Here is a 461,373-nt window from a genome sequence, read left to right as displayed (position 1 = left end):
ACCGCGACGATGAGAAAACGGAACGGCCTTACCAGAGCCGGGAACCCCAGGAAGTGGAGGTTACCGCTCCGCAGCCCGTTAAACCGATTCCATCTTCCAGCTTCTCGCAGGCCCATTCCTCCGGAAGCCAGGGTGGCGGCGGGCCTGTGGATTCCATGAAAAGAAACAAAGAGTGGAACTACAGCCAGAAGCCCAAAAATTCCGTCAAGACCGTACTATTGTCTTTCTTGGCAGGCGTCCTCGTCATTTCGAGCCTGATGTTTGCCGCTGACCGAACGAATCTGTTTACGCCGGATGCGGCGTACTCATCAGAGCCAGCCCAAGAAACTTCGGCTAACGTCGAGGATAACGGTGGAGATAACGGCGGAGCTACTACCGCATCAGCGATGATCCCATCGAATCCTGGCGACGTATCGGCAGTGGTGGATCAGGCGAGTCCGGCGGTCGTACTGATCGAGACGCTTGTAAACAGCAGCAATAGACAAAGCACGAATCCGAACATGAACGATCCGTTCTGGTACTTCTTCGGCGGCGGTCAATCGAGCCAGGAAGGCAATGGCGGAAACAGCGGAAACGGTGGAAGCAGCAACAACGGAGGTCAGGAATCCCAGCTTCAGCCTTCAGGCATCGGCTCGGGTTTCATCTTTGAGAAGTCGGGATACATCTTGACGAATGAGCATGTCATCCATGGCGCAGATGTGATCCAAGTGACGGTACAGGGTACCAAGAAGCCTTATGAAGCGAAGCTGCTCGGTTCCAGCTATGAGCTCGATTTAGCCGTTTTGAAAATCGAAGGGGCGGATTTCCCATCAGTACAGCTAGGTGACTCCGACTCGCTGAAGGTTGGTGAATGGCTTGTTGCCATCGGCAACCCGCACGGTTTTGAACACACGGTAACCGCTGGTGTACTTAGCTCGAAGGAACGCGAGATCGATATTCAAGGCACGAACGGCGAACAAGACCGCAATTATGAGCACCTTCTCCAGACCGATGCTTCGATTAATCCGGGCAACTCCGGCGGACCGCTCCTCAATCTGAAGGGCGAGGTTATCGGAATGAACGTAGCCGTCAGCGCGGAAGCGCAAGGGATCGGATTTGCGATTCCGTCCAGCACGATCAAGGAAGTCGTGGAATACCTGAAAAATAACGAGGAAGTGCCGAAAGAGCCGGTTCCGTTCATCGGGGCCAGCCTGGGAACGGTCACTCCGCAAATAGCCCAATCCTTGGGTACGGACGTGAAGGAAGGTTCTTACGTTGACAGCGTCGTGTTCCGTTCGCCGGCTTATGAAGCGGACCTGCGCCAATATGACATCATTGTGGGTGTGGATGGTACCAAGTATCCGACCGCGCAGGACCTGATTGAATTGATTCAATCGAAGAAGGTAGGAGACAAAATCACGTTGAATGTGGTGCGTAACGGCAAGAACATGGACCTAGCGCTGACGATCGGCGACAAGAACGATTTTGATCTAACCCAACAACAGCAGCAACAACGGCAACAGCAGCCGTAACCCTGGATAGGCGTGACAACAAGCGGAAGGGACCGTTCCCTTCCGCTTGTCTTGTCCTTGAAGCGACCGATATAATGGGATTGTAACGTCGTACTAAATATAACGCTAAGAAGATAGAGGAGATGCCGCTATGCGATCCCGGATTTTGATTGTAGATGATGATGAGAAGATTATTTCCATGCTGCGCAGAGGGCTTGCGTTTGAGGGCTATGACGTCCTGACCGCATCCAACGGAGCAGAAGGATTGAAAGTGATATTGAGTGAAGACCCGGATGTCGTCGTTCTGGACGTGATGATGCCTCAGGTCGATGGATTTGAAGCGCTGCGCAGACTCCGGGAGGGCGGAAGCACGATACCGGTGCTGATGCTGACGGCAAAGGATGAGGTGGAGAACCGGGTAAAGGGGCTGGATACCGGAGCGGATGATTATCTGGTCAAACCCTTTGCGCTGGAGGAGCTGCTAGCCCGCGTCCGGGCTTTGCTGCGCCGTAAAACCGGGGATGATACCTCGAACCACCGACTGACCTTCGAGGATCTCGTGATGGATACCGACGCAAGGGAGGTCATTCGCGGCGGGCAGAGACTGGAGCTCACGGCCAAGGAATTCGAGCTGCTGCACCTGTTTATGCAAAACCCGAAGCGGGTGCTGTCCCGCGATTTGATTATGGATAAAATATGGGGCTATGACTACAGCGGGGAGTCGAACGTGCTGGAGGTTTATATCGCCATGCTCCGGCAGAAGACCGAGGAACATGGAGGTAAACGGCTGATCCAGACGATCCGCGGAGCCGGCTATATTTTAAGAGGAGATAACTAGCATGTCCATTCGGTTAAGACTGACAGCATGGTATACCGGCATTTTGTTTGTGACACTGCTGATATTCAGCTCGGCGGTGTATGGCTTTGTCCATTTGTATACGTATGAGGAGTTAAAGCAGCGGATTGAGCAGCAAGCTGATAAAATTGGCTTCGATCCAAGCGCATGGGATGTTCAACTCAACCGTTCTTCGGTAAATAGGCTGGAGGATGCTGATCTCTATTGGCAAAACTATACCTTTTATAACGGTAAGCTTATACAGTCCGAAAATATGGCCATAAATAACTTGCAATTTGATTTACCTTCTGTAGAAAAAGCGTTGAAAACAAATAAACCTGTATTTAAAAGGGTTAGCGTAAACGGTAACTCGTTTCTCGTATACGAAGCCCCTGTATCTGAACAAGTTTCACGTAAGCTAGTGGGATGGCTACAAGTTGGTGCAAACACACGCACCATCGAGCAAACCCTGGACCGGCTTCAATCCATCCTCATCATGGGCTCGGCAGCGACACTCGTGATCGCTTCAACCCTAGGATTATTCTTAGCCCGGAAATCCATGAAACCGATCGGCAAGGTCACGGAGGCAGCGGAGCAGATCCAAAAAGGCACCGACCTTAGCGTACGGATCGAATACGACGGGCCTCAGGACGAGATCGGTCAGTTAATCGGCACGTTTAACGGTATGCTTGAGAGGACGGAGAGCTTCTATAAAGAGCTTGAGGATGCCTATGCGGCGCAGCGGCGCTTCGTATCGGACGCTTCCCATGAACTTCGGACCCCGCTGACCACCATTCGGGGGAATGTGGATCTTCTGCAGAAGATGTGGACGGTAGCTCCCGGCGAGAGAGCGGATATGGACGAGGAAATGATCAAACAGATCTCGGTTGAAGCGGTAGGCGATATATCCGATGAAGCGAAGCGGATGAGCCGGCTGGTGAACGATATGCTGTCCCTGGCGCGGGCCGATACAGGGCAGACGTTTGAGCTGGACCCGGTGCCGCTCCAGCCGTTGGTTGAAGAGGTTGCACGGCGCGCTCATTTCCTGGAGAAAACCGCAGAGTGGCATGTCGGAGAGCTGTCTGTCCTGAACGGTGTTTATGTGGAAGGAAATAAGGATTATTTACAGCAGATGCTGTTCATTTTTATCGAGAATGCGTTCAAGTACACGCCTGAGGGTGAGGTCAGTCTGGATGTTGTTCTGTACAAAGGTCAGGTGGGCTTGCGGATATCGGATACGGGAATCGGTATGGATAAGGATGAGGTTCCGTTCATATTCGAACGCTTCTACCGCGCGGATCAGTCGAGAGGCATCACGAGCGGAACCGGACTCGGGCTGTCCATCGCCAAATGGATCATCGATGAGCATAAGGGCTCTGTCGAGGTCGTTACCCGAAGAGGGGAAGGCAGCACCTTTATCGTCTGGCTCCCCGTCGTCTTTGCTCCTCCCCTGGAATAGGGTATAATAGACTAGATCGCTTATGTATTACTACGGAAAGCAGGTGGGGATCATCGAAGTCTTGAAAATATCACCGAGAGGTTATTGTTACGGTGTCGTCGACGCCATGGTCTTGGCGCGTCAGGCGGCGCAGAATCTGGACCTTCCTCGGCCTATTTATATATTGGGCATGATTGTGCATAACAGTCATGTCACACAATCCTTTGAGGACGAAGGCATCATTACCCTGGACGGTCCGAATCGGATGGAAATCCTGAGCCAGGTGGAGAGCGGAACCGTTATTTTTACCGCACACGGGGTCTCTCCCGAAGTACGCAAGCTTGCGCGGGATAAGGGGCTGACCACGCTCGACGCCACTTGCCCGGATGTGACGAAAACCCATGATCTGATCCGGGATAAGGTAGCCGACGGATATGAGATCATTTACATCGGAAAGAAGGGGCATCCCGAGCCGGAAGGGGCGATCGGGATCGCACCGGAACACGTGCATCTGATCGAGAAAGAAGAAGAAATTGAACAGCTTCAGGTGAAAACATCCCGAATCATCATCACGAACCAGACCACGATGAGTCAATGGGACATCAAGCATATCATGAAGAGCCTGCTCGATAAATTCCCGGGAGCGGAGATTCATAATGAAATTTGTCTTGCAACGCAGGTGCGTCAGGAAGCGGTAGCCGAACAAGCCGGTCAGGCGGATTTAGTTATCGTGGTAGGAGATCCTCGCAGCAATAACTCGAACCGTCTTGCGCAGGTATCCGAAGAGATAGCAGGAGTACCGGCCCACCGTATTGGCGATGTGACGGAACTCAAGCGCGAATGGCTTGAAGGAGTAGGCAAAGTGGCAGTTACATCAGGGGCATCAACACCGACTCCGATCACGAAGGAAGTCATCGCCTATTTGGAACAGTATGAACATGATCAGCCGGAAACTTGGGAGATCAAGCGTACGGTAAATATGAGTAAATTGCTTCCGCCTGTTCGGGTGAAGAGCAAATCATAGTTAATGCCATCAGAAGCTTATTTTTCAGACCCATCGCAATGATGTTTGCGGTGGGTCTTTTTACGTTTATGGAAAGCAATCGCACCTATCATTTCACCCTCGCAAATATTCCATGCCGTGTAAGCGTTTCAATTCTCGATTGAATACTATCATTTTTCGTTGAATAGGCAAATGTTTATATTCGATCGTTTATTCTACAATGTTAGACATCAGGTGAACTTCATGGCATAGAACACACGGGGGGTTGGACATGGCGCAAATATCCGTAGAACAGGAACCTGTTCCGAAACGGAAGAAGGAAAGCTTATTGCTTCGCTTTGCTAAACAATGGGATATACAGTTAATGGTGCTTCCTGCACTGGCACTCGTTTTTGTGTTTAGCTACATACCGATGTACGGTATTTTAATGGCTTTCCAAGACTTTAACATTTTCAAGGGGATGGGCGACAGCCCGTGGGCCGGATTCAAGCATTTCGAAATGTTTTTTGAATCGCCGGAATTTATGACGGTCATGAGAAACACGATTGTCATCAGCTTGCTCAAGTTTCTTATTGGATTTCCGGCACCGATTCTGCTGGCGCTTATGCTGAACGAAGTTCGGCATATGTTCTTCAAGAGACTGGTGCAAACGGTCAGTTATCTTCCGCACTTTCTGTCCTGGGTTATCGTCTCAGGCTTTGCGATTTCGCTCTTATCAACGGATAACGGCAGCGTAAACATTTTGCTGCAGAAGCTGAATTTGATCGAAGAGCCGATCAACTTCCTGTCGCTACCGGAATATTTCTGGGGAATTCTCGTAACGACAGGGGTATGGAAAGAGATTGGATTCTCCTCCATCGTATACTTGGCGGCGGTTGCCGGGGTTGACCCGCACATGTATGAAGCGGCTGACATGGATGGCGCAAGCAAATTCAGGCAGATTTTCACGATTACGCTTCCATCGATCATGCCGGTCGTCGTTATTTTCATGATTCTTGCCATTGGTAACTTGCTGACTGCAGGCTTCGAAGACATCTTGCTCTTGGCTAAGAACCCGGTATTGCGAGAGGTATCCGACGTTATCGACACATATGTCTATCGAATAGGTATCGAAAACTCCCGATTCTCATATGCAACGGCCGTAGGCTTGTTTAAAGCGGTGATCAGCGTCATGCTTCTGACGATTGCCAACTTGATTGCACGCAAATCAGGAAACAGCTTATGGTAAGAGATCATTATGAGGAAGGGAGCGGGTAATAGTGGTACGTCTAGCATTTGGTGACAAAGTGATGATGGTCATCATTTATATCTTCTTGGCCTTCTTGGCCTTTGTAACGTTTTATCCGTTTTGGAACGGACTAGTCATTTCATTTAACTCAGGTTCAGATACGGCAATGGGGGGCGTTACCTTCTGGCCCCGTGATTTTACGCTTGAGAATTACGGCATCGTGTTTCAGGATAACCGGTTGCTGAATGGTTTCAAGATTTCGGTGCTTCGTACCGTGATCGGAACGATTTCCTCCATACTGGTAACCTCCATCTTCGCTTACGGGATGACTAAGAGGGAACTGATCGGCCGCAAATACTACATGATTATGTGTATCGTAACGATGTATTTCGGCGGCGGCTTGATCCCGACGTTCATGCTCGTTCGCGGTTTGGGTCTGATGGATTCCTTCTGGGTGTTCATTATCCCGAGTTTGGTAAGCGTGTGGAACATGATCATCTTCCGGACATTCTTCAACGGCCTCCCAAGCGGTCTTGAAGAGTCCGCCAAAATCGACGGCTGCGGCAACTGGGGCATTTTCTTTAAGATCATTCTGCCTCTGTCTGGTCCGGTCATCGCAACATTATCGTTGTTTACGGCGGTTTCCCATTGGAATGAATGGTTCTTGCCGAGTATCTACATCAATAACGAGAACTTGCTTCCGATTCAGACCATGCTTCGTCAAATATTGAACTCCAATATTATGTCTGAACAGATGAGCAACCTGGATTCCGCTTCGCAGGCGGTGCTCTCCCGGATGCAAAGCGTAACCTCCAAGTCGTTGTCCATGGCAACCATGATGGTGGCAACGCTTCCGATTATTATGGTGTATCCATTCGTACAGAAGCACTTCGTTAAAGGTGTTCTGGTAGGTTCCCTGAAAGAGTAGGGAAAACAATGCGTGTTGTTTGAAGCCTTAAGCTTTAGACATAAATATCAAGTGTAAAAACGAAAGGGGAAATTAGAGAATGAGGTTGAGAAAGAAATCGCTGACCACGTCCATGACGGCTTTGCTTGCGGCAGCGCTGATGCTTTCTGCATGCGGCGGCGGCGGTGGAACCAAGACTGCGGATCCGGCGCCTGCAGGCGAAAACGGAACCAGCACGCCTCCAACGGAGGCATCCGACAAGTTTGTGCTTGGCGAAACACCGCTTGAGTTCAGTTTCTACGGCCATTATAACGAGTACACCATGCCGCCATGGGGACAAGACGAATCTTCGAAATGGATTAAAGAGAACAAGAAGGTAACCGTCAACGCGATCCATTCGCAAGGTAACGCACAGCAAAAATTCAATACCATGATCGCATCCACGGAGCTTCCGGATGTGATGTGGATGGACCGTGGTCCGGACGTAGAGAAGCTGCGTCAAGCCGATATGCTCGTACCTTTCGATGAATATCTTGATAAATATCCTAATCTGAAAGAGTGGATGGGGGACGAAGGTCTGAATATGCTTCGCTCTCCGGACGGCAAGCTGTATCAGTTCCCGAACTGGTATACGAACCAACCGAACGGTAATGCGGGTTATGTTGTAAACAAGAAGATCTACAAAGAGCTTGGCGAGCCGAAGCTGGAAACGACGGATGATCTGTATGAATACCTGAAAGCCGTCAAAGCGAAATACGGCGATCAAGTGGTTCCTTATGAACCGCACGTACAAGGTCAAGGTATCGAGGTGCTGTACTCTGCATTTGCAGAAAACGCTCTGACTCGTTGGATCAGCATCCGCGGCGTGCCTAACGGCGATAAGCTGACTTCGATCTTTACGGATCCGATTTTCCGCGAGTCGATGCAGTATTCCGCGAAGCTGTTCCGCGAGAAATTGATTTCTCAGGATGCCATGACCCAAACGGCTGACCAAGTCAAAGAAAAAGTGAACACGGGACGCGTTGCTGTGTATGCCGCTTCAAGCCCGACGGAAAATGCAATGAACGCCCACGCTGAATTGACGGCGAAGGATCCGGAAGCCGGTTACTTCATGATCTGGCCGATTCACAAGGAAGGCCTGGACAAGAACAAGATCTTCCCTGGTACTTATACGCAATTGGGTTGGAACGTAAGCGTAATTACGAAATCCGCTAAAGACCCCGAAGCGATTTTCGCATTCTTGGATTGGTACACAGGTCCTGAAGGCCAAAGCGTTCTCATGTGGGGGCCTCCAGGAGGATATTGGGACGGATTTGAAGAGGATGGCGTAACACCGAAGTTCACCGAGAAATATGTAACGGATGCTGCCGGTCTCGGCAAGCTGCAAGCCATCACAACGAATCTTCACTGGAATGGTAACACCGTGTTTGTTGATACAGCGAAAGCGAAATACGAGAGCACGTTGCCGGAAGAGCAGCGCAACTGGTCCACTCGCTGGCAATATGAAGTCACTTGGAAAACTCAAGCCAATGCTACCGAGTACATTAACCTCGATCCGGCTCCGGACAGCGAGGAAGGAATTATTCGTCAACGCGTAGAAGATATTTTTACGGAATCCAGAGCGAAAGCCCTGTACGCGAAGGATGATGCCGAAGTGTTGGCAATCCTTGACAAGGCTGAAGCCGATGCTCAAGCTGCAGGATACGATAAGCTGCTTGCATTCAAAACAACGAAATGGCAAGAAAACGTTGCTAAAATGAAAGGCCAATAATTAATTTTTGCTTAAACCAAGAAGGGTATGCTGCTTATGCAGTATACCCTTATCGGAATTTATGGGGGAGATGATACCCGTGTATAAAGTGCTGCTGGCAGACGACGAAATACTGGACCTAGAGGGCATGAAAAGCTTTATTCCATGGGAAGATCTCGGAATGAAAGTGATCGATTCGGTCAATAACGGCTTTGCTGCTTGTGAGGTGCTCGAAAGTGAGAAGGTCGACATCCTCGTTACCGATGTACGCATGCCGAACATGACCGGGCTTGAGCTAGCTCAGCGGGCACTGAAATTGCAGGAGGAGCTCCGGATTATCTTCGTAAGCGGTTACCAGGACTTTGGTTACGTGAAGCAGGCGATTGCTTTGAACGCATGCAGTTATGTGTTAAAGCCGATGGAGGACCAAGAGCTGATCGATGCATTAACGAAGGTTAGAATGGAGCTGGATCGTCTTCATGAACGCAAGGAGACGGAGGAAGCTTACCAGCAGATGATCCCCATCCTCAAAAATCAGTATCTCCTGCAAATCCTTCAGCGGCCCTATGACGGAGCCATCCTGGACATTATCAAGCGGGAGTACCGGCTGACAGAGCTTCATTGGCCGGTCTGCGTCATTCTGCTGGAGCTTGATAATGTGAGCACCTGGCGAACCGGCTCGCTCGATTCCGAGGAAAAGCTGAGTGCCATAGAGGAGTATTTCACGAGACTGCATAAACTGCTTGAACAGCGCGGCTTTGAATATATATGCAAGGTAACCGATCAGCGAACGGCCGTACTCCTTAACGGGGGCCGGGGCAAGGAAGAGATTCAAGCCCTGCTGGAGGAATTAAAACGGGAATATAACTATTCGATGACGGTCGGGGAAGGCAGGGCCGTCCATCAGCTGGAGCAGCTTCACACGTCGTACATGGAAGCTTTGGACGCGCTGGATTATAAGATGTTCCGGGGCAAGGGCAAATGGATCCTGTACAGCGAGGTGCCGACCGAGGACCGGGAAGACGTAAAAAGCCTCGACATCCGTCTGGATGCTTTATTTACAGCCATGACGGAGTATGATATCGTTCGTATCTATGACGAACTGGAAGCGATTCAACTGCTGGCATCCAGCATCCGATCCAAGTTCACCATACGCAATTTGGCCGTGTATATCATGGTGAAGCTGGAAGGACATCTGCAAGCGATGAACGAAGAGTTATATCGTATGGCAGGACTGGAGCTCAAAAACCTGGATATTCTGCTTCAATTCGAAACGATGGATGATATTTTCTCATGGCTCCGCATGAAGGCAATGGAAATTTCGGAAATGCTCAAGAACCGCAAATCAACCAAGAATGGCAGGCTGGTCGAAGAGATTATAGAGAATATCCAGGCTCGCATGCACGAGAATATTACGCTGCGGGATATGGCGAACCGGTTTTCTTTTTCACCGAATTATCTCGGGGTGCTCTTCAAGGAAGAAACCGGGCACAACTTTAGCGATTATGTAATCAAGCTCCGGATGGAGCGCGCCAGGGATCTCCTCAAGACGACCAAGCTCAAAATATATGAAATTGCATCACAGACAGGTTATCAGTATCTGCCTTATTTCAGCAGGCAGTTTAAGGAAATGTATGGAATGACGCCTCTGGAATACCGGCGCAAGCACTCGTAACTTGCAAAATTCAGATTAGATATGGGGTCAAACAGGCTATGGCGGGGAAATTCGAACGAATACGGGTCAAGATACCTTTCGGATACAAGTTAATGTTTTCGTACTGCGTATTTATCATTATACCGGTGCTGCTTGTCGGTCAGATTGCGAATCAGGTCTTCGTGAAGTCCACCCGAGAGCAGACGTATAACAACATTCAGGGCACGCTTCATCAGATGAGCGAGAACATATCGTATAAGATGGAGGACATGATCCGGATATCGGATATGCTTTATTTTGATACGACCTTTAACAGCCGTCTGCGTTTTACCGAAAGCGCTTGGATAAGCTATGACACCACGATCAACGTGCTGATTCCGAAGCTGGAGACCGCGGTAAGCACGGCGAACCGAAGGATCTGGTTATCGATCTACCTGCGCAACGACGACCTTAGGGAGATCTATGACAGTTATACGTATACAGACCCGCTGGACTCCAACAAACGTCTGTTTGATATTTATCAATATGACAGGCTGGAGGACCGCTCCTGGTATAAATTATATCCGAAGGAAGAAAATTACGGCGTAACCCTTCAGTGGAAACAGATTGAGGACGATGTGAGCAACGGACGCATATCCTTGCTGCGGCGGCTGGTGGATATCAGTTCGACCATCAAACCGCAGGAGATCGGGTTCATGCGGATGAACGTCAGTATGACGGACCTGTTTGAAAGCATGGATTACAAGAAGATCGGTGACGGGACCGCATTGTATTTATCGGATGCACAGGGCCGGGTCGTTCTTTCATCAGGGGGAAAATCCACAAACGTTTTCAAAGAGAAGGAACTTCGCAAGAACGGGGACCTTCTGATTCGGAAGCCCATTCCCCAGCTCGGCTGGGATTTGATTGCCGTCGTGCCTGCTCAAATCGTGGAAAAAGACACGGTCAAAATACGTAATCTAACCTATCTGATCTGTCTGATCTGCATCGGTATCTTCTTCGTGGTCAGCATCGTGGTCTCCAGATATTTCAGCCGCCGGGTGTCCAAAATCGTATCTGTGCTGGACTCCTTCCAGGAAGGCGAATTCCATAAACGGGTATCCTTTAAGGGGAATGATGAATTTACGCATATTTCCTCTGCCTTGAACGATATGGGCAGCAACATCGGCAAGCTGATCAATGAGGTGTACCTGGCCGACCTGCAGAAAAAGGAAGCGGAGCTGGAGTCGCTGCACGCACAGATTAATCCGCATTTCTTATACAATACCCTATCCTCCATCAGCCGCCTCGCGCGGTTCGGGATGCTGGATAAACTGCAGCGCATGGTAATGGACCTGGCGAAGTTTTATCGTTTGTCGCTCAACGACGGCCGGAACATCATATCCGTGAAGAATGAATTGGAACAGGCCCAAGCTTACGTGGACATTCAAAAGATTAAATACGACGACCGGATGCAGGTTACTTATGATTTTGAGCCCGAGGTGGTCCGGTATGAAACCGTGAAATTGATTTTGCAGCCGTTTATCGAGAATGTGCTCGAGCATGCGTGGACCGGAGACTATATTCATATCCGGATAACGGCCAGATTGCTGGAAGATGCTTTGGAATTCAAAATCATCGATAATGGCGTCGGTTTCCCGCCCGGCCGCGTGCTGGATAATACAGGGGGACAGGATCTGACCAATGCGGGTTACGGCATACGAAACGTAGATCAACGGATCAAGCTTCACTACGGCAGCGAGTATGGGGTCACGTTATTCAGCCGCGCCGGCATCGGGACAACGGTAAGAATTGTCATACCGCTGGTGAAGCGAACCGTAGCGGAAGGACGCAACAAAACGCTGATGTAACAGGCAAGGAATATCTCCCGATCGTGATAGCAATGAAGAATGGGCTTGACGAGGGGAGATTTTTTCTGTATATTTACTTTATCGATTAAAAGCATAAAAGCTTAAAAGCGAACAAGTGCGAAAGTGATTATCCATGGATTGAAATCAACATCGAAATTGGAATTCATTCAGAAAGAAGGTTTATTTATGATCGTCATTACATCCAATCAAATATCAGAGGAACAAGTTCAGCATATCGTTACCGAAATTGAGAAGGAAGGGCTCCAGGCTCACGTATCGAAGGGGGCGGATCGCACGGTGATCGGCCTGATCGGCAGCGTGAACCCGAAGCTTGCGGAGCATCTTCGCCAAATGAAGGGCGTAGAGAATGTAGTTAAGATCTCCAAGTCCTACAAGCTTGCCAGCCGTGATTTCCATCCGGATGATACGGTGATCGATATTAAGGGAACCAAGATTGGCGGCGGCAATCTGGTTGTCATGGGCGGCCCATGTGCCGTTGAATCCGCGCAGCAGATTGATGAAATTGCGCAGCTGGTGAAAGCAGCAGGCGGACAAGTGCTAAGAGGGGGCGCATTTAAGCCGCGTACGGGTCCTTACAGCTTTCAGGGCGTTGGCGTCGAAGGTCTGATCATGATGGCGGAAGCCGGGCAAAAGCATGGCCTGTTGACCATTACAGAGGTGATGACGCCCGAATACGTCGATATCTGCGCGGAGTACGCCGATATTCTGCAAGTGGGCACCCGCAACATGCAAAATTTCGATCTGCTTCGGAAACTTGGCACCTGCGGCAAACCGGTTTTGCTGAAAAGAGGCTTCAGTGCAACTTATGACGAATTCCTGAACGCAGCGGAATACATTCTGGCCGGCGGCAATCCGAATGTCATGCTCTGCGAACGCGGAATCCGAACATTCGAAACTTATACCCGCAATACGCTGGATTTATCTGCCATTCCTGTTTTGCAAGGATTGAGTCACCTTCCGGTCATCTCTGACCCGAGTCACGGAACGGGCCGGCGCGAGCTGGTCGAACCGATGTCCAAGGCATCCGTCGCGGCCGGAGCCGACGGTCTTATCATTGAAATGCATACGGATCCGGACAACTCGATGACAGGCGACGGGGTCCAATCCCTGTTCCCGGACCAATTCGCCGCACTGCTTAAAGACTTGGAGCAGCTGGCTCCATTGGTAGGAAAGAGCTTTGCCACGGCCAAAGCGCCTGCTTCTGAATTCGCGCGCGTATAACACGTGTTACATGCTATAATGATATATTCGAGCATAGCGGTAAGAACACAATGAATGGCTTCGCCATCCCCTAATTTATAGTAGAAGGCACCTGCATTTTTACCGCAGGTGTCTTTTTGCTGCATTTACTTTAATTGGTTTTTCATGTCACATAACATGACATCGTTTTAAAAAATACCTTACATAGGTATTGACGTCAGGTTATCTCCCGGCATATAATGACGAAAAGAAATCGAAAGATTATGAACATTGTTAAGCTGTTTAAGTCTTAATGTTCGGAAATTGGGAGGAAGAGACATGTCGGTAGAGAAAGTATTGCAAACCATTAAAGAGAACAATATTGAGTGGGTCGATTTTCGTTTTGTAGACTTGTCGGGACGGGTGCATCACATTAGCTTGCCGGCTTCAGAAGTAGACGAAGAAACTTTCGTGAACGGGGTAGCGTTTGATGGATCTTCTATTCCAGGATTCCGCGGCATTGAAGAATCGGATATGGTCATGATGCCTGATCCGGTGTCTTGCTATATTGATCCGTTTACAGCACACCCTACACTTAACATTATGAGCAACATCTATACTCCGGAAGGCGATGCTTATGAGCGTGACCCGCGCGGAATCGCGGCTCGTGCCGAGCAATACCTTCAAGAAGCCGGCATCGGAACAGCAGCCTTCTTCGCACCGGAATCCGAGTTCTTTCTGTTCGATGAAGTCCGCTATGAAAGCTCCATGAACAGCTCCAGCTACTTCGTAGACTCCGAGGAAGCCCAGTGGAATACGAACCGCAAGGAAGAAGGCGGCAACCTGGGTTTCAAAGTAGGGGTTAAGGGCGGATATGTTCCTGTAGCTCCAGTGGATACTCAACAGGATATCCGCAGCGAAATGTGCCGTCTCCTCGACGAAGCAGGTCTTCGCGTTGAGCGTCACCACCATGAGGTGGCAACTGCCGGCCAGGCCGAAATCAATTTCCGTTTCGATACATTGAAGAAAACAGCTGACAATTTGTTGATCTATAAATATATCGTGCATAACACAGCCCGCCAATACGGCAAAACAGCTACGTTCATGCCGAAGCCATTGTTCGGGGATAACGGTAGCGGCATGCACGTTCACCAATCCATTTTCGACGGCGACACTCCGCTGTTCTACGAAAAAGGCGCTTATGCGAACCTGAGTGAAACGGCGCTGCACTACATCGGCGGTATTCTGTACCATGCGCCTGCCTTGATCGCTTTGACGAATCCGAGCACCAACTCCTTCAAACGTCTGGTACCAGGCTATGAAGCACCGGTTAACCTCGTATTCTCCAAGGGCAACCGTTCTGCCGCAGTACGGATTCCGGTCGCTGCCGTAACGCCTAAAGGCTGCCGCATCGAGTTCCGTACACCGGACTCCACAGCGAACCCTTACCTTGCATTCTCTGCTATGCTGATGGCCGGTCTGGACGGGATCAAGCGCAAAATCGATCCTACCGCACTCGGTTACGGGCCATTCGATAAAAACATTTACGAATTGTCCGACGCCGAGAAGAAGGAAATCCGCAGCGTACCGGGCTCCCTGGACGAGGCATTGGATGCACTTCAAGCAGACTATGAGTTCTTGACAGAGGGCGGCGTATTCACGCAAGAATTCCTCGAGAACTTCATCGACTTCAAGCGTGCCGAAGCCAAAGCGGTTAACATCCGCGTTCATCCGCACGAGTACTCCCTGTACTACGATATCTAATAAACAGGATTATAAAAGAGCCTGGGGCATCATGCCCCAGGCTCTTTTTGGCGGTATACACTCGTGACTGGAACCAATCCTAAGATGGCTCTGAAAGGCAAGGGGCTCATTAAGAGCTTAACGCCCTGGCTGTCCCTTTGCCCGGATGTTTATCCGAAATACCCGTAGTGATGCGTGTTGCTCCCGCAAGATTCGCGGACGATGAGTTCGGGCTCAACGACAAAGGAACTGACGGGGGACTGTTTATGGATGAGGTCGTAGAGCATGAGTGCCGCCAAGCGGCCAATCTTCTCTTTGTTTTGCCGAATCGTCGTTAGTTTAGGCGTTGTGTACTTGCAAGCCTCGATATCGTCGCAGCCGATGATCGACATGTCGTCAGGGACATTCAGACCATGCTCTTGAAGCGCTTGGATGGCGCCGATGGCAATCTGATCCGAGGCCGCAAAAATGGCGCGGGGCAGGGATCCTGTCTTAATCAGCCGTGTCATCGCTTTATATCCGCTGGCCTCATAGAAATCATCCCCGTTCAGGAACCACTCCGCGCGGGCCGGAAGGCCGAAGCTTTCCATGGCGTTGCGATAACCCGCCTCTCGCATATTGGAGATTTCGGACTCCTTGCTGCCGCCAATGAAGCCCAAGTCTCGGAAGCCCTGGAGATAGTAATGCTCCACGACCTTCGAGGACATCTTGTAATTGTCGGACATGATATGACCCGACATTTCGCCGAACAGCTCAATATCGACCCCGATGCAGGGAATATCGCTCTCATCCAGCTCCTTAATCGAGGGCTCGATTTCCTCTCCGGATATAATGACGCAGCCGTCTACCTGATAATGGCGGCACCGTCCGAGATAATCGGCATCCTCCCCCTGGAATTTCTCGTTCGAAAAAAACAGCAGATCGTAACCGAGAACCCCCATTTGCTTCTTAAAAGAATTCAGCACCTCAACAAAAAACGGGTGGGTAAAATCAACGTTCAGCTTTCCCGCAAAGATGACGCCGATTAGATTGGATTTTTTGGTTGCTAAAGTTTTCGCGGAATTGGAAGGGGTGTATCCCGTTTCTCTCATAATTTCCAACACGCGAGCTTTGGTCTCATCGGATACATCACTGTAGTTGTTGATAATTTTGGAGACGGTCGATACGGAGACCCCTGCCATTTTAGCGATTGTTTTGATGTTTAACGTCATGCGAAACGCCCCTTATTCTTTTATAATGTCATTTCATTATTTTCGTTAATTTTCGCTAATGTTTATCATGAATTTCCTTTATGCGAAAAGTTTAGGGACAGAAAAGTTATGAGATACGTGTTTTCTGTCTAACTACGAGGTATGTTTTACATGAATTCCACATGATCCGATGAAATAATGCCGGTTCACCTCTACATAAGGGCTCATCCAAGCAAATATTTACCGTCCGGCTACCATGTTATACAACACGGGTTCGAAACAGTTTCGTAACTCAGTGTATCTGCTTTAGCGAGGTAAGTCAATGAAAGAGAACAGTCATAAAGCCTGTCAGAGTAAGAAAAGGGATGTTCTCTGTGCGGTGAAAGAAAAGTAGCGAAAAAGATAAAAAAAAGCTTTGACAAACAAAATATTATGCGTAATAATAGGCCTTACGAAACCGCTTTCGGTATAATTCGCTCAATTACGAAAATTAATAATTATAGTTTCGTAGCATCAAGATTGTACAGGCCAAGAAAAAGCGGAAACATGAATCCGGTTTCATAATGAATTGCAATTTAATTTCAGGGGGTAACGAACAAATGATTAAGAAGTTATCAGCAATACTTTTGGCTGGCGCACTAACCTTCTCGCTAGCAGCTTGCGGAAGCAGCGATTCAGCCGATCAAGGCGCACCTGCCAAAGGCGATAAAAAGGTCATCAAAATTTTACACTGGAAACAAGATAACATCAATAAAGCGATTGAAGAGATCAATAAGAAATTTGAAGAGAAGTATCCCGAGTATACGGTAGAGTATACCACTACGGGTCCGGATGACGAATACAAGCAGGCGCAGAGAGCAAGAATCACCGCCAATGACGTGGACGTCCTGGCCGATTTGTCGGGAATGAGACTCTCCCCGCAGGAATGGACGCCGGGCGCTAAAGTTCCCGATTGGCAGCAATGGATCGATACCGGATTGATTGCGGATTTATCCGGCCAAGCCTTCATTAAGAATTATAACGCAAACGATATCGAAAAAGCCGGAACTTATAACGATAAAGTATATGCCGTTCCTACAGGCAAGGTTGCGATGTCCGGTCTCTTCTACAATAAAGAAATCTTCGAGCAGAACGGCTTAAGCGTTCCGAAAACGTGGTCGGAGTTCATGAAGCTGAACGATGACTTGAAAGCCAAAGGCATCACACCGATTGTTGTAGCAGGTAAAGACGTATGGCCTTTGAAACTTCCGGTGTTCGCCCTGCAGGCCAAAATCCTGGGCGGCGGAGACCAGCAGAAATGGATCGAGGGCGTGTGGAAAGGCGAGACGGCTTATAACGATGAAGAAGCCATCGAGGTTTTGGAAAAAATGAAGACGCTTCAAGACAATTACATGATCGACGGCTTCATGGGGATCGATTATGCAACGGCGCCTTCCTATTTTGCAACAGGAAAAGCTGCGATGCTGGCTGACGGCTCTTGGGATGCCCCAACCGTTGCGGCAGCTAATCCAGAGTTGAAATTCGGTTACTTCCCGCTTCCGGCCACCGAGGATGCAGCGAAGAACGCCTCCTTTGTCGGCAAGTATGACGTAACATGGTATGCGGCCGAGAAAGGTCCGAACAAAGAAGGAGCCCTGAAGTGGCTTGAATTCTTCTCGGAGCCGGAAAATTACACGACATTCGTGAAGGCAGCCGGATTCATTCCGACGCAGGACAACATTCAGACGGAAAGCGACTTCATTGACAATGAACTGACTCCTTATCTCGGCGAGTTCGAATTGGCGTACGAAATCATGATGATCAACCGCCAGAATATCGGCGAGCATCTGGCTGCAGAAGGCGTTCACACGGAATTCCTCGCACCGGGCGGACCTTATAAAACGGCGAAAGAGCTGGCTGACATTCAGCAAAAAGAATGGGAAGCAGCCGCTCCGAAATAAAACTTCTTCTATTATAAAGAGACTTGTATAGAAAGAACCATACTGTAATCGGGGTCTGTGCAGCAGGCCCCGACATGCATTGAAATGGATTTGCGAGGTGAGAGAGATGTATCCATTTGGAAAAGGGTTTAACCGCTTCATACCGTTATTGCTGCTATTGATACCGATGGCGTTATACATCGTTTTTTATTTCGGACCTTCGATCCTGACGGTCATCTATTCCTTTACCGATGTGAAGAACCTGCCGGGCAGCACCTATCAATTCGTCGGGCTTGATAATTACAGGGAGCTCTTCTTCTCGGGGAACTCAGGCGAGCGGTGGCGTTCGATCGTAAATACCCTGATCTTCATGTTCGTCGTGACGATTGTGCAAAACGGGGTCGCCCTGTTTATCGCCGTTATCATTAACCAGCGGCTAAAAGGCGATTACTTCTACCGCGCGGTATTCTTCCTGCCGGTCGTACTCGGCGTAGCCGTGGTTGCGCTGATCTGGGGCATGATGTTCGATCCGTTGAACGGACCGGTCAATCGCCTTTATGACGCTCTTTTCGGCTATCAGGACATGTTCTTCGGCAGCTTTACCCATGCGTTCGGTTATATTATTTTCGTTCAGATCTGGATGTACATGGGCTACTCCATGCTGATCTTTCTGGCTGGCCTCCAATCGGTTCCGAAGGATTTATACGAGGCGGGTCATATTGACGGCACCAACAAGTGGCAGTCTTTCCGCCATATCACCTTCCCCCTGATCGCTCCGTCCTTCACGGTGAATATGCTGTTATCCATTATCGGCGCCATGTCGACGTTCGATATCATATTGGCGACAACGGACGGTCGTTTCAATACTAGGACGATGGCTTACGACGTGTACAAGGAAACGTTCCGGGGAAGCTTGGAAATGGGCCTTCCTTCGGCACTGTCCGTGATCCAGTTCCTGATTATTCTCCTGTTTGTTGTCGTAGCCGTCAGACAGACGCGTAAGAGAGAGGTGGAATATTGATGCGAAATTCCAAAACCACGCAAATTCTCTCTTATGCTGTCATAGGTTTGCTGCTGATTCTGTACGTCGTTCCGCTTCTGCTCGTCTTCAATGTATCGCTCAAATCCTTCAACGAATACTTGCTCAACCCGATCGGAATCGTGAAGAACATCGAATGGGGCAACTATTCCCAGGCATGGTCTGAAGGCAATTTCGCGGGTTATTTTGCGAATAGCCTGATCTATACGGTGACGGCGACGGTGCTGACCATCATCGTATCGTTGTTTGCGGCGTTTCCGGTCGCACGCGGTTATGTGATGTGGAGCGGCTTTATCTACATGTTCTTTTTGCTGTCCCAGTTCCTTCCGAACCCGATGGTTGCGCAGTATAAATTGATGCTGTCCTTCAAGGAAAGCGTTTCGTTCTTCGGGTATGATACCAAGCTCGGCTATATCCTGCTGAAAACGACGGGGACGGGCGTGGTGTTCATGATGTTCGTCGGTTACATCAAGTCGATCAGCCGCGATTTGGATGAGGCGGCAGGCATGGATGGCTCCGGCTATATCCGTTACTTGTTCCAGATCATTCTGCCGCTGATGAAGCCGGTGATCGCAACGGGCGTCATTCTGACCGCCATCGGAATCTGGAACGATTTTGTCGGTCCGATCATGTACCTGCCGAGTCCGTCCAACTATCCCATTACGTTCGGCCTGAAAGAATTCAGAGGGCAGTACGGGAATAACTGGCCGCTGCTTGCATGCGGAATTACGATCGTTGCCGCACCATTGATCATTCTGTATACGTTCATACAGAAGTATCTGGTGGACGGTGCCCTGGCGGGAGCCGTCAAATCCTAAGGCATAGAGGGGAAGAAAAAGCGATATGAAATCAACGGGATGGAAGTTCGAGGGGGATCAGGGCGTCTTTACGCTGCGTCATCCTGAACGTCATAACTATTTATATTTTCCTTTGGTCAACGAGGCGGGCATGATGTCGGCCATCACGCCGAATCTTCACGGTGAAATGACCAGCAGCCACAATACGTTTTTGATGTCGCCGGTATCGGTGGAGGATCTTCATAATTCCAAGTCCGCGCGCAACTTTTGGGTGCACATCGACGGGCATGGCGCATGGTCCGTATCCGGAAACTCCGCCAAGCAGAATGCGAACCGGTTCATGCATCAGGAAGAAGAGGGCCAATTGGAAGCCGGGTTCCTATGGCACAAGCTGAAGCGGATGAACGGGGAGGCCGGGCTGCAAACGGAAGTTACCAGCTTCGTCCCAGTGACGGATGACCAGATCGAGTTAATGAAAGTAACGCTGACCAATGTAGGCCAGCAGACGCTTAAACTTACCCCTACCGCGGCTGTTCCGCTGTATGGCCGTTCGGCGGATGATCTGCGGGACCATCGTCATGTGACATCTCTGCTGCATCGGATTTATGTCCATCGGGAAGGGGTCGAAGTGCAGCCCGTGCTCTCGTTTGACGAACGGGGTCACCGTATCAATCGCGTATCCTACAGCGTGCTGGGTGCGGAGGGGGACGGCTCAGCCCCAATCGGTCATTTCCCGGTGCTCGAGGAATACATCGGGGAGGGCGGAGCTCTCGATTGGCCTGAGGCCGTCATTGCCAATAAGCCGGCATATGCGCAGGCTGGAGACTCCATGGAAGGGTACGAGGCCCTTGGCGGCCTGCGGTTCGCGGAGGCGGAGCTGCGGCCCGGTGAATCCAAAGCCTATGTTATGGCAATGGTCATAGCGAAGGATCGCGCAGACATCGAAAGGCTGTCCGAAACGTATTTATCGGAGAAGCGGTTTGATGAGCTGCTTGCGCAGAACGAAGCCTATTGGAATGAGAAACTGAATACGGTATCCTTCCAGACCGGCGATCCGCAGCAGGATCTATGGATGAAATGGGTTACCCTGCAGCCGATCCTGCGCCGTTTATACGGGAATTCCTTTCTGCCTTATCATGATTACGGCCGAGGTGGCCGCGGATGGCGCGACTTGTGGCAGGATTGCCTGGCCTTGATGATTATGGAGCCTGCCGAGGTTCGGTATCTGCTGCTCAATAACTATGCGGGCGTCCGGATTGACGGAAGCAATGCTACGATCATCGGCACGAAGCCGGGCGAATTCGTTGCTGACCGGAACAACATTCCGCGCGTATGGATGGATCACGGCGCTTGGCCTTTCATGACCACGCTGCTTTACATCGATCAGAGCGGGGATATGGATTTTCTGAAGCAGCCGCAGACCTATTTCCGCGACGTATTCGTAAAACGCTGCCAGGAGAAGGACGCCGGATGGCTGCCTGAGCACGGGAATCAACTCTTGACCGTCAGCGGCGAGGTATACGAAGGTACGGTCCTGGAGCATATGCTGCTTCAAAATCTGGTGCCGTTCTTTAACGTCGGCGAACACAACAACATCAAACTCGAGGGAGCCGACTGGAACGACGGTCTGGACCTTGCTCCGGGCAGAGGGGAGAGCGTGGCCTTCACGGCGTTTTATGCCAGCAATTTGATGCAGCTTGGCGATTTGCTGCTGGCGTGGCAGGATACGGAAGCCGTCGAGCATGTGGAAATAGCGGAGGAAATGGCGGTGCTTCTCGATTCGGTGACGGCTCCCATCTCGTACGAGGATGTGCAGGGCAAGCTGAATTTGCTGGATAGCTATTATGAGGCCGTCAAGGCGTCCGTGACCGGGAACAAACGGAAATTCAGCATTGCGGACGTTGTGCAGGATTTGAAGCTGAAGGCGGATTGGCTCATTCAAAATTTGCGCTGCAACGAATGGATCACGAGCCAAGAAGGGTACTCCTGGTTTAACGGGTATTACAATAATGACGGCGCCCGCGTGGAAGGCGATCATCCCCTGGGTGTGCGCATGACGCTAACAGGCCAGGTCTTTGCCGTCATGGGAGGAATTGCGGACGATGAACAGGTAGGGCACATCACGAAGTCTGTTGACCGTTACTTAAAAGACCCTAGCATCGGTTACCGCCTCAATTCGAACTTTGGCGAGATCCAACAAAACCTCGGGCGGGCATTCGGCTTCGCGTTCGGACATAAAGAGAATGGGGCCATGTTTAGCCATATGAGCGTCATGTACGCCAATGCGCTTTATAAGAGAGGTTTTGTCCAAGAGGGCTACGAGGTATTGCGTTCGATTTATGATCTGAGCCAGGATTTTGAACGCAGCCGCATGTATCCGGGCATTCCCGAGTACATTAACGAGAAGGGAAGGGGGATGTATCCCTACCTTACCGGGTCGGCAAGCTGGCTGCTGCTCACCATGCTGACCGAGGTGTTTGGAGTGAAAGGGAACCGGGGACATCTTCGCCTGGAACCGAAACTAAGGTCTGCTCAATTCGATACCGACGGCCATGCCACGGTCACTACCGGGTTTGCCGGAAAACAGCTTCAAATCGTATACGGCAATCCAAACCGGTTGGATTACGGAAGCTACGCGATTCAATCGGTTATGCTGAACGGTGAAAAGATACAGCTGCGCAGTCAAGAACCCGGGGCCGTCGAGCTGGATCGCAGCATGCTGTCCTCGTTATCCGGCAGCGAGCGGATATTGATTCACGTCGAGCTTGCCTGATTCGCACTTATAAAAATTACGGAAGCCCTGGCAGACAAGTCGGCCGGGGCTTCTTCATCATGAATGGAGCGATGGTTTGTGGGACATCAACTAGCGAACGGACGATTGGAAGTCGAAATAGCGAAAGTCGGACGTTATCAAGGCACGCGTTTTGACCGCACGGGTTTCATCACCCAGGTGAAATTGACCGAGAGCGGCCATACCTTCTGTGTTCATGAGTTTGCGGAAGGGTTTAACCCGCAGGCCGGGTCCGGGTTATGCAACGAGTTCGGACTCCATGAAGGGATGGGGTACGCGGAGGCCGAAGTTGGAGATTGGTTTCCTAAATTAGGGGTGGGCCTTCTTAAACGGGTCAGCGAGGCCCCGTATAACTTTCAGTATGCGTATCCGGCGGAGCCTTTCGATGTGGATGTCATTTCGGGTGACTCGAACATCTCCTATACGGTTCGTTCCAGGAGCATAAACGGCTATGCAGCAAGATTGGTGAAGAAGATCTCGATTGAGGATACCGTATTAACGATAGATTACGAGCTTATTAACGAAGGAAGCCGAAGGATCGATACGGAGGAGTATGTCCATAATTTCATAGGGATCAACGAGGAAGCGGTAGGACCTGGGTATAAGCTGAAGCTGCCGGTTCCTGTCCGGTTTACGGAGGTCGAATCTGACTACACCTCGGACTTGCTGTCTGTCCAGGATAACGAGATAGGCTGGACCGCCAGACCGCATAAGCCCTTCTATGGAAGAATGAAAGGCTTCAACGGCGGCGATTATCCATATTCATGGGAGCTGACGCACAGTGCCCGCAGGGCGGGGGTAAGGGAGATCAGCGATTTTCCGGTTGCGCATATGGCCCTGTGGGGGACCGGACACGTTATTTCGCCGGAAGTGTTTGTTCGATTAAGCCTGACCCCCGGAGAAAAGAGATCTTGGAGCAGAAAGTACCAATTCTTCTGCTGGTAACCGGAACAATTTAATGTGAATAATTACACTTGAAGGTCTATGGGATTGTTGCTATGATTAGCGTTAATTAGCATTCATAGTAGAGAAAGGGTGGAGAGTCTTTTGAGCAAGAGAGCATACAATTTTAACGCAGGACCTGCTGCATTGCCGCTTGAAGTGTTGGAGCGCGCCCAGGCCGAATTCGTCAATTACGGAAATACCGGCATGTCGATTATGGAAATGTCTCATCGCGGCGCCGTTTATGAAGCCGTTCATAACGAAGCGCAGGAGCGCCTGCTGTCCCTGCTGGGGAATCCATCCGGGTACAAGGTATTGTTCATCCAGGGCGGCGCAAGCACGCAATTCGCCATGATTCCGATGAACTTCCTGGGTCAAGGCCAGGTTGCGAACTACGTGATGACGGGAAGCTGGGCGGACAAGGCTATTAAAGAAGCCAAGCTGATCGGCGATACCCATGTGGCGGCATCTTCCGAAGAGAGCAAATACATGACTCTGCCCCGCATTCAAGACATTAAGCTGTCGGACAATGCAGCTTATCTCCATCTGACTTCCAATGAAACCATTGAAGGCACCCAGTTTAAGGAATTCCCGGATACCGGTTCCGTTCCGCTCATCGGTGATATGTCAAGCGATATTCTCAGCCGTCCATTCGATATGAACCAGTTCGCGATGGTGTATGCGGGTGCGCAGAAGAACCTCGGACCATCCGGCGTGGCGGTCGTGATCGTCAGAGAGGACATGATTACAGATTCTCCTAAACATCTGCCGACTATGCTTCGCTACAATACGTATTTGAAAAATAACTCGCTGTACAACACGCCGCCTTCTTTCGGCATTTACATGATCAACGAAGTGCTGAAGTGGATTGAGGAGAAGGGCGGCCTCCAGGGTGTTCAACAGTTGAATCGCAAGAAAGCGGCTCTGATCTATGATGCCATCGACAGCAGCGAAGGCTTCTACCGCGGCTGCGTGAACGCAGAGGTGCGTTCCGATATGAACATTACGTTCCGTCTTGCCTCCGAGGAGCTGGAGAAGGAATTCGTGAAGGCTTCGGAGCAAGCAGGTTTTGTCGGCCTCAAGGGCCACCGCAGCGTCGGCGGTTTGCGGGCTTCCGCGTATAATGCCGTTCCTTACGAGAGCGTTCAGGCCCTCGTGGAATTCATGCAGGAGTTCAAGAACAGCCACAGCTAATTTCATGAGATCAGAAGACGATAACCTTCCGCCAAGCTGGCGGAAGGTTATTTCTGGATATCCCGGGAATTCGGAAGGGAATCGGTTATAATAAGAATAAAAATAAACAGAAGAAAAGGTGGACTTATCAACATGGCATTACACATCGTACTAGTCGAACCGGAAATTCCAGCCAATACGGGCAATATCGCCAGAACCTGTGCCGCCACGGGCACGCATCTGCACCTGGTCCGTCCGCTCGGCTTTAATACAGACGACAAGACATTGAAACGGGCCGGACTGGATTACTGGTACGCCGTACATATTGAATATCACGATTCCTTTGAGGAATTGCAGGCGCTCTATCCGGAAGGGCGTTATTTCTACGCTACGACGAAGGCTACCAAGCGTTACATGGACATCGAATATCAGGATGGGGATTTTTTGGTGTTCGGCAAAGAAACCAAGGGATTGCCTCGGGAACTACTGGCCGCAAATGCCGAGCATTGCATCCGCATGCCGATGACGGATAAGGTCCGATCGTTGAATCTATCCAACTCCGCGGCGATTATGGTATATGAGGCATTGCGCCAGCTGGATTTCCCGGGTATGGAATAAGAACAGCTGAAAAATCGCGCATTTTTGGGGAAAATCATCCAGTATACCTAGTTGATGTTGAAAAAAACTAAGAAATTCTTAACATCCAGCAGGATTCGACAACTTTTTATCGAACTATTATACTAGGCCCTTGTTATCAGTTCTGGAACTGTGGTGTCAGAAATCACTTGTTGAAAATGAAAGAGGTGTACAATCGTTATGAAACCTGCAGGTGTTGTCCGTAAAGTTGATCAGCTGGGAAGAATCGTTCTGCCTAAGTCTCTGCGCAAGAGATATCAAATGAACGAGGGGGATCCCGTAGAAATCCTTGTACAGGGGGACCATATTATATTGGAGCGCTATCGCCCGAAATGCGTCTTCTGTGGCTCCATGGACGGCGTAAGCGAGTTTAAGGAGCGCTATATCTGTTCGCAATGCATGTCCGAAATGCAGCAGCTTCCTAAACATGCCTAATGTCCTTATATGTGAACGATGAAATTCCTTTTGAGCATCGCTGATGAGCGGTGCCTTTTTTGTCCGAAAAAAAATAAACTCCCCCGATATACGAGGGAGTCGCCTTACAGGCCTTTGGTTTTGTCATCGTTGTATGCCGCGGTCCAAATGCCAACCATATAAAGGGCGAATACGAGCATGACGATCCAAAATGTTAATGAGAACGACATTCATGCCACCTCCTGCTAAGCTAACTTTATTATAACCACCTTAGGCCAAAAAATAAACGAGAATATGAGTGCCGACTCTATCATTTGAAAAACAAGAAGTGCGTGGGTACCGGCCGCAGACTGCCGTCCGACGGCTTATTCACGACGCGTCCGTTCAGAACAAGGGATGCGGAACCGCCGCCATCCAGGTTATAGGCGTCGATCACGCCCATTTTTTTCAGTTTGGTTTGCAGCTCTTGCAGCGTGGCTCCCGATTTCCCCTTCTCATCATATCCTTCGGTAACGAGGATGAGCAGCTGATCGTCCTTGTAATTGCCGATGACCGTGCGTGGTGCCCGGCCGGGAGTCGTTTTCCATTTGTCGGGGATCGTCGTTTTCCTGCCGTTTTGGAGCAGCACCGGCACAAAGGTGGCCCCGAACATCGGATCGAGCCGATCAAGGTCGCTCTGGCTGTAGAACTTGCCGCCGATCAGCTTGCCGGATTTGCTCAGGCCGACAAAGGCCAGATCCTTAAAGCTCGGTTGAAATCCCGAGACGTATTTGCCGTCGTAAAAGGTCGTGCTCAGCGGATGTCTGCCCCCGTTCCCGTCAGCGTATCCCCCGGCATTAATCCCCGCAACGGCGCCATGCCGGCTTACGGCGCGCATCGTGGTTTCGACGGATCCGGGTCTGCCGCTTTCGCTGCCGAGCGACATCTTCATTGCGGAAGGATCCTTCAGTTTGACCTTCATCGCATAGCCATGATAGGTGCCCGGATTGATCTTGTACAATTCGATTCGTATCCGGTCGCTGTTGACCGTCTCGATCGGGACACCCAGTTTGGCTGTAATCCGGCGATTATAGATTTGCTCCGGCCGCGCGGCCTGTGATTCCGCTGTTTGCAGAATGGTTCCTACCGTAGCGGTCGTCTGCCGATAGAGCTTGGCCGTTTTTTCAATGGAGGATATCGTCTGTTCTGCTGAGACTGCAGCTTGATCCAGATCCTGCTTGATCACGGCGGATTGTTCCGATATGCTGCCCGACGGTATGTACTCCGCGGTTTCGTGCGACAGGCGCGGCGGCTCGGTAATTAACCACATGCACAGCAGCATCCCGATAAATGGTGCAATGGCAAGCATAAACGTGCGGTTTAACTGTTTGGGACGGATATACTTCAGTTTTCTCACTTCAGCAGCTCCATCTTGCGTTCCAGCTCTTTCAGCTGTTTCTCGACTTGGCTTAATTGACTGTACAGCTTGTTGCTGTTGTCCGTCTTGCCGCTGGCCTGATCCTTGGTAAAGGTCAGAAGCTCATTAAACGACTGAACCTTGCTTTGCATCTCGTCCATTTCCTGAACCAGCTCGTTAAACCTTTGGTCGTACTCCGCTTTGAATGCCGCCATCTCCTGGCGCGTATCCTGCTGCAGCTGCACCACGACTTGCTCTTTCAGATGATTGCTATATAGGTAGGCTGCGGTGGTACCCAGCCCGATCAGCACAATCCAAAATACCCAGAACCATTTGGCGGATGGCCCCTTTTGATGCACTTCCTCACGGGATTTATAGGGGGTATTGTTTTCCGGCTCCAACATTGGCATTTCATCACCCCTCAAAATCTATCATTTTTTCCAGGTATCATTCTATCATGTCAGGATTACTTTCGCAAAGACGAACCAATAGCACTTGTTTTTATGAAAAAGAGATTGCTTAGAAAGTTAGAGTGGGATACAATCTGTATAGATTTGATTATCAATTAGGATACATATAAGACATTCGCCATGCATGCCGTCATAATCCCTGCGCCTATAGGATTAATTAACCTTTTTTCTATGCGAATAACGGCTGGAATTTGCGTCTGTCCATATCTGCAAACAACGGGAATTCGCAATGACGGTAACGCTAGGAATTGGCGGCGCTTACTTAATAGAGATGCTAGAGAGCCAAGTTTGTTGATACAGGAGGTCTATTAGAAAATGAATCAGGTTTGGCGGGTAGTTATCGTCGGAAGTCAACCTACAAGCATGCTGGGAACGAAATTGATTTTGGAAGAGCAGCAGGATCTGCTCGTAGAGGGAATGACATCCTCGGGTTCGGAAGGGCTTCGAATGGTCGAGGATTTGCTTCCTGACTTGGTACTATTGGATTATCATTTGTCGGATCATACGTCCGAAGCGGTGTTGGAGCAGATGAAGCTGCTGTCACCGAAGACCCATGTCGTCATTATGACCGATAATGACGGGCTTCCCTTGCTCCAGTCTTTGATCAGTCGCGGCGCGAGCGGCCTGTTGTCCAAGCAGGCATCCACTTTCCAGCTCATACATATGATTACCGGACTTCGGGAGGGCGTTGCCTCGCTGCCGCTCGACTGGGTAAGGCAAGGCATCTGGCCGCTGACGGCCTCTGCGATGAACGAAGGCGGGCTCCAGCTCTCCGAGACGGAGGCTTTTATAATGGAACGGATCGTCCAGGGCATTACGTACGACAAAATCGCCATGGAAATTCAGGTAAGCCGCCGCTCGATCGACAACTACCTTCGCAAAATATACGTGAAGCTCGGGGTTTCCACCCGTGCGCAGGCCATCGAGAAGTATGCCCTGTACACCCGCCAAGGCAGACAAATTTATGCCTAATGCAGGAATAAGGTTATAATATATAAATATCAGGAATACCTTTTAGAGGTTATATAAGAGGCTCCTGAATACAAAACCGAGGTTTTGATAACGGTTAGAGGGGGGACTTCCATGCAGTATTCCTTTGCTTCCCGTGCACAGACCCTTTTGTCATCCCCGCTGCGCGATATCAGGGAACTTGCGAAGCGGGATTCTTTTATTTCCTTGGCGGAAGAGCTGCCGGCCGAAGAGTTATTCCCTTTGCATTCTCTGGCGGAGGCGGCGACATCGGTGCTGTCCGAGGACCCGCTGGCCCTGCAGTACGGTGAGGCGGAAGGCTATGGGCCGCTCCGCGAGTGGCTGAGCGAGGACTTCTCCCGGCGGAAAGGCCTGAGCGTTCAGCCCCAGCATATTTTGCTGACGACAGGCACCCAGCAGGCCATCGATTTGCTGGTCAGGGTGTACGTGGATCCTGGGGATCCGGTGCTGGTGGAGAACCCGACCTCCCCCGGACTGCTTCAGGTGCTGCGTCTTCAAGGTGCCGTCATCGTTCCTGTGGAGGGAGATCATGACGGGATGCTGCCCGAGCATCTGGAGGCCATGATCCGGCAGCATAAGCCGAAGCTGCTTATGGCCGCGCCTAATTTTACCAATCCGACCGGCGTCATGTGGAGTTTGGAACGGCGTCAGCAGGTGCTGAAGCTATGCGTCTCGCATGGGCTTCTTGTCGTGGAGGATGATTCATACGGCGACCTTCATTTCGCGGATGCCAAGAATCCGAAGCCCCGCATTCCTTCCATCTTCTCGCTCGAAGAGCCGCAGGGAGGACATGTTCTGTATGTAGGCTCTTTCAGCAAAACCGTAGCCCCCGCGCTTCGAACGGGATGGGCCGCCGGGAGCCGGCGATTGATCGAGATGATGACGGCCGTGAAGCAGATGGCCGACTGGCAATCCAGCATGCTCAACCAGCGGATGCTGCACCATCTGCTGGAATCGAAGCATTTTAAGCTGGAGGATCATATCGACATGCTCAACCGGGAGTACGCAACGAGGCTCAAGCTGATGGTGGAGCTGCTGAAACGCAGCGCATGGAAGGATTCGAGGTACGCGGTACCGCCTGGCGGGATGTTTCTCTGGGTGCAGCTGCCCCCAGGGTTAAACGGGGATGCGCTCCTGAGGGCGGCCTTGCTGAAGGGAGCGGCATTCCTTCCAGGCTCGATGTGCTCGGCGGCAGATCGAACCAAGGAGTGCATCCGGCTGAATTTTACGCATCCCGGGCGGGATGAGCTGCTGCTCGGCATGAATCTTATCAGCGAAGCCGTGATGGAATTTACGGCCCGGAATTAGACATGGAAGATTTCCTTTTACGAACGCGTTGAACATAGCAAAGCTGCGGATCGAGCCAGGCTGATAGGCTCAATCCGCAGCTTTTTTTCATGGGCGGATTTGTATGGGTTTCAAGATCCGGTCTATATTCAGTCATTATGATTTCAATACGGTGGCATAGTCTGCCAAGGCCTGCACGCCTGCCGGCGTCAGCACGTAGCGTCCGCGGCTCACCCGGCGGAACCAGCCGTAGTAGTTGCGCTGCAGAATGTCTGCCGCCGAACCCACGCCGCTCCGATCCCGCACAGCCGCGGGAGAAATGCCGGGCGGCACTGCAGGGACAGCTTTTTCTTGGAGCTCACACCCATCGGGGGCCGCTTCGTGCATGCTGCGCTGCTCCGCTTCCGCTGCATTCATGGCAGCAGCAACGCGCAGCGTTTTCTCGCGGTAAGCCGTCACCAGCTTGGCCCTCGTCACTCCGCCCGTGTTGTAATCGCCGCTGCGCTCCCGAAACTCGTACAGCAGGCGTTCCTTGCGCCTAATGGCGGTGCGGCCCTTCTGCACGGCCATCTCCGGCTCGCAGAGCACCTCGACGAAGGGCGCCTTGGTTTTGTAGAAGGTGACCGTGATGAGCCCCAATCCCAGTCGTCCGCAAAGCCCCGTCAGCTCGGACCAGCGCTGGTTGACCGCTCCTTTCTTCGCCCGGCTCTTCTCGACGGCCAGGTATACGTACGGGGTCAGCTTCAGCCGCTCAATGCCCTGGAGCAGAAGGGCCAGATTGAACGTTTTTTTCAGCTCCACGATCAGCGGTTCATCGGCGCCGTCTTTCATGCCGACCAGATCGCAATTTCGTACCTCGCCTTTGACTTCATATCCGTTTAATTCAAAAAAGGCCTTCAGGGGAGCGTACAGCTCGGCTTCATGCTTTATCGCCATGATGACTCTCCTTTTAATCGAAAGTTGCTAATGTTACGTCAATGTAATTTCAGTATAGCATGGGGACTGCTTTCGCGGCGTACCCGAGTGTAGAATGAACCGGTGGTTAGATAAAAAAGCATACGCGTGACTTCGAAAATAAGGTCAACTATTCCAAGCAAGCCGCATAGGTATGTAATACACTTTTTCGATAATGGAATGTTTTCTAATGACGCTGTGGAATGGAAGCCAATCCCCATAAACAGACTCATAGGAGGTAGCGATATGGATATTTTCGAACGCATAGCATCGTATCGGGCAGAAGGCGACCGTTTGGCGTGGAGCGGCACATTCAGGGAATACATTGAAATACTTAAGAAGGATCCCTCTCCAGCCATGACGGCCCATGCCCGTGTATATGACATGATCGAATCCTACGGTTTCGAAGAGAGCGGGGGCCAGAAAAAATATAAGTTTTTTGAACAGGAAATCTTCGGCCTCGACCGGGCTGTCGAGAAACTCGTGGAGGAGTACTTCCATTCGGCAGCCCGCAGACTCGATGTGCGCAAACGCATACTGCTGCTTATGGGACCTGTCAGCGGCGGCAAATCCACGCTTGTCACGATGCTGAAGCGCGGCCTCGAGAAGCATTCCCGTACCGACCGCGGAGCGGTTTACGCGATCGCCGGATGCCCGATGCAGGAAGAGCCGCTGCATTTGATTCCGACGGAGCTAAGACCGGAGATCGAGAAGGAGCTCGGCGTCCGAATCGAGGGGAATTTGTGCCCGGCCTGCCAGCTTCGTCTTAAAACCGAGTACGGCGGCGATATCGAAAAGGTTGAAGTCGAGCGGATATTAATCTCCGAGGAGAACCGGGTCGGCATCGGCACATTCAGTCCGTCGGATCCCAAGTCGCAGGATATTGCCGATTTGACCGGCAGCATCGATTTCTCCACCATCACGGAATACGGCTCCGAATCGGATCCGCGCGCCTACCGGTTCGACGGCGAATTAAACAAAGCGAACCGCGGTTTGATGGAATTCCAGGAGATGCTGAAATGCGACGAAAAATTTCTATGGAACTTGCTCTCCCTGACCCAGGAAGGGAACTTTAAGGCGGGCCGGTTCGCGCTGATAAGCGCGGATGAGCTGATCGTGGCCCATACCAACGAATCCGAGTATAAGGCGTTCATTGCCAATAAGAAAAACGAGGCCCTGCAATCCCGGATGATTGTCATGCCGATCCCGTATAATCTGCGAGTCAGCGACGAGGAGAAGATCTACTCGAAGCTGATCGGCCAAAGCGACATGAAGCATATCCATATCGCGCCGCACGCGCTTCGATCTGCCGCGATATTCTCCGTCTTGACGCGTCTGAAGGAAACGAAGAAGCAGGGCATGGATCTGATCAAGAAGATGCGCATGTACGACGGGGTGGAGGTTGAAGGTTATAAGGAAGCGGACCTGAAGGAGATGCAGAACGAATATTTGGAGGAAGGCATGTCCGGCATCGATCCGCGTTATGTCATCAACCGGATATCCAGTGCTTTGATTAAGCAGGATCTTCAGTGCATTAACGCGCTGGATATGCTGCGGGCGATCAAGGATGGGCTGGATCAGCATGCGTCCATTGCCAAGGAGGAGCGGGAACGCTACCTGAATTTCATTGCCGCCGCTCGCAAGGAGTATGACGATCTGGCCAAGAAGGAAGTCCAGAAGGCTTTTGTGTATTCCTTCGAGGAGTCCGCCAAGACGCTGTTCGAGAATTATTTGGATAACATCGAAGCGTTCTGCAACTGGACGAAAATCCGCGATCCGTTGACCGACGAGGAGATGGATCCGGACGAAAGATTAATGCGCTCGATCGAGGAGCAGATCGGCGTCTCGGAGAACGCAAAGAAGGCGTTCCGGGAGGAAATCATGATTCGTATCTCGGCTTATTCCCGCAAGGGCAAAAAGTTCGAGTACCATAATCATGAGCGCCTTCGGGAAGCGATTGAGAAGAAGCTGTTCACGGACCTCAAGGACATCGTCAAAATTACGACCTCGACCAAAACGCCGGATGCCGTGCAGCTGAAACGGATCAACGAGGTAAGCTCCAGGCTGATCGAGGAGCATGGGTACTGCCCGGTATGCGCCAATGAGCTGCTGCGTTACGTGGGCAGCCTGTTAAACCGGTAAGACCGAATACGATAATAGGATACGCGGAATGTCTGGAGAAGCCGCCCGTGGAATCGGGTGGCTTCTCCTCGTTTGGAGGGGATTGCCCGACTGGTTGTGCAAATCTACGCACAATTAGGACTTTGGGATTATGCCGAGGTGGTAAATATAGGCTATAATGGACCCTAAGTACTTGAACCTGTGATATGGATCACCTATTTAGGAGTGGATTTTTCGAAATGATGGATGTTTCCCCGAAAAGACGCCAGCAGTTGGAGTATATCGGTTTGGACGAGCAAGGATTGGAGCTTCTCGCAAATCATCGTGAGGTATTTGCGAAGGTGGTTGAAGAGGTCGTGGACCGGTTTTACGCACAGATCGGAACGCAGCCGCAGCTGATGCAGATTATCGGACGCACCTCGACCGTGGAACGGCTTAAGGAGACCCAGCGGGTGTATTGGATGTCGCTTGCTTCAGGAAGAGTGGACGATGCTTATATTGCCGAACGGATTAAGATCGGACAAGTTCACTCCAGAATCGGCCTGACCACGGACTATTACCTTGGAAGCTACATGGTTTATTTGGATATTGCCGCCGATTTACTGAAGCAGCTTGTACCGGATCAATGGATCCAAGTGGTGCATGCGCTGAGCAAGATGTTTAATCTGGACTCCCAGCTCGTACTGGAAGCTTACGAAATGAAAGAGAAAGAGAAAATCAGCAACCTGGCCTCGGATCAGCAAAAAATGTTGGAAGCGATTACAACCGCTGTTCAAGAATTGACGGCGATGATCGTGGAGCTGGATCAGAGCGCAGCGCTGATGGCCGACAACGCCATGAAAACGGCGGAGGCGCAGGATAAGGCGCATACGCTGACTTCCGAGCTGGGCGAAGAAATTTCGCATATCGAGCAGATGGGAAGTTTGATACGGGAAATTTCGGATCAGAGCCACCTGCTTGGCCTGAACGCGGCGATCGAGGCTGCCCATGCCGGGGAGTTAGGCAGAGGTTTCGAGGTGGTTGCCGGCGAAGTGCGGAAGCTGGCCACCAACTCCAAGAAGGCGATGGATGAGATTCAGGACAAGGTCAGCGGCATTATTCGCAAGCTGGGGCTCGTGGAGCAGGAATCGGAGAAAACGTCCGTGAACGCGCGTAATCAGGCAGCAAGCTCGCAGGAATTGGCCGCCTTCGTGAAAATGATGGAGAAGCTGGCCGATGATTTGGAATCGCTTCAACACGAATATGATATTCGGAAGCACGATATCGAGGTCGAAACCTCATCCGAGAAGGTCAGCGTATAACAGGGGTCAAGAAGCGAACGGATGATGTGCTTATATGTAAACGAACAGCAGCACCCGCGAATGGAGCAATCCTACTCATCGCGGGTGCTGCTGTGATATATACCGCTGTTTTGCTGCTTCAACCGCCGTTAAATAAACCGTCGATGCAGCTTCTTGCCGTCATAGGAGAACAGAATCGGTTTGCCTTCGATGATGCTGTGCAGATGCACGGGTTTGCCCCAGAGCCGGTAGACATAAGGGATGGTGCGCTCCATATACTTCAGGTCGAGCTCAATGCCCTCGTACAGATGCTTGATCATCAGCTCGCCGGAACGGAGATGATCGCCGTCGGTCACGACGAGAAACGGCGAGCCGCCGTTTACGCGGGAGACGACCAGCTGATCGCGGATGTTCTCCCATGCCTTGTCGGTGATTTTCCACTCCGGCCCTTTTTTCTCGAAGACATAGAGGTCCAGGTCCTCCACGAGTTCCTTTGTTAAATAATTGCGCAGGAAGGAAATATCGGAATCGTATTCGCGTACATCAAACATCTTCTCCCGATCCCAGCGGCGCTCGATATCCTCGAAGATTTTCAGACCCAGGTAGTAGGGGTTCAGGCTGTGGCGCGACGGCTGTACGACCGAGGCGTTGAGCTTGGCGAACTCCACCGTTTCCTCGCTGGTCAGGTCCATTTCCCGCAGGATGCGCTGATGCCAATACGAAGCCCAGCCCTCGTTCATGATTTTGGTTTCCATCTGCGGCCAGAAGTACAGCATCTCCTCGCGCAACATACTCATAATGTCCCGCTGCCAATCCTCCAGAATATCGGAGTGCTCCTGAATGAACCACATGATGTCTTTTTCCGGCTCGGGCGGGAAGCGCTTGGTCGCCGCCGGCGATTTATCGGTTTGTTTGTCGCCGTCTTCGTCCATTTCCCATAAATCGTCATACCGGCCGGGAGGCTTCTGCCGCTTGGCTTCCTCCTTCTGCTCCTGCATCCGCCGTGCCGTATAGCGCTGTTTATCGAGTTTATCGGGCCTCACGATATGGGGATCCACATGCTCCTGAATCGCCAGCACGGCGTCGATGAACTGCTCAACCGCCTCCGTGCCGTGTTCGATCTCATAGCGGGAGATGCGCTCGGCCGTGGCAGACATGCTCTCGACCATATTGCGGTTGGAGACGGAGAAGCGGGTGTTGTTTTTGAAAAAATCGCAGTGTGCAAGGACGTGGGCGACAATGAGTTTATTCTGGATCAGGGAGTTGCCGTCCAGGAGAAACGCATAACACGGATTGGAGTTGATCACGAGCTCGTAGATTTTGCTTAGGCCGAAGTCGTACTGCATCTTCATTTTATTGAAGGTTTTACCGAAGCTCCAGTGGCTGAACCGGGTAGGCATGCCGTAGGCGCCGAAGGTGTATATGATGTCTGCCGGGCAGATCTCATATCGCATAGGGTAAAAATCAAGGCCGAAGCCTGTAGCGATCTCGGTAATCTCCGCAATGGAACGTTCCAGTTCCGCGATCTCGTCTTGGTGCACGAGAATCCCCCCTTCGTCATTAAAAACATGGTTCTTATCATTTATATGGAATCCTGCAGCAGATATGCGGGCAGAAGAGGGGGAGCCGGGAATATATACAGGCCTCTGTCAAAATTTGTGCATCATCTCGGTCTGCAGACTTAGTAACCTGCCCGACTATGTAACGGTGACCCCCAGAATGCTTTGCGTTATAATGGGAATAATCCAGCGGTTTGGAAGACTTACCCATTTATTAACCGATGGATAATAAGATAAGGTCAGGGAGGCAAATGAATGATCGATTTTCCTAAGCCCGATGTGGAGCAATTTTTTCAAACGTATGGCATTCGTACCTTCGGAATCAGTGCAGACGAGTCACGGCTTGTATTCAGCAGCAGTCTAAACGGAAAGTTCAATTTATGGGCCATGGAGTTAGAAGGGGAGACATCCTACCCTTATCCGCTTACATACAATGACCAGATCGCAAGCTTCATTAAGCTGGACCCGGAAGGGCGGCATATCTTGACGGCGTTTGACCGCGACGGGAATGAGAATTATCAGTTTCATGCGCTGCGCTGGAACGGCGGCGAGCCGATGCCTTTGTTCGAAGGGGCGGATGCGGAGGACAAACATTATTTCGTGCATCTGTCAGAGGACGGCAAGCGACTGTATTATGTCACGTCGAAGGGGAATCCGTCCTTCCTGAATTCGCGCGTTTATCATCTGGACACCAAGGAGGATCATTTGCTGCATGAGGGCGAGGCGACATCGACCGAAATGTGTGCCGTGAGCCCCGACGAGAAAACCATCGCGTATACGAAAATGTATGCCAATACCTACTATGTTAGTTACGTGAAGCGAGAGGGCGAAGAGCCGCTGTGCTTGACGCCTACGCCTGAACAGGTGCATATTTCGGGGGATGTGCTGTTTGTCAGCAATGACCAGGTCATTTTTGCAACAGACTATGAATCCGAATTTTCTTATGTGGCCCGTTACGACATCCCGCAGCGGAAGTTTGAACCCCTGTGCCGCATCGACCGGGAGAGCATCCAGCTCTTGCGCTTCCATAAGGATTCACGAACCCTGTACATCGTTACGGAAAAAGGGGTAGAGGATCGACTGTATGCCTATTCGCTCGACAGCGGTGAGTTAACCCCCATTCCTCTTCCATCGAACATCGTGGAGCAGCTGAACGTCACGAAGTCCGGCAATCTGTACCTGCTCGCCCGAGGTGCGGTGAAGCCGCTTAACATTTACCGTTATGCAGGCGGCTCATGGAGCCCGATCACAAAGAACGTGCTGACAGGGTTGACCGATGAGGACTTGGTGACGCCGGATGTCGTGACGTATCCATCTTTTGACGGGATGGAGATCGAGGCCCTCCTGTTCCGCGCCAAAGACAACGTGGCCAACGGTTATACGGTGTTTTGGCCGCATGGCGGCCCGCAAGCCTCGGAGCGCAAGCAGTTCCGCTCCATGTTCCAGTATATCCTGGCCAAAGGGTATCACATCTTCTGCCCAAACTTCCGGGGAAGCACCGGTTACGGCAGCTCCTTCGTGAAATTGGTGGAGCAGGATTGGGGCGAGGGACCGCGCAAGGACTGCTTGGCAGGCATGGATTGGCTGTTCGAGCAAGGGATTTCGAGCCGCGAGAAGCTCTTCGTGATGGGCGGAAGCTACGGCGGTTATATGACCCTGCTGCTGGCGGGCCGGAATCCGGAGTATTTCAAGGCGGCCATCGACATCGTCGGGGTCAGCAATCTGTTTACCTTCTACGATTCGGTACCGGAACACTGGAAACCGATTATGGAGCGCTGGATAGGCGATCCCGAGCGGGATAAAGAACGCTTCATCAAGGATTCGCCGATTACGTATCTGGATGATATGGCGAACCCGATGCTCATCATCCAGGGAGCCAACGATCCGCGCGTCGTTAAAGAGGAGTCGGACCAAATCGTCGAGGCCTTGAGAGCCAAGGGCCGTGACGTGGAGTATCTTGTGTTCGAAGACGAGGGGCATGGGATTACGAAGAAGGCCAACGAAAAGATCGCTTATGCACGGATGGTCGAATTCCTGAAGCGCAATCATTAAGCGTCCCATAAAAAAGAGGCATGCTCGAGGTCCAAACGGACCCTGAGGCATGCCTCTTCCTTATTGACCCGGATGATCCAGATCCTCTCTTGGATTCCAGAGCTTGATTCCGTCGTCCTCCAGTATGCCCAAGGTCACGTCCGAGATGTTCGGATCCTGGGTCAACAGGGCGTTGATTCTCATTTTGGATTGTCCGGCCTCGGCCAGGGTCATCCCTTTCTTCAGCTCGATGTAGGCTTCCACATGATAATTACGGCCTTCCTGCAGAATACGCAGACGATTGATGTCACGAACATCCGGATCGGCAAGAATGATTCCGGAGATCTTCTCTTCCACGTCCTTCGGAGCGGCCACCCCGATTAAACCGACCATGTTGTCATATCCGACCTTAAAGGCTACGCCCACCATCAGACAGCCGATCAGGATCGTGGCGATTCCGTCCAGAATGAGGAAATTGAAGAAATGCGCGAACACGATGGCGATCAGCGCGAAGAGGGCGCCAAGCGTTGCAACAATATCTTCATAGAACACAAGCCGTGTCGGCGGGGCGGCGCGGCCGGCATTTTTGAAAGCGGCGGGCAGCAAGGAAAGTCCCGATGCTTCGGCGCGGGTCTCCTTCATAATTTCTTTCATGGCTTTAACCAGGATGGAACCGTCAATGATAACAGCTATGGCCAGCACAATGAAATTGAGCCAGAAATTCGTGGCTTCTTCCGGATGTTTTAACAGCTTGAAGCCCTTCAGAATCGTTTCATAGGCCATGATGGTGACCACGATCACCGCGACCATGCAGACCAGGTTAATGACCCTGCCGAAGCCGGTGGGGAACTTCTTGGTCGGCTTCCGCTCGGCCAGGACGCTGCCTACGAATACGAATCCCTGATTCACGGCATCGGCCACCGAATGCATGGCGGAGGCAAACATCGTCCCGCTGCCGCTGATGGAAGCGGCAATCCCCTTGATGATGGCCAATCCCGTATTGCCCAGTGCGGCAATGGCGGATGAGGTATTTCCTTTCTTGATGAGCTGCCATGTGTTATTCAATCCAAACCCTCCGTCTATCATGTCGATTTTTAATGGAATCCGAAGTATATATTATCATATCGTGCCAAATTAAGGATATCCCTCTCTTTTAGATTGAGATAAGATTACACAAAAATTACTTAACATGTTTTTTGTTACATTAAACAGGATTTACTCATATCTTTATTTCTTGCCCAATACATTAAGAATATAGTGGAAAATAAAGGATGGTTGAAGCGTAGGAGGCTGGTTAGCGGTCTTTGGCATGAAGTGGAGAATCGTTTGTGCCCCCTTGATATCCAAGCGGGAACTGCCTTGCAGCAAAGTGAATAAACATGAGGAGGAAATGTTATGAAAGCGTTAACAAGTCCGGAGGCAGCCAAAGGCAAGGCGAACGAGGAATGGGGCCTGATCATATGCTCCAGATGCGATGAGATGGTGGACACGATTCCAACCGACGGAGTGAAAATCATTTATGGATTTTGCGGAAAAGGGGAATGCAAGGGCACGGACTTTCAGAACTGAATGATCGTGGCGATTAGCGGAATGAATAACGAGCATGCTTCAGGGAGGAATCTTCCTGAAAGCATGCTTTTTTTTGGATTTATAACCTTTTTTGATGGGTATAGCAAAAATTATTGATACTTTATTATGCATTTTTAGACGAAAATATGTTGCATATATATTATATATGACGTATTATATCGGCAAGTAGAGGAAATGCACGCAGGAGGGATCACTATCGAACTGACGACAAGGCAGCAGGATATCGTCGATATCGTAAAAAAACATGCACCCATTACAGGAGATCAGATTGCGGAGATGCTGAATGTCAGCCGAGCCACCCTTCGCACCGATTTATCCAAGCTTGTGGTTCTGGATTATATTGATGCCAAGCCGAAGGTCGGGTACTTTCTGGGAAAGCGGGGAACGCGGGACCGGGAGGAAAAGTTTCGCCTTCTCAAAATGAAGGTTGGCGATCTGCACGGCGTTCCGGTGATTGTGCGTGAGACCACGACGATTCACGAAGCCGTTGTATCCTTGTTTCTGGAGAACGTGGGAAATCTGATCGTTACCGATGCCGACGGCCATCTGGCCGGTATCGTGTCCCGTAAGGATCTGCTCAAGGTAACGCTTGGCAACCCGACGGCCTCCTCCATGCCGGTAAGCCTGATCATGACCCGCCGGGCCAACGTAACAACGGTGCAGCCGGAAGACACGGTGCTGGATGCCGCACGAAAAATTATTAATCATCAAATCGATAGCCTGCCAGTGGTCGTTCCATCCACCACGGGAAATCCGGGGGAGCACTGGAAGGTTGTCGGTCGGATCACAAAAACGAATATTATCAAAATGCTGCTCGACATGGTAGCCGAGGAATAATGGGAGGAATCGGATGAATCAGGCATTAACTCATTTCATAGCAATCTGTTCGGACTCCATCGGGGAGACGGCTGAAGCGGTTGTTCAAGCGACCCTGCGCCAATTCGAGCTTCCGAATACAGAGGTTAAACGTTATATGAACGTTCGCGACGAGGAAGAATTGACCGAATTGATGGAGGAGGTGGCAAGGCGCGGAGGATTTGTGGCTTATACGCTCGTTCAGCCGGAGCTTCGCGAGGTCATGCGGGAAGAAGCCGTCCGGCTCAACATTCGCACCGTGGATATCATGGGGCCGATGATGCAGGCCTTTGCCGACACGTTCAACGACTATCCCAAGCGGCTGCCGGGCCTGCTGCACCGCTTGGACGACAGCTATTTCCGGCGGGTGGACGCGATGGAATTCGCCGTCCAGTATGACGATGGCAAGGATGTCAGCGCCATTTTGAAGGCGGACATCATACTGCTAGGCGTATCCAGGATCTCAAAGACGCCGCTGTCGATGTTTCTCGCACATAAAGGCTACAAAACGGTCAATTTTCCGATCGTGCCGGAGATGTCGCCGCCTTCCCAGCTCAGAGAGGTCACGAACGGCACGATCATCGGGCTTACGATCGAGCCGGAGCATCTTCTCAAAATCCGCAGCGAGCGCTTAAAGGTCATGGGACTGCCGCATCAGGTGCAGTATGCAGCCCTGGAGCGGATCCAGGAGGAGCTGGATTACGCCTTGTCTCTGTACGAGGAGCTCGGATGTCCGGTCATTGATGTCACGGATAAGGCGATTGAGGAATCCGCAGGACTGATTATGAATTATCTGAAATAAGCTGCACCGGTAAGGAAAAAAGCAGAAGGAGGGATTCATTCATGGAGAGTTCATTAGCATTGGAGCTTGTAAGAGTAACGGAGGAAGCGGCGCTGCAATCCGCCCGGTGGACAGGAAGAGGTGACAAGAACAGTGCTGATGAAGCCGCAACGGTAGCCATGCGCAAGCATTTTGATTCCGCAGCGATGGATGGGGTCGTTGTCATAGGGGAAGGCGAGATGGATGAAGCGCCCATGCTCTATATTGGAGAGCGCGTTGGGAACCGCAAAGGGCCGAAGATGGACGTGGCGGTGGATCCGCTCGAAGGAACGGAAACGGTGGCAAACGGGCTGAACAACGCGTTGTCCGTAATTGCCGCAGCCCCCCGAGGCACCCTTCTGCATGCGCCCGATATCTACATGCATAAGCTCGCGGTTGGACCCGAGCTTGCGAGCAAGCTGAGTTTGAATGATCCGATTGAAGTAACCCTTCGAAAAGCATCGGAGATCTTATCAAAACCGCTGTCGGAGATGACGGTATCCATTCTCGATCGTGAGCGACACAGCGCGATGATTAAGGCTTTGCGAGAGTCCGGGGTAAGGATCAAGCTGCTGAGCCACGGGGATGTCATGGGTGCGATCGAGACCTGCACGGACAGTGAGGTCGATCTCTATGTGGGCTCTGGAGGAGCTCCGGAAGGCGTTCTCGCCGCCGCCGCTTTGAAATGCCTGGGCGGAGAAATCCAGGGACGGCTCATACCGGAGACGCCGGAGGATTTCATCAGATGCCAGGACATGGGGTTGGAGCATCCCGAGCAGCTGCTGACGATGGAGGATATGGTAGGCCGCGAAGGCGTATTGTTCGTGGCTACCGGCGTGACGGCTGGCGATTTCCTGCGCGGCGTGAAGTATATGCCGGGTCAGCGGGCCGAAACGCATTCGGTCATGATGTACTCCGGCACGAGAACCGTCCGTTATATCCGCAGCGTCCATCATCTGTTCCAAAGCAATGAAACCTTAGCCGCCGCTGCATCTTCTTGATGGATATGGGCGGCATCGGCTAAATAAAAGGCACTCCAAGGTTAGTCGACCTTCGGAGTGCCTTTATGCGTTGTTAACGGTTTGGCAAATCGTGCGCTCACCCGTGCCTCTTACGCCCGAGCATCAGCCAAGCTCCTCCAAGCACAAGCAGCACAGCGATGACAGGCTGAACGACCGAGAGGTAATTGAGTACGGGTCCGATCGAGAATACCACGAAGAACAGCAGCGACAGGACGGTCAGAATGTTAATCGGGATGAGCAGCCACTTGTTACGCGAACCGAACCAGTAGAACTCGAACAATCCGGCCGCAACGGCAAGAATAAAGCCGGGCCACATCGACCCCCAAGAGTCGAACAAGGAAGCGATTTGGCTGACAATACCGGCTGTGAGCAGAATGCCGCCCGGTATCAACAGCCCGATTCCCTGACGTCCGACCAGCGAGAAGTACATCCAATGAAAAAACAGGCCTAACGGGATCACGAACAGGGTAGGCCAGAACGTGGCAAAGATAGAACCGGCGCCTACGGTACCGCCTTGGTTCAAGAGCAAGTATGCGCCAAGCAGGATGAGCAGAGGTGCTAAGATTGTACGTTTCGTCATACAAACTTCGTTCCTTTCCTTAGATAGATTGATTATTCCAAGAATACCATGCAAGGGATGGGGTGTCCTCGGTCCTTCGGGGAATGTTTCACCTAGACTTTAGTCTAGGATGGACATGTTTAGCCTATTGGCGGCTCGTTTAATAAGTTCCTAAACGTTCTGCTTAGACGAAGGACAGAAAAGACAGTCCTGCAGCAGAGAACAACAAAGCAGAACTGTCTTCGGATATAAACAATTTTATGATGGCTTCTTGGTATACATCAGTCCGACGGTTTGAGGACCGCAGTGGCTGCAAATGACGCAGCCGGCCGTAGAAATGCTGACCTGTCGTGCGCCTGTCTTTTCCTGCAGTTCCTTCTGCAGGAAACGGGCTTCCTCCTCGGCCATGGTATGTACAACAACGATCAGATCATTGTCCATCTTATCCACTTGAGCCAGTGCATTCTGAATCATTTGATCCAGCGCCTTTTCTTTTTTGCCGCGTACCTTGTAAGCCGGGATCATGCCGCCGTCCACGACTTTGATCACCGGACGGATTTTGAGCAGGCTGCCGATGATGTTTTGCATGCCGGAGCAGCGTCCGCCCTTATACAAATAATCCAGCGTATCGACAACGAATTCGCACTCCACTTCGTTTACGGTACGGCTTAATAGCTCCACAATTTGCGGTATGGACGAGCCTTCATTGGCCGCGTGAACAGCCTTCATAACAAGCAGTCCGATGCCGGAGGAAAGATTGCGCGAATCAAACACGGTAACCCGCCCTTCGGGCAGCTCGCCTGCAGCTATCAACGCATTTTGGTAGGTGGAAGAAAGCTCTGACGAAATGCTGAGGAACAGGATATCCTCACCCTGTTCAATCGAAGGCGAGAAGGCCGCAATGAAGTCGGACGGAGAAGGTGCCGCTGTTTTGGGCAGGCTGCCGATCTGATCGACTTTGGCATACAACTGTTCCGGTGTAATGTCGACTCCATCCCGTAAGGATTGTTCTCCGAATACGACGTAGAGCGGAACGATGCCGATATTATATTCGTCTATCCACGAAGGTGGTAAGTCGCAGGTGCTGTCAGCAAAAATTCTAATTTTACCAGGCATGAACATCTCCCTTTATCAACTATTTGAGTCTGTATTACTACTAGAATACCTTGTTTGATCAGAAAAGGAAATGCTCTTGTCGTTTTGAACGCGAATGCGAAGGAATCGCCTAAAAAGCGGGAATTGTGCAACATTAACCCCAGGATTCCCGTTAATCATAATGGAGGTGGTTATATGGCAAAGCGAAAGCGTTGGAGCAAAATAATCACAGCAGCTGCCGCAGCTATGCTGCTCATGGCAATGACGGCATGCAGCGGCGAAGGCCCGACTTCTCAGCCGCCGGCGGATCCGAATCCGGTCGAGGAGCCCAAGTACGAGATTAAGCAAGGAACCGGTACTTACGTAGGTCAAATCGACAACAATTCGATCGAAATCGAGACGGCCGATGGTCCGACCGCATTCCGGCTGGGCGAGGGGATGGATCAGATCATATCCAAACTTCAGGGAGAAGAGTCCGTCTCCTATGAGTACAGGGAACAGCCGGTTGAAGGCGAGGAAGATTTGAAGCAGTTGATCCTCATCAAATTGACGGTTGACAACGAAGGCGGCGGCTCGAGTTCCGAGAACGCTCAGCTTCCGGAAACCAAGGATTTCGAGTTGGAGCTGGAGGGCATGAAAGAAACCAAAACAGCCAAACTGGCCGAGGGTGACGGCTACGCGCTGTATATATTCGATATTTTTTCCTTTGATGCAAAAACCAACAGGCTGACCATGAATGTGGACCAGGATTATTACGCCGAGATTACGAAGCTGCCTTCGGATTACAACGCGGACATACTCAAGCTTGAGGCGGAGAAGGAGCTTGCGGAGGTTGGCAAAGTCCATGAAGTTGAGGGCAGTGAAAGGCACAAAGTCATGAAGGATGCATCCGTGTATATGATAGGCGAAGGCGAGGGCCTCACGAAGATGTACATTGTGGATGAATTTGACGGACAGGGTTATATTTTCCGCGTAAATAACCCTCACCGCGAACCTTCCGAAGGATTTGCTACACATGCTTTTACATCCTTGAGCTCGATTGTTAATCGATAATGTCATGCAAACAGCCCCTGTCGTTTGGCCATAAGGCCAAGCAGCAGGGGCTGTATCGATATTCGAGGGGGTCCGACGTTACTTGGACGTCTCCAAGTATTGCTTAATGAATCGCAGTGCGTTCGCATCGCGTTCCGTGCCTTCGCGAATCCCCGCAAACATTTCTTTCTTCAGGACGGGCAGTTCTTCGCCAAGCGGGCTGCCCATAATATCCACGGCATACACATGCTCCGCGCCGTCTTCCTCATTTGTACCCTTCACCAGCATTTCCGGGGTAAGCAGTTCCTTCAGCTCGCCTTCGACTTCAGCTTCGAGCGGGCGTACCATGCCTTGATTGCCAATCCAATCAAAGGCGGTTTGATCCATGATATACAGATCGGGACGTTCGGTGGACAGCACCAGCAGTGCCTTTTGCAGCATGGCGGCATCCTGCGGATTGTTGGAATCCAGGGGAGGCACGTAGTTAATGTTAACGGTTACGCGTTTCCAATCGGGAAATTGGGCCAAAATCGCGTCTTCGATCGGTTTAAGGTCCTGTCCACCATCCTGGCTCATATAAGAACCGAGGAACATGACTTCCAGGTCAACCGGGGGCAGGCTGGCCAGCCGTTCCTTCTCTGCCTGATGGTTGAAAATGCTGATCACGATATAAATGAGAACGCCCACCAGGGCAATGCCGCCGAGCACGTGGAATTTATAATAACGGAAGAAATGGTCGGTTTTCTCCGCCGTCCCGGCAAACCTCTTGTATTTGCCGTACCGTTTCTGATTCATCTCTTCCAAAGCTTTACGGTTCTCTTCTTCAAGGATGAATTTGTAGGCTTTGGTGAATTCGGCAAACTCGGCTTCGATCTCTTCCGCCCGGTCCGGCTCCCGCCTTTGATGCGAACGGGTTTGGCGCATGAGCAGCGTATATCGGTCGTCAAGCTGTTCCTTGGTTGCATCCTCCGGCAGACCGAGCCGCTCATAGGCTTCTTTCAGTTGGTCCATTCATGTCACCTCTTCTATACTGTGAGAGTTTCCTAGTTACCAGTATATAGCGTAGAGGCAGCAGGTTACAAACGTTTATGAGATGTTTCGACGCTTCTCGGCTTGCTATGGGGCAAACTGTCATCCATAAGAGGAAACCATCCAGCTTGGCAGCTTGCCAGGATGGTAAATCATTCATCGATTTCCTGAATGATTGTGAATGTTTTTGAAAGTTTTAGATTGTTTTTTGAGGGGGATATGATACTATATGCTGTAGAGGGGGATTCATTATGCTGACGGAAGAAAGATACCGAATCATATTAGAGCGCTTACAACAGCGCGGTGTCGTGAAGCTGCAGGAATTGGTAGAACTCCTTGAAGCTTCGGAATCGACGGTAAGGCGGGATTTGATCGACCTTGAAGAACGTCAATTGCTAAAGCGTATTCATGGCGGAGCCGCTCTGCCGAGCCCAAAGATACAAGAACCTGGAATTGAGGAAAAAACGTTCAAAAACATTCAACAGAAAAACGCGGTTGCCCGGTTGGCTGCTGCACAGGTTGAGGATGGAGAAAGCATTTACCTGGATGCGGGTACGACCACGCTAGCCATGATTCCGTTCATCGACGCCAAAGACGTCACGGTTGTCACGAACGGTTTATCCCATATCGAAGCGTTGGTCAGCAAGCGGATCAAAAGCTATCTGCTGGGCGGCATGATGAAGATTCATACCAAAGCCGTCATCGGAAGCATCGCGCTGCAAAATATGGACAACTTCCGTTTTGACCGGTGCTTTCTGGGCACGAACGGCGTGGATGCGGAGATGGGCTACACCACCCCCGATCCGGAAGAAGCCTTGATCAAGCGGCGGGCCCACCAGCTGTCCGCTTCCAGTTACGTCCTTGCGGATTCCAGCAAAATCGGAGAGGTTTCCTTTGCCAAATTGCTGGACCTGAGCGAAGCGACGCTGATTACGGAGTCCTTGCCGGAATCATGGAAGAAGGTCATTTCACAGAAAACCAAAATAATTGAGGGATCATGATGATATATACGGTTACACTGAATCCTTCCATTGATTACATCGTGGAAGTTGAGCATATCGAGCTTGGCGGATTGAACAGAATGACCCGGGACATGAAGTTTCCGGGCGGGAAAGGAATTAACGTATCGCGTGTGCTGAACCAGCTGGGAGCCGATAATACGGCTATCGGTTTTCTTGGCGGTTTCACCGGCCGTTATATCGACGAGATGCTCGGCAAGGAAGGAATCCGCACGGATTTCGTGAACATCGCGGACGATACCCGCATCAACGTTAAGCTGAAGCATGGCGGAGAGACCGAGATCAACGGCTTGGGACCCGATATCCGGGAAGACGAAACCAAAGAGCTGCTCCATAAGCTGTCACAGCTTGAAGCCGGCGATATCGTTGTGCTGTCAGGCAGCGTGCCGCCTTCGCTGGGTTCGGACTTTTATGGTCGTCTGATCGAAGCGTGCCGAAAGGGCGGCGCCGAATTCGTCATGGATACCACCGGTGAGGCTCTAATGAGGGCATTGGCCTATAAGCCGCTCCTTGTGAAACCGAACCACCACGAGTTGGCCGAATTGTACGGCGTTGTCATTGACTCAAGAGAGCAGCTTGTGGAGTACGGACGGAGACTGCTTGAGAAGGGTGCGCAGCATGTCCTGATTTCCATGGCCGGAGAAGGGGCGCTGTTCATCACGGCCGATCGGGTCTATCACGCCCATGTTCCGCCGGGTACCGTCCGTAATTCGGTCGGTGCCGGCGATTCGATGATTGCCGGATTCGTCGGCACGCTTGCGAAGGGCCAAGGCCCGATCGAGGCATTCCGGACGGGGGTCGCCTCTGGAAGCGCTACGGCGTTCTCGGACGACTTGGCGGCAAGGGAAGCGATTGATGAGCTGCTTCCTCTGGTTAGGATCACGGAGTGGTGAGCCGCTTCACATCAAATAACTGGTAATGGGCGGTTATGGCGCGGTTATCACCACGAAGATTTCAAGGGAGTGTGAATCACATGAGAATTACGGATTTAATGATACAAGAAACGATGATCATGGATCTGAAGGCGGTCACGAAGGAGGCTGCCATCGATGAACTGATCGGGAGTCTGGCCGCCAGCGGGCGGGTCAACGATCCGGTTTTGTTTAAAGAGATGATCCTGAAGCGTGAAGCCGAATCCAGTACGGGGATCGGCGGCGGCATTGCGATGCCCCACGCCAAGACGAAAGCGGTTAACGAGCCGACCGTCGTGTTTGCCAAGAGCAGCGGGGGCGTGGATTTCGAAGCGCTGGACGGTGAGGCGGCGCATGTTTTTTTCATGATCGCCGCTCCCGAGGGAGCGGGGAATACGCATCTGCGTACCCTTGCAGCGTTATCGAGGCTGCTGATCGATGCGGAATTCATCGCGCAGTTGATGAAGGCGGAGACGCCGGCGGAGGTAACGGCTTTATTCGACTCCAAGCAGGCGGTTGAAGAAGCCGCCAAAGCTGAGAGGGAAGCGGCCAAAAAAAGGGAAGCCGCACAAAAGGAAGCGAAGAACAAGCATCGGGAATCCGACATTGCAGCCCCAGCTGACCAACGGGATGTTTCTGCCGTGGCCTCGACTCCGTTTGTGGTTGCCGTAACGGCTTGCCCGACCGGCATTGCCCATACGTTTATGGCCGAAGACGCCCTTAAGAAGAAAGCCCAGGAGATGGGCGTCGAAATCCGGGTGGAGACGAACGGCTCGGAGGGCGCGCAGAACGTATTGACGGAAGAGGAAATACGCAGGGCCTCAGGCGTCATTATTGCCGCCGACAAAAACGTGGAGATGGCCCGCTTTAACGGAAAACCCGTTCTCCAGCGTCCTGTCAGCGACGGCATCCGCAAATCGGAGGAGCTGATCCGCAAGGCGATGGGCGGCGAGGCGCCGATCTACCGCAGCGATGGCGGCGGTGAGCCGAAGGCGAAGGACGCGGAGAAGGGCAGCATAGGCACGAAAGTGTACAAGGACCTGATGAATGGTATTTCGCACATGCTGCCGTTTGTCGTGGGCGGCGGCATTCTTCTGGCCATCTCCTTCCTGATCGAGCAGCTTGCCGGCGAAGATCATCCGCTTTTCCAGCTTCTGCAAACGATCGGCGGAGGAGACGGTGCCTTCCACTTCCTGATTCCGGTTCTGGCGGGCTTCATAGCGCTCAGCATCGGCGATCGTCCCGCATTGATGCCCGGCATGGTCGGAGGCCTGATGGCCCTCAATTCCAATTCGGGGTTCCTTGGCGGTCTTGCGGCAGGTTTCTTGGCCGGTTACGTGGTTATCCTGCTGCGTAAAGCGTTTGCGGGGCTGCCCCGAGCGCTTGACGGCTTAAAGCCGATTCTCTTGTACCCGGTCGTCGGCCTGCTTATTACCGGAACGATCATGTTCTACTTGTTCGATCCGTTCTTTAGCTGGATCAATCTCGGCCTGATTGATATTCTTAACAATTTGGGTACCGGCAACGCGGTGATTCTCGGTCTGATTCTGGGCGGGATGATGTCGATTGATATGGGCGGTCCCTTCAATAAAGCGGCTTATGCATTTGCGATCGGCGTATTCACATCCAGCGGCAACACGAACGGAGCCATGATGGCTGCGGTCATGGCCGGCGGGATGGTGCCTCCGCTGGCCATTGCTCTGGCCACGACGTTCTTCAAGCATAAGTTCACGGAGCAGGAACGCAAATCAGGGGTGACCAACTATGTGATGGGCCTTTCCTTCATAACGGAGGGGGCGATCCCGTTCGCCGCGGCCGACCCGCTGCGCGTACTGACATCCTGTATTCTTGGTTCCGCGGTGGCAGGCGGGCTGACGCAGCTGTGGAGCATCAACGTTCCGGCCCCGCACGGGGGAATCTTTGTCGCTGCTCTTGCCAATCATGCGCTCCTGTTCCTGCTCTCGGTTCTCATTGGTTCGGTGATCTCGGGTGTGCTGCTTGGCGTTTGGAAGAAGCCGCTTGAACGAAAATAGACTCAATTACACGGGTTCAGGGTGAGCCATTCAGCTTACCTTCGACCCGTTTTTTCTTATGACGGCAGGCCCTGGTTTTTTGAATAAGAACGCTTAGGAATGGTGTGCCGAGCGGGAATAAACGGAGGATCCGCGATTCTCTTGGGGAACAGAATCTATGAATATCCGGATTTCTACTGGGTACGTCATGGTATAATCTAGTCATGTTAGGAACAGGAAGGAGAGAGGACAGAGATGAGAGAACAGAACAGCAGCAGCCGGGGGCCGGAGCAGCTGATCGATGAAATCAACCGGACGTCTGCAGCCGATGGGATGGCGGCCGTATGGTTTTTAGGTCAGGAGAGCGTTGTTCTGAAGGGCGGGGAGGTCGTCATCTATATCGACCCTTATATGTCAGCCGACCTGGAACGCAAAGCCGGATTTCAGCGCGCGTTTCCGGCTCCGCTGCAGCCGGAGCATATTACGAATGCAAACATGGTCCTGATCACCCATGAGCACGATGATCATATGGATCTCGGAACGATTGCGGTCATCGCCAAACAGAATCCGGAAACAGCGTTTGTTGCGCCGGCATGCTGCCATGAAGCGATGCGAGGTGCCGGCGTGGCGCCGGAGCGGCTGTTTGCGGCCGTATGCGATGAATGGCAGCAGTTTGACGGCTTTCGTCTGATGGCGATTCCGGCTGCCCACGAGACTTTGGATGAGCATGAAGAGTTTGGACACCGATTCGTCGGATACCTGGTGGACATCCAGGGCGTGTTGATCTACCATGCGGGAGATACCGTAGTCTATCCCGGATTGGTGGAAAGGCTGCAGGCGCACTCCATTGATATCGGGATGGTGCCGATCAATGGGGGAGATGCCTTCCGCCGGAAGGACGGCATCGTCGGGAACATGGGCTTCCGGGAAGCCGCAGAACTTGCCGCAGCGTCGGCATTCGATTTGACCATTCCGATGCATTACGATATTTTTCCATGGAATGGAGAGAAGCCGGGCTACTTTGTGGATTATTGCTATGAGAATCATCCGTATATGAAAACCAAAGTGATGGCGCGCACCGAGCGTTTGCTTTATGTAAAAGCCGAATAAGCGATAGACATTCCGATGGAATTTTTTTTCAAATGCGGGACAGCGAGTTCGCAATTTTTCGAAATGACAAGCATATGAATAAGACATGCCTTTATAAATGGAGATGTGGGATATGCTGTCATTTCGAAAACATGTCATTATTGTGATCGGAAGCTTTCTGATCGCGATGGGGACCAATTTTTTTCTTGTCCCGCATAAAGTTCTGGATGGCGGAGTTATCGGGATTGCTCTGATCGCCAACTACGTGTTTGACCTACATATCGGATTCGTTATCATTTTGTGCAGCATCCCCATGTTTATCGCCGCCTGGATGTTAAATCGCGAAATCTTTTACAATAGTCTGTCAGGCATGCTGATATCTTCGTTTGTCATCGATTTGCTCTCCCCGTTGCAAACGGATTTTTTGCGTTTTTTTGCTCCCCATGTGATTATCAGCGCGCCCATAGGCGGTGCGTTGATCGGAGCCGGGCTAGGATTGATGCTGAGGAATGATGCAAGCACGGGCGGAACGGATCTGTTGGCTCATTTTCTGGCAAGGTATTTGCCATTGAATGTAGGCGTCATTATTTTGCTGATGGATGCCGTCATCATCGGATTCGGCGGCGTTCTGCTCTCGGGAAGCACCTTCGTGTACTCCATTCTGACGATTGTTGCAGGCGGTTTTACAACGGGCATGATTACACAGAAACGATGGTTTTCGAAAGAGAAGGATTAAACAACGGACAAGCCTATCAAGATCGACTTGATAGGCTTGTCTGTTATTTATGAAGATGAAACATGCAGCGAACGCCATCTATGAACTACTACGGCATGTGCATAAAGATTATTTATGGGAGGTTTGAGCTTCCTTAAAGGCGTGGATATAAGCACGGGCCTTCTCCGTAATCAAATTGAAGTCTCCGCTCTTAAGCGCGTCTTTGGTCAGATCGGACCCGATTCCGACCGCGAATGCCCCGGCCTTGATCCATTCATGCAGATTGTCCAGTTTCACGCCTCCGGTCGGCATGATATTGGCCTGCGGCAGCGGGCCCTTCAGAGACGGTATGACGGACGGAGAGTACAGATTACCCGGGAAGAGCTTAACGACATCGACGCCAAGCTCAAGCGAGGCCACGATATCATGGACGGTAACGGCACCCGGCATGACCGGAATGCGATATCGGTTGCAGAGCATAATCGTATCGCGGTCGAACCCTGGGGAGACCACGAACTCGGCACCGGCCAGGATCGTGATTCTGGCTGTTTCTGCATCCAGAACCGTACCGGCTCCGATGATGGCATAGTTGTCCGCTTGCGGGTCTTTGGAAGAGTACATTTTGGATAACGTCGTAATGGCTTCCGTAGCGAACGGTACGGTCATGGTCACCTCGATGACCTTGATCCCGCCTTCAATCGCGCGTTTGGCAATCTCTACAACCTCATCGGGAGAATCGCCGCGCAGGACCGCGACAACGCCAGCCTGATGGATCTGTTCGATCAGTTTCAATTTTTTCATGTTATACACTCCTTCTTGATCTATGCATTCTATTAGATGATGGCTTGTATCCAATCATAGCGGGTCAACGTTCGATATGAGCGGCATTTCCTCGCCGCTGCTGAACTTCTTCCCAGGTCGGAAGCGCTTCCCAGTCACCTGGGGCTTGGATGACCAGGGATCCGGTTAATCCGCCTAGGGACAGGGCCTCCTCCGGTGTCCAGCCTTTGGCGATACCTGCCAGGAAGCCTGCGCAGAAGCCGTCTCCCGCGCCAACGGTATCCACTACGTTATCCACACGCTCAAAAGGAAGGGAGTAGGTCCCGGTTTCCCGAACAATAACGTTGTTTCCGTCGAAACTCTTGATCACGGACATGCCGGGGAGCTGACGCAGACGGTCCAGGATCACCTGCTCGTCCTCCGTTTCGAACAACAGCTTGCATTCATCATAGCCAGGGAGGAAATAATCACAGCTTTCGGCAAGCTCCAGCAATACGGGGCGAGCCTCCTCCATGTTCCACAGCTTCAGCCTGAGGTTCGGATCAAAGCTGATCTGGACGCCATGCGTTTTGCATACGGAAATGACATGCCGTATCGTCTCCAGGCAGCTGCTGCTTAAGGCGGCGGTGATGCCCGTGAAATGAAGGATGCGGGCCTTGGCTATGTATTCGGAGTCTACATGGTCCGGCGTCATTTGGCTGGCGGCAGAGCCTTTGCGGTAGTAATAGACGGAGGATTGACCGCGAACGTTCTGTCTCAGCATAAGACCGGTCGGTGCAGCATCCGTTTGTCTGGCGCTGGAAACATCGACCCCTTCACCTCGAAGCGTTTTCAAAATGCCGGTTCCGATCGGATCGTTGCCGAGCTGGCCGAACCATCCGCTGCTGCAGCCAAGCCTGGAAAGCCCGATGGCGAGGTTGCTTTCGGCGCCGCCGAAGGACTGGGCCATGGTTCCTCCCTGGCCAATGCCCCGTGTGCCTTCGGGATATAATAATCCCATCGATTCGCCGAACGTGATGACATCGATAGGACGCATATCATTATTCATAGAATTTACCCCCTTATATACAGTCTCCGTTATTAACACTTTACCCTGATGGTGATGATAACTCAATAAAAAATAACACAATGTAAATAACCTCCTATCCGGGAAAGATAGGAGGTATGCATGGGCTTTCAGCATAGGAGAAAGCAAAAAAACAATGCTTAGAAACCTTTATACTGAGGCTCTTCCTGTTCAAGCTGCTGAACCCGCTGGGCTACTTGGTCTACGACTTGCTGCGTTTGTTGTGCCGCGGTAGTGAACAGATCCTTGGCATTTTGATCTTGCGTAGACAGCGCAAATTGCTCAAGGCTGGCCTGAGCGCTTTTTAAGGATGAGAGGCATGTTTTCACATCGGAAGCTACGGTCATTGGTTTTTATCACTCCTTTCATGCGTAATAATGTACGCATTTTGGAGAAGAACATGCATGAAGCATGGCAAGGAAAATAATGGTGTGATTTCAAATAGGATAATTGACAATAATCTATATAGTGATTGCTAAGTCATTACATCGAAAGGAAGGTCGTTGTTGTGCCTCAATGGTTGGAAATCGTACTTAGAACCGTATGTGCCGTGGTCGTGCTATTCCTGATGACGAAACTGCTTGGGAAGCGTCAGGTGACACAGCTATCTTTTTTTGAATATTTAACAGGGATCACGATCGGTAGCATAGCTGCCTATATATCCTTGGATCTGGAAGCAAACTGGTATTTAGGACTCGTGGCTCTGGGCGTCTGGGTTGCCTGCTCGCTTCTCATCGAATTCCTGCAAATCAAGAGCAAAAAAGCAAGGGATTTTATCGATTTTAAATCAACCGTGCTCATTCAAGGCGGCAAGATATTAGAAGAAAATTTAAAGAAGGAAAGGTTGTCGACCGACGAGCTGATGCAGCAGCTACGCAAAAAAGACGTGTTTCAGGTCGCCGACGTGGAATTTGCCATCATGGAATCCAGCGGTGAGATCAATGTCCTGCAGAAGCGCGAAAGTTTGCCTTTGACTCCCAAGGATCTAGGTATACAGGTAGCCCCGGAAAAACCTGGGCAGGTTGTGATCATGGATGGCGAGGTCATGGATGAACCGCTGCGCGTCTCGGGCTTCAATCATGGATGGCTGGTGGAAGAGCTGGACAAGCAGGGCGCCAGGATCAAGGACGTATTCCTTGCTCAAGTCGATACCTATGGACAATTAACCGTCGATTTGTATAACGATCAGATCCAGGTGCCCCAAAATGAGGAACGGAAGCTCTTGTACGCAAATTTAAAGAAATGCCAGGCGGATTTGGAATTGTTCAGTCTCAGCACGAAAAGTAAGAAAGCTAAGAAAATGTATGAGGAGAGCTCCAAACGGATGGAGAAAATTTTAGCGGATGTACAGGCGATTCTGAAGACGTAATGGATGTCGCCGAGTCATAAATCCGCAAAAACCGGAATAGGATATTTTTGTGTATCACAAAAGGAGCCGGTTGCCGCCGACTCCTCGTACAGCAGATCTTCGCCCGCAAGGTGGATATTTGCTTGCAACCAGACGTAAGAAATAGATTCATCTGTTCCAGGACGGGTCTATTTCTTATTATGGAAGGCAAGGATCGAAACGACCAGAGTGGCGAACGAAATCATTAAAGCCAAAGCTTCATTCACGCCCATGCCGATCACCTCCTGCTGCCACCCTTGCTTAGCTGGTCTACTGTACTATATAATATGCCAATTGCTTACAATAAAAGAACCTTTTTGTAGGAAGCGCTTACATAAAATGTTGGTTTTTGACGAGATCAGAAAGCATAAACATCGGTTAGGTATCATACTTTCCGAGAAAATTTCTCCTTAACCATGTTGATCCATAAGATGGGAGCGGCTGACGGCCGCTCTTTTTCATGTTGAATTTCAAAGACGAACAGGATGGAAGGGGGGGATTACAAGTTCTAGACTCTCAAGCGGTTTTTTGGTCAGGCTTTGGTCTTGATTTTGGTTTACGCTTACGTTTACGGAACAGGGAGGCAATCCAATAGAAAATCGGGATTAACTCCATGAGAATGAAAAATACCGCCATCCCGAAGGAATTGAAGTCTTGCTGAAAAAGGATCGGATTTTGCGAATACTGGTACGCAATTACGATAGCGGTTCCCCCAATGATCGCGATCAGGGGACCATCCATTTGCTTCAGGTTAAGGAGTTTCGCCATACACCTTACGCTCACGTGGATAAGAAAGGCACTGTGGAAGAACATCGAGCTGCTCCATAACCCAATGATCAGCGGATCGGAATTGCCGAGGAACCCGCTGGCTGCACGCATTAATTCGACGAGCGGATACTGCATCTCGCGCCCTAGATAGGGGCCGAAATTCAGCAATGCCGATGCCCATTGGAGCATTACGCCTATGGTGACCAACAGTCCTGCCGCAGCAAGGTTGCGAAAGGATTTCTTGTTGAATTGGATATAAGGAGCGAGAAAGAGGAACACGATCCATTCCGCGAAGAATGAAAGACAGAACAAACTGTCCTTGATCGCCGACTCATAATTGTGATGCCTGACCATCGCGATCATCATATCCCAATGCGCTTCCTTGAAGAAAAACATATTCATGGCAACAATGGCAACAACGATGACAAGAAACAGCCCGTCGGAAATATAAATCATCGTCTCCATGCCCCACCTGGCGGTAACCATAACGACCAGGCCCACAATCAGGAGGATGAACCACTGGGGAGATTCCCGCATGTAATTGGTATCGAAGAATAACGTGAAACCTTCGATATCCATCCCTATGTAATTGATAGACCAGAAGAATACCAAAGCGACGATCGGGAAGTGAATCCATTTGCTGACCAGGGCACTGCCAAAATTGATCCAGGGTTTCCGAGGATCCCACAGCCCGAGTTTCAACATAAACCACAAGAAGACCAAACTCATCGCATAACCACCCAAAATCGCAGCCCATCCCAAATATGCCGAGTTCCACAAGAGAGGAGTGACTAGAAATCCCGTAGGTATGGCGTTTAGATAGACAAATCCGAAACGAAACAGCTGCCAGGGAGTATTTCGCATGTTGGGTTCGTACATCCTTTCCGATTTTAAGTTCTTATAACTTATCCAGCCAACCGAACAGCAGCATAATCAGATGGTTGGGGGTCAGCCACTCGCGAGAGAACAAGGCGAATATATTCCAAACGGTACATGCAAGGATCAGGATGAGCATCGTCCACTTTTCGCGGGATCCCTTTGCCTTTTTCTTCGCGACATACCATTCCGCCAAGGCGTATACGAGAAACAGAAGAGCGAGCATCGGTCTGCCTCCTTATTTCAGTTTCGATTTGAGTATGGCCCCGAAGTTCCGTACCTTGATGTCGGCATCCACCTGGATCTCCACTTCGTTTTTGTAATAGTCGGGCCAGTTGGAGCGAACCTGATGCCAATGATCCGGATAGTTCCAGTCCACCAGCATCCCGAGCTGCAGAATGTCTGCTCCTACTCGTTGCGAAGTATGAAGGGCCTTTCTTAGATGACTTGCTATTTGATCATTGAGCTCATGCTCTATGATCTCTTTCGCCTGGAGGGTATCCAACTGCTTTTGATTTTTTTTGTATACGACATCTCCCGTTCCTTTTAACTTTATTGTGAACACTGGATGGCCAGAAACCATGCGCACGGATTTGCTAGAACTGGTTGAAATCAGGAAAACGCTGGCCTTCCCTTTTTCATTCCATGAAACGGTATATAGGGGGGCTTTTAATTCGTTCACTCCCCAGCTGACGGCAAGCGACTCCTCCATAGGAAGGGTGGCAACCAGCTTATGATTACGGAACAGCGCCGTGCCTTGAATTCCCGTCCACGGCTTCAGCTTCTCTTGGTCAGCGACCATGGGTTTCATGCCTGCCGCCAAATAGGTCAGGGCATACCCTTGATTGCCCGACTCGGCATAGAGGCAATCCTTCAGGTTCGTGGTGATCATGTTGTGCTGGTCCGCAAACCGGATGAGCACCTCCGAAGGCATCTGTTCAAAAACCGGCGTCAGCTCGGCGACTTTTTTCGCGTCTCCGGGCGCAACCATGATGTAAATGCTCATATTCGTTGTGGGTTCCCGTTGGAGCCAATCCATCAGATCCTCTAATCCGGCTTCCGCGTAGCTCTTGCCAACGACAACAACCTTAGTGTGGCTGAAGTCGAAACGCCGTGAAAGATCCCGTTGGATCAGGTGGAGGGCATCCTGCACGGTGGTGGAGGATTTGGTTACCATGGCATACGGATCTCCGCCGCCCTTTCCGCCTGCTTGACGCCCGGATGTGAGCCGATTCGGCAAGGGAGCGCTGATCGTCACTTCCACGCTATCGTCTTGCGGACCCTTATTCACGTACATGGCAAAAACGAAGGTTTGTTCATTGATCTCAACCTTGGTCATATTGAAGCCGCAGCCTGTCAACAACGATAATGGCAGCAGAATTTTCAACCATTTGAGTAGAAGCATTATCGTTTTCGTCTCCTTAAATTGTTGGATGATGCATAGGTTTTAGGCCTGTTCTTCATCAGCATGGACGGCGCCCGCACAAAGGTGTCCTTCCATTCCGATAAGACAAGGGGCGCAACGGGCTGCAGATACGGCGTATTAAATGACTTCAAGGAAGCCATATGTCCATACACCAGGAAGGCGGCCGTAAATACGCCGATCAAACCGAGCGTCCCCCCGAGTATAAGGATGGGAAAGCGCAGCAAGCGGAACGCCAGCCCCAGTTCGAAGTGCGGAATGATGTAAGATGCGATGCCGGTAATCGAAACCACGATGACCATGGGGTTCGATACGATCCCCGCTTCCACCGCGGCCTGTCCGATGACAATGGCGCCGATGATGGATATCGTCTGCCCGACGGGCTTTGGGATACGGGTCCCGGCTTCCCGCAGCGCTTCAAAGGTCAATTCCATGATCAGCGCCTCCGCTAAGGCGGAGAACGGTATGTTTTCACGAGATGCGGCTAAGGTGATCAGCAAATCGGTTGGTATGATGGATGGCTGAAATGTTGTGATAGCGACATACAGGGCAGGCATCAATAATGAAATAATCGCGAACATGAACCGGACGATCCGAATCCAGCTGGAGGAGAAGAAGCTGTGATAATAATCCTCGGACGACTGCAGCAGGGAAAATAGGGTGACGGGCACGATCAGCGCCGACGGCGTTCCGTCCTGCATGATGCCCACCCGGCCTTCAAGCAGGGATGCCGCAACGGAATCGGGGCGTTCCGTGTACTGGAACTGAGGAAAAGGGGATTTTACGCCGTCCTTCATTTGCTCGGACAAGGTGCTGATCCCAAACGTCCCGTCGATGGACATGCTGCTTAGCTGCCGGTCCACTTGAGCAACGATTTCCGGCTTGCACAAGCCGTCGACATACACCATATACACGGCAGTCTTGGAATAGTCGCCGATCTGGTAGCGCACGGTTTTGAGATCCGTATGCTTGATTTTGTGCCGGAGCAGCGATAGATTCGTGCCGATGTCTTCGATAAACGCTTCCTGCGGTCCGTTCACGACCAACTCGTTCTGGGATTCGGAAACCGACCGCTTCTGATACAAGACAATGTCGAATAAATAAGCCTCGGCCAGCTTATCCACAATTATGACGGCCCTGCCTTCAACGATCATATCGGCAATATACTCGGCCGAGGAAGAACGCTCGAACGGAACCGACAGCATATCTCCGCGATCCATGCGGTCAATGAAATCAAGGAAATCATGTTGAACCTTCGCAGCTTCTTTAATCAACGGTTTGACGATGTATTCATGCAGGGTGCTGATATCCACGATAGGTTCAATGTAGATGACGGTACACGTTGATCCATGGAGACGCAAGGATTGGTAGATGACATCTTCGCAATGTTCCAGCCGCATTTTAACAGGATCGAGCAGCGCGGGCCGTACCTTCGATTTCATTGAAACTTCCCTCCTTTGCCGGCATATAGTAAGGCTCATCCTCTTTAGAATGCCGTACTTTTAGCAACTTATACCGAATTTTCCAGAGATAACAGCTCATACCTGAAGGGGAAATCACGAATAGACCGAGACAATTAAGCTTGAACGGTATAAATAAAAAACGCCCGGAATAGGATTCCGGGCGTTTTTACAGAGGGAGCTTCGGCCTAAGGCTTCGATTTTCCTCTACGAATAGATTCTTTGATCTTGTGGAGCAAAGGTTTGCGGTAGACGGAGAGCATGATTCGCAGCAAAATGTAAAGGATCAGCGTAGATAGAACGCTGTTGATCAAGGCGCCGACGAGAAAGTTAACGCCCATGTCGCCCAACCTGCCGAAATGGTCCGTTTCAACGATATAATCCGTCTCCGGAACGGGAACCGTGAGCGCATCTTCGATTTCGAAGGTTGCGGGAAACGTAGTGAACAGGTGCACAAACACGCCGATTCTATAGTTTAGATAGAACAGGATCGGCCACAAGACGGAGCCTGCGGAAGCTGCAAGGAAGGCGGAGGGGATGTTTCCCCTTACCATGCGAGCCAGCAGCGGAGCCAGCAGCAGATCGATGCCAAAGGTGGGATACCAGCAAGGAAAGAAGCCGACGGCAAAGCCGAGAGCGATTCGATGATCGCTATTTTGCATGCGAAGGGTCCGGAGAATATAGTATTTCAGTCGTCGAATGTATTTATGAAGCAAAACCGTTTCCTCCTGCAGGTACTGATGGGATATAAATATACTGGGATCTCTTGCGCAGCATTCTATGGGATCCTATATATAATAGGAAGAACTTTCAAGAATTATATAGTAGACGCTCGCAAACCGTCAATCCAAAGAAGTTCGCAACGGAATATATGCGTGGAATATTACTTTGACACGCGTAGTAATGTGCGTTATATTATACCCATTCCATCCGTTAGGAGGTTCGGTTATTTGATTGAACCCTTACATAACAGTGACTTGATACGCGGCAATATTGATACCTTTATTTTGCGTGTGCTATCAGACGGAGACAATTACGGCTATCAGATCATTAAGGAGATCGCGATCCGGAGCGGGAATCGATTTGAACTGAAGGAGCCTACATTGTATTCAAGTCTGAGGAGGCTGGAGAAGCAGGGATTGATACGCTCCTATTGGGGAGAAGAAACTCAGGGCGGGAGGCGTAAATATTACAATCTCAGCCAGGAGGGAATGAAGCGCTTGCTGCGCAACCAAGAAGAATGGAAGGCGGCACGCGAGATTATCGATGTTCTGATCGGAAACGGAAAGGAGCTGAAATAGCAATGACCAACAGGCATGATCTGGAGATTTTTGTGGATCGCCTATTCGCGAATCAACGCAAAACCAAGGAAGTTGTGGATCTGAAGAATGAGGTTCTCAGCAATTTGGAGGCGCGGGTCACGGATTATATGGAGAACGGCATATCATATCAGTCGGCGATCAGTCTGGCGATCGAAAATATGGAAGACATCGAGGCTCTGATTGACGATAACCAGAAAATCTACAGCTACCGTTTCCGTCATGACCTCCTTCAGAGCGCTCTTATTTATTCTTTGCTGGCCTGGATCGCTACCATTCCGGCCCGGTTTTTGCCAAACGGGATGTGGGTAAACACGCTCCTCCTCTGTTTGGCAGCATTAACCGGTGCGGCGTATCTTTCATTGTCACGGCATCTGAAGCGATATGAAAAGCAGACAGCCGTCATCAATGCAGGAAAATTGAACCAATGGAGCAAGTGGGCTTGGTGGCTGTGGTCGATATTTATCGTGGTTATCTCCATGTATACCTTCGTGATTCAATACGGCAGCGATATATGGTTTGGGCGAGAACTGTCGGTCGACGGGCCTTATTCGTTCTACGTGACCGTCATGCGGTATGTGATCCCGATGACGTCGGTCATCATTCCGCTGCTGGTCCAGAAAGCTTATAAACTAACGTTTCAACTTGAGGTGAAGGAACCATGAGCAGAAAGAATTGGCTGATCGTTGTCCTGCTGCTGATCGGCATCGGGGGCATGACGGCCCTGGAGGGTTACATCAAGCCCAAGGCAAATGAACAAGCGGTTCAATATGAAGCGGAGCAAAATGATCCGTTGACGCACGATATACGGAATTCGCTGAACTTCGCCAGCCCATACATGGGCAATGCCGGGAACCTGATCAATTTGAACGCTTCGCTTCCGATGCGTGACATTGAGCGCACATTTCAGCTGTATCCGGAAGAATTGACGGCCGAGCTTCGGTTCAAGTCCAGGATCGGCGATCTGAAAGAGGACAAACTGAAGAAGATGCTGGTCTATAATTCCACAGCGAATTTTGCCATGATTGATAATTTGGATACATTGATCTTCAAGTTTGAAGACCGGTCTTTCACCATCCGTCGGGACGAGGTGGAGGCATGGTATGGCATCGGGACAGGTCTTGCATCATTGCGGGAAGCCGTGACATGGGAGAAGGAAGTACAAGCCCGTCTTCACGATAACAAGTATGTAAGTGAGTATGTAGAAAACCTGATCGAGATCAAGTTTCTATAGAGATAAACCGGAGGGGAGTGAACGTGATGGGTTCAGATCAACGCCAATTCATCCTGGGCGCTTTTCTGATGAATTACGGCCATCATATTGCTGCATGGCGGCATGCCGATTCGGCAGGGGTCGGGGCGATGGACTACGATTTCTATAAACGCTGCGCCCAAGCAGCCGAACGCGGGAAATTCGATATGGTATTCCTTGCGGACAACAACTCGATCCCGTTGATCGAGGATTTACGGACGAATGTCAGTTTTCTGCAGCCTGAAGCGCTCACCATGCTGAGCGGCCTCGCCGGGGTGACGGAACGTATTGGATTAGCCGGAACGGCATCTACAACCTTCAACGAACCCTACGCATTGGCAAGACGCCTGTCCACGCTGGATCATATTAGCGGCGGCAGAGCCGCATGGAATGTGGTGACCTCCACGAAGGATGCGGAGGCACGCAATTTCGGCTCGGCAGAATTAATGGAACACGAAAAACGGTATGAAAGGGCGGAGGAATTTCTACGAGTCGTGACCGGATTATGGGACGGCTGGGAGGACGATGCCCTTGTGTTGGATCGGCAAAAGGCGGTCTTTGCCGATACGGCACGGATTCATCGGGCGCATCATGAAGGTGAGTACTTCAGGGTGGAAGGGCCCTTAAACATGCCGAGATCTCCGCAGGGGAGGCCTGTCATCATTGAAGCGGGAACCTCGGCTGCCGGAAGAAGGCTGGCGGCTCGAACGGCTGATGTCGTGTTCACGGCCTGCGAGAGTAAGGAAGATTCGATCAAGTATTACCGCGAGTTTAAGGACTTGCTCATGGAGTATGGACGGGAGAGGGAAGAGGTAAAGGTTTTGCCGGGATTGTTGATCTTCCTCGGAGAGAGCGAAGCCGAAGCTTTGGCGTATCATCGAACATTCAGCGAGCTCATTCTGCCGGAGGCAGGGGTGAAGTATTTATCCCAATTGCTGAATGCGGATTTGACCGGATATCCGGTAGACGGCCCGCTGCCCGATTTGCCGCGGGAAGGAAACAGCAGCCGGGCGATCATGATTATGGATATGGCCGCGAAGTCAGGGATGAGCATTCTGGAGCTCGGCCGGCATTACGCGGTGTCGAGGGGACATATGACGATGGTTGGCACTGCGCAGCAAGTTGCCGATATGATGGAGGATTGGTTTCGCAGCATGGCCTGCGATGGATTCAACATTATGGCCCCTCTCCTCCCGAGCGGGCTCGAACAGTTTGTAGAGCGCGTAGTCCCGCTGCTTCAGCAGCGGGGGCTGTTTCGCGAGGATTATGCGGGCAGAACGCTACGGGATCATCTCGGGCTGATCCGGCCGCAAACCCAACATGAAAAATAATTGACGACAAAATTAGACGGTGTTATAATCCTACTTAACATATCGGAAATGATAGAATTAGAGGATTTGTTTATCTACCGAACCAACGGAGATAAACGAGAAGTTCGATTCTAAAGGGCTTCATGGATCATTTATAACCATAGTAGGATTGATGCACATTCTACCGGACAACCGGAGATGCATCCTTGGATCAAGTTGTGATCCGAGGTGTGTCTCCGGTTGTTTTTTTATGAATCTAGGGAAGTGGGGGGCTGTAATTATGCAGTATAGAACACTGGGAAAAACCGGAGTTCAAGTGTCGGAGGTAAGTCTCGGGACGATGTCTTTCGGGCGCTGGATCGATGAGAGGGCTTCGGCCGCCGTATTGGATCAAGCGCTTGGTTCCGGCATCAATCTGATCGATACGGCTGACGTGTACGGCACGGGCATGGATAACGGAAACGTCAATCAGCTCGGGGAATCGGAAGAAATTCTGGGCAGGCTGCTGAAGGAGCGAAGACAGGACATTCTCCTGGCAACCAAGCTGCATAATCGCATCGGACCCGGCATCAATGACCAGGGCCAAAGCCGCTATCATATTTACCGTGCGCTGGAGAACAGTCTAGCCCGGCTCCAAACGGATTATATCGATCTCTATCAAGTACATCGGTTTGATGAGTTAACCCCGCTGGACGAGACGCTTGAGGCGCTTACGGATCTTGTACGGCAGGGGAAAGTGCGTTACATCGGCTGCTCGAACTATGCGGCTTGGCAGCTCGCCAAAGCCCACGGCATCAGTGCGCTGCATGGCCTTCGCCGGTTCGAAAGCGTACAGCCGGAATACAGTCTCATTACTAGAGAGATTGAACGCGAGCTGATTCCCTTTGCCCAGTCCGAGCAGGTCGGGGTTATCGTGTATAGTCCGCTCGGCCGGGGCATATTGTCCGGCAAATATCGGGCGGGCGAAGCTCCCCCAACGGACTCGCGCCTAGCTGCAGGCGAGCAGCGGTTACGATTGCTGCTGAACCAGCGGCATGCGCTTTCCATCGTGGAGGGGATCCGGCCGCTGGCCGAGCAGCGGGGATGGACGCTTCCGCAGTTCGCCCTGAATTGGGTGCTCAGCCGCCCTGGCATCACGTCAGCCATTGTCGGGGCATCGAAGCCAGAACACATCGCGGATACGCTGAAGCATTCGGATGAACGGCTGACAAAGGAAGAACTGCAGGAGATCGACCGCTTGACGGAGGAATCCCGCGGATAAAGCAGATATAACGCAAGTACCTATTCGGCATGATCATGATCAACCATAACCAATATGGATCAGGAAGGTGACACAACCATGAGTTCAAAACGTCGTCAATTGCATCTTGGATTGTTCTTATTCGGGACGGGCTATCATCCCGCGGGCTGGAGGCTGCCCGAAGGCAAAACGGACGGGGCTTACGATCCCCAGTTCCTGAAGGAGGTCGCCCAGAAGCTTGAAAAGGCCAAGTTCGATTTCTTTTTCCTGGGGGACCGATTGGCCACGAGCGCGGATATGCAGCATTTATTCCCTTCCCAAATGACGCGGCTGGAGCCGTTCACCATGCTGTCCTATCTGGCAGCGGCAACGGATAAAATCGGTTTGATCGGCACGGTGAACACCACCTATGCCGAGCCTTACAACATCGCACGCTTCACGGCATCGCTGGATCATCTCAGTCGGGGCCGGGCCTCATGGAATGTCGTGACAGGCTCCGATACGCGGGCTGCGCTGAATTTCAGCCGGGAGAAGCATTGGGATAACGCCAAGCGGTACGACTATGCCGAGGAATTCATCGAGATCGTCAGCGGGCTGTGGGACACCTGGGAGGATGACTCCCTTCCGCGGGACAAGGCAAGCGGCGTGTTCGCCGACGGCAGCAAGGTGCATGCCCTGGACCATGTCGGCGAGCATTTCTCCGTCGCCGGGCCGCTGAACATTCTGCGTCCGATACAGGGACAGCTTCCGCTGATCACGGCAGGAACCTCCCTGCGCAGCCAAATGCTGGCGGCCCAATACTCCGACATGGTCTTCACCGGAACGAACGTCAAAGAAGTCGCCGTGAAATTTTACAAGGAAGTGAAAGGGCGCCTGCCGGCGTATGGAAGGGAAGCTTCGGATTTGAAGGTCCTCCCCGGGCTGGTTCCGATCGTGGGCCGGACGGAGGAAGAAGCACGGGCCAAATATGCGGAGCTGAACGAACTGGTGGTGACCGATTTCGATCTGGGTCCACTTTCGGATAAGATCGGAATCGACCTGAGGGGATATTCGCTGGAGGATCCGCTGCCTGACCTATCCGCTTCGGAAGCCGCACTGCACTGGGCCGACTTGGCCAGAGGGGCGAACGGACGCGAGGATATTACGATCAGGGACCTGTTCTATTTCTTCACCGTCACGGTCCGCGGACATCTGCTCGTGGTCGGCAGCGCGCAGCAGGTGGCGGATATCATCGAAGAGTGGTTCCGGGATGAAGCGGCCGACGGGTTCAATGTTTGCCCTCCCTATATGCCTGGCGGTCTGGATCTGTTCCTGGAGCTGGTTGTGCCGGAGCTTCAGCGCAGAGGCTTGTTCCGCACCGAGTATGAAGGCAGCACCTTCCGGGAGCATTTGGGACTGAGCCGCCCAAGGAACCGTTATGACCTGATTGCGAAGGGGTGAGCCGGATGGGAACGAGGAATGCCAAGAAATTCCCCGGCATCTGGGCAGGTCAGGGGGCATTGCTGCTGGTCATACTGGGGATCTGCGAGGTTCTGGTTCGCACGGAGACCGTCAGCAGCTTGTATCTGCCTGCGCCTTCCCAAGTATTCCGCGAACTACTCAAGCTGTTCGGTGACGGGGAGATCTGGAAGCACCTGTACGTCACATTGGCCGAGTTCGTTGCGGGCTACGGCATTGCGGCCATTGGCGGGCTCGTCGTCGGCATGGCTCTGGTGCTGATCCCATGGGCGGAGCGGTTCTTCCGGCCGTACCTTTCGGCGCTGATGGCGATTCCGAAGGTAACGATCGTCCCGCTGCTGGCGCTCTGGCTCGGGATCGGGATCACGCATAAAATATCGATTGTGTTCCTGTTTTGTTTCTTTACGATCACGGTCAATACGATGACCGGAATCAAACAGACGGCGGACAACCATCTGAAGGTCGCCAAAGTATTCGAGGCGACGCGCTATCAGACCATCATGAAGGTGATATTGCCATCGGCTGCGCCCACCATTTTTGCCGCTCTCCGAATTTCGGCCGCTACCGGACTGGTCGGGGCGCTGTTCGGGGAGATGCTGGCGTCGAAGGATGGCCTTGGCAATATTCTCGTGAAGGCGACATCGCTGTACAATACCGCGCAGGCTTTTGCCATTGTAGCGCTGGTTACCGTCGTATCCGTACTTATCATTTCATTGATCGATTTGTTGGAACGCAGCGTTTTTTTGAAATGGAAATCATCATAGACCATCGGGCAAAAGCACCACTACCAGGGGGAGAGAACCATATGAACAGAAGAGGAATACGTCCATACCTAATAGCACTTGCGGCGCTATGGCTGATCGCCATGACGGCCGGCTGCGCAAGCGGTCAAGATAACGGGAAGGAAGCGGCACCGTCCGCCGGGGACGGAGAGAGCGCGGCAGGCGCCAAGCTGGAGAAGATCCGGTATGCGCCGCTTAGCGGGGTCAGCGGACTGGCGGTGTCCTTCGGGGCGGAGAAGGGTTTCTTTGAGGAGGAAGGACTCGACGTCGAATTTATCACCACCAAGGACCCGATAGCCGGTCTGACCAGCAAGGACATTGACGTGGTCGACGTGGCCACGACGACGGCGATCGTGGCTGCGGGCAAGGGCGCTCCCGTCAAAATCGTCTCCTCCATGTTCCGGACCAAGGGGCCGTTCTACCTGATCGCCTCGCCGGAGATCCAAAAGGTGGAAGACCTGAAGGGCAAGAAGGTGGGCATCGCCGTGTTCGGCAGCGGCTTGGAGGTATATACGCAGGTCATCCTGAAGGAGCACGGATTGAGTCCGGACGATGTGACCTTCATTGCCAACAGCACGCATCAGGCTGCTTACGCGAGTCTGGAAACCGGACAGGTCGACGCCACCATCATTCATGAACCGTTCGCTTCTCTGGCTGAAAAGCAGGGAAAGGGCCATATCATCGCTACAGGCTGGGATTACCTGCCGACCTTCCACACTGGGGTCCTGGCGGCCCGCGACGGTATTCTGGAAGAGAAACCGGAATTGGTCGAGAAGCTGCTGCGAGCTTACTTCAAATCGCAGGAGTATGCGAAGAGCCATCCGGACGAGTTTAAGACTTACTATCTGAACAACATCGAGATCGATCCCGAGGTGCTGGATCTGGCGCTGAAGCGCGAAGAGGTGCTGTGGGAGAACAATCCGGACGTGGACATCAACGCGTTGAATGATACCCAGCAGATTCAGAAGGAGCTGGGCTTCCAGGATGAGATCTACAAGGTGGAGGATATTCTGGACCTCAGGTTTATTCCGAAAAAATAAAGTATGGCAGGAGGCGTTCCTATGTCCGGCTTTACGGTTGAAAATGTCTCGAAGGTCTATGGCGGCGATCTTCCAACAATCTCGCTTCAAAATATAAACCTGCAGGTGAGGGACGGCGAATTTCTGTGCATCCTCGGGCCGAGCGGCTGCGGAAAAAGCACGCTGCTGGAGCTGCTGGCGGGATTGCAGCTTCCGACGGAGGGCGACATTTTGCTGGATGGCAAGAAGGTTCAGGGGCCTACGCGGAGCTCTGGGGTCGTATTCCAGGATGCATCCCTGTACCCGTGGCGCACCATTTCGCAGAACGTCGGCCTTGGGCTGGAGCTTGCCGGCATGAAAAAAGCGGAGCGGCAAACGCTCGTTGACAAATATCTGAGCATGGTCGGCTTGGAGGGATTCGGCTCGAAATATCCACATCATTTATCGGGTGGCATGCGGCAGCGAGCAGGGATCGCAAGGGCGCTCGTGAGCAGTCCCAACATCCTCCTGATGGACGAGCCGTTCGGCGCGGTGGACCATCTTACCCGGCTTCAGCTTCAGCAGGATCTGCTCCGCATATGGCAGGAGGAGCAGAAAACGGTGGTGTTTGTGACCCATGACGTATCCGAAGCCGTCTTTCTCGCAGACCGGGTCGTCCTGCTGTCCCCGCGCCCCGGGCGCATTCACCATATTTTCGACGTTCCCCATGAGCGTCCGCGCAAGCGGGAGGATGCCAGCCTTCTGAAGATTCAGAACGACATCTACGCTGCGATTTATGACGTCAAGACGGAAGAGGATTTGGAATTTACGATTTAAACGGCAGCTTGATATCAGAAGGGACGAGGAGCCTATGTCAAATATCGTAAGCAAGGAATGGGTGCTGGAACAGCTGCAGTCGAATCCGGGTCAGCTTGTCGTTGCGGACGTCCGATTCAGCCCGGGCGATGCGAATTACGGCTACGAGGCTTATCAGCGCGAGCATGTGCCCGGTGCCGTATTCGTTGATTTGAAAAAGGATTTGACGGATTCTCCAGGCGAGCACGGCGGCCGGAGCCCCTTGCCGCATACGGAGGAGCTGGCCCGGAGGCTCGGCAAGCTCGGGATCGATGCGAGTAGGCCCGTCGTTGTCTATGACGATGACCTTCGCCCGGAAGGTGCGCGGTTATGGTGGATTTTGAAATACCTGGGCCACGGTTCGGCATATATATTGGATGGAGGATTCGCCGGCTGGAAGTCGGCCGGATATCCGCTCACCTCGAAAAGAAGCGAGGCGGCTCCGCGCGTATTCCAGCCGAACGTGCGGGAGGAATGGCTGGCTGATGTGAATGAGGTGAGGGCAAAGATCGGCAAAACCGGCGTGACCCTGCTCGATTCAAGGGATTGGAAGCAGTTCACGGGAGAAACGGCACCACAGGATCCGGTGGCCGGACATATTCCGGGAGCGGCGCATGCCTATTGGAAGGACGGGATCGATGAAGACGGGACGCTAAAGGGAGCCGAGCGGCAGCGGGAGCGTTTTGCCGGGTTGTCCTTCGATGATGAAGTGATTGTATATTGCGGATCTGGGTTGTCGGCTTGCCCGAACGTGCTGGCTTTGCGGGAAGCCGGGTACCGCAAGGTGAAGCTGTACGCAGGCAGCTGGAGCGATTGGATCAGCTACAAGGACCATGAGATTGCCGCAGGTGAAGATTGATCATGGATCATGCTGAGACTGCCGCAAGTTAAGGTGCTTCTCGCAGGTTATCCCGACTTGACGTAAGGTTTATCGACGGTATAGTTGAAATCATAACCGTTCGAAATCGACATGCGGCAAGGGGGGGTAACAACCTTGATGGAATGTAAAAGTTTTATTGGCGCGCATGATGAACATTGGGAAGATGACGGCTTAAGAAGCCACCAGGAACTTGAGATTACGTTGATAATGGAAGGTAGCGGCCGCTTTTGCGCGCACGGCAGGGATGCGAGAGTGGAATCCGGGAACGTGGTTCTCATTCCGTCCGAGGTTCCCCATTCGTTCCACGCGTTGTCTCCTATACGCTTCGGCGTGCTTTTGGCAGACCGCATTCCGTCTGAGGTGAAGGAGCTGTTCGACAGGCTTATTCAGGATGGCCGCACTCGTATCATCGCCCTGTCCCGTCTGGATCGGGACCGTTATGAACGCTTGTTCCGCGAATGGCTGAGAATCCGTTCTGCTCCGTTGAAAGACCCGATACGGAATTATGCGGTCTGGGTGGAGCTGCTTTTATTGTTTCTTAACGAACACGCCCATTCCGATCATCAGGCGCTGTCCATCTCGTTCATCGGCGACTACATCCGGCAGTATATCCGGGATCCAATGCATGTCTCTACCCTGGCGGAAATGGCGGGGCTGTCCGAGGATGGCTTCCGCAAGCAGTTCGCCAAAATATACGGCATGACCCCGAAGCAGTACCAGCAGCAATGCCGGCTTGCGGAAGCGAAGTGGCTCTTAAGCTCCTCCGATAAAGACCTCCAGTCGCTTGCCGAATCGGTCGGCTTCTCCCAGCTTCACTCGTTCTCGCTCTGGTTCAAAAAAATGGAGGGCTGCCCCCCATCGGAGTGGAGAAACCGGCAGCGCCTATATCATCACTAACGCGCTTACGATAGCCTACCGCGGATGCAGACGGGTTTTGCGTAAATTTGGTTCGGTTTTCGGTAACGACTTCCTCTTCCGGATCCAATAGGATAAGGATACTTGAAGCGTAGGCGTTTCGCTTCAGGTTATCCTGACGGACAGAAAGGGAGGTTTGTTATGAAGGTGACCATCGGACAACGGGAATTGGAGTGGGGAGGTAAATACCTCACGGAATTAAGAGACTGCAATGACATGCTGGAGGATACGGTCGCGCTGCGAAACCGGCTGCAGGAGGATGGATATCTCCTGATTCGCGGTTTCCATAAGCGGGAACAGGTCTTGAACGCAAGAATGGAGTTCTTGAATAAACTCGGGGCCATGGGCAGGCTGGATCCCCATGCCCTTGGCGAAGACGGGATCATCGGATCGGAGAACAAGGGCGGAATGTGGGGCGGCAGTACCGAGGAATTGAAGCCGGATTTCCCCCAGTTTTTGGACGTTGTCAATTCGCCAGCGGTGCTGGACTTCTTTGGACGATTGCTGGGCGGAGCCGCGATGACATACCACTACAAGTGGCCGCGCGCCGTCGCTCGCGGAGGCAATACCGGCGCTCATTACGATGTTGTGTATATGGGTAGAGGCACGAAGGATTTGTACACTATGTGGACGCCGTTTGGGGATATCCCTCTTGAAATGGGAACGTTGGCGATGTGTCTCGGGTCCCAGCATTTTACGAAAATCAAGATGACCTACGGGGAAATGGACGTTGATCGTGACAATGTTGCCACGGGCTGGTTCTCCGAGGATCCCGTCGAGATTGTGGACCGTTACGGCGGGCAATGGGCGACGACCGCTTTTGAAGCCGGAGACGCCATTATATTCGGAATGTATATGATGCATACCTCGCTGAACAACAGCACCAACCGTTACCGAATCAGCGCGGATACCCGTTATCAGCTTGCATCCGAACCGGTGGATGAGCGATGGATCGGCCGCAAACCCAAAGGTCATTATGCTTGGGGACGCACACCGCAGAAGTCCGTAGCCGAAGCCCGCAAGGAATGGGGAGTATAAGAGTTCTAATGGCTTAAGCTCAGATTTGCAAGTAGAGTACATCGCAAAAAAGAACACAAAGCTCGTCGACCAGATCACTGGAGGCATGGCCATGAAGCCGTGCCTCTTTGTTATTTTTATGCGGTGAAGGCAGGCGTATCATGCTCCGCATGTTGCATTTGGCAGGAAGCATTTTATTTGAGGCGGGAGGGATTTCATGTGAAGGAGATGGTCTTCGAGCATGCCAATATGAAGTACGGCATACCTTCGGACATGGAAAGAAAGGGCGGAATCTGGATTCTCCGTGCAGGCCGGAGTTTGGCCAGGCCCAACTACAGCGTCGGCCCCAAAATATCCGAGAACTATGCGCTGCATTTTGTCCTGAACGGGAAAATCTCGCTGGCATTCGGGGATAAGGTGGTTACGTTGTCGGCAGGAGATGCCTTTTGCCTGTTTCCTCATACGAGGTACAGTTATTGGGAACCGAACGGCGATCCCGAACCGACGCTGCGCATGCAGTGGATCGTCTTGGACGGAGAAGCAGCGGAGAGCGCATTGACCCGAATCGGGCTGCACCCCTCCACGCCCTTTCTGCATAACGTGATGAAGGGCGGGCTGCAGGCGGTGCTGGATCAAATTTACGGGTGCGTGGATGACGATACCATCGGTCACGAGTTTGGACGGCAGAAGCGGTTGTATCAGCTGTTTGAACTTTTGGCTGCCGCTCCGGCCAAAAGAGAAACGAAACCGAACTGGCTCGAACAAAGCGTGCACTACATGGATTCCCACTACATGGAAGGGATCACGGTGACGGATGTGGTCCATCAAGCCGGCGTGCACCGGACGCATCTGTACTGCGAATTCATTCGGGTGCATGGCATCAGTCCGAGCCATTATTTGATGAAGCTGCGGATGGAGCGGGCAGCGGTTCTGCTGACCGAAACCGACGTGTCCGTGACGGAGGTGGCGTTCTCGCTGGGATATTCCAATCTCCACACGTTTTCGAGAGCATTCGCTAAGTATTATCGCATATCGCCTACTTCGTATCGGCTGCAGCATGCGCCGGTACCAATGTAGTCTAGTTGAGTAGGAAAGGGTATGCATAACAAGACTGTGACAGGGAGAAGCCCGCAAGACCTGTTGCAGTCTTTTTCGCTTGTATAGGCAGCAAGTGCCGTTAAATAGTGTCGTTTTATCCTTGGAATGGCTAAGATTTCCAGATCTTTTGCATGTAGGATAGAATTGATCAACCATCCTTGGTGGCTATCACATCCATTTTGATGAAGGGAGGAGTTAAAACGATCAGGGCTTACGGGGAGCACGGTATCTTTGTTCTTGCATCCTATTATTACATTTCAAGAAAGAGGTGTTATTCATGAAAAAGCTAAGTGTGTTCAGAAAGAAAATGACGACAATGCTTATGGCTGGCAGCTTGTTATGCGGATTGTTGGTACCGATTCAAGCGTCGGCTGCCGACGTTGCATTTAATGAGCCGCTGAACGGCAAGAACCCTAATCTGTTTTATACTTCCGACGGCTGGGCGAACGGCCCGGATTTCGGAGTGGGCTGGAAGGCGGCAAACCAGGAGTTCTCTAACGGAATTATGGCTTTACGGCTTGACAATGCGGGATGTCCTGCGAGCTGCTCGGGCAAATCCTATGCTTCCGGTGAATATGCGACACATCTGAAGTACGGCTACGGCCGGGTTGAAGCGCGGATCAAAGCGGCTAAGGGAACGGGCTTGGTGACGAGCCTCTTTACGTATTCCGGTCAAGCCACAGGCACGTCCAATGACGAAATCGATATTGAAATTCTGGGGAAGGACACTACGAAGATGGAAACGAATTATTTTACGAATGGCGTAGGCCAGCACAGCACCGTCATTGATTTGGGGTTTGACGCCTCACTTGATTTTCATAACTATGCGTTCGAATGGTCACCATCATCCATCAAGTGGTACGTAGACGGCCAACTGGTCCATACGGAGAATGGCTCCCGCGGGGCGCTCCCGACGAGTCCGGGCCATATCATGGTTAATCTGTGGTCAGGGTCAGGACCGGCTGAGATATGGACCGGAACATTCAATTACCCGGGTTCGCCGATACGCGCGTACTATGACTGGATCAAATTCACGCCGGCCAACTAGTTTATCGGGAATTCAGCCGATGATTTTATCAGGTATGTTGGAGTTTCTTTGATGAGCATCCGCTCAGTGTTCTGGAATCATCGCACCAACAACAAGCTGCCCCAGGTCAGAAATGACATTTGGGGCAGCTTTTTATTTACAACTATGGAATATAGATGATAGAGTTTTTTACAACAAATGTATGGATGCAACGCTTACAAAAAAATATCGGTTATGGAGGGATTTATCATGCCATCGATCATGCGGGAAGAAGCGATACCGAAGGAAAAAGTAATATTAGCCAAGAATTATCCGATTTTTGTCGCCGATACGATTGGCGTGACCAGCCCCTATCAGAAGCTTCATTGGCACAACGTGCTGGAGATAAATTACATTAAATCCGGTATGGGTTACTACATCATCAACGGGCAAAAATTTGAATTCCAGCAAGGGGATGTGCTTCTCATCAACTCGAATGATCTTCACTGCGCTTACGAGACGAAGGATCTGGTCATGACTGTCATTTCATTTGATTCGACTTGGTTTATCCATAACCTCCGGTTCGATCCGGAACTGTTCAGCCCGTTCCGCGAGATGGGCAAACATTACATGAACCTGATCCCCCGCGACCATCCGGCCATGGGGAAGCTGCGTTCGCTGCTGTTTGAGCTGCAGGAGGAGCATGTGGGGGAACAGCGGTCTTACGCTACGGTCGTGTACTCGCTTCTGCTCCAATTCCTGGCCACCGTAAACCGGCAGTGCCGGATCGAAGGGGAGGGCGGAAGCGAACCCAGCATCAGCGAACGGCAGCTGGAGAAAATGCGTCAAGTCATCATGGTGATGGAGCAAAATTTCGCTCACCCCTGGACGCTGGAGGAGTTGGCTTCCCTGGTCTATCTCAGTCCTTCCAGGTTCAGCGAAATATTCAAGCGCGCGGTCGGCATGCCGCCCCTCTTGTACCTGATCCACATTCGCCTGGAGCAGGCGGTCACAATGCTGGAAGGAGGCCATATGAAAGTGATGGACGTCGCCCTGGAATGCGGCTTCCGCACGCTGACCAATTTTAATCGTCTGTTCAAAAAGCACATCGGCATGACGCCGAAGGCTTCACAAAAGCAACATTCCTAAAAACCAGTGAAATAGTGCTGGTTTTTGCTTGTTTTAGCAGAGAAATGAGCCTGGTCAGGCGATACAATAAAGTGGCAAGCATCTCAAGAATGTGTCAATAAACCTAACACAAAATAAAAAGGGGGAGATGCCAATGCCGCAAATCGGGATCGACAGCAGGGCGGAGACACCTGTGAAGAAAGGGCGCTTGCGCCGCTTTCTGAAGCAATGGGATATACAGCTGATGGTGCTTCCGGCCATGATGTTCATTCTGGTCTTCAGCTACATTCCCATGTACGGAGTGCTCATGGCATTCCAGGACTACAGTTTGTTCAAGGGGTTTCTGAACAGTCCCTGGGTCGGCTTCAAGCATTTTGAAATGTTCTTTGAAGCGCCGGAGTTCTGGACCATTATGCGGAACACCCTGGTCATCAGCCTGCTGAAGCTGTGTATCGGGTTCCCGGCACCCATCCTGCTTGCGTTGATGCTTAATGAAGTAGGGAGGCGTTCCTTCAAACGGATCGTCCAGACGATCAGTTATCTGCCCCATTTTTTGTCATGGGTCATCGTCTCCGGTTTTGCGATATCGATTCTATCGACGGATAACGGCAGTCTGAACATTCTGCTGCAGAAGCTGAGCCTGATCGATGAACCGATCAATTTTCTGTCGGAGCCGAAGTACTTCTGGAGCATCCTGACGGTAACGAATGTGTGGAAGGAGATCGGCTTCTCCTCCATTGTGTACTTGGCGGCCATCGCGGGCATCAATCCCCAGTTGTATGAAGCGGCTTCGATTGACGGCGCGAGCCGTCTGAAACAGATTATCTCCATCACCATTCCATCCATCATGCCGATCATCGTCGTGTTCTCGATTTTGGCGATCGGCAACTTCCTGAATGCCGGTTTTGAGGACATTTTGCTTCTGGCGGGCAATCCGGTATTGCGGGATGTCAGCGACGTGCTGGACACGTACGTCTACCGGATTGGCATTCAGAACAGCCGATTCTCCTACGCAACGGCGGCAGGTCTATTCAAGGCGATCATCAGCGTATTGTTGTTGGCCGGAGCCAACTACTGGGCCCGACGGTCGGGGAACAGCCTATGGTAGGGCAGAAAGGGGGGAGATGCATATGAGGCTGTCAAACGGAGATCGGGTATTCGTTGGGTTCATCTACGGCTCTTTGGCATTGCTGGCATTTATCGCGCTGTACCCATTCTGGAACGCTGCCGTCATCTCGTTTAACTCGGGGACCGACACGATGCAGGGCGGCATTACGTTCTGGCCGCGCGAATTCACGCTGGAGAATTACCGCGTAGTGTTCAAGGACGAACGCCTCATTGACGGGTTCGTCATCTCGGTGCTCCGTACGGTGACCGGTACTTTTCTCTCCATTGTAGCAACCGCCATATTCGCTTATGGCATATCCAAACGCGAGTTGATGGGCCGGAATTTTTATATGATCACCTGCATCGTGACGATGTACTTCAGCGGCGGACTCATTCCGAATTATTTGCTTATTCGGGAGCTGGGCCTGATGAATTCGTTCTGGGTTATGGTCGTACCAGGCATCATCAGCGTGTGGAATATGATTATATTCCGGACGTTCTTTAAGGGCATTCCGCCCGGCCTTGAGGAGTCGGCCCATATCGACGGTTCCTCGAACTGGGGCGTATTCTTCCGAATCGTGCTTCCGCTATCGGGACCGGTCATTGCGACGCTGTCGTTGTTCACGGCCGTGTATCATTGGAATGATTGGTTTGCGCCAAGCATTTACATATCCAACACGGATCTGCTGCCGATACAGACGAAGCTTCAGCAGATCCTCAATGCCAATATCATGATGGAACAGATGCAGAACATGGATGCCGCGGCGCAGGGCCGGATGAGCGCGATGAAGGCCGTTACGACCAAGTCCTTGTCCATGGCGACCATGATGGTGGCAACCGTCCCGATCCTGTGCGTATACCCGTTCGTTCAGAAGTATTTTGTGAAGGGCGTATTAATCGGTTCTTTGAAGGAGTAATTCACCAGCCATCTTGCCAAGGGTTTGAAGCGGCAGCTTTGACCATAGATGAATCATGAAGGGAGCACTTGGAATGAAAAAAAGGGGAAAAAGGCTTCTATCCGCATGGTCAGTCACGCTTGTCATCATTATGGCTTTAACGGGATGTTCGGGTTCGGGAGGGAATGCCGCAAGCCCGGAGAAGGAAGGCCCAAGCTCGCAAAACAATGAGAAACCAGCCGGAGAGGATACCTTTGTGCTGGGAGAGAAGCCGCTGGAATTCTCGTTCTATGGCCACTATGACTGGTATACGATGCCGGATTGGGGCGCGGATCTTGCAACCAAGTGGATCCAGGAGAACAAGAAGGTCAACGTGGTTCCGGTCAGCTCCGGCGGCGTTGCCAAGAACAAGCTCAGTACGATGATCGTGTCGGGGGAGCTGCCGGATGTCATATGGATGGAACGGGGCGCGGAGGTCGAGAAGCTGCGTGCCGAGGGCATGCTGGTGCCGTTCGACGATTATCTGGATAAATACCCGAATCTGAAAAAATGGGCCGGGGAGTCCACACTTGATTTGCTTCGCTCGCCGGACGGAAAGCTTTATCAATTCCCGAACTGGTATACAACGCAGCCGAACGGCAATGCCGGCTATCTCGTCAATAAAAAGATATACGAGGAGCTTGGATCGCCAAAACTGGAAACGCCGGATGATCTGTACGCCTATTTGAAGCAAGTGAAGGCAAAGTATCCGGATGTCGTTCCTCTTGAGGTTGGCCAATCGGCAGCGGGCGTGGACATCATGGTATCTGCTTTTGCCGAGAACCGCCCGTATACGTTCAACAGTATGATCGCTGTACCTCAGGGGGATCAACTCGTGTCGCTGTTTACGGATCCCGTTTATCGCGAGCTGCTTCAATACATGAGCCGATTGTACCGCGAGAAACTCATTACGCAGGATGCCTTCACGCAGAAGCTGGAGCAAGTCGAGCAGAAGATTCTGAGCGGCAACGTAGCGGTTTATGTAGCCTCCAGCCCGACCGAGTTCGGTTCCAAGGGCAACAATTTGCTGAAGGCGCAGGACCCGGATGCCGGTTACATCATGATATGGCCGGTACACAAGGAAGGATTGGATCGCGACAAGATTTTCCCGGGCGATTACAAGCAGCTAGGCTGGAATGTCAGCGTCATCACGCAAGCGGCGAAAGATCCGGAAGCTATCTTTGCATTCCTGGATTGGTTCACCGGTCCCGAGGGCCAGCGGACGATCATGTGGGGACCTGAAGGCTTGTACTGGGACGGGACGGACGAAGAGGACATGCCGCTGTTCACCGATAAATTCACCAGCGATGCGAAGGGGCGCGATGAGTTGATGAACGCCACGGTGAACTTCCAGTGGAACGGCAACACGGTGTATGTCGACAATTCCAAGATGAAATTCGAATCCACGCTGCCGCCGGAGAAGCGGAACTTTGAAACGTATTGGCAATCGGAGATTACCTGGAAGACGCAGATGAACACGACGGAGTACGTCAACCTCGATCCGGCAGGCGATTCCGAGGAGGGCATAATTGCGCAGCGCGTGTTCGAAATTTATGAGCAGGCCAGAGCCAAGGCGATCAGCTCGGCCTCCTCGGATCAGGAAGTGCTCTCGCTTCTGGATAAGGCAGAGGCAGATGCGCAAAAAGCGGGTTACGACAAGCTATTACAGTACAAAACAGCAAAATGGCAGGAGAATAAGCAGAAGATGAAAGCATCGAAATAAACGTCGCGGCGAAGCCGTCCATTCCTTCAGGGGCTAGCGGAATATGCGCTGGCATTCGCTGGGCAGGACGGCTTTATGAGCCGGGCATCATAGGAGAGATCATACTTGAATTACTACTTGGGAGTCGACGGCGGAGGAAGCAAGACGCTGGCAGTCGTGGCGGACGGGACAGGACGAATCGCTGGAAAGGGAATGGGCGGCTGCGGCAACCATCAGCTTGGCGCAGCGCGTGCGGAAGCAAGCATCAGGCAGGCCGTTGAAGAGGCGCTTGGGCAGGCGGGACTCGGGCGAGAAGACATCGCCTGCGCGTCGTTCGGGCTGGCGGGAGCCGACCGCGAGGCGGATTTCCGCATTTTGCGGCCCATGATCGGCGCCATGGGCTTCAAGAAACACCATATCGCCTGCGATACCGTCATTGCCATGAGAGCCGGCACAAGACAGAGGGACGGCGTTGTCCTTATATGCGGAAGCGGGACGAACGGTTATGGCGTCAATTCGGCAGGCGAGGAGATTCAGATCGGAGGATTCGGTTATGCGTTCGGCGATTTCGGCGGAGGCGCTGACCTGGCCGTTGAGGTGTTTCGGACGGTCGTTCGTTCCTGGGAGGGCCGCGAGAAGCCGACTTCATTGACGCCGCTCACGCTGGATGCGCTTAGGTTCGGCAGCGTGGAAGAGATGTTTCATCGATTTTTGGACGAGGGCAGAAGGGCGCCGCATACACTGGCGAGACTGCTGTTTCAAGCCGCACCCGCCGATGAAGCTGCAAGAGAGATATTGGAAAGGCAAGGCATGGAGCTGGGGAAGGTCGCCAGCGCGGTGATTCGTAAGCTCGGCATGGGAAATGACGCCTTCGATGTCGTGCTGGCCGGTAGCGTCCTGACCCGGGGAGAAAGGGATTATGTCGTTCCGTATATCGAGTCTCAGGTTCTTGCGGCAGCCCCGAATAGCCGGGTGCGTATATTGGCCCTTGAGCCCGCAGCGGGTGCCGTCCTGCTCGCAATGGATGAGAACGGCGTGGTTCCTGGCACGGCCGTGTATGAACAATTGCAGCATGAGCTTGCCGTGAAGGAGAGGAATGTGGAATGGGCACTGGATTGAAGGTTGCTGTTATCGGGGGCGGATCCTCGTATACCCCCGAGCTGATTGAAGGTTTCATCCGTCATTATGAGTCGTTTCCGGTGACGGACATCGTCCTCGTGGATATCCCGGAAGGCCGCCGTAAGCTCGAAATTGTAGGCGGTCTGGCCCAGCGGATGATTGAGCAAAGCGGATTGCCGATTCGCATTACGTTGACCTTGGACCGCCAGGAAGCACTGAGGAATGCCCATTATGTATCGACTCAGATGCGAGTCGGACTGCTGGAGGCCAGAGGCTGGGACGAAACGATCCCCCTGAAATACGGGATGCTCGGACAGGAAACGACAGGAGCAGGCGGCATGATGAAGGCTCTGCGGACGATACCTGTGCTATTGGATATATGCAAGGACATGGAGGCATTATGTCCGGATGCCTGGCTGCTGAATTTCACCAATCCTGCCGGGATGGTAACGGAAGCCGTCATGAAGCACTCCGGCATCCGCTCCATCGGCTTGTGCAACTCCCCCATCGCCGCTTACAAGTGGTTGTCCGGGCTTTACGAGGTGCCGGTCGAGCGAATCTACTGCGAGTTTGCCGGATTGAATCATCTGCACTGGATCAGCCGGATCGTGGTCGATGGAGTGTCGAAGCTGGAAGAGCTGCTGGCAACGGGAGGGAGCTACTCAGCTCGCAACGTGCCGCAGCTTGCCTGGAACGATACGCTGATTCGGGCGATGGGCGCGATTCCGTCCTATTATTTGAAATATTATTATCTCCACCGCGAGATGCTGGAGGAGCAGCAGGCTGCCGCGGCCAGAGGAGAGACAAGAGCCGAGACGGTCCAGCGTCTTGAGGACGAGCTGTTTGAGATTTACAAGCGGCCGGAACTTGCGGAAAAGCCGCAGCAGCTTGAGCAGCGCGGCGGCGCTTATTACTCCGAGGCGGCTGTCAATCTGATGAAGGCCATTCATACGGATAGCGGGGAGATTCAAACATTGAACGTAATGAACGGTGACACGCTGGACTTCCTGCCGGCCGATGCCAGTATCGAGGTGAACTGCGTCGTGACGAAGAATGGCGCGGTGCCGGTACCTGTCGAGCGAGTGCCGGTTGCGGCGATCGGCCTGATCCAAGCCGTGAAGACCTACGAGAGCCTGGCCATCGAGGCGGCGGTCACGGGAAGCAGGGAGAAGGCGCTGCTAGCGCTCAGCGCGCATCCGCTCATCGATTCCGTTGGTGCCGCGGAAGCGATGCTGGATGAGATGCTGGAGCGGAACCGTTCGTTTTTGCCGCGATTTTTCCAAAAGGACAAGGGCTAGGAAGCCAAATGAAGCCGACAAATTATTGTAACGCATATCATTTTTCAAGCGTCCATGCAGCCTGCCGTGATTTTGTTCCATCTGGGAAACGTCATATATGCTAGAATGGGATTAAGTTAATTTCAGGAGGCGTTCGAGATGAAAACAACAATCGTTCACGGGCAAACTTATATGGGGATTAGCGCATAATTGCCCTTAAACTGCGTGCTTCCCCGCCTATGAAAAGGGGAACAACGATTTGAAAACATGGATCTTACAGCAGTACGATTACCACGTATGGGCAAACCGGAAGGTTTGCGAATATTTGCAGGGGCTTTCGGAAGAGGCATACCGCAAGGAGATTGTCAGCGTCTTTCCATCCATTTATGACACGATGGTGCACATCTATGTCATTGATTCCGGCTGGCTGTCGTTCTTTAACGCGGGCGGAGTCACGGAAATGTCGCCTGCGTACTTGGAGAGTCTGAAGGATTCGATTGCTCGGTTGGTTGCGGAAACGGAAGGCAAGCGCATCGAAGAACTGGGCCAGCTAATGGACGATCTGGCGGCGCGCTTCCGGTTGTTTATCGAACAGCACGAGAATCTGGACGCCATCTATCCGTCCGGAGATTTTAGAGCCAGCTGCCTGGATTATATCCAGCATATAATTAATCACGGGACCTATCATCGGGGGAACGTAACAGCCATGCTCCGGCAAATCGGACATCCCGGCACGCCTACCGACTATGGCTATTATTTGTATACGTTAAGCCATTAAGCGTTCATGATTCAAAATGGAAAAGAGCCCGGAACATCGCGTTCCGGGCTCTTCTTTATGGGTCCGAATCACGCCTAGTCGGTTGTTGCGTTTCGGATCACGGACACGCTCGATTCCCTGACGATAAGCCGCGGCTCGAATTGCACGCGCTCGTATTGGCCGGTCTTTTGCTCGCGAAGCCGCTTCAGCAGCAATTCCGTCGCAAGCCGGGCTACTTCATCGCCCATGATGGACACCGAACTGATCTGCGGCGTCGTGACGGTGGTCCATGCATTGTTATCGATGCCGACGACCGCCACATCGTCGGGAACCCGAACCTTCAGTTCCTTAAAACGGTTGACGATGCCGATGGCAACCATATCGTTAACCGCGTAGATGGCGTCCGGCATATGCCTCAGGCCATAGAAATAGTCCGCCGCGCGAACCCCTGTCTCAAACGAGAAGTCCTCCCCGAAATAGACAAGGGACGGATCGACTTTCTGCAGCGACTGTTCATAAGCCCAATAGCGCTCTTCGATTTTATCCTTTGGCGCACCGGCATAGGCGATTCGGCTTCGCCCGATTTTCAGCAGATGCTCCATGACAAGCCTGCCCTCCTGGCGTGCGAGGCCGACGATATCGGCTCTATACTCTTCACCCAGTTGTTTTCCGTAATTAATGATGGAGACGGGGAGGCTCGATTTGTTAATGAGGTCGCCAAGCGTTTTGGGATAGGCCAGCGGCATGATAATCAGGCCGTCCACGTGCAGCTTTTTGATATCCCTCACGATTTCCAGCTCGTTCCGTGCGTTCCCGGCCGTATTGATCTGAACGACCCGATAGCCGTGCTGTTTGGCGGTCTGTTCGACCGACCAGGCGATTTCCGGGATGATCGCATTCCGGATGTCGGGCACCGCGAGAGCGATTTGATTCGTCTGGCGGACCTTCAGGCTTTGAGCGGAGGTATCCGGACTGAAGCCGATTTCCTCGATCACCTGCATGATCCGCGCTTTCGTTTTCGGGCTGATGCCCTTGCTGTCGTTGATGGCTCGGGACACGGTTGCGATACCGACGCCCGCTTGTTTGGCGACATCTTCGATCGTTACTTTTTTGGGGTTCACCATATTCGATAAATTCCTCTCTATATCGGAAACGTTTCCTGTGTATGTGCGAATATAAGATGGGATTGGAGCCATTAACTATATTATAACATTAAGCTCGTCTCTCCATCACGGGATTCGCAGGGGAACAACTGGATCAAGCAAGCGATGCTGCATCAATCGCTGCATTTCCATGGCAATGGCAGGGGAACGGCAGTCTGTAGTTGTCCATGACATTTCATACATTTTCGTGGAACGGGTTTGACAGATTGTCAAAACTGTGACATATTTGATTTCGGAAACGTTTCCTATTTCATTTTTATTTTTTCGAACCTATAAGGAGATGAAGACGATGCAAGCATTGCGCTGGCATGGAGTAAAGGACCTGCGTTTGGAGACGATCGCGGAGCCGCAAGCTACGAACGGAAAAGTGAAAATCAAGGTCGAGTGGTGCGGGATTTGTGGCAGTGATCTGCATGAATACGTGGCCGGGCCTATATTTATACCTGAGAATACGCCTCACGCCCTTACCGGAGAACAGGCTCCGGTGGTTATGGGACATGAGTTTTCCGGCCAGGTTGTAGAGGTTGGCGAAGGCGTTACGAAATTCAAGGCTGGCGACCGCGTGGTTGTAGAGCCTGTCTTTGCATGCGGATCATGCGAAGCTTGCAGACAAGGGAAATACAATCTGTGCGACAAAATGGGCTTTCTCGGGCTCGCCGGCGGCGGTGGCGGTTTCTCCGAATATGTCGCCGCGGATGAGCACATGGTTCATAAAATCCCGGACAGCGTTTCTTATGAACAGGGAGCTCTGGTGGAACCTTCGGCAGTCGCGCTGTACGCCGTGCGCCAAAGCCAGTTAAAGGCTGGGGATCGGGCGGTCGTATTCGGTGCCGGGCCGATCGGCCTGCTTGTCATCGAAGCATTGAAGGCGGCGGGAGCATCCGAGATTTACGCCGTGGAGCTGTCCCCGGAACGCAAGCAGAAAGCCGAGGAATTGGGGGCTATCGTCATTGATCCGAAGGCCTGCGATGTGGTAGAAGAGCTTCATCGCCGTACAGGTGCCGGAGTCGATGTGGCATTCGAGGTGACCGGGGTTCCGCCGGTTCTTACCCAAGCGATCAACTCGACGAAGATCGGCGGACAGATTATGATTGTCAGCATCTTCGAAACCTCCGCTCCGATCGTGCCGAATGACATCGTGATGAAGGAACGTAACATTACCGGAATCATCGGCTACCGCGACGTATTCCCGGCTGTGATCAGCCTGATGGAAAAAGGCTTCTTCCCGGCGGATAAGCTGGTCACCCAGCGGATCAAACTGGATGAGGTTATCGACCAGGGCTTTGAGGCTCTGCTCAAAGAGAAAAACCAGGTGAAGATCCTGGTAAGCGCTCACTAATATCGCAGCTGCATGGCTTATGAAAGACCGCGTAACGCGGTCTTTTTTTCTTTGGATGTTTATGCTAATAAGATATCAAACTAGTCAATTGCATTCCATGGATTCCATGAGATTACATATATAACCAAATCTGATATACTCATAGAGTATTTTATCCAGGTATAGACAAATAAATCGAGTGGAGGGATTGGATGAATCAGAAGAGTTTGTTATCGGTTCGCAATATCCACAAGACCTATGATGGAGACGGATTTAAAGTTCAAGCGCTAAAGAATGTTTCGTTTGGGCTGGCGGAGGGCGAATTGGTGGCGATTATGGGAACCAGCGGCTCCGGAAAAAGCACCCTGCTTAACATTATCAGCTCCTTGGACACCCCGAGCTCAGGCAGCATCGAGTTAAAGGGAGAGGTCATGGACCATATCTTCGCGGAACCTCATGCAACCCGCTACCGACGAGAAAATATCGGTTTTGTATTTCAATCTTTTCATTTATTGAATGATTTAAGCGTAGAAGAGAACATGGCGATTCCCTTGATCTTGCAAGGGGCATCGGAGGCGGAGATTCAGCACAAAGTCCAGGACATGCTCACTCTGCTTGGACTTGCGAGCTGGAGGAAGAAGCGGCCAGTTCAGCTGTCCGGGGGACAGCAGCAGCGGGTAGCCATCGGCCGGGCGCTGATTACGAATCCGCCGCTGCTGCTGGCAGACGAGCCTACCGGCAATCTGGATTACAATACCTCAAAGGAAATTCTTGAAGCTTTGGTGGAGATGAGAAGCGCCTTCAATCAAAGCATGATTATAGTAACGCATGATCCGAATGTAGCGGTTTATGCCGATCGGGTGTTATTTTTCCATGACGGTCAAATCGTGGATCAGTATGAGAGCAGCGGAGAGCGAAAGATGGATCCGATATTGAACATATTCAAGAAGATGATGGAGTTATCCGCATGATTCATTCTCTACGAGGCATGGCCCTTCGTATACTGGCCCGTAACAAGTCGATTCTGTCCTTTTCCGTGATTAGCATAAGTTTGGCCGTGTTTCTGATGATCACGATGTCTTCATTCATGGCGAATGCCAACCGTTCCATAGACCACGAAGTGAAGTTGCAGTATGGCGATGTCGATATGGTGGTGGGATACACTAACGAAGTGGATCATGAGACATCAAATCAACGCATTATGGATTTAATGCAGTCCACAGGCGGGGTACGACAGGCATCTCCGGTCATGCTGTCCCAGATGTTCGTTAATGATTTTGCTGCACCTGTAGCCGTTGCCGGTATTGAGGATGATGCGTTGTCGATGAGCCGATATCATTTCACAGCATATCCGGGACGCGAGGAGTTGATTCTGAACGAGTCGCTTGCAGAGGAGTTACAGCTGCGGGTGGGCAGTCGGATGAAGGTTGAAGGGAAAGCGTACACAGTCACGGAGATCATTGGCGATCCGGTTGCCGCTGCAGGTACCACATCGGATCTGCTGCTTATGAACCGGGAGGAAGTCAGGCAGATTAAGGCTGCAGGAGCCCAGCATGATGCGGTGTCAAGTTATGTGATGGTGCAGGCGGCGGATGATACCGACCTGCTGGTTCTGAGTGAGCAATTACAAGAGCTGGAGCCCGGGCTAACGATCGAAATTGCCGCGCAGAATTCAACGTTGAAGGCGGGCTTGTCTATCTTGGGCAATTACATCCTGGTCATCTCGGTCCTGATTGTTATGGTCATCTCCCTGTTGATCGTGTCCAATTTCGAAGGCATGCTGCATAAATACCGCTTCCAATTCGCCGTTCTCAGGTCTATGGGCGCGCAAACCGAACAGTTGTTTAAGATGGTGTTCATCCAATGCACGGTTACGAATGGGCTCGGTGTTCTGAGCGGCTTGCTGGTATCCCTACTAGGTTACACTTACATTATCCCATGGATATCCGGACTGTTTCTGGTTCCGCTGACGGATAGCCGTTTTGATGTTGGAGTTGCGACGATGGTAGCGGTGGCAAGCTTTATCATCCTGGAGTTATTTATGTTGATTCCTGCTTACAGAAGCACCAAGATACTGCCGCTTAAGATGCTGGAGATGAACCAGAATACCGATTTTAAAGGGCGGAAGGGACGAAAAACATTAGGGAAAGTGCTGATGGCGGCCTGCCTGTTTTTCATCCTCTTTGGGATCGCATTCTCGGGTACGCCTTCAGCTAACGCGGAGTTAAGCTTTTTAATGGGATTTCTATTGTTCGTATGGTCCGTGTTTACGATGGTTCCCGTATACCTTCCCGGTGTGTTGGCTAAGGTGTCGCCTGTGTTGAAGCTGCTAGGGGGGCGAGTTTCTTATGTTGCTGTCAAAAATCTTGTGCCGCAGGTCAAGAAAAACACCTTCGTTATTCTGACGATCAGCCTTGCCATGATGATTGCCGTCATCGGCTCGTCTCTTCTGAATACGATACAGCATAACGAACGGAATTATATTAAGACGCAGTATGCCGCGGATATTCAGGTAGTCGACCGGCTGGAGAACTCGTCATCGATTGACCCAGAACAATTAAAGCAGCGGATTTCGGAATTGGAGGGGATACAGGAAGTCAGCACTGTCAGCAGATTAAGCCCTGCCAAACAGGGACAAGACGATAGGGTTATCGACTATGCGTTGGCTGATTTGGACGCGTTGGCGGCTCAGCGGCTGCTGCCGAAAATTTCGGAGGTAGGGAATGCCGTTATCGTATCCAACCATTACGCTGACGAACATGCGCTAAGCATCGGCGACACGATTGCTTTGTCGGTATACCAAGAAGAGGATCCGGAGAACTTCAAAAATGCCGGAACATTGACGGTAGCGGCCATTACGGAGCCATTCCAACAGGCGGATATGTACATCGACTGGTCGAATAGCGCCTTCCATACGAAGTTTACGGTATTCGGAACCGCTTATGTAACGCCGGAGAATGAGCATGCGGCCTTGAAGCAGCTGCAAGGTATCAAGGGGCAGTTTCCAACGGTCAATATCAGCAGTTACGCCCAAGCTTTGGAGAATTCAAGCAATATGTACACGCGGGTATGGTCCTTTTTCCTAAGTGCTATCATTGTGATTATGCTAAGTGTTACCATCGGCGTATTTAATTCCCTGATTAACAACATCTATAGTAAGCGTAAAGAATTTGCGGTATTACGGGCCATTTCCGTGGACAAAAAGGGTCTTGTTCAGATCATTCTATCGCAGGTGCTGCTGTACCTATGTATCGGCATGATTGTGGGGATTTCGCTCGGGATCGTTCTGCTGTATGCATTTAGGCTGATTGACCCGGCACCTGTCCATATTCATGCAACATTCGTAATTGCGATCATGGGAATCATGCTGACTCTGGCGTTAGCCGTATTCATTCCATATGCCAGGAGCCTTGCGAACAAAAAGGTTGCGTCCGAGCTGAATCATAGCCACGTATAGCGGTTGTACCAGCAATTGGCTGGGAGTAGGTCACACAGGCAATTTAATATTCAAGCTCTGACGCATGATACAAAAGAACGGCGATTTCCTCCTGCATGGACAGGAAGGCGATCGCCGTCTTTTTTGTTAAACCATTTCAATTTAATCCTTGATCAGCAAATAGATAAAGTAAGGCGCCCCGAGACAGGAAACGACCAAGCCGACCGGGATTTCGGAAGGGGCCATCAGGTTCTTGCCGATCATATCGGCCACAAGCAGCACCAGTGAGCCGAGAAGCGCGGAGACAGGCAGCATTCCCTGATGACGGGGCCCCACCAGCTTGCGTGCCAAATGCGGCGCTACGAGTCCGAGGAATGCGATGCCGCCGCCAACGGCGACGCAGGCGCCCGCCAGGGCAACGGAGATGAACAGCAGCGTTCTTCGCTCGCGCTCGACCGTAACCCCAAGCCCCGCTGCCGTGTGGTCTCCGAGGTTAAGCACATTCAAATTTTGCGATTTATATACGGCCCAAGGAACCAGGAACAGGATCCACGGAAGGATCGCAACGACATACTCCCAGCTTGCCCCCCAGATGCTGCCGGACAGCCAGATGGTGGCCTGCATGAAATTGTTAGGGTCCATCATCAGCTGGAATACGATAATCAGCGCCCCGAAGGCCGCGTTGATGCCGATCCCCACAAGCACCAGCCGGATCGGCGTGACGCCTTGCTTCCAGGCCAGCGAATAGATGAGGAAGGCGGCAAGAAATGCACCGACTAGCGCGGCAAAAGGCATGATATAGACGGACCATATGCCGGAACTGAACGAGCTTCCTTGAAAATAAAAAATATACAGTACGACGGCCAATCCTGCCCCGGAGTTGATGCCCAGAATGCCCGGGTCTGCCAGCGCGTTTCGCGAAACGCTTTGCAGTATGGCGCCGGAGACGGCGATTCCCGCACCGATCAGGATGGCAATGACCATGCGGGGCAGGCGAAAGTGCATCAGGACGGTATAATTCTGTTCGGAACCTGTCCCGTTGAACGCTTTGACCACTTCGGCCAGCGGGATTTTCATCGTTCCCATATTCAGGCTGACCAGGAATACGGCAATGATAGCCAGCAGCAGAATCAAGGAGACGGAGATGATTTTTCTCGTTGTATTCATCGTTACAGCCCTCTCCCTTCGCGCCGTGCAAGATAGAGGAAGAAGGGAACGCCGATCATCGCCGTAATTGCGCCGACCGGCGTCTCGAACGGAGGATTGATCATCCGCGCACCCACATCGGCAAACACCAGCAGAAGTGCTCCCATGACGGCGGAGCAAGGGATGATCAGCCGATAGTCGGGTCCGACGATGAAGCGGACGATATGCGGGATGACAAGCCCCACGAATCCGATCGTTCCGCCTACAGCCACCGCTGCGCCTGTCAGGAGCAGCACAACGAGCGTGCCCAGGAACTTGACGGTTCCCGTTTTTTGGCCAAGCCCGGTAGCGACTTCCTCGCCCAGGCTCATGACGGTAATGGATCTGCTGAGCGCCAGCGCAATCAACAGCCCGACGATGGCGACGGGGATCAGAAGTTTCACGTTCACCCATTGCACGCCCGACACGCCACCGGCATACCAGAAGCTGATATCCTTGGCAACGTTAAAGCGGATGGCAATGGCCGAGGATATCGAGCTCAGCAGCGCGGTAACGGCTGACCCGGCCAAGGCCAGCTTGACAGGCGTCAATCCCCGTTTGGATAACGAGCCGATCAGCAGCACAAGCCCAGCCCCCAGGCCGGCGCCTGCAAAAGATAACAGCATGAGCGCAGTAATGGATGGCGACTCCATAAAGGCAAACCCGATCGACATCATGAAGGAGGCACCGGCGGTGACGCCCATAATGGAAGGGGAGGCGAGCGCATTCCTTGTCATGCCCTGCATGATGGCCCCCGATACGGCCAAGGAACCGCCGATTAGCGCAGCCGCCAAGGCTCTTGGCATTCGAAGTCTCTGGATAATCTGGTGCGGGGTGGAATCGGCATCGAAGCGGACAAACGCCTCCCATATGGTGGACAGTTTAATGTTCGACGCGCCATAGATAATCGAAGATGCCATCGCGGCAGCCAGCAGACCAAGCCCCAGGAGAATGACGGCCGCCGCTGTTTTGGGACGGTAAATGGATTTTGCGGTTGTTTTGTGATTGGGATGATTTGCCTGCATGTTCACCTAAACCTTTATGTTGATAAAAATATTGAAATAACGTATTGTAAATGAGAATGAATTTCATTATCATGGTTAGTGTTATTATATCACTTCATGCGTAGAATGCTAGTGATTGCGCCAAAAAAATATACATAGGGGGAAACGAAAGATGAGTCTTTTCAAGAAAAAAATATGGATTATCGCAGGACTGCTGGCGGCTTTAACGCTGCTTGCAGCTTGCGGTAACAGCAAGGACGCAGCCGGTAACGAGCCGACGGGGACGCCAACGCCAAGCGAGCAGAACGGCGGCACCGAAGCCAAGCCGGAGGAAGGAAGCACGGAAGCGAAGACGGAACGAACGTTGACGGACGCCATGGGCCATGAAGTGAAAATTCCGGCTGAGCCGAAACGGGTGATCGCTTCTTACTTGGAGGATAACCTGGTGGCATTGGGCATTACCCCGATCGCGCAGTGGTCGGTCAAGGGCGGAAGCGTCCAGGATTACCTGCAGGATGCGTTAAAAGACGTGCCGACCATTGAGCATGATCTTCCTTTTGAAGCGGTAGCAAGTTTTCAGCCGGACCTGTTGATCATGGACTCCGCTTCTCTGGTAGAAGGCAATAAATACAGCCAGTACAGCAAGATTGCTCCTACCTACGTCATCGGCAACGAAGTCAATAACGATTGGCGCGAAGAGTTGAAGAAAGTGGGCGAAATCTTTGGCATGGAGGAGGAAGCTCAAGCGGCGCTTGATCGTTACGAGCAGAAGGCCAAGGATGCCAGGGATCAAATCCAACAGGCGATCGGCGGTGAATCCGCTGCGGCTATATGGCTTGTCGGCGGCAAATTGTTCGTTGTCAGCGAGACGCTGTCCAGCGGCGCCGTTATGTACGGCGACTTGGGACTTACCGTACCGGGCGTGGTGAAGGAAATCTCGGCATCGGCTACCGGCAACTGGTCCTCCATTTCCCTGGAGAAATTGGCCGAGCTCGACGCGGATCATCTGTTCTTTATTAACAGCGACGGCGAAGGCGCCGAAGTGCTTCAGGATCCGCTCTGGGCGAATATTCCGGCCGTCAAGAACGGCAACATCTATGAATATGGAAAAGATACAAGCTGGCTCTATACCGGCACGATTGCCAACAGCCAGATCATTGATGACGTGCTGGAAAGTTTGGTGAAATAAACGCTGTCAGAGTGAACAAAGCAGCCGCCGCCCGATATTGTCGGGAGGCGGCTTTTTGGTATGGATATGGATATGGATATGGATATGGATATGGGCTAAGATAACATGCAAACCTTGAGCAGGAAAACACGGGCACTCACAGAACTAGTTAGCGAGGTGGGAATCATGATGCCGAAGTATATGCCGGACTTATCCAACATCCAGACCAAGCTGCACCGATACTGCATGCGAATCTCGGGGGATCCATGGGAAGCGGAGGATCTGCTGCAGGATGTCATGATGAAGGTGATACGGGCCGTTGAAACCGACCCTGGAAAACATCTGTCCAATGCCTATTTGTTTCGCATCGCAAGCAACGCGTGGAAGGACCGACTGAGGAAGGATAAGCCCGGGATGAGGGTTTCCGAGAATGTGTTAGGAGATAGGGCGGCCGAAGATGACGGCTTATCCACCAGGGAGCTTTTGGAGGTTTTAGCTGACCGGTTATCGCCACGTGCGATGGTGATTTTGCTGCTTATGGACGTATTGGATTTCACGGCCAGGGAGACGGCCGAATTTCTCTCCATGTCCGAAGGGACGGTTCAGGTGTCGCTCGGACGTGCGCGAGCCAGGCTGAAGAAGCTGCATCGCATACAGCAAACAGGCGATGAACCTAAGCCACAGGAGAGAGACCCAGCGGGTACAGCCGCAGCACTGGATATGGATGCGCTTGTGATAGCTTTTCGAAGAAGAGATCCCCAAGCGATTTGTACTTCGTACCTTCAACTGACCAAGCTGCGCATCAGAATAAGCAAATTGAGCCGGGTTGGCGGAGTCCTTGCATTTTATATGGAAGATCCGGATGGAAACGTGTGGAAACTTACGGAATAAAAATTTGGACCCTGTTTGGTTTTAGCTCGAAATATCGTTTCTTGTGTGTTGGAAGCTATATAAGCAAATCAAAGAGGAGGAAGATTTTTTGATAAAATCCCTATTGTACGGCGTTGGCATTTTCGTGCCGGTGAGTGATCTAAAGCGTTCGACGGCCTGGTATACGGAAATGCTCGGTTTTGAAGTGATTCACACGGATGAACCGAATGCGGTTGTCATGCGAATGAACGATGAGAAGGTATCCTTTTGCCTCGTGCGTTCCTATCAGGTGAAGCAGCCGGAATTTCCCAAGAATGATTATGGCGTGGGGCAATATTTCAACCTGCATACCACGAATGTGAGTGAAATCCATCAACGACTGGTTGCCAAGGGAGCCGACGTGACTGAAATTGAGGATTTTGGCGGGTTCAAAGGATTTTCCCTGACAGATCCGGACGGCAACCGCTGCGGGGTGACGGAGTAGCGACGGCGAGGAGCAGAATGGTTATAACCGACGAGCATTTTGTTCGTCCAGATGATCGAATAGGAAAAACACCCATCTCATTGCCTTGGCATGGATGGGTGTTTTTGCTGCGGTGATTATCGAATGGGCATCGACAGCCGTATCAATTCCATTATTCCTGATCCCGACAATGCTCTTCGGCCGCGGAGGTGAACTCCTCTTCGTTCTCGGAAGCCAGCTTGTCCCCGTATTGATCCAAACGTTCAGGGCTGCTGGAAGGGCCGTCGTTCTTAGGCTTGCTGTTTCTGCCAGTCATTTGCTGCACTCCTCCTTTCGTGGGATTCTCATCGATTGGGTGCGAAATGACCGCACTCCGTTTACGTTTATGTTGTTCCTGATTTGGGGCGGGATTATGCACGCAAGGCCTCATCTTATCGTTTCATGAAGTTATGATGAAAGGGGCGAAGCTTCTTGTTCGTTCCACCCGTGACATGATACCATTATAGAATTTAGAAGATTCATAGATTCAACGCGCAAAACGATATGGATACCACGGAGGTTACGATATGAAGCTAGTATCATGGAACGTCAACGGATTGCGGGCCTGCGTTACGAAAGGCTTTATGGATTATTTTAATGAGGCGGATGCCGATATATTTTGCGTGCAGGAAACGAAACTGCAAGCGGGACAGATCGAGCTCGATCTGGGTCCGGAATATCAGCAGTATTGGAACTATGCGGAGAAGAAGGGATACTCGGGAACGGCGGTATTTACGAGAATCGCCCCATTGTCCGTTCGCTATGGTCTGGAGGAAGACAGCGAGCCCGAGGGCAGAGTGATCACGCTGGAGTTTGAGGGCTTTTATCTCGTGAACGTATACACGCCGAACGCGAAACGCGACCTGAGCCGGCTGGATTATCGGCTGGAGTGGGAGGAACGGTTCCGCACTTACCTGCTTCAGCTCGACGAACGCAAACCTGTGATCGTATGCGGGGACTTGAATGTGGCGCACCAGGAAATCGACCTGAAAAATGCCAAATCCAATCATGGGAATTCCGGCTTCACGCTGGAGGAGCGCGGCAAAATGACCGATCTGCTGGCAGCGGGCTTTATCGATTCCTTCCGCCACTTCTACCCCGACCGTACGGACGTATACAGCTGGTGGTCCTATATGGCCAAGGTGAGGGAGCGGAATATCGGCTGGCGCATCGATTATTTCCTGACGTCTGCCCGTTTAGCCGAGAAGCTGAAGGATGCCGAGATCGACTGCCATGTGCTCGGAAGCGATCATTGCCCTGTGAGTTTGACGCTTGAGTAATTCATTAACATAAATACGGATCTTGTTAAAAAAGCCAACCGGCGAACGGGGAGACTGGTATAATGCCACGACCCTGTTTGCCGGTTGGCTTTTCATTCGGCGAACCTAAGCCCCTTATCCAATCTGATGCTTCAGTTTGTCCAGAAAGATCGATGCCGGCTTCGACAGGTGGTGGGTTCCGGGCTGTACCCACCCGAAGGAGGAAGCGGCGAGGCCGGGGGGCATCTCCAGCTCCAGCGTCACGATGTTTCCCGAAGGAACGGAAGCGAAGCTGGCGAAGGACAAGTCGACTCCTACCGTAACCGCCACATTCTCTTCGACGAGCTTCTGTATGACCCTCGTCTGGTTGGTGGAGAATAGCACATCCATGTCCCCGTACTGCTCCTGGAATACATCCATCAGCTTGAACAGATTGTCATCCTTATACAATACCAAGGGATATTCTCGGAGCTCTTCGGGCGTGATCGATTGCCGCATGGCGAGAGGGGATTGGCGGCTGACCCCCACTACGAATTTGCTCTCGAGGAGCTTCCCGAAATGCAGGCCGCGATGCTGATGAATGATGGATTCATCAACGAAGATCAGACCGATATCCGCGTGATTCTGCTTAATATCCTCAATAATATCGAGCGTCGCTTTCTCCGTGATGTCGAGTTTGATTTGCGGAAAGTCTTTTTTGAACCGGATAATGGCATCGATGGACAGCGTTAAAGGCACCGGTACGGTAGCAATCCGCAATGACCCGCCAAGCAAATTAGAATAGCCTTCGGCCTCTGCCCTCAGCTCCTGAAATTGCTCCAAAATGGCATAAGCCTTCTGCAGGATCCGCTGACCCTCGGCTGTAGGTACGGCACCAAGCCGCGAACGGGTGAACAAAGAGAAACCGAACTCGGCTTCCAGGCTGGACACGGCTTGGCTCACCGCGGAAAGGGTGACGTTGCAATTCTGGGCTGCCTTGGTTAACGATCCTGTCTTGGCCGTCTCCACGATGTATTCCAATTGTTCGAGATTCATAGGACCTCATCCTTAATTTAAATTTAAGTAATATTAATTATGTTTAAATTTACTTAAATATAACGCAGCGTTACAATGAACACAAGGACATGGACACACAATGTTCAATAAATAACGCTATTTTACCCTAGGAGGTCATTGATAATGTCAGAACAACGTGTAGCGGTAATTACCGGTGGAGCGAGCGGAATCGGCCGTCAGGTTTCCCTTAAATTCGCAAGAAAAGGCGATCGCGTCGTCGTTGCCGATTTTAATGAAACTGCCGGGCAAGAGACCGTCGATATGATCAAAGCAGAAGGCGGTGAAGCTTCATTCGTTCAAGTCGACGTTTCCAAGCAAGAAAGCGTCGAGGCGCTTGTGGATAAAGCGGTTGAGCTCTACGGCCGTATCGACGTCATGCACAACAATGCCGGCATTGGCGGCGCCGGGCCGGTCCTTGAACAAAATATGGATCTTTACCATCGCACGATTAACGTGAATCAGCACGGGGTTGCCTACGGTATCATCGCGGCAGGCAGAAAAATGAAAGAACTGGGCATTAAAGGCGTTATCATCAACACGGCTTCCGTATTCGGCTTCTTGGCTTCGCCGGGAACATTTGCTTACCATGCGACAAAGGGTGCCGTCATCATGATGAGCAAATCCGCCGCGCTTGAACTGGCGCCATACGGCATTCGTGTCGTGGCTGTTGCTCCTGGAGCCGTCGATACACCGATCATCCAGGGTTATAAAGATTCCGGCATGCTGGATTCCATGAGAGCCAAAGTCATGGGCGGAGAATTGACGCAGCCCGAAGTGGTCGCCGATACCGTGTATCTCGTGTCGCTGGACGAAGCGGCTGCGATTACGGGCAGCGTGGTCATGGCCGACCAGGGCTATGCTTCATTCAAATAATCCGTTTGGTGTTTTATGGTAGCAGATATAGCGCATTAAACATAAAGAACCTCTCTTTGGAAGGAATGCAGGCTGAAGCCTCCGTCACACCAAAGGGAGGTTTTCTTGATTTTCCCGTCAAAAAATTTCCTCTCTCCGCAAAAAACAGTTAAAATAGAGGGGAACTTGGCAGACCATACATAAGGTATGAAACGACGGATACGAAAAGAGAGGTATATAAATATGATCATTAAACCTAGAACACGCGGATTTATTTGCACGACATCCCATCCTGTAGGCTGCGAAGCCCAAGTGCAGGAGCAGATCGATTATGTACTGAAGCAGCCTGGAATCGAAGGGCCGCGCAATGTGCTGGTCATCGGCGCATCCACGGGGTATGGCTTGTCGGCCAGAATAGCTGCCGCATTCGGCGCCCGGGCGAATACCGTGGGCGTGTATCGTCCAAGTCAGGCCACCGAGAAACGGACCGCATCCGCGGGCTGGTACAATTCGGCCGCTTTCGAGAAGGCAGCGGATGCCGCCGGCTTGAAATCGTACAGCGTGACGGGAGATGCCTTCACACAGGAGACGAAAGCCAAAACGGTTGAGCTGATCCGCAAAGAGCTGGGCCAGGTCGATCTCGTGGTCTACAGCGTTGCGTCGGCTCGCCGCACGCTCCCTGAAACAGGCGAGACGGTCAGCTCGGTATTGAAGCCGATCGGACCGGCGTATACCAACAAAACGGTTAACTTCCACACCGGTGAAGTGACGGAGGTTACGATTGAACCGGCAACGGAAGAGGAAGTGAAGAACACCGTTGAGGTCATGGGCGGCGACGATTGGGAATTGTGGATGAACGAACTGGCGGAAGGCGGCGTATTGGCTCCTGACGTGACCACGATTGCGTTCTCCTATATCGGCTCCGAGATTACCAAAGCCATTTATCGGGATGGATCCATCGGACAAGCCAAGGATCACCTGGAGGCCACGGCGCTGAAACTGAACGAGAAGCTTGCCACCGGAGGCGGACGCGCATACGTTACGGTGAGCAAAGCGTTAGTGACTCAATCCAGCTCGGCGATTCCGGTCGTGCCGCTGTACGTATCGGCGCTGTACAAAGTCATGAAGGAAAAGGGGCTGCACGAGGGCTGCATTGAGCAGATTTACCGTCTGTTCTCCGATCGTCTCTATAACGGGCAAGAAACCCCGGTGGACGAGAAGGGCCGTATCCGTATCGACGATTGGGAGCTTCGCGAGGACGTTCAGGCCGAAGTAGCCGAATTGTGGAGCAAAGTGACCAGTGAAAATATCGAAGAATTGACCGACCTTGCCGGTTACCGCCGCGAGTTCTTCCAGCTGTTCGGCTTTGAAACCGACGGCGTGGATTATGATGCGGATGTAAATCCCGTGGTCGACAATCCAAAAGCCATTTAATTGAGCAAAGGCGAGCGCCGGAAAGGATCCGGGGCTCGCTTTTTTATATCGCCAAGGGGTTAAGGCTGTATATGCGCATCCGTAGCGTACCATTTCCCCGAAAGGAAATTCCCTGATTCAGGTTATAGGGATGTAGATCTGGGTCTTCGAGGCATGCACCGAGGTTCTCAGCTCCAAGCTGTAGTGTTCGGGGTTCGGCATAAGTCCGCGTTGTTTCAGCAGCTGAAGAACATAGGAATAGGACTGGTCGGTATCCTCCCGTTCGGAATGGCCCTCATGGGTGTACATCGCATACTCCTGCGTTGGCAGGGTTAAACTCACCATCCGCTCCGGCATATCACGGATCGTGCTGACCTCGAACCCTGCTACATAATGATAGATCGGCTGCCGATTCAAAACAGCAGCAATAAACAAGGGGTTCGTCGTTTTATGGCGGATATAGGGAATCTCCTCCATCCGGTTTTGAAGCTCATGCCACAGCCTGGGCTTGAGGGCCTGAGACATGTAATAGGCCGTGAAGGGGAGCTTCATCTCCAGGCCGACGATCAGCGTCCGTGGTTTGATGATCCGCTGAATGGTCTCGTTTGTCTGCTCGGATCGTTCCCGCTTCTGCCGAGAAGTCAGGATGGAATAGCCGCCATTCTTTCCTTCATTGGCGTATAAGGGAACGCCTAGCCGAGACAGTTCATGAAGATAGCGGAGCATCGTACGATACGAGACCGAGAATTCCTCGGCCAACTCGCCAACGGTGAAGTTCTGCCGTTCATACACTCGCTGCATGACGTTAAGGATCCGTTCGGTTTTGGGCATAAATCTGCTCCTTGGTATTTTTTATACTGTGACAGTTTCTGGCATAGTTCAAGTATATAATGAAACTAAAAAGAGGATAAAGGAGTATATACCGATGAACATCGATCAACGAAATGAAGCAGCGGTTACGAGAAAGCCGGCATTTCAGGCGGTTGGATTGAAGTGGGAGGGCACATTTGCCGAGGCAGGTGCGGGCGGAATCCGGGCGGTGCAGCGGACGCTGAAAGAGCGGCTCGCGGAGATTCCTCACGCAATCCATGCGGACACCCTGCTCGGGTTATCTTACCACGCGGCTCCCGGCGGTGACGGATTCATCCATTATGCGGTCGTCGAAGTGGAGCGGATTGAGGAAGTACCGGAAGGGATGGTTACGATATCCGTTCCCGCATTAACTTATGCCGCTTGTTCCCATCGCAAAGGGCAGAGCATCGACCAATCTTACAACAATATCTATGCCTGGATTGCGGAACAAGGCTACTCGGAATACAATCCGGATCATTTAACGCATTTTGAACAGTATCCGATGAGTCAAGACCCGTACACGGATGACCCTGAGTTTATGATCATGATTCCCGTTCAAACCGAATAGTCGGTTGGGTCTGTCAGGAACACCGTAGGCGGCGAAGGACGGGCTTTCTAGCCTTATATACAAACTTAAACTTATGCGAAAAGCTGCAAACCGCTCTGATGAAGAGCGGTTTTTTTATATATCGATCTTGATGGGCATGGACAATATTCTGTTTATCCGCCTGCCGAACGCGTTAATCAGTATAGAATAAATGATTCAAAGCACCTTCCCTTACATGACAACGACGATGAGGAGGAATGCCTGGGATGTCTGCTGAACAAATCGGTATGAGTTTGCTGTTGATCTGTCTTGCATTATTGGTAGGAAAATGGGTGAGAACACGGATTAGGCCTTTTCAGAGGTGGTTTATTCCCGCCTCGATCATCGCTGGACTGCTGGTATTGCTGCTTGGCGAGGAAGTGCTTGGAAGCCTGGTCCGCTATATCGGATTTGAGGATGCTGCCCTGGCACAAGGGCTGTTTCCCGATTTTACGCTGGAAGTATGGGGAGCGCTGCCGGAGCTGCTGATCAGCGTTATTTTTGCAAGCCTGTTTTTGGGCAAAGAGATCCCCGGGGTGAAGAAAATATGGGAGATTGCCGGACCGCAGCTTACTTTCGGGCAGATGATGTCCTGGGGGCAGTATGTTCTCGGCCTTCTGCTGGCGGTACTTTTGCTTGTCCCGTTTTTTGACATGCCGCCCGAAGCCGGCGCTTTAATTGAGATCTCCTTTGAAGGCGGACACGGAACCGCAGCCGGGCTTGCCGGTACGTTTGAACAAGTCGGTTTCGAGGAGGGGACGGATCTCGCCCTTGGACTTGCAACGGTCAGCATGCTGAGCGGTGTCATCATCTGCATCTTCCTGGTTAACTGGGGCGCCAGGAACAATAAGACGGAGCATATTGAGACGCCGCGTGACATGCCGTCTGAGGAGCTGAAGGGAATGGTTGCAGAGGAAGAGCAGGAGTCTGCGGGCAAATTGACGACGAAGCCTGAATCCATGGAGCCGCTCACCCTGCACATCGGGCTGATTGCCGCTTCCATTCTGATTGGATACGTTGTGCTTGAAGGATTCATTCTGCTTGAAAAATGGACGTGGGGGCGGAATACGGACATGGAATTTATGACGTATGTCCCGTTGTTTACGTTTGCGATGCTCGGCAGCGTACTGATTCAAATCGTACTGGGGCGAATGGGAAAGAGTTACTTGATCAGCCGTGGGCTTATCGTACGGATTCAAGGCTTGGCGCTGGATCTTCTAATCGTCAGTGCGCTGGGCACGCTGTCCCTGTCCGTAATTGGGGATAACCTCGTCCCGTTTCTTATGCTTGCGGCGGTTGGGCTTGGATGGAGTGTGTTTACCTTCATGATTCTCGCGCCCCGCATGATTCCGAAGCATTGGTTCGAACGGGGGATGGCCGATCTGGGACAGTCGCTTGGCATGACGGCCACAGGGCTTCTGATGCTGAGAATCGTGGATGGAGACAACCGTACCCATTCTGTCGAAAGTTTTGGCTATAAGCAGCTGCTGTTTGAGCCAATCTTGGGCGGCGGCTTGTTTACGGCACTCTCGGTGCCCTTGATTTATCAATTTGGGCCTTATCCGGTACTCATCGGCACGGCATTGTTAACGGCGGGATGGTTGGCGCTGGGGCTGTTTTCATTTCGGCAGGAAAACATGATGGGGGCTCTTCGCACCATGCTCGGACGTAAACCCTATGATTTATGACCTATGATGCGGTGAGCCCCAAAACATGCCTTCAACAGAAAACTTATTGGGTCTTTCGAATAACAGGAATCCATAATTCGTTCTTATACTCGTCCGGGGGAAGATAGCATTCGATTGCAGGCAGCGGCGCAAGATCGTAGGCATGGGACGGAATCCACTCGGTGTAAAGACGTTTCCACATCTCCGCAATGCCCTTCGGATCTCCTTCCAGTTCGAATACCGCCCATGCAGCGGCAGGGAAATGTCGCAACACCATCGGTTCCGGAGGATTATGCGTCGATACGACGGACATGATGTAGTCGAAATACTCGTTCTTCCCGTAGTCGCCGTCTGCACAAACCCCGAGAATTCCCCGGATGGGGTGCTCATGCGCACGATAGTTCCACAGCTTGTCGAAGATGCCTTCCGCATGGGCGTCTTTCCAGAGAAAAGGAACCTCTTCATAGGCGCGCTGCGTGCTTACTTGCTTCTTGAAACCGACAACGGAAAATGCCTTCATTTCTTCGATTCTGTAATTCATTTCGGCAGCCCCTCGCATGGAGAATTGAAAGGAGATGCGGGGATAGGCCTTCAGCTTGGTACCGGCTTGGCGAGCGGCCGTCGGCGTTGTGCCATGCATGTTCTGGAATGCACGCGCGAACGCCTCCGGGGAATCATAGCCGTATTTAAGTGCAAGGTCGATGACCTTGATGTCGCTGTTTTGCAGCTCGTAAGCGGCCAGCGTCAATCTCCGTCTCCGTATGTATTCGGAGAGCGTGACATCCGTAATGAACGGAAACATGCGTTGAAAATGGTATGCGGAGCAGCAGGCGACCTTCGCCGCTTCAGCGTAATCGATCTCTTCGGTTATGTTCGCTTCTATATAGCCGATGGCTTCATTCATCCGCTGGACCCAATCCATCCGGTCATCATCCTTTCTAAGATCAATATATAAGAAGCTGCAGCGGATAGGCCTAGCCGTTTCTGTACAGTTTTCGCTAGCCGTGCTATGTCCGCGGGTTGGCATTCCGATGAAAACACTAAGCAGCAAACGACGCTCAGCGGTCTGCTGCATTGGGATTCGGACGGCCAAATTTTACGAGCACATGCCACAGCTGTTTGAGATGCTGAAAAGTCTCTTTATAGGTTCCCCAATCGCTCCAATGACTTGGATCATCCTCCAGATGAGCAGCTGCTTTGCCGATGATGGCTGCATCCAGAACGCCTTTCGAGCCTGCGTACCTCTGGTCGATCCGCTTGGCCAGCGGCGGCATGGCGGGTCCCCGGAAGTCATCGGGGACATCCTGTACGGCAAGACGGAACCCCGGATGCCAGGACAGGGCAAGATGATATCGCTCACACAGCGCATGGAGCTGGCGGCCGATCGGGGTATGCTTGTAGGACGGATCGGCAACCAGGGCCTCCGCATCGCTGGACAAGTCGATGGGACCATGGATCTGTGCTTCTATATAATCGTCCAAGGAGCGGCCCACCGGTCCTTCCGGACCGGTATGCGATGAAGGAAGATGAATCAGCCGCTCAAGCATAGCTGGAATATTTACATTCGGCGTACCCAAGGCCGAGCCGGTGGATTCCACTTGCTGCAAGAGCGCTGCGAGAATCGAATCCCACTGACGGATGGTGCCTACAAACTCGGGACCTGTGTGACTGTCACCGAATGTAAAGGTGCTGCGCTTCAATATGCCCGGGGACAGCACCAGAAAACAAGAACCGAAGCGGGGAGACCCCCCGTCAGCATAATTCATGAGATTGAGTGCGCCGTACTTCGGCCGCTCGTCATGGCGAACGCCGGGCTGCTGGTAGGCTCCGCCAAACAGGAGCCGTTCCCATTGGTCGCGGTCGCCGCCCGGGTAGGCCGTACGGCTTCCGTTGGTCACGCTCGTGATGAACTGGTTATGATATACGCCTTCCGTCAGGAGAGATTCGATAACGGAGCGGCCTGTAGGCAGTATCCGATCCGGATGGAAATTCAACGTGACCCGGGCATGCTTTTCGATGAGCTTTAACTGTCGGCGCATCGTCACGGATTCTTTTCCATGTTTTCGTAAAATATGCTCCGTCATGGCCGAGGTGCTCTTCCGTGCGCTCGTTGCTAACGATTCGACATGAAGAATCGCTTGTTGCTGCGCTTCGGTTAACCGTTCGCTCATTTTTGGATCCTCCATACCTTCATACTAAAATACAACGATACGATATTCCTCACTTCTATCCCTGATGCGTAGATTCCTCTATGGATGCGGATTTCGTGTTTCAGGAGTGTTGGACAGCCTTTGCTCTCAGAACATCCGAAATGATTGCCCGGGGCCAAGAGGTCATGATTTAATGTAATGTAACTACATAAACGAATCCAAGTTGTGGAGGTTTACCATATGCAGCCCAATTTCAGCATTCAGGATAAAATCGCAATCGTGACGGGTGCCAGCAAAGGCATCGGTTACGGACTAGCCCAAGCGCTCGCAGCGGCAGGAGCCAAGGTTGCCGTTATGGCACGTAGCAAAGCGTCGCTGGATCGATTGGTTGAGGAAATCTCCAGGGAGGGAGGCCAGGCCAAGGCCTATGAGCTGGATGTGCGCAATGTGGAGCAGATCCGATCCGTATTTGGACAGGTAGCCAAGGACTTTGGCCGGCTGGATATCGTGGTCAATAATGCGGGTTTGGGAGAGGGCATGCTCGCGGAAGACATCACGGAAGATTATTGGGACGAGATGATGGACGTTAATTTGAAGGGCGTATTTTTCTGCTGTCAGGCTGCCGGCCGCCTTATGCTGAAGCAAGGCTATGGAAAAATCATCAACGTCAGCTCGCAGGTCAGCGTTGTCGGGATTACCGAAGGCGCTGCCTATTGCGCCTCCAAGGGCGGCGTTAACCAGCTGACGAAGGTGCTGGCGCTGGAGTGGTCCAGCCGGGGCGTCAACATCAATGCGGTCGGTCCCACCTTCATCCATACGCCGGGAACGGCCGAGAGATTGGACTCCCCCGAGTTCTGGGACGGCGTATTGGCACGGATCCCGGCAGGCCGGATCGGCACCATAGGCGATGTGGCCGGCGCCGTTATCTATTTGGCATCACCGGCATCCGACCTCGTTACGGGCACCTTGCTGCTTGTGGATGGCGGCTGGACGGCACAATAGGGATGACGGAATAAGCCGGAGTGAGCAGAATCCGGCGGCCCGACAATTCTTTGATCGTTTGCCCTACAGCCAACCAGCGCCGCTTGGCGCTGTCGATTGAAGGCGCCAAGACGATGGAGACGCGTCAACGGCGAATCGATAAGACGATCACGATGCTGAACGAGGGACGTGCGCAGAAAGACGATGAATTCCTTCCGGTCAAATCAAAGAACCCGGTTCTGCCTTGGCAATACCGGGTTCTTTTTATGGCGGGTTATTTTAACGGAACCTGCTTGGACAATGCTTCGAATTGCTGCAGATGCGGAGCAATCTCGGTTTGAATGCTCTTGAAATATCGGAGCGCGGCGTCGTTCTGACGCTGCTCGGCTGCCGAATTGGCCGGGAAGATCGAGTAACGATGGTTGACGGAACCATTCTTGTATTGAGCGCTGAACATCGTTCCGCTCGCCCAGTTTTTTTTCATGTTCTGATTGGTGCCCATAATCACGAGCAGTTCCTTGCCCTTCTTGTAGGTAAAGCTGTAGTCGGGATCGGCCACGGCATGAATCACATCGTATCCGCTTTGGAAGACGCCTGCCTTGAATATCCCTTTCTGGATCTGGTTCCAGCGGACGGACCCGTCCGGCAATGTCACCTTATGGGTCAGGATGCCTTCACCATCCATTTTGTCATGGTTCCAGCGTCCGCTGTACACCACCTTATGCGCTTCGCCGTCCAATTGGTATTCGTTAATGTATTTACCGCTCCCGGCACGCTTTCCGTCCATGAAATCGCCGGAATATTGTTTGCCGTTGCCCCACTTGATGGTGCCGCGTCCGTTAGGCTGGCCGTTAGCCGCTTCGCCGTAATAGGACGTCCGTTCGGAGATTTGTATCCATTCCTTGGCGGAGGCCGCGTCGGCAGAGGCCGGCTGCAGGGCCAGCGAAGAGATTGTAAGCGAAGCGGTGAGCGTTATGGTTACTGATAATGCCGTTCGTTTTTTCATGAACATGTAGGCTCCTTTGTTGATATGGTACTATTATACACTTCTCTGGAAACTTCTTCATTCCCCAATATGTCCTATATAATGAAGTGAAGGAGGATGCTGGGCTATCGTCCTGAAGCTCCCTTGCTTGTATTATCGGTAATTGTTGAATGCGCCGCCTAATGGAAGGGGATATGATTTAACGGGGGCGGATAGGGTGAAGTTTAGGATGGAAACGATAACGGGAGGGAACAGGATATGACATATGAAGATAACGCACCCGGCTGGGACGCGATTGACGATGCACTGCTGAAGTTATATGGAGAGCAGGAGCCGAAGCATTACGGAGCGTTGATTCCGTATGCGCTTGGAGGACCCGATCCGCTGAATGGAATCAGCGCTTATGTCTCGAATACGCCAATGCCGCATTGGCATATGGTTACCTATGGTTTTAGCGAGCTGTATGATAAAGAATCGGATCATCTGGAGGAGAGCGGTTACGGCTTCGAATTGACGTTCAGGCTGGCTAAGCCGAAGGATGAGGAAGAGCCGCCGGCGTGGGCGCTAAATCTGCTTCAGAATATGGGGAGATACGTGTTTAACAGCGGGAATATTTTTCGCTCGGGCGATTATTTGGATGCCAATGGACCGATCTGCCTGGGTGCCGATACGCAGCTGACCGCGCTCGCCTTTATCGAGGATCCCGAGCTGCCGGCCATGGATACGCCGAATGGGCGGGTCGAATTCCTGCAGATGATCGGCATTACCCGGGAAGAGCTTGAGGCGATGCAGACCTGGAATACGCTTGGCGTGCTGCAAGCCTGTGTAGAACATATGCCGCTTTACATAACGGATTTGAATCGGGATTCGTTTCTTAAGATACCTTCGATCTCGGAAACTGTGGATAGAGGAATGAAGGAGGAAGGCTCGAACACCGGATTTCTCTATGTGAGCCAGCTGGCTTTTGAACCGGGAAAAAAAGGCTGGTTAAGCAAAACCCCGGCTGCGCTCCAAATCGGCGCCAAACAGGCGGGCATCATCGGCAAGCTGCTGCAGGGGAGAATTCTGAAGGAGAAGAGCTTGAGCCTTGTAGGTCCGGAGGTTCGGGTCGTATTTGAGCCGGGGAACGAGAGCCGCTGGACCGCGGAGGATGGAGATGTTACGTTGATCATGGACGATCGGACGGCGGGTGAATTCTCAAGCCGTTTGGTTCCGCAGGTCAGCACCTTCGAGCTTTCCGGTTTACCTGGAATCCGAATTGAAATCGTGAAGACGGAAATCAAGGATCAGGAAGGAAACGTTGTTCAAGTTATCGGGTAGCAGGTGAAAATATGAATGACGCAGCTAGAAACAATTTCCTCTTCATATAAAATAGTTTACAATTAGTGTGATGTCTATATACTTATACTTTAAAGCAGTACATAAACATCATGTCAAAGCAAATGGACTGACAAAGGGAGGATAACATTGAACGCAACTATTAAAGTAGGGATCGTAGGTTATGGAAACTTGGGCAAGGGCGTGCAGAAAGCCATCGGGCAAAATCCGGATTTGGAGCTGGTAGCCATCTTCACGCGCAGAGACCCGCAGCAAATGCCGGCCAATTCCGGTGCGCGTTTCGAGCATATTTCAGTGGCAGAGCAATATATCGGGAAGATTGACGTGATGATTCTGTGCGGCGGTTCGGCTACCGATTTGCCGGAGCAAACACCACAGCTTGCCAGCATGTTCAATACGGTAGACAGCTTTGACACGCACGCAAAAATTCCCGAGTTTTTCCAGGAGGTCAACAAAGCGGCGATGGGCGGCGGCCATATCAGCGTCATCTCGACAGGCTGGGATCCGGGCTTGTTCTCCATGAACCGTCTGCTTGCCGAAGCGATTCTGCCGGAAGGTAAAGATTATACGTTCTGGGGCAAAGGCGTGAGCCAAGGCCACTCCGATGCGATCCGTCGCGTACCCGGAGTGAAAGCAGGCGTTCAATACACGGTTCCTGTAGAAGAGGTTATTAACCAGATCCGTTCCGGCGAGACACCGGAGCTTGCCACTCGCGAGAAGCACCGGAGAGATTGTTTCGTCGTTGCAGAAGAAGGCGCGGACCAAGAGCAAATCCGTCAGACGATTGTGTCGATGCCGAACTATTTCTCCGATTACGATACAACCGTTACCTTCATTACGCAAGAAGAGCTTGAGGCTGAGCATGCCGGAATGCCACACGGCGGATTTGTCATACGCAGCGGGGTTACCGGAAACGGAAGCAAGCAAATTGTTGAATTTGGCCTGAAGCTGGACAGCAACCCTGAATTTACGGCAAGCGTGCTCGTGTCTTATGCAAGAGCTGCGCATCGCTTGAGCAGAGAGGGACAGCAGGGCGCCAAGACGGTGTTTGACATTCCGCTCGGGTACCTGTCGCCAAAATCGGCCGAACAGCTCCGCAGCGAGCTCCTATAAGCTGCAAAAAGCCCTGCCGCATATGCGGCAGGGCTTTTTTTGTGTGATTTATACGATTCCTTGCGCGATCATGGCATCGGCCACTTTGATAAACCCTGCGATGTTGGCACCGGCCACAAGATTGCCTGCTACGCCATACTCTTCGGCAGCATCTACCGCACTGTTGTAAATGTTCTTCATGATTTGATGGAGCTTCGCATCCACCTCTTCAAACGTCCATGACATTCTCATGCTGTTTTGGCTCATCTCGAGTGCCGATACGGCAACTCCGCCTGCATTGGCGGCTTTAGCCGGTCCAAACAGTACGCCCTTGCTGATGAACAGCTCAATCGCCTCCAACGTGGAAGGCATGTTCGCTCCTTCGCCGATGGCCTTCACTCCATTCGAGATGAGGGTTTTGGCAGCGTCGGCGTCGAGCTCATTCTGCGTGGCGCAAGGGAGTGCGATATCGCATGGAAGCGACCAGATTCCCGTGCAGCCTTCGGTGTATACGGCATGCGGATGAATTTTCACATATTCGCTGATCCGAAGACGATCCCGCTCCTTGAGCAGCTTGACGGTTTCAAGGTTAATTCCTTCCGGATCATACAGATATCCGTTAGAGTCGCTGCAAGCGATGACGTGAGCACCGAGCTGCTGTGCCTTTTCGATGGCGTAGATGGAAACGTTGCCCGAACCGGACACCACGACGCGGCTGTCCTGGAAGCTAAGGCCCTTCGCAGCCAGCATCTCCTGTACGAAGTAGACGCAGCCGTATCCGGTTGCTTCCGTACGTGCCAGGCTTCCGCCATAAATGACGCCTTTGCCTGTCAGCACGCCGGCCTCATGTCCTCCGCGGATGCGTTTGTATTGACCGAACATATAACCGATCTCGCGAGCGCCCACGCCGATATCGCCGGCAGGCACATCGGAATCAGGTCCGATATGACGGTACAGCTCGGTCATGAAGCTCTGGGTAAAACGCATGACTTCCTGATCGGATTTGCCTTTCGGATCGAAGTCCGAACCGCCTTTGCCGCCGCCGATGGGCTGGCCGGTGAGCGAGTTTTTGAAGATTTGCTCAAAACCGAGGAACTTGACGATGCCGGCATAAACCGACGGATGGAACCGGATGCCGCCTTTGTACGGCCCAAGTGCGCTGTTAAACTGAACGCGGAATCCGCGGTTGACTTGCGTTTTGCCTTGATCATCCACCCAAGGTACGCGGAAGGTGACCATGCGCTCCGGCTCGACAAGGCGCTCCAGAATGCCGTGTTCCCGATATTTCGGGTGCTGGGCTAACACAGGGACGAGGGAATCCACAAATTCCCGGACGGCTTGGTGAAACTCGGACTCATGCGGATCGCGGGCTACAACTTGGTTATAGATGGATTCCACATATTCTTGCGCGGCAGTAAAGGGTGAAGTTACAGAAATATTCGTAGTCACTTTTGTGATGCACTCCTTCAAATCGTTAAAGTAGAATTGCGAGAAAAATCGTTGGTGTTTCAGAAAAGGGACGCCCGTCTTGAACCATTTGTACAAAACCATTAAAAGTTTGCACTCAGCATTTTTAAGTTAAAAAGAATTTTATAGAATCTTGCCTCGTATTACCAATAAAATGTTTTTTGCAAACTCATTAAATATTTCTATGAACCTGTCATTAGGTGTAAGTTAATCAGCCATTATCCCGTGTTTTATGTAGCGAAAATGCAAAAAATCATCCGATTTTGTCATGGGAAAATACAAATAAAAGGAACTTTGACATCAACTTTTTCGGCCATTTATTCGTCTGAGGTTATGGAAGAGTTGGAATCTTATTACAGGAGCTGAAGGCATGAAAAAGATATGGGCAGCGCTGTTCATGACAGCCCTATGTACCTTGACCGCATGCGCCGATTCGGAGAATGGGAAGGTCGAACCCCCGCCCGTTTCGAGCGTGGAGCCGGCCCTTGATGTAAAGGAAGACCTACCCTTGGTGATCCGGAATGTGGCTGCCTTACAGGAAGGGACCTTTGCATTTTCCGACGAAACGGGGCATAGGCTGCTCGTTAATCCGGATGCCGCGATTCAGGATGAAGAAGCCTCGCTGATTGCCATCGGCCAGGGCGGCGAGCCGCTTCCGGTCCAATATGCGGGTGAGCAGCAAGCGACGGAAGAAGATAACGGCAGGCAAACTTCGCAGAATTTCAGCCATCAGGCCGGGCAGCTGTACGAGGTGACGGAGGGGACGGCCGCCCCGAATGCAACGTACTTCATCATTCCAAAGCACCATGTTCCGAAAGAGGCGCTGTTGACCATCCAGCCGGCCAAGCCGGAGAAGGCCGATGGACAAGTACTGCAGGAGATCAAGGACAGCAAGGGGAGAGCGGTAGAGCAGGCATGGCCGCTTATTCAGCTTCCGGAGGGAGAGTCCCTCTATCTGGTGCAGTTCGTCAGAGAAGGTGACGATATGCTGGCCAGCTTGGCGCTGAAACGCGAGAGCGGCTGGCTGTATTACGATTATCCGGCGAAGTACGATCCGAGCTCGACGTGGAGAGTGGATGACCAAGGAGAGGTGCGCCCGGACATGTTCGCGTTTCTGTTTGCGGCAGAATCGGAGCTTGGTCTTGTGTTGGGCGTGCAGTGGATGGGCGCGGAAGGTGAGAATGTTTCGCTTCTGTCCGTATCGGACGATGCGATTACGGATCTCGGGCTGGAATATGGAAGATATATGTCCCCCTGATCCTTCGATGGAGCTGAGTTATTACGAAAAAAGATCGAAGCCCGCCTCAGCGATGGTTTCGATCTTTTTTAATCTAACGATAAGTTCGGCTTTACTTCGAAATATCAATAAACCCTTCCCCGAACACGTCACGTACGTCGTGGATGGTAACAAAGGCGTTTTTATCCTCGGCACGGACGATTTTTTTGAGCATGGAAACTTCCTGTTTGCTGATGACGATGTAGAGCACGTCTTTGGTTTGACCGGTGTAATATCCGTATCCCCGGAGCACGGTCACCCCACGGTCCATAATCTCCGTCACCCGAATGGCAATGCGGTCATGATGTGTCGAGATGATGGTAACGGCTTTTTTGGGGTTCAAGCCTTCAATTATGAATTCCATTGCCTTGGTGCCGATGTAGAGGATGACCACGGTGAACATCACCTTCTCGATTCCGATCACGAAGACGGACAGTCCGGCCACGATCAGGTCAAAGAACAGCAGGGCATAACTGATATTCCAATCCCAATATTTATTGGCCAGACGAGCCAGTATCACCGTGCCTGCCGTCGTTCCGCCCACCCGGACGATGAGTCCGATCCCGACACCGGCAAACAGACCGGCGAAAATGGCGTTGATCACCGGCTCATCCGACGCAATGCGCCAGTTCTCCGTCAAGTGCAGGAACAGGGAATGAAAGGCAACGGCGATGATGGTATATACCGTCGTTTTTTTATCCAGCAGCTTGTAGCCAATCATCAGCAATATCCCGTTAATCACAATGCCGACCAACGCCGGCGACCATTGCAGTACATAAAACAGAATGATCGATATCCCGGTCACACCGCCTTCGCCAAAATCGTTCGGAATGACGAATAAATTGACCGCCAGCGCAAAAATAAATGCCCCGATGAGCAGCATGATCATATCAAACGCTCTTTTTTTCATACGATATACCTCCATGACTTTCAACAAGCTCACAAAAAAAGCGATTAAAGGAAAAACTCATCCTTTAATCGCTTTATGCAAACATAGGTTGCGCAGCTCTTTTGATATACTCATTATAATAATCTTCACATGGAATGTAAATGATTTTTAATTTTCATAAGCTTGCAGGTCGGCGCTAATGCCCTGCATTCCAGCCCCCCTATCCAGGAGGGGCTTTTTTATGATGTTTGAAATCGAGCGGAGAACGGGAATAGGAGCGCAACATTTCAAAATGGGGGCTGTGATAAAACTGAAAGGGAAAGAAGAAGAGGAGATGATGAGAACATGAAAACATGGAATGGAACAACGGCTTTGGTTACGGGCTCCAGCCGGGGCATCGGACGTGCCATCGCGAACCGATTGGCGAAGGAAGGAGCCATGGTCGCCGTTCACTACGGCAAGAATAGGGAGGCTGCGGAAGAGGTCGTCCGCGAGATTGCGCAGGCCGGAGGGGAGGCTTTTGCGGTTGGGGCGGACCTCCGCTCCTTGGAGGGGGTAAATGCCCTGTTCGAGTCGCTGGATGAGGCGTTGAACGACCGGACGGGCAGCACGCAAATGGACATCCTGGTTAACAACGCAGGGATCGGCTTGGTGGAGACCATCGAGGAAACCACGGAGCAGAGCTTTGACGAAGTGATGCATATTAACGTGAAAGCGCCGTTCTTCCTGATTCAGCAAGCTCTTCCCCGCCTTCGGGACAATGGGCGCATCATCAATTTATCGTCTGCGGTCACCCGGATTTCCCTGCCCAATATTCCGGCGTACACGATGACGAAGGGGGCCATTAATGCGCTGACGCTCTCCTTGACGAGCCAGCTGGCATCCCGCGGAATCACGATCAATGCGATACTGCCCGGATTCGTAGCTACCGACATGAATGCCGGAATGCTGCAGGATCCTGACTCGTATCGGGTCGGGGCCGGCTATTCGATGTTCGGAAGGTGGGGGGAGCCGGCGGATATTGCGGATATCGCGGCGTTTCTGGCTTCTCCGGACAGCCGCTGGATCACCGGTCAATGCATCGATGCCAGCGGAGGAACCCATCTGTGACCGCCGCCGTTGCCGCAAATCCATGAACATAGAAAGACCTGATTCCCGCGGCATGATTTCTTTTTCCAGTATTTCCTTTATAATGTTTGAAGAAGTTGCGAGGAAGGAAGTATTGGGACGGAGGCAGGCGAAGATGTGGAATATCGATTTTGAGCACGCGTACGACATACGCGCGGGTGCCACCGAAGAACAAATTGCCCGTTTTGTTATGGTGTGGAATGCAGGGCTTTCCGTGCAGGAGATGGATGAAATCAAGGGGAGGCAAGTGAATCCTTTTCACAAAAGCTCCCCCTTTTACGATCAATATGTTCCGCTGGATCCTGCAGGCTGGAAGCTGCCTCGGCGAAACTTTCCCGCCAGCTATTTGGATTTATTGAAGTATTCCAACGGCGGGGAATTTCAACAGGGAGCACGTCTTTTCCAGTTCTTTAACACGGATGACCTGAGGGAGATGAACCTGGCCTACGAGCTGCCGGAGTATATGCCTTGTGCGGTGTCGTTTGCGATGGATGGAAGCGGAAACCATTATATGTTCGATATGAGGGAAGCGCCGACAAACGGCGAATATGCGATTTTGTTCGCCCATTCCGGCAACCTGGGGTATGAAGACTGCGAGCGTGTTGCGGATTCTTTGCCTGCGCTATGCACGGAGACTTGGGAGCTGTATTGAGCGTATCATGAGAGCTGGCAGGGGATCGTATAGCCTTGGAGCAAGAGCCCACGCGTGACGCGTGGGCTCTTGCATTTAGCGTTCGGCCGACGACGTATCGGATCTCGTGCGGACGAGGGAGCAAAAGGCAAAAGCCTAGACAGTACAACGCCCCGTGCCTAAATGCAAATCTAAAACGGAAGAATTGGCGGAATGGCTCTCCAAGAGGAAATGATGCATAGCAGAGCGCATCCCCGGGAGGAGAGTCAGGAGCCCATTTGCCTGCGATTCTGTTATAATGCTCGTTAGATTGATTACTACCCCCCTATTTTCAAACAAAAGGTGAACTTTTAATGCTTTCATTTACTAGACTAACCAAATGCAAACCCCCGATCCCGTAATTCCTTTGCCGGCAAACTAGAGATTTTCTGAATCGATAAGGGGGAGTTTGGCTGTGCAAAGAAAAATCTCAAAACCGTCACTGCTGTTGTTTATTGTTCTTGTGGGTTTCCCGCAAATAAGCGAAACGATATATACGCCTTCATTACCGGATATCGCCCATCATTTAGGGGCGAGCAATAATGCGATCCAGCTTACGCTCAGCATTTACTTTCTGGGCTTTGCCTTTGGCGTGTATTGCTGGGGGAGGCTGTCCGATTCCATCGGACGGCGCCCCGCCATGCTGTGGGGCATCCTGGTTTATGGGTTGGGCAGCCTGGGCTGCTATCTGTCCGGGTCTGTCGAATGGTTATTGGTCAGCCGGTTCATACAGGCTTTTGGTGCCAGCACGGGCTCTGTCGTCACGCAAACGATTTTGCGCGAGACCGTAGACGGAGCCAAACGCCATGCGGTGTTTGCCCAGATTTCGGCGGCGCTGGCGTTTACTCCTGCGATAGGGCCGCTGATTGGCGGATGGGTAGATCAATCGCTCGGCTTCCGGGCGGTTTTCTTCACGCTGGTAATATTGAGCGCAGCCGTATTGACCTACACCTGGATTTCCCTGCCCGAGACCAGAGTGCAGGCCGCCTCGAGGATTAACACGTTCTCGGTGGTCAAGCGCCTGCTCTTCGATCGCAGAGTATGGGGATTCGGTTTGCTTATTGGAGCGACCAACGGCATTTTGTTCAGTTATTATGCGGAGGCGCCCTTTATTTTTATTGAATTTTTTCAGATGAGACCTGCTGCGTTCGGCTTCTTCGGAATCTTTGTGGCGATGTCCTCGATTTTCGGCGCGCTGCTGTCGAAAAGGCTGCTGACCCGGCTCAAGGCAGAGCGCATTATCTTGCTCGGCACGTTCATTACGTCGGTGGGGGCCCTTTGCTTCACGGGCTTTGCCCTTAGCGGGATCAAAGCCACCGTGACGGATTTGGTGTTGATGGTATCCTGTATTTTTATTATTCTGCTCGGCACCGGAATGGCCATTCCCAACTGCCTCAGCCTGGCGCTGATCCATTACGGAGACGTGCTCGGGACGGCAGGGGCCATCTTCGGATTGGGTTATTACGTTGTCGTCAGCCTGATAACGAGCGGCATGAGCTTTCTTCACGACGGTTCGTTAGTCGCCATGCCTTTGTATTTTCTTGGGCTGGCCGCGGTCATGGTCTTCGTGAGCGGGATGCTCGCCCGTCAAGCACGAAGCAGTTCATAGAAAAGCATTAAACTAAACAAGTCGCAGAGTGCCGGCGGTTATGCCGGTACCCTGCGACTGTTTGACGTTGTCCGATCGGGAAGTTTTAGTTCATTGCGCTGCCTCGTCGGCAGATGGACCGTAGATGCCCGGCACCGGAATATCGAGAAGCCGCAGATATACCCCTAACTGAGCCCGATGATGAACCATGTGGCTGAAGCCGAAGGTGCGGAGCGCAATCGCCCGCGGCGCGCGGAGGATGATATGGTCGCCGTGGCGCAGCGTCCATTCCTCGCCGAGCGTTTTCTCGTCGCATTCGGCGAGCAGCTGCTCCAACTTGCCCACGTTCGCGTCGAATTCCTCCAGAACATCGGCGCGTTTTTCCAAAGCCTCCCGTCGCAGCGGCACACTCGAAAGATCGAACTCCGGATACTGAAAAATCGCGATTTGCCAGTTGAGCAGGTTAATCAGGTGCGTGGCCAACCCGCCGAGCGCCATCGATTTCTCGTGCGGCTTCCACGACATATGCTCCTCGGGCAAGCGTTCCAGAACGCGGCGCGTATGAGCCAGCTCCTGCGCTGCATCGCCGATGATCAGTTGTTTTACCATAATAATCCTCTCCCCTCTTATGGCTTAGCATACTATATTTTCCGGTTGGGAGGAAAGCTCTCTTTGACGCTTATGATCTAGTAGAGTTTTTAGAATTGGATTGAAGCTGTCCTCTTCGTCAACACGAAGAAGGACGACTTCTTCTCTTCTGTTGAAGTGGAAGATTTCCCCATATTTTGGTACTATATTAACTAGATTTAAGGCGGAGTGGAGGCTCCCGGATCAGTTCAAAGAATGGAGGCGAACGAAATGAGCGAGCCGTGGGCTGCATCGATGAGCGGTGCTCCCTGGAGCACGGACAAAATGCATAGTGCCGTTAAGCAGCTGAGAAACCGTGCAACCATCGGTTTTGTTGTCGGGGCAGACGATCCGGAAGATCTGCTGAAGCTGGACGAGCAGGTGTTTTCCAAGCGTCCGGACTTGATTCTGCATATTTATCATGCAGAAGCGAACGGAAGATATACCGATGAATTTCTGAAGACGCTCGCGGGATTGAAGTTTGTTGCTGCTTTACATTTGGATCTGAAACAGCGGCAGGATTTAACTAGGCTGGGCGCGATGGATCGAATGGAGTTTCTTAAGCTGCGCTCGCCCAAAACGCAAAGCATCGATTTTATCCGCAATTATAAGTTTCTAAAATACCTGGAACTCAGCGGTAAATTCGATGATCTAGCGCCGATTGCCGACTGCATTCGCCTGGATACGCTGGTCCTGAACTGCTCCATCGATCAACTGGATTTTGTCGCGGATTTCCCCTTGATGAAGTATTTGGCCCTAGACAGCTGTACCGTGAACGGTTCGCTTAACGTGTTGGCGGAATCGAATGTAAGCATGCTGAGGTTGTCCTCCGTCCGCAACCTGGTGAATATTGATGACCTGGCGGCATTGGATCATCTGGCCTTTCTGCACTTGTCGCTGCCGAAAGTCGAGCGCTTGTGCGATTTCTCGCATATGCGTAATCTTCGGCAGCTTGAACTGGATTACATGAAATCCTTGCAGGAGATCGGGAACCTGTGGACTGCGGACCGGTTGGAGGTTCTAATGCTGAAGGAGATTTCTACAAGGATCAAGGCGGAAGCCTTGGGCGGCTTAACAACAATGGAGTGCCTGCGCCAGCTCGACTTCCGGTTTATCGATTCCGGCAAGGGCCGAATTGCTGCTCTCCGCAAGCGGATGGCGGAAGCGGGCAAAGAGTCTCTGCTCTACGAGAATATCCCTGAGGAGAACCGGATACGCTCGATGGCTCTTGAGCATCTGTCAGGAATTTTAATGTAGGAAAGAATGCAGATGTACAACAAAATAATGAGAAGCCCGCTACCCTAGCGGGCTTTTCCCGATTTCAACCTAGTGATTCCGTCCCGGTCGCCACCGGGTTCTCCTCATAACTGATCCAATCGCTCCAGCTTGCGATCATGGCAGAAAGTGCCTACACAACAGGCCATGCGAGTTACGTAGGGGCATTGGTCCCAGAGCCGTCTTGGACCCAAACAGCCACATTGCTACGAGTGGTCTCCCTTTTGTAACCTTGCCAGAATACACCGCAAAGAGAGAGGACCTTCATGCAGCATCAGTCACATTAGCTATCCAAACAAGATTATGTCGGGGAATACACCGTATAAGCTATACCTGACCCGACAGACGTATCGCGACCAACAGCATCAACCTCTTGATATACACAGCATCACATCCACAATGTCCACATCTGCCCATGTACCTCGGGGCACTCTTCAGTTCCTCGCCAGCAAGCACCTCAGAAGACCATAAATAAGGATAAAAGCGAGATCAGCACTGCCATGGGTGTGACACGGGTACACAGTACCACGCCACATCTAGCAGTGTATGTAGGTGAGCGCGCGTGATTAACGTCTAGACAAAACGTGTGTAGGTGAAACTGATGTATCCACTATCGTTACCTCTTGTTTATACGGTGTGCGCAGGAATCTATGCCTCAAGGTTAGTTTCATTGGGACATGCTGTCCACTTGAACCCACTGTACCGGTAATTGCTTCGGTAATTCGATCTTCCACTTTGTCTAAGAAGTTTGGCGCTATACGATCCGTGCACGCCTTACCATCATAAAGAAGTTTATTTTTGAATTTAATGTTTATCATTAAATAATTATTGTTTTTCGTAAATGAATCAAGTAGTATATATTGTAAGTTCACATGAAAAGGAGATTGCGCATGAACGGAATTGAATTCAAAGCCAAACCTGGCTTCAAAAGAATGCACACTGCGCTTAAGATCGGATACTGGGGAGGAATCGGGCTGTTCATTGCAATCGTCTGTTTCAATCTATGGATCGGATTAAAGCCCCAGGAGCTGTTCTCTGCAGAGAAGGGAATCGCGCACTGGTTCTTTTCAGTACCGTTATCGGATACGGTGACGAAGAGCGTCATGGTGCCTTTCACTTATTTTCAACCGATCAATCCCGACATGTTCGATGCCAAGAACGCTTATCTGGTCGTCAGCTTGACCCAGGCCATGCTTGTACTCTTTGCTTACATCTACTCGATTTGCCAGATTCGCTATATAATAGGTAGCATACTTAGCGGAAGCAGCCCGTTTAGCCTGGCGAATGCCACCCGTCTGAGAAGGCTGGGAATCGTCGTTATCCTGTATTCTTTGCTGGCGAAGCTCGTTCTCAACATTCTGATCTGCCTGTTCGTTACTCGTATCTTCTCAATCAATCTGGGCGGTATCTCTTTAATCGGAATTATCATCGGCATATTAGTGCTGTTCGTCTCCGAGATTTTCAAATACGGCGCTTTTCTGCAGGAAGAGCATGATTCGATTTTATGAGAATGGAGACTGATGATAGTGCCGATTATTATACGTCTGGACCGAGTTCTGGCCGACAAAAAAATGAAATTGAATGACCTGGCCGACAAGGTAGGGATCTCGAACGTCAATCTGTCCAATCTGAAAACGGGGAAAGTGAAGGCGATCCGGTTCTCTACCTTGGAAGCGATCTGCGAAATTCTAGACTGTCAGCCGGGAGACATTCTGGAATTTGTTCCGGCCGATAGCGACAGCTGTGAAATTGATTGAAGGTGCCTATTCTTTTTGGCAAGCTCTCATGGGACTTTTTGTTGATCGAAAGTTGATTACTTTTGTCTGTTGTTGGCTCAGTGGGAGCCTTCGGGCTCCCTTTCTGCTATGTAAAGCATGTCAAGGCGACTACTTCATGGGAGGTATGCTCAAACAAAGTACACATGGATCAACCCTTCTTGTTGACTCCACGTTGACTCGGAATATCTCAGAGCATTGTGTACCGAGGGTACACCACCCTAGCCCCAACAAAAAGAACCCGCGCAGAGCGCGGGTTCTTGCAGGTTATTCTTCTCCGGTCGCCACCGGGTTCTCCTCATAACTGATCCAATCGCTCCAGCTGCCCGCGTACAGCTTTACGTTGCCGTACCCGGCTTCCTCCAGGGCTAGCACGTTCGGACAAGCGGTGACGCCGGAGCCGCAGTATACAATGATCTCGGCATCTTGCGGGATGTCCGAGAAATGCTCGCGGATCGATTCCGCATCCTTCCAATGTCCGGAATCATCTAGGACGCCTTTCCAGAAATAGTTCACAGCACCCGGAATATGCCCGGCTTTGGTGTCCATAGGCTCCTCCAATCCGGCATATCTGCGCGGCTCGCGGGAATCGATGAGCGTTTTGCTTCCCTGCTGCGAAGCCTTGCGTACTTCATCGACGCGGACCAGTTTATCCGGCTTAAGGTTGATGCCATATGTAACCGGAATGACGACCGGCTGTTCGTCCGTTACCGGATACGAAGCGTTCTTCCAAGCCGTAAACCCTTCATCCAATACATAAGCCTGCTCGTGGCCGGTATATTTCAGCAGCCACCATAGTCGGCTGGCCATGGCTCCGCCCTGGTCGTCGTAGATCACGACGCGGCTGCTGCTTTGAATGCCGGACTGGCCAAGACGTTGTGCAAGGTGATCCAGGTCGGGCAGGGGATGGCGACCGCCATGCTCGGTAATGGGGGAGGAGAGGTCCTTCTCCAGGTCGAGGTAAACCGCCCGCGGAATATGCGATTCCTCGTATAAGGCTCGGCCGCTTTCCGGCTTGCCGAGGGCAAAACGGCAGTCAACGATGACCAGATCCGGTTCATAGAGTCTAGCCAGCAGCCATTTCATTGTCACGATATTGTTCATATGAGGACACCGCCTTCTATTAAGAAATGATGAGATTAAGTATCCGAATTATATCATATTGCTGCTTGCGAATACGTATATAACTAAAAAGTCGACCTGTCTCATAGAATGATGAGATCAGGCCGACGATATGAGAATGAATGATGGCAAGAATCAGGACAAACCGCTTATTTCTTGATGGCTTGAAGCAGCATGGACGTGTAGGCCTCGGCACCTTCCGGCTCCAGATGGACGCCGTCGGACCGGAAGTATTCCGGATGATCCTTACTGGCTGAATACCAATCTACCAGCGTAACTTTCGGGTTCCGTTCGGCTGCTTTGGCGAGCATGCCGTTAACGTTCTGTTCCCAATCGCGCGGAACGCGCGTATTGATAAGCAGAATCTGTTTGGCCGAATCCAGAGGGCCCAGAAGGGAATCGAGATCCTTTTGCGAGAAGGCCCCGTTGGTTCCGAGCCCGATGATGACAATGCCGCCGTCAATCCGATTTTGGGATTTCAGGGCCGGAATCAGCTCATCGGCCTGACGCATTTGGCGGCCAATCACCGCATCGACGTGAATGCCGGGCAGCGATTTTTCGAGATAAGGGGAGACCCCGAGCATAACCGAATCCCCGATGGCCGTGATGGCGGACTTGGTTGCCGGTGGCTGCTCCGGCTTCGCCGTCGGCTTGGCAGGATCGTTCTTGCCGCCGGGAGTTCCGCTTGCCGGGTCCTTGGATGGATCCGGCTTATCGACCTGATCCCCATTCGGCTCGCCAGTCTTATCGTCATCCGGTTGATCCGGAATCGATTTCCCGGAGTCAGCCTTATCCATAGGATCGCTTTCTCCGCCGGTTTGCTTGTCTTGGACGTCTTGGTTGTTCTCTGCCGCTTGGTCCGGCACTTCGTTCTCATCAGCACCGGCGTCGTTATTTCCAGAGTCCGTCGCTCCATCCGAAAGCGGAGCCTTAGCCCCCTCATCCCTGGAATTCGGCTCCTTCACCGTATCCGGTTGTTTCGATGGCTCTACGGCTGGAGGCGCTGCGTTGTCTCCGTTCGTGTCGACCGGTTGCGGCGGTTCGGCCGTAGCAGACTCGGTGCTTGGAGTCTGAGCCGCTTCCTCCGGAGCAGGGTCATCGATGTTCAGCATGGCAGCGATATCGCCCACCGTTCTTGCAGAGGACACGCTGCTCATCATCCCCGAACAGAATATGCCGATCAGCATAAGAGAGCTCAGGGACACGATCCAGCCTCTTAACGAAATCGAAGCCGGGCGGCGGCGAAGCGAGCGGGCTTTAAGCCATAATTTTTTAAGACCGCCATGCCGTATCGGTTCTTCGACATACTTCCAGGATAGCGCGGCCAGCAGAACGCTTGCGGTGATTTGCAGCGCAGTCTGAAGCAAACTGAGATCGCTAGCGCCGGAATCAGGCGAGGTCAGGATCATGACCGGGTAATGCCATAAGTAGATGCCATAGGAACGAACGCCGATCCACAGCAGCGGCTTCCAGCTTAACAAGCGGCTGATGGAAGCCGCAGGATGGGCCAGCACCGCTACGAGCACGGCAGCGGCCAAGGAAAAGAGGAACATGCCTCCTTGATACAGGAATGCGTCGTAACGGTCCACCTGCCACATCATGTAGAGAATGATTAGCAGTGCCCCGGCACCCGTCATGTTGAGTCTATATCGGATGCCTCTTGAAGCGCGGGAGGACAGTTTCCAGCTGGGCCATACGATGGCCAGCCCCGCTCCGATGAGCAGGCCGAACGCCCGGGTATCCGTACCGTAGTAAACCCGGCTCGGATCGTCGCCCGGCTGATAGATCACGGCCATGAGGAGCGCGGAAATCGCGGCACCGGCGGCAATGAACGCAAAGAGCTGCCCTCGGCGGGGAAACAGCTTGAGCGCCGCCAGCATGATAACCGGCCACAGCAGGTAGAACTGTTCTTCCACCGCTAGTGACCAGAAATGCCCCAGCGGAGAAGGCGGGCCAAATGATTCAAAATAGGATTGCTGCTGAAAAATAAACTGCCAGTTGCTTATGTACGTAACCGCTCCGAGCACTTCGCTTCGAAGCGTAGCCAATCTTGACCGGTCGAACAGCGTTACCCATACCACAAGGATGAACAGCATGAGCAGCATCGCCGGCAGGAGACGTCGGAATCTCCGTATCCAAAAATCTTTGAGATCAATCCGTCTATGATGATGCCATTGCGAAGCCAAAATATCCGTAATGAGGTAACCGGACAATACGAAGAATAAACTTACCCCGAGAAACCCGCCGCCTGCAAAGCCAAAATTCCAGTGATATCCCATCACTCCGATCAATGCGAGGGCCCGCAGTCCGTCAAGACCGGGCATGTAACGTGAATGTGGTTTATCGGATATCGGCACGGAAGATCACTCCTCTCGAGGGATCTGCGCTCATGCCGCCCTGTAACAGCCGCTGCGATAATATGTAGGACATATTCTCAAACGTCTGGGTGCTGGATAGTCGATGTGTCATTTGGAACATGGTAAACCTTCCCTTTCCTTTATAGGAGGATATTTCATATGCAGGAGACGTTATCGAATCCTGTAATATCCTGCAACAAGATGTCATAGCTAATACTACCATCCTTGGAAAAACAGAAGGTGACAAAAAAATGAACCTACGGCTACATTGTGATGTCAATAATAAGACAGATTTTTCATTTGAAATGACAAGCCGTTATGCTTGACATATCCATTATTCGGCAATGGGCTGTTAGCCGTATCGCAGGAGGCCATAAGAAAGAGGAGGTCCCTGCCTCCTCCAGTGTCCAGATCATCCGATATTTATTTTTTTCTTTCACTTATCGACTTTAGTATCAGGTAGCGGCTCCTTGCCGTTTCCGAAAAAAGGTCTTGAGCGCCTCGTACACTTCCCCTTTGTCCTTTATGACATGGTACATGAATTGGTCAAGCTTGATATTTTTATACGCCGACATCAGCGTGCTGCTGCGATTGTATTGATTGACCTCGCCGTAACCGAACATGTTGCTCACCTTCAGCAGCTCCCCGATGAGTTTGACGCAGCGTTCATTATCGGATGTGAGATTATCGCCGTCCGAGAAATGGAAGGGATAGATGTTGTATTTGGAAGGAGGATACCGGTGATGAATGATATCCAGCGCCTTCTGATACGCGGATGAACATATCGTACCGCCGCTTTCGCCGCGCGTGAAGAACTCCTCTTCGGTCACTTCCTTCGCTTCGGTATGGTGGGCGATAAACACGATTTCCACCTTCTCGTACTGCTTGCGGAGGAAACGGGTCATCCAGAAGAAAAAGCTGCGCGCGCAGTATTTCTCGAAGGAACCCATGGAACCGGAAGTGTCCATCATGGCGATGATGACCGCATTGGATTCCGGTATGACGGTATCGTCCCAGGTTTTGTAGCGCAGGTCGTCCGGACTGATGCCGTGAATGCCGGGCTTGCCATCCCTCGCATTACGGCGCAGATTCTCCAGGATGGTGCGTTTCTTATCGATGTTGGACATGATGCCTTTTTTGCGGATGTCGTTGAACACGATGGACTCCGTCTCGATCTGCTCTTTATCCTTGGGCTGCAGCAGCGGGAGCTCCAGCTCCTCAAACAGCATATTCTCCAGCTCTTCCAGGCTGACCTCGGTTTCCACAATATCCTGTCCCGCCTGGTCACCGGCCGATTCTCCTTTTCCGGGCTGAGCCGCTGAAGGGTCGCGTCCAAGGACGTCCCCAACCTGACTGTCACCGTCGCCTTGACCGACATGCTTTTGCTTCTGGTAATTGTAGATGAAACGGTATTCGTCAAGGCTTCGGATCGGAACTTTAATGATCTGCTTTCCGTCGGACAAAATAATGTTTTCCTCAGTAATAAGGTCGGGCAGGTTGCGTTTGATCACTTCGCGGATTTTATGCTGGTGACGTACCTGATCCTGATAGCCTTTGCGGTGCAGCGACCAGTCTTCACGGGATACGACAAACGACAGAGCGTCTTCATTTTGCACGGACAGTCACCTCCCAAGTGTAGCCTTGACACGGTTGCCGTCTTTTCGGCTGTAGTATCTCATTATATTCGGGAGAAAGAGCGATATGTGAGTGTGAATCCGTGTTTGCCATGAAAAAGACACTTAACCTGAAATGGATCAGGCAAGTGTCCTGGTACGTAATCCTTATGCGCTTAATACGAATAGGAAAAGGGCGCCGATGGTGACGATGACTACGCCGTTCACGATGGTGGCGATGACGGCGACGGCACGCTTGCGTGTCTTAGAGAAGCAACCGACAATGCCAAGCGCCAGGCCGACGATATTGATGATCATCACGAGAATGAAAACGGCCGCCAGCGTGGTCATCGCTTCAAGCGTTTCCTGAGTCGGCTCCAGGATCGGCCCGTTTTCCGTCATGTAAGGTTCAATCATCGTGGTGCCGAGCGCGCCGAGCAGAATATAACCAAGCAGCGTCACGATCGACAGAATGAATGATGCGATGCCGAAGCGGGAGTTCTTTCTGTCCTCGGGAGGAATAAAGGTGGTTTTAGGTCGCTTGGGCGAATCTTGCCCCTCGGATGGGGAGGAAGGTGATTGTTGATCCATGTACATAATCGCTCCTAACTTGAGATTCATTCTTAATGGGTCCATGCAGGGTTTCCAAATAAAAGACATCCTTATTAATCTTTCACAAAATGGCCCTGAAATCAAGTCCAAAGCGCTTACACGCCGGTGGAAAAGCGTACGCGAATCCGTTAAACTTAACATGATTACATATGGACACGGGTGTCCGCTGACAAAAAGGGGTTGAAAAAAACATGAGTCGTGCTTTCATCGCATGGGGCTCGATCCTGATGGCATTGTCCGTCGCCATTGGAGCATTCGGCGCCCATATGCTGGAGGATATCATTTCGCCGGACGAGCTTGCCACCTATGAAACGGGCGTCCACTATCATATGATTCACGGACTGGCGGTCCTGATTACGGGGATTGTGGCCAAGGTGCTGGGCGAATCCCGGAAGCTGTTTTGGGCGGGGGCTTTATTCATCGCGGGAACCGTTATTTTTTCCGGCAGTCTCTACGTGTTAAGTATATCCGGCATCAAATGGCTAGGGGCGATTACGCCGATCGGCGGCGTATCCTTTATCGCAGGCTGGCTGATCCTGATGTCCTCGGCGCTGTCCCGTAAAAACTAGTACTCAAAAAAAAGAACGGCTTCACCGATCCCTGATAAAGGGCGGCGATGCCGTTTTTACATACCTATGGTATGCTGCCGACTCAGCTCACGCTGAACTCGTCGATTTCATTGAGTTTGAAGGTATATACCTGCTTCTCATCGACATGATAGACGTTGACCAGGAAATTGCTTTCGTCATAGTTGAGTATGCGGCAGGGGAGACTTGTCTGCTTACCATGGCGGTTGGTTGTCAGGCGAACAAGGCGATTGTCCTTACTGTATACTTTAATCCATTCAAAGGGATCATTTCCGGCGAGTGGAGTTTGGACAGGAGGTGCGCTTGCAGCGATCTTTTTTTCCGGCGAGGATATCGCAGGCGGAGCAGGTTTCTCATGCTGAGTCGTGGAAGAAGCCATCTTCCGGGAGGCATTGCTAATAACGGAATCTTTCTTGGCTTGGACCAAGGTGTTGATAATTTCTCCAAGTTCCATTCCGGACTTAATCCGGAAATCGACGACTTCGGCCTTGTCGTTCAGCATTTCCAGCAAATATTGCAAAGCCAGTGCGTTGGAGGGACTCTTGACCAGAATATCAACGTTGAATAAAAAGCCGTTATCATCGGTGACAGGAATTGTGTTCATAGCTTTTATCATTCACCAGCTTTCACAGGTTTTCTTCTGAATCAAATATACCATAATTTTCGAATTTTCATAGTCCTAATGTCACGGATATTTCATTTTTATTCTATTAAATCGAGAGACGTTCGCACCATAAACATAAGGCGCCCTTGCGCAATATCAGAGACATTCGCACCATGTCGGTTCAAAGAGAATAAATATAATTCTAAGCCGATGTGAGGGGAGGATTGTTTATATTGGTGACTTTACTGCCGATCGAGATTGAAGGACATACCGTTATGGGCGTCGAGGTCAAACTTCCGAAAACTACGCTGCTGGCTGTATACACTTCCCGCGGTTATATTATGTGCGGTGCCCTCGATGTGGGCCTTCTGAACGAACAGCTTGCAGACCGCAAGATTATTGCCGGGAGAGCCGTTGGGGTTCGCACATTGGAGCAGCTGCTGGAGGCACCGCTGGAATCGGTAACCTTGGAGGCGGAGAAGTGGGGCATTCATCCCGGCCTCGCCGGCAAGGATGCGATCCTGCGGATGATCTGAGCCCAGCAGGCTTAAGCGGTACAAGAGTGATTCCGGTGCGGATCGCTCTTTTTTTAATGAGATAAGCGATGCTTTTGCTCAGCTTCACAGGGAAAAAATGCGCCGAAACGCCATCAAAGAGAACAAACGGACAATCGGCGGGGGCCTTTTGTCCGTTTGTTCGTTGATGGCGTGAAATCTTGCAGCGACTTACTCGAACAAGCTTTTCAAGCTCTCTTCGTAAGGTGCTTGCACGACGCCTTTTTCCGTTATGATCGCCGTCACGTATTCGTTCGGCGTAATGTCGAAGGCAGGGTTGTACACTTTAACGCCTTGCGGCGCGGTGCGCTTGCCGAAACCTTCCGTGATTTCTTCCGCCGGCCGCTCCTCGATCGGAATATCGGCACCCGTCTTCGTATTCAGGTCGATCGTGGACAACGGGCACGCCACATAAAAAGGTATGCCATGGGCTTTCGCCAGAACCGCGACCCCATACGTACCGATTTTGTTGGCGACATCGCCGTTTGCGGCTACGCGATCCGTACCGACGATAACCGCTTGTATCCAACCTTTGGACATGACCATGGCGGCCATGTTGTCAGCCAGCAGCGTGACGTCGATGCCGGCCTGCTGGAGTTCAAAGGCGGTTAGGCGGGCACCTTGCAGAACGGGTCTCGTCTCATCCGCGAACACCTTGATGTTCAGGCCCTGCTCATGGGCCAGATACATTGGCGCCAGGGCGGTCCCGTATTTGGCGGTCGCCAATCCCCCCGCATTACAGTGGGTGAGCACGCCCATGCCGTCCCGGAAGAACGGCAGCGCGTTCTCGCCGATGCGGCGGCATACATCCTCGTCCTCGGCCCGGATGGCCTCGGCTTCGGCGAGCAGCGCCGCGTTCAGACCGGCCGTGTCGAGATCCGAAGCCGCCAGCTTCTCGGCTGCAAGCTTGATGCGGTCCAGCGCCCAGAACAGATTGACGGCCGTCGGTCTGGACGTTGCGAGATAAGCGCAGGTTTTTGCGACTTGCTGAAGCCAATCCTCGCGACCATCGGCTTCCACCTGCATTCCCCCGAGAACGGCGCCGAATGCTGCCGCGATGCCGATCGCCGGTGCGCCGCGGACTTTCATGGAGTGAATCCCTTCCCAGACTTCCTCTGGTGTATAGAGCTTAAGATAGACGATCTTTTCCGGGAGCAAGCGCTGATCCAGAAGGACCAGATGGTCTCCTCCCCAGTAAACCGAGCTTAGCGGTTCATAGGTGCTGGTATTGCCGGTAGTCATACCGCTCATATCGATACCTCATTTCCTTTGGATGCTTGCGTGATCAAGGTCAGTATGTCCTCGAAGGACTTGATGCTGCGGTGATGGCGCACGAGATTTTTGCCGATGGCGAGCGCTTTGCGCTGTGCGGTCTCTCTGGCCTTAACGTCCGCTATGGTGTCGATGTCCGCTACGTGGGACAATCCGACGATGCGCCGAATCATTTTGCAGCCGGCGAATCCTGCGGCATCCTTCAAAATCTGCGACACATAATGGTCCTGATAGCCTGGCGTGCGGGACATCTCGTCCAAGAGATCATCGTTCCACAGCGTGCGGAAGTTGTTCTCGAAGTGGGTCCAAACGCTGCTTGCCATCTCGAGGAGTCGGGCTTCCCGGGCGGCCAGCGTCTGCTCGTCCTTGCTCCAGCCCGGCTGGGCCGCATAGTTGAGCAGCAGGTTGCCGATCACCGCGCCTATATCGAATCCCATTGGGCCGAAATAAGCGAATTCCGGGTCGATCACCTTCGTGGATTCCGGCGTGACGAAGATGCTGCCCGTATGCAGGTCCCCATGGAGCAGAGCTTGCGCATGGGTCAGGAACTTATGGCGCAGCAGCGCGACTTCGAAGTGAAGCGGCAGGTCGGCGCGAAGGGCTTCCGCTTCATCGGCAATGCTCTGTTCATAGTTGTTGTTGGCGGATTCGCGGTATGGATCCTCAAAGATTAAGTCCTCGGTAATTTTGCATAGATCCGGATTAACGAATCGGCCGGCAAGTTCCTTCTTCTTCTGCTGGTTCATGCCCAGATCCGACGTATAGAACAGGGTTCTGGCCAAAAACCGGCCGATATGCTCCGCGAACTTCGGATAGGCGATGCCTTCGATAAGGCCTTTGCGCATGATGGTGTATTCGCTTAAGTCTTCCATCACGGTGTAGGCGAGCTCATCCGAATAGCCGTATACTTTTGGCACGAGGTCAGGGCACAGGGAGTACTCCGTCTCCAGGGCGAGACGCTCGATGCGCGCGCGGTCGAGAGACAGCGGCCAGGATTCGCCTACGACTTTTGCATAAGGAACAGCTTGCTTGATAATGATACTATCAGCCGTATTTTTGGCGGTGACATGAAACACCAGATTGAGATTGCCGTCGCCGATTTCGCGGCATTCGAGTTCGGCATGGTCCGGGAACCGGCCCGGTATACTTCTAGCTAATTGTATCGCTTCGTCCGCGTTCAGCGGATGATATGCAGACATGGATGGTCACCCCCAAATATAATAGAAGAAAAACAAAGCCAACTTTTTTGCTTGGTATTACCTAGTATAACGTTTTTTCGCGAATTTTGTATAATTTTTTGGCAAGTCTCAAGGTTAGCCGAACCTGATTCGCTTCGCAGTCCTGAGGGTAAACTACAAATAGACGCCCAAGCACAGGATGTACTCATATATTAATGAAGGAATAGCATTAGCAGATGGTTCCAGTTACAATGGGGATACACCGATCTGCCGAATATTCCTTTGACGCAGTACAGGGTGCATTTCATATAGAAAAGGAAGGGATAAACCATGGCAAAAACTACATCTGGCAAAGCTGCAGGAAAAACGAAAAACGCAAGTCTGGAGCAATTGCTCAATCAGCAGGTTGCGAACTTCAACGTGCTCTACGTCAAACTTCACAACTATCACTGGTATGTAACCGGAGAGCAGTTCTACTCCCTTCATGTTAAATTCGAAGAGCTGTATGACGAAATCACGCTTAAAATGGATGAGGTTGCGGAACGCCTGCTTTCGATCAAAGGCAAGCCGGCTGCAACGATGAAAGAATATCTGGAGCTTGCGACCGTTCAGGAGGCCTCCGGCAACGAGGATACCCGCGGCATGGTACAGGCCTTGGTCGAGGACTTTGCTACCGTGTCCGAGGAATTGGCGGAAGGCATCGAAATGGCCGAGGAAGCCGGAGATGCGCCGACAGCGGACATGTTCACCGGGTTCAAGGCCGATCTCGAGAAGCATATGTGGATGCTGCGTTCTTACCTTGGATAAAGCGTGATTCCAATAGAATGATTCCCAATTCATTCCGTATATTCGCTGCAGCTGAGACTCGTTAACGAGTCCTTATAGCTCTTGGTGCCCCGACACCGTCTGACGACGCGCGGTTGACGCCGTTGCCTAGATGCCGTGACCGACACGGGGAGCCTCAGCATATACGGCGGATGAAAAGGGCAGAATGAAACAGGCTTGGCCGGTTAATCGGCCAAGCCTGTTTTTAATGGTTACAGTTGTCCGAATGTTGTCTCCAAAAGGCTTGTCCGGTTGAAATACGTCATTTTTTATTATAAAATGGCTTGAGAATCATTGATAATCAGTTTAGAATGATTATAAATAAAGAATCACTTTTTATTTTATGAAATCAGGGCGTACAATCCTGTTATCATATGGGACAACAAATACACTACCTATTCAACGGAGGGAATCTAATATGTCAACCAAGTTTGTCATTGAAGGATTGAAAGCAACAATCGAAGGCAAGGAGATCCTGAAGGGGATCAACCTTGAGATGAAGGGCGGAGAAGTTCATGCCATCATGGGACCAAACGGAACGGGTAAAAGTACGTTGGCTTCCGCGTTGATGGGTCATCCTAAATATGAAGTAACCGAAGGTAAAGTATTCCTCGACGATGAAGACGTGCTGGAGATGGAAGTAGACGAGCGCGCACGCGCAGGTCTGTTCCTGGCCATGCAATATCCGAGCGAAATCGCCGGCGTGACGAACTCCGATTTCCTGCGCAGCTCCATCAATGCACGCCGCGGCGAAGGCAACGAGATTTCCCTGATCAAGTTCATTCGTCAAATGGAAGGCAAAATGAAAGAGCTCGAGATGAATCCCGAGTTTGCTCACCGTTACCTGAACGAAGGCTTCTCCGGCGGTGAGAAGAAGCGTAATGAAATCCTGCAAATGATGATGCTGGATCCGAAAATCGTCGTGCTTGACGAAATCGACTCCGGTCTGGATATCGATGCTTTGAGAATCGTGGCGAACGGCGTAAATGCCATGAAGTCCGAAGAGCGCGGTTTCTTGATCATTACCCACTACCAGCGTTTGCTTAACTATATCACGCCAGATTACGTTCACGTTATGATGCAAGGGCGCATCGTGAAATCCGGCGGCCCTGAGCTGGCTGAGCGTCTGGAAGCGGAAGGTTACGACTGGATCAAGGAAGAGCTGGGCATTACCGATGAAACTGTAGGTCAAGACGCGTAAATAGACGGGAGGAGGAAACGATATGACTACACAAACCATTCTTCCGGTCAACGCTGAGGCTCTGAAGGCATTGTCCGAAAGTAAACAGGAGCCGGCCTGGCTTACAGACAGCCGTCTGGCAGCCCTGGAACTGGCCGGCCAGTTGGAACTGCCCAAGCTGGAGAAACAACGCATCGAGCGTTGGAACATCCACAGCTACGGTGAATATAAAGAGAGCAATAAACTCGCTTCCCTTGACGAATTGCCTGAGCATGTGGCCAAACTTGTCGAAGGCTCGAGAGAAGGCGGTTTGGTTATTCAACGCAATTCCGGAACCGTATATGCAAGCCTGGCACCGGAACTCGCAGCCAAAGGCGTGATTTTCACCGATTTAGAAACAGCGGTTAAAGAACACGCGGATTTGGTTAAACCTTATCTGCACCAAGCGCTTAAGAGCGATGAGCACGCCATGGCCGCTCTGCATGCTGCCGTATGGAACGGCGGAGTATTCCTCTACGTTCCCAAGAATGTGGAGATCGATGTTCCGCTGCAAGCGGTCATGCTGACCGACGATGCTGAAGCAACGTTTGCTCCGCATGTGCTGGTTGTAGCCGAAGCGAACAGTCAGATTACTTATGTAGACAACTACGTATCGGATTCCCTGGCTGCGGCGGTAACCCATAACGGCGTGGTGGAAGTGTTTGCTAAGAACGGCGCGAAGGTGCGTTACGCATCCGTTCACCAATTGGCCGGAGAAGCAACGGATGTCACATTCCGCCGCGCGGTGCTTGACAACGACGCTTCGATCGAGTGGATCGTCGGCGAGATGAACGATGGCGATACAGCCAGCGACACCATGAGCATTCTGAAGGGCAACGGCTCGACATCCGATGCAAAAATCATTGCGGTAGGTTCCGGATCCCAGAAGATCAACTACACCACGCAAGCGAAGCATTTCGGCAAGAGCTCCGCATCCCAGATGATCACCCGTGCGGTCATGCGCGAAGAAGCACAAGCCATCATCAACGGCATTACCAAGATCGAGAAGGGTGCAACGAAGGCGGACGGACAGCAGACCGAACGCGTTCTGATGCTCAGCCCGAAAGCCCGCGGCGACGCGAACCCGATTCTGTTGATCGACGAGGACGACGTAACGGCCGGTCACGCAGCGTCCGTAGGACAAGTGAACCGGGAGCAAATTTACTACCTGATGTCCCGCGGCATCTCCCGTTCCGTTGCAGAATCCCTGATTATTTACGGCTTCTTGGCTCCGGTTGTCAGCGAAATTCCGCTCGAGGGACTTCGCGACCAGCTGCAGGGGCTCGTTGAAAGGAAGCTGGGACAATGATCGCCTCCGTCCGTGAGCAATTTCCCATTCTTCACCAGGAGATCAACGGACATCCGCTGGTATATCTCGACAATGCCGCGACATCGCAAAAGCCGCAGGTGGTTATAGATGCCGTCAAGCGGTACTACGAATGGGAGAACTCCAATGTGCACCGCGGAGTTCATACGCTCGGCAGCCGTGCTACCGATGCTTATGAAGGAGCCAGGGAGAAGGTTGCCCGTTTCATAAATGCCGAGAGTTCGGAGCAGATTATATTCACCCGCGGAACGACGACGGCCCTGAATCTGGTGGCTTCATCCTACGCACGCTCCGTTTGCGGTCCTGGAGATGAAATCGTCCTGACGGAAATGGAGCATCACAGCAATCTCATTCCGTGGCAGCAGGCGGCCATCGCCGTCGGCGCTACGCTGAAATATATTCCTTTGCAGCCTGACGGCACGATCCGTGTCGAAGATGTAGAGGCACTGGTTACCGAACGGACCAAAGTCGTAGCCATCGCATACGTGTCCAACGTCATGGGCGTCGTGCATCCCGTTAAACAAATCGCGGAAATCGCGCATCGGCACGGTGCCGTTATCGTGGTGGACGGGGCACAAAGCACGCCGCACATGAAAGTGGACGTTCAGGACTTGGACTGCGATTTCTACGCTTTGTCCGGACACAAGATGTGTGCTCCAACAGGTATCGGCGCATTATACGGCAAGAAGGCGCTGCTGGAATCAATGGAGCCGATCGAATTCGGCGGAGAGATGATCAATGACGTCGGGTTGTACGAATCGAACTGGAAGGAGCTCCCTTGGAAGTTTGAGGGCGGCACGCCCATCATTGCAGGAGCTGTCGGACTTGGCGCCGCGATCGATTTCCTGGAGGAAATCGGAATGGACGCCATCGAACGGCATGAGGCTCAGCTTGCGAACTACGCCATGGACCGGATCTCCGAGATCGAAGGCATCTCCATTTACGGTCCCCGTAAGCGTAAAGTGGGCCTTATCACATTCAATCTTGGAGACGTTCATCCGCATGACGTGGCAACCGTTCTGGATGCCCAGGGGATTGCGATTCGTGCAGGACATCATTGCTGTCAACCGCTTATGCGTTGGTTAAAAGTATCTTCCACGGCACGCGCGAGCTTTTATCTGTATAATACAGAAGAGGACGTTGATCGATTAGTTAGCGCCTTAATCCAGACAAAGGAGTATTTTGGCGATGCAACTTGACGATTTGTACAGACGTGTCATCATGGATCATTATAAGAACCCCCGCAATCGCGGCAAGTTTGAAGAAGATGCGGTAACCATCGATTTGAACAATCCGACTTGCGGAGATCGCATTTCCTTGCAGCTTAAGGTAGAGAACGGCGTGGTTGCCGATGCCAAATATACGGGGGAAGGCTGCTCCATCAGCATGTCTTCCGCTTCGATGATGACGGACGCCGTAAAAGGAAGAACGCTGGACGAAGCCATCAGTTTGGCGGACCGCTTTTCTTCCCTTATGAAAGGCGATGAAGTGGATTTTGACGAGTACGAGGATATTGAAGCCCTATCCGGTGTTAACAAGTTTCCTGCACGCATTAAATGTGCAACACTTGCGTGGAACGCACTCCGAAAAGGAATTGACGCGAAGTAAGCGAATGAACAGATCGATAGGGAGGTAAGTTAAATGGCTAAAAAAGCGCCAGAAATGGAAGAGTATAAATATGGTTTCCGTGACGAGCACAAGGCTATTTTCCAAACCGGTAAAGGTTTGACGCGTGAAGTCGTTACGGAAATATCCAAAATCAAGAACGAGCCGGAATGGATGCTGGAATTCCGTTTGAAGGCTCTGGAGCAGTTCGAAAAAATGCCGATGCCTCGTTGGGGCGGCGATCTCGACGAGCTGGATTTCAACGATATCCAGTATTATGTAAGACCTTCCGAGAAGCAAGGCAAGACGTGGGAGGAAGTACCGGCCGAGATCAAGGAAACCTTCGATAAGTTGGGTATTCCGGAAGCAGAGCAGAAGTTCCTGGCGGGCGTATCCGCACAGTACGAATCCGAAGTGGTCTACCACAATATGCAAAAGGATCTAGAGGATCAAGGCGTTATCTTCATGGATACCGACACGGCTCTTAGAGAGCATCCGGAGATTCTGAAAGAGTACTTTGCAACGGTCGTACCTCCGACGGATAACAAATTCGCGGCTTTGAACAGTGCGGTATGGTCCGGCGGAAGCTTCATCTATGTGCCGAAAGGCGTACAGTGCGAAATTCCGCTGCAAGCCTACTTCCGGATCAACTCCGAGAACATGGGTCAGTTCGAACGCACGCTGATCATTGCCGACGAGGACAGCTTCGTGCATTACGTTGAAGGCTGTACGGCTCCGATCTACAGCACGAACTCGCTTCACAGCGCCGTGGTAGAGATCATCTGCAAAAAGAACGCGCGTGTTCGCTACACGACGATTCAGAACTGGGCACCGAACATCTACAACCTCGTAACGAAGCGCGCGGTTGCGGAAGAGAACGCAACGATGGAATGGGTGGATGGTAACATCGGCTCCAAGCTGACGATGAAATACCCTGCTGTCGTCCTGAAAGGACGCGGTGCCAAAGGGATGGTGCTTTCCATCGCGGTTGCGGGCAAAGGCCAGCATCAGGATGCTGGGGCGAAAATGCTCCACCTGGCGCCGGATACGACGTCCACGATCGTATCGAAATCGATCAGTAAGCATGGCGGTAAAGTAACATACCGCGGTCTCGCCTCGTTCGGCCGCAATGCGGAAGGCGCGAAAGCGAACATTAAGTGCGATACGCTCATTCTCGATAATGAGTCGACATCCGATACGATTCCGTACAACGAAATCAAGAACGACAACATTACGCTGGAGCATGAGGCGACCGTCTCCAAGGTATCCGAGGATCAATTGTTCTACCTCATGAGCCGCGGACTTACGGAAGACGAAGCTACGCAGATGATTGTTATGGGCTTCATCGAGCCGTTCACCAAAGAACTTCCGATGGAGTATGCCGTTGAAATGAACCGCCTGATCAAGTTCGAAATGGAAGGTTCCATCGGTTAAATAGTTCATCATATGAAGACAGGAGCGAATCACTCAGGGATGGGTGATTCGCTCTTTTTTTGTGCTTGAACGTTTAAGGTATGTCACCGAGGCGTGGACGAGGACATTTATAGATTGCACAGGCCGGTTGGACGACTCTTCGATTTTGCCAAAATCCAATAAGATTTGATGTGAAAAACGTCACAAGGCAGACGCTAAAAAACGCCAGCCTCAAGGCTGACGGTAATACTGGTTATACAAGCAGGGAAGCAAGCGATTTAGCAGCTTCCGCATTATCTTTAGGAACGCAGTTCACAACAGAATCTCTTGAATCTCGGTATGATATTCCTTGGAGAGGTCGATGAAACGATCATCGGTCTTTACAAGCGGACGGAAGTAGTCCGAAGGATGGTTCATGACGATGATGCCGGATTCGCCCGTCGTCAGCAGAACCTTTTTGCCGATGAAATTCGGCAGCATCTGCTGAATGAAAGCGTGCGTCGGCTTGCCGTTCAGCTTCCCGAAGCTGAGACTGTACAACTCGCGCAGAACGGTTAGCAGCTGCTGCTTGGACTGATAGACCCGGTTCGTTGTCATGGCGCTGTAGACATCGGCAACCGCGCAAATATGAGAGTACGGATGAATCTGGTCTGCATGGAGCGCTCGCGGATAGCCCGAACGGTCATCCCGTTCATGGTGCTGAAGCGCGACCATGGCGGTCACCTTGTCATCCATGGATTCGGCGATCATCTCGTAACCATAGATGGTGTGCAGCTTCACTTCCTCGAATTCCTCGGGGGTCAGCTTGCCGGGCTTGTCCAGGATATCCCTTGAAATCTTACTCTTGCCGATATCATGGAGATAGCCTGCCTTGCCGATTTCATAGGCTTCCTTGCCGGAGTAACCCATCCAATCCGCGATGTAGTAGGATAGCATCCCTACTTGAATGGAATGCCTGTAGGTATAATCGTCTGTTCCATTAAACAGCAGAAGCAGGGATACCACATCCGTATGCTCGTTCAGCGAGCCGACCAGTGGCTGGAAAACATCGTCTACAACGGATTCATTGAACTTTCCGGATTGGGATGCTTCCGTAAATAAGGCGGAGCATCCGTCAAACGCAAGGTTAAAGTGAGGTTTAACCTTGTTGAACGAGTCCGAAATTTCTGATAACGGATCGAGGGATACGGACAGCGCGCGCGGCTGTATTTCTATGTAATCGATGCCGTGCTGCAATAGCTTGGATATATCCTCTGAACGTAGCAAAGCTCCTTTTTGCAGAACATGAACGCCGTTAGTGTTGTAAGCATCCTGCTGTATTTGATCACCGGGTTTCAGGTCCGTGACATGTACTCTCAAATCATTGCACCTCTTGCCCTTATATAAGTAAAAAGATCAAAACTATCTTAGCAAGAAAATTATGGTTTTACAATGATATAATCGCGACTTATTGCCTAGCTATTGGGTCCCAGGGTCCGGTCTGCGCCCCTTTCCACTCCGAACCATCGTCCCATATCTCCTTCTTCCAGATCGGAACGGATCGCTTCAATTGCTCGATGGCATATCGGCTTGCTTCGTAACATGTTTCCCGATGCGGTGAAGATACGGCGATAACGACGCTCGTTTCCCCGATTCCGACCGTACCGATACGGTGGGAAATCGCGCATTTCGTGCCGGGCCATCGGCCGTGGATGTCCATGCAGATTTGCTGCATTTCTTTCAGGGCCATCGGAATGTAAGCTTCATACTCCAGCGTTACCGTTCGCATCTGACCGGTTATCTCCCGCGTCGTGCCTACAAAGGAAAGCGTTGCGCCATGGTTATCATCATGCACTTTGGCGATGGTTTCTTCCACGGACAGCCGGTGGCAGGTGATGGTGCACGTTCCGTCTGACGAGGAACTGGAGCCTGTGTCCTGCAGGTTGGTTCCGTCCCCGCCGGACACAGGCGGAATCAGAGCCACCTCGTCCCCGCTCTGAATAAGCTGATCCGGCAGCGCATATTCTTGATTGACCGCAACGAAGGCCGTGGCAATCTGGGATTGGGCATCGGGAAAAGCTTCGCTAAGAAGCAGCTTCAAATCCCCGGTCGTAAGGGGGAGGGCGGGTACGCTGAATGCAAGTGAAGCCGTGCCGATGCGATCGGCTAATCCGGCGAATAGCAGTATGGAAATGGTTGTCGACATTTTGATCACCTCGTAATTCTTCTGGGCTACAATATACCATATTCTTCGCTAAAATGTTATGCTTGTAAGACCGGAAATTATCGTAAAAGTAACTTGGGAGGGGGCCGCCAGATGGGGCTTAAAAGCAATAAACAAAAGCTGACCATATTATATACCAACGATATACACAGCCATTTCGAGATGATGAGCAATGTGGCGGCACTTATTTCCCGGGAAAAGACGGCTGCCGGCGATAAGTCGATCGTGCTGGATATCGGAGACCATATGGATCGCGCATCGGTGGAAACCGAAGGCTCGATGGGGCAAGCGAATGTGGATGTCATTAATTTGACAGGATACGACGCGATTACGATCGGCAATAACGAAGGCCTGACCATTTCGTATGATGTTCTGGAGCATGTATATGCCGGACTGCAGTGCCCCGTCGTTTGCTGCAACATCAGGGAGACGGAGAGCGGCAGTCCTCCTTCATGGATGAAACGGCATGTGATCCTGGAGCGGGATGGCATTTCGATCGGGCTCACCGGCGCGACGGCAGCTTTTGCAGGATTTTATCAATTGTTAGGCTGGGAAGCAGGAGACCCGGTGGAGGCCATCGCCGAACAGGTTCGAGCGCTTCAGGGCCAGTGTGATATCGTTATCGTTTTATCCCATTTAGGACTAACGATTGATAAAAGATTAGCAGAACATGTAGAAGGCATTGATGTCATACTTGGCGGCCATACCCATCACATCCTTGAGGAGCCGCTAATGATCGGGAAGACAGCCGTATGCGGCGCGGGCAAATTCGGACAATACGTAGGTCGCCTCGTTATGGAGCGGAATGACGTTGGTGAACGGTTTACCTGCGTAGAGGGAACCTTGCTGCCTGTGGATAAAAGCTTGATGGAGCCCATCGTGGAGCAGGCCATCCTGAAACATCATGAGCTGGCCAAGGAGAAGTTAACCGAAGCCGTGGCCGTAATCGACCGCAGCCTGCCGATCCATTATGAGGAGGAATCGCCGTTTGCGAACCTGTTGGCTCAGGCCGTGCTGCAGCACACGGGTGCCGAAATTGCGATCGTCAATTCCGGGCAGCTGCTGGGACCGCTGCCGGAGGGCGAAATCAGTACCGGGATGCTGCATGGTTTGTGCCCGTCACCGATTAATCCCTGTGTCGTGAAATTGCGGGGAGAACACATCTATCAGGCGCTTGAAGAGAGTCTGCTTCCGGAGTTTAGCGGGAAGAAGATCATGGGCTTTGGCTTCCGCGGGTATCTGTTAGGGGGCCTGGCCGTCGATGGATTAAAGATCCGATATGACAAGGATGGAGAGCCTTACCGGAAGATTACGCAAATCTCCTTCAAGGGACAACCGCTGGAATGGCAGCGGGAATATCATGTGGGAACGCTCGACATGTTTACTTTTAAAATCGGATACGAGACCCTGGCGCTTGGAACGGATACGGTTTATATGCTGCCCGAGTTTATTCGAGACCTGCTGCGGAGCGAGCTTTCGCGTCCCGGATCGCTTGAAGCGTCCATGATTTCACGCTGGATATCCTGACAACCCCCGACTAACTTCCTTTGGCCGAGCATACATATGAGGAGGACAAAGGTAAGGGGAGGGGTAGGACATGGATTTTATCACATCCATCATACTGGGGATCGTGGAAGGACTAACCGAATTCATTCCGGTGTCTTCCACGGGCCACATGATTTTGACGGCCAAAGTGCTTGGTTACGATGACCAAACACCGATCATGAAGACGTTTGAGGTTGTCATTCAGCTGGGAGCCATTTTGGCGATCGCGATTGTTTATTGGAATCGGATTTTGAATCTGCTCGGGTGGAGCCGAAGCGAGCCGTTGACCCGGAAAGTGCCTCGGAGGCGATTGAACCTGATGCATATATTTTTGGGGATTGCTCCGGCCCTGCTGGTTGCGTTTTTTGCGAGGGATTTCATCAAAAGCCTGTTCCATGCGCAGACGGTGCTGTTTGCGCTCGTTGCCGGCGGCATTTTTATGATTTTTGCGGAATGGTACAATAAGCATAAAGTCCAAGTGACCTCGCATGATATGGATGATTTGACATATAAGCAGGCCTTTCTGATTGGGATCTACCAGATCATATCCGTCTTATGGCCGGGCTTTTCCCGTTCGGGGTCCACGATCTCCGGGGGCATGCTTAGCGGTGTGAGTTATAAGGCATCGGCCGATTTCTCGTTTATAATCGCAATTCCCATCATGTGTGCCGCATCGGGATATGAATTGCTGGATTCTTACCGATATTTTACTTTAGATACGATCGGCGTATTTCTAGCCGGTTTTATCGTTTCGTTTGTTGTCGCTTATTTTGTCGTCTTGGCCTTCATGAAACTCATACAGAAGATAAGGCTTACTCATTTTGCGATCTACCGTTTTGGTCTCGCCGCCGTTTTTTGGCTGTTCATCATGCATTAAGCAGGAGTAGACACAAGAAGGAGATCCGTCTTCTTCGTATCGTGATCCACTGAAGACTAGACGCTATATCCCACACAAGTTTCAGAATAGCAGAGGAAGTGACGGATTTTGCGTCTTATACCTATCAACGCGTTGAGGCCGGGCATGGTTCTTGGTAAGAAAATATACAATAGTGACGGTTTAATCCTGCTTGCCGAGGGCGTGGAACTGACAGCCGGGCTGATCCGCCGTCTGGGCACGCTGGAACTCGGGTATGTATACATCGAGGATCCGATGACGGAGGATATCGTGGTTCCGGAGCTGTTGACCGAAGAGACGCGGCTGCAGGCGATCCAATCGATTCGGACCAGCTTCAAGAACCTGGAGAGCCAGGCTGCTCTGAAAGGCAGCTTCCTTCATTTGGGCAAAACGTTCTCCGGGATGATGGAGTCCATCATGGATGAAATTTCGGAGCATGATGAGGGCATGGTGCTGCTGACCGATATGAATACGAACGATTACAACCTGTACCGGCATTCTCTGAACGTATGCGTCTACTCGACGGTTCTTGGCGTGTCTTACGGGTATAACCGGGAAGAGCTGAGGGTGCTCGGCCTGGGGGCCCTGCTGCACGATATCGGCAAAACGCGGATAAGCCAGAAGCTGCTGAACCATCCAGGACGGCTTAGCGAGGAGGAATTTCGCGAGGTCCAGAAGCACACCGAGATCGGCTTCAAAATATTGAAGGACGAGCCCAACATTCCGCTGTTATCGGCGCATTGCGCCCTGTCACATCATGAGCGCCTGGATGGCAGCGGTTATCCCCGGGCTTTGAAGGGAACTGACATCCATGAATACGCCAAATGGATCGCGATTACGGATTCCTACGACGCGATGACCACGCAGCGGGTGTACAAGCCTGCATTGCTGCCGCACGAAGCGGTGGAGGTCATGTACGCCGGATCGGGAACGCTGTATGAACAATCATTCCTGGCCATGTTTCGGGATCGGGTAGCGATATATCCTCCCGGGATCACCGTGAAATTGCATACGGGCGAGAATGGAGTGGTATCCAGGATCCACGCGCATGTGCCGCATCGACCCGTTGTCCGCGTATTGACGGATGCCGAGGGCACCCCGTTATCCGCGCCTTACGAAGTGGATTTATCCGAGACGCTGGCCGTTATGATCGCCGGCATCGGACAGAGCACCATAGATCAAACTGGAGCATAAGGAGGTTGACTCGTGAGACGTAACGGCCATGCAACATTGCTGCATACATGGGGGCGACTGATTTACCGCTACCGTAAAGCCATTGTTGTAACCTGGCTTATTTTGTTTTGCGTGCTGCTTCCGTTTGCGTTCAAGCTGCCGTCCATATTGCAGCATAACGGGTTTACGCCGAAGGATAGCCCGGCCCAGATCGGAATCGAGAAGCTGGAGGAGGGTCTGGGATTGTCGGCAGCCTCGCTGGATATCGTCGTTGTCAGTCGACACGATGAGAACCTGACGGCAGGGACGGCGCAGAGGCGGATACTGACGGAGCTTGCGCCTTTGCGTGACCGCCCATATGTCAGGGATATGTATATGAATATGGCAGCTCATAAGGCAGGCCAGGATCATATCGTATCCGTGACGGTGCTGCTGGATCTGGATTCCTCGAAAGCCCTGCAGCAGTTTGAAGAGATCAGAGACTCGGTTCCGGGCATCACGGGAGCGGACACGTACATAACGGGAAATACCGCTATCTTCGCCGATATGAATCAAGCCGTTAAGAGCGATATTATCCATGCGGAAATGATAGGCATTCCTGCAGCCTTGCTCATCCTGGCGGTCGTATTCGGCACATTGACTGCCGCGCTTCTTCCTTTAATCGCCGGAATTGTCAGCGTGGTGGTCACGATGGGCATTCTGTATTTTGTCGCTTTGGCCGACGGCTCGATCAGCAATTTTCTTCCGAATGTCGTCACGATGCTGGGGCTGGCCGTAGGCATTGATTATGCCTTGCTGATCGTTAGCCGCTTCAAAGAAGAATTGCGGACACGGAGCGGGGATGTGGGATCCGCGCTGGCTATCACTTGCGCAATCGCCGGCAAAGCAGTGATGTTCTCGGGTGCTGCCGTGTTGATCGGTTTTGTGGCGATGAGTTTCATCGACCTGCCGATCTTCCGCTCTTTCAGCATAGGCGGCATTACCGTCGTGCTGTTCTCGGTGCTGGCCGGCAACACGCTTCTTCCGGCATTATTGGGGATGCTGGGCCCCCGCATCGATGCGCTCCCTCTCTTTCCGGCCAAACTCCGGGCGCTTCGGGGCCGGCAGACCTCGGGCATGTGGAGAAGGATCTCCGGTTTTGTTATGGCCCATCCCGTGACCATCTCTGTAGCAGCGATCGGATTGCTGCTGGTGGCGATCTATCCGGTCCGAAACATGAGCATAGCCATCCCCGCTGCCGAAGTGCTGCCCCCCGCCTATGAATCCCGTTATGGCCACGACCTGCTTGCGCAAGCTTATGACGAACGCGAATTGAATTCGATCGTTGTGGCGGTGGAGCTTCCGTCCTCCTATGCGGATCCGCACAGCATCGAGCTGATGAAGGCGTACACGGATGAAATCAGGCTCATGCCAGGCGTGAAGCGGGTAGAGAGTTATCTGAGCGTTGGCAGGGGTTCGGTGGAGGAAGTATCAAACGTTCTGTCCCGCCAAGAGATCCGCCAGCAGCTGGAGCAGCATCGTTTTGTCAGAGGAAATATGGCTGCCGTTGCCGTGACTCCGGAGCATGAGGAATCCCATGCACTCACGATGCAGCTTGTCCAAGCGCTGCGGACCATGGATACGAATGAACTGAAGACCTATGTCACCGGCAGCCCCGCGTATAAACTGGACATCATGGAAGCCATCCAGCAGAACATTTCCTACGTCCTGGTATTTGTATTTGCGGTGACTTATATCATCCTCCTCTTCGCATTCCGGTCGATCGTGCTCCCCTTAAAGGCCAGCGTCATGAACATGCTCAGCCTGGGCGCCGGACTCGGTATCGTGGTGTGGGTATTTCAGGAGGGCATTGGTGCGGAGTGGCTGGGCGTTTCCTCTACAGGGTCCATCTTCGCGCTCTTGCCGGTCCTGATATTCTGCGTGGTGTTCGGCATATCGATGGACTATGAAGTCATGATGCTCTCGCGGATCATGGAGAACTATGAACGGACGGGGGATAACGAATTCAGCACGGCCGAGGGCTTGGAGAGTACGGGCGGCCTGATTACCAGCGCGGCTCTGATTCTGGCCGTCGTTGTGGGTGCCTTCGTATTTACGGACAATGAAGTGATGAAAGCGATTGGTTTAGGCCTGACAGCAGCCATTCTGCTGGACGCGACCGTGATTCGGGTGCTGCTTGTGCCTGCATTCATGAAGATGCTGGGCAGAGCGAATTGGTGGAGTCCCGCATGGATGTTCCCAACATCTAAGCTTGCTTCCAAGGAACGTTCAGACAAACGGGGGGAAGCCGGATGATTTCCAGCCGAACCAAGCAGAAGCCTTCTGTTTGGGTATGTTATAATCATATAATGGACATGATCAAAACCGTAGAGTACATCCAAGCAAGTTGTACTGACTGAATCGGTAATTCAAAGAAATAAGGTGAGTGAACCATGAGTAATACAGCACAGCCGTTTCCATCAGCCGTAAGGCCTATTTCGCCGAGTTATGATCCGTGGGATCCGATAACTTCCCTGCGCGAGCATGGCCGCCACGTGCTGACCAGCGTGGAAATGACAGTGACGCATCTGTGCAATATGCGCTGCGAGCATTGCGCTGTCGGTGATATGCTCGTCATGAAGGAAGCCCCGATGCTGCCCCTGGATACGATGCTGAAGCGGCTGGATGAGGTAGAGCATCTGCAGACGATCAGCTTGACGGGCGGTGAACCGGCGTTTCTGGGCAAAACGGTGGATAACGTGATTGTTCCCCTGCTCAAGTACGCCAAGGAACGGGGAATCCGGACTCAGATCAACTCCAATCTGACGCTGGATATCGGCAGGTACGAGAAGATGCTGCCCTATCTGGACGTTATGCATATTTCGTTCAATTACTTGAACGGGGACGACTTTTATGAGGTCGGATTTGCGAATAGCGCTCGCCCTGTCTCCAAGGAAACGGCATACAAGATGTACGACACGATGCTGGTCAATTCCGAGAAGCTGAGCGCGGCCGGCATGTACATATCCGCCGAATCCATGATTAACTACAGAACGCATACGAAACTGGGCGGCATTCATAAGCTGATCAAGGACATGGGCTGCAAGCGGCACGAGGTTCACCCGATGTATGCTTCGAACTTTGCATCCGCGCTGCCCGTCTTGTCTTTGGCCGATACGAAAGCCGCCATCCATCATTTGCTGGATGTCCGAGACAGGGACATGTGGATGCTGTTCGGAACGCTGCCGTTCTATGCCTGCAGCTCGGACGATCATGACCAGGAGATCATTCGCCGCTTGCGGCAAGAACCGAACGTAACGGTTCGGAACGATCCGGATGGCCGTAACCGGGTGAATGTGAATTTATTCTCGGGCGACGTGTACGTAACGGATTTTGCTGATATCCCGGCTTTTGGTAATATTAAGGAACAGAAGCTGGACGATATTTTTGACGCATGGTCTACAGGGCATCCGTTGAATCAAACGGTCAACTGCCACTGCGATGCAGTGAGCTGCTGCGGCCCGAACCTGTTGGTAGCCGACATGTACTATCGGGGTGTGGATTTCAAGTCGAGAAAAGCAAAGACAAACTAGAACCCTAGAAAGAAGGCGTGTCATCATGGCAGAGGAATTTGAGGTCGGGAAACTGATTTTGAATTTACTCTTGGTTTTCCTGCTCGTTTTGTTGAACGGCGTGTTTGTAGCCGCCGAATTTTCACTCGTGAAAATGCGCCAATCCCGGCTGACCCAGCTCGTTAGCGAAGGGAACCGGCTTGCCGGCATTGCGCTGAAAGTAAACCAAAAGCTGGATGCTTATTTATCCGCCACCCAACTCGGGATTACCCTGACTTCCCTGGGACTCGGCTGGATCGGGGAGCCCGCCATTTCCGAATTGCTGGTAGCTCCCATCATGCACAGCATCGGCTTTGCGGATGAGCGGTTGATCAGCACGATATCGGTCGCGGTGGGCTTCTGTATTATCACCTTTTTGCATATTGTGTTAGGGGAGCTTGCACCGAAATCTTTGGCTATTCAGCGGACGGAGGGCACGGCACTGCTTCTGTCAGCCCCGCTTCTCTGGTTTTACCGCATTTTTCTGCCAGTGATCTGGGTGCTCAATGCTTCCGCTAACCGTATTCTGAAGCTGGTCGGCATCGAGCCCGCAAGCGAGGCCGAGGCAGCCCACTCCGAGGAAGAGATTCGGATTCTGATGACCGAGAGCGCACGGAGCGGTGTCATCGACGAGAACGAGATGAAATTGATGGACAACCTGTTCGATTTTTCCGATTTGAGAGCCAGGGAAATTATGCTGCCGAGGACGGATATGGACGTATTGTTCACCAATTTCACCTTGGAGGAGAACCTTCGGATCGTCAACGAGACGAAGCATTCCCGTTACCCGGTTGCAACGGACAACAAGGACCGCATCATCGGATTTGTCCACATTACGGATCTCCTTCTGGCAGAGCCGGAGAAACAGCGTGATCTGACATCCTTGGTGAGACCGATTATGGACGTATCGGAATCCATGGAAATCAGCCAGGTGCTGCGGAAGATGCAGGCGAGACATGAGCAGCTTGCGCTCGTGGTGGACGAATACGGAGGGACCGCCGGCATTCTCACGGCTGAGAAGATTCTGGAAGAGATTGTCGGGGACCTGTACGATGAGTTCGAAGACGAGCGGCCGGAAATCGAAGTCTATGATGAGTCCTTTTCGGTAGACGGGCGAATGCTCATCGAAGAAGTGAATGATTTGACCGGCTTGATGATTGATGAGCATGACGTCGATTCCATTGGCGGTTGGTTGTTCAAGGAGCTGGAAGGGAACCCGGCAGTCGGGAAGAGAGCCACCTTTGACGGGGTGGTCTTTGAAGTTGAGGAATCTACCCGGTTGCGCGTAACCCGCGTCATGATTCATCAGAAGCTGGAAAGCAGCCTCACCCAGAACTAGCAAGACTCTATTTGTTAGGAAGTGGATTATGTCGATTAAGCAGCTGATCTTTATCGGTCTGGGGCTCCTGTTGCTGTACGGAATGTTTACGGTCGGAGCTCCGTTCCTGTTGGCTATCGTGATTGCTATTGCACTAGAGCCGTTAAATCGGCTCTTGATGAAACGGCTCCGGCTGAACCGCATTGCGGCCGCAACCGTGACCAGCACGCTATTTCTTCTCTTGATGCTGCTTCTGGCTTATCTGATCGGGCTTCAGGTGTTTAACCAGCTGGTCGAATACTGGAGCAGGGCTCCGCAATATTTTGCGGGGGCCAATGAATTCCTTCAGCATACGATTATTCAGGCTCAGGACATGCTGAACGGCGTTTCGCCGGGCCTTGCCGACAGTCTTACCGAATTTATGTCGAATATTTCTTCCTATGTGCAGTCGCTGGTCAATTCGGTATCTTCAACCTTCCTGTCCTTTGCCAAAACGCTGCCTAACCTGTTTGTCACGTTCATCGTATTCTGCGTGGCGGTATACTTGTTTGCGTTCAGCCTCGATACGATGCGCGAAAAGGTCTTGTCGCTGTTCGACGAGTCTTCCCAGTCGCAGGTGAATGAAGTGCTGCTCAGCCTGAAAAAATCGATATTCGGCTTTTTACGGGCCCAGCTGATCCTCAGTTTGTTCACGTACGTGATCACGCTGCTCGGCTTGCTGGTATTAGGTATCAATTACCCGCTTGCCATCGCCCTGCTTGTCACGATTGTCGACATCCTGCCGATCCTTGGCGTAGGCTCCGTACTGATCCCATGGTCCATTTACCTGCTCGCGGTAGGCGATATTTTTACTGGGATCGGCTTGATTTTCCTGTTCATTCTGATTACGGTGATCCGCCGCGTGCTGGAGCCGAAGGTCATTGGGGATGCCGTCGGCATCGGCGCATTACCGGCCCTGGTCAGCATGTATGTCGGATTTAAGCTGGTTGGCGTGATCGGATTTTTTATCGGCCCCCTGGTCGTCATTATCTATTCCGCCATGCGTAAAGCGGGCTTGTTCCAAATCAAGATCAAATTCTGAGGACAACTTGATGCAACCCTTTTCCCGGGAATATTCCAGGGAAGAGGGTTTTTTTGTCATTTTAGAGTTCATTTTCTGGGCGGAAGACATATGTTAAATACGAAGAGCCCTTGATAACGACGGATAGTAACGATAAGGAGGAATACCCTTGAAGGAAAACCCTGAGGTGCGCGTATACCCGGTATTTCATTCGCCATTTGATCCATGCCCGCCCAAGCTCTACAGAACGTATGTGGTGCCGGTTAACCAGTATGTCGTGTTTCAGCCGCCCGGCCTGCCGCAGTTTAGCCCTGCCGAGGCATTGAGACACGGAACGTTATGGCCGTCCTTGTATAGCCCGTATACCTCGCGAAAATTTAAAGGAGAGTGATCGGCCGTGAACGAAGCCAGACCCCAGGTTGGAGATCGGAAGTATTACGAAATGCTGGAGCAGCTTCAGGCCCTGGATTTTGTCCTGGTGGAGCTGAACCTGTATTTGGACACCCATCCGGATGATCTCAAGAGCATCGAGCAATTCAACAAGCTGACGCAGGAAAGGACGGTGCTCGCGAAGCAATTCCAAGAGTTGTATGGGCCCCTGCAAAATTTTGGCCGTGCTTTTTCCAAGTACCCGTTCGAATGGGCCCAAGGCCCGTGGCCTTGGCAGGTTTGACGGCGTTGGCCAGCGGGCTGCTGCTTGCTTCACCACCTGCATGCAGCCCTCACGAAGAGGAAAAGCGAGAACAAGGAGGCGGAAGAGCCCATGTGGGTATATGAAAAAAAGCTTCAGTATCCGGTGCGCGTAAGTAAATGTGATCCGAGAATGGCAAAATTTTTGATGGAGCAATATGGAGGCGCTGACGGCGAGCTGGCCGCCGCGCTGCGTTATCTGAACCAGCGGTATACGATTCCAGACAAAGTGATCGGATTGCTCAACGATATCGGAACCGAGGAATTCGCACATCTCGAGATGATTGCCGCGATGGTGTACAAATTGACGAAGGATGCAAGCGTGTCGGAGCTCGAGGCAGCCGGATTGGGCGCGCACTATGCCAATCACGATCATGCGCTGTATTATGAGAACGCCGCCGGCGTACCGTGGACGGCAACCTATATTCAAGCCAAAGGAGATCCGATTGCGGATTTGTACGAGGACATTGCGGCAGAAGAGAAGGCGCGCGCTACATATCAATGGCTTATCGACATGACCGACGACGTGGATTTGCAGGACAGTCTCAAATTTTTGCGGGAACGGGAAATCATTCATTCCCTCCGCTTCCGGGAGGCCGTTGAGATTATCAAGGAAGATCGGGAAACGAAAAAAATATTCTAGGGTGCGTACATCGTTAGCCCCACCTGCAAGTGAATCGTTCATGACAGGCCCGGCCGATAGCGGCCGGGCCTGTTTATGGTGGAAGGAAGATATGGCGGCCATTAGGTCCCGCGCAGCTCCTGGTCCGAATCATGATACGGCAGCCGGACCGTAAAGGTGGTACCCTGCCCCGGCTTGCTCTCTGCCTGAATCGTGCCTCCATGAGACACGATGAATTCCTTGGCAATCGCAAGACCTAGTCCCATGCCGCCTTGATGCCGCGCACGCGCTTCATCCGTGCGGTAGAAGCGGTTAAAGAGATAAGGAAGATGCTCTTCTTCAATCCCTGGGCCCGTATCCCGAATATCAATCCGAAGCATGCCGGATGGGGACTCCTCTAACAGCGAAACATGGACAAGCCCGCCATGGGGCGTATACCGGATCGCGTTGACGAACAGATTCAGAAACACCTGGGTGATTCGGCTTGGATCAACGGGTACGGAGGTGCGTTCCGTAGCGCAGGTCAGTTGCAGGGACAAGTTTTTGGCCTCCGCCTCAGGCTCTACCCGTTCCCGGATTTGGCTCAGCAGAACCACCATATCGGTCGGCTTCCGAACCAGCGGCAGCTGCTTGGCTTCGGCTAAAGATAATTGATGGAGGTCACCCACGAGCCGGGTTAAGCGAATCAATTCGTCCTGGATGGGAAGCAGCAGTTCGGGCTCGATCGGCTGCCGATTCTGTTGAAGCAGATCCAGCTTTCCCCTCACGATGGTCAGCGGTGTTCGAAGCTCATGGGCGACGTCAGCCACCAAATTGCGGCGGACCATTTCCGATTGTTCGAGCCTGGAAGACATTCCGTTGAAAGCGACGGCGACCCTCCCGTATTCGTCCTCCGAGGTTATGGGGGCCTGAATGCCGTACTCGCCTTGACCGAGGCGTTCGATGGCCGGGACGAGCTTGCGCAGGGGCGCCGTGAGCCTTCGCGATATCCAGTATGCCGCCCCGAGGGATAGCAGGACGAAGAGGATGGTGCCTCCGCCCAGTAGAATGATGATGGATGTGGGCGTTCCGATCCGAAGCTTGGTCAGGTTTGCCACATCCGTATCATAATAATACAGCTCTGCGACCGCGTCGCCTTGAACATGCAACGTCCGCTTTACCCCCAGACGTTTGATCAGCTGCTCTACAGCCTCCCCCTCATGCAAGAGGGTCGTTTGTTCCCCTGATACCAGCAGGATGCTCTCCTGGCGGTCAGCCGATCGGGGACTGTCCGCTAACCATGCCTGATCCTGAACGGCACGAAAAGTATGCCCATTCTTTACGTAGTAGCCGACCAGCCGGTCCTGGAGCTGATCCAGCTCTTCTTCGCGCGAGGTTTGCAGCATGACATCCATGGAATCGCGGATCACGATATAAGTAAGAAGGACGAAGACGGTGCTGAAACCGATAATGAACGACGAGAGGACGATGAAGATTTTGCGGCCCACGCTCATGGCTGCTGCTCAAACCGGTAACCGAAACCATACACCGTTTTGATAAAAACGGGCTCGGCCGGGTCATCTTCGATTTTTTTGCGAATCCGGCTAATATGGGCGTCCGCGGTCCGTTCATCATTGTGGATATCATCCTCCATGGCCGCCTGAAGCAGCTGCAGACGGCTGTATACCACGCCAGGCCTGGAAGCAAGGGTCAGGAGCAGCTTGAATTCGGTAGGCGTAAGCGGGATCTCCCGGTCATGTTTCCATACCCGGCATTGGGTTTCCGAGATCGTTAAATCGCCGCGCTTAAGCATTTCTTCAGTAACCGATTCGCCTTCTATTCTGCGAAGGACCGACCGGATACGCGCAGCCAGCTCTCGCAGGGAGAAAGGTTTGGTCATGTAATCGTCTGCGCCTACCTCCAGCCCGATCAGCTTATCGGTTTCCTCAATCCGGGCGGTAACCATAATGATGCCGACACGGCTTGATTTTCTGAGCTCCCGGCATACTTCAATGCCGCTTAATTCCGGAAGCATCCAATCCAATACGACCAGCGACGGCTTGGCTTCTCTCGCTTTGGCCAAAGCCTCCGTGCCGGTCGAAGCGGTAATGATGTGAAATCCCTCCTGCCGGAGGAACGGCTCCATAAATTCAATGACTTTCCGTTCATCGTCCACAAGAAGCAAGGTATGTGCCATGCAAGCATCCTGCCTTTCCATTGATTCGTTAGGTTCAGCGGTAAATCCACCCCATTATATACGGTTTCCAGCCGCAATTGGAAAATTTCACGGAATCCGCAAGCCATCATCACAAGATCGCAACATTTCGATGATAGGATGATCTCGTAAAAATTTTTGAATCGAGAGAGGGATATCGACATGACGCAACAAGCTGTAAGAAAAACACCGCTGGCCGTATGGATTTCGTTAGGGCTGGCATGGTTATTTGTTGTTTGTATTGCTGTTCAGACGTTTATTGCCGGCATGGCGCTGTTTCACGACGGATCGATGTGGAGAAGCCACACCCTGTTTGTCCATTTTTTTGAAATCGTGCCGCTGCTCATGCTGATATTTGGTTTTGCAGGCAAACTGCCCGCCCCGTATAAATGGAGATCACTGGCTCTGTTGTTATTGGTCTTCAGCCAATACCTCACGGCGAACCTGCCTGGCGCAGGGGCATGGCATCCGGTCATTGCCATCGGATTGTTCTGGCTTGCCGTGGATACGGCACGTGGTGTACTCCCGTCCTATCGACAGGAACAGAAGGGGTAATACGAACATGAGAAGCCTTGCCGTGCTGGTTATGGCTTTATTCGGAGGTTTTGCAGGCGGGATCGTTCTGAATGCAGTGATCGCCATTACGTCGCACATGGTATTTGGAGGAGACGAGGACGGGTTGAAGGGTCTCAAATATCTGCCGTTTGTTACCTCGGCATGGTACGCCGCTACGTTAATGATCTGGCGGCCGCGCCCGGAATTTGAACAATAACGCTTCGTTCCGGCGTTACCCTTCAACCGCCAGCGAGATCCAAACGAACAAGATATAGAACAGGATCGGTATCGCAAACCCCAGGGACAACAGGTACCATACGAGCGGCGTCCGAACCATCTCCTTCACCAGGGCGATCGGGCTTCGGACATATCGGCCCTTCTTAAGCCGGTTAACCATCCGCTTGAGAATGGCGGCTTGCTCACGGGGATCATACCGGTCCAGCTCTGCCAGCAGTTCGGCTTCCAGCAGCCCGATGGCCGATGCTTCACCAGACTCCCTTGTTTCCGGCAAGTTCATCCTCTCCTTTCTTCGAACTTATTGTATATATAACAACGTTAAAGCCTCCTTGGTTACGCATGATGATATAGACCAAAAGCAGCAGTTATGGGGGAATGGGATTTGCAGATGTGATATGGTTCCTATATGATGAGGGGAGATTAGACTAGAATCAGATTATATGGAGCGAAGGGAAGGACAAAATTGGAAAAAACAGCTACGTTAATCAAGCCGGAAGCGATGATATTTGACATGGATGGAACGCTGTTTCAGACGGAGACCCTGCTGCTGCCCGCCTATCACAAATTGTTCGACATTCTGCGCGAAGAGGGGCACCACGAAGGAGAAACGCCGGATGAGGAGCTCATGCTTGGATGTCTGGGGATGCTGCTCGAAGACATTTGGAAGAAGGTCATACCGGATGCGACGCCGGCAGCCCATAACCGTGCAAACGAGCTGCTGCTGCAGCTGGAGCTCGAAGGTTTAAGCGATGAAGCAGCCGTTTTGTATCCTGAGGTGAAGGAGACGCTGGAGGAGCTTCATCGGCGCGGCGTCCGATTGTTTGTTGCCAGCAACGGCCTGGAGGATTACGTGAAGGGCATCTCCCAAGCGAGGGGGCTTATGCCGCTCTTTGAAGGAGTCTACAGTGCCGGAGAGCACGGAACGGCTTCGAAGGTGGATTTGGTCAAATTGCTGCTGGATCAGCATGAAATCAAGGATGCCTGGATGGTAGGAGACCGGTCATCGGATGTGGAGGCAGGCAAAGAGAACGGACAAACCGTCATTGGCTGCCGCTATGCAGGTTTTGGCGAGGATCAGGAGCTGAAGGGATCGGACGTTGTCATCCATTCTTTTTCACAGCTGCTGAAGCTTCATGACCAAGCCGAGTAGATTGGATAGGAGTCACAAAGGCTGTTTCCAAGGGTAGTAAGCAACCCTCTTGGAAACAGCCTTTGTGCGTGTTTTCGGATTCTAGTATTCGATTCTCCAGGGTTTGGTCTTAAGCATTCTTCGCGGATTTTTTTTGACTGTATACCCACATGGCATATTCTAAGGGCTTCACCATGGATTCGCGGTAGGCAGCCATATCGCCGATCTGGGAGAATACTTCCCTTGATGGCTTAGGATTCACCTCGAGGAGAAGAACCCTTCCGGTTTTATCCACTGCCAGATCCAGCGCAAGCTCGCACAAGCCTCCATATTGTCCGTCCAGAAATTGGGCTATGGCCACGCCGAGGGAATCGGCTTCCTCGCGGATGCTGGCGCGCTTTGCCGGATCTGCGATCCATTTGCTTAACAATTCTTCCATCATCGTCGCGCTTCCGCCGCCATGCAGGTTGGAGGTTACGCTCTTCGGCGCCCCGACGCGTCCCACGCAGCCGGTCACCTGCCATTGACCGGCTCCGTCTTTCTGCACGAGCATTCGGTAGTCATGCACTCTTCCGTCCGGCAGCTCCAGCTGTATTCCCTCTTGGACGAGATATCGGTCTTTATTGCCCCAGCCCGATAAATATTGCGCCAAATGGCCCGATGGCATCCGTTTCGGTTTAATGATGCTCCGATTGGAATTGCGTCCCCGGATTTCATACATGCCCGTAACGCCCGGCACCTTCGCAATCCGCAGGATTCCGCGTCCGCCCGTTCCGTTGATCGGCTTAAAATAAACGACAGGGTGAACATGGAGCATCCGGTGAATGTCACTGGTGCTCGTAACGATCCGGGTGTCCGGCAGATGGGGCCGGAAGCGTTTTTTGGTGGACAGTATTTGATGAATCGTCCATTTGTTGCGCAGCGGCCGGTTCAGAAACAGCAAGTACCGGTAGCGGGAACGAAAGCGCAGCAGCTGTTGAAAGCGCGGGCTCTTTTGAATGCGGCAGCGGTCAAAGATCATGTCGGGAAACGACCGCCACCTCCGGCTCCATCTTTGGTGGTCAGGGTCGTATTCCATGGCGTTGATCAGCCCTTGGGCGCTGTTGACCTCGGCGGGGGTGAAGACGTAGACGTCCAGCCCCATTGCCTTTCCTTCCTTGATCATATGCTCGTAGATATGCCGTTCCTCCAGCTTTTTCCGTTCATCCAAGTAAAGCGTCATAATACCTAAGACGGGTTTCGACACAGAGGTTCACCTTCTTGAATAGAGTCAGCATTAAATGGTTGGTGCAGGGGCAGGATTCCGCTCATAATGAGCGTAGGTTTTCCTGTCGGACCCTGCTCAAGAGCAATGGCCTGCATCCCTGCATGAAAGCACATTTGCAAACTTGCCGTATGATCTGCAGCCACTTTGCATCGCAGCCGCCCGAACCTGGATAATTGCGAGCGGATCAGGGAAGAACCGATTTGCCGGTTGCGGTATAGAGGGTGTACAGCAATCATACAGGCACTTTCTCCATAATCCGCCGCAAAGCAAATCCCCACCGGTATGCGCCCGATATCGCCCCGAACCGTTGCTGCCACGATCGAAGTGCCGGGCTGCAGCAGCTCGTCGTAGGATAACGATGCCAGACGCTGATAACCTTCGCGGGTTAGACGTTTGTTGCTGTAACGCCGGAAGAACTCGCTGCATTGCTGTCTGGCATGCGGCCATTCTTCCGGGCTTGCGAGAGAGAGACATGAGATTTCCACATGATCCCCTCCTTTCCGTACATCTTTGACCGGTGCTTGAGACCGAGCAAGATTTACTTTTGCTTGATCAGATAGTCGGAATATTGAAAAATCCGCTCCAGTGATTTTTTGCGGATCGCCGGTTCGTCAAATTTCATCGGTCTTGAATTCGCCTCGAAGAACCAAAGGATGCCTTCGTTATCGATTCCGAGGTCCATGGACATCTCCCCATGGATCTGCCCGGAGCATTTCTCAATCTGCCGTGCCATATGCACGGCTGCCTTTCTAACCTCGCCCAGGATGGCATCGGAACGTTCCGGACCGAATACGATCGGCAGCAGCTTCTCCGGGTCCTCAATCGTTCCCCCGCGGGGAACATGCGTGGTTATGCTCTTGGCCCCTGCCATGCGTGCTCCGATTCCCGTGACCGCCCAGGAACCCGAATCGTTCTTTTGCACAAGAATGCGGAGATCAAAGGAGCGGCCATGGACCTGAGCCAGCTCGATTCCCTGCTGAATAAGGTATGAGCTTCCTTTGGTTTCCTGATAAACCCGGCTCCAGAGCCTTTCCAAGGAAGCCGCTTTGTACGTGGTACTGTTTTTGTTGTTCTGAATCTGGATGCGGTAGGGGAGCGATTTGTTTTTCTGGTACCGAATCCTCATAATTCCTTGACCGGCTTTGCCATCCTCCGGTTTTAGATACAGGTAGGGCTTCCGCTTCATCATCTCGTATAAAGTCGGATACCCCTTCAAGCGCTTGGTTAGAGGAGTCCATTGCTTGGTTAACCGCGATTTGTTCAGCCAAGCGAACAGTCTCCACTTATTAAAGAAATGTGGGTTGTAGAGGTCGATATGGGGATGCCTTTGGCATTCCTTGATTTTGCGGCGAACCCACGGCAGCGCTTCATCCTCACGGTATGGAATCCGGTTATAGATAACCTGGGGCAGAGGACATAACCTCTGCTCCCAGGAATGGTCGCTCAACAGCATATAACCTTTGACAGCATCCGTATCAAGCTTCAGATCGCGTACCGTGACCACATAGACCAGAAACCCCATATCTTTTCCTGTCTTGATGATTTCCTGAAAGTTTTGCCGGTTGCCTCTGAACATGGTTTGAGTATCATGCATGGTCAAGATTGCTACAACCGGTCTTCCATCACTCTCCACTCGGCTGATCACGAATCATTCCCCCCTGTGGAAGCCGCTCAGATACAAACTGTGATCAAAAATATGCTCGACTGATGCTCTTCCTTCCGCTTTAAGTGAAGGGTGGCTGAAAATCGATCTGCCCGGCTTCGAATTCGCTTCAAACATCCAGATTCTCTCGTTATCGTCTATGCCGATATCGAACCCGATTTCCCCTAACAGATGCGGGTGGTGATTCTCGATCGCTTCCGACATCGTAATGGCGGCTTCCTTGGCGCGCTCTAGCACCTCACGGGATCTGGTTCCAAAAGCGCGGGAGAGCGCCAGTTCCGGCGTCATCAGCGAGCCGCCGTTCTTGATATGCGTGGTGACGCTGCCGCGTCCGGCTTTTTTGGCGCCGATGCCGACCACGGCCCAACGGTTTCTGCTGTTCTTATGCATATGGAACCTGAAGTCGATGGGACATCCGTCGATTTCAATGAGACGGATTCCTTGCTGGATGACGTAGCTCTTCAGCTTGGCACCGTGCTTTGCCTGAAGCATCCGCATCAGACTGCTAAAGTTCGGGAATTTGAGCAGCGTGTTGCCGCCGTTTCCGTGATAGCGGGCATAGTATCCTTTTTTGGGAAGATAGGTTAACCGGTAGATGCCAAGGCCTAAACTTCCGGCAGAAGGCTTATAATATACGAAATGATGGCGTTCCATCATATCCTTAATCCGCTCGGGACTAGGATTGTTGTAGGTTTCCGGCAAATATTTGCCCGCCTGCAGGTCACCGTCCAGCTGCGAGTAGACATCCGATTTATTGAAGAACGCCCAATTGAAGAATTTGATGTTGCGTTTGCCGAACCGGTCCCTCAGTTGGTTGGTAAAAGGGGAGAAGTCGGTTTTCCGGCTCGGTAGGCGGTTATAAACGACATCAGGAAGAGGAACGGTCTTGCGAATGAAGCCGCCGCCGGAACCAAGCATATAGGCATGAACGGTTTCGCGCTGCCAGTTGATATCCCGTGGGGCAAAGGCATATACGAACATTTTTTTGTTGCCTTCGCGAAGCAGCTGCCGGATATACGAAGTGCGGGCTCCAAAAGGACTGGACGGATTCGGGGGGCCGTCGGACAGAACCCCGACCACGGGCCCGAGTTCAAGTTCTCCTTCCCGGGGGGACTGGATATACACAGGACCCTGTCTGGGAACGTTGACGCTGTTTCGGACTCCGCTGCTTAAATAGATGTGCTTTCCCGACCGTTCGATCGGTTTCAGGGCAGCGGACACGGAATTGGTGCCAATGCGAAGCTTTATCGATTTCTTGCTTGATAGCCCCAGGCTCTTGAGAAGCGAACCGGATAAAAAGACGACTTTTTCGGGCTGCTGCGAGAAATGAATATTTCCGAAATTCAAACTCATGTATTTACCCTCCTAAGTTGTCGAAGCAATAAATAACGGGCGTATTGAATCGGATGTTCGACGGACAGCCGGGCTGCGTGACCATCTCCCGTTAGTGTAAATGCGCGTCGGCCAGGTTTGGAGTTGACCTCCAGGATCCAGACCCGTCCGCTGGTATCGACGCCAAAATCGATTCCCAGCTCGCCGAGCCGGCCGAATCCTTCCTCCAGCAGAGCTGGAAGCTGAGCGGACAAATCCCGGATGGTCCGCATGATCCCCGTGGCCTTTTCTTCTCCGAAATCGGTCGTTAGATAGGGGAGGGCGGGAAATGCCGTGCCTCCGCCATGAAGGTTTGAGGTTAATCCTTGGTCGGCTCCTTGCCTAACAGCGATTCCTGTGACGGACCATATGCCGCGATCATTCTTTTGAACCAATGACCTGATATCGTACGGGTGCCCGTTACCGTTGCGAAGCTTCAGGAAGGGCTGAATGATAAACCGGCGGCGGCCGGTAAAACCTCTCACCCATTCGTTCATCTCATGCACGGGAATGGTATGCAGGAACATGCGATTGCTCCGATCCCTTCCTTGCAGTCTGACACGCTGTTGATCTGTCAACGCGAGGTACAAGGTGTGACGGCCCTGAGAGCCTCCGCTTGGCTTCATGAAGAGACGTCCGCCAAAGGCGAGCAAAGCCCGGCTGAGGGATTCGGCTCCCGTATAACTTAAGGTTGCCGGCAAATAAGGCTTGATGGCTGAGGAGCGCTTTAACAGCTGATGAACCTTCTGCTTGCCCGGCAGACCGCGTGACCACAGCTTAACGCCAAGCTGTGACATTCGGTTCAGAAGTTCACCGGCTGCGGCCGTTTCCTCGCCGTTTCGGTGCAGGCAACGGTCATAGACGATGTCAGGAAGCGGGAAGTTGCCGGTGCTCCAGCCCTCTTCCGGATTGAAGCGATATCCTTTTATCCTGTCCGCGGCGCTGTCCGCGCCTGAAGCAGGTGAGGCATCATCCGGACAAAAAACAAATACCTGCATGCCGAGTCCCTCGGACTTCAAGCTTAGCTCGCGGAGAAATTGCTTCTCGGCAAACGGTGGGAAGCCCGGTTTGCGGCATGCCATGACACCCAGGGTGCCTATTATCTTTGAGGACATAAGGTTCTCCTTTTTTACAAACCCGTCAAGTATTGACAGTATTGAACGAGTCGTACGGCAGACGGCCTTACTTTGGAGTCGGCATTCAATGGCGCGTTTTCGCCTTTGGAAGGCTTGGAGTTGACCTCCAGAAGCCAAATGCGTCCCGAGGTATCAATCGCCAAGTCGATGCCCAGCTCTCCGAAGTGATAAGGAATGGCAGCCTCCAATCCATGAGCGATATCGAGCGCCGCTTGGTTCATTCGGGCGGGAGCCGTTTGCTTGGAGGATAACGGAATGCTGCTCATGGCCAGCGCGTCCTTGACGGAAGATAGCGTACCGCCTCTGGCGAGATTGGAGACAAAGTGGTTTCCGCCGGCAATTCGGGCCACGACCGAGGTCACTGCCCATTTGCCGTTTTTGTCTTTATGAACAAGCGCGCGAAAATCGACGTTTCGCCGGTTGATGCGGATTAAATCCAATCCTTGCTGAATTTGATAACGCGTTTTTTTTATTTTTCCGGATAAGCTGCTGAACAGCTTTGGAAGCGAGGAGTAGGTGCTCTTCTTGGATCCTTCAAGAGATGTCGTCATCGTTTGGTAATGGCCGTTCTCTTGCCGGGATATCCGGATGATTCCCTTTCCCAGACTTCCCCGCACCGGTTTCAGGAAGACCGTCCGATACGTGGTGCACATTTTTTTGAGAGTCGGATAACCGCTGAGCAAATAGGATTCCGGCAAATATTTTTGGAGCTTCGCATCGGGTCCGAGCGCCTCGAAGACATCGGATTTATCGAGGAATTTCTCGTTAAAGATGTGGGTGCCGAATCGTGATTTTACTTCTCTCATAAAATGCTGTACGCTAGGACTATTCTCCAGTTTGCGGGTAGACAGCCGGTTATTAATGACGTCCGGAGCTGGAACGCTGCGCTTTTTCCAACCCGCGTCATAGATAATTGCTTCAAGTGTTGACGGGTTCGAACCGATCATGTCAGGGGTGAAAAAGTACACATATGCGCCTTGTTTCTTGGCCGCGTTTACCATTTCCAAACAGAAAGCCGAAATCGACCCGAAAGGTTTATCAGGTTCATCCGGTAAAAAGCGGCTGACCATGACACCGATGAGCGGACCGAGCTTCAGCATTTTTTCCGTTGGATAATATCTGACATTCATCGTGGTGCGAGGAAGCAGTTCCGAACTGCTGAATATGGTGGGGCTTAGGGCCAGCGTGTTCGATTTTCCTCCTGAAGTAACGCGGATTTCCTGCTTGAAGGAGCCAAAGGCAAGCTGTATCGGTGAATCTGTCGGGATACGGAGCTGTCTTATGAGCCGGTCACCAAGCTTGATATCGTTATCCGGAAGCTGGGCTGAGCGGATTAATTGAACCGATATCTTGGATTTGGTGTTGGATTTGATCTTGGATTTGCGCATGATGGATCTCCTTCCGACAACAACTGGATACTTAAGTGAACAGACGAAGACTTCATCTGATCATTGCATGTAATGCATCATATGAGGACATATATCCCTTGGTGATTGTACTGCTCGGGAAAAAGGAGTGCTGAAAATGCAGAACTGGCTGTTTATTTTGGTGAACGTGTGCGTTGCTGCTTTTGTTGGCGGCGTAACGAACCACTTTGCGATAAAAATGCTGTTTCATCCCCGCGAAGAAAAAATCATCCTGGGCCGCCGCGTACCCTTTACCCCGGGGCTCATCCCCAAGCGCAAGGACGAGATTGCCGAATCGCTGGGGCATGTGGTTTCGGATTACCTGGTGACAAGCGAGGGCCTGCAGGATCTGATTCGCAGGCCGGTGTTCCGCAGCAAGATGGAGGAAAGCCTCCGGCGGAAGCTGGAGGAATGGAGCGAATCGGAGCTGAGCTTCGGCGATTTGGCGCTGAAAGTATGGAGTCCCGAACAGTGGGAGCAGATGAAGGTCCGGGCGGAACAATTGGCGCGCGAGCTTACGGCCCGAGGTGCCGCTGCCATATGGCACGGGTATGGGCTTGAGGCGAAACCGCTGAAGGAGCTCGTTCCCGGCTGGTCGGAGGAAACGATCCAGGGCTGGAGCGCGGCCGCAGCCGATACCGTGCTGAAGGAGCTGAAGCATACGCTCTTGTCGGCAAAGGGGCAGCTCATGCTGTCGGACGTAGCTTCTTCGCTTATCGATAAGGCGGGCGGGTTTCTCGGGACGATGGCTTCAATCTTTGTGGATGAGGATAAACTGGTACAGAAGATGACCCCTGTGCTGATCCAGCAGCTGGAGGGAGAGAAGGTCCGCAAGACCATCACGGACATCATCTCCGGAAAGCTGTCCCATTACGGGGAAATGCCGATCGGGGATATCATCGAACATGCATCGGATGAGCCGGGGCTTGCGTGGCTGACCCGGACATTGGATGACAAGCTTCCTTGGTCCACATGGATTCAGCGGATCGAGCTTCTTCGCGTTGGCGAAGCGATCGGCCCGCGCATGCCGGCTATCGAGGCAGCCCTGCCAGGAATGCTCGATAAGGGGCTGGGCTTTTTGGAGCGAAGCATCCCGGGGGCGATGAAGGCCGTTAACTTGCCGCAGCTCGTTCAGGAGCAGGTGGAGAAATTTCCGATCGAGCGGCTGGAAGAGGTCATACTGAGCGTATCCGGCCGCGAGTTCAGGGCTATTACCTGGCTCGGGGTTCTGCTGGGCGGGATCATTGGATTACTCCAATCGCTGCTGACGATACTGTGGAGATGAGATGTTAAGAGTTAAGATGTGGCAAAGCGAACGAACAAAACGGCTTCTTAGCCGAATATAGGGGAGGAACCAAGAATGAACATTTATGACAAAGCGCATGATTTGGCAAAAGCAATGAAGGAGAGCCAGGAGGTAGAAGAGATTACATCCGCGATGAAACTCGTGGATGCGGATCCGGAGAGCAGACGCATGCTGGACGATTTCCGTCAGCGTCAGATGGAGCTTCAACAGCGCATGATGTCCGGAGACATGCCGGCCCAAGAGGAAATGGAGAAGATGGAGAAGCAGTTCGAGGTGCTGAGCCTGAACCTGAACATCCGCCGTCTGTTTGACGCCGAGCGGCGTCTGAGCGTCATTATCGAAGACGTGAACAAGATTATATCGGACAGCCTGCAGCATTTGTACGGACAGGCCCAATCCTAAGCGATCTCGTTTGTAACCATGGTGCGGCGGTTAACTTTCGAAGACAATTCGAACAAATTTTTATAAACTTGTCTCATAAATTGCGCAAGCTCCTCATAGAGTAGAAATATAGATTTCAGAGAGTAGAGGAGCTGCGTTTACAATGAAAAAAAAGAAAAACAAGTTTAAACACACCGCATATTTATTGGTTGCACTCGGCATGCTGATATACGCCCTTCCGAGCATTTCATTCTCCGGCGGGTTCTCTTGGGTTTCGCTGTTCGGTGCTGTCTGGGCAGGCTTTGCCCTGCTCGTGATCGGTTCGCATCTCTATTATCTTATCGGAGTAGATGAGGCGAAGCAGAAAGCGCTGGACGCAATCCGCAAGGAGAAATTGAGCCAGTGGGAACTGAAATGGCCTGAGGAACAGAAGAGCCAGGAAGCCAATTAAGTGCCGGATCACAGCGAGAGCTGCGATAAACAAAAACCTCCCTTGAAGCCGATGCGGCTGGATTATCCATCCGCCATCCTTGAGGGGAGGTTTTTTTGGATTTGACGGGTATGGGAGCGTCAGCGGACGTGATATAATAGATACAGTGTAGTACAGATAGTGTTATGGGGGTGTAACAGTTGGACGTTCGGGATGATACGATTACAAAACACGAGCAGTTGGTTCAGTATATTGAAAGTTTGAAGGTGGGAAGCAAAATATCGGTGCGGCGGCTGGCCAAGGAGATGGGCGTCAGCGAGGGGACCGCTTACCGGGCGGTGAAGGAAGCGGAAAGCCTAGGCATCGTTGTCACGAAGGAACGGATCGGTACGGTTCGCGTGGAACGGAAGCCGCGGAACATATCCGAGCAGCTTACGTTTGCCGATGTCGTTGAGATCGTGGAAGGACATGTGCTTGGCGGTGCCGAAGGGCTAAATAAAAGCCTGCACAAGTATGTGATCGGCGCGATGAAGGTGGAAGCCATGATCCGCTATATCGACGCCGGAAGCCTCATGATTGTCGGTAACCGCGAAGATGCCCATTCCCTGGCGTTAGAGCAGGGGGCAGGCGTGCTGATTACCGGCGGTTTCGGCACGAGCCGGGAAGTGAAGCTGCTGGCGGATCAGCTGGATCTGCCTATCATCTCGTCCCGACATGACACGTTTACGGTCGCCTCCATGATCAACCGTGCCATTTTCGACCGTTTAATTAAGAAGAAAATTATGCTGGTGGAGGATATCGCCCATGATAAGCCCAAGAATCACCAGTTGAAAAACTCCGTCACCGTCCAGGAATTCAAACGGATTTCGCAGGAGACAGGGGAAAACCGGTACCCGGTCACGGACGAATGGAACCGGGTCATCGGCATCGTCGGGGTTCGCGACGTGGAAGGGCTGGCCGAAACCCAGCCGATCGAGAAAGCGATGACCCGCAATCCGGTGACGGCCAGCATGAAGACCTCCCTTGCATCGGCCGCGCAGATCATGATGTGGGAAGGGATCGATTTTCTGCCGATCGTGGATCGGAACCGCAAGCTGCTTGCCACCGTCACCCGGAAAGAGGTGCTTGGCGCACTGCGGGATGCGCGAAACCAGCCTCAGCTTGGCGAGACGTTCGATCAGCTGATCTGGAACGGGATTGCGGAGGATCGGGATGAGGAAGGGCGATTGTTCTTCCACGGCTTTATCACGCCCCAAATGGCCTCGGAACTCGGAACGATTTCGCAAGGGGTGCTCACCACCGTGATATCCTTGGCGGCCGTGAAGGCCGCCAAGGATATCAGCGGCTGGGATCATGTCCTCGATCATCTGTCGACGTATTTCATCCGGCCTGTGCAGATCGAGGATCCGATTGTCATTATGCCGAAATTGCTGGAGCTTAGCCGGCGTACCTGCAAGATGGAGATTGAAATCCAGCATCAGACGAGCCTGATTGCCAAAGCGGTCATGACGATGCAGGCGATCGATCACGGCTAACGGGAAACTCTCCCGACTAATAAAAAAGGGCACCCCGCTGGTCTTGTAGACCATGCGGGATGCCTTTTTTCAACTTAGTTTCATTCAGCCGGCCGTCCGCGAATTCTTCAGTCTGCTGTAATAGGTGCGGCTTCGAATGCCGGCAAATATATTGAACGCGCCAAGCACCAAAAACGCTGCTTCTACAATGACAGCGGGCGTGGAGCCGCTGAACAGGAACATGCACACCAGCGAAAGGGAAACCAGCATAATGCCCATGCAGAGGTTCATCATGGACATATGGATTCCGCGGTCGACCGGATCCGCTACTCGCCGTGCGCGAATGCTATACAGCGCGGCAGCTACGACGGACAGGACGAGGATAATGTACAGGATATAGTGGATGACGGTTATCATGGAATGGAAGGCTCCTTTATATTCGGTAACATACTGTTAGATTCGATCATTTACAATAGTATGTATTGTATCATGATCCCGTTGACTTTGCATCCAGATGATCGACGCCGACCCAGATTTGCAGCACGCCTTCCATGACGAGCATGGTCTTGATCTGGACCTTGTAATCTTTTTCCCGGACCGTATAGATTTTGTCGCTGAGGAGCGAACGGGTCAGCTTGCTGTCCGTATCGATATCAAACACGTTGCGGCCGCGAAGGGCAGCCAGATCGTCGCTCATAAGCCTGACGAGCTCTTTGATGATGACGGGATCAAGAGGCTCCCTGTCGTTTTGTTCGCTGCGGATCTTGATTTCCTTGATGACCGTGGATTGTTTATTGTATTTTTTTAACGAATCGATATCTTTTTCATACTGCGTTATTTTGAGCTGCTGTTCCTGATTCGTTTCCCATAATTTATTGTAGGCTGCATGATAAACCGAATTGTAGAGGATGCTGCCGACGACCATCCCCAGCACGAAGATGGATGCGACCTGATAGAAGGGGCGGAATCGGTGGGCCGGAGGTACGCGCATGGATCAGCTCCGGCTGGAGCACACCCATTTGACCAGCTCGCTGCCCATATGTGCTCCAAGAAATGCAAAACCCAGATATAAAACCTGCTTGATGGCAGGGGATAGATTGCCGACTACCATGTTGCTTTCAATGACCCGCATCGGATCAATGGTGCCTCCGATGGCGGCGGCAAGCGCCCATATCTTAATCCGGTCGGCCACTTCTATCATGGTCAGGGTCGGGGGCTGCAGGGACAGCACGGCGCCCACGCCTCCCACCATGGCCCCCCCCAGCACGATGCCGAAGGCTATAAAAAAATCCAGGATCGCTTTGGATAAAAAAACGCTCATGCCCTCATGTCTCCTTTCTTCTCTCGGTGGATGTCAAGGCAACCGCCTGTCCACGTATTCCCTAGTTTCATTCTATGGGCGGGCCTAGCGGGATTATGATAAAATGGTATAAAGACTTTTTAAGATATTTCTGAGTTGATTTTAAATATACATGTACCGGCGAAAGGAAGGCGTTACGATGAGCTCTTTCGTGCATTTGCACGTGCATAGTGAATACAGTTTGCTCGATGGAGCGGCACGTATCGGTGACCTGGTGCGGGAAGCGGCGGCGCTTGGCATGAAATCGCTGGCGCTGACGGATCATGGCGTGATGTATGGTGCCGTTCCGTTCTATAAAGCCTGCCTGGCGCAGGGCATCAAACCGATTATCGGTTGCGAGGCCTATATCACGGCAGGCTCCCGCAAGGAGCGGGGAAGCCGCAAGGACCAGCCGATCTATCATTTGATTTTGCTTGCCAAGAATGAGACCGGCTATCGCAATTTAATGAAGCTGTGCTCGATCGGGCATTTGGAGGGGTATCATTACAGACCCCGAATCGATATGGAGGCGCTGGCCGCCCATCATGAAGGCATCATATGCCTCAGCGCCTGCTTGGGAGGCGAGGTTCCCCAGCATCTGCTTCATGGACGCGAGGCGGAAGCCAAGGCGGCTGCGCTCCGTTACCAGGCGATTTTTGGAGAGGATTATTACCTGGAGCTGCAGGATCACGGCATGCCGGAGCAGAAGCGCGTGAACCCCCAGCTGATTCAGCTGAGCCGCGAGACCGGCATTCCGCTGGTAGCGACCAACGATGTGCATTATCTGACCGAGAACGATGCCGAGGTTCAGGACGTCCTGATCTGCATCGGCACGGGAAAGACGGTCGAAGATGAAGACAGGCTGCAGATTCAGACGAACCAGCTCTATCTGAAGAGCGGCAGCGACATGGAGCGTCTGTATCCCCATGTGCCTGAAGCTATATTGAATACGGCTAAGATTGCGGACCAGTGCCATTTGGAGCTGGAGTTCGGCAAATCCATTTTGCCGGAATACAGCTCGCTTCCGGAAGGGAAGAATGCTGCGGAATACCTGCGGGATCTCTGCCTGAGCGGATTGCGGGAACGCTACGAAGAAACGGAACGGTGGCAAGATGAAGTGCAACGCAGCGAGCTGGAGCAGCGCCTTGATTATGAGCTCGGCGTTATCGAGAGCATGGGCTTCAGCGATTATTTCCTGATCGTATGGGATTTCATCGCCTATGCCCACCGGAAAGGCATCGCGGTCGGACCCGGAAGGGGTTCCTCGGCAGGAAGCCTAGTGGCTTATACCCTGCAAATTACCAATGTGGATCCGATGAAATATAAGCTGTTGTTTGAGCGCTTCCTGAATCCGGAACGGATCACGATGCCGGATATCGATATCGATTTCAGCGATGAGCGCCGGGACGAGGTCATCGATTACGTGGTGGACAAATACGGGAAAGAGCATGTGGCCCAGATCATTACGTTCGGTACGATGGCCGCAAGGGCAGCCGTCCGCGACGTCGGGCGTGCGCTGAATGTGCCGTTCGGGGATGTGGACAAGGCGGCAAAGCTGATCCCTAACCACCTGGGCATCAGCATTGAAAGAGCGATGGAGCAAAGCCCGCAGCTGAAGGAGCAGTACGAAACAAAGCCGAAGGTACGCGAGCTGATCGACATGGCGATGAAGGTCGAGGGCATGCCGCGCCATGCATCGACGCATGCGGCCGGCATCGTCATTTCCAGGGAGCCCTTGACGGATGCGGTGCCGCTGCAGGAAGGCAGCGAGAAGACGGCGCTGACGCAGTATTCCATGGAGAATTTGGAGAGCGTGGGGCTCCTCAAGATGGATTTTTTGGGCCTGCGGACGCTGTCGATCATCGAGCGTACGCTGAAATGGATTCAAGAATTGACCGGCAGTGAGCTTGATTTCGAACAAGTGCCGGATGACGACCAAGCGACTTACGAAATGTTGGGCCGAGGGGAGACCGCGGGCGTATTTCAGCTCGAATCCGCCGGGATACGGCGGGTGCTGAAGGATCTGAAACCTTCGGTGTTTGAGGATATCGTATCGGTGAATGCCCTGTACCGCCCGGGTCCCATGGAATTTATTCCGAAGTTCATTCAGGCCAAGCACGGCCGGATCGAGCCGGAGTACCCCCATCCGGACCTGATCCCGATTCTGGGGGATACGTACGGCATTATCGTTTACCAGGAGCAGATTATGCAGATCGCTTCGACAATGGCGGGCTTCTCGCTCGGGGAAGCGGATCTGCTGCGCAGAGCGGTATCGAAGAAGAAACGCGAGGTGCTGGACCGCGAGCGCAGCCACTTCGTTTCAGGGAGCCTGAAGCTGGGCTATACCGAGGATGAGGCCAACCGCGTGTACGACATGATCGTCCGGTTTGCCAACTACGGATTCCCGCGCGCGCATGCTGCCGCTTACGGCGTGCTGGCCTTCCAGACGGCTTATCTTAAGGCGCACTATCCGGTTCCGTTCATGGCTTCCATGCTGACAGCCGTCATGGGCAGCCATCGGAAGGTAGCCGAATACGTGCTGGAGGCGCGGCGCATCGATATCGAGGTCATGCCGCCGGACGTCAACGAAAGCGGGACGTATTTTACGCCGGTCATGAGCCGTACTGCTGCCGAGGGCAGCGATAAACAGGCCGATTCTCCGGCCGGCGGCGGGATCCGATTCGGGCTTGCCGCCATCAAGAACGTCGGAACGCAAGCGGTGGAGAATATCGTCGAGATCCGGCGCGAAAAGCCGTTTGAAAGCCTGCTTGATTTCTGCCGCCGCGTCGACCTCCGCGTATGCAACAAGCGTGTGATCGAGTCCCTGATCCAGGCGGGCGCCTTCGATTCCTTGCAGGGGCACCGCTCCCAGCTGGTCGCCATGCTGGACGAAACGGTGGAAGCGGCCGTGAAGTGGAGAAAGGAGCGGGATGATCTTCAGATTCAGCTCTTCGACTTCGTGGAAACCGCGAATTGGGACATTGAATATCCGGACATCCCGCCTTATACCGCAAGTCAGCAGCTCGAATTCGAACGCGAGCTGCTGGGCATGTATTTGTCCGGTCATCCGCTGGACGGCTTTGAAGAGACGCTGACGGAGTCCGGAGCGGATCGGCTCATGGATCTGCATGAAGCGGAGGATGAGTCGATGGCTACGGTTGCCGGCATGGTGGTCTCGCTGAAGACCATAACGACGAAACAGGGGAAATCGATGGCCTTCATGGAGTGCGAGGATCAAATCGAGCGCTGCGAGGTCGTTCTCTTTCCGGAAGTGTGGAAGCGCAGCGCGCATCTGATTGAAAAAGGCGCCCTGCTCGCGATCCGGGCGAAGGTCCAGCTGCAGGACGAAGGCTTCAAGCTGCTGGCCGAAGAAATTGCTCCGCTTGAAGCGCAGACCCTGGGCCAGCTCGTTCGGCGGAGCAAGGTCCGGGGAACGCAGGGCGGCAGAGGCAGGGCCGAGGGAGCAGGCCGGGGCGCCGCGTCGGGCGCAACCGGCAAGCAGGCGGCTTCGGGCGGCGAACCAAAGGCCGTTCTGAATTCAGCGCAGCCGCTTGCCGCCACGAAAGGCCAAGACCTGCCTCCGCTCGGAAAGGAAGTTTCGGGCATTAACCGAACGTCCGGGAAGGAATCTCGAGCAGGCGCATCGAATCCTAAAGCAGAGCAGCGCGTGTTTGTGAAAATAACGGCCGATGCGGAGCGATCGGAGATGCTGGTCAAGCTGAAAGAGCTTCTGCAGCGGCATCCCGGGCCCGTGGCAACGGTGTTGTTTTATGAACGAAGCCAGAAGGTGCTTGCGCTCAGCGATGCCTATCGGATCAAGCCTTCGCAAGAGCTCATTGCCGAAATGGAGAGCATGCTGGGCAAAGACACCGTTAAAGTGAAGTGACATGAAAATTTAAGAACGTTTCCCATCCCTCCCGCATACAATTAGGACACTACAGGAATGTTGGCCGAGTATTCGCCTGAAGAAAGCACTTCACGGTGATGACCGTAGTGACAGAGCAACGGCCAAAGACGCGGGGGGGATTTGTGGTGTCAATCGACTTGGCAGAGAGCATGCTCAGCCGCAGAGGAGTCAGCGTAAACTCCATCGCGGATATTGTGTTGAAGCTTCAACAGCGTTACCATCCGACGCTAACCATCGAGCAGTGCGAGGAAAGCGTGCGGGCCGTGCTCGGGAAGCGCGAAGTGCAATATACCCTGTATACGGGCATTGCGCTGGATGAGCTGGCGGAGAAGAAACTGCTGCCGGAGCCGCTGCAATCAATTATGGAGCAGGACGAACCGTTGTACGGTGTGGATGAGACCATGGCGCTCGGTGTCACGAGCATATACGGCATGATTGGACTGACGAGCTTCGGCTACCTGGATAAAGAAAAAATTGGCGTGATTGAGATATTAAATGAAAAAACGGACGGGATTCATGTGTTTCTGGATGATCTCGTTGCAGGCATTGCCGCCGCCGCTTCCTCGCGAATCGCGCATAACAATCCCGATGCGGCCCATTATACCGCGGGATCTGACTGATTTGCGCGAGTGTTGTCGAATCGCTGCATAAGGGTACGGATTTGGCTTTCAGCCCCCTGCTCTCTTTGTTGAGGTAAAAACTGAAGTATGTTATCATTATCCATTATATCGGCTCAGGATATGCCTGTGGGACGAGATTAGGGGGATCTGAAAGGCATGTGGACGGTTATCTATATTGCGCCAACTGCAAAGGTGGCGGAAATGATCAAGACCAGGCTAACGGAAGAAGGGTTTTTGGTTCAAAGCCGTCCTGTGAATCTTTCCAAACAGCAGTTTGAGATTTTGGTACCCTCCGGAGAGCTTGAGGAAGTACAGGAAGTGTTGAATTCGATATTGCACCCCTAGTTTCATCTGGGTTACATAGCGAAGCTTAGCGTACGGATCGGCGATGTGCTATTGCGGCGGCCATTCAAATTTACGGCTGGAGAGGTGTAGTTGTGTTTAAAGACTTGTTTCAGAAAAAAAGAAAATACGCAACGATCCCATCGGAACGACTTGGGACGGCAGGGCAGCCTCAGGAAGGCGAACGCCCGAAACGGGAAATTCCGGAAGGTCTGATGAATAAGTGTGCCAAGTGCGGCACCATTCAATACAGCAAAGAGCTTGAGAAGAATCTGAAGGTGTGTCAGGAGTGCGGGCATCATATGCGCCTGAACGCGGTTGAGCGGATTGCCATGACGCTGGATGAGACAGGCTTTGAAGAGTTTGACGCGGAGATGATCTCGGTGGACCCGCTCAAGTTTCCGGGATATGCGGCCAAGCTGGAGCAGCAGAAGATGAAATCCGGACTGCATGATGCGGTGATTACCGGCCAAGGCTCCATTCTGGGCCAGCCCGTTGTGGTGGCCGTGATGAGTTTTGACTTCTTCACGGGAAGTATGGGCTCCGTCGTTGGGGAAAAAATCACCCGTGCGATCGAGTTTGCGACGGACAAGCGTTTACCGCTCATTATTTTCTCCACTTCCGGCGGCGCCCGGATGCAGGAGAGCATTCTCAGTTTGATGCAGATGGCCAAAACAAGCGCGGCCCTGTCCAGGTTCAATGAACTCGGCGGGCTCTACATTTCAGTGATCACGGATCCGACGACCGGCGGCGTGTCCGCCAGCTTTGCGACGCTTGGCGATATCAACATCGCCGAGCCGGGAGCCGTATTCGGCTTTGCGGGCCGTATCGTTATTGAACAGACCATTCGCCAGAAGCTGCCGGACGATTTCCAGACAGCGGAGTTCAATTTGGCGCATGGTCAGCTTGACATGGTTATTCATCGGAAAGATATGCGCTCCATGCTTGGTAAGCTGCTGGAGATGCATACCGTGAAAGGGGGATTCTGATGTCAGGCGAATTGCCTTTTGAAATGCCACTTGCCGAAATGCGCAAGAAGATAGATGAACTGAAACAATTCGGACAGGAAAAAGGGATTGATTTCACGGATGAAATCGCCCGCCTGGAAGAACGATATAGTCGTTTGGAAGAAGAGATTTATTCCTCGATTTCGCCTTCCCAGAAAATGCATCTGGCCCGTCATCAGCAGCGGCCGACGTCGCTTGATCTGATCCAGCTGATCTTTACGGATTTCATCGAGCTGCATGGAGACCGTCTCTACGGGGACGACCTTGCCATCGTCGGCGGCTTGGCCAAACTTGACGGCGTTCCGGTCACGGTGGTCGGCCAGCAGCGCGGCAAAGACACGAAGGACAACATCGCCCGTTTCTTCGGAAGTCCGCATCCGGAAGGCTTCCGAAAAGCCCTGCGGCTTATGCAGCAGGCGAACAAGTTCAAGCGCCCCATTATCACGTTTATTGATACAAAAGGCGCATATCCGGGTAATACAGCAGAAGAAAGAGGTCAGTCCGAGGCGATCGCCCGCAATTTGCGGGAGATGTCGTCTCTTGGGGTGCCTGTTGTTTGTGTGGTCATCGGCGAAGGTGGAAGCGGCGGTGCTCTTGCGATGGCTGTAGGCAATCGCGTGCTGATGCTGGAGCACGCCATCTATTCCGCCATCTCGCCGAACGGCGCGGCATCCATTCTATGGAAGGATGCGTCCAAGGCGGACCAGGCCGCGGAAGCGATGAAGATCACCGCCAAAGACCTGCTGGAAATGGAAGTCATCGAGGAGATCATTCCTGAGCCTAAGGGTGGTGCGCACCGTAACTACGAGGAGACGGCCGCTGCCATTCGGAGCGCACTGATCAGCCAGCTGAAGGAGCTGTCCGTGATGGATGCCTGCGAGCTGAAGGAAGACCGGTATCGCAAATTCCGCAAGATCGGCGAATTCGACTTTGCGAAGGCGGAACCGGAAGACGTTATTCTCTAAAAGTCTGATGAGTATGTGACGATATGACAAAGTTCCTATACAAATGAGACTTTTTGTAGTAGATTTAGTTGTTGGAAAAAGAGATATAGAGAACCCTTTAATAAACGGAGGAAACCCAAATGCGCAAAACTAAAATTGTATGTACCATCGGTCCTTCCAGTGAATCGTTGGAAAACACCAAGAAGCTCATTATGGCCGGCATGAACGTGGCTCGTCTGAACTTCTCCCACGGCGACTTCGAGGAGCATGGCAACCGGATCAAGAACATCCGCCAAGCTTGCGAAGAGTTGAACAAAACGGTAGCGATCCTGCTTGATACCAAAGGACCGGAGATCCGTACAGGCAAACTTGAAGTGGAACCGATTGAGCTTGTACAAGATGAATATATCACCCTTACTACCGAGGAAATCCTTGGTGATAAGAATCGTTTGTCCATTACTTATAAAGAGTTGCCTCAAGACGTTCAAGTCGGATCGACGATCCTGATCGACGACGGTCTGATCGGTCTGACCGTGGTGGAGATTCAAGGCACCGAAATCAGATGCCGCATCGTTAATGGCGGAACCATTAAGAGCAAAAAAGGTGTTAACGTGCCGGGAGTCGCGATTTCCCTCCCAGGTATTACGGAAAAAGACGCCAACGACATCATTTTCGGGATCGAGCAGGGCATCGATTTTATTGCCGCTTCCTTCGTTCGTAAAGCAAGTGACGTGCTGGAAATTCGCGAATTGCTGAAGAAGCACAATGGCGAGCACATCCAAATCATCTCCAAAATCGAGAACCAGCAGGGCGTTGACAACCTGGATGAAATCCTGGAAGTATCCGACGGCTTGATGGTAGCCCGTGGCGACCTCGGCGTTGAAATTCCGGCTGAGGAAGTTCCATTGGTTCAAAAACGCATGATCGAAAAATGTAACCTGGCCGGCAAACCGGTCATTACGGCTACGCAAATGCTGGATTCCATGCAGCGCAACCCGCGTCCTACCCGTGCGGAAGCAAGTGACGTTGCCAATGCGATTTTCGACGGAACCGATGCCATCATGCTCTCCGGCGAAACGGCTGCAGGTAAATACCCGGTGGAATCCGTATTGACGATGTCCCGCATCGCGGAAAAAGCGGAATCCGCACTGAACTATCGTGAATTGTTCTTGAAGCAGCGCATTGCACAAGAAACCAGCGTAACCGAAGCGATCAGCCAATCGGTTGCGATTTCGGCACTCGACCTGAATGCCAAAGCGATCATTTCGTCTACCGAATCTGGTCAAACAGCTCGCATGGTATCCAAATACCGTCCACAGGCTCCTATCGTCGCCGTAACGACTCAAGAAAGAACGCTGAGACGTTTGGCACTGACTTGGGGCGTAACGCCGGTTAAAGGCGAGCAGGCTTCTTCTACGGACGAGATGTTTGATTATGCGCTGCAAGGCGGCGTGAAATCCGGACTCGTGAAAGAAGGCGACCTTGTTGTGATTACGGCTGGCGTGCCGCTGGGACGTTCCGGTTCCACGAACCTGCTGAAAGTGGACCAAATTCCACAGCAGAAGTAGATTCATCATCAAGAATCCGCTGGATTCTGAATATAGCTGCATATAAGCAATGGACGACGTTTCTTGTCGGCCATTGCTTTTTGCATACATGAGGGGGAAGAAGACGTTGGCTAGTCCATCCGTACCGACGCGAAGCCGCTGGTTCTGGACATCCTTTCGGGTGCGTTACCAGGAAAGCGATCAAATGGGTGTCGTGTATCATGCGAACTATTTAAACTGGTTTGAGATCGGGCGTACCGAAATGATCCGTGAAATGGGATTTACGTATCGGGGAATGGAAGAAGAAGGCGTCCTGCTCCCTGTAGTGGATCTTGACATCAAGTACCGCCGGCCGGCGCGATATGATGATCTCGTGACAATATTTACAAGAATGACTGCTTTCTCCCCGCTGCGAATACACTATGAATACGAGGTCCGTCTGCTGAGTGAGCAGGAGCAGGCGGATTTGGGAGCGAGGGGTTGGCATACCGAGTCCGAGCTCCCCGGTGTCTTGTTAACGGCAGGAGCGACCCGGCATGTATGGCTGAACCGGGAGTGGAAGCCGGCCCGACTGGATAAATGCGCGCCAAAGCTGTATGATGCATTGAAGGATACCCTTTTGGGGAGGAAGGAGTAGCTTCATGTTCAAATGGATGCTGGCAGCGATTATTTTTGTGCCTACTATTGAGATATTCGGCTTTCAGTTTGTTGCGGACCGCGTAGGCGGCATGAATACATTGCTTTTGACACTGCTGACCTCTGCCGTCGGCGTGGCCATGATGAGATTCGAAGGCCGCAAAGCGATGGAAGACGCCAAGCAGAGAATGAATACAGGCATGGTTCCGGGTGCTTCCATGGCGGACGGCTTATGTATATTTGCGGGTGGAGTACTTCTCATTCTGCCGGGCTTTGTAACTGACATTATCGGCTTTACGTTGATATTTCCGTTGACCCGCCCGCTGTATCGGATTTTGCTGTTGAAATGGATGAAGAAAAATATGAAAAACGGCAAGATTACGATCTTTCGCAGATAATACAAGCAGACATTACCATAAGACCGGTCCCGCAAGGGGCCGGTCTATTTTATGCAAGGGAGCAGCCTATTTCAATCTTTCCAAATACGATGTTCACATTAGCCCAATGATAAGATAAATCAAGCCGTTTCTTAACGCGGGCTACCTGAACCTGCCCCCGATAATGTAATTCCTCAGGTCCTTGAACACATGGGCCCGATGAAAAGCGTCCAGGATGACAAGCGACACGGGACCGATGATCAGTCCCAAAATCCCGAACAGCTTAAGCCCGACGAACATGCCCAGCAGGGCGGCAAGCGGATCCAGCCCGACGCTGCTGGCCAGCACCTTGGGCTCCATGATCTGACGGACGACCAGAATGATGCTGTACAGGACCGTCAGCCCGATGCCGAGTGTCAGGTCGTCGGACATAAAAGCATACAGCGACCACGGAATCAGGACGATGCCCACACCCAGATACGGGAGTAGATCCACCAAGCCGATCAGAAGCCCGATGGAGAAGGCGGAATCCACGCCGAGCGCATAGAGCGTGATCGTGACGATGACGGCCGTAATGGATATGAGAATCAGCTGGGCTCTGGCAAATCCGAACAACGCTTTTTTCAGATCCGAGAAGATATAGTTCATCGGTTTACGAATAACGTCGGGCAGGAGACGGAGCAGCGCGCGGTTATGACGTTCCCAGCTGTTGCTGAGAAAGAACGTGGACAGCAGCACGACAATGAAAATCGTCCCCAAATTCGGCAAATAATAAATAATTTGCAGGATACCGTTAAAAATACCGGTAACGAGGTCGGTCACGGCCGTGCCAATCGTCTGCGTCGTACGGGTGATGTTTTGGTTGATGGTATCGTGATAATTCGGGTTGTTCTGATAGAAACGGCTGATCTCATTGACGATATTCTGGAAGCTCTCATTCTGCGTCCAGGCCGTCAGCCATTCCACCCAGGCGTCAATGTGGAGATTAAAGGACTGGGACAGGGCAATCAGTTCCTTGACCAGCCTGCTGACGGCCGCGGTGAGAATCAACAGGGCTGCGCCGAAATACAGGAGCAAGGACAACGTGACGGCGATCCAGCGCGGCATTCTCAGACTCCGCTGGAGCAGGTTGACGCAGGGGTTCATCGCATAGGCGATGATCCAGGCCAGAAGGAAGGGATAAAGCAGCGGCAGCAGTACATATATCAAATAGGCGATCACGAAGATGGAAGACAGCACCCACACTCCCCGGCCCAAACGTTTAAGCATCAATCGTTCCAATGAATCACACTCCTTTGCAGCTGACTTGGAGGGACGAGCAGAAAGGCTCATTCTATACGTATGCAGGGAGTTTCAATATAAGGATAAAGAGTTCAAAAATGGTCGTCTTCATGATTCGACAATGAGAATTATCACAGGTATAATGGAATTGTAAGTGATTTCAAAAAAATGTTTATGGTATCGATAAAACAATTTGATGCGGCGAATGTCGCTGCTCATGTTCACATATCAGACAAAATCCAGTATGATATGAGAAGGTTTGTGACTAGGACCATAGCAATTTTTTTGCGCGTTTTTCTTTTTCATCTGACTTCATGAAAATGTTTTCATGATTGTCAAAATAGTTCAGTTTATCCCGATCATAAAGGAGAGATGTTGCATGACAGCTACCAAGGGTTTGGAAGGCATTGTAGCTACCACCTCCGCGATTAGTTCGATCGTCGATGGCGTTCTGACTTACCGTGGATATGATATTGACGATCTCGCAGAACATGCAAGTTTTGAAGAAGTAGCCTACCTGCTCTGGTTCGGAAAGCTTCCGAATGTAGAAGAGTTAAAGGCGCTTCAACAAGATTTGAGCAACTATGCCGCCATTCCGGATGAGCTTATCCAGCAGATCAAACTGTATCCGAAGGACGGCAATACGATGGCTGCGCTTCGTTCGGCTGTATCCGCGCTCGCTCTGTACGACGCCGAAGGCGACGATATGAGCCGTGAAGCGAACGAGAAGAAAGCGGTTAAACTTCAAGCTCAGCTTCCGACGATCATCGCTGCCATTGCCCGCGTTCGTCAGGGCAAAGAGCCGGTGGCTCCGAAAGCAGGCGCCTCCATCGCGGAAAACTTCCTGTATATGCTCAGAGGCGAGGATCCTGACCAGACTTCCATTAAGGCACTGGATCAGGCGCTCGTATTGCATGCGGACCACGAGCTTAACGCATCCACGTTTGCGGCCCGCGTGACCGTAGCCACGCTGTCCGACATTTATTCCGGTGTTACTTCCGCCATTGGCGCGCTGAAAGGCCCTCTGCACGGCGGCGCGAACGAAGCCGTCATGAAGATGCTGAACGAAGTCGGTTCGATTGATCGGGCTCAGGCGTACATTCAAGAGAAGCTGGACAACCGTGAAAAAATTATGGGCTTTGGACACCGCGTATACAAAAACGGCGATCCGCGCGCGAAACATCTCCAAAAAATGTCCCGCGAGCTTGGCGAAATGAAAGGCGATACCACGCTGTACGATATGTCGGTGCTGATCGACGAAACGGTCACCAACCAAAAAGGCCTGAAGCCGAACGTCGATTTCTATTCCGCCTCCGTCTATACGCAGCTTGGCATTGAGCACGAATTGTTCACGCCGATTTTCGCGATCAGCCGCGTATCCGGATGGACCGCGCATATTCTTGAGCAGTATGAAGGCAACCGTATTATCCGCCCGCGCGCAGAGTATACGGGGATGACCGATCAAAAATATGTGCCGATAGAACTTCGCTAAGTGGCTAGCAATCATGTACAATAGGCTAGAGAACCGCTTAAACGCGAGTGAATCGCGGGTGGCGGATTTCTCTATGCCTATTGCACACAGTATCACATTGAAATGGCTAGAGAAAAGAACCATATTCGAAGGAGGAACTCATACTCATGAAATTGGAAAAATTCGCATTGCCGACTGAAGGCGAGAAAATCACGATTGATAACGGAACCCTGCAGGTGCCTAACAACCCTGTTATTCCTTTTATTGAAGGCGACGGCACAGGCCGTGACATCTGGAAAGCTTCCAAGCGCGTCCTTGATGCAGCTGTAGAAAAAGCGTACAACGGTTCCAAGAAAATTGCCTGGTATGAAGTATTTGCCGGTGAGAAGGCATACAATACATACGGTGAGTGGCTCCCGAACGATACGCTTGAAGCGATTCGCGAGTACATCGTTGCAATTAAAGGACCTCTTACAACGCCAATCGGCGGCGGTATCCGTTCCCTGAACGTTGCCCTTCGCCAAGAGCTGGATCTGTATACCTGCTTGCGTCCTGTCCGTTATTTCAACGGCGTACCGTCTCCGGTAAAACGTCCTGAGCTGGTCGACATGGTTATTTTCCGCGAGAACACGGAAGACATCTATGCAGGCATCGAATACAAAGAAGGCTCCGACGAAGTGAAGAAAGTGATCAAGTTCCTTCAAGACGAAATGGGAGCAAACAAAATCCGCTTCCCGGAAACTTCCGGTATCGGCATCAAACCGGTGTCCTCCGAAGGTTCCAAGCGTCTTGTACGCGCAGCGGTTGAATATGCGATCAAGCATGGCCGCAAATCCGTAACGCTCGTTCACAAAGGCAACATCATGAAATTTACGGAAGGTGCCTTCAAAAACTGGGGTTACGAAGTGGCTGAAGCTGAATTCGGCGATAAAGTGTTCACTTGGGCCCAGTACGATATCATCAAGGACAAGGACGGCGTAGATGCAGCTAACGCTGCTCAAAAAGCGGCTGAAGAAGCCGGCAAAATCATCGTTAAGGATGCTATTGCCGATATCGCGCTGCAGCAGGTTCTGACTCGCCCAACCGACTTTGACGTCATTGCGACATTGAACCTGAACGGCGACTACCTGTCTGACGCTCTGGCTGCGCAAGTTGGCGGTATCGGTATCGCTCCGGGCGCTAACATCAACTACGTAACAGGACATGCGATTTTCGAAGCGACTCATGGTACGGCTCCGAAATATGCAGACAAGGACGTAGTTAACCCTGGTTCCGTTATCCTCTCCGGCGTTATGCTGCTTGAGCACCTCGGATGGCAGGAAGCGGCTGACCTGATCTACAAAGGCATGGAAACGTCCATCAACAACAAAACCGTGACTTATGACTTCGCCCGCCTGATGGAAGGCGCTACTGAAGTGAAATGCTCCGAGTTCGCAGACGAAATCATTAAAAACCTGTAAGGAGGAGATTCATCGTGGCAATTACTCGTAAAAAGATTACGGTAGTAGGTGCTGGCTTCACAGGTGCGACTACCGCCCTGATGCTGGCTCAAAAAGAACTGGGTGATGTGGTGCTGCTGGATATCCCGCAGCTCGAGAACCCTACCAAAGGTAAAGCGCTGGATATGCTCGAAGCAAGTCCCGTCCAGGGATTTGACAGCAACATAGTCGGTACATCCAACTATGAAGATGCAGCTGATTCCGATATCGTAATCATTACAGCAGGCGTAGCCCGCAAGCCGGGCATGAGCCGCGATGACCTCGTCAACACCAATGCAGGAATCGTGAAGTCCGTATGCGAGAACGTGAAGACTCATGCACCGAACTCCACGGTCATCATCCTGAGCAACCCGGTGGATGCCATGACCTATGTGGCGTACAACACGCTTGGATTTCCCAAGAACCGCGTCATCGGTCAATCCGGCGTATTGGATACGGCACGCTATTGCACCTTTATCGCGCAAGAGCTGAACGTATCCGTTGAGGATGTCCGCGGTTTCGTTCTGGGCGGCCATGGCGATGACATGGTTCCTCTCGTTCGTTACTCCAGTGTGGGCGGCATTCCGATCGACACGCTGATTCCGGCTGAACGCATTGAAGCGATCGTGCAACGCACCCGGGTCGGCGGCGGCGAAATCGTCAATTTGCTGGGGAACGGCAGCGCCTACTACGCGCCTGCTGCTTCCTTGGTCCAAATGACGGAAGCGATTCTGAAGGACAAGAAACGGATTATTCCGGTTATTGCCCTTCTGGAAGGCGAGTACGGTTATGACAACCTGTTCATGGGCGTGCCGGCCATTCTCGGCGGAGACGGCATCGAGCGCATTTTCGAGCTTGAGCTGACCGCCGAAGAGAAGGCGGCGCTGGATAAGTCGGCGGAATCCGTGCGCAACGTGACTTCGGTCGTGAACCTGTAATTTGAATCAGGATTCACAAAATCGTCTAATAATGCAATCCCGTCCCGTGATTCGGGGCGGGATTGCTTTTCTTTGGATGATCTGTCCAGTATAATAGGAGACGATGAATTCGATGTAACATAAATCACACTAACGACTTTGGAGGAATTGTTTATGTGGAACGTGACATTTTTTCTGCATATGGTCGGTACGGCGGCGCTAGGGTTTTACTTGATCCTGCCGTTTGTTGTCGGCGGTATTCAGAAGCTGTCTCTGGGCGCTCAAGAAGGAGCCGTGAATACGATTCGGGTTGCGAACCGTTTTGCGCAGTACGGCTTGGTCATTCAGCTGTTGACTGGCGGATACATGATGTCCCAGGGCGAGTATTCGGTTCCTTGGATGATCATTGTAACGGTGTTGCTGCTGGCGATGTTTGCGATTGGAGGCATTATGAGCAAGCCGCTCAAGAATGCGCTTGCAGGCATCCGCGAGAAGCGTGAAGTGAAGGAAGAAACAAGCAAGCTCGGCACGCTTAGCGCATTGCTCGCCTTGCTGCTTCTGGTTATGATCTTCTTCATGGTATTCAATCATATCATCTAAGAACAGCTACATACGAAGAGAAGCCGTCCGTTGATTCGGGCGGTTTTTTTGATATTACAGCAATTAGATATACCAAGGGTTCCCGTAAAAAAGCGGACTGGACTTTGAGCGCAAGGCCCCGTTAAGAGGGGGATTTTGTTACGGGAAAAGCACCGTGCTTACGTTTGATCCCGTTTATTATGGGTAAAAACAATAGCGAAGGGCTTTTTATGAGAATAAGAAGCCGCGTCGAACGCATCCTATGAGAGGTAGTTTGAGATACTGACCTGAAAGGAGAAATGTTCATATGCCACAAGATCAACAGAAGCAGACATTGCCGCCCCAGCATCAGGATCACAGACCCGGAACCGAATCGGAGATGCACCCGAAGCCGGAGTTTGAAAGTAACGAGTACAAAGCAGCCGGTAAGCTAAAAGGAAAGGTAGCGCTGATTACCGGAGGCGACAGCGGGATCGGCCGTGCGGTTGCCGTCTACTATGCCAAGGAGGGCGCGGATGTATCCATTGTGTATCTGAACGAGCACAAGGATGCGGAAGAGACCAAGCGACAGGTAGAGCAGGAAGGGCGTAAATGCTTGCTGATCGCCGGCGACGTCGGCGACGATGCGTTTTGCCGCGATGCAGTCACCGAAACCGTAGAGAAGCTTGGGAAGCTCGATATTCTTGTCAACAACGCAGCCGAACAGCACCCGCAGAAGAAGATCGAGGACATTACCAAAGAACAACTGGAGCGGACATTCCGCACGAATATTTTCGGGATGTTCTATTTGACGCAGGCGGCGATGCCGCATCTGTCCAAGGGAAGCTCCATTATTAACACGACCTCCATCACGGCTTACCGGGGAAGCCCGCAGTTGCTGGATTACGCATCAACCAAGGGAGCCATCGTGGCCTTTACGCGTTCCTTGTCGATGAACGTGGTCGGTCAAGGAATCCGGGTAAATGCCGTTGCGCCGGGACCCATCTGGACGCCGTTGATTCCTTCGACGTTCCCGGCGGATCAGGTAGCCGAGTTTGGGGCGACCCAGCCGATGAAACGACCGGGTCAACCGGAAGAATTGGCTCCTGCTTATGTATATCTGGCATCAACGGACTCCTCCTACGTGAGCGGTCAAGTGATTCATGTGAACGGCGGCGAAGTGATTAACGGTTAAAGCGTTGATTTAAACATTCTCGATGACAAAATAGAGCGGACATCCTGGGCTTTTAGCCCGGATGTCCGCTCTTTTATCATGGGAGAGGGTTAGGAGAGATTACAGGCATACGGAGAATCAGATGGTTCTAAAACCGTTTGGAAGCCGTCCGGTATCGCGGATCGCCCGGATTTGAGCCAGCGTCAAACGGCGGTTCGAACTAATAATGGACTCTGGCTCTTCACCGCGGATGATATCGTCAAGATCGCCGATGTTGGTGCTGCCCCGGAATACTCTGAAACTGCCCCTGAAATTCGGCTCCGAGAACAGGACCAGGGTTGCGTTAGCGTTGGGGGAGAAGAATCTTAAGCTTTCAATGTCGCCAAAAGCTCTCTCGAGATTCCGGATCCCTACATTTCCACGCACCACAAATCGCCGTCCTCTGTAAAACTCATTTCTGAAGAGGGCAAGCCTTGGAAAAACAACCTGGGAGACTGTAACTTTTCTCATCATAGCAATCACCTCCTTTCCTTAACCAATATATGAGAGATTCATAGATTGGTATGGTCATTATGACCGGCAATTCAACACATTTTCTCGTCTCTTTCATTTTTTCAAGTAAACCCTTTCATGTGCGGAATGATATGATATGATAACAATATTGGCAGTTTATAATGATTCTTTTTTGTTGTTAGGATTGGGTCATGAAAGAGAGGAGTTTACTGACGCTATGAAGTTATTTGAAGAGAGCATGTATCGACTGATTGTAGAAACCTCCACGAATTTGCCCGGAGACGTGCGAAGAGCGGTCAACCGTGGACGAGCGTCCGAGGATGCGGCAACGCGAGCGGGGCTGGCACTGGCAACGATCGCTCAAAATATCGAGATGGCCGAGCAGGAAGTATCGCCGATCTGCCAGGATACGGGCATGCCGACGTTTATCGTGCATACACCCGTGGGTGCGAATCACATCGAAATGAAGAAGGCGATCTATGCGGCGGTGGTTCGCGCCACGAAGGATGGCAAGCTGCGTCCTAATTCGGTGGATTCGTTGACAGGCGCTAACAGCGGCGATAATCTCGGACCTGGTTCGCCCGTCATCCATTTCGAGCAATGGGAGCAGGATAAGGTGGACGTCCGTCTCATCCTGAAAGGGGGCGGCTGCGAGAACAAAAACATCCAGTACAGCCTTCCCGCAGAGCTTGAAGGATTGGGAAAAGCGGGACGTGACCTGGACGGAATCCGCAAGTGCATCATGCATGCCGTGTATCAAGCCCAGGGGCAGGGCTGCAGCGCCGGATTTATCGGCGTAGGTATCGGAGGCGACCGCACGACCGGATACGAGCTTGCGAAGCATCAGCTGTTCCGGCATGTGGAAGACGTGAATCCGAATGAGGATCTGGCGAAGCTCGAAGATTACATATTGGAAAATGCAAACAAGCTGGGGATCGGCACGATGGGCTTTGGCGGAGAAGTCACGCTGCTCGGCTGCAAGGTCGGTGCGATGAACCGCCTGCCTGCAAGCTTTTTTGTATCGGTGGCCTATAACTGCTGGGCGTTCCGCCGTCAGGGCGTACTGATTGAGCCGGAAACCGGGGAGATCGCGGATTGGCTGTATGAAGCAGGCAGCGAGGTGCAGATGAATGCAAACTCCGAAACGGCAGCGTCCCGAGTCGAAGAATCAGCGCCAAGTGATTCCCAGGGACGTGAAGTAGTGCTTCAGACGCCGATCAGCGAGGAGCAGATCCGTTCCCTGCGCGTCGGGGATGTGGTGGTGATCCGAGGCGAGATGCATACCGGACGGGATGCGCTTCATAAATACCTGATGGATCACGATGCCCCTATCGATCTGAACGGAGCCGTGATTTATCACTGCGGTCCGGTTATGATGCAGGATGAAGAGGGATGGCATGTCAAGGCGGCAGGCCCGACGACCAGCATTCGGGAAGAACCGTACCAAGGCGATATTTTGAAAAAATTCGGCATTCGTGCGGTTATCGGAAAAGGCGGCATGGGACCGAAGACGCTTCAAGCCTTGCAGGAGCATGGCGGCGTGTATCTGAATGCCATCGGCGGGGCTGCCCAGTATTATGCGAGATGCATCAAAAAAGTAAACGGCGTGGATCTCATGGAGTTCGGCATTCCGGAAGCGATGTGGCATTTGGAGGTCGACGGCTTTGCCGCCATCGTTACCATGGATTCGCACGGAAACAGTCTGCATGCCGATGTGAGCAAGGATTCCGCACAGAAGCTGGCGATGTTTAAAGAGCCGGTGTTCTCCTGATTCAAATCATGATGAGTAAGCATCGATTGGCCATCACGTGCCGGTCGGTGCTTTTTTGTTGAGCGCAAGCAGGGAGCCTTATTTCGAATTTTCGTTGCGGTTCGGATCGCTCCGGTTTATGATGAAAGTCAAATACGTCAATTCAGTCATAGGAGGAAACTGTTGAGAAGTTTTGGACTGGCCTTTGCATCTTGGTTTGAAAAGTACACCTTTCTCTTGATTCCCGGGTCGCTGGTGCTAGGCTGGCTGCTCTCGGACGTGCTGCTGGACTTTGTTCACTGGATTCCTTATCTATTCGGTTATATTACGCTGGTCATGGCGCTTGGCTGCGGCATCCGCCATCTGCAAGGGGTGCTGAAACGCCCCTTTGCCGTCATGCTGACGCTGTTTCTCGCCCATGCGGCCGCACCGGTGCTCGCCTATGGATTGGGCTCGGCCGTATTCGGCGCGGACTCGGACTATACGATAGGCTTGCTGCTTTTCGCGATCATTCCGCTCGGGATATCCTCGGTGATGTGGGTCGGAAGCTCCGGCGGCAGCGTTCCGTTCATCTTGGCGGTGGTGGTGCTGGACACCATACTCAGTCCCTTGGTCGTGCCGGCTCTGATGGATATGTTTATCGGAGATGCACTGGTTGCATGGAATGCGTCCGAGCTGATACTTGATTTGCTGACTATGGTGGTATTGCCCACTCTGATCGGGGTGATGCTGTATGAGGTATCCAAAGGACGGATCAAGGAGTGGTCGGCTCCCGTGACGCAGCCGATATCGAAGCTGTTTTTCATGCTTGTGGTGATGCTGAACGCGGCTGCTATCGCTCCCCATGCCGCAGGCATGAAGGAGGAAATGCTGGTGGTCATCCCGGTTGTCGTTGCGCTGATCGTGATCTGTTATTTACTCGGCTACTTTGGCTCCTATGCGATGCCGGGACGGACACAGGACATGCAAATTACATTTACCTACGCGTCCGGCATGAGGAATATATCCCTCGGGATGGTGCTTGCGACATCGTATTTTTCGCCCCAGGCGTCCATTCCGGTCGTGCTGGGCATTATGTTTCAACAGCCGGCGGCAACGGTCATTCACGCACTGTTCCACCGAAGACGGACACGGGCGATAAGTTATCCAAAATGATCATGAAGCAGAAAGAGGAGAGACCATGAGGCAGTATCGCAACCGTTTGACTCTGATTATGCTTACTTTAATCGGGTTATCCATGCTTGCGGCAGGCCTGGCTATGGTGACGGTGTTCAAACAGTCCCATATCCAGCTGCTGGAGGATAATATGGTCCGGGAGATTCGGCTCCTGCAGACCATGATGGAGTTCCCGGATACGGACGGCGCGGAAGCCGTTTCGTATTATACCGACAGGTCCTTGCAGCTGGAGGAGCTGTCCGATGCGAGAGTGACGTTCATACTGAAGGACGGCAGGGTGATCGGGGATTCGGAAAGCGACCCGTTGACCATGGATAATCATGCTTATCGCGAGGAGATGCTTCAAGCGCTCAAAGAAGGCCGCGGGAGTACCATTCGCCGCAGCGATACGCTTCAGCAGGATATGCTGTATGTCGCTCTCCCGGTCAAGGCCGGGGAGAATTTCGACGGATTCGTTCGGTTGTCCGTCAGCCTGAAGGAAGTCGACCAGGGAGTCAAGCAAGGCTGGACCGTCATGGGGATCGGCCTGCTGGTGTTATTTCTGATTGCTGCCTTGGTGAGCTACCGCGTCGCTCAAGGGTTAACGTCGCCGCTTGAGAAGATTACGCGCGTAGCTAGACGGATCTCGCGTCTGGAATACGATGCGAGAGTCAAGATTCACCGTAAGGACGAGATCGGTCAATTGGCGCAAGCCATCAATGGAATGGCAGACAGCCTTCAAACCCAGCTGCGGACGATACGGGATAACGAAGACTTGCTGCAAAGCGTCCTCAACAATATGACAGGGGGCATCGTCTTGGTTAGCGGAGCCGGCCAAATCATCCTTGTAAACCGGGCCGCTGAGAAGATGCTCGGCATTAACGCCGAGGTGATTACCGGGAAATCGTACCGCGAGCTGAAGCAGCATTATGAATTGACCAAACTGATGGAGGAAGGCCTTGGAAGCCAAGCGGACTTCCATGAGGAACGCAACGTTTATTATCCGGTGGAATCGATTATCCGCATTGACGGAGTGACGATGATGCAAGAGGAAGAGCAGGAGCCTTATCGGCGGGGCATGCTCTTCCTGTTGCAGGACGTTAGCGATATCCGCAGGCTCGAACGCATGCGAAGCGAATTCGTTGCCAATGTGTCTCATGAGCTGAAGACCCCGCTGGCTGCGGTGAAAGGGTTTGCCGAAACGCTGCTCGGCGGCGGAGTTACCGACGAGAAGACGTCACGTTCCTTCCTCCAGATCATCTATGACGAATCCGAACGGCTGAACCGTCTGATCGGTGACATTCTGGAGCTGTCCAAGATCGAATCGAAGCGGATTCAGATGGATTACTCGCCGATTCATCTGTCGGCGTTCTTTGATACGATATCCGAAATGATGCGCACGGTAGCGGAGAAGAAGCGGATCGGCCTGGAGCTCGACGTTCCGGAGGAGCTGTTTATGGAAGGCGATGAGGATAAGCTTCGCCAGATATTTATGAATCTTCTCTCGAATGCCATCAGTTACACGCAGGAGGGCGGACGAGTAAAATTAACGGCGCGTGAAAAGCATAATGACGGGAGTGCCGATGATTTCGTGGAATTCGTTGTCAAGGATTCCGGGATTGGCATTCCGAAGAAGGATCTACCCCGCATTTTTGAACGATTTTACCGGGTGGATAAAGCGCGTTCGCGCGGATCCGGCGGAACGGGGCTCGGCCTATCGATCGTTAAGCATCTGGTGGATCTTCACCACGGAACCATCAAGGTGGAAAGCGAGCTGGGCATCGGAAGCTCCTTCATCATCGAGCTTCCGATCCTGCAGGAAACCCACGATACAGGGAGTTAACACTCCGTTAACATTCTGTTGATATACTTGCATGAGCAGTCCAATTAACAAGATAAGGGCGGGGGTACCATTGACGCAACGCATGCTTGTCATCGAAGATGAGCCGACACTTTCGCGGCTGTTGTCTTACAATTTGACGCAGGAAGGCTTTCAAGTCGAAGTAGAGGAACACGGTACGGCAGGTTACGAGAAAGCGTCACAACATGAATACGATTTGATCCTGCTGGATGTTATGCTGCCTGGCATGAACGGCTTTCAGATCTTAGAGAAACTACGCAGTAACGGAATTACGACGCCGATCATCATTTTGACCGCGAAGAACGCCGAAGAGGAAGTTGTTCAAGGTTTGAAGATGGGGGCGGATGACTATATTACCAAGCCGTTTGGCGTGTCCGAACTGCTGGCTCGCGTATCGGCCGTCATGCGCCGGGTGTCCGGCCATGCTGACGAGGTAAAGACGACGGACAATCAAGGCAACGTCATTTCGCTTGGACAGCTGGAAATCTATCCAGAGAAATACGAGGTGCGGCTTGGCGGTCAGAGCATTAATCTCCGTCCGAAAGAATTCGAGGTGCTTCTCTATCTGGCCAAGAAACCGGGCGTGGTGTTAACAAGGGACGATCTGATGAACGTGGTCTGGGGCTTCGATTATATCGGCGGACAGCGAACCGTCGACGTTCACGTGAGCTCCCTGCGCAAGAAGCTTGAACTTGATCCTGAGTCCGTACACATCGACTCCATCCGCGGAGTTGGTTATAAACTTGTGGTAAATCCCATTAAAGGCTCCCATCATTCGATTTGAAATGATGCGGAGTATTTTTTTTTGGGTCTTTGGGCAGGACCTAAGCATGTCCAATGTCTCATATTCTTGCCAACATCCCTCCTTCGTTTACACTCCCTTAATCATTCGAGAATATTCCCATAACACTTGTCCGTTAAGATGCGTCTAAAGGACCAGATCAATCAAGGGGTGAGGGCGCATGACACTGCTTCAATGCCAACCGAATCAGACAGAGAGAACCGAAGCGGAAGTAGAGGCGGCAATGGATGGCCAATCAGCAAGCAAACCTGAAGCAGGCGCATTATATCGGCAGTACATAAGAAAGGTCCCTATTATCCGAAAATCCGAAACCTGCCTCGACGTGCTGAATGTTTTTACGAAGGATCAGCATATTCCTTGCGTTATTTATTGCGATGAGGCAGACAGGCCGTCGGGGCTGATCATGCGGGATGTTTTTTACCGGCGAATGATGGGCCGGTTTGCCGTTGACCTGTATTATTCCAGGCCGGCCTTCCAGTTTGGGGACCATCAACCGATGAAGGTCGATGTGACCGAGAAGGTAGGAACACTGCTGCAATTGGCCCTGCAGCGCCCGGATTCGAAATTTTATGATTGCGTCCTGATGACGGAGGCTGACCGCCTGCTGGGCGTGCTTACCGTACGGGATTTAATGAGTCTGTCAAGCGGTCTCCAAACGGAAGCGGAAGAGAAGCGGGAGCTGATTCTTCAGGAAAGCTTCCGGCATACCGGGAACATCCAATCCTCGTTGACCGAGGTTCGAGCGGCGGCAGCCAGAACGAATGCGGAATGTATACGGATGAGGGAATGGTCCCAGACGGGTAAGAAGAAGCTTGACCATGTCCGAACCTCTTATCTTGGCCTTGTGGAGGATATGACGAAGCGTGAAGGGCAGGCCGCCGAGCTCGCTGCGGATGCCAGTCGCATTTCTTCGATAACCGGCATGATTACCGAGCTGGCCAATCAAAGCAGTTTGCTGGCAATGAATGCTTCGATTGAAGCTGCGCATGCCGGAGAGCATGGGCGGGGATTTCAAGTGGTCGCGGCAGAGGTGCAGTCGCTGGCCAAACAAACGCGTAAGCTGTCAGGGGATATCGCCCAGCTGTTGGAGCACATCCAGCGGCTGGCGGGAGATACAGCCGTTGGCGCCGTATCTTCGCTGAAGGAAATCCAGTCCTGTGAGGGGTATGTAACGGAAGGCGCCGATATGTTTAACGAAATGGAGAGCGCCGTCGAGAAGGTTCAGAAGTCGGGGAATCAGGTTTATCAACTGGCGGAGGAAACCGTTAGGCGCGTCGAGCGGGTGAAGGATGAGCTCGCAGGATTAAACGGATCGTTAGAAGAAAAGCCGAGCCTATGAATCTAGTTTTATCAAAATATTTTACACTGCGTTTACATTTCTCAGAAACTGTTATTACATTACGGGATTATTATCAATATTGTAAGTAGGAAGTTAGAGACAACAACCATTTTGAAGGAGTGGATTCGTTTGTTTAAAAGAAGGGGTCGTAAACCAGCAGGTATTCTTGTACTGGTATTGATGCTGAGCACGCTTTTGGCGGCATGCGGCGGAGGAACAACTTCCGGCGGTGCTTCCGGAGAAAATACAGACAACGGTTCAGCACAGCAAAATGAAGGAAGTACAACAACAGCTTTGTCGGGAACGATTGAAATTGACGGTTCCAGTACATTGCATCCATTGACCGAAGCCATTGCCGAAGAGTTCGGCGCAGCTAACCCGGATGTCCGCATTCCGATCGGAACAGGCGGAACAGGTGGCGGTTTCAAACGCTTTAACAATGGAGAGATTCCAATCTCCAATGCATCCCGTCCAATTAAAGACAGTGAAGCTGAAGAAGCAAAATCCAAGGGCATTTCCTATCATGAGGTTCTGGTAGCTTATGACGGACTATCCGTTGTTGTTAACCCGAGCAATGAATTCGTAGATAAATTGACAGTAGATGAGCTGAAGAAAATTTACGAGCCGAACAGCACCGTAAAAACATGGGCTGACGTTCGCGAAGGATGGCCGGCTGAGGAAATCAAAATTTACTCTCCTGGTACAGACCACGGAACATTCGACTACTTCACAGAAGCGATTAACGGTGAAGCACAAGCAAGCAGAAACGACAGCCAAATCACGTTCAGTGCCGATACCAACGCAGTCGTACAAGGAGTTGCTGGCGACAAAAACTCCATCGGATACTTCGGATTCTCCTTCTATGAAGAGAACCAAGACAAATTGAAGCTGGTTCCGATCGATAACGGTACAGCTACCGTAGCTCCAAGCATGGAAACGATCAAGGATAACAGTTATGCTCCATTGTCCCGTCCGCTGCTGCTCTACGTAAACGATAAAGAGCTTGAGCGCCCGGAAGTGAGTGCATTCATGACCTTCTACCTTGATAATGCCGCTAGTCTTGCTGGCGAAGTCGGTTTCGTACCGCTTCAAGACGAACAGTATCAAGAAGAAAAAGACAAGTTGGCAAAATAATAAAGATTTCATGCCCGAAGGGAATCCTTCGGGCAACCCATAGAAAGGGAAGAGGAGAATGAACAAAACTTCACCCGTGGCGGCAAACACTAAAAGCATGACATTCCGTCGAAGCAAAACGCGCATCTCAGACAAAATCATTCCAATCCTGCTCGGCTTGTGTGCCATGCTTTCGGTGTTTACCACCATCGGTATTGTATATACGCTTCTACAGGAATCCGTGATCTTCTTCAAGGAAGTGCCGGTATGGTCCTTCTTGACCGGAACGACATGGAGTCCGATTCTCCCTCCAAAAGAATTCGGCGTGCTGCCCCTGCTGGGCGGCACATTGCTGATTACAGGCATTGCGATCATTTTCGCAGTGCCTATCGGCTTGGCATGCGCTATTTATCTCAATGAATACGCTCCTGCCCGGGTTCGGGGGGTTGTAAAGCCAGTGCTTGAAGTATTGGCTGGTGTACCAACGATTGTTTACGGATATTTTGCGCTTGAAACCGTAACGCCATTCCTTCAAAAGATTTTTCCCGATATGGGGATATTCAATGCGCTTAGCGCGGGGCTCGTGGTCGGCATCATGGTCCTGCCGATGATTTCGTCTTTAAGCGAAGACGCGATGCGTGCTGTTCCCAAGAGTCTTCGTCATGGAGCATACGCGCTGGGTGCTACCCGCTTTGAGGTTGCGCTGAAGATCGTGCTTCCAGCCGCTCTGTCCGGGGTCGTATCCTCATTCGTATTGGCATTCTCGCGCGCGATCGGCGAAACGATGATCGTGACGGTGGCTGCAGGCGCCACGCCGCAGCTGACGCTGAATCCGCTGGAAAGCATTCAGACGATGACTTCGTATATCGTTCAGGTAAGCATGGGAGACGTTCCGCGAGGAACGATTGAATACGGTACGATTTTTGCAGTAGGTTTGACCTTGTTTGTCATCACCTTCTTGCTTAATATATTGGCGCAGTGGGTCGCTCGCCGCTTCAGGGAGGAATACTAGATGGAACAATTGAATCTGGGGGACAGCAAAGGAATCAACCGGAGACGCCGTAGTGACCAGACGCTGCATATGATTTTCCTGGCTTGTACCAGCATCGGTATTCTTGTTTTGATGGCTTTGATCGTGACGATCGTGATGGATGGCGTTCATCGGCTCTCGCCTGAGCTGTTCACCAACTTTCCGTCGCGCATCGCGGATAAAGCAGGACTGAAATCGCCGATTGTCGGCACGATTTATTTGCTTTTGCTCATGGCTCCACTGTCCTTCGTATTGGGCGTGGGCGCGGCCATCTTTCTCGAAGAGTATGCGGGCCGCAGCCGCTGGGTTCGGCTCATTCAGCTGAATATCAGTACGCTTGCAGGGGTTCCTTCTATTATATACGGTATCCTGGGGCTGGCGATTTTCGTGCGCGGCATGAATCTTGGTCGCAGCCTGTTGTCCGGGGTGCTAACGATGACGCTTCTCGTGCTGCCGATTATCATCGTTGCGGCGCAGGAGGCGCTTCGCGCCGTGCCTAAGAACCGGCGTGACGCTTCATACGCGTTGGGAGCAACGAAGTGGCAAACGGTATCCAGCGCCGTGCTGCCGTCAGCGATTCCTGGAATTATGACCGGGGTTATCCTGGCCTTGTCTCGTGCGATCGGCGAAACCGCACCGCTTATCATGATTGGTGCTTTAACGTACGTGGCCTTCTTGCCGGAAAATCTGCTCGATTCGTTTACTGTCATGCCGATCCAGATCTTTAACTGGGTATCCAGACCAAGTGAGGCATTCCACGAGCTGGCAGCTTCGGGTATCATCCTGCTGCTCATCATGCTGTTCATCATGAACATCGCAGCCGTGTGGATTCGGAACAAGTATTCGAAGAACATCTAAGAGAGGCATAGCAGATCTAATCGTGAAAAAGGAGACATGAATAAGATATGGAATCCATCATACAGATAAAAAAATTGAATTTATACTACGATACGTACCATGCGCTTAAAAACGTCGATCTGGACATTCCGGAGAAAACGGTGACGGCATTCATCGGACCGTCGGGCTGCGGTAAGTCAACGCTGCTGCGTACGCTGAATCGGATGAACGACATGATCCCTTCCACCCGAATCGAAGGCAGCGTGCAAATCGGCGGGACGGAAATCTATAGCGAGGAGGTCCACGTCGAGGCCTTGCGCAAGCAGGTAGGGATGGTGTTCCAGCAGCCGAATCCGTTCCCTAAATCGATCTATGACAACATCGCTTACGGGCCGCGCCTGCACGGCATCCGCAATAAAGCGGAGCTTGACCAAATCGTGGAGCAAAGCTTGAAGCAGGCTGTGCTGTGGGACGAAGTCAAAGATTATCTTAAGCGTTCTGCGCTGAGCCTGTCCGGCGGCCAACAGCAGCGCCTGTGCATTGCCCGGGCCCTTGCCGTACAGCCGGATATCCTGCTCATGGACGAAGCTACGTCCGCGCTGGACCCGATCTCGACGCTGAAGATCGAAGAGCTGGTGCAGGAGCTGAAGAGCAAATACACCATCGTCATGGTTACGCACAACATGCATCAGGCTGCGCGCGTATCCGGACAGACGGTATTTTTCCTGAATGGCGAAGTGGTTGAATCCGCAAACACCGATACGCTATTCTCGACGCCGTCGGATGCACGTACCGAGGATTATATCTCGGGCCGTTTCGGTTAAGGCCGTTATTACGACAATGATCTTTCTTAAAAGTAGATAGGAGGAGCATCATACATGATCCGGAGAATTGAGTTTGATCAGCAGCTTGATGAGCTGAGAAGTTTGCTGCAGGATATGGGCAAGCATATGGAGGAGGCGCTGGCAAACAGCGTGGAGTCCCTCCAGACCTTGGATGCGGAGAAAGCGCAGGCGGTTATCAAGAACGATGTGCAGTTAAACAACATGGAAGAGCAAATCATGGACATCGGTTCCCGCCTGATCGTGACCCAGCAGCCTGTGGCAAAGGATTTGCGCCGAATACTGGTTGCTTTCCGGATTGCAAGCGATTTGGAGCGTATGGGAGACTTGGCGCGGGATGTCGCTAAAGTTACAATCCGTCTGCAAGGCCAGAAACTGATCAAGCCTTTGGTGGATCTTCCGCGGATGTCGGATATGGTGCGTGCGATGGTTTCGGAATCCATCGAATCCTATCTGACGGAAAATACGGATCTGGCTTATAAAATGGCACAGGATGATGATCAGGTCGATCACTTGTACAGCGTCATTCTGCAGGACCTGTATTCGCATCTGACATCCGATCCGGATTCGGCCAATCAAGCGATGCTGCTGATCATGGTGGGACGCTACATCGAACGGATCGCCGACCATGCAACCAACATCGGCGAGAGCACGGTGTACCTCGTAACGGGTCATCGTCCCGACCTCAATCAATAGCAAAATGTTAGTCAAACGCTGGCGAAAGCCGGCGTTTTTTTTGCGAGAATTTAGAACATTCCAGCGAAGCGGAAGCAATTCTTTCATCGCATTTATATGTTTTGGGGCCCCCGCAAAGTATTTGGAATAAGCATCGAAGAACATGCTTCACTTTGTGGGGTTATTTTGCGTGAAAACACGAATTCACCGTTAATCGAACGGATTGTTCGGATTTGGCGTTAACCTATGTTATCATGTGGAAAGGAAGTAATATTGGTGCGAGGTGTTCTATGGACAAGCTGATTCTGATTGATGGAAATAATATCATTTACCGGGCATTCTTTGCGATGCCGCCGCTGACCAATGCCAGCGGACAACAGACGAATGCGGTTTACGGCTTTACGACGATGCTGCTTCGCTTGATCGAGGAGCATAAACCGACGCATATGATGGTGGCATTCGATGCCGGCAAGGAAACATTCCGCCATGCGGATTTTCAGGAGTACAAGGGCGGCCGACAAAAGACCCCGCCGGAGCTTTCAGGACAATTCCCGCTGCTGAAAGAGCTGCTGAAAGGCCTGGGTGTCTCCCAATTCGAAATCGGCGGTTATGAGGCCGACGACATTATCGGTACGATTACCCGCCAGGCTGACGAAGCCGGCCGCAAGGTGATGGTCGTCTCCGGGGATAAGGATATGCTGCAGCTGGCTTCGGAGCATACCACGATCGCGATGGTCCGCAAAGGCGTCACCGAAATCGAGTATTACGGACCGGAACAGATTAAGGAGCGGTATAACCTGACGCCTGATCAGATTATCGACCTTAAGGGATTGATGGGCGATGCTTCCGATAACATTCCCGGCGTTCCGGGAGTAGGGGAGAAGACCGCGCTGAAGCTGCTTCATGAATTCGGATCCGTTGAAGCGGTGGTGTCCCGGACCGATGAGCTGAAGGGCAAGATGAAAGAGAAGATTGAGGAGCATGCGGATTCCGCCATACTCAGCAAAAAGCTGGCTACGATCTTCCGCGAAGTGCCGCTGGAACAGTCGCTTGATGAAATGGCATTTACGGGCCTGAATGAAGAGACGGCTGGTCCCGCACTGGCGAAGCTCGAGTTTAAATCGCTTATTGAAAGGTTGAACCTGAGCACAAGCGGTGCCCCTGGTGATGCGGCGGAGTCGAAGCCCGAAGCGAAGATCGACGTGACCCTTGTGGACGCGACGGGAATTGCCGAGGTTGCGGATCATCTGGCACAAGTGACCGTGCTCCATGTGGAAACGCATGGGGACAACCCCCATCATGCGGACGTGATCGGGCTGGCACTCGCGACGGAGGAGCGGCAGTACTTCCTCCCGTTTGACGTGCTGAAGTCGGAAGAGGCGGAGCCTGTCCGTGCTTGGCTTGCCGATAGCGAGATCCCAAAACGCGGGTATGACCTGCACCGTATTGACCTGGCGCTGCATTGGCAGGGCATCGCTTTTGCCGGCGCGGCATTCGACGTTCACCTGGCAGCCTACCTGCTTGATCCTACGGAATCGAATCAAACCCTTAGCGGTCTGGCCTCCAAGTACGGTCTGGCCTATCTTCAAGCCGATGAGGACGTGTTCGGTAAAGGGGCCAAGTACAAGGTTCCCGATGTGGAGAAGCTCAGCGAGCACATGGCCAGAAAATGCCTGGCCGTATCCGAACTGGTTCCCATTCAGGAGAAGGAACTGGCTGCCAATGAAATGCTCCCGCTGTTCCATGATCTGGAGATGCCGCTTTCGCGCATTCTGGCCGATATGGAGAAGCAGGGAATTGCCGTGAATGCGGAGGATTTGAAGGAGCTGGGACGCGAGTTCGAAGGGCAGATCGCGAAGCTTGTTCAGGAGATCTACGAGATCGCCGGAACGGAATTCAATCTCAATTCGCCTAAACAGCTCGGTGAAATCCTGTTTGTGAAGCTGGAGCTGCCGGTCATCAAGAAGACCAAAACCGGTTATTCCACCGATGCCGAGGTGCTCGAAAAGCTGGCGCCTTATCACGATATCGTCCGCCTGATTTTACAGTACCGTACTTTGGCCAAGCTGCAATCCACTTACGTGGAAGGACTGCTGAAGGAGATTTCATCCGTAACCGGCAAAGTGCATACCTACTATCGTCAGACCATTGCCGCTACCGGCCGTCTGAGCAGCCAATACCCGAATTTGCAGAACATTCCGATCCGTCTGGAGGAAGGGCGCAAGCTGCGCAAGGTTTTCGTTCCGTCGGAACCGGGCTGGAGCATTCTGGCGGCGGACTACTCCCAAATCGAGCTTCGCGTGCTTGCGCATATCTCGGACGACGAACGGCTGAAGGAAGCCTTCGTCCACGACATGGACATCCACACCAAGACGGCGATGGACGTGTTTGGAGTCGGCATGGATGAGGTGGACTCCAATATGCGCCGGTCCGCCAAGGCGGTTAACTTCGGCATCGTGTATGGAATCAGCGACTATGGCCTGTCCCAGAACCTGAACATTACGCGGAAGGAAGCGGCAGCATTTATCGACCAGTATTTCGAGGTGTTCCAGGGCGTGCGGCGCTATATGGACGTGATCGTCAAGCAGGCGAAGCAAGACGGGTATGTGAAGACCTTGCTCGAACGCAGACGGTATCTGCCGGAGATTAACGCCAGTAATTTCAACCTGCGCTCTTTTGCGGAGCGGACGGCGATGAATACGCCGATTCAGGGAACGGCCGCGGACATCATCAAGCTGGCCATGGTCCATATGGACAAGGCGCTCCATGAGCGCCAATTGAAGAGCCGCATGCTGCTCCAGGTGCACGATGAATTGGTGTTCGAGGTACCGGAGGATGAGCTGGAGGTCATGAAGGAATTGGTGCCGGACGTGATGAGTCAGGCGCTGAAGCTGTCCGTGCCGCTGAAATCGGAAGTCAGCTATGGCGAGAACTGGTACGAGGCGAAGTAAAAGCTGCACGGCGTGCTGGCGGATAGGGTTTGTTTAGGGGGATCATGGAGTGAAGAGGGGGGCGGTTATGCACCATACCTTTCCACAAAACCATGGTCCCGCTCTGTCCCAACTTCCGGTATAATGGGGGATGAGGTGAAGTCATTATGCCGGAATTGCCGGAAGTAGAAACCGTGAAACGAACACTGAACCAATTGATTAAAGGTAAGCATATAGATCACGTATCCGTGAACCTGCCGCGGATTATCCAGCGTCCTGACGATATCGAGGCATTTGCTTTTATGTTAAAGGGCCATACCGTGGAAGGCGTGGAGCGCCGCGGGAAGTTTTTGCGGATCTTGCTGGACGGGCTGGTGCTCGTTTCGCATCTTCGGATGGAGGGGCGTTACGGGGTGTACCGAGCCGAGGAGCCGGTGGAGAAGCATACCCATGTCATCTTCCATTTCTCGGACGGGACGGAGCTGCGGTACAAGGACGTGCGCCAATTCGGAACGATGCATCTATTTGCGCCGGGGGAAGAGTTCCAGCATGCTCCCCTTGCCAAGCTTGGTTATGAGCCGCTGGATGACACGTTTACGTTCGGAACCTTCAAGGAAGTCATCGGCACCAAGAAAACGAAGATCAAGGCGGTGCTGCTGAATCAGGCATATGTGGTCGGCATCGGCAATATATATGTTGATGAGGCCTTGTTCCGGGCCAAGATTCATCCGGAGCGGAACGCGAACAGCCTGAAGGACGCCGAGCTTAAGCGATTGTATCATGCGATCGTGGATACGTTGTCCGAAGCCGTCGACGCGGGCGGATCTTCCATCAAGTCCTATGTCAACGGGCAGGGCGAGATGGGGATGTTCCAGAACAGCCATCAGATTTACGGTCGGAAGGACAAGCCATGCCATGCGTGCGGCGGCCCGATTCATAAGATCGTGGTCGGCGGACGGGGGACCCATTACTGCCCGAAGTGTCAGCCGGTCAAGAAGTAATTGAATAGGCGTGCACCCATTCCTGCTCCCCCACATATAATGTGGAACATATGTGGAGCGCATCGGCAGCTCTTCTTCATGAATGAGCAGCTTGATGTGGAGCTTTGGAGGAGGGAAAAGGGTGCTCAGTCATATTTTCTCGTCTGCCCTGCTGGCGATGGCGTTAAGCCTGGACGGATTTGGGGCAGGGGTTACATACGGTCTGCGCAAAACAAGGATACCGCTGCTGTCTGTATTGATCATCTCGCTGTGTTCCGGTTTGGTGCTTGGCGTCTCCATGCAGGCAGGCGCGCTGCTGCAGCGGTTCTTATCCCCGTCTGCGGCATCCGTGATCGGAGCTGCCATATTGATACTGCTGGGCCTATGGTCTTTATATCAGCAGGTTCGGAGAACCAGCGAGCCTGAAGTGCAGCCGGCATCCGCCGTGGATTCTTCCGCATCGCTTACGGAAACGCCGGGAGCCATTCATCAAGGGACACCGCGTCGTGAAGTTACCACGGCAGGCCAAGAGCAGCTTCAGCGAGCGGTATTCTCCCTTGAAATACCGAAGATCGGCGTCGTCATTCAAATTCTCCGCAGCCCGACGAAAGCGGATCTGGACGACTCCGGCAGCATCTCTCCATGGGAGGCGATGTGGCTGGGGATCGCGCTGTCGCTCGATGCGTTCGGAGCCGGGCTCGGCGCAGCGATGCTGGGTTTCTCACCGCTAGGCACCGCAGCCGTGGTTTCCTTGTTCAGCGGGATATTTCTGGTGCTGGGCATGCGGGTCGGCCTCCGTTTTGCGGCCAAGGGAGGCATGCGTTTTATCTCGTATTTGCCTGCTTTTTTATTAGTTGTCATGGGTATAATGAAGCTGTTATGAGGTGAAGTCATGAATATCGGTTTAACCGGAGGAATTGCAACAGGCAAAAGCACCGTGTCCTCCATGTTGGCCATGAAGGGAGCGCTTCTCGTCGATGCGGATATCATCGCCCGGGAAGTGATGCTCCCGGGTCATCCGGTGCTGGGTAAAGTGACCGAACATTTTGGACAAGCGATCCTTTTTGAAGACGGTACGTTGAATCGAAAGAAGCTCGGGGAGATGATTTTCCATCATCCGGAGCAGAGGGCGGCATTGAATGAGATTACGCATCCGGCAATCCGGCAGGAAATCCGGGAACGGACGGAGGCGTATGAACGGCAGCATCCCGACCGGCTCGTGGTAGCGGATATTCCATTGCTGCTGGAGGCAAGGGAAGCCTATCCTTATCTGAAGCAGATCGCTGTTGTCTATGTCCCGCGCGAGCTGCAGCTTGCGCGTTTGATGGAGCGGGACGCTCTTACCCGGGAAGCGGCAGAGGCGCGTCTTAGCAGCCAGATGGACATTGAGCAGAAGAAGCTTCGAGCGGATATCCTGATCGATAACAGCGGCACGTTGGCCGAAACGCAGCAGCAGGTGGACAACCTGTGGAATAGGTTGGTTCAGTTATGAAGTGGCTTCGTAAAAAAAGGGTGCTGCTCCTGCTGTTCGTTTCTTTTGTAGCGCTGCTGTTCCTAAGCTCCAATTGGATGACCCTGCTGTATCCGATCCATTATAAGGATGAGATCCGCAAACATGCCGCATATTATGAGGTCGATCCGTTTCTGGTGGCCTCGATCATCCGGGTGGAAACGAATTTCAAGCCGGGCAAGGAATCCAAGAAGGGCGCGCTGGGCATTATGCAGCTGATGCCGGATACGGCGAACTGGGCGATGGAAATGGCCAAGCTCCCGTCGGTGAACCTGCTGAGCGTAAAGAATGAAGTGGATGCGAACATCCAGCTGGGCACCTGGTACATTCAGAATCTGCACAAGGAAATGGACGGCAATCCGATTGCCGCCATCGCCGCTTATAACGCGGGCCCGGGGAACGTCAAGAATTGGATCAACAAGGGCATGTGGGACGGAACCTATGAGAACGTGAAGAGTATACCCATCGGGGAAACCCGGCATTATGTACAGCGCGTGATTTATTATTATAATCAATATACGGATGTGTATAAGGGCGGCTTCTAAAGAAAAAAAGAGCGCTGGACAGGCTCTTACATCGAGCCGCCAACACTCCTTTTTTAAGGAAGAATCAATTATTGACCGGAGTATTGACCAGCCAATTGTTGCTCGGCCAGGGTTACAAGACGCTTTGTGATGTATCCCCCGATCGAACCGTTCTCATAGGAAGTCATGTTACCTTGGTATCCGTCTTGTGGAATGGAGATACCAAGTTCTTGAGCTACCTCGTACTTCAGTTGCTCAAGAGCAGCGTTTGCGCGAGGAACAACCAGGTTGTTGGAGTTGTTGTTGCTTTGTGCCATGTTAAGTTCACCTCCTTGGGTTGGTAAAAGTATTATGTCTCGGGTCTCGCATTTTCATAACATAAAAGACAAAAGTTTTGCTGGTAAATTTTTCTGACGCCCATTAAGGGCGAATCACGCTGAATACAAAGGAAGTGAAGACAACTTATGAAGTGTCCATATTGCAGTTATGCCGGAACGAAAGTGCTGGATTCCAGGCCTGCCAACGAGAATAAATCCATCCGCCGCCGCAGGGAATGCGAGCAGTGCAGCAAGAGATTCACAACCTTTGAAATGGTGGAGGAAACGCCGCTGATCGTCGTGAAAAAGGACGGAAGCCGCGAAGAGTTCAGCCGGGAGAAGGTGCTCCGCGGTTTGATAAGGGCATGCGAGAAGCGTCCGGTATCCGTGGACCAGCTGGATATGATCGTATCGGATGTCGAGAAGGCGCTGCGCAATACCGCGGCGGCGGAAGTGGAGAGCCGCCAGATCGGGGAGCTTCTGATGGAGCGGTTATATCCTGTCGACGAGGTGGCTTACGTTCGGTTTGCGTCCGTATACCGGCAGTTCAAGGATATCAATATGTTCATGAAGGAACTGAAAAGCCTGCTGTCCAAGGATACGGACGTCCAGGAGCTGTAAGAGCGCCACGGTTCTTAAAGTTCTTAAATGACCCTGGTGCTCTTCCGGCGCTTTCATGGCGCCAAACTCTCAACATCGATAAGTGACATTATATAGAGAAGGAAAAAAGGCACTGCGCATTATCAAAAAAGTTCTGAAAAAGTGTTGACATGCCTGCTGATTTTTTATATGATATAGAAGTCGCTTACGGGGCCTTAGCTCAGCTGGGAGAGCGCATCGCTGGCAGCGATGAGGTCAGGGGTTCGATCCCCCTAGGCTCCATACGAAGAGAAACCCTTGAGAAATCAAGGGTTTTTTTGTTTTTATAACTTTTTAATACTTCCCAGAAAATTTAATTATAACATGAGCGTAAAAAAAAGGAGGTACAACGCATCGTTGATTGTTCTTACTTTATTGTATCGCCTGTAACAGAAGTAGGGGCGGCATCTGTCGCTCGATTTGCCTTAAATCCGGAAGAGAGCAGCAAGACCAAAAATCCACCGGCGACGCCCCACAAAATCAAGGCGTTTGAGTGAGCTGCGTCCAGTCCGCCGAAGTACATTACTTCCCGTAGCCCTCCTGCCGCGAACCGCAGTGGCGTCCACGAATAGATCCAATCTCGCGTCGTCTGCGACAAGAACTCCGGAGCCATGTTCAGAAGCGGCACCGAGAAGAACATCAGCAGTACGAGCAGCGGTATTGCACGGAATCCGATCCAATTCAGCAAGGAAGATTGCAACAAGAAGAACGCCGATCCAGCCAACCATAAGAACAACCACGTCTCCCCCGCGTTCGCCAGTTCCATGCCGTACCACGACGAAGCCATCCATATGGTGAAGCATGAGGCAATGCCGACGATCGCAAGCCCCCCGATAGCTTGCAGCGCGCTGACTGTCCATCTCCTTGAACCCGCGGCGACCGCCTTCTGGCTAGCCAGGAGCAAGACGACTCCGGTCACCATGCTGCCGATCCATATAATCTGGGTAAACAAACCCGGCGCATTCCCCGCCGCATGATTCACTCCCGGTGGATGCACGACTTCCTCCTGAACGTTCACCGGTGTCATTAAAGCTTTAGCCGTCTCAATGGGAATTTGCTCCGTTTGCTGTCCGATCTGCCCAAGCAGCTGCTGCAACAGTTCCCCATTGATCATGTTCATCGCTTGCCCCATTGCCTGTCTTACGACCATCGAGGCTTGGGTGTTCATACCCTCGTTGGAGATGATTCTCACATTAGGGTGAATCGGCGAGTGAGTCGCTAACGAGAGTAAACCGCTGCTCAGATCCGCCGGAATCACCATCGCTCCGTAATATTCGCGTTTATCCAGTCCTTCCCGAGCCTTTTCCTCGGAATCCACGACATGCCAGACAAACGGCATTGCCGGGCTCGACAGCAACCTTTCCCGGATCATTTCCCCTATCGCAAACGTTTCTCCAGTCGGCAGCTCCGCCGGCTGGTCAAGGATAACGAGGGCCACCGGGACCTCCTTTGGCTTCGATCCAAGCACCGATCCCATCATCGCTACCCCGAATACGGTCAACACGATCAGGACGAGCACCATTCCCAGCCACATCATTTTTTGTGTCAGCATTTTCATGATCCACTACTCCTTGTTCTTTATAATGAACATATGGTTGACTATCAACGGCAATGTTCATTTGTGAAGGGCTACCATATAATATGGCTGCATCACACGGTCACTTCATGGCAATGAACAAAAATAGCGTTGCTGCAGCAACGCTTCTGTATCTTTTTGATTACAAAATTGATTGCTCAAGTACATTCGTGAAGCGCAAGACATCACCGCACTTACATTTCGGCAATGCCTTGCGATTTAGCCACACAAATTTCAAAATCTACTGTTCGAATTTTTTCGTTTTTCTGCCGGCAGTATGGCCTCGATTACGTCCCAATGCTCAGCGATCTTTCCATCCTCTACGCGGAACAAATCGTAGAAAGCAGTATGTTGACCATCAAATAGACCTTCACTCATTGTAAGGACAAAATCGCCTTGTCCGATTACTTGGTGGACATGAGTATATTGAAACTCAATATTTCTCTCCTTCAGAGCCTGCAAAGCAGTATGAAGACCTGAAAGGCCGTCTGCAATATGCGGACTATGCTGAATGTAGTGATCTCCATCAAAGTAAGAGGCCAGCAGGTCAGGGTTCTTCCCGAGCAAGATGTTCTCAACATAGCTTTTGACAAATGCTTTGTTGGCATCCGTCTTGTCGATATCCTTAATCGTAACCGGTCCGTCAATCATCGTATGATTGCTTGGTGTCTTCTCCACCATCTCTTGCAAATTGTCCCAATGCTCGACGATGAGTCCATTCTCAAAACGGAAGAGATCAAATACGATTTTAGGGCCGTGAAAATGATATACAGAATGAAGAGCCACATAATTTCCGTCAACTAAAGTACGCTTAATGCTTACCTTGGTACCCATTTCCTTTAAATGATCAAGTGCGCCAAGCATGGATTCACGACCATCGAGTAAGGCCTGGTTATGCTGAATATATTGATCTGGATGAACGTAAGCCGTAATCGCTTCAGGGTTGCCGCTCTCAAAACTTTCCAGTACGGCGACTGCCTTACGAACAAGCTCATGTTGATGGTTGGATGTCATTGGAATATCCTCCTTGGAATTTTTTTTGGTCATTAGATAAATAATGAACATTACGTTGTTTATTTATCTGTTGCTCATTATAATAGAGGCTAATATAACGCTCAATATTCAATATTTTTAGTTATGATGGATAACAGACAACTCATAAAACTTTGTCGCTTAACGACCTAAATAAATTTTAGGGGGAACGAAAACAATGAACAAGAAAACCGACCTAAGAATACTGCGCACGAAACAATCGATTCGAAAGGCGTTTTATGAGCTTATTCAGGAAAAGGGATATGAATCGATAACGATCCAGGATATTGCCGATCGGGCTATGATCAATCGAAACACTTTTTATCTCCACTACCAAAACAAGCCTGAGTTATTAGATACATGTATGAATGAATTGTTAAGCGCATTAAAGGATGCGGTTGTTCTTTGTCCCATCAGCATGAATCCTTTCAGTATTTCTCTACTCGAGACAGTCATGCAAACTGTACTGGAGCATATTTCTCTAAATTTGACCTTTTATCATTCCATGTTAATAGATGAGAATAGAATCTATCAGTTTCAAGCGAAAATGGAAAATATCATTAAAGATAAATTAATGGAGGGGTGGAAACCTGCTCAGGGAAACTCCCCATTAGCGATATCCAAGGAATTGCTGATCGAATACCTCGGAGCGTCTTTCATGGGGATTGTCATTTGGTGGATTAAAAACGATAAACCCCTTCCTGCAGATGAAGTTTCATCTCAGTTTAGCAGAATCGTTGCCTACGGGCATTTAAGGGCTGCCGGCATCGCCGTCGAGGAATAAAATTAGCGAAGTAGAAGGAGCAGGGTTCAGATCTGCCCTTTACATTTGAATGACATGGTGCTAATATTGATTTCGATAGTTATAGAACTGCAGAAGATATGCGGGGAGGTGGGTACAGTGGGAGAAAATCAAGAAGCTATCGGGCAAGCGGTTAAAGTGTATAAAGCTTTGGGGGAACCCACCCGGCTGAAGATCGCTTTACTGCTCGCGAAAGAGAGCAATTTATGCTTCACCGCGGTCGGTGAAAGGCTTGAATCGGTTGCAGGCTCGACGCTATCGCATCATTTAAAGCAATTGACGGACTCTGGCTTGATTGATTCTCGCAAGAATGGATCGTTTATTCACTATAACGTCAATCGAGAAGTCGCGGAAAAATTTGCGCCGTTTTTGCTGGCGTAATTTTTTTGAAAATCATTTCTATATATTTAGAACAGTAGAAATGGTGGGGCTCATACTTGAATGAGGTTTTGGCGTACGAGTCGACTTGGAATGATCCTTCAATGATCTTTGCTAATCATTCCTATTCCATATTAAGAAGGAGAGAATAACTATGAGCGGTCAAACGAATACGATGGAGATTGGAATGAGCACCTTCCTCCATGCTAATCCCGGAAATGGCGGTGTCTCGCATGCCCAGAGGCTGCGCCAAGCGATCGAAGAAATCCAATTGGCAGATCAGGTCGGCCTTGATGTTTATGCCATCGGCGAGCATCATCGCATCGAATACACAAGCTCGTCGCCAGCCGTCATTCTGGCAGCAGCTGCAGCTACAACGAAGCGGATCCGGCTCTCGAGCGCAGTGACGGTGCTATCTTCGGACGATCCGGTGCGGATATATCAGGACTTTGCAACGTTGGACGGTCTGTCGAACGGGCGAGCGGAGATCATGGCCGGACGGGGTTCGTTCATCGAATCTTTCCCGCTATTCGGCTATGATCTGAAAGATTACGAGGAATTGTATGAAGAGAAACTGGAACTGCTGTTGAAGATTCGCGCTTCCGAAAAGGTGACCTGGCGTGGCGGTCATCGCCCGGCGATTGACAACATGGGCGTCTATCCTCGTGCACAGCAGCAGCCTTTGCCTGTCTGGATCGGAACAGGGGGCAGCCCGGAATCGGCTGTTCGGGCCGGCTTGCTGGGACTTCCGATTGCCTTCTCTATCCTGGGTGGAGCGCCGCAGAGATTCGCACCCTTAGTCGAGCTTTATAAAGAAGCCGCCGTGAAAGCAGGTCACGATCCGAATAAGCTGCAAATTGCTACACATTCGCATGGCTTTATTTCGAATACGGCACAAGAGGCAGCTAAGCGGTATTACCCTGTCATGGCCGGCCAAATGAACCACATTGGACGGGAACGAGGCTGGTCTACCTATACACGTGACTCGTACGATTCAGCCCGCAGCCTTCACGGCGCTCTTTACGTCGGAGATCCCGAATACGTCGCAGAAAAAATCGTGCTGCTGCATAAGAACCTTGGCTTGACTCGCTTCATGATGTACAACGATTTCAGTTCGTTGCCGCATCGCGACTTGCTGCGAACGATTGAGCTTCTCGGCACCAAAGTAGCGCCGATTGTCCGTAAGGAGCTCGCTCGTCAGACGCAAGGCCATAAAGCTTAAAACAGAGTACGAACGCTTGGAACGAGGAGGCTTGATTGAGCCGAGAAATGTAAGTCGGCGAATTGAGCATTATTTTTTAACTATGACTTCTATAGATCTAGAACTGATGAAATGAAAAGGGGAAAACAGATGAGAAATTCATGGAAAATTTATATTCTGGCTATTGTCAGCTTTTTAGTCGGAACTTCGGAGTTTGTGATTACTGGCATTTTGGATATGCTTGCAAGCGATATTGGAGTGTCGGTAGTAGCGGCCGGGCAGTTGATTACGGTCTACTCGCTTGCTTATGCCATTGGTACCCCGATTCTTATTGCACTCACGGCAAAAATGGATCGAAGAAAGCTTATGCTATCGGCTTTGGGATTATTTTTTGTAGGGAACTTGATCACTGTCACAACTACAGGCTACGGCATGCTGCTCGGAGCAAGAATTATTTTGGCGATCAGCACGGGGGTATTTATGGTCGTCGCCATGACGGTTGCCGCCAAAATGTCTCATCCTGGAAAACAGGGCAGCGCTATCGCCACGGTTCTAGTGGGCTTTAACCTCGCACTTATTCTAGGGGTCCCGCTTGGGAGGATCATTGCGGGCTCACATGATTGGAAAATCATCTTTACGGGAGTCGGGGCCCTAAGCTTGGTCGCGATGGTGGTCCTTTTGCTTACGATTCCGAAATCGGAAGGAGAGGCTCCCGTTCCTATTCGGGAACAGCTCGCCTTATTAAAAAGCCCCCGAATCGCTGTCGCGCTTTCCATCAGTTTTTTCTGGATATTGGGCTATACGATGCTGTACACCTATATAACGCCGTTTCTTCTGGACATTACGGGGATGAGCGAAGGGATGATAAACGTCGGGTTGTTTGCGTTTGGGCTGGCCAGTCTCATAGGCTCCCAAGTTGGCGGCTACGGTGCAGATAAATGGGGTATCCCCCGTACGATGATTGGGGGCCTGCTCTTTCACTCCGGAATATTATTGTTACTGACTGCGTTCTCCCACTCGTCCATGTTCGTGTTGCCTTTGCTTATGTTATGGTCCTTTTTTGCTTGGTCGATGGGGCCGGTTCAACAGGTTTATTTAATCGGCATGGCTCCTCAGGCTTCGGGGATCGTCCTGAGTTTGAACAATTCTATCGTGCAGTTGGGAATGGCCGTAGGGGCTGTAATTGGGGGTATCGTTGTAGAAAGCATCTCTCTTGCAGCAGTTGGTTGGTTTGGCGGAGTTGGCGTCGCAATGGCACTCATCCCGGCTATTATTTCTTTATCCATTCGTCGCCGATCTGCAACGGCGGAACGAAACAGAGCGTAAAGTACCTTCTTTCTCAGAAATGAAAATACCGCCTAAGCGTTGTTGAATAACGCTTGAGCGGTATTTTCATACTCATGGAGAACATTGCGTTTTTTTGAGTGCAGCGTACCGTGATTTTAGTTCATTCAGCAGCCCCAAATACAAGTTCACCCAGTGGGAAGGCAGTTACACCCCTCAAACGAATTACTACACGGTAATGTCTCCGCACCAGCGAATAATTCCTTCTTTTATGGTTTGAATTGGATTTGGATCGGATAGAGAAATCGCCCAGGCAATATGTCCATCCGGCCGAATAAGTGCTGCGTGGACGTCGTTCCAATCCGCGTCTGCCTCAACCAAAGATGCATGTACAACTTGAAGGTTGCTATACGTCTCCCATTGACCGCTATGCTGTTCATTAGAATGGAAATGCAACAGAAGAAAAGTACCTTTGTGTAGTAACGGATAGGAGTTAATCAATTGCCCGTCTTTCAGCTTTAAGCTTAGATCCTTGAACCGTTTCCCGTTTAAAGGATGGGAAGGCGCTTCGGCGTCAGGAGCATAATGTACATCCATTGCGGAAATTTGTGCAGCGATTTGATAATTAGCCTCCGGTATTTGAATCAGATCAGACAGCATGCTTCGCAGTTCCGTGATGGGAGGAGTCACGTCCAGAAGCAGGGTTTGGACCTCGGTATTCCGGAGCAAGGCCGTATTCCATGGAAAACGTTCGGCATGATAACTGTCCAATAGCCAGTCCGGAGCCCAGCCTTTGATTGCTCCTGCAAGCTTCCAGCCTAAGTTCATCGCTTCTTGTAAGCCGACGTTCATTCCCTGTCCACCAGCGGGAAAATGAATGTGCGCCGAATCTCCCGCCAAGAACAATCGACCATTCCGATAGCGTCCCGCTTGCCGCGTAGCATTTCCGAAACGGGACATCCATTTCACATCGTTCAATCCCAAGTCGCTTCCGGTCGTACGGATGAGCGATGAACGAAACTCTTCCAATGTAACGGTCTCATCCTTAGAGATGTTACGTCTCTCCATATCGATCATCAAGACTCGATAGATATGATCATTGATTGGCATGATGCTGACCAATCCTTTTTCTGTAATCCGGGATATGACACTCATAGGAGCCAAATCAGATAGAACGGCATCCCCCAGAATAGCCGTGAAGGTCGCATCTGTACCTTCAAAGGATATATTTGCATGTTTGCGGACCAAACTTCTAGCTCCATCCGTGCCTACCACATAAGCTGCTCTTAACGTTGTTTCGCCACGAGGTCCCGCGATCTTAACGTCAACCCCATCCTCATCCTGGTGCACAGATAGAGTCTCAGCCTCTCTCCAGACCTCTGCGCCAAGGCTAAGCGCCCATTCCTCCAGCACCTTCTCCGTCTCACTCTGCGGTAAAAAGAGGGTGTGATTGGAAGAGGAATCCAACGCGGAGAAATCCAAAGGGGTATCTAATCCGGCAAAATGTCCTCTCAAAAGTAAGCGGCCTAGACTGATTAATTGTGATTTCAATCCACGCATATCTAATATTTCAAGGGTGCGTGGATGTACGGTAAGCGCACGTGAATATGGAGTTGTCTCCTTTAGTCGCTCAATGACGCAGACCTTTACACCGGCTAATGCCAATTCCCCAGCCAACATCATGCCGACAGGACCGCCACCGATAAGAATGACTTCATATTTCATATAAACAACCTCTTTTCTTAAACATTATGGGAAGATCACGATAGCGTCTATTTCGATAAGCCATTCAGGATCGGCTAGTGCTTGAACGCCTATATAGGTACTTGCTGTCTTCGGCCAGTGAGGTCCGAACACATAGAATCCTGCGTCAAAAATAATCGAAATCAATTCCGGGCTGTGGTTTACCACAAAAATATTCATTTTTACAATGTACAATGGATCCGCTCGCACGGCTTCCAATGCATACTTAAGATTGGTGAACACTTGAATCGCTTGCGCGTAATAGTCCCCTGAACCGACCAATGCTCCTGTTTCATCTACAGAAACCTGACCTGAGATGAAGGCCAGTTTGGAGGCATTAGTCACCACGACATGAGAAATTACAGATGTAACCTTATCCGTCAATGTCTTCGGATTCACGATTTCCATAGGCAGGTATGCTCCATTTCCATATTTATAAAGCTTCTCTTGAAAAGTGGATAAGTGTTTCCGGCGACCTCCTTCATCAATTATTGTTTCGTTAGAACCTTTTTTATTGCTTGTTAAAACAAGTGTGATGAAATTACATACAATATTATTGTTTCATATGAAACAATAATATTGTACTTTGTCACTCATTGCCCTGTCAATCCCAAGCGCAATATGAGTATGCACGTTTGTTTCTCAGAGAACAATCTATGATATAATAAAACAAATAAGTCGAGGAGCCAGCATAATCATGGATACTGCCAGTAAGAACAAAACCGCAATTCATGAATTTTTCGTTCAGTTTCTTGAGCAAAAAGAGCAATATGAAACGCAAATAACTGCCACATACCTGGAGGATATCCGGAAGCATATTGAATCGGAATTCAGCTTGAATATGACGGAACTGCACACCATTGCGTGCATCGGAGAGCAGGAGCCGATCAATCTCACTTCCATCGCGGAGAGAATAAATTTAAGCAAAGGAAATACCTCCAAGATCGCAAATAAATTACTAAAGGCAGGTTGGGTGCGAAAAGCCCAGTTCAACGACAACAAAAAGGAAGTGTATTTTCGGCTAACGCCTGTCGGCAAAAAGCTATTTGCCGCTCATGATGAGCTTCATGCGAAGGAAAAGCAAAGAATGTACGAATTTTTGGAAAGATATAATGAAAGCGAGCTCGAATTTATTAAACGGCTGTTTGGAGATATGGTTGACTTCTATCGCTAACGTACCTCAACAAACCGTACATGAATACGCCGCCTTTTAGAAGGCAAGAAGCGATCCGGCCAAACGAGGCGAGAGAGGGGGCCTCCGCCTTCAAAGGATCCCCGATCCGAATAGATGGGGGAATGGGGGAATGGGGGAATGGTACCGACAATCTTTTAATTTTTTGCGTGCTGATCAGAAAAAGAGAGTGAGCTCCCTCACAGGCATTGGGCCGGCGGGGGAGCTCGCTGTCTTTCTCTAGAGCTTTATTTGGATTCAATTCGACCAATTGAATGGGTCGTCTCGGACAAAGTCTGTTTCACTACCGACCAGTTGGTCTGCTCAATATCGAGTACATGTCGAAGGTAAGCCCATGTAACCTTCTGGATCAGGGCAACTCGTTCTGGGTTTTCGTCTGTTGTTTCTTTAACCTCGTAACCAGCGATCCCTCCAAGTGAGTGTTCTGCACCAAAAAGGGTGAGCAGGCTCTCGGCTCCCGGGCTGAGGAAGTAAGGGTCGGTCATCCAATCCGGCCCGCGAACGGTCAGCTGATATTTGTTAGGAGTGTCGTCCTGATCCCCGACGACCACGAGGGTGGGCTTGGTCATGTGCTCGAAGCTCACGTTCAGATGCGGCATCTTCTCGGCCGCGAACGGTGTCAGGCTGTCCCCACCTTGCCCAGCGGTGGCGAATAGCACGCCTGCTTTGATGCGCGAGTCGGACAGGTCCTCTTCCTTCTTAGTCTCGGGGTTGAGGACTCGCAATCCTAACAGGTTGCCCGCCGTCTGGCCGCCGAAGGAGTGTCCGGCTGTGGCGATGCGGCTTCGGTCAAGGCGCCCGCTGAGGCCGGGAACGGCAGATTCCAGGAAATCAAGCTGATCAAGGATGCGCTTCATGTCTTCCACTCGGAAACGCCATATCCGTGGTGTGCGGGGATCGTCCTGAGGGAGACCCAATGTCCTTGAGTCGAGATGGGTAGGTTGAATGACTACGAAGCCGTGTGCAGCCCAGAAGTCAACCAAGGGGCCGTAACCCTCCAACGATGAGCCAGAACCGTGTGAGAAAACAATAATAGGTAAGTTACGACCGGTCGTCGGCGCGGAGACTCTCACTTGCAGATTCTCGCCACGGCCTGGGGCTGGAAGCACTATCGGCTTCACCGAGACGACTGGAGAGGGTGCGGTAATCTTTAGTTCCATAATTAATGTTCCTGCCCTTCTTAAGATAGATTTTTGCCGGGAGTTTTCTCCCTGTCAGATCCCATAATAAAAGTTGGAGTCGAATCCAAGTCAAGGGGCGAAAACAAAAAAGTTGATTAAGGATAAATGATGGGAATAAGTTTGACTTGGAGTATGCTCCAAGATGTATAATGCTCAAAACGGCAATTTAGGGAGGAGACATAATGGAAGAACAAACTTTTACGATCAAGCAAGTCGCCGAGCAAACCGGTATTTCCGAGGATACAATCCGCTATTACGAAAAGATCATGCTGCTGCCTCAGGCAGAACGGAAGGAAAACAGGCATCGCTTTTATCGAAAAGAGGACATTTATAGGATCAAGCAAATAACCTGCCTCAAAAAAACGGGAATGTCGCTCGAGGCTATGCGGCCATTTTTGGCTGCCTCAGTCGACTCCGATTCCGTTAATTATCCTGAACTGGTGGATCAATTAAGAAGTCAACGTGAACATATTATGATTCAAATTTCCTCGCTTCAGCAGATCGTTGATTTTATTGACATAAAGCTGAAAGAAGGTAGGCCCCAATAATTAAAGCTCGATGCGGGCTTTTTTATACACGAGTTGTAATCATCGAAGTTACAACTGTGGCGGTTACAACAAATCAAATATTGGAGGTAAATCGGAAGAGCGTTCCCGACATTCGAGCGGTATGCGACTTTTCGAGGTGGCGGATGATGTCCTGGATACCTGTGGTGCTCCCGGAGATGCCATGCTTCAGCATGACAAGTATCGGGAACATTAAGCAAACGGGTAATCCATAACGACGATTCCTTCAACAAACGGACCAATGGATTGCAATAAACTTTGATGCAGGGGGTGCTGAATATAATCCCGGCAAGCCTGTTGATCCTCGAAAGTGACTCTGATTCCCAACGTAAACCCCTGCATATGCTCTAATTCCTCCGTAACGTTAATCCCGGCGCTAAGCTCCACGATCCCCGGAATGTTCCCTTTAAAATCATGCGCGCGTTCTATTGCACTTTCTTTTACTTCAATAGAAACATCGGGCTTGAATTTCAATAGCACGATATGCTCAAACATCTTACTCCCTCCTAGGTTTCTGTTTATTTTTGACTTTGGAGCTGCTTCAATTGGGAGAGCTCCTTCATCCATTTCACGAAATTGTCGGTAACAAGATCAAGGTACTGAATGGTAGGTTCATCGGTCAGCACACCCTTCTCGTTAAACTTCTCATGAACAAGACCAATGTACACTTCATTTCCAGGCAACAGCGGCGAGGAAATACCGGATGCGAACAGAATATCACGCAGATGGCCCTGCGCTTTGACCGATCCCAACAATCCCATGGAAGATCCGGCGATCCATGAGGGCTTCCCGATCATGACTCGATCCACGCGGGATAACCAGTCAATCGCGTTCGCCATGACGCCGGGAATAGTCGAATTATATTCCGGAGTGATCCACAACACCGCGTCGGCAGCAGCGACTTGCGCCTTAAAATCGATAACCGGCTGCGGCGGAATAGACTCGATATCCTGATCGTAAAAGGGGAGATCCCGAATGCTCAGCACATCCAATTGAAAAAGATGCTGATAACGGTTTTGAATATAACGGGCTAGCTTCTGGTTGTATGAATCTTTGCGAATGCTTCCGACAATGGCGGCTACTTTCATTTTCATCACCTCAATGATAGGGTCTGAATGGAGTTGAACAGGTGGGTCCGATCATCACTGTCTATCCATTCTTGCTTTTCCTCCTAGGGAGGACATAAACTAGTCTAAATGGACCCGAAGAGGCTAGGAAGAGATCTAGTTATCGTAGGATTGGGAATCCTACGTTCATGAATGGGTAGGAGGCATGGAGATCATGGCAAACAGATTGGACCGTTATGAGGAATTGTCCCGTTTTTTGCGTTCACGCCGTGAACGAATAACCCCCGAACAAGCAGGGGTGCCGGATTCCGGACGCAGACGAACACCCGGACTTCGCCGCAGCGAGGTAGCTCTGCTGGCAGACGTGGGATTGGATTGGTACACCTATTTGGAACAAGGGCGTCATATCAACGTATCCGCTGAGGTTCTTGATCGAATAGCGAAAGTGCTTCGGTTAGATGAATCGGAACGCAGGCATCTGTACCATCTTGCCCGTAAGCAATTTCCCTTGACCGGTACGAAGCAACCCTCTAAGGTAACGCCGGAACTTCAACGTTTTTTGGATAGCCAGAACCTTTCCCCTACGAATGTCATGGATGCGCGCATGAACATCATTGCCTGGAATGATGCCTACTGCGCAATAAATGGGAATCTCGCGGTTATGTCGGAAAGGGAGCGGAATTTGGTATGGATGACCTTTACTTCTCCCCGTTTCCGCTATCTAAAGGGAGACCAATGGGAACTGCATGCCAGGCGAATCGTTGCTAATTTTCATGCCGGGTATGCTCGTCACGTCGACGATCCTTGGTGGTGCGTGCAGTTCGAGGCGCTTTCACAGGCTAGCAGGGAGTTTCGAGAATTTTGGGATTCCCACGAGGTTCTCGATGCTATTGATGCTCCTAAGACGCTACATTGTCCGAATCTCGGGATCTTGAATTTTGATCTTGTTTCATTTCATTACTTGAACGATTCCAATTTGACCGTTTCCATTCATGTTCCTCATCCAGATGGCACGGTGGATAAGATGCAGCAACTGTTAATCGATTATCAGAGCCAGCATTCAGAACAGCTCGAATCTTCTTCAAGAGTTTAGTATAGGAAGGCAATCAGAAGTCTTATTCGGCATGAATCAAGACATCCGAGCGGATGTCTAATCATTTTCGCTCTATGGTGAAACGGAGAACTGTATCGCAAATAACGGCAAGTAATAAATATGCTCCCCTTTAAGTAAGCCGGTTTAATAAATAAACCGGCTACTTCAGAGGAGCATATCAGTTGCCGTGGCTGTCGAATTCTTTGGTGTCCTCTAAAATGGTTTTACCACATCATCTGAATCAGTGGAGTAAGCCAGCTCTTTCTGTGCTTCCAGAGCGGCGAGTCTGTCCAGCAGGGCTGCCCGGATTTGCTCATAGGCGTCACTGCCCAACGCCATACGTATCGGACCCTCTCCCTGGTCGACTCGGCGAATAATCTGCTGCGCCATTTTATCCGGATCGCCGACAACCATTTGATTGAACATGCTCATATCTATACCAGGCAGTTCTCCCTTCATCAGGCTAACGAATTGGCCCGCCTCCGTATCCCGGTATTCGTCCATCCGCTCGCCGAATACGGCGTTGCTTGTAATGAAATTCGTTCGGATTCCGCCGGGCTCCACCATAGTAGTCTTAATATTGAACGGAGCCACTTCCTTAGCTAGCGCTTCAAAGGCTCCTTCGACCGCCCATTTCGAAGAGCAATACAGTCCCATACCCGGAATAGAATAATGACCCGCCATACTCGAAATCTGTACCATGTGACCGCCGCCCTGCTTACGGAAAAAGGGCAGGACTGCACGCGCTGCACGCAGGGAGCCAAGCACATTGGTCATAAACTGATGCTCAATTTGCCTGTCGCTTGCTTCTTCCACTGCGCCATACAAGCCATAGGCTGCATTATTGACAAACACATCGATCGTGCCCAGTTCTAAAAATGCACGTTCCACCACTTCAGCAATTTGCTGAGAGTTTGTCAGATCTAAATTAGCCTGCCAAAGCCCAGAGCCATACTGTGCCTGCAGATCATCCAGCACCCCCGGCTTGCGTACCGTTGCAGCTACACGGTCCCCCCTATCAAGCAACCGGCGAGTTATACGTGAAGCCAAGCCTCCTGACGCTCCTGTAATGAACCATGTTTGCATACTAAATACCCTCCAATCGTTGTCTTCCACTGAATCATACAAGCAACTGGAGGGTGCTAGCCACAGCACGTCTATTCTATTAACGGGAGTAACAGTCTACGGTAGCTGCCTGTCCTGCTCAAGTAAACGCAATAATCTCTCCTCCGTACCTGAACCGGGCACCGGAACAAAGAAACACCAGTGCAGTCCCGGGTCATTATCGATTACAGCCGCGGAATGGAGCTCGAACTCCATTTCCTGTGCGTCAGGAACACGGAATAAAGCGGTGGCTACGCGTTTTTGCTTGATTTCATATAGCTCCCAGAAATGTACGAACTCCACGCTTTCCCGCGTCAAGCGTTCAAACCGTTCCATATATAACGGGTTGTTCTTGTAAAGATCGAAGCCTGCCCGCAGAACGGCTACAGAATAACGGGCAGCGCCTTCCCAATTCACCAGTCTGTTGCGGTAATCAGGCTTTAAAAACATAATGTCCATCATATTCCGTTCGTTGTCCGGCAGACTGCCGAAATCGGCTACGATCAGTTCAGCTGCCCGATTCCAGGCGATAACATCCGTACCTTCGTCTGTGATAAAAGAAGGATAATGCAGTTGATTTACGATTTTCTGCAGAACTCCCGTATCCGGCCCACCGTTATTTGGTACTGTGACGACGCTCGCCACATCTACATTGGCCAGATCGAATAGATGCTTCTGCTCGTCTTCGTCAAGCTGAAGCGCTTTGCTGATACTTAGCAGCACTTCCGGCGAAGGATTAACCTCCTTGCCTTGCTCCAGCCAGGCATAGTAAGTCACGCTTATATTGGCAAGATAAGAGACTTCTTCTCTTCGAAGTCCCGGAGTGCGTCTTCGTCCGGGCAGCGGCTGAATCCCGGCCTCTGAAGGCTGCAACCGTTCTCTGCGCGATTTAAGGAAGTCACCCAATGCGGATGAGGAACGATTCATTTTCAAGTGGGTCACCTCTATTTACTCATATGGAAGATACATATCGCTATTAACCAAATAGACCAAAAAGCACTCTATACATGATTATTATAGTCTCTGTTGAATGCCGTTTCTACAAAAGAGAACCATAACGAGTACCGAGGCTGTTAATCCCGCTGAATTGTTCTAATGTGCATCCGGTTTGAATCGCGAGGGAGACCGTATTGATATTAGCAGTCAAATCAACTTTAGACATGATTTGTCCTCCTATAATCTCTAAAGTTGTTGGATCGTAAACCAACTTGAACATAACGGTCGGCTCCGGAGAAAACAGGGGCGTCTCTTGTTCCAAGTAAACGGATTTTATTTCAATGCCTAACGATTGTTGATCATGTGGTGTTGCCGGCAATTTTATTTTTTTTTCGAAACCGTGAATTCTCATCTGGAGCATGAATGGGTTAAACTTAACGGGTACAAGAGCTCAATAATCATAAAGCAGCGTAGTATTCATTCGGTTTGAAAAAAAGTCGAGTCTGTGCTATTATCAGAAAAATCCAAACATAGCGAAGAAGAGAAGGCTATGCAATAGCGTTTATGTCCAGAGAGCGGAGGGTTTGCTGAAACCTCCGTCGTAACGCATGTATAGTGTCGTCTCGGAGCTGTTGACCGAACGCGGAAGGCGTGATAACATGCCCGCAAGTAGGATCAACCGGCCTGGCATCCGTTAACATGCTGCAGGTAAAGCATCGGCTTTACCTCATGAGACTGCAATTGCGAGGTTGCAGTAAACTTGGGTGGTACCGCGATTCCCCTTTCGTCCCAAGGCTTCTAGCATTTGCTATGAGCCTAGGGAAGGAAGGGGTTATTTGTTTAATACCAACAGGCGATGAAGAGAAAGCCGGCAAGGGCGGTTATGCCCAGAGAGCAGAGGAAACGCTGAAACCTTTGCCTTAACCCTTTGTATGGTGTCGTCTCGGAGCTGTTAACCGAAAGCGCGGCTGATCTCTTTCCGTGCCCGCAAGTAGGCTTAACCGAAATGGTGCTCGTTAACGCGCCGCAGGTAAGGCATCGGCCTTACCTCATGAGGCTGCATTCGCGAGGGTGGCAGCGAACTTGGGTGGTACCGCGAAAAAATCCCCTTTCGTCCCTGTATGAGCTGACCGCTGTCAGTTTGCTCAGGAGGAGAGGGGGTTTTATTTTGCAAAGGAGGCTGCCCAAGTGGAACAGCAATTAGGAATGACGAATGAAACAACGACGCCATCAGAGGAATATATCACCGGTTCGGAGGTGCTTTTGCGCGGCTTGCTGCAGGAAGGCGTAGAGTGCGTATTCGGTTATCCTGGAGGAAATGTGCTCTATATCTATGACGCGATGGTACATCAGCCAGATTTCAAGCATATCTTGACCCGGCACGAACAAGGCGCGATCCACGCGGCGGACGGCTATGCCAGGTCGACGGGGAAGGTTGGGGTATGCATCGCGACATCCGGTCCCGGAGCAACAAATCTGGTGACCGGCATCGCAACCGCCTATATGGATTCGGTGCCGCTGGTGGTCATAACGGGGAACGTATCTACGAATGTCATGGGCACGGATGCTTTTCAGGAAGCGGACATCATTAGCATCACGATGCCGATTACGAAGCACAGCTACATGGTTCGCGATGTACACGACCTTCCTCGCATCATTCATGAAGCGTTCTACATCGCGAACACGGGCCGCAAAGGTCCTGTCTTGATCGATATTCCCAAAGACGTGACCAACCAGCGGATGGCATATCGTCCAGCGGACACGGTTCGGTTGCGCGGATACCATGGAGCCCCGGAACCGAATCCGGCGGAAATGGATGCGCTGCTTCAGGCGATTGCAGAAGCGCGCAAGCCGGTTATTATCGCAGGCGGCGGCGTTGTCTATGCGAACTCCTCCCAGGAGCTGATCAAATTCGTCCACACTACGCGGATTCCGGTCGCGACCACTCTGCTCGGCCTCGGCGGGTTTCCGAGCGATGACGAGATGTGGCTGGGCATGCTCGGACATCATGGCGTATATGCGGCGAACATGGCGGTACAGAATGCGGATCTCATTATTTCGATCGGCTCGCGTTTCGATGACCGGGTCACGATGAAGCTGGACGGGTTTGCGCCTCAGGCCAAACGTATCGCCCATATCGATATCGATCCTGCGGAAATCGGCAAGAACGTCAAGACAGATCTCGCATGCATCGGCGATATTAAAAACGTGCTGGCTTATGCGAACACGAAAGCGCAAGCAGCCCAGACGGGCACCTGGCTTGAGCAGCTTCAAGAGTATAAGGTGCAGCATCCGCTTCGGTATACCGATTCGGATACAGTCATTAAGCCGCAATATGTGCTCGAGATGATTAGCGAGACGACGCAAGGAGAGGCAATCATCACCACCGATGTAGGCCAGCACCAAATGTGGACCGCGCAGTTTTACCGCTTCAAGCATCCTCGCTCGCTCATCACGTCGGGCGGTCTTGGCACGATGGGCTTTGGCTTCCCGGCCGCGATCGGCGCTAAAGTCGGAAATCCGGATCGTCTCGTCGTCTCGATCAACGGCGACGGGGGCATGCAGATGTGCGCGCAGGAGATGGCGATCTGCGCGATTCATCAGATTCCGGTCAAGATCGTGGTCTTGAACAACCAGGTGCTCGGCATGGTTAAGCAGCAGCAGGAATTGATGTACGAACGACGCTACAGCCAGATTGATCTGTCCGGCAGTCCGGACTTCGTCAAGCTAGCGGAAGCATACGGGATCAAGGGATTAAGGGCAACGAACAAGGATGAAGCCTCCAAGGTCTGGTTAGAAGCGCTGCAGACGACAGGACCTGTGCTCGTCGAGTTCGTCATCCCGACCAACGAGAATGTGTACCCAATGGTGCTTGCCGGCACGCCGCTAGACCAAATGATTCTAGGGTACGACGAATAATTGCGCTGAAGAGATAAAAAATCGTTTAAAAGGAGCAAAGCATACTCATGGCAACACCCGATGATTTTTTTAAATTAGATATCCGTATCGGTACTGTGCTTAAAGCGGATCCTTTTCCATAAATTCTCAAATCCTGCAATGAAGTTGGAGATAGGTTTTGGTGAAATGGGTCTTAAGCGTTAATGGCTTTGAATCTGAAGTGCTGGTAATTGGAGGCATTCCAGAGGAGGGTGATGTTGTTCTTTTGTAGCCAGACGAACCAGTAAGAAATGGTACACCGATTGCTTAATACTTTTGTGGGATTAATTTAATAGGTAACGTTAGCGTTCAATGAAAAAGCGAAAGTCTAGGACATTATTTTCTCGTCCAGGGCTGTCGCTTTTTCGATTTCAAGGGTCAACTAATGCTTTATTTACGAGGGCTACGATATGGGCATCCGCCCCACATCTATCATGGAAGTTTACATTCGTTAAGGTGCTTATACTTCGTCTGTTCACGTTCAGCGTAACACTCAATTCTTATGGGAAGACGTCTAGCAATGTAGTCCACAACGGAATCGGATATGGATGCTTCACTTACGAAATGGCTTGCAAAATATGAACGATCTTCCTTTCCATATCGGAGTCGTCAATCATCTTCAGATATTCAGGTTTGAGCAATTGATACTGCTTCATGTAGTAGAAATCCATAATCGCTTGTTTCACAGTGATATCATACTGAATCGAAAATGACGGCTCGATAAAGCGTCGCAGAACAGCGTCATCTTGAACCATAAACAACACGGCATTCAATCTGTTGAAAATCTGTTGCTCCATACCGGATTCAAAAAAAGTTTGTAAGCTTTTATTCCGATTCTGCAGGGCAACGGACAGATTCTCAAAATGGTGTGGATAAAATTCCTTCAGATCTTGCAAGAACAAATCAGAGATATACGCGGCACACATCAAAGATTGTAAAAATGTTAATTGAAAACGATCCAAAAAAGAGACGGCATCGTCTTTCACAACGGTGTCAGCCTTCTTCGAATAATCAATGTAATAATCCACGACTTGTTCGATGATGTCGTCTTTGGAGGAAAAATGCTTATAGAGTGTCACTTTGCTGATATCCATATATTTTGCGAGATCGTCGACTTTCAGTTGGCTGAATTTTGTTTTTCTTATAATGGGTTTTATTTTTTCCACATAGGTATCTACACTCACAGCTTTTCTCACGGATAAGTACCTCCCTTTGTTGCCTATACAACATATTATAACAAATTTGCTGCCCTTTATGTATGAAATTAATTAAATGAACTAATTTAATTAATTTTGTTTACTTATTAAATTTACTGCTGTATAATCGCTCTTGTACCTAATCATCCGATTACGGATTATACAAAGGGAGGACGATTTAAATGGAATCATTCAGTAAGGGCAAATTTTCTGGAAAAAAGGTCGTGATCACGGGAGGCAGCAGCGGAATCGGCCTTGCGACGGCGAAGCTGCTAGTGGATGAAGGCGCACACGTTCTGATTACCGGACGTACTCAGGCGACGCTGGATGCGGCTCGTGAACAACTCGGAAGCCACGCGATCGCGGTCTTAAGCGATGCCGCCTCATTGAAGGATATCGCCGCATTAGCCGATCGAGTGGAGGCTGAATTTGGAACCGTAGATGCCCTGTTCGTTAACGCTGGTGTCACGGGGTTTGTCCCTTTCGAAGCAATGACAGAAGAAAAGTACGACGAGATACTTACAATCAATGCCAAAGGACCGTACTTTACCGTGCAGAAACTCGCTCCGCTGTTAGGCTCAGGTAGCGGGGTAGTCCTTACCACCTCAATCGTGAACGTGGTGGGTCTCCCAATGCTCAGTGCTTACGCAGCTAGTAAGGCAGCGCTGCGCTCCATGACTCGAGGTCTGGCGCGCGAGTTATTACCTCGAAATATTCGCGTCAACGCAGTCAGTCCCGGCGTTATTGACACAGGCATCATGGAAAAGTCAATGCCTGAAGAAGCTGCCGAACAGACAAAGGCACAGATGAGACAGCAGATTCCAATGCTGCGTTTAGGCGATCCAGTTGAGGTAGCCAAGGCTGTTGCATTTCTAGCATTTGAGGCCACCTATACCACCGGGGCTGAGTTCCCTGTCGATGGAGGCGGCTCCCAGATTTAAGCTCCTCTGTTTGCACACCTGATTATTAAAGCGAGGGCAGGGGGCATAGGTTCTCCTCATGACCCCCTGGCTTCTAGTGAATTTTATAGTTTAGGAGTTCGTTGTTTTCCTTGGAAGACCGTTCGAAATCACAGAACGCGAATTTATCAGAGCAAAATGGAGGGGAGATCATAATGGAGAATACCATGCGGACAATCCGGTTCCACGAATACGGAGAACCAACGGATGTCTTATGCTTGGATGAGGTGGCGATCCCAGAGCCAGGGCCGGGACGCATTCGCGTGAGAGTACGCGCTTGCGGCTTAAATCCGGTTGACTGGGTGACGTGCCAAGGCCATTTTGCCGCTCAATTGCCCTTGCCTCGCGGAATCGGGCTGGACGTGGCCGGTATTGTAGACGCAATCGGAGAGGGCGTAACCGATGTTGCCATCGGCGATTCCGTTCTGGGTGGGGCAGATTTCATGAATGGATCGAGCGCCGGTGCGTCGGATCAAGCGATTATGTACTACTGGTTCCGAATGCCGGCCGGACTCGACTTTGTTCAAGCTGCAGCGTTGCCAATGGCAGTCGAAACCGCTTACCGTGGCATTGATACTCTTGGGGTGAAATCGGGTCAGACCGTACTCGTGCACGGAGCCGGCACCACGGTAGGGTTCGCCGCCGTTCAAATTGCCCTCATGCGCGGTGCCCGTGTGATCGCAACCGCTGGGCCCACCTACGCCGACAAGCTCCGCTCAATGGGGGCGTTGGTGACTTCGTACGGTGATGGAATGGTCGAACGAGTGACCGAACTGGCGAAACAGCCGGTTGACCTCGCCCTGGATACGGCGCCAAACAGCGGTTCATTGAAAGATCTGGTCGAAATCGTCAACGGGCATCCCCAGCATGTCCTAACCGTAAGCGATTTCGCCGCAGCCGCTGAACTTGGCGTTCGCACCAGCTATGGAGAACTACATACCGCACGTTATGACGTTGTCGGCGACTTTGCCGGGTACGCAGCGGACGGCAAGTTCACGATTCCGGTCGCGAAGACTTTCGAACTCGATGAATGGCATTCAGCTGTTCAAATCAGCCTGAGCGGGGGTGCCCGCGGCAAACTGATCCTCCTGCCCGACTCTGACTGATGAGCGCATTAACCGATGAAATTCAGAATGAAGGAGGACATGCATTGAGTAAGAACCAACGAGAACATATTGCACTGATTACAGGCGCAAGTAACGGGATCGGGTTGGCATTGACCCGCAAAATGCTGTCGGAGAACTGGCAGGTGGTTGCTTTGAACCGGTCGGATTTTCCAGCGGACGATAGATTCCTCCAAAATCATCTCAAGGACGGACGGCTCCGAGCCTATAAAGTGAAGGATCTCACCGATTATGGCAGCTTGAGGCACTCTTTGGAAGAAATCAAAAGCAAGGAACAGCGGATCGATATTTTGTTTAACAACGCCGGAGGAGGCTTAAGTGAGCTGCGCTATTCGAAACAAGGCCGCGAATTGCATTATGAATTGTTGACGGTCGTTCCTTTTATTATTCTGATGGAATTGAAGGAGCTGTTGAAGAACGGCAGCTTAAAAACCGTGATTAACACTTCGTCGCAGGTGTTTAGATTTACGAAGGAGTTTACGATCGAAAAATTGGAGCATCCCAAAACCTTCCGCAAAATGTATGGACCCTATGCGACTTCAAAGCTGGCTCTTTCGTTGTGGACCCAAGCCGTCGCACCGCAGCTTGCCAAGGAAGGCATTAAGATCCGCAGCGTTGACCCAGGCATTAACAATACGCTAAGAAAAGGAAAAGATTCCGGACTGACCGCAGGATTTGAACTGTTTATGAAGTTTTTTTCCTCTCCGCCTACTCATGGAGCCAACCTATTATATGAGGGAGCTCTCGGCAAAAACCGCAAGGAGACCGGCGTGTTTCTGTTCAAAGATCGGATTGCGGACTTGAAATTTACAGAACATGCGCAGCGTGTGCTGGAAAAAATCTCCGATATATATAGCCTTGAATATCTTGAAGGGAATGTTCAAGTTAATGGCTGAGTTCCAGAAGTGCAAAGCGCCGGTAGGGTTGGAACGGCCGTTAACCTGCTGGCCAAGGGAGATGAAAGCAATTCGAATTAAGTAAATTATCATTTACGGTTGATATATCCACGGTGTCAGGAACGTCGATATCCTCGTCAACAGCATGGGCATCAATGAGATCATGTCCTATTACGAAGTAGACGATGCGCTATGGGAGAAGTACTTCTGCACGAACTTTCTCGCCGCCAACGACGTAACCAAGTTTTATTTGTCTTCCATGCTGAGTCGCGAATACGGCCGTATTATCTTCATCGCGAGTGAGGAAGCCGTCATGACCTCCGGACAGATGCCTCAATACGGTGTGACCATATCCATGCCGGGAAACGTTAATTTCATTAAAACACAACGAGGTTGCCGCGGAATAGATCGGGCAACCTCGTTAAACAATTGGACAGCATAGCTCAATATATGTGACATTAACGTGCTGATCAGAAAAAGAGAGTGAGCTCTTTTAATTCAATTTATTGTTTTTTAGATTGGTCGTCGTATGGGCATCGATGCCACTTATTGAGTAATTTGTATGCTCAATCAATCCTCCCGAATATCGTGTTCAACAGATAACGAATCCCATACGCTCATCAAATGAGTTATGGCAGCTGCAATTTCCTCGTATGGAACACCGTCTCGGGCTTGTGTAGAAATCCCTCGTAAGAAGGTTTCAAATAACGTAATCACCATGGAGATATCCGTGGATCCTGGCAACTCCCCGTTGGCTATGGCTCGTTCTATACAATCTTTGATCCACCCCCGGACTCTCTTTCTTTCCTTTGACAGAAGGTCTTGGATATGTTGTTGCTCAGGAGAACAGTTAACTGTGGACAAAACCAACAGACAACCTAAAGGGTGAGTGTTCTCTGTCTGGAACCGAGCTGCTTCTAGCAATCCCATTTCCATGGCTGCTCTCGACGTTATGTTTGTATTTTTGAAAGTTTCCGAAGCATGTCCATACATCGATATGTAGCGATCAATCACTTCACGGAACAGTTCTTCTTTTGACTTAAACGCTGCGTAAAAACTTGCAGATGATATATCTCCCATTGCTGCCTTTAACTGAGCCAGTGAAGTGGATTCAAAGCCATATTCCCAGAAAAGAATCATGGCGGCGGCAACCGCCTCGTCACGATTAAATGTACGTGGACGTCCTGTTCGCGGCATAAGATGACCTCCTTTATTAATTTTATACTAATCGATCCAGAAATCCTTGACAAGAATTGAGCTGTTTGAAGATAATATATGGAATGAATAGTCTGTAATTCGAATTGGCTGAAGAGAGACAATTTGCTTTTACACAATCTTTTCTAAAAAGGATGTGTCGACAGATGATAAACTTTAGAGACAAAGAATATCGCTGTACCTCGGAAATTGTACTTAGCTTAATCAGTGGGAAATGGAAGATATCCATTTTAAACCGCTTAGCAAAAGGTCCAGTACGGTACAATGAGCTGCGACGGGAACTTCCTGAAGCAACCCAACGCATGGTTACGATGCAGCTAAGAATGCTAGAAAGCGACGGACTTATTATTCGCAAGGTTTATCCAGCTTCACCGCCAAAAGTGGAATATTGCTTGTCTCGGCTAGGCGAACAACTGGCCCCTATGCTCACGATGTTATGCGATTTTGGAACCGACTATATCGAAAGCTTTCCCGATGAAGTATTGTACACAAATCACAAGAATGCATAAAAAAGCTACAATCTGTCCATTTACCATTAATCTTGCCTTGATCGGGCTGCTCTTGACACTCGAAAAGCAGGAGGTACTTTTCCCAATTACCTCCTGCTTTTATATGTCTTAATTATATATTTCCTTCGTATTGCTCATGCAGTGCATTATTCTCTTTAGTCGTACTGACAGTTCCTTGCTTCAAAAGATAGTTGACCCATGCCAACACTGCTGCGAGTACGGCCACAATCCCACCAGACCAGGAAAGATCAATAAGCTTCATGTTCGTAGTGATAATTCCACCTAAAGCGGATCCGATCGCAATGCCAACATTGTTGGCGACGGAGGTTAAGGATGAAGCCAAATCTCTTGCCTCCGGAACATGCTCATCGGCATAATCAATGAAGTACAACTGCATCGTCGAGTTCATAAGATAAACAACGAGAGCCATGAATGAGATGCTGACCAGTCCCCCAACAAGAGAGCCGGAAGTAAAATAAAGTGACACCAAGATGACGGCTTGAGCCAGAAGCACATAGCGCATTTTTTTCATCCCGTCACCGACAGCCAGCTTTCCTCCGATTAGCGTGCTGAAAATAGACACAACACCATACAGTAAAAAGATGAGACTAATATAACGGGCCGGAACAAAAAGCACATCCTGAAGCAAAGGAGCTAAATACGTATAGATGCTATAAGTAGCTGCTATACTTAACATCATAATGGCAAAAGCAAGCACAATTCTGGGATAAGCGAGCAATCTGAGTTGTTTTGTGAGTGAACTGTGTTTTCCTTTTAGTCCTCTAGGAATGGTTGCGATGCTTGCTATCAAAGAAATGATTCCCAACAATGTGGTAAACCAGTAGGCCAAATGCCATCCGCCCCATTGTCCGATAAAAGTGCCAAGGGGTACGCCAAGGACGCTAGCCACAGTGAAACCAGTAAAGATGATGGAGATCACCGGTCCTCTTTTTTCCGGAGGCATGACTTGACTTGCTACTGACATCGCGAGTGCAATCAAGACGCCGGTAACCACGGCCGTGATTATTCTGGACACCAGAAGCATTCCATACGATCCTGATAAAGCCGTGACGATATTCCCAACTATAAATATGCTGAGCAAGACAAGGATGAGCGGGAATTTGGAAAAACGGCTGAATAATGCCGTAAAGACCGGGGTACATATAGCAAAGGTAAACGCAAAAGCCGTCACCAGAAAGCCTGCAGTCGATATGGCGATTTTCATATCTGTGGCAACTTCAGATAATAATCCGACCATCAAAAACTCACTGGTCCCCAGAATAAAGGTCAATAAAAATAAATTCATTGTCAAAAACTTTTGTTGTCTGGTCAATATAGGTTCTCCCTTTCTATCCAAAATGTACGGTGGATTTCATTTCACGACTTACAGTACTAGAAATTGCGTACCGAAGCCTTTGCCGGAAACATAAGCCGCTTCCAATTCCTCCTGATCTCCTTTATCCAATAAAACTACATTTTCGGGATAGAGTTTGCCTAGTAAAGCCCATAGGACAAGTTCGTTTTTGCCAGTCGGAATGAAATGGATGCCATCTGCATTGGTGACCAATCCGGAATGCGAGAGAATGTCTTCAGCAGGGTGCCAGTGGATGTATTCTCGTTTTATAAATTCGCTCCCGGCATCGCTGCTTCTTTGTGGCCGATATAAAAAGCGCTGCCCCCTAAAAAGTTGACCAAGATCTACTGCAAACTCGTTGCCTTTCATCTCCAAACTGAACTGTAGGGTCGTTCGATCGGTACTGGTATTTGGAAGCAACCGGGCAATCGATGGTTCATAGTAATCCTCCCCATATTCAGGAAGCAATTCGTCGTCTGCCGGTGTTCCTTTTCCTGCCTCTTTACGGGGCGCGGAATAATAATCATCATATTCATAATCGAAGGAGACCGCGGCCAAACCTTCTGCATCTTCTACCTGTATCGTTTGTACGGGATGCCATCTCAGGAGATAACGGGATGCCGTACGGGCAGACTCGCCCAAACCAGCCGGCAAAACGGTACCTAGACGATATTGGAAGCCGTAACCGACTTTTTCCAACCCTGAACTAACCACACTTTGTGCATACTGGATGATCGATTTATGTGTTAATTTTTTCTTGAACAGTTGCGTTAAGAATACTTCTCGGGATGGCTCCAGAAAACGCAATCCTTTGAATTCCCTATATTCCTTGACTTCAAACGGAACCTCTTCCCAATTGGCAAATGGCAATAAGGCATCCCGAAGTAAAACGAATTGGTGTAAGTATTCATTATAAATCTGCATAATCCTTGGTCCGCCGAATGGTCCCCAAACCTGAGCAGTGGCTTCCGGGGTCAGTGGATGACCATAACAGTGGCTTCGAAATTCCAGTTCACTAAGCGTTTCTGACCCATACTCAGCCAATGTCTTTTTCTCAGCATTGATCTCTCTGGCCCAGCTTACCAATTGTTCTCCGATACGTACCGCTTGAGCTCTAATCTCTATACCAGCATGATCTTCAAGTTCCAATGATTTTAAGGGCAAAGAAGACAAGCGTCCGGAAATCGCCAAATTGGCTAACAGGCTATCTAAGAGTACTGTCGGATCGCTGTTCACTGGTTCGCCCAGCTGAACCAGCATGGCCTCAAGCATTTTATCGAGTTCGATAACAATCTCTTTGGCTCGATATACGCCTGCAGGCAAATTCCAATCCATGTTCGAGTTTACGCCCTGTCTGATGGAGTTGACTGGCTTGTTGTCAATGAGCCGCTCAATATCTATGGTTTCTCCCCAAACGATCTTCTTCTCTTTCAAAATAAGTTGATATTCCTTCATTTCTTAGCACCTCACCTATGTTTTTTTTACGACCGTGTGTCGCTCAATCAATTGTGGATCGATCGTTCTGTATGTAAGGTTATCACCCTTACTAATTGGTGAAAAGTACGCACTTTTTTGTGTGAACGGAACATTTTTGTGGGGTAGGATACATTTTGATACTTAGAAATGGATTAGATCGGAACATTCTGAGTTGAAGAGGAGAATGATCAGGATTTCCAAGTTTAACAAACAGTCTCTTAAATGGCAGCAGTTGGACTTGTCTTGTTTTTGCTATTACTCGCCGTTTCATTGACCAATGCCAAGGCAGTAGATGTAAACCCTGATCTGGTAAAAGAAATCGCTCAACAGGAATCAATTCATGCACCTGGGCATGTCGTCAATAAATCACGGCCTACATTTCCATCGCTGGCAGCGATGAGGTCAGGGGTTCGATCCCCTCAGGCTCCATACGAAGAAAAACCCTAGAGAAATCAAGGCTTTTTGTTTTTTATCGGAAGCTTTGACCGGGCGGAATTTACCCGGCCATAATAACCCAAAGCGTCCCACGAGTCTTTTTTCAAGGCTTGCGGGACGCTTTTTTTCACCTGTGCCAGAATAAATCACTGATATGTAATATGGGGTTCAGGAGATCGGATTTACGATTTAACATAGAATTTACGAGACTTTTACATATATATCATTGAATATGTCAGTGACATAAATTAACTTCAAATTAGATCCCTTGCGGATACGAGTCGACTCAACGATTAGAGGGATAATTTGATGAAAGATGCACGTTTGATGAAACAGAATCAATTATATCACCGGGTGGCTGATCAGGTAATCGAGATTATTCAGAGTCGTCGGCTGCGGCCGCATGATCCTGTTCCATCCGAAGGAGAGCTTGCCAAGTTATTTGGCGTGAGTCGAATGACGAGCAAGCTGGCGCTTCAAAAGCTGGCAGAGCAGGGACTGGTTTACCGCCTCCCCCGCAGAGGGACCTTCCTTGCCCAGCCGCAAGATGGATTGATGGTCCATGGAGGAACTTCACCCCAGGTCACCGAGGCGGCACCGAACGTGGAGAGGCCGTTCGGACAGATCGCGCTCATTATGCCCCATCTATCCGATTACACTTCCAGAATCATCGCCGCCGCCGAGGCTGAAGTTCGAAAGCACGGGTGCGACCTCATTCTAAAAATGACGAAGGACCGCGACGATGAGGATCTTTGTCTGGAAAGGCTGGCCGAAGGAGGGATCACCGGCATCATTCTGTTTCCTCAGGGGCGGAAGACCTGCAGCGATCAGGTGCTGCGACTAAAGCTTTGCAAACTGCCGCTGGTGATCATCGATCGTATTTTCCATGAAGTGGAGATCGATTGCGTGTATCACGACCATTATATGGGCTCTTATCAAATGACCAAGTATTTGATCGAGAAGGGGCACCGGGAGGTCGGATACACTTCGAACCCGATCGACAATATCACAAGCCGGAAGGAACGGTATCAAGGCTATATCCAAGCGCTGCTCGATCATAAAATTCCGGTGAAGATCCAGAACATTCATTTTCGAAGCGTCACTTGCGATACCAGCCGCATTAATGAGCTCGATCCGGAACAGGAGCGGTTTATTCAGGACAACCCCCGGATGACGGCCATCATGTGCGGGGATGACCATGTCGCCATCTCGACAATTCACACCGCACTGCAAATGGGGATTCCGGTTCCTGAAAAGCTGTCCATCGTCGGGTTTTCCGATATCCAGTTAGCGGCATATATTCCGACACCGCTTACGACGGTTCGACAAGACACCGAGAAGCTTGCCCGATCGGCCGTTGATTTGCTGATGAAGCGCGTTGGCAACTCCAACGAGAATCCCATCACCATTAAAATTCAAACATCGATAGTAGAACGGCAATCCGTTCAGTCCTGGACGTAAAATGGATCACTATCGTTTGCATGGCAAGGAGACATGACTTTGAAAATTCACTTTCTAGGAACCGCAGCCGCAGAGGGCTTTCCCAATGCATTTTGCCGCTGCGAGCATTGCAACAAAGCGCGGGAGCTTGGGGGAAAAAATATCCGCACAAGAACTTCCGCCATCCTGGACGATGTCATCAAGTTTGACTATTCCCCGGATTCCTATATGCAGGCGCTGCGGGACAATATCGATCTGGGAGCAATCGAGCACCTGTTGGTCACGCATTCGCATATGGACCATTTCAATGCCGCTGATCTGGAATGCCGCAGGGAAGGGATTGCGCACGGCCTCCAGCATCCGATGCACATTTACGGGAATGGTACCGTGATGCACCACACGCGTGCCGCCATCGGCCGCTTTGAAGGACAAAGGTATCAATTTCATCTGTTGCGCCCGTATGAGACCTTTGCTATGGGCGATGCAACGGTAACGCCATTATTGGCCGATCATGACCGGATGGAAACCTGTCTATTATACGTGATCGAAAAGGAAGGGAAAAAACTGCTGTACGGGCATGATTCGGGCTGGTTCCCGGATGCGACATGGGCGTGGTTAAAGGGCAAAAGCCTGGATTGCGCCATTCTCGACTGCACGCATGGATATACGGGGAACTCCCGCGACCGCAATCATATGTGCGTGGAAACGGTGCTGGAAGCCCAGCGCGAGTTTCAAAAAGAAAATATCCTGAAGCCTGAAGGCCAAATCGTCGTCACACATTTTAGCCATAATTCCAAGCTGCTACATGAGGATTTTGTCCGCATCTTCAGCCCCGCCGGAATTTTACCGGCATATGACGGGTTGATCATCAACATTTAAACCAAACAAAATGACACGATCAAAGGAGAGTTAAGGAAATCATGAGAAAACTTTCAATGGCGCTACTTCTCATTATGTGTGTGATTGTTTCGGCTTGCGGAGGCGGCAACAATGCCGGCAATGCTAACACGGGCACTTCGGAGGGGACACCGGCTCCGTCGGAATCGTCATCAAATGAACCAGCCCAGAATGAAAAGCTGATCGTGTACACCAATGCGAACTCCGACGGCCGCGGCGAATGGCTGATTGAGAAAGCGAAGGGTGCGGGCTTTGACATCGAAATTGTCGGAGCGGGCGGCGCCGACTTGACGAACCGGTTGATTGCCGAGAAGAACAACCCGATCGCGGACGTTGTATACGGCTTGAACAATATGCTTTATGAGAATTTGAAAAAGGAAGACGCTCTGGCTAAGTTTGTACCGAGCTGGGCCGGAGATGTTGAGCAGGGCTTGAACGATCCGGAAGGCTACTATCATGGGCTTGTGAAGCAAGCGATTCTGCTTGGTTATAACCCGAACGAATTCACGGCAGATACTGCGCCAAAGGACTGGACGGACCTTTATAAGAACGATGCGTATAAAGGGAAATACGAAGCTCCTACGCTGCTTGGACAAAATACGCCTCGCCTTGTTGTAGCGGGCATTCTGACCCGTTTCCAAGATCCGAACGGCGATCTCGGGGTATCCGAGGAGGGCTGGAATGAAATTCAGCAATTGTATGACAACGGTGTCAGCGCAGTCGAGGGCGAAGACTTCTATGCCAATTTGGCCAGCGGTAAAACCCCGCTGGGAGCGCTCGTCTCCGGAACCCTGCAGCAGAAGGAAGAGCAATATAACGTGAAAGCAGGCATTGTCAGTCCGGAAATCGGCGTACCGATGGTCGTGGAACATGCGGCGATCGTGAACGGAACGAAGAAGCAGGCAACGGCGGAGCGGTTCGTGGAATGGCTCGGATCCAGCGAAGTCCAAGGGGAATTTGCGGCTGAGTTCAATGCCATGCCGGCAAATACGAAGGCGGTCGAGCAAGCCAATGAGTCCGTCAAGGAGCTGTTTACTTCGTTAAAACCACAAGATTTCGATTGGGCCTTTATTGCCGAAAACATGGATCTGTGGGCGGAGAAAATCGAATTGGAGATTATGCAATAAATATGATTACATTCCAGAACGTTGATATTAAATTCGGAGAATTTCATGCGGTCAAAAACCTTAATTTGCATATTCGGGAAGGGGAATTCTTCACGTTCCTCGGTCCCTCGGGTTGTGGGAAGACGACGACCCTCCGCAGTCTGGTCGGGTTTATTATGCCTACGAGCGGACAGATCCTGCTGAAAGACGCCGACATTACCCGTTTGCCGATCGAAAAAAGAGAGATCGGAATGGTATTTCAAAGTTATGCATTGTTTCCAACGATGAATGTGTACGAGAATATTGCTTTCGGCTTGCGAGTCAAGAAGTTTTCCAAGGCGGAAGTGGACCAGAAGGTAAAGGACATTGCCCGGAAGGTTGATTTGAAAGATGATCAGCTGTTCAAGAAGGTATCGGAGCTATCCGGAGGCCAGCAGCAGCGCGTCGCGATTGCCAGGGCGCTGGTTTTGAAGCCGAGCATCTTGGTATTGGACGAACCTTTATCCAACTTGGACGCCAAGCTGCGGGTGCAGCTGCGCAACGAGCTGAAACAACTGCAGAAGAAATTCGGGATCACCACGATTTATGTCACGCACGACCAGGAAGAAGCATTAACGCTGTCCGACCGAATTGGAGTATTCAATCATGGGGTCCTGGAGCAAGTGGGAACGCCCTTGGAAGTTTACAATCAATCGCAAACGGAATTTGTATGCAATTTCATAGGAGATATTAATCGGATCGATCCGCGGATGGTGGAGAACAGCCGGTTGAACGATGTTGTTCAGCCAGGGAATATCGCCTATATCCGCAATGAAAAGGTAAGCCTGCTGCCCCTGCAGGGGATCGATACGGTCGAACTGAAAGGCAAGATCGCGGACCGGGAATTTTACGGTTTATACAGCAAGTACGTATTGGAGATTGCCGGCGGCGGACGGCTAAAGACCATCGAAATCGAAAGCCGGCTCGTCCATCATGAGGTCGGTGACGATGTGGACATCTACCTCCCGGTCCGCGATATTTTGCAATACCCGATGAAGGAGGGGGAAGCATGAATGCCCGGAACCTGAGCGCCCGGCTGGCTTCCGTAAACCCTGTTTCGATCCTTTTATACGGGTTGATTGCCTGGTTTGTCATTGCCTTTCTGATTTATCCGAACTTGAATATTTACGGCGAAATTTTCTTTAAGGACGGCAAATTTACGCTCGAAGCGGCAGAGAAGCTGTTTTCTTCCGAGCGCGCGATGAGAAGTTTATATAACAGCTTTATTCTCGCCTTTTCCCTTGTCATTACGGTAAATGTGGTGGGTATAACGCTGGTTTTGATTTCGGAATATTTCGATATCAAAGGCGCAAAATTTTTGCGGTTGGGTTATTTTACGACCTTGATTTACAGCGGAGTCGTGCTGGTGTCCGGCTATAAATTCGTTTATGGCGAAGAAGGGTTTATGACCAAGCTCCTGGCTCAATGGTTCCCTTCTTTTAATACGACATGGTTTCATGGCTACTGGGCGGTTTTATTCGTCATGACGTTCGCATGCACGTCGAACCACTTCCTGTTCCTGAGCAATGCGATTCGCAAAATCGACTTCCAAACGGTGGAGGCCGCGAGAAATATGGGGGCGTCTACTTGGTATATCTTAAGGCGGGTCGTACTTCCGGTCCTGAAGCCTACGATCTATGCGTTGACGATCCTGACTTTTCTCACCGGCCTGGCTGCGACGTCCGCGCCGCTTATTCTCGGGGGGAAGGAATTCCAGACGATTACGCCGATGATTCTGACGTTCTCGAAAAGCATGACGTCAAGAGATTTGGCTGCGCTGCTGGCGCTTATTCTCGGAGTAGCCACACTGGTGTTGTTGACCGTGATGATCCGGTTCGAACGTAAAGGCAACTTCATGTCGGTCTCCAAAGTCAAATCGGAGCTGGTCAAACAAAAAATCCGCAGCAAATCCGGTAACATAGCCGCTCATATTCTGGCTTACAGCCTGTTTGTCCTCTACATCGTTCCGGTTGTGCTGATCATCATCTTTTCGTTCACCGATGCGGCAAGTATCTCTACCGCCACGTTGAATATAAACAGCTTCACGTTGGATAATTACATTCAAGTGTTTTCATCCATGTCGGCATTCAAGCCTTATCTTGTGAGTATTCTATATGCCGCGGCAGCCTCGGTCATTGTCGTCGCATTGGCGCTGGCCGCGTCAAGGATATTGCATAAATATAAGAATAAGTGGGCGCTTGCCCTGGAATACGCATTGCTGATTCCGTGGATTCTGCCGTCGACGCTGATTGCGATCGGACTGATCGTAACCTTTAACACGCCGAAGCTGATGATCGGGAATACGGTATTGGTTGGCACGATCTGGATGCTTCTGATTGCCTACGTCATCATCCATATTCCTTTCACCCTGCGAATGGTCAAGGCCTCCTTCTTCAGCCTGGACAGCAATCTGGAAGATGCTGCAAGGAATTTGGGTGCCAAGCCGTTCTATACGTTCAGAAAAGTATTGCTGCCGATCATTCTACCGTCGACGCTAGCTGTGCTTGCCTTGAATTTCAACGGGATTTTGGCCGATTATGACGTTACCGTGTTCCTCTATCATCCTTTGTACCAGCCGTTAGGAATCGTCATCAAGAACAGCACGGATGCGCAGGCCCTCGCGGATACCAAAGCGTTGACCTTGGTTTATTCGGTGATACTGATGATCATGTCTTCCATTACGTTATATTTCGTTTATGGAAGAAATAGCAGATCTTGAAGGCACGAGGATACGTGCCGCATAGGTTTTCATTCCCTGAACACGGGCTTTTGGTGAAGAATTCAAACACAAAGAAAAACTTAAGGCGGATCTGGATGACTTTTGTCCAATCCGCCTTTTTGATTTGACTCCAAGCGATGCCTAATTGCTTAATCCTGGCCAAGTTCGAAGTATTCCCGTATCGTAACGGGTTATGAACCTGGCGGGAATGCATAACCGTGTCCAAAATCAACATAATAAGGAAAAACATCCAGTGAGGAAGGGAGCCTAACATGATGAAGGAGCATTCTGCCAACCATGAGCAAGAGGAACAAATTACTCCGTGTCTAAACGAATCAATAGGCAGAATCCAAGAAATGTTCACGGATACTCCCGACCTGATCGTACGAAAACTAACCATTAAACAAACCGGGGAAAAAGCGGCAATCGTGTATATGGAGGAATTGACCGATAAGACATGCCTCAATCACGATATTCTTGCTCCGCTTCAGCTTGAGTCCGGGAACCCGTCCGATGACTTTATTACAAATGTAGGATATGTAAAGCCTGAATCCTTATGGACTAAACTGAGGCTGAACCTTATGCTCGGTAACAGCGTGTTGTTCATCGAAGGTCGCGGCATCGCGTATATACTGGACACCAAAGGACTGCCTACACGCGCGATCGAAGATCCGCAGCAGGAGCCCTCACTCAAAGGGGCGCATCAAGGATTCATTGAAATCGGCTCTCAAAATATTGCCATGATTCGTCGTTATATCCCGGACAAGGAGTTGAAGCTTAGGCGCTACATCGTTGGAAGAAGGGGACAAACGGCGGTTACGTTAATTTATTTGGAAGATGTCGCTCAACCGGACATTATTAAGGCATTCGAGGAACGCATTCAATCCATCGATGTCGATGCCATTATTAATACCGGCGAGTTGGTTGAATTCATTGAAGACCAGCCTCTTGCGCTGCTTCCGCAGATCCTTACGACCGAAAGGCCCGATACGGCCGCTTCGCAAATTTTGCAAGGACGCTGCGTCGTGGTTGTAGACGGTTCGCCAAGTGTTTTGGTGGCGCCTGCAACCTTCATGTCTTTTTTTCAGACCGTGGATGATTACAGCTCTCGATGGTCCATATCGTCTTTCCTTCGAATTTTGCGAATCTTTGCCTTTTTTATCGCTATCTTTTTGCCGGGATTTTATATTTCGGTTATCTCTTATCATTATGAGATCATCCCCATGAAACTGCTGCTGACGCTCGGCGAATCACGCGGGCAGGTCCCGTTTCCCCCGTTTGTGGAAGCGATCATTATGGAAGTTACGCTTGAAATGCTGAGGGAAGCGGGGGTGCGGCTGCCAGCGCCTATCGGTCAGACCGTGGGGATCGTCGGGGGGATCGTGATCGGGCAGGCTGTGGTGCAGGCAGGGTTGATCAGCAATATCATGGTGATCGCGGTTGCTTTTACGGCCATTGCGTCGTTCATTATCCCGAACCAAGACATGATGGCTGCCGTCCGTCTAATGCGCTTCATGATCATGGTTCTTGCGACTTGGTTCGGCTTCATTGGCATGGTTGTAGGCATGATGACCATCATGGGAAGACTTATCACGCTGAACTCGCTGGATACCTCCTACAGTACGCCGATTGCTCCGTTTAAAGCTGCGGACTGGAAGGATACGCTTCTGCGCGTGCCGCTATGGCTGATGAACAATCGGCCACTGAGTACAAGAGCAATACAAGCAAAACGGCAAGGAAGGAATCGGGGCTGGAAGGAGAAACAATAAACAGATGAAGACCATTCGTCAGGTATCCATGCTTCAATTTACGCTGATGGTTTCGGCTTTTCAAATCAGCGTTGCATTTCTATCCCTTCCGAGAGAATTGGCCAGACAAGCCGGAACGGATGGTTGGATCGCGATTTTTTTTGGTTGGGGAATGGCAACATTGGCATCCGCAGCGCTCGTTAAGGTGATGAAAAACAATCCCGACGGTACGATACTAGATTTGTTGCAGCGTTATATGGGGGTCTGGGCATCTAAAATCGCTGCTTTCATATTTACGGCCTATTATTTGTTGCTGGCTTACGACGGTTTTATGATTGCTACACTTGTTATCAAACTTTGGTTATTGCCCAGCACGTATATCTATGTTCTAGTTCTGCTGCTGCTCATTCCTACGTTTCAAATTGCGCAGCATGGTTTACAGGCCATCGGAAGATATAGCGAAATCGTAACGCTCCTCTCCATATGGATTCCGTTCATTTATTTAGCCACGCTGCGCCATGCTCACTGGCTCTATTTGCTCCCTGTCATCAAAGAAGGCTGGCTTCCGGTGCTTTCAACCATAAAAATCATGGTCTATCCCATGCTTGGCATCGGGCTCGCGTTTTTTCTTTATCCCTATCTTGTTAGAAAAGATAAGGCCTTGAGAGCTATGGTGATATCGAACACGCTCACCTGCCTGGTTTACCTGGGAATCACCCTGGTTTGTTATGTGTATTTTAGCCCCGATGAAATCGCCGAATACAACGAGCCGGTCATCAGCATCATGAAGTCGATCGAATTCCAGTTCATTGAGCGGGTAGAGGTGCTGTTTATTGCATTTTATTTGTTTGTGTTCTCTTGCATATGGATTCCTTCGATGCATCTTGTCTCCATGAATTCGGCATGGCTATTGGGGAAGGGGCCGGAGAGAGGTCACCTCGCCGTATGGTGTTTCGCGGTTGCGGTTAGCTTTTTCATCTATAGGCCAAGCTTTATCGATGCCGCTCGAGTTAATAATTTCCTTAACCTCGCTGGTTTTGTGATGGAATTTGTTTTGCCTGCATGCCTTCTTCTATATGTAGCAATCATTAGAAAGGTAAGAGGGGAGAAGCGATCATGAGATGGGTCAAAAAACTCTCTGCTGCGGCGATGGGCTGCACAATACTGCTTGCTCTAACGGGCTGCAGTTACGACAAGACCAATTTAGAAGATGCAACCGTTCCTTTGGCCCTCGGTCTGGACGTCATAGACGAAAGGCTTCGTTATTATATTTCTGCGCCGGTATTTAGCAAAGATATTAAGAAAAAAAGCCGTGAAGGGGAAGGAATAGCAGCAGGTTTAAGACAGGCACGAAACCAGGAGGACGCCCAGTTTCCAGGAGCGGTTGCCGGCCGTAATTTCCAGGTGATCGTTGTGGGGAAGAAGCTGCTTCAATATAAGGAGTGGTTTAAAGTGCTCGATGTTACGTTCCGCGACCCTCGCAATACGACTACCAACCGCATCATTGCTTATGACGGTCCCGTTGCCGATGTCATTCATTTTCAAGCAATGGATCAGCCAACAACCTCCGTGTTTTTAAGAGCGCTGATTGATTCGGGAAGCAGAAGGTCAACAACGGTAAAGACGACGGCTCAAGAGATGCATAGACAATTGCATGACCAGGCAATTACCCCTGCCATCTCGGAGATCATGATCGAGAATGGAAAGATTTTGCTCAAGGGCACGACGCTGCTATCTCAAGAAGGACAGTACCGGGATTCGCTTAGCTATCAAGAAACTTCGCTTCTGCAAATTTTAAAAAAAGAAGCTAAACCAGGAGTCAGCCTCACTTTTCCTGTTGAGGGGATGCGGGAACGATTGCCGTTTAACACCGATTTGGTGAGTTTTAGCATAGGGGACATTTCGGTGAAGGTTAAATCTTCTCACGATGATGGCAGGTTCCATTACTACATTAAGATAAACTCGTTTATCAGCATTACGGAAAAGTTTCTTGAATATGAGCTTCTGGAGAATTCCGAGGAAATGGCGAGTAATTTAAGCAAGGAAATGAAGAAAAGCATCGAGAAGCTCATCGGAAAATTTCAGAAGCACAAAATTGACCCGGCAGGATTCGGCCTGTATGCAAGAGCATATCATTATCCGTTATACAAGGCCGCCCAGGATAACTGGGGCGAAGAGCTTGCCCGAGCTCAATTTCACGTAGAGGTCGACCTTCGGATCGGCGCGACGGGGGCTGTGGAATAAACGATGGAGTTATGTAAGCAATAACAAGAAGGAGTAGGACGCAGTAGGAACATATGGTGTACCCTCACTCATATAAAAGAGACGAACTAAAAAAGGCTGGTATGATCAGAATCGCTGATCATGCTAGTCTTTTTCCCTTTTCCTTTAGATTCGATCTGGCAGGCTCCTTAAATAAAAAGCCGCTCAACAATCGCACTCACGGAGGACAAGAATGAGCTCGTGCTGGCCGTAATACCCCGGGCTTGATAAAATACTACTAACTATTCGGTTTAAAGGATGTGGGTATCATTCGTAAAAAAAATATCTCGATTATTCTTGGTGCCAGTTTACTCATTCTGTTGTTGGTAAGTACAACTTACTTCATTGCTAAGATATTTCCTAGTGATGCAATTAGTTCTGTCACCGAACAATCGGGAACTGATTCAACAGGGATCATGACTGCGGGAGCGGCGGGTGAAGCATCGGCAAGGGATTATTATGTCTCGCCGCAAGGTAAAGACGCTAATCTGGGGACGATGAATGCGCCGCTAGACAGCATCCAGAAAGCAATCGAATTAGTCAAGCCGGGCGGTTCCGTCATCCTTCTTGAAGGAGTATATCACCAAACGGTGAGCATCGAAAAATCAGGATCGTCAGACCAGGGCTACATATCATTGCGCAGTGCAAAGGGACATACGGCAGTCATGGACGGCAAAGGCGTTCAACCCGTTGAAAATGGCGTCATCCATATTGACAATGCCAGCTATGTACGCGTGGAAGGGCTGGAAATACGCCATTACGATACAAGTTCCGCTGATGTCACTCCCATCGGCATTCATGTGAGCGGAAGCGGCAGAAATATCGAAATCATAGGGAATCGCGTTCACGATATGGGGACCCATGCGGGTCAGAAGGCAGGCGGCGGTAATGCCCATGGCATTGCAGTTTACGGCAACTCGGAGGCTCCGCTCAAGCAGATTGCTATTACCCAAAATGAGCTGTACAACCTGAAATTGGGAGCCAGCGAGGCCATGGCGATTAATGGAAACGTAGACGGGTTTCGTGTTACGAAGAACCTCGTGCATCATAACAACAATATCGGGGTCGACATCATCGGGTTTGAAGGTACCGGACCGAACCCCGTTCTAGATCAGGCGCGAAACGGTGTTATTCAGGAGAATCAGGTATACAGCAACTCCTCTTATGGCAATCCCGCATATGGAAACGACTATTCCGCCGCTGGTATCTATGTTGACGGTGGCAAAGATATCACAATCATCGACAATGACATTCACGACAATGATTTTGGGATTGAATTGGCAAGTGAGCATGCCGGAGGTTCAACTTCAAATGTAGAGGTGTCACTTAACCGCATTTATAACAATAGCGCGGCAGGCATCACGCTTGGCGGCTATGACGAAGATCGCGGAAGGACGGAAAATTGTATCATTAAAAAGAATGAGTTCACTAATAACAACACCAAGCATCTTGGTTACGGTGAAATCAATTTGGCCTTCGATACAAGGAACAATGAAATGCGCTATAACTCCATCAAAGCGAATGAGGATGGGCTGATGATCACCAACGAGTTCACCCAAAATGAAGGGAACATCGTGGACTTTAATCACTACAGCAGCAAAAATCAATCGCTTTGGATCTGGAAAGGCGAAGAATATGATGACTTCAGCGCTTATCGGACACAGACAGGGAATGATTTGCATTCGGATTTGAACTTAGAGTAGATTACTTCGTCGTTTTAGGGTACTTGCAGAATGCTAAGGCCTTGGCATGCAATCGGCGATGTCGTATCCGTCAGCGACGAATAGTACAGCAGACAGGCAGCATTGTGAAAAGGCAATGGATTCCACAGCACAATCCGGAACCATTGCCTTTTTGGCGTTGCTCTAACCTTGGAACGGCTTGATCGTGTCGCGTATGACCAAGCTTGTAGGCAACATGACTTTCTTATTGCCGTAAGATGAGCCCTCGGTAATTTCGAACAGCAGTTTGGCACTTTCATAGCCGAGGACGTCGAAATATTGCTTCACGGTGCTCAAGGCCACCTTGGCGAACTTGGAGCTCTCGAAATCGTCAAAGCCCATGAGGGATACTTGTTCGGGTATACGTATGTCAAGTGCGGTGAGCTGTTCGATTACCTCCAGGGCCCGCTTGTCGTTCGCGCAGAACAGCGCGGTCAGCTCTCCGTTTTGGATAAGGCTGACAAGTTCAGCATAGTCCAGTTCCTTATCCAGGAACAAAAGCGAATCGGGTATCGGAATGGACGCATTCGACATGGCGTTGCAATAACCGTTATATCGGTCAACCTCCGGGCTTAGATGATAGTCGTAAGCGGCGAATCCGATTCGCCGATGTCCTTGCTGGATCAAGTATTCTACTGCTTCATAAGCACCGTCATGATTGTTACAGGTGACAACGTTAACCGGATAGCCGGAAGGGGAACGATCCAACATCACGAACGGAATCGATTTTTTTCGAATCTCTCCGAGATAACCCTTTGCAGCTTCGGGATCGGAGGAATAGATGAGTAAACCTCTTAGCTCCGTTTGAATGAGTCCCAGAATAAGCTCGCGCTCCTGTTCGAAGTCGTTCTCCACGAATTCGATGATGAGCTTGCAGCCATGCTGGCCTAGAAAGGACTGAATGCCTCTCATGATCTGCATATACGAACTGTCGTACAGGTCGACGCCGGAGATGACGAAGGCCACCAGATTGGAGGTGGAGGTCTTCTCCGAGGCGTCAGCTTGGCTGGCGACAAAGCTTCCTTTACCTCGGACGCGGTAGATCACGCCCTCGTTCACCAGCTCGGACAGCGCTTTACGCACCGTGATGGAGCTGACATCCAGCAGCTTGGAGAACTCCGACTCGCTAGGAATCCGATCGTCTTTCGTAAATTCCCGATTCTCGATCTGGGATAAGACATAGTCTTTTACCATCTGGTACTTTGGCAGAGCCAAGTCCTTCTTGTTCAAGTAAGTTCACCTCGTATAAACATTTCCTCAATTATAGCGCACATCCGTTTAAAAAGTATACGTAGTTGGAGTGTGAATCGGAAAATATTTTGTCGAATAGATGAGGAATTTTCAGGAATTAAGCAAAAAAGAAGCGAAATGATATAAAAAGTTTGAATTATGTGAAGCTCTGTATTACGATAGGGTCGAATAAAGTATGTGTTTTGATTTACTTATAATAATAACTTTTTAAGGGACACCTTGCATAAAATGAATGGTTCTATACCAAACCGCAACCAGATATAAAAATGAGCTGCCGGGTAATCCAGCAGCTCGATCATGGAATTACAACTATAAGAGGTTGTTCAAAAAGTCGTCTTTCCAGGACGAAGCAGATCAGGAAGCGGGTTCGACATCGAATCTTGAATTCAGCCGGGCCTTCCGTTGCTCACGTACCCGCTATGTACGCTCCGCTACTCAGTCCCTAGCTTTATCCAACCTTCTCGGTCCTGTAAACCCGATTTTTTGAACATGCATTATAAAGTTACAATGGCACCTTCCTTCTCGAACGGGTAGTCGATGACGATGCGAGCCGCTTCGGTATCGCCGATGCCGCTGTACAGATTGACCTTGCCGTCGGGACGCATTTCGATGCCAGCGGTGAACGCGCAGTCGGTCAGATGTGCCTTCTTGGCGGGGCCATCCGGATAACAAGGCCGGGTGCCGATGATTTTCAAATCCGAAAATTGATTCGTCCGCGGGTCCAGTACGAAAGCCATGTTCATGTAAGTCGACGTATCTCCCTGAGCATAGCAGATATGGCCGATGACGCCGATCTTCCCGCTTTCGAGCAAGTAAGCCTGGTTGCAGCCGCCCCACTCATCCTTGCTGAATAATCCTCGGATATAAGGGGCGTTCTCGATGACTTCCGGTGACAGGTCGTCAAGGCTGTCGATGGTGGTGAATCCCACCAAGGACTCGCTGCCGAATTCCTTGCGGATCCCTTCGCCGCGCGGCCTGGAGAAGACGCCGATCCTCCCGTCCCGGAGCTCTACGAGCCGAATGTCCTTCATATACTCCGGACCGGTCGTGAAGTAGAAGAGATCGTGAAGATCGCTGCCTTTGTAGAAATAACCGTAGAACGTGTCAAGCCGTCCCTGCTTGTAACGGACATGCGTGCCGCCTAATACAAGCTGTTTGTCGATCACGCTAATATAAGGGTCTTCAAGCTGATAAATCATCGTATTCGGTACGGCAGTCCACTCGTCCGGACCGCTCTGCTCGAACAAGCGAACCCAGGACCTTGCCCACTCATGTCGTTTCTCCACGCGTCCGTAAATGTAGCGCTTGCCGTTCCATTGAAACGGAATCGTAGGGTTGTAGACATCGAAGCCCTCGACTCCGCGGAAGACAAGCTTGGCGCTTTCATAAATGCGTTTGTTTGCATCGAATTGCTGACGCAGTTCCAGTAAGTTCATTCGTGGCAAATCTCCTTTCAGGCTTTAATAACATCTCTATCCTAATCGAAAGTACTGCTCTCGATCTTGCTCTATTTTGGAATGCTTTATGGTGTTTTGACATCGGAGGAATCTAGTCAATATACGAACTAGGAGGAATAACGCCCATGTTGAAGCTTTATGCGGCAGACGGCATTGATTCTGAAATTCAGGCCCACTATCGGCTGATCGCTTCGGTGCGCGACACGATCGGCATGCATACGCACGACTTCTTTGAATTGTTTCTTATCCTGAAAGGAAGCGTTGTACATGTCATTAACGGCACAAGGCAGCTGCTGCAGGAAAATACACTCGTGTTCATACGGGACCGGGACGTTCATTATTATGAGCAAACGACGGACGGCGATTGCCAGTTCATCAATTTGTCTTTCCATCGCGAGGTCCTGGAAGACCTCATAGCTTTCTTGGGGGAAGGGTTTCCAAGCGAAAGACTGCTTGGACCGGCCATGCCGCCATGGACCTTGCTGTCCAAAATGGAAAAGGAATATGTGCGGTACCGGCTGGACCAGCTCAGTCTGATCCCGCAGGAGAAGAAGCTGGCCGTCAAAGCGGGGGTAAGAGCCGTCATGACCGACCTGTTCTCTAGGTATATCAAAGCTGACGCAGATCCGATTGAACTTACTGGACAACCGGAATGGTTTAAGTCCCTATGCAGAGAGGCAAAAAAGAAAGAGCACTTCACGCGGGGAACGGCTGTGCTTGTCCAGCTGTCGGGTAAATCGCATGCCTACGTATGCAGAATGTTCAGGAAGCACCTCGGAATGTCCCCGACCCAGTACATTAACGAATTGAGAATGTCCTACGCCGAGAATTTGCTGATGAACACGGATATGGATATCGTGGACATCAGCCTTGAAATCGGACTTGATAATGTCAGCTACTTCTATGACTTATTTAAGCGGAGGCATAATTTAACGCCCCATCGGTATCGTCAGTTCGGCACGATTCGGAGATAGTATGCCAATTAACGAGGAGCACATAAACATTTTTATCTGTTGACGCCATAAATAGTATGTGTTATTTTCTACTTAGCATAACAAGTTGTGAGACAACATGATAATCATATCTATAGGGGACGGTAGACGAAAGCAAATGCGTTTTCGGCGAACGTTAGGATACAGTCTGGGGGTGAAAATGAATGCGCTTACATATAGAACGAATCAAATGGCCAGGCTCATACGACATGGACCAATAACACCAGCTGTATCCGATCACAACGTGTTAAGTTAATAGTGCGTGTTCAAAAAGCCAGACTTTCAGCACCGAGAAGGTTGGATGAAGCTAGGGGCTGAGGAGCGGAGCGTACGTTTTGGGTACGTGAGCATCGGAAGGCCCGGCTGAATTCAAGATTCGATGTCGAATAAACTTTCAGTGCTACTTCGTGATCAAAGCGGGACTTTTTGAACAACCTCTAACAGTCAGGAGGTGTTCCTTTGAAAACAACCAATAACAGGCTGGTGGCCAGGATCATCAAGCACCGCTATCTCTATCTAATGGTGCTTCCCGGCTTTCTGACGCTGTTAATCTTTCACTATTTTCCGATGTACGGAATATTAATCGCTTTCAAAGATTTCAATGCTTCCAAGGGGATTTGGGGAAGCGAGTGGGTAGGTATAAAATACTTCGCTTCTTTTTTTAACGATCCGATGGCGTTCAGGGTATTAAAGAATACTTTGCTTCTTGGTTTGTATACTTTATTTTGGTCATTTCCGGCACCGATTATATTGGCTCTGTTGTTTAATGAATTGAAGAACAAGGGCTTCAAGAAGCTTGTGCAGACAGTTTCTTATTTTCCGCATTTTATTTCGGTCGTCATTGTTGCGGGGATGCTTAAGGAATTTACGGCAAGAGACGGTTTGTTTAACCATATTGTCGGATTCTTCGGCGGAGACCCGATCATGTTTCTTCTCGAACCTGACTATTTCCGGACCATCTTCATTTCTTCCGGCATATGGCAGGGCGTCGGGTTCGGCACCATCATCTACCTTGCTGCATTAAGCGGAATTGATCCTACGCTGTATGACGTGGCCGATGTAGACGGCGCAGGCCGGTGGAAAAAAGTCTTGCACATCACATGGCCGTCGCTCAAGCCGACCACCATTATTTTGCTGATTTTTGCCGTCGGAGGAATCCTCGGGAGCGATTTCCAGAAGATCATTCTGCTCTATTCGCCTGAGACTTACGAAGTAGCGGATGTCATCGGATCCTATGTTTATCGTCAAGGTATACTGGGCGCACAATACGAGTACACGACGGCCATCGGATTATTCATGTCGGTTATTTCCTTTACGATCCTTTACTTGACCAATTGGTTAAGCCGGAAAGTATCAGAGACGAGTTTGTTCTAGGTGGTGGGATGTTGAAAAAGGCTAGTTTGGGTTCCAGAGCTTTCGATGTATTCAATGTTGTTATCATGCTATTCATCCTGATTGTCGTGCTGTATCCGATTCTGAACATTATCGCGACATCGTTAAGCGGCACGCGTTACATCTCCTCGGGGAGCGTAACGATTTGGCCCAAGGGATTTAATCTGGAAGCGTACACGACGGTGTTTCAGGATCCTTACATTTTCAAAGGATATCTGAACTCGATCATTTATGCGGCCGGCTCTACGGGCATCATGCTGCTGTTTACGGCACTGATGGCGTATCCGCTCACGATTCCGGGATTTGCGGGCAAGAAATTTCTGACCATTTTTCTCATGATTACGATGTTTTTCGGCGGCGGATTAATTCCGACCTATCTGCTTATGCGCGGATTGAACCTGTTGGATACGGTCTGGGTCATGATTCTCCCCGGTGCGATCAGTGCTTATAATGTGTTTCTGTTTCGGACCTTCTTTCTGAATATTCCTTCTGAGCTGAAGGACTCCGCCTATATCGATGGGGCGAGTGACTTGGTGGTTCTCTTCAGGATCATACTTCCGTTGTCCAAAGCGCTGTTTGCAACCTTTGCTCTATTTGGTCTTGTCGGAAGCTGGAATAGTTGGTTCGAGGCTTTGATTTATTTGCGAGATCAGGACAAGTATCCCTTGCAGATGGTGCTTCGAAACTACCTGTTTACCTTGGATACGACTGCGATTCAAGGGCGGGTAGGAGGCGGCGCGGTCGCCATCAATGCTCCGGGGGAAACGCTTGATCCAAAGGCGGTACGAATGAGCGTCATCATTATTACCATGTTTCCGATCATGTGTATTTATCCGATCTTCCAGAAGCATTTCACCAAAGGGATATTCGTCGGCTCCATCAAAGGCTAGAGAAGCGGATGCGGCGGTGCAAGTTAGCTAAGTGTGCAGTCATTCATGACCAGTAACGAATAGCAGATTTGAAGAAGAAGCGGTTCATTGTGCAAATTAGGGGGAAATGGAATGAACAAATTGGCAAAGATGCTTGTCCTCGGATTGGCCCTACTGATGGTTTTTTCCGGATGTTCGAATAATTCCAAAAAAACCGATACCCATGAAGAGAATCAAGAAGTCATGCGCTTTTCGGTCACGCTGCCTGCGAACGGTGTGGATAATCCGAACAGCCTGGTAGGCAAGGAATGGCATAAACGCATGGAAGCTTATATGGGCAAGAAGGTGGAAATTGAATATAACTATATTCCGTCTTCCGAATATGACGAGAAGGTCAAACTTATGATCGCAAGCGACGATCTGACGGATTTCTTCGTGACGCCTTTGTTCTATGATACGACCGAAATGGCCGAACAAGGCCAGCTTCTCGAGTTAGGCCAGTATCAAGATTTAATGCCGAACTATATGAACTACATTGGCAAGGTAAAAAACGGGATGAAGCGGGTAACGGATGCTGAAGGCAACATGTTCACCTTTAAAGAAACCTCCACGCCCAGATTCCCCGAGGATCGCGGCATGCTCATCCAGAATACGTCTGCCTACCGCTATGACGTGTTCGAGGCCAATAACATCAAAATTCCGGAAACGCTTGATGAATTTTATGGGGCTGCCAAAAAACTTAAAGAGCTCTACCCCGACAAATATCCCGTTGCGACAAAGTGGAATAGCTTGAGATCGTTGTTCTCCGCGAACCATATCCGGGATGAAATTTTCTGGGACGGCGAGAAATACGTATACGGAGTTCTGGATGAAGGATATAAAGATGCGCTCCAATTTGCAAATAAGCTGTATGCCGAGAAGCTGTTAGATCCGGAATACACCATTGATACAGACGATACGCTGAAAAGAAAAGCGCTGAACGGCGACAACCTCATGTGGCTGACACAGTGGTTTACGACGCCGGCCGAGTATACGAGAACGGCCGACGACGGGAAGATTTTCGCGGTTTCGTTGTATCCCGACAACCCGAAGTACGGAAAAGCCTGGCAGGAGGTTGTGAACGGCAATACCCCTGACTTGGGCTGGGGAGTCTACGGCGTAAGCTCGAAAGTCAAAAACCCTGAAGAATTGATCAAATTCATCGATTATCAATATTCGGATGAAATGATCCAGCTCATCACTTGGGGAATCGAGGGCACGACCTATACGATCGGAGAAGACGGCGTTCCGACCTTTGTCGACTCGCTGAAAACGGCCAAGGATCCCTGGTTGGAGGGGGATAAATACGGCATGCGCGCAAGCCGAAACCATAACCCCGGTCTGCAGATGGTAAGCGACGCAAGAGCGTTCGTGGATTTTGCCGCGACAGACTATACGGTATTCAACGGCAAATATGAAGAGGTGCCGATTGAGAAGGCGGAATTCCTGACGAGTCTGCCCATGCCCGAGAACGACTATGTTCCTTCCTGGTTGAGCGAGCCGTCGATTCAACTCACGGGGAGCGAAAGCCAGCGGGTTTCGGAGATTATGAACCCGATCAAGACGTTCGTTACGGAAGAACAAGCCAAATTCGTAGCAGGGAAGAACAGCTTCGACAATTGGCAGGCATTCATCGATAAGGTCAAAAAAATGGGCAACATTGATGAAGCGCTGAAAATCTATAATGATGCTGCACAAAGAGCGCTAGGAAACGAATAGAGAGAGCGTCCCTCCGCTGCTACCGCGGAGGGGCGGTTATGTTGCAAAACGATAGGATCAAAACAAAGATAACGAAATCATAGGATGTGAGAAACCTTGAGTGAAAAAAAAGAGATTTTATTCCATGTGGAAAAGCTGCTAAACAAAAGAGATCCATTTATGATAACGAAGCTTACTTCTATAGATTTTTCCGGTTTTACGACAATGGAACAACTGTTCATTCATGAAATGGATGGACAACCGTTTGAGAGTTACGCTCCGGGTCAGCGGTGGGGAGAAAAATGGGGGTACGGCTGGTTCCGCTCCAACATCATCGTTCCCAAAGAGGCCGAAGGCAAACGGCTAGTGGCGATGCTTGATTTCGGATCTGAAGCGACCGTATACATAAACGGTAGCGTGAGCGGCGCAAAGGACCTTAACCATCATTACGTAACTTTAACCCGTTCGGCAAAAGCCGGCGAGTCATTTGAAATCGTCGCGGAAGCGTACGCCGGACATTCGGATTCCAGGCCGACGTTCGGAGAGTCGCAGCTCTGCGTTTTTGAAGAGGAAGTCTACCAGTTTTTCATCGATTTGGAATGCTTGTACGATCTTCGCAATCATCTGGATTCCAAATCCCTCCGCGTGGCGGAGATTGATCGTTGCCTGACTCAGGTGTTCGCGACGATTGACCTGACCCTCCGGCAGGAATCGCTCGGCGAGAACGCTAAGCAGTGTCGGAAGTTGATGGAGCCGCTATTGGCCTGCGTGAACGGTTCGACGGCGCCGACCCTGTACCTGATGGGACAGTCCCACCTGGATGTCGCCTGGCTGTGGCCGATCGCGGAGACAAAGCGGAAGATTGCGCGGACCATGTCCAATCAGCTGGCGCTCATGGACGAATATCCGGAATACACGTACACCCAGAGCCAGCCGTATTTGTTCCAGGTGGTCAAGACGCTGTATCCGGAGCTTTATGCGCGCATCAAACAGGCTGTAAAGGGAGGGAGGATCGTTCCCGAAGGCTCCATGTGGGTGGAGCCCGATACGAATCTGCCCAGCGGCGAGAGCCTGATCCGGCAGGCGCTGCACGGCAAGCGGTTCTTCAAGGACGAATTCGGCGTGGACAACGAGATGCTGTGGCTGCCTGACATATTCGGCTATTCCGGGAACCTGCCGCAAATTATGAAGGGCTGCGGGATCCATTATTTCGCGTCTACAAAATTGTTCGGTACTTATGATAATGTAGCGGACCCGTTCCCGCATAATACGTTCCTGTGGGAAGGGATCGACGGTTCGCAAATTTTGACGCATCTGATGAACTACGGCGATTACTACCCGATTCGGATCAACCCGTCGTTCTTGATCCATCAGTGGAGCGATCGCGTCCAGCTTGAAGGAATTTCCACGCGGCTCACGCAGTTCGGACACGGCGACGGAGGCGGCGGCTCCAATCGGGATGATCTCGAATTTATGCGCAGGCTCGGCAATTTGGAAGGCGTCCCCAAGACGAAACATGGCTCGCCGATCGAATTTTTTGAGGATCAGATCGAAAGAGGCATTCCTGAAGCCAAATATGTAGGAGAGCTCTATTATCCCGCTCACCGCGGAACATATACGACGCAAGCGATCATCAAAAAGCTGAACCGGAAGGCGGAAATCGGTTTCCGCGAGGCGGAGCTATGGGGGGCTGCGGCGGAGCTGTTTAATAACCGGGCTTACCCTTACGAGGACTTGGAGCGGTTGTGGAAGACCTTGCTGCTGCACCAGTTCCACGATATTCTGCCTGGCTCCTCCATCCATCGCGTCCATGAAGAGGCACAGATGGAGCTGAAGGCATTGAATGAGAACGTGTATGACTTGGCTTCGGAGACAAGGGATGCGCTCACGGACGGCGATGCATCCCGGGTTACCGTCTTTAACTCGCTGTCGTGGCCGAGAAAGGAGCTGGTCGCGTTGCCTGCCGGCGTTCAGGGCATTGCGGATGGGAACGGAGCGGTTCTGCCGGTGCAATTGCACGAAGGCGTTACCTATGCCGAGGTGGAGGCCCCTTCCATGGGCTGGTCGACGTACAAGGCTGAAGCGGAAGCGACGGGTGCTCCAGCAGCGTCGGCGGTCCTTGCGACGGAATCGCGTCTGGAGAATGAATGGATTGCGCTCGAAATAAACGAACGGGGCGAGTTAACAGCTATTTCCGACAAGGAGACCGGCGCGGAATGGGCGGCGGATCGCTGCAACGTCATGCGGATGTATCGGGATCAAAATTCGGATTTCGATGCTTGGGAGATCGATCGGCGCTACCGCTTGGCACCCGTCGAGCTGAATGCGAGCGCCAAAGTTTCCGTTACCGCGAACGGCCCGCTCTTCGCGAATATTCGGGTCGAGCGAGAACTGAACCAATCGACCCTGATCCAGGATATCCGGCTAAGTGCCGGCAGCCGCCGTGTGGAATTCCATACGACGATTCACTGGCGCGAGAAGAATAAGCTGCTAAAAGTCGATTTCCCTGTTCGCGTTCACACAAACGAGTCGCTGCAGGAAATTCAGTTCGGTTACGTCAAGCGGCCGAATCATGCTTCGCGTCCGCATGATGCGGATCGTTACGAAGTGGTTCAGCATAAATGGTCGGCGCTTACGGAGACGAACCGCGGCTTTGCGCTGCTGAACGATTGCAAATACGGGATTTCCGTCAACGACAACACGATGAGCCTAACGCTGCTTCGGGCACCGACGTGGCCGGATGAGACGTCCGATCAAGGGACGCACCATTTTACATATGGATTTACGTTCTGGAGCGGCGCGTTCCTGGATAGTCCTGTCGTACGGGAGGCTTACGAGCTGAACTATCCTGTCAGCCTCGTGTCCGGAGGAGGCCGGGAGGCGCAATCGTTGCTCTCCATCGAGCAAGCCAATGTGATCGCGGAGACGGTCAAGCTTGCCGAAGACGGATCGGGCGATTGGATCGTGCGTCTGTACGAGAGCAAGGGAGCTTCCGTAGCGTGCGGGCTTCACTTCGGGATGTCCGTTGCGGCGGTTTATGAGACCAATATGCTGGAGGCGAAGTTGGCGGATTTGCCGCACGAGGGTGAAGAGGTATCGCTTCAGTTCCGTCCGTTCGAGGTGAAGACGATCAGGCTCCGGCCGTATGGGAGGAATAGGGGATGAGGCTGAACGAAGGGCAGCGCCTGGTCGTGATCGGCGACTCGATCACGGTCTGTGAGCGTAAGTATCCATACGGGAGGCGATCGGGTTCGATTGGTCGCGTATGCGAATGGGTTCCTGACGTCAACTGTCCTTAGTTGGTAGAGTTTCTACTTTTATTGGGGGAACAAGGGAACCGATGCTTCCTTCATCAGCATGAGGCAGGTTATCCGCAATATGCATCCCGAGATCTGTGCAAATTTCTGCGAAGTTCTTCGAAGCGCACCTGCCCTATTCGCCTGAGCCGCTTCGCGCGATATTCATAAGCAGATTTATGGGTTCAAAAGACGTTTCTTCACAGAGAACAGCCGCGCAGCTTGAGCGGCTGTTACACATAAAGAATTATGTATTCGCTTACATTATAGGCTTCGAGACGAGGCTTCCTCATACCGCAAGAAAAGTTCCGGTGCTATGTAATCTGGCTTCATTGAATAAGCACGTCGATAGACGCTTTTTATTGCTCGATCCCCTACGTTTTTGTATTGCTCTCCTTACTGCGAAAGGAGGTGGTTAGTGAGGAGTCCAACAACGGAGAAGTGATGAGACTCAGCGTCGCTTCGATCGCTTGGCCGCGATAGATCAATCGCATCCAGAGGTATTTCGTAACCATGGTTGTAGAAATAGGGTTTGAACAGACGGTATCGGGACAGTGCAATGATTTTTTCTATTAAAAAGACAAAGACCGGGAGGTAAGAGTAATGAAACTGAAACAGTGGAAACGTGCGGGGATATGGACTTGCATCCTGCTGATGACCATGACGGCGCCGGGCGCCGCGATCGCAGCGCAGGCGGCCGGAAGCAGCGCCGAGCAGAATGTGAGCAGTGAGAAGATGAAAGTCCAGGTTCCATTCATGATCAAGGTCGTGGATGCCGAGACGGGCAGGGGCATTCCTCATGTCCAACTGAAGACGACGAACAGTGTGCTGTATTATACGGACAGTGCCGGAATTGTGGCATTCGACGAGCCAGGTCTGATGGACCAGACGGTCTTCTTCCATATGTCGAGCGACGGCTACGACATTCCTGCCGATATGTTTGGCAACCGGGGGCAGGCTGTAGAGGTTAAGCCCAACGGCAGTGTAACGCTCGAGATGAATCGGATCAACATTGCAGAGCGGCTGTACCGGCTGACAGGCCAAGGCATTTATCGCGACAGCTTACTCGTTGGCCAGAAGCCGCCCATTAAGGAGCCGCTGATCAACGGTCTGGTCATGGGACAGGATTCCGTTCAGACGATTGAGTACAACAATAAGCTGTACTGGTTTTGGGGCGATACCGACAGACCGGCCTATCCACTGGGGAACTTCCGCGTGACGGGTGCGACTTCCAAGCTTCCGAGTAAAGGGGGGCTGGACCCGGATGTCGGCGTGAATCTGGACTATTTTACGAATCAAGACGGTTTCGTCAAAAGTTTGGTGCCGCCACTGCCTGACGGTGCAGGCATAGCCTGGGTATTCGGTCTGATGACCGCCAAAGATAGCACCGGACAGGAGCGTCTGCTCGCCGGCTACAGCACGCACAATCCTGAACCCACCGCCTTCGGTATTCTCGTCTTTAACGACACCACGAAGGAGTTTGAGCAGGTCGTCCAGTTCCCTTCCAAAGACGATTGGCGCCATCCGGGCGGACAGGCGACCTACTACGAGGAGGGCGGGGAGGGATATTGGCTCTTTACCGAACACCGAATTCCGAATTTGCGCGTTGCTGCCAGCTATGACGCCATCATCGACTATACCCAATACGAATCGTTTACTTGCCTGACGCCGGGAACGACATACAACGGAGCTCAAACGTCGCTGGAACGCGACGCGGACGGCAAGCTCGTATGGGGCTGGAAAAAGGACACTCAGCCGCTCAACCAAGAACAAGAGAAAGAGCTGATCCGGTTAGGCCTGATCAAAGCTGACGACCCGCGTTATTATCAATTGAAGGATATCGATACTGGTGAAGACGTTCAAATCGCCCAAAGCTCCATTGAATGGAATGAATATCGGCAGCGTTACGTGATGATCGCGCAGCAGGTACAAGGCAAGACATCGGTACTTGGGGAAGTCTGGTACGCGGAAGCACCATCGCCTCAAGGTCCTTGGACCAATGCCAAGCATATCGTTACGCATAACGACTATACTTTTTATAACGTAGCCCAGCATAAACAATTCAACAAGGACGGCGGCCGAATCATCTACTTTGAAGGAACCTACACGAATACATTCACGAATCATGTCCCAACGCCGCGGTATAACTACAATCAAGTCATGTATAAACTCGACTTGGCTAATCCGAAGCTAGGGCTGGAGCCGGTTCAAGAAACGACCGGTAAATAGCGCCGGAGCTTTTTGGATAAACGAATAAGGACCTTTCCGTAAGCGCCGTGGAGCCCTACCGGAGAGGTCCTTTTCGACTTGAGCTTGTTTCTGCGGAACAAGCGCACCTAGCTGCCGCTTCTCCATGATAAGCTGGGAGAAGCGATATCTTTACCGGCGGAGTCCCCGTGGATTTCCCGATACTGCTTCGGAGTAAGATTCGTGAACTTCTTGAATGCGGAGAAAAAATGGCCTTTGGATATGAAGCCGCATTGATCTGCGATCTCCAGCACCGAGAGCTGGCTGGATATCAGTTTCTCCTTCACTTTCTCGATTCGTTCCTGAAGGATGTACTCGGACAATGATACGTTCATGATCTCTTTAAAAAGCTGCCGGATATAGCTCACAGAAAAGGAAAAATTGTCGGCTACCTGCTCGATCGACAGTTGCGCATCCTGCAAGTGGTTGTCCACATACTCTTTGATCTCCAGGACGATTTCTTCCTTGCGGCTCGAGGATTTTGGAACTTTGGTCTCGGATGCGAGCATCGTGACGATGCTCTCCAGCCATGCTTGAAACTCGGACAGCGTGCTGTACCGCTCCAGCAATTGATGGATGCTGCTGATTTCGTGCAGGACGCTGGACTTGTTGAAGTTCTTGAGTAGATCGTAGGTAAAGTAGGTCAGGTTAAGCTTACAGTCGCGATAAGGCAGCTCATGGACGTGCTTCATCTGCTGACGCAGCAGAACGAGCGCGGTCTCCGGGCGGCCGCGGCGAATCGCCTTAATGATCTCGGCTGTCTCCAGCGCCTCAGATGCAGAAGGATACCCTGCCATGAACTCTTCATAATCGCTCTCCAGAAAAATTTGCTTCTCTCCGTTAAGAAATCGCAGCTTCGTCAATTCGTAGATATGGTCATAGATATTTCGGATATTGGCGCCAAAGTCATAGGCATTGCTGACTGCGGCGGTTGTATCAACGTTTAGGATGCATGCTACCTGATTCTGGGTCTCCTCCAGAAGACGTTGTAGTTGAAGCTCGCCGGATGCATGGCCCCCAATGACCAGTATGATATGGTCGCCGCCCATATCCAAGCCTTCGGCCGCATAAGAACCTGCTCCAATCACTTCTTCGCTAATATTGCGTATGGCGTACTTGATCAATTTCCGGGAGGGGAAATCGTAACGTTCGCAAAAGACGGTATAGGCTTCGATCCGAAGGACGGCCAAAAACAGAGATTCACAGGAGGCCAGTTTGGTCTTGGTCTGAATATATTCGTAGCTCTTGGTACCCGGCGTCCCGTGGAGCATCCACTGGGCGAGAAGCTCCGTTCGAACGAGCTCGGATTGGTTTCTCATGGATTCATGAAGCTGTTCCACATTGTTCAGCAGCATATCGATGCCGTCATGGATCCATTGGATATCCGGCTTGGCATCGGACGTGGAGTTTGCGAACGCAACCGTTCCCTTCAGCTTTTCCGACAAGAAGGTGATGGAGCGCAAGGAACGGCGAGAACTCCAGAAGAACAACAAGGAGAGGAGTGCCAATAGCAGCAATGTATACGTTATCAATTTTTGTTGGAATAAGGAGATATGGCGCGTCAAAATATGATACTCGTTCGAATAGTATACCGACCAATTTTCAGTAGTCAGCTTGGCTGTATTGACGAACCATCTCTGGTGGGGAAGCCGAACTTGAAAATCGCTGTCCTGCTGCTCCCGGCTCGCTTGATAAAGCTGTCCGCTCAGCGCGGGATTGGACATGCCCAATAGAAGCTGCCCATGCTCGTCGAGAATCCGAATGTCTTGCTCCGAGGAGACCGTTTGGCCGAACAGAAGCTTCGACAGCAGCGGTTTATCAACGAGCAGCACGAGATAATAGTCAGACGGCTTCTCGGGGGTTGCAGGCAGAATAAGAGCCAGGGAGTCCGAACCATCCAGCGAATGATTAAAGAAGCGCAAGTATTGGGGGTGGATTGACTCCACGCGCTCCAGCATGCGCTGGTCGGTAAAGGATTCATTGCGGACGATTCCGGCTTTGGAATCGACGACAAGATCGTGCTTCAAATTAATCAGATAAGATCGCTGGATGAGCGGTTCGGTGGACATGAAATTGGATTGGGCGACGAGTGCAGCATGGTTGATGAGCGGATCGTTGCTTGTATTGAAGAACCAGTTCTGAATATTCTGATCGGCATACATGCTGAGCCCGTCGGCTTTCAAATTGCCGAGAATCATTTCGGCCTTCGAAGCCAGGTTGTTGACTTCGTTCTGCGAATTGCTGCGAACCTCCAGCATGGTATATTTTGCGAATTCCGCAGACAGTAAATAGACGAAAGGAATAATGGAACAGATCAGAACGGTGGTCAGTAAAAGAAAGGTTCGAAAATAGGTCTTCTGTAAAATGGGTTTGATCTTCATATAATGCCAGCACCCCTTGCTGATGGATTGACGGTTTAAGGGTATAACGTAACGGTTCGATAGAAGAAACGAACCGGGACCTCCTTACTCAATCATATCCTGACCCTTGTGTGAAGTCCTCATTTTGACAAAGTAGAAATTAAGATGATACCGGAAGTCCGATTGCCGCACAATCCTTAGGTTGAGTACCCTTTGTGACACAATGAGGACTATTCCGAATGCCTCCTTCCGTACATAATAAACACTGTCAGGATATGGCCACATCGGACAGACCAGCTCGAATGGAGGGATACTATAATTTGAGAATGTTTAGGGATCTTGTAAAGAACCGGGGCTTGTATACGATGGCGATACCGGGAATCATCTTTCTCGTTGTCTTCTCCTATATTCCTCTGTCCGGACATTTGCTAGCGTTCAAGGACTTTCAGATCAGCAAAGGCATATGGGGCAGTGATTGGGTGGGTCTGGACAACTTTCGCTTCTTTTTCTCCAATCGGGATTGGATTCAAGTTACGGTCAATACGGTTTATTTAAATGCGCTGTTCATTATTTTCGAAATGGTCTTTGCGCTTCTCATTGCGCTGTTCTTGAATGAGATTCGCTTGAAATGGTTTAAACGTACGATCCAATCCGTCGTCTTCCTTCCTTATTTCATTTCCTGGGTCGTCGTTGGGTATATGACATTCATTCTATTCAACAATACGGACGGTCTGATTAACCGTGTGCTGAGCATGAGCGGACTTCAATCCGTCGATTGGTACCAGACCCCGTGGGTGTGGCCGATTATTCTAACCTTAACGCGAATATGGAAGAGTGCCGGTTACTACTCGATTATTCTGCTCGCTGCCATAACCGGTTTCTCCTCCGACTATTACGAGAGCGCCCGTCTGGACGGAGCCACGAGGCTGCAGCAGATGAAATACATTACGCTGCCTTTGCTGAAGCCGCAAATCATCATTCTCGTCCTCTTGGGAGTCGGACGGATTTTCTACGGGGATTTCGGCATGATCTACGGAATTATCGGGGACAACGGGATTCTATTCCCGACGACCGATGTCATCGATACATACTCCTATCGGGCGTTAAGACAGCTTGGTAATTTTAGCATGTCATCGGCTATCGTATTCTATCAGTCTATTATGGGGCTAATCGCCGTCGTTTCGTTTAATGCGCTGGTTCGGAAAATCGATAAAGACTCCAGATTATTTTAAGAGGTTGTTCAAAATGTCATCCTTCCATGAACGGACTCTTTGAACACGTGCATTAATTTTTCGAAATCCATAGGGAGGTGAACTTCATATGAATCGTCCGGTTGCTCTGATCCCGCCCCCACGAGTCCGACGGACAAACGGGTTCTCCGATAAAATGGCGGTGTTCTTGTTCGGGCTGTTTTTGATTCTATTTGCGCTGGTTTGTTTGTTTCCTTTTTGGCTGATGGTCATCAATTCGTTCTCCAGCACCCGAAGCTTGGCGGTGAACGGATACTCCGTATGGCCGGATGAATTTACGCTGGAGTCGTATCGTTTCCTCCTCCAGGGCAAACAAATGTTTACCAGCTATGGCGTCACCATTGCGGTAACAGTCATCGGAACCGTAATCGGCCTCGTTGTCACCGCGTTGTTTGCATACGTGCTGGCCCATCCGAAGAACCGGTACGGCGGCTTCCTCTCGTTCATGACCTACGTACCGATGGTCTTCGGCTCGGGGCTCGTCGGCTTCTATCTTCTGGTCGTTCAATGGCTGCATCTGAAAGATACGTTGTGGGCGCTTGTGCTCCCTTACGTCATGAATCCGTTCTTTGCGTTTATCTTAGTCTCGTTCTATCGCTCGTTGCCTTATGAGCTGAACGAATCGGCTAACATGGACGGCGCCGGAGAGTGGACGATCTTCTTCAAAATTATCCGGCCGATCTCAACGCCGGTTATTGCGACGATCAGCTTGTTCTACGCCCTGCAATATTGGAACGATTGGTGGCTGTCGCTTCTGTTTATCGACAACAGCGATATGTACCCGCTGCAGCTGCTTCTTCGGCAGCTCATGTCGCAGATGCAGCTCACGTCGCTCAATCACGGGAATGTGCTGACGCTGCCGCCGGCGGAAGGGGTCAAGTTGGCAACGGTATGCCTGACGATCGGCCCGATTATACTCGTCTATCCGATGGTTCAAAAATATTTCGTCAAAGGTCTGACCCTCGGCTCGGTAAAAGGTTAAGATTGGGGCTCTACGCAAATGGCTGAGCGCGTTATAGATTGGCCCAGCCGCTTATACATAAGTTGATTATTTGAAGGGAGTCATTTACATGGCCAAATCAAAACGCAAATTCTTGGTGACGGCGCTGCTCGGACTAGCCATCGCTTTGTCCGGGTGCTCCGGATCCGGCGGGGATGCCTCCGCGCCGGGCGATGCCGGGGAAACCGGCGATCCGTCCCTTGAACCGGTCACTTTGGAGGTTGTCATTCCGGGGGCAAAGGGAGCTAACTATGACGAGGTGCTGACCGAAGTCAACAAGCGATTAAAAGCCGAAATCAATACGCAGGTTAAATTTACATTTGTCGACTTTGCCGATCTAAATCAGAAGACCAACGTCATGCTGGCTTCGGGAGAGAGCGTGGATTTGATGTTTGATGCCCCGTGGCTGCATTTGGACACGATGGCTTCCCAGGGCTATTACGAAGAATTAAGCGAACTGCTGGACCAATACGGCCCTAATGTGAAAAAGACGAGGCCGCAACAAATGTGGGACGCGAACAAAATTAACGGTAACATCTACGGTGTTCCCTTGGGAAGCGCCTATACCCAACAGAGATCGATTTTCATCCGAAAGGACCTGAGGGAGCAGTTAAACTTGCCGTCCGTAAAGACGTATGAAGATCTAAAAGCTTATCTCTACGCCGTTCGTGACAGTAACTCCGGCATCACTCCGCTCCTCGCGGGCGCTGACGACGTCACCTACAGCTGGGTCAACTGGCTGATCCGGGACGATACCGGCGTCAACATTCGTCCAACGAATTTTGCTGGCGCCAGCTTGATGCTGTATTACAAGGGCAACGATGGCAAGGTCTATAACTTCTTTGAAACCCAGGAACCAAAGATCTGGTCCGGCATCCAGGATGTCCGCCAGCTGTTTGTTGACAAAGTCATGTCGCAGGACGTTTTGACGAATAAAAGCAGCCCGGGAGATATGCAGCTCCAGAACAAAGTTGCGGCCACGCCCCAAATGGCCTTTGGCATTCCCAAAACGTACAACGACCAGTTGAAGCAGGTCGTGCCCGATGGAGAGCTGGAAGCCGTCCGTCTATTCGATCTGACGCCTGGAAAGAACCTATCCAATTACAAAATGGATAATTTCATCTGTATTGTGAAGACGAGCAAACATAAAGACCGTGCGATGATGTTCCTCGATTGGGCCAACCGGCAGGAGAATTATGATTTGTTGGAGCACGGCATCGAAGGCGTGAACTGGAAAGCGGTCGGCGAGCATCAATACGACACGCTGAACAACGATGGCGGCATTGTCTCGTTCCAGCTTATGTTGAATCCAACGTTAGAGCGGGAGTGGGCCGGTATCGACGAAGAGACCCGAGAGTATAGTCAATTCATTACGCAAGCCGACAACTTCACGAAGGATATCATGACCGGCTTCACTTTCGATCCGACGCCGGTGAAGAACGAAGTGGCCCAGTTCGCGACCATTCAGGCCAAATATTATAGCGGATTATTTAACGGTGCGCTTGATCCGGACGAATACTTCGCCAGATTCAAAACGGAAGGCGAAGCGGTGCTGAAGCAAATCCAGACTGAACTGCAGAATCAGGTAGACGCCTTCTTGGCAAAATAAAAGGGTTCCCTGTCCATTGAGAACGGCGACACGAAAAAAAGGACCGCTTCCTATACGGAGCGGTTCTTTTCGTTATGTTCTAGCAGCTGCCGGGGAAGGGGGGGACAGGGAACAAACCTGACGGATCGTCGCAGCCAAGTGTTCGGCCATTTGCCGATGCTTCTTGACGGAGGGGTGTCCGCAGCCTCCCATGCCGTCTTCCGGCCGTTTAATGAGCGGGAATTCGACGAAATGAATATTGTTGTCGCCTTCTTCGTTAAGGCTTTTGACGAGAGCCTTCAAATGGGGGGCGGGGCCGAGGGTCATCGGACCGATTGCACAGAACAATGGGACGGACGGATATCTATTGCGAATAAAACCCGTCAATTTGCGATATTGTTCAAGGTAATCCGCAGGCTCGATGGGCGCGGACCAATCATTGGTCCCGAGATTTACGACAACGAACTCAGGATGAAACGGGTCCATGGCTTCTTGATCGAGATCAGGACAGATGGTTTTCATGAAATAATCCGACATGCGGCCTTCCTTGCCACCGCCGAAATTCTGATAGCATCCCGTACCGGATGCGCCCACAATCAATGTTTCGGCATTCAGAAGTTGACCGGTCAGCGAGCTGTAAGCAAGCGCGATATTTTCGCGAGAAGCATCGCAGTCGCAGGGAATCTGCGCTTCGTTGCCGAAGCCGCAGGTGATCGAATCGCCGATGACGAGCAGACGATGGGGAAGAGGGGCTGGCGGGCTCAGAAAAGCTCCGTTCTCCGTCGTCAAATCGGTAAATTTAATGCTGCCGAATGCCGCTTCCGTACGCTTCTGCAGCGTTAAGGTATGGGGCGCGTCTTCAAGGTCATCCGCAAGCTGGTACAGCCGGTTATCCGGATCGATTCTCATCACCCTTACCGGAAGATCGTCGATATAGACGTTAAGCCAGCTTTTCCCCTCTCCGTTGACATCCTCGATCTCGGCCGTTATTTCCCGTCCATGAAAGCGCACGGTTATCGCACTGCCGGGAAGAAAACAAGATATGCCATCCTGCTCTTGATGAAAGAGCCCGTGTCTCAGACTGGAAGTCGAAAAGTCGAATTTCATAACGCATTCCTTCCTTTCATTGATCTATTTGAGCTGACAACGTTAGGCGTAAGGGTTCTCGCAAGTAGACTCCCGGATCACCAAAGAAACACCCGACAATATTTTCGTGTAGCGTCCATGAGTTTTGCCTAGAATAACCTGGTGAAGTAAATTCGCAGCGTTTCTGCCGATTTCCTCGAAATCTTGCCGGACGGTAGACAGTCCGATCGATAAGTTGCTGGAATGGTCCCAATCGTCGAATCCCATAATGGAAACATCCTGCGGAATTCTAACGCGGCGGTCGGTCAGCTTCTCGATCATTTCTATGGCAAGTTTGTCATTGCAGCAAAACAAAGCGGTAACATCCCGCTTCAAAATACTGTCGGCTAGTGCGTCATAGTCCACGCGGGTCAGCAAGTTATCGTCGGTTACCGGAAATCCTGCCTGACGCATGGCACTGCAGTAGCCGGCGAACCGCTCCTGCTCGGAGTGAAGAAAGAAGTGATAGCTTGCAAACTTTATTTTGGTGTGCTTCAGACGCATCAGCTCCCGGGTGGCCAGGATCGCCCCGTCGTAGTTGTTGCTTCCGGAAAAATAGCTGGGATGATCCACATTGTACCGGTCTACCAACAGATAGGGGATGTTGTTTTGTTCGATGATTAGGTAGTTATCCTTGCTCTGGATCGGATCGAACGGATAAATCAAGAAGCCGTCGACTTTCCGGTCCAGCATTTTCTGAATGGATGATTGTTCAACGGCCAAATTTTCATTGCTCCATTCCACAATTAAGGAGTAATTGAATTCGGCTGCCACTTGCTGCGCGCCTTTGATGATTTTCATATACGATACATCGTAATTGTCCTCTGCCGATAAGATAAACGCGATCAAGTGACTCGAACGGTCCGCGGCTTGAGCTCCGTTTACAAAAGAGCCTTTTCTTTTGATTCGGGTGATTGCGCCTTCGTTTGCCAGCTCCGTCATCGCTTTTCGAATCGTTATTCCGCTTACATGAAATTGTTTCATCAGGTCTTCTTCATTCGGCAGTTTATCGCCGGGTCGAAGCTTGCCGACTTGAATCTGATGCAGCAGCGCTTGTTTAACCGTCATGTACTTCGGCTCGTTCACAATCATTCTCCTCTTTTTACAAACTGATGATAAGTTTGGCATGTTAAATGATTATATAAAAGTATACTTTATTAATATATTAAAATCAAGCCTGCAATCTATGATTACGTTATATATATATTATAGTAGAGAATTGCTTTATAATTGACTGAATTCATATGAATTGATAATATAAATATAGGTTTATTGATAAAATAAAGTATACTTTATTATTCGTGAGTAGTGAGTGCTATACTGATAGTCAATGCAAAAGCTGAAGGGAGGGATTATGTTGGAGTTTAGCTTTGCCGAATTCGCCAGGCTGATGGGGAGATTTGATCTGACCGAGAGAGAGAAGCCGAAATGCGCCTGGGTCAACAGCGCGGTTTTTCTTGCCTTCCGAGGTACGGCCGTCTCGATGACGGCTGAGGATTCCGATGGCCAGGATTACGTTGAAATTGTGGTGGACGGTGTCGCTCGTAATTGGATCAACTTGAAGAAGGGGGTTCATCAATACATAATCGAACAGGGACTGCCGGAGGGTGAACACACTTTAGAGATCCACAAGCGAACGGGGATCCTGACCGGAAGTATAGCATTTCATCAGTTTTCGCTGCCTGACGGCGGAAGCTTCCTTGCCCCGCCCGCGGCAAAACCACTCCGGCTTGAGTACTTTGGGGATTCCATCACGGATGGAGCAGGGATCGGCCATCCGCATGTGCTCGCTGAAGCTCCGCATCTTGACGACGGATACATGTCCTATGTCGGAATCAGCGCCAGAATGTTGAATGCGGAATATCATACGATGGCCATTTGCGGGATCGGCGTTTGGCAGGATGCGGTAGGGAACAAGCAAGGATTGCCGGAACATTTTTCTGGGACCCTCGGCAAAGGGACGGCGCCATGGGACTTTTCCCGGTATACTCCTGATGGAGTCGTCATTAATTTGGGCCAGAACGATTATTCTACGCCAATTGATGATGAGGCGTATATTGCCGCTTATATTGAATTCATCCAGGTTATCCTGGAAAAGTATAACGATCCCTACGTCTTTTGTTGTGTTGGAACCATGAATAACAACTATCTTGCCAGCGTGAATAAGGCGGTGTCCTATTTCAATCAAAGCGGAAACGGGAAGGTATTCGTGGTTGATTTAGGATTGATTCATCCCGAGGTGGAAGGATGGGGCGGCCGATATCATCCCGGCTATCAGACGCATTACCGAATGGGCTGGGAGCTTGCCTCTTTTATATCCGCCAAGACTGGTTGGGAATTGCTTAAGCGTCCGTCGATCGCCACGGAATGCGTGTTTTGAAATCGCTCGAAAAACAGGATTGTCACGAGGATGCTGCCGAATTGTTGTCCGATCAGATTTATGATCCCATGATAAGAAAACCCTTGATATTCAAGGGTTTTTAGCTTTTTTAGTGACCTTTTTGTACTGTCCACTCTGGTTTTGGGGACAAACTATCGCTTAAAGGCTTATATCCTATATTGTTAACCAGGAATGAATCCTTTACTAGGATTGACGTTCCCCTCGAGGACTAGAAATCGGGCATGTCATATTTGATTATCATGGCAAAAAATGATTTCGTCCATAGAAATAGATCAGATCTTGGTAAAAAATATCATTAATGGTGATTTACTTGTTGAGTAATTTAGGCGTAACATAAGAGGATACAAGAAGGGATGACTCTGGCCAGTGGTTATAAAGATGTATATTGTCTCTGATCAATGGACTATTTCAATGATGAAGTAGTATTTTTGTTTTAAAAAATGTAAGCGCTTAACAACTCTTATGCCAATTAGTCGGTTTATCAAAAAAATCAAAGAATTCCCTTACTGAAATGGAGGAGGTGATGTGAAAAAGTAATACGATTAAGGCTATCATTTTTTAAGTTTACAACGACAACGAATGTAAGCTGAGGCCATCTTATGGCTCAGCTTATTTCGTAATAAGCAACGTAGGCAGATGTGGCGATGGCAGGACTTTTTCTTTTATCGCATATTAAAAAAACATACATATGGAAGACATTTAGAGAATCAACAAAGCGTAATCAAACTGATTCTAATTCAAACCAAATAAAGGGATGGAGGGTTCCAATGAAGCGAATACCGATGATGATGCAATTGGCATTGATCCTGTTCTGCATCATGGCCATTCCGATGGCGATATTAACCTGGTATAGCAGCTCTCAAATTCTACGGAATTCAGAGCATGCCTTCGCGGAAACTTCACTTGCAGAATTAAATGCCAATCGCGAGCTTAACGAGAATGCCTTAAACAATTTGTCCCAGAATACGGTACGGCTTGGCGGCACCGACATCTTCGATCGAATTCGACCGTTCAAGTCCCTTGCCGAACTCAAAACGAATTACATGAATGTGAGCAAAGCGATGGCGGTTCTCAAAGAATTGTTGAATCTGAATCAAAGCGTCGATGGGGCGTATTCGTCTTTCTTTTATCTCGACGATGCGAATTACGTGATTTCGACGGATAAAGGCATTACGAGTTTGGACAAATACGAGTCCATCGACTGGCTGAACGAGGCGCTTATCGAGCAAAAAGGGATACGCGGCGTATGGTATCCGCGCAGGCTTGATTCGGGAGTGAACGTTCTATCGTTCGCGCTGCCTTTAAACCGGCTTTCAACCGCTACTCGCGGAACGATCGTTATCAATTTGAAGGAGGAGCAAATTGAGCAGTATTTGCAATCAACCAAGTCGGGTAAGCAAGGCTATCTGCTCATGAAGCCAAGCGGGGCCATCATCTCACATCATGACAAGAGTTTGTTGCTCAAGAGCGCCTATGGTGAGCCGTTTATTCGCGAAATTATCGAGGAAGAATTGCCAGAAGGGTACACGTTCCGCGAACTTAACGGAGAGCGGTTGCTGTACGCGTGGTCACGCTCGAAAGAATTCGATTGGACTAACGTGAGTATATACTCGGTCGACGAACTAATGAATAAACCGCATTCTATGCAGAGAGGGATCATTTTCCTTACGATTGTCATTATTTTTGCGGGATCCATACTGACCGTTTTTATGGCAACGTGGTTGTCCAAGCCAGCCAGGGAATTGGTCCGAACGATTCGCGGACGCGTCAATCCGGGGGTGCAGGATAAAAATGAGCTTGTATTCCTGGAGGCGGCATTCAGACGAATGCAAGAAGAGGAGGAAGGGCTTTATAAGCTTCTGAGCATCCGCGAGCAGGATGCCCAGAGCCACGCGATTCATGGTTTGTTGCGGGGGGAAGTGACGCCTCAGGCCGAAGAAATCTTCCCGGCCTCGCACTTTCTGGCTGCCGTCGTTTCTATCGATGGCTATCGAAATTATATCAGCCGGAACAATCCGGAAACTCGCAGCTACCATCGCTACCTGCTTCTCTCGAAATGTGATCATTTGTTCCCGAAAGAAGTTTATGTTCGCTGCGTCTATCATGGTGACGGTCACTTTGTAATTCTGATCAACTACAGACAGGAGGAAGATGGCAACCATAGAAAAGGCATTCATAACGCTCTGGATATGATTAGGAACACTGCGGCTGAATTGCTGGGACACTCCGTAACCATCGGGGTAAGTAGTCCGGCAGATTCGATAGGTATGGTCTCGGGATTGCTTGCAGAGGCATTGGAGACGATCAAACAGCGGATGATCGCCGGCAGCGGCGGTATAACGTACTGGAAGGAGGAGGAACCGCGGGAGAAAAAATATCTCTATCCCGCTAACAGCGAAAGACGAATACTCAACTTCCTTGGCAATGCCGATCTGGACAGCATCATCGAAGAACTGAGAATCATTCGCGACGAAATTCGCTCTGCCGAATACGTGTCCTACGATAACATCTTGTTCATCTATCATCAATTGGTCGGCGTGACCATTAAACATCTGAGAGAGAATAATGTCAGCACAGCGCGGATATTCTCGAGACGGGGCAACATTTACGCTGCCTTGGCTTCTTTTGATACGCTTGATGAGCTTGAAGAATATGTTATTGGATTTTACAGCGAGATCGTTCACTACCTTACGTGTTCGCCAGTCGCGTCCAACAAATACGCCGAGCGAATCATTCATTATTTGAACGAGCGCTATCGTGAAGAAATCGTTTTTGAAGAGATGGCTAAGGATATCGGAATCAGTTACTCCTATATGCGAAAGATTGTCTACGAACAAACGGGGAAAAGTATATCGGATTATCTTAATTCGCTGCGAATTGAGAAGGCAAAAGAATTGCTTCTGAACAGTAACCTGTCAATCGGGCAGATTGCTTCCGAGGTAGGCTGCATGAATGTTCGAAGCTTCAATCGCTTGTTTCGAAAATTTGAAGGGATGCCGCCGAGCAGCTATAAGATGCAGAGGTCCAGAACATCGTGAGGGCTCAACCAATCCGATTTCACAGGTATAAGTGAAGCGTTATATATCGCAACATTTGATGCGATTAGTCAATACTGATTCTTGCACTCTTTTGAATATCGAATCGGCTAAATATGGAATCAATCATGACGAAAATGTATCAATATTCGGCGTTTACTTGCGGACGAACGGGGCGATATGATAAGTCCGACCTCGAGGTCACCGAACTAGGAAACCGAGTCGGGGAGATCGTGAACGGAGGAGGTGAGATTTTGAAAGGTCTAGTCACTGCATCCAAAAATGAAACCGCTTCAACCTCCTTAACAGATAAGAAACTGGGGATTCTTTATTATCTTCGTCGGGATTGGCAACTCTACTTCCTGCTCCTCATTCCTCTCTCGTTTGTGTTGGTTTTTAAGTATGCGCCCATGAGCGGTCTCGTGCTTGCATTTAAGGATTTTAAGATTGCCAAGGGATTCTGGGGCAGCGAATGGGTCGGATTCGAAGTGTTTCAAGACATATTCGCAAAATCCGAATTCAGCCGCGCAATTCGCAACACGCTTCTGCTGAATGTGTCGGACCTCTTATTTAGCTTTACAATGCCGATTGTGCTCTCATTGTTACTTAATGAGGCCAAGAATGTTCTATTCAAGCGCGTAAATCAGACCCTGCTCTATTTGCCGCACTTTCTGTCCTGGGTCATTATCGGCGCAATTGCTTATCAATTATTGGGTGAAGGAACCGGCATGATCAATAATTTGATCGCGCATCTGGGTGGGACACGCATCCCGTTCCTTCAAGAAGACGTCAATTGGCTGATCAGTTATGTCTTCATTGGGGTATGGCAGAGCATGGGGTGGGGGACGATCATCTATCTGGCCGCAATAAGCGGCATTAACCCAGAGTTGTATGAAGCGGCGGTCGTGGATGGTGCAGGCCGGTGGCGGAAAATGTGGAACATAACCCTGCCCTCGATCCGAGTCACGATCGTGACATTGCTGATTTTGAATTTGGGCCACGTGATGGCAGGTTCCTTTGAGCGTGTTTTTGCCTTAGCGAATAAGGCAACCACGGAGTATACCACAACGATTCCCGTTTTGGTATATCGCTGGGGCATCGAAGGCGGGAACTTCAGCCGAGCAACCGCTCTCGGGTTGTTCCAGGCTGTCGTGGGGCTCGTCCTTATATTAATTGCTGATCGGGTTGCCAAGAAACTGGGCGAAGACGGTGTCATTTAGAAAGGAGGGAAGCGATGAAAACATCCGTTAGCAGCTATGCCGTTCGCCGCAGCAGGAAACTGGACATATGGGATATCCTGATCCGTCTCTTTCTTATTGCTGCCTCACTTGCTTGTTTGCTTCCATTCGTTCATGTCGTTGCAAAATCTTTAAGCGAAGACGCGTACGTCATTGCTAACAAGGTGTTTCTCTGGCCAGCGGGTTTCACTCTGGAGGCCTATGGCAAAGTTTTCGCTGATCAGAGTATCCTGAAGTCTCTTTATGTAAGCGTTGTTATTACGGTGCTGTTCACCATGATCGGCATGATCGTCACTATTTGTGCAGCATACCCGCTATCGCGAAAGCAGCTTAAGGGCCGTTCATTTTTTACCTTCATCTTTATGTTTACGATGTTTTTTGGCGGCGGCATTATTCCCGAGTATATGCTGATCAACAGCCTGGGGATGCTCGATACGATATGGTCCCTCATCTTGCCGTTGTCCTTTAGTGCGTTCAACCTGCTGATATTGAGGACTTCGATCTCCAGCAATATTCCGGTCAGCCTGGAAGAGTCGGCTCGGATGGATGGGGCGGGGCATTTCCGGATCCTGTTCAGCATCGTACTGCCGCTCTCAAAGCCGATTCTGGCGACATTGTCCCTTTTTTACGCGGTCGGTCGATGGAACGCTTATCAGGATGCCCTATTCTACATTAAGCATAATGTCGATCTGCGGCCGTTGCAGTTGAAATTGTATTACTTGGTTGTTCAGGCAAGCGAGAGCTTTCAACTTGAGATGACGCAAGTCTCGCTGAGCAATCCGGAAGTGCTCAAAGCAGCATGCGTTGTATTTGCGACGTTGCCGATCATTTGCGTCTATCCGTTCATTCAGAAGTATTTTGTCCAGGGAGTCATGCTTGGGGCTATCAAGGAATAGCGCTTAAAGATTCTTTTGCAGCGATAGGATGAGATTTAAAAAGGGGGATATACGATGAGCAAACGAAAAATCATGTCTATGTTTATGGCTTTACTATTCATTGCCGCTCTTATGGCAGGCTGTACGGGGAATAGTACCAATAGCTTGAAGGAGCCTTCTCCATCCGACGAGGGTACCAGCCCAAACCCAAACGCCGCAGGCAGCTATCCCGATTATTCGCAAGGCTTCCCGGAACGAGTTACCATGGAAATTCCCGTGTATGAACGTGCGTTCGAAGGCTGGAACGTAACCGATAACTACTACACGCGCTGGATTCAGAAGGAATTCGGCGACAAATACAATATCGAAGTGAAGTTCACCCCGATCGCCCGCACAAACGAAGTTACGACTTATCAGCAGCTGCTCGCAGCTGGCAAGGCGCCTGATATCATTTTTCATTATGACATGCCGCAGGCGCTTGCTTACTACGGAGAAGGTGTTATGCAGGAGCTGGACTGGAAAGAGATTGAACACTATGCGCCAACCTATTGGGGCAATATGAGCGAGACGATTCAGCAATATGGCGTCGTCGATGGAAAAAATACATTTTTCTTCGGTAAGCGTCCGGACTTAAATAACTATGGCAACTTTGTCAATATCATTCGTAAAGACTGGGTGGAGAAAGTGGGGATGAAGGTTGAGGACTTGACCTCGCTCGAGAAGTACAATGAAATGCTCATGAAATGGAAGGAAGCAGGAATCGGCGTTGCCGGGGCCGGTCTGACACGAAATGTGTTCAACTACAGCTATGGCTTCCGGGATTGGCCGACCGACCCGAAGGTCCACGCACTTTATGCAGATCTATCTGTTGCGGACTTTACGACCTCGGCAACCGAAGGATGGTTGCGTAACTTAAGTTATCAATATCATAATGGGCTTATTGACAAAGAGTTCTATCTTCGCGACGATGATAATAAGCTTAAGGCCGAGTTTGTTGCGGGCAATACAGGCACGTACGGACTGTACATTACCAATAACACCGACGTGTTTGAAGCAACACTGAAGAACAATCCAGGAGCTGAATTTGCTGTCATTCCTCCAGGGACTGGCGTGCCGGAGGGCAATATGCCGCAAGGCCGCGCCGACTGGACGTTTGGCTTGATCATGGGAATCAACCATGCATCAACGGCGGAGGAGCGCGCAGCCGTATGGATGTACCTCGACTGGATGAGCCAACCGGAGAACCTGATGTTCCTGCAGAACGGAGTAGAAGGGGAAAACTATACGCTTGATTCCGATGGTCTGCCGGTAAAAGACCCGGATTTCAAGGGCGAATCCGTACTCTCCCAGAACAATAACAAGGACTATTGGGCACTTATAACGGAAGCGCCTACATTTGAGACACCTGATCTCACGCTGAAAGCCAACAAAAACAACTGGACGCCTGCCGGTTACGAGCAAATTGTCGAAGACATGATAAAATATCGGCAAGAAATAAAACCGTACCAGATCCAGGACCCGCTGTTCACCGTAGTTCTTGAGAAAGTAAACGAGTATAAGGCAGATTTAAACAACCTCTTCCAGGAGCTGTATCTGGACATTGTCCTTGCGCCGGAAGACCAGTTTGATGCGAAGTACGAAGCGGCCAAGCAGAAATTCCTCGATGCGGGCTATCAAGAGATCTTGGACGAGAAGCAAAAAGCGATCGACGCCGGCCAATTCCGGTAATCGGGATCATGTAAAGGAAAACTTCGGAGCTCCTGCCGCAAGCGGGAGCTCTTGCTGAGAAGGAGGGCAATATGAACCTGAAATTGGAACTCACATCGGAAGATCTAAAGCAAACCGCGGAGCGCGTTGCAGACTATACGTTCGGCATGGATTTGACATGGGACTGGCCGGGCGGCGTTGCATTCTATGGCGTCAGCCGACTGCTCGATGTGACGGGTGAGCATGTTTACCTGAAACGGATGATCGATTGGGTTGAGGAATACCTGGAAGCGGGCCTTCCGGAGGGATGGACCGTGAACACCTGCGCGATGGGGCATATGCTGCTCACCCTGTACGAAGAGACGAAGGATCAAAAATATCTGGACATTATTTTAAGCAAGATCGATTACCTGGAACATCACGCACTGCGGTTCGGAGACCGGGTCCTTCAGCATACGGTGTCGGCTAACAATGACTTTCCCGAGCAGTGCTGGGCGGATACCCTGTTCATGGCGGCATACTTGGAGCTTCGGGTCGGCGTGCTGCTTGAGAAGAAGGCACTTATTGACGACGCGCTCCATCAATTCGAACGGCATATTCATTACCTGCAGGATGAGGATTCCGGTCTGTGGTACCACGGATACAACCATGTCAAACAAGACCATATGTCCGGCATCCATTGGGCGCGCGCCAACGCATGGGCGGCCTATACGATGTCCCGGGCGGCCCGAGGGCTGCCAGAAGGTTATCTCTATCCTCCCATGATGCATATATGGAGCTCATTACGCGACCAGCTGGCGGCGATCAAACGGCTGCAGCATGAGGACGGCTTGTGGGGGACAGTACTCGATTATCCGGAGGCCTACGGCGAAGTATCCGCGACAGCGGGGATCGCCGCGGCGATGGTAATGCAGGGCAATCCGCTGCATGCGAAATATGTGCGAAAAGCCTTGGATGGCGTTCTTGCCAATATTGCGGATAACGGAAGGGTTCTGAACGTATCCGGGGGTACGGCTGTCATGAACGATATCGAAGGATATCTCGGCATCGACCGAAAGTGGGCGCAAGGATGGGGGCAAGGACTGACACTTGCGTTCCTGGCGGCCGTCATTGAAGCACTAGAATCGCAAGCATAGCGGCGGAGCGATTAGATCGTATAAACTGGCCGGGGGCAGCAAAAACGTCACTTTTGGGATGATTCCTGTAGTAAACAGGAGTCATCCTTTTTATTTCCAGAGGTATCTATACTGGCTTTAAGTCAGCGAACGCCTGCATCACCTATAAAGACGAATCCAAGTTTAACCTTTATACTATAATCATTCCTGAGCTATGATAACGGAAATATTCTTTTTTTGCGAAACCGCTTACTTCTATAGGGGAGGCCTGACGATGAATATCAAGCCAAGGTACCGAGGCCTTAGGCAATTAACGTGGCAGTCGATCCGGGTCAGGATGATTGGAGGACTACTGCTGGTCGTCATGCCATTGATCGGATTTCTGTTGTATTCCAACATATACGCTATCGATGTAGTCCGTAATCAGGTAGCAAGTTCCAACAAGGATTTGCTGGTGCTCTACAGGGATCAAATTGATGCAAAACTGAAAGAGGCCGATGATTATCTCATTGAATTAATGATTGGAACGGATCTGAATGAATTGGATTATGCCTTGAATCCGGAAGAACGATTTTTCGCGTCTCAGCGCATTGCTGCCAATCTCTCCAGCTCGATTTCACGATATAGCGTCCTGGACGGTCTGTACGTGTACGAGCCTTCCAGCGACAACTATTATTATTCGTTCCAGAGCCGTTCGACGTACGAGGACCGGCAGTATATTAGGTCGCATGTATACGAGACTTTCAAGGCCGGTGCATCCCCTTTGGAATTAAATCGTAAGAAATGGTACGTCCAGAATTACAACGGCCAAACCTACCTTATCCGTCTATTGAAGATGAAAAATGGTACGACAGTAGGTGCTTGGTTGAATGCTCGCTCCTTTCAAACCCCGCTTGAGCTGCTAAGCGTTGGGAATAAAGGAGCCGCCCTCCTAATCGATGACCGAGGAAAAGCGATGGTCAACCAAACCTTTATCGACGATAGCGGTGTGGAGGTGCAGCTCAATCCGCAGTCCTATTATTTAACGGGAACCTCCAGCCGTTATTTGACGGTCGGGGAACACTCGCGGTTGGGCGAGTTCAGCTTGTATGCTTTTATTCCGGAAGAGACGATATTGCAGCACCTGCCCATCTTAAAAACCATTTCTACCCTATTGCCTTTCGGGTCCGTGGTTATTCTGATCATCGGATTGATTTTGCTTCGAAAGTGGCTGCTGGTTCCCATAAACCGACTGCTCAGAGCGATGAATCGGATCGAGCAAGGCCATGTCGACACGCAAATCCGGGAGTATCCAACCTCCATCGAGTTTCGAGTCATGAACGATACGTTCAATAGCATGGTCGGACAAATCAAAAGCCTCCGGATCAACATTTATGAAGAGCAACTGAACAAGCAAAAAGCGGAGCTTCAGCATTTGCAATTGCAGATCAAACCGCATTTTTACATCAATGCCTTGAATATGATACATACGTTGGCCCGCAGAAACGATGTGAGGCGGATTGAGGACATGTCGCTTTATATGGTCCGTTATTTTCGCTACATGTTTCAAAGCAATTTGACGTTCGTTTCGTTAAAGGATGAAATCCAGCATATTCGCAATTATCTGAACATTCAGGAGCTGAGGTTTCCGGGTCAAATTATCCATGAAATTGAGGTGCCGGATTTTCTTCTGCGGACTCCTGTTCCCCCACTGGTTATGCAGACGCTCGTGGAGAATGCGATGAAGCACGCCATATCGCTCGATGAGCCGGTTCGGGTCCAAGTCCGGGTGGAAATGGATGAGTCTCCGGAACGAGGACTCATCATTCAAATTCAAGATACAGGTCCCGGTTTTAAAGAGGGAATGATTGAAAAAATCGCTGCCGATGAACGGATCATCGACGAGGAGGGAGAGCATATCGGCTTCTGGAACTTGAAGCAAAGGCTGCGCCTTCTCTACGGGAATCGGGCAAAGGTGGAGCTGCAAAACGTTCAACCGCACGGAGCCATGGTTGAACTGAAGCTTCCCTTCTCGCCGGATGGGGGCACCACAGTATAGAAAGGGGCATTCCAAGATGCTGAACATGATGATCGTTGATGATGAGAAGCTGTTAACCGACTCGCTAAAGTCGGATGTGGATTGGCAGAGCTTAGGGATCGAAGCCGTTTTTACCGCTTATAATGCCCGCCAAGCCAAGGAAGTGTTTGAACAGGAACGGGTTGATCTTATTTTATGCGATATCGAGATGCCTCAAGAAAGCGGGCTGGAGCTGCTTGCATGGGCCAGGAATAACTACCCGCAAACGGAGACCGTGTTTATGACATGCCATGCCGAGTTCAAACTGGCGCAGCGAGCGCTCAAGCTGGGCAGCTTCGATTATTTGCTCAAACCGATTCCGGGCGATGAGCTCCAGCAAGTGATCGGCAAAGTCGTGGAAAAAATCATGAGAGATCAAGAGGTGCAGCAATATAGCCGGATCGGCCAGTTCTGGGCGCGTCATCAACCGCTGCTAGCGGAACGGTTATGGCTTGACGTCATCAACCATACGATCCCTTCGCATCCGGAACACATTCAAAGGGCGGCGGAAGAGCGAAATATTCCCTTCGACCGGCGTATGAGACTTCTTCCGATCCTGATCTCCGTGCAGCGCTATCACAAAACGTTTTCTCCACGCGACGAGAAGATCATCGAATACGCGTTGTTGAACAGCGGCGAAGAAATACTTCATGTCCACGGAAACGGGCTGCTGTTCGGATTAACTGAAGGCACTCTTCTCGCGCTAATTCCTTTTGAGCGGGAAGCGGAATCATATAAAGAGACGCTGCGGAATCGCAGCGAGGAATTCATAGCATCGTGCACGGCATGGTTTTATTGCGACGTGTCGATCTATATTGGGAATGCGGTGTACGGCCATGAAGTGAGCGAAATGGTCGGCCAGCTGGTGCGATGGGACAAAGGCAATGTGACGTTTACGAATAAGGTCTTCGTTTGGGGAAGCAAACAGCGTATCCATGACACCATTAAGATCCCGGACATGAATGCGTGGTCGATCATGCTGAAAGAGGGACAAGGTGTTCAGGTCGTCATCGAGGCCGAGGTTGTTTTGAAAAGCTGGATCGGGACCGAAGGGCCCGGAGCAGAAACGCTTCACCGCTTTCATCACAACTTTCTCCAGATGGTATTTTACGTATTGAAGCTTAAGGGAATCGAGGCTCATCTCCTCTTCGAAAACGAAGCCTCCGAACGATTATACCAACGGGCCGTCCGTTCGGTGTCGGACATGATCCTCTGGGTGAGGCACACCGTCAACACAGCGATGGAATCGATGGGGACGCTGCAGCGAACGGACTCCATCATCGATAAAGTGGAGCAGTTTATTCAGGAACGGATCGAATCGGAAGAGCTTTCACGAGAAACGGTGGCGAACCATGTTTATCTCAATCCCGATTATCTGGATCGTTTGTTCAAGAAAGAGGCCGGGGCATCCGTCACCGAATACATCATGAGGAAGCGTCTGGATCTGGCAAAAGATTTGCTCCTGAAAACCAATTTGCCTATCGGCGCCATCGCTTCGCAAACCGGCTATTCGAATTTCGCCCACTTCTCTAGGAGATTCAAAAAGCAGTTCGGCATGAGCCCTGCCGATTACCGAAAACAAGCTGCCAACGGCTCGATCAAGGAAAAGTCGATTTGATGCAAATTCCATGTCGAAATCGGAGTAGTTGTTGGACATGGTGGCCCGTACAATGAAAACAGGCTCGGAATGATCCGAATCCATAAAAAACAGTACGGGGGATGGATATGAAGAATAAGTGGGGATGGTTTAGTCTGTTGCTGGCTTTGATGGTCATGATATCGGCCTGCGGGGGGAATGATTCGAAAGGAAATTCCGCAGCAGGCTCAAAAGATGACGGCGCGACTTCCTCTGGTGCATCCGATGCTCCTTATGAAGTGGTTTATGCATACCCGACCTTTGACAGCGTACCGGCCGACATCCAGCTCGTTCAGGATGAAATCAACAAGATTGCCAAAGAAAAAATCAATGTGACAGTAAAGCTGCTGCCCATCAGCAACAGCGCATTCGCCAATCAAGTGAATTTGATGATGTCGAGCGGAGAAAAGCTGGATATGATTGCGATGCTCGGAAACTACAGTACTCAAGTGGCCAAGGGCGTACTTTATCCGATCGGAAATATCATGGAGAAAAACGCCCAGGGAATTATCGACGTCCTTGGCACCGACTATTACAATGCAACCAAAGTGGGGGGCGTAAGTTACGGTGTGCCAAGCATAAGGGACTTAGCGCAGGATTATGGTTTTGTCATGCGAAAGGATTTGGTGGATAAACATAACATCGATCTTGGTCAAGTCCAGACTTTCGATGACTTCGAGAACATTTTCAAGATCATTAAAGAGAACGAACCGGGCATGGCCGGAGCGGCCAACTTGTCGAATGGTTCGATTATGAGCACCTATGCCATACATGACCCGCTCGGCAATAATCTGGGGGTCTTGCTGAACAACGGTCTTGACGATTTGAAAGTCGTTAACTTGTTCGCTTCAGAAGAATATGAGCACATTCTGCGGAAGCTTCGGGAGTGGTATCTCGCGGGATATTTAATGAAAGATGCCGCGACCAGCCCTGAGTCTACAAACGTGCTGGTCAGTAATGGAAAGGCTGCTGGATGGATGTCCGCGATGAAGCCGGGATTTGAAGTCCAGGAAAGCCGGAACGTCGGTATGGAAATGACCGCCGTTCGTACCTTGCAGCCTGTCGCCAAGACGGATACGGTCACGAACGTTGCCGTCGGTGTCACCTCCAATTCGGAAAACCCTGAGAAAGCACTGCAGTTCATGAATCTGCTATATACCGATAAAGAGATTGTCAATTTAATGGTTTGGGGCATCGAGGGCAAGCATTACGTCAAAGTCGAAGGACAAGACGATATGATCCGATATCCTGACGGTGTCACAAGCGATAACGTTGGGTACAAAAATTATGGCTGGATGCACGGAAATCAGTTTCTTACCTATGTGTTCGAGGGAGACGACCCTGGCATTTATGAGCAGATGGACGAGTTTAATAAGTCGGCGGCCAAATCGAAAGCACTCGGATTTTCATTCGATTCCGAACCCGTAAAGAATGAAGTAGCCGCCTGCAATAGCGTGCTTGAGCAATACCGGAGAGCATTGGAGAGCGGAATCCTGGATGTGGAGAAGGCACTGCCTGAATTCCTCAATAAGCTTGAAAATGCCGGTATCGAAAAAATTATCGAGGAAAAACAAAAACAGCTTGACGAGTGGGCTAGCGAAAACGGAGTACAATAAGCGACGGTGCGATCCGATCGGCAGTCGATGCCGATCGGATTGTCACTTTCATGCGGTAATTTATTAAAGAAGGGTTGTGCACCTATGACCAGACGGAGCGGGCTGAAACGGTTCAGGAAATACACGCCTCTATATCTCCTTATGCTCCCGGGAATCGCTTATCTCATCATCAACAATTATGCTCCTATGTTCGGCATGTTTATTGCTTTTAAAAATATAAATTTCTCGGCTGGAATTTTTGAAAGCGACTGGATCGGCTTTAAAAACTTCGAATATTTATTCAAAACGACAGACGCCTTTATCATCACGCGGAATACGATTTTATATAATGCCGCCTTCATCGTGATTGGCACCGTGCTTTCCATTGCCGTCGCCATCTTGCTGAACGAGATCAGAGTCAAGGTGATGTCGCGTTTCTACCAGAGCGTCATTGTGCTGCCGCATCTTATTTCTTTTGTTGTGGTCGGCTACTTGGTATATGCAGCTCTTAGTTTAGAAACGGGTTTCATGAATAAGACCATACTTCCCCTATTCGGAATCGAGAGCATTTCGTGGTATACCGAGCCGAAATATTGGCCGGTGATCTTGACGGTGGTCCAGCTTTGGAAGAGCGTCGGTTTCTCCTGTATTATCTTCCTGGCTTCCATTATCAGCATCGATCCCGAGTATTATGAGGCGGCAAGATTGGACGGGGCCTCGAAATGGAGGCAAATTCAGTCGATTACGATTCCGTTGATTACGCCGGTGATTGTTATGCTTACGCTTCTGAGCATCGGCCGGATGTTCTATTCCGATTTTGGATTATTTTATCAGGTGCCGATGAATTCAGGCATGCTCAACGATACAACGAACGTGATCGATACGTACGTGTACCGAAGTTTGATGATCATGGGGGATATCGGCATGGCTTCGGCAGCGGGCGTCTACCAGTCCATTGTCGGGTTCGTACTTGTTCTGAGTGCCAACTATATCGTGCGTAAATTCAATAGGGAGAACGCGTTGTTCTAGACCGAGAATAGAGGTGCAATACAATATGGCTTATGAAAGCAAATTGTTACAGTGGTCCGCCCATGTGATCCTAGGATTGTTTGCGGCGGCATGTTTGATCCCATTTGCTTTGCTGATCGTATCTTCGCTGAGCAGCGAAGCAAGCATTATCCAGAACGGCTACTCCTTTTTTCCAACGGAGTTAAGTTTGGATGCCTACCATTATTTGTGGACGCATGTCGTGGAGCTTGGAAGGGCCTATGGAATCACGGTTCTCATCACCGTCGTCGGTACGGCAGTCAGTTTGGCGATCAGTTCCATGCTGGCTTATCCGTTGTCCCGCCACGACATGCCTTTAAAGAACTTTTGGACTTTTTTCGTATTCTTTACGATGTTGTTCAACGGCGGGCTGGTTCCAACTTATATGGTCTATACGCAGCTCTTCGACATCAAGAACACGCTGTTCGGGCTGCTCATACCGGGGCTGCTCATGAACGGTTTTAACGTTCTTCTGGTACGGACCTTCTTCATGACTTCCATTCCTTCAGCCTTGCTCGAAGCGGCCAGCATCGACGGGACAAGTGAAATTAAAACATTTTACCGGATCGTTCTTCCGCTGTCGCTTCCTATCATGGCAACCATCGGGTTGTTTCAAGCCATCGCATATTGGAACGACTGGTTCAATGGACTGATCTATTTAACGGACACGAGATTGTTTGGCATCCAAACGATTCTGAATAAAATGATGACGGATATCCAGTTTCTGACGAGCAACAGCAACCTTGCCAGCACGGGCGCAGGGCAAGCCATCATGGAATTGCCAAGCACGACCGTACGTATGGCAATTGCTGCTATAGGGGTATTGCCGATTCTGATCGCATATCCGTTCTTTCAGAAGTACTTCGTTAAAGGGATTACGATCGGAGCAGTGAAGTAAACCATGGAGAAGGTTCAATGAAACAAATAAGGAGAATCCATTGTGGAAATGACATACCAAAATCCTGTGATTAGCGGCTTTCATCCCGATCCCAGTGTCTGCAGGGTCGGCGGCGATTATTATCTTGTAACGAGTTCCTTTGGATATTATCCGGGAGTTCCTCTTTTTCACAGCAATGATCTTGTGCATTGGACACAGATCGGCCATTGCTTGACTCGGAAGGAGCAATTGGATCTTCGAAATGCAGGCACCTCGACGGGGATATATGCTCCAACCATCCGTTTTCATCAAGGCATGTTCTACATGACCACAACCAATGTATCGGGGGGAGGGAATTTTTATGTATCCTCTGAGGATCCTAGCGGGGTTTGGTCCGATCCGGTATTCGTTGACCATCCAGGGATTGACCCCGATTTGTTTTTTGACGAGGATGGAACGGTTTATTATACAACATCGTGGAACCAGGGGATCTATCAAAGCCGGATTGATATAGAAACTGGACAGAAGCTCTCCGAGGTCCGTTTATTATGGAACGGAACGGGCGGGCAATATCCGGAGGCCCCGCATCTGTATCGGGTTGGAGCGTGGTATTACCTGCTTATTTCCGAAGGAGGAACCGAATACGGACACATGGTGACCGTGGCCAGAAGCAAGCGGCCGGAGGGTCCGTTTGAGAGCTGTCCGCACAATCCGATCCTGACTCATCGGAGTCTGTTAAAGCCGATTCAAGCTACAGGCCATGCGGATCTGGTTCAAGCCCCCGACGGCAGCTGGTGGGCGGTCTTCCTCGGCATTCGGCCCGTCGGTTATCCTCAGCGTCATCATCTTGGCAGAGAAACGTTTCTCGCCCCTGTATCCTGGACAGGGGACGGATGGCCTGTTATTGGAGAGAACGGCGTCGTTCATGAGACGATGCCATCAGGGAACCTTCGATTACAACGCGTGACGAGCCCCCCTGTAAGAGATGATTTTGTAGACTCGGAGCTCGCGCCATATTGGAATTTCCTTCGATCACCGCATCCGGACCATGGGTCCCTGACCGAGAAGGAGAGCTGCCTGACATTGAACGGTTCAGCGGCAACGTTGAATGACGGTGCTGCTGCCTTCCTCGGAAGAAGGCAGCAGCATTTTAACATGAAGGCTTCAGTGCATTTGACTTTCGCGCCGCAGCAGGACGGCGAGGAAGCTGGATTAACCGTGTTTATGAACGAGCGGTTCCACTACGAGTTGGCTGTGATCCGAATCGATGGTCGCCGAAAGATGATCTTCCGCAGAAGGATCGGAAGCTTGTGGAAAGTCGAAAGCGAGGCCCCTTGGTCTTCGGATTCGGTTGTGCTCACCATTCAAGCCGACAAAGAGAAGTATGCGTTCGGATTTGCCGGCGGTGGCCAGGAGCCTTGTTGGTTCGGTGAAGGCGAATGTGCTATGTTGGCTACGGAGGTAGCCGGCGGGTTTACGGGCGTGCTCATCGCCATGTATGCCACAGGCAACGGCGTTCGATCCGTCTCGCCGGCACACTTTGATTGGTTTGATTACCAAGCTCTCGAGGATGTGGTGTTATAAGAAACCATATTTAAGGGAGTACAGAGATCATATTTCTGAACAGACCTAATGGCATCATAGGAGATCTCGGCATCGACCGAAAGTGGGCACAAGTATGGGGGAGAGGGACACGTTCTCGCGTTTCTCGCAGCCGTTACGAAAGCACAGGAATCGCAAGCTTAGTCTTGCTAAACGGGTGGTTGCTGTATAAGCGCTGCCCGTTTTCACTTTTCGGGTGATGACCATTCGTAATTATCATGGCTTAGAGCTAAACGTTTTCTAAAACCACGGCAATTGTTCAGATAATGAATCAGAAATCGTTGTAACGATCAATTTTTGCGGTTTACGGATCGATTGCATGACTGATATAAAGGAAGTTAAAGGACATACTCGCCGGGAGCGTGTATGGCATCCGGATGGTTGATGGGATAAATCGGAAGCATTGCCAATATGAATCAGGCGGAGGATTATTTACATGAACCATCGAGAGCTTACGAATTCATTATACGGTTATTTGTTCGTTCATTTTATCGGTGATCATGAGGACGGCGAGCAAATCTATTTCGCCCTGAGCGAGGACGGCATGCATTGGCAGGATCTGAATCAGAAGCAGCCGGTCTTGCGATCAACCGTCGGAGAGCGCGGGGCACGCGATCCCTATTTGCTTCGAAGCGGGGACGGCAGCTGCTTTTATTTGCTTGCAACCGACCTTAGCATTTACCATCACGGCGGCTGGGAGCATGCTCAGGCGACGGTTACCGGCAGCCGGTTAATGGAGAGGAAGAATGGGGGCTGTTGGTTGACCAGTACTCAACCGGTAGGGGATATATGCCCATCCTGACAACCGACATCGGCGATCCGACGGGAGCATGCTGGAGGGAACCAGAACCGAGAGAATACGACTTCGGCAGCCTTAAAAAACGTCACGGCTCCATCCTGCCAATTACCCAAACCGAATATGAAGCGCTAAAAGGGTTCTATCGCAACGAATCGATGTGAATTTCTTTTTGGTTCGTTCATGTTCCGTTCATATGGATGTCACTGGCAGTTCATCTTCCTTGATTAAACTTAGGTACCGGCAGAGGCCGCGCGGAATGCGCGGCCATTTTTAGCGTAGGCTAGAATGCAAAATAGACGCACAATTGCCGCGCCATTTGAACCATTTCCCATAATCCTTGTATTTATAATAGTATATAGTTATTACACAATAGGGGATGGAAATGAAGGAAAGAGGGAACCGATGCCTACTATACTGGTTGCTGACGACGATGCGAACATTCGCGAGCTCGTCTGTTTATTTTTACGCAATGACGGATTCACCACGGTCGAGGCGGCTGACGGCAAGGAAGCGCTCAGCGTCTATGGCTCGACGCCCGTCGATCTTGTCGTCCTAGATATTATGATGCCGATGATGGATGGCTGGACGTTATGCAAGGAGCTTCGAAGAGCCAATCCGGATTTGCCGCTGCTTATGCTGACGGCGAGAGGCGAAACCTGGGAAAAAGTAAAGGGTTTCGAGCTGGGGACGGATGATTATTTAACGAAACCATTCGATCCGTTGGAGTTGACGGTCCGCGTTAAGGCATTGCTGAAACGATATCGGATCGGCTCCACGCAGACGATCCAGTTCGGCAACGTCATTCTCGACAGGCAGACCTATAAGGTGAGCAGCGGGCCGGAGACGCTCACGCTGCCGCTCAAAGAGTTCGAATTGCTGTACAAGCTGGCTGGAACACCCGGACAAGTCTATACACGCGAGCAGCTGATCGATCAGATTTGGGGAATCGACTACGCAGGAGATGATCGAACGGTGGATGTACATATTAAACGTCTTCGCGAAAGGTTCGCAACGACGCCGGATTTCCGGATCGAAACGGTGCGCGGGCTGGGGTACCGGCTTGAGGTCTATGAATGATCAGATCCTTATATATTCGAGTAGTCCTGACGTTTCTAGTGTCCGTCATCGGGGGCACGATCCTTTCGTTTTTTATGTCTACTTGGATGTTCAAGGAACAATTGAACGAGAACGCGCAAATCACCTTACGCAACTTCGGTCAAGACGTCGTCCGGATATACAAGACACTTCCGTTACGCGAAGCCGACTTGTTCGTTAGTGAAATGAAGCAGCTCGATTCCTATTATGTCCGCATCTACGAAGCGACGGGCCAGTTCCAGGCTTACGGCAAGCTTAACGGACACAAACCTGCTGAAGTAACGATGGATAAACTACAGCAAGTAATCGAAGGAGGCGTTGTTCAAGACACGCAGAAAGGCATTGCTACGGTTCTTTTAGGGCTGCCGTTGAAAACGGAAACGGGAACGAAAGCGATGTTCCTGGAAATGCTCGCCCCTCCTTCTACCTCTTTTGTCGTCAAATGGGGATCGATCTTTGCTACCAGTTCGTTGATTACAGGGAGTTTATTGATCCTGATTGCCTCCATCTACTTGGTAAGGCCGATCAAAAAGCTGACAAAAGCGACCCGACGCATTGCAGCCGGAGATTTCAGCGTCAAGCTGAATATTAAGCAAACAAGCGAGCTGGGTACGCTGGCTCGCAGCTTTGAAGACATGATGCACGAGCTCCAGCAGTTGGAGCAGCTGCGCAGGGAATTCGTAACGAACGTGTCGCACGAGGTGCAATCGCCGCTCACCTCGATTTCCGGGTATGCTCAAGCGCTGAAGCAGGTAAATCTTTCGGATGACGAGCGAAGACGTTATCTGGATATTATCATCGCTGAGGCGAAGCGGATGTCCAAAATGAGCGACAGCCTGCTCAAGCTGAGTTTGCTTGAATCCCAGTCACAGCAGCCGGGGCTCAGCACGCTCAGCCTGGATGAACAGATCAGACGGGTCATCGTGGCGCTCCAGCCGCAATGGGCTGCCCGCAGCATTCAGTTTGAGCTTGATTTGCTGCCCGTTAAAGTTACGGCCGATCATGATCAATTAAACCAGGTATGGACGAACATCATTGGCAACAGCATCAAATTCTCAAAGGATGGCGGCGTGATTAACGTCAGCATCAAACAAGACATGAATAACGTGACCGTCCGAATATCCGATACGGGCATCGGTATTTCCCTTGAGGATCAGAAGCGCATATTCGAACGTTTCTTTAAAACCGACCGTTCCCGCAGTCGTAAATATGAGGGCAGCGGCATGGGACTCGCCATTGTTAAGCAGATCGTATCGCTTCATCAAGGCGATATCCGAGTGGAAAGCGAACCTGGTCAAGGAGCGACCTTCATCGTCACCTTGCCAATCATGACGCCGGCGAATTAGTTATCGATCCGCAAACACCGATGATGACCGGTTCGTGAAAACTGACCGTGCCGAATGAAAGGATGCGATTTTTGCCAAGACACGATGAACCGGGCAGTCGCAAAGTTGAACCATATCTTATACAGGCCATGGGGCCTGTCTTTTTTTTGCCCATTTCACTAGAGTACATTTTTGCACAAATCGGGTTCCATGAATTGAACTGTCCTTGAACAATTGCCTATAGGTATAATCAAATTGCAAAAAGCACGAAACTAACGGCAAAGGAGTTGATGCCGTATTCTGGATGAACGCAGTACCAAGATGTTGACGCTGCTCCATGAGGCAGCCGATTATGTATCGCTGGAAGAACTGATGCAGAAGCTCGGCATCTCCAGACGAACCGTTTACTATGATATGGAAAAAATAAACGACTGGTTGAAAGCGGTTCAACTTCCATCGGTCCAATATGTCAGGACAGCAGGCTACTATTTGCCTGAAGAAAGCCGGGCGGGGCTTCCGCAGTTGAATGAAAAGCCCCATGCACAGCAGTATTATTTGTCTCCGCGCGAAAGGCTGGCCTGGATGTCGCTTTACCTGCTGTCGGCGGAGAGTCCGCTCTTCGTTCACCATCTGACCGAACTTCTGCAGGTTAGCCGCGGCACCGTGCTCAAGGATTTGAACATGGTCCGCTCGGAGATGAAGTCCGTAAAACTCAAGGTAACCTACGACCGTAAGCGGGGCTACGGCGTACAAGGGGAGGAGCGGGACAAGCGGAAGACGCTGAGCCATTACTTCGGGCAGATTTTCGGTCATGCGGGCTGGGAACAGGCATTCAACTTGAACCCGGAATCGGGAGTTCCCGATCTTGCCCCACTCCTGTTTCCGCCTATGGAAGAGGGAGGTTTGGAGCAAGTCTATCGCCTGATCTCGGATAGCGAGATCACGCTGGGCGTAGATTTGACGGATGAGATGCTGTTTCATCTGACCGCCCGCTTTCTGTTGTATGTAAGACGGATTCAAACCGCTCAATGGGTCTCGATCGACGATGATGAACGAAGCGTTCTGCGGAGGACGCCAGAGTATGAAGCTGCCGCGCGTATTGCGGAAGGCCTCGGGCAAATGTTCGGCGTTTCCGTTCCGGATGATGAGGTCTGCTATTTCGCGATGCATCTGCTGGGGGCGAGAGTCAACCGGATGGAACAGATGACGGGGTCCGAAGAAGTGCTGAAGCAGCTTCGGAACGTGACGACGGAGATGACCGACCATTTTCAACGTTATGCCTGCGTATTTCTGCCGAACCGGGAAGCCATGGAGGAGAATCTGCTGGTCCACTTGAAACCGGCTTATTACCGGATCTTGTATGGTCTCAGCCTGGAAAATCCGCTGCTCGAAAATATCCGTTCCAAGTACGGAGAAGTATTCGAGCTTACCCGCCGTTCCGCCGCACCGTTCGAGCAGTTGGTTGGACGTAAACTTGACGATCACGAGATCGGATACCTCGCCATGCACTTCGGCGGTTGGCTGCGCAGAGAGAATACGAAGCCGGCCGTAAGGCGGCAGGCCGCCATCGTCTGCGTGAACGGCATTTCCGCATCGCGGATGCTGAAATCGCAGCTGGAGAACCTGTTCTCGGCAGTGGACATCACAGCCGTATTGTCGCTCCGCGATTATGAGTCGTTTCGCGAAGAAGATGTCGATTTTATATTCTCGACGGTACCGCTCCCGGACAGCAAAGTGCCCGTTCTCCTGGTGAATCCGATTCTGAGCGATAAGGATAAAGAGCATTTGCTTAACCAGATCAACATGGTTTCCGGACGCAAATCAAGAACCCAGGCCAACACGGTTCAAGCGCTGCTGGACATCGTCCATAAATACGCGGCGGTAAGGGATGAAGCCGGACTTGCGGAGGAGCTTAACCGCTACATGTCCTTAGGGAAAACTTGGCTCAGCGAGGCTCGCAAGCCATCTCTGACGGATCTGCTCACCGAGCAAATGATTCGGATGAACAGAGAAGCGGCAGATTGGCGGAGCGCCATACGCGAAGCCTCCGAACCGCTGCTGAAGGATGGACGCATCGAAGAGGCTTACATTGATGCGATGATCTCCAAAGTGGAAGCGCTCGGCCCTTACATTGTCGTAGCACCTGGCATCGCCATCGCGCACGGCAAGCCGCAGGATGGAGTCCGGCGGCTTGGGATCAGTCTGCTCCGGCTGGAGCAGCCCGTCGCCTTCTCGGAGGAAGCGCGCCACCAGGTGCAGATCATTCTGGTCCTGGCGGCGATTGACGGCGAATCCCACCTGAAAGCACTGTCGGAGCTGACGCTCCTGCTGAGAGATAAGGAAAACCTGATCCGACTGAAAGAGGCCAGGACGAAAGAACAGATCCTTCAACAATTACTAACCGGTCCTTAGCACCGAACAGAATACCGGATTTGGGAGAGATGAGAATGAAATTTTTGGAACCGTCACTAATTGCCTTGGATGTTGAGGCCGAGACGGCGGAAGAAGCGATCCGTTTGGCAGGGGCGCTGCTGGCGAATGCCGGAGCGGCGGAAGAACGTTATGCCGATGCCATGGTGGAATCGTATCGTGACAAAGGGCCGTATTTTGTTCTTGCGCCGCACATCGCCCTACCGCATGCCCGTGCGGAGGACGGAGTGAGGGAAGCCTCCGTCTCGCTGCTTCGATTGAAGACACCCGTCGTTTTTGGCCATGCCGCCAATGACCCGGTCCAGCTTGTATTCGCGCTCGGCGGCTCCTCAAGCTCGGAGCATATCGCCATGCTGCGCAAGCTGACGACATTGCTCAGCAATCCGGACAACGTGGAGCTATTCAAGCAGGCATCTGATATAGAGTCAATCCAACAACTAATTAGGGGGAACGAACAATGAAAATTTTATGCGTATGCGGATTAGGACAAGGAACCAGCTTGATTCTGAGAATGAATGTGGAGAATGTGCTGAACGGCATGGGAGTAAACGCCGACGTGGAGCACACGGACGTTTCGACGGCTTCGGGTACCGCAGCCGATTATATCATTACAAGCAACGAGCTGGCACAAAGCCTGCAAGGGCATGAAGCCAAGGTCGTTATCGTCAACAACTATTTTGACAACGACGAGATCAAACAGAAGCTGGAAGAAGTGCTGTAAACCATTAGAAAGGAAGAGGGCTTATGGACGTACTTTTTTGGATCGCTACCAACATTTTTGGAACGCCGGCCATTCTGCTCGGGTTTATCGTTCTGATCGGCCTGCTGCTGCAGAAGAAATCAACGAGTCAGCTCGTAAGCGGCACCTTTAAAGCGATCATCGGCTTCCTCATCATCGGCGCAGGCTCTGACGTTATCGTAAAAGCCTTGAACGTATTCGAGCCGATGTGGAAAGAAGTCTTCGGATTGGAAAGCGGATCCCTCGGTACCTTTATGGGGCAGGAGGCATTCAATTCCAAATTCGGCAGCGCCGTTACGCTTGCCATGCTCATCGGCTTTCTGATTAACGTTCTGCTGGCACGCTTCACCCGGTTTAAATTTATTTATCTGACCGGGCACATGATGTTCTGGACGTCGACCGTTTTTGCGGGCGTCATCGTCCATGCGTCCAGCGGAATTCCGATCTGGAAGCTGGTACTGATGATCGCCGTGGTTCTTGGGGTGTACTGGACGTTCCAGCCGGCGCTGGTTCAGCCGTTCCTGCGTAAAATCACGGGCAACGATAACATTGCGCTTGGACACACGTCGGCTTCGGTTGCGCTATTGGCTGCCTTGTTCGGCAAATTGCTCGGCAACAAAAACAACGATTCCGAGAAAATCAAAGTACCGAAAGGCTTCGAATTTCTTCGCGATTCCAACGTCATCACGGCGCTCAGCATGGGCGTGTTATTCCTGATCGGGGCCATTATTCTCTCGACGAAGGGCACGCCGGCTGCGGCAGAACTGATGAAACAATCGGGTGACCAGAACTTTATCATCTATTCCATTATCCAATCGTTCACGTTCGCAGGCGGAATCGCCATCGTTCTGATGGGGGTCCGGATGTTTGTCGGCGAGCTGGTGCCGGCCTTCAACGGGATTGCTACCAAACTCGTGCCAGGCGCCAAACCGGCACTGGATGCGCCAGTCGTATACCCTTACGCGCCGAATGCGGTGGTGCTTGGCTTCCTGGGAGCTTTCGGTGGCGCGATTATCTGGCTGCTCGTACTGGGCAACACCGTTTCTTACATCTTCGTGCCGACGATGATCGTTCTATTCTTCCACGGCGCTACGGCAGGGGTGTTCGGGAACTCGACAGGCGGTGTCCGCGGTGCCGTGATCGGCGGCTTCATCACGTCAACCGTAGTCGCTTGGGGTCAGTTCCTGATGGTCCGCTTCTTTATCGCCTCGACGGTGCCGGATACGGCCATGTGGGCAGCCGATTCCGACATGTTCATCATCGGACCGATTCTGCACTTCCTGGCGAAACTGTTCTTTTAGAGGTTAAACAAAAAAAGTCGGCTTTGGATCACGAGATAGATCAGAAAGCGGTCTAAGGCGTTGAGAGAAGCCGGCTTTTTTGAACATGCACTTTTATGAATCGGTCAGGTTCTTATTTTATAGAGAGTGGAGGAGAAACGATATGGGCTTTATCCGTACCTTGCATGGAGATATCAGCAAAGAGGAATTGGGCTTTACGTATTCCCATGAACATATCGTATGCCGTCCGGCCTACTGGCAGGAACGGGGAGTGGACGATTTGCTGTTGGATGATAAAGAGAAGTCCAAGCGCGACGTTCTGGATTTCAAACAACACGGCGGATGCTCCATCGTGGATGCTACAGCCGTCGATTATGGACGGGATGTTCAAGCGGTGCAGGAAATCGCGCTTGAAACCGGCATTCGCATTGTAGGAACGGCGGGCTTCAATAAAAGCTTCCTGTGGGATGCCAAAATCAAAGAGGAGCTGAAGCCGCTGATCGGCGATTATGAGAGTTATGCGCAGTGGATCGAGGCCAAAAGCATCAACGAGCTGGCGGATTTCGTCATCCGGGAGGTGGAAGAAGGGCTGGAAGGCACGCCATTCAAAGCAGGCCAGGTTAAGTTCGGGACAGGCTATAACCGCATCACGCCGCTGGAGGAGAAGACGCTGCGCGCTGTAGCCCGCGCTCATCACGAAACAAAAGCCCCCATCCACTCCCATACGGAAGTCGGCACCATGGCGCTGGAGCAAATCGAACTCCTAAAAAGCGAAGGCGTGGATCTATCCTACTTGAGTTTAGGGCATATGGACCGGAACCCCGACCCGTATTACCATGAGCAAATCGCCGCAACCGGAGCCTACATGAGCTTTGACGGTATCGGCAAAATCAAGTATGCGCCGGAAAGCACCCGCATCTCGCTGATTCTGGAGCTTGTCCGAAAAGGCTATGAGGATCAGATTCTCATCAGCGGAGATACCGCCCGTAAAACCTACTACAAGCATTACGATTACGGTCTCGGGCTGGAGTATATTATTTCCAAATGGGTGCCGCGCTTTGTAGATGAGGCGAATCGCAGCGGCTTTGACGGCCGGAAGCTGGTGGAGAAATTTTTCGTCAGCAATCCGGCCGACTGCTTCTCATTCAAAAAGTAAGGGGGGCTTAGCGTCATGAAATTCGAACTCGAGAATTCGGTTGAGGTGGAGGAGAAAATCCGCAAACTCGGCGCGGCCATACTTCCAATCGGTGCCGTTGAAGCGCATGGTCCCCATCTGCCGCTGGGCACGGATAACCTGCTTGCGTCCAGGCTCGCGGACAAATTGGCGGAACGGACGGACAGCTTCGTTCTGCCGACCCTTCCTTATGGTCAAGTGTGGAGTCTGCGCAATTTTCCGGGAAGCATCAACGTGTCGAACGAAGCGCTCATCCGGCTGCTTGCCGATATCGGCGAGAGTATATATCATCAGGGATTCCGCATATTCATCATGGTCAACGGCCATCTCGGCAATGCGGTTGCGCTGAAGGAAGCGGCGAGAATTTTATACGAACGGGTACCCGAATTGAAGGTGTTCTACTTCTTTTATCCAGGCACGAAGGAAATCACGGCTGAGGTACGCGAGGCTTCGGCCGCTCACGGCAGCTACATGCATGCCGATGAAATCGAGACGTCCTACATGCTGTATCTTGCGGGCGAATACGTGGACATGAGCAAGGCGATCGACGGCGCTCCGCACATCCCGATTGAAGCGGACTTCACGCCTACACCCTGGGAGGAAATGACGGCTTCCGCGGTGCTTGGGGATGCAACGTTGGCAACGAGGGAGAAGGGAGAGCGGATTATCGAGCGAAGCCTGGAAGTCATGGCCGACATGGTACTCCGGGCGAAAAAAGCGATATGAACCCGTTCACTCGCGGAAGAATAACAGAAATCTATACAAATACAGGAACCACGAGGTGAAAGCGATGATGATGGACACCTATTTTGATGTGATTGGCGGGTTGTTTGACAAAGTACGAGCGGAGCAGGCCAAGTCGATACGTGAAGCGGCGGAAAAGGTGGCGGCCTGTATTCAGCAGGGCGGCATTATTCATCTGTTCGGCTGCGGGCATTCGCATATATTGACCGAGGAAGTCTTCTACCGGGCAGGCGGACTCGTACCGATCCGTCCGATTCTCATAGAGAAGCTGATGCTGCATGAAGGCGCGGTACGTTCGTCCGAGCTGGAAAGACAAAACGATCTTGCCGTCGAATTCATGAGCAAGCAGGACATCCGCAAGGGAGAGGTCGTATTCGTCCTGTCCACCTCGGGCCGCAATCCGGTTCCCGTGGATGTCGCTTTGATGGCGAAGGAAAAGGGGGCCTTCACCGTAGGCATTACCTCACTGGAATATTCCAAAAGCATGCCGTCCCGGCACAGCAGCGGCAAGCACCTGGCGGATGCCGCGGATCTGGTGATCGACAATTTCTCGGTCAAGGGCGATGCGGTATTGAGCCATCCCGGCCTTCAGGTCCCCTTTACCCCGAGCTCGACAGTGATCGGAGCCTTGATTTTGAACGCCCTGTTCGCCGAATCCATTGAGATTATGATTGAACAAGGCTTTAACCCCCCTGTATTTCTTAGCGGAAATATCGACGGCTCCGATGAGCACAACCAAGCGCTGGTCGAGGCGTATAAAGGCCGGATAACCTTACTGGCCTGACAAGGGTCGAGCGGATGAACGGCAGGAAACAACAGAGAAACCGCAACTTTACGTTTCAGTAAGTAACAGCCCCGGGCTGGCGGTTACAGGATGAGGAGGAAAGACATGTTCACACAAACGGTAACCATACAGAATGAGCAGGGCTTTCATGTACGTCCGGCTCAGCTATTCTCGGAAAAAGCAGGACAATTTGGAGGAGAGGTTCGTCTGAAGACAAACGAAGGTCGCTCGGCGGATGGCAAGAGCATGCTGGAGCTGATGACGCTTGGCATTGAACAAGGAGCCGTCGTGACCATCGAAGCAAACGGAGACGGTGAACAAGAAGTCGTCGAAGCCCTGATACAGCTCGTCGAAAGCAAGTTTGGTGAAGCCTGATGAATAGGCTGGATATTCAAGGAATCGGCGTATCGGAGGGTATCCGGATTGCAAAGGCCTATATCTACAAATCTTCGGTGGGGGCCAGCGGCGAAAGCAGCCCCGAAGGGAATTATATTCCCGATACCTCGGCTGCGGTCCAAGACGAGCTTCATAAGCTTCGCGAAGCCAAAGCGGGCTGCGCCGAGCAAATGGAGAAGCTGATTGAGAAAGCGAATGAAGCGGTAGGCGAAGAGCAAGCGGGCATTCTTGCGGGACACCGAAAGCTGCTGGACGATCCGGCCTTCTACCCGAAGATGGAGGCGCGGATCCGGGAGAAATTGGAGACGGCCCCGAGGGCCGTTGCCGAGGTTGTCAACCAAGTCGCCTCCATGTTTGAAGGCATGAGCAATGATTATATGAAGGAGCGCGCAACCGACATCCGCGATATCGGCGGCCGTCTTCTCGCCTGTCTGTCGCCTGGACAATCGCAGGGACTTGCCGGAATCACCGAGCCGGTGATTCTCGTTGCCGACGATTTGACGCCTTCGGATACGGTGCAGCTGGACCCTGCCTTGGTGGTCGGCTTTATCACCCGTACCGGGGGAGCAACCTCGCATACTGCGATTCTCGCGCGGTCGCTCGGCATTGCCGCTGTCGTCGGCGCGGGAGACGGGATCGACGGCATCGAGGACGGCGATCTGCTCGTCCTCGACGGATCAGCCGGGCTGTGCATCGCCCGGCCGGAAGCGGCGGAGGCGGAGCAGCATCGGCTCCGCATGCAGCAGGACCTCGAGCGCAGGCAGTCGCTCGAGGAATACATTGCGCGTCCGGCGGTGACCGCCGACGGTACGCGCGTGGAGCTCGCGGCGAACATCGGCAGCGCCGCGGAAGCCGAGGCCGCCGTCCGGCAGGGCGCGGACGGCGTGGGGCTGTTCCGCACGGAGTTCCTGTTCATGAACGCCACGGCCATGCCGGGCGAGGAGGAGCAGTTCCGTGCGTATCAGGAAGCGGCCCGGCAGATGGAGGGCCGCCCCGTGATCATCCGCACGATGGACATCGGCGGAGATAAGGAGCTTCCGTACCTGCAGCTGCCAAAGGAAACGAATCCTTTCCTGGGCTACCGTGCAATACGGGTAGGGCTTGTCCGCCAGGAGCTGCTGCGCACGCAGCTGCGGGCCGTGCTGCGGGCCAGCGCCTTCGGTACGGTGAAGGTCATGTTCCCGATGATCTCCGGTTTGCAAGAATGGAGACAGGCGAGATCCATCCTGGCGGAAGTGCAGGGTGAATTGAGGGAGGAGGGCGTACCGTTCGACGAGAAGATGGAAGTCGGCATTATGGTCGAGATTCCCTCCACGGCCGTGTTGGCAGGACTTTTCGCGGACGAAGTCGATTTCTTCAGCATCGGTACGAATGATCTCGTTCAGTACACGGTTGCCGCGGATCGCATGAACGAACACGTAGCGCACCTGTACGATTATTTCCATCCCGCCGTGCTTCAGCTCATCCGAACGGTGATCGATGCTTCCCATAAGGCCGGTAAATGGACCGGCATGTGCGGCAGCATGGCGGGCGACCCGTTGGCCGCACCGCTCTTGCTCGGTCTGGGACTTGACGAATGGAGCATGGAGGCTGGCAGGCTCAGCTCGATCAAGGAAAGGCTCGAAGGATTGGATCAAGCGGAATGCCGCGATCTGGCGGGACGCATTCTTCGCCTGGACACGCCCCAAGCCGTTCGTCAGGAGCTGGAGGCATTTTGCAGCGCTAAGATTCCCTGCTGATTCGTCTTCGAGAATTTCATAGTGTAGCGATTCCGTTCGCGGCTCCGCAAGAAGAAAACCCTTGATGATTCATCAAGGGTTTTTAGTCTTATTCATTTCAATGTTTCACACCAAGCCATGTCAGAACAACCAGGGGACCTCGATATTTATTGACCAGGTTCGGAGGACTTCATAGAATGAATAGAGAAGGACTGCCTATTAGAAGCCTCATAGAAAGAGGATGGAACATGGAAAACAGTGAAAAGAGCTTTGTGATCAGTATGGAGCGCTTTAAGCCTCACACCTTTCAGGCCGAGCAGGGAGAGGGCCTCTTCCAGTCACATGCCCATGAATACGATGAGCTGACGCTGGTATTGGATGGGGAAGGGTACTACAGCTCTTCTGAACAGAATATCAAGGTAGCTGCCGGCGATCTTATCCTGATACCTGCCCGGCTTCATCACGGCTTCGTTTGTACGAGGCCTTGGCAGGGGATATCCGTTCATTTCTTCCACGATAGGCTTCCGGTCCATTGCCAATACCTCTTTCATGAAATAGAGTCCAAACCACATCGGATCCGGAGCTCCCATCTTCACGAAGATGATATGCGGTGGGCGGAAATCAGTTTTTATCAGCTGGAGAAAGAATGGAATTCCAAGAGGCAAGACATCGATGCCTACAACATGATGCGGATTGCCTTTGAGACAACCTTGCTGATATTCCAGCGTAACAGGGAAACGTCGATAAGGGCGGCAGGTACCGATGAGGTCGTATTGGAAGCGATATTAAAAGAAATTCATAGCAGCTATCATACACAAATTACGGTTAACGAGCTCGCAGCTCGCCATTTTATTTCCGAAAGCAATCTTCGCAGGAAGTTCTCGGAATCCTTCGGCGTCTCGCCAAAGCAGTATATCATCAACCTTCGTTTGATGGAGGCTAAACGGCTGTTGCGACAAACCGATAAGGCGATCGAATCGATCTCCGCCGAGGTGGGCTTTACCTCTTCCAGTCGGTTTTATGAGTTCTTTACGAAATCGAATGGAGCCACACCGCTTGAATGGCGTAAGCAGAATCCATGAATCGAATCGTTTATGAGGACCGTCCGTCAGGGCGGCCCTTTTCTTTTTCGACCGTCGAAAACGATTCGGTATTGCTTTATTTTGCATATATACTAAAGCGTTTTCATAATTGTTTGCCCAGAATTCGTCCCTGATAATTAATGAAAGTAGGAATAAACCGAAGGGGGGACTTCGCTGAAGGCTTTACCTTGACTGGAATGAAGGGATAAAAGGAGAGAGAGCATGTCAAATCGCACAACGACGTTTAGCAATCCAATCGTAGCAAACGCAGCCGATCCTTGGGTGCTGAAGCACACGGATGGCTATTATTACTTTATGTCCACGCAGCCGGGTCGCCTGGAACTTACCCGATCCTCCACCTTGACCGGACTTGCAGAGGGCCGAAGGAAGACTATATGGTCTCCAGAACCGGGAGGTCCCTACAGCTATAACTTGTGGGCACCGGAAATACACGATCTGAATGACAAATGGTACATCTACTATACGGCTAACGATGGCGGAGGAGACGAATCGCGGGGGCTATGCGTGCTGGAGAACGAACATAGCGATCCGCTCGAAGGCGAATGGGTTTGGAAAGGGGCGATGAAGACTCCCGTTCCGGGCTTGGACGGCACCGTGATGACGGTACGGAATCGGCTTTATTTTCTATATGCCGGATACGGACATTTTCCCGAATACGGATCTGCTATTTATATTGCGCAAATGGCTAATCCTTGGACATTGACCGGGGAACACCGCTTGCTAACGGCTCCAACGCTTACGTGGGAAAAACAAGGCGGAATGGCCATTAATGAAGGTCCCGTCACGCTGCATAGGAACGGCCGCATTTTTCTGGTTTATTCCGCCAGCACGACCTGGTCCGAGGATTATGCCCTGGGAATGTTGACGATGGATGAAGATGCCGATCCGATGGATCCGGCTTCATGGCAAAAGTCGATGGAGCCTGTTTTTCGCAAAAGTATAGAGAACGGAGTCTATGCGACCGGCCACAACAGCTTTACGAGGTCTCCGGATGATCAAGAGGACTGGATCGTCTTCCATGCGCTTCCTTCAGCCGACGCCGATGCGAGCATCCGCTCGACGCGCATACAGAAATTCGGCTGGAAACTTGATGGTACGCCTGATTTCGGGGTTCCTTGGAGCGATGCGCATCATCAGCCCGTGCCATCGGGGGCGTAATCAATGAATGCCTTTAAACAGGTTTGCATATGAAATGATCCATTATCTATTATGGAGGGATCGAGATGAATACTAGGCTGAAACGTTTTGGGCTGCTTGCAGTCATCGTTATGCTGTTCATGTCAACCTTAGCCGCGCCAACGGCGCAGGCGGCTGCTATCGGAACGGTTGTTTATAGTAATCCGGCTGAACCGGAGCCTTATTATGTAAGGGCGGTCAAGCTTGATAATGGAGATATTCTGACCACCTTCACCCCGCGGTTTCCCGGCAACGCAGGATGGAGCGGCATGCAGCCCTTTCCCTTTTACAAGAGCACGGACAACGGGGCAACCTGGTCCTTATTCAGTGAAATTGATCCGAATGATTACGGACTGAACCGGAATCAGCAAGGCATGACAACGCTGTATGTACTGCCTCAGCAGGTTGGGGATTATCCGGCAGGAACCTTATTGTTTGCATCCACGGATTGGGACAACTCGGCACCGTATACGATTCATATCTGGAGAAGCACGGACAACGGCGCCACTTGGCAGTTTCACAGCAACCTGGCTGCAAGGGGAACCGAGGGGACAAAGCGTACATGGGAGCCGGAGTTTGCGATCACGGCCGATGGCCGGTTGATCTGCTATTACTCGGATGAGCGGAAACCGGGGTATAACCAGGCAATCGCGCAGGAGATTTCCAGTGACGGTGGACTGACCTGGGGAAATTACAGCATCATTGTGGGTAATCAGGCAGATTGGAATTGGCGTCCGGGGATGCCGCGGGTCATACAAGCGAAGAACGGAAGCTATTTCATGTTTTTTGAGATGCTGGGGGCAGCCCCTAACTTTGCGGTCCGGTTCAAAACCTCACCTGATGGCATCAATTGGGGAAGTCCGACGGACCTTGGCGAGGTTGTAGGAACAGGAATATATCGCGCATCCCAGACACCGGAGGTTGCTTACATCGATGACGGAACCGCGAATGGCCGCTTTTACGTTCGGGGCATGACGGACGTGGTTTCTTCCGCTAACAAAATGTTTACGAGCGCCGATTACGGAGCGACCTGGACGCAAATGGACGCGCCGCTAACCGTAAAGGGGACGAATCAGAGCACGCCGGCAGCCTGGAGCGGAACGCTGCTGCCGCTGGGTCCGTCATTGCTCCTGGAGGTCAACACCGTAAAAGTGGGGAGCCGGAATGAAATCCGTGCCAATGTAGCCCAGGTGGATAAGGAATTCTCCATTGTATCCGGGGGGACCTATAAGCTGGTCAATCAGAATAACCAGCTTCTGCTGGATAATGCCGGCGGCGGTTCGCCGGCCGGGACAAACGTCATCCAGTGGAACGATCTCGGGGCAGATACCCAGTGGTGGCGGTTGGATTACAGAAACGGCGGCTTCTTCCGGGCTATGAATGTAAACAACAGCCTGATACTGGATAATCCCAACGGAGCCACGACACCGGGTACAAACGTGATCATGTGGACGAATAATGAATGGGATACTCAGAGGTGGAAATTTACGCACAAGGGCAACGGATACTACACCAGCATGAACGAGCGCAGCGGATTGATGCTGGACAATGCGGGTGCCGGTTCTCCGGCCGGTACCAAGGTCATTCAATGGACGGCCAACGGTTTGGATACGCAGAATTGGAAAGCGGTGCGAGTGGATGCGGAAATTCCGGTCAACCAGCTGGAAAGCTATAACATCCCCAACAGTTATATTCGTTATCATGATGGCCGAGGGAAGATAGACGGGGGGCAGTACAGCGCTGAATCGCAATGGAGAATGGTTCCGGGATTGGCCGATCCATCCGCCGTCTCCATCGAATCGGTGTCCTTTCCAGGTCAATATCTCAGGCATCGTGACGGCAAGATTTGGCTGGAGTCCAATAATGATACCGCTCTGTTTAAACAGGATGCGACATGGAAGTTGCGTACCGGATTTTCAAGTCCATGGGCGGCCTCCTTCGAGTCTTATAACATATCCGGAACATTTATCAGGCACCGGGACGGCGTGTTGGAGATCTCGCCGATCACGACTACATTGGATCAGAAGGATGCGACATTTTACGTGAAGTGATTCATATGGAGGGAATAAGCCTGACATGTGCTTGTTCTGCAACATAATTAACAAGAGAAGACAGCTGATCAGGCGATCGGCTGCCTTCTTTTCTTGCAAAATTTAACATTGCACTATCAGTTCTTTTATTGCGAATACGAAATACTTTTATATAACAGGAATGAATCCGGCTTTTAAGTGGACATGCATCGGGTCCTGTCGGCCGGGCGGGTACAGGAGATGCCACGCGTTAAATGTAAGGAGGGAGCATAAACTTCATGAATACCATGTCCAGCATTCTAGATAACAAAATAATAGCGATTATCCGCGGCGCCAATTCAAAAGACGTTTTGAACATGGCAAAGGCGCTGCACGAAGGCGGGGTGAACATTCTAGAAATCACCATGAATTCACCAAACGTTTTGTCTGCCATTGAAGAGATAACCGTTGAACTTGGAGATCGAGTGGTGGTGGGGGCGGGTACCGTTCTGGACGCTGAAACTGCGCGAGCCGCTATCTTAGCAGGCGCCAAATTCATTCTGTCTCCTACGGTTGACATAGAAACGATACAAATGGCAAAACGATACGGAGCAGTAAGCATCCCGGGTGCCTTTACTCCGACTGAAATTCTATCAGCCTATGAAAATGGCGGCGATATTATCAAAGTGTTTCCTGCGACGTTGGGACCAAGATTCATTAAAGATATACGCGGACCGCTTCCGCAAATTCCGTTGCTGCCAACTGGCGGCATAGATTTAAACAATATTCAGGAATTTATGAAAGCGGGCGCTATTGGTTGTGGCATTGGAAGCGCGCTCGTGAATACGCAGCTGGAGATAACAGATGAGTATTTCGTGCAATTAACAGAAAAAGCGAGACAATTTGCTTCAGCCGTACAATCTAACGAGGATGAAGGAGCGTATTCATAATGAAAATTACGGGTTACGAATTATTCCTGGTGCCGCCCCGCTGGTTGTTTTTAAAGATGGAGACGGATGAAGGCATTATCGGCTGGGGCGAACCTGTCATTGAAGGAAAAGCGAGAACGGTAGGAACCGCAGTCGAAGAGTTAATGGAGAATTTAATAGGGAAAGACCCATTAAGAATAGAGGACCATTGGAATCTCATGTATCGATCAGGCTTTTACCGGGGCGGCCCCATCTTAATGAGTGCGATTTCGGGCATTGATCAAGCCTTATGGGACATCAAAGGGAAATATTATAACGCGCCCGTTCATCAATTGCTTGGGGGAAAAGCAAGGGAGTCCATCAAGGTCTATTCATGGATTGGGGGAGATCGTCCTTCAGATGTCGGGAATTCGGCGAAAGAAGTGGTCTCCCGAGGATTTACAGCCGTAAAAATGAACGGTACGGAAGAACTTCAATATGTCGATTCCTATGAGAAAATAGACCAGGTCATTGAACGCATTGCAACTGTTAGAGAAGCGGTAGGTCCGTATGTTGGAATCGGCATTGATTTTCATGGTCGCGTGCATAAGCCAATGGCCAAAATCTTAGCCAAAGAGCTGGAACCTTTTCGCCCGATGTTTATTGAAGAACCGGTTTTGCCCGAAAATAATGAAGCGCTGCGCGACATCGCTAATCATGTAGCCATCCCTATTGCAACCGGTGAACGAATGTTCTCCAAATGGGAGTTTAAACGTATATTGATGGATGGATATGTTGATATTATACAGCCGGATCTATCCCATGCAGGCGGAATTACGGAATGCAAAAAAATCATCTCCATGGCTGAAGCGTTTGATGTGGCGGCAGCTCCGCATTGTCCATTAGGACCGATTGCGTTAGCTTCTTGCCTTCAAGTCGATGCGACTTGCCACAATGCATTTATTCAAGAACAGAGCCTTGGCATTCATTATAATCAGGGGAGCGATTTACTCGATTACATTGTGGATAATCTTGTGTTCGAGTATGAGAACGGTTACGTGAAAATACCGGAGGGTCCTGGCTTGGGAATTGAAATCAACGAAGACCATGTGCGAAAAATGGCCGATATCGGACACAATTGGAGAAACCCCGTTTGGCGGCATACGGATGGAAGCATCGCGGAGTGGTGATAACCCAAACGGATGTCAATCCAAATCATCGGTATTTGTATGTGTTTTGCATATAGCTTCCTGGAGCGCCGGCAGCCCCTTCTATATCAAGTAGAAGGGGCTGTTTTTTATGGGATGTATCCTTTATGAAGCGGTTTCTTATAGGTTATCCATGTCTATGGGGCAATCCTCAAGAAAAGATCCCGAAACACCTCGTCACGCCGAATGAAAAGAACGGAGCGAATCATGTGCCGAAACGGATCGTGCATCCATCGGAAATCCTCGGATATGCGCGGACTGTGAACGAGAGCGCTCGGACACCATTCCGGGTTGTTTAGCCAGGCAATGACGGCAATGTCCCAGATGACCCGGGAATAAGCAAAATGATTGTCGGAACAACTTAAGTATGTTTCGAATAAATAATCCCCGATCTCGCCTTGGCCTTTGACGAAGTCCCGCAGTTCGGATAATGAGGTTTGCAAATGAGAAGCCACGCCGAGGCAAGGAACGAGAATGAGCGGGACGCCGCAGTCGAAGACCAGCCTGGATGCGTGCAAATCCTGAAAAAGATTAAACTCCTTCGTATCGCTCCAATGCAGGGCATGCCCGCCTAACCATACCAGCACGATCCGTTCGAGGATCCGGGGTTCCATGAGCAGGGCGGATGCAACGTTCGTGATGGCACCGATCGCAACGACATACAAGGGATCGGATGGATCGCTTGCCATGGCCCGCTCGACGAGATTGCGCGCGGCTTCGCTTTCGACCGGCTGGTCGGAAGCAGGAAGGTAACCCGTGGAGCCGCGATAGACAGGGATGTCTTCACGTCCCAGAATGCGGCGGATGTTCAATATTTCCTGGTAGCTTTTTTCCATTCCTTCCGCAGGACCTGAAGATAGCTCATTGAAGAAAGGCGCTGCATATAGTGCCTCTACGGTCATGGTGTCCGCCGATTTCAGCGCGTAAGCGATCGCAAATTGATCGTCGATTTCATTGAACGCGTCGGTATCCAGCACCAGGCGGATTTTACGTCCCGGATGCTCCAGACGCTGCACCAATTGGCTTGCCGGGATCGTTGGAAAAGTTGTCATCGCCATATCCTCCAATCATGTTTGGGCTAGGCCGCAGAGGAGCCGCTCCAGCTGGTTCATCTGGCATTAGGAAACGAACTTTATACGCTGATCGTGGGTTCGACCACCGTTATGGCATTACGGATGGAATCGAGATTAACGGTTGCGCCAATCGGCAGAGCTGCTTTATACACACCATGGCCCGTGGCAAGGTTCGTGATCAACGGCTTGCCGAGAGGCACGATGAACTCGTTGATGACATCCTCATAGGCTTTGCCGTAAGCCGTCTGACAGCCTGTACATTCCCCCATGATGATGCCGATGCAGTCACGAAATTTTCCGGCGAGCTTCAAATCGTTGAAGTATCTGTAGACGGTATTGGTAGGTTCATGCGTTTCTTCAAGAACGATGATTTTCCCCCGTGTATCGATTTCGAAGGGAGTCCCCAGCGTATCAACGAATGACGTTAAATTACCGCCTACAAGCGGCCCCGTAACGTTGCCCGGAACCCGGCCGATCAGGGGCATACCAGGCGGGTTCAGGATGGGGCGCGTTAATGAATACAGGGACGTTGCCGCAAAAAACTGATCGAAATTATAGGCTGGCGTTTCGGGTTTGAAGTCAATAAGCAATAGACTATGGAACGTGATTAAATCGACCAGTTGATGCAGGGCGTTTAATAAAACCGTGATATCGCTGTAGCCCGTCAAGATTTTCGGGTGATTCCGGATAACCTGATAATCCAGGTACGGGAGGATTCCGGCTACGCCTGTGCCGCCTCTGGTAGGCAGTATCATTTTAACCTGCTCGTTTTGGAACATCATCATTAAATCGGATGCCCGCTGTTCGTCCGTGCCGGCTAGAAACCCGTTTTGCGCATATACATATTGACCCAATACGATATTGAACCCCATTGCTCTCAAAAATTCGATCCGTGCATCAATGATGCTGGCAGCGAGCGGGCTGCCCAAGGTAACGATTCCAACGGTATCGCCTCTCTGTAGTATTGGCGGACGTATCGGCATATTCCTGCCTCCTGCCTTGAAATAGAAGAAGCCTCGTATTCCCGTGTCTCTTTCTAGATTATATTGAATACGCCATCTGCACAGTACTGAAATGAAGCGGGAATAAGTAATCGTCAGTTAGACCTGACTTCCCCTATATAAGATTGGAGGCTTGCTTTCAGGGACGCTGGGGGCCGGCCCAATAAATTCTCCAGATCGCCAGAAGTGGAAGACGTATCGATTTTTCTTAAAAAGCTAAATATCCAATGCTGCACCTCATTGGTGAGACAGAGGGATATCGGTGTTCCCGTTAGCTCGGAAAGAGAGGAGACCAAATCGTTGAAGGTCCAAACGGAAGGCGCAACAAGCTCATAAGTCTTATTCGAATGACCCTCACCGGATAATACCCCCGCTATGGCGGCCGCCAGATCGGTGCGCGTAACCGCGTTGAACTGCCACGATCCCGGATGGACGCGAAGATGGCCTGTCGACATGGCTGCTTGCAAATCCAGCGCTTCAATAAAGTCCATATACAAACCGCTGCGAAGAAACGTATAAGGAATTCCGGTTGTGCGAATGGCATGCTCGGTAGCCAAATGCAAGTGGGTCATCGACATATCGCTATGTTCAGGAAAGGCGAAACCGGTGTATAAAATATGGCTGACGTTCGCTTTTTTTGCAGCTTCAACCACATGGGCATGCTGCCGCAAACGAACGGTATCATCGGGGTGGGGGCTGGAAATGAACAACAGGCGCGAAGCGCCGGCGAATGCCTCCTTCAGGGAGGCGGGGTCGTCGTAGTCGCAGAAGCGGACCGCAATTCCCTGCTCCTCCAATGCTGCCGCAGAGTCCATCTGGCGAACGCAAGCAACGATTTGATCGGGCTGAACATGGTGAAGAAGCTCTTTAATAATGAGCCGGCCGAGCCGGCCGCTGGCTCCAGTAATGACGATAGACATCGAACGTCATCCTTTCCTTATTTGGTTAAGTGCTTAACTAAATTGTCGCAAAAACACCGTTACGCTTCCTTTAATTTTTGCAGAAGGCCCAGAAGCTGCTTTAATTCAAGTTCACTCAGCACGTTCATTTTTTCGGATATCCGCTGCCTGTTCGCGGGCAGGTTGTGAAGCAATAGATGCTTACCTTCGCTTGTAATGGTGATGACCGACTTTCGACCGTCCCGGGGATGGGGATCCCGGCGAATCAAGCCTTCTTGTTCCAAGGGGGTAAGCAGCAGACTGATATTGGGTTTGGTTACACCGATTTTTTGTGCCAGCTTGGAAGGAAGCATCGTACCTCCCTCTTTCATAAGCTCAACTAAAATCCGTATTCTGGCCCCGTTCAGTCCTTGCGATTTCCAATAGCTTTCGGATACGTCGACCAGCTTTGCCGTTGTCTCCACTAGGGTGAAAAAAGCAAGGGCAGGCAGCGGCAAATCCAGCACGTAATGTTGCAGGTCGTCCAAAGTGATCATGCCTCCCATATTGTTAAGTCCTTAACTATATTCAATGTAATTCTTGAGTGAGCCATTGTCAACTGAGAAAAATGTGTGAATCCGTTCGTTCCAGGTAAAGCAACAAGCACTTGCCATGATCCCAAGTGCTTGCTGGCGTGTCTTAACGATGGGAAACAGCTTGCCTCCTGTATGCTCCCGGGGTCATGCCCGTCAATTTTTTGAAATTGCGATGAAAGTGCGTCAGCGTGGCGTACCCGCAGATTTCAGCGATTTGCCCGACAGACGCCTCGTGGTTTCGCAGAAGCTCTTTGGCACGGGCAATCCGTTTAGCATGCATGTAACCCGTCACATGCAAACCGGTGTATTTCTTGAACATGCGGGAGAAATGGGCGGGGTCCACCGCAGCTTGTGCCGACAGAGCGGCTAGTCCGATAGGCTGATCCAGGTGTTCGTGAATCCATTGGATGGAATCCATCAGCCAGGCCGGGCCGATCTGGGAGTGGGCGGTCTGTTCTGCGGACAGGGTGCTGATATAGCGATTGATATGCAGCAGCAAGGAGCGAAGCTGAAGCACGAGCGCCTCGCGGAATCCTAGCTGGGCAAGCCGGATTTCTTCCGAGATTCCTTTCAGCATGTCCTCGATATAGGCTTGGTTCGACTCGGGTAATTGATGACGATAGGAGCCTGTTTTTTGAGCATATTCAAAACAACTGAGGACGGAGTATTGCAAATCGCTTCCGTTCGCACCGAGTACAAGCGAAGGCGCAAAGAATAAAGCACTCGAAACAATGGGCTGGTCCGGGTCAGGGAAAGAGCTGTGAATCGTGTTCCCAGGTATGATGAAAAGGTCGCCTTCTTTTTTCTCCATCAGCTTGTTCTCAATAAAAAAAGTGCCTTTTCCCTGGTACACATAAACCAATTCGTAAAGATCATGCAAGTGATGAGGCAGCTCCAATTGGGGGCTTTTTTTAGTCCGATAAACCATTTCCATCGGAAACAGGGGGTCCCCTTGAAAGGGTTTACGCAGGGGAGTCATGATTCACCACTCCTTATCCTCTATTAAGGACAACAATATCAAAATAGGTTATAAAAATGCAATCCTTGGCTATTTTTGTGCACAGATTATGAACGTACAATAAAGATAGCGAACATAACACCTAAAAGGCAGGGATGTATATGAGATTGGATGCCCACCAGCATTATTGGCTGATTGAGCGAGGGGACTATGAATGGATCACGCCGGAGGTTCCGGAACTTTACCGAAATTTCCTGCCCTCCGATCTTAAGCCGCATTTGGATTCGCATCAATTGGACGGCAGCATAACGGTACAGGCTGCACCGACCTTGGAAGAGACGGACTATCTCTTATCGTTGGCGGATCGCGATGCTTCCATTGTCGGAGTGGTAGGATGGATCGACCTGTTCGATCCGGAGCACCGCCGGCATTATGAGGGATTTCGGAAACATCCGAAATTTATCGGCTTTCGCATCATGATTCAGGATATGCCGGATGCCAATGTGATCCTGGAGCCGGCTTTTATCCAAGCATTGAATGAATATGTCAAGGAAGACGTCCCGATCGATCTTCTTGTTCGGAGTCATCAGCTGGAGACGCTGTTGAAGCTGATTGAGCAGGTCCCCGGCATCCGCGGCGTCATCGATCATCTGGGCAAACCGCCGATCCGAAGCGGACAGATCGAACCTTGGGAGAACATCATGAAGCGAATCGCCCGTTTTCCGCGCATCTACTGCAAGCTATCCGGTATGGTCACCGAGGCGGAACATCGCCGGTGGAGCCAGGAAGACTTTAATGGGTATGTACATAAAGTGGTCGCGATGTTCGGTCCCGATCGGATCATGTTCGGCAGCGATTGGCCCGTGTGCCTGCTATCGGCGGGATATGACCAAGTGGTTAACGTATTGGCAGAAGCGCTGCCAAAGCATTGGGGAGAACGGGAACATGCGCGTTTGTTCGGTCTGAACGCCAAGGCGTTCTATAAGTTGGAAAAGGGTGGTGTTCATCATGAAATACCGTAAGTTAGGCCGAACCGGTCTGGATGTTTCGGTATTAGGCTTCGGAGCGTCTTCCCTAGGCTCCGTCTTTCGGGAAACCGACGACAGCGAGGGAATCCGTACCGTGCACGCAGCCATGGATGCGGGCATCAATTTGATCGATGTATCCCCTTATTACGGATTGACGAAGGCGGAAACCGTGCTGGGCGAAGCGATCCGACAATTACCCCGGGACCAATTTATCCTGTCTACGAAAGCAGGCCGCTATGGCGAGAATGATTTTGATTTCACGTCCAAGCGGATAATCGCCAGTATCGATGAGAGCTTGAAGCGACTCCAAACCGATTACGTGGACATTCTCTTTTTGCATGATATTGAGTTCGTTCCCGCATCCGTTGTAATGGAGGAAGCCCTTCCTGCACTCCAGCTTTTAAAGGAAAAGGGGAAAATCCGTTTTGGAGGGATTTGCGGTCTGCCTCTGCAGCTGTTCGAAAAATTGCTGCCTCAAATCGAAGTGGACGCCATCATTTCTTACTGCCATTATTCTTTGAACGATCAGACGCTTACCGGTTTGCTGCCGCTGCTTGACAAGGAGGGAATTGGGCTCATTAACGCATCTCCCTTATCCATGGGCCTTCTCGGTTCCCGAGGAGCACCCTCCTGGCATCCGGCTTCAGCGGATATCAGGGAAGCCTGCAGACGTGCGGCCGAGTATTGCGCTAAAGCTGGAGCAGATATCGCGAAGCTAGCCGTGCAATTCTCGACTTCGAATGAACAGATCCCGACGACGCTGGTCAGTACGGCCAATCCCGACAATATACAACGTAATGCCGCTTGGAGCGAAGAGCCGCTGGATCAGACCCTCTTAGCGGAAGTATTGAAGATTTTGGAGCCCGTACAAGGGCGGACTTGGACAAGTGGACGCCCGGAATACAATGAAGGCATCCGATGATGAAGAGGAGGCAGCTGGGATGAAGGGTATCGTATGTCAAGAGATCGGGAAATTTCAATATCGGGAGGATTTGCCCGAGCCTCTATTGCTCGAAGGAGAAGCCATCGTCCGCATCAAGCGGATCGGGATTTGCGGCACGGATCTGCACGCCTTTCGCGGTAATCAGCCTTTTTTTACGTACCCGCGTATTCTCGGTCATGAGCTATCCGGCATCATTGAACAAGTCGGAACTAACGAAGAGGGATTGAAGCCCGGAGACACCGTCTGCGTCATTCCTTACATTCACTGCGGGGAATGTATGCCTTGCCTTAGAGGCAAAACAAATTGTTGTAGATCGTTGAAGGTGATGGGTGTGCATATCGACGGCGGCATGCGCGAGCGCATCTCCGTTCCGACTCGCCATTTGATGCGGGCGGAAGGGCTGACCTTGGATCAGGCTGCCTTGGTAGAACCGCTTGCCATCGGCGCGCATGGCGTTAAACGAGCGAATGTGACCCCGAAGGATACGGTTTTAGTCATCGGAGCCGGTCCGATAGGACTCGGGATCATGGTTTTTGCCAAAGCGCTGGGGGCAACCGTTATTGCCATGGATATGAACGCCGATCGGTTGGCCTTCTGCAAAACCTGGGCGAAGGTGGATCATGTCATCCAGGTTGGAGATGAACTGTCCGATCTTTCGGCGCTAACGGATGGAGAATTTCCCTCCATCGTTTTGGACGCAACGGGAAACCAATCCTCCATGACCAACGCTTTTAACATGGTTGCACACGGGGGGACCTTGGTGTATGTAGGCTTGATTCAAGGGGACATTTCATTTCGGGATCCCGAATTCCATAAGCGGGAATTGACGCTGATGGGCAGCCGTAACGCGACCAGGGATGATTTCCATGATGTGATGAAGCGGATCTCGGAAGGCGGCATGGATGTAGATCCGTACATCACCCATCGATGCCGGTTTGACGATTTGATCCAAGAATTCCAGGGCTGGCTCCGTCCTTCCGCCAAGGTCATTAAGGCGATGGTGGAACTTTGAACCATTCTCTTGAATTGGTTTGAACATCGTTCAGATGAAAGAGGATAATGGAAGGTCAAACGGCAGATGGAAATGGACAGCATATTTCTTAATTTTATTTTGCAGTGTATGATAACAGTATGTCTTAATTTCTTCCACGCGGATTCTCTTCCATTGACGGACGAGGTTAAGTCATATTCGGGAATTCGTAAACGGTTACATTAGGAATCAAGGCGGGGATGGAAGGGATTGCCCTGGTAATTCAGGGCTTTTTTTAAATTGTATTCATACCGTATATGACTGCGGAAGGTTGCAAGCTGCAAGGGGGGAGCGGACATGAAACCCGTATTCAAGATCATGATCGTGGACGACGAAATGCTTGTCAGGCAGGGGATTAAGCACCTTCTGGATTGGGAACAGGAGGGGTACCGAATCGTAGGCGAGGCTTCAAACGGTCAGGAAGCACTTAATTTGATGGATGAGGTGAGTCCTCATGTCATTCTTACCGACATCGTAATGCCCGTCATGGGAGGGGAGAAGCTGGTCAAGGTCGTTAAGGAGAAGTATCCCCACATTGAAATCATCGTTCTTAGCAGTTTCAGCGAATTCGATTATGTTCGGTCTACTTTTCAGAGCGGCGTAGCGGACTATATCCTGAAGCCGAAGCTGGAAGCCGATTATCTGTTGTCCATCCTTAATAAGGTTACGGCCAAAATGGTCGCCATGAAGCCGGACGCCGATCCACGTGCGGATCAAGGGGAAGCGCAGATCCTGCAAGCCATCGAGAAACTCATGACGGGTTATGAGTCTTCGCTGGATCCCTTGCTGCTGCATTCGAGGTTTCCTTTCGGACAATATTTGTTTTTCGGTGCGGATATGAAGCATATGAAAGAGTCCGGGGACAGATGGAGTTTCGGAAACGAATTGGAAAGCGAACTCCAAAAGCTAGCGATGGCCGACATGGTGTTTATGCGGTTGAAGTTTGTCAACGATACGGCTCTTTTTTTGCTGAACGTGAATCCCGAGCGGAGGAACGAACTTGTCATTGAACTCCGGCAACTGATCCCCAAACTGGCTCATGATACGAGTGAGACGCATTTTGTTATCAGCCAGTGCTTCGCCGACTTTAATAGTCTCGGCGAGGTATATCATGACAATTATCTGAAACTCATGCGATACGGCTTCTTCCTTAAGGATCGGACGCTGATTGAATACGAACATTTGCCGGGCCTTCCGGATTCGCCTCTCGAATACGACATGGGCGAGCTCTTGGAACAGTTGAAGCGCAAGCAGTACCGGAAGGCCTTCAGCGGCTTTTTGGAATACGCCTGCCTGCGCTTGATGGATTATCGTACCGATATTTTCGAATTCAAATCGTCGTTGGGGAATTTCATATTTAACGTGGCGACCACGCTTGGAAAAATGAAGGTCGAGACCGGAAGCCTGGAGAATGCCAAATACGACTATTTCCGAAAAATAGACGAAGCCAGGTATGCCGGCGAAGCTATCGCCGTTGTCGAAGCGTTCATCCGCGAAGCGGAACGTGCGATAGGCGAGACGAATACATCCGTTAATCCCAATATGGACCGGCTGCTTGAATATATTCAGGACCATTATGCCGACCCCATCACACTAACCGGAGTGGCCAGGCAGTTTCACTTTAATGCTTCTTATCTGTCGAGTTATTTTGCTTCGTATAATGGGGAGGGATTCAGCGAATACCTCAATAAAATCCGTTTGGAAAAAGCCATGGAGCTGCTTCTGACAACGGAACTTACGATTTCCGAAATCAGCGCCAGCGTAGGGTACTCCGATCAGAGTTACTTCACTAAGGTGTTCAAGAAGCAGACAGGCATCTCTCCGAGCCAGTTTCGGAGGCAAAACGCGCGGGAGATACGGGAATCATGATCGGAAATGTCATAACCAAGCTGCGAAAACAAGGATTATTCCTTAAGCTGTTTCTTGTGACCCTCATCAGCATCGTTACCGTTTCTCTCCTGACGCTGTCCATTACCATCAGCATGTCGGAGAAGTTGTTTCTGCAGACCTTCAGCATCACGAACGGCAAGCTGTTGAACCAGATGAAGTCAAACCTGGAGTCCTATAATAACGCTATAGCCACCGGTGCCACCATGATCGCCCAGAATGCAGCGATCCGAAGCTATTTATCGGGCGGAGAAACGGAGGCCGTGGCTCTTGCGATGAAAACGTACCGGATGACAGAGGGCATGAAGTCGATTCAGTCCAACTTTAGCGCCTATGACGTCGGCATCATGATCGTTGGAGCGAATGGCAGAAGTTATTCTACCGATCCTTGGTATTGGTCGGTCTCGGCCGAGGAACTGAAGGATCACCCGATTACCAAGACAACGATGGACCATCCTGCGCAAATCCTGTACCAGCTCTATCGCGGCGATGATCCTAATAACGCACAGGAGCCCATGCTCGTCGCCTCCAAAGCTCTCTTTGACCAGTCTACCGGCAGAATTTACGGCACCTTGTACGTAGCCATTCGCGACCGGAATTTTAAGCCCTTCTATGCGAATTTTACGAGCGAAGGCAATGACGTCGTGCTGTTGAACAAGGAAGGGGTCATTGTTTCCGCCAACAGGACCGAATTGATCGGGATGTCGGATGTGGGGCTGCTTCAAGAAGTCGTAACGGATCAGGGCGAGGGAGAAGACGATCAATCCGCCTATGTAATGGGGAACGAACGAATTGTATTCTCGGAATATTTGCCCGAATTCGAATTCTATTTGGTGAATATGATCGACAAGAAAGCCGTGACCGGACAGATGGTGAATGCAAAAGCCGTCACGTTGACGATCATGGCCATCGTTGCGATATCGCTTGTCATTGTTTTTCTGATCACCCGGCGAATGACGCAGTCGCTCCGCGTACTCGTCGAACAGATGTCGAGCATGCCGACGAGCGGGTTCGATCATCATGTCGATGTGGCAAACAGCAGTTATGAAGTGAAGGAATTAGGGAGCGCCTATAATTATATGCTTGATGCGCTGCATGATTATGTGGAACGATTGATGGAAACCCAGAAGCAGCAGCGAAACGCGGAGCTGGCCGCGCTTCAAATGCAGATCAATCCGCATTTTTTGTATAATACGCTGGCTTCGGTCAAATTTCTGGTGCAGCAGGGCAACAAGGAAAAAGCCGCGGGTACGATTAACGCGCTCATATCGCTCCTGCAAAATACGGTCAGCGATATTCATTCTACGATACCTGTGCGGCAGGAACTCGAGACGCTAAAGCATTATGTATATATTAATCATGTGCGTTACGGAGAGAAAATCCGCGTTCATTACTTCGTCGAGCCGGATAGCCTGGATTATCATATGCCCAAGCTCATTCTTCAGCCTTTTATTGAGAATGCATTCTTCCACGCATTCAACATCAAGGGAGAGGGAAGAATTCTGATCATGATTGCCGTTCAGGAAGACCAGCTTGTGTGTGAAGTCGTAGATGACGGGGACGGTATGAATCTTGAGCAGAACCTGCCCAAAGAAGACTCGTTGCCTGCACCGATGAGCAAACGTCAATTGTTCTCCGGCATTGGGATACGCAATGTGGATGATCGAATTAAATTGATGTACGGCGAGAAATACGGGGTCCACATTACAAGCAAACGCAGTGAAGGAACAAAAATCATCATTACGCTTCCATTGACCCAAAGCTAAAGATATTACAAGAACCTAAAAATAGTACCAGAGCCGGTATGAAAGCGAAAACAGGATCCAATAATAGCACCAAAGCTGACAAAGATAGTGCCAATGAAAACGAATACAAAGTGATAAGATGGATGCGTAACAGAGAAAACGCTTCCATCTTTTATTATTTTTCAGATTAAAAAGGGGGTTTACGGATTGAAAAAATTAATGAGTCTACTGTTGGCTGGCGTTGTACTCTTGTCGGCATGCTCTTCGGGCGGTACGGAAGGCGGATCCGACAGCACCGGCAATTCCGGCAATGAAGGCAGTGCCGGGATAACAGAGATTACGGTTTGGGCTTGGGACCCGGCATTTAACATTGCGGCCATGAATGTTGCCAAGGAAGCCTATGCTCAAGTGAATCCGGATGTCACGATTAATGTGGTAGAGAATGCCCAGGCCGATATCGTCCAAAAGCTGAACACCGGGTTGAATTCCGGTTCCACGAAAGGGTTGCCTAACATCGTGCTCATTGAGGATTACCGTGCACAGAGCTTCTTGCAAGCGTATCCGGACTCCTTCTACGAATTGACGGACGTCGTGAAAGTGGACGATTTCGCGGATTACAAGATTGGCCCGACCAGCGTCGACGGTAAGCAGTACGGCGTTCCGTTTGACTCCGGCGTGACGGGAATGTACGTACGGACGGATTATCTCGAGCAGGCAGGCTACAGTCTGGACGACCTGCAGGACATCGACTGGAAGCAGTACATCGAGATTGGCAAAGCCGTCAAAGAGAAAACCGGCAAAAGCATGATTACGCTGGATCCTAATGACCTGGGACTTATCCGTATGATGATCCAATCCGCGGGGGCATGGTATACGGCGGAAGACGGCCATACGCCGACGATTGCTGACAATGCTCCATTGAAGGAAGCCTTTGAATTATACAAAGAAATGATGGATTCCGGCATCGTGAAGGTGAATTCGGACTGGAGCCAATTCGTCGGAGCATTCAACAGCGGTGAAGTGGCTACCGTGCCGACCGGCAACTGGATCACGCCTTCGATCAAAGCCGAAGCTTCCCAATCCGGTAAATGGGCGGTAGCCCCGCTGCCGAAGCTTGCAGCAACCGAAGGCTCTGTCCATGCATCCAACCTGGGCGGCAGTTCCTGGTATGTTATGAATGTAGAGGGTAAAGAAGCAGCTGCGGAGTTCCTCGCGAAGACGTTTGCTTCCGATGCTGAGCTGTATCAGACATTGAACACAAAAGTCGGGGTGATCGGCACCCTGAAAGCCGCTGCAAGCGGAGAAGCTTACGCGGCAGCGGATGAGTATTTCCAAGGGCAAAAAGTCGTTTCGGACTTTGCCGCTTGGACCGAACAAATTCCTAACGTGAACTACGGCATGAACACTTACGCGATCGAGGACATTATGGTCGTTGCCATGCAGGCGTATCTCGGCGGTAAAGACGTGGAAACCGTTCTGAAAGATGCGCAGGCGCAAGCCGATACGCAAATTCGTTAAAACACACTCAGGCAGTACAACCAATGCCCTTGCTCCTTCTTCTCCTGTAAAGTGGACATCTGCTGAAGGAAGGGGAGCGAGGGTTTTATTATTTCTATCCAAAAGAAATGATCAACAGAAGGGTGTGGAGTGGTGTGAATACAGAAAAAGCCAGGCTAAGCCCGCAAATTCACAAGGGCCTTAACAGTCAAAGGCGGATACGTTTGACAGGCTGGTTCTTTATCCTTGTGCCGGTTGTCATGATTAGTATTTTTTATTTCTATCCGATGGTTCAAGCGTTAATCCTATCCTTCAAATCGGGCAGGGGCAGCAATCTTCAGTTTGTCGGACTAGACAACTATATTCGCCTGTTCAGCGATACCACCTTCCTTACGGCCGTCAAGAACACGTTTATTTACTTACTCATTCAGGTTCCGGTCATGCTGGTGCTGGCACTCTTTATCGCTGTGCTGCTCAATGACGATCGATTGAAGTTCAAAGGTTTTTTCAGAACGGCGATTTTCCTGCCGACGGTAACCTCTCTTGTCGCGTACTCCGTCGTTTTCAAGTACATGTTCGGAGCTGACGGCATCGTCAATAAATTTCTGGTGAATCTTCATCTCATCCAGGAACCGATTCAATGGATTACCGACCCGTTCTGGGCCAAAGTCACGATTATCATCGCGATCACCTGGCGTTTTACAGGCTATAATATGATTTTCTATTTATCGTCACTGCAAAATATCGATAAATCCGTATATGAAGCTGCACGCATTGATGGTGCGAATGCCTTCACGCAGTTTTTCAAAATTACGATTCCGCTCTTGAAGCCGATCATCTTGTTTACGACGATCACATCGACCATTGGAACGCTCCAGTTGTTTGACGAGGTGGTTAACATCACCAAAGGCGGCCCCGGAAACGCAACCATGTCGATATCGCAATATATTTACAACCTTTCTTTCGAATACACGCCTGACTTTGGATACGCAGCTACCGTTTCTTATTCGATTGTACTCATGGTGGTCCTATTGACGATGATCCAGAACAAAGTTGGAGGTGACAAGAGATCATGAGAACCAAACGCGTGTTTACTTACCTGTTTTTAATTGTCGCTGCCCTGATCTCCATCTTTCCGTTTATCTGGATGGTTGTCAGTGCCACCAATCCGTCCGTGGACGTAACGAAAGGGACGCTGCTGCCGGGTTCGCACCTGGTCAAGAATATCAACAATCTGTTCAGTTCCGTGGACATGTGGCAAGCTCTGTGGAATTCCGCAAAAATCTCGGTGGTGACTACCGTGCTTTCACTGTTGGTAGCATCAGCGGCGGGTTATGGATTTGAGATGTACCGCAGCCGCGGCAAAGATATCGTATTTAATATCCTCCTGGCCTCGATGATGATTCCGTTCGCGGCAATCATGGTGCCTTTATTTCAGATGTTTGCCAAAGTATCGGGGGTTGTACCCTTTCTAGGCATTGATACGGCAGGGGCTGTCATTCTGCCGACATTCACGACGGCCTTCCTTATTTTCTTCTTCCGACAAAGCACAAAAATGTTTCCCAAGGACATGATGGAAGCCGGTCGCATCGACGGACTCTCGGAGATCGGCTTGTTCTTCCGCATTTATATGCCGACGATGAAATCGACCTATGCCGCCGCCGCGATTATTACGTTCCTGAACAGCTGGAACAACTATTTGTGGCCGCTGATCGTGCTGCAATCGCCGGAGAATATGACCGTGCCCCTGCTGATATCGAACCTGGGATCAGGCTACGCCCCCGACTACGGTTTGATCATGTCTGCGATTGTCATTACGACGCTGCCGACGGCACTGGTGTTCTTCATGATGCAGAAGCAGTTTGTTGCCGGAATGACAGGTTCAGTTAAATAAAAAGGAGGAAAACAGATGAAACTGCAGGTTGAACGGGGAGTAGCGCCAAGCCTTGCATGGTTGTCCGATCCCGGCATATTCGCGGTAGGCAGGATGCCTGCGCACTCCGATCACCGATACTACGCAACGATACGAGAAGCCGATTTGCTTGGAGAGATGCCTTGGCGCCACAGTCTGAATGGAAGCTGGAAGTTTAGTTATGCGCATAACGCCAAGGAACGCCAAGCGGATTTTTATAAAATGGACGTTTCCTGCAGAGGATGGGATGATATTGAGGTTCCCGGACATATCCAGCTTCAGGGTTACGGGCAGCCGCAATACGTGAATACGATGTACCCATGGGACGGTGTGGAGTTTCTTAGACCCCCGATGATCTCAGAGGACCACAATCCCGTGGGCAGCTATGTGAAGTATTTCGACGTTCCTGCCGGCTGGCAGCAGCGCCCGCTGTACATTTCTTTTCAGGGAGTTGAATCGGCTTTCTATGTATGGCTGAACGGGGAGTTTGTCGGATACAGCGAAGACAGCTTTACGCCGAGCGAATTCGACCTCACGCCGTACTTGGCGGAAGGCGAGAATAAGCTGGCTGTCGAGGTCTATCAACGCAGCACCGGAAGCTGGCTGGAGGATCAGGACTTTTGGCGCTTTTCCGGAATTTTTCGCGACGTGTATCTGTACACGGTACCTGACGTTCATGTGCAGGATCTGCATGTTCAAACCGATTTGGATGAAACGTATGAACTTGGAACGCTGAAGGTTGCGATGCAGCTCAAGGGCAGGCCTGCTTCGAAAATAGTCCTTGAGCTTAAGGATGCAGCAGGAAATCCAGTGGTCCGGGGGGAGACCGAAGCTTCCGGGGGAACGGCGTCGATTGCGTTAGCTGCGGGAAAGGTTAAGCGGTGGAGCGCAGAAGAACCTAATTTATATACACTGTACGTATCCGTCTATGACGCATCCGGAAACCTTGTGGAGGTCGTGCCGCAAAAGATAGGTTTTCGCAAATTCGAGATGATCGACAAGGTGATGCACTTAAACGGCAAGCGCATTATATTCAAAGGCGTCAACCGGCATGAATTTAATTCCCATCGCGGACGCTGCATTACGAAAGAGGATATGCTGTGGGATATCAAGACATTAAAGCAGGCGAATATTAACGCCGTACGGACGTCGCATTATCCGAATCAGACGCTGTGGTATGAGCTATGTGATGAGTACGGCGTGTATGTTATCGACGAGATGAATTTGGAGACACATGGATCATGGCAGAAAATGGGGGCCGTTGAGCCATCCTGGAACATACCAGGCAGCAGGCCGGAATGGCAGGATATCGTGTTGGACCGTGCGATTTCCATGATGGAGAGGGATAAGAACCACCCATCGATATTGATCTGGTCTTGCGGCAACGAGTCTTATGCCGGAGAAGTCATTCGGAACGTTGCGAATGTTTTTCGGGAGAAGGACCCTACCCGGCTCGTGCATTACGAAGGGGTGTTCCATAACCGGGAATATGACGATGCAAGCGATATGGAGAGCCGCATGTATGCCAAACCGGCGGATATTGAACAGTATCTGTTAAACGATCCTTCCAAGCCCTACATCAGCTGCGAGTACATGCATGCCATGGGCAATTCCGTCGGCGGATTGCATAAATACACGGAGCTGGAGCGGAAGTATCCGATGTATCAAGGCGGCTTCATCTGGGATTTCATGGATCAGGTTATCGTGAAACATGATCGTTACGGCAAGCCTTTTATGGCTTATGGAGGGGATTTTGACGACCGCTCAACCGATTACAACTTCTCCGGCAACGGCATCGTATATGCAAATCGGACATGGTCCCCCAAAATGCAGGAAGTGAAATTCCTGTATCAAAACATCAAGCTGACACCGGATCGTTATGGCGTCACGATCCGAAACGAGAATTTGTTCGTGGGTTTGGATGCTTATCATGTTAAATACTCCCTGTATCATGGAGGCAGGGAAATCTATAGCGGAGCTGTAAGCACCCAGGTTGGTCCCGGCGAAGAGGGATATGTAAAGCTGGAACTGCCTGAGGCCGGGTATCCAGCCGGTGAGTATGCGCTAGACGTTTCACTCGTGACCAAGAAGGATTCGTTATGGGCGGAAGCCGGTTATGAAATTGCATTTGGACAGTTTGTTTTCCAAGTGGAGGACGCGCTCGCTGTTGATGATACTGACAATGCGTCAGCGTCGGAGGCAGAACGCCTGCAATCAGGTTCAGAGGTTTCGCATGATAAGCCAGCGAATGATTTCCGTGTTGTTGAAGGGGACGTAAATATCGGCGTTCACGGACGCGATTTCTCCGTCATGTTCTCGAAGCAGGCTGGGACCCTCATATCCGTCAAGTATGCGGGACGGGAGATGATCTCTTCGCCGCCGGCGCCGCTCTTCTGGAGAGCGATGACGGATAACGATAAAGGGGCCGGGCTGCCGTTCGACTCCGCGCTTTGGTATGCAGCAAGCCTGACTCGAAGAACGGAAAGCTGCGAGCTAATGGAGTACTCAGATTGCGCAACCGTGACCTACGTGTATAAACTGAGCGTATCCGAAGGAATACGGGTGCGTGTATCCTACACGGTGTTTACCGATGGCAGCATTCATGTAAAGTCGGGGTATCAAGGAGAGCCGGGGCTGCCGAAGCTGCCGATCTTTGCTCTTACCTTCAAAGTGCCGGCGGACTACGACAACCTGGATTGGTATGCAAACGGGCCGGAAGAGAACTATATCGATCGTGCGTTCGGAGCTAGATTGTGTCGCTTCCGAAGTCGTGCGGCGGATCATGTTTCAGCCTATTTGGTACCGCAGGAATCGGGCAATCGTACAGGTGTGCGGGAAGTATCCATAACGAGCGCTCAAGGCCATGGCCTTACGATAAAAGCGCCGGCGGCAGCACCGGTTGAGGCGAATATATCGCCCTATACCGCATTTGAGCTGGAGAATGCGACGCATCATTATGAGCTGCCGAACGTTCACCATACCGTTGTTACCATTGCTGGGCGGCAGATGGGGGTTGGGGGTGACGACAGCTGGGGGGCTCCGGTTCATGATGAGTATCAACTCGATCCTTCAACGGACATGTCCTTTGAATTTACCATTTGCAAAAGCCTAATCATGAAATAGTAGAATGCCAAACAACGCTCGGCTCACCAATATGGGTGGGCCGAGCGTTGCTTCATGCCTTCGTTGTAAGCATGATCAGCATAACCGTAGTATGAATCCGCCTATCCCGCGTCCCGGAAAATCAAATTTGATACCGAAACCAACTGTTAAAACCATGTGTAGTATGTTATATTTTGGATAATTTCACATGACAGTCGGGAGGGAATTCACCTGAGAAAAAAGAATTTCATGCTTGTTTCGATTCTTTCGTGCTTACTCTTGTTCTTGCTGCAGGCATGCAATGGTTCGGAACAGCCGGTCTCCGCGCCGGAAGTCAACAACCATCAGCAAACGAAACCGGTAGAGAACGAGGCTGAGGCTGAGCCAACGAAGCCGGCGGTAAACGACAACGATCGGAAGGCAATAGGCAGAGATCTATTAACGAAATATACTGAATCTTACTATAAGTTCACGACCACGGAAGCATTCGATGAAGGATACTTGAATGAGCTGTTCGATGAATCGATGCTTGACCATCCGGTATACCATGCTGCGAAAATTCATCACCAGACGGATCTGAAGAACTACGATAAGGCTGAGGTCGACAAAATCGAAAGTGAATCCGTCGAACCAGCGGAGGAAGGCGGATTCATTTACAAAGGGACTCTCACGGAACGAACATACCATAGGAAGGTTGAAGAGAATGACCCCCCTTACTTTTACAGCAAGAAGGACTTTGCGCTGCATATTAAGCAGGACGAGAACGGGAAGTACAAATTCTTTGACATGTCATTTGAGAAACGGATTTATTTCCCTGATATGTAAAAACGGAGGTGTCCGATATGGATTTGAACAATGACGCTAAAGAAATGGCTTCTGCTGCTGAAGAAAATCAGCAAAATGAAAAAGAACGACGCCCGATGTCGACCGGCAGCGGGCTCCTGGAATCGGCCATCGACAAGTTTGCCAGAGAAGGCGGTTTTGACGACTTGCCGTTGAAGGGAAAGCCGATCAAGATCGAGGACGGCGATGTGCTAACCAGTATCATGAAGAACGCGAATTACCAGCCGGCCTGGGTGGAGCTGAGAAAAGAAATCGCCGCCGACATCAAGCGTCTTCTTGACCTTCAGGACCCGAATGCGATTCCCGAGGCCGAGATAGAGGCCATCAACCAGAAAATTATGAAGTATAACCGGATCGTTCCGAATCCGCAGCTGCAAAAAGGTCTCCTGTCCGGGTCCCATTTGCACGCAGCCTATGATAAGTGGGAGTAGAGAATATCTTGAATGTGCTCCCCGTTACCGTCCGGGTGAACAAGCGAAAGAGACCTTGAAGCTATCCGCTTTAGGGTCTCTTTTGAATAGGGTCCATTTCTCGATTTGGGCCAAGCTCGAACCAATCAGGGAAGCGGATTCCAGCACTTACTTCCTGCCTCTGCGCCAAGCATCCAGCTGCGTTTGCACCTCTCGTATCACGTCATCCATGCCTGCTTGCTTCAGCTCCTCGTTAAACTTAGGGAGGATCGCATCGACATCCACGGAGCCCGTCATGAGGCTTGGATAATATTTATGCCAGACCATCTCGATGTTATCGGTTTGAGCGGTCAGCGCGGATAGATCCGGCGTAAATCCAAGCACGGTGGAATTGACGACTCCGGCGTTGTATTGACGGAATTGCTCCCATTTGTCGAGGGGGTCCGGGTTATCGCCGCCCATGGTTTTCAGGATAAACCAATTCCCCTGGGTGTACTGCACGCCTGAGTAACTGCTTGCAGGCGCATCGGGGATCGGTTCGCCATGGCTGTCTTTGTCGGTTATCAACACGACCTGCCCCTGTTCGTCCAATGTGTAGTGAATGCCTTCGATCCCATAATTGAATAAATTCCGTACTTCGGGGTCCGTATTGAGCAAATTCAGAAACTTAATGCATTCTACGGGGTGCTTGGTATTGGCATTAACGGTCATGATGCCTCCCCGGACGGATTCCGTAGTAACGGTGCTGGGGGTTACGGGATTCGCTACAATCTTATAACCGCGATCCTTGCTCCAAGTCGTCTCGGAGAGCGGCCCCCCGCCGGAGGACTTCCAGAACACCTTGGCGCCTCGTTTGAGCCCTCCCGGCTCGCGCAGCGCCGCGTCCTTATTGATGAAGCCTTGCTTATAATAATGCCGCAGCGTATCGAGAACCTGCCGGGCCTCCTTGGTTTCGAAGATATTCACCACCGGTGCGTCCGGGTCGAGCGATTTGATCATCAAGGGCACTTTATGGTTCATGATGTATTCGTATCCGTAGAGAGCGAAGAAATTATGGGAATCCCGATCCAACTCCATAGGGATGTAATCCGGCTCTTTCTCTTGAATCATCCGGAGGAGAGGCTCAAGCGATTCCAGCGTATTGTACTTGGTGATGTCGATATGGTGTTTGTCCACGATCGAGGCGGGGTACATCCACTGATCGCGTACGGCTAACTCCTTATTGGTAGGGACGCCGTAAATGCTGCCGTCGTTCATGCGGACCCCTTGCCAAAAGGTGGGATCGATGGCCTCATACATATCCTTGCCAAGGCCGGCCAGGTGGTCATCAAGCCTCAGCCAGGCTCCGCGCATCGCGGTGGTTGCATAGTCGGGCGCAAAAGCAATGTCGAACGGGCTTCCGGCGGATATCAGCGTGTTCAGCCGATCTTCATACTCCTGCCAGCTTACCTTGATATAGGTGATCGTCACGCCGATCTTGCGAGCCATGATTTCATTGATTTTATCATTGACGAGGCGAAGATCCTTGTCGGGCTCACCGATCGTATAATAGATCAGGTTGACCGTGTCGCCGACATGCGGTTCGTCGTCAAAGCCAGGCTGTCCGAAGCAGCCGGTTGTATAGAATGTGAACAGCAGCAGCAGGCTGATCTTCATTAAAGACCGTAAGCGTCTAGCGTATTTAACCATCGATGTCCTCCTTTCCGTCACGTATGCGTTACCCTTTTCCCCGCAGTTCAGAAGGAGATTTCCCGAAAAAGCTGTGAAAGTGCGTATAAAAATAATTGAGATTGTTGTAACCCACGGAAAACGCGATATAGGAAATTTTCTCATCCGTCGATTGAATTCTCTCCTGTGCCAGAAGCATGCGGTAAGCCATCAGGTATTCGGAAAACTTCATCGCGGTTTCTTTGAGAAACAATTGTCCGAGGTAGGTGCTGTTCATCTGGAAACGCTCCGCCACGGATTTCAAGGTGATGTTCTGAGCATACTCCGTCCTGATCATCAGCAGAATCCGGTTCACCAGCTTGGATAAGCTGTCATAGCTAACGCCAAGCACCGGATCCTGGTTCAAGCTTTCGCCGTTTCGGTCACCTATCGAACCGCCCAGATCCTCGACGATGATCTTCTCGATCACTTGCTGTAGCTTGGCACGTTCGACCGGCTTGAGCAGATAGTCTTTGACGCCGCACCGAATGGCTTCCTGGGCATACTTGAATTCGCTGTAGCCGCTCATGATGATGTATTTTGTAGGGATTTGAAATTCGTTGAGTCTCTGGATCGCTTCATATCCAAGCTCCTTGCCGATGCAAACATCGAAAATGGCGACGTCCGGCAGCAGGTCCACCACCTTGGACATCGCTTCACCCGTGGATTCACAGGTTTCGATCCGGCCAAATCCGTATTGCTTCCAATCCAGGATTCGCTTCATTCCCTCCAAAATCTGAGGTTCGTCATCCACAATCATCAGTTTGTACATGTTCAATCACCTCTTTTGAAATCCGCACGGAAATCTTGACTCCAGCTTCCTCATTATTCTCGATCTCGATCGAAAGGCCGTTTCCATAAAAGAAATGAAGGCGCGTATAAACGTTGCGCAGTCCGATACTATGGGAAGAAGTTTCATCATGGTTGGACAGCGTGCTGCGGACGGCATCCAAACGCTCCGGCGCAATCCCGCTTCCGTTGTCCACGAATTCCAGCACATAATCATCATCCGCTTCAAATCCGTTGACGACGTACAGATTAAACTCATGATTCGCGTTAAAGCCATGAATGAAAAAATTCTCGGCCAGGGGCTGCATCCAGAATTTCACGGTAGGGATCGAGTGCAGCGCCGGCTCGACATTGATTTGATAATAAAAACGCTCGGGATACTTGAACTCCATAATCTCCAAGTACTTCTGCAGCAATTCCAGCTCGCTAGCAATCGATATGATATTTTCCTTTTTGACGATTTCACGATAGAGCGTGCCTAACGTAGCAATGGCGTCGGCGGTGTCTCGGTCCTGATTCACTAGCGCCGTGGAGCGGATAACCTCCAGCGTATTGTATAAAAAATGAGGGTTGATTTGATGTTGAAGCGCTTTCATTTCGGTTTCCTGCTGCTTGATCTTGAGCAGATATTCATTGCGGATATGCTTGTCCAGCTGCTGAATCATATCGTCCAATTCACGGGCGATCATGCCGTATTCGTTGCGACGGTACCGGGCGGGGCGGTTCGGCGTAAAGTTGGCCATTTTCACCCGTCCGATCGATTGAATGATGCGGCGGAGGAAGAGGGCATCGTCCCGCATATTGTACGCGATGAGAAGAAGCACGCTGACCATGGCCGTCAATACGATCAGAAAGATGGCGACCAGCATCCCGGCATGCTGACGAATCAGCATGGATAAATCAATGATGCTAATAAATTTGAAATTAAACTTGGTGGACGGAAAGGAAACGAACAAGATATGCTTCCGTACACCCCTCGATATAAAACCATGACTGCGGCCGTCTGCCTCGGCCAGTCGGGACAGCTCCTCCAAGTCCTGGTCCTGCCCATTGCCGATGAGGTAGGTTTCGCCGGTAGCACTGACCGCGGCGGCATTGCCAAACCGGAAATTTCGAATGGATTTAAAGATTTGATCGCTGCTGACCAAAAAGCGCATTTCCCCGAACTCCTGAGCGCCCGGCGTCGGATTCGACAGTTTCTTGCGATAGACGAAGCCCTTCATGATCGTATCGCGGAACGCCTCGTCCGTATTCGGCAGCCCGAAGGTAAAGCTTGTTATCCCGTGCTCATTAAAACGTACGACATTGCCGTAATGGCCGGTATGCAGGCTAATCTGCGTGATTTCGCCCTGCGCCCAGCTGTACAGATAGGTCTTCACATCCTCGGGAAACGAAACCAGCGGCTGGGAGAAATGGCTGTTCTGCAGCCTGCTGGTTAAATAGCCTTCCGCGCTGCTGCTTAGAAAGCTGCGAGCATCGTCCATCAGTCCGGGATTGGAGTAGATGCGCTGCATGTAAGCCTCGATTCGGTCAGCATCATACTGCAGCTCATTCTCCACGCGCGCAAAGGCATTAGCCGCCTCGATGCGGGCATTGCCCACCCATTGATTCAGCAGCATGGCACTGGTCAGCGTACCAAGCGTCAGACCGATGACCACGACGAAGATGACATAGGCAATAAACTTGTGGCGATAGATTTTGATTTGTAAAAATGAGCCCATACGACACCTCAATTGCAGCAGGTCGCTTTAAATATGCGCAGCTTAATCTCAATGTAACACGATTCACGCCAAGCTTCATAGATAGGATGGAAAAAGCATCCCTTAAAAGTGTCCTAATAAGGGATGCGCAGGAATTTACTTGAAGTAATTATTGATCTGCTCTTGGGCCGCTTGCATGATCGTGTCCATGCCGGCCGACTTTAATTCAGCGGTGACCTTCGGTATCACTTTCTCCGGATCGGATGCTCCTGTAATGATTTCATATTTGTATTTATCCCACACGGCCTGGCAGTTCGCCACTTCGGTCTGAAGATCGGTGATGTCCAGCGCAAAGCCGAGGACGGTGGAGGAGGTCGCTGCATCGTTCAGCTTTTTAACCTGCTCCCATTGATCTTCAGGAGCGCCTTTCGTAACCGCCAGATTAAAGAACGTGCCTTGCGTGTAAGCCGCGAGCGGCCAAGTATCGGATGTACGCTCAATCACTTTTTCGCCATCGACGTTGTTGTAATCCACGCCCAACTCGCCGAATGCCAGCATATTGCGAAGTTTTGGATCCGTATTCACCAACTCAAGGTATTTCAAGGCTTCCTTCTTATACTTGGAATTCGCCGAAATCGCGTTCAGCGAGCCTTGAATCGTACTGGTGGTATAGATCGGCCCGTAATGCTGAACCATATCGTACTTCTCAATGGCGTCATTGATCTGCCAGCTGATCTCGGCTCCCGGGAATGCCTGGGCTGCAAAGAACGGTCTGCCCTTGTCGTTCTCCGTCTTCGTCGGCGCATCCGGGTTGATGATGCCATCCTGGTACCATTGATGCAGCAGCTTCAGATTAGCCACAACATCAGGCTGCTCCAGCACGGAGACAACCGTGCGCGATGCGTCGTCCGCTTTGACGCCGATCGGAGGGAAGCCCAGGGTTAAATCGTCATAGTCGTTAAAGAAGCCGTTCAAGCCTTCGCCTTGCGTCATTGGCAGCGGATAGAAGCTTTTGCCTTCGCCGGCCTTCATGTCATGAAGCGGTTTATCCAGGTCCTGCAATGTTTTGATATTGTTGATGTCGATATTGTACTTTTGCACGTACTTATCATCGAATACCCAGTACTGCGTCAGCGCGGAATCCTTGTAAGTCGGAACGGAATAATATTTGCCGCCGATCTTTGTGCCTTCCCATACCTTCTCGGGAATCAATTTGTATAAGTCCGGCGTTTCGCTCTGAACCAGATCCGTAATATCGGCAAACGCGCCCATAGCCACTTGCTTGCTGTATTTACCGCTGTTCGTGAACATGATGTCGAATGGCTCGCCGGTATTCACGATGGTATTCATTTTGGTGTCCCATTCACCCCAGCTGGCTACCTTGATGTCAACCTTCACGCCAATCTTCTCGGCCGTGTAGGCATTCATGGCATCCACCGCTTTGCTGAAATTGTTAGGCACTTGGCCGCCGATGGTCCACCAGGTCAACGTCGGTACATCCTTGCTTGCCGTTTCGGTGTCATTGGATGTGTCCGGCGTCGCTTGGGATCCGTCTGTCGCAGGTGCAGGCTTCGAGCCGCCGCAGGCTGCCAAAGCAGTCAACATAAGCGTCAGCACGCACAGCGTAGAGATGAACTTTAATGCTCTTTTCATTTCATTTCCCCCTTTTTGAAGTTGAATTACCTAAGTGTGTACAGCGGATATTTATCATAAACCAAGGTTGTCTTGGTTTATTTCGTCATTAGCCCTTCACCGCGCCGACCGTCAATCCGGAAATAAAATACTTTTGGAAGAAAGGGTAGGCGAATGCTACAGGCAGCACGATGAGAATGGCGACCGCCATGCGGGCGGATTCCTTCGGCATCGTTGCGACGAGCATCGCGTAGCTTACGCCCATACTCGCTGCATTCTTCGCGAGTGCGTCCACATTGCTCATTAGGCTGTTGAGCAGCGCTTGCAGGGAATATAGGTTCTGGTTGTCGATATACAGCATCGATTGGAACCAGTCGTTCCAGTAAGCAAAGCAGAGAAACAGTCCGATGGTGGCGATGACCGGCAGCGAAATCGGCATGATGATGGAGAAGAAGATTCGCAGCTGGCTCGCGCCGTCGATTTCGGCTGATTCGATCAGCCCGTCGGGAATCGTGCTTTTGAAAAAGGTTTTACATATGATGACGTTGAACGATGAAACGGCGAGCGGGAGAATCAGCGCCCAGATGCTATCTTTCAGTCCCAGCAAATTCGTGTTGATGAAGTAGCTGGATACCAAGCCGCCGTTGAATACCATCGGAATGAATACCACCCAGGTCAGAAATCCCCTCAGCTTATAGTTGGGGCGAGAGAGAACGTAACCCATGGAGGCGGTCAGCAGCACCCCGAGCAGGGTACCGACCACGGTCACGAGGGCGGATACACCGAGGGCCCGCAGAATCATCGTTCCCTGCTTGATGATGTAGACGTAAGCCTCGGCCGACATGGCGACCGGCAGTAAATGATATCCGGTTTCACGGATGGACTCCTCGCTGGAGAAGGAGATGGACAGGACAACGATTACAGGTATGACGCAGAGCAGCGCCAACAGAATGAAGATCAGGTTGAACAAAAGGTTGACGGCTTTGTTTGTGCGGTTAAACTTCTCAAGGCCTGTCTGATAAGTAGATTTCGATGTCATCTTCTTGCCTCCTTACATCATCGCGCTATCGGGATCGATTCGGCGAACGATCCAGTTAGCGGCCAGAATCGTAGCGCATCCCAGAACAGACTGTACGAAAGCGGCTGCGGATGCCATGCCCACGGTGGCCGTTTTCAGTTGTTTATACACCATGACATCGATCGTGGTCGCCACGTTGAACAGCGAATTGGAGTCTCGCGTGACCTGATAGAACAAACCGAAATCGGTGTAAAATATGCGCCCTACCGCCAGTATGAACATCATGACGATCACCAGCTTGAGCATGGGCAGCGTAATGAATCTTGTCTGCTGCCAAATGGACGCGCCATCGATGACGGCTGCTTCATAATAGGTGCTGTCTATGCTCGTGATGGTCGCCAGATAGATGACCATGCCATAGCCCAGGCCCTTCCAGACATTCAAGAGAATCAGAAAAAACGGCCAATACTTCGGCTCCATATACCAGTTAATGGGATCGCTGCCCATCGAGACGAGCATTTGATTGACGATCCCTTTATCAAAGCTCAGGAATGCCCAGCCTACGGCGGATACGACGACCCACGACAGGAAATAGGGGAGGAACATCATCGTCTGATAGACTTTGCTGGCTTTGCGGCTGTGGAGGAGGCCGATCATGATCGCGAATAGGACGGGCAGAACGATCCCCAGCACAATAAACACAATGTTGTATCCTATCGTGTTTCGAATAATGATCCAGGCGTCATTCGACTTGAATAGAAATTCGAAGTTTTTGAACCCGATCCAAGGGCTGTTGAACACATTGCTCAAGAACCCGCCGCTAATCTTGAAATTTTTGAAGGCGATAATGATCCCGAACATCGGTAAGAAACTAAACAGGATGTACCAGATCGTGGTTGGCAGCGCCAAGAGGGTCAATTCCGTATCCTGCTTGTGCCAGCGCATTCGTAAGCGCTTTCGTTTTTTGGGTTCGGCTTGAGAGCTCATGTCTGTCACTCCTTACGGTGTAATCTCGCTTGTCGTGCACTTGTTGATTTCATTGTATAAGAGGAGGAAACGCTGCTTCCAGATAACAAACTTGATACTATAGTCAACAAACGTTAGGTTCGAAAGACTTGTTAGGACGGACATTTACAAAACATGGTTTTTTATTATAATATTTCAAGGCCGTTCTCCAAGAGATCTTTCAATGTCTTCAAGCAAAACCGGGGGTATAATATAATTGAAATCTCATAGGAATAAGGAGGCTGCACATGAAGGTAGTAATCATTGGCGCAAGCGGCACGATCGGACGAGCAGTCGCTAAAGAATTAGAAAAAAATCACGAAATCGTACATGCTGGGCGAAACGGCTTCGATGCCCAAGTGGATATTACTTCCGTCAACAGCATTAAAGACATGTACAGAAAAATCGGAAAAGTGGATGCGGTCATCAGCGCAACAGGCGGTGCGCATTTTGGTCCTATTGCAGAATTGACGCCGGAGCTAAATGAGATTGGCATTGAAAGCAAACTTAAGGGCCAAATTAATCTAGTCCTTCTAGGACTGGATTATATGAATGACGGGGGAAGCTTTACCTTAACAACCGGAATTATGATGGATGATCCCATTCCTCAGGGCGCATCGGCAGCCATGGCAAATGGCGGTGTTAAGGCTTTCGTTAAATCCGCAGCCATTGAAATGCCGAGGGGAATTCGCATAAACAGCGTAAGCCCTAATGTTTTAGTGGAGTCCTTAGATAAATATGGCGAGTTTTTCCCGGGCTTTGAAGCCGTGCCGGCCGCACGTGTAGCGCTTGCGTATAAAAAGAGTGTGGAAGGGGCTCAAACCGGGCAAAACTATGAAGTTTATTAATGAGAAAAGTGCACAAAGTTATAAAAAAGAATCCGGGTTTAATCCGGATTCTTTTTTCTTTCGTTCATCTGCAGCTATTAAACAAAGGGAAAACTAGAGCGTTATATGTAAATATAATCACTTCTATAGGAAAATAATATAACGTGATTTTTATTGACACAATTAAGAAAACTAAACTAACATTAGGATTATTTTCATCAAGAGGGAGGCAGCTATGAGTTTTAAAGAACAGTACGAAGAAATTGCAGGTGTAGGACAGACCATATTCGATAACCCTGAGCTTGGCTACAAGGAATTTAAAACCAATCAAACGGTGGCGGATTTTCTGAAAAAGGTTAATCCGGATATCGAGCTGCAATCATTCAGCACAACCGGTCTTCGGACAACGCTTGGCGGCGGCAAGCCGCTGAACATCGCTTTTATTGCGGAGCTTGATGCGGTATATGCTCCAAGCCATTGGCGGTCAGACGAGGCAACGGGTGCGGCACACAATTGCGGTCATTATACGCAGGTGGCGATTGCCCTAGCTCTGTACAAGCATTACTTTGAATCTAAGGCGTACGAAGCTTTAGATTATAGTCTAACGTTTATTTTCATTCCGGCTGAAGAGTATTTGGATCTCGCCTACAGGGACGAGCTGCTCGGAAGCGGCAAGATCTCCTATTACGGAGGAAAACCCGAAGCGATGAAACTCGGCGTGTTCGACGATATCGACATCGGGCTGTGCGTACACGCCATGGGCGGCGAGTTTGCCGAGCGCACGATCGAAATCAACTGCGACCTGGCCGGATTCTTATATAAGCATTACACGTTTACCGGAAAAGCAACCCACGCCGGTTTCGATCCTTTCTCCGCCAAAAATGCCTACAGCATGTCGACCCTGTTCAATGTGGCGTTAGGCCTCAGCAGGCAGCAAATGAAGGACAGCGAGAAGGTCCGCATGAACCCGATCGTCCTGGAGTCCGACATGTCGACCAACGTCATTCCCAATCGGATTACGGTTGGCAGCGATCTGCGCACCCAGTCGGTGGACTACATGAAGGAAGCGGCCTCCAAGATGGACGATGCGGCCAGGGGCAGCGCGCTGGCCCTTCAAGGCGAGGTCGAGATTAAGACGCAGATGGGATACTTGCCGTTCGTTCAGGACCGGTATTTGTCCGAGTTCGTGCTGGAGGCGTTCCAGGATAACGAGGAGATCGCCCGTATTTGGAACAACAACGCCATCAGCGCTGCAGGAGACATTGGGGATTTAGCCTTCATGATGCCCTGCATTCAAATCGGCTACAGCGGCTTTACGGGAACGATCCACGGCGACGATTTCAAGGATATCGATCCGGAATTTATTTATGAAGTGTTCCCGAGATTTATAACGCAGGTGCTGGAGCGCATGAGCGGACGCATCGACCGTTCGAAGCTGTACCGCCGCACATTCTCCGAATACGAGCAGCTCCTTGCTTCGATCGTTGGCTCCCATTAAGAAACAGAAAAACAGAAAAGAGGACATCATGGCATGAAGTTAAAACTACAGTATCTCTATTTGCTTGCATTCGTGCTCATTGTTATAGCGGTTGCCGAATTTATCGGCATTCAGTCCATCCAGGTCGGCTCCGTGAAAATAAGCCTGCTTCCACTCGTATTCGCCATTTTGATCACGATGGTGCTCGGCTTGTCGATATTCCGGAAAGGCTTGATGAAGAAAATTTACAGCAAGGAAAACGTAGGTTTCTCCAGCAAGTACCTGATCTTTATTATGCTGCCGCTCATGGCGAGATACGGCGCCGACGTTGCTCCTAGATTAGAAGAAATCTTAAAAGTAGGCTGGGTATTCATCATTCAGGAAATCGGCAACCTGGGGACGATTCTGCTCGGACTTCCCATCGCCATCCTGCTTGGCCTGAGAAGGGAAGCCATCGGCGCTACGCTTGGACTTGGAAGGGAAGGGGAACTTGCTTATATATCCGAGAAGTATACGCTCGACTCCGACGAAGGCCGCGGGGTACTGTCCCTCTATATTATCGGTACCCTATTCGGCACGCTGTTCTTCAGCATTCTGGCGCCGGTGATGGTTGCCGCCGGCTTCTCGATCGAAGCGCTGGCGATGTCCTCCGGGGTCGGTTCCGCCAGCATGATGACAGGCTCTTCTTCGGCGTTAATCGCGCATTCTCCTGAGATGACGGAGACCATTAACGGATACGCTGCTGCAAGCCAGCTGCTTACCAGCTTCCTCGGAACGTATACGATGGTATTTCTCGCAGTGCCGCTGCAGCGGTTTATGTACAAATTAATGGTCAGAGGTGAAAAGAAATGAGCACAGGTTTGAATAAATACGCAAAATACGCCCTCGTCCTGCTGCTTAGCGTCGGTCTTATTTTATTTACGGAGCAAATGAAATTCATCAAAAACGGAGAGGGCCATATTACGATGGGGACGATTGCCGGCTTATCCGTGCTTTGGCTTTTTTCCTTCATCGGCGTTCTGATCTCGACGCTCATGAAAAAGGTTCCGCTGAAATTCCTGCAGGAATTCCCGGTGCTCGGCTGGGTATCGATCGTTTCGCTGATCTGCTGCCTGATTTCGGATGTGTTTGTGGACGCCATTGCCAACGTCAACTTTTTGTCCATCACCACTCCGATTTTGGCGTTCGCCGGCATTTCCGTAGCCGACAGGCTGGTTGATCTTCGCAAAACCTCCTGGCGCGTCGCGATCGTTGCGGTGTTCGTGTTCACGGGCACGTACGTAGGGAGCGCGTTATTGTCAGAGCTCGGCCTTTATTTGTCCGGTAAGTAAAATATGGAACAAAGCCAAGAAGCTAAAAAAGATGACCTCCGAAAAGCGGAGGTCATCTTTTTCTCGTTCAACAGCGAAACGGATAGCTTTCGCCTCGTTTGGTAAACGGCTCATTAGTCTGTCGCAGCCGTTTCTCGCTGACTTTCCTTACGAATCCGTCACCAGCACTCGCAAGGAGGTGCGGTCAAGGGCTCGCGAAGCCAACCAGCAGCCGCTGACGGCAATGGCAAGAGCGATTAGCGTCAGGCCAATCGCCAGCGGCCACTCCATGACCAGCGGCAGCTTGACGATGCCGTAGGCAGACAGCAAGCCGCGTAGCACGGCTGGCAGCGCGTAGATTCCGCATACCATGCCAACCAGCGTACCGAGGGCAGCGAGTCCGGCAATGCCGCTTGTCAACGCGCGGCGGATGTCTGATGCCGTCAGGCCGAGCGAAGCGTAAATGCCGTAGGTTTTCGTTTCCTTGCGAATATGCAGGCGGCAAGTACTATAGACGATCAGGCAAGTGACGGCGAGGAACAGAAGGGCCAGCAAACTCATCGGAATGAGCAGCACGGCAGCGGCCTCCTTGAATACGGAATCCAGCAGCACTTCCTGCTTGAGGGCCTGGATCACCGGACTATAGCGTTGATTCAGCTGTCGCACGAACTCATCGCTATCCGCTTGGTTCCGAAGTTGAACAAACCCGGCGTCCGGATTGATCTCCCCGACAAGGTCCGATGTGATCCGAGCGATATTCGACATGTTGGAAATGGACTGAAACGTGCCGGTGATCAGCAGCTGATGCGGTTTTCCTTCGATGTAGATCGTGACGGCATCGCCAATATCTTTATTCAATTTGCGGGCAATGTTGACTCCGATCGCGATTTCGTTAGGCAGCACGGGGTTCCGGCCTGTCAGCGAGGCCAATCCCATCTCGTCCATGCTGCCTTCCACCACGGTCAGCGGGAGGCTGAACGTCGGTTGAGTGCCATCTGCTTGCGCAACAACCCCAATGGCCGAGCCGGACCAGTTCAGGCTGAGGACCCTGGGATCCTTCTCGATAAAAGATTGCAATTCTGTACGATCCATTCCGTCAGCGTTGATCACCATGATGGCGATATCCGCATCGTCGTAGCCCCACTGGGCGGAGGTTTCGCTGATGCGATAGACGCTCGTTACCAGCAGGGTGCCAAAGACGAGCACCGCCGCGGTAATGCTCATCAACAGAAAGATCAGCGCCGCCCCTTTTTTGTTGCCGGTCACATGCTTCCATCCGATGACGGCGGGTACGGACCATCGGTCCAGCAGCCTTGTGCCGGTTCCACCTCGATGGGCATGGGTATGCGAAGACTCCGACATGCCATAGCGGATCGCCTGAATCGGCTCGATATGGCGCGTTTTGGCTGCATAGAGGACGACGCACAAGAGGATGATGATCAGCATGCCGATGCCGGTCCAGATTGCGACCCCCAGCGCCTGCACGGACACTGGCGCCGCCTCGGATTTGAGGAAGGATAAGGCATTCTGAATGATGACATCCGACAGCAGACGACTGCCGATCAGGGCAGGGATCAAGGCGATAACGGTAATCAAGCCGTACTGCAGCATATAGGTGACGATGATGCGTTCGGAGGTCATGCCGATGGATTTGAGAATGCCGATCGTGCGGTAATTGGCCAGGATCGTGTCCGTGATCGTAAAGCCGATCGTAAGCAAGGCGACAGCAATCATGACCAGTCCGAGGAAACTCATGACGAAGCCGATCACTTTGTTCATGATAAAGTAAAAGGCGGACAGCTCGGCAAACGAAACGCGTTCTTCCAAAAACGGCGATCCGAGCGCCTCCTCAAAGCGCTGCCAGTACTCCCCGCTTTGTTCGGGATGCGCATAGCGAAGCGACACCAGGTACTGCTCCGGCGTGGACAAGCCGCCCATGGTGGAAAGGTAGTCCGCTTCGTTCATCCAGATGCGGGCAGTGGTGGTGAAGGGGCCGCCATGTGACAGGTCAATAACGATAGCGCCGATCGTGAATTGTACCGGGGCAGCCCCGGCCGTGAACACCAATTCATCGCCGACTTCCATGTCGTATTTGTAGGCGAGCGAGGTGGGCACCCAGACGGTTCCGGCTTCCGGAACGGTCAGTTGAGCCGGTCCGGCGCCGGGGAGCGGATGATTGACCCCATGCGGCATCGGAGGCGTATCGATCATATACAGATAAAGATTGGGCAGTTCTTGCCCGTTATAGACCAAGCCGGTCCAAGGCTTGTAAGGAATAAGGCTGGAGGCGGTCACCCCCTCCTGGGTTGACCACCAATCGGCAACCATGCGTTCATCATGCAGCCCGCGGGTCATATTTATGATTTCATGGGCACCTTGAGCAGCCGTATGGCGCTCTTCGAATACATTTTCCGTATTCATCAAGACCGTGAAAGCGGTGCCGACTAATAGAGCAGATAGCGCAATGAGCAATGCGATCAGCGCGTTTTGCAATTTTCGTTTGCGAATGTTCCCCCAGCATAGCGTCAATATGGCACGCATCTTGGACTACCTCCTCCCGGTGACATAAGCAAAGATCATTGCTTCCCGCTCGGAGGCTAACTCCGGGACGTAGGGTCCCATATCCAGCGTGCCGCCGATCTTGCCGTCGCGAATGTAGATCAGGCGATTGCCGCGGCAGGCCGCCTTCATATCGTGGGTGACCATGACAATCGATTGGCCTTCCGCATTCATCCGGCTCAGGATATCGAGCACCGTAACACCTTGTTCGTAGTTGAGGCTGCCGGTGGGTTCATCGGCAAAAATCATATCCGGATTGTTGATGAGCGCCCTGGCGATGGCGGCCCGCTGCTGCTGGCCTCCGGACACCTGGGAAGGCAGCCGGGTGCCTTGTTTTTCGAGATGCAGGCTTGTCATCAGGTCATTGGCCCTTTGTTTTACGGCTTCTTTGTCCCGATTGGCGATATAACCAGGAAGAGCGACGTTATCGAACAGCGTCAAATCCGGCACGAGGTTGCTGTTTTGATAGATAAAACCGATTTGATCTGCTCGAAAACGCGCAAGCTCCTTAGCCGAAAACTGATCGAGGCGCTGTCCCTGAAGGTGGACTTCTCCGGCCGTCACGGCGTCGAGTCCGCTAAGCAAGTAAAGCAAGGTCGACTTTCCGGACCCGGAATCTCCCATGATCACAGTAAAGTCGCCGGCATATATCGACAGATCGACATTGCGAACGGCATGATACTGCTCCTTGCCGGTGGTATAGGTTTTGCATAAATTGGAAGCTTGCAGCATGATGGTTTTGGTTGTAGGCATGACAGGGTCTCCTCTCTTCTCGTGTTTCCAAATTATAGAGGACGATTCTTGCGCATTCCTTATCAAATTATGAATAAAGTATGACAGGGGTCAGCTTAGCGGCAGAGTCAAGCAGAAGGTCGTTCCCTGCTGCTGCTTGCTATGAAACGTGATCGTGCCGCCATGCGCTTCCATAATATATTTGCAAATCGACAAACCGAGTCCAACCCCGTGCCGCTCGGCCAGTTTCTTGCGGTCCGGGACACTGCCTTGGTAATACCGTTCAAAAATAAAGGGCATGTCCTGAGGGGAAATACCACTGCCCGTATCGGAAATTATGATCCGCAAACTGGATGATTCGGCGAACTCCTCAACGGCGAGCGTAATCGTATCCCCGGGTTTGGTATGCTTCAGGGCATTCGTGACGAGATTGGCGATGACCTGCTCGAAACGCACAGCATCGATGATAACAAGCACGTTCGGAATGGAAGAAGGCTCCACGCAGCGCACCCCCATCGTACGTATGTAGTGCGCCATGGTTCGCAACACAGGTTCAATCGTCGAAGAACTGTACTGCTCCAGCGGACGCACCGCAATTTGGTCCAGATCACGCAGCGCGTGCAGCAGCAAATCGTCTACAAGCACAGCCATCTTGCTTGTATTGGCATGCACCACCTCCAGGTAAGTCATCACACTCGGCAGATCGGGGCAGATGCCTTCACGAATCGCATCGATGTAGGCTTTGATGGTCGCCAGCGGGGTTTTTAAATCATGGGACAGATTGGAAATGAGCTCCTTGTGCGACTGGCTGTGCGAGGCTTGCTGCATATGTAAATTGCGAATTTCTTCACGCATGAGATCAAATACGGCGTAGAGTTCGCCGACCTCGTTATTGCTTGTCCATTCGGCGCGCTGCTCGTAATCGCCCTTCAGGATGGCTTCCGCATAGGGCTTGAGCCCGGCAACAGGCTCAACCAGATCACGCTGCACCCGGCGTCCGGCGGAGAAGATTACATAAAGCAGCGTCAAAAGTGCCAAGGAAAGCGAGATCCATGGCACAACGAGAAGTAAGCCGGAAGAAGGGATGGCCGCGGTCACCGCAGATGCAGGGACCGTAAACTGCGCATAGCCTGCGAAGGCGTTGGTTCCGGCATCCAGCAGCGGAAATGCCAGGTGGTATTCGGGCGGGTCGCCGTCGGACATACGCAGCGTATAGTCCAGCTCAAAGCGAGGATGAATACGGCGCACCGATGAATCATCGCTGTCATATATCATGGTTCCGTCAGGGAGCACGACCTTAAGGCCGATCCGTGTTTCTTGACTCCAGCTGGTTAATTTCTCACGAATCGGAGCATCGGGAGGGATCAGTTCGGCAGACTCGTTCTCCAACGTATGGACGATCGTATTGGTCAGCAAGCGAATGTGGTTGACGATAGAGGACGAAGCAGGCTGGTTCGAGGGCCAAGCGAGCCAAACGACGGACAGCAAAAGTACAAGAAGAGACAGGCAAGCCGCCCAGAGCCTCTTTGCATACCATGGTTTCCAGTGCATAAAAGGCTACTCCGTTTCATCGGGGTCGAATTTATAACCGACACCCCAAACCGTCGTGATATAGGCGGATTTGATTCCGCTGCGTTCCAGCTTCTCGCGGAGCCGCCGAACGTAGACCGTGATCGTATTATCCTCGACATAGGCGGAGTACCCCCACACCTGATCCAGCAGCTGCGTTTTGGTAAACACTTGGTTCGGGTTGGATGCGAGAAAATAGAGCAGGTCGAATTCCTTCGCAGATAGTGCAATTTCCCGCTGTCCGGCCATGACCTTGCGGGCGCCTTTATCAATCGATAACGTGCCGAATCGCAACAGCAGCTGTGTTGTTGCCTGGAGTTTCGGGTCGACCATTCTGCGCAAATGCGCCTGAACCCGGGCGACCAGCTCACTGAGCGAGAAGGGCTTGGTCATATAATCATCGGCGCCGAAACCCAAGGCAAGCACTTTGTCCGTGTCACTGCTGCGAGCGCTTAAAATAAGTATGGGCGCAGAAGTCAATGTACGAAGCTCGCGGCATACTTCAATTCCGTCAGCGTCTGGCAGCGTCAAATCAAGAATGATAAAATCCGGCTGCCGGTTACGGACTTCCTGCAATCCGTCCCTCGCATTTTCCGTGATGAACGAGCTGAATCCCTGGACACGCAAATAATCGTTCACAATGCGCGAGATATCCCGCTCATCTTCAATAATCAGTACCGTTTTAGGAGATTGCATGAAAAAGTCGCCCCTGTTCCGTTTGCTTTAAATAGTGAATCCATTATAGCACGGGTCGGATTTAAGCATAGGGAAGATAAGGAAAATCCACCTGGATAACCCTGTCGCTATTTTTAAGTTAGCTGAATGCATGCCTACATGTATCTGGAACAAGGAAAACCCCCGGTCTGGAATAAGACCGGGGGTTGAGCGGTTGGATGCTTTGATGATCGACAGCATCCTCCCTATGAGGGAGAGTATTATTACTTCACATTATCCTTAAGCGTGGAAACCCAAACCTCAACGCCGTCTGAATTACGAGTGGACTGGTGAGAAACCGTTGCTTCCTGAACATCGCCGAAACCCCAATGGGTTTCTGCTACATCAGGGAAGAGCGGCTCCAATCCCGTCAAAGGTCCACGGTATAACGCTTTGTTGATCAACGTGACGGCTTCGACCCGCGTGATGCGGTTGTTCGGCCGGAACGTGTTTCCAGGATAACCGGATAGCAAATTGTTGCGATATAATGCCTCAATGGATTCGGCAGCCCAGCTTCCTTCGATGTCCGTAAAATGGCGATTTACGGAAGCCGATGTGTCCAAGTCCAGGAAACGGGCCAGCACCGCAGCCAGTTCTCCGCGAGTGACTGGTGCATCCGGACGGAACGTATGGTCTGCGTAACCGTTGAAGTATCCTTGGGATACCGCGATTCGAATGTAATCGGTCGCCCAATGTCCTTTTCGAATATCGTTAAAGCTTGAGTTCTCGTTACCTACGGTTTTCTCCGAAAGACGAGCAACGATTGCAGCGAGCTCGGCCCGGGTCAAGGTATTGGACGGTTGGAATTTACCGTTAGGGAACCCGAGAATATAACGCTGATGCTGGAGATCGCCGAACCGGTCAGAGAATACTTGAACATGGACGCTATTGGATTTTTTGCTGCTACCTGCCGTAAGCTGTCCGATGATTTCATATTGAATCTCTTTGGCTGCAATCTGTCCCCACTTGATGTCCAGTTTGAAGCTGCCGGTGCTTCCGGCAGGGAGATGAGCCACATTCCAGGTTACGGTTCTGCCTTCAACCTTTCCGCCGTGAGCATTCACGACTTCGGCGCCTTCAGGGAGGGTAACTTGAACCGATGCATCACGTAATGCCGCGTTGGTGCGGTTAGCGTAATCGACGGTAATGGTCGACTGCGTGCCTTCTTGGACTTGTTTCTTGTCCGTGGACAGGTTCAATGTCACATCGCCCTGCTGACTTGAAGGCGGCGTTGATGGAGAAGAACCCGATCCGGATGAATCCCCGCCATTACCTGAGGACGGTACTGGCTGCATAGCAAAGTCAAATGCGATAATGCTCTGTCCCACATGGATGATCCCGTCTTGGATATAACTGTCGGAACCGTTAACGGCTGGGGCATTCGGTTTGGAAACCCGAGTGTCATAAGTGTAATAGCCGCTTCGTTTCGCGACGATGTAATAATCGCCTTCCGGATATACCATCCATGCATATTCGCCAGCCGCGTCGGAAATTTGCGGATTGGCATTTTGGTTAGGCGCAAACCCAGCCAGTGCAGGCAAGGATACGAGTGTGTTCGGCACCCGTCCTTTCTGACGGTTCAGCTCAGTGTCAGCCCAATACAATTGAACGTCTGCGCCGCTAATCACTTTTCCTGTCGATGCATCCGTGATGATGCCGTAAGGATCTATCAGGGAATATACGATCGCGGTCTGTCCGTCTTGGGTCATATCCACGTCCAAGATGGAAGCAGGACCTGCCAATACCGTTCCATCCGCCAGTTCAAGCTGGTAGGATATTTGGTATTTCCCCGGCGGGACTTGATCCAGCGAGAACGTTCCGTCATTGGCGACGGCGAGCGGCTGCTTAAAGCTGCTGCCGTTCAAGCCTTGAAGCAGTGCAACGGCTTTTCCGCTGCCGAGGATATCCCCAATGGTGTCCGGGTTGGATGCTCCGCTTGCGGAAGCAACGAATAATTGACCTCTCAGCAGGTTCGAAGGTTTGATCGTTTGGCCAGGTTGCACTGTACCGATCGTAACCTCTTTGGTATGAGTCAACGTAAAATCACGCCCACCGATTTGAACCGGAGTTTCGATATTCAGCTCATAGGTATAGTTGCCGCGCGGAACCGGTATCTGGTACGAGCCATCCTCGCCGGTCGTTACCTCAGCCGAGAAATCAGGAATTCCGTCGTTGTTGAAATCGGATTCCACGATAATTTTTGCGCCTGCTACCGGTTTGCCTGTGATTTGATCCACAACGATGCCGTCAATGGCGGCAGGGAAGTAATGAACCCCTTTGCTTGCTTGAACGGTTGTGCCTGTGCCGGGATCCTGTATCTCTGCCACGACGATGTCGTATAACGGCGTCGTGTCCGTTAAAACCGAAGGTTCGTATGTCCATACGGCAATCCCTTCTTCATTGGTGGTCACCGTCTTGGTTTTACCAGAATCATATGTGATGACCACGGGTACTCCAGAAACCGGGTTGCCCTTGGAATCGGTAGCCTTAGCGGTAACCGTGACCGTAGACTTCCCGTCTGCCAGTACGCCTTCAGGGGTCACGGTTACATCCAGGTTGTAAGATAATGCCTGATCATGAACATGGACGGTTTGCGTGACGGATTTGCCGTCATGCGTAGCCGTGATGATGGCCGTGCCTGGTGCTACGGCGGTAACGACGCCATTGGCATCGACCGTGGCCACTTTTTCATCGGAAGATGTATATGTGGCTTTGCCTGTTACATCCTGAATGCTTTCATCCAAGGAAACCGCCGTTACCTTAGGCGTGTGCTGATCACCGGTCTGCAGCGTGACGCTTGCCGGATCGATCAACAGATCGCGCAGGCCGGAGACCGGCGTGGCTACTTCCGCGGGCGGCGAAGCAGGGGATTCAATGCCGTTGCTGACGGCTTTGATGACATAGCTTTGCTTCGTTTCCGGCTTCAGGCCGGACAAGACATAGCTAGTGCCTGTCAATCCGTCGGCGATTAGCTGTCCGTTGGCATCATAGATGTTGTACGTTTGAGCGCCCGGGACGGCGTTCCACAATAATTCGGCTCCAGTTGCATGAACGTGTTCGGCCCTTAATGCCGGAGCATCGATGCTTACTTTAACAATGGATTGAGTGGTCTTACCGTTATATACGGCCTCGATTACGGTGGTGCCCGCACCTACTGCCGTCAGTAAACCGTCTTCGCTTATCGTAGCTACCAGTGGATTTTTAACGGTAAACTCCGTTACCTCCAGGGTAACGTCTCTACTACCGGTCTCATAAACAGACGTGACCACCGTAGGATGCGTGTAGTTTTGTGCAAGAGGACTCGTATTGAGTTTGTATTCTGGCAGATCAAAGTAGAGCCCTAAAGTAACTGGATTAGATGGAAGGGTCTCGATCGTACCGGCCGGTCCAGATATAACTGCCGTTACAGTGTATTGTGAGATCTCATCCAGATCTGCCCCCGTTAAGGTATACGAGGGAACCTGAATATTCGTGTCGAGCAGGACACCGTCCTTATAAAGATTATAATAAGTAGCTCCTGTTACAGTGATCCACGACAGCTCATTAGCTGTTGCAGGTGTATCACCTGATGTAAGGACCGGAGCCTTCGGTACCGTAGCGTAAGCTCCACCTACCATCACAACCTTTATCTCTCCCGATGGAGGATTATCGCCAAAATCCAGAATGGCCGTAGCTTGTCCCTGGCTATTGGTCGATTGGGATGGAGAAGTCCATACTCCTTCCTCGGAATAGAAGGTAATCGGGGCTCCCTCCACGGGATGGCCGTTTACATCAAGCGCGGTTCCTACCACTTCATACTTCCCAGGCTCAGAGGTAGGAACGACTTCAATTCTGACGTCGGTTGGAGCTTGTTTGTAGACATAGCCTGGATTTGCCGTATCGATCGGCTCGAATTCGTTCGTGAAATACCATCCTAGAATATCATGGGTTTCCATCGAGCCGCCGGTGGCGGAGGTGAATCCGGCATAAACGCCGGGATATCCGGCAAAGATTTCGTCCAGGTCAATGTTGCTTGTTTCCAGAACGGGAGTTGTCGGACGCGTAGCATCTTTGCTGAGGTAAACCTTAACGACCTTGGTCTGTCCATCGTAGTCGATCCAGGAGTATAGATCTTCTCCCCCAGACAGCGTAATGCCATTGAGGTTCGTTGTATACCAATCGGGATTGGTATTGTTCACACTACCGTTTTTTGCAAGTCCGATGTAGTTAGCGGATGGATCATTGACCGGGCTCGGGTTCTTGTATGTATCATACTTCACCGCAAAGCTGGGTTTGATTCCCCCATAACCAATGCCCACGCCGACTTCACCCGCACTGTTGGATTGTGCCTGAATGGTAAAGGTGATGCCGTCGGCAGGAGAGTTGGTGCGATTGTCCCCGTTCAGGCGGAACTTGAAAAAAGTGCTGAAGGAATAGTTGTTCCCTGCCGCGATCAGCTTTTTGTTAAAAGCCGTACCGAACTGGTTTCCTTGTGCCTCGGTCAGACGCAGGATATCGCGACCTTTACTGTCTTGCATCACTTTGGCCTGGCCGTTCAGCGAGAATAATCCGACCTGTTTGGGATTACTGAAATCATCAAGTTTATAGGTGACCCATTTGTCCTCGGGTGCCGCCGCCGCATAGGCTGGTGCCGTCAAAGGCTGAAACGTGGCAACGAGTATACAGATCACCATAAACAAGGATCCGAATTTTCCGGATTTTTTCATGAAAATGATCATCCTCCTTCTTTTTGATTTGTGTGCCGACATGTACTTGCATCTCAAGCGAACCTGCCCCAAAGCGGCCTTCTTGACATGGAAGAACATATTTTGACAAGCGGAAATCAGAATAACAAAGCATGCTCTACAAATTCTCTACAATAGCTATACAGGTTCTCTACAAATGCTCCTCTTTAAAAAGATGCGGGCGTGTCCGCCTCGTGCGAAATATCCTTCAACCAGAATCTTATTGCTTCGATGGATACAGCAGCTGGCGAGAGATCGTAGGAGAAACTTAGGATTTGCCCCATGCAGCCAGCTGCCAGCCAAATAAATGTTATTGACAGCGTGAATCAACATTGTGTACACTTTTTTTATTCCGACTGTTCAGTATAAATAAAATCAAGATGTCAGGTGAGAAGTGATGCCCAAATTGGGAATGGAACAAAAGCGCAGGGCAGACGTCATTAACGCCACGTTAACCTGCATCAGCTTGCATGGAATTGAAGGGATGACGCTGGATAAGGTTGCCGAGTATGCACACTGCTCCAAGGGAGTGGTCACTTATTATTTCAAGAATAAGGATCATTTGACGACCGAAGCCTTCAAGTCGTTCCTGGCCTACTATGGGCTAAAGATCGAATCAGGCATTGAGCCTGCCATGTCAGCCGAGGAAATGATGGAGGTTGTCCTGCAGCATATGCTCCCTCCGTTCAGCGAGGACACGGATCAGAAGCTGAATGTTTCGCAGCTTGACGGAGTCGACAAGATGTTTATCCCCTATGAGGATCAAGGCAAGCTCTTTGTGCAGTTTTTTTCAAAAGCCATGCTGGACCGTCATTTGCAGGAAGTTGCATCCAAGAGTTACGAGCGCGATCTCCAAGGCATCGCCAAGATTATGGAATACGGTAACCGGACGGGGCAGATGTCGGTTGAAGATTCCCACAGTGCCGCCTATGGCTTGATGGCGATGGTTATTGGCCTGAGCTTCTTTAGAGTAGCGAAGGTTCCGCCCGACAAGGACGAGGATAACCGGTACATATGTGAGGATTATGTAAGAAGACTTATCAATAGAGGAGGAGTTTGATGAATATCACGAAGGTTGAAACCGATGGAGGAACGATTGCTGTCGTAAGCAGCAGCGAGGTATTGATTAAGGATGTCCAGTCGGCCCTGGATCTCGTGGCCACCGTGCAATATGAAACGGACAGCCGCCGCATTGTGATGGATCAATCGTTGATAAGCGAGTCTTTCTTCGATTTGAAGACGCGGCTTGCAGGCGACATTCTCCAGAAGTTTATCAATTATCAGGTGAAAATGGCAATCATTGGAGACTTTTCGGTTTATCCAAGCCAAAGCCTTCAAGATTTTATTTACGAATGCAATAAGGGCCATGATTTCTTTTTCTTGCCCAGTGAACAGCAGGGGATTGAACGTTTAAGCAAATGGAATAACTAAGTAGCGAGTACGGGAGGAAGAGCGTTGCCGGTATCTGGGTTTGATCCAAAAGGGGTTTCGATGGTGAATATTCCAGCAGGCGTAGTTCAATTAAGGGACGACCGCATAAAGTCCTCGTGGACGGTGGAAGTGCCTGCATTTCAGCTTGCACCGGTCCCTGTAACGAAGGCGTTGTATTTCTCAATCATGCCAAAGACATCCGGATGCGATGACTTGATGGAGTCCCCAGCCGTGAATATATCATGGCATGAAGCGATTCTCTTTTGTAATATGTTATCTCGGAGCGAAGGCCTGAACGAATGTTATTCGGTAACGGATGACGGTGAATCCCTCGTTTGTGACAAGGAGGCGGACGGATACCGCCTTCCGACGGAAGCGGAATGGCAATACGCGTGCAAAGCCGGGAGTCTCGGCTACCGTTACGGAGAGCTTGACGACATCGCTTGGTATGAAGGGAATTCCGGAGGCGTCCTGCATGAGGTGGGCAAAAAGCGGCCGAATGCGTGGGGGCTTTACGATATGCTAGGAAACGTATGGGAGTGGTGCTGGGATCTTTACGATCCGAATGTATACGGCTCCTACAGAGTATTCCGCGGAGGGAGCTGGGCCGAAGAAGCCAGAGGCTGCGGAGCGACATGCCGCCGCCGCAGCCACCCGACGTTTCGGATTGAGGATCTCGGGTTTCGTTTGGCGAGATCGATATCAAGAAAAAGATAAAGCTGATCCGTTAGGGTCAGCTTTTTTGATTGTGCAGCACCTCCCGAATTTCCATCAAACAGATCGAAATACCGCGGCTGTTTCCAAGATGGCTATAGAAACTTAGATGCTCCCCATTTATATTTCTCCCACTTCCCGATGTCACATAATCTAACGCGATAAACCTCGTGAATTTGCGTATAGACAAGGCTGGAAGACATAAGTAAGATTGGGTTTAACTTTTTGCGGGAGGTGTGGGGAGCTCAAGGAGTCAAGGGTTGAATTGCCGTAGTGTTGATCAAAAACCAGGAATGTCAAGGGATAAGGGGGATTCGAAGATGGTGAATGGACCAACATTCAACAATCCGATCGTAGACCGGGCAGCCGATCCTTGGGTATGGAAGCATACGGACGGCTATTATTACTTTATGTCGACGAAACGCGATCATCTGGAGCTGACGCAATCCGCAACCTTAACCGGCCTTGCGGAAGGACGGAAGAAAACGATCTGGACTCCGGAACCCGGGGGAAGGTACAGCCATAACCTATGGGCGCCGGAAATTCATCGTTTGGACAACAAATGGTACATCTATTTCACGGCGAATGACGGAGGAGGGGATGAGTCCCGCCAAATATGCGTGCTGGAGAACGCCGAGGCTGATCCGATGGAGGGACAATGGGCATGGAAAGGCGCGCTGCCGACCCCCGTCCCCGGCTTGGACGGCACGGTCATGACCGCAGGCAACCAGCTTTATTTCCTGTATGCCGGATATGGCCATTTCCCGGATTACGGGTCCGCGATTTACATCATGCGCATGTCGAACCCATGGACATTGACGGGGGACCATGTATTGCTCACGGCTCCGACCCTGTCCTGGGAAAAACAAGGCGGAATGGCGATTAACGAAGGACCGGTCATTCTTCGGCGGAACGGCCGCATCTTTATGGTGTACTCGGCCAGCACCACCTGGTCGGAGGATTATTCGCTGGGCATGCTCACGATGGAAGAAAACGGGGATCCGATGGATCTGGAATCCTGGACCAAAGCGATGCAGCCCGTATTTTTCAAAAGCGTGGAAAACGGAGTGTACGCGACCGGTCACAATAGCTTCACGCAATCGCCGGACGGCAAGGAGGATTGGATCGTTTACCATGCGCTGCCCGCGCCTGGCGTCGAGACGGCCTTGCGGTCGACCCGCATCCAGAAATTCGGCTGGAAGCCGGATGGAACTCCGGATTTCGGCGTACCGGCCGGCGAGTCGGATGCCTTGGCCAAACCGTCCGGAGAATAATGTACGCGGATTCACAACCTCCCGATCATGCAAGGGATTGTAGAGTGAACATGGTTGAGAGCGAGTTGTGCCAAGCTGGTGTAAGCGAATAACCATAGGATTTGATCTATATAAACCCCCATTTATTACAATATATCTGTAATAAATGGGGGTTTATTACGAAGAGATGCACAAGTATGACGAGAACGGCGAAATATATAAAAATAACGAAATTTCATGAAAACCCCTTAATTCAAAAGGAGTTTTTTGCATCTCATTATTCCCGTTATTCTCATTATCAAAATATTTTTTTGGATAATACACAAATTTAGTTACGAAATTTATGTATGAAAGCGTTGACAGAATGGGGTTGTATGCTTATACTTCGGTTAAAGATACAGAATAATTGTATTAAATGGATGTGCAACAGCTGTCAGTCTCATCAATTTCACATGTGAAAGGGGATCCATATCCAATGGCCATGATGAAGAGGATCGTGTCAGGGCGGAGGTGCTTAGACCGCGAATGACCCTTGTCATGCTTCAGCCTGAAAAGACATGAAGCGTTGAACATGAAGCGAAGCTGATGGAGCAGAAACGGGATTTTGCCAATTAGAAGAGACAAAGGCTTTCAAAGACATGAAGATGCCTTGACACAAGGAGACACTAGCTTCGAAGGATTAAAAAAGACAGATAAAAGCCTTAAAACCGGACGCCCCCTGAATAACGACGGCATATGGGATCCTCTAGAGCGCAGCGGCGGGGTGCTCGCAATTATTCATATCATGGGAGGTTAAGCATGAACGGAACGATGAAGCGTTTTTTCACTTTGTTATTCATATCCATCCTGATTATTTCGACGGTAACCGCTTGCAGCGGCAAGGCAAATGACAAGCCTGACAACACCGTAACCCAAGAGGAAGAAGTAGAGAAGAATGAGGTGACGTTCGAGGATATCAGCGGCGATATACGCGGAAATAAAGCACCGACGCAGGAGCAAATCGATGAGGTCAACGGCACGCTGAATGATACATACCTCGGAGATGTATTTGACGAAGTCATTCCAAGCGATTATTCCGCATATCCGGTAAAGGGCGATGTGGTGCTGGATGTTTGGATGCCTGCCAACTCCAACATCCCGGATATGAATAATCACTTGGTTCAGAAGCAGGTGGAGAAGCTCACCGGCATCAAAGTAAACTTCATTACGCCGCCGGTCGGACAGGAAGCCGATGCCTTTACCTTGATGATCTCCTCCGGCGAGCTGCCGGACATCATAATTGACCCGGGCCGTTATCCGGGAGGCTTCGAAGCAGGGGTCAACGATGGCGCTTACCTCGATCTCACCGACCTGATGGAAAAGCACGCTCCGAATTATACGGCATGGCGCAACTCGGACGAAACGAGAAGAAAAACGACCGTGACCGACGACGGCAGGCTGCTGGGCTTCTACGGCATCGCGCCGTATTCCGAATGGACCTGGTTCGGCATGCTGATCAAGCAGGAGGCGCTGGATAAGACAGGACTTCCAGTCCCGAACACGATAGACGAATGGTATGAGTTCCTGAAAAAAAGCAAGGAAGTCGGATATAAGGCGCCGCTGAATTACGGCTCGACGTACGGCCAAATTTTTACCGGCATTATTAATGGCGCATATGGCGTATGGGATTGGACCTTCGTGGACGAGAACGGCAAGGCGGCTTGGGGGCCTGCACAGCCGAAAGCCAAGGAATATCTCGCAACGATGCAGAAGTGGAACAAGGAAGGCCTGCTGAATCGGGACTGGGCTACCGCCGATTTCAATCAACGGATGGCCAGCGCGATTTCCGACGATACGGCCGTGATGATGGATTCTCCGGATACGATGTGGAGCTATTGGAAAGTGCAGAACGACATTGATTTCGTGGGGGCACTAAATCCTGTTCTGAATAAAGGGGACAAATCCGCGACCACCTACAAAAACTTCAAAAGAACCGGAACCAGTGCAGCCATCACTACTCAGAGCAAAAATGTCGAAGCTGCAATGGCATGGCTGGATTTCAACTATTCCAAAAAAGGCTGGGAGCTGATCAACTTCGGGGAGTACGGCACCGTGCACTTGGTGGATGAGCAAGGAATGCCTTATTATCCGGAAAACAGTTACATGTACAATGATCCGGACGGTCAGCCGGTAGACGTCACGCTTTGGAAATACCGCTGGCATAGCTGGCCGAATATCCGCGACGAGCACAACGCCAACCCGTTGATCACGGCGAAAGGCAGCTATTCCGGGGATATCCGCAAGGACTGGACGGAGAACATGGATACCAGCATGGCGATGCCGCCGATCACGTTTACGAAAGAAGAAGCCTCGCGCGAAGCCGAGCTTGGGAATCAGTTGTCCACGCTGCGCGGAGAATATTTCGCGAAGATCATCATGGGCGAATTGCCGGTCGATGCTTACGATAAATTTTTGAAGGAAGCGCAAAGCATGGGGCTGGACGAATTCTTGAGTCTCCATCAGGCAGCCTTGGATCGGTATAACCAACGATAGTTTTCATAATAAGAACAGGTGGTTGATTCATGGAGATATTACAGGAAAACAAGGAAATAGGCCATGTTCAGACGCCCACGGAGCCCAAGAATACCAAACGCTTGATTCAAAAGGACCTGAAAAAGAACTGGTTCGTCTATCTGATGGCCCTTCCCGTCGTGGCGTGGTTCTTGATCTTCTGCTACGGGCCGATGTGGGGCGTCATGATCGCATTCAAGGATTTCAAGCCTTTGCTGGGCTTCGCGGACAGCGATTGGGTGGGCTTCAAGCATTTCATCGATTTTTTCTCAGGACCCTATTTTTGGAGAGTCGTCAAGAATACGCTCTTGCTGAATGTATGGGGAATCGTCTTTGGATTTACGGCACCGATCATCCTGGCCTTGCTGCTGAATGAAGTCCGTTCTTCCAAGTTCAAGCGGACCGTGCAAACCATCACGTACATGCCGCATTTTATTTCACTGGTGGTCGTGTGCGGGATCATTCACATCTTTACGTCCAATGAGGGAGTCGTTACGCAGCTGCTTTCCTTCATAACGGGAAAAGACTATTCGTCCCTTCTCGGGTACTCCAATTTGTTCCGGCCGATTTATACCTTTTCCGGAATCTGGCAGAGCATCGGCTGGGACAGCATCATTTACCTGGCGGCGATGAGCTCCATCGATCCTTCGTTATATGAAGCGGCCGATATCGACGGGGTCGGCAGGGTGAAAAAAATGTGGTACATTACGCTGCCTCAGATCAGCCCGGTCATCATCATTCTGTTTATCTTTGCGATCGGCGGATTGATGGCTTCCGGCTACGAGAAAATTATCCTGCTCTACAATCCTTTGATCTACGATACGGCGGATGTCATCGCTTCCTATGTTTACCGAAGGGGCTTGAGGGAAGCGAGCCTGAGTTATTCCACTGCCGTCGGCTTAGTAAGCTCCATCGTCAATTTCGGGCTGTTATGGATGACGAATACCATCGTGAAGCGCAGATCTGAATCCAGCTTATGGTAAGAGAGAGGGAAGGTTATGGAGGAAATCAAGCAACTCAAAGTGAAACGAAGCAGGAAGCATAAAAGCATCGGGGACCGCGTATTCGACTTTACGAACTATACGCTGTTAACCGCTTTAACGTTGGTGTGCTTTTATCCCATATTGCATATCTTGTTCGCTTCCGTCAGCGATCCCGGCGCTTTGGTGGCTCATCGAGGGGTATTGTTCAAACCGCTGGGATTCACGCTCGACGGTTACAAGCTGGTGTTTAAGGACAACAGCCTGCTCAGGGGATACCTGAATACGATCATTTACGTTGGACTGGGCACCTTGGTCAATATGGTCATGACGATATTGGGCGCTTACGTGCTGTCCAGGCGGGACTTGTATTTCAAGAATTACATCATGGTCATGATTACGATCACGATGTTCTTTGGCGGAGGGCTGATTCCCTGGTTCCTGTTAATGAAGGACATCGGCTTGTACAACAATTTGTGGGCCATGATTCTGCCGACCGCTTTAAGCACATGGAACATCATCATTCTAAGGACCGGATTCCAATCGATTCCGAGAGAGCTGGAAGAAGCGGCACTGATCGACGGCGCAAGCCAGGCCAACATCCTGATCACGGTGATCCTGCCGCTGTCGAAGGCGACGCTGGCCGTAATCTTCCTGTACTATTTGGTCGGCAATTGGAACTCCTGGTTTAACGCGATGGTCCTGCTGAAGGATAGGGAATTGTTCCCGTTACAGCTGTTAATGAAGGAAATCCTGGTCGCCAATGATTCAACGGCCACCACGATCGGCAGCGCGGGCGGGGTCGTCATTAACAGCGCCCAGAGCTCGACCGCGTTCCGGGAGCTGGTTAAATATTGCGCGATCGTGGTTTCGACGGTGCCTATATTATTGGTGTATCCGTTCCTGCAAAAGTATTTCGTGAAAGGCGTTTATGTCGGTTCGATCAAAGGCTAGGCGTTCAAACAAGCAGATAGAGAGACTGATTAATTAGGAGTGAGCAGCATCTTGACGACAGAAGTTAGCAAGGCACAAACGGTTCGCAGCGAATATCCGAGGCCCCAGTTTCAGCGCAAAGAGTGGTTAACCCTCAATGGAGAATGGGATTTCAGTTTTGACGATGAAGCCATCGGCGAGGATGCAGGGTGGCATCAGGCAGAATCGCAGGCTTCCTTTACAAGGAAGATCAACGTTCCCTTTACGTTTCAAAGCAAGCTGAGCGGCATCGACGACCCTTCCTTTCATGATGTCGTGTGGTACCGCAGAACGTTCGAAATTCCGCAGGACTGGAATGGGAAACGGATCATCCTTCATTTCGGTGCCGTGGATTATTTGGCCAAAGTGTGGGTAAACGGGCACTTGGTAGCCATGCATGAAGGCGGGCATACGCCGTTCCAGGCCGACATTACGGCTTCGCTCGTGAAAGGAAGCAACACGCTCGTGCTGCGGGCGGAAGATTTCAGCCGCGACGTCACCCTGCCGCGAGGCAAACAATACTGGCTTGAGCTTTCGGCAAGCATCTTCTACACCCGTACGACCGGCATCTGGCAAAGCGTGTGGTTGGAGCCGGTATCCCCGGTACACTTGGGCAAAACGATGATGACGCCCGATATCGACCGCAACGAAATTCGCATCCGGACCTTCCTTGAAGGCTACAAGGCGACGGAGGACCTCAAGCTGCAGATCACCGTATCCTATCAGGGCGAGTGTGTTGCCGAAGATCAATATGCCATTCGAAGCGCGGAGCAGCAGCGGACCATCGGCCTCAGCGATTTTACGGACCATGGCCTGGGACGCCTGTGGAGCCCGGAGCATCCGAACTTGTATACCATCGAATTCCGCCTTGTTCAGGATGGAGACGTCGTTGATCAGGTATCCAGCTATTTCGGAATGCGGAAGATATCGATCGAGAACGGCAAACTGTGCCTGAATAATCGCCCGTATTTCCAGCGGCTGGTGCTGGATCAAGGTTATTTTCCCGAGGGAATCCTGACGGCGCCGTCGGATGAGGCTTTGAAGCGCGACGTGGAGCTGGCGAAGGAAATGGGATTCAACGGCGTGAGAAAGCACCAGAAAACGGAGGACCCCAGATTCCTGTACTGGTGCGACAAGCTCGGCCTGCTGTTATGGAGCGAGGCGGCCAACGCGTACGAATATTCCGAGTCGTATGTTCGCCGTTTCACGGCGGAATGGCAGGAGATCATCGAGCGGGATTATAACCATCCCTGCATCATAACCTGGGTCCCGCTGAATGAAAGCTGGGGTGTTCCCAATGTGCAGATGGATAAGCGCCAGCAGCAGCATGGGCTCGCCATGTACCATCTAACGAAGTCGTTAGACGATAGCAGACCGGTTGTATATAACGACGGATGGGAGCATATGACCACGGACCTGGTCACTATTCATGACTATGAGAGCCGCCAGGAAGTGCTGGAGAAGCGGTATGCGACAGCAGCGTCGGCGGTGGAAGCCATGCCGGCCAACCGGAGGATATTCGTCGGCGGTGCTTCCTATGAGGGCCAACCCATCCTGGTGTCGGAGTTTGGCGGCATTGCCTTCAAGAAGAGCGATTGGGAAGGCTGGGGATATTCCGGAGCCGAGAACGAGGAGGACTTCCTGATCCGGCTCAAGGCCGTAGTGGATCCAATGTTCTCTTCCCCGGTGATCCAGGGATACTGCTACACGCAGCTGACGGATGTTGAGCAGGAAATCAACGGCTTGCTTACGTATGACCGCAAGCCCAAGGCTCCGCTTGAAACCATACGCAACATCATGACGGGACGATAGGAGGCAAAAGAAATGGGCGGGACGAATGCCTATGAAGGCGTATATCATAACGAGAAAGCCGTGTTTCTGCGGGCAGGAGCTTATGAAGCGGTCATGCTCCCGGATATCGGCGGTAACTTGATAGCGTTTCGGGACATCGAAAAGGGCTACCGGTTTCTGCATGAGCCGACGCCGGAGGAAATGCCGGCATTCAAAGCAAGGCCGATGATTCACGGCATTCCGGTATTGTTTCCTCCGAACCGGTATGAAGACGGCCGGTTCCGGTGGAACGGCCAAATCCATCAGCTCCCGGTCAATGAAGACGCGACGGGCCATCATCTGCATGGATTCCTGTACAATATTCCATGGGTGGTGGACGAATACGGGCATACCGGACAGGAAGCTTATGTGACCGTATCTGTCCGCGTGGATGAACAGCATCCGGTGTTCGAACACTTTCCGTTCCGGTTCCGCATTCAGCTTCGCTACGGCTTAAGCGATCAGGGATTGTCTCAGCGGGTATTGATCACCAATATGGGCACGGAAGCCATGCCGTGTTTGCTGGCGTTTCATACATCCGTTAACGCGCCATTTGCCGAGGGGGGCGACGCCCGGGATTACCGCTTAAAGCTGACCGCCCTGAAGCGATGGGAGCTGGATGGGCGAATGCTGCCCACCGGCTCCCATCAGGAGCTGTCCGCGAATGAACGGGCCATGCAAGGCGCAGGCGTTTATCCGTTCTTCGAAAGCATGGATAATCACTATACCGCCGTGCCCCAGAACGGAAGGAACCGGATGGAGCTTACCGATGAGGCCGGGAAGGTTACTCTGGTTTATGACGTAGGCACTTCCTACAAGCAATGGATGATCTGGAACAACCAAGCGACCGAGGGATTCTTTTGCCCTGAGCCGCAGATCAACCTGGTCAATGCCCCTAATATGGATATGCCTGCCGAAGAAATCGGCTGCTTCAGTCTCGGGCCGGACGAAATCTGGGAAGAGACCAGTCGGCTGTACGTAAAGGAAAGCCGGGGCTAAAGCCCAATTAAACATAATAAAAAGGAGTTCGACATGACTCAATTAACACTACCGCGTCCCGAATACCCTCGCCCGCAATGGGTAAGGCCGCAATGGATCAATCTGAACGGTTCATGGCAATTCGAAATCGACCATGGCCGGAGCGGGAAGGAGCGCGGACTCCATGAACCGGGACATGAGCTGTCCGGAACGATCACCGTTCCATTCTGTCCCGAAAGCAAGCTGTCCGGCGTTGAGTATAAGGATTTCATGGCAGCGGTCTGGTATAAGCGGGAGTTCGAGGTCCCCAAGGATTGGAATGGCAGAATTCTGCTTCACTTCGGGGCGGTGGATTATGAAACCGAAGTCTGGGTAAACGGAGTATCCGTAGGAACGCATCGCGGGGGATATACGCCTTTCAGTTTTGATATCACATCGCATGTGAAGCCGGGCGAGAATATCCTTACCGTCTGCGCGGAAGACGATGTCCGTTCCGGACGCCAGCCGCGCGGAAAGCAAAGCGGACGCTTCTATTCGCATGGCTGCGATTACACCCGTACGACGGGGATTTGGCAAACAGTATGGCTGGAGCAAGTGCCGCAGGCTTATATGTCCGATATGAAGCTGGTGGGTGACCCGGATAATGGCTGTGCCCACCTCGAGATTAAAATCGACGGGAACGCAGCAGGCCATAAACTGACCGCATCCGCCTTGTATGAGGGGAATGCGGTAGGGAATGCAAGTGCTGTCGTATCCGGGCCGTCCGTCAAACTCACCATTCCACTGTCGGAGGTCCATTTGTGGGAAACGGGCCAGGCGAGGCTGTACGATCTGGAATTATCCCTGCAAGGAGATGGCCAGCCGAGCGATACGGTCCAATCATATTTCGGCCTCCGAACCGTCATGCTGGACGGCATGGCTTTCCGCATCAACGGCAAATCCGTATTTCAGCGCCTTGTGCTGGACCAAGGCTTCTATCCGGATGGAGTCTATACGGCTCCAAGCGATGAGGATCTCCGCAAAGACATCGAAATTTCCATGGGACTGGGCTTTAACGGCGCCAGGCTTCACGAGAAGATATTTGAACCGCGCTTTCTGTATTGGGCGGACCGGTTAGGGTATCTGGTATGGGGGGAGCATGCGAATTGGGGGCTGGACATTACCACTTCCGAGGGATTGTCCCATTTCCTGCCCGAATGGCTCGAAGGCATGGAACGCGATTTCAATCATCCGGCCCTCATCGGCTGGTGCCCGTTCAACGAGACGTGGGACCGGGACGGCGCCAAGCAAAATAACGATGTGCTGCGCATTGTATACGAGGTCACGAAGAAAATGGACCCGACGCGCCCCGTGATTGATACGAGCGGCAACTTCCATGTGGTGACCGATATTTTCGATATCCACGATTATGACCAAAATCCGGAGACGTTCAAGCAGCGATATGAGCCGATGAAGAACGGTGGAGAGGTATACAACAGCTTCCCGAATCGGCAGCAGTATGGCGGCCAGCCTTATTTTATCAGCGAATACGGCGGCATTTGGTGGAATCCGGACCAAAAAGACGAGAAGTCTTGGGGTTACGGCGACAGGCCGACATCCGAAGAAGCGTTTCTGGAGCGTTATGCGGGCTTAACGAACGTGCTGCTGGACCATCCCATGATGTTCGGGTTCTGTTATACCCAATTGTACGACGTGGAGCAAGAAGTGAACGGATTGTACACCTATGACAGACGATCGAAATTCGATCCTGAAGTGATCCGCCGCATTAACGTCCGCAAAGCCGCAATAGAGGATTAAGGCCCATTATGACCGGTATCTTGAAGTAGGCTTGTACCATGTTTGGTGTATGATTGCACATTATCCGAAAGGAACGTGACGAAAGGATGAAGGTGAATTACCGGAATAAATTGTTGCTCACGATATGCGCATTTCTTATTCTTCCGATGGGTCAGGCGACGCATGCGGCCACACTTCAGAACAACTTTTATAACGTGGTCATGCAGGATGGAGCGGATCCTTGGGTGTATAAACACACGGACGGCTTTTACTACTTCACGAAAACGACCGGAGGCAACGTGACGATATGGAAGTCCACCCAGCTTACCACGGTGGACGCGGCTCCGACGAGGGTCGTGGAAACGGGCTGCTGCGGGATCTGGGCACCCGAATTGCATTACATCAATGGCGCCTGGTACATCTACTATGCCAAGGATGACGGGGATAACGTCAACCACCGCATGTATGTCATGGAGAACACGTCGGCGGACCCGACGCAGGGAACCTGGCAGTACAAAGGCCAGATAACGGACCCGACAAACAAATGGGCGATTGACGGCACGGTGCTGCAGGTTAACGGTCAGCTGTATTTTATCTGGTCCGGCTGGGAAGGGGACACCAATGTGCGGCAGAATCTGTACATCGCCCATATGAGCAACCCTTGGACGATTGATTCAAGCCGCGTCGAAATCGCGAGGCCTACGCACAGCTGGGAAACGAATCATTCCCCGCATGTTAACGAAGGGCCTCAGGTGATTGTACGCGGCGGCGTCATCAGCCTGGTGTACTCGGCAAGCGGAAGCTGGACCAATGATTATTGCCTCGGCCTGATCACGGCAAGCACAACCAGCGATTTGCTGAATCCGGCTTCATGGACCAAGCGCAGCCAGCCGATATTCAAGTCCGGCAACGGTCTGTACGGACCTGGCCACCATTCGTTTACCAAGTCACCCGACGGTACGGAGGACTGGATGCTATACCATGTCGCCAAGTATAACAACGCGGGATGGAACCGTGAGGTCCGAGCGCAGAAATTCACATGGCACGCCGACCATACGCCGAACCTCGGCGTGCCGGCGAATCCGAATGCTCCGATAGCGCTGCCTTCCGGCGAAGCGGCCCACACCCGTTATGAAGGTGAGGAGGGAACGTTCGGCGGCGTCGCCTATGCATCCCAAAGCCCTAACGGCTCGGGAGGCATGAAAGCGGGGCATATCGATACGCCGGAGAGCTACGTGGAATTTTCGGTGCATGCCCCGTCCGCAGGCGACTACATTTTGCTGGCCCGCACGGCGAACGGAACGGCCGGAGGGAATTGGTCCCATCTTATGCTCAGCGTGAATGGCGGAACGGCCAACAAGTTCCATATTACGAATAAAGGGTGGGAGAACTGGGGACTGTCCACGGCGCGGATTCAGTTAAAGGCCGGCGTGAACACGATACGTTTTTCAAAAGGCGAAGGATACGGAGAAATCGACTTCTTCGACATCAAGCCGGCGAATTAGGACCAGCGGATGGCTTAGTCAACCGAAAAATGAAGTGCTGCAAGCTCGATCATGGATGGCTTCCGGTTCTCCCGGAAGCCATTTCTGGCTAGGAAGGGACTGGTTTTCTACATCCGACTATACGATGCCTTATAGGAAGAGGCAGGAAAATAGCTTGTGTAAGCCTTTTCAGTGTGATTGTTTTTCATTTCATTAAGAAGTAAAATTATTGTAATGAATATGTTTAAAGGAGAGCGGATTAGTGCTGGAACTTGGTTTTAACGACCCGGAAAGACTGGTCACGGTAGCTCATGCCTTGTCAACGCGTTCCCGAGTGGATATCCTGAGACTCTTGAATTCCAAGAACCTGAATATCATCGAAATCGCCGAGAAACTCAAACTTCCCGTTTCGACGGTTGCGAGCAATATCAAAGTGCTGGAAGCGGCCGAGTTAATCAATACGGAATTGCTTCCGGCTTCGCGAGGAGCAATGAAGGTGTGCAGCCGTAATTATGATGATGTTCATTTTGCGTTGAATTTAAAAAATTCGGTTCCTAAGGGAGTCACGCATGTCTATGAAGTCGATATGCCGATCGGCCATTACAGCGATTGCGAAGTAGCGCCTACTTGTGGAATGGCGAATGCGGACGGATACATCATTAAGGAAGACGAGCCGGCCAGCTTCTACCATCCCAAGCACGTGAATGCCCAGATCATCTGGCTTCGCAAGGGATACCTGGAATACTTGATGCCGATGGATATTCCGGCCGGAGCGCGAATCGAATCGCTTGAACTGTCCATGGAGATGTGTTCGGAGGCCCCGAATTATGACCAAAACTGGCCTTCGAACATTTCGGTGTGGGTCAATGGCGTGGAGATCGGCATGTGGACAAGCCCCGGCGATTTCGGGGATCGCCGCGGCAAGCTGAACCCGAACTGGTGGTACGATTGGGCAACGCAATACGGGTTTCTCAAAACATGGCGCGTGGATGATGAGAAGACGACGCTGGATATGGAGAAGATATCGAGCGTTACTTTGGATCAGCTGAATATTGCCGCAAGCCCCAAACTGCGGCTGCGCATCGGCATCAAGCCCGATGCCGTGAATCAGGGAGGGCTGAATCTGTTCGGCCGCCAGTTTGGCGATCACGAACAGAATATCATCATGCAGGTGAAATATACGATGGATCAGGATGAGGAAGAGCTTTGATTCCATGGCCGCAGGGTCAGTTGTCACCATGAAATTCATAAATGGCAGTGCAGAGTTTTTATCTGCACTGCCATTTTTTTTAGCTGCTCCTCGCTTAATGTTCATTTCACACCCGCTCGCCATTCATACTCTGACATGTTTAGCTGCTTATAACAGGAGACTGTTCCAACATTTCGGTTTGAAGCAGCCGATTATGGAGTTGTGGCCGAGCAATCCGGGTTCCATGGTCACGATATGCTCCTGCTTATAATTTGAGACAAAAATGAAACATCGCCAATTTTTTAATATATTACACTAGTTATTGGAGCAATACTCCTCAGCATCTGCAAGTGAAAAGCCTTTAATCATACGGAGAGATGGAAAATGGCTGACAGGTGTCTCGTAAACATACCCGAACATACCAAGCAATTTACTATAGGGTAGAGTTCATGAAACACGTAATTAGTCCCGTACGTCTCGGGGGAGGAAAGAACAAAATGAACAACAAACGACAACGGAAGCATAGCTTTTTGGTTTTCGTATTGACGGCAGTATTGATGTGGTTCGGTATGCCGCCTGTCTATGGAGTATCGGCAGAAGGCCCCGTAGGTCCGGTATCTTTAACCGAAGATTATGGAAATGTGACTTTGCCTTCTAATGAAGGAGAAGTCGCGAAGGAGGAAGAGGACGGATCTGACGAATCTCTCTCAGCCGGAAAGGAAGAGGAGGTGGCTGGGCCGGATGACGGCACCAAGCAAACAAAGACAGCGGATATCGGGGCGTTCGGCATATTTGCAGGCGGAGACGGCTCACTGGAGTTTCCCTACTTAATCGAGACAGCTGAGCAGTTGTACGCTGTCCGAAATAACCTTGAGGCCCATTACCTTTTGGCTCATGATATTAATCTGTCAGGCTATGCTTTGGTAGGTGGCTGGGAACCAATCGGGATTGATTCGGCCAGATTCAGTGGGACATTCGACGGGCAGGGGCATCGCATTACCGGTTTGGGGATAGGTGCTCATTATTGGAGCCCCTTGGGTTTGTTTGGTTTTGTCGGTGACAGCGGAATTATTGAAAATGTCATTCTTGAAGACGTGAGGATAGGCGTAGGAAGTTATTATCACCAGAGTTCAGGCGGGGCTGCTGGAATTAACTACGGCACGATCCGAGAAGTGTATGTGACGGGAGCTGTAGAAGGATCCCATTATTCCGGCGGTTTGGCAGGAATGAACTACGGCCTGATTGACGGCTCCTCTTTCTCAGGGACGGTAGCAGGTTTAGTCGGCGTTGGTGGTCTGGCAGGAGAGAATGACGGTGAAATGAGCAGATCCTATGCTTCGGCGCAGGTCTCTGGAGATGATAACGTTGGAGGCCTTGCAGGACGCAACGACGGCCGGATTCATTCATCATATGCCGCGGGAACCGTGAATGGACGACAGGTCTCCGGCGGTTTGGTTGGCGTTAATTTGGACAGGGGCATGATTAGCGACACTTACTTTTCCGGAACCATATCAGGAGCAGGCTACGGTATCGGAGGGCTGGTTGGGATCAGCCATGGCTCGGTGGATTCGTCCTATTGGAATACGAGTGCATATAAATTCGGCCCCTCCTGACAACGGGATCGGAACGCCGGTGCCCGGGGACGAAATGAAGCAGTATGAGATATATGATCATTGGGATTTTGAGGATACCTGGTACCTGTATAACGGGCAGACGCTGCCGTTTCTGCAATGGGAGGATCCGTTTGAAAGAACAGTTGTCACGATGGATTCCCAAGCGTTGGATGTTGGGGACAGTACTCAAATGGTAGTGACCGCTAATCATCAAAAACAGTCGTCGTTTATTGCAACGAATAACGCAGATTATGCTGTCAGCGAGGGAGAATCTATTGTTGATGTTGATCAAGAGGGACAGGTTACAGCGAAAGCTCCAGGGAAAGCGGTGATTAGCGTCTCGTTGCACGGCGAAATCACCCGGATTGAAGTAACTGTTCATCCGTATATGATCACAGGCGTCATGGAGCCTAAAGCGTTAACTGTCGCTAACGGAACGCCCGTCGATGAAATAGGTTTGCCGGGTACTGTCCAAGTGACGTTGAGCCCGGGTCAATTGAGGAAATCTGCTGAGGTGGAATGGAGCTTCGCAGATGAGAATCATCCTTATCAGGCTGCAATCCCAGGCATCTATGTCTTCACGGGCAGTTTGGTGAATTTAACGGAAGATATGGCGAATCCGGATCGTATGAAGACAACGATCCATGTAACGGTGGGGCAAAGGTTTATCGTCAAGGTGAACGATATTCCAGCTATCCGGGTAAGCCACGGTACTAAAAAATCCTCCATTCCTCTTCCTGAGCAGGTAGAGGTTAGATTAAGTCATGGCGGTACTGCCAAGGCAAATGTGACTTGGGACCATGAAGAACCGGCGTATAATGGCGGGCAAGCAGGTGACTACATTTTCAAGGGCTCCTTGGAGTTGTCGGAGGGCGTTATCAACCCGGATCAATTACGTGCAGTTGTTCATGTCACCGTTCTTGAAAAAAGCGGGGATGGAGGTTCAAGCGGAAGTAACGACTCCGGGGTGAGCGGCGGGACAGATGAACTGCCGGACAACACATGCGTAAACGGAACGGAAGGAAAAACGATTCCATTTCCTATTGGTAGGATCATTATACCGAAGAGTGCTTGGAACGCGGGGTTTTGTCTCAACTTTAAGGTTATCCAGGACACTGGCGGGCTACCATTACCTGAAACCGATCGGTTTGTCGGCCAAGTGATCGAAATTACGAAGAATTGGACTGGAGCTTTTCACAAAGAGGTCACCCTCAACTTACAATTTGGAACCGATGCCGTCAACCATGAAGAGGATGCCGTGAGTCTTTATTGGCTCAACGAAAAATCGAGCGAATGGATCGAACTAAAGAACATCATAGTGGATTGGGACCAGGGGACCGTGACCGGGTCAATCGATCATTTGGCCAAATTTGCGGTGATTGCTACAACGGTTAAAAAAGAAGCCGATGTCAACCCTGAGAGAGAGTTCACCGATCTTGAGGGCCATTGGGCTAAGGACATGATTAACCAGTTGGCTCGAATCGGCTTCATTCGTGGTTATTTGGACGGCTCCTTTAAACCTGAACGTCCCATTAGCAGAGCGGAATTTGTATCCCTGCTCGTTCATTCCCTCAGCATGGAGGAGAGAAGCGGACATGTTTTCCCCGATACGTATGGCCATTGGGCACAAGATATGATTGCGACAGCCCAAGCCTACGGGATCATCGAGGGATATACGGCAACGTACTTCGGAGTGAATGATCCGATTACACGTGAGCAGATGGCCGTAATGGTTATGCGATGGGCGGGATTATCCGCAGTGGAAGGAACGCCGGCATTTATGGATCAGGATAGCGTTTCCTCATGGGCCCGTGAAGCGACGGCGGCAATGTCGGAGCAGGGAGTCATGACAGGCTATCCAGATGGCAGTTTTCTTCCTAAGAAAAAAGTAACCCGTGCTGAGGCCGTGGTCCTTCTCCTCCGAGCTATGGAATTGAAAAGGCCCGTACGAGACGACCGTGTTATGAACTCGGGTGAGTTGGATGAACAGACGGCCGCTGCAAGTAAAGGACATTGAGATCAAGCAGAATTTTTAAAATACCCCGGATCGCGCGAAGAGCGTTGAACGACGGGGTATTTTTATTGTCTGCGATTCCAACCAATCAACTAACTAAGCCCGCTTGTCGTGAAACGGGTTTGAAGCAATTCATATATTCCGCCAAAGTTTGTTGCAGACAGCCTATTCTTTCCCCGGTTTACATTCCGTTTAAATAGCGGTGATACGATTCAAACATCATCCATTAGCGAAGAGGAGGAAATCATAATGGAGCATGGATACAAAAAGAAAATAGAGCCAAACCCTGGTGACTTGGCCGTTGAGGCTTACGGGCTGGTCAAAACGTTCGGCGATAACCGCGCCGTGGACGGCGTGGATTTGAACGTACGCACCGGAACGATCTACGGTGTGCTTGGTCCGAATGGGGCAGGCAAGACGACCACCATCCGGATGCTGGCGACCTTGCTAAGACCGGATGCGGGTTCGGCCCGAATCTTCGGGCACGATGTGCAATCGGAATCGCAGATCGTCCGTCAGTTGATCGGGGTAACCGGCCAATATGCGTCGGTGGACGAATCGCTCAGCGCTACGGAGAATCTGATCATCTTCTCCCGCTTGTTGGGGCTGGGACGCACGGAGGCACGGCGCAAGGCGGATGAGCTGCTTGAGGAATTCGGTTTGTCGGAAGCCGCGAAGCGTCCGCTCAAAAATTTCTCCGGCGGCATGCGGAGAAGACTGGATCTGGCGGCAAGTCTCATTGCCCAGCCGCCGCTTATCTTCCTGGATGAACCGACGACAGGGCTTGACCCGCGCACGCGTTCCCAGATGTGGGATACGATCCGCCGTTTGGTGAAGACCGGTTCAACGGTGCTGCTGACCACGCAGTATCTGGAGGAGGCGGACCAACTGGCAGACCGGATCGCCGTTATTGATTACGGACGGGTTGTGGCCGAGGGGACGGCCGATGAACTGAAGATGTCGGTAGGCACTTCCTCACTGCATTTGACTGTCCAGGATTCACGGGACATGGATCGCGCCCGCCATACCGTGGAACAGGTGCTGGGCGTCCATGCCAATGTATCGCCGGAAGCCGGAAAGATAACGGCGCCGATGGCTAATGCGGGCCTTGTTACAGACCTGTTGATCGAACTGCGCACGGCAGGAATCGGTTTATCCGAGATGAGCGTGCAGAAGCCGACCCTGGATGAGGTGTTCCTGACGATCACCGGCCACGGCGTGAAGGAAGACGCCCCCCAAGGGGCTTATGAATCCAATGATAGAGAGGTGGCACGGATATGAGCAGCACCATGATTCAGCCTGGGACGGAACGTCGACTCAAAAATCGCACGAGTTTCGGTCAGACGGTCCGAAATTCATTGACAATGGCCTACCGCGGGCTGCTGAAGCTTCGGCGCACGCCCGAGCAGTTGTTTGACGTCACGTTTCAACCCATTATTTTCACGCTGATGTTCACCTATATTTTTGGCGGCGCCATCTCCGGCGACGTGGCGAGTTATTTGCCCGTCATCATTCCCGGCATCCTTGTCCAGACCGTCATTACGACCTCCGTCGTCACAGGCGTGCAGCTGCGCGAGGATATGGATAAAGGCGTATTCGACCGGTTCAAATCGCTGCCGATTGCGCGCATCGCACCGCTGGCAGGTGCCCTGCTGGCAGATACGATTCGTTATACCATTGCAACGGTGCTTACCTTTACGATGGGATACATTATGGGATATCGGCCCGAGGGCGGCTTGGGATATGTTGCTCTTGCGGGGTTGGTCGTCATTTTGTGCTCATGGGCCATTAGCTGGATCTTTGCTTTCTGCGGCGTGATTGCAAGATCCGCCTCCGGCGTGCAGGGGATATCGATGATCGTGCTGTTTCCGCTCACGTTTCTCTCCAATGCGTTCGTGCCGGTGGATACGATGCCGGGCTGGCTGCAGTGGTTCGTGAACATCAACCCGATATCGCATCTGGTGACGGCTGTCCGGGATCTAACGAACGCCGGAACCGTGGGCTGGGATCTGACGATATCCTTGGTCGGCGCCGCGGTCATCGTGGCGATCTTTGCTCCGATCACGGTTCGTGCATACATGCGCCGCACCTGATATCCTGGGACTCCTCCCGCGATATTTACCCATGCTGCCGGGGGAAGCAGGACATCCGTCCAAAACGGAGTTGACATCGATTTATTAATTCACTATACTGTCTGTAATCTTATAAGCGACATACGTTGAAAGAGCCCAGTAGCAGCTTGGTCCCTGTTCTAGAAAGCCGGGGGGCGATGGAACCCGGTACAAACCAACGCAGCGAATTACACTCTGGAGTATCTCGGGTAATGCCGAGCGGAAACGGCGAACGATACCTCGTCTAATGAGCGGCATGAATGGCGCGCGGCAAGCGTTGCAGACCATTCGTGCAATCTGGGTGGTAACACGGTTATTAATCGTCCCTATGTCTGTAACAGACAAGGGGCGATTTTTTGTTTTTTCAACAGATGGGCGTTTCGTTATAAGGAAAAATTATGTATTGAAGGAGTGTTAACGCTGTGAATATTATCGACGAACTGGAATGGCGCGATGCGATCAACCAACAGACGGATGCCGAAGGCCTCCGGGAGCTTACGAATGAAAAGTCGATTTCGCTGTACTGCGGCGTGGATCCTACGGGCGACAGCATGCATATCGGTCACCTGATTCCCTTCATCATGCTCAAACGCTTCCAGCTTGCCGGCCATCGACCGGTCATTCTGATCGGGGGCGCAACCGGCACCATCGGGGATCCAAGCGGACGTCAAACCGAGCGCTCCCTGCAGACGCTGGAGCAGGTTCAAGCTAACGTGGACGCGCTGACCGGACAAATGAAAAAGCTCTTCGTGACGGAGGGCGACAATCAAATCCGCATGGTCAACAATTACGACTGGACGCATAAGATCAACATTATCGAATTCCTGCGCGATTACGGGAAGAACTTCAGCATCAACTCGATGCTGGCGAAGGACGTGGTTGCGAGCCGGCTTGACAGCGGGATTTCGTTTACGGAATTCTCATACCAAATCCTGCAGTCGGTCGATTACCTGCATCTGTACCAGCATGAGGACGTGCAGCTGCAAATCGGCGGATCGGACCAATGGGGCAACATTACAAGCGGACTGGATTTGATCCGGAAGAAGGAAGGACCCGAAGCCAAAGCCTTTGGCCTGACCATACCGCTCATGCTGAAGGCCGACGGCACGAAGTTCGGCAAAACGGCCGGCGGCGCGATCTGGCTTGACCCGAACAAAACGACGCCGTTCGAGTTCTACCAGTTCTGGGCGAACACCGACGACCGCGACGTCGTCAAATACTTGAAATACTTCACCTTCCTGACCAAGGAACAAATTGACGAGCTGGCCGAAAAGGTGCAGAGCGAGCCGCATAAACGCGAAGCGCAAAAAACGCTGGCCGAGGAAATGACGAGATTCGTGCACGGCGAGGAGATGCTGGAGCAGGCCAAGCGCATCACGGCGGCTCTGTTCAGCGGCGATATTAAATCGCTCACGGCCGATGAGATCGAGCAGGGCTTTAAGGAGATGCCGACATTCGAAGCAACGCCGGAAACGAAGAATATCGTCGATTGGCTAGTGGATCTGGGCATCGAGCCTTCCAAGCGTCAAGCCCGTGAGGATATCACCAAAGGCGCGATCTCGATGAACGGCGAGCGCGTCAGCGATTTGGACCACGAGGTGACTGCCGACCAGGCGATTGGCGGCCGGTTTATCATCATTCGCAAGGGCAAGAAAAACTACAGTTTGGTGAAAATGTCCTAGAAGAGTTACTATCAGGGAAAAGGGTCTCCCCGGACGAACGCACCCGCAAAAGCCGCTAAACACGTTTCATGTGCTTAGCGGCTTTCGTATGATCAGGTTAGCCAGAGTCTTCTGGTTGGCCTTTTTACTAGAGCTGCGAAAGAATAACTTCCGAGGCTTACCCTCCTGATCTCGCCAGTAAACATTTGCTATAAGCGGTCTGTCTTCGAGAGGGTTCGTCGATTGACGTTTTTCTTTTATTTGAAAGTTTCCCTCTTTTAATAGGATAATATCCTTAGCGTTAAAGGAGGTAGATGATATCATGAACATTCAACTGCAGACCGAGCTGTGCGATCGGTTTGGCATCCGCTATCCGCTTATACTGGCTGGAATGGCCGGGGGACCGACAACCGTTGAGCTGGTCGCCGCCGTATCCAACGCTGGCGGGCTCGGTACGCTGGGTGCGGCTTACATGGAGCCGGCTGCCATTCGCGATAGCATCCAGGAAATCCGCAAGCGGACGGATCAACCTTTTGCCGTCAATCTTTTTGCGTCCCGGGCCTCGGATCGCCAGGAGCGAATCGAAGATGTTCAACAGGAGTTAAACCGGATGCGCGGCGACCTTGGCATTCCCCATGCGGGGTCGGATCACGTAACAACGCCCGATTGGTTTGAGCAGCAATTCGCGGTTCTGCTAGAAGAGAAGGTGCCCGTTATCAGCACGGCATTCGGCATTCCGGATGGGCCCCTCATGCGACAAGCGAAAGAAGCTAAGCTGCTTGTGGTTGCAATGGCAACCACGGTCCGCGAAGCCATCCTGGCCGAACAAGCAGGCTGCGACGCCGTCGTTGCCCAAGGCAGCGAAGCGGGGGGACATCGAGGCACATTTGATATTTCGGATCACCCGATGGGGGCCCAAATCGGAACATTTGCTTTGGTGCCGCAGATCGTGGACCGGGTCAAGATCCCCGTCATTGCCGCCGGGGGCGTCATGGATGGACGCGGACTCGTGGCCTCGCTTGTTCTTGGCGCCCAAGCCGTTCAGATGGGTACGCGGTTTCTGACGGCGGCCGAATCGGGTGCGCATGAGGTTTACCAGCAAGCGCTGCTTCGCAGCACGGAAGAGAGCACGGTCATTACCAAAGCGTTCTCAGGGCGGCCGGCGAGAGGCATCCGCAATGCCTTCATTAAGCAATGGGATGCAAGCGGCATAGAGCCGCTGCCTTTTCCTACCCAGAATACGGTGACCCGCGATATACGAAATGCAGCCAATCGCCAAAGCAATCCGGAATATATGTCCTTATGGGCAGGGCAAGGCACAAGAGGGCTCACTTCGGGGCAATCGGCAGCAGATATCGTAGCCGAGACAATCCGGGAAGCGCTGTTGATATGTCCAAATCGTAACTCTGACGATGTGAGCTGAGAGAGGTTATGCGTCAAAACTTAAGGAATTCATCATGCAGCAGGCCGCCTAAGGAAGAACCTTTGGGTGGCCTGCCAGCCTTTTATCAGAAATCGTAAGTATCTCCGCCAAACTTGAAGGATGGCTTGATCATCATATAAAACCTTCTCACTAATTTCGATACTTCAACCGTTCAGTCGGAATCGCTGCATTACGTTGTTCTCTCTTAACGCCTATCACCTCGCCTTTGAATCGGACTCCTGTTAAAGCGCTCTAATTATAAAATCTTTCATCGCATGCCTAATCCTTCCAATCATGCTTCCGGTTCGACTGCAGCGGGCGGATGTAGCGCATAAGAGGGAAAACCCTGCATCCGTCGAACACTTAAACATAGTAAACAATAAGTTGAAAACTGCTGCAATGACGGCATATCGGGGGTTATGATGTCCACGACGATTTTGTCCACGAAATTATATATTCCTTCTCCCCGGTCCCAGGCTGTCCTTCGTCCCAGGCTGATCGAACGTTTGAACGAGGGGCTGCGTCAGCACCGGAAGATGACCATGATTTCCGCCTCTGCTGGCTGCGGCAAAACCACGCTGCTCAGCCAATGGATCGGGGGCTGCCCGCAGCCCGTCGCCTGGCTGTCATTGGATAAGGGGGACCGGGAGCCATCCAGATTTTTAACTTACCTCTTGGCTGCCCTGCAAACCATCGGGGTTGATGTCGGAGAGAGGATGGTGAGTACACTCCACGCGCCGTCACCGCATCCTCTGCCGGTCGAAGCCATCGTTATGGCCATGCTGAATCAAATCACGGCCAAGCCGGACCGTTTCATTCTCGTGCTGGATGATTACCACGTGCTTGATTCCAAACCGATAGACCGCGCCCTTGGCTTTCTCATTGAGCACATGCCGCCGCAGATGCATGTGGTTATTGCCAGCCGCAAGGATCCCGATCTGCCCGTGGCCCGGCTCCGTTCTAGGAACCAGCTGACGGAAGTGCGGACACCGGATTTGCGGTTCACCTCCACTGAAACCTCCGAATTCATGTGGCAGGTGATGGGGCTGGACCTGTCAAGGGAGGATGCGGCGCTTCTTGAATCCCGTACGGAAGGCTGGATCGCCGGCCTGCAGTTAGCGGCGCTGTCCTTGCAGGGCCATCCAGACGCTGCCAGCTTCATTCGATCCTTCAGCGGCAGTCACCATTACGTGCTGGACTATCTGATTGAAGAAGCGCTGCAGCAGCAGCCTGAGAGCGTGCAGGATTTTTTGCTGCGCACCTCCTTTCTCGACCGGATGTGCGGTTCCTTGTGCGAATACGTGCTACAGGGGGAAGCCGGCGATTCCCCGGTGACCGCCGTTTCCGGACAAGAAACCTTGGAGTACCTGGAGAGGGCCAACTTGTTTATCGTTCCGCTAGATAACGAGAGGCGCTGGTACCGGTATCATCACTTGTTCTTGGATGCGCTGCGGCAGCGTTTGTCCCGAAAGGGTGTCTCTGCGGTTGGCGGGAAGAGGGATGTGTCCGACTTGCATCGCCGTGCCAGCGACTGGCATGAACGACATGAGCTTCTGCTGGAAGCTTTCCAGCATGCGATTGCCGCGAAGGATGTGGATCGGGCCGCGCGTCTGATTGAAGGGGAGGGGATGCCCCTGGTCTTCCGTGGAGCAATCCACCCTGTGCTCGATTGGCTGGATTCCCTGCCGAAGGCGGAATTGGACGCAAGGCCCGCGCTTTATGTCATGCATGCCTCCGCTCTCCTGATGGTCGGCCAAATGAACGGCGTCGAACATAAACTTCAAGCTGCCGAGGTTCATCTGCAAGCCGGGGAGGACGGCAATATCCGGGATCTTATCGGACATATTGCCTCCATACGTGCCACGCTTGCCGTCAGCAAGCATCAGCCGGAAGTCATCATGACGGAATCGCGACGGGCCTTGGAATATTTAAGTCCGCATAATCTGCCTGTCCGCACGGCCGCGATGTGGACGCTGGGATACGCTTACCAGCTCCAGGGCGATCGTGCCGCGGCAGGGCAAGCTTATCATGAGGCCGTTGCCATCAGTCAGAAGATCGGACATTTCATGATCGCCATGATGGCAACGCTAGGACTCGGACTTCTTCAGGAAACGGATAATCAATTATATGCAGCGGCCGTGACCTATCGACGCGTTCTGGAGTTGGCGGGTGACCCTCCGCCGCCGGCAGCATGCGAAGCGCATTTGGGCCTGGCCCGAATCTGCAGTGAGTGGAACGATCTCGATGCCGCTGAACGGCATGGGCTGAAGGCCCTTCAATTAGCCGCGCAGTTTGATCAAACCGACAGAGCCGTGGCTTGCGAGGTGTTTCTAGCGAGGCTGAAGCTATCGCGAGGAGAAGTGAGGGAAGCAGCCGCCATGTTAGCTAAAGCGGATCGCCTCGGGCGTCAGCAGCAGTTCATGAGTCAGCTGCCCTTCATTGCCGAAGCTCAGGTGCTTGTCCTGCTTCAACAAGGTAATTTCGGTGAAGCCTCCCAGCTGGCGCAGGAGCATGGGCTCCCTCTCAGCCAGGCCAGAGTTTTGTTGGCTAAAGGGCAGGCGGGGGCTGCTCTGGCGATCATGGAACCCTTGCTGGCGCAGATGGAAGCTAAGGAATGGGCCGACGAGCAGCTTAAGGTCATGGTCGTGCTGGCCCTGGCTCTGCATGCCCAGGGTGATAGGCTGAAAGCTGCCCGGATCGCCGCAAAGGCTGTGGCGAAGGCCGAGCCCGGCGGTTTTATCCGGTTATTCATCGATGAAGGGCCGCCGATGCAGGAGCTGCTCAGAGCAGCATCTGCCAGCCAACCGATACGAGATGCAACCGGAACCCAACCGATGCATGATTATCTGGAGAAGCTGCTGCATGCTTTTGAGATGGAAGGACTGGAAAGCGCGGGCAAGTCCTCTCCAAGCCAGCTTCAGCTTGCAGAGTCTCTGATAGAGCCCCTAAGCCGACGGGAATTGGAGGTGCTGCGTCTCATTGCCCAAGGACTTTCCAATCGTCAGATCAGCGAAAAGCTTTTTGTTGCGCTTAGTACCGTCAAAGGGCATAACCGGATCATATTCGATAAACTTCAGGCTACCCGCCGTACCGAAGCTGTTGCGCGTGCGCGCGAGCTGGGCTTGCTGTAGGTGACAGCCCGGTTTGAATACCGTATTTTATTCGAAAACCATACTAAAGTATCTATATCCCGGTGCGTCTCGGCAGATATACTGATTGCAAAAGCAGGTTTGGAGGAAACCCATGAAAGCAATGGTATGCACCGCATACGGACCACCGGAGGTGTTACAGCTCCAGGAGGTAGCGAAGCCTATTCCTAAGGATCACGAAGTTCGGATCAAAATTTATGCCACTACCGTCAATTCGGGGGATTGCCGCGTGCGAGGATTTCGTAGTCCTCTATTGTATAAAATTCCCATGCGATTGGTGCTGGGTCTGAGGAAGCCAAGACAACCGATACTTGGGGTGGAGCTGGCGGGGGAAGTGGAAGCGATAGGCCAGGATGTTACCCGGTTCAAGATCGGCGATCAGGTTCTGGCATTCAGGGGAATGCGATTTGGCACGTATGCGCAGTACATCTGTATGCACGAAGACGGGATGATCGTAATGAAGCCGGAGCACGTGACTTATGACGATGCGGCCGCGATCTTTTTCGGAGGGACGACGGCCCTGCATTTTTTTAGAAAAGCGAACATCCGGCAGGGGCACAAGGTTCTGATCTATGGTGCATCCGGCGCGGTGGGGAATTTAGCCGTACAGCTTGCCAAACATGCGGGAACCGTGGTTACCGGCGTTTGCAGCACCGTGAATGTAGAGCTGGTGAAGTCGCTCGGAGCCGACCAAGTCGTGGATTATACCCAAGAGGATATTTCGAAAAGCGGGGATCGGTACGACATCATTCTGGACGCGGTCGGCAAACTGCCGAAATCCCGTTGCAAGCATTTGCTTGCCGCGGGCGGGAGTTATGTAACGGTAGAAGGGCAGGGAGTAGCCAAGGTGCTGATGGAGGATTTGCGACGGCTTACGGATCTGCTTGGGGAAGGGAAGATCAAACCGGTCATCGATAGAAGGTATGCATTGGAGCAAATCGCCGAGGCACACCGATACGCGGATACAGGGCGTAAGAGGGGCAGTGTTGTCATCACGGTGGGGCATGATCATTGAGGAAAGAAAAGTTGACTTCGCGATGCGCATGAAGTATGACAGCCGATGAATGAGGAAACGTCGTTATTCACGGTGCGCATGAGAGTGACAGCAGATGAAGCAGGAACCGTCGTCGTTCACGATGCGCATGAGTATGACAGCCGATGAAGCAGGGCATCATCTTTCCGTTACATCTAGTCGACAGCCATCCAAGCATGCCACTGACCACGTACCGTGCGCGTGGGAGTAGTGTGCACGATGTACAAAATCAGGCCGATCCTGCAGCGGGTCGGCTTTTCTCATTGGGAGCGCTGGACAACGTCAGAGCGCAGCAGCAGGAAGAATATCTCCAAACCTTCTAAGGAAGTGAGATATAATAGAACAAACGGCAAACGAAGGAATTCCAAGGGAAGGACGGCTGCACACGATGTCCAAAGCGGATAATATGCTGGCAATTCTTTGGCTGCTGAAATCGCGCAAAAGAATTTCGGCAAAACAGCTATCGGAGGAACTGGGCGTTCACATCCGAACGATTTACCGGAATATCGATGCCCTCTGCATTTCGGGAGTGCCTGTCATTTCGGAGATGGGACGCGACGGAGGGTACTCCATTCCGGATCATATCAAGCTTGAGCCCTTGTTTTTTGATGCCGATGAGCAAAAAGCGCTTCTTCATGCAGCAGCATTCGCCCGGGAAGCTGGGTATCCATCCGAAGAGCCGCTGAATCGGGCCATATCCAAAATCAAACGATATACGAATCCGGAGCAGTTGAAGCGTTTGGAGCAACAGGAGAACAGTATCGAGGCCATCCATCCGCCTGCAGCCTCCGGGCTTACCTCCATACTGCATGAGATCGAAGCCGGGATCGACCGGCAAACCAGTCTTGAGATCGATTACACAACAGGCTATGATGGCGTTAAGCAGACACGGACCTTAGATCCTTATGGGCTCGTTCACTGGAAGAGCAAATGGTATGCAGTTGGCTATTGCCATCTGCGCGGTGAAATTCGCTCCTTCCGTGTCGACCGCATGGGCCAGATTCGACCTACCGACGTCGTGTTTGACCGCCCGGCGACATTTTCCCCGCGTGAATTTTTATTGGACAGCCTGTTGACGGAGCAAGGCTCCGAATCCAATCCCCATTTGGTTTCCGTGCATATCCAAGGCATCCCCCAAGCTTTGGACGATTTATGCGGGCATTGGCTGCTCGGCCACGCGCTCGTCGAACGTACGGCGGAGGAGGCGGTGTTTAGACTGGATGAGTCTACGTTGTATACGCAAGTTGCCTACTATCTTCTATCCTTCGGCGGTAAGATTCGCATCGTCGGGCCCGAGGAGCTGAAATCAGGTTTGGCCGATATTGCCGAGTCGTTATTCAAATATTATCAAAGCTGATGATAAACACTGACCTTCTTTGTCAGTGTTTGTGTTATATAATGAACTCCATCAGATCGTATCAGGAGGAGAGCGCGCGATGGTTGGCTCCATTTTTAAACAAGAAGTGATAAAGGCAACGGAACGTTCGTGGGAAGCATGGGTCGTAGCCCTTGGGCAGGAAGTGGACCCGCTCTGGTCCCATGAGCAGATCAGAAACCACATTGTCGAGCAGCATCAGGTATCCGGGGAGTGGGGCGAATGGATCGCGACGATGTACGAACAGCTGATGGGCCGGATGCCTGTCGGGGTTACGAAAGATGCCGGGGTTCAGTTCGGGGTCAGGAAAACGATGGCCGTGACGAAGGAGAGCTTGTGGGATTTCCTCACGTCTCCAGAGGGCCTGTCATTATGGATCGGAGCTGTCCCTTCTCTGGAACTGCGGGTCGGGCAGGAGTATGAGTCAAAGGAAGGCGTGTCCGGCAAAATTACGGTAGTCGTCCCTTACCATAAGCTGCGCCTGACCTGGAAACGTAAGGAGTGGGACAACCCGTCCCGGCTGCAAATCTATGTGCTGTCCACGAAAACGGGAAACACGACCATCGCGATCCATCAGGAGATGTTGGATGACGTTTATGTGCGAGAGATCATGAGGCGTTTTTGGGATGAGACGCTGATTGAGATCCAGCATCAGGTGGAGGGCAGAAGTAGTGAGGTTTGAGGACTGAGGTTCCGTTATTTTGTAGGTACGGGCTCGCGTTGGTGACCGTTGCAACTGATGAGGACCGAGGTTCCGCTATTTGGTCTTAAATGGCGAATTTTGGGTTATATGAGGACACCAGATCCGCTATTACTTAGAAAATGGCTGATAATCATGGTGTTTAGAGTAAATAGCGGATCCTGTGTCCGGAAGTTCGGATAAAGTGGCTGTTTTTTTCGAAATAACGGATCTGGTGTCCACTTAGTGCAACTAATATTCTCTCTTGGATATCTGCAATATGGCCGGTACCCAATTCACAAGCCCCCTCCTTGCTGTCCTCATATTCCCGGTTGGAATATTGCGCCTCTTCTTCCAATAAATATTATGCCCCCATCATTACTACCATTTACAAGCGGAGTTTATAGGTCCGGGCTCGTTGTTCTCCGCTTGCGATGTCCAGAATCCGGAGCTCGACCAGTTTATGCAATAAGCGTCGAGTATGCCGATCACTCACCCTAAGATGATTAGCGAGTTCCAAAGGGGTTATCGGGCGCAGAAGTCGACGGGCAAATCGCACAGCTTCAGCCTCCAGCCAGCTTAATGATGCAGGTACATCGGTTGCAACGAATCTGCCGACGAAGGATAGGATGAGCTGCTGGCACTGCTTTGGCTCTTCGACGATGGAGGGATAGGCTATGGGAAGGAATGTCCAGCCATCCAGTGCCAATAAACAATGACGGCGGCATAAATCCTTAAACCTTCTGACGTCCAGATCGCGGGCATGCGGTCCGTACCCTTGTATTTCGATGCCTCCTCTAGCATCACCTGGCATATAGGCAAGGTCCAAATAACGATAACCATTGCTGAAATCGCGTACTTCCCATTCCGGATGCAAGTCATTGAAATGACCGATCGCTGGAAACCATACGGAACGCAGAAACTCGACGGTGCCATGGCCTAGGCCTTTATTAAGGATTTCGAGCCTGCGGGGATTCTTTTCATTGAGGATATTCGTGTGTATCCAGAGCTCATATTGTTGATCGAACCGTGACATGATCAGTTACCCTCCTCAGTATAAGACGGAATGCGATTTTGCTAGAAAATAAAAAAGCCGCCCCATACAATGCAACCCCAATCCTTCATTGGGGCACTTTGCATAGAAGCGGCGTGTTCTTCACGTCCTTATGTTGGCTAGTATAACTTGTGTTTTGCGGGTTTAGCAATAGGTATTGTTCTCATGATTGAAGGGATACCGATATTCGAATCCTAATTACATCAGTCTATATCGACCATGAAAAAATGTCCCTGATGAGAAGCCGATGCAATGCTGGCTAAATCATGGGGCTTTTTTATTGGTTTCACTACACTATAAGCCGCCTTGCGGATATCAGATGGACATTATCTTTCGGTACCTCTGTACGAGCTCATTTGTATAAAGGGGTGAGGTGAAGTATCCCAACCAGCACAAGCGATTAAAAACTCAATGACTGCGACATATCCCCTCCACAAGGCATGATGGACACTGAGGAGACACGGAACGATAGTTTGTTTAATATGACGTCATATATAATGAAAATAACTATTTTTTGAATATATATTGTGTATTATATATTTATGGTGTACATTAATTACAACCGATTCATATTTAACATGCTTAATTGGAGGTGAATCGAACCCAAGAGAAGAAGCGGAAATGGAGGTTCGGTCTGTAGGTAAGCAGGAAGCACATGGCTGGGAAGTTCTGAACACAAATCTGATACCAAGAGAGGATGAGTGAAGCATGAAACATTCCGTTAAAAAGGTGAATATGGGTGTCATCCTATGCAGACATTGCAACGCTCTAATCGATACGGTGGATACGAATCGAATCGCGACCTTTTATGGCGTATGCAATCAACCGGAATGCCGGCAGCAGCGCAGCGCTACGAATGCGTCGATTCGTGATGTAACAGAAGAAGAGTAAATGGACGGGAACCGGCTATTATTCTCAAGTGAACGCGCCACTTTTATGTGGTGCGTTTTTGTGTTATGCGAATACGGCGAGGATCCACCCGGCTTGGCTAAAAAGAGTTTGTAGTGCGCTTGACTCGCTTTGGCTGCTTCCGGGTTAACCATGTTGATCATCTGCGCCGGGGATGAATTGGCACGGTCTGCCCGATGAAAAGTGGCCCTTAAGGATGCTTATCCATCATGCTAAGATGGAACTGCAATTCCAATTTCCGACAGGACCAGGACCCCTTAATGTCTTTCACTCTCGAAGGGGAAGGGTTCCATTCATTTTATATCTAACGAACAGGAGGTTGTCAGTTTATATGAACATATTTGTTGCAGGCTCTACGGGAATCATCGGCCAGCAGCTGCTTCCCAAGCTGGTGCAAGCCGGTCATAAGGTTACAGGCATGACCCGCAATAATCAGGGTAAAGGGTTGATCGAATCTTGGGGAGCAAGAGGGATCGTTGCGGATGCTTTTGACCGCGAAGGAATGATCGCCGCAATCGGGGAGATCCGGCCGGATGTCATTATCCATCAGCTTACTTCGTTAAGCCAATGGAATCTGGAGGATAATGCCAGGATTCGGATAGAGGGGACGCGTCATTTGGTGGAAGCCGCTCAAATCCATGGCGTTAAGCGAATGATTGCCCAGAGCATTGCTTGGGCGTACGAGCCGGGAGAGCATCCCGCCACCGAAGACGCCCCCCTGGATGTTCAGGCGCCTGTACCTCGCAAGTCGACGATAGACGGTATCGTATCGCTGGAGCATGCCGTTGCCCAAATGCCGAGCCACGTCATTCTAAGGTACGGAATGTTCTACGGACCCGGCACGTGGTACGACGCCAACGGAATCATGGCGGAAAAAGTACGAAGTCGAGCTCTGCCGGCAACGGATGGCGTTCAGTCCTTTCTCCATGTCGAGGATGCGGCGATTGCCGCTCTGCTGGCATTGGACTGGCCGTCAGGCCCGGTCAACATCGTTGACGATGAGCCTGCTGCGGGAACGGCATGGCTGCCGGTGTATGCCGATGCGCTGCAAGCACCAGCCCCGGCCTATCAAGCGGGGAGCAAGCGCGGCGAGCGCGGCGCATCCAACGCCAAAGCCCAGAAGGAGTATGGCTGGCAGCCGCTCCATCCCACGTGGCGAACCGGACTAGCGCAATCGCTGAGGTGAAAGAGCTTAACTGTCCGCCGCCAGGCTGGCGTTTAAGAGTTGATACGCTCGGAGTATGCATTCCCCCCTTTCTCGTTTTCATTTCTCTGCGTGAACAACTCCCTGATGTAACAGGTTTTTGTACATCGTGCGCACTGCTCCCTGCGCGCACGATGCGTGGTTCGGGGCATGCTTGGATGGCTGGTCGGCCATATGCTTCATGAAGGATCGCTATTTTCGGTAATATGCGTTTCCGTTGAATATTGCGTATTCATAGACGTTAACCGATCTCGCCTTTCTTGTGGTGATAGATCCCGAAGATAAGAGAGCTCCTTGTTGATATGGGAATGAAAAGAAAGCTATAGTTAATAGAGGAAATTCATGGCCATGAGAAAACAGGCCGGGCTCCAGCTGAGGTGGACTTACCATAGAATAGGGGCCGGGCTCCAACTGAGTGAACTTACTAGAATAAGGAGGGGACCGCATGACAGAACGGCTGCCATGCCGTAGCGAAGGATGTTCGGCAACGATATTGCCGGCAACCGCGGCCAAAACCGGAGGTTATTGCATGCCGTGCAAGCAGGAGATGGAGCGCGCAGAACGGCAGCGTTACATAGAACAGCACCGGAGAGATATCGACTTGTACGAGGGGATAACGGACCCGGTAGAGATCCTTAAGATCATGCATGCCCCGGTGAAGCGTGATCCATTAATCAGATATATTCCCTATCATCTGAAAAGAGAAGAGGTATATTCCGCTTTATCTGCGGGTGATGCCAACCGCATGCTGAATGCAGCCCTTGAACTGCTCGAATCGGGCGATGAGGACACCTGCCAGGAGATTCTTGTGTCCCTGATCTGCTATCGGGACTACTCGTTTGAATCCTGCATACCGATACTGCTGGAGCGGGGGATCTATTACCCCGGCATTTTATTCAAAGATGCATCTGTCCATAGCCGGGATGAACTGCTTCAACAAGTGGAACAGGACAAGGATAACCGCAACCATCTGCTCTTGGCCTTGGCTTGGATCGGCGATGATCAGGTTGTGCGCCAATTTCAAGAATGGAGGTCCGATCCTCCATCTTGGGCTAAGGAGCTGTATGTCCCGCCTGAAGCTTATGCGCATGAGGGGGGCTGGGAGCTCACGGAGAATGGGAGCAAGCGCCGACTATACTACCATGACAGCTACGCCATAGCGAAAATAGTGCCATCAGAAAGCACTTATGCAGCGGAACCCGAGCCCGCACAATTTTTGAAGGAGGATTCCGCTTCCTGTCCATGGTGCGGAAGCAGCCTGACCATTTTGGCAGATCTGGACATCAGCCATCCGAAGCTTCGATTCCTGGGGTTGTCCGGAGAGAGGCTTCGGGTGAGCACCTGCGTGATCTGCAGTTGTTACGATACGATCTACATGGATGTGGATTTCCACGGAAAATCCGAATGGAGCCAGACTAATATTAAACCGGAATATGTGCCTGGGCCTGATTCCGGGGAGGATGAGCGAAGCTTTACGTCCGCGGGACGCTCCTTGCGGATTGCGGACAAGCCTCGCAGCAGCTATTATGCCGCCTATTGGGTGCTCGGTCCGGCGGTCTCGCAAATCGGCGGTTATCCGGCTTGGATCCAGGACGCCGTCTATCCTTCCTGCCCTTGCTGTTCCCGAAGCATGACATTCATCGGGCAGCTGGATTGGGAACAGATCGAGGAGTACGGGGAAGGCATCTATTATATGTTCCTGTGCGCGGACTGCAAGGTCACGGCAACTCTATTCCAACAAACATAGGCTGAATCCTGCCATGTTTGAGTAACGGCTTCTAGCTATCAGCAGCGGGTATACTATTTTTTCCCTACCATCTTTTGATATGGTAGTATATACCATTATAGTGAGAATTGGAGGCCTCATTCATGAAGAAATTGAATGGCAGAGTAGCTTTTATGTTAGTGACGATACTATTAGCAGTCAATTGTACGGTGCTGGGCGCTGCGGGAGCAGCGGAAGCAACGAATGTAGATTCCCGCTCCATACCGGTAAGCGTGGCTGGGGGCAGCGGACATGGTGTTGCGGCATGGAGCGACGGCTCCGTGACCGCCTGGGGTTATAACAAGTCAGGTCAAGTAGGTGACGGGACCAGCATTCATCAATTGGTGCCCAAGCAAGTCGCGGGTCTGACTGATATTATTCAGGTGGCGGCAGGCGACAATTCTTCATTTGCCTTGGACAAGAACGGGGACGTGTGGGCTTGGGGCGATTATTACTCGCCTTATATTAACGGGGATCCGTTGTTGCCTTTCCAAAAAAGGGGAGGGCTGATCAAGCTGGAAGGACTTAAGGATGTAGCCAGCCTGGCCATTTCAAACCATGGTTCTGTCGCATTGCATAAGGATGGGTCTGCAACGATATGGAGTCCGACGTTTGATCCGAATGATCATTTAAAGATGACGTTAAAATACTTTCCTATCAAGGGAGTCACGAATGCAAAAACAATAGTGGTCGCCGGACATGAGGCCCTGATTCTCGGTAAAGACGGCAGCGTCGATATGTTAACGGTATATAATAGTTTCTACGACCGGTTCCGCCTGGAACGCGAGTTTCGCGAAGTTAAACCGCTGGTTGCTTCCTCCATTACCGGAATCGCCGCGCATTGGTATGACGTGTTTCTGCTGCATGAGAACGGGACGGTGCTGCGCTGGAATGTGAATACGAAGCAGCAAGCGCCGGCTGCGGTGAAGGGATTAAACGATATCCAAGAGATAAGAACGGGGAACAACCGTTTATTTATGCTTAAAAACGACGGCACGGTCTGGCAGTGGAATTACAACGATCCGACGGCAAAGCCTTTTCGAGTGAAAGGTCTGACAGGTATAACGGCACTTTGGGGAAGCAAGGGATATACCGGTTATGCAACCAATCAGGACGGCAAGGTGCTGGCTTGGGGAGAAGAGAAATATCAAGGCAGCGGCTCGCCTAACGAGAACGATGGGAATCCGGTCATGGTGCAGCCTCCTTTATCTTGGACGGTAAACGGACAAACGGTTAGCTTCTACGGTTCTTCTGCCATGGTGGAAGGCAAGCTGTATGTACCGTATAATAGCGTATTTGAAGCCCTGGGGATCAAAGTGAAGCGCGGACAGTCCAATCCGGATCCGAAACACGGAAATCAGCGGTTTCCGATATGGTCTTTCTCTTATGGCGGAAATACCGTATCCATTAAATCCAGTGATCCTGCCGTTGTATTGGTGAACGGGAAGGTGACGCGAGAAGATGCCAGCGTTCCATTCCTGGCGAATTCGACCATGTTCCCATTGGAGTTGATCACATCAAAACTTGGCATTCCGATGTCCTGGAATAAGACGACAGGCGAAGTGATTCTGGGGAAAACGCCATAAGAATAGGATGAAGGCACGCCCAAACGGCGTGTCTTTCGTTATTTTGAGGAACTGCATCCATAGGAACTGCATCCATAACAATAAATAGAGAGCTTCCAAAATAATTGGCGTATGGGCTGGAAGATCGCCACTGTTCGTGGATATTCTAAAAGATCGCCACCCCGTTTCCGAGGAAAGCGATCTTTTGTAGTTTGAATTACTATCAGTGGGCACCTTTAGCGCCTTTGGTCACGGCCCAAAAAATAAGAGCAACAGCGCTGACGGAGGCCCCGAGCACGCATACCCCATGCCAGCCGAAGTGCGCGTAAACATGGGTCGAAGTTATGGAACCGGCAGCACTTCCGATGGAGTAGAACATCATGTAGCCGCCAACGATCCGACTGCGCGCCTTCGGCCGCAATGCAAAAATCATGCTCTGATTCGTGACATGCACGGCCTGTACCGCCAAGTCCAACAGAATAATGCCAATGACCAAGGCGAACAGCGACCGTTCCGTGTAGCCGATGGGCAGCCATGACAGCAATAGCAGGAACAATGCAATTCCCGTCGTTCGCTGTCCATAACCTCGATCGGCCAGCTTACCGGCCTTTGCTGCAGCCAATGCCCCTACGACGCCCACGAGGCCGAACGCCCCGATAGCCGAGTGCGAAAGGGATAGCGGCGGCGAGCTCAGAGGCAGTACCAATGGGGTCCACAACATGCTGAAAGCCGTAAAAATCAGCATAGCCAACACAGCGCGGATACGTAATAGCCGTTCTTGCAGGAACAACATCCATACCGACTTAAGCAGTTGAGCATAAGAAAGAGTCTTTACCTTGCGCGCAGCATTTGGCAGCACCTTATATAATGCGCAGACCATGAGCAGCATCAAAGCAGCCGAAACCAGATAAACGAAGCGCCATCCTGCAAGATCCTTCAGGATTCCCGAAAAGGTTCGCGCAAGAAGGATCCCAATCACAATTCCGCTGGTTACCATGCCGACGACACGCCCTCTTTCAGCAGGGGCAGCCATAGTTGCCGCGAATGCCACGATGGTCTGCGTCACAACGGCAAGCAGTCCCACCAAAGCCAAGCCTGCGAAGAGCATCGCACCAGAGGAAGCAGTACCAACGATAACTAGAGCTGCTGCGGAGATCGTCATCTGACCGATAATCAATCGGCGCTGGTTCAGTAAATCTCCCAGAGGGACGAGCAGCAGCAGTCCCAATGCATAGAAGACCTGCGTGACGGTAATCACAATGCCGATGATGGAATAATCCATGTTGAACTCGATTGACAGCTGATCGAGCAGCGGCTGTGCAAAGTAGATGTTAGCAACGGACATGCCGCAGGCAATCGCAAACAATAACGTCACGTAACGAGTCATTGGAGCAGCATAAATGCCTTCAGACGAACTTGGCGCCCCCTGTGACGTATCAGCCCCCGTTTCGTTACGGGCCGCTTTTTTATCCAGCATTCCCTCCATTTTCATGCATCCAATCCTTTCGTTATTTGTGTACTGATCGGTATGATAAAATCATCGATAAATATATCCCACAATGACAATTCATGTCAATACGTTTATTGAAATGATTAAAATTATACTTGCGGGTGTTGATATAAATGTAAAAATCGGATGTTCGGTGTTTGACAAAAGTATTCGGAGATCTTAAAATTACTTTACTGATTGGTAATGAAATTAAACTATTTGCTTACCGCCTGTGATCATCGAGCTTTCCTTTAAATCTAAAGTAACGAGAGGTAATTAACGATGGGACGAGTCCGCGAATTTGATGAAGAGAAGGTATTGGATGCCGCGATGCAGCTGTTTTGGGAGAAGGGATATGAGGCTACTTCATTAAGCGATTTGACCTCCAGAATGGGTATTCAGCGGCCCAGTATTTACTCTGCGTTCGGAGACAAAAAAGAGCTGTTCGAAACCGCGCTGCGCAAATACACGAGAGGGCATGCTTCCGAGGTGCGAACCAGGCTGCAAAATCATCGATCGGTCAGGGATGCGTTTCGAGCCTATTTTGAGAATGTAGTGGATGAGGAATACGCCGAAAGCCGCAGCCGCGGATGTTTTTGCATTAACACGATGGTCGAGCTTGCGCCTCATGATGAGAAATTTGAAATTCTGACAAGGGAGCATCAGATGTATCTGGCGGTCATATTCCAAGAAACCATTGAGCGGGGCATACAATCGGGCGAGCTTGCGAAGGGCACAGACGCCAAAGCTTTATCGCAAGCGCTCATCGTATCCTTGATTGGGCTGACCGTGATGTTGAAATCTCGTCCGGAGCGCTCTTTCGTAAACAATACGATAGAGATGACTCTTACATTGCTTAAATAGGATGCTTTCGAGGGTCATGCGTTACGAGTTGTTGCAGCCGTCCAACCATAGTAAACTGTTCTAAAAAAACAATAGTAGGTGTTTCGATGAATATGAACATACGGACGGGACGGATAGAAGACCTTCAGGAAATCATGGCTTTGGTTGCACGCTGCGTTACGGTTATGCAGGCTGGAGGCAGCGATCAATGGGATGATCAATATCCGAACCGGGAGGTAATCGGTGAGGATTTACAGCGCGGAACGTTGTTTGCGGCTGAAGGCGAAGGCCGTATTTTAGGGATCGTTGTTCTCGACGAATCGCAGGCAGAACAGTACCAAACCATTAGCTGGAAGCAGGACGAGGGACCGCATCTTATGATGCATCGCCTTGCCGTCGATCCGGAAGCACACGGGCAGGGCATTGCGCGAACATTGGTAGCTTTCTCCGAGGAGTATGGCGCACGCCAGGGTTACCGAAGCCTTCGACTGGACACCTATGCCAAGAATACGGCTGCGCTTAAGCTGTATCAAGGCTTAGGTTATGATCTGCGGGGAGAAGTGAATTTCCCAGGGAGAGCGGAAAGCTTTCCGGTATTCGAGAAGGTGCTTGGATAAACAGGCCGTGAAGCAAGCCTGCTATGGATCAGCGCGTAATGCGGGTCCGTGGCGGGCTTTTGTTGTTTATTGGCAAACAATAACGACGACCACGGCGATGGGGCTTGCCCGGTTGCCCATTTTGCATTCTATTTAGATTTTTTTCAAAATAGGTATTGCAATTGGATGCAGATATAAGCGATAATGTATTTAGATGAAATTCTAAATAGAAATATGGGTGATGCACATTGGGGTTTCCGGAAACATTCAAGGCGTTATCTGATCCGGTGAGACGGGACATCCTGGTTATGCTCAAACGCGGGAAAATGTCAGCCGGAGAGATCGGTCAGCATTTCGATATGACCGGGGCGACCATTTCGTATCATCTGTCGCAGCTGAAGAAGGCCGGACTGATTTTTGAAACAAAATATAAAAATTATATTTACTATGAAATCAACGTATCCGTCTTCGAAGAAATCATGCTGTGGTTTTCACAATTTAACGGGGGGAAACAAGATGAGGAAAAAGAATAATTCGATGCTGGTTATAACAACGCTGATATGCTTATTGCCGATTATTTTATCGATGACGCTGTACAGCCAATTGCCTGAGCAAGTGGCTGTTCACTGGAATGCGGCGGGCAATCCGGATAATTATGTGCCGAAGGCGGTTGCGGCGTTTGTGCTGCCGTTGATTACCGCGGTTATTAACGTCATTGTCAATGTGGGGCTTAACAACGATCCTAAGAAAATGAACGCTGCCCCGGTTTTAAGAACGATGGGTCTATGGCTCATCCCCGCACTGTCTCTCATTCTCATGCCAATCACGCTGTTCAAGGCTATGGGGGCCGAGCTGCCGATCCAGACGATTGCACCGGCTCTCGTGGGCATGCTGCTCGTGGTCACCGGCAATTATTTGCCGAAGAGCAAACAGAATTATACGGTGGGCATCAAGCTGCCTTGGACGCTGAACAGCCAGGAAAATTGGAATAAAACGCATCGTTTTGCCGGGTATCTGTGGATGGCAGGCGGAGCTTTCATGATCCTGACGGCGTTTCTGAAAGTGAACCTGGCCATCGCCATCGTCCCTGTCATAATTCTGATCGCGGCGGCTCCGGCAATTTACTCCTTTTCTTTGTTTAAAAAGGGTGTGTAGCGGACGGGGCTGCAACGCATGAACGATATCACGAACGACAACAAGCTGACTCCATAATGTGGGTCAGCTTGTTTATTTTACGGCAGAACGTGTGTGACGGCTTATTTGCCGTACGGGTCAATCGTCTGGATGGTGCCGTCCTCGTTGTAGGTCAGCTCGGTGAATTTGACGCTGCGTTTGTTGTCAGCTCCGCCGGACAGGGAGCTGTCATGGTAGAAGAGGTACCATTTGTCCCGGAACTGAACAATGGAGTGATGGGTCGTCCAGCCGATAACAGGTGTCAGAATCGTGCCCTTGAACTCAAATGGGCCCGTCGGACTTTCACTCGTGGCATAGACGATTTTGTGCGTCGATCCGGTGGAGTACGATAGATAGTAAGTGCCTTTGTATTTATGAACCCAAGGCCCTTCAAAATATCTTCGCTCTTCATCCCCCGCAACAATCGGGCTGCCCTTTTCATCCACGATGGATATTTCTTGGGGTGCCTCCTTAAAAGTAAGCATGTCGTCGCTCAGCTCAGCGACCCGCGGTCCGATGGCAGGCGCATCTGCCGCAGGTCCCTCCGCATCCGGAATGTGCGATCCGGTCTGCCATTGTTCCAGCTGTCCGCCCCAAAGGCCGCCGAAGTAAATATAGGCCCGGTTATCGTCGTCCACGAATACGGCAGGGTCGATGCTGTAGCTGCCCGGAATGTAATGGGGCTCCGGCTTGAATGGACCGGAAGGCGAAGAGCTTGTAGCTACGCCAAGACGGAAAATATCGTCATGATCCCTGGCAGGGAAGTATAAATAGTAGGTGTCGTTCTTGAAGGCAGCATCCGGTGCCCACATTTGCTTTTTCGCCCATGGAACATCCTTCACATGGAGGGCTTCGCCATGGTCCACGCATGGAGCGTTCACATCATCCAGCGATAGAATATGGTAGTCTTCCATGTCATACTGGTCACCGTTATCATTGGACGTGTTCTCGTGATCAAGGTCATGGGATGGATAAATATAAATTTTACCCTCGAATACGTGGGCGGAAGGGTCTGCGGTATAGATATGGGTTACGATCGGTACGTTAGGCTGTACGGGCTTGGTCATCACGTTTCCTCCTTGGATCGTTGCATTGTAAGCGCTTGTATTTATTTTATCAGATGCTTTCCACTCAAAAAACCTAATAAAATTAGGTTTTTCACCTAAAAATATTAGATCTTTTGGGATGAAGGCTTAGTCGGATATAATCAAGCATAGAAAGACAGGAGGTGCACGATGCAAAAATACTTGTCCATTCTCACGGAGCTGGAAACCAACATTTCGGAAGGACAGTACCGTCCGGGACAGAAGCTGCCTTCCGTGCGGCGTGCGGCAGCCATGTACGGATGCAGCATCAGCACCGTACTGCGGGCATACGCGGAGCTTGAGAAACGGCATGCGATTTATTCCGTATCCCAAAGCGGGTATTATGTGGTTGACCGTCCGAAATCGGAGGAGGACGGGAGCGTACATGCGATGATCGATTTTTCTTCGGCCTCCCCGGACGTGCATGTATTCCCGTATCTGGATTTTCAACATTGCTTGAACAAGGCGATTGATACCTATAAATATGAACTGTTTACCTATGGCGATCCGCAAGGGATGGAGAAGCTTCGCCATACCCTGGTCTCTCACCTGGCCGGAAATCAGGTATTCACTACCGCAGAGAGAACCGTGGTCACGGCAGGCGCTCAGCAGGCCCTCGAGATCTTGGCGAAAATGCCGTTCCCTGGCGGAAAGTCCATCATTCTGGTAGAACAGCCCAGCTACAATAACTACCTGAAGTTTCTGGAGAACGAGGGATTCCCCGTTATCGGAATCGCGCGCACGGCAGCTGGCATCGATCTGCAGGCTTTGGAGGAGCAATTCCGAACCGGGCGCATTAAATTTTTCTATACGATGCCGAGATATCATAATCCGCTGGGCACTTCCTACGGCGCCGAGCAGAGGAAGGCCATTGCAAACCTGGCGACCCGATATCGCGTTTATATTGTGGAAGACGACTATATGGCCGATTTAGGCGAAGAACGGGGGTACGATCCAATCTATGCGTACAACAGATCCTCGCACGTGGTGTATCTGAAGAGCTTCTCGAAGATCATTTTTCCCGGACTGCGATTAGGAGCCGTCGTCCTGCCGGAACGTTTGCTCGAAACGTTCCATGCCTACAAAAGTTACGGGGATACGTCGCTGCTGTCCCAAGCGGCACTCGAAATTTATATCAGCAACGGGATGTACGAGCGACATAAACAGAAAATTTACAGCCAGTACGAAACCAGAATGCAAGCTTTAAACGCTGCGGTACGGCAGTACGAGGGAACCGGGTTCATTGAAGCCGTGCCCGGCGACGGCGGTATCTATCAGCTGTTCAAGCTGCCCCAGACCGTGAACCTGGAGCGGTTGATCAGGCGGCTGAAGGAACGGAACGTTCATGTGGTTCCCGGCAAGCTGTTTTATCTGTCCGACTACCTGATGCGCGAAAAGTTTATACGAATCAGCATTTCCAGAGCGCGATTGGATCAGATCGAAGATGGGGTTCGTGTTATAGTGGAAGAAGTAAAGCGGGAGATCGGAAATCTGTGGTAATGCCATATCGTGTAACGAAGGAGCGAGGCTTGCATGGAGTTTAAAGAAAAAGTGTACAACACGGCGGTCGAAGCTACGCTGGAGGTCATTGGCGGAAAGTGGAAACCGGTCATTCTCTTTCATCTTACGTTCGGTAAAAGACGAAATAGCGAATTTTTAAGCCTGATTCCCCAGATCACCCAAAAAATGCTGACACAGCATCTGCGGGAGCTGGAAGAGGAGGGCGTTATAGTACGCAAAACGTACAATCAGGTTCCCCCCAAGGTGGAGTATGAACTGAGCGAGTACGGCTGGAGCCTGAAGGAGATTCTTCATCTGATGTGCCGATGGGGGGATACGCATATCGAGCGAAAATACGGCGAGTCCGCCATGGTGCTGGAGAAGCCGGCATTTGAGGACCGGTTTTAAAAGATTGTAAAAATGAAAGAGCCGACTATACGCCGTATAGCCGGCTCTCGTCATACAGGCTGCGCGATCGCTTAGGGAATGACTTTACGCCGCCGAAGTTCGTCAAAGATGTTCATGAACATGGCCTCCGTATCGACATACTCATGAAACCCGAAGCGGCGGGCCTTCGAGCCGTCTGCAAAGAAATCATAATCCCAGGAGAACACGAAATCACCGAACTTCCAGGATGAAACCTCATCATAATCGTGCTTCGCAAGCCCATGCTTCTCAACCATGCGATTCCAAACCGGCTCTTTATCCGCCATGACCGTTTCCAGATTCATCTGCAGGGGCGGTGCGGTTTCCATCTCAAAATACAACGCGATCTTCGGCCACAATTCGTTCCAGCGGAACAAGTCCCCGTTCGTAATATTGAAGGCTTGATTGGCGCAGCGTTCATCGGTCGCTGCCCAAACGGTCGCCTTCGCGAGCAGATCGGCATCGGTCATCTCCAGCAGGCTCTGATAGGCTCCCGGTTTACCAGGAAAACGCAGAGGAATGCCGAGCTCTTTCGAAATCGAGGCATAGACGGCAATGACCATCGCCAGATTCATCGGGTTTCCAAGGGCGAATCCGCTGACAACGGAGGGGCGCAGCGCGGACCACGTCCAGGCTTTGCCTTGCTGCCGTTCCTCCAGGAAGTTCTGCTGATCCACATTGAATTCCGGCGGCATATGATTCGCATCCGTCTCCCGGGCCGGCGTCTTGAACGGACCGAGATGCGCGCCGTATACCTTGTAGCCCTGCATCAGGCTGACATGCTGCAGATTGTCGGCAATGGGCTCGATGGCTTCCACGACATGAACGAGCATGGCCAGATTCGGCGCGACGAGTTCGGCCCACGTTGGCCGGTCCTGATAGGCCGCGTAGAAGATATGCGTCACTTCGGTCAAGGAGCTTAATTTGGCGATCGTATCTTCACGATCAAGCAGGTCGGCGGAGATATAACGTACGCGGTTCGTGGATTCCCCGCCTCGGCGCGATACGCCGATGATATCCCAGCCTTGAAGCGTCGCAAGGTACTTGATGAGGTTGCAGCCGATCACCCCGTTAGCCCCTACAACCAAAGCCGTTTTTTGCGAATGATGTGAACGTTGTTCTGTATTCATAGGATCATCTCCCTAACGTGATGTTCTTGATTAATGTCATTTTGCACGTTAGGGTTCGGCTTGAGAAGTACGCACTTTGAAGTGATGTAATTACTTTTTGGTAACGTTTAGCGGTACCCGCCCTTTTTAACTAAGGAAATATTCGAACTGCATTTATTGAGGACAAGAACTTGCAACTTGTGTCCTTATCAATAGCCGTATAATCTGCTAAGTGTAGGGCACGATTTACGTCCGTAAACCAAAAAAAGAAGCAGCTCATGAGCTGCTTCTAAAACCTGCTTTCCTCATCGGATTCTGATAATAACAAAGACAGAAATTGGACTCGACAGCCTGCTCCCATCGGTGATTGAGCGACCACACCCGCAGTAAAAGGAATCGGGGCATCCATTCCGAAGTATCGAATCAATTTCCAAACTTCACCGTCGGACGAGTAGTAAAAGGAGATCGTTTTGTCTTTCTTCGTCATTTTCAAATAAGGATTGCTGACGAATACACGCTCAGAATTACAGTCATCCGAAACACCGTTCCGAGTAACAACGGACACGATAGTGGCATGCTCACCATTGAATTCATAACATAGCTTGGCCCAATTGTTCTCGTCTGCCATCAACATCAAGCACCCGGAATCATATAAATGGTTCATGTCTACCTGAAGCTGCGTTATAAGCTGGAATGTTGAATCAACCTGAAGGTGAAGATAGGGCGCAGAATGAACAATATGTTTTCCTGCAGGGTCTTTGAAAAAATCAGCTTTCGGTGGAGCATCCAGGATGAGCCTGTCATCTGTCGTAAACTCCCAATGTCCAGGTTCATTAAGCCACTTTAGTTTCTCTCTTGTTTCTGGATGAAATAAATTTTTGCTCATCGCTATGTCTCCTCTTTTACATATATGATAACCCGGATGGCATTAATTGCAAACTTTTTCCTCTTTACCCCATAAGACCCTGCCGATTTGAGAGATCATGATATCCTAAAACTGGCGGATCCCCAAAAAAAAGACCTTCGGGAATTACCCGGAAGTCTTTTTATCGCAAGGGATTGTTAATCCTAAGTTCTCGGCTAGATATAGGCAAGAAACAGGGTAGCGATGCCAAAGTAGATAACAAGCGAGAGAATATCGTTAATGGTTGTAATCAGTGGACCGGAAGCCACAGCCGGATCGATCTTGAATTTGAACAGAATGAGGGGGATGACGGTGCCGGCCATCGTGCCCACGATCAGCGTGGCAATCAACGAGCTTCCGACCACAAGCCCCAAGTAGAGGTTGCCCTGCCAGAAGTATGCGATCAAGGAAATCAGAATGCCGCACGTCACCCCGATCATCAGCCCGACCTTCAGTTCCCTGGCTAACAACCGGAGCACCAGCGATTTGGTCATTTCTTTGGTGGTCAAGCCTCTTACAATGACAGCAAGCGACTGCGTTCCGGTATTTCCGGTCATTCCTGCAATCATGGGCATGAAGAAGGCCAGCGCCACAACTTGCGCCAGCGTCTCTTCAAATCTGGAAATGATCGTTCCCGAGATCAGCCCGATGAATAAGAGCAGGATCAACCACGGCAATCTTCGATAGGCGGCAACGGTTGCTTTGGTGTTGAAGTCGATGGTTTTGCCTCCGGTGGCGTTCATTTTCCGAATGTCCTCATCGGCTTCCTTAATGACGACGTCCAGGATATCGTCAACCGTAATGATCCCAACAAGACGGTTGTCCTGTTCAACGACGGGGATGGCAACCAAATCGTATTTTTGGATTATGTGCGCGACTTCCTCCTGATCGGCATCCACGGGCACGGACAGCACCCGGCTGTGCATGATGTCCACGATATATTCCTCCGGCTCGGCCAAGATGAGTCCCCGGTAAGACACCACGCCCATCAGTTTCTTGTCATGATCAATGACGTACAAATAATTGATGGTTTCCGAAATGGAGACGTAAGTTTTCAGCTTCTGGACCACCTCCGAAACGGTGTAATGCTGGGGGATCCACACATAACGGTTCGTCATGATTCGGCCGGCGGTTTCCGGCGGGTATTTCATCAGGTTCAGGACAAATTGGGATTCCTCGTCCCGCATTCCCTTGAGAAATTCGTCCTTCTGCTCGGGTGACAGCTCGTCCAGCAGAATGGCGAGGTCGTCGTTATCCATCAAGTCCAGGATAATGGCCGTTCTCTCTTTGCCCAGCCTGCCCAGAACTTCGATTTGCTGGTCATGCTCCATTTCCTGAATCATGTCGGCCAGTTGTTCCTCGTTCAGAAACTGCAGAAAGCGGGTTTGGTCCGTGTCGCTCAGGTGGCTATGTATTTTTGCCAGGTCATAAGGGAGGAATTCGTCGATGATTCGCTGAAAATCATTTGACGTCTTTGCCTTTAGACTCTCTGTAATGTCCGGTATCCATTGCTCCAGTGTCCGGGAATTCACGCCATGACTCCTCCTTTCTTGTTCCGTCCCATGATAACGAAATGTACGTATTATAGGGTTCACCATAACGACTTGTTGTTAAACAGCATGGATACGGCAAGTGCATGAAAAAAGGATTGGCGAACGAAAAAAGAATCCTCGGCAAAAGTTGCAAACGCTTGCATTTTACAATAAGATATAGGCGCACAAATTCATGAGTAGGGGTGAGCATATGAAATACAGACGTCTCGGGAAAACCGATCTGAAAGTATCGGTAGTCGGTGTGGGAACCTGGCAGTTTGGCGGTGATTGGGGGAAGGATTTCAACCAAAAGGAAGTCGATGCCATCTTGACGCATGCCAAGGAGCTGGGCATTAATTTGCTGGATACAGCCGAATGTTACGGGCCTCATCATATGTCAGAGAATTTCATCGGTGATTTCTTGGCGCGCGACCGCCGCGAGGATTGGGTCATTGCCTCCAAGTTCGGCCATCGATGGCATGAGCAATGGGAGAATGCTTGGGATGCGAAGCAGATCCGAATTCAGCTGGAGGAATCACTTAAAGCGCTGCGTACCGATTATATCGACCTGTATCAATTCCATTCCGGCTCGGATGACGTGTTCAACAATGATGAGATGTGGACGATGCTGGACAAGCAGATCCAAGCGGGAACCATCCGCAATCTGGGCATATCCATCGGAAGCAACAGAAATATCTATCAAACCGACAAGGCGGCGGAGGTGAATGCCAAAGCCATCCAGGTCGTGTATAACCGTCTCGATCAAGCGCCGGAGGAAGAGGTTTTCCCTTCATGTTTGAAGCAGGATCTTGGCGTATTGGCGCGAGTTCCGCTTGCGAGCGGCTACTTAAGCGGAAAATACAAGCCTGGCACGGTGTTCAGCGACAATGTGCGCAAGAACCGCGATCAGGATGAGATCAACGCCAAGCTGAAGCTTGTGGAGGAGATCAAGCAGAATGAAGTGCCGGAGGGCGTGAATATGGCCGAGTGGGCCTTGGCCTGGTGCTTGAAGCACCCGGCCGTCAGCTGCGTCATTCCCGGCTGCAAGAGCGTGGAACAGGTGGAGATGAACGCGAGGGCCGTGCATCTGGATTTGGTGCAGGACGACCATCCGGGAGCCTGGAAATCTTAATACCCGCCATGACTCGAATCCGAATAGGGCGATAGCAGAAAAAGCACCCGCGGGTGCTTTTTCTTGTGTCATCCCTACCTTGCCTGCAAACCGGCAACCGTCCGCTTCGCAGGCAGGAATCTGCGATTTTACAGAGCGGTATAGGGTAATAGACTCACTGTACGGGACTTTGTTATAGTAAACCTAACGGGATTTTTTGGGGAGGAACAGATGAAACCTATTAATAAACTCAGCATACAAGATGATTTTGTCGGTTTTTATTTGTTAAAAGAATTGAATATGAGACAGACCAACGGCACGCCGCCGAAAGACTATTTCGATATTGTTCTCGCGGATGCCAGCGGTCAAATATCGGCCAAGTACTGGGATGTGACCATACAGGATAAAGAAACGTTCCTGCCGATGCAATTGGTCAAAATCCAGGGGACCGTACTGAGCTACAGGGACCAACCTCAAGTCAAGATCAGCCGTATCCGCAAGGCTACCGATGCGGATGGCGTCTCGTTAACGGATTTTGTGAGGGCTGCGCCCATTCGCCCCGTGGATCTGATACATACGATCAAACTTACGATGAACGAGATTACGGAGCCGCAGGTGCGAAGCATCGTACAGTATTGCGTGTCGAAGGTGGAAGAGAAGCTGATGCATTATCCGGCTGCCAAAACCTATCATCATGCCTATTACGCCGGGCTGGCTTACCATATCGTCCGCATGCTGGAGATTGGCGATTTCATCTGCAAGCAGCGGCCGTTTCTGAATCCGGATTTGATCAGGGCAGGCATTATCCTGCATGATATCGCGAAGCCGGAAGAGATGATCGCACAGATGGGCATCGTAACGGATTACAGCAACCAGGGCAAGCTGATTGGGCATATCGCCCTGGCGTCCAACTGGATCGTGGAGGCGGCAATCGAGAACGGCATCGCGCTTGAATCCGAAGTGGTTTTGGGCTTGCAGCATCTGGTGCTTTCCCATCATAACCTCGGAGAGTGGGGCAGCCCGGTTCAGCCGCAAACGGCCGAGGCCGTCGCGCTGCATCATATCGATCTGCTGGATGCCAAGCTGCAGATGGTAGAGGACGCCCTGGATACGACGATTGAAACGGAGCCGTGGACACCAATGATCCGCGGCCTGGATAATAAAGCGATTTATCGGTTGAAGGTATGACGATGAAGGCATTTCCCGATCCATTGGATTGTGGGCATGCCTTTTCATTATGGTGTAGGACGGCTCATGTTCCCTGGATCGGCAGCGTAAAACGAACCGTTGCCCCGCGAAGCGGGTTGTTCTCGGCAACAATATGCCCTCCGTGGTGCTGAACGAGAAGTTTGGCGATATACAGTCCCAGACCGGAATGCCCTTTTTGCCTGGAGGAATGCACCTGACCCTGGTAAAAAGGCTTAAACACCTGCTGCAGATGCCGCTGCTGCCCAAAGCCTGTTCCGTTATCCGTGACGGCCATCACTACCTGCTGCTCGGTGATCTCGATGTGCCATAGAATCCGCCCGGCTTCAGGGGTGTAGCGAAGGCTGTTGGATACGAGATTGTCCAGAACCTGGATGATGCGATAGGGATCGAGCATGACCGGAGTCTTGGCCGTTCGGTTATCGTAAACCTTCGATTGGAAGGCGATGTTCTTCCCCCTGCATAAAGCGGCATATTCCCCGGTTTTTTCGTCCGCGAATTCTTCGATATCCACGGGAAGCGGCTGGAGGCGAAAAGACACCTTCTCGATCTCCGCCATGGTGTTCATGTCTTGAAGAAGCTTCGAAGCGCGGGTTGTGTTCCGTTTGATGACCTGCAGGTACTGCAGCCGTTTGCCTTCATCAGGCTCCCCGTTCATCTGCTCAAGCCCCTCGACATGGCCTTGAACAATCGTTAGCGGCGTCCGAAGGTCGTGAGCGAGCGCCGCAAACATGGTGCTTCGTTCTTGCTCCATTCTCCACTCCCGCTCGATGGAATGCTCCAGCTCCTGACGCATGTCTTCAAAAGCCTTCGTTAGCCGGTTTACCTCCGTAATGGACGAAGCCCCGGATATGCTAAAGCCTAAATTACGCTCTTTAATCATTTCGGCTCCTTGCAGAAGCTGCTGCAGCGGAGCGCTGATTTTTCGGCTGAACCGCCTGCCGAATACCAAGGTGAACAAAACGATATACAAAAATGGCGTCAGGAAGAACAAAAGGAACCCAAAGGTCACCAAGGGATTCAGCGCAGGATTGGCCGCCGTTACCTTCAGGCTGTATCCAACCAGCAGAGCCCCGATCAGATTGCCGTCTCGGGAGACAACCGGCTTGTATACTACGATTTCATTCATGCCGCTGCGCGTCTGGTTTAATCGCGCCAGGATCTTCTGCCGGCTAAGCGATTCATGGATATGAAGATCCCCGTACAAGGGTTTGCCGGTAAGGGACACGACCAGGTAGGACATGCCCTGTGAGGGAATCACCTTTTCCAGCTCGGCTTGCCCCTCCGTGCTCATGATGGAGTCGCCCCGGCTCTGGGCGTATTCCGTAATCACGGGGATTTGCGCCTCGTAATGATTTGCCGGTAGCGCGATATCATGGTTGAACAAGTAACCCAGCAACATCACAAGCAGTCCCCAGGTTACAAGCGTAGCCAGCAAACTGCAGATCAGAATCGAGATGAAATGGCGGGCGAACGTATTTTTGATGGAACGCTGTTTCGTCATTGGGGATCCCACTTGTAGCCGATGCCCCAGACGGTTTGAATAAAGCTGCGGTTCTGTGCATGAGCGGCCAGCTTGGCCCGGATTTTCTTGATATGCTCGGTGATGGTAGAGTCGTCCCCATCGGCGTCCAATCCCCATAACTTCTCGTAAATCTGCTCTCTGGAAAAGACCTGCCCCTGATGCATCGCCAGCAGTTCTACGATCTGAAACTCCTTATTCGTTAGCGGGAGGTCGTGCCCATTGCAGCTAACGGCATGCCCTTTGCAATCGATCGTCAAGGCTTGGAACCGCAGGATGCCCTGTTCTTTTTGCGTGTGGATTCGCTGTTCCCGCCGCAGATGGGCATGGATTCGGGCTTTTAATTCCGCGAGGCTGAAGGGCTTGAGCAGATAATCATCCCCGCCTGCCGCCAGACCTTTAATTCGGTCCACTTCACTCTGGCGGGCACTCAGGAATACAATGGGGCACTGCGTCGTTTCCCTTAGCTGCTTGCAGACCTCAATGCCGTCCATCTCGGGCATCATCACATCGAGTATGATCAGGGACGGCTGCCGCTTGCTCTGGATTAACGCCTCCTGTCCGCTTCCGGCCGTGAGTACGTGGTAGCCTTCAAGCTCCAATGAATCTTGTATAAAAGAGATGATTTCTTCTTCATCATCCACCAATAGGATCGTTTCGTTTGCCATATCCATTACATCCTCCAAGAAATAGCTATTAAAAAGTCTATCTGGTTAGTGTACACGTCATTTCTAAAGAAAGAATAAAGAAAGTCCTGTTACTTGAAGTTTATATATGCCCCTACCTCAACGGAGCAGGCGGAATCGTTCTGGAGAAGCGGAAGCGGTCGCCTTTGCCCCCGGATTTCAACCATTCTTAAATGGATAGATAGAAATCTGGGGGCAACAGCGATCGGAAGAATGATCCGCATGCGCAGTGATGCTTAAGCTGCTGTATACTTACAGGTCAATTTGAGTTTCTTTATCCTTTCTTTATGATTGTACCTTAACCTGTAGGCACAATGATAAGGAGGTACGATGATGGCAACGAATTCACAGCCCAGAATACAGCTCATCGATAGCTTGAGGGGATTTGCACTATTAGGCATCTTTTTGGTGAACATTACGTTTTTTACGACATCGCTGCAAACCATTTCGTTCGGGGTCGAATTATGGTCGGGCTGGTACAATGAAGTCCTGATAATGCTGCGCGGGATTGTCATTGACGGCAAATTCATTTTGATTTTTTCCTTCCTGTTCGGCTACGGCATGGTGCTGTTACGGGAAAGCAGTCAGGCGAAAGGCCGCAGTTTTAACCGCATCTATGCCCGAAGATTAACGGCTCTGCTTCTGATCGGCCTGATCCACGGAATCTTGATATGGTACGGGGACGTTCTAACGCACTACGCGCTTATGGGATTCCTCCTGATGCTGTTTCAGCGCTGCAAGCCAAAAACGCTGCTGATCTGGTCAATATCCCTGCTGCTGATCGTTCCCGTTCTGCTAACGGGAGCAAGCCTGCTGAACCCGGCATCCGGCCAGGTATTCGAGCCGTTTAGCCCGGCGGATGCCCATCAGATGGGAATCTATTTCCAGGAGCGGGATGCAGCCATATACGGAGAGGGGACGATGAACCAGATCATGGCTCAGCGGCTGAATGATTACATCGGCTCCATCTTGAATATGGTGGTCTTCTACCCGCAAGTATTAGGGATGTTCCTGATGGGCGCCTACTTCTGCAAGCGCCGGATATTGCACGAGGTCCAGAAGAACCGGAAGGGGATTATCCGATTGGCCCTTCTGTGCGGAATCGCAGGTCTTGCGCTTCAGGTCGTGATGACGCTAGCGGATGGACTTCCGTCCTGGGCCGAGGCGGCAGCCTTGTTCGTGGGGGCACCGCTCTTGGCGCTGGCTTACATCGGAGTGTTTGCACTTTTATACCAGAATAAATCGTGGCAGAAGGTGTTGAATTTGTTTTCCTATCCCGGCAAAATGGCCTTCACCAACTATTTGCTTCAATCGATCCTGTGCGGATTGATCTTTTACAGCTACGGTCTGGGGTGGTACGGAACCATCGAGCCGGTCTGGCAGATGCTGATGGCCGTGGTCATTTTTATTGTGCAAGCAGCCTGCAGCAAAGTCTGGTTCAAACGGCTTCCGATCGGCCCGTTCGAATATGTTTGGCGCCTGTTTACGTATTGGGGAAATCCCGTGAAACAAAGAGAAAGGGTGCATGCTCGTTCCTGAAGAACAAGGCCGCCCATTTAAATCATCGCTGCATCAAAGCACCCAAGCTTTAAATAAAACTCTTGCAATTTCAATCCGGGGTGTAATACAATGCTTCTTAATTAACCAACACGATATGTTATAACAAGCGATGATGGAAAGAGTAAGCGAAAGAACGTTCCTGACAGGAAAGGGCAGCCACCGACTGAGAGCGCCCCGGTGAAGGTTCTCCGCCGAAGTTCATTCCGGAGCTGGTTTTCTGATCGTTTGCATGTTTCGTGCAAGCCGTAGGTTTACCCGTAACCCTTGCGTTAAGAGGTTCAAGTGAGATGTGCTTGCTATATTTTTCGCATATCTAATAAGGGTGGTACCACGACTCCTCGTCCCTTTCCGGGCGGGGGGTCTTTTTGTTTATATATACCAGAAAAAAATGCGAGGGAGAGATTCTAGATGAGTCAAGGACGTTTGGAGCAATTGAGATCGGAGCTTGATACCGTCAATCTTCAGCTGCTGGAGCTGCTGTCGGAGCGGGCGCGGATCGCCAAGGAAATCGGTCAGGAGAAAGTGAAGCAGGGAGTGCCTGATTTCGATCCGGTACGCGAGAAGAAAATGCTGGACACCTTGGTGGAACATAACCAAGGCCCTTTTGATAATGAGACGGTGCGTCATTTGTTTAAACAGATTTTTCAGGCATCCTTAAAGCTGCAGCAGGTCGATCACAAGAAGCATCTGCTGGTGAGCCGGAAGAAGAAGCAGGAGGATACGCTGATTGAGCTGGGCAATACGGTGATCGGCGGCGGCACGCCGGTGATGATTGCAGGGCCTTGTTCGGTTGAGAGTTATGAGCAGGTGCGCCAGGTAGCTGCAGCCCTCAAGGAAGCCGGCATTACCGTCATGCGCGGAGGAGCGTTCAAGCCGAGAACATCGCCTTACGATTTTCAGGGCTTGGGCGTGGAAGGCCTGAAAATACTGAAGGAAGTGGCGTCCGAGTTCGGGCTGAAAACGATCAGCGAAATCGTGGATCCTGCCCATATTGAGCTTGCGTGCGAATACATTGACGTCATTCAGATCGGCGCGCGGAACATGCAGAACTTCGAGCTGTTGAAAGCGGCAGGGGATGTCCAAACGCCGGTGCTGCTGAAACGGGGGCTTGCGGCTACGATCGATGAGTTCGTGCACGCTGCGGAGTACATCGTGTCCCGCGGCAATACCCAGGTGATGCTGATTGAACGCGGCATTCGGACATATGAGAAGGCAACGAGAAACACCTTGGACATCTCGGCAGTGCCGATCCTGAAACAAGAAACGCATCTGCCGGTGCTGGTGGACGTGACGCATTCCACGGGCCGCAAAGACATTCTGGCCCCATGTGCCAGAGCGGCACTGGCTGCGGGGGCAGACGGCGTAATGGTAGAGGTTCATCCCGATCCGGCCACGGCGTTGTCCGATGCGGCACAGCAGCTGAATATTCCGGAATTCCATGATTTCCTGGCGAATGTGAAGATGTCCGGATTGCTGTAAGAAGCGTCGTTTTTAATATCTGGAAAATGAAGGGTTGACAAATCGCCGTTCATTCCCTAAGATAGTTATCAAAATTCATATTGAAATGTTTTGATTAGAAATAGTAAAAGCGAAATGACTTTTCAGAGAGCCGTTGGCAGGTGCGAAACGGTAACGTCGTTCCCTTTGAACTCGTCTATGAACAGCTGCCTGAACATGTAGGGTTAGCCGGAGTTCCACCGTTACAGGGATAGATGGTGATGGCCATCGAAGAAGATCATTTTGCATAAAATGAATTAGAGTGGTACCGCGGGTTCAACCCCGCCTCTATACGTAGAGGCGGGGTTTTTTGTTGGTTAAATTCCGGGTTTAACCAACCCTGCTTGATATAGATAAACCAAGATTAGCGACCAAGGAGGAATTCCGAATGGAACGAAATATTATCGTATTGGACACAACCTTGCGCGACGGAGAACAGGTTCCGGGCGCCAAATTGAACGTACAGCAAAAAATCGAGTTTGCGCAGCAGTTGAAGCGGTTGAACGTCGATATTATCGAGGCGGGCTTTCCCGCGTCTTCGGCAGGAGACTTTCAAGCGGTTCAGGAAATCGCCCGCACCGTGGGCGACAGCGTATCGATCACTGCGCTTGCGCGCGCGGTGAAGGGCGATATCGATGCCGTATATGAAAGCATTAAGCTTGCGCAAAACCCGCTGATTCATATCGTGCTCGGTACCTCGAACATCCATGTGGAGAAGAAATTCAACCGCTCCAAGGATGCCGTGCTTCAGATGGGCGTAGATGCCGTGAAGTATGCCAAAACGCTGCTGCCTCAAGTTCAGTATTCGACGGAGGACGCATCCAGGTCCGATTTTGAATATCTGTGGAAAACGATCGAGGCCGTGGTAAAGGCCGGGGCAACGATGATTAACGTGCCGGACACGGTCGGTTATGCCGTGCCGGACGAATTCGGCGAATTGATCCGCAAAATCAACGAACGCTTGAAAAACCTGAACGATCAGGTGATCCTCAGCGTTCACTGTCATAACGACCTGGGACTTGCTACGGCGAACACGCTCAGCGCCGTGCGGAACGGCGCCGAGAAAGTGGAATGCACCATCAATGGTTTAGGGGAGCGCGCCGGCAATACTTCGCTGGAAGAAGTGGTCATGGGACTGAAGGTCCGGGAGAATCATTTCAAGGCATCCACCAACGTCCGGCTCAAGGAGCTGATCCGAACCTCACGATTGCTGACGCATTTGACGGGCCTGGATGTGCAGGTGAACAAAGCGATAACGGGCGAGAACGCATTCGCGCACTCGTCCGGTATTCATCAGGACGGTCTGCTGAAGGATAAGCAGGTCTATGAAATTATGTCGCCGGAGGAAGTCGGCGCCGACAGCATGGAGCTGATCCTGACGGCGCGTTCGGGACGGCATGCGTTCAAGAATGCGGTGGAGAAGCTGGGCTTCGAGACGGGTGAAGGCGATGATTTTGAAGCGCTGTTCGAGAAATTCCTGCTGCTGGCCGATGCCAAGAAGGAAGTATATGACCATGACGTCTTCTATCTGGTAACCCAGCACCGCACCCATGAAGAAGTCAGCAGCCATCTGTACGAGCTGGACTCCTTCCAGGTTGTCACCAATGATATGTATCCGACGGCAACCGTGAAGCTGAAGAAAGGCAGCGAGACATTCAGGGACAGTATGGTGGGGGATGGTCCGATCGATGCGCTGTACAGCGCCATTAAAGCATTGGTCGGTTTGGACGTGCAGTTGAAGGATTACAAAATCAACAGTCTGTCGAGAGGAAAAGAAGCCATCGGCCGAGTGAACATCCGTATCGAATACCAGGGCAAAATCTATTCCGGGCGCGCGATGGATACGGATATCATCAAGGCCAGCGCGCTGGCATTTCTTAACGGAATCAATGCGGTCTTGCTTGATGCCGGCCACGATTCGCAAGCGCCGGTGAGTGCACGATAATATTGCCGTCGTAAGGATCCTGATGGTTGAACAGATAGGGTGTTGCCGGATAGGGGAGCCTTAAAAGAAAGCGCCCAGCGGGCCCAGAATATTTTGGCCGATAAGGGGTACAGCAATCAGGTTTCTTTTTCAATATGAAACGGTTTGGGCTGCGGCAGGACATCCGAAAGCCGTGTTTGCCTGTATGCCCCATGAGTTGGCTGCGTTCACCGAAGGGCAAGTAATAACGGTAACGTAATATAAATGAAAAAACCGACTTCGCGTAGCCCCGGAGTCGGTTTTTTTGTGCGTTGCGTAAAAGTAGCATTGATGACAGAGTTCCGCTTCGGGCATATAACGCCCTGCATAGGAAAACACAGGCGAGCTGAAAAAAGTACATGTCAATCGACGGGATTTGAATGTTATTATGAAAGCGCTTTATAACTGTGGGTGACACTCTTCGGGGGGAGCGGGCTTACCGACTTTCATTAAGACTGAGCAGACTCGAAATCGGGGCAGTCATGTAGAAGCAACTTGATAGGCAATCTGCGAGAATAGGGAAGGAAGCGATGTGGATGAGAAGAAAATGGAGTTTCATTTTGATGAGTGCGCTTATCGCCTTAACGGCAGTCGGCTGTAATGGTGCTAAGGAAGCGGATGGAGGGAAAGCCGGTTCGTCCGGGGCCGCGGCCGATGGCAGGCTGTCCTTTACGATGTCCATGGCGACCAGCGGAAACAAACACGCCGAGCGTTCGAAGGATGTGAACGAAGAAAGATGGGTGAAGGAGCTTGAGAAGCTGACCAATACGGACATTCATCTGACGATGCTTCCGCTGAAAGATTTCGATAGCAAAATGACGCTGATGTTCGCTTCCAATGATATTCCTGACGTTGTCCAGAACGTGGGAGGGGCCACGAGCAAGGGGATGTCCGGCTCCGTAGAGGCCGGCGTATTCATGCCGCTTGACGATTTGCTGAAGGAGCATGCGCCGAACTTGATGAAGAGCGTGCCGAAGGAAGCGTGGCAGGAGACCAGCTATGACGGCAAAATATACGGAATCCCGGCCTGGCTGTCCAATCCGTCCCGGCGGGCGTTGTTCATCCGTACCGATCTGCTGGAGAAAACCGGCCTTCCGGCGCCCAAGACGGTGGACGAGTTTCTGGACGTGATGCGTGCGATGAAGAAGGAAGGCGTGGAATTTCCGTATCAAATGCGCGAGAATTTTAAATATGCGGATACGATATTAGGCGCTTTTGATGTGCTGCCGTCCCAGTTTGAGCTGCAGAACGGGGAGGTCGTTCCCAAGTTCTTCGACGTGGAGAATATGACGAAGGCGCTGGAGACCTATAAGACCATGTACGACGAAGGCTTGATTCCGAAGGATTTTGCAACCCTGACATCCAGTGACTACGGCAAAAACAACGAGAGCGGCAAGTCGGGCATGTGGTCGGCCAACGCGCAGCTACTCGCGGAATACCGCGGCAAGCTGAAGAACGCCGTGCCGGAGGCTAAGCTGGACATCATTCCTGCTCCGAAAGGACCCGAGAACGTCGGAGGCCATCTGCTCTACTCCAGCATTAATACGTCTTACTACATTAACAGCAAGGTGTCGGAGGAAAAGGCGATCGGCATCATCAAGTTTTTCGATTGGATGCTGACGCCGGAGGCGGAAACGTACTTCTCGTTCGGGATTGAAGGCGAAACCTATACGAATGAGAACGGAACGATAAAGTTCACGGCGCCGACTACGCCGGAGGCCATGGATGAGGACCGTTTCCGCGCCATGTTCTGGTTTGTGCACGATATGGTTTATAACAAGGCAAGAGAAGAGCTGACGGAAGACGGGCAGGACATGATCAAGTTTATGGATACCGTGGTCTTCAAGGAAGGGTTGGGCTCGATTCGCTTCTCGCCTGCACTGGACGCGTATGCCAAATATCCGGATGCCGCGCCGCAGGGCGATGATGTAGGTCCGAAGCTGGTTCTCGATCATATGATCAAGATGATCTATGGCAGGGAACCGATCTCGGACTGGCCGAACGTAATCGAGGAGTATAAGAAAAAAGGCGGCCTCGAAATCATCAAGGAAGCGACAGACCGTTACAACGAAGGGAAGGGCGTCGTCGTTTCGGAAAATCGAAAGTAGGCGATTTTTGAAGCGAAGGAGATGTTGGCATGAGCCTGCATGATAACGGCGGCAAACAAGCCGCGTTTTTTGAGCGAATTATGGGACTGCCGGTCTTTGATACCCATACCCACCTTGTCGGCGACCGGCTTGGCGCAAGGGATTTCTGGGAAATCGCGCACTACTTCTGGTTCTATCGGGAGCTCCAAGCCGGAGGCTATCCGGATGGAGCGGAGAAGCTGCCTGAGGAGGAACGCATAGCTGTATTTCTGAATGCCTACCGCTCGACGAGAAGCACGCTGATGAACTGGACGTTCACTTCCATTATGCGTGAGTTATACGGGATCGGGATCAAGGATGAAGATTCGATTCGGGAAGCCGTGACCGCAGTGCGGCATTCAGCCGCCGAAGAGGGATGGGCACAGCAAACGGCAGACCGGATGAATATCCGCCGGTTTGTCGTGAACCATCCGGAGCACGCAACATTTCAAGGCATGCGGGATCCTGCGGTATGGATTCCCCGGATTGACGGAGCGCTGGGCCGATGGGTCGACCAGATCGTGCAATCCTCAGAACCGGCCAGGACGTTGCTCGCGGTACGGGACGAGATAAACCGGCAGCTTGGCGGTTATAAAGAAGCGGGCTGCCAGGGCATTATGACCACGCTGCCGCGGTATGAATCGAGCACGAACCTCCGCCGGGAGATCGGCTCGGCAAGCGGACGTGACGACATCTTGATGGAGCTGCTGCACTTTATCTGTGCGGCAGCCGATCGAAACGGCTTGCTTGTCCAGCTGTTTCTGGGCGTCGAGAGGTCATGGTGCGGCACGGCGTTCCCTGCGAACGATACGGAGCGGATCCTGAAGCTCGCCGCTTTATTCGAGACATACCGTTGTCCTTTTGAGCTTGTGCTTGCGTCGGAGCTGAACAATCTGGATGCGGTGCAGGCTGCCTGGAATTTTCCGAACGTTCATGTCGGGGGGATGTGGTGGTTCAACTTCCGGGCAAGCACGTACCGGGACAGCATGCAGTACCGTCTGGAAGCACTCCCGGCCAGTAAAAGCTCGGTGATCGTTTCGGATGCCCGATGCATGGAATGGAGCTACGGCAAGATCCTGCTTGTGAAGAAGCTGGCTGCCGAGTTTCTGTGGGAGCGGGTCACGTCGGGCTGGATCGATGAAGAAACTGCGCTGCAGACGGCAGAAAAATGGTTCTACGCGAGTGCCGTAAAACGCTACGGCAATTCCGCCGGAGGAGCTTGATGGACAACGAAAGTTTTTATGCAATAGTCGATCCTGACGGGATCGGCTTTTGCTGGTTCAACAAGAAACCGGAGGAATCAGGATTGACATATCGATAAATCTCGATATAATGATACGTATGAAACCAATCGAAGTGTTTAAAGCGTTGTCCAATGAATCAAGACTGGAAATATTGCAGTGGCTCAAGGAACCGGAACAGCATTTTACGCCCCACGAAGGGATTGATATGAGGGAAATCGGGGTATGCGTAAGCCAGGTGACCGAGAAATTGAACATGACGCAGTCCACAGCATCGCAGTATTTATCGATTCTGCATCGGGCAGGCCTGATCAAGACGGAACGCTTGGGGAAATTTACGTATTATAAGCGGGATGAAGAAGTGATCCGGGAAATCGGAGAGTATTTGAAGCAGGAGATATAGAACAGGAACTGAATGTTTCCTTAGAGTAAGAAGGAATATTCAGTTTTGTTCTGCATTACGTATCTATATATTGCGATATGTCTTTTTATTGGTTTAACATATCGACAATTCACGATATGTAAATATAAAATAAAGGAGTGGAATCATGACAGGTTCATGGAAAATTTATGTTTTGGCTATCGTCAGTTTTTTAGTAGGGACGTCGGAGTATATCATATCGGGGGTGTTGGATAAAATCGCGGATTCGTTAGGGATTACCATCACCGCTGCAGGCCAGCTAATCACGATTTTCTCGTTGGTATACGCAATCTTGACTCCCGTGCTTATGGCATTGACGGCTAAGGTGGAGAGACGGAAGCTGCTGGTCTATTCGTTAGGCGTGTTTGTGGTTGCCAATCTTTTGTCATTCGCTCTGCCGGGATATATCCCGTTTGTCATCGCCCGCGTACTTATGGCGATGGGCGCTGGCATGGTGGTTGTCACGGCGCTCGGAATCGCCGCCAAAATCGCGCCGCCAGGCAAGCAGGCGAGCTCGATCGCCACGGTGGTCATGGGCTTCACGGCTTCGCTCATCATAGGCGTTCCGCTCGGGCGAGTCGCAGCCGCTGCTTTTGGATGGAAATCGGTGTTCGGGTTGATTGCCGTTCTGGGGGTTATTTCGATGTTGGTCCTGCATAAGGCCATTCCCAAAACAACAGGCGATGCCCCGGTTCCGCTGCTCCAGCAGTTCGCCCTGCTCAAGAAACCCAAAGTGGCACTTGGTTTGGCGATTACGTTCTTCTGGCTGGGCGGGTATTCCGTCGCCTATACGTACCTGTCCCCTTATCTGCTGAACGTTAGCGGTTTGAACGAACAATGGATCAGTTCAGCCCTGTTTGCCTTCGGCATTGCCAGCCTCATCGGCTCCAAGTTCGGAGGGTTCAGCACGGACAGATGGGGAGTACCGCTTACCTTAATCGGCGGCATGCTTCTGCATATTATTGCTTTAATCGTCCTGACTTTTACCGATGCGGGAGCATCCGTTATGCTGGTGTTTGCCGTACTTGTGATTTGGTCGCTGGCCGCTTGGTCATCCGGGCCCACGCAGCAGTATAATCTCGTCCAGCTGGAGCCGAATTCCTCGGGGGTCATGCTTGGCCTGAACCAGTCCATGATGCAGCTGTCCATGGCGGCAGGCGCGGGTATCGGTGGAATCGCGATCGAACGAATTTCGTTGTCGTCCATCGCATGGATCGGCGCTGCGGGTGTTGCGATAGCCGCGGTTGTATCGCTTGTACTGTTTCAATACATTAAGCAGGAGAGCACGGATCACGCGGCACTCGATGCTTGAAAGCATGACCGATGGTAACAGCCTGCTGCTCCGGGTCCTGCGATGCTCCGGCAGCATCGCTGCTAAGACCGGCTTTGTTACTAAAATTCGATAATGGAAGAAAGCAGTAGCTACGGCTGAGGCCGAGGCTCCTCGTACAGCAAATGGACATCCATTTGACGCCCTCCAACCGGAACGTTTATGCTATGATCAATGATAGCGGAAAATTTGGTTCCAAATTTTGCAGGAGGAGGAGATCGATTGGCTAAGCTTAAAGATATCGCCGAAAGGGTCGGCGTATCCATATCCACGGTTTCGCGAGCCATCAGCAACGATGCTAACCGTCCGGTCAATGAAGAAACCAAGCAGAAAATTCGGGAAGCGGCTCTTGAACTCGGTTATAAACTACATGAACCACCCCGAAGCGTACATGCTTACAATACGGCCGACAAACGGGTTGTCTGTGTCGTCCCCCAACATCTGATGGACGATCACCCGTATTTTTCAACGGTTTTAGCCGGTTTCCATAAAAAAATGGAGGAGCTGGGCCAGCCCCCGGCTATCGTCCGCACATGCGAAGAGGTCGGGGATGCGGACCGGATACGGCTCATGCTGAGGGAGACGGGAGCGCAGGGTATTGTAGCCATCAGTTGGTACGACAAGGAGCTGTTTGAGTTGATGCAGCAGGCCGGTGTTGCCATCATGGGCGTGAGTTTGAATGATGACCGGTTGAACGTCCCGGTTGTAGACTGTGACCGGATCCTATCGGCGAGGGCAGCCGTACGCCACCTGATCGACCAAGGGCATTCGCGGATCGCTTATATCGGAGGCCCCGCATATTCCAAGCAGATGGAAAGCGAGGAACGGTATGTCGGATACAAATTCGCTATGCTCGAGGCCAACTTAGAGGTGCGCGAGGAGTGGCAGATGAACACCGGATGGAACGTGGATCGAAGCTTCAGTAAGTTGTCCGAGCTATTGGGAGGGCTTCCCAAAGGGCAATGGCCGACGGCAGTTTTTTGTGCAAGCGACATGCTTGCCATTCCAGCCATGCGGGCCGTTGTCGAGAACGGCGGCCGCATACCGGAGGATATCGCGATCGTAGGAATGGATAACATCGATGTGGCCCAGTATACTACACCGCCGCTGTCCTCCGTATCCGTTCCCAAATACGAAATCGGCAGGGTAGCGGCCAAATCGATTGTGGATTATTTGGATGGTCATTTCCCGATGGCAACCAAGATATTGCTGCCATGCTCATTGATTGTGCGGGAATCCTCCAGATTTACCCGGAAGCAGTAAAAATATAACTTATTATGTTTGGTTAACTGACATTTAAAGACAAGGAAAAGATGATCAAACAGCCGTCGGCTTGAAAACCGGCGGCTGTTTTTTGCTGTTACTCACTCCAAAACAAATCATTTCACACCAAAAAGATCCAAAAAAGTGTTTGACTTTGCCAAAATCCTATATTATTATGAGTGAAAATCATGGAGGTGTTTGGCGTTGGGTTTTCCTTTTTTGGAGTTGGATAATCACCGTCCGCATCGTTCCATTTACACATTGATTGCGTTTTCATCCCTTTTATATCAACGTAATCGAATAATATAAAATATTCCCCGTAGAGAAGTTGAAGACCCTTCAAATTGCAAGTTTCAACTCTTGCTAGTATCGATAATTATCCAAACTAATTCCAAATATATTCTGATATTATCCAAAAATAAATCCAAAGAACTAGAATAACGTCCGATTCCATCGGATTTTATTTATAAACTATGAGAATGTCATTATTTATGACGTGAAGATCCTGAAATGCCCCATTGAATCACGGTGGCTTGATGCGGTTGTTGCTTTTGTCAGATGACGGATTGCAGAGAAAAGGAGGGAAATCGTAAACCGAGTGCTTTACCAGCTGGATCCATAGGAAGAGAACATGATCCCCTAAAGGTACCCGCTAAAGGAGGGGGTCAATGGAACGTTATGGTTTGCTTTGTTGCCGTTCTAGATTAACCAATACATACCGAGGTGATGCTCATTGGCAAATATGACCCTGCAGCCCGCAGCAAATGCGGTATCCGAGACGAAGCGTAAGCGCTTCATGTGGAATCGCATCCTTCGCAATTGGCAGCTTTATGCCCTGATTTCACCGGTCATCGCCTATTACGTCCTGTTCCAGTACGTTCCGATGTACGGCATCCAGATCGCCTTTAAGGACTTTATTGCAACGCAAGGAATATGGGGCAGTCCGTGGGTCGGCTTCGAGCACTTTGACCGATTTTTCAACAGCTATTATTTCTGGCGCTTGATCAAGAACACGCTGGGCATCGGTTTATACAGCCTGGCCGTCGGTTTTCCGATCCCGATTATTCTCGCTTTGCTCATGAATGAGGTACGGGCCGAACGTTTCAAGAAATTCGTCCAGACCATCACTTACGCTCCTCACTTTCTCTCTACCGTGGTCGTTGTCGGAATGATGATGATCTTCTTATCGCCCCGTTACGGCATCATCAACCATTTCATTGAAATGTTCGGCGGCCAGCCGATCAATTTCATGACGGAGCCATCCTGGTTCAAGTCGCTGTACGTGCTGTCGGATGTATGGCAGACGATGGGCTGGAGCTCCATCATTTATTTGGCTGCCCTTGCCGGCATTGACAACCAACTGCACGAAGCCGCGCGTGTCGACGGTGCGACCAGGCTTCAGCGCATATGGCATATTAACATCCCGGGCATCATGCCTACGATCATCATCCTCCTGATCCTGAACATGGGCAGCATCATGGGCATTGGATTCGAGAAGGTGCTCCTGATGCAGAACAACCTGAACATGGAGAGCTCCGATATCATTGCCACCTATGTCTACCGAATGGGGATCCAGAACGCCGAGTACAGCTTCTCCGCGGCGATCGGATTGTTCAATTCCGTCATCAATTTCATACTGCTGGTTGCGGTGAACTTTATTTCGAAGCGGGTTAGCGAAACAAGTCTTTGGTAAAGAGGGGAGCATCGAACCATGCAAATTGAATCCAGAGGGGACCGTATTTTTAATGTCATCAACTATGCGATTCTGATCCTGGTCACCGTCATCGTCATGTACCCGCTGCTTTTTGTGCTCAGCGCATCGTTTAGCGACCCGCAGGCGGTTCTCCGGGGCGAGATGCTGCTGTGGCCAAAGGGAGTCAACCTGAATTCCTACGCGAAAATATTCCAGAACCAGGATATCATCAGCGGCTTTACCAACACGCTGGTGTACACATCGCTCGGCACGCTCATCAACCTCACGATGACCATTCTTGCGGCCTATCCGCTGTCGAGGAAGGATTTTGTCGGGCGAAATGCCATCATGGCACTATTGGTTTTCACGATGTTTTTCAGCGGAGGACTCATTCCGACGTATTTACTGATCAAGAACCTCGGCATGCTGAACACGCTCTGGGTCATGATTATCCCGAATGCCGTATCCATCTGGAACATCATCATCATGCGCACCTTCTTTCAGCAGTCCATTCCCGGCGAGCTGCAGGAGGCCGCGACCATCGACGGCTGCTCGAACATCAAAATATTGACCCGGATCATATTGCCGCTGTCCATGCCGATTATCGCGGTGACCATTCTCTTCTATGCGGTCGGTCATTGGAATGCGTTCTTCAATGCACTGTTGTATCTGTCGGACAAAGATAAATTTCCGCTGCAGCTCATCCTGCGCGAAATCCTGATTCAGGGACAAACGAACGACATGGTCAAAATGTCGACCGAATCGGCGATCAAGCAGCAAAGGGAAGTGGAGGGCATCAAGTACGCGGTGCTGGTCGTGGCCAATATTCCGGTGCTGGCGCTCTATCCGTTCCTGCAGCGATATTTTGTCAAAGGCGTGATGATCGGGGCCATCAAAGGATAAATTCCTTGCATGGATAAATGGATGGAACACGATAAAGGGGAGGATTACGGATGAAGCTGAAGCAATGGGGAAGTCTTCTGTTGACCTGCATGTTGTCGGTATCGCTGGCGGTCGGCTGCAGCTCAAAAGGCTCGGGAGGAACGGCTCAATCGGACCCTTCAAGTGAAGGGAAATCCGCGATAAATGAAACGGGATTTCCGATTGTCGACGACAAGATGACGGTGACCGGCTTTGCCGGAAAGTTCTTTGCCAATGCCGACTGGAACAACATCAAGCTGTGGCAGGAATATGAGAAAATGACCAATATCAAGGTGCAGTGGGACACGGTGCATAAAGACAATTTGGCCGAAAAACGCAACCTGCTGCTTGCCGGCGGCGATTATCCGGAGATGTTCTATGCTTCCGCATTCCCGAGGGCGGATTTGCTGAAGTACGGCAAGCAGGGCGCTTTTATCCCGTTGAATGACCTGATAAATCAATACGCGCCGAATTTTAAAGCGTTGATGGAGAAATATCCGGTCATCGAGAAGGGGATTACGATGCCGGACGGCAACATTTACGGGCTGCCGACGCTGTATGATCCGGAATTCCGGTCCGTGCTGTACGGAACGCCGTGGGTGAAGACGGAGTGGCTGACCAAGCTTGGCCTTCAAGAGCCGCAGACGCTGGATGAATTCTACGATATGCTGAAGGCGTTTAAGGAGAAGGACCCGAACGGCAACGGCCAGAAGGATGAATATGCTTGGGGCGGCGTAGGAACCGCCGGCATCGTCAACTATTTGCGAGGTTCGTTCGGCCTTAATTATCACGGAACCTCGAACATTAACGTGGATACCGACCCGGCGAGCGGAAAGGTCCGTTTCATTCCGACGGATCCAAGATACAAGGAACTGCTTCAGTTCGTGAACAAGCTGTACAAGGACGGCCTGCTGGAGCAGGATATCATGTCCGTGAAGAGCACGGAGGTGGACGCCAAAGGCGTTGAAGGCCTTCTCGGCGTCGTTGATAACGTGGATCCGGTCGCCATCTACAACCAGGAGGGTTATGTGGGGCTTCCGGTATTGAAGGGGCCGCACGGCGATCAGATGTTCAGTGCTACAGGCTCCCCGCTGGGGAACATCGGGATGTTTGTCCTGACCGATAAAGCGAAGAATCCGGCCGCGCTGATCCGCTGGATGGATTATTTCTACAGCGACGAAGGCATCCGCATGTTCTTCATGGGCTGGAAAGACGAAACGTATAAGGAAGATGCGGCCGGCAATGTGGATTACGTGGACGAAATCAAGAACAATCCGGAAGGGCTTAACCTGGACCAAGCGGTCGGGCAGTATCTGATATGGCCCGGCGGATATTATCCGGGCTTCGTGACGCAGAAGTATTTCAAGGGAGCGGAAGGCCTGCCGACGTCCGTAGAGAACGCAAAGAAAGCCGAGCCGTACGTCATCCCTCAAGAGAAGGTCTGGCCGCCGTTTAACTTTACGGCCGATGAGCAGTCCGAGCTTACCGGAATCCAGACCGACATTCACACGTACGTGGATGAGATGCGGGATAAATTCATAGCCGGCAACGAGTCTTTTGATAACTGGGACCAGTATGTCGCTAACCTGCAAAAGATGGGGGCGGAGCGCTATCTGTCCATTTATCAATCCGCGGCCGACCGATATACCGAATAAGACAAGGACCAAAACATTAAAGGAGCGACATGAGATGACACAATTGAAAGCCATATTGATCGGGGCAGGCGCGCGCGGCGCCGGGGGGTACGCTCCCTATGCCCTGGACTACCCGCATGAACTGGCCTTCGTGGCCGTAGCCGAGGCCGATCCGGCGCGGCGCACCCGATTTGCCAAGGAGCATGGCATCCCGCCGGAGCGGTGTTACGAAACCTGGGAACCGCTGCTGGCCGAGGCCCGGCTTGCCGATATCGCCGTCATTTGTACGCAGGACCGTATGCACTATGGTCCAACCATGCAAGCTTTGGAGAAACAGTATCACGTGCTTTTGGAGAAGCCGATGTCCCCGGAGCCGAAGGAATGCCTGGAGATGGAGCAGGCTGCCATCCGTAACAACAGGCTTTTGACCATATGCCATGTGCTGAGGTATACCCCTTTTTGGAGTACCATCAAACGCGTGCTTCAGGAAGGGACCATCGGCGAGGTGGCTTCGATCCAGCTGAACGAGAACGTGGGATATTGGCATATGGCGCACAGCTTCGTGCGGGGGAATTGGAATAACTCCGACAAGGCAAGCCCGATGATTCTGGCCAAATCGTGCCATGACATGGATGTGCTGTCTTGGTTGATGGACCGTCCCTGCACGCAGGTTACTTCGTTTGGCTCGTTGATGCATTTTCGTGAGGACCAGGCGCCCGAAGGCTCGGGGGACCGATGCCTGGATTGCAAAGTGGAACCCACCTGTCCCTATTCCGCTCCACGGTTTTACTTGAGCGATGAGTACAAGGGCTGGGCAAGGCATTTTACCCAGGAGCTGACCAAGCCGAACATTATTCAGGGGCTTCGCGAGACGGACTATGGCCGCTGCGTATATCGGAGCGATAACAACGTCGTTGATCATCAGGTCGTCAATATGGAGTTTGAGGGCGGCGCCACCGCGATGTTCAGCATGTGCGGATTTACGCATGAACAGGAGCGCAGAATCCAAATTATGGGTACCCGCGGCGAGCTTCGGGGAGAGGAAGGCAAGATCACGGTATACGATTTCCTGACCGGTCAGAAGACGGAGATTACGATTCCTTCGCAATCCAGCGGACATGGCGGGGGCGACAGCGGGATCGTGGCCAGCTTCCTGAGAGAGGTTCGGAGCTATAATGGACAGGAGAGCCTGACGTCGGCAAGCGCCTCCGTGCGGAGCCATCTTATCGCGTTCGCAGCGGAGAAATCAAGGCTGAATCAAGGCCGGTCCATCAATCTGAACGAATATGCGCGGGAATTGATGGCGGAAGAAAACGCGGTAAAATAAACGGAATTATATTAAAATTACATCATGTGAAAAATTTACAACAGAATAAAAAGAAGAAGCGGGCTGATCCTGGGGACAGCCTGCTTCTTCTTTTTATTTGACCTGGTCAATGGACAGGCTGACTTTATAATTCCCGTACTTCAGAAGCTCTTCCAGAAAATCGTTCAAATCCTTGGGCGAACCCGCCCGTACCCTGAGCAAATAACAGCCCTCACCGCTGACGCGGTGGGTTTCGGCGACCATGTCGTGCGACTGAATAAAGGACAGGAAAGGTGAGTGAGCCGTATGTAACGCCAAGAACACGGTGACAAAAGCGTGTACGGTCAGACCGATTTTGTCCGGATTCCAACGAAGCGTAAAGCCTTCAATGACACCCAGATCCTGCAGCTTGCGAACGCGGGCCCCGACGGCTTGTCCCGTCAAATGCACCCGCTGTCCGATCGCTTTGTGAGACAGGCTTGCATCCTCGAGCAGGTGCTGCAATATGCGAAGATCGACTTCGTCGAATTCATGAGCGCTTGGCATGCGAATGTTCCTTTCACGATGAAAGTGAGTACCCCTAATTCCTTTCACGAAGCCGTAGGCAGGAATTATAGCGATCTCTATAATGGGTTTAAGAACCATATTAATTGAAACAAAGGGGAAATGAAAGTGAAACTTCAGCTTATACGTAATGCTACGTTAAGAATACAGTACGCCCATCTTGAACTGCTGGTAGATCCGATGTTTAGCGATGCCAAGGCGAACCCGCCCGTCTTCAACTCCGCGAATGACAGACGGAATCCGCTTGTCCCGCTGCCGTTCTCCATGGCTGACAAGCTCCGTCCGAACGCGGTGCTGGTCACGCACCTGCACCCGGATCACTGGGATCAAGACGCGATCGACGCACTGCCGAAGTCAACGCCGATCCTGTGCCAACCGGGAGATGAGGATACCTTATCTTCACAGGGTTTTGCGTCCGTGACGGCAGTATCGGAATCCTTCGAATATGAAGGAATCTCGATCATCCGAACCGGCGGCCGGCATGGAACCGGTGAGATCGGCCAGATGATGGGGCAGGTATCCGGCTTTATTCTGAAAGCAGAAGGACACCCGACGCTTTATATAGCGGGCGATACCATCTGGTGCGATGAAGTGAAAGAAGCGCTCGATGCACATAAGCCCGATATGACGGTTGTCAATGCCGGCGGCGCCCGGTTTCTCGCGGGGGACCCGATCATCATGGATGAGGACGATGTGATCGAACTGCTGCGGTATGCTCCATATACGAAGGCCGTTGCGGTCCATATGGAAGCCATCAACCACTGCCTTGTGACAAGAGAAGCGCTGTCCGGTCGTCTGGCAGCTGAAGGCCTTGGCTCGCGAATCGAAATTCCGCAGGATGGCCAATGGGTCGAGTGGAAAGCGTAAAACCGCAACACGTTGCCGTTCGCTATAGCAGCGGAAAAAGCTTGCTGCCATCCGATGGCTTCAGCAGCAGTGAGACCGTCTGAATATGATATAATCTATGCAGGAAGCTCCGTGATACGGGGCTTTTTTGTTGTCCCGCCTCATCTGCTGCTTTTCATAAAAATAATCCCTATTTCAACGGGAACGTAATTTAATCCTGACATGCTAGATGTCAGGATTTATGGTTTAACATTCGATTCAGAAGTCAAAAAGGACGAAACGCAAGGAGTGTAAACGATGAAGCTGGACCGGCTGCTTGGCATTACGATGGAGTTATTGACCAAAAAAAGAGTGACCGCCACGGCGCTGGCGGCTAGGTACGAGGTTTCCGTTCGCACGATTTACCGCGATGTGGACCTCATCAATCAGGCCGGCATTCCAATCGCTTCCTATCCCGGTGCGGATGGCGGGTTTGAACTGATGAGCGGGTTCTACCTGACGAGGCAGCACTTCTCCGTGGATGACTTTTTGGCTATCTATCATCTCTTAAAGGGCATCGAAGGGACTGTGAAAGGGAGATATACAGCGATCATGAATAAGCTCGGAACCCTGCAGCCTGCCCTGTTGAACGGAGGATGTCATGAACAAATCATAGTCGAGATGAGCACGTCGGAACATGAGCGGACATGGGTCCGGCAAATGTTGAAAGCCATTGAAAGCTCGAACCTGATAACCCTTCATTATACCAGCGCATCCGGCAGCCGCTCAGAGCGGCAAGTGGAGCCGCTGCAGCTGTACTGGGAACAAGGCGTCTGGTATTTGGAGGCTTACTGCTTGCTCCAGCAGTCGAAGCGAATTTTCAGGGTATCTCGCATAACCGGTCTTGAAATATCCGAGAACACGTTCCTCCGAAGAGAGGGCCTGGAGCGGGAGGAGCAAGAGGAAATGCAGGGAATTGAGGCGCATCTTCGTTTCGATCCGTCCGCCGGTCCGCGGGTGATCGAGCAGTTTCCGGATGCATGCGCCTCCAGCGAGGGATGCTTGGATGTCCAAACCATCTTCTACACCAAAGCGTATGCAATCTCGGTGATCCTAAGCTACGGTGCCAAGGTGGAGATCCTCTCGCCGCCGGAACTGAAGGAAGATCTGCTGAAAGAGCTGGAGGACATCCGTAAACGTTACGAACCATGACGCAACCAATATACGCGTACCTTTAATCAACGAACAAGGAGGATTTCCATATGACCATTTTGATAACAGGCGCTACCGGAACCGTTGGAAAACACATCGTGCAGCAGCTTGTGCTGCAAGGAAACGAAGTGAGAGCGATCTCACGCCATCCGCAGCAGGCGAAAGTGCCCGAGGACGTTCAGATGTATGCCGGCAATCTCAATGACCCGGATAGTCTGATCCCCGCGCTGCAAGGCGTAACCGCGATGCATCTGATCATTTCCAGCGATGAGGCTTACGGAACCCTTCAGACGGATCCGCGGATTATCGAGCTGGCCGAGAAGGCGGGCGTAAAGCGGGTCACGGTATTGGTGGGCTATGAAGAAGGTCCCGTAGAAGCAGCTCTGCGAAACAGCGGAATGGAATGGACCCTGCTCAAGCCCGGTGAGTTTATGGCGAATATACTGACCGATTGGCAGGAATCGATCCGTGACGAAGGCGTTGTCCGCGAGCCGTTCGGCCATGCGTTGAGTGCGAGAATCCATGAAGCCGATATCGCTCGCGTGGCCGTTGCCGCACTTCTGGAGGAAGGTCACCATGGCCAAGAATATTTCCTTACGGGACCGGAGGCCCTCTCGCGAACGGAAGCGGTTCGGATCATAAGCGAGGTAACAGGCAAGGAGATCCGTTTTCTCGAACTGACCGAGGAACAGGCGAGAGAGCAATGGAGAGAGCAGGGCTACGACGAAGAGTCGATTGAGTTTTTTGTGCAAATGGGAAAAAATCCGCCCGAGATCGGTTATACGGTACTGCCGACGGTGGAGGAGGTCACGGGGCGGCCGGCAGCAACGCTTGCCGATTGGGTCCGTGATCATCTGGACGATTTTTAAGAGCTGGCCTTCTTAAGATGATGGAGACCGCGATGATAAAGGAAGAGAAGGGAATGTGATACTTGTCTTACGCCATTGAAACGAAAGGGCTTCGTAAATCCTATAACGGAACGGAGGTCGTTCGAAGCATCGATCTGCGAGTCGAACAAGGAGAGCTCTTTGCCTTGTTAGGTCCGAACGGCGCCGGAAAAACAACCACCATCCATATGTTATCCACCCTGATAAAGCCGGATGGCGGGTGCGCCAGCGTAGCCGGATTTGATATCGTGGACCATGCCCGAAACGTTCGGAGAAGGATTAGCCTGACAGGCCAGTTTGCGGCACTGGATGAAGGACTCTCCGGTCTTCAGAATTTAAAGCTGATCTCCAGGCTTTACGGTCATTCGGCAAAAGCGGCCCGGTCCGTAAGCGAGGAGCTGATCGAAGCCTTCGGACTCAGCGAAGCGAAGGATCGCGCGGTGCAGCATTACTCCGGCGGGATGCGGAGGCGGCTGGATATTGCCGCCAGTATCGTTACCGAGCCCGATGTTATTTTTCTGGATGAGCCGACGACGGGCCTAGACCCGCAAAGCCGTGTTCAAGTGTGGGATGTTGTAAGGTCGCTCTTGAAACGGGGGACTACGGTGCTGCTCACAACCCAATACTTGGAGGAAGCTGATCAACTGGCGGACCGGATTGCCGTGATGGATAAGGGGAATTTGATAGCGGAAGGGACGCCTCGGCAATTGAAGGCTTCGATTGGCGACAGGACGTTAACCGTCCAATTCAACGAGCAGGCCGATCGGGATAAACTGGGTACGTGGTTATACGAGGCGCACGCCTTGACCGTATTGCAGGACGATCATCCGTTGGTACATAAGATCCCGGTGAAGGATGCGATTGCAGCCCATCAGGCCATCCATTCGCTGATGGAGAACGGGTTCGCCATTGACTATTTTGCCTTAAGCGAGCCGAGTCTGGATGAGGTCTTTCTGTCACTGACCAAAAGTCGAAAGGAGGCGCTCCATGAGTGCAAACCAGCATACAGCGACAGCGAATAAGGACGGCTTGCCGACGGTTCGGCGAGCGGTCATCGATCCTCCCTCTATCCTGACGTCGATCCGAATCTTTATGTGGAGAACCTGGCAGCATACCAAGCATAACGGGTTTGGTCTAGTGATGGATGCGGTTCTGTCGCCGGTTCTGCTGCTGCTCATCTTCAGTTACCTGTTCGGCGGTGCCATGGCCGGGTCAACCGGGGCTTATATTCAATTCCTCTTGCCCGGCATCCTGATCCTGACGGTCGTTCCCATGACCGTGTACAGCGGAACCACGATATGCTCGGATATTACCAAAGGGGTGTACAATCGTTTCCGAACGCTGCCCTTCTGGCAGCCCGCATCCGTGATTGGCTCCATCCTTACGGATGGGCTGCGTTATGCGGCCGGCGTTACTGCTGCCCTCGGTACGGGCGTGGCGCTGGGTTTCCGCCCCGAAGGCAGTGCCATTCAGGTGTTGTGCGCCATAGCCTTCATCCTGTTGTTTGCCTTCAGCGTCAGCTGGATATTTGCGCTGGTCGGCGTCGTGGCCAAGCGGCCGGAGACGGTGTCGGGGTCCAGCATGATCGCGATATATCCGCTGCTGTTCGCCAGCAGCATTCTGGTGGATTCGTCGACGATGCCGAAATGGACAGCGACCCTCATTGATCTGAATCCCGTCAGTATGGCGGCTACCACCGTTAGGGCGCTGATGAGCGGTACGGCAGGAACGGCCGAAATCATGAGCGGAATCGGAGTCTGCGTGCTGTTTATGGGGATATTTGCCCCGCTTACGCTTTATCTGTACCAGACGAAAAACGAGCGGTAACAAGCACAAAAAAACCAGGCCTGCATGAGCATGCAGCCTGGTTTTTATCTATGGTACGTCATTTGCAGTCTATGTCCATCGTATCGCTATTTTTGGACCCACGATAAATACACAATACTACAACGGAAAGTATAAGTCTATATTTTTTTCGGGAAACCCCTATACTTAGAGCTATTCTTTAGCGAAGAGGGGGAAATCGGAGTGCTGAATCCAAACGAAAACGCAGAGCAGGAATATCTTGCATTGGTATTAAAGAAGCTTCAACGGGCATCGGAGGAATTAGAGGGGAAGGTGTCCGATTCGTATAAGGATATCATTGAAGCCAAGAAATACCTGTGGGTCAACATGGCCCAATTGGATGCGGCGGAGCGTGCGGCCAACCGGGTTGATATTTCTTTGTCGATCGATACCGGAGAGAAACAGGCGGCCAGGCTGCAGAGGATGCGCAAGCTGCTTGCCTCGCCTTATTTTGGGAGGGTGGATTTTCGTACGAATGAACCGAAGGAAGAAGAAGGCGCCTACTATATCGGCACCCATTCGTTCACGAACCCGGAGAGTCAGGAGCATCTCATCTATGATTGGCGCTCGCCGGTTGCCAGCCTGTTTTATGATTACAATGCCGGCCCTGCGTCGTATGAAGCGCCCATGGGGAGGCTGCAGGGCGAAATTACCGTCAAAAGGCAGTATAAAATCAAAGACGGCCAAATGGAATATATGATCGAGAGCTCCATGAACATCAATGACGACGTGCTGCAGAAGGAGCTCAGCAGCAACTCGGACGAGAAGATGAAGAATATCGTGGCTACCATCCAGCAGGAGCAAAATGCCATCATCCGAAACGAAACCGCGCATGAGCTGATCATTCAGGGAGCGGCAGGCTCGGGCAAAACCTCGGTGGCCCTGCACAGGGTGGCCTTTCTCCTGTATCGCCATAAGGAAACCTTGACTTCCAGCAACGTGCTAATCATATCCCCGCATAAAGTGTTCTCGGATTATATATCGAGCGTGCTGCCGGAGCTTGGCGAAGAGAAAATCATGGAGGTCACGATGGAGGAGCTTGCTGCCAAAGAGTTGGGAGGATTATGCCAGTTCCAGACCTTCTCCGAACAGGTGGACGAAATCGTACACGCCCATGACGAGCAGGCCATCGAACGGATCCGGTACAAGGCCGGTTTGGATTTTGTGCATGAGCTGGATGCTTATCTGGAATATGGTGATCGGCAATTTTTCCAGCCAATGGATATTCAGATGCAGGGGGTGCTCATACCGGCCTCGGAGGTCATGGATAAATACCTGGGCACCATGAGTTTGCCGGTCAGGCAGCGATTGGAGAAGACCGCCTCGGTCCTGTCGGGGCAGGCCCGTACGGAGGACGGCGAGAGGCTGACTTCGGCGGAAGCCAATAAAGTCAAAGCCGCGATCCGAAAAATGTTCAAATATCAAAATGCGTTAAGCCTGTACAAGGCATTCTTCTCATATCGGAACATACCGGATCTGTTCATCATGAAGGGGAGGAGAACGATCGAATACGCTGACGTTTTTCCGATGATTTATCTCAAGATGCATCTGGAGGGGAGTGCCTCCTACGATATGGTAAAGCATCTGCTGGTCGATGAAATGCAGGATTATACTCCGATTCAGTATGCCGTCATCTCCAAATGGTTTGCTTGCAAAAAGACGATTCTCGGCGACGGCAACCAATCGGTCAACGTGTATACTTCAACCTCGCTGCCCGATATCCAGCGCGTGTTTCCTCAAGCCGATACGATCGAGCTGGTAAAAAGCTATCGTTCCACGCTGGAAATCATGAAGCTTGCAAAGCGGATCCATCCGCGCAGCACCATGATACCCGTGGAGCGGCATGGTGAAGAACCGCTGCTGATCCGGCGTCATGATGCGGCGCAGGAGCTGGCGTTCATTCAAGAACACACCCGAAACTTTCCGAATTCCGGGATGCAGACGATGGGGATCATATGCAAAACGTCATCGCAAGCCCGGCAGGTGTACGAGTCGGTCAAAGGGTTAACGGACAATGTGAACCTGCTCGATTTTAGCAGCGACCGCTTTCAGGAGGGAATCACGATCACCTTCGCCCATATGGCCAAAGGGCTGGAATTCGACCAGGTTATCGTTCCTTTTGCGGGCGCCGCAAACTATCGTACCGAGATGGATCGAAGTTTGCTCTACATTGCCTGTACCCGGGCGATGCATAAGCTGCTGCTGACCTATTCCGGCGAGCCCGCGGCGTGGTTGGCCGGCCCGGCGTAAACCGGATCAGGGCAGTGCCATACGTAAGAATATCGTTATCCAGAGCCGCGGCCCATGAGCGCGGCTTTTTCTTTAGTTTATTGGACTCAAATGACCTTGATTGACGTTATGTCTAAATTTAAATAAAACATCAGGCGGTTTAGGAAGGAGGACTCCTTTATATCTAGAAACTATTAATATGGGAGCATCACAGCAAACGTATGGAAGGAGGAACGTAACGGACTGAATAATCCAATAACAGGACAGGAAGTGATATGGGACATTGGACTCTCATCGAATACTTGGAGACTTTTTCAGGAAGACGTGGCCATTTTACGTATTGTCGATTTGCTGTCACTTGGTAGCCAATATCATCCACGTGAATTTCCCGAGGGTACTGGGCAATTTCACGGATGAATTGAAAGATGGTTTATTGTCGGTCGGCGGCGTTGTGCAGTACAGCTGGACGCTGCTGGGTATCGGCGTCGGTTTTGCCGTCATCGGCGGGATCGGCCAGTTTCTGGTCATGTACACGGGACGTTATTTCGAATTTATGAACCGGCGCCGCCTGTTTGTCCATTTTACGGGGCTCAGCGAGCGGTTTTATTCCAAGAACGGCGTCGGCAAGCTGCTAAGTTATTTCATGAACGACGTGACGACGGTAAGGGAAGCGATCTCGATGGGGATCAATCAGACGGCAAACGCCTCCATCCTTCTGGTCTCCACGATCGTCATGCTGCTAATAACGAACGTACCGCTGTATCTGGTGGCTGCGAGCATCGCTCCCTTGCTGCTGATTCCGGTAATTGTCGTTTGGCTTGGGCCGATTATCAGGAGAAGATCGCTGCAGGTTCAGGAAGCGCTGGGTTTGATGGCGGAATCCGCAGAGGAGCAGTTTGGCGGGATCCGTGTCACCAAGAAGTTCGCGGTGGAAGACACGATGAAACGGCGCTTTGGGACGACGGTGGACCGCATCCGGGACAAGCAGCTGCGGCTGGTTCGCGTGTCATCGCTCTTTCAATCGATCATTCCGTTTCTGGGCGCCGCCTCACTCATTATCGCCCTCTTATTCGGCGGTTACCTGACGATTCTGGGCCGCATTACGGTCGGAAACTTTGTCGCATTGACGCTTTACATCCGTATGCTGATGAATCCGCTGCAGCAGATTGGCAATGTCATTAATGTCGTTCAGCGCGCAAGGGCTTCGCTTGACCGATTGAACGACCTGCTTGGCAAGCAGGCCGACATTAAGGAACTGCCTGGTGCCAAGGAGCTGAATCAGGAGATTCCAGGCATCGAAGTGCGTGATTTATCCTTCTCCTATGATGATGTGAATGGTCAAGAGGAGGGGAACAGACAGGTTCTGCGCGGCATTCAATTGGATGTTTCGCCTGGATCGACGCTGGGCATCATTGGCCGAACGGGAAGCGGCAAGACTACGCTGATGAAGCTGCTGCTGCGTACCTACGACCCGCCTCCGGGGAAAGTGCTGATCGGGGGCGTGGATATTCGGAAGCTTACATTAAAAAGCCTGCGCGAAGGGATTGCCTATGTTCCTCAAGACGGCTTCCTGTTCAGCTCGACGATCCGCGAGAATATTGCCTTCTATAAACGGGACACGGATCCGGCTGTCGTTGAGGAAGCGGCACGAAAAGCACGGGTGTATGACAACATCGCGGAGTTTCCGGACAAGTTCGAAACCCGCCTTGGGGAGCGAGGCATTACGCTGTCCGGAGGACAGCGGCAGCGGACAAGCCTTGCACGGGGGATGATTAAGGATGCACCTATCCTCATTCTGGATGATAGCGTAAGCGCCGTCGATGCGGTGACGGAGACCGAAATTATGGAGACGATTCGCGATATCCGCGCTGGGAAGACCACGATCATTATTGCCCACCGGATCAGTGCATTGAAACATGCCGATGAGATCATCGTCCTGGATCAGGGAGAGATCGTTCAGCGGGGTACGCATGAAGAACTGCTGTCGAAGGACGGACTGTACCGAACGCTGCATGACATTCAGGAAGAGGGGATGAAGTTTCATGGCACAGGCCATTAACAATTGGCAGCTGGACCAGAAGGCGGATCTGAATGCCCCTCAGTCCAAGCCCAAGTATATATCCACGTTCCGGGCTTTGTCGGGTTATATGAAGGAACACCGGCTGACCTTTGCTGGGTTTATCGGCTGCACCTTGGTTGCCATATCGGCAGAGCTGCTGCAGCCGTACCTGATGAAAATCGCAATCGACGATAATCTGATGGTCGGCAAGAACGATTACAAGAGCCTGATGATCATCTGCGGCATCTATTTTTCATTATCGCTGCTCAGTATGGTGTTCACCTATTTGCAAAATAATTTGCTGCAAAAGGCGGGGCAGAGCATTGTAGCGAGCATTCGCAAACGGCTGTTTGCCCATATATCCAAGCTGTCGATGTCTTATTTCGATAAAGTGCCGAGCGGCAGCTTGATTACGCACGTATCCAGTGATACCGAAGCGATCAACCAGTTTTTTAACCAGGTGCTGCTCAGCCTGTTCCGCGACGGATTCACTTTGATCTTCATTCTGGTCTTAATGTTCCAGCTGGATGTCACGCTGACCTTATACTGCTTGATCCTGCTGCCGATCATTGCGGGGATCGCCATTGCGTTTCGGCGTTATATGCGCCATACCTATCAGATGGCCAGAACAAGGTTATCCCGGCTGGTGGCCTTTGTGGCGGAGAATCTCTCGGGGATGAATCTGATTCAAGTTTTCCATCAGCAGAAGGAGCAGGAGAAGCAGTTCGAGGAACGGAACGACTCTTATTTCAAAGCCAACATCCGGGAGATCCGGACGAACGTGCTGTTTAACCGCTCCTACGAAATTTTGAACAACTTGGCGATTGCATTCGTGACGTGGCTCGGTGGACAAGCCGTCCTGGGGACGACGCTGGAGTTCGGCGTGCTGTATGCCTTTATAACGTATATCCGTTTATTCTTCCAGCCGATCAACACGATCACCCAGCAGTGGAATACGCTGCAATCGGCAACGGTGGCGATTAACCGGATATGGGGCCTCCTGGCGATTCAGCCTGAGGTTACCGATCAACGCAAGCCGGTGACTATTGAGAAAGCAAAAGTTGAGGGACGCGTTGACTTTGACCGGATCACGTTCGGTTACGAAGGCGGGGCGCCGGTCATTCAGGACCTGGATCTCCATATCAAACCCGGAGAGATGATCGGGATCGTCGGAACCACCGGAGCGGGAAAAAGCTCACTCATCAGTCTCCTATGCCGTTTCTATGATGTGAACGAAGGAAGCATTCGGATTGATGGAATCGACATTAGGGAGCTGGCACAGTCTGACCTGCACCGGATGGTAGGCCTTGTTCAGCAGGAGCCGTATCTCTACTCCGGCACGGTACTGGACAATGTACGGTTGTTCGATGAGACCATCTCAAGGGAACGGGTGATCGAGGCTTGCCGCTTTATCGGTGCGGATTCGATCATCATGAGGATGAAGGAAGGCTATGATACCCGGTTGTCGGAGCGGGGCAGCGGCTTGTCCGCCGGCGAGCGGCAGCTGATCTCCTTCGCGCGAATCATCGTGTTCCAGCCCAAAATTCTCATTCTGGACGAAGCGACCGCCAACCTGGATTCGCACACGGAGCAGCTCATCCAGAATGCGCTGCAGCTCGTTGCCGAGGGGCGGACGACCCTTGTCATTGCCCACCGCTTATCCACCATCATGGGGGCGGACCGAATCTTGGTCATGAGCAGAGGCCGAATCGTGGAGCAAGGGACCCATGAGGAACTGCTGGATTCCCATGGGTATTACGAAGAGCTGTATCTTCACTCCCAAGGACAGAAGCAGGAGCGGGAGGGTGTCGCAGGCTCGTTGTATCGCACGAAATAAACGGCACCCGATTGGAGGACGGAGCTTCATTAGCTCTGTCCTCTTTTTGCTGCTGGACATCCGATGAGGTTCGCAAATCTATAAGGTGCTAGCCAACAGGTCAATGAAGTTCAGCGCCGTTCTGGAGACATGGTGATCCTTCAGCCAGATTAAGGCGGTGGAGGCCGCAGCCGGGGTATCCTTGATTTTGAAGGCATGCACCGCTGCGGGCAGCTGCTGTTTGATCAGGGTCTCGGGAACGATCGCCACGCCGAACCCCGAAGAGACCAAGCGCAGCAGCAGCGAAATGTCGGAGCATTCGGCTACGATGTTCGGCTGCAGCTTCTGCTCCGAGAAAGCCATCTGGATCGTATAATACACGCCCAGCCCTTCCGTGCTTGGCAGAATAAGCGGATGCTGCGCGATATGGTAGAGGGTCGTCTCCTGTTCGATGGATGGCTCCGAGGTGAGCATGTAAAAAGGCTCCGTCTGCAGATGAAGGATCGAGAAATCGTCCAACTCAAGCGGCAGGCGAACGATCGCTACTTCGAGCGACCGGTTTCGCACGAGCTCACAGAGCTGATACGACTCGTTTTGCTGAATTTTATACGAGACTTGGGGATATCTTGCCCTGAACTCATGGAGCCATGACGGCAGCTCTACCGAAGACAGGGTATTGATGCCAAGGCTCAGCGTTCCTTTATCTCCGTTCCCGACCTCTTTCACTTCAGCTTTAGCCTCTTCCATGAGCTGGGTCATTTGGAGCGCGTATTTGTAGAGCGCTTTCCCCGATTCGGTGATTTCCAGCCGCTTCCCTCTTCGATATACCAAGACCGATCCGAGTTCTTCCTCCATGGCTTTCAGCTGCTGACTGAGCGGCGGCTGGGATATATGAAGCCGGTTGGCGGCGAGCGAGATGGTGCCTTCCTCCACGATGGCAATAAAATAGCGGAGCTGCCTGATATCCATATGCTTATGCAAACCTCCTTGTATATGAAAAACCTTCATAATTTCAATTTTTTAAGTATTTTTCATATGGTTCTGTCTCATGGTAGCATACCCATATATACGATAGAAAGAGGGGGAGTATCGGGTGCTGCGAATAACAGCTATGCTATTGATCCTTTTCCTGTCGGCCTGTCAACCAAATTCGGAGAAACACGAGGTGAAGAAGAATATGGATCGTCAACTCATTGAATCCGCCGAGCAAGGGAATACGGAGCAAGTACGACAGCTTCTTCAATCCGGCGCTAACATCGATGCGACGGATGAACAGGGAAGAACGGCGGTGATGGCGGCAACCTACCGCAATCATGTCGATACGGTAGACGCCTTGATTCAGGCTGGCGCCGATATCAATATTCGGGATCACCAACTGAATAATGTGTTTTTGTATGCCGGTGCTGAAGGAATGCTGGACATCCTGAGGCTGGCCATTGATGCCGATGCGGATGTGACGCTCACGAACCGTTTTGGCGGTACGGCTCTTATACCGGCCTCCGACCGCGGTCATGTGGAGATTGTGCAGGAGCTGCTGACCCGGACCAGCGTCGATGTGAACCATATTAATAATTTGAACTGGACCGCGCTGCTGGAGGCTGTCATTCTCGGTGACGGCAGCGAGAACTATCAGCGTATCGTGAAGCTGCTGCTGGATCATGGGGCAGACCCTGAGCTTCCGGACGGGAACGGCGTAACTCCCCTGCAGCACGCCCAGGAGCGGGGATATCAAGAAATCGAACGCATCTTAATGGGGGCTGCGAACTAAGGGATATCGAAAAGAGGGCAGATATAAGCGAGAAGGGGATGATGGTTATATGAACGAACACAGCAAGGCATACTGGCTGCTGCATGTCCGACTGGAAACGGGTTACCGCTACGAGGATGACGTCGTGACCGGAACCGAAACGGGACTTTTTCATGTGAAGATAGAGAATGGGGCTTTTTCTGAGATTCGTCCCGCGGAGGCTTTGCCGGATTCGCTGCTGCCGACATGGGATATGAAGGGGAATCTGATGCTGCCCTCTTTTAGAGATATGCATATCCACCTGGACAAAACCTATTATGGAGGACCATGGAAGGCACCGCTTCGTCCGGCTCACGGAATCTTCAGCCGGATCGAGGAGGAAGAGAGGCTGCTTCCCGAGCTTCTTCCCACCGCCAAGGAGCGAGCGGAGGGACTGCTGGATCTGCTGCTGCGTTACGGTTCTACCCATGTCCGCTCCCACTGCAATGTGGATCCCGTCGTCGGTCTGAAAAATTTGGAAGCCACCTTGCAGGCAGTTGAAGGATATAAGGAAAAAGCTTTTGTGGAGATCGTTGCTTTTCCTCAGCACGGCTTGCTTCGCAGCCAGTCCGTGTCCCTGGTCAGGGAAGCGCTCCGGAACGGAGCCGCGCTGGTAGGCGGGCTGGATCCCACGACGGTGGACGAGGATATGGAGAAATCGCTGAACACCGTGATGGAGCTGGCGGTGGAAGCCAACGCCGGCATTGACCTGCACCTGCATGAGTCGTCCCAGATCGGACTGAATGCCTTTAAACGGGTGGCTGATCTTACGGAAGAGGCGGGGTGGAACGGAAGAGTCACGCTCAGCCATGCCCTCGCTTTCGCGGACGTCTCACCAAGCGAGGTGGATGAAGTGGCGATTCGGTTAGCGGACTTGGGTATTTCCATCACCTCCTCCGTACCGCTTGGCCGAACCATCCCGATCCCGCAGCTGCATCGCCGCGGCGTAAACATTTCGCTTGGGCAAGACAGCATTATGGACCATTGGTCCCCGTTCGGCAAAGGGGATAATCTGGACAAGGCGGGCACGCTGGCCGAACGCTTCCATATGAGCGATGAGCGTTCGCTCGGACAGGCTCTCGGGTTTATTACGGGAGGCGTGACGCCGCTAGACCAGGACGGCCGCTATGCGTGGCCAAACGTCGGGGATACGGCGGATGCGGTGATTGTGGAAGCCAGCTGCTCCGCAGAAGCCGTTGCCAGGCGGTCCCGCCGCCATGCCGTGCTGTATAAGGGAAAACCGGTTTACGGTATATGATAAAGGGGCAGCCGCTGCATGCCGGACTTTTCCGGCGTGCAGCGGCTGTTGCTGGTTGATGGGCATTAAGGCTCCAGGCTCTTATTGATGAACGCCTTTGACAACGAAACCGTCTCCCGCCCGGTTCGGATTGGAAGGAATGGAGGTAACGGTTGAATTCTGAAGCATAATGCCCCCATCTTCCGCCGTGAGTTTGGAGCGTTTCCCATTGACGCGGCAGCAGGAGAAGACAACGGGGGACAATCGTGCCATCGTGGCAAGCTCCCCATTGATTTGCGGCGCTTCGACGATCCATTCCGCCGAGGTCTGCGGACCGCCGTACCGCTGCAATGTTCGAAAGGTCCAGTTCCGGGATACGTTGCGAAGGCAGATCAACCAGTTTGACCCGCTGCACTTGATGATGCTGGCATGCATGCGGTCACCCGGCTGAATGGGCAGCGGAATGATCGTAACCGAGGCGGGGAGAATCTCCCACCAAGCATAATAATAAGCCTTGCCGTCTATCCAATCATGACCCGTTCCGGTCTGTATCAATTTGCTGTTGCTGAATCCGTCAATGCCGATCCAGGCCGAGGAGTAGGACGCCCCGCGGCTTGGCCGAACAAACGGCACGTTCCATTTGGCGGAGACCCGTTTGAAAGCTCCTTTTTTTCCAGTGATAGAGTATCCGCTCCAATTGCTTGATATCCATCCGATGTTGCGACGCGGCTTGGCTGAAGTGTCAAGTTGGCATGTGTGATTCCACTGACCTGTCGTGGAAATCCCCATAATCTCCACCGCCTTTACTAGATTGATAGTATATCTAATGAAGAATCGGTAGAGTTGGTATGGGTTATGTGTTAGAAAGTTTGAACAGGCAGCCCTTAAATCTAGTTTTCAGGGTAATCCAGTCTTAAGGGATATGCCGTAAGGCAAAAACAAACAGGATCATGGCCCCTATGGAGGTGACCGTCCGTACATGGTTCCAGGCCGTCCATTTACTTAGGTAGGCATTCCAGACCTCGCTTCCTGTACTGCTCGCAGGATCAACGGCAGCCAGCGCGTCATTGAGCGGGACATTGAATGCCATCGTCACGATGAATCCCGTTAGATACAGCAGACCGGCGGCCAGCATGTAGACGGATCCCGGTTCTCCCCAGCGGAGAATGGATAGGACCGCAAGAACGATACTGGTTAGGGCAGTACCTGTAAACAGTGCGCCGAACGTGGGGTTGAGTATGGTTGCATTGATGGACTGCATGGCGTTAATCCCCTGTTCGTTCGGAATCCGGGATAAAGCGGTCATCATGAAGGAGGAGAAGGCGAAGAACAGGCCGGCTATGAGGCCCGAGCCTGTCACTGAAAATAGAGCCAGCAAAAAAATCAAGCGATCACTCATGGGTAGGTTACCTCCAGTTTTATCTGTTGTTCTGACGTTTGGATCCATGTAAATTCACCAATAATTGTTTGTACATACAAATATATTGGCGTTTTCGGCAAAAGTAAAGACCTAAAATTGAAGGAATGAAGATATAGAGGGATCTGTATACTTGTTTTTACTATATATGGTAATTAGCATATCTACGCTATTTACTAAATAGAGTTGAATATACGCTCTCGTAAGCGTATCCAAAATTTGGATCATATAATCAATGTGTTCAGCCAAAAGGAGGGATCCGTATGAAGTCAGGCAAGAGGGGGATTTGGCTAGTAACGACGGCTTTATTAAGCGTTTCTTTGTTGTTCGGTTGTGCCGGGGGCAAGGAAACGCCGGCCGATACCGGCAATCCGGAGCCGGGAAAGGACGGAGAGATAGCCAAGAAAATCATTACCGTTACGTTTCGGGATGACGGAATCGGCGAGAACGGAGCGTTCTATAAATGGCTCAAGGAAGTGTCGGCCAGTTACCCTGACAAAAGCGTAGAGATTAAGCCGACACCGATTCAGGCATCGGAAGGCGATTATTTTGCCAAGGTGGCTCTGGCACTAAAATCCAAAGATACGGCGCCCGATATCGTGACGGAAGATACCTTCATCTTGAACTCGGATGCCAGCGCGGGCTATCTGGAGCCGCTCGACGATAAATTGGCGGGATGGGAAGACTGGGGCAACGGCTCCTTCATCGAGGCGATGAAGAAGGGCGTCACTGCCAGCGATGGCAAGGTATACGGCGTGCCGTATAACACGGATTCCAGGGGCCTTTGGTATAACAAGGATATTTTCAAACAAGCGGGTCTTCCGGAGGATTGGCAGCCTAAGAATTGGGAGGAGGTCTTAAACGCTGCGCGAACGATCAAGGAGAAGGCGCCCGACGTTGTACCGATCTGGATGAACATGGGCAAGGCTACAGGCGAAGCAACCTCCATGCAAACCTACGAGATGCTGCTCTACGGAACGGGCGAAAGGCTGTATGACGATGCCAGCGGCAAATGGATTACGAAAAGCCAGGGCATTCTGGACGCGCTGACTTTTGTGGAAACGGTCAACAAAGAGAAGCTGGGACCGCCGCTCTCCAAAGTATTGAACGGCCAGGCCGGCAACACGGCTTCCCGCGAATACCTGCCGCAGGGCAAGCTGGCGATTTCGCTGGATGGCTCCTGGATCACGGGCAACTATATGGAAACCGGCGCGGCGCCATGGCCTGAATATAAGGACGTGCTCGGCTTTGCGCCGATGCCGACCAGCCAAGGACAGGAGCCCGGCTCGATCACGCTGGCCGGAGGCTGGGCGCTGTCGATTCCAAGCAATTCCAAGAATAAAGACGAGGCATGGGAATTTATCAAGTATGCGCTAGGCAAGGAAAATACCCAGAAGCTCGTCATGTCCTCCGGCAATATTACGGTGCGTGCCGATGTTGCCAAGGATCCGGAATATACGAAAATGCCGTTTAACGAAATCGCGACCGAATACCTGCAGAACGCAGAGTTTAGACCGGCACAGGAAAAGTATCCGGAAGTGTCGACGCAGATCCAGACGATGGTGGAATCCGTAGCAACGGGAACGTCGCCTGCGGATGCCATGAATAAATATGCGCAGGACGTTACCCGCATTGTTGGAGCGGATCATATCGTGGAGAAATAACCTGCTATAAGCAAACCGGCTTGCTCAAGCGCTCCTGTCATCGCGGAGACTTGGGCAAGCGGTTTTTCAGATCATCCGTATGGAAGGAGAACCACACATGAGCAGTCTGTCCGTGGACGTTTACCCGAAACGAAGAAAAACGTATACCTGGCTCTTTTTTTTGCTGCCTTCAATCGCGATTATGCTCGTGTTTTTTATATATCCCATCCTGTTAACGTTCTTCTATTCCTTCACCAATCTGGCGTTGACCGGGGAAGCGGCGAGGGAACTCAAGTTTATCGGCCTTGACAACTATACCCGGATGTTCCAGGACCCCACGGTTCGGATCAGTATCTGGAACACGCTGGTATTTCTTATCGGTTCGGCGGTGATCGGGCAGCAGGTGCTGGGATTTCTGATTGCGCTGCTGATGAAGCAGAGGAACAAGACGTTTCGGCGCGTGATTGGAACGATTGTGCTTGCGGGCTGGGTAACGCCCGAGATCGTGTGCGCCCTTTGTCTGTACAGCTTCTTCGGGGATGAAGGCACGCTGAATGCGATTATCACATTTTTCGGATTTTCGGAAGTGACCTGGCTGTTTACCGTCCCGATGCTGACGATCATTCTTGCGAATATTTGGCACGGCACGGCCTTCTCGATGCTGGTATTTCAAGCCGCGCTGGATGACGTGCCGAACGAAATCGAGGAAGCGGCGGTAGTGGATGGAGCCTCCAAGTGGAAAATCTTCACGCGCATCATCATCCCTTACATCAAAAGCACCATTACCACGAACATGATGCTGGTTACTTTGCAGACGCTCGGGGTGTTCGGGCTCATCTATGCGATGACCGGTGGCGGTCCGGGCAACTCCACGACGACCCTGCCGATCTTTATGTACAACCAGGCGTTTGTGAACTATCAATTAGGCTATGGAACCGCTATTTCGCTGCTGCTGCTGTTGATCGGGATTGTGTTAAGCCTCCTGTATATCAGGTCGATGAAAGAGTAACCAGGGGTGAAATCATATGAATGCCAAACAACGTAAATTAGTCTATCGAATTCTGCCGTATGCGATTCTTGCGGGGATCGGCATTTGCTTCGTGCTGCCGCTGCTCTGGGTGCTTGTAGCTTCCGTCGATCCGAATGCAATGCAATCCCTGAAAGTGCCCAGCAAGATTACCGGCGCCAATTACGTAGAGGTGATTACAAGCAGCGAGAACCAGCGCGCTTATCTGATCGGCCTGGTGATGTCGCTTGGCCAAGCCGTATTGGTTGTCCTGCTGGCGCTGCTAGCGGCTTACCCGTTATCCCGTTATCAGATGAAATATAAGAAGCCCTTCATGCTGACCATTCTGTTCATGACCTCGCTGCCGATTACGGCCGTTATGGTCCCTGTCTATCAGTTGTTCCTGGGGTTAAAGCTGTATGACAACATTTTTGGCGTCATCTTGTTCTATGTAGCGTCGTCCATGCCGTACGGGATATGGATGATGAAGAATTTCATGGATTCCGTGCCGAGCGATCTGGAGGAAGCCGCATGGGTGGACGGGGCCTCGGTGTTTACGGGGATCCGCAAGGTGGTGGCGCCGCTGATGGTTCCGGGGATATGCACGGTGGCCATCTTTACATTCTCGGGCAGCTGGGGAAATTTCTTCGTTCCGTATATCTTGCTGCAATCGCCCGAGAAGTTCCCGGCATCCCTGAAGCTGTACCAGTTCTTCGGGCAGTACGGCATGGTCGACTACGGCAGCCTGGCGGCATTCTCGGTGCTGTACGCCATCCCGGCGATCATCATGTATATTCTATCCCAGCAGTTCATGTCCAAGGGCTTCGGGCTGCAGGGCGGAACGAAAGGATAGGCATGCGAATAAAAGGCAGGGCGGCTTGATGCCCGACATAAAAAAACGCCAGAAATGCCGTTTTTTTGTGTTTAACTGGCGAATCCCTTCCGTTTTGCTGTTCGTATCCGATCGCCGCGACTTGGCGGTGAGCCGATTCGGGCTGTGAATGAAATCATCATTAGGCCAACTGCATCAGGGAGCTAACGAATCAGCTGTTGAGTTCAATCTCAACAGCTTTTTATGATGGAAGGATTTGTTATACTTTAGATGTGCAGTTGCGTGAGAGCGCGTATAGCGTTAGATACCTTGAATCTTTAGCATGATGAATGGAGGAGGACAAGGCGGGAGTTAAACGAATCGTTGCGAATATCGATACGAAGGATGCCGCCGCAGCCAAAACGTTTTATCAAGATGTGTTGGGACTGGATAAAATCATGGATCACGGCTGGATCACCACTTATGGCTCGCAGGAGAAGATGAGCGTTCAGATCAGCTTTGCTTCTTAGGGGGGCGGCGGCACGCCGGTACCGGATTTGTCGATCGAAGTGGACGATATAGAGACCGTGCTGGAGGGCATGAGGCGGGGAGGCTTTCGCATTGAATACGGACCTGTTCATGAGCCTTGGGGAGTACGTGCTTTTTTGTCCGCGATCCGTTCGGCAAGCTGGTCCACATTTTGACGCATCTTTAGCATGATTGAGCACAGGGCGGCGAAGCCGGCAGCTCTCTGCAAAGACCCTGATTCGCCCTCTTTACCTATGGATGATGAGATATGTTATACTGTTTATAATATAAACAATTATTATCAGATGCAAGGATGCAGAAAGGAATCATGATCATGTCTAACGATGAGATGATAGATCCGGATATTGGATCCAAGCTGCCCAGAGGGGCGGCTCTCAGCTGGGGATTGGTTAAGCCGCCGCAGCGGGGACCGAAACGGGAGATGAGCCTTTCCCAGATTGTAGATACGGCCATCGACATCGCCGATAAAGAAGGGCTTTCAGCTGTCTCCATGAATCGAATTGCGTCCACTTTGGGTTTTACCGCCATGTCGCTGTACCGGTACATATCCAGCAAGGACGACCTTTTGGTGCTGATGCAGAACGCCGCGTGCGATATTCCCATTCCGGCGGAAGATTCTGCTGACTGGCGCGAGAATATGCGGGTCTACGTCAAATCGACGATGCAGGTATTCCGGGATCACCCCTGGTTCGGAGACATTCCGATTACGGGTATTCCCATTACGCCGAACAATCTGCGATTTATCGATTGGGGTCTGCGGTTCATGAAGGATCTTCCGCTGAATGATTATGAGCGGATGTCCTTGATTCTCTTGTTAAGCAATTATGCCAGAACGAGCGGCATGATGCAGCGGGATATGGACCGCGCCATACAGGCAGGCTCCACCCCGGAACAGTTTAGTGGACTTGATTATACGGAAGCGCTGAAACAGCTTATGAAGCCGGATCGGTTTCCGTTCCTGTACCCGGTTGTGATGTCGGGGGTCTATACGGAAGACAGCGAGGAAGTGAATCCGATAGGCAATGACATTGATTTCGGGTTAGAACGCATTTTGGATGGTATCGAGCAATATTTTCAAGCCAAGAAACAACAGTAACCACCGGAGAAGCCATGATGTCGGCCAAGTTACGGGGCTTGGTCGATCCAAAAAGTGCAGCAACAGCCGAGCAAAAAAAACGATCCTCATGAGGATCGTTTTTTTTTGCTGATTGAGTCGGACCAAGCCCGACTTGTTCAGCGCCCGGTTGGTTGGTATCGTTCCGGCCGGACTTTCATTAACGTTAGTTACGGGGGTACTGGTGGAATGACCGACTATGAGATAGGAAGGACACGGCAGCCTACTGGAAGCGGATGGAGTATCCTTCGTGCGCCCTTAGTAAAGCAACCACCCGTATTTAGCGTCGTCCGGCTTTCCTCTTAAACGTCCACATGCTCCATACCATCGAGCCGATCAGGATGAACAGGCACCATCCGATCGCCCAGCCGATCTGATCCTGGATGGAGCCTCCCGTCAGTAATCCGCGAATGGATTCGATGACCGGCGTAATCGGCTGGTTGCTTGCGATCCCTTGCAGCCAAGCCGGCATTGTCTCGGTGGGAACGAAAGCACTGGAGAGGTAAGGGAGAAAGAGCAGGATGAATCCATAACTGCTGGCCGCTGCCGGACTGCCTGCAACGAGACCGATAGCGGCGTAGAGCCAGGTAAAGGCAAAGATGAAGAGCGCGATCAAGCCGATGGCGAGTATCCAATCCATAAGCCCTGCTGATGGCCTGAATCCAACGAGCAGAGCCACTGCGATAACAACGCCTGTCGCAAGCATGTTCCGGGCAAGGCTGGCGACCACATGCCCCGTGATGACACTCAAGCTTTGAATGGGCATCGTGCGGAAGCGGTCAATGATGCCATTGGTCATATCCTGGGAGACGTCGACGGCCGTGCTGGACGATCCGAAGCCGGCGCATAGCAGGATGATCCCCGGAACCACGTAGTTAACATACTGTCCGCTGGGATCGAGGGCACCGCCAAATACATAGGTGAACAGCAGCATCAGCATGATCGGCAGCACCATTGCCGTTATCATCGCCTCCGCGTTGCGGATGCTGTGACGCAGGCTGCGGCCGATAAAGACAGACTGGGTAACTGCTAGGGACGTTGTTTTTGTTTTCGCAGCCGTTGCTCTTATCATACAACTCCCTCCATTTTCTTGTCGGTAAGCGACAGGAATACATCATCCATATTGGGTCTGTGAAGACTTACGCGCGTCTCATTCGGGAGCAAGCGTATGAACTCCTGAAGCGTATGTGCGACGTCGCCGATGCTGCCGCTTGTCGGAATCCTGTGGATCACTTCGTCACGTGCGTCGCGAAGCTCCAGCATTTCACCACCGACCCGGGTCTTCAGCTCGGCCGGACTACCTTCAGCTACGATTCGTCCCCCATCCAGAACCGCAATCCGGTCCGCGAGCTGGTCGGCTTCCTCCAAATACTGCGTGGTCAGCAGGATGGTGATGCCTTGGCTCTTCAATTGCAGGATGATATCCCACAGCGCACGGCGGCTGCGCGTATCAAGTCCTGTGGTCGGTTCATCGAGGAACAACACGGGCCGCGGTACGACAAGGCTGATCGCCAGATCAAGCCGTCTCTTCATCCCGCCGGAATACGTCTTCACGCGCTTGGCCGCCGCGGCCGCCAGATCGAAGTGCTCCAACAGCTCGGCGGTTCTCCGCCCGGCTTCCGCAGCGGATAGACCCGACAGCCTGCATATCATCCTGAGGTTTTCTTCGGCGGTCAGGACTTCGTCAACGGCAGCGAACTGGCCGGTCAGACTGATGGACTGCTGAACTTCCTGCTTGTGATCGCGGAGATCAAACCCGTTGATCCTCACGCTCCCGGCATCGGGCGTCACCAACGTGGACAGGATGTGAATCAAGGTTGTTTTGCCGGCCCCATTAGGACCGAGAAGAGCAAATACGTTTCCTTGCGGCACGCTCAGGTCGATCCCGTCCAGCACGGTCTGGTGCCCAAAGCTTTTGCGAAGCTGACGAATTTCAACAGCATAGTTAATCATGAGCCGAACATCTCCTTTAAAATAATTGTATATTATATAAACAGTTTAATTGATAATTAGTATATTGCATAAACAGTTATTGTGCAATACGATTTTTTTGCGTTTTGAAAACGGCATGATGATCTTGGGAGGACGAGGCGTCCGGACATAAAAAAGCCTGACGCGATGTAACAAAACATCGAGTCAGGCTCTTATAGGGATTAGTTCATGTATAAGCGATCTTATCGTTACGAACGATCCGATTCGTCATAAAGCTCCAGTTCAATGACGGTATTGCGTTTGTCGGGGAGCGGATAGGTGAAGTGTTCAGGACGCGCGAAGTTCACGAATGCGTCTTCGACGAATTCGGCCGCGCTCCATGGGCGGCTGAGGAACAATTCGTATCCGTCCGCGAGCAGCCGGGCCTTCTTCACCTTGTCGGCCATGCCGATGAGATTGATCGGTCCGATGGACTCCTCAAAGACGTGGGCATACAGTGTATTGCCTTTTTGGGTATAACGACCCCACTCCGGTTTCGGATAATCGGCCGCCGCGCAGCCATAGATGCTGTCTCCGTTCTTGCTCATCCAGTCGCCGATCTCCTCCAGCACGTCGAGGCTCTCCTTCGAGATGGAGCCTTTCGCGTCAGGACCGACGTTCAACAGCATGTTGCCGTTCTTGCTGACGCATTCCACCAGCTTGCGGATGATGGTGGTCGCCGATTTGTAATTGCGGTCAGCTGCGGCATAACCCCAGTTGTTGTTCAGCGTAATACAGGCTTCCCATGGAATCGGGGCACCTGTCTGGTCCACAACCCCGTGCGGCGGAATGATCTGTTCCGGCGACGCGAAGTCGCCGCTGTATACGGACGGATCGGTGGTATAGATGCTGCCGCCGCTCTCGCCGCTTCCCTCCAGCCGATTGTCGATAAGAATGTGCGGCTGAAGCTCGCGGATCATTTTCATCAGCTCGGTGGCGCGCCACACCTCGCCGCGCATGTTATCATAAGAGAAGTCAAACCACATGATATCGAGTTTGCCGTAGCCTGTGAGCAGCTCACGCACTTGTCCATGCATGTAATCCAGGTATCGGTCGAAGTTTTTCGGATCGCGCTTGAAGTCTTCGTTCGCCCGCATCGGATGAATCCGGTCTCCATAAGCCGGGTAGTCCTCATGATACCAGTCGATCAGCGAGAAATAGAGGCCGACTTTAAGGCCTTCTTCACGGAAAGCTTCCAGAAACTCCTGTACGAGATCCCGGCCGGCTTTGGTATTCGTTGACTTATATTCCGTCAGCTTGCTGTCGAACAAACAGAATCCGTCATGATGCTTGGCCGTCAGCACCGCATATTTCATGCCTGCTTTCTTGGCCGCTTTGGCCCACTCCCGAGGATTATAGTCAACGGGATCAAATTCATCGAAATAGGCCTGATAGTCCTCGATGCTCATTTGTTCCGTGCTTCGGAGCCATTCGCCTCGGGCCGGGATGGAGTAAAGCCCCCAGTGAATGAACATGCCGAAACGGTCGTTCTGGAACCATTGCACGCGCTGGTTTCGATCATGGATGACTTGATTGGTTGGAGTGGTAGTCGTTGTCATGGATTCAAACCTCCGATTCTTGGAATTGTCGAGTTTGATTTTAACAAGAATGTGTTAGTATGAATAGATAATTACTTAACTCCGACGGGTATTATAATAACTTTAGAGGATAATTGAAGATGAAGAATGAACGAAATGAACATGAAGCCATTCAGCAGATGCTCCTGAACATGCAGGTTCAGATCTGGGAGGCCGAAAGAACGCAGTGCTGGCCGGAATGGAAGGAATTCGACTACACCGTGTCGTACAACAAGCTCTATTTTATCCTGGATGGGGAAGGGTGGGTGAAGATCGGCGATGAGGAGCTGTATCCCGTACCGGGTCAATTGGTTCTGATGCCGGCACGGACCCGGCAATCCTACTCTGTCATCAGCGGCCGTCCCTATCTTAAATACTGGTCTCACTTCTCGGCGACCGTGGGCGATTCCGATGTGTTCTCCTGGCTGAACGTGCCCCATTGCTACGATTTGTCGGGAAACGCGGAGATGCCGGCATTATTCCAGCAGCTCGTCGATGCGCATCGTTCCGATACCCTCGCCGCGCGATTGAGGGAAAAGTCCGTGATGCTGGACATTCTCTCCCGCGTGTTCGAACACCAGCAGCCGCAGATTCATGCGGACAAAATGGAGGATATGGGCAGGCTCCACAAAGTGCAGCAGTACATCAAAAATCATCTGCATGAGGAAATTACGCTGGAGCAGATGGCGGGAACGCTGCATTTGCACCCGAATTATTTTATTAAGTATTTCAAACGGCATTTCGGAATCACGCCGCAAAAATATTTAAGCCTCAAACGGATGGAGCAGGCCAAACTCATGCTGAGGACGACGTCTCTAAGCATCAAGGAAATTGCGGATGCCACCGGCTTTGAATCGGCGAACTATTTCTCGAAAACGTTTCGGAAAGAGGTAGGCTACAGCCCCTCGGAATATCGTAACAATATATAGCAAAAAAGAGGCTGCTCCTGAATTTCGATTCGGGAACGGCCTCTTTTATTCCTAACCGGAATTACCTAAAACCCTTTGCCTCCAAGCGGCTTAAGCCTGAGCGGCTCTGCGCCGGCAATCAGCGCCCGCCCGCGCTGCAGCAGCTCGGACGTATCCGCTCCCTGCAAGGAAGCGGCATGCGCGTCTTGGCTGCTCCACAATTCCGTAACCCATACGGCATTCGGATCGCTGTCCGAGACGTTGACGATATAAAGCTCACAGTCTTCGTTATCGCGAAGCATCGCGGCTGCTTCAAGCAGGATCTCCGCAAGTTCATCCCGTTTGCCCGGATGGGCGATCAGTTTCCCGTACATTGCAAATTTCTCCATGGGTATCATCCTTCCTTTTTGGTCATGCCGATTAACATGCGTTCGTAATGGAGTGCTAGGCTTGTCGTGATCTCGGACAGTTTCAGGACGAGCGAAGCGGGCTCCAGAATGGTTAAAGCTTTGCCGTAGGGGAGAAGGAAGTAGGGCACATAGGACGTCAGCGAAGACGTGTCCAGCCCGAAACGAGCCTCGCCATCATGACGCGATACGAGGGTATGCCCAAACAACCAATGCTGGCTCAATTCATTCAGAACATGCTCGTGGGCTTGGATGACAACATCGACCAGGGGTTCCGTGCTGCGTGGATCCGGGAGAAGACTGCCAAGCAAGACATCCTTGGCAGAAAAATCAACGGGCCGCTCAAAGACCAGGTCTGTCGTCTCCAGACCGAGGATCCGGTCCACGCGAAAATTGCGAATCTCTTGGCGCAGACGGCAGTAGCCCGCAGCATACCATTGGCCTTTCCAATGGATAATGCCGTAGGGATCGAAGTCTCGGACGGTTCCGGCGCCTTCCCGGCCCTTCGAATACGTCATCTTCAGGGTTTGTCCCTGTGCCGCAGCATTCTCCAGCGTCTGCAGCAGCGGGCGAAGCCCGTCATGGACCGGAGGCTGCAAAACCGCGATGCCGCTGCTGTGCCGTTCGATCTGATGAAGCTGCTCCTCGTTCGTATAAAGCTTTAGCTTGCCGATCGCCCGCTCCAGCGCGTCCGTGAACGGATAGCCGGTTTCTTTGGCAAAAATCGAGGCATGCACCAAAGCCTTCTGCTCTTCCGCATCAAACATCAGCGGGGACTCGGCGAACGGTCCGAGAATCCGAAAGCCGCCGTTCGGCCCGGAATCGGCGATGATGGGCGCGCCGCTGGCGCATAACGAATCGATGCAGCGGTACACCGTTCGAACATGGATTTCCAGCTCATCGGCGATTTGCTGCGCGGTCATCTTTTTGCCCGAGCGAAGCATCCACAGGATCGACAGCATATTATCCGCTTTGGACATCAAAACGCGCTCCTTCCTTAGGGACGATCCCGACCGTTTACTTTTAAGTAGATTGTATCTTTTTTATACGAGCGGGTCCATGCCCTTGTCGATCCAGGAATCGTAGGTCGGACCGTAGAGCTCGGGAATCCGCAGGCCGGCTTGTCTCATCAGCACCGTCATTTGTCCGCGGTGATGCGCTTGATGAACCAGGGTAAAATGCAGGAATGCCGCATTGGTCCAAGGCTCTCCGTCGAATTCACGGGTAGCGCGAAGATCCTCCTCGCTCCACTGCGACTGAACCGCATCCAGAAGGGCATGCCGGATCCGGCGGTAGCTGTCGGTAATTTCGGCAGCCGAATCGGGAATTTTTTGCTCGCGGGACGGGCCCTCAAATTGCAAACCGAGCATGGTCATGTATTGAATCGACATGACCAAATGCCACGCCAGCTGACCGAGCGTGCGATGCTGCTCCGTCATGGCGGTTTTAAGCGAATCGTCGGTTAAAGCGTTCATGACTTGTTCCGTAATATGCGCCTCTTTTAACCATTCTGTCGTAAAATCCGCTTTGCTCATGTTCATGTGTTAACCCTCGCTTTGGTTTAGGATGTGTGCTGCAAATCGAGTATATTACATCATTCCTGACAGTTACGGTCAGTGATTATAGGCCAAAATAAAAAAATGGGATTGTATGCTCTAAGTATCCATCTTCATTTATAATGAATAAGGCTCAAGGATCGTTAAGGATTTTGGATACAGGAGGTGCATGGCATGCAGGAAGCGATTCGTGATATCCCGGGGGCTGATGGATGGATTGTCATTCAAGCGGTTGACAAGGGCTGGTCGGCAGATCGTAAATATTATATTCAGGATATGCAAGGCGAGGAGCGGCTCCTCCGGCTATCCGATATCTCTCAGTTCGAGAGGAAGAAATGGGAGTATGAAACGGTTAAAAAGCTGGATCCCATCGAAATGCGAACGTCTCGCCCGATAGATTTTGGCGTCTGTCATGGTGGCCGGCAAGTGTATTCCCTGTTCACCTGGGTTCCGGGAGAAGATGCAAGGGAGGCGATTCCTTTGCTGGATTCAGAGGAGCAGTACCGGCTTGGCGTTCAGGCCGGCGCATATTTGAACAGGATGCATGGCATTCCGGCTGAAAGCGGATTGGATACGTGGGCGTCTTACTATAATTCAAAAATGGATCGATACATAAAAAATTATGAGAGCTGCGGCATCCGGCTTGCCGGCGCTGAGAACATCGTCCGTTTTATGGAGGCGCACCGGTATTTGCTAGAAGAGCGTCCCGTTGCTTTTCAACATGGGGATTATCATGTCGGCAACATGGTGGTTACGCCTGAAGGGGAACTCGGCATCATTGATTTCAACCGGGCGGACTACGGTGATCCTTGGGAGGAGTTTAACCGGATTACGTGGGATGCCGCGATTAGCCCGTGGTTCGCTTCGGGTCGTATTCATGGATATTTTCAAGGACGAGAGGTGCCGGATTCATTTTTCAGATTAATGGCGCTTTATATCGCAAGCAATCAGATTTCCTCCATTCATTGGGCCATCCCGTTCGGAGAGCAGGAAGTTGAGGTTATGATGAACCAGGCTCAAACGGTGCTGAATTGGTATGATGGATTCCGGACGCATGTGCCCAATTGGTATATAACGAATGCCGAGGTTATGCCAAATCGCCGCGAATAACAGCAATCCGGAAGAATTTAACCAAGCTGCTGCATGATACAATGGCAAAAAACCACAATGGAGGTTTGCACTCATGACATCAGCGGACATTCAGTTTATCGGCGGAAATAATATTGCCATTAAAATTCCGAAGCACAAGTATGAGGAGACCGTGTTTTTTTACAAAGAGGTTTTAAGGCTGCCATATTTGGGATTCAGGGACGGGTCGCATGCTTTTCAGCACGGCCCGAATACCTTATGGCTGGATTGCATGCTCAACTATTCGCAGCAGGATGTTTGGCTCGAGGTCAATACGGAGGATCCGGAGGAGGCTGCCCGATATTTGAGAGAGCACAGAGTGGACCGCAGGGATGAGGTGGAGGTTTACGAGAACTCGCGGGGCTACTGGATATCGGATCCGTGCGGGACGATCATCCGGGTGAATCCCAGAAAAGCGAGTGAATAGACAGCCTACCCGGTAAATGTGGTTGCCGTTGACTACGCACCCCTTGAGACGGGTGAGGATATGTCGAAGCGTCTAACACGCACCCTGCGAAATTTTAGGCTCACTCCCTAAATTCCATGAACCGGGACACAAAAAACCAAGCATCTCCTATCCAAGATAAAGGATGTGACAGGGAATGCTTGGTTATCTTTTTTCTGTGAAATTATGCTACGGCTTTAGAACGACCTTGGTGCATTCGTCCTCGTGATCGCTGAATATCCGATAGGCATCGCTTGCCTGTTCCAGAGGAAGCCGGTGGGAGATAATCTCCGTCGGATCAAATTCGCCGGCGGTGATCTTCTTGAACAGCTCCGGCATGTAATGAATAACGGGGGCCTGCCCCATGGTAAGGGTAATGTTCCGTTCAAAGATATGGCCGAGCGGGAACATATTGTACAGCGAACCGTATACGCCGGTCAGCTGGACGGTGCCGAATTTGCGCACGGCCTGGATGGCGATATCAATCGCGCTCAACGTTCCGCCTTGGAGCTTCAGCTTTTGGCCGATGGCTTCCATCGTCGACTTCTTCCCGTCCATGCCGACGCAGTCGATCACGATATCCGTGCCGCCTTTGGTGATCTCTCGAATGTACTCGCCCATATCGTCATATTCTTCAAAATTGTAGATCTCCACGTTGTTCAGCCGCTTTGCTTTTTGCAGACGGTAAGGTAGACGGTCCACGGCGATCACCCGCTTTGCGCCTTTCATCCAGGCGAATTTCTGGGTCATCAGGCCAATCGGCCCGCAGCCCAGCACCGTTACGGTATCGCCCGGTTTTACGCCGGCATTCTCCACGCTCCAATAGGCGGTAGGGAGAACGTCGGACAAGAACAGAAGCGCCTCATCCTCCAGCTCGCACGACTCCGGTATGACAAACGGCATAAAGTTCCCGTAGGGCACGCGCAAATATTCAGCTTGTCCGCCGGGGTAGCTTCCGTAGCGTTCGGTGTAACCCAAGTACCCTCCGGCATGGACATCCGGGTTGCCATTGGAATTGTCGCATTGACTCTCCATATCATGATTGCAATAGTAGCAGTGACCGCAAGAAACATTGAACGGAAGAACGACGCGGTCGCCTTTTTTCACGCGGGTTACGTTGGCACCGACCTCTTCTACGATCCCCATGGGCTCGTGGCCGATCACGAAATCTTTAGCCGCGGGCATAGCCCCTAGGTATATATGAAGATCGGAACCGCAAATGGCTGTAGAAGTGATGCGGACGATAATATCATCCTGGGTCCGAATGGATGGATCCTCTACGTGTTTGACCTGAATGTCTTTGGCGCCTTGAAATGTGACTGCTCTCATACGTTCCCTCCTTATGCTTTGTAGAGAAGTTATCTTCTTAAATACCCGATTTCCACTTGTATTAACATCCCCACCGCTATTCATGCATATGCGCTGATACGCGCAAAAACATAGTTTCTTCGCCCAATTTCACTTCTATGGCTTCGGCAACATGGCGCGAGGCAGTAAGTGCGAATCGGTTGTCCGAACCGATGACAAACATGCTTATTTAAGTATATCGGCGCCCTGCACCCTGTTCGCACGGTACGTGGTCCGAGACATGTAACGGCTGTCCACCATATTGTATACTTCGGGCTTTAGCGGACACAGGATACGTTATTTGCTCTGATAAGAGCTAAACTTTGATACTTGCGGACATGAGGTCCGTTATTTGCATAAAAAGTCCGTTTTTTGGCGGCGAAAGGGTTAAATAACGGAACTGGTGTCCGTTGCACTTAGAGAATGGCCTGATTTGTGGTAAATAACGGATCTGTAGTCCGATGGGTATGGGGATAACGGCGCTTGTTTGGCGTGGGAACCGCATGTGATGGGAAGAAGCTACCTGTTTAGAATGGAAACCACAAGCGTGTTGAAGAAACTGCCTGTTAGGTGTGGAAACCACATGTTGTGGTGAAGAGCTGCCTGCTGGTAGGGAAACCACCGCATACATAGGACCGGCAACCATTTAATATGGCACCGTCTGATTGGGGATCTGCAGGTGTTTAGTCGTGTAAACACGTCCTGGCCGCTTTCCGTCGGTAAATCGATGCTCCCACGCCAATAACCGGCTTATGAATGTCAAGTGGCTCCCACGCCAATAACCGGATTATGAATCGCAAGTGGCTCTCATAAAAGCAAAAGAACGCGTATTGGAAAGGATACAATTATCCCGCCATACGCGTTCATATTTAGGATGTTACTATGTTACTTTCGGACTGTCGGCGTCACCGTTACACCAGCTTTAAATATTCTACGATCGTCAGCAAGCCTTTATCGAAATTCTCCAAATTAAAATGCTCGTTCGGCGCATGCAGATTCTCGTCCGGCAAGCCGAAGCCCATCATGACGGCAGGGGCGTTCAGCGTGCTGGACAGCTTCTCCACGATCGGAATCGATCCTCCGTCTTTCGTGAACAGTGCACGTGAGCCATACACGTTCTCGAAGGCATCTGCAGCTTTTTGCAGCATCGGATGGGACGGATCGATATTGAAGGCGAATGCCTTTTCCTTCGGCTGGAAGGTGATCTTGGCGCCAACCGGGGTGTGGGCATGCAGATGCTTCTCGATCGCGTCAAGAACAGCCTGCGGATCCTGATCGGCGACCAAGCGGCAGGTAATCTTGGCATGGGCCTCCTTCGGAATGACCGTTTTGCTGCCTTCTCCCTGGAACCCGCCGTATACGCCGTTCAGCTCAAGGGTCGGACGAGCTCCCACGCGTTCAACGAAGGAGAAGCCTTCTTCGCCGTACAAGGAATCGAGGCCGAGGTCCCGCTTCAGCTTATCCTCGTCGAATTGCTGCTTGGCAAATTCCTCGCGCATTTCGGGCGACAGTTCAAGTACGCCGTCATAAAAGCCTTCAACCGCAACGCGGCCCTGCTCGTCATGGAGCGAGGAGAGCAAGGACACCATTGCGTGCAGGGCGTTCGGCACGCCGCCGCCGTATGTACCGGAATGAAGATCGGTATTGGCTGTTTCCAGGGACAATTCCAGGGAGCACAACCCGCGAAGGCCCGTGGAAATGGCCGGTTTGCCAGGCGCGAGCAGGGATGTATCGGAGATCACGATGGCATCTGCCGCCAGCTTGTCCTTGTTGTTGTCAAGATAGAGCGGCAGGTTGGGGCTGGAAACCTCCTCTTCGCCTTCAATGCAGAATTTGATGTTGACCGGAAGCTCCTTTTCTTGCTTCAAAATGGCTTCGACGGCTTTGACATGCAGGAAGAGCTGGCCTTTGTCGTCCGTTGCTCCGCGCGCGTACAATTTGCCGTTGCGGACAGCCGGCTCGAACGGCGGCGTTTCCCACAGATGAAGCGGATCAACGGGCTGAACGTCATAGTGGCCGTAGACGAGCACGGTCGGCTTGCCTTCGGCATGCAGGTAGTCTGCCGTAATAATCGGGTGCCCGGCCGTCTGGTGAACCTCCACATGCTCAAGTCCCGCTTCGGTCAGCTTGCCTGCGAGCCACTCGGCAGCTTTGGCGACATCGCCTTTGTGCTCGGACAAGGCCGAAATGCTCGGAATGGACAACCATTCCTTCAATTCATTCAGATGGGTTTCGCGGTGTTCAGCGAAATACGCTTTATAATCAACGCTCATGAATATGGATCCTCCTTCGATTTACATTGGCATTCGAAAAGATGCCGTATCTTACTATTCTAACCGTTTTTCGGAGAATACGAAATACAGCCGGATCAAATCGGAAACCTGTCTTGAATCTAATCGGGCAGCTGTCATGCAAAATTGTCCAAAAGGTTCTCCAGAACATGCGCAGTGCCGGACTGATCAGCTTTTGCGGTGTCGAACCGCATAAATCCGGCGTTCAGGCACCCAGGACGGAATAGGTCGTGTATGCAGCTTCCCCTCTGCAACACTCCTCTTGTATCGCGGCTTCCGCAATCATGCCGTACCCCAGCCGGATTCTGAGAATAACGGGAGCATTCGGTCTTCCTAAATCATATATTTCCATATTAAAAAGAAATACGCAGCATTATGACGAATCATGATGCTGCGTATTTCAATGGATGACCCTCCATCACCGAAGGGCTAATCAGAATTTATCCCAGCCGTTTCCAATTAGCTGGCGTTGCAGGAATGGCAACTGCTGCTGTTGTTGAATGAACTGCTGACGCTGTTGTTCATGTAATTGCTGTTGCGAACGGAACTGCTCTTGTGCTTGAGTTGGGGTTCGCTGCGGTTCAGCAGCATACGTTCCATGCTGCGTTTGATCCTGCGCATTGAAATGCTGCTGGAACAACTGCTGCTGTTGCTGGAATTGCTGTTGCTGCTGCTGAAGAAGCTCATAATCTCGATGGCCAAGCGCTCCTTGATGATAATAGTGCTGATTAAGATGAGACGCGTGAGGCTGATGTTTCATATGCCCTTGCACTTGCCCTTGCACTTGGCCTTGCTGCGGACAGTTTTTTGGCGGCCCGATAACAACCGTGTCGGTAATCGGTGCCAAGGTCTCTTTGACTTTGGCTTCATCCAGGCAGTAGGTGTGAGCAAACACGCTGGCCGGCGTCAATCTCAAGAGATCCGAACCTCCAATGAATTCAGGCACCGGCGCGTCAAAGACCGCGATCAGATGCGTATTGTCGACCGTCGCCATTTCATAATGCCACCAGCCTTGGGGCACGAGCGCAACTTGACCGGGCGTTACCGTGAAGTTCAGCAGTTCTTTCGTAAACGGATTGACAAGGGAGACGATGGCCGAGCCGGAAACGACATATACCAGCTCCGATGCATTTTGATGGATATGCGGCTCCACTACGTTTCCGGTACTGAGATATATATCCAGCAGGGAAGCGTTGCCGAGCGTGTTCAATTCTTTTACGGAGAGAGAATTAATGTAATTTTGACTATCTTTTTTGAAAAACGGGTTATTGCTCATATCGTAAGTATACCGAACGGACGGTGAGGTGAAATCCATATAAGAGACTGCCACTGTGACTCCTGCCCTTCATCATGTAGTAGGCGTTGACCCATAACACACGTTATGCCCATGGGCAAACATCCGTGAGCCCATTTTTAACAATCAGCAGGATGCAAGCCGCCCGTTGACAGGGCGGCTTGCGCTAAACACTCATAGGGTGGAGCAGGCGAGGTCAGGCCGATTTCGGGATGGAAACCGGCGACTTCCGTCCGGCCGAGAAGCTGACGAGTCCTGCCACCAAGCCAAGCGCGAGCACGACTCCCCCGAGCCATGGATGGTATTGAAGCGTGGATGACGTATTGACCATGAAGCCTCCTGCACCTGCTCCTGCGGCTAACCCCAGATGGACAATGGAGGTGTTTAAACTGAGAACCAGATTGGAAGAACCCGGTGCCCGCTGGATAAAATAGCTCTGGACCGCCGGGCCCGCCGCAAACATGGACATCACCATGACTCCCATCAGCGAAAGTCCAATGACCGATTGACCGGCGAGCAGCGGAAGCAGCGCAAATACCGCAATATGAACGAGCGTGCTGAGGACAATCACCTTCCCTGCCCCAAAACGGTCGACACCATAACCGCCGAGCCTGGAGCCGATGGCTCCCAATAGGCCAAAGCCGAGCATAATGATGCTGATGCCGGACGGCGCGATGCGAAAAATATCCTGGATAAACGCCGTCACATACGTGAACAGTACCGAATTGCCGGATTCCCGGAAGAACGTAAGCAGCAGGGCGCTGACGATCACGAGACTCCCCAGCACTTTGAATTGCTGGCGGAAGGAAACGGGGGCATCCCCTTGAACATCCGGCAGGAGCCTGATAAGGACAAAAGCGACCAACAGACTGAGCAGAGCCAGCAGCAGAAAAATGGATTGCCAGTTCAGCAGATTCGTGATCCATATGCCGATCGGAACGCCCAGCACCATGGCGCTGCTGAAACCCAGCACGATGGTGCCAATCGCACGGCCTAACGTTTCCGGTGGCACCATTTTGGCTGCGGTACCCATTGCGGCAACGAGATAGACGCCTGAGCTTACGCCAAGAATGACACGGGAAGCCATGAGCATCCATACCTCGGTGCTAAAAAAAGAAACAAGACTGCCGGCAATGAATAGCAGAAGCGAGCCGAGCAGCACCTTTTTTCGATTGATTCGAGCGGTAAGCGAGACCAAAATCGGTGTTCCGATCGCAAAAGCAAGCGAATAGGCGGTAATCAGCTGGCCGGCAAAAGCCAAGGAAATATGAAGATCGTCAGCAATCGCGTACAGAATACCCGAGACGACCAGTTCCGAGGTAGCGGTAAGAAAAACACCGAGCGCCAATAAATATATCGTATATCGATTCATATCCATTATCCTTTCCGTTGGGAGATTGATACCCTCAATCGGATCATGGCTAGCACATGCCGTTTCGGATAGTAAAGCATGAAATCTCTTTGTGTTTGTATTATAAGCAGCACGCATATATGATGTAAGAAGGCAAAGTATTTGGATATTATCCAGTCATTTTGACTAACTTACGATTAGTTAGTGATGGGGTGAGGCAATGGAGCCGGTTAAAGAAGAGTTTCAGGAAAAGCCAGCGTTCAATCATATTTGCTCGGTGCTGCAAATTCTTGGAGCCAAATGGGCGTTCCTTGTCATCGCGCAATTAGCCCAAGGACCGAAACGGTTTAATCAGCTTCACCGGGATGCAGCGATCATCAAGACGCAATCCTTGACGGATGTCCTGCGCCATTTGGAAAGCAGCGGCATTGTGAGACGCGAGGTATTCCCAACCGTTCCGGTCTCCGTGGAGTATTCATTGACCGAGAAGGGGATGGACTTCCTGGCTTCTTTGAAGGAGATGGAGAAGTGGGCCGAAAAATGGGGAGTGGAACAATCCTCCTGACGTTCCCGCTGCCGCCAAAATGGTATGATATCAGAAAACTCATTTCCGACGCGTATACAGCGGAAATGAGTTTTCTTTTTTTTGAAAATTTCGTATTCTTATAGATAACATTTTCGAAAATGGGAATGAAGTGATAGGGAGGTGGTTGCCGTTTGCGAATCCATAAGATTAACCTGCTGACCAAATTGTTGATTTCCTATTTGCTCGTGCTGATGTTTCCCGTGATCGTCATCCTGTGTTATTACTATCCCTATTCGGCGGACGTTGTGAAAGAGAAGGAAATGGACTGGAATGCGCATATTACGGAGCAGTTCATGACATCGATGGATACGTTTACCCGGTATGTATACAATTTGCCGTTCGAGCTGGTGCAGAATCGGGAATTCAAGATGTACAAGGCCGAGGAAAGCGACTACCAGCGTGTCCTCATTGCCAATGAGATGAAAAAATACAATGCAACCGATGCATTTATTTACAACACCTTGCTGTATGTAAAGAACATCGGTTATTTGTTTTCCAAAACTGGAAGCGCATACAGTTTGGACGACCTGTCCATTCCGGGCGTCGGTTACTACTATGAAAACTGGGCCGGCGAAGATATGATCCAGACTTTGAATGATCTCGAGTCTCCCATCGTCAGGCCGGTTGAGAACGTGATTGTGCCCGGCAATAACCGGGTTCGAATGCTGACCTTCGTGCAACCGCTGCCGGTAGGAGGCACGAATTCCCCCGGAGCCGTCATGATCATGGTAAGGGAAGATACGATCGTCCGGATGATGAAGTCCGTCTCGGAAACCTATAGCGGCGATTTTTTTGTGTTTGACGGCCTGGGAAGGCGATTGGTATCTTCCCATGATACGTCATACCAATCCTCCGATGACTTCAGGAAGCTTGTGCAGGGCATAGGGGATGAGACATCTTCCTCTTCGGGCATTTATGCGATCAGCGGATCGGATTATCTGGTATCGTCCTCGGTTTCGGACAAGAATGGATGGAAATACGTGAGCCTGCTGCCGGTATCCTCATCCCTTCAGGGCATTCGGACAATTCAGTTGAATACGGCCATCCTGGTCGGCCTGATCCTGCTGCTTGAAGTGTTTATCATCTATATATCGATCCGGAACAACTATCAGCCGATTCGCCGTCTGGTTGATCTTGCCGTTCAAGTCTTCGAACCGCGGGACCGGAAGCCCATGAACGAGATCGATACGATCAAATATACGCTGGAGGAGCTTTCGCTGGCCAACAGCAAGCTTGACGAGCATGTGAAGGGATCGTTGCCGATTATGCGGGATAACCTGCTGTTTGAACTGGTGAGCGGGCATCTTGCAGGCTGGGATGATTTCGAACGGGAAGCAAGAAAGGTCGGCCTCCGGTTTCAGTATGATTACTTCTCGGTTGCCGTACTATGCTGCGAAGCGGATGGAGCAGAGATGGAGAAGATACTGGATTACTGCCGGTGCTATGAAGGACGGCTGCCGGAGGGTATCCAAGGTTATTTCTTTAAAAGCATCTATCCGCAGGAATTGATTCTGGTGTGCTCCCATGCGGAGAATGTCCCGCTCACATCCTGCCTGGAACGGATGCAGGATGAAATATTGGAGCACACGGGCCGGCGAACGGTGATCGGCATCGGCAAGCCTGGCGAAGCCCCGTCTCCGCAGGACCTCCATCTCTCTTATCTGCAGGCACTCCGGACGGCGGAGTTTCTGCGCATCCGAAAGACCGACGCCGTGCTGGTTTTTGATAACATTGGGATTCCCCAGACCGGAGCCGTCTCCTATTATGCCGAAATCCTGCAATCCCTCGAGCTTGCGATCCTCAAGAATGATGCAGCCATGCTGGCCTCTCTAGCAGAGAGAATGATCGGTTACCTAAGCAATGACAGCCTGCCGCCACATATGATTCAGAGCGTGTATCTCAATACCGTTACCGTCATCTTCAACGGCCTCCAGCGGTTCCGTCATGACGATCAGAGCCTGCTGCGACTTACGGATGCGGCTTTTAACCATCGTTATACACTGGAACAGATGATCGGGATCATAAGGGAAAGCTATGCCAAGCTGTGCGATATGATCAAGGAAACCCTCCCCGTTTCCCGGGCGGCAACCCAGGATGAGATCCTGTCCCTGATTGCGGAGAAAGGGATGGATCCGAACTGTTCGCTGCAGATGATGGCCGATTATTTTGATATGTCGGTCTCCAACTTCAGCCATCACTTCAAAAAAACGATGGGGCAAAATTTCAAAGAGCATATCGATCAGCTTCGAATTCAGAAATCCATTCAGCTTCTGCGGGACAGCGAGGAGACGCTCGAAGCCATCTCCCAACAGGTCGGGTACACCAATACCTCGAGTTTTATCCGATCCTTCAAAAAAATGGTGGGCACGACGCCGGGGCAATATCGAAATACGCATAAAGCTTAAAACGAAAGACCGCTGATGCCGATGACAAGGCCGATTACAGCGGTCTTTTATAAACCTGCTTGCTTAGAAGCTATTCCTAGGCAGTTGTTTTACAGGCTAAGATGTTTCAATTTTTGAACATATACAAAATTTGAATTCCATGCGCCGGCTTGTAATGGATGCGTTTACATTTATGGGATGATAGGCGCCTTCAAAAAATGAGGATGCCTGAAAAACTGTCCGTTTACGGTGCTCGCCGCCTTCATTTAGAGTGAAAACTGTCCCAAGGCAAGGCCGACTCAAGGCCGTATACCCCCATGGACCAGACCAACAAACGAAACCAGGAGGTAATGGAATGAAGAAAAGGGTAAACGTTTTCATCTCGCTTGTCGCCATGACGGCCATGTTGTTAACAGGCTGCAGCGGGGCCGGAGGCGGCCAGAACGACTCGGCGGAGACTTCCGGAGACCAAACCGGCAGCAAAGTAAAGCTTACCGCTATCATTACCAAGCACCCGCTCACGAAGCCGCTGGCCGAAATGGAGTGGCTGCAAAAGGTTGAGGAGACGGCGGGCGTGGACATCGAATGGCAGGAGATTACCGCGGATTGGGGACAGAAGAAAGGGACGATGCTGGCCAGCGGCGATATTCCGGATCTGTTCATCGGGCCGAACGTCATTACGGATGCAGACTTTGCGCAATTCCAGGGCTTGTTCCAGGATCTATCCGGCATGCTGGAGCAGGCGCCCAACGTACAGAACATGTTTAATGAAAAACCGGATACGAAAATAATCGCCACGCAGTCGGACGGCAAAATCTACGGTCTCCCGAAATATCAGCGGTTCTGGCCCGCTACCGCCAGCAGGCAGTTCATTAACCAGCAGTGGCTGGATCACCTCGGTCTGAGCATGCCGACCACATGGGATGAGCTGTATGAAGTCCTGGTGGCTTTCAAAGAGAAGGATGCCAACGGCAACGGCGATCCGAATGACGAGATTCCGATGGATTGGCCGGGAGGCATCGGCGGATATTTTAACCCCGCGGTGCTCCTGGGCAGCATGGGCATTACGCTGACGGACGGCAGCGGACAAGGTTATTTCGTGGAAGACGGTCAGGTGAAGAACTTCCTGACGGATGAACGGTACAAAACGATGGTCGCGTTTCTGAATAAATTGTACAAGGCGGGTCTGATCAACCCGGAAGTGTTCACGCATGATTATACGAAATTTCAATCCATCGCGCGTGGGGAAGGGGATACGGCCAAGGTCGGCTTTACTTGGGGATGGGTGGCGTCCGACCGCTTCGGCGAGCAGCTGGCACCGCAGTATGCTTCCATGCCGCCGATGAAGGTGTCGGCAGATTATGCAGGGAAGCTGTCCTGGAGCTACGATCATTACTCCCTGAATTATGGCACCAACCATATCGTCATGTCCGCCAAGACCAAGAACAAAGAAGCGGCCATGAAATTCATCAACGAGCTTTATGCGCCCGAGGTGGGCATGCAGGTGCTGTTCGGATCCCTCGGACCGAACATTAAAGATAACGGAGACGGTACATATGCCGTTCTGCCTCCGGCCGATGCCAAGATGGATCCGGGCACGTGGAAATGGACCTCGACAATGGCGGACAACGGCGCATTTTATATTCCCGATACCTTAAAGCTGACGCTTGGCACCGATATGCAGGAGGTGCTGGGTCAATCGGAGCCGCTGGAGGCGGCCTTGGACGTGGATCCCGATAAAGACGTGTTCCCCGGCTTGTTCATCAAGTATTCCACCATGGACAATAACGCCATGAGCCTGAACAATACGAACGTAATGAATCTGGCGGAATCCAGCTTTGCCAAATGGGTCACCAAGGGCGGCGTGGAAGCCGAATGGGACGCGTATATCAAGGAAAGCGAGAAGGCAGGCCTGAAGCAGAATCTTGAGATTATGCAAAAATATTACGACGATTACATGAATCAAAACTAGGAGGGAGGATATGGGGCCTCGCAAAAGATTGGACACCTTCAGACGTGATTACCAGCTGTGGATTATGATTTTTCCGGCGATTGCCGTCATTCTGTTGTTTAACTACGTGCCGATGTACGGCATCCAGCTTGCGTTTAGGGATTACGATTTCAGCCAAGGCTTGACCGGCGGAGAGTGGCGCGGGCTCGCCTACTTTCAGCAATTCATCGACAGTTACCTGTTCACCGATTTGATGCGAAACACGTTTCTGATCAGTCTGGCCACGATCGTGCTCGGCTTTCCGGCCCCGATCATCTTAGCGCTCATTCTAAACCAGATTCGCCGAAAAAGAATGAAGCAGGTGATGCAGACCACCGTATACCTGCCCCATTTCATATCCATCATCGTGCTGGTCGGGATGCTGAACGTGCTGCTGTCCTCCGAAACCGGCGTTGTCGGTCACTTTATGAAGTCGGTGGGGCTGGGGCATATCAATTTGTTAGCCTCCACCTCGACCTTTATTCCGGTGTACGTGCTCTCCGACATATGGCAGCACTGCGGCTGGAACAGCATTATCTATCTTGCGGCCTTGTCCACCGTGGATCCCCAGCTGTATGATGCAGCCAAGATCGATGGGGCCAGCCGCTGGCAGACGATCCGGTACGTCGACATTCCCGCACTCGTTCCAACCATCATCATCCTGTTCATTCTCAGCATGGGGAATATCCTCGGGACCGGCTTCGAGAAAATATTCCTGATGCAGAATTCGCTGAACCTTCCCGTCTCGGAGGTCATAGCCACCTATGTTTACAAAATCGGGATCATCTCCAACCAGTTCAGCTTGGCTTCGGCCATCGGTTTGTTTAACACGCTCATCAATTTCGTATTTCTGTATGCGATGAACACGATATCGAAGAGAATGTCGGAAACGAGCTTATTCTAATGATTGGGGAAGGAGAAACGGTTGTGGAACATGAAACTGCCAGAATGCGCATCAACGGCAAGGAGCTGGGATTTAAGATCATCTTGGGTTTTCTGTGCGTTTTGATTTTTCTGCTGATTGCGTATCCGCTGTATTTTATCATCATTGCTTCGTTCAGCGACTCAACGCTCGTCTCTACGGGGAAGGTCATGTTTATCCCCAAAAATGTTAGTTTTTTCGGTTACCAGGAAATTTTCAAGGATATGCGGATTTGGACCGGCTACCGAAATACGTTGTTTTACACGGTGTTCGGCACCCTGGTGAACATGCTGTTCACGCTTCCGGCAGCTTATGTGCTGTCCAGAAAGGAATTTCGCGCCAGACGCATCATTATGTTTATTTTTGTGATCACGATGTTCTTCAACGGCGGGCTGATTCCGACCTATTTATTGATGAAGGGTCTTGGCTTGACCAACACGATCTGGGTGTTTATTCTCCCGTTCTCCGTGAATGTGTTTTATTTGATCATTGCGAGGACGTTCTTTGAAAACTCGCTGCCGCAGGAGCTGCACGAAGCCGCCGTCATGGACGGCTGCTCTCACTTTACCTTCTTCTTCAAAGTGGCTTTGCCGCTGTCCAAAGCGCTGGTCTCCGTCATCGGGCTCTATTATTTGGTGGGGCATTGGAACGATTTCTTTACGGCGCTGATCTATATCCGGGATACGAAGCTCCAGCCGCTGCAGATCGTTCTGCGGGATATCCTGCTGTCGAACCAGGTATTCTCGAGCGGTGCGGGAACGGGCGGGGATGCCGGAGGGTACGCGCAGCGATATGCCGACCAGATCAAGTACGGCGTCATTATCGTCTCGACGCTTCCGATTCTGCTCATTTATCCGTTTATGCAAAAATATTTCGAGAAAGGCGTCATGATCGGCTCCATTAAAGGGTGACGCGCGGCGATTTTCCGCGATCGTACCCTAAACGTATGAAAACGGAAGGGCAGATCCAAGTGAACAGAACGCAAATAAACAACCCGTATGCCGGAGCAGCATACGGGTTGTTTTCTCTGACAAGGCCCCAAGGAAGAATGCAGGCAAGCTCCAAAAAGCGCAGCTCCATCTTGCCAAAATACATACGGTTATATTATGGCCGTTCCCGAATCATCTCCACGAAATTCATGGCGGCAGCGGATAATGCTTCATGCTTGCGGGTGCAGACCGCAATGATATTTTGCAGCTCGATGCCATCGACGTATACCTGGCTGAGCTCGCCGCGCTCCACGTATTCCCGCACCACGAGCGAAGACACGAAGTTGGCTCCATATCCGGCAATGACGGCCGTGATCGCTTCGTGCAGGCCGTTGAATTGCAGCGTGATGCGGGGCGAAGGCGCGCTGTGGGTGCGGCATAAGGCAAATAACCTTTCTCGCGTTGAGCTTCCCTCCTCCCGCATGACAAAGGGCTCTCTCATCATCTCGTCCAGGGAGATATGCTGATTGGCATAACGGTGGTCGGGGGAGACGACAAACCACAGCTCATCCCGGAACAGCTCCTCGGTCTGTATCGTATCCGGCGATTCCTCAGGGAGGCCGCCGTATATCGCAAGATCCACGTCCATGTTCAGCAGTTGCTTAAGCGCATCGCTGGAATTCGTGGTGGTAATGCTCATTTCGACGTCTTCGTACCGCTGCTTGTATTTTGCGAGCCAGGCCGGCAGAAGAAAATGGGAGGGAAGGTAGGTTGCGGCCAGTCGGATATGCCCCCTCGAACCGCTGCGGTAATCCCGGCAGAATTGTTCGATCTGCTGCTCAACCGAGAAGAGCCTTTTGGCAAGGGGGAGCAGCTCGGCGCCAGCCTGCGTCAATCCGATGCCTCTGCCCTGCGGCTTGAACAGGGTAAGGGAAAGCTCCTTCTCGAATTTCTTAACCTGTGCCGTTATGGCCGGCTGGCTTATATTTAATAATTCGGCAGCCCGGGTGACGCTGCCGGTTGTGGCAATGACGTGAAACAGCCGTAAGGCATGTAAATTCATATGGAGCCGCACTCCTGTCTTATTTATATATTATATTTATATAAATTATTTAATTATATATTATTTTTATAATAATAAATCACATACAATGAATGTGTAAAATCCAATTTGAAGTTTAAGGGAGGAAACAGGCATGAAAGCGAATGCGAATGATGCTGCGACTTGGGGCAAAGTGGACGATTATGTGACGGAACATTTGATTCCTTATGACAAGGTGCTGGAGAAGGTGTTGGCCGCAAACCGGGAGGCAGGCTTGCCTGAGATCGATGTATCTCCCGCTCAGGGCAAGCTGCTGAACGTGATCGTTCAGATCAAGGGAGCGAAACGAATCTTGGAGATTGGTACGCTTGGCGGTTACAGCACGATCTGGATGGCTAGGGCGATCGGGACAGAAGGGCGGCTGATTTCATTGGAGCTCGATCCGCATCATGCGAAGGTTGCCAAATCCAACGTAGAGTTGGCTGGACTGGAGGATAGGGTCAGCATCCGCGTAGGCGATGCATTGGCGCAGTTGGAGCAACTGGCTAAGGAAAAGGCGGAGCCGTTCGATCTGATCTTCATCGATGCCGATAAACCGAACAATCCGAATTATTTGAAGTGGGCGCTGCAGTTCTCCAAGGCCGGCACCGTCATCATTAGCGATAATGTCATCCGGAACGGAGAAGTCATCGATTATCACAGCACAGACCCTCGGGTGCATGGCATCCGAAAATTCATGGATATGCTGTCGGCAGACTCCTCGATTGCCGGCACGGCCATTCAAACGGTTGGAAGCAAGGGATATGACGGGTTCTATATCGGAATTGTGCAGTAGAGGACATAACGGCCCGTACCATACTCTGAATGCGATAGCCCTGCCCTTACGGAAGAATGGTATGAAGATTCCGATGTTTGGGAGGGAACGACAAAAGGGCTGCATCCCCCGTATGCCTAACGAGGGTGCAGCCCTTTTTATCGTATTCAACATGTTAATTACATCTTCAGGTCATGACCCGTTCTGGAAGCGTCGCCCTGTTCCTTAGGGCTGAACGGCCACCAGTTGGCCCGGCCGAAGATGCGAACCATCACCGGCACGAAGAATGGCAGGAACAGGAGAGCATAAAGCACAAGTCCAACCAAGACGACCGTGGCGATCTGCATCATGGACAATACGCCGGATGGATACATGGCCGCAAAGGTACCGCCAAGAATGACCACCGCGGACAGAATGACCGTGCCCATGTTGCGCATGGCATGGAGAATGGCATCCTGAACGTTCCAGGCTTTGTTCTCGTTGAAGCGTGCCATCAGGAAAATGCTGTAATCCACCCCTAGCGCAATCAGCATCACAAAGCTGAAGAACGGCGTGGCCCAAGTAATGCCGGAATATCCGAAGCCGTGGACGAAGATCATCTCCGTAACGCCGACGGCGGTAAAGTACGTGATGACAAGCGAAATAATCAGGTAGATCGGCATCACGATGGATCGCAGCAGCACGACCAGGATAATGAAGATTCCGCTCAGCATGAGAATCACGGTACGCGTGTAATCTTCATTCGAGATGCTCTGCAAATCGTTGTTGGTGCTGGTAATGCCGCTGATGGCAACCTCGGCGTTCTCCAGCTTCGTGTCTTTTACTGCACGGTCGACGGCTGCCTGAATCTGTTCGACGCTGCCCAGCGCTTCTTCACTGTACGGATTGGTTGACAGCACCACATCCAGCGTCATCACTTTGCGGTCATCGGACAAGTAGGTATCGAATACCGTCTGGAATTCTTCGTTCTCCAGGGCTTCCTGCGGGATGAAGAATCCGCTGAGGTCCTCATCCTGAACGTCCTGAATTTGCTGCAGGTAATCCTGAGCGGAATGCAGTCCGTCCGAAATTTGTTTCAGCCCGTCGGCGCTGGAATTCAGTCCTTCCGTCAGCTCTCCGATCTGTCCGGTAAGATCGCCGAACCCGTCGGCAAGCTGCTTCTGGCCGCCTTGCAGCTGGTCCAGTCCGCCCGTAATGGAAGGGATCTGGCTTACGATTTGGCCCTGCCCGTTAGCGGCTTGCGAGAGGCCGGATTGAAGCTCTGCGATCCCGGACACAAGCTGCTGAAGACCGTCGGCAAGCGCCGTTTGACCTGCGGCTGCCTTGGCGTAGCCGGCGTTGGCTTCCGATAAGCCTGCCGATGCGCCCTTAAGCTGCTCGGAGATCTGTCCCAATCCCGCGGCCAATTCGGCCGTGCCTGCTGCCGTTTGGGTAACGGTGCCTTTAATCGTTTGATAATCGGTATCCTGAACGAGTTCCGGATGGCTGCTCTCCAATCCCGTGAAGGAGCCTTCAAGTCCTTTCAGAGCAGCGGCAACGCCGCCCAACTGTTCCTGGATTCCGGCAACGCCGCCGTTTAGGGCCGCTAATCCGGTGTCGAGCTGCTTGTAGCCTTGAAGCAGCTGGTCGTGGGCAGCAGCCAACTCTTTCGCGCTTTGCGCTGCCTTGGCGAGTCCGGCTTTGAGCTCGCCGGCACCGGCGCTTCCGCTTTGTATCCCTTTTTGAATGGCGCTGAGACCCTGACCCAGCTCGGTGATGCCGTCCTTCAGGTCGGCCGTTCCCTTCGTCAGCTCTTGCGCTCCCGCAGCAGCCTCATTCAGCTTCGGCGCATTCTCGCTGAGCTGCTTGCCTGCTTCGGAAAGTCCGTTCTGAATTTGGGTCAGCCCGTCTTTGGACTCCCCGAGTCCTTCGTTTAACGTTTTGACTTGAGTTGGAATGAGGAAATCGTTGATTTGCTCGCCGGTTGGACGCGAAAGTCCGCGAACGCTCGAAACGCCTTCAACCTTTTCCACTTCCCGGCTGATTTTTTCCGCGAGTCCCATGTACTCCGCCGTATCCATCCGGTCATCGTTCTTGATCACGATGGTGGAAGGCAGCGACTGCCCGGGACCGAAGCTGTCCGAAATGATATTAAAGCCCTTGACCGAATCATAACTCGGACCGATTTCCTCCAGGCTGTTAAACGACAGCTTGCCGCTGTACGTAGCGAGGAAGGGCCCGACGATGACGGCCACGACGAGCATGGCGGCCCAAGGACGCTTGAGGGAGAAGGAACCGGCCGCTCCCCATAGTTTATTTTCGCTGTGTTCCAGCTTGCCGCGTGACGGCCAGAAGAGTTTCTTCCCGAGGACCGCCATGAAGAACGGCACGACCGTGACTAACGCAAGAAGCATAACCGCGATGCCGATGGCAACCGCAACCGCGGATTTATACAGAATGAACTTGGATAAACCGATGGCTGCAAAGCCGACGAATACGGCAAGCCCGGAATAAAGCACGGTGCCGCCGGCTTTCCGATAAGTTTCGATAATGGCCGATTGGGTATCTTCGGACGTGGTGAGTTCTTCCTTAAACCGGCTGATCAGCAGGATGCAGTAGTCGGTTCCGATCCCGAACATGACGGCCACCATAAAGATCTGGGTGAAAGTGGATATCGGGAAGTTGAACTGGTCCACGAGAAATGATACGACCGACTGGGACACGAGATAACTAAGCCCCACGGTCAACAGCGGCACGAACGGTGCCACGAAGGAACGGAAAACAACGAACAGGATCAACAGAATAAAGATGACCGTAATATATTCCGTTTTCTTCAGGCCTTCCTCGGAGCTGACGATGGTATCTTCGTTGATGAGACCTTCGCTGGTCAGATAATGATCGGCTTGAACGCCTTCGAGCACCTGATCGACCTTCCCGGGCAGCTCTTTCACGGCTTCTTCGCCCCCGCTGACCTGAAGCGCGACCATGATGGTCTTGCCGTCTTTGGCGATGAGCGTGTCTTCCAGCTCCGTCTGCGTGAACGGTTCATTAATGGAATCGATGTGAAGGCTGTCTTTATTGTCGTTTAAAGCTTGAACGCCCAGCCGGATGCTTTCCTTATCCGCTTCGCTTAACCCGTCGGGTTTGTTGAAGACAAGCGCAACCTGGTTCAGAGTTTCCCCGCCCTCGCCCCCGGAGGCTTCCTTCAGGATTTCAGCCGCGCGCGAAGAGGTGTATCCATCCGGCACGGATAGCTGGCCCTTCTCCCGCACCAGGTCCGCCATGGAAGGCGCGAACATAAACAGCGCGACGGCGGCCACCAGCCACAGCACGATGATGGCCCATCTTGCTTTCAGTATAGCTTTCAATTCTTTCTCCCCCCTGATTCAAACATCAATTGCCCCAGTTTCTCGAACATCGAGATAAACATTTCGATATCTTTTTCTTCAAAATGCTGCAGGTAAGGGGAGACGATCTCCCTTATCTGCTCCTGGGCCGATTCAAAAATCGTATGTCCGTACTCCGTTAAAGTCAGATACACCAGCCTGCGATCCGCTTCGTCTCGGGTTCTGTCGATAATGCCGGCATCCACGAGGCGGTTGACGATGGCCGTGACCGAGCTTTTGCCGACCGCGAGCGCTTCCGCCAGATAGGATGAGGTACAGCGATCCATGCCGTTGATCAAGCGTACCACCTGAAACTGGTCGCTGGTGAGGTCTTCGCCGAGCTGCTCTCGGATCTGGGCATTGATCCGCCGCGATACCAGCAGGTAGACATCGACATAGCGGTCGATCCACTGCCTTGCTTTGTCGTTCAATGATAGTTCTCCTCTCAAATAGTTCACGTATGAAATAGTTTCATTAATGAACTATATGGCAGAAGGAAGGAAAAGTCAATCTCAGCATGAGAGCACATGCAGACCGCCTCGGAATCAAGCCCTTTGGCAGGCCTGCAAGCTCTTTTGGTAAAACGGGCTATGTCTGAGACAAAGAAGGGGAGTGGAGCGTTATCGCGGATAATACGAAAATCCCGGATATTTTACGACGGGCCACTTCTCCTTGCGCAAAGCGTCGGTGACTTCGTTTCCGACGTTCAGGTTATCCCGGACCAGATCCCGAGGGGTCAAGGCCATCCATTGATTCAAGGATATATCCTCGAACCGGTCGCTTCTGAACATTTCCAGAAACCATAAGGATTCCGTCCCCGTGTTCTGTATGTAGTGACCGAAGGCAAAAGGCACGTAACCGACGTCGCCGGCTCTGTAATCGAAGGTCCGAGCCGCTCCATTGCCTGCAAATACGGTCATTCGTCCCTGCCCGGTCAAGTAATACTGCCATTCGTCCTGATTCGGATGCCAATGGAGCTCTCTCATGGCGCCAGGTTTGATCTCGACTAACGCGGCAGCAACGGTTTTGGAGATCGGAAAATTGCGGGAATCCACGATCCTTACGCTTCCGCCAGGGGTTATGATCGGTTCTTGCGCCAACAGCCGGTGCTTGAAGCTGAGCGGCACCGTTCCGTAGGGAGACTGCACCTCCTGGCTGGCAAGCGAACCCGGTACCTGGTCTTGAAAAATATAAACCTGCTCCTTAGGGATATGATCAAACGCGTTCTCCGGCACGCCGAAGTTGGCGGACAACACGTCCTTAGGCGTGTGGGCAAACCAGTCGGAGATCGATAAGGTGTTCAGGTCCGAGAAGTGGCCGTCGTCAAAGACCAGCAGAAATTCACAGCCTTCCTCGAGTCCTTGGATCGAGTGGGGGAGGCCGGCCGGAAAATACCAAAGGTCGCCCGGTCCCACATCCGCGATAAAATTCCTGCCGCTTGCATCCATGGCCGTAATCCTGGCGATGCCCCATATCATATAGGCCCATTCCGCCTGCTGATGCCAATGCAGCTCCCGAACTCCGCCGGGCGTCAGGCTCATGTTCACGCCGGCCAGCGTGGTTGCAATCGGCAGGTCCCGTACCGTAATTTCCCGCGACCAGCCGCCATGATTCAGCTGCATATGCGTGTCGGAGAACGACATTTTCAGATTCGGCATCAAGCCCGCATCCGTGACCGGAGGGACAAGCATGTCGGGATTCTCGATATCCCTCATCACATCCCGCGGACCATAGTCCGGCCCGCCAGCACCGTCGCTGCGAATCGGCTGGGGTATACGGCCGGCATTTTCTCGTTTCTGGTTCTGATCCTCCATCATCGGTATCTCCCTCCACATGGTTTTTACGAAACGCATCCGTTTAAACTGCCATCCATTAAGTTTATGAGCCGGCGCTTGGCTAATATGTTGAGGAAGCGAGGTTGCCCAGGGAGAGATTCGCAATGACATATCTCACGTTCAATCGAAAAGAGTGTTGACATTTGAAAGCGCTGCAGGGCACCGTTATCGGAGCCTACGTATTTATGCGGTGCGGCGCGATTCGTTTCCCAAGCGTTAAACCAAACCACACCAGAAACAGAATGAGCGGCATGGAGATCAGGGTTCCCATCGCGAATGCCGTGGCATCCACGATTCCAGTGGACAGCAGGCGGTTGAGCGCATAAATTCCGTAAGGAATTTCAAGGAACGCAGCTGTAATGACGCCAGGGGTGTATGCTTTCAGCGCGATTGAGGCCCCCACATGTTTCACGCCGTCCAGCAGGAACACCGTAACGAACCCCGCGAACAGGGCGTTGAACGGGCTGCCGATATGGAAGATATGCGCCGTTAGAAACGTTACGCAGGTGAGGATGAACCCGATCAGCAGTACGGCAAAGGAGAATTGCAGGGTGATGTTCTTATCCCACGAAATGGAGACGGGCGAAAATTTCGTGATCCAGGGGCTGTTCTTGTTCTTCCTGAGCCACCATTCCATCGTGGCAATTTCTTCTCCGTCGTGAATGAAAAATACAACCGGCAGCAGCCACAACAACATGACGAAATTCCAATCCGGCATGAATGACAGCATAATCCTCATTTCTCCCTTCAAACCATATTAGCGATGCCTAACGAAAAGAAACTGAGTAAACACTCAAATTGTGAAGATAAAAGAAGCCGATGCAGCATGTTCTATACGGCCATCAGCTATTTGTACACATCGTTTTTCACGGAGAGAAGACGTCATGATCCGGTTCTTCGTTCATCCCATGCAGCAGCAGCCGGACGAGCTCGCGAATATAGGATTCGTCCCCGAGCGGGAGCGCTTCCTCTCCGAAACGGAAATGGAGCATGCTATAGACCAGGATGGACGAGGTCATCATCATCATGGCAACCTGAACCGTGTGTTCCGGTTGACGACTCGATCCCGCCGCCTGTTTGAGCATGCTGCTGCTTACAGTCCCAAGACCACCGATCAGCCGCAAAACCTCTTTTGATACCTCGGCATCCTTCATGAGTTCAGGTGACCAGATGAGCATCAGATAATCCATGTTCGTCCTGAGGAACTGGAGATATGCGATGCCGTATTGAAACAGGGCCTCGTCCGCAGGAAGCTTCGACAATTCACCTGCATCCTCTTGAAGCTGCGCAGCAAAGGAAAAATTGTTCACAAGAAAGAGCAGCAGCTTCCGTTTATCTCCAAAGTGGTAGAAGATCAGCCCCTCGGCCACGCCGCTTTCGGCCGCAATCTCTTTGGTTGTCGTTTCATGGAATCCCTGCTGGGAGAACAGCTTCAGAGCGGCGTTCAATATCCGTTCCTTCTTGGCATTTCGACGGGTTGTTGTAGGCATAGTCAGATGTCTTTCTCCTTTGGAATGAAATAGGCAAAACTTCCTTGTGGAGCTTCCGGTTTCCATGGATGCTAAATAGTCATGAGTGATGAATTCAAAATACTGAGTGTTTACTCAAAAGTATAATCACTCCCCAAATATTGTCAACCCTCGAAGTATCACCGCAGGGACTGTTCATTGTGGTCTTGTTCTACCAAGGTGCACGGACAGACAACGTGCCCAAGTGGAATAGCCAGAGAGTGAAACGGCGCTGCAGGGTTTGAAATTTCGATATCATAAAAAACCACGTCGTTTACGACGTGGTTATGTCTCTCTTACCGTGATCCGCATAATATTCGACGAGGTAATCGCGGAAGGAAATCGCGGCCTTGGACAAGTATCTGGATTCCAGCCATGCGATTTGGAATACCCGGCGTGCGAGAGGTTCTTGAATGCTGAGCTTCGTCAGCTTTAATTCCTCGCTGCTTCTGCATTCCCCGATTAAAGCCACGCCAAACCCCGAACGGACCAGATCGGCGATGGTCCCGGGGTCTTCCACCTCGCAGACGACCTTCGGTTGAAAACCGGCTTGTTTGCAAAACTCGTTATTCATCTTCTGATACGGATGGCCCTCTTTATAACCCACAAAGGATTCTCCGGCAGCCTCGCTTAAGCGGATGCGATTGTTTCCGGCTAAGCGGTGGGTGGGAGGGACTGCCAAGAACACTTCTTCCACGTGCAATGGCAAGCTGCGTATATCCGGATGCCGAACGGGCATGGAGGTCAGAAAGAAGTCCACTTCATTATGTTCAATCGTCTGAACCATATCCTCCATCGAGGACTGGATAATATGAAAGTTGACCTTCGGATGTTCGCGCAGAAACAAGCGTAAAGGCTCGCGGAGCTGCTCCATGTTGGACAAGGCCAAATGAATGCGCCCATGCTCCAGCCCCGCAAGATCTTCCACTTCCCGCCTTCCCTCTTCCAGCAGCTGCAGGGCAGCTTTGGCTTTCGCCAAAAATGCTCTGCCGAACGGATTGAGGCGGATTTGCCTGCCTTGGCGTTCAAATAACGGAACCCCGAGATTCTCTTCGAGTCTGGAGATCGTCTTACTGAGCGCCGGCTGAGCAATATGGAGCTCCTCTGCGGCTTTGGTCATATGTTCAAGCCTTGCTACGGTAACAAAATACTTCAGCTGCAACATTTCCATTACGGTTCACCGTCCCTGCTTATATACTCCAGTATATATATACATAGATTATTTTGTATTTTTTATTATCTATCGATGATTATAGAATGGTCTCAGAAACAAGATCAAGGGATGTATGAAAGGATGATCGATATGAAAGCAGCTGCGTTCAGTACGATTGGACCGCCGGAAGTTTTGCGCGTTATGGACTTCGAAGATCCCAAGGCCGGCAACGGCCAGATAAGAGTTAACATCAAGGCTGCAGGCGTGCAGCCGGCCGACTGCGGAATCAGGGGAAGCGGCTGGGCGCCGCCCGGGGTGACATTGCGGATGCCGCAAATCCTCGGCAACGAATTCGCCGGAACGGTTGATCAGGTAGGAGAGGGAGTGATGGAATTTGAAGTTGGGGATGACGTCATTGGCTGGTCACTACTCGCCTGCTACGCTGAATATGTTGTGGTCAGCGCAGACCAAGTTGTACGGAAACCCGATTCGATGCCATGGGAGGAAGCGGGTGCCTTGACCGCATCAGGGCAAACCGCCCATACGGCACTTGGGATGCTAGGGGTTGGCCATAAGGATACGGTTTTGATTCATGCGGCAGCGGGGGGAGTCGGCTCCTTTGCCGTCCAGATCGCTCGAGCCTGGGGAGCGCGGGTCATCGGGACCGCAAGCGAGCGAAATCATGATTATCTTCGTTCACTGGGCGCCGTTCCCGTTGTTTATGGACCAGGCCTTGTAGACCGGGTCAAGGCTTGCGCCCCCGAGGGAGTGACAGCTGCGCTGGATGCCGCCGGCGAAGAAGCGCTGCGGGCCTCGGTGGCGCTTGTCGGCGACCGGAGCCGCATCGGAACGATCGTGGCCTTCGATCTGGTAGAAGAATTGGGGGTGCGCCCGATCCGCAGCCAGCGCTCCAAGGATCGATTAGCGGAATTGGTTCAAATGTATGAACAAGGGAAGCTGAAAATCCATGTGTCGCAGACGTTCTCGCTGAGCGAAGCGGCGGAAGCGCATCGTGCCGTGGAATCCGGTCATGTTCGGGGAAAGGTCGTGCTGCGGATAGACCAGCCATGAGAACCGCGCATGATTTTAGAGAAAAGGGTTGTTCCAAGAGTAGATCTTTTACTGCAGCAACTTCCTTTTCTTTTTTTTAGCTTTGTCCCCGATTTTCTACCGTTACAAAACCATGATTGAAATTTGGGGGCAACAGCGATTGGAAGAATGATCCGTACGTGCAGCGTCATACAAAAGACGGAGGGGGCGTCCCAGACTAAGGTCCAGGAAGAAACTGGTCCGCGGCAGCGTGTGAACTTTTTCCTCCGCGATATAATGGACATATACATAAACAGGAATGGACGTGGAGGATTTGAAGAGAAAACAGAGCATGCTGGCCGTGAAAATTTCGTCGCTGTTGATATTTGCCGTGCTGGTCGGATGCGACGCTGCCCAAAATGCCGATGAAGCGGTAAACCGGGAGCTTGATAAATTAGCGGAAATCGGGAACATAGCCGGCGAATCAGCGATAGCCATCAGCGATCAAGTAAAGCGGGAAGGGAAGGAGTTCGAATGGACGACGGCTCAGGAAGCCGGCGCAGCCGAGGGACTGGTCATCGACCATGCCGTAGGCAATATCGAGCTTATCGCGGCATCCGGTAACGAGATCAACGTGAAAACAACCGTGTGGTTCAACGAAAGTTTTTTCAAGAACGATAACATTCGCACCCAGGTGACGGAGCAGGCCGCTACCTCCTTGACGCTCCAGGACGGCATGCTGGAATTAAGGACGCATCCAAGAGACGACTCCGGCATTAGCCTGTGGGATTGGTCGCAGAAGCAGTTCGGCGATTCCGGATTCATGATTGATTATGTGATCGAGGTACCGGAAGCCCTGCAGAATATCCGTATCAAAAATGATGTCGGGAAGGTAAGGGTGAACGAGTTGAAGGGGGCTTTCGAGCTGCAGCTGGGAGCCGGGGAAGTTCAGCTCAACCAAACGGAAATCACGGGCAGCTCCAGGATCGTATCCGAAGCGGGGAGCATCAAGCTGGATATTGGGCAGATCGACCCGGACGGCTCGCTGACGGCCAACACATCGGCAGGCAGCATCACCGCTGCGTTCGCGCCGTCCATGAAATATACGCTGGATACCGAAACCGAGCTGGGACAGATTACAGGAGCAAGCCGGGGACAGAGCGACGTTAACGGCGGCGGAGCGAAAATATCCCTGACGACCTCGGTCGGTTCCATCAAGGTTAATCCATAAGCGGCACATACACACAAACAAACCCGGATGAGGCTCCGGGTTTGTTTTTTTGTTACAGCAATAACCAATGTGCGAATGGATAGCGGATTACATTAACTTCAATACTTGGCACAATTGATATAAGTAGTGCACGCCGCGTATCTGGTTATGATTGAGGTGATTGAGGTACACCAGCGTGTCCTTGAGCACCCGTCTGGCGTTATGAACCTGATGATGCTCGAGCTCATGCAGGACGTCCTTGATGACTTCAAGCGGGTAATTGGCTGAGCGGAGAATCCGAATGATCATAATCTGCCGGATTTGGGCACCATCGAATTTCCGGTAGCCGTTATCCTGATCCCGCGGCAGGATAAGGACGCCTTCCTTCTCCCAATGGCGGATGGCCGAGGTGGGAACGCCGATCTCGGCCGCAACCTCCCCGATGGTCAGCTCTTTCTTGCGGCCTCGGGCATCGACTGCGTCAAGCTGCTCCGTTTCCAGAATGCGGATGGTCCGCTCCGCAAGGATTTTATCCTGCTGGAGGCGGGCTTGCACCTCGCTTACGATCCAGAGCGCATCATCCAGCTCCCTTTCCAGCAGCTTCTTCATGACTCGCTTCGTCACGTCTACGCCGAAACCGGGAAACATGGCGCGGATGCACTCGAAATAAGCGGCATGCTCCTCGGTATATAACCGGTAGCCGTTCGGCGCACGCTCGGCAGGAGGGACAATTCCCCATTTCTCATAGTGCTTGAGCGCACTTGTGGTAATCCCGAGTTTCTTGGCGATATCAATCGGTCGGATGCCCATGATGTCCCCCCTACTTCATCCGGATCTGCCTGAATCCTTACTTATTGGGGGATTGTATCATGAAGTGCGTTTCCGAGAAAAGACGGATGAAAAAATAACCTGTCACCTTGGGTTTGAATCATGCTCAGAATCATTGCCGTTCCAAAAATGCCCGGATGTATTGAACGATTTCCGGTCCATGGGATTCCAGTGCAAAATGACCGGCACCCTTCAGAAGATGCAGCTCGGCATGAGGCAAATCACGCAGATACGGATGGGCTCCGTTCTCAGGGAAGATGTGGTCGCCTTGCCCCCACACAATCAGGGTTGGCGGCTGAGCATTGCGGAAATATTGCTGCCAAGCCGGATACAAGGGAGGATTCGATCCGTAATCCAGGAACAAATCCAGTTGAATATCCTGGTTGCCGGGACGGTCGAGCAGCGCTTGATCCAAGGTATAAGTGTCCGGGCTGATGAGGGAGGCGTCATCGACTCCATGCGTATACTGCCACTTCGTTGCCTCGATGCTGGTAAGCCAGCGCAGAGCCTCACGTTTATCCGGGTTTGCCGGATCTTCCCAGTAAGCTTTAATGGGATTCCAGAATTCTTCGAGTCCCTCATCGTAGGCGTTCCCGTTCTGAATGATCAGGCCTCGGATCCGCTCGGGATGTCGCGCCGCGATCCGGAACCCGACGGGAGCACCATAGTCCATCAAGTACATATAGAAGGTCTGGATATTTAATTGTGCCAGCAATTCTTCGATGAGCTGACTGAAATGGTCAAAGCTGTAACGGAACTGATCATGGTCTGGCGCGCTGCTGTAACCAAATCCCGGATAATCAGGTGCGATCACATGATACTGATCGGCAAGGGACGGAATCAATTGACGATACATATGGCTGGAAGTCGGGAAACCATGCAGCAGTAATACGACAGGCGAGCCGGGAGCTCCTGCTTCACGGTAAAAAATGTCCAAACCGTTGATTTGAGCCGTATGATACTGGATTTTATGTTCCATTGGATAAACGCCTCCTTGAATACCTGCGATTTTTTTATGAAGCGATTGCTATGTAGATCCTTTTGACTGGTCGTCATTTATTTGTAGAACACTTCCCTCCTTTTTATTAACCATCATAACTCATTTAAGGGTATTATATATCCCGAGTATTAACCTGTAAAGTTTTATTTTGGGTATTAAAAAAGGAATCTTAGACGGTTTATCTAAGATTCCTTCGTTTGTTGTTTCTGACGCTCCAGATAGGCAGCGACCTTCATGCGGTTTCCGCATGTTTTGGGGCTGCACCAGCGCCTTGTGCCGTTTTTGCTATTGTCGTAAAAGCGAAGCACGCACGCCGGATTTTCGCATTTTTTCACCAGCTTCAAGTCATGGGTCGTTAAAAAATCAACGGCAGATGCGGCGATCGGGCTCAGCAGGTCCAGCGGCTTCCGAAAAAGCATCCGGCTTTTGCGGCTGTACGCGCTGTCTTCGGCCA

Annotated in this window: 399 protein-coding genes, 1 tRNA gene, 5 pseudogenes and 2 other annotated features (2 of these 407 only partly in view); of the genes and pseudogenes, 283 read left to right on the top strand and 122 right to left on the bottom strand. The window is 51.4% G+C overall.

Going from position 1 to position 461,373, the window contains the following annotated elements; translation table 11 throughout:
* From GYMC10_RS25155 to glnA, 11 genes are all read left to right on the top strand, one after another.
* Window positions 1-1,511: the 3' portion of a S1C family serine protease gene (locus GYMC10_RS25155; protein WP_015737118.1), read on the top strand. It extends 151 nt beyond the left edge of the window; 1,511 of the gene's 1,662 nt are visible here — the last part of the coding sequence; the start codon falls outside the window, past its left edge; its stop codon occupies window positions 1,509-1,511.
* 130 nt (window positions 1,512-1,641) lie between these two features.
* A complete protein-coding gene (locus tag GYMC10_RS25150) occupies window positions 1,642-2,328 on the top strand; it encodes a response regulator transcription factor (protein WP_009594308.1) in 687 nt (228 codons plus the stop codon).
* Between the two features lies 1 nt (window position 2,329).
* The gene (locus GYMC10_RS25145; RefSeq protein WP_015737117.1) at window positions 2,330-3,784 is read left to right on the top strand and encodes a sensor histidine kinase; all 1,455 of its coding nucleotides are present in this window, start codon (window positions 2,330-2,332) and stop codon (window positions 3,782-3,784) included.
* A 52-nt stretch (window positions 3,785-3,836) separates the two neighbouring features.
* Entirely contained in the window at window positions 3,837-4,787 is a 951-nt protein-coding gene (locus GYMC10_RS25140) for a 4-hydroxy-3-methylbut-2-enyl diphosphate reductase (RefSeq protein ID WP_015737116.1), read from the top strand.
* A 250-nt stretch (window positions 4,788-5,037) separates the two neighbouring features.
* The gene (locus GYMC10_RS25135; RefSeq protein ID WP_009594311.1) at window positions 5,038-5,994 is read left to right on the top strand and encodes an ABC transporter permease; all 957 of its coding nucleotides are present in this window, start codon (window positions 5,038-5,040) and stop codon (window positions 5,992-5,994) included.
* A 31-nt stretch (window positions 5,995-6,025) separates the two neighbouring features.
* Entirely contained in the window at window positions 6,026-6,922 is an 897-nt protein-coding gene (locus tag GYMC10_RS25130; protein WP_009594306.1) for a carbohydrate ABC transporter permease, read from the top strand.
* A gap of 79 nt (window positions 6,923-7,001) precedes the next feature.
* The gene (locus tag GYMC10_RS25125) at window positions 7,002-8,672 is read left to right on the top strand and encodes an extracellular solute-binding protein (RefSeq protein WP_015737115.1); all 1,671 of its coding nucleotides are present in this window, start codon (window positions 7,002-7,004) and stop codon (window positions 8,670-8,672) included.
* Window positions 8,673-8,751: 79 nt separating this feature from the next.
* Window positions 8,752-10,326, top strand: a complete 1,575-nt coding sequence (locus tag GYMC10_RS25120; protein ID WP_015737114.1) for a helix-turn-helix domain-containing protein — start codon at window positions 8,752-8,754, stop codon at window positions 10,324-10,326.
* 38 nt (window positions 10,327-10,364) lie between these two features.
* The gene (locus tag GYMC10_RS25115; protein ID WP_009595739.1) at window positions 10,365-12,155 is read left to right on the top strand and encodes a sensor histidine kinase; all 1,791 of its coding nucleotides are present in this window, start codon (window positions 10,365-10,367) and stop codon (window positions 12,153-12,155) included.
* Window positions 12,156-12,341: 186 nt separating this feature from the next.
* On the top strand, window positions 12,342-13,397 hold the full coding sequence (gene aroF, locus GYMC10_RS25110) for a 3-deoxy-7-phosphoheptulonate synthase (RefSeq protein ID WP_015737112.1): 1,056 nt from the start codon (window positions 12,342-12,344) through the stop codon (window positions 13,395-13,397).
* 297 nt (window positions 13,398-13,694) lie between these two features.
* A complete protein-coding gene (gene glnA / locus GYMC10_RS25105) occupies window positions 13,695-15,119 on the top strand; it encodes a type I glutamate--ammonia ligase (protein ID WP_015737111.1) in 1,425 nt (474 codons plus the stop codon).
* Between the two features lie 149 nt (window positions 15,120-15,268).
* On the opposite strand, the gene GYMC10_RS25100 is transcribed toward glnA, so the two are convergent.
* Window positions 15,269-16,309 (bottom strand): LacI family DNA-binding transcriptional regulator, encoded by a 1,041-nt coding sequence (locus GYMC10_RS25100; RefSeq protein ID WP_015737110.1) that lies wholly within the window; start codon window positions 16,307-16,309, stop codon window positions 15,269-15,271.
* 578 nt (window positions 16,310-16,887) lie between these two features.
* On the opposite strand from GYMC10_RS25100, the gene GYMC10_RS25095 reads away from it, so the two are divergent.
* The 8 genes from GYMC10_RS25095 (at window position 16,888) to GYMC10_RS25060 (ending at window position 26,020) form a co-directional block, all read left to right on the top strand.
* Window positions 16,888-18,228 (top strand): ABC transporter substrate-binding protein, encoded by a 1,341-nt coding sequence (locus GYMC10_RS25095; protein WP_015737109.1) that lies wholly within the window; start codon window positions 16,888-16,890, stop codon window positions 18,226-18,228.
* A 106-nt stretch (window positions 18,229-18,334) separates the two neighbouring features.
* Window positions 18,335-19,228 (top strand): carbohydrate ABC transporter permease, encoded by an 894-nt coding sequence (locus GYMC10_RS25090; protein ID WP_009595691.1) that lies wholly within the window; start codon window positions 18,335-18,337, stop codon window positions 19,226-19,228.
* Window positions 19,228-20,064 (top strand): carbohydrate ABC transporter permease, encoded by an 837-nt coding sequence (locus tag GYMC10_RS25085; RefSeq protein WP_009595751.1) that lies wholly within the window; start codon window positions 19,228-19,230, stop codon window positions 20,062-20,064. Before GYMC10_RS25090 ends, GYMC10_RS25085 begins: the two co-directional genes overlap by 1 nt.
* A gap of 25 nt (window positions 20,065-20,089) precedes the next feature.
* Window positions 20,090-22,816, top strand: a complete 2,727-nt coding sequence (locus tag GYMC10_RS25080; protein ID WP_015737108.1) for a GH36-type glycosyl hydrolase domain-containing protein — start codon at window positions 20,090-20,092, stop codon at window positions 22,814-22,816.
* 78 nt (window positions 22,817-22,894) lie between these two features.
* Window positions 22,895-23,779, top strand: a complete 885-nt coding sequence (locus GYMC10_RS25075; RefSeq protein WP_015737107.1) for a hypothetical protein — start codon at window positions 22,895-22,897, stop codon at window positions 23,777-23,779.
* Between the two features lie 102 nt (window positions 23,780-23,881).
* Window positions 23,882-24,970, top strand: coding sequence for a 3-phosphoserine/phosphohydroxythreonine transaminase (gene serC, locus GYMC10_RS25070; RefSeq protein ID WP_015737106.1), 1,089 nt, complete (start codon window positions 23,882-23,884; stop codon window positions 24,968-24,970).
* A gap of 132 nt (window positions 24,971-25,102) precedes the next feature.
* On the top strand, window positions 25,103-25,567 hold the full coding sequence (gene trmL, locus GYMC10_RS25065) for a tRNA (uridine(34)/cytosine(34)/5-carboxymethylaminomethyluridine(34)-2'-O)-methyltransferase TrmL (RefSeq protein WP_015737105.1): 465 nt from the start codon (window positions 25,103-25,105) through the stop codon (window positions 25,565-25,567).
* A 198-nt stretch (window positions 25,568-25,765) separates the two neighbouring features.
* Entirely contained in the window at window positions 25,766-26,020 is a 255-nt protein-coding gene (locus tag GYMC10_RS25060) for an AbrB/MazE/SpoVT family DNA-binding domain-containing protein (protein WP_009595823.1), read from the top strand.
* Window positions 26,021-26,309: 289 nt separating this feature from the next.
* Here the strand turns inward: GYMC10_RS25060 and GYMC10_RS25055 are convergent, their stop codons facing one another.
* Complete coding sequence (locus GYMC10_RS25055; protein WP_015737103.1) at window positions 26,310-27,395, bottom strand: phosphodiester glycosidase family protein; 1,086 nt, start codon at window positions 27,393-27,395, stop codon at window positions 26,310-26,312.
* Window positions 27,392-27,799, bottom strand: coding sequence for a hypothetical protein (locus GYMC10_RS25050; RefSeq protein WP_009595774.1), 408 nt, complete (start codon window positions 27,797-27,799; stop codon window positions 27,392-27,394). The genes GYMC10_RS25055 and GYMC10_RS25050 overlap by 4 nt, the downstream gene beginning before the upstream one ends.
* Before the next feature lie 381 nt (window positions 27,800-28,180).
* On the opposite strand from GYMC10_RS25050, the gene GYMC10_RS25045 reads away from it, so the two are divergent.
* Together GYMC10_RS25045 and GYMC10_RS25040 are read left to right on the top strand one after the other, a co-directional pair.
* Window positions 28,181-28,837, top strand: coding sequence for a DNA-binding response regulator (locus tag GYMC10_RS25045; RefSeq protein WP_009595829.1), 657 nt, complete (start codon window positions 28,181-28,183; stop codon window positions 28,835-28,837).
* Window positions 28,838-28,948: 111 nt separating this feature from the next.
* The gene (locus GYMC10_RS25040; protein WP_015737101.1) at window positions 28,949-30,163 is read left to right on the top strand and encodes a PLP-dependent aminotransferase family protein; all 1,215 of its coding nucleotides are present in this window, start codon (window positions 28,949-28,951) and stop codon (window positions 30,161-30,163) included.
* A 135-nt stretch (window positions 30,164-30,298) separates the two neighbouring features.
* Here the strand turns inward: GYMC10_RS25040 and GYMC10_RS25035 are convergent, their stop codons facing one another.
* Entirely contained in the window at window positions 30,299-31,078 is a 780-nt protein-coding gene (locus GYMC10_RS25035; protein WP_015737100.1) for a DUF2161 family putative PD-(D/E)XK-type phosphodiesterase, read from the bottom strand.
* A gap of 264 nt (window positions 31,079-31,342) precedes the next feature.
* Here GYMC10_RS25035 and GYMC10_RS25030 point away from each other — a divergent pair, with 264 nt between their 5' ends.
* Window positions 31,343-33,238: a PrkA family serine protein kinase gene (locus GYMC10_RS25030; RefSeq protein ID WP_009595712.1), complete on the top strand. Its 1,896-nt coding sequence runs from the start codon at window positions 31,343-31,345 to the stop codon at window positions 33,236-33,238.
* Window positions 33,239-33,456: 218 nt separating this feature from the next.
* The gene (locus GYMC10_RS25025; protein ID WP_015737099.1) at window positions 33,457-34,518 is read left to right on the top strand and encodes a globin-coupled sensor protein; all 1,062 of its coding nucleotides are present in this window, start codon (window positions 33,457-33,459) and stop codon (window positions 34,516-34,518) included.
* A 128-nt stretch (window positions 34,519-34,646) separates the two neighbouring features.
* Here the strand turns inward: GYMC10_RS25025 and GYMC10_RS25020 are convergent, their stop codons facing one another.
* Window positions 34,647-36,038, bottom strand: coding sequence for a SpoVR family protein (locus GYMC10_RS25020; RefSeq protein WP_015737098.1), 1,392 nt, complete (start codon window positions 36,036-36,038; stop codon window positions 34,647-34,649).
* 273 nt (window positions 36,039-36,311) lie between these two features.
* Between GYMC10_RS25020 and GYMC10_RS25015 the strand changes: the two genes are divergently transcribed.
* Window positions 36,312-38,108 carry a S9 family peptidase gene (locus tag GYMC10_RS25015; RefSeq protein ID WP_015737097.1) on the top strand — a complete coding sequence of 599 codons (1,797 nt, stop codon included), beginning with the start codon at window positions 36,312-36,314 and terminating at the stop codon, window positions 38,106-38,108.
* Between the two features lie 60 nt (window positions 38,109-38,168).
* On the opposite strand, the gene GYMC10_RS25010 is transcribed toward GYMC10_RS25015, so the two are convergent.
* Window positions 38,169-39,152, bottom strand: a complete 984-nt coding sequence (locus tag GYMC10_RS25010) for a cation diffusion facilitator family transporter (protein WP_015737096.1) — start codon at window positions 39,150-39,152, stop codon at window positions 38,169-38,171.
* Window positions 39,153-39,482: 330 nt separating this feature from the next.
* Between GYMC10_RS25010 and GYMC10_RS32030 the strand changes: the two genes are divergently transcribed.
* From GYMC10_RS32030 to glpX, 4 genes are all read left to right on the top strand, one after another.
* The gene (locus GYMC10_RS32030; RefSeq protein ID WP_015737095.1) at window positions 39,483-39,656 is read left to right on the top strand and encodes a GapA-binding peptide SR1P; all 174 of its coding nucleotides are present in this window, start codon (window positions 39,483-39,485) and stop codon (window positions 39,654-39,656) included.
* Window positions 39,657-39,851: 195 nt separating this feature from the next.
* A complete protein-coding gene (locus GYMC10_RS25005) occupies window positions 39,852-40,514 on the top strand; it encodes a helix-turn-helix transcriptional regulator (protein ID WP_009595798.1) in 663 nt (220 codons plus the stop codon).
* A 13-nt stretch (window positions 40,515-40,527) separates the two neighbouring features.
* Entirely contained in the window at window positions 40,528-41,334 is an 807-nt protein-coding gene (locus tag GYMC10_RS25000; protein ID WP_009595762.1) for a pyruvate, water dikinase regulatory protein, read from the top strand.
* Window positions 41,335-41,375: 41 nt separating this feature from the next.
* Window positions 41,376-42,353 (top strand): class II fructose-bisphosphatase, encoded by a 978-nt coding sequence (gene glpX, locus GYMC10_RS24995; protein WP_015737094.1) that lies wholly within the window; start codon window positions 41,376-41,378, stop codon window positions 42,351-42,353.
* Window positions 42,354-42,450: 97 nt separating this feature from the next.
* On the opposite strand, the gene GYMC10_RS24990 is transcribed toward glpX, so the two are convergent.
* Together GYMC10_RS24990 and GYMC10_RS24985 are read right to left on the bottom strand one after the other, a co-directional pair.
* Window positions 42,451-42,954: a hypothetical protein gene (locus GYMC10_RS24990; RefSeq protein ID WP_009595848.1), complete on the bottom strand. Its 504-nt coding sequence runs from the start codon at window positions 42,952-42,954 to the stop codon at window positions 42,451-42,453.
* A gap of 237 nt (window positions 42,955-43,191) precedes the next feature.
* Window positions 43,192-44,049, bottom strand: coding sequence for a DegV family protein (locus tag GYMC10_RS24985; RefSeq protein WP_015737093.1), 858 nt, complete (start codon window positions 44,047-44,049; stop codon window positions 43,192-43,194).
* 174 nt (window positions 44,050-44,223) lie between these two features.
* Between GYMC10_RS24985 and GYMC10_RS24980 the strand changes: the two genes are divergently transcribed.
* Window positions 44,224-45,081, top strand: a complete 858-nt coding sequence (locus GYMC10_RS24980; RefSeq protein ID WP_015737092.1) for a hypothetical protein — start codon at window positions 44,224-44,226, stop codon at window positions 45,079-45,081.
* A 78-nt stretch (window positions 45,082-45,159) separates the two neighbouring features.
* Here GYMC10_RS24980 and GYMC10_RS24975 read toward each other — a convergent pair whose 3' ends face one another.
* The gene (locus GYMC10_RS24975) at window positions 45,160-46,071 is read right to left on the bottom strand and encodes a molecular chaperone DnaJ (RefSeq protein WP_015737091.1); all 912 of its coding nucleotides are present in this window, start codon (window positions 46,069-46,071) and stop codon (window positions 45,160-45,162) included.
* Window positions 46,072-46,340: 269 nt separating this feature from the next.
* On the opposite strand from GYMC10_RS24975, the gene GYMC10_RS24970 reads away from it, so the two are divergent.
* The 5 genes from GYMC10_RS24970 (at window position 46,341) to GYMC10_RS24950 (ending at window position 51,856) form a co-directional block, all read left to right on the top strand.
* The gene (locus GYMC10_RS24970) at window positions 46,341-47,090 is read left to right on the top strand and encodes a DeoR/GlpR family DNA-binding transcription regulator (RefSeq protein ID WP_015737090.1); all 750 of its coding nucleotides are present in this window, start codon (window positions 46,341-46,343) and stop codon (window positions 47,088-47,090) included.
* Complete coding sequence (pfkB, locus tag GYMC10_RS24965; RefSeq protein WP_015737089.1) at window positions 47,090-48,001, top strand: 1-phosphofructokinase; 912 nt, start codon at window positions 47,090-47,092, stop codon at window positions 47,999-48,001. The genes GYMC10_RS24970 and pfkB overlap by 1 nt, the downstream gene beginning before the upstream one ends.
* Window positions 48,002-48,081: 80 nt before the next feature.
* On the top strand, window positions 48,082-50,052 hold the full coding sequence (locus GYMC10_RS24960; protein ID WP_015737088.1) for a fructose-specific PTS transporter subunit EIIC: 1,971 nt from the start codon (window positions 48,082-48,084) through the stop codon (window positions 50,050-50,052).
* Between the two features lie 234 nt (window positions 50,053-50,286).
* A complete protein-coding gene (locus GYMC10_RS24955; protein WP_015737087.1) occupies window positions 50,287-51,141 on the top strand; it encodes an MBL fold metallo-hydrolase in 855 nt (284 codons plus the stop codon).
* A 112-nt stretch (window positions 51,142-51,253) separates the two neighbouring features.
* Window positions 51,254-51,856: a YitT family protein gene (locus GYMC10_RS24950; RefSeq protein ID WP_015737086.1), complete on the top strand. Its 603-nt coding sequence runs from the start codon at window positions 51,254-51,256 to the stop codon at window positions 51,854-51,856.
* 108 nt (window positions 51,857-51,964) lie between these two features.
* On the opposite strand, the gene GYMC10_RS24945 is transcribed toward GYMC10_RS24950, so the two are convergent.
* The 3 genes from GYMC10_RS24945 to GYMC10_RS24935 all read right to left on the bottom strand — a co-directional run bounded on the left by GYMC10_RS24945 (window position 51,965) and on the right by GYMC10_RS24935 (window position 54,028).
* Complete coding sequence (locus GYMC10_RS24945; RefSeq protein WP_015737085.1) at window positions 51,965-52,636, bottom strand: bifunctional 2-keto-4-hydroxyglutarate aldolase/2-keto-3-deoxy-6-phosphogluconate aldolase; 672 nt, start codon at window positions 52,634-52,636, stop codon at window positions 51,965-51,967.
* A gap of 64 nt (window positions 52,637-52,700) precedes the next feature.
* Complete coding sequence (locus tag GYMC10_RS24940) at window positions 52,701-53,663, bottom strand: sugar kinase (protein ID WP_015737084.1); 963 nt, start codon at window positions 53,661-53,663, stop codon at window positions 52,701-52,703.
* 158 nt (window positions 53,664-53,821) lie between these two features.
* The gene (locus GYMC10_RS24935) at window positions 53,822-54,028 is read right to left on the bottom strand and encodes a DUF1657 domain-containing protein (RefSeq protein WP_009595791.1); all 207 of its coding nucleotides are present in this window, start codon (window positions 54,026-54,028) and stop codon (window positions 53,822-53,824) included.
* Window positions 54,029-54,189: 161 nt separating this feature from the next.
* Here GYMC10_RS24935 and GYMC10_RS24930 point away from each other — a divergent pair, with 161 nt between their 5' ends.
* Complete coding sequence (locus tag GYMC10_RS24930) at window positions 54,190-55,050, top strand: DUF421 domain-containing protein (RefSeq protein WP_015737083.1); 861 nt, start codon at window positions 54,190-54,192, stop codon at window positions 55,048-55,050.
* A 167-nt stretch (window positions 55,051-55,217) separates the two neighbouring features.
* Here GYMC10_RS24930 and GYMC10_RS33365 read toward each other — a convergent pair whose 3' ends face one another.
* The 6 genes from GYMC10_RS33365 to GYMC10_RS24905 form a co-directional block, all read right to left on the bottom strand.
* Complete coding sequence (locus GYMC10_RS33365) at window positions 55,218-55,301, bottom strand: putative holin-like toxin (protein ID WP_223260591.1); 84 nt, start codon at window positions 55,299-55,301, stop codon at window positions 55,218-55,220.
* A gap of 283 nt (window positions 55,302-55,584) precedes the next feature.
* Complete coding sequence (locus tag GYMC10_RS24925) at window positions 55,585-56,700, bottom strand: GerAB/ArcD/ProY family transporter (RefSeq protein ID WP_015737082.1); 1,116 nt, start codon at window positions 56,698-56,700, stop codon at window positions 55,585-55,587.
* A 34-nt stretch (window positions 56,701-56,734) separates the two neighbouring features.
* Window positions 56,735-56,938: a hypothetical protein gene (locus GYMC10_RS24920; RefSeq protein ID WP_015737081.1), complete on the bottom strand. Its 204-nt coding sequence runs from the start codon at window positions 56,936-56,938 to the stop codon at window positions 56,735-56,737.
* 12 nt (window positions 56,939-56,950) lie between these two features.
* Window positions 56,951-58,117: a Ger(x)C family spore germination protein gene (locus GYMC10_RS24915; RefSeq protein WP_015737080.1), complete on the bottom strand. Its 1,167-nt coding sequence runs from the start codon at window positions 58,115-58,117 to the stop codon at window positions 56,951-56,953.
* A complete protein-coding gene (locus tag GYMC10_RS24910; RefSeq protein ID WP_015737079.1) occupies window positions 58,117-59,577 on the bottom strand; it encodes a spore germination protein in 1,461 nt (486 codons plus the stop codon). Before GYMC10_RS24910 ends, GYMC10_RS24915 begins: the two co-directional genes overlap by 1 nt.
* Window positions 59,578-59,783: 206 nt before the next feature.
* The gene (locus tag GYMC10_RS24905; RefSeq protein WP_009595805.1) at window positions 59,784-60,311 is read right to left on the bottom strand and encodes a DUF2062 domain-containing protein; all 528 of its coding nucleotides are present in this window, start codon (window positions 60,309-60,311) and stop codon (window positions 59,784-59,786) included.
* 234 nt (window positions 60,312-60,545) lie between these two features.
* Between GYMC10_RS24905 and GYMC10_RS24900 the strand changes: the two genes are divergently transcribed.
* From GYMC10_RS24900 to GYMC10_RS24800, 21 genes are all read left to right on the top strand, one after another.
* Window positions 60,546-60,896 carry a PadR family transcriptional regulator gene (locus GYMC10_RS24900; protein ID WP_009595802.1) on the top strand — a complete coding sequence of 117 codons (351 nt, stop codon included), beginning with the start codon at window positions 60,546-60,548 and terminating at the stop codon, window positions 60,894-60,896.
* A 2-nt stretch (window positions 60,897-60,898) separates the two neighbouring features.
* Window positions 60,899-61,579, top strand: coding sequence for a permease prefix domain 1-containing protein (locus GYMC10_RS24895; protein ID WP_015737078.1), 681 nt, complete (start codon window positions 60,899-60,901; stop codon window positions 61,577-61,579).
* Window positions 61,576-62,148 carry a DUF4825 domain-containing protein gene (locus GYMC10_RS24890; protein ID WP_015737077.1) on the top strand — a complete coding sequence of 191 codons (573 nt, stop codon included), beginning with the start codon at window positions 61,576-61,578 and terminating at the stop codon, window positions 62,146-62,148. The genes GYMC10_RS24895 and GYMC10_RS24890 overlap by 4 nt, the downstream gene beginning before the upstream one ends.
* Before the next feature lie 26 nt (window positions 62,149-62,174).
* Window positions 62,175-63,497 carry an LLM class flavin-dependent oxidoreductase gene (locus GYMC10_RS24885; protein ID WP_015737076.1) on the top strand — a complete coding sequence of 441 codons (1,323 nt, stop codon included), beginning with the start codon at window positions 62,175-62,177 and terminating at the stop codon, window positions 63,495-63,497.
* 259 nt (window positions 63,498-63,756) lie between these two features.
* On the top strand, window positions 63,757-64,737 hold the full coding sequence (locus GYMC10_RS24880) for an aldo/keto reductase (protein ID WP_015737075.1): 981 nt from the start codon (window positions 63,757-63,759) through the stop codon (window positions 64,735-64,737).
* Between the two features lie 78 nt (window positions 64,738-64,815).
* Window positions 64,816-66,156 carry an LLM class flavin-dependent oxidoreductase gene (locus tag GYMC10_RS24875; RefSeq protein ID WP_015737074.1) on the top strand — a complete coding sequence of 447 codons (1,341 nt, stop codon included), beginning with the start codon at window positions 64,816-64,818 and terminating at the stop codon, window positions 66,154-66,156.
* A 5-nt stretch (window positions 66,157-66,161) separates the two neighbouring features.
* A complete protein-coding gene (locus tag GYMC10_RS24870) occupies window positions 66,162-66,938 on the top strand; it encodes an ABC transporter permease (RefSeq protein ID WP_015737073.1) in 777 nt (258 codons plus the stop codon).
* Window positions 66,939-66,979: 41 nt separating this feature from the next.
* On the top strand, window positions 66,980-67,996 hold the full coding sequence (locus GYMC10_RS24865) for an ABC transporter substrate-binding protein (RefSeq protein WP_015737072.1): 1,017 nt from the start codon (window positions 66,980-66,982) through the stop codon (window positions 67,994-67,996).
* A 21-nt stretch (window positions 67,997-68,017) separates the two neighbouring features.
* Window positions 68,018-68,791, top strand: coding sequence for an ABC transporter ATP-binding protein (locus GYMC10_RS24860; RefSeq protein ID WP_015737071.1), 774 nt, complete (start codon window positions 68,018-68,020; stop codon window positions 68,789-68,791).
* Between the two features lie 34 nt (window positions 68,792-68,825).
* Window positions 68,826-69,668 (top strand): sulfurtransferase, encoded by an 843-nt coding sequence (locus GYMC10_RS24855; RefSeq protein WP_015737070.1) that lies wholly within the window; start codon window positions 68,826-68,828, stop codon window positions 69,666-69,668.
* A gap of 138 nt (window positions 69,669-69,806) precedes the next feature.
* Window positions 69,807-70,586, top strand: coding sequence for a helix-turn-helix domain-containing protein (locus GYMC10_RS24850; protein ID WP_041622053.1), 780 nt, complete (start codon window positions 69,807-69,809; stop codon window positions 70,584-70,586).
* A gap of 159 nt (window positions 70,587-70,745) precedes the next feature.
* A complete protein-coding gene (locus GYMC10_RS24845) occupies window positions 70,746-71,642 on the top strand; it encodes a phytanoyl-CoA dioxygenase family protein (RefSeq protein WP_015737068.1) in 897 nt (298 codons plus the stop codon).
* Window positions 71,643-71,849: 207 nt separating this feature from the next.
* Window positions 71,850-72,698 carry an AraC family transcriptional regulator gene (locus GYMC10_RS24840; protein ID WP_260871419.1) on the top strand — a complete coding sequence of 283 codons (849 nt, stop codon included), beginning with the start codon at window positions 71,850-71,852 and terminating at the stop codon, window positions 72,696-72,698.
* A 298-nt stretch (window positions 72,699-72,996) separates the two neighbouring features.
* Window positions 72,997-73,767: a beta-glucanase gene (gene bglS / locus GYMC10_RS24835; RefSeq protein WP_015737066.1), complete on the top strand. Its 771-nt coding sequence runs from the start codon at window positions 72,997-72,999 to the stop codon at window positions 73,765-73,767.
* A 228-nt stretch (window positions 73,768-73,995) separates the two neighbouring features.
* The gene (locus GYMC10_RS24830; protein ID WP_015737064.1) at window positions 73,996-74,874 is read left to right on the top strand and encodes an AraC family transcriptional regulator; all 879 of its coding nucleotides are present in this window, start codon (window positions 73,996-73,998) and stop codon (window positions 74,872-74,874) included.
* A 133-nt stretch (window positions 74,875-75,007) separates the two neighbouring features.
* Complete coding sequence (locus GYMC10_RS24825) at window positions 75,008-75,961, top strand: ABC transporter permease (protein ID WP_015737063.1); 954 nt, start codon at window positions 75,008-75,010, stop codon at window positions 75,959-75,961.
* Between the two features lie 22 nt (window positions 75,962-75,983).
* Window positions 75,984-76,877, top strand: a complete 894-nt coding sequence (locus tag GYMC10_RS24820) for a carbohydrate ABC transporter permease (RefSeq protein ID WP_015737062.1) — start codon at window positions 75,984-75,986, stop codon at window positions 76,875-76,877.
* 73 nt (window positions 76,878-76,950) lie between these two features.
* Window positions 76,951-78,618: an ABC transporter substrate-binding protein gene (locus GYMC10_RS24815; protein ID WP_015737061.1), complete on the top strand. Its 1,668-nt coding sequence runs from the start codon at window positions 76,951-76,953 to the stop codon at window positions 78,616-78,618.
* Window positions 78,619-78,723: 105 nt separating this feature from the next.
* Window positions 78,724-79,716: an N-acetylglucosamine kinase gene (locus tag GYMC10_RS24810; RefSeq protein ID WP_015737060.1), complete on the top strand. Its 993-nt coding sequence runs from the start codon at window positions 78,724-78,726 to the stop codon at window positions 79,714-79,716.
* Window positions 79,701-81,014 carry a 6-phospho-beta-glucosidase gene (locus GYMC10_RS24805; protein WP_015737059.1) on the top strand — a complete coding sequence of 438 codons (1,314 nt, stop codon included), beginning with the start codon at window positions 79,701-79,703 and terminating at the stop codon, window positions 81,012-81,014. Before GYMC10_RS24810 ends, GYMC10_RS24805 begins: the two co-directional genes overlap by 16 nt.
* 238 nt (window positions 81,015-81,252) lie before the next feature.
* The gene (locus GYMC10_RS24800) at window positions 81,253-81,771 is read left to right on the top strand and encodes a DinB family protein (protein WP_015737058.1); all 519 of its coding nucleotides are present in this window, start codon (window positions 81,253-81,255) and stop codon (window positions 81,769-81,771) included.
* A gap of 74 nt (window positions 81,772-81,845) precedes the next feature.
* Here the strand turns inward: GYMC10_RS24800 and GYMC10_RS24795 are convergent, their stop codons facing one another.
* Window positions 81,846-82,874, bottom strand: coding sequence for a LacI family DNA-binding transcriptional regulator (locus GYMC10_RS24795; RefSeq protein ID WP_015737057.1), 1,029 nt, complete (start codon window positions 82,872-82,874; stop codon window positions 81,846-81,848).
* 328 nt (window positions 82,875-83,202) lie between these two features.
* On the opposite strand from GYMC10_RS24795, the gene GYMC10_RS24790 reads away from it, so the two are divergent.
* The 3 genes from GYMC10_RS24790 to GYMC10_RS24780 all read left to right on the top strand — a co-directional run bounded on the left by GYMC10_RS24790 (window position 83,203) and on the right by GYMC10_RS24780 (window position 87,688).
* Window positions 83,203-84,252, top strand: coding sequence for a 2,3-butanediol dehydrogenase (locus GYMC10_RS24790; protein ID WP_015737056.1), 1,050 nt, complete (start codon window positions 83,203-83,205; stop codon window positions 84,250-84,252).
* Between the two features lie 191 nt (window positions 84,253-84,443).
* The gene (locus GYMC10_RS24785; RefSeq protein ID WP_015737055.1) at window positions 84,444-85,202 is read left to right on the top strand and encodes an ABC transporter ATP-binding protein; all 759 of its coding nucleotides are present in this window, start codon (window positions 84,444-84,446) and stop codon (window positions 85,200-85,202) included.
* Window positions 85,199-87,688 carry an FtsX-like permease family protein gene (locus GYMC10_RS24780; protein WP_015737054.1) on the top strand — a complete coding sequence of 830 codons (2,490 nt, stop codon included), beginning with the start codon at window positions 85,199-85,201 and terminating at the stop codon, window positions 87,686-87,688. The genes GYMC10_RS24785 and GYMC10_RS24780 overlap by 4 nt, the downstream gene beginning before the upstream one ends.
* A gap of 141 nt (window positions 87,689-87,829) precedes the next feature.
* Here GYMC10_RS24780 and GYMC10_RS24775 read toward each other — a convergent pair whose 3' ends face one another.
* Window positions 87,830-88,834, bottom strand: a complete 1,005-nt coding sequence (locus tag GYMC10_RS24775) for a FecCD family ABC transporter permease (protein WP_015737053.1) — start codon at window positions 88,832-88,834, stop codon at window positions 87,830-87,832.
* Window positions 88,835-88,836: 2 nt separating this feature from the next.
* On the bottom strand, window positions 88,837-89,877 hold the full coding sequence (locus GYMC10_RS24770) for a FecCD family ABC transporter permease (protein ID WP_015737052.1): 1,041 nt from the start codon (window positions 89,875-89,877) through the stop codon (window positions 88,837-88,839).
* A 151-nt stretch (window positions 89,878-90,028) separates the two neighbouring features.
* On the opposite strand from GYMC10_RS24770, the gene GYMC10_RS24765 reads away from it, so the two are divergent.
* From GYMC10_RS24765 to GYMC10_RS24755, 3 genes are all read left to right on the top strand, one after another.
* On the top strand, window positions 90,029-91,045 hold the full coding sequence (locus GYMC10_RS24765) for an iron-hydroxamate ABC transporter substrate-binding protein (protein ID WP_015737051.1): 1,017 nt from the start codon (window positions 90,029-90,031) through the stop codon (window positions 91,043-91,045).
* Window positions 91,046-91,210: 165 nt separating this feature from the next.
* Complete coding sequence (locus GYMC10_RS24760; RefSeq protein ID WP_015737050.1) at window positions 91,211-91,915, top strand: RNA polymerase sigma factor; 705 nt, start codon at window positions 91,211-91,213, stop codon at window positions 91,913-91,915.
* An 88-nt stretch (window positions 91,916-92,003) separates the two neighbouring features.
* Window positions 92,004-92,378 (top strand): VOC family protein, encoded by a 375-nt coding sequence (locus tag GYMC10_RS24755; protein WP_015737049.1) that lies wholly within the window; start codon window positions 92,004-92,006, stop codon window positions 92,376-92,378.
* A 151-nt stretch (window positions 92,379-92,529) separates the two neighbouring features.
* Here the strand turns inward: GYMC10_RS24755 and GYMC10_RS32645 are convergent, their stop codons facing one another.
* A complete protein-coding gene (locus GYMC10_RS32645; protein WP_009595787.1) occupies window positions 92,530-92,673 on the bottom strand; it encodes a hypothetical protein in 144 nt (47 codons plus the stop codon).
* A gap of 250 nt (window positions 92,674-92,923) precedes the next feature.
* Between GYMC10_RS32645 and GYMC10_RS24750 the strand changes: the two genes are divergently transcribed.
* Window positions 92,924-93,676, top strand: coding sequence for an exodeoxyribonuclease III (locus GYMC10_RS24750; protein ID WP_015737048.1), 753 nt, complete (start codon window positions 92,924-92,926; stop codon window positions 93,674-93,676).
* A 114-nt stretch (window positions 93,677-93,790) separates the two neighbouring features.
* Here the strand turns inward: GYMC10_RS24750 and GYMC10_RS24745 are convergent, their stop codons facing one another.
* Window positions 93,791-94,690, bottom strand: a complete 900-nt coding sequence (locus GYMC10_RS24745) for a LysR family transcriptional regulator (protein ID WP_015737047.1) — start codon at window positions 94,688-94,690, stop codon at window positions 93,791-93,793.
* A gap of 144 nt (window positions 94,691-94,834) precedes the next feature.
* Here GYMC10_RS24745 and GYMC10_RS24740 point away from each other — a divergent pair, with 144 nt between their 5' ends.
* Window positions 94,835-95,584 carry an SDR family NAD(P)-dependent oxidoreductase gene (locus tag GYMC10_RS24740; protein ID WP_015737046.1) on the top strand — a complete coding sequence of 250 codons (750 nt, stop codon included), beginning with the start codon at window positions 94,835-94,837 and terminating at the stop codon, window positions 95,582-95,584.
* Between the two features lie 222 nt (window positions 95,585-95,806).
* The gene (fabV, locus tag GYMC10_RS24735; RefSeq protein WP_015737045.1) at window positions 95,807-96,997 is read left to right on the top strand and encodes an enoyl-ACP reductase FabV; all 1,191 of its coding nucleotides are present in this window, start codon (window positions 95,807-95,809) and stop codon (window positions 96,995-96,997) included.
* Window positions 96,998-97,114: 117 nt separating this feature from the next.
* Here the strand turns inward: fabV and GYMC10_RS24730 are convergent, their stop codons facing one another.
* Entirely contained in the window at window positions 97,115-97,807 is a 693-nt protein-coding gene (locus tag GYMC10_RS24730; RefSeq protein ID WP_015737044.1) for a GyrI-like domain-containing protein, read from the bottom strand.
* A gap of 94 nt (window positions 97,808-97,901) precedes the next feature.
* On the opposite strand from GYMC10_RS24730, the gene GYMC10_RS24725 reads away from it, so the two are divergent.
* A complete protein-coding gene (locus GYMC10_RS24725; protein WP_015737043.1) occupies window positions 97,902-98,396 on the top strand; it encodes a GyrI-like domain-containing protein in 495 nt (164 codons plus the stop codon).
* Between the two features lie 245 nt (window positions 98,397-98,641).
* Window positions 98,642-100,102, top strand: coding sequence for a sodium/glutamate symporter (locus tag GYMC10_RS24720; protein WP_015737042.1), 1,461 nt, complete (start codon window positions 98,642-98,644; stop codon window positions 100,100-100,102).
* A gap of 43 nt (window positions 100,103-100,145) precedes the next feature.
* On the opposite strand, the gene GYMC10_RS24715 is transcribed toward GYMC10_RS24720, so the two are convergent.
* Together GYMC10_RS24715 and GYMC10_RS24710 are read right to left on the bottom strand one after the other, a co-directional pair.
* On the bottom strand, window positions 100,146-101,003 hold the full coding sequence (locus GYMC10_RS24715; protein ID WP_015737041.1) for an AraC family transcriptional regulator: 858 nt from the start codon (window positions 101,001-101,003) through the stop codon (window positions 100,146-100,148).
* A gap of 136 nt (window positions 101,004-101,139) precedes the next feature.
* Window positions 101,140-102,252, bottom strand: a complete 1,113-nt coding sequence (locus tag GYMC10_RS24710) for a DUF3626 domain-containing protein (protein WP_015737040.1) — start codon at window positions 102,250-102,252, stop codon at window positions 101,140-101,142.
* Between the two features lie 219 nt (window positions 102,253-102,471).
* Here GYMC10_RS24710 and GYMC10_RS24705 point away from each other — a divergent pair, with 219 nt between their 5' ends.
* Window positions 102,472-103,233: an SDR family NAD(P)-dependent oxidoreductase gene (locus GYMC10_RS24705; protein WP_015737039.1), complete on the top strand. Its 762-nt coding sequence runs from the start codon at window positions 102,472-102,474 to the stop codon at window positions 103,231-103,233.
* Window positions 103,234-103,253: 20 nt separating this feature from the next.
* Entirely contained in the window at window positions 103,254-103,553 is a 300-nt protein-coding gene (locus tag GYMC10_RS32025) for a YdeI/OmpD-associated family protein (RefSeq protein ID WP_144374277.1), read from the top strand.
* On the opposite strand, the gene GYMC10_RS24700 is transcribed toward GYMC10_RS32025, so the two are convergent.
* On the bottom strand, window positions 103,487-104,218 hold the full coding sequence (locus GYMC10_RS24700; protein WP_144374276.1) for a hypothetical protein: 732 nt from the start codon (window positions 104,216-104,218) through the stop codon (window positions 103,487-103,489). The genes GYMC10_RS32025 and GYMC10_RS24700 overlap by 67 nt on opposite strands.
* Before the next feature lie 237 nt (window positions 104,219-104,455).
* Here GYMC10_RS24700 and GYMC10_RS24695 point away from each other — a divergent pair, with 237 nt between their 5' ends.
* Together GYMC10_RS24695 and GYMC10_RS24690 are read left to right on the top strand one after the other, a co-directional pair.
* Window positions 104,456-105,517 (top strand): suppressor of fused domain protein, encoded by a 1,062-nt coding sequence (locus tag GYMC10_RS24695; RefSeq protein WP_015737037.1) that lies wholly within the window; start codon window positions 104,456-104,458, stop codon window positions 105,515-105,517.
* Between the two features lie 147 nt (window positions 105,518-105,664).
* Window positions 105,665-106,648, top strand: a complete 984-nt coding sequence (locus tag GYMC10_RS24690; RefSeq protein WP_015737036.1) for a diaminopimelate dehydrogenase — start codon at window positions 105,665-105,667, stop codon at window positions 106,646-106,648.
* A gap of 48 nt (window positions 106,649-106,696) precedes the next feature.
* Here GYMC10_RS24690 and gdhA read toward each other — a convergent pair whose 3' ends face one another.
* Window positions 106,697-108,076, bottom strand: coding sequence for an NADP-specific glutamate dehydrogenase (gene gdhA, locus GYMC10_RS24685; protein ID WP_041622052.1), 1,380 nt, complete (start codon window positions 108,074-108,076; stop codon window positions 106,697-106,699).
* Between the two features lie 388 nt (window positions 108,077-108,464).
* Here gdhA and GYMC10_RS24680 point away from each other — a divergent pair, with 388 nt between their 5' ends.
* A complete protein-coding gene (locus GYMC10_RS24680; RefSeq protein WP_015737034.1) occupies window positions 108,465-109,352 on the top strand; it encodes a hypothetical protein in 888 nt (295 codons plus the stop codon).
* A gap of 91 nt (window positions 109,353-109,443) precedes the next feature.
* Here the strand turns inward: GYMC10_RS24680 and GYMC10_RS24675 are convergent, their stop codons facing one another.
* Entirely contained in the window at window positions 109,444-110,280 is an 837-nt protein-coding gene (locus GYMC10_RS24675; protein ID WP_015737033.1) for a YitT family protein, read from the bottom strand.
* A 324-nt stretch (window positions 110,281-110,604) separates the two neighbouring features.
* On the opposite strand from GYMC10_RS24675, the gene GYMC10_RS24670 reads away from it, so the two are divergent.
* From GYMC10_RS24670 to GYMC10_RS24660, 3 genes are all read left to right on the top strand, one after another.
* On the top strand, window positions 110,605-111,369 hold the full coding sequence (locus GYMC10_RS24670; protein WP_015737031.1) for an SDR family oxidoreductase: 765 nt from the start codon (window positions 110,605-110,607) through the stop codon (window positions 111,367-111,369).
* Between the two features lie 133 nt (window positions 111,370-111,502).
* Entirely contained in the window at window positions 111,503-112,039 is a 537-nt protein-coding gene (locus tag GYMC10_RS24665; RefSeq protein ID WP_015737030.1) for an SMI1/KNR4 family protein, read from the top strand.
* Between the two features lie 433 nt (window positions 112,040-112,472).
* A complete protein-coding gene (locus GYMC10_RS24660; RefSeq protein WP_015737029.1) occupies window positions 112,473-113,666 on the top strand; it encodes a multidrug effflux MFS transporter in 1,194 nt (397 codons plus the stop codon).
* 90 nt (window positions 113,667-113,756) lie between these two features.
* On the opposite strand, the gene GYMC10_RS24655 is transcribed toward GYMC10_RS24660, so the two are convergent.
* On the bottom strand, window positions 113,757-114,254 hold the full coding sequence (locus tag GYMC10_RS24655) for a DinB family protein (protein WP_015737028.1): 498 nt from the start codon (window positions 114,252-114,254) through the stop codon (window positions 113,757-113,759).
* A gap of 249 nt (window positions 114,255-114,503) precedes the next feature.
* Between GYMC10_RS24655 and GYMC10_RS24650 the strand changes: the two genes are divergently transcribed.
* The 3 genes from GYMC10_RS24650 (at window position 114,504) to GYMC10_RS24640 (ending at window position 117,304) form a co-directional block, all read left to right on the top strand.
* Window positions 114,504-115,529, top strand: a complete 1,026-nt coding sequence (locus GYMC10_RS24650; protein ID WP_015737027.1) for a hypothetical protein — start codon at window positions 114,504-114,506, stop codon at window positions 115,527-115,529.
* Between the two features lie 908 nt (window positions 115,530-116,437).
* Window positions 116,438-117,055 carry a DUF2975 domain-containing protein gene (locus GYMC10_RS24645; protein ID WP_015737026.1) on the top strand — a complete coding sequence of 206 codons (618 nt, stop codon included), beginning with the start codon at window positions 116,438-116,440 and terminating at the stop codon, window positions 117,053-117,055.
* Window positions 117,056-117,073: 18 nt separating this feature from the next.
* Window positions 117,074-117,304, top strand: coding sequence for a helix-turn-helix domain-containing protein (locus tag GYMC10_RS24640; RefSeq protein WP_009595835.1), 231 nt, complete (start codon window positions 117,074-117,076; stop codon window positions 117,302-117,304).
* Window positions 117,305-117,589: 285 nt separating this feature from the next.
* Here the strand turns inward: GYMC10_RS24640 and GYMC10_RS24635 are convergent, their stop codons facing one another.
* The 5 genes from GYMC10_RS24635 to GYMC10_RS24620 form a co-directional block, all read right to left on the bottom strand.
* A complete protein-coding gene (locus GYMC10_RS24635; protein ID WP_015737025.1) occupies window positions 117,590-118,426 on the bottom strand; it encodes a sulfurtransferase in 837 nt (278 codons plus the stop codon).
* A 167-nt stretch (window positions 118,427-118,593) separates the two neighbouring features.
* The gene (locus GYMC10_RS24630) at window positions 118,594-120,801 is read right to left on the bottom strand and encodes an acyltransferase family protein (RefSeq protein ID WP_015737024.1); all 2,208 of its coding nucleotides are present in this window, start codon (window positions 120,799-120,801) and stop codon (window positions 118,594-118,596) included.
* Window positions 120,785-120,922, bottom strand: coding sequence for a hypothetical protein (locus GYMC10_RS32640; RefSeq protein ID WP_009595812.1), 138 nt, complete (start codon window positions 120,920-120,922; stop codon window positions 120,785-120,787). The genes GYMC10_RS24630 and GYMC10_RS32640 overlap by 17 nt, the downstream gene beginning before the upstream one ends.
* A gap of 334 nt (window positions 120,923-121,256) precedes the next feature.
* Window positions 121,257-122,417 (bottom strand): sporulation protein YhbH, encoded by a 1,161-nt coding sequence (yhbH, locus tag GYMC10_RS24625; protein WP_009595852.1) that lies wholly within the window; start codon window positions 122,415-122,417, stop codon window positions 121,257-121,259.
* Between the two features lie 165 nt (window positions 122,418-122,582).
* Window positions 122,583-123,005, bottom strand: coding sequence for a hypothetical protein (locus GYMC10_RS24620; RefSeq protein WP_228468856.1), 423 nt, complete (start codon window positions 123,003-123,005; stop codon window positions 122,583-122,585).
* Window positions 123,006-123,217: 212 nt separating this feature from the next.
* On the opposite strand from GYMC10_RS24620, the gene GYMC10_RS24615 reads away from it, so the two are divergent.
* Window positions 123,218-123,595 carry a DUF423 domain-containing protein gene (locus GYMC10_RS24615; protein WP_015737022.1) on the top strand — a complete coding sequence of 126 codons (378 nt, stop codon included), beginning with the start codon at window positions 123,218-123,220 and terminating at the stop codon, window positions 123,593-123,595.
* A gap of 82 nt (window positions 123,596-123,677) precedes the next feature.
* Here GYMC10_RS24615 and GYMC10_RS24610 read toward each other — a convergent pair whose 3' ends face one another.
* Complete coding sequence (locus tag GYMC10_RS24610; protein WP_235201615.1) at window positions 123,678-124,217, bottom strand: hypothetical protein; 540 nt, start codon at window positions 124,215-124,217, stop codon at window positions 123,678-123,680.
* Window positions 124,218-124,450: 233 nt separating this feature from the next.
* Between GYMC10_RS24610 and GYMC10_RS24605 the strand changes: the two genes are divergently transcribed.
* On the top strand, window positions 124,451-124,753 hold the full coding sequence (locus GYMC10_RS24605) for a YunC family protein (protein ID WP_009595810.1): 303 nt from the start codon (window positions 124,451-124,453) through the stop codon (window positions 124,751-124,753).
* A gap of 189 nt (window positions 124,754-124,942) precedes the next feature.
* Here GYMC10_RS24605 and mtnA read toward each other — a convergent pair whose 3' ends face one another.
* Both mtnA and mtnK read right to left on the bottom strand, forming a co-directional pair.
* Window positions 124,943-126,022, bottom strand: coding sequence for an S-methyl-5-thioribose-1-phosphate isomerase (mtnA, locus tag GYMC10_RS24600; protein ID WP_015737020.1), 1,080 nt, complete (start codon window positions 126,020-126,022; stop codon window positions 124,943-124,945).
* Complete coding sequence (gene mtnK, locus GYMC10_RS24595) at window positions 126,019-127,242, bottom strand: S-methyl-5-thioribose kinase (protein WP_015737019.1); 1,224 nt, start codon at window positions 127,240-127,242, stop codon at window positions 126,019-126,021. The genes mtnA and mtnK overlap by 4 nt, the downstream gene beginning before the upstream one ends.
* A 309-nt stretch (window positions 127,243-127,551) precedes the next feature.
* On the opposite strand from mtnK, the gene GYMC10_RS24590 reads away from it, so the two are divergent.
* The 6 genes from GYMC10_RS24590 to sufB all read left to right on the top strand — a co-directional run bounded on the left by GYMC10_RS24590 (window position 127,552) and on the right by sufB (window position 133,631).
* The gene (locus GYMC10_RS24590; RefSeq protein WP_009595811.1) at window positions 127,552-128,028 is read left to right on the top strand and encodes a Dps family protein; all 477 of its coding nucleotides are present in this window, start codon (window positions 127,552-127,554) and stop codon (window positions 128,026-128,028) included.
* Between the two features lie 436 nt (window positions 128,029-128,464).
* Window positions 128,465-129,247, top strand: a complete 783-nt coding sequence (sufC, locus tag GYMC10_RS24585) for a Fe-S cluster assembly ATPase SufC (RefSeq protein WP_015737018.1) — start codon at window positions 128,465-128,467, stop codon at window positions 129,245-129,247.
* A 22-nt stretch (window positions 129,248-129,269) separates the two neighbouring features.
* Window positions 129,270-130,574, top strand: a complete 1,305-nt coding sequence (gene sufD / locus GYMC10_RS24580) for a Fe-S cluster assembly protein SufD (RefSeq protein WP_015737017.1) — start codon at window positions 129,270-129,272, stop codon at window positions 130,572-130,574.
* Window positions 130,571-131,791, top strand: a complete 1,221-nt coding sequence (locus tag GYMC10_RS24575) for a cysteine desulfurase (RefSeq protein ID WP_015737016.1) — start codon at window positions 130,571-130,573, stop codon at window positions 131,789-131,791. The genes sufD and GYMC10_RS24575 overlap by 4 nt, the downstream gene beginning before the upstream one ends.
* Window positions 131,781-132,200 carry a Fe-S cluster assembly sulfur transfer protein SufU gene (gene sufU / locus GYMC10_RS24570; RefSeq protein ID WP_015737015.1) on the top strand — a complete coding sequence of 140 codons (420 nt, stop codon included), beginning with the start codon at window positions 131,781-131,783 and terminating at the stop codon, window positions 132,198-132,200. The genes GYMC10_RS24575 and sufU overlap by 11 nt, the downstream gene beginning before the upstream one ends.
* A 33-nt stretch (window positions 132,201-132,233) precedes the next feature.
* The gene (sufB, locus tag GYMC10_RS24565) at window positions 132,234-133,631 is read left to right on the top strand and encodes a Fe-S cluster assembly protein SufB (RefSeq protein WP_015737014.1); all 1,398 of its coding nucleotides are present in this window, start codon (window positions 132,234-132,236) and stop codon (window positions 133,629-133,631) included.
* A 291-nt stretch (window positions 133,632-133,922) separates the two neighbouring features.
* Here sufB and GYMC10_RS24560 read toward each other — a convergent pair whose 3' ends face one another.
* Window positions 133,923-134,969 carry an HD-GYP domain-containing protein gene (locus tag GYMC10_RS24560; protein ID WP_009595790.1) on the bottom strand — a complete coding sequence of 349 codons (1,047 nt, stop codon included), beginning with the start codon at window positions 134,967-134,969 and terminating at the stop codon, window positions 133,923-133,925.
* Between the two features lie 88 nt (window positions 134,970-135,057).
* Entirely contained in the window at window positions 135,058-135,795 is a 738-nt protein-coding gene (gene moaD, locus GYMC10_RS24555; RefSeq protein WP_015737013.1) for a molybdopterin converting factor subunit 1, read from the bottom strand.
* A 111-nt stretch (window positions 135,796-135,906) separates the two neighbouring features.
* Here moaD and GYMC10_RS24550 point away from each other — a divergent pair, with 111 nt between their 5' ends.
* The 10 genes from GYMC10_RS24550 to GYMC10_RS24505 all read left to right on the top strand — a co-directional run bounded on the left by GYMC10_RS24550 (window position 135,907) and on the right by GYMC10_RS24505 (window position 146,727).
* On the top strand, window positions 135,907-137,340 hold the full coding sequence (locus tag GYMC10_RS24550; protein ID WP_015737012.1) for a bifunctional metallophosphatase/5'-nucleotidase: 1,434 nt from the start codon (window positions 135,907-135,909) through the stop codon (window positions 137,338-137,340).
* A gap of 70 nt (window positions 137,341-137,410) precedes the next feature.
* Complete coding sequence (locus GYMC10_RS24545; protein WP_015737011.1) at window positions 137,411-138,235, top strand: undecaprenyl-diphosphate phosphatase; 825 nt, start codon at window positions 137,411-137,413, stop codon at window positions 138,233-138,235.
* Window positions 138,236-138,343: 108 nt separating this feature from the next.
* Window positions 138,344-139,447, top strand: a complete 1,104-nt coding sequence (locus tag GYMC10_RS24540) for an HD-GYP domain-containing protein (RefSeq protein WP_015737010.1) — start codon at window positions 138,344-138,346, stop codon at window positions 139,445-139,447.
* Window positions 139,448-139,459: 12 nt separating this feature from the next.
* Window positions 139,460-141,721: an MMPL family transporter gene (locus tag GYMC10_RS24535; protein ID WP_015737009.1), complete on the top strand. Its 2,262-nt coding sequence runs from the start codon at window positions 139,460-139,462 to the stop codon at window positions 141,719-141,721.
* Window positions 141,722-141,858: 137 nt separating this feature from the next.
* The gene (yfkAB, locus tag GYMC10_RS24530) at window positions 141,859-142,998 is read left to right on the top strand and encodes a radical SAM/CxCxxxxC motif protein YfkAB (protein WP_009595820.1); all 1,140 of its coding nucleotides are present in this window, start codon (window positions 141,859-141,861) and stop codon (window positions 142,996-142,998) included.
* 25 nt (window positions 142,999-143,023) lie between these two features.
* Window positions 143,024-144,355, top strand: a complete 1,332-nt coding sequence (locus GYMC10_RS24525; protein ID WP_015737008.1) for a hemolysin family protein — start codon at window positions 143,024-143,026, stop codon at window positions 144,353-144,355.
* 28 nt (window positions 144,356-144,383) lie between these two features.
* A complete protein-coding gene (gene ytvI / locus GYMC10_RS24520; RefSeq protein ID WP_009595724.1) occupies window positions 144,384-145,415 on the top strand; it encodes a sporulation integral membrane protein YtvI in 1,032 nt (343 codons plus the stop codon).
* A 148-nt stretch (window positions 145,416-145,563) separates the two neighbouring features.
* A complete protein-coding gene (locus GYMC10_RS24515) occupies window positions 145,564-145,785 on the top strand; it encodes a spore coat associated protein CotJA (RefSeq protein WP_015737007.1) in 222 nt (73 codons plus the stop codon).
* A gap of 6 nt (window positions 145,786-145,791) precedes the next feature.
* Window positions 145,792-146,067 (top strand): spore coat protein CotJB, encoded by a 276-nt coding sequence (locus tag GYMC10_RS24510; RefSeq protein ID WP_009595735.1) that lies wholly within the window; start codon window positions 145,792-145,794, stop codon window positions 146,065-146,067.
* 90 nt (window positions 146,068-146,157) lie between these two features.
* Complete coding sequence (locus GYMC10_RS24505) at window positions 146,158-146,727, top strand: manganese catalase family protein (protein WP_015737006.1); 570 nt, start codon at window positions 146,158-146,160, stop codon at window positions 146,725-146,727.
* A gap of 101 nt (window positions 146,728-146,828) precedes the next feature.
* Here the strand turns inward: GYMC10_RS24505 and GYMC10_RS24500 are convergent, their stop codons facing one another.
* Window positions 146,829-148,199 carry a sensor histidine kinase gene (locus GYMC10_RS24500; protein WP_015737005.1) on the bottom strand — a complete coding sequence of 457 codons (1,371 nt, stop codon included), beginning with the start codon at window positions 148,197-148,199 and terminating at the stop codon, window positions 146,829-146,831.
* On the bottom strand, window positions 148,196-148,882 hold the full coding sequence (locus tag GYMC10_RS24495; RefSeq protein WP_015737004.1) for a response regulator: 687 nt from the start codon (window positions 148,880-148,882) through the stop codon (window positions 148,196-148,198). The genes GYMC10_RS24500 and GYMC10_RS24495 overlap by 4 nt, the downstream gene beginning before the upstream one ends.
* 180 nt (window positions 148,883-149,062) lie before the next feature.
* On the opposite strand from GYMC10_RS24495, the gene GYMC10_RS24490 reads away from it, so the two are divergent.
* Together GYMC10_RS24490 and GYMC10_RS24485 are read left to right on the top strand one after the other, a co-directional pair.
* On the top strand, window positions 149,063-149,455 hold the full coding sequence (locus GYMC10_RS24490; RefSeq protein WP_015737003.1) for a DUF6220 domain-containing protein: 393 nt from the start codon (window positions 149,063-149,065) through the stop codon (window positions 149,453-149,455).
* Window positions 149,456-149,462: 7 nt separating this feature from the next.
* Window positions 149,463-149,672 (top strand): DUF5957 family protein, encoded by a 210-nt coding sequence (locus GYMC10_RS24485; protein ID WP_015737002.1) that lies wholly within the window; start codon window positions 149,463-149,465, stop codon window positions 149,670-149,672.
* Between the two features lie 15 nt (window positions 149,673-149,687).
* On the opposite strand, the gene GYMC10_RS24480 is transcribed toward GYMC10_RS24485, so the two are convergent.
* Entirely contained in the window at window positions 149,688-149,972 is a 285-nt protein-coding gene (locus tag GYMC10_RS24480) for a hypothetical protein (protein WP_235201614.1), read from the bottom strand.
* Between the two features lie 183 nt (window positions 149,973-150,155).
* Between GYMC10_RS24480 and GYMC10_RS24475 the strand changes: the two genes are divergently transcribed.
* Window positions 150,156-150,842, top strand: coding sequence for an HAD family hydrolase (locus GYMC10_RS24475; protein WP_015737000.1), 687 nt, complete (start codon window positions 150,156-150,158; stop codon window positions 150,840-150,842).
* Window positions 150,843-150,951: 109 nt separating this feature from the next.
* Here GYMC10_RS24475 and GYMC10_RS24470 read toward each other — a convergent pair whose 3' ends face one another.
* Genes GYMC10_RS24470 through GYMC10_RS24445 form a run of 6 tightly spaced genes read right to left on the bottom strand, consistent with a single transcriptional unit; the run spans window position 150,952 to window position 157,646 of the window.
* Window positions 150,952-152,067, bottom strand: a complete 1,116-nt coding sequence (locus GYMC10_RS24470) for a YheC/YheD family protein (RefSeq protein WP_015736999.1) — start codon at window positions 152,065-152,067, stop codon at window positions 150,952-150,954.
* Complete coding sequence (locus GYMC10_RS24465) at window positions 152,049-152,573, bottom strand: GNAT family N-acetyltransferase (protein WP_015736998.1); 525 nt, start codon at window positions 152,571-152,573, stop codon at window positions 152,049-152,051. Before GYMC10_RS24465 ends, GYMC10_RS24470 begins: the two co-directional genes overlap by 19 nt.
* A gap of 53 nt (window positions 152,574-152,626) precedes the next feature.
* On the bottom strand, window positions 152,627-153,733 hold the full coding sequence (locus GYMC10_RS24460; RefSeq protein WP_015736997.1) for a YheC/YheD family protein: 1,107 nt from the start codon (window positions 153,731-153,733) through the stop codon (window positions 152,627-152,629).
* Between the two features lie 3 nt (window positions 153,734-153,736).
* Window positions 153,737-155,104, bottom strand: coding sequence for a YheC/YheD family protein (locus tag GYMC10_RS24455; protein ID WP_015736996.1), 1,368 nt, complete (start codon window positions 155,102-155,104; stop codon window positions 153,737-153,739).
* Window positions 155,101-156,237: a YheC/YheD family protein gene (locus GYMC10_RS24450; protein WP_015736995.1), complete on the bottom strand. Its 1,137-nt coding sequence runs from the start codon at window positions 156,235-156,237 to the stop codon at window positions 155,101-155,103. Before GYMC10_RS24450 ends, GYMC10_RS24455 begins: the two co-directional genes overlap by 4 nt.
* A gap of 14 nt (window positions 156,238-156,251) precedes the next feature.
* Complete coding sequence (locus GYMC10_RS24445) at window positions 156,252-157,646, bottom strand: YheC/YheD family protein (RefSeq protein ID WP_015736994.1); 1,395 nt, start codon at window positions 157,644-157,646, stop codon at window positions 156,252-156,254.
* Window positions 157,647-157,782: 136 nt separating this feature from the next.
* Between GYMC10_RS24445 and GYMC10_RS24440 the strand changes: the two genes are divergently transcribed.
* The 4 genes from GYMC10_RS24440 (at window position 157,783) to GYMC10_RS24425 (ending at window position 161,316) form a co-directional block, all read left to right on the top strand.
* Window positions 157,783-158,949, top strand: a complete 1,167-nt coding sequence (locus GYMC10_RS24440; RefSeq protein WP_015736993.1) for a DUF445 domain-containing protein — start codon at window positions 157,783-157,785, stop codon at window positions 158,947-158,949.
* A gap of 75 nt (window positions 158,950-159,024) precedes the next feature.
* Window positions 159,025-159,372, top strand: a complete 348-nt coding sequence (locus tag GYMC10_RS24435; protein WP_015736992.1) for a YlbF family regulator — start codon at window positions 159,025-159,027, stop codon at window positions 159,370-159,372.
* Between the two features lie 142 nt (window positions 159,373-159,514).
* Entirely contained in the window at window positions 159,515-159,802 is a 288-nt protein-coding gene (locus tag GYMC10_RS24430) for a hypothetical protein (RefSeq protein WP_015736991.1), read from the top strand.
* A 179-nt stretch (window positions 159,803-159,981) separates the two neighbouring features.
* Entirely contained in the window at window positions 159,982-161,316 is a 1,335-nt protein-coding gene (locus GYMC10_RS24425) for a DRTGG domain-containing protein (protein ID WP_015736990.1), read from the top strand.
* An 84-nt stretch (window positions 161,317-161,400) separates the two neighbouring features.
* On the opposite strand, the gene GYMC10_RS24420 is transcribed toward GYMC10_RS24425, so the two are convergent.
* From GYMC10_RS24420 to GYMC10_RS24410, 3 genes are all read right to left on the bottom strand, one after another.
* Complete coding sequence (locus tag GYMC10_RS24420; protein WP_009595071.1) at window positions 161,401-161,712, bottom strand: YtpI family protein; 312 nt, start codon at window positions 161,710-161,712, stop codon at window positions 161,401-161,403.
* Between the two features lie 70 nt (window positions 161,713-161,782).
* Window positions 161,783-162,286 carry a hypothetical protein gene (locus GYMC10_RS24415; RefSeq protein WP_009595061.1) on the bottom strand — a complete coding sequence of 168 codons (504 nt, stop codon included), beginning with the start codon at window positions 162,284-162,286 and terminating at the stop codon, window positions 161,783-161,785.
* A 3-nt stretch (window positions 162,287-162,289) separates the two neighbouring features.
* A complete protein-coding gene (locus GYMC10_RS24410) occupies window positions 162,290-162,616 on the bottom strand; it encodes a YtrH family sporulation protein (protein ID WP_009595060.1) in 327 nt (108 codons plus the stop codon).
* A 178-nt stretch (window positions 162,617-162,794) separates the two neighbouring features.
* Here GYMC10_RS24410 and GYMC10_RS24405 point away from each other — a divergent pair, with 178 nt between their 5' ends.
* The 8 genes from GYMC10_RS24405 to GYMC10_RS24370 all read left to right on the top strand — a co-directional run bounded on the left by GYMC10_RS24405 (window position 162,795) and on the right by GYMC10_RS24370 (window position 172,035).
* Window positions 162,795-166,520, top strand: coding sequence for a DNA polymerase III subunit alpha (locus GYMC10_RS24405; protein ID WP_015736989.1), 3,726 nt, complete (start codon window positions 162,795-162,797; stop codon window positions 166,518-166,520).
* Between the two features lie 146 nt (window positions 166,521-166,666).
* Window positions 166,667-167,161, top strand: coding sequence for a phosphatidylglycerophosphatase A (locus GYMC10_RS24400; RefSeq protein WP_036659792.1), 495 nt, complete (start codon window positions 166,667-166,669; stop codon window positions 167,159-167,161).
* Between the two features lie 156 nt (window positions 167,162-167,317).
* Window positions 167,318-167,506, top strand: coding sequence for a hypothetical protein (locus GYMC10_RS24395; RefSeq protein ID WP_006212044.1), 189 nt, complete (start codon window positions 167,318-167,320; stop codon window positions 167,504-167,506).
* 92 nt (window positions 167,507-167,598) lie between these two features.
* Window positions 167,599-168,492, top strand: a complete 894-nt coding sequence (gene accD, locus GYMC10_RS24390) for an acetyl-CoA carboxylase, carboxyltransferase subunit beta (RefSeq protein WP_009595062.1) — start codon at window positions 167,599-167,601, stop codon at window positions 168,490-168,492.
* Entirely contained in the window at window positions 168,492-169,475 is a 984-nt protein-coding gene (locus GYMC10_RS24385) for an acetyl-CoA carboxylase carboxyltransferase subunit alpha (protein WP_015736987.1), read from the top strand. Before accD ends, GYMC10_RS24385 begins: the two co-directional genes overlap by 1 nt.
* A 119-nt stretch (window positions 169,476-169,594) precedes the next feature.
* Window positions 169,595-171,022 carry a pyruvate kinase gene (gene pyk, locus GYMC10_RS24380; protein ID WP_009595064.1) on the top strand — a complete coding sequence of 476 codons (1,428 nt, stop codon included), beginning with the start codon at window positions 169,595-169,597 and terminating at the stop codon, window positions 171,020-171,022.
* Window positions 171,023-171,128: 106 nt separating this feature from the next.
* The gene (locus tag GYMC10_RS24375) at window positions 171,129-171,638 is read left to right on the top strand and encodes an acyl-CoA thioesterase (RefSeq protein ID WP_015736986.1); all 510 of its coding nucleotides are present in this window, start codon (window positions 171,129-171,131) and stop codon (window positions 171,636-171,638) included.
* 4 nt (window positions 171,639-171,642) lie between these two features.
* A complete protein-coding gene (locus GYMC10_RS24370) occupies window positions 171,643-172,035 on the top strand; it encodes an FxsA family protein (protein ID WP_009595058.1) in 393 nt (130 codons plus the stop codon).
* A 141-nt stretch (window positions 172,036-172,176) separates the two neighbouring features.
* Here GYMC10_RS24370 and ytvI (GYMC10_RS24365) read toward each other — a convergent pair whose 3' ends face one another.
* On the bottom strand, window positions 172,177-173,295 hold the full coding sequence (gene ytvI, locus GYMC10_RS24365; protein WP_015736985.1) for a sporulation integral membrane protein YtvI: 1,119 nt from the start codon (window positions 173,293-173,295) through the stop codon (window positions 172,177-172,179).
* Between the two features lie 379 nt (window positions 173,296-173,674).
* Between ytvI (GYMC10_RS24365) and citZ the strand changes: the two genes are divergently transcribed.
* The 5 genes from citZ to GYMC10_RS24340 all read left to right on the top strand — a co-directional run bounded on the left by citZ (window position 173,675) and on the right by GYMC10_RS24340 (window position 178,914).
* Window positions 173,675-174,787, top strand: a complete 1,113-nt coding sequence (citZ, locus tag GYMC10_RS24360; protein ID WP_009595070.1) for a citrate synthase — start codon at window positions 173,675-173,677, stop codon at window positions 174,785-174,787.
* A gap of 146 nt (window positions 174,788-174,933) precedes the next feature.
* Window positions 174,934-176,226, top strand: a complete 1,293-nt coding sequence (icd, locus tag GYMC10_RS24355; protein WP_009595069.1) for an NADP-dependent isocitrate dehydrogenase — start codon at window positions 174,934-174,936, stop codon at window positions 176,224-176,226.
* A 14-nt stretch (window positions 176,227-176,240) separates the two neighbouring features.
* Complete coding sequence (gene mdh / locus GYMC10_RS24350; protein WP_015736984.1) at window positions 176,241-177,182, top strand: malate dehydrogenase; 942 nt, start codon at window positions 176,241-176,243, stop codon at window positions 177,180-177,182.
* A gap of 153 nt (window positions 177,183-177,335) precedes the next feature.
* Entirely contained in the window at window positions 177,336-177,761 is a 426-nt protein-coding gene (locus tag GYMC10_RS24345; RefSeq protein ID WP_009595065.1) for a hypothetical protein, read from the top strand.
* A gap of 286 nt (window positions 177,762-178,047) precedes the next feature.
* The gene (locus GYMC10_RS24340) at window positions 178,048-178,914 is read left to right on the top strand and encodes an SDR family oxidoreductase (RefSeq protein WP_015736983.1); all 867 of its coding nucleotides are present in this window, start codon (window positions 178,048-178,050) and stop codon (window positions 178,912-178,914) included.
* Between the two features lie 117 nt (window positions 178,915-179,031).
* Here the strand turns inward: GYMC10_RS24340 and GYMC10_RS24335 are convergent, their stop codons facing one another.
* The gene (locus tag GYMC10_RS24335) at window positions 179,032-179,406 is read right to left on the bottom strand and encodes a hypothetical protein (protein WP_015736982.1); all 375 of its coding nucleotides are present in this window, start codon (window positions 179,404-179,406) and stop codon (window positions 179,032-179,034) included.
* A gap of 217 nt (window positions 179,407-179,623) precedes the next feature.
* Between GYMC10_RS24335 and GYMC10_RS24330 the strand changes: the two genes are divergently transcribed.
* From GYMC10_RS24330 to GYMC10_RS24260, 15 genes are all read left to right on the top strand, one after another.
* A complete protein-coding gene (locus GYMC10_RS24330) occupies window positions 179,624-181,177 on the top strand; it encodes a fumarate hydratase (protein WP_015736981.1) in 1,554 nt (517 codons plus the stop codon).
* Window positions 181,178-181,339: 162 nt separating this feature from the next.
* The gene (locus GYMC10_RS24325; RefSeq protein WP_015736980.1) at window positions 181,340-182,311 is read left to right on the top strand and encodes a bile acid:sodium symporter family protein; all 972 of its coding nucleotides are present in this window, start codon (window positions 181,340-181,342) and stop codon (window positions 182,309-182,311) included.
* Window positions 182,312-182,336: 25 nt separating this feature from the next.
* Window positions 182,337-184,154, top strand: a complete 1,818-nt coding sequence (pnpS, locus tag GYMC10_RS24320; RefSeq protein ID WP_015736979.1) for a two-component system histidine kinase PnpS — start codon at window positions 182,337-182,339, stop codon at window positions 184,152-184,154.
* 70 nt (window positions 184,155-184,224) lie between these two features.
* Window positions 184,225-184,956, top strand: a complete 732-nt coding sequence (locus tag GYMC10_RS24315; protein ID WP_015736978.1) for a response regulator transcription factor — start codon at window positions 184,225-184,227, stop codon at window positions 184,954-184,956.
* Between the two features lie 178 nt (window positions 184,957-185,134).
* Window positions 185,135-186,313 carry a methyl-accepting chemotaxis protein gene (locus GYMC10_RS24310; protein ID WP_041622051.1) on the top strand — a complete coding sequence of 393 codons (1,179 nt, stop codon included), beginning with the start codon at window positions 185,135-185,137 and terminating at the stop codon, window positions 186,311-186,313.
* A gap of 129 nt (window positions 186,314-186,442) precedes the next feature.
* Window positions 186,443-187,447, top strand: a complete 1,005-nt coding sequence (locus tag GYMC10_RS24305; RefSeq protein ID WP_009594622.1) for a PstS family phosphate ABC transporter substrate-binding protein — start codon at window positions 186,443-186,445, stop codon at window positions 187,445-187,447.
* 97 nt (window positions 187,448-187,544) lie between these two features.
* Complete coding sequence (gene pstC, locus GYMC10_RS24300; protein WP_009594642.1) at window positions 187,545-188,438, top strand: phosphate ABC transporter permease subunit PstC; 894 nt, start codon at window positions 187,545-187,547, stop codon at window positions 188,436-188,438.
* Window positions 188,439-189,314 (top strand): phosphate ABC transporter permease PstA, encoded by an 876-nt coding sequence (gene pstA, locus GYMC10_RS24295; RefSeq protein ID WP_009594637.1) that lies wholly within the window; start codon window positions 188,439-188,441, stop codon window positions 189,312-189,314.
* A 47-nt stretch (window positions 189,315-189,361) separates the two neighbouring features.
* Window positions 189,362-190,117 carry a phosphate ABC transporter ATP-binding protein PstB gene (gene pstB, locus GYMC10_RS24290; RefSeq protein WP_009594645.1) on the top strand — a complete coding sequence of 252 codons (756 nt, stop codon included), beginning with the start codon at window positions 189,362-189,364 and terminating at the stop codon, window positions 190,115-190,117.
* A 54-nt stretch (window positions 190,118-190,171) separates the two neighbouring features.
* The gene (gene phoU / locus GYMC10_RS24285; protein WP_015736975.1) at window positions 190,172-190,831 is read left to right on the top strand and encodes a phosphate signaling complex protein PhoU; all 660 of its coding nucleotides are present in this window, start codon (window positions 190,172-190,174) and stop codon (window positions 190,829-190,831) included.
* A gap of 269 nt (window positions 190,832-191,100) precedes the next feature.
* A complete protein-coding gene (gene polA / locus GYMC10_RS24280; protein ID WP_015736974.1) occupies window positions 191,101-193,761 on the top strand; it encodes a DNA polymerase I in 2,661 nt (886 codons plus the stop codon).
* A 146-nt stretch (window positions 193,762-193,907) separates the two neighbouring features.
* Entirely contained in the window at window positions 193,908-194,741 is an 834-nt protein-coding gene (mutM, locus tag GYMC10_RS24275; RefSeq protein ID WP_015736973.1) for a DNA-formamidopyrimidine glycosylase, read from the top strand.
* Window positions 194,742-194,862: 121 nt separating this feature from the next.
* Entirely contained in the window at window positions 194,863-195,603 is a 741-nt protein-coding gene (locus GYMC10_RS24270) for an MntP/YtaF family protein (RefSeq protein ID WP_015736972.1), read from the top strand.
* 9 nt (window positions 195,604-195,612) lie between these two features.
* Complete coding sequence (gene coaE, locus GYMC10_RS24265; RefSeq protein ID WP_015736971.1) at window positions 195,613-196,212, top strand: dephospho-CoA kinase; 600 nt, start codon at window positions 195,613-195,615, stop codon at window positions 196,210-196,212.
* The gene (locus tag GYMC10_RS24260; protein ID WP_015736970.1) at window positions 196,209-196,775 is read left to right on the top strand and encodes a lytic transglycosylase domain-containing protein; all 567 of its coding nucleotides are present in this window, start codon (window positions 196,209-196,211) and stop codon (window positions 196,773-196,775) included. The genes coaE and GYMC10_RS24260 overlap by 4 nt, the downstream gene beginning before the upstream one ends.
* A 68-nt stretch (window positions 196,776-196,843) precedes the next feature.
* On the opposite strand, the gene GYMC10_RS24255 is transcribed toward GYMC10_RS24260, so the two are convergent.
* Window positions 196,844-197,071, bottom strand: coding sequence for an alpha/beta-type small acid-soluble spore protein (locus GYMC10_RS24255; protein ID WP_006212016.1), 228 nt, complete (start codon window positions 197,069-197,071; stop codon window positions 196,844-196,846).
* Window positions 197,072-197,218: 147 nt separating this feature from the next.
* Here GYMC10_RS24255 and nrdR point away from each other — a divergent pair, with 147 nt between their 5' ends.
* Both nrdR and GYMC10_RS24245 read left to right on the top strand, forming a co-directional pair.
* Window positions 197,219-197,692 carry a transcriptional regulator NrdR gene (gene nrdR / locus GYMC10_RS24250; protein ID WP_006212015.1) on the top strand — a complete coding sequence of 158 codons (474 nt, stop codon included), beginning with the start codon at window positions 197,219-197,221 and terminating at the stop codon, window positions 197,690-197,692.
* A 188-nt stretch (window positions 197,693-197,880) separates the two neighbouring features.
* Window positions 197,881-197,953 (top strand) — tRNA-Ala (locus GYMC10_RS24245).
* A gap of 124 nt (window positions 197,954-198,077) precedes the next feature.
* Here GYMC10_RS24245 and GYMC10_RS24240 read toward each other — a convergent pair.
* The gene (locus GYMC10_RS24240; protein ID WP_015736969.1) at window positions 198,078-199,268 is read right to left on the bottom strand and encodes a YhgE/Pip domain-containing protein; all 1,191 of its coding nucleotides are present in this window, start codon (window positions 199,266-199,268) and stop codon (window positions 198,078-198,080) included.
* A 252-nt stretch (window positions 199,269-199,520) separates the two neighbouring features.
* Complete coding sequence (locus GYMC10_RS24235; protein WP_015736968.1) at window positions 199,521-200,300, bottom strand: nuclear transport factor 2 family protein; 780 nt, start codon at window positions 200,298-200,300, stop codon at window positions 199,521-199,523.
* 196 nt (window positions 200,301-200,496) lie between these two features.
* Here GYMC10_RS24235 and GYMC10_RS24230 point away from each other — a divergent pair, with 196 nt between their 5' ends.
* From GYMC10_RS24230 to GYMC10_RS24215, 4 genes are all read left to right on the top strand, one after another.
* A complete protein-coding gene (locus tag GYMC10_RS24230) occupies window positions 200,497-201,102 on the top strand; it encodes a TetR/AcrR family transcriptional regulator (protein WP_015736967.1) in 606 nt (201 codons plus the stop codon).
* Window positions 201,103-201,219: 117 nt separating this feature from the next.
* Window positions 201,220-201,501: an ArsR/SmtB family transcription factor gene (locus tag GYMC10_RS24225; RefSeq protein ID WP_015736966.1), complete on the top strand. Its 282-nt coding sequence runs from the start codon at window positions 201,220-201,222 to the stop codon at window positions 201,499-201,501.
* Between the two features lie 151 nt (window positions 201,502-201,652).
* A complete protein-coding gene (locus GYMC10_RS24220) occupies window positions 201,653-202,720 on the top strand; it encodes an LLM class flavin-dependent oxidoreductase (protein ID WP_015736965.1) in 1,068 nt (355 codons plus the stop codon).
* Window positions 202,721-202,849: 129 nt separating this feature from the next.
* Entirely contained in the window at window positions 202,850-204,025 is a 1,176-nt protein-coding gene (locus tag GYMC10_RS24215; RefSeq protein WP_015736964.1) for an MFS transporter, read from the top strand.
* A 186-nt stretch (window positions 204,026-204,211) separates the two neighbouring features.
* On the opposite strand, the gene GYMC10_RS24210 is transcribed toward GYMC10_RS24215, so the two are convergent.
* Complete coding sequence (locus GYMC10_RS24210; protein ID WP_015736963.1) at window positions 204,212-205,708, bottom strand: monooxygenase; 1,497 nt, start codon at window positions 205,706-205,708, stop codon at window positions 204,212-204,214.
* Window positions 205,709-205,732: 24 nt separating this feature from the next.
* A complete protein-coding gene (locus GYMC10_RS24205; RefSeq protein WP_015736962.1) occupies window positions 205,733-206,134 on the bottom strand; it encodes a RidA family protein in 402 nt (133 codons plus the stop codon).
* A 289-nt stretch (window positions 206,135-206,423) separates the two neighbouring features.
* Between GYMC10_RS24205 and GYMC10_RS24200 the strand changes: the two genes are divergently transcribed.
* Window positions 206,424-206,900, top strand: a complete 477-nt coding sequence (locus tag GYMC10_RS24200; protein ID WP_015736961.1) for a MarR family transcriptional regulator — start codon at window positions 206,424-206,426, stop codon at window positions 206,898-206,900.
* 245 nt (window positions 206,901-207,145) lie between these two features.
* On the opposite strand, the gene GYMC10_RS24195 is transcribed toward GYMC10_RS24200, so the two are convergent.
* Window positions 207,146-208,078: an alpha/beta hydrolase family protein gene (locus GYMC10_RS24195; protein ID WP_015736960.1), complete on the bottom strand. Its 933-nt coding sequence runs from the start codon at window positions 208,076-208,078 to the stop codon at window positions 207,146-207,148.
* A gap of 200 nt (window positions 208,079-208,278) precedes the next feature.
* Between GYMC10_RS24195 and GYMC10_RS24190 the strand changes: the two are divergent.
* Window positions 208,279-208,638 (top strand): annotated as a pseudogene (locus GYMC10_RS24190) (MerR family transcriptional regulator); the annotation flags it as partial.
* Window positions 208,639-208,857: 219 nt separating this feature from the next.
* Here the strand turns inward: GYMC10_RS24190 and GYMC10_RS24185 are convergent.
* A complete protein-coding gene (locus GYMC10_RS24185; RefSeq protein ID WP_015736958.1) occupies window positions 208,858-209,160 on the bottom strand; it encodes a Dabb family protein in 303 nt (100 codons plus the stop codon).
* Window positions 209,161-209,183: 23 nt separating this feature from the next.
* Window positions 209,184-209,753 (bottom strand): NADPH-dependent FMN reductase, encoded by a 570-nt coding sequence (locus tag GYMC10_RS24180; RefSeq protein ID WP_015736957.1) that lies wholly within the window; start codon window positions 209,751-209,753, stop codon window positions 209,184-209,186.
* Window positions 209,754-209,946: 193 nt separating this feature from the next.
* Here GYMC10_RS24180 and GYMC10_RS24175 point away from each other — a divergent pair, with 193 nt between their 5' ends.
* On the top strand, window positions 209,947-210,825 hold the full coding sequence (locus GYMC10_RS24175) for a helix-turn-helix transcriptional regulator (protein WP_015736956.1): 879 nt from the start codon (window positions 209,947-209,949) through the stop codon (window positions 210,823-210,825).
* Window positions 210,826-211,038: 213 nt separating this feature from the next.
* Here GYMC10_RS24175 and GYMC10_RS24170 read toward each other — a convergent pair whose 3' ends face one another.
* From GYMC10_RS24170 to GYMC10_RS32020, 3 genes are all read right to left on the bottom strand, one after another.
* Window positions 211,039-211,911: an SDR family oxidoreductase gene (locus GYMC10_RS24170; RefSeq protein WP_015736955.1), complete on the bottom strand. Its 873-nt coding sequence runs from the start codon at window positions 211,909-211,911 to the stop codon at window positions 211,039-211,041.
* A 96-nt stretch (window positions 211,912-212,007) separates the two neighbouring features.
* On the bottom strand, window positions 212,008-212,856 hold the full coding sequence (locus GYMC10_RS24165) for a helix-turn-helix domain-containing protein (protein ID WP_036659748.1): 849 nt from the start codon (window positions 212,854-212,856) through the stop codon (window positions 212,008-212,010).
* Window positions 212,857-212,968: 112 nt separating this feature from the next.
* Window positions 212,969-213,277, bottom strand: a complete 309-nt coding sequence (locus GYMC10_RS32020) for a hypothetical protein (RefSeq protein WP_260871420.1) — start codon at window positions 213,275-213,277, stop codon at window positions 212,969-212,971.
* Between the two features lie 115 nt (window positions 213,278-213,392).
* Window positions 213,393-213,660, top strand: a binding site (T-box leader).
* A 411-nt stretch (window positions 213,661-214,071) separates the two neighbouring features.
* Between GYMC10_RS32020 and ilvB the strand changes: the two genes are divergently transcribed.
* Both ilvB and GYMC10_RS33140 read left to right on the top strand, forming a co-directional pair.
* Window positions 214,072-215,784 (top strand): biosynthetic-type acetolactate synthase large subunit, encoded by a 1,713-nt coding sequence (ilvB, locus tag GYMC10_RS24160; RefSeq protein ID WP_049788823.1) that lies wholly within the window; start codon window positions 214,072-214,074, stop codon window positions 215,782-215,784.
* A 47-nt stretch (window positions 215,785-215,831) separates the two neighbouring features.
* A pseudogene (locus tag GYMC10_RS33140) lies at window positions 215,832-216,034 on the top strand (hypothetical protein).
* Window positions 216,035-216,359: 325 nt separating this feature from the next.
* Here GYMC10_RS33140 and GYMC10_RS24155 read toward each other — a convergent pair.
* Entirely contained in the window at window positions 216,360-216,998 is a 639-nt protein-coding gene (locus GYMC10_RS24155) for a TetR/AcrR family transcriptional regulator (RefSeq protein WP_015736952.1), read from the bottom strand.
* A 182-nt stretch (window positions 216,999-217,180) separates the two neighbouring features.
* On the opposite strand from GYMC10_RS24155, the gene GYMC10_RS24150 reads away from it, so the two are divergent.
* The 4 genes and pseudogenes from GYMC10_RS24150 to GYMC10_RS24135 all read left to right on the top strand — a co-directional run.
* Window positions 217,181-217,939 (top strand): SDR family oxidoreductase, encoded by a 759-nt coding sequence (locus GYMC10_RS24150; protein ID WP_015736951.1) that lies wholly within the window; start codon window positions 217,181-217,183, stop codon window positions 217,937-217,939.
* 173 nt (window positions 217,940-218,112) lie between these two features.
* Window positions 218,113-219,063 carry an NADP-dependent oxidoreductase gene (locus tag GYMC10_RS24145; protein WP_015736950.1) on the top strand — a complete coding sequence of 317 codons (951 nt, stop codon included), beginning with the start codon at window positions 218,113-218,115 and terminating at the stop codon, window positions 219,061-219,063.
* Window positions 219,064-219,107: 44 nt separating this feature from the next.
* Window positions 219,108-219,977, top strand: coding sequence for an SDR family NAD(P)-dependent oxidoreductase (locus GYMC10_RS24140; RefSeq protein ID WP_015736949.1), 870 nt, complete (start codon window positions 219,108-219,110; stop codon window positions 219,975-219,977).
* Window positions 219,978-220,098: 121 nt separating this feature from the next.
* Window positions 220,099-220,335, top strand: a pseudogene (locus tag GYMC10_RS24135) (SDR family oxidoreductase); the annotation flags it as partial.
* A gap of 212 nt (window positions 220,336-220,547) precedes the next feature.
* On the opposite strand, the gene GYMC10_RS24130 reads toward GYMC10_RS24135, so the two are convergent.
* The gene (locus tag GYMC10_RS24130; protein WP_015736948.1) at window positions 220,548-221,174 is read right to left on the bottom strand and encodes a TetR/AcrR family transcriptional regulator; all 627 of its coding nucleotides are present in this window, start codon (window positions 221,172-221,174) and stop codon (window positions 220,548-220,550) included.
* Window positions 221,175-221,338: 164 nt separating this feature from the next.
* Between GYMC10_RS24130 and GYMC10_RS24125 the strand changes: the two genes are divergently transcribed.
* Entirely contained in the window at window positions 221,339-221,701 is a 363-nt protein-coding gene (locus GYMC10_RS24125; protein WP_015736947.1) for a winged helix-turn-helix transcriptional regulator, read from the top strand.
* A gap of 112 nt (window positions 221,702-221,813) precedes the next feature.
* On the opposite strand, the gene GYMC10_RS24120 is transcribed toward GYMC10_RS24125, so the two are convergent.
* Both GYMC10_RS24120 and GYMC10_RS24115 read right to left on the bottom strand, forming a co-directional pair.
* Window positions 221,814-223,034, bottom strand: coding sequence for an MFS transporter (locus tag GYMC10_RS24120; protein ID WP_015736946.1), 1,221 nt, complete (start codon window positions 223,032-223,034; stop codon window positions 221,814-221,816).
* A gap of 51 nt (window positions 223,035-223,085) precedes the next feature.
* Window positions 223,086-224,510, bottom strand: coding sequence for a hypothetical protein (locus tag GYMC10_RS24115; RefSeq protein ID WP_015736945.1), 1,425 nt, complete (start codon window positions 224,508-224,510; stop codon window positions 223,086-223,088).
* A gap of 765 nt (window positions 224,511-225,275) precedes the next feature.
* Here GYMC10_RS24115 and GYMC10_RS24110 point away from each other — a divergent pair.
* The 9 genes from GYMC10_RS24110 (at window position 225,276) to GYMC10_RS24070 (ending at window position 236,880) form a co-directional block, all read left to right on the top strand.
* Window positions 225,276-226,427, top strand: coding sequence for a GntR family transcriptional regulator (locus tag GYMC10_RS24110; protein WP_015736944.1), 1,152 nt, complete (start codon window positions 225,276-225,278; stop codon window positions 226,425-226,427).
* A 39-nt stretch (window positions 226,428-226,466) separates the two neighbouring features.
* The gene (locus GYMC10_RS24105) at window positions 226,467-227,285 is read left to right on the top strand and encodes an MBL fold metallo-hydrolase (protein ID WP_015736943.1); all 819 of its coding nucleotides are present in this window, start codon (window positions 226,467-226,469) and stop codon (window positions 227,283-227,285) included.
* A 41-nt stretch (window positions 227,286-227,326) separates the two neighbouring features.
* On the top strand, window positions 227,327-228,430 hold the full coding sequence (locus tag GYMC10_RS24100) for an extracellular solute-binding protein (RefSeq protein ID WP_015736942.1): 1,104 nt from the start codon (window positions 227,327-227,329) through the stop codon (window positions 228,428-228,430).
* A 2-nt stretch (window positions 228,431-228,432) separates the two neighbouring features.
* Window positions 228,433-229,461: an ABC transporter ATP-binding protein gene (locus tag GYMC10_RS24095; RefSeq protein ID WP_009593289.1), complete on the top strand. Its 1,029-nt coding sequence runs from the start codon at window positions 228,433-228,435 to the stop codon at window positions 229,459-229,461.
* Window positions 229,458-231,167, top strand: a complete 1,710-nt coding sequence (locus tag GYMC10_RS24090; RefSeq protein ID WP_015736941.1) for an ABC transporter permease — start codon at window positions 229,458-229,460, stop codon at window positions 231,165-231,167. The genes GYMC10_RS24095 and GYMC10_RS24090 overlap by 4 nt, the downstream gene beginning before the upstream one ends.
* 272 nt (window positions 231,168-231,439) lie before the next feature.
* Entirely contained in the window at window positions 231,440-232,936 is a 1,497-nt protein-coding gene (locus tag GYMC10_RS24085) for a spore germination protein (RefSeq protein WP_015736940.1), read from the top strand.
* Window positions 232,937-232,940: 4 nt separating this feature from the next.
* A complete protein-coding gene (locus GYMC10_RS24080; protein WP_015736939.1) occupies window positions 232,941-234,035 on the top strand; it encodes an endospore germination permease in 1,095 nt (364 codons plus the stop codon).
* Window positions 234,032-235,159 (top strand): Ger(x)C family spore germination protein, encoded by a 1,128-nt coding sequence (locus GYMC10_RS24075; protein WP_015736938.1) that lies wholly within the window; start codon window positions 234,032-234,034, stop codon window positions 235,157-235,159. The genes GYMC10_RS24080 and GYMC10_RS24075 overlap by 4 nt, the downstream gene beginning before the upstream one ends.
* Before the next feature lie 278 nt (window positions 235,160-235,437).
* Window positions 235,438-236,880, top strand: a complete 1,443-nt coding sequence (locus GYMC10_RS24070; RefSeq protein ID WP_015736937.1) for a right-handed parallel beta-helix repeat-containing protein — start codon at window positions 235,438-235,440, stop codon at window positions 236,878-236,880.
* Window positions 236,881-237,042: 162 nt separating this feature from the next.
* Here GYMC10_RS24070 and GYMC10_RS24065 read toward each other — a convergent pair whose 3' ends face one another.
* Together GYMC10_RS24065 and GYMC10_RS24060 are read right to left on the bottom strand one after the other, a co-directional pair.
* The gene (locus GYMC10_RS24065) at window positions 237,043-238,128 is read right to left on the bottom strand and encodes a substrate-binding domain-containing protein (RefSeq protein WP_015736936.1); all 1,086 of its coding nucleotides are present in this window, start codon (window positions 238,126-238,128) and stop codon (window positions 237,043-237,045) included.
* Between the two features lie 515 nt (window positions 238,129-238,643).
* Window positions 238,644-239,585: an MTP-1 family protein gene (locus GYMC10_RS24060; RefSeq protein ID WP_015736935.1), complete on the bottom strand. Its 942-nt coding sequence runs from the start codon at window positions 239,583-239,585 to the stop codon at window positions 238,644-238,646.
* 146 nt (window positions 239,586-239,731) lie between these two features.
* On the opposite strand from GYMC10_RS24060, the gene GYMC10_RS24055 reads away from it, so the two are divergent.
* The 7 genes from GYMC10_RS24055 (at window position 239,732) to GYMC10_RS24030 (ending at window position 250,121) form a co-directional block, all read left to right on the top strand.
* The gene (locus GYMC10_RS24055) at window positions 239,732-240,580 is read left to right on the top strand and encodes a helix-turn-helix domain-containing protein (RefSeq protein ID WP_015736934.1); all 849 of its coding nucleotides are present in this window, start codon (window positions 239,732-239,734) and stop codon (window positions 240,578-240,580) included.
* Between the two features lie 477 nt (window positions 240,581-241,057).
* Window positions 241,058-241,972, top strand: coding sequence for an ABC transporter permease (locus GYMC10_RS24050; RefSeq protein WP_015736933.1), 915 nt, complete (start codon window positions 241,058-241,060; stop codon window positions 241,970-241,972).
* 11 nt (window positions 241,973-241,983) lie between these two features.
* Window positions 241,984-242,880: a carbohydrate ABC transporter permease gene (locus GYMC10_RS24045; RefSeq protein WP_015736932.1), complete on the top strand. Its 897-nt coding sequence runs from the start codon at window positions 241,984-241,986 to the stop codon at window positions 242,878-242,880.
* A gap of 111 nt (window positions 242,881-242,991) precedes the next feature.
* Window positions 242,992-244,617, top strand: a complete 1,626-nt coding sequence (locus GYMC10_RS24040; protein ID WP_015736931.1) for an extracellular solute-binding protein — start codon at window positions 242,992-242,994, stop codon at window positions 244,615-244,617.
* 96 nt (window positions 244,618-244,713) lie between these two features.
* Window positions 244,714-247,761 carry an alpha-mannosidase gene (locus GYMC10_RS24035; protein ID WP_015736930.1) on the top strand — a complete coding sequence of 1,016 codons (3,048 nt, stop codon included), beginning with the start codon at window positions 244,714-244,716 and terminating at the stop codon, window positions 247,759-247,761.
* A complete protein-coding gene (locus tag GYMC10_RS32635) occupies window positions 247,758-247,895 on the top strand; it encodes a hypothetical protein (protein ID WP_015736929.1) in 138 nt (45 codons plus the stop codon). The genes GYMC10_RS24035 and GYMC10_RS32635 overlap by 4 nt, the downstream gene beginning before the upstream one ends.
* 600 nt (window positions 247,896-248,495) lie before the next feature.
* Window positions 248,496-250,121 (top strand): hypothetical protein, encoded by a 1,626-nt coding sequence (locus tag GYMC10_RS24030; protein WP_015736928.1) that lies wholly within the window; start codon window positions 248,496-248,498, stop codon window positions 250,119-250,121.
* 107 nt (window positions 250,122-250,228) lie between these two features.
* On the opposite strand, the gene GYMC10_RS24025 is transcribed toward GYMC10_RS24030, so the two are convergent.
* Window positions 250,229-252,520 (bottom strand): AraC family transcriptional regulator, encoded by a 2,292-nt coding sequence (locus GYMC10_RS24025; protein WP_015736927.1) that lies wholly within the window; start codon window positions 252,518-252,520, stop codon window positions 250,229-250,231.
* A 299-nt stretch (window positions 252,521-252,819) separates the two neighbouring features.
* Here GYMC10_RS24025 and GYMC10_RS24020 point away from each other — a divergent pair, with 299 nt between their 5' ends.
* The 3 genes from GYMC10_RS24020 to GYMC10_RS24010 all read left to right on the top strand — a co-directional run bounded on the left by GYMC10_RS24020 (window position 252,820) and on the right by GYMC10_RS24010 (window position 256,358).
* Window positions 252,820-253,731 carry an ABC transporter permease gene (locus GYMC10_RS24020; RefSeq protein WP_144374274.1) on the top strand — a complete coding sequence of 304 codons (912 nt, stop codon included), beginning with the start codon at window positions 252,820-252,822 and terminating at the stop codon, window positions 253,729-253,731.
* An 88-nt stretch (window positions 253,732-253,819) separates the two neighbouring features.
* Complete coding sequence (locus GYMC10_RS24015; protein WP_015736925.1) at window positions 253,820-254,731, top strand: carbohydrate ABC transporter permease; 912 nt, start codon at window positions 253,820-253,822, stop codon at window positions 254,729-254,731.
* An 88-nt stretch (window positions 254,732-254,819) separates the two neighbouring features.
* Complete coding sequence (locus GYMC10_RS24010; protein WP_015736924.1) at window positions 254,820-256,358, top strand: extracellular solute-binding protein; 1,539 nt, start codon at window positions 254,820-254,822, stop codon at window positions 256,356-256,358.
* 72 nt (window positions 256,359-256,430) lie between these two features.
* Here the strand turns inward: GYMC10_RS24010 and GYMC10_RS24005 are convergent, their stop codons facing one another.
* Window positions 256,431-257,444 carry an SGNH/GDSL hydrolase family protein gene (locus GYMC10_RS24005; protein WP_015736923.1) on the bottom strand — a complete coding sequence of 338 codons (1,014 nt, stop codon included), beginning with the start codon at window positions 257,442-257,444 and terminating at the stop codon, window positions 256,431-256,433.
* A gap of 42 nt (window positions 257,445-257,486) precedes the next feature.
* Window positions 257,487-258,554 (bottom strand): GntR family transcriptional regulator, encoded by a 1,068-nt coding sequence (locus GYMC10_RS24000; protein WP_261979384.1) that lies wholly within the window; start codon window positions 258,552-258,554, stop codon window positions 257,487-257,489.
* A 262-nt stretch (window positions 258,555-258,816) separates the two neighbouring features.
* Here GYMC10_RS24000 and GYMC10_RS23995 point away from each other — a divergent pair, with 262 nt between their 5' ends.
* From GYMC10_RS23995 to dgoD, 30 genes are all read left to right on the top strand, one after another.
* Window positions 258,817-259,842, top strand: a complete 1,026-nt coding sequence (locus GYMC10_RS23995) for an SGNH/GDSL hydrolase family protein (protein WP_015736921.1) — start codon at window positions 258,817-258,819, stop codon at window positions 259,840-259,842.
* 788 nt (window positions 259,843-260,630) lie between these two features.
* A complete protein-coding gene (locus GYMC10_RS23990) occupies window positions 260,631-262,901 on the top strand; it encodes an AraC family transcriptional regulator (protein ID WP_015736920.1) in 2,271 nt (756 codons plus the stop codon).
* A 125-nt stretch (window positions 262,902-263,026) separates the two neighbouring features.
* Window positions 263,027-264,118 (top strand): ABC transporter permease, encoded by a 1,092-nt coding sequence (locus tag GYMC10_RS23985; protein ID WP_015736919.1) that lies wholly within the window; start codon window positions 263,027-263,029, stop codon window positions 264,116-264,118.
* Between the two features lie 14 nt (window positions 264,119-264,132).
* Window positions 264,133-265,032, top strand: a complete 900-nt coding sequence (locus GYMC10_RS23980) for a carbohydrate ABC transporter permease (RefSeq protein WP_009593275.1) — start codon at window positions 264,133-264,135, stop codon at window positions 265,030-265,032.
* A 54-nt stretch (window positions 265,033-265,086) separates the two neighbouring features.
* The gene (locus GYMC10_RS23975) at window positions 265,087-266,739 is read left to right on the top strand and encodes an extracellular solute-binding protein (protein ID WP_015736918.1); all 1,653 of its coding nucleotides are present in this window, start codon (window positions 265,087-265,089) and stop codon (window positions 266,737-266,739) included.
* Window positions 266,740-266,810: 71 nt separating this feature from the next.
* Window positions 266,811-267,854, top strand: coding sequence for a glycoside hydrolase family 105 protein (locus GYMC10_RS23970; protein WP_015736917.1), 1,044 nt, complete (start codon window positions 266,811-266,813; stop codon window positions 267,852-267,854).
* Between the two features lie 253 nt (window positions 267,855-268,107).
* Window positions 268,108-269,871: a sensor histidine kinase gene (locus tag GYMC10_RS23965; protein WP_015736916.1), complete on the top strand. Its 1,764-nt coding sequence runs from the start codon at window positions 268,108-268,110 to the stop codon at window positions 269,869-269,871.
* A gap of 16 nt (window positions 269,872-269,887) precedes the next feature.
* Window positions 269,888-271,507, top strand: coding sequence for a helix-turn-helix domain-containing protein (locus GYMC10_RS23960; RefSeq protein ID WP_015736915.1), 1,620 nt, complete (start codon window positions 269,888-269,890; stop codon window positions 271,505-271,507).
* 107 nt (window positions 271,508-271,614) lie between these two features.
* Window positions 271,615-273,141 (top strand): ABC transporter substrate-binding protein, encoded by a 1,527-nt coding sequence (locus GYMC10_RS23955; protein ID WP_015736914.1) that lies wholly within the window; start codon window positions 271,615-271,617, stop codon window positions 273,139-273,141.
* Between the two features lie 84 nt (window positions 273,142-273,225).
* On the top strand, window positions 273,226-274,149 hold the full coding sequence (locus tag GYMC10_RS23950; protein ID WP_015736913.1) for an ABC transporter permease: 924 nt from the start codon (window positions 273,226-273,228) through the stop codon (window positions 274,147-274,149).
* A gap of 25 nt (window positions 274,150-274,174) precedes the next feature.
* On the top strand, window positions 274,175-275,065 hold the full coding sequence (locus GYMC10_RS23945) for a carbohydrate ABC transporter permease (RefSeq protein ID WP_015736912.1): 891 nt from the start codon (window positions 274,175-274,177) through the stop codon (window positions 275,063-275,065).
* A gap of 48 nt (window positions 275,066-275,113) precedes the next feature.
* On the top strand, window positions 275,114-276,628 hold the full coding sequence (locus GYMC10_RS23940; RefSeq protein WP_041622258.1) for a glycoside hydrolase family 43 protein: 1,515 nt from the start codon (window positions 275,114-275,116) through the stop codon (window positions 276,626-276,628).
* Between the two features lie 454 nt (window positions 276,629-277,082).
* A complete protein-coding gene (locus GYMC10_RS23935) occupies window positions 277,083-277,448 on the top strand; it encodes a hypothetical protein (RefSeq protein WP_049788733.1) in 366 nt (121 codons plus the stop codon).
* On the top strand, window positions 277,436-277,606 hold the full coding sequence (locus GYMC10_RS32800) for a hypothetical protein (protein WP_222838316.1): 171 nt from the start codon (window positions 277,436-277,438) through the stop codon (window positions 277,604-277,606). The genes GYMC10_RS23935 and GYMC10_RS32800 overlap by 13 nt, the downstream gene beginning before the upstream one ends.
* 241 nt (window positions 277,607-277,847) lie before the next feature.
* Entirely contained in the window at window positions 277,848-278,522 is a 675-nt protein-coding gene (locus GYMC10_RS23930) for a response regulator transcription factor (RefSeq protein WP_009593251.1), read from the top strand.
* On the top strand, window positions 278,519-279,886 hold the full coding sequence (locus GYMC10_RS23925) for a sensor histidine kinase (protein WP_015736910.1): 1,368 nt from the start codon (window positions 278,519-278,521) through the stop codon (window positions 279,884-279,886). The genes GYMC10_RS23930 and GYMC10_RS23925 overlap by 4 nt, the downstream gene beginning before the upstream one ends.
* A gap of 300 nt (window positions 279,887-280,186) precedes the next feature.
* Complete coding sequence (locus GYMC10_RS23920; RefSeq protein WP_015736909.1) at window positions 280,187-282,277, top strand: BglG family transcription antiterminator; 2,091 nt, start codon at window positions 280,187-280,189, stop codon at window positions 282,275-282,277.
* Window positions 282,278-282,312: 35 nt separating this feature from the next.
* Window positions 282,313-282,756 carry a PTS sugar transporter subunit IIA gene (locus tag GYMC10_RS23915; RefSeq protein ID WP_015736908.1) on the top strand — a complete coding sequence of 148 codons (444 nt, stop codon included), beginning with the start codon at window positions 282,313-282,315 and terminating at the stop codon, window positions 282,754-282,756.
* Window positions 282,753-283,016: a PTS sugar transporter subunit IIB gene (locus GYMC10_RS23910; protein ID WP_009593269.1), complete on the top strand. Its 264-nt coding sequence runs from the start codon at window positions 282,753-282,755 to the stop codon at window positions 283,014-283,016. The genes GYMC10_RS23915 and GYMC10_RS23910 overlap by 4 nt, the downstream gene beginning before the upstream one ends.
* A 23-nt stretch (window positions 283,017-283,039) precedes the next feature.
* Window positions 283,040-284,335 carry a PTS ascorbate transporter subunit IIC gene (locus tag GYMC10_RS23905; protein ID WP_015736907.1) on the top strand — a complete coding sequence of 432 codons (1,296 nt, stop codon included), beginning with the start codon at window positions 283,040-283,042 and terminating at the stop codon, window positions 284,333-284,335.
* Window positions 284,336-284,477: 142 nt separating this feature from the next.
* A complete protein-coding gene (locus tag GYMC10_RS23900; protein ID WP_015736906.1) occupies window positions 284,478-285,470 on the top strand; it encodes a phosphotriesterase in 993 nt (330 codons plus the stop codon).
* 15 nt (window positions 285,471-285,485) lie between these two features.
* A complete protein-coding gene (locus tag GYMC10_RS23895; RefSeq protein ID WP_015736905.1) occupies window positions 285,486-286,214 on the top strand; it encodes a creatininase family protein in 729 nt (242 codons plus the stop codon).
* 67 nt (window positions 286,215-286,281) lie between these two features.
* A complete protein-coding gene (locus GYMC10_RS23890; RefSeq protein ID WP_041622255.1) occupies window positions 286,282-287,016 on the top strand; it encodes an SIS domain-containing protein in 735 nt (244 codons plus the stop codon).
* Between the two features lie 105 nt (window positions 287,017-287,121).
* Complete coding sequence (locus tag GYMC10_RS23885; RefSeq protein WP_009593276.1) at window positions 287,122-287,391, top strand: HPr family phosphocarrier protein; 270 nt, start codon at window positions 287,122-287,124, stop codon at window positions 287,389-287,391.
* Entirely contained in the window at window positions 287,391-289,151 is a 1,761-nt protein-coding gene (ptsP, locus tag GYMC10_RS23880) for a phosphoenolpyruvate--protein phosphotransferase (RefSeq protein ID WP_015736903.1), read from the top strand. Before GYMC10_RS23885 ends, ptsP begins: the two co-directional genes overlap by 1 nt.
* A 227-nt stretch (window positions 289,152-289,378) precedes the next feature.
* Window positions 289,379-290,212 (top strand): helix-turn-helix domain-containing protein, encoded by an 834-nt coding sequence (locus GYMC10_RS23875; protein ID WP_041622048.1) that lies wholly within the window; start codon window positions 289,379-289,381, stop codon window positions 290,210-290,212.
* Window positions 290,213-290,434: 222 nt separating this feature from the next.
* Window positions 290,435-291,391, top strand: a complete 957-nt coding sequence (locus GYMC10_RS23870) for a family 43 glycosylhydrolase (RefSeq protein ID WP_015736901.1) — start codon at window positions 290,435-290,437, stop codon at window positions 291,389-291,391.
* A 65-nt stretch (window positions 291,392-291,456) separates the two neighbouring features.
* Entirely contained in the window at window positions 291,457-293,460 is a 2,004-nt protein-coding gene (locus GYMC10_RS23865) for an AbfB domain-containing protein (RefSeq protein ID WP_015736900.1), read from the top strand.
* A 257-nt stretch (window positions 293,461-293,717) separates the two neighbouring features.
* On the top strand, window positions 293,718-294,368 hold the full coding sequence (locus GYMC10_RS23860; protein ID WP_015736899.1) for a bifunctional 4-hydroxy-2-oxoglutarate aldolase/2-dehydro-3-deoxy-phosphogluconate aldolase: 651 nt from the start codon (window positions 293,718-293,720) through the stop codon (window positions 294,366-294,368).
* Window positions 294,368-295,516, top strand: coding sequence for a galactonate dehydratase (dgoD, locus tag GYMC10_RS23855; RefSeq protein ID WP_015736898.1), 1,149 nt, complete (start codon window positions 294,368-294,370; stop codon window positions 295,514-295,516). Before GYMC10_RS23860 ends, dgoD begins: the two co-directional genes overlap by 1 nt.
* Before the next feature lie 155 nt (window positions 295,517-295,671).
* Here dgoD and GYMC10_RS23850 read toward each other — a convergent pair whose 3' ends face one another.
* From GYMC10_RS23850 to GYMC10_RS23830, 5 genes are all read right to left on the bottom strand, one after another.
* The gene (locus GYMC10_RS23850; RefSeq protein ID WP_015736897.1) at window positions 295,672-296,586 is read right to left on the bottom strand and encodes a nucleoside hydrolase; all 915 of its coding nucleotides are present in this window, start codon (window positions 296,584-296,586) and stop codon (window positions 295,672-295,674) included.
* An 80-nt stretch (window positions 296,587-296,666) separates the two neighbouring features.
* Window positions 296,667-297,590, bottom strand: coding sequence for an LD-carboxypeptidase (locus GYMC10_RS23845; RefSeq protein ID WP_015736896.1), 924 nt, complete (start codon window positions 297,588-297,590; stop codon window positions 296,667-296,669).
* Between the two features lie 113 nt (window positions 297,591-297,703).
* A complete protein-coding gene (locus GYMC10_RS23840) occupies window positions 297,704-298,528 on the bottom strand; it encodes an NmrA family NAD(P)-binding protein (protein WP_015736895.1) in 825 nt (274 codons plus the stop codon).
* Between the two features lie 59 nt (window positions 298,529-298,587).
* Window positions 298,588-299,043: a MarR family winged helix-turn-helix transcriptional regulator gene (locus tag GYMC10_RS23835; RefSeq protein ID WP_041622047.1), complete on the bottom strand. Its 456-nt coding sequence runs from the start codon at window positions 299,041-299,043 to the stop codon at window positions 298,588-298,590.
* 142 nt (window positions 299,044-299,185) lie between these two features.
* Window positions 299,186-300,061 carry an AraC family transcriptional regulator gene (locus tag GYMC10_RS23830; RefSeq protein ID WP_015736893.1) on the bottom strand — a complete coding sequence of 292 codons (876 nt, stop codon included), beginning with the start codon at window positions 300,059-300,061 and terminating at the stop codon, window positions 299,186-299,188.
* 140 nt (window positions 300,062-300,201) lie between these two features.
* Between GYMC10_RS23830 and GYMC10_RS23825 the strand changes: the two genes are divergently transcribed.
* From GYMC10_RS23825 to GYMC10_RS23775, 11 genes are all read left to right on the top strand, one after another.
* The gene (locus GYMC10_RS23825) at window positions 300,202-301,062 is read left to right on the top strand and encodes an amidohydrolase family protein (RefSeq protein WP_187293003.1); all 861 of its coding nucleotides are present in this window, start codon (window positions 300,202-300,204) and stop codon (window positions 301,060-301,062) included.
* A complete protein-coding gene (locus tag GYMC10_RS23820) occupies window positions 301,049-301,990 on the top strand; it encodes an aldo/keto reductase (RefSeq protein ID WP_015736891.1) in 942 nt (313 codons plus the stop codon). Before GYMC10_RS23825 ends, GYMC10_RS23820 begins: the two co-directional genes overlap by 14 nt.
* A 19-nt stretch (window positions 301,991-302,009) precedes the next feature.
* Window positions 302,010-303,023, top strand: a complete 1,014-nt coding sequence (locus GYMC10_RS23815) for a zinc-binding alcohol dehydrogenase family protein (protein WP_015736890.1) — start codon at window positions 302,010-302,012, stop codon at window positions 303,021-303,023.
* A gap of 315 nt (window positions 303,024-303,338) precedes the next feature.
* On the top strand, window positions 303,339-304,910 hold the full coding sequence (locus GYMC10_RS23810) for a response regulator transcription factor (RefSeq protein WP_015736889.1): 1,572 nt from the start codon (window positions 303,339-303,341) through the stop codon (window positions 304,908-304,910).
* Window positions 304,907-306,694, top strand: a complete 1,788-nt coding sequence (locus tag GYMC10_RS23805; RefSeq protein ID WP_015736888.1) for a sensor histidine kinase — start codon at window positions 304,907-304,909, stop codon at window positions 306,692-306,694. The genes GYMC10_RS23810 and GYMC10_RS23805 overlap by 4 nt, the downstream gene beginning before the upstream one ends.
* 186 nt (window positions 306,695-306,880) lie before the next feature.
* A complete protein-coding gene (locus GYMC10_RS23800) occupies window positions 306,881-308,191 on the top strand; it encodes an ABC transporter substrate-binding protein (protein ID WP_015736887.1) in 1,311 nt (436 codons plus the stop codon).
* A gap of 239 nt (window positions 308,192-308,430) precedes the next feature.
* Window positions 308,431-309,246: a carbohydrate ABC transporter permease gene (locus tag GYMC10_RS23795; protein ID WP_235201618.1), complete on the top strand. Its 816-nt coding sequence runs from the start codon at window positions 308,431-308,433 to the stop codon at window positions 309,244-309,246.
* Complete coding sequence (locus GYMC10_RS23790) at window positions 309,243-310,064, top strand: carbohydrate ABC transporter permease (protein ID WP_015736885.1); 822 nt, start codon at window positions 309,243-309,245, stop codon at window positions 310,062-310,064. The genes GYMC10_RS23795 and GYMC10_RS23790 overlap by 4 nt, the downstream gene beginning before the upstream one ends.
* A gap of 15 nt (window positions 310,065-310,079) precedes the next feature.
* Window positions 310,080-313,205 carry a glycoside hydrolase family 2 TIM barrel-domain containing protein gene (locus tag GYMC10_RS23785; RefSeq protein WP_015736884.1) on the top strand — a complete coding sequence of 1,042 codons (3,126 nt, stop codon included), beginning with the start codon at window positions 310,080-310,082 and terminating at the stop codon, window positions 313,203-313,205.
* 228 nt (window positions 313,206-313,433) lie between these two features.
* Window positions 313,434-314,009 (top strand): hypothetical protein, encoded by a 576-nt coding sequence (locus GYMC10_RS23780; RefSeq protein ID WP_015736883.1) that lies wholly within the window; start codon window positions 313,434-313,436, stop codon window positions 314,007-314,009.
* Window positions 314,010-314,026: 17 nt separating this feature from the next.
* On the top strand, window positions 314,027-314,458 hold the full coding sequence (locus tag GYMC10_RS23775; RefSeq protein ID WP_015736882.1) for a DUF1992 domain-containing protein: 432 nt from the start codon (window positions 314,027-314,029) through the stop codon (window positions 314,456-314,458).
* A gap of 147 nt (window positions 314,459-314,605) precedes the next feature.
* Here GYMC10_RS23775 and GYMC10_RS23770 read toward each other — a convergent pair whose 3' ends face one another.
* The 6 genes from GYMC10_RS23770 to GYMC10_RS23745 all read right to left on the bottom strand — a co-directional run bounded on the left by GYMC10_RS23770 (window position 314,606) and on the right by GYMC10_RS23745 (window position 322,270).
* Entirely contained in the window at window positions 314,606-316,126 is a 1,521-nt protein-coding gene (locus GYMC10_RS23770; RefSeq protein WP_015736881.1) for an ABC transporter substrate-binding protein, read from the bottom strand.
* A 28-nt stretch (window positions 316,127-316,154) separates the two neighbouring features.
* Window positions 316,155-316,916 (bottom strand): response regulator, encoded by a 762-nt coding sequence (locus GYMC10_RS23765; protein WP_015736880.1) that lies wholly within the window; start codon window positions 316,914-316,916, stop codon window positions 316,155-316,157.
* Window positions 316,891-318,654 carry a sensor histidine kinase gene (locus GYMC10_RS23760; RefSeq protein ID WP_015736879.1) on the bottom strand — a complete coding sequence of 588 codons (1,764 nt, stop codon included), beginning with the start codon at window positions 318,652-318,654 and terminating at the stop codon, window positions 316,891-316,893. Before GYMC10_RS23760 ends, GYMC10_RS23765 begins: the two co-directional genes overlap by 26 nt.
* Before the next feature lie 135 nt (window positions 318,655-318,789).
* Complete coding sequence (locus GYMC10_RS23755) at window positions 318,790-320,286, bottom strand: ABC transporter substrate-binding protein (protein WP_015736878.1); 1,497 nt, start codon at window positions 320,284-320,286, stop codon at window positions 318,790-318,792.
* An 88-nt stretch (window positions 320,287-320,374) separates the two neighbouring features.
* Entirely contained in the window at window positions 320,375-321,304 is a 930-nt protein-coding gene (locus tag GYMC10_RS23750; protein ID WP_015736877.1) for a carbohydrate ABC transporter permease, read from the bottom strand.
* A gap of 12 nt (window positions 321,305-321,316) precedes the next feature.
* A complete protein-coding gene (locus tag GYMC10_RS23745) occupies window positions 321,317-322,270 on the bottom strand; it encodes an ABC transporter permease (protein ID WP_015736876.1) in 954 nt (317 codons plus the stop codon).
* 266 nt (window positions 322,271-322,536) lie between these two features.
* Between GYMC10_RS23745 and GYMC10_RS23740 the strand changes: the two genes are divergently transcribed.
* The 4 genes from GYMC10_RS23740 to GYMC10_RS23725 all read left to right on the top strand — a co-directional run bounded on the left by GYMC10_RS23740 (window position 322,537) and on the right by GYMC10_RS23725 (window position 325,923).
* A complete protein-coding gene (locus tag GYMC10_RS23740) occupies window positions 322,537-323,136 on the top strand; it encodes a short chain dehydrogenase (protein WP_015736875.1) in 600 nt (199 codons plus the stop codon).
* A gap of 214 nt (window positions 323,137-323,350) precedes the next feature.
* Entirely contained in the window at window positions 323,351-324,613 is a 1,263-nt protein-coding gene (locus GYMC10_RS23735; RefSeq protein ID WP_015736874.1) for a M20 family metallopeptidase, read from the top strand.
* Window positions 324,614-324,646: 33 nt separating this feature from the next.
* Entirely contained in the window at window positions 324,647-325,444 is a 798-nt protein-coding gene (locus tag GYMC10_RS23730; RefSeq protein WP_015736873.1) for a DUF3100 domain-containing protein, read from the top strand.
* Entirely contained in the window at window positions 325,441-325,923 is a 483-nt protein-coding gene (locus tag GYMC10_RS23725; RefSeq protein WP_015736872.1) for a hypothetical protein, read from the top strand. Before GYMC10_RS23730 ends, GYMC10_RS23725 begins: the two co-directional genes overlap by 4 nt.
* A gap of 147 nt (window positions 325,924-326,070) precedes the next feature.
* On the opposite strand, the gene GYMC10_RS23720 is transcribed toward GYMC10_RS23725, so the two are convergent.
* The 5 genes from GYMC10_RS23720 to GYMC10_RS23700 form a co-directional block, all read right to left on the bottom strand.
* Window positions 326,071-328,443, bottom strand: coding sequence for an FtsX-like permease family protein (locus GYMC10_RS23720; protein ID WP_015736871.1), 2,373 nt, complete (start codon window positions 328,441-328,443; stop codon window positions 326,071-326,073).
* Between the two features lie 6 nt (window positions 328,444-328,449).
* Window positions 328,450-329,214 carry an ABC transporter ATP-binding protein gene (locus GYMC10_RS23715; RefSeq protein ID WP_015736870.1) on the bottom strand — a complete coding sequence of 255 codons (765 nt, stop codon included), beginning with the start codon at window positions 329,212-329,214 and terminating at the stop codon, window positions 328,450-328,452.
* Window positions 329,215-329,304: 90 nt separating this feature from the next.
* Window positions 329,305-330,744, bottom strand: a complete 1,440-nt coding sequence (locus tag GYMC10_RS23710; RefSeq protein WP_015736869.1) for a sensor histidine kinase — start codon at window positions 330,742-330,744, stop codon at window positions 329,305-329,307.
* Window positions 330,745-330,750: 6 nt separating this feature from the next.
* Entirely contained in the window at window positions 330,751-331,458 is a 708-nt protein-coding gene (locus GYMC10_RS23705; protein WP_015736868.1) for a response regulator transcription factor, read from the bottom strand.
* A 242-nt stretch (window positions 331,459-331,700) separates the two neighbouring features.
* The gene (locus GYMC10_RS23700; protein ID WP_015736867.1) at window positions 331,701-336,182 is read right to left on the bottom strand and encodes an S-layer homology domain-containing protein; all 4,482 of its coding nucleotides are present in this window, start codon (window positions 336,180-336,182) and stop codon (window positions 331,701-331,703) included.
* A gap of 415 nt (window positions 336,183-336,597) precedes the next feature.
* Here GYMC10_RS23700 and GYMC10_RS23695 point away from each other — a divergent pair, with 415 nt between their 5' ends.
* The 22 genes from GYMC10_RS23695 to GYMC10_RS23575 all read left to right on the top strand — a co-directional run bounded on the left by GYMC10_RS23695 (window position 336,598) and on the right by GYMC10_RS23575 (window position 366,418).
* The gene (locus GYMC10_RS23695; RefSeq protein WP_015736866.1) at window positions 336,598-337,260 is read left to right on the top strand and encodes a TetR/AcrR family transcriptional regulator; all 663 of its coding nucleotides are present in this window, start codon (window positions 336,598-336,600) and stop codon (window positions 337,258-337,260) included.
* Window positions 337,260-337,631 carry a DUF4180 domain-containing protein gene (locus GYMC10_RS23690; protein WP_015736865.1) on the top strand — a complete coding sequence of 124 codons (372 nt, stop codon included), beginning with the start codon at window positions 337,260-337,262 and terminating at the stop codon, window positions 337,629-337,631. The genes GYMC10_RS23695 and GYMC10_RS23690 overlap by 1 nt, the downstream gene beginning before the upstream one ends.
* 24 nt (window positions 337,632-337,655) lie before the next feature.
* On the top strand, window positions 337,656-338,348 hold the full coding sequence (locus GYMC10_RS23685) for a formylglycine-generating enzyme family protein (protein ID WP_015736864.1): 693 nt from the start codon (window positions 337,656-337,658) through the stop codon (window positions 338,346-338,348).
* Window positions 338,349-338,665: 317 nt separating this feature from the next.
* Complete coding sequence (locus GYMC10_RS23680; protein ID WP_015736863.1) at window positions 338,666-339,619, top strand: family 43 glycosylhydrolase; 954 nt, start codon at window positions 338,666-338,668, stop codon at window positions 339,617-339,619.
* Between the two features lie 777 nt (window positions 339,620-340,396).
* Window positions 340,397-342,130 carry an extracellular solute-binding protein gene (locus GYMC10_RS23670; protein ID WP_015736862.1) on the top strand — a complete coding sequence of 578 codons (1,734 nt, stop codon included), beginning with the start codon at window positions 340,397-340,399 and terminating at the stop codon, window positions 342,128-342,130.
* A gap of 29 nt (window positions 342,131-342,159) precedes the next feature.
* Window positions 342,160-343,131, top strand: coding sequence for an ABC transporter permease (locus tag GYMC10_RS23665; protein ID WP_015736861.1), 972 nt, complete (start codon window positions 342,160-342,162; stop codon window positions 343,129-343,131).
* A gap of 15 nt (window positions 343,132-343,146) precedes the next feature.
* Complete coding sequence (locus GYMC10_RS23660; RefSeq protein WP_015736860.1) at window positions 343,147-344,082, top strand: carbohydrate ABC transporter permease; 936 nt, start codon at window positions 343,147-343,149, stop codon at window positions 344,080-344,082.
* A 51-nt stretch (window positions 344,083-344,133) separates the two neighbouring features.
* Complete coding sequence (locus GYMC10_RS23655) at window positions 344,134-345,912, top strand: glycoside hydrolase family 2 protein (protein WP_015736859.1); 1,779 nt, start codon at window positions 344,134-344,136, stop codon at window positions 345,910-345,912.
* Window positions 345,913-345,924: 12 nt separating this feature from the next.
* Window positions 345,925-346,929, top strand: a complete 1,005-nt coding sequence (locus GYMC10_RS23650) for an aldose 1-epimerase (protein WP_015736858.1) — start codon at window positions 345,925-345,927, stop codon at window positions 346,927-346,929.
* A gap of 33 nt (window positions 346,930-346,962) precedes the next feature.
* Window positions 346,963-348,705, top strand: a complete 1,743-nt coding sequence (locus tag GYMC10_RS23645; protein WP_015736857.1) for a glycoside hydrolase family 2 protein — start codon at window positions 346,963-346,965, stop codon at window positions 348,703-348,705.
* Between the two features lie 86 nt (window positions 348,706-348,791).
* Window positions 348,792-350,189, top strand: coding sequence for a family 43 glycosylhydrolase (locus GYMC10_RS23640; protein ID WP_015736856.1), 1,398 nt, complete (start codon window positions 348,792-348,794; stop codon window positions 350,187-350,189).
* 241 nt (window positions 350,190-350,430) lie between these two features.
* On the top strand, window positions 350,431-351,378 hold the full coding sequence (locus GYMC10_RS23635) for an ArsR/SmtB family transcription factor (protein WP_015736855.1): 948 nt from the start codon (window positions 350,431-350,433) through the stop codon (window positions 351,376-351,378).
* A gap of 476 nt (window positions 351,379-351,854) precedes the next feature.
* Window positions 351,855-352,970: a GLUG motif-containing protein gene (locus tag GYMC10_RS23630; protein WP_015736854.1), complete on the top strand. Its 1,116-nt coding sequence runs from the start codon at window positions 351,855-351,857 to the stop codon at window positions 352,968-352,970.
* 34 nt (window positions 352,971-353,004) lie between these two features.
* Window positions 353,005-354,987 carry an S-layer homology domain-containing protein gene (locus tag GYMC10_RS23625; RefSeq protein WP_041622046.1) on the top strand — a complete coding sequence of 661 codons (1,983 nt, stop codon included), beginning with the start codon at window positions 353,005-353,007 and terminating at the stop codon, window positions 354,985-354,987.
* Between the two features lie 246 nt (window positions 354,988-355,233).
* Window positions 355,234-356,265 carry a tetracycline efflux ABC transporter Tet(58) subunit A gene (tetA(58), locus tag GYMC10_RS23620; RefSeq protein WP_015736852.1) on the top strand — a complete coding sequence of 344 codons (1,032 nt, stop codon included), beginning with the start codon at window positions 355,234-355,236 and terminating at the stop codon, window positions 356,263-356,265.
* Window positions 356,262-357,077 carry a tetracycline efflux ABC transporter Tet(58) subunit B gene (gene tetB(58), locus GYMC10_RS23615; RefSeq protein WP_015736851.1) on the top strand — a complete coding sequence of 272 codons (816 nt, stop codon included), beginning with the start codon at window positions 356,262-356,264 and terminating at the stop codon, window positions 357,075-357,077. Before tetA(58) ends, tetB(58) begins: the two co-directional genes overlap by 4 nt.
* Before the next feature lie 440 nt (window positions 357,078-357,517).
* Complete coding sequence (gene tyrS, locus GYMC10_RS23610) at window positions 357,518-358,777, top strand: tyrosine--tRNA ligase (protein WP_015736850.1); 1,260 nt, start codon at window positions 357,518-357,520, stop codon at window positions 358,775-358,777.
* Between the two features lie 301 nt (window positions 358,778-359,078).
* Window positions 359,079-360,179 carry an NAD(P)H-dependent flavin oxidoreductase gene (locus GYMC10_RS23600; protein WP_015736849.1) on the top strand — a complete coding sequence of 367 codons (1,101 nt, stop codon included), beginning with the start codon at window positions 359,079-359,081 and terminating at the stop codon, window positions 360,177-360,179.
* Between the two features lie 422 nt (window positions 360,180-360,601).
* Complete coding sequence (locus GYMC10_RS23595) at window positions 360,602-363,310, top strand: LuxR C-terminal-related transcriptional regulator (protein WP_015736848.1); 2,709 nt, start codon at window positions 360,602-360,604, stop codon at window positions 363,308-363,310.
* A 112-nt stretch (window positions 363,311-363,422) separates the two neighbouring features.
* Window positions 363,423-364,343: an NAD(P)-dependent alcohol dehydrogenase gene (locus tag GYMC10_RS23590; protein WP_015736847.1), complete on the top strand. Its 921-nt coding sequence runs from the start codon at window positions 363,423-363,425 to the stop codon at window positions 364,341-364,343.
* A 406-nt stretch (window positions 364,344-364,749) separates the two neighbouring features.
* Window positions 364,750-365,718, top strand: coding sequence for a helix-turn-helix transcriptional regulator (locus GYMC10_RS23580; RefSeq protein ID WP_015736846.1), 969 nt, complete (start codon window positions 364,750-364,752; stop codon window positions 365,716-365,718).
* Window positions 365,719-365,797: 79 nt separating this feature from the next.
* Window positions 365,798-366,418 carry an SRPBCC family protein gene (locus tag GYMC10_RS23575; protein ID WP_015736845.1) on the top strand — a complete coding sequence of 207 codons (621 nt, stop codon included), beginning with the start codon at window positions 365,798-365,800 and terminating at the stop codon, window positions 366,416-366,418.
* A gap of 385 nt (window positions 366,419-366,803) precedes the next feature.
* Here GYMC10_RS23575 and GYMC10_RS23565 read toward each other — a convergent pair whose 3' ends face one another.
* On the bottom strand, window positions 366,804-367,451 hold the full coding sequence (locus tag GYMC10_RS23565; RefSeq protein ID WP_015736844.1) for a hypothetical protein: 648 nt from the start codon (window positions 367,449-367,451) through the stop codon (window positions 366,804-366,806).
* Window positions 367,452-368,177: 726 nt separating this feature from the next.
* On the opposite strand from GYMC10_RS23565, the gene GYMC10_RS23560 reads away from it, so the two are divergent.
* The 4 genes from GYMC10_RS23560 (at window position 368,178) to GYMC10_RS23545 (ending at window position 372,933) form a co-directional block, all read left to right on the top strand.
* Window positions 368,178-368,360 (top strand): GapA-binding peptide SR1P, encoded by a 183-nt coding sequence (locus tag GYMC10_RS23560; RefSeq protein ID WP_015736843.1) that lies wholly within the window; start codon window positions 368,178-368,180, stop codon window positions 368,358-368,360.
* 349 nt (window positions 368,361-368,709) lie between these two features.
* Window positions 368,710-369,564 (top strand): NAD-dependent epimerase/dehydratase family protein, encoded by an 855-nt coding sequence (locus tag GYMC10_RS23555; protein ID WP_015736842.1) that lies wholly within the window; start codon window positions 368,710-368,712, stop codon window positions 369,562-369,564.
* Window positions 369,565-370,027: 463 nt separating this feature from the next.
* Complete coding sequence (locus GYMC10_RS23550; protein WP_015736841.1) at window positions 370,028-371,329, top strand: hypothetical protein; 1,302 nt, start codon at window positions 370,028-370,030, stop codon at window positions 371,327-371,329.
* A 122-nt stretch (window positions 371,330-371,451) separates the two neighbouring features.
* On the top strand, window positions 371,452-372,933 hold the full coding sequence (locus GYMC10_RS23545) for a stalk domain-containing protein (RefSeq protein WP_015736840.1): 1,482 nt from the start codon (window positions 371,452-371,454) through the stop codon (window positions 372,931-372,933).
* 202 nt (window positions 372,934-373,135) lie between these two features.
* On the opposite strand, the gene GYMC10_RS23540 is transcribed toward GYMC10_RS23545, so the two are convergent.
* Window positions 373,136-374,404: an MFS transporter gene (locus tag GYMC10_RS23540; protein WP_015736839.1), complete on the bottom strand. Its 1,269-nt coding sequence runs from the start codon at window positions 374,402-374,404 to the stop codon at window positions 373,136-373,138.
* A gap of 279 nt (window positions 374,405-374,683) precedes the next feature.
* On the opposite strand from GYMC10_RS23540, the gene GYMC10_RS23535 reads away from it, so the two are divergent.
* The 4 genes from GYMC10_RS23535 (at window position 374,684) to GYMC10_RS23520 (ending at window position 376,995) form a co-directional block, all read left to right on the top strand.
* Window positions 374,684-375,265 (top strand): TetR/AcrR family transcriptional regulator, encoded by a 582-nt coding sequence (locus GYMC10_RS23535; protein WP_015736838.1) that lies wholly within the window; start codon window positions 374,684-374,686, stop codon window positions 375,263-375,265.
* Window positions 375,266-375,351: 86 nt separating this feature from the next.
* Window positions 375,352-375,861, top strand: coding sequence for a GNAT family N-acetyltransferase (locus GYMC10_RS23530; protein WP_015736837.1), 510 nt, complete (start codon window positions 375,352-375,354; stop codon window positions 375,859-375,861).
* 227 nt (window positions 375,862-376,088) lie between these two features.
* A complete protein-coding gene (locus GYMC10_RS23525; RefSeq protein ID WP_015736836.1) occupies window positions 376,089-376,373 on the top strand; it encodes an autorepressor SdpR family transcription factor in 285 nt (94 codons plus the stop codon).
* Window positions 376,357-376,995, top strand: coding sequence for an SdpI family protein (locus tag GYMC10_RS23520; RefSeq protein WP_015736835.1), 639 nt, complete (start codon window positions 376,357-376,359; stop codon window positions 376,993-376,995). The genes GYMC10_RS23525 and GYMC10_RS23520 overlap by 17 nt, the downstream gene beginning before the upstream one ends.
* Window positions 376,996-377,096: 101 nt before the next feature.
* Here the strand turns inward: GYMC10_RS23520 and GYMC10_RS23515 are convergent, their stop codons facing one another.
* Complete coding sequence (locus GYMC10_RS23515; RefSeq protein WP_015736834.1) at window positions 377,097-378,080, bottom strand: glycoside hydrolase family 43 protein; 984 nt, start codon at window positions 378,078-378,080, stop codon at window positions 377,097-377,099.
* Window positions 378,081-378,248: 168 nt separating this feature from the next.
* Between GYMC10_RS23515 and GYMC10_RS23510 the strand changes: the two genes are divergently transcribed.
* Both GYMC10_RS23510 and GYMC10_RS23505 read left to right on the top strand, forming a co-directional pair.
* Window positions 378,249-379,598 (top strand): PLP-dependent aminotransferase family protein, encoded by a 1,350-nt coding sequence (locus GYMC10_RS23510; protein ID WP_015736833.1) that lies wholly within the window; start codon window positions 378,249-378,251, stop codon window positions 379,596-379,598.
* 33 nt (window positions 379,599-379,631) lie between these two features.
* Window positions 379,632-380,006, top strand: a complete 375-nt coding sequence (locus GYMC10_RS23505) for a winged helix-turn-helix transcriptional regulator (RefSeq protein ID WP_015736832.1) — start codon at window positions 379,632-379,634, stop codon at window positions 380,004-380,006.
* Between the two features lie 71 nt (window positions 380,007-380,077).
* Here the strand turns inward: GYMC10_RS23505 and GYMC10_RS23500 are convergent, their stop codons facing one another.
* The 3 genes from GYMC10_RS23500 to mgtE form a co-directional block, all read right to left on the bottom strand.
* Window positions 380,078-381,154 (bottom strand): SDR family oxidoreductase, encoded by a 1,077-nt coding sequence (locus GYMC10_RS23500; RefSeq protein WP_015736831.1) that lies wholly within the window; start codon window positions 381,152-381,154, stop codon window positions 380,078-380,080.
* A 268-nt stretch (window positions 381,155-381,422) separates the two neighbouring features.
* Complete coding sequence (locus tag GYMC10_RS23495; RefSeq protein WP_015736830.1) at window positions 381,423-382,019, bottom strand: DUF1349 domain-containing protein; 597 nt, start codon at window positions 382,017-382,019, stop codon at window positions 381,423-381,425.
* Between the two features lie 194 nt (window positions 382,020-382,213).
* Entirely contained in the window at window positions 382,214-383,569 is a 1,356-nt protein-coding gene (gene mgtE, locus GYMC10_RS23490) for a magnesium transporter (protein WP_015736829.1), read from the bottom strand.
* 211 nt (window positions 383,570-383,780) lie between these two features.
* Between mgtE and GYMC10_RS23485 the strand changes: the two genes are divergently transcribed.
* Together GYMC10_RS23485 and GYMC10_RS23480 are read left to right on the top strand one after the other, a co-directional pair.
* Window positions 383,781-384,701, top strand: a complete 921-nt coding sequence (locus GYMC10_RS23485) for an aldo/keto reductase (protein ID WP_015736828.1) — start codon at window positions 383,781-383,783, stop codon at window positions 384,699-384,701.
* Window positions 384,702-384,911: 210 nt separating this feature from the next.
* The gene (locus tag GYMC10_RS23480) at window positions 384,912-385,868 is read left to right on the top strand and encodes a 3'-5' exoribonuclease YhaM family protein (protein WP_015736827.1); all 957 of its coding nucleotides are present in this window, start codon (window positions 384,912-384,914) and stop codon (window positions 385,866-385,868) included.
* A gap of 64 nt (window positions 385,869-385,932) precedes the next feature.
* On the opposite strand, the gene GYMC10_RS23475 is transcribed toward GYMC10_RS23480, so the two are convergent.
* Together GYMC10_RS23475 and GYMC10_RS23470 are read right to left on the bottom strand one after the other, a co-directional pair.
* Window positions 385,933-387,390 (bottom strand): sensor histidine kinase, encoded by a 1,458-nt coding sequence (locus GYMC10_RS23475; RefSeq protein WP_015736826.1) that lies wholly within the window; start codon window positions 387,388-387,390, stop codon window positions 385,933-385,935.
* A complete protein-coding gene (locus tag GYMC10_RS23470) occupies window positions 387,387-388,082 on the bottom strand; it encodes a response regulator transcription factor (protein WP_015736825.1) in 696 nt (231 codons plus the stop codon). Before GYMC10_RS23470 ends, GYMC10_RS23475 begins: the two co-directional genes overlap by 4 nt.
* A 345-nt stretch (window positions 388,083-388,427) precedes the next feature.
* On the opposite strand from GYMC10_RS23470, the gene GYMC10_RS23465 reads away from it, so the two are divergent.
* The 12 genes from GYMC10_RS23465 to GYMC10_RS23405 all read left to right on the top strand — a co-directional run bounded on the left by GYMC10_RS23465 (window position 388,428) and on the right by GYMC10_RS23405 (window position 405,070).
* Window positions 388,428-389,633, top strand: coding sequence for a DUF418 domain-containing protein (locus tag GYMC10_RS23465; protein ID WP_015736824.1), 1,206 nt, complete (start codon window positions 388,428-388,430; stop codon window positions 389,631-389,633).
* Window positions 389,634-390,062: 429 nt separating this feature from the next.
* Window positions 390,063-391,133, top strand: a complete 1,071-nt coding sequence (locus GYMC10_RS23460) for a bifunctional 3-deoxy-7-phosphoheptulonate synthase/chorismate mutase (RefSeq protein WP_015736823.1) — start codon at window positions 390,063-390,065, stop codon at window positions 391,131-391,133.
* 81 nt (window positions 391,134-391,214) lie between these two features.
* Window positions 391,215-391,444 (top strand) — a binding site (T-box leader).
* Window positions 391,445-391,539: 95 nt separating this feature from the next.
* Window positions 391,540-393,096 (top strand): 2-isopropylmalate synthase, encoded by a 1,557-nt coding sequence (locus GYMC10_RS23455; protein WP_015736822.1) that lies wholly within the window; start codon window positions 391,540-391,542, stop codon window positions 393,094-393,096.
* 554 nt (window positions 393,097-393,650) lie between these two features.
* Window positions 393,651-395,222 carry an extracellular solute-binding protein gene (locus tag GYMC10_RS23450; RefSeq protein WP_041622043.1) on the top strand — a complete coding sequence of 524 codons (1,572 nt, stop codon included), beginning with the start codon at window positions 393,651-393,653 and terminating at the stop codon, window positions 395,220-395,222.
* A 29-nt stretch (window positions 395,223-395,251) separates the two neighbouring features.
* Window positions 395,252-396,463, top strand: coding sequence for a glucuronate isomerase (locus GYMC10_RS23445; protein ID WP_015736820.1), 1,212 nt, complete (start codon window positions 395,252-395,254; stop codon window positions 396,461-396,463).
* A 118-nt stretch (window positions 396,464-396,581) separates the two neighbouring features.
* A complete protein-coding gene (locus tag GYMC10_RS23440; protein WP_009591021.1) occupies window positions 396,582-396,884 on the top strand; it encodes an ArsR/SmtB family transcription factor in 303 nt (100 codons plus the stop codon).
* A 145-nt stretch (window positions 396,885-397,029) separates the two neighbouring features.
* Window positions 397,030-398,214, top strand: coding sequence for an MFS transporter (locus tag GYMC10_RS23435; RefSeq protein ID WP_015736818.1), 1,185 nt, complete (start codon window positions 397,030-397,032; stop codon window positions 398,212-398,214).
* 240 nt (window positions 398,215-398,454) lie between these two features.
* Complete coding sequence (locus GYMC10_RS23430) at window positions 398,455-399,495, top strand: LacI family DNA-binding transcriptional regulator (protein ID WP_015736817.1); 1,041 nt, start codon at window positions 398,455-398,457, stop codon at window positions 399,493-399,495.
* A gap of 733 nt (window positions 399,496-400,228) precedes the next feature.
* The gene (locus GYMC10_RS23420; RefSeq protein WP_015736816.1) at window positions 400,229-401,188 is read left to right on the top strand and encodes an ABC transporter permease; all 960 of its coding nucleotides are present in this window, start codon (window positions 400,229-400,231) and stop codon (window positions 401,186-401,188) included.
* 18 nt (window positions 401,189-401,206) lie between these two features.
* Entirely contained in the window at window positions 401,207-402,091 is an 885-nt protein-coding gene (locus GYMC10_RS23415) for a carbohydrate ABC transporter permease (RefSeq protein WP_015736815.1), read from the top strand.
* Between the two features lie 50 nt (window positions 402,092-402,141).
* The gene (locus GYMC10_RS23410; protein WP_015736814.1) at window positions 402,142-403,764 is read left to right on the top strand and encodes an extracellular solute-binding protein; all 1,623 of its coding nucleotides are present in this window, start codon (window positions 402,142-402,144) and stop codon (window positions 403,762-403,764) included.
* Window positions 403,765-403,798: 34 nt separating this feature from the next.
* On the top strand, window positions 403,799-405,070 hold the full coding sequence (locus GYMC10_RS23405; protein ID WP_015736813.1) for a Gfo/Idh/MocA family protein: 1,272 nt from the start codon (window positions 403,799-403,801) through the stop codon (window positions 405,068-405,070).
* Window positions 405,071-405,163: 93 nt separating this feature from the next.
* On the opposite strand, the gene GYMC10_RS23400 is transcribed toward GYMC10_RS23405, so the two are convergent.
* The gene (locus GYMC10_RS23400; protein WP_015736812.1) at window positions 405,164-405,595 is read right to left on the bottom strand and encodes an Lrp/AsnC family transcriptional regulator; all 432 of its coding nucleotides are present in this window, start codon (window positions 405,593-405,595) and stop codon (window positions 405,164-405,166) included.
* Window positions 405,596-405,721: 126 nt separating this feature from the next.
* Here GYMC10_RS23400 and GYMC10_RS23395 point away from each other — a divergent pair, with 126 nt between their 5' ends.
* The 8 genes from GYMC10_RS23395 (at window position 405,722) to GYMC10_RS23360 (ending at window position 416,507) form a co-directional block, all read left to right on the top strand.
* A complete protein-coding gene (locus tag GYMC10_RS23395) occupies window positions 405,722-406,480 on the top strand; it encodes an MBL fold metallo-hydrolase (RefSeq protein WP_015736811.1) in 759 nt (252 codons plus the stop codon).
* Between the two features lie 276 nt (window positions 406,481-406,756).
* Window positions 406,757-407,650: a helix-turn-helix transcriptional regulator gene (locus GYMC10_RS23390; RefSeq protein ID WP_015736810.1), complete on the top strand. Its 894-nt coding sequence runs from the start codon at window positions 406,757-406,759 to the stop codon at window positions 407,648-407,650.
* A gap of 50 nt (window positions 407,651-407,700) precedes the next feature.
* Window positions 407,701-408,519, top strand: a complete 819-nt coding sequence (locus GYMC10_RS23385) for an NAD(P)H-binding protein (protein WP_015736809.1) — start codon at window positions 407,701-407,703, stop codon at window positions 408,517-408,519.
* A 62-nt stretch (window positions 408,520-408,581) separates the two neighbouring features.
* A complete protein-coding gene (locus GYMC10_RS23380; RefSeq protein WP_015736808.1) occupies window positions 408,582-409,559 on the top strand; it encodes a daunorubicin resistance protein DrrA family ABC transporter ATP-binding protein in 978 nt (325 codons plus the stop codon).
* Window positions 409,525-410,364 carry an ABC transporter permease gene (locus tag GYMC10_RS23375; protein WP_015736807.1) on the top strand — a complete coding sequence of 280 codons (840 nt, stop codon included), beginning with the start codon at window positions 409,525-409,527 and terminating at the stop codon, window positions 410,362-410,364. Before GYMC10_RS23380 ends, GYMC10_RS23375 begins: the two co-directional genes overlap by 35 nt.
* 201 nt (window positions 410,365-410,565) lie before the next feature.
* Window positions 410,566-412,632: a HelD family protein gene (locus GYMC10_RS23370; protein ID WP_015736806.1), complete on the top strand. Its 2,067-nt coding sequence runs from the start codon at window positions 410,566-410,568 to the stop codon at window positions 412,630-412,632.
* A 262-nt stretch (window positions 412,633-412,894) separates the two neighbouring features.
* Entirely contained in the window at window positions 412,895-414,670 is a 1,776-nt protein-coding gene (locus GYMC10_RS23365) for an ABC transporter ATP-binding protein (RefSeq protein WP_015736805.1), read from the top strand.
* A complete protein-coding gene (locus GYMC10_RS23360; protein ID WP_015736804.1) occupies window positions 414,654-416,507 on the top strand; it encodes an ABC transporter ATP-binding protein in 1,854 nt (617 codons plus the stop codon). The genes GYMC10_RS23365 and GYMC10_RS23360 overlap by 17 nt, the downstream gene beginning before the upstream one ends.
* A gap of 78 nt (window positions 416,508-416,585) precedes the next feature.
* Here the strand turns inward: GYMC10_RS23360 and GYMC10_RS23355 are convergent, their stop codons facing one another.
* Window positions 416,586-417,455 (bottom strand): LysR family transcriptional regulator, encoded by an 870-nt coding sequence (locus GYMC10_RS23355; protein ID WP_015736803.1) that lies wholly within the window; start codon window positions 417,453-417,455, stop codon window positions 416,586-416,588.
* A 142-nt stretch (window positions 417,456-417,597) separates the two neighbouring features.
* Here GYMC10_RS23355 and GYMC10_RS23350 point away from each other — a divergent pair, with 142 nt between their 5' ends.
* Together GYMC10_RS23350 and GYMC10_RS23345 are read left to right on the top strand one after the other, a co-directional pair.
* Window positions 417,598-418,254, top strand: a complete 657-nt coding sequence (locus tag GYMC10_RS23350; protein ID WP_049788818.1) for an ankyrin repeat domain-containing protein — start codon at window positions 417,598-417,600, stop codon at window positions 418,252-418,254.
* 49 nt (window positions 418,255-418,303) lie between these two features.
* Window positions 418,304-419,530 (top strand): amidohydrolase, encoded by a 1,227-nt coding sequence (locus tag GYMC10_RS23345; RefSeq protein WP_015736801.1) that lies wholly within the window; start codon window positions 418,304-418,306, stop codon window positions 419,528-419,530.
* 81 nt (window positions 419,531-419,611) lie between these two features.
* Here GYMC10_RS23345 and GYMC10_RS23340 read toward each other — a convergent pair whose 3' ends face one another.
* Together GYMC10_RS23340 and GYMC10_RS23335 are read right to left on the bottom strand one after the other, a co-directional pair.
* Window positions 419,612-420,298, bottom strand: coding sequence for a G1 family glutamic endopeptidase (locus GYMC10_RS23340; protein ID WP_015736800.1), 687 nt, complete (start codon window positions 420,296-420,298; stop codon window positions 419,612-419,614).
* 124 nt (window positions 420,299-420,422) lie between these two features.
* Entirely contained in the window at window positions 420,423-420,908 is a 486-nt protein-coding gene (locus tag GYMC10_RS23335) for a DUF1772 domain-containing protein (protein ID WP_015736799.1), read from the bottom strand.
* Between the two features lie 281 nt (window positions 420,909-421,189).
* Here GYMC10_RS23335 and GYMC10_RS23330 point away from each other — a divergent pair, with 281 nt between their 5' ends.
* The 5 genes and pseudogenes from GYMC10_RS23330 (at window position 421,190) to GYMC10_RS23310 (ending at window position 426,031) form a co-directional block, all read left to right on the top strand.
* Window positions 421,190-422,590, top strand: a complete 1,401-nt coding sequence (locus GYMC10_RS23330) for an ABC transporter substrate-binding protein (protein WP_015736798.1) — start codon at window positions 421,190-421,192, stop codon at window positions 422,588-422,590.
* Window positions 422,591-422,687: 97 nt separating this feature from the next.
* The gene (locus GYMC10_RS23325; RefSeq protein ID WP_009591023.1) at window positions 422,688-423,578 is read left to right on the top strand and encodes a carbohydrate ABC transporter permease; all 891 of its coding nucleotides are present in this window, start codon (window positions 422,688-422,690) and stop codon (window positions 423,576-423,578) included.
* 16 nt (window positions 423,579-423,594) lie between these two features.
* Entirely contained in the window at window positions 423,595-424,428 is an 834-nt protein-coding gene (locus GYMC10_RS23320; protein ID WP_009591022.1) for a carbohydrate ABC transporter permease, read from the top strand.
* Window positions 424,429-424,736: 308 nt separating this feature from the next.
* Window positions 424,737-425,101: pseudogene (locus GYMC10_RS23315) on the top strand (VOC family protein).
* 147 nt (window positions 425,102-425,248) lie between these two features.
* On the top strand, window positions 425,249-426,031 hold the full coding sequence (locus GYMC10_RS23310) for a TetR/AcrR family transcriptional regulator (RefSeq protein WP_015736797.1): 783 nt from the start codon (window positions 425,249-425,251) through the stop codon (window positions 426,029-426,031).
* Between the two features lie 298 nt (window positions 426,032-426,329).
* On the opposite strand, the gene GYMC10_RS23305 is transcribed toward GYMC10_RS23310, so the two are convergent.
* From GYMC10_RS23305 to GYMC10_RS23295, 3 genes are all read right to left on the bottom strand, one after another.
* Complete coding sequence (locus GYMC10_RS23305; protein ID WP_015736796.1) at window positions 426,330-427,121, bottom strand: ABC transporter permease; 792 nt, start codon at window positions 427,119-427,121, stop codon at window positions 426,330-426,332.
* Window positions 427,118-428,002: an ATP-binding cassette domain-containing protein gene (locus GYMC10_RS23300; protein WP_015736795.1), complete on the bottom strand. Its 885-nt coding sequence runs from the start codon at window positions 428,000-428,002 to the stop codon at window positions 427,118-427,120. The genes GYMC10_RS23305 and GYMC10_RS23300 overlap by 4 nt, the downstream gene beginning before the upstream one ends.
* Window positions 428,003-428,229: 227 nt before the next feature.
* Complete coding sequence (locus GYMC10_RS23295; protein WP_015736794.1) at window positions 428,230-429,579, bottom strand: alpha-L-fucosidase; 1,350 nt, start codon at window positions 429,577-429,579, stop codon at window positions 428,230-428,232.
* A 119-nt stretch (window positions 429,580-429,698) separates the two neighbouring features.
* Between GYMC10_RS23295 and GYMC10_RS23290 the strand changes: the two genes are divergently transcribed.
* Window positions 429,699-430,526 carry an AraC family transcriptional regulator gene (locus GYMC10_RS23290; protein ID WP_015736793.1) on the top strand — a complete coding sequence of 276 codons (828 nt, stop codon included), beginning with the start codon at window positions 429,699-429,701 and terminating at the stop codon, window positions 430,524-430,526.
* A 65-nt stretch (window positions 430,527-430,591) separates the two neighbouring features.
* Here GYMC10_RS23290 and GYMC10_RS23285 read toward each other — a convergent pair whose 3' ends face one another.
* From GYMC10_RS23285 to GYMC10_RS23275, 3 genes are all read right to left on the bottom strand, one after another.
* Window positions 430,592-430,894 carry a putative quinol monooxygenase gene (locus GYMC10_RS23285; RefSeq protein ID WP_009591286.1) on the bottom strand — a complete coding sequence of 101 codons (303 nt, stop codon included), beginning with the start codon at window positions 430,892-430,894 and terminating at the stop codon, window positions 430,592-430,594.
* Window positions 430,895-430,899: 5 nt separating this feature from the next.
* Complete coding sequence (locus GYMC10_RS23280) at window positions 430,900-431,892, bottom strand: helix-turn-helix transcriptional regulator (RefSeq protein ID WP_015736791.1); 993 nt, start codon at window positions 431,890-431,892, stop codon at window positions 430,900-430,902.
* 63 nt (window positions 431,893-431,955) lie between these two features.
* Complete coding sequence (locus GYMC10_RS23275) at window positions 431,956-432,453, bottom strand: DinB family protein (RefSeq protein WP_015736790.1); 498 nt, start codon at window positions 432,451-432,453, stop codon at window positions 431,956-431,958.
* A gap of 189 nt (window positions 432,454-432,642) precedes the next feature.
* Between GYMC10_RS23275 and GYMC10_RS23270 the strand changes: the two genes are divergently transcribed.
* The gene (locus GYMC10_RS23270; RefSeq protein ID WP_015736789.1) at window positions 432,643-433,578 is read left to right on the top strand and encodes an aminoglycoside phosphotransferase family protein; all 936 of its coding nucleotides are present in this window, start codon (window positions 432,643-432,645) and stop codon (window positions 433,576-433,578) included.
* Window positions 433,579-433,651: 73 nt separating this feature from the next.
* Window positions 433,652-434,023 (top strand): glyoxalase/bleomycin resistance/dioxygenase family protein, encoded by a 372-nt coding sequence (locus GYMC10_RS23265; protein WP_015736788.1) that lies wholly within the window; start codon window positions 433,652-433,654, stop codon window positions 434,021-434,023.
* A gap of 207 nt (window positions 434,024-434,230) precedes the next feature.
* On the opposite strand, the gene GYMC10_RS23260 is transcribed toward GYMC10_RS23265, so the two are convergent.
* The 4 genes and pseudogenes from GYMC10_RS23260 to GYMC10_RS23245 form a co-directional block, all read right to left on the bottom strand.
* Complete coding sequence (locus GYMC10_RS23260; protein ID WP_015736787.1) at window positions 434,231-435,370, bottom strand: zinc-dependent alcohol dehydrogenase; 1,140 nt, start codon at window positions 435,368-435,370, stop codon at window positions 434,231-434,233.
* Between the two features lie 929 nt (window positions 435,371-436,299).
* On the bottom strand, window positions 436,300-437,661 hold the full coding sequence (locus tag GYMC10_RS23255; RefSeq protein ID WP_015736786.1) for a dipeptidase: 1,362 nt from the start codon (window positions 437,659-437,661) through the stop codon (window positions 436,300-436,302).
* Window positions 437,662-438,346: 685 nt separating this feature from the next.
* Window positions 438,347-439,009 (bottom strand): annotated as a pseudogene (locus tag GYMC10_RS33240) (cupin domain-containing protein); the annotation flags it as partial.
* A gap of 160 nt (window positions 439,010-439,169) precedes the next feature.
* Complete coding sequence (locus GYMC10_RS23245; RefSeq protein WP_015736784.1) at window positions 439,170-440,345, bottom strand: MFS transporter; 1,176 nt, start codon at window positions 440,343-440,345, stop codon at window positions 439,170-439,172.
* Window positions 440,346-440,544: 199 nt separating this feature from the next.
* Here GYMC10_RS23245 and GYMC10_RS23240 point away from each other — a divergent pair, with 199 nt between their 5' ends.
* From GYMC10_RS23240 to GYMC10_RS23220, 5 genes are all read left to right on the top strand, one after another.
* Window positions 440,545-440,889, top strand: a complete 345-nt coding sequence (locus GYMC10_RS23240; protein ID WP_015736783.1) for a winged helix-turn-helix transcriptional regulator — start codon at window positions 440,545-440,547, stop codon at window positions 440,887-440,889.
* Window positions 440,890-441,041: 152 nt separating this feature from the next.
* Window positions 441,042-443,315, top strand: coding sequence for a helix-turn-helix domain-containing protein (locus tag GYMC10_RS23235; RefSeq protein ID WP_015736781.1), 2,274 nt, complete (start codon window positions 441,042-441,044; stop codon window positions 443,313-443,315).
* A gap of 334 nt (window positions 443,316-443,649) precedes the next feature.
* Window positions 443,650-445,266 carry an ABC transporter substrate-binding protein gene (locus GYMC10_RS23230; protein WP_015736780.1) on the top strand — a complete coding sequence of 539 codons (1,617 nt, stop codon included), beginning with the start codon at window positions 443,650-443,652 and terminating at the stop codon, window positions 445,264-445,266.
* A gap of 10 nt (window positions 445,267-445,276) precedes the next feature.
* Window positions 445,277-446,188 carry an ABC transporter permease gene (locus GYMC10_RS23225; protein ID WP_015736779.1) on the top strand — a complete coding sequence of 304 codons (912 nt, stop codon included), beginning with the start codon at window positions 445,277-445,279 and terminating at the stop codon, window positions 446,186-446,188.
* The gene (locus GYMC10_RS23220; protein WP_015736778.1) at window positions 446,188-447,117 is read left to right on the top strand and encodes a carbohydrate ABC transporter permease; all 930 of its coding nucleotides are present in this window, start codon (window positions 446,188-446,190) and stop codon (window positions 447,115-447,117) included. The genes GYMC10_RS23225 and GYMC10_RS23220 overlap by 1 nt, the downstream gene beginning before the upstream one ends.
* A gap of 193 nt (window positions 447,118-447,310) precedes the next feature.
* On the opposite strand, the gene GYMC10_RS23210 is transcribed toward GYMC10_RS23220, so the two are convergent.
* Window positions 447,311-448,198, bottom strand: coding sequence for a LysR family transcriptional regulator (locus tag GYMC10_RS23210; RefSeq protein WP_015736777.1), 888 nt, complete (start codon window positions 448,196-448,198; stop codon window positions 447,311-447,313).
* Between the two features lie 133 nt (window positions 448,199-448,331).
* On the opposite strand from GYMC10_RS23210, the gene GYMC10_RS23205 reads away from it, so the two are divergent.
* Complete coding sequence (locus tag GYMC10_RS23205; protein ID WP_015736776.1) at window positions 448,332-449,012, top strand: O-methyltransferase; 681 nt, start codon at window positions 448,332-448,334, stop codon at window positions 449,010-449,012.
* Window positions 449,013-449,170: 158 nt separating this feature from the next.
* On the opposite strand, the gene GYMC10_RS23200 is transcribed toward GYMC10_RS23205, so the two are convergent.
* The 6 genes from GYMC10_RS23200 to GYMC10_RS23175 form a co-directional block, all read right to left on the bottom strand.
* Entirely contained in the window at window positions 449,171-452,338 is a 3,168-nt protein-coding gene (locus GYMC10_RS23200; RefSeq protein ID WP_015736775.1) for an MMPL family transporter, read from the bottom strand.
* Window positions 452,335-452,787: a MarR family winged helix-turn-helix transcriptional regulator gene (locus GYMC10_RS23195; protein WP_015736774.1), complete on the bottom strand. Its 453-nt coding sequence runs from the start codon at window positions 452,785-452,787 to the stop codon at window positions 452,335-452,337. Before GYMC10_RS23195 ends, GYMC10_RS23200 begins: the two co-directional genes overlap by 4 nt.
* Before the next feature lie 189 nt (window positions 452,788-452,976).
* On the bottom strand, window positions 452,977-454,173 hold the full coding sequence (locus GYMC10_RS23190) for an oxalate decarboxylase family bicupin (RefSeq protein ID WP_015736773.1): 1,197 nt from the start codon (window positions 454,171-454,173) through the stop codon (window positions 452,977-452,979).
* A 193-nt stretch (window positions 454,174-454,366) separates the two neighbouring features.
* Window positions 454,367-454,921: an HXXEE domain-containing protein gene (locus GYMC10_RS23185; RefSeq protein ID WP_015736772.1), complete on the bottom strand. Its 555-nt coding sequence runs from the start codon at window positions 454,919-454,921 to the stop codon at window positions 454,367-454,369.
* Between the two features lie 136 nt (window positions 454,922-455,057).
* Window positions 455,058-455,681, bottom strand: coding sequence for a TetR/AcrR family transcriptional regulator (locus GYMC10_RS23180; RefSeq protein ID WP_015736771.1), 624 nt, complete (start codon window positions 455,679-455,681; stop codon window positions 455,058-455,060).
* A gap of 292 nt (window positions 455,682-455,973) precedes the next feature.
* Window positions 455,974-456,870 carry a LysR family transcriptional regulator gene (locus GYMC10_RS23175; protein WP_015736770.1) on the bottom strand — a complete coding sequence of 299 codons (897 nt, stop codon included), beginning with the start codon at window positions 456,868-456,870 and terminating at the stop codon, window positions 455,974-455,976.
* Window positions 456,871-457,002: 132 nt separating this feature from the next.
* Between GYMC10_RS23175 and GYMC10_RS23170 the strand changes: the two genes are divergently transcribed.
* Together GYMC10_RS23170 and GYMC10_RS23165 are read left to right on the top strand one after the other, a co-directional pair.
* Entirely contained in the window at window positions 457,003-457,923 is a 921-nt protein-coding gene (locus GYMC10_RS23170; protein ID WP_015736769.1) for an NADP-dependent oxidoreductase, read from the top strand.
* Between the two features lie 283 nt (window positions 457,924-458,206).
* Window positions 458,207-459,112, top strand: a complete 906-nt coding sequence (locus GYMC10_RS23165; protein ID WP_015736768.1) for a DUF4097 family beta strand repeat-containing protein — start codon at window positions 458,207-458,209, stop codon at window positions 459,110-459,112.
* A gap of 87 nt (window positions 459,113-459,199) precedes the next feature.
* On the opposite strand, the gene GYMC10_RS23160 is transcribed toward GYMC10_RS23165, so the two are convergent.
* From GYMC10_RS23160 to GYMC10_RS23150, 3 genes are all read right to left on the bottom strand, one after another.
* On the bottom strand, window positions 459,200-459,901 hold the full coding sequence (locus GYMC10_RS23160) for a MerR family transcriptional regulator (RefSeq protein ID WP_015736767.1): 702 nt from the start codon (window positions 459,899-459,901) through the stop codon (window positions 459,200-459,202).
* Between the two features lie 130 nt (window positions 459,902-460,031).
* The gene (locus GYMC10_RS23155) at window positions 460,032-460,898 is read right to left on the bottom strand and encodes an alpha/beta fold hydrolase (protein WP_015736766.1); all 867 of its coding nucleotides are present in this window, start codon (window positions 460,896-460,898) and stop codon (window positions 460,032-460,034) included.
* A 203-nt stretch (window positions 460,899-461,101) separates the two neighbouring features.
* Window positions 461,102-461,373: the end of a CGNR zinc finger domain-containing protein gene (locus GYMC10_RS23150; RefSeq protein WP_015736765.1), read on the bottom strand. It continues 352 nt past the right edge of the window; only the last 272 of its 624 coding nucleotides appear in the window; its start codon lies beyond the right edge, outside the window — the gene reads right to left on this strand; its stop codon occupies window positions 461,102-461,104.

Source organism: Paenibacillus sp. Y412MC10, from assembly GCF_000024685.1.
Taxonomy (GTDB): Bacteria; Bacillota; Bacilli; order Paenibacillales; family Paenibacillaceae; genus Paenibacillus_AQ; species Paenibacillus_AQ lautus_A.
This window is presented reverse-complemented; position numbering and strand designations above follow the sequence as displayed.

Excerpts from the sequence above, each read along its gene's own strand:
- GYMC10_RS25150 (WP_009594308.1), top strand. The coding sequence starts at position 1,642 with ATGCGATCCCGGATTTTGATTGTAGATGATGATGAGAAGATTATTTCC.
- GYMC10_RS25145 (WP_015737117.1), top strand. The coding sequence starts at position 2,330 with ATGTCCATTCGGTTAAGACTGACAGCATGGTATACCGGCATTTTGTTT.
- GYMC10_RS25135 (WP_009594311.1), top strand. The coding sequence starts at position 5,038 with ATGGCGCAAATATCCGTAGAACAGGAACCTGTTCCGAAACGGAAGAAG.
- GYMC10_RS25125 (WP_015737115.1), top strand. The coding sequence starts at position 7,002 with ATGAGGTTGAGAAAGAAATCGCTGACCACGTCCATGACGGCTTTGCTT.
- GYMC10_RS25115 (WP_009595739.1), top strand. The coding sequence starts at position 10,365 with ATGGCGGGGAAATTCGAACGAATACGGGTCAAGATACCTTTCGGATAC.
- aroF (WP_015737112.1), top strand. The coding sequence starts at position 12,342 with ATGATCGTCATTACATCCAATCAAATATCAGAGGAACAAGTTCAGCAT.
- glnA (WP_015737111.1), top strand. The coding sequence starts at position 13,695 with ATGTCGGTAGAGAAAGTATTGCAAACCATTAAAGAGAACAATATTGAG.
- GYMC10_RS25100 (WP_015737110.1), bottom strand. The coding sequence starts at position 16,309 with ATGACGTTAAACATCAAAACAATCGCTAAAATGGCAGGGGTCTCCGTA.
- GYMC10_RS25095 (WP_015737109.1), top strand. The coding sequence starts at position 16,888 with ATGATTAAGAAGTTATCAGCAATACTTTTGGCTGGCGCACTAACCTTC.
- GYMC10_RS25090 (WP_009595691.1), top strand. The coding sequence starts at position 18,335 with ATGTATCCATTTGGAAAAGGGTTTAACCGCTTCATACCGTTATTGCTG.
- GYMC10_RS25085 (WP_009595751.1), top strand. The coding sequence starts at position 19,228 with ATGCGAAATTCCAAAACCACGCAAATTCTCTCTTATGCTGTCATAGGT.
- GYMC10_RS25080 (WP_015737108.1), top strand. The coding sequence starts at position 20,090 with ATGAAATCAACGGGATGGAAGTTCGAGGGGGATCAGGGCGTCTTTACG.
- trmL (WP_015737105.1), top strand. The coding sequence starts at position 25,103 with ATGGCATTACACATCGTACTAGTCGAACCGGAAATTCCAGCCAATACG.
- GYMC10_RS25060 (WP_009595823.1), top strand. The coding sequence starts at position 25,766 with ATGAAACCTGCAGGTGTTGTCCGTAAAGTTGATCAGCTGGGAAGAATC.
- GYMC10_RS25050 (WP_009595774.1), bottom strand. The coding sequence starts at position 27,799 with ATGTTGGAGCCGGAAAACAATACCCCCTATAAATCCCGTGAGGAAGTG.
- GYMC10_RS25045 (WP_009595829.1), top strand. The coding sequence starts at position 28,181 with ATGAATCAGGTTTGGCGGGTAGTTATCGTCGGAAGTCAACCTACAAGC.
- GYMC10_RS25040 (WP_015737101.1), top strand. The coding sequence starts at position 28,949 with ATGCAGTATTCCTTTGCTTCCCGTGCACAGACCCTTTTGTCATCCCCG.
- GYMC10_RS25035 (WP_015737100.1), bottom strand. The coding sequence starts at position 31,078 with ATGGCGATAAAGCATGAAGCCGAGCTGTACGCTCCCCTGAAGGCCTTT.
- GYMC10_RS25030 (WP_009595712.1), top strand. The coding sequence starts at position 31,343 with ATGGATATTTTCGAACGCATAGCATCGTATCGGGCAGAAGGCGACCGT.
- GYMC10_RS25025 (WP_015737099.1), top strand. The coding sequence starts at position 33,457 with ATGATGGATGTTTCCCCGAAAAGACGCCAGCAGTTGGAGTATATCGGT.
- GYMC10_RS25015 (WP_015737097.1), top strand. The coding sequence starts at position 36,312 with ATGATCGATTTTCCTAAGCCCGATGTGGAGCAATTTTTTCAAACGTAT.
- GYMC10_RS32030 (WP_015737095.1), top strand. The coding sequence starts at position 39,483 with ATGAAAGCGTTAACAAGTCCGGAGGCAGCCAAAGGCAAGGCGAACGAG.
- GYMC10_RS25005 (WP_009595798.1), top strand. The coding sequence starts at position 39,852 with ATGCACGCAGGAGGGATCACTATCGAACTGACGACAAGGCAGCAGGAT.
- GYMC10_RS25000 (WP_009595762.1), top strand. The coding sequence starts at position 40,528 with ATGAATCAGGCATTAACTCATTTCATAGCAATCTGTTCGGACTCCATC.
- glpX (WP_015737094.1), top strand. The coding sequence starts at position 41,376 with ATGGAGAGTTCATTAGCATTGGAGCTTGTAAGAGTAACGGAGGAAGCG.
- GYMC10_RS24990 (WP_009595848.1), bottom strand. The coding sequence starts at position 42,954 with ATGACGAAACGTACAATCTTAGCACCTCTGCTCATCCTGCTTGGCGCA.
- GYMC10_RS24985 (WP_015737093.1), bottom strand. The coding sequence starts at position 44,049 with ATGCCTGGTAAAATTAGAATTTTTGCTGACAGCACCTGCGACTTACCA.
- GYMC10_RS24980 (WP_015737092.1), top strand. The coding sequence starts at position 44,224 with ATGGCAAAGCGAAAGCGTTGGAGCAAAATAATCACAGCAGCTGCCGCA.
- GYMC10_RS24975 (WP_015737091.1), bottom strand. The coding sequence starts at position 46,071 with ATGGACCAACTGAAAGAAGCCTATGAGCGGCTCGGTCTGCCGGAGGAT.
- GYMC10_RS24970 (WP_015737090.1), top strand. The coding sequence starts at position 46,341 with ATGCTGACGGAAGAAAGATACCGAATCATATTAGAGCGCTTACAACAG.
- pfkB (WP_015737089.1), top strand. The coding sequence starts at position 47,090 with ATGATATATACGGTTACACTGAATCCTTCCATTGATTACATCGTGGAA.
- GYMC10_RS24960 (WP_015737088.1), top strand. The coding sequence starts at position 48,082 with ATGAGAATTACGGATTTAATGATACAAGAAACGATGATCATGGATCTG.
- GYMC10_RS24955 (WP_015737087.1), top strand. The coding sequence starts at position 50,287 with ATGAGAGAACAGAACAGCAGCAGCCGGGGGCCGGAGCAGCTGATCGAT.
- GYMC10_RS24950 (WP_015737086.1), top strand. The coding sequence starts at position 51,254 with ATGCTGTCATTTCGAAAACATGTCATTATTGTGATCGGAAGCTTTCTG.
- GYMC10_RS24945 (WP_015737085.1), bottom strand. The coding sequence starts at position 52,636 with ATGAAAAAATTGAAACTGATCGAACAGATCCATCAGGCTGGCGTTGTC.
- GYMC10_RS24940 (WP_015737084.1), bottom strand. The coding sequence starts at position 53,663 with ATGAATAATGATATGCGTCCTATCGATGTCATCACGTTCGGCGAATCG.
- GYMC10_RS24935 (WP_009595791.1), bottom strand. The coding sequence starts at position 54,028 with ATGACCGTAGCTTCCGATGTGAAAACATGCCTCTCATCCTTAAAAAGC.
- GYMC10_RS33365 (WP_223260591.1), bottom strand. The coding sequence starts at position 55,301 with ATGGGCGTGAATGAAGCTTTGGCTTTAATGATTTCGTTCGCCACTCTG.
- GYMC10_RS24925 (WP_015737082.1), bottom strand. The coding sequence starts at position 56,700 with ATGCGAAATACTCCCTGGCAGCTGTTTCGTTTCGGATTTGTCTATCTA.
- GYMC10_RS24920 (WP_015737081.1), bottom strand. The coding sequence starts at position 56,938 with ATGCTCGCTCTTCTGTTTCTCGTATACGCCTTGGCGGAATGGTATGTC.
- GYMC10_RS24915 (WP_015737080.1), bottom strand. The coding sequence starts at position 58,117 with ATGCTTCTACTCAAATGGTTGAAAATTCTGCTGCCATTATCGTTGTTG.
- GYMC10_RS24910 (WP_015737079.1), bottom strand. The coding sequence starts at position 59,577 with ATGAAATCGAAGGTACGGCCCGCGCTGCTCGATCCTGTTAAAATGCGG.
- GYMC10_RS24895 (WP_015737078.1), top strand. The coding sequence starts at position 60,899 with ATGACCAACAGGCATGATCTGGAGATTTTTGTGGATCGCCTATTCGCG.
- GYMC10_RS24890 (WP_015737077.1), top strand. The coding sequence starts at position 61,576 with ATGAGCAGAAAGAATTGGCTGATCGTTGTCCTGCTGCTGATCGGCATC.
- GYMC10_RS24885 (WP_015737076.1), top strand. The coding sequence starts at position 62,175 with ATGGGTTCAGATCAACGCCAATTCATCCTGGGCGCTTTTCTGATGAAT.
- GYMC10_RS24880 (WP_015737075.1), top strand. The coding sequence starts at position 63,757 with ATGCAGTATAGAACACTGGGAAAAACCGGAGTTCAAGTGTCGGAGGTA.
- GYMC10_RS24875 (WP_015737074.1), top strand. The coding sequence starts at position 64,816 with ATGAGTTCAAAACGTCGTCAATTGCATCTTGGATTGTTCTTATTCGGG.
- GYMC10_RS24870 (WP_015737073.1), top strand. The coding sequence starts at position 66,162 with ATGGGAACGAGGAATGCCAAGAAATTCCCCGGCATCTGGGCAGGTCAG.
- GYMC10_RS24865 (WP_015737072.1), top strand. The coding sequence starts at position 66,980 with ATGAACAGAAGAGGAATACGTCCATACCTAATAGCACTTGCGGCGCTA.
- GYMC10_RS24860 (WP_015737071.1), top strand. The coding sequence starts at position 68,018 with ATGTCCGGCTTTACGGTTGAAAATGTCTCGAAGGTCTATGGCGGCGAT.
- GYMC10_RS24855 (WP_015737070.1), top strand. The coding sequence starts at position 68,826 with ATGTCAAATATCGTAAGCAAGGAATGGGTGCTGGAACAGCTGCAGTCG.
- GYMC10_RS24850 (WP_041622053.1), top strand. The coding sequence starts at position 69,807 with ATGGAATGTAAAAGTTTTATTGGCGCGCATGATGAACATTGGGAAGAT.
- GYMC10_RS24845 (WP_015737068.1), top strand. The coding sequence starts at position 70,746 with ATGAAGGTGACCATCGGACAACGGGAATTGGAGTGGGGAGGTAAATAC.
- GYMC10_RS24840 (WP_260871419.1), top strand. The coding sequence starts at position 71,850 with ATGGTCTTCGAGCATGCCAATATGAAGTACGGCATACCTTCGGACATG.
- bglS (WP_015737066.1), top strand. The coding sequence starts at position 72,997 with ATGAAAAAGCTAAGTGTGTTCAGAAAGAAAATGACGACAATGCTTATG.
- GYMC10_RS24830 (WP_015737064.1), top strand. The coding sequence starts at position 73,996 with ATGCCATCGATCATGCGGGAAGAAGCGATACCGAAGGAAAAAGTAATA.
- GYMC10_RS24825 (WP_015737063.1), top strand. The coding sequence starts at position 75,008 with ATGCCGCAAATCGGGATCGACAGCAGGGCGGAGACACCTGTGAAGAAA.
- GYMC10_RS24820 (WP_015737062.1), top strand. The coding sequence starts at position 75,984 with ATGAGGCTGTCAAACGGAGATCGGGTATTCGTTGGGTTCATCTACGGC.
- GYMC10_RS24815 (WP_015737061.1), top strand. The coding sequence starts at position 76,951 with ATGAAAAAAAGGGGAAAAAGGCTTCTATCCGCATGGTCAGTCACGCTT.
- GYMC10_RS24805 (WP_015737059.1), top strand. The coding sequence starts at position 79,701 with ATGGGCACTGGATTGAAGGTTGCTGTTATCGGGGGCGGATCCTCGTAT.
- GYMC10_RS24795 (WP_015737057.1), bottom strand. The coding sequence starts at position 82,874 with ATGGTGAACCCCAAAAAAGTAACGATCGAAGATGTCGCCAAACAAGCG.
- GYMC10_RS24790 (WP_015737056.1), top strand. The coding sequence starts at position 83,203 with ATGCAAGCATTGCGCTGGCATGGAGTAAAGGACCTGCGTTTGGAGACG.
- GYMC10_RS24785 (WP_015737055.1), top strand. The coding sequence starts at position 84,444 with ATGAATCAGAAGAGTTTGTTATCGGTTCGCAATATCCACAAGACCTAT.
- GYMC10_RS24780 (WP_015737054.1), top strand. The coding sequence starts at position 85,199 with ATGATTCATTCTCTACGAGGCATGGCCCTTCGTATACTGGCCCGTAAC.
- GYMC10_RS24775 (WP_015737053.1), bottom strand. The coding sequence starts at position 88,834 with ATGAATACAACGAGAAAAATCATCTCCGTCTCCTTGATTCTGCTGCTG.
- GYMC10_RS24770 (WP_015737052.1), bottom strand. The coding sequence starts at position 89,877 with ATGCAGGCAAATCATCCCAATCACAAAACAACCGCAAAATCCATTTAC.
- GYMC10_RS24765 (WP_015737051.1), top strand. The coding sequence starts at position 90,029 with ATGAGTCTTTTCAAGAAAAAAATATGGATTATCGCAGGACTGCTGGCG.
- GYMC10_RS24760 (WP_015737050.1), top strand. The coding sequence starts at position 91,211 with ATGATGCCGAAGTATATGCCGGACTTATCCAACATCCAGACCAAGCTG.
- GYMC10_RS32645 (WP_009595787.1), bottom strand. The coding sequence starts at position 92,673 with ATGACTGGCAGAAACAGCAAGCCTAAGAACGACGGCCCTTCCAGCAGC.
- GYMC10_RS24750 (WP_015737048.1), top strand. The coding sequence starts at position 92,924 with ATGAAGCTAGTATCATGGAACGTCAACGGATTGCGGGCCTGCGTTACG.
- GYMC10_RS24745 (WP_015737047.1), bottom strand. The coding sequence starts at position 94,690 with ATGAATCTCGAACAATTGGAATACATCGTGGAGACGGCCAAGACAGGA.
- GYMC10_RS24740 (WP_015737046.1), top strand. The coding sequence starts at position 94,835 with ATGTCAGAACAACGTGTAGCGGTAATTACCGGTGGAGCGAGCGGAATC.
- fabV (WP_015737045.1), top strand. The coding sequence starts at position 95,807 with ATGATCATTAAACCTAGAACACGCGGATTTATTTGCACGACATCCCAT.
- GYMC10_RS24730 (WP_015737044.1), bottom strand. The coding sequence starts at position 97,807 with ATGCCCAAAACCGAACGGATCCTTAACGTCATGCAGCGAGTGTATGAA.
- GYMC10_RS24725 (WP_015737043.1), top strand. The coding sequence starts at position 97,902 with ATGAACATCGATCAACGAAATGAAGCAGCGGTTACGAGAAAGCCGGCA.
- GYMC10_RS24720 (WP_015737042.1), top strand. The coding sequence starts at position 98,642 with ATGTCTGCTGAACAAATCGGTATGAGTTTGCTGTTGATCTGTCTTGCA.
- GYMC10_RS24715 (WP_015737041.1), bottom strand. The coding sequence starts at position 101,003 with ATGGATTGGGTCCAGCGGATGAATGAAGCCATCGGCTATATAGAAGCG.
- GYMC10_RS24710 (WP_015737040.1), bottom strand. The coding sequence starts at position 102,252 with ATGAGCGAACGGTTAACCGAAGCGCAGCAACAAGCGATTCTTCATGTC.
- GYMC10_RS24705 (WP_015737039.1), top strand. The coding sequence starts at position 102,472 with ATGCAGCCCAATTTCAGCATTCAGGATAAAATCGCAATCGTGACGGGT.
- GYMC10_RS24700 (WP_144374276.1), bottom strand. The coding sequence starts at position 104,218 with ATGAAAAAACGAACGGCATTATCAGTAACCATAACGCTCACCGCTTCG.
- GYMC10_RS24695 (WP_015737037.1), top strand. The coding sequence starts at position 104,456 with ATGACATATGAAGATAACGCACCCGGCTGGGACGCGATTGACGATGCA.
- GYMC10_RS24680 (WP_015737034.1), top strand. The coding sequence starts at position 108,465 with ATGAAAAAGATATGGGCAGCGCTGTTCATGACAGCCCTATGTACCTTG.
- GYMC10_RS24675 (WP_015737033.1), bottom strand. The coding sequence starts at position 110,280 with ATGAAAAAAAGAGCGTTTGATATGATCATGCTGCTCATCGGGGCATTT.
- GYMC10_RS24670 (WP_015737031.1), top strand. The coding sequence starts at position 110,605 with ATGAAAACATGGAATGGAACAACGGCTTTGGTTACGGGCTCCAGCCGG.
- GYMC10_RS24665 (WP_015737030.1), top strand. The coding sequence starts at position 111,503 with ATGTGGAATATCGATTTTGAGCACGCGTACGACATACGCGCGGGTGCC.
- GYMC10_RS24655 (WP_015737028.1), bottom strand. The coding sequence starts at position 114,254 with ATGGTAAAACAACTGATCATCGGCGATGCAGCGCAGGAGCTGGCTCAT.
- GYMC10_RS24650 (WP_015737027.1), top strand. The coding sequence starts at position 114,504 with ATGAGCGAGCCGTGGGCTGCATCGATGAGCGGTGCTCCCTGGAGCACG.
- GYMC10_RS24645 (WP_015737026.1), top strand. The coding sequence starts at position 116,438 with ATGAACGGAATTGAATTCAAAGCCAAACCTGGCTTCAAAAGAATGCAC.
- GYMC10_RS24635 (WP_015737025.1), bottom strand. The coding sequence starts at position 118,426 with ATGAACAATATCGTGACAATGAAATGGCTGCTGGCTAGACTCTATGAA.
- GYMC10_RS32640 (WP_009595812.1), bottom strand. The coding sequence starts at position 120,922 with ATGTTCCAAATGACACATCGACTATCCAGCACCCAGACGTTTGAGAAT.
- GYMC10_RS24620 (WP_228468856.1), bottom strand. The coding sequence starts at position 123,005 with ATGGATCAACAATCACCTTCCTCCCCATCCGAGGGGCAAGATTCGCCC.
- GYMC10_RS24615 (WP_015737022.1), top strand. The coding sequence starts at position 123,218 with ATGAGTCGTGCTTTCATCGCATGGGGCTCGATCCTGATGGCATTGTCC.
- GYMC10_RS24610 (WP_235201615.1), bottom strand. The coding sequence starts at position 124,217 with ATGAACACAATTCCTGTCACCGATGATAACGGCTTTTTATTCAACGTT.
- mtnA (WP_015737020.1), bottom strand. The coding sequence starts at position 126,022 with ATGAGCGGTATGACTACCGGCAATACCAGCACCTATGAACCGCTAAGC.
- mtnK (WP_015737019.1), bottom strand. The coding sequence starts at position 127,242 with ATGTCTGCATATCATCCGCTGAACGCGGACGAAGCGATACAATTAGCT.
- GYMC10_RS24590 (WP_009595811.1), top strand. The coding sequence starts at position 127,552 with ATGGCAAAAACTACATCTGGCAAAGCTGCAGGAAAAACGAAAAACGCA.
- sufC (WP_015737018.1), top strand. The coding sequence starts at position 128,465 with ATGTCAACCAAGTTTGTCATTGAAGGATTGAAAGCAACAATCGAAGGC.
- sufD (WP_015737017.1), top strand. The coding sequence starts at position 129,270 with ATGACTACACAAACCATTCTTCCGGTCAACGCTGAGGCTCTGAAGGCA.
- GYMC10_RS24575 (WP_015737016.1), top strand. The coding sequence starts at position 130,571 with ATGATCGCCTCCGTCCGTGAGCAATTTCCCATTCTTCACCAGGAGATC.
- sufU (WP_015737015.1), top strand. The coding sequence starts at position 131,781 with ATGCAACTTGACGATTTGTACAGACGTGTCATCATGGATCATTATAAG.
- sufB (WP_015737014.1), top strand. The coding sequence starts at position 132,234 with ATGGCTAAAAAAGCGCCAGAAATGGAAGAGTATAAATATGGTTTCCGT.
- moaD (WP_015737013.1), bottom strand. The coding sequence starts at position 135,795 with ATGTCGACAACCATTTCCATACTGCTATTCGCCGGATTAGCCGATCGC.
- GYMC10_RS24550 (WP_015737012.1), top strand. The coding sequence starts at position 135,907 with ATGGGGCTTAAAAGCAATAAACAAAAGCTGACCATATTATATACCAAC.
- GYMC10_RS24545 (WP_015737011.1), top strand. The coding sequence starts at position 137,411 with ATGGATTTTATCACATCCATCATACTGGGGATCGTGGAAGGACTAACC.
- yfkAB (WP_009595820.1), top strand. The coding sequence starts at position 141,859 with ATGAGTAATACAGCACAGCCGTTTCCATCAGCCGTAAGGCCTATTTCG.
- GYMC10_RS24525 (WP_015737008.1), top strand. The coding sequence starts at position 143,024 with ATGGCAGAGGAATTTGAGGTCGGGAAACTGATTTTGAATTTACTCTTG.
- ytvI (WP_009595724.1), top strand. The coding sequence starts at position 144,384 with ATGTCGATTAAGCAGCTGATCTTTATCGGTCTGGGGCTCCTGTTGCTG.
- GYMC10_RS24505 (WP_015737006.1), top strand. The coding sequence starts at position 146,158 with ATGTGGGTATATGAAAAAAAGCTTCAGTATCCGGTGCGCGTAAGTAAA.
- GYMC10_RS24500 (WP_015737005.1), bottom strand. The coding sequence starts at position 148,199 with ATGAGCGTGGGCCGCAAAATCTTCATCGTCCTCTCGTCGTTCATTATC.
- GYMC10_RS24495 (WP_015737004.1), bottom strand. The coding sequence starts at position 148,882 with ATGGCACATACCTTGCTTCTTGTGGACGATGAACGGAAAGTCATTGAA.
- GYMC10_RS24490 (WP_015737003.1), top strand. The coding sequence starts at position 149,063 with ATGACGCAACAAGCTGTAAGAAAAACACCGCTGGCCGTATGGATTTCG.
- GYMC10_RS24485 (WP_015737002.1), top strand. The coding sequence starts at position 149,463 with ATGAGAAGCCTTGCCGTGCTGGTTATGGCTTTATTCGGAGGTTTTGCA.
- GYMC10_RS24480 (WP_235201614.1), bottom strand. The coding sequence starts at position 149,972 with ATGAACTTGCCGGAAACAAGGGAGTCTGGTGAAGCATCGGCCATCGGG.
- GYMC10_RS24455 (WP_015736996.1), bottom strand. The coding sequence starts at position 155,104 with ATGAGTTTGAATTTCGGAAATATTCATTTCTCGCAGCAGCCCGAAAAA.
- GYMC10_RS24450 (WP_015736995.1), bottom strand. The coding sequence starts at position 156,237 with ATGTCCTCAAAGATAATAGGCACCCTGGGTGTCATGGCATGCCGCAAA.
- GYMC10_RS24445 (WP_015736994.1), bottom strand. The coding sequence starts at position 157,646 with ATGCGCAAATCCAAGATCAAATCCAACACCAAATCCAAGATATCGGTT.
- GYMC10_RS24440 (WP_015736993.1), top strand. The coding sequence starts at position 157,783 with ATGCAGAACTGGCTGTTTATTTTGGTGAACGTGTGCGTTGCTGCTTTT.
- GYMC10_RS24435 (WP_015736992.1), top strand. The coding sequence starts at position 159,025 with ATGAACATTTATGACAAAGCGCATGATTTGGCAAAAGCAATGAAGGAG.
- GYMC10_RS24430 (WP_015736991.1), top strand. The coding sequence starts at position 159,515 with ATGAAAAAAAAGAAAAACAAGTTTAAACACACCGCATATTTATTGGTT.
- GYMC10_RS24420 (WP_009595071.1), bottom strand. The coding sequence starts at position 161,712 with ATGATAACCGTCATCCACTATATCCTGTACATTATCCTCGTCCTGTCC.
- GYMC10_RS24415 (WP_009595061.1), bottom strand. The coding sequence starts at position 162,286 with ATGCGCGTACCTCCGGCCCACCGATTCCGCCCCTTCTATCAGGTCGCA.
- GYMC10_RS24410 (WP_009595060.1), bottom strand. The coding sequence starts at position 162,616 with ATGAGCGTTTTTTTATCCAAAGCGATCCTGGATTTTTTTATAGCCTTC.
- GYMC10_RS24405 (WP_015736989.1), top strand. The coding sequence starts at position 162,795 with ATGAGCTCTTTCGTGCATTTGCACGTGCATAGTGAATACAGTTTGCTC.
- GYMC10_RS24395 (WP_006212044.1), top strand. The coding sequence starts at position 167,318 with ATGTGGACGGTTATCTATATTGCGCCAACTGCAAAGGTGGCGGAAATG.
- GYMC10_RS24385 (WP_015736987.1), top strand. The coding sequence starts at position 168,492 with ATGTCAGGCGAATTGCCTTTTGAAATGCCACTTGCCGAAATGCGCAAG.
- pyk (WP_009595064.1), top strand. The coding sequence starts at position 169,595 with ATGCGCAAAACTAAAATTGTATGTACCATCGGTCCTTCCAGTGAATCG.
- GYMC10_RS24370 (WP_009595058.1), top strand. The coding sequence starts at position 171,643 with ATGTTCAAATGGATGCTGGCAGCGATTATTTTTGTGCCTACTATTGAG.
- citZ (WP_009595070.1), top strand. The coding sequence starts at position 173,675 with ATGACAGCTACCAAGGGTTTGGAAGGCATTGTAGCTACCACCTCCGCG.
- icd (WP_009595069.1), top strand. The coding sequence starts at position 174,934 with ATGAAATTGGAAAAATTCGCATTGCCGACTGAAGGCGAGAAAATCACG.
- GYMC10_RS24345 (WP_009595065.1), top strand. The coding sequence starts at position 177,336 with ATGTGGAACGTGACATTTTTTCTGCATATGGTCGGTACGGCGGCGCTA.
- GYMC10_RS24340 (WP_015736983.1), top strand. The coding sequence starts at position 178,048 with ATGCCACAAGATCAACAGAAGCAGACATTGCCGCCCCAGCATCAGGAT.
- GYMC10_RS24335 (WP_015736982.1), bottom strand. The coding sequence starts at position 179,406 with ATGATGAGAAAAGTTACAGTCTCCCAGGTTGTTTTTCCAAGGCTTGCC.
- GYMC10_RS24330 (WP_015736981.1), top strand. The coding sequence starts at position 179,624 with ATGAAGTTATTTGAAGAGAGCATGTATCGACTGATTGTAGAAACCTCC.
- pnpS (WP_015736979.1), top strand. The coding sequence starts at position 182,337 with ATGAGGCAGTATCGCAACCGTTTGACTCTGATTATGCTTACTTTAATC.
- GYMC10_RS24310 (WP_041622051.1), top strand. The coding sequence starts at position 185,135 with ATGACACTGCTTCAATGCCAACCGAATCAGACAGAGAGAACCGAAGCG.
- pstC (WP_009594642.1), top strand. The coding sequence starts at position 187,545 with ATGACATTCCGTCGAAGCAAAACGCGCATCTCAGACAAAATCATTCCA.
- pstA (WP_009594637.1), top strand. The coding sequence starts at position 188,439 with ATGGAACAATTGAATCTGGGGGACAGCAAAGGAATCAACCGGAGACGC.
- pstB (WP_009594645.1), top strand. The coding sequence starts at position 189,362 with ATGGAATCCATCATACAGATAAAAAAATTGAATTTATACTACGATACG.
- phoU (WP_015736975.1), top strand. The coding sequence starts at position 190,172 with ATGATCCGGAGAATTGAGTTTGATCAGCAGCTTGATGAGCTGAGAAGT.
- polA (WP_015736974.1), top strand. The coding sequence starts at position 191,101 with ATGGACAAGCTGATTCTGATTGATGGAAATAATATCATTTACCGGGCA.
- mutM (WP_015736973.1), top strand. The coding sequence starts at position 193,908 with ATGCCGGAATTGCCGGAAGTAGAAACCGTGAAACGAACACTGAACCAA.
- coaE (WP_015736971.1), top strand. The coding sequence starts at position 195,613 with ATGAATATCGGTTTAACCGGAGGAATTGCAACAGGCAAAAGCACCGTG.
- GYMC10_RS24260 (WP_015736970.1), top strand. The coding sequence starts at position 196,209 with ATGAAGTGGCTTCGTAAAAAAAGGGTGCTGCTCCTGCTGTTCGTTTCT.
- GYMC10_RS24255 (WP_006212016.1), bottom strand. The coding sequence starts at position 197,071 with ATGGCACAAAGCAACAACAACTCCAACAACCTGGTTGTTCCTCGCGCA.
- nrdR (WP_006212015.1), top strand. The coding sequence starts at position 197,219 with ATGAAGTGTCCATATTGCAGTTATGCCGGAACGAAAGTGCTGGATTCC.
- GYMC10_RS24240 (WP_015736969.1), bottom strand. The coding sequence starts at position 199,268 with ATGAAAATGCTGACACAAAAAATGATGTGGCTGGGAATGGTGCTCGTC.
- GYMC10_RS24235 (WP_015736968.1), bottom strand. The coding sequence starts at position 200,300 with ATGACATCCAACCATCAACATGAGCTTGTTCGTAAGGCAGTCGCCGTA.
- GYMC10_RS24230 (WP_015736967.1), top strand. The coding sequence starts at position 200,497 with ATGAACAAGAAAACCGACCTAAGAATACTGCGCACGAAACAATCGATT.
- GYMC10_RS24220 (WP_015736965.1), top strand. The coding sequence starts at position 201,653 with ATGAGCGGTCAAACGAATACGATGGAGATTGGAATGAGCACCTTCCTC.
- GYMC10_RS24215 (WP_015736964.1), top strand. The coding sequence starts at position 202,850 with ATGAGAAATTCATGGAAAATTTATATTCTGGCTATTGTCAGCTTTTTA.
- GYMC10_RS24210 (WP_015736963.1), bottom strand. The coding sequence starts at position 205,708 with ATGAAATATGAAGTCATTCTTATCGGTGGCGGTCCTGTCGGCATGATG.
- GYMC10_RS24205 (WP_015736962.1), bottom strand. The coding sequence starts at position 206,134 with ATGGAAATCGTGAATCCGAAGACATTGACGGATAAGGTTACATCTGTA.
- GYMC10_RS24200 (WP_015736961.1), top strand. The coding sequence starts at position 206,424 with ATGGATACTGCCAGTAAGAACAAAACCGCAATTCATGAATTTTTCGTT.
- GYMC10_RS24195 (WP_015736960.1), bottom strand. The coding sequence starts at position 208,078 with ATGGAACTAAAGATTACCGCACCCTCTCCAGTCGTCTCGGTGAAGCCG.
- GYMC10_RS24185 (WP_015736958.1), bottom strand. The coding sequence starts at position 209,160 with ATGTTTGAGCATATCGTGCTATTGAAATTCAAGCCCGATGTTTCTATT.
- GYMC10_RS24180 (WP_015736957.1), bottom strand. The coding sequence starts at position 209,753 with ATGAAAGTAGCCGCCATTGTCGGAAGCATTCGCAAAGATTCATACAAC.
- GYMC10_RS24175 (WP_015736956.1), top strand. The coding sequence starts at position 209,947 with ATGGCAAACAGATTGGACCGTTATGAGGAATTGTCCCGTTTTTTGCGT.
- GYMC10_RS24170 (WP_015736955.1), bottom strand. The coding sequence starts at position 211,911 with ATGCAAACATGGTTCATTACAGGAGCGTCAGGAGGCTTGGCTTCACGT.
- GYMC10_RS24165 (WP_036659748.1), bottom strand. The coding sequence starts at position 212,856 with ATGAATCGTTCCTCATCCGCATTGGGTGACTTCCTTAAATCGCGCAGA.
- GYMC10_RS32020 (WP_260871420.1), bottom strand. The coding sequence starts at position 213,277 with ATGAGAATTCACGGTTTCGAAAAAAAAATAAAATTGCCGGCAACACCA.
- ilvB (WP_049788823.1), top strand. The coding sequence starts at position 214,072 with ATGACGAATGAAACAACGACGCCATCAGAGGAATATATCACCGGTTCG.
- GYMC10_RS24150 (WP_015736951.1), top strand. The coding sequence starts at position 217,181 with ATGGAATCATTCAGTAAGGGCAAATTTTCTGGAAAAAAGGTCGTGATC.
- GYMC10_RS24145 (WP_015736950.1), top strand. The coding sequence starts at position 218,113 with ATGGAGAATACCATGCGGACAATCCGGTTCCACGAATACGGAGAACCA.
- GYMC10_RS24130 (WP_015736948.1), bottom strand. The coding sequence starts at position 221,174 with ATGCCGCGAACAGGACGTCCACGTACATTTAATCGTGACGAGGCGGTT.
- GYMC10_RS24125 (WP_015736947.1), top strand. The coding sequence starts at position 221,339 with ATGATAAACTTTAGAGACAAAGAATATCGCTGTACCTCGGAAATTGTA.
- GYMC10_RS24115 (WP_015736945.1), bottom strand. The coding sequence starts at position 224,510 with ATGAAGGAATATCAACTTATTTTGAAAGAGAAGAAGATCGTTTGGGGA.
- GYMC10_RS24110 (WP_015736944.1), top strand. The coding sequence starts at position 225,276 with ATGAAAGATGCACGTTTGATGAAACAGAATCAATTATATCACCGGGTG.
- GYMC10_RS24100 (WP_015736942.1), top strand. The coding sequence starts at position 227,327 with ATGAGAAAACTTTCAATGGCGCTACTTCTCATTATGTGTGTGATTGTT.
- GYMC10_RS24095 (WP_009593289.1), top strand. The coding sequence starts at position 228,433 with ATGATTACATTCCAGAACGTTGATATTAAATTCGGAGAATTTCATGCG.
- GYMC10_RS24090 (WP_015736941.1), top strand. The coding sequence starts at position 229,458 with ATGAATGCCCGGAACCTGAGCGCCCGGCTGGCTTCCGTAAACCCTGTT.
- GYMC10_RS24085 (WP_015736940.1), top strand. The coding sequence starts at position 231,440 with ATGATGAAGGAGCATTCTGCCAACCATGAGCAAGAGGAACAAATTACT.
- GYMC10_RS24080 (WP_015736939.1), top strand. The coding sequence starts at position 232,941 with ATGAAGACCATTCGTCAGGTATCCATGCTTCAATTTACGCTGATGGTT.
- GYMC10_RS24075 (WP_015736938.1), top strand. The coding sequence starts at position 234,032 with ATGAGATGGGTCAAAAAACTCTCTGCTGCGGCGATGGGCTGCACAATA.
- GYMC10_RS24060 (WP_015736935.1), bottom strand. The coding sequence starts at position 239,585 with ATGAACTTACTGGAACTGCGTCAGCAATTCGATGCAAACAAACGCATT.
- GYMC10_RS24055 (WP_015736934.1), top strand. The coding sequence starts at position 239,732 with ATGTTGAAGCTTTATGCGGCAGACGGCATTGATTCTGAAATTCAGGCC.
- GYMC10_RS24040 (WP_015736931.1), top strand. The coding sequence starts at position 242,992 with ATGAACAAATTGGCAAAGATGCTTGTCCTCGGATTGGCCCTACTGATG.
- GYMC10_RS32635 (WP_015736929.1), top strand. The coding sequence starts at position 247,758 with ATGAGGCTGAACGAAGGGCAGCGCCTGGTCGTGATCGGCGACTCGATC.
- GYMC10_RS24030 (WP_015736928.1), top strand. The coding sequence starts at position 248,496 with ATGAAACTGAAACAGTGGAAACGTGCGGGGATATGGACTTGCATCCTG.
- GYMC10_RS24025 (WP_015736927.1), bottom strand. The coding sequence starts at position 252,520 with ATGAAGATCAAACCCATTTTACAGAAGACCTATTTTCGAACCTTTCTT.
- GYMC10_RS24015 (WP_015736925.1), top strand. The coding sequence starts at position 253,820 with ATGAATCGTCCGGTTGCTCTGATCCCGCCCCCACGAGTCCGACGGACA.
- GYMC10_RS24010 (WP_015736924.1), top strand. The coding sequence starts at position 254,820 with ATGGCCAAATCAAAACGCAAATTCTTGGTGACGGCGCTGCTCGGACTA.
- GYMC10_RS24005 (WP_015736923.1), bottom strand. The coding sequence starts at position 257,444 with ATGAAATTCGACTTTTCGACTTCCAGTCTGAGACACGGGCTCTTTCAT.
- GYMC10_RS24000 (WP_261979384.1), bottom strand. The coding sequence starts at position 258,554 with ATGATTGTGAACGAGCCGAAGTACATGACGGTTAAACAAGCGCTGCTG.
- GYMC10_RS23995 (WP_015736921.1), top strand. The coding sequence starts at position 258,817 with ATGTTGGAGTTTAGCTTTGCCGAATTCGCCAGGCTGATGGGGAGATTT.
- GYMC10_RS23990 (WP_015736920.1), top strand. The coding sequence starts at position 260,631 with ATGAAGCGAATACCGATGATGATGCAATTGGCATTGATCCTGTTCTGC.
- GYMC10_RS23985 (WP_015736919.1), top strand. The coding sequence starts at position 263,027 with ATGACGAAAATGTATCAATATTCGGCGTTTACTTGCGGACGAACGGGG.
- GYMC10_RS23980 (WP_009593275.1), top strand. The coding sequence starts at position 264,133 with ATGAAAACATCCGTTAGCAGCTATGCCGTTCGCCGCAGCAGGAAACTG.
- GYMC10_RS23975 (WP_015736918.1), top strand. The coding sequence starts at position 265,087 with ATGAGCAAACGAAAAATCATGTCTATGTTTATGGCTTTACTATTCATT.
- GYMC10_RS23970 (WP_015736917.1), top strand. The coding sequence starts at position 266,811 with ATGAACCTGAAATTGGAACTCACATCGGAAGATCTAAAGCAAACCGCG.
- GYMC10_RS23965 (WP_015736916.1), top strand. The coding sequence starts at position 268,108 with ATGAATATCAAGCCAAGGTACCGAGGCCTTAGGCAATTAACGTGGCAG.
- GYMC10_RS23960 (WP_015736915.1), top strand. The coding sequence starts at position 269,888 with ATGCTGAACATGATGATCGTTGATGATGAGAAGCTGTTAACCGACTCG.
- GYMC10_RS23955 (WP_015736914.1), top strand. The coding sequence starts at position 271,615 with ATGAAGAATAAGTGGGGATGGTTTAGTCTGTTGCTGGCTTTGATGGTC.
- GYMC10_RS23950 (WP_015736913.1), top strand. The coding sequence starts at position 273,226 with ATGACCAGACGGAGCGGGCTGAAACGGTTCAGGAAATACACGCCTCTA.
- GYMC10_RS23945 (WP_015736912.1), top strand. The coding sequence starts at position 274,175 with ATGGCTTATGAAAGCAAATTGTTACAGTGGTCCGCCCATGTGATCCTA.
- GYMC10_RS23940 (WP_041622258.1), top strand. The coding sequence starts at position 275,114 with ATGACATACCAAAATCCTGTGATTAGCGGCTTTCATCCCGATCCCAGT.
- GYMC10_RS23935 (WP_049788733.1), top strand. The coding sequence starts at position 277,083 with ATGAACCATCGAGAGCTTACGAATTCATTATACGGTTATTTGTTCGTT.
- GYMC10_RS32800 (WP_222838316.1), top strand. The coding sequence starts at position 277,436 with ATGCCCATCCTGACAACCGACATCGGCGATCCGACGGGAGCATGCTGG.
- GYMC10_RS23930 (WP_009593251.1), top strand. The coding sequence starts at position 277,848 with ATGCCTACTATACTGGTTGCTGACGACGATGCGAACATTCGCGAGCTC.
- GYMC10_RS23925 (WP_015736910.1), top strand. The coding sequence starts at position 278,519 with ATGATCAGATCCTTATATATTCGAGTAGTCCTGACGTTTCTAGTGTCC.
- GYMC10_RS23920 (WP_015736909.1), top strand. The coding sequence starts at position 280,187 with ATGTTGACGCTGCTCCATGAGGCAGCCGATTATGTATCGCTGGAAGAA.
- GYMC10_RS23915 (WP_015736908.1), top strand. The coding sequence starts at position 282,313 with ATGAAATTTTTGGAACCGTCACTAATTGCCTTGGATGTTGAGGCCGAG.
- GYMC10_RS23910 (WP_009593269.1), top strand. The coding sequence starts at position 282,753 with ATGAAAATTTTATGCGTATGCGGATTAGGACAAGGAACCAGCTTGATT.
- GYMC10_RS23905 (WP_015736907.1), top strand. The coding sequence starts at position 283,040 with ATGGACGTACTTTTTTGGATCGCTACCAACATTTTTGGAACGCCGGCC.
- GYMC10_RS23900 (WP_015736906.1), top strand. The coding sequence starts at position 284,478 with ATGGGCTTTATCCGTACCTTGCATGGAGATATCAGCAAAGAGGAATTG.
- GYMC10_RS23895 (WP_015736905.1), top strand. The coding sequence starts at position 285,486 with ATGAAATTCGAACTCGAGAATTCGGTTGAGGTGGAGGAGAAAATCCGC.
- GYMC10_RS23890 (WP_041622255.1), top strand. The coding sequence starts at position 286,282 with ATGATGGACACCTATTTTGATGTGATTGGCGGGTTGTTTGACAAAGTA.
- GYMC10_RS23885 (WP_009593276.1), top strand. The coding sequence starts at position 287,122 with ATGTTCACACAAACGGTAACCATACAGAATGAGCAGGGCTTTCATGTA.
- ptsP (WP_015736903.1), top strand. The coding sequence starts at position 287,391 with ATGAATAGGCTGGATATTCAAGGAATCGGCGTATCGGAGGGTATCCGG.
- GYMC10_RS23875 (WP_041622048.1), top strand. The coding sequence starts at position 289,379 with ATGGAAAACAGTGAAAAGAGCTTTGTGATCAGTATGGAGCGCTTTAAG.
- GYMC10_RS23870 (WP_015736901.1), top strand. The coding sequence starts at position 290,435 with ATGTCAAATCGCACAACGACGTTTAGCAATCCAATCGTAGCAAACGCA.
- GYMC10_RS23865 (WP_015736900.1), top strand. The coding sequence starts at position 291,457 with ATGAATACTAGGCTGAAACGTTTTGGGCTGCTTGCAGTCATCGTTATG.
- GYMC10_RS23860 (WP_015736899.1), top strand. The coding sequence starts at position 293,718 with ATGAATACCATGTCCAGCATTCTAGATAACAAAATAATAGCGATTATC.
- dgoD (WP_015736898.1), top strand. The coding sequence starts at position 294,368 with ATGAAAATTACGGGTTACGAATTATTCCTGGTGCCGCCCCGCTGGTTG.
- GYMC10_RS23850 (WP_015736897.1), bottom strand. The coding sequence starts at position 296,586 with ATGACAACTTTTCCAACGATCCCGGCAAGCCAATTGGTGCAGCGTCTG.
- GYMC10_RS23845 (WP_015736896.1), bottom strand. The coding sequence starts at position 297,590 with ATGCCGATACGTCCGCCAATACTACAGAGAGGCGATACCGTTGGAATC.
- GYMC10_RS23840 (WP_015736895.1), bottom strand. The coding sequence starts at position 298,528 with ATGTCTATCGTCATTACTGGAGCCAGCGGCCGGCTCGGCCGGCTCATT.
- GYMC10_RS23835 (WP_041622047.1), bottom strand. The coding sequence starts at position 299,043 with ATGATCACTTTGGACGACCTGCAACATTACGTGCTGGATTTGCCGCTG.
- GYMC10_RS23830 (WP_015736893.1), bottom strand. The coding sequence starts at position 300,061 with ATGACTCCCCTGCGTAAACCCTTTCAAGGGGACCCCCTGTTTCCGATG.
- GYMC10_RS23825 (WP_187293003.1), top strand. The coding sequence starts at position 300,202 with ATGAGATTGGATGCCCACCAGCATTATTGGCTGATTGAGCGAGGGGAC.
- GYMC10_RS23820 (WP_015736891.1), top strand. The coding sequence starts at position 301,049 with ATGAAATACCGTAAGTTAGGCCGAACCGGTCTGGATGTTTCGGTATTA.
- GYMC10_RS23815 (WP_015736890.1), top strand. The coding sequence starts at position 302,010 with ATGAAGGGTATCGTATGTCAAGAGATCGGGAAATTTCAATATCGGGAG.
- GYMC10_RS23810 (WP_015736889.1), top strand. The coding sequence starts at position 303,339 with ATGAAACCCGTATTCAAGATCATGATCGTGGACGACGAAATGCTTGTC.
- GYMC10_RS23805 (WP_015736888.1), top strand. The coding sequence starts at position 304,907 with ATGATCGGAAATGTCATAACCAAGCTGCGAAAACAAGGATTATTCCTT.
- GYMC10_RS23795 (WP_235201618.1), top strand. The coding sequence starts at position 308,431 with ATGATTAGTATTTTTTATTTCTATCCGATGGTTCAAGCGTTAATCCTA.
- GYMC10_RS23790 (WP_015736885.1), top strand. The coding sequence starts at position 309,243 with ATGAGAACCAAACGCGTGTTTACTTACCTGTTTTTAATTGTCGCTGCC.
- GYMC10_RS23785 (WP_015736884.1), top strand. The coding sequence starts at position 310,080 with ATGAAACTGCAGGTTGAACGGGGAGTAGCGCCAAGCCTTGCATGGTTG.
- GYMC10_RS23780 (WP_015736883.1), top strand. The coding sequence starts at position 313,434 with ATGCTTGTTTCGATTCTTTCGTGCTTACTCTTGTTCTTGCTGCAGGCA.
- GYMC10_RS23775 (WP_015736882.1), top strand. The coding sequence starts at position 314,027 with ATGGATTTGAACAATGACGCTAAAGAAATGGCTTCTGCTGCTGAAGAA.
- GYMC10_RS23770 (WP_015736881.1), bottom strand. The coding sequence starts at position 316,126 with ATGGTTAAATACGCTAGACGCTTACGGTCTTTAATGAAGATCAGCCTG.
- GYMC10_RS23765 (WP_015736880.1), bottom strand. The coding sequence starts at position 316,916 with ATGTACAAACTGATGATTGTGGATGACGAACCTCAGATTTTGGAGGGA.
- GYMC10_RS23760 (WP_015736879.1), bottom strand. The coding sequence starts at position 318,654 with ATGGGCTCATTTTTACAAATCAAAATCTATCGCCACAAGTTTATTGCC.
- GYMC10_RS23755 (WP_015736878.1), bottom strand. The coding sequence starts at position 320,286 with ATGAAAAGAGCATTAAAGTTCATCTCTACGCTGTGCGTGCTGACGCTT.
- GYMC10_RS23750 (WP_015736877.1), bottom strand. The coding sequence starts at position 321,304 with ATGACATCGAAATCTACTTATCAGACAGGCCTTGAGAAGTTTAACCGC.
- GYMC10_RS23745 (WP_015736876.1), bottom strand. The coding sequence starts at position 322,270 with ATGAGCTCTCAAGCCGAACCCAAAAAACGAAAGCGCTTACGAATGCGC.
- GYMC10_RS23740 (WP_015736875.1), top strand. The coding sequence starts at position 322,537 with ATGAAGGTAGTAATCATTGGCGCAAGCGGCACGATCGGACGAGCAGTC.
- GYMC10_RS23735 (WP_015736874.1), top strand. The coding sequence starts at position 323,351 with ATGAGTTTTAAAGAACAGTACGAAGAAATTGCAGGTGTAGGACAGACC.
- GYMC10_RS23730 (WP_015736873.1), top strand. The coding sequence starts at position 324,647 with ATGAAGTTAAAACTACAGTATCTCTATTTGCTTGCATTCGTGCTCATT.
- GYMC10_RS23725 (WP_015736872.1), top strand. The coding sequence starts at position 325,441 with ATGAGCACAGGTTTGAATAAATACGCAAAATACGCCCTCGTCCTGCTG.
- GYMC10_RS23720 (WP_015736871.1), bottom strand. The coding sequence starts at position 328,443 with ATGCGTGCCATATTGACGCTATGCTGGGGGAACATTCGCAAACGAAAA.
- GYMC10_RS23715 (WP_015736870.1), bottom strand. The coding sequence starts at position 329,214 with ATGCCTACAACCAAAACCATCATGCTGCAAGCTTCCAATTTATGCAAA.
- GYMC10_RS23710 (WP_015736869.1), bottom strand. The coding sequence starts at position 330,744 with ATGCACTGGAAACCATGGTATGCAAAGAGGCTCTGGGCGGCTTGCCTG.
- GYMC10_RS23705 (WP_015736868.1), bottom strand. The coding sequence starts at position 331,458 with ATGCAATCTCCTAAAACGGTACTGATTATTGAAGATGAGCGGGATATC.
- GYMC10_RS23700 (WP_015736867.1), bottom strand. The coding sequence starts at position 336,182 with ATGAAAAAATCCGGAAAATTCGGATCCTTGTTTATGGTGATCTGTATA.
- GYMC10_RS23695 (WP_015736866.1), top strand. The coding sequence starts at position 336,598 with ATGCCCAAATTGGGAATGGAACAAAAGCGCAGGGCAGACGTCATTAAC.
- GYMC10_RS23690 (WP_015736865.1), top strand. The coding sequence starts at position 337,260 with ATGAATATCACGAAGGTTGAAACCGATGGAGGAACGATTGCTGTCGTA.
- GYMC10_RS23680 (WP_015736863.1), top strand. The coding sequence starts at position 338,666 with ATGGTGAATGGACCAACATTCAACAATCCGATCGTAGACCGGGCAGCC.
- GYMC10_RS23670 (WP_015736862.1), top strand. The coding sequence starts at position 340,397 with ATGAACGGAACGATGAAGCGTTTTTTCACTTTGTTATTCATATCCATC.
- GYMC10_RS23665 (WP_015736861.1), top strand. The coding sequence starts at position 342,160 with ATGGAGATATTACAGGAAAACAAGGAAATAGGCCATGTTCAGACGCCC.
- GYMC10_RS23660 (WP_015736860.1), top strand. The coding sequence starts at position 343,147 with ATGGAGGAAATCAAGCAACTCAAAGTGAAACGAAGCAGGAAGCATAAA.
- GYMC10_RS23650 (WP_015736858.1), top strand. The coding sequence starts at position 345,925 with ATGGGCGGGACGAATGCCTATGAAGGCGTATATCATAACGAGAAAGCC.
- GYMC10_RS23645 (WP_015736857.1), top strand. The coding sequence starts at position 346,963 with ATGACTCAATTAACACTACCGCGTCCCGAATACCCTCGCCCGCAATGG.
- GYMC10_RS23640 (WP_015736856.1), top strand. The coding sequence starts at position 348,792 with ATGAAGGTGAATTACCGGAATAAATTGTTGCTCACGATATGCGCATTT.
- GYMC10_RS23630 (WP_015736854.1), top strand. The coding sequence starts at position 351,855 with ATGAACAACAAACGACAACGGAAGCATAGCTTTTTGGTTTTCGTATTG.
- GYMC10_RS23625 (WP_041622046.1), top strand. The coding sequence starts at position 353,005 with ATGAAGCAGTATGAGATATATGATCATTGGGATTTTGAGGATACCTGG.
- GYMC10_RS23600 (WP_015736849.1), top strand. The coding sequence starts at position 359,079 with ATGAACATTCAACTGCAGACCGAGCTGTGCGATCGGTTTGGCATCCGC.
- GYMC10_RS23595 (WP_015736848.1), top strand. The coding sequence starts at position 360,602 with ATGTCCACGACGATTTTGTCCACGAAATTATATATTCCTTCTCCCCGG.
- GYMC10_RS23590 (WP_015736847.1), top strand. The coding sequence starts at position 363,423 with ATGAAAGCAATGGTATGCACCGCATACGGACCACCGGAGGTGTTACAG.
- GYMC10_RS23580 (WP_015736846.1), top strand. The coding sequence starts at position 364,750 with ATGTCCAAAGCGGATAATATGCTGGCAATTCTTTGGCTGCTGAAATCG.
- GYMC10_RS23575 (WP_015736845.1), top strand. The coding sequence starts at position 365,798 with ATGGTTGGCTCCATTTTTAAACAAGAAGTGATAAAGGCAACGGAACGT.
- GYMC10_RS23565 (WP_015736844.1), bottom strand. The coding sequence starts at position 367,451 with ATGTCACGGTTCGATCAACAATATGAGCTCTGGATACACACGAATATC.
- GYMC10_RS23560 (WP_015736843.1), top strand. The coding sequence starts at position 368,178 with ATGAAACATTCCGTTAAAAAGGTGAATATGGGTGTCATCCTATGCAGA.
- GYMC10_RS23555 (WP_015736842.1), top strand. The coding sequence starts at position 368,710 with ATGAACATATTTGTTGCAGGCTCTACGGGAATCATCGGCCAGCAGCTG.
- GYMC10_RS23550 (WP_015736841.1), top strand. The coding sequence starts at position 370,028 with ATGACAGAACGGCTGCCATGCCGTAGCGAAGGATGTTCGGCAACGATA.
- GYMC10_RS23545 (WP_015736840.1), top strand. The coding sequence starts at position 371,452 with ATGAAGAAATTGAATGGCAGAGTAGCTTTTATGTTAGTGACGATACTA.
- GYMC10_RS23540 (WP_015736839.1), bottom strand. The coding sequence starts at position 374,404 with ATGAAAATGGAGGGAATGCTGGATAAAAAAGCGGCCCGTAACGAAACG.
- GYMC10_RS23535 (WP_015736838.1), top strand. The coding sequence starts at position 374,684 with ATGGGACGAGTCCGCGAATTTGATGAAGAGAAGGTATTGGATGCCGCG.
- GYMC10_RS23530 (WP_015736837.1), top strand. The coding sequence starts at position 375,352 with ATGAATATGAACATACGGACGGGACGGATAGAAGACCTTCAGGAAATC.
- GYMC10_RS23520 (WP_015736835.1), top strand. The coding sequence starts at position 376,357 with ATGAGGAAAAAGAATAATTCGATGCTGGTTATAACAACGCTGATATGC.
- GYMC10_RS23515 (WP_015736834.1), bottom strand. The coding sequence starts at position 378,080 with ATGACCAAGCCCGTACAGCCTAACGTACCGATCGTAACCCATATCTAT.
- GYMC10_RS23510 (WP_015736833.1), top strand. The coding sequence starts at position 378,249 with ATGCAAAAATACTTGTCCATTCTCACGGAGCTGGAAACCAACATTTCG.
- GYMC10_RS23505 (WP_015736832.1), top strand. The coding sequence starts at position 379,632 with ATGGAGTTTAAAGAAAAAGTGTACAACACGGCGGTCGAAGCTACGCTG.
- GYMC10_RS23500 (WP_015736831.1), bottom strand. The coding sequence starts at position 381,154 with ATGAATACAGAACAACGTTCACATCATTCGCAAAAAACGGCTTTGGTT.
- GYMC10_RS23495 (WP_015736830.1), bottom strand. The coding sequence starts at position 382,019 with ATGAGCAAAAATTTATTTCATCCAGAAACAAGAGAGAAACTAAAGTGG.
- GYMC10_RS23485 (WP_015736828.1), top strand. The coding sequence starts at position 383,781 with ATGAAATACAGACGTCTCGGGAAAACCGATCTGAAAGTATCGGTAGTC.
- GYMC10_RS23480 (WP_015736827.1), top strand. The coding sequence starts at position 384,912 with ATGAAACCTATTAATAAACTCAGCATACAAGATGATTTTGTCGGTTTT.
- GYMC10_RS23475 (WP_015736826.1), bottom strand. The coding sequence starts at position 387,390 with ATGACGAAACAGCGTTCCATCAAAAATACGTTCGCCCGCCATTTCATC.
- GYMC10_RS23470 (WP_015736825.1), bottom strand. The coding sequence starts at position 388,082 with ATGGATATGGCAAACGAAACGATCCTATTGGTGGATGATGAAGAAGAA.
- GYMC10_RS23465 (WP_015736824.1), top strand. The coding sequence starts at position 388,428 with ATGGCAACGAATTCACAGCCCAGAATACAGCTCATCGATAGCTTGAGG.
- GYMC10_RS23460 (WP_015736823.1), top strand. The coding sequence starts at position 390,063 with ATGAGTCAAGGACGTTTGGAGCAATTGAGATCGGAGCTTGATACCGTC.
- GYMC10_RS23455 (WP_015736822.1), top strand. The coding sequence starts at position 391,540 with ATGGAACGAAATATTATCGTATTGGACACAACCTTGCGCGACGGAGAA.
- GYMC10_RS23450 (WP_041622043.1), top strand. The coding sequence starts at position 393,651 with ATGAGAAGAAAATGGAGTTTCATTTTGATGAGTGCGCTTATCGCCTTA.
- GYMC10_RS23445 (WP_015736820.1), top strand. The coding sequence starts at position 395,252 with ATGAGCCTGCATGATAACGGCGGCAAACAAGCCGCGTTTTTTGAGCGA.
- GYMC10_RS23440 (WP_009591021.1), top strand. The coding sequence starts at position 396,582 with ATGAAACCAATCGAAGTGTTTAAAGCGTTGTCCAATGAATCAAGACTG.
- GYMC10_RS23435 (WP_015736818.1), top strand. The coding sequence starts at position 397,030 with ATGACAGGTTCATGGAAAATTTATGTTTTGGCTATCGTCAGTTTTTTA.
- GYMC10_RS23415 (WP_015736815.1), top strand. The coding sequence starts at position 401,207 with ATGCAAATTGAATCCAGAGGGGACCGTATTTTTAATGTCATCAACTAT.
- GYMC10_RS23410 (WP_015736814.1), top strand. The coding sequence starts at position 402,142 with ATGAAGCTGAAGCAATGGGGAAGTCTTCTGTTGACCTGCATGTTGTCG.
- GYMC10_RS23405 (WP_015736813.1), top strand. The coding sequence starts at position 403,799 with ATGACACAATTGAAAGCCATATTGATCGGGGCAGGCGCGCGCGGCGCC.
- GYMC10_RS23400 (WP_015736812.1), bottom strand. The coding sequence starts at position 405,595 with ATGCCAAGCGCTCATGAATTCGACGAAGTCGATCTTCGCATATTGCAG.
- GYMC10_RS23390 (WP_015736810.1), top strand. The coding sequence starts at position 406,757 with ATGAAGCTGGACCGGCTGCTTGGCATTACGATGGAGTTATTGACCAAA.
- GYMC10_RS23385 (WP_015736809.1), top strand. The coding sequence starts at position 407,701 with ATGACCATTTTGATAACAGGCGCTACCGGAACCGTTGGAAAACACATC.
- GYMC10_RS23375 (WP_015736807.1), top strand. The coding sequence starts at position 409,525 with ATGAGTGCAAACCAGCATACAGCGACAGCGAATAAGGACGGCTTGCCG.
- GYMC10_RS23360 (WP_015736804.1), top strand. The coding sequence starts at position 414,654 with ATGGCACAGGCCATTAACAATTGGCAGCTGGACCAGAAGGCGGATCTG.
- GYMC10_RS23355 (WP_015736803.1), bottom strand. The coding sequence starts at position 417,455 with ATGGATATCAGGCAGCTCCGCTATTTTATTGCCATCGTGGAGGAAGGC.
- GYMC10_RS23350 (WP_049788818.1), top strand. The coding sequence starts at position 417,598 with ATGCTATTGATCCTTTTCCTGTCGGCCTGTCAACCAAATTCGGAGAAA.
- GYMC10_RS23345 (WP_015736801.1), top strand. The coding sequence starts at position 418,304 with ATGAACGAACACAGCAAGGCATACTGGCTGCTGCATGTCCGACTGGAA.
- GYMC10_RS23340 (WP_015736800.1), bottom strand. The coding sequence starts at position 420,298 with ATGGGGATTTCCACGACAGGTCAGTGGAATCACACATGCCAACTTGAC.
- GYMC10_RS23335 (WP_015736799.1), bottom strand. The coding sequence starts at position 420,908 with ATGAGTGATCGCTTGATTTTTTTGCTGGCTCTATTTTCAGTGACAGGC.
- GYMC10_RS23330 (WP_015736798.1), top strand. The coding sequence starts at position 421,190 with ATGAAGTCAGGCAAGAGGGGGATTTGGCTAGTAACGACGGCTTTATTA.
- GYMC10_RS23325 (WP_009591023.1), top strand. The coding sequence starts at position 422,688 with ATGAGCAGTCTGTCCGTGGACGTTTACCCGAAACGAAGAAAAACGTAT.
- GYMC10_RS23320 (WP_009591022.1), top strand. The coding sequence starts at position 423,595 with ATGAATGCCAAACAACGTAAATTAGTCTATCGAATTCTGCCGTATGCG.
- GYMC10_RS23310 (WP_015736797.1), top strand. The coding sequence starts at position 425,249 with ATGTCTAACGATGAGATGATAGATCCGGATATTGGATCCAAGCTGCCC.
- GYMC10_RS23305 (WP_015736796.1), bottom strand. The coding sequence starts at position 427,121 with ATGATAAGAGCAACGGCTGCGAAAACAAAAACAACGTCCCTAGCAGTT.
- GYMC10_RS23300 (WP_015736795.1), bottom strand. The coding sequence starts at position 428,002 with ATGATTAACTATGCTGTTGAAATTCGTCAGCTTCGCAAAAGCTTTGGG.
- GYMC10_RS23295 (WP_015736794.1), bottom strand. The coding sequence starts at position 429,579 with ATGACAACGACTACCACTCCAACCAATCAAGTCATCCATGATCGAAAC.
- GYMC10_RS23290 (WP_015736793.1), top strand. The coding sequence starts at position 429,699 with ATGAAGAATGAACGAAATGAACATGAAGCCATTCAGCAGATGCTCCTG.
- GYMC10_RS23285 (WP_009591286.1), bottom strand. The coding sequence starts at position 430,894 with ATGGAGAAATTTGCAATGTACGGGAAACTGATCGCCCATCCGGGCAAA.
- GYMC10_RS23280 (WP_015736791.1), bottom strand. The coding sequence starts at position 431,892 with ATGTCCAAAGCGGATAATATGCTGTCGATCCTGTGGATGCTTCGCTCG.
- GYMC10_RS23275 (WP_015736790.1), bottom strand. The coding sequence starts at position 432,453 with ATGAACATGAGCAAAGCGGATTTTACGACAGAATGGTTAAAAGAGGCG.
- GYMC10_RS23270 (WP_015736789.1), top strand. The coding sequence starts at position 432,643 with ATGCAGGAAGCGATTCGTGATATCCCGGGGGCTGATGGATGGATTGTC.
- GYMC10_RS23265 (WP_015736788.1), top strand. The coding sequence starts at position 433,652 with ATGACATCAGCGGACATTCAGTTTATCGGCGGAAATAATATTGCCATT.
- GYMC10_RS23260 (WP_015736787.1), bottom strand. The coding sequence starts at position 435,370 with ATGAGAGCAGTCACATTTCAAGGCGCCAAAGACATTCAGGTCAAACAC.
- GYMC10_RS23255 (WP_015736786.1), bottom strand. The coding sequence starts at position 437,661 with ATGAGCGTTGATTATAAAGCGTATTTCGCTGAACACCGCGAAACCCAT.
- GYMC10_RS23245 (WP_015736784.1), bottom strand. The coding sequence starts at position 440,345 with ATGAATCGATATACGATATATTTATTGGCGCTCGGTGTTTTTCTTACC.
- GYMC10_RS23240 (WP_015736783.1), top strand. The coding sequence starts at position 440,545 with ATGGAGCCGGTTAAAGAAGAGTTTCAGGAAAAGCCAGCGTTCAATCAT.
- GYMC10_RS23230 (WP_015736780.1), top strand. The coding sequence starts at position 443,650 with ATGAAGAAAAGGGTAAACGTTTTCATCTCGCTTGTCGCCATGACGGCC.
- GYMC10_RS23225 (WP_015736779.1), top strand. The coding sequence starts at position 445,277 with ATGGGGCCTCGCAAAAGATTGGACACCTTCAGACGTGATTACCAGCTG.
- GYMC10_RS23220 (WP_015736778.1), top strand. The coding sequence starts at position 446,188 with ATGATTGGGGAAGGAGAAACGGTTGTGGAACATGAAACTGCCAGAATG.
- GYMC10_RS23210 (WP_015736777.1), bottom strand. The coding sequence starts at position 448,198 with ATGAATTTACATGCCTTACGGCTGTTTCACGTCATTGCCACAACCGGC.
- GYMC10_RS23205 (WP_015736776.1), top strand. The coding sequence starts at position 448,332 with ATGAAAGCGAATGCGAATGATGCTGCGACTTGGGGCAAAGTGGACGAT.
- GYMC10_RS23190 (WP_015736773.1), bottom strand. The coding sequence starts at position 454,173 with ATGATGGAGGATCAGAACCAGAAACGAGAAAATGCCGGCCGTATACCC.
- GYMC10_RS23185 (WP_015736772.1), bottom strand. The coding sequence starts at position 454,921 with ATGCTGTCATTCATGCCGGATTGGAATTTCGTCATGTTGTTGTGGCTG.
- GYMC10_RS23180 (WP_015736771.1), bottom strand. The coding sequence starts at position 455,681 with ATGCCTACAACAACCCGTCGAAATGCCAAGAAGGAACGGATATTGAAC.
- GYMC10_RS23175 (WP_015736770.1), bottom strand. The coding sequence starts at position 456,870 with ATGGAAATGTTGCAGCTGAAGTATTTTGTTACCGTAGCAAGGCTTGAA.
- GYMC10_RS23170 (WP_015736769.1), top strand. The coding sequence starts at position 457,003 with ATGAAAGCAGCTGCGTTCAGTACGATTGGACCGCCGGAAGTTTTGCGC.
- GYMC10_RS23160 (WP_015736767.1), bottom strand. The coding sequence starts at position 459,901 with ATGGGCATCCGACCGATTGATATCGCCAAGAAACTCGGGATTACCACA.
- GYMC10_RS23155 (WP_015736766.1), bottom strand. The coding sequence starts at position 460,898 with ATGGAACATAAAATCCAGTATCATACGGCTCAAATCAACGGTTTGGAC.